This is a genomic window from Aliiroseovarius sp. xm-d-517 (assembly GCF_013283135.1).
GTDB classification, from domain to species: domain Bacteria; phylum Pseudomonadota; class Alphaproteobacteria; order Rhodobacterales; family Rhodobacteraceae; genus Aliiroseovarius; species Aliiroseovarius crassostreae.
The window spans coordinates 1,482,116-1,938,181 of sequence record NZ_WBXT01000001.1; the positions used below are offsets into that span (position 1 = coordinate 1,482,116).

Genomic DNA, 456,066 nt, shown 5'->3' on the forward strand with positions numbered 1-456,066 from the left:
GCCGTGGATCTCGGCTGGCAAGCTGGTTGACCAGGAAAAGAACTAAGACAGAGCGCGGGCTTTCCCCGCTTCTGTTGAAAGGCGTCCCAATTGGGGCGCCTTTTTTCATTCCCCACCGTTAGACCAGCTTCTCCGTAAAACACTGGCCAAACACGTAATCCCAGCCGGGATCATACCCGGCATGTTGTGTTGACGCCTCTTCGCCGAGGGCCTCCCATCCATCATGGATCAGCTCAATCTCGGTCTGGGTGGTCAGTTGGACAAACCGCAGCTGAACCCGAGTGGCCTGCCCCGGATCGCGGCCGGGATGCCAGGAAAACACGGCCCTGGATGGCGCATCCCAATGCAGCACCCGCCCCCAAAGTGCCTCATCCCCCTTTGGCAGGACCTCATATATCCGGCCCCCTTCCCGGGTTTCGAAATGCACCTCTTGCGGTAGGTCCCCCATATTCGCCGAGACGGAATGGGTCGCAACCGGCCACCAATTGCCAAGCCCGAGCGTAAAGAATTCAAACAATTCTTCACGCGGCAGGGGGGAGCGGACAGTTTTGATGATCGGCGGCAACATGGCAGTCTCCTGCCCCATCTTACGCCATTTTCGTCCATTGGTCACTTGCACCCCGGCGGACGAATTCGCTTTTACAAGAAATACCAATATGTCAGATGTCGGGGCATGACACATCCTACCCGCCTCGACTGGTTCATCCTTGCCATACTTGGCCTGTTTTTTGGGGCAAGCTTCATGGGGGTTTCCGTCGCCCTTCAAGGGTTTGGCCCGCTCAGCATCGCAGCCTATCGCATCGCTCTTGGGGCGCTTTTGCTGGTTGCGTTCGCAAAAGCAAGTGGACGACGCATGCCGGCCCTCTCTGCTCCAAATGGTGTTGCTGTCTGGGCGGCGGCGATCGCGATGGGGGCCTTTTCCAATGCCATTCCGTTTTTCCTGCTGGGCTGGGCGCAGGCCTATGTCGCGTCAGGATTTGCCGGGGTGTCGATGGCAGCTATGCCGCTGATCACCCTTATTCTGGCCCATTTTCTTGTGTCAGGAGAACGCATCACGCTGCGCCGCCTGATTGGCATCCTGATCGGGCTTGCCGGGGTTTTGGTGCTGATCGGCCCGTCTGCCTTTGAAAGCACGGGGCTGGCGCTGGAAAATACTGCCCGTCTTGTCTGCCTGGCAGCCGGGGCCTGTTACGCGATTGGCTCTATCGTTGCGCGCCTCTGCCCGGATGTGGATCGCCGCGCATTTGCGGCCACGGCCCTTGTGGCTGCGACCGTAATGATTGTGCCCGTGGCCCTGTGGCAAGAGGGGATACCGCGCGAATTGCCATCCGCCCTACCGGTAATTTCCGTGATCCTTCTGGGGATCTTTCCAACGGCACTTGCCCAGATTTTGCTGGTGATCCTTGTGCGGCGGGCAGGCCCTACCTTTCTCAGCCTGGTCAACTACCAGGTGCCGCTCTGGGCCCTGTTCCTGGGGGCGGTCCTGTTGGGGGAGGCGCTGCCCTCCAGCCTGATCTGGGCAATGCTCCTGATCCTGATTGGTGTGGCGATCAGCCAACTCGGCGCCCTGACCCGATTGTTTGCGCGCGGCTGACACTTAAACATTTTCGATCTTTGCAAAGAAAAAAGGCGACGCATTGGGCGCCGCCTTTACATTTTCGAACATATGCAAAGATCACTCCAAGATTAGGACACCGCGGCCTCAACCTCGGCAACAATCCCTTCGACCACCTCAGACAACAGCCGTTCATCCTCGCATTCCGCCATCACGCGGATCAGGGGTTCGGTCCCAGACTTGCGGATTAACAGCCGTCCCTTGCCCTCAAGCACCCCTTCCGCGTCCGAAATCGCGGCCTGAACGCTGGAGATTTCAAGGGGGGTCTGCCCGGCACCGTATCGCACGTTTTTCAACAGTTGCGGCACGGTTTCAAACATCTGGCACAGCTCAGACGCAGGGCGCCCGGTCTCAACCATCGCGGCCAGAAACTGGATCCCGGCCAGCAGACCGTCGCCGGTGGTGGCATAATCGCTCATCACGATGTGACCGGATTGTTCACCGCCCAGATTATACCCGCCCGCGCGCATCGCCTCGACCACGTGCCGGTCGCCCACCTTGGTGCGCAGAAGATCCAACCCTTGCCCCTGCAAAAACCGCTCCAGCCCAAGATTGGACATGACCGTCGCCACCAAAGTGCCCCCTTTGAGCATTCCCTGGCGCGCCCAATGACTGGCAAACATGGCCATGATCTGATCGCCATCTGCCACCCGGCCCGTCTCGTCGATGATCATGATCCGATCGGCATCTCCGTCCAGGCAGATCCCCAGATCCGCACCCGTCTCGACTACGGTTTTCGCCGCGAGCGCCGTGTCGGTCGATCCACAGCCCTTGTTGATGTTGGTCCCGTCAGGGGATACACCAACCGTCACGATATCGGCCCCCAGCTCCCATAGTGCATCGGGAGCGGTGCGATAGGCTGCCCCGTTGGCGCAATCCACCACGACCTTGATCCCGCTCAGGCGTTTCTGCGCGGGGAAGGTGGTTTTCAGATATTCGGTATAACGCTGGCGCGCTTCTTCGATCCGCTTGGCCCGCCCAATATTCTGCGGCTGCACCGGGTCAACACCTGCCTGCACCAGGCGCTCAATCTCAGCCTCATCCTCATCAGACAGTTTGAAGCCGTCGGGGCCAAAAAACTTGATCCCATTGTCGTGAAACGGGTTATGCGAGGCCGAGATCATGATCCCCAGATCCGCCCGCATCGAATGCGTCATGCGTCCAACCGCCGGTGTCGGCACCGGCCCCAGCAGCAGCACGTTCATGCCGGTTGAAGTCAGCCCGGCGGTCAGGGCGTTTTCAATCATATACCCCGACAGGCGCGTGTCCTTACCGATAACAACCCGATGCCCATTGGATCCGTCCCGGCGAAAATGTCGCCCGGCCGCAGCCCCCAGTTTCAGCGCCATTTCCGCCGTCATCGGCCAGCTATTGGCCAATCCACGCACCCCATCCGTGCCAAACAGTTTTTCCGTCACAACGCGTCCCTCGTCATCAATACGTTTTGCAATCGCAATGCCTGAGCCGTTTCCCGGACATCATGCACGCGAAGAATATGTGCACCCTGCCGGACCCCATCCAGGGCCACGGCGATAGAACCGGGCGCGCGGTCTTTTGCCTCATCCGCCTGACCCAGCGCCCCGATGAAGCGCTTGCGCGACACACCCAGCAGGATCGGCAGTCCCAGATCATGTAGCAAGGCCAGCGCGCGCAGCAAAATCACATTGTGCTGCAGTGTTTTACCAAACCCAATTCCCGGATCGGTGATAATGCGATCCCGGCGGATCCCCGCCGCTTCCGCCAGGGCAATCCGCGCTTCGAGATGATCCAGCACCTCAAACGTCACATCCTCATAACGCGGGTCATCCTGCATGTTTTCAGGCAGCCCCTTGGCATGCATCAGGCACACGGGCACATCCCGTTCCGCAACGAGATGGGCAAGCTCCGGGTCAAATTCGAACGCAGAGACATCGTTCACAATATCCGCCCCCGCCTCCAGCGCCGCCTCGGCCACTGCGGATTTGCGGGTATCGATTGAGATCGGCGTCGTGATGCCAGCATCCCGCAGGGCACGGATCACAGGCGCGGTGCGGCGGATTTCTTCCGCCACATCAACTTCCTGAGCACCGGGTCGGGTGCTTTCCCCTCCGATATCGAGGATATCCACATCCCCCTCCATCGCCCGCGCCCGTGCCACGGCGGCACTGACCGTGGCCAGATCCCCCCCGTCGGAAAAGCTGTCTGGGGTGACGTTCAGGATCCCCATCACACGCGGTCGATCCAGCGACAGACCAGCAATTGCGGCACGCGGCGACGAGAGCCGGGCAAGCACCTCTTGCGGGCAATCGTCAAGCACCGTCACTCCTGATGCCCCCGTGCGGTCCCGCCACATCACCTGATCAAACCAGAGATCCGCAGACCCAGCGAGCGCGCGCCCGGAATACGGCGCGCCCATGCGCGGGATCGGTTGGTAGCGCCGGATCACAGCGCGCGCTCCAGCCCGTCTGCGTCTGAAATCTGGCAAGCGGATGCCGCTCCCAGCTCCTGCCCGAGCCACTCAAGCAGGGTCACAGGCCTCAGGTCCGCCGGGCCATCAACCGCATCCATCACCATCTTGGTTGGCGCCCAGACAGAGATCTGTCCGTTTTTCATCCCCCAATCCAGTTCAGTGCGCGTCCCCACCGCCTTCATGCGCGGATCTCGGGCCGCAAGCACGCAGGCGTTTTGCTCAATGGCCAGCAGGTTGATGCGGCGCTGGCTGGACGGGTCCTGAACCTGCGGGACCGGTCCCTCACCGGGGCCAACCAGCAGCACAACCGGGGCTGCGTCTTGTTCCCAGCGATCAAGGGCATTGGTCAGCCCGGGGGCGGAGATGGCCTCTGCCCCCAGATGGATCAGGCGCGGGCGGGGTGCCTCAGTCGGAGACACGGCCTGTTGCCCGCTCTGGCCACGCACAATCTCAACCCCAAGATTACCTGGCCCCCGGTCGAGCTTTTCGATCCGCACAAAGACGCGCAGCGGTTGCGGTTCGCACAAAATCCGCTCAGCAATACGTTCCGCAAGGGTTTCCAGCAGGTTCAGCCGCTCTGCAGCAAGCTCTGCCGTGATGGCTTCGGTCACCGCGTCATAGGACAGGATGTCATCCACATCATCGGTTTGTGCGCCCGTGCTGGGGGCCACCTCGACCACAACCGAAAATCGAAGCCTCTGGGTGACGTCACGCTCCGCCTGAAAGGCACCAATTTCAACCTCAACCGTATGATCCCGCACCGAGATCCGGTCTGGCGGGTTGGGGCCACCCATCTCGATGGCGCGCGCTTCAAGCGGCTGAAAGGCTGTGCTGTTTTCCATAGCGGTGCTGATCCCATACTGCGCAAATGATTTGCGCAATAATGCCTGAAAACGCCAGTAAAAGACCAGCCGGTTCCGACAGGCCAAGGCGGGAAAGCGTAACCAGAAAGGGGGTCAGTTGGACGATACGCGCACCGGCATCTTGTAAAAACGGTGCACGCCGATATTTGCGGTGCGCTCAAACCGTTTGGCCCATTTCGGGTTCACCGCCGTGGTGTGGTAATGGGTGGCGCCTTTGGTCAGGCTGCGCGATGCGCCGTCAATCATGGCCTTGGCCACTTTGCCGACATTTTCATAGGCTTTGGGTTCGTGGATCACCTCGGCCCGCCCGTCGCAGGTATAGGTGAACTGGCACTGATATTTCCGACCGGTCCCCTGGTTGACCACACCGCAGATCGAGTTCGGGAAACGGGCATGATCCACACGGTTCAGGATCACCTCAGCCACCGCGAACTGACCTTTCAGGCTTTCCCCGCGCGCTTCGAAGTAAAGCGCCTCGGTCAGGCATTGCCATTGATCCCCCCCGCGCGCCTTGGGCTGGGCGGCCAGCCATTTGCGACTATAGCGATTGGCCGCGCCGCTCGCGGATGGATCTGCGTCCAGACTGGCCAGTTTCTCAATCTGGTCTTCCGGCATGGCTTCCAGACCTGCGCGCTCTTTCTGAAACAGCTTGGTGAACAGCAGGACCATCGGGTTGTCATCCCCACTCGCAGCTCCAGTTTCGCGTCCGGCACCATCGGCATCGGCCATAAGGGACATAGGCGCGGCGGCCAGAACCGATCCGAGTGCGATCGCACGCAACAAGGTCGTTACATTGGTTTTCAGCATTTCGCCCACTCCAGTTCCACTAAGATCCATCCAGGATGGCCAGTTGACGAGGCGATTTACGCGAAAAACCCCTTCACGTCCAGTGCGACGAAATACCCCGCCCCACTGGTCGCTGTTTCATGCCGAGAAATTTATGCTGCACCGCAACATATTGTGGGTGATCAGACCCCTCCCCCCAGTTTGGCGGCAACCGCCAAATGCGCGGCTGCCAGCCGGGCGACGGGCACGCGGAAGGGGGAGCAGGACACATAAGAGAAGCCTTTGTCGCGACAAAAGCGGATTGATTCGGGGTTACCGCCATGTTCACCACAAATCGAAAGGGTCAGATCCGGATCTTCTTCACGCCCCCTCTGCGCCCCGATTTCCAGAAGTTCACCCACCCCGTCCGTGTCGAGAACATGGAACGGATCCTCTTCAAAAACGCCTTGCCTGACATATTCCCCCATGAACCGCCCCGCATCATCGCGCGACAGGCCATAGGTCATCTGGGTCAGGTCGTTGGTCCCGAACGAGAGGAAATGCACATGCTTGGCGATTTCCCCCGCCTGCAGCGCAGCACGGGGCGTTTCAACCATCACCCCGAGCCGATAGGTGAATTCTTCGCCGCGCTCGATCCGAACCGCCGCTGCAACCGCATCAATGCGCGCCTTGACGATTTCCACCTCACGTTTGGCGGACACCAGCGGGATCATGATTTCCGGCACCACCGGCTTTCCAGATTTGGAGGCATCCAGCGTGGCTTCGAAGATGGCGCGGGCCTGCATATCGTAGATTTCCGGCACCGTGACCCCGAGGCGCACACCACGCATCCCCAGCATCGGGTTGAACTCCCGCAGGCCAGCCACACGACGTTCCACCGCTGACATGCCAAGGTCCAAAGCCTCCGCCAGCTCACGGATCCCTTCACGACCATGCGGCAGGAACTCGTGCAACGGCGGGTCAAACAGGCGGATGCAGACCGGCAGCCCCTGCATGATCTCAAACAGTTCGGTGAAATCCGCCCGCTGCATCGGCAGCAGACGGGCAAGGGCCGCGCGCCGGTCTTCGGGTTGGTCCGCAAAAATCATCTCGCGCATGGCCAGCAGACGATCATCGTCAAAAAACATGTGTTCCGTCCGGCAAAGACCGATGCCCTCTGCCGCAAACATCCGTGCATTGCGCGCATCTGGCGGCGTATCCGCATTGGTGCGCACGCCAATGTCCCGAAACTCATCTGCCCAGGACATCAGGGTCTGAAAACTCTCTCCCAATTCGGGTGGCAACATGCCAACCGCCCCGAACAAGACCTCGCCCTTGGCGCCGTCAATGGTGATCACATCCCCTTCGCGCAGCTCGCGCCCCTGGGTGGAAATGATCTTTTTATTCTTCTTTTCCAACGTCATACCGTTGGCCCCCACCACACAGGGCAGACCAAGACCGCGGGCAATCACTGCGGCATGGCTGGTGATGCCGCCACGGATGGTCAGGATCCCCCGGGCGGCGTGCATACCGCGAATATCTTCGGGGCTGGTTTCCCGACGCACCAGGATACAATCCTCGCCCTGCGCGGCCATGGCCTGGGCATCGCGGGCGGAAAAGACGATCTTACCGGTGGCAGCTCCCGGGCTTGCGGCAATGCCCGATACAAACACGTCGCGCGCACCTTCGGGATCGACCTGACTGTGCAGGAGTTCGGTCAGGGCGCGGGGGGGAATGCGCATCACCGCCTCTTCACGGGTGATGATCCCCTCTTTTGCCAACTGCACCGCGATACGCACATTGGCGCGTTCACTGCGGGCAACGCGCACCGCGTCGAGGATAAACAATTCCTCATTGTCGATGGTAAACTCGACCTCCATCTCCTCACGCAGCCGGGTCCGGCACAGGTCGCCGCAGTCCAGAAGCGCCTGGAACATGTCCGGCAAGACCTCTTCGATCGAGCGCCCGCGCGGGTCACGGGTCAGATACATCACGTCGCGGTCATCCGCATCGGTCAGCGCATCGCGCCCCTGGCTTTTGCACAGGTAGCGCCCGCGCAGCTCTCGGTGGCCGGTCTGACCGTTCACGAACTGGATCACGCCGGAGCCACAGATATCGCGCCCAACCCCAAGCGCCATCTGCTGCACAACAAGGCCAAGCCCCGCATCCGCAGGCGCGCCTTTGGCTTCGCGCAAAAGCCGCGCCGTGGTGCCCTGCCAGGCCCGCGACATGGAGCGCAGCACCTCGGTCAGTTGCACTTTGGGGTCTTGCGGAAAATAGCTGTCCGTTTCTTCTTCATAAAGGTCGAGTGCAGCCTGAACCGTGTCAGCCGTGGGCTGCGAAAACTCATCAAATTCGTCCGGGTCCAGCCGCCAGACATGCACCGCATAGGCCTGGATAAAGCGCAGGTAAAGCGCGTGCGCTGCCATTTCCCCGTGTGTTTCCATAAGCTTGGCATGAACCACGTCATTCATCCCGATATTCAGGATCGCACCGGGCCCGCCCCAGTCGGAATCTTCTGATGACGGCCGCACCGAGACCAGAGGGTCGGGTCCAAAGCGCGCCAGCATCGCATCCAGATCCGGCATTTCCCCGGCAGACACCGCCCGCACCGCGTCGAAAGACAGCGCCATGGTGCGCGGCACCGGCATATCGAGCCGGATCAGCCGTTGCAGGCATTTCGCCCGGCCACCATGTTGTGACACATGGATATCCGCCGTTGGGGTAATTTCCGTAAATCCGAGATCGCTCATAATTCTGCACCGCAGCAAGGGGTTTTGCTCAGCATAGCAAGGGCTGTGCATCACACAAGGGGCGTGGGTGTGGAAAAGGAGGAAAGGGGCGCTGCCCCTCGCGCTACGCGCTCACCCCGAGGTATTTGGGGCAAGAAAAAGGGCGCCGGAATTTGCGGCGCCCCTTGTGGTTTTACCCTTCGACCTTGGTGAGGTCGGCCACCGAAAGGCAGATTTGCCGGATGCGTGAAAGCAGATTCAGGCGGTTTCGGCGGATAATTTCATTCTCGGTGTTGATCTGCACCGCCTCGAAGAAAGCATCAATGGGCGCGCGCAGGGCGGCCATCGAGGTCATGGCAGCGGCGAAATCTTCGGCCTGCATGGCCGGTTGGATCGCAGCCTCGGCGGTGTCCAGCGCGGCAAAGAGTGCCTTTTCACTGTTGTCTTCTGCGAATTTCACATCCGCACCGTAGGAATATTCCACCCCGTCCTTTTCCTCGGCCTGGGTCAGGATGTTATTGGCGCGTTTGAAGCCTTGCAGCAGGTTCTCGCCATCGTCGGTCTTGAGCAGACCCGACAGGGCCTCGGCCCGTTTGACCAGCAAAGTAAGGTCATCATTTCCGGGCATAGCAAGGCAGGCGTCGATCACGTCGTGGCGGATGCCTTGGTCTTTCAAGTAGACCTTGAGGCGGTCGTGGAAGAAGGAGAGGAGATTGTCGGAGGTATCCGGCAGCGCTGCCTTCACCTCTTCCAGATGTTTGGTCAGATCGCCATCAAAGTGGTCAAGCACAGTGCGCAACGCAGCCCCGAAAACCCCATGGTCCGCAATCTCGCGATCAAGATCCGCCAGCAGGGCGTTTCGCTGTGCGGCATCATCTTCCAGGGAAATTTCGTGACGCAGCAACTGCGCATCGAAAAGCTGATCGAGATTGACCCGCAACCCGTTTTCCAGCACCAGACGGATCACCCCAAGGGCGGCGCGGCGGAGCGCAAACGGGTCTTTCGATCCGGTGGGTTTTTCATCGATGGCCCAGAACCCGGTCAGCGTGTCGAGCTTGTCTGCCAGTGCGACAGCCACCGAAGTGGGGGCCGAGGGCACATCATCGGACGGGCCCAGCGGCGAATAATGCTCGGTGGCGGCGTTGGCGACTTCCAGCGGGTGCCCCGCGGGACCAGCGTAATATTTGCCCATCAAACCTTGCAGTTCGGGGAATTCATAGACCATTTCCGTGCTGAGATCGGCCTTGGCCCAGCGCGCGGCACGTTCTGCCAGATCGGCGTCAGCGCCGATGGTGGGTGCAATGGCACGGGCGAGAGTTGCGATCCGGTCGATCCGCGCGGCCTGTGTGCCCAGCTTGTTGTGGAAGGTCACGTTGGTCAGGCTCTCAAGCCATTTCTGCCCACCAGCCTCGGCTTCGCGAATGTCGTTTTCCCAGAAGAATTTCGCGTCTGCCAGACGGGCAAACAGCACTTTTTGATTGCCTGCCAGAATGGTTGCGCCATTGTCGGCGGTCTCCACATTGGCGACGGTGATGAACTTCTCGATCCGGTCGGTTTTCGGGTTCTTGACCGAGAAGAATTTCTGGTGCTCACGCATCGAGGTTTGCAGCACTTCGGGCGGCAGGGGGATGAAATCATCGGCAATATCGCCCATCAGCACGACGGGCCATTCCACCAGACCGGCCACTTCACGCAAAAGAGCGGTGTCTTCCACGATCTCCAACCCCTGTGCGAAAGCGGCGTTCTTGGCGTCTTCCCAGATATGATCTGCACGCTCCTGCGGGTCGAGAACCACCTTGGCGGATTTCAGCTTGGCGGCGTAATCTTCAAACCCGGTGACGGTGATTGCGCCCGGTGCCATGAAGCGATGCCCCTGGGTCGTGTCCCCCGAGCGGATCCCGTCAACCTCCATCGGCACCACGTCTGCACCGGCTTCATCGCTGAGGATACAGAGGATCGAATGCAGCGGGCGCACCCATTTCAAGCTGCCACTGCCCCAGCGCATCGACTTGGGCCAGGGGAAGTTGCGGATGGTTTTTTCCAGCACCTCGGCAATGATCTCAGCCGCCGGGCGGCCCTTGTTTTCGATCATTGCAAAATAGACCGGCCCTTTCGGCGTGTCGCGTTCCACCAGCTGATCACGGGTCAGGCCCGCGCCCCGCAGGAAGCCCTCAATCGCCTTGTCCGGTGCGCCCACCTTGGGGCCCTTGCGTTCTTCGCGCGTGTCCGGCGAGGCGGCAAGCAGACCGTCAATCGCCAGCGTCAGGCGACGCGGCGTGGACAGCGCATGGGCCCCAGCATAGGTCAGACCGGCCTCGACCAGACCGTCAGTCACGAGTTTCTTCAGATCCTGGGCCGCGCGGGTTTGCATCCGGGCGGGGATTTCTTCGGAGAAGAGTTCAATCAGCAGGTCAGGCATTGGGTCTCGCCCTTTTAGTCGTCATATTTTTCATTCAGTTGATGCCAGGCATAGCCCCGGCCATCGGGAAAGATGGCAATCACGCGATCAACGCCATCCTTGATATTTTTCTCACCCAGAAAAGCGATCGCATCGCCCTGCTCCAAGGCATAACCAATGGCCTGGGCGTCGAAACAGTCAAACCAGCCGGGAGCCACAAGCGGCGTGGCACGGTCGTAAACTTCGAAGGTTTCGGTCAGCATGGCCAGCGACATGGTGGTGGTGAAACAGCCCCGAAAGCGCAGCGGAGAGCTGTCGCTGTCAATCCCGTCAAACTGGTCATAAATCACCGTCTCAGGCTGGCCGGTGACCACATTGGTCATCCGCAATTCCGTATCCGCCGCGGCAGGTTCATAGAACGCGTAAAGCTGGGTGTAATAGACCACAGCCCCAAAGATGAGGGAGGATGCGATAATCATGATACCAAGAAGTTTTCCGCTCATTTGCCTTTTGCCGCCTGTCCCGCAGGGTTACGCCTGATCCGCCACGAACCCACCGGCGCCGGTCTGCACAAAGGCATCAGCGCAAAGCTTTGCCAGCGCACGGACGCGGCCAATGTAAGCCTGACGTTCGGTGACCGAGATCACCCCGCGCGCGTCGAGCAGGTTAAAGAGGTGCGAGGCCTTGATGCATTGGTCATAGGCCGGGTGGGCCATGATGATGCGCTTACCTGTCTTGGGGTCGATATGCTCCTGATCGAGGATCTTCTGGCACTCGACCTCGGCCTCTTCGAATTGCTTGAGCAGCACATCCGTATTGGCAATATCAAAGTTCCAGCGTGCGTATTCTTCTTCGGTCTGCTTGAACACGTCGCCATAGCTGAGCGGGATCAGCGCATCGGGGGCGTTGAACGGCATGTCCATCACGTGATCGACGCCCAGAATATACATTGCCAGACGCTCCAGACCATAGGTCAGCTCCCCCGAGACGGGTTTGCAATCATGACCACCAACCTGCTGGAAATAGGTGAACTGGCTGACTTCCATCCCGTCGCACCAGACTTCCCAGCCCAGCCCCCAGGCGCCCAGCGTCGGGCTTTCCCAGTCATCCTCGACAAAGCGGATGTCATGCATCGCCATATCAACGCCGATTGCCTCAAGGCTGCCCAGATAAAGCTCTTGCAGATTGGGCGGGCTGGGTTTGATCAGCACCTGATACTGATAGTAATGCTGCAACCGGTTCGGGTTTTCACCATACCGCCCATCGGTCGGACGGCGGGAGGGCTGCACATAGGCGGCCGCCCAGGGTTTTGATCCCAACGAACGCAGCGTGGTCGCCGGGTGAAACGTGCCCGCGCCAACTTCCATGTCATAAGGCTGCATCACCGCACAGCCCTTTTGCGCCCAGTAATTCTGAAGCCGCAGGATGATTTCCTGAAAGCTCTGCGGTTTCGTGTCAGCTTGGCCCATATCCGTCGCCCATCAGATCAATTCAACTTGGCCCCTCAATAGGCATTGGGCCACACAGGGTCAATCTTGCATCGGACATTGCATCCCGGTTATTGACCTATCCCCGCCGGGTTGTGTTACTTGCCACAAGCAAATTCAATAAAGCCGTTTGCGTCCGCCCCAAACATAGCGGCGCCCCAAGGCCAACGAGGACCCATGAAAACTCTTTTCACTTCAGTCATGATTGCCGGCAGTACAGCCCTGACGACCCTTCCCCTTGCCCCGACCATTGCCCAGGCCCAGGCCCTTTCCCAGGCCACGCAGACCCAAAACGCGATATGGATCCAGATCGAAGCCCATCCCAGCCTGCGCGAAGCCAAAGAGCGGGTGCGCGGTTATGCCGGTCAGATTGACGGGGTGAACGGATTTCGTGTGGGCGGCAACTGGTACGCAATTGTTCTGGGACCCTACACACAGGCAGCGGCCGATCTTCAGCTGCGCAACCTGCGGCGCCAGGGGGTCATCCCCAGCGACAGTTTCCTTGTGCGGTCGCGTGATCTGCGCCAGCAATTCTGGCCGGTCGGCCTGAGCGCCACCTCGCAGACCCCTCCCGCCAGCCTGCCCACACCGGACACCGCCCCCGCAACCGAGGCCACCGCCCCGGCAACCCCGGCCCTACCCTCCACCCTTCCCGATGAAACAAAGCGCGAAGCACAGGTGAGCGAACGACGTCTGACCCGGGACGAGCGGATGGATCTGCAACGAGCGTTGCAATTTGCGGGGTTCTATTCCTCGGGCATTGATGGCGCTTTTGGACGCGGGACCCGTCGCTCGATGGCCGCATGGCAGGAGGCGCGCGGGTATGAACCCACTGGCATCCTGACCACCCGGCAACGCGCCGCCGTGATGGCCGAACGCCAGACCGTGCTCGACAGCATCGGCCTTGCCGACCACGAAGACACGGAAGCCGGCATCAGCATCTCACTGCCAAAGGCGGTGGTGGATTTTGACCGCTATGAAGCCCCTTTTGCCCATTTCAAAACCCGCGACGGAAGTGCCGCAAAAGTGGTTCTGATCAGCCAATCCGGCAATCAGGACACGCTATTTGGCCTATACGACATCCTGCAAACCCTTGAAATCGTGCCCGAAGATGGGCCACGAAACCGCAAGGACGGTGAATTCACCCTGCAAGGGGAGAACGCCGAGATCATCTCGCACACCTATGCGAAACTGGTTGATGGAAGTGTAAAGGGCTTTACGCTGGTCTGGCCCAAAGGGGATGAGAAACGCCGTCAGCTGGTGCTGAACGAAATGCTGCAGAGCTTCCGTTCGCTCGGGGAAACGGCGCTTGCTGACAATGCCGGTCTGGAGGCCGCGGTGCAGGATATCGACCTGCTGTCCGGGCTGGAAATCCGACGTGCCGACACATCCCGGTCGGGATTTTTCGTGGATCAAACCGGCATGATCGTGACCACTGCCGACGCGGTTGCAGGGTGCCGCCGGATCTCGGTCGATGACGCCTATGATGCCACTGTTCTGGCACAGGATGCGGCCACCGGACTGGCCCTTCTGAAACCCGAAAGTGCACAGGCCCCGCAGGCCGTGGCCGCGTTTCTGACCTCACAACCGCGTCTGGGCAGCGATATTGCCGTGGCGGGTTACTCCTATGAGGGGCGGCTGGGCAGCCCAAGCACAAGCTTTGGCACCCTGTCGGATCTCGCGGGGCTGAACGGGCAGCCCCACCTGAACCGTCTGGCCGTCCGCACCCTTCCCGGAGACACCGGAGGACCCGTCCTTGACGCGGGAGGTGCGGTGATGGGAATGCTGCTTCCGCGCGATGACAGCACGGGGCGCAACCTTCCAGAGGATGTTCAGTTTGCGCTGGATGCCGGTTCCGTGGCCGAGTTCCTGGCTGCCAACGGCGTGACCCCGCAGGCCACCGACGCGCTGGCCTCTATGGATCCGGTCGACATCTCCGCACTTGCGTCAGATATGACGGTTCTGGTCAGCTGTTGGAAATAACACCTGACACCTGACTAACATGAAAACCCCCGGCCAATTGGTGCGGGGGTTTTTGGTGGCGCGCTGCGCGCCCCTGAAAGGGCACGGCCCCTCGCCTTTTCAAAGCTGGGCGACACCCGGCCTTCCTCGACCCCCGCAATATCTGTGACCAGAAAATCCGACGGATCAGCCCCGGAGCACCTCGGGGGTCACATGGATCAGGGTCGGACCATCCGCAGTGAAGGCGGCATTTACGGTTTCAATCAAGGCAGCCAGAGAGCCGGGCTTTTCAGCAAACGCACCATAGGCCCGGGCAAGAGCACAGAAATCGGGGTTGCGGACGCTCGCCGAACCGGGGGCGATTTGGCGCCCGACCATGCAATCCTCGATTTCCTTCAGCTTGTCATTGTCCCAAAGCAGAATTGGCAATGCGAGCCCCAGCTCAACCGCAACCCCAAGTTCCTGCAGGGTGAACTGGAACCCGTAATCCCCAGCTATCGCCAGCACAGGCAGATCCGGTCGCCCGATTTTACCCCCGATCGCGGCGGGCAGCGCATAGCCCAGCGCCCCAAAGCCCGACGGGTGGTGCCAGTGGCCGGGGCGGTCCAACGGCCAAACCTCATTGGCGACATAGGCAAACTGGGTCATATCCGAAAAGATCATGGTCTCGTCGGGAATGGCGGGACCAAGCCGTTCACAGATGGGCAGGATATCCGGTCGTTCCTGATCCGCTTCGAGGTGAAACCGCGCCCGGGCCTGAATCACTTCAGCCTGGCTCCAACCTGTCGAGCGTTTGGACTGACCATCCAGAAGCGCCCGCAGATCTTCGAGGAACGGTCCCGCATCCCCCAGGACCGGCAGGTCGGCGCGGTGGTCATCCGCCAGCACCATCGGATCCAGATCCACCCGGATCATCGGAGCCTCATGGCCCAGCCTGTCCCGCCACAGATCCGTTTCGCTAAGTTCCGTGCCCACCGCGACAATCAGATCGGCCTTGGCGATCTCCTGCACACTATCCGGGCGCGGCAGGATCGGACCATAGGCAAGAGGGGCATTGTCCGCAATCACCCCATGTCCCGCAACGGTGCAGATGCTGGCGGCCCCGGTCAGCTCTACCAACGCGCGCGCCGCATCGGCGCCTTCAATGGCCCCGCCACCAAAGATGAAAAGCGGGCGTTCCGCCCCCAGCAGCCATTCTGCCACGGCGGCAACCTGTTCAGGAGGGGCCAGCGGCCGGGCGGGCAAAACCCCGGTTTCCGGGGCCTGGGCGGATCTTTGGGCCAAGGCGTTCACCGGGATCTGAATATGTTTCGGTCTGGGTCGGCGGGTGGCAAACTCCATCATCGCGCGATCAATCAGGCGATAGGCAGAGGGGGCATCCATCGCCGTATGTGACCAGTCGCAGACGGTGGCGGCGGCGGCCTCCTGATCCTTCATTTCATGCAGACGCCCGCGCCCCATACCCAGATCTTCAGGGTTCAGGCAGGACGAGATTGCCAGCACCGGCACACTGTCGGAGTAGGACTGTCCCAAAGCCGTCATCGCGTTGCACAGCCCCGGCCCGGTGATCAGGTAACAGACCCCCGGCTGGCCCGTTGCACGCGCATAGCCGTCTGCCATGAAGCCCGCCCCCTGTTCGTGGCGGGCCAGAACAGGGGTAATGCCAGCCTCATCAAGCCCCCGATACATCTCGATATTATGCACGCCTGGGATGGCAAAGATCACCTCGACCCCACGTGATTTCAACATGTGGGAGATCTGCGCGCCCAGCGGTTTCTCAAGGGTTGAGTTGTGACTCATGCGGTATCCTCCGGCCGGTCCACGCGTGGGACCTCAGCCTCTCCAGAATTGCGGTGTGAACAAGACAAAAACGGCCAGCAGTTCCAGCCGGCCAATCAGCATCGTGATTGCCAGCACCCATTTTGCAACATCATTCAGGCCCGAGAAATTGCCCGACGGCCCGATCTGGTCGCCCAGCCCCGGTCCGATATTGGCCACGGCGGTTGCTGCCCCGGAAACCGATGTGATGAAATCCAGCCCGGTCAGGCCCAGCAGGATCGACACGATCCCCAAGGTCACGACGAAAAAGACAAAAAAGCTCATCACTGACGAAAGCACCTCTTCATCCACCCGCTTGCCCGCGTAACGCGGGGAAAACAGCCCGTGGGGGGAGTGGATGGACCGGATCTGGGCCTTGATCGAGGAAATCAGCAACTGGTAGCGGAAGATCTTGACCGAACAGGCGGTGGACCCCGCACATCCCCCGATCAGCCCCAGAAAGAAAAACGCCACCACGGGGAAGGTGCCCCAGAGCTGGTAATCCACCGAGGCATAGCCCGTACCGCTGATGATCGAGGTCACATTGAAGATCCCTTCACGAAAGCCGTGCTCCATATGGTCGCCATTGGCAAACAGGCGGTAAAGCGTCATCACGATGGTGATCAGAAAAATCGTGGTAAGATAGGCGCGGACCTGCGTGTCGCGCAGGATCGGTTTTGCGGTGCCGGACACCAGCTGGATGTAGCGCACGAACGGAAGGCTGGCGAGGATCATGAAAACCGAGGCCACATATTCCGCCACCCCCTGAAACGCCCCGAAAGACGCATCGCGGGTCGAAAACCCACCGGTTGAAATCGTGGTCATTGCGTGGACAACCGCATCAAAGGTGTCCATCCCCACCGCCAGGTAACTTAATACGCAGGCAATGGTCAGGCTGATATAGATCCATGAGATCCGGCCGGAAATTTCCGCCGCGCGGGGCAGAACTTTTCCCATTGTATCAAAGGCTTCAGAGCGGAAGATCTGCATGCCCCCCACGCGCAGCTCGGGCAGGAACACCATGGCCACAACAATGATGCCGATGCCGCCGAACCATTGCAGCAGCCCCCGCCAGAACAGGATCCCGCGCGGCATGTCATCAAGACCGGAAAACACCGTCGCCCCGGTTGTGGTCAGGCCCGACATTGCCTCAAAAAACGCATCCACGGGCCGTGCGTCCAGTTCGGACAACATGAAGGGAAGCGCCCCGAACATGGGCAGGGCCAGCCAGACACCGGTGGTCAGCAGAAAGGTCTGCTGGATCGACAGCCCGCGCCCCACCCCATTGGCCGAGGCCAGCGCCATAGAGCCGCCCACAAGCATGGTCAGAAGGGCACTTTCCAGAAACACCAGCCAGTCAGCACTGCCATAATGCAGGTCAATCCCCATCGGGATCAGCATGGAAAAGCCAAGCGCCAGAAGCAAAAGGCCGGTCACATAGGCCACGGGACGAAGGTCAAACATGGGCGCAGGGTTGGCCTTGCGACGCCCGGGTGTCAAGCGAGAAGCACGGGGCGGGACCCGACAAACGGCACCAAACCCTTGCTGCAGTCCGGAGGGACCGCAGGATCTGGGTTCAGATATGACTATAGGTTCTGAGCACCGCCTGAGGGATGCCAGCACGGGTCAGACCCATCTGCGCCAGTTCCGCATCCGATTTCGCCTCAAGAGCACGGATCTTGCGGGCAAAGGGCATCTGGCTGGCGTGCTGTTCCATCGCCTGGAAAAAACCGTCCAGCCAACGGGAAACCGCTGCGCGCAGGGTCGGTTTTGCGCCGGTGAAGTGAAAACTGTTCGAATGTGCCGTCTGCATTGCCATTTGGAAACCTCACCTTCATTGGTTCCTCCCCTAAGGCGCTTTGGGGTAACCTTGAACCACATGCCTATGCCGAAACGCCCACGACATTGATATCGCTCGCTGCGCGGCGCCTTTCCCTGTCTCAGGTGCGAGGCGAGCCGCTTTGAGCGGGGACATAGGTCAGTTCGCCCGACACGGCCACCCCACAGCACCGCAACCCCGCCATGCAGCGGGCGCAACCTTGTGCAAATACGGGATAATTCAGCCGACGTGGAACAGGGTGGAGAAGAGTTTCGGGTCCAGCGATTGCGCCTCGAACGTCTCTCCTTCCGTCAGGATCGAGACAGCATCGTGGCTATGCAGGCTTTCCTGATGACTGGCCACAACGCGGAAATCACCGATCCGGGGATCAAGCTGTAGTTGCTCACAAAACAGCCGGGTCGCATCCTCGACAAAAATCGGGTTGGCCGCGTTCAGCTCGGCAAAGGCCTGTTCATCTTCGCGTTTCACCATCACCTGTGTCTCGGTCGGCACCGCAATGCGGCACATGTCGATCAGATCCTCAAACCAGAGCGTATTGCCCGGCTGATGGATTTTCTCGACCGAAATCCGCGCCACGGAGCGCTGCGAATGCGGCGTGGCAAGCTGACCGCGCGACTGGCGCGCATGTTCGGACAGTTCCAGCGAACAGGGGCAGGTCGAGGAATAGACATAATCGAGATGCAGGAACTTGCGACGTTTGCCGTGATGCTCAAACAGCTCCAGCGCAATGTCGTAATATTGATACCCCATCAGGCCAGAGCGCAGGCTTTCCACCTTGGCAGGATAGGAAAAGCGCATCTCGATCCGCGCATCCAGGCTTTCCAGATCCGCCTTGTAGTCATCAAGCGCATGTTCGATCACGTCAAAGCTGAACGTTTTCTCCGCGTGGGCATAGAAGCTGCGCATGATGCGCGACATGTTGATGCCCTTCTTGCCGGCCTCAAGGCTGACCGTGCCGGTCACCGAGGTTTCCAGCGTCAGGTCAGAACCGTCGCGGGTGTGATAGCGGATTGGCAGGCGGAAATTGGAAATGCCCACGTGCTGAATATGCCGTTTGGCCCCCTGAATCAGGCTGGCCGGTCCGTTCTGCAGGTCAGGCATGGAGGCCTTGTAATCCGCATCAGGGGTGAATGCGTCCGGGTATGTGCGGCTGAGCGCCGGATAGTTTGACACCTCGCCCCCCGGCAGAAGACGGGCAATCGAGGGGTCAAGTGCGGCAACCTCAACCGGATCCGCAGCCTCGGCCCACGCGCGTAAAGTGGCCAGCGCCTCTTCGGCGCTCGCCCGATCAACATTGTTTTTCGATCCGCGTTTCATCTGATTCATCGCGGCCCCCGCATCTATCGCACGCCTAAGTCTAACCGTTCTGCCACTAAAATGCCAAACCGGCAGGGCAGGATGCGACAAATCAGACCGCGTTTAAGCCACGTTCAAGGTCGGCAATCAGGTCGTCCACGTCTTCCAGACCGATGGACAGGCGAACCAGCCCGTCGGAAATGCCCAGCATATCCTTTTGTTCCTGCGGCAGACGCTGGTGGGTTGTTGTGGCCGGATGGGTGGCGATGGATTTTGCGTCCGCAAAGTTGTTCGAGATGATGAAGATCTCCAACGCGTTGAGGAAGCGGAAACACGCCTCTTTGCCGCCTTTCACCTCAATCGCCAGCACGGTACCGCCCGAAGGGGATTGTTCCATCGCAATTGCGTGTTGCGGGTGCGAGGGGTGCTGCGGATAGCTCATCCGGCTGAGTTTCGGGTGATCCGCAAGCGCCTCGGCCACCTGCATGGCGGCAGCGGCCTGAGCGCGCACGCGCAGGTCCAGCGTCTCAAGCGCCTTCAGATGGGTCCAGGCGGCAAACGGGTTGATCGCGCCCCCGGTGTGTTTCACGTAGGTCTCAATCGGGCCACGGATCAGTTCGCGCGAACCGCAAATGGCCCCGCCGAGCATCCGCCCCTGCCCGTCCACATGTTTCGTGGTGGAATAAACCACCAGATCCGCCCCCAGTCTGGCGGCGTAGGAGAAGACCGGGGTGGGCATGGCATTGTCCACCACAACCAGCGCGCCATTCGCGTGGGCCAGCTTGATCACATGGGCGAGATCAATCACTTCCAGGGTTGGGTTGGAAATGGCTTCAAGAAACACCACCTTGGTGTCGGGACGAATGGCGGCCTCCCATTCGGCATTGTCAGTGCCGTCAACCAGCGTGATCTCGACCCCAAAGCGGCCCAGCACATCTTCGAGCACATAAAGGCAGGACCCAAACAGCGCGCGCGAGGACACCACGTGGTCGCCCGCCTTGGTCAGCGCCATCAGCGCACCATTGACGGCGGCCATGCCGGACGCACAGGCGAAGGCGTCTTCCGTGCCTTCGATCGCCGCGATCCGGTCTTCGAACATGCGGTTGGTGGGGTTGCCGTAGCGGGCATAGATGAACTCGTCCGGGCCACTTTCGATAAAGCGCGCCTCAGCGGCCTCGGCCGTGTCATAGACAAAGGCCTGGGTCATGAACATCGCCTCGGAGAGCTCGTTATACTGGCTGCGACGGCTGCCGCCATGCACGGCTTCGGTGCGTTTTCCCCATTTTGTCATCGCGTGTTCCTTTCACACAATAAAGCCCCCACCGCTGATAAGCGTCGGGGGCTGACACGGCATCCGCCTTCATTCCCTGACCTCTTTAGCAGAATTATTTTACGTGGCCCGCAATCCGGTGAACAAATCGCCACGCAGGTTCCCTAACGGCTGGGGCATTTTTCGTCAAGGGGCTCTGCCCCTCGCGCGTTGCGCTCACCCCGGGATATTTGCGGCAAGAGGAAGAGGGCGGCAGGTTATGTGCCGCTGTTTTCCTCATCCGTGCCATAGCGTTTGAACAACCCGCTTTGGGTGGCGAAAAAGGCGATGGTGCCCAGGGGCAGGCCGAAGGTTTTGAAATTGACCCAGGCATCGGTGGACATCATGCGCCAGATCACCTCATTGGCGACGGCAAGCCCGAGGAAAAACAGGGCCAGACGCTTGGTAAGGATCATCCACCCTTCGCGCTCCAGTGGCAGGGCGGCATCAAGCACGCTTTCCAGATAGCTTTGCCCGCGCATCAGCCCAAATCCGAGGATACCGGCAAAGAGCAGGTAGATGATGGTGGGTTTCATCTTGAAGAACCGCTCATCGTTGAACCAGATCGACAGCCCGCCGAAGACAACCACCAGCACCAGCGTCACGATCTGCATCTTTGACAGGTGGCCGGTGAGTTTCCACATGGCGAGCGTGGCGGCGATCAGAACCGGAATGAACAGGGCCGTTACGGCGACAAAGCCGGAATACTCGGTGCCCGCGACCAGAAAGCTTTGGTCCTTGAGGAAGGTATAGGCCACGAAGAACAGAACAATCGGCCCATATTCCAACGCGGTTTTCAGGGTTGGGTTCACGGGGGGCGTCGGGTCGGTCATGGGGCCTGGTCCTGTTTGTGGTCTTTGGGGGAATGTGAGGGGCGGTGGCGCGGATGGCAAGTGGTGGGAGGGGAATTTCCCGTGATCCGGGGGGAGGCTTTTATCCGCCCATTTCCACCAACACGGCGCCTGCGGCAATCAACGCCATCATGAACACGCGACGCGGACCGACCTTTTCCTTCAACACCACCCAGCCGATCAGCGCGGCAAAGACGGTGGAGGTTTCGCGCAGCACTGCCGCCTCGCCAACCTTGTCCAGTCGCGTGGCCAGCATGATTGATCCGAAGCTGGCATAGGCAATGAAGGCGCCCAGCACACCTCTCCCCATAAGCGGGGTCAGCGCGGGGCGATTTGGCATGTTCCACCAGCGGATCCCGGCAATCACCGGCATGAAGAACCCGTCGATAAAGAAGAACCACGCGAGGAAGGTGAACGGATCGGCGGTGGCGCGGATCCCGTAGGCGTCGATTGTGGTATAGCCCGCCACGAACAACCCGGTCACCACGGCCATCGCAAGTGCCGGTTTGAGCTGCGCGCGGCCCAATTGCCAATGTCTGAGATTATACCAGCCCAGCGCATAGATCCCGGCCAGAAGGACAAACACGCCGAGCCATTGCACCGCCGAGTAGCTTTCCCCGAACACAATCCCCGCCCCCAGCACGGTGAAGAGCGGCCCGGTGCCGCGCACAACCGGATAGACAACGGTATAGGAGCCCAGCACATAGGTGTAGCTCTGCGCGAGCTTATAGCCCACATGGACAAGCCAGATCACAGCAAAGAGCGGCCACATATGCGGCTCGGGCCAGGGCACGACAAAAAGAGCAAAGGGGGCGGCGATCAGGCCATAAGACAGGTCAATTGCGCCGCGCGAAAGCCAGGGGTCATGGCGCCCTTTTTGCAATGCGCCAAAAAGCGCGTGCAGGAACGCAGCCATCAGCGCAAGCCCCAAGGCAAGATTGTGCCCGGCCTGCGTTCCTTCGAGAGAGATCAGCCAGTTGCTCATGTTCTGCACTGGGGGCGCTGCCCCCAAACCCCCGGGATATTTAAGGCAAAGAGGAAGATCAGTTGCGAATACCGATCAGGGCGTTGGCGAACTCTTCGGGGTCAAACGGGGCGAGGTCGTCGATCTGTTCCCCGACGCCAATCGCGTGAATTGGCAGGGCAAACTTATCTGCCAACGCCACCAGAACGCCCCCTTTTGCGGTGCCGTCCAGCTTGGTCATGACAAGGCCTGAGACATCGGCGAGCTTTTGGAACGTTTCGACCTGGCTGAGTGCGTTTTGCCCGGTAGTCGCGTCGAGCACAAGCAGGGTGTTATGCGGTGCGGTGTCGTCTTTTTTCTTGATCACCCGCACGATCTTGGCCAGTTCCTCCATCAGGTCAGTGCGGTTTTGCAGACGCCCCGCCGTGTCGATCATCAGAAGGTCGGCGCCGTCGGCTTCGGCTTTGGTCATCGCGTCAAATGCCAAGGAGGCGGGATCGGAGCCTTCGGGCGCGGTCAGCACGGGAACGCCAGCGCGATCGCCCCAGACCTGGAGCTGTTCGACCGCGGCTGCGCGGAACGTGTCACCTGCGGCAATCACCACCTTTTTGCCGGCTGCGGTAAACTGGCTGGCAAGTTTGCCAATCGTGGTGGTTTTGCCGGCGCCATTCACCCCCACCACCAGCACCACCTGCGGGCGCTTGGGGTAAATCGGCAGCGGCACGGCGACCGGATCCATGATCCGGGCGACTTCACCAGCCAGCACGGATTTGATCTCGTCCACCGACAGTTTCTTGCCAAAATGAGAGGCGGAAATATTGGCGGTTACACGCATGGCGGTGTCGACGCCCATATCGGAGGTGATCATCAGGTCTTCGAGCTCTTCCAGCATGTCATCATCCACCATGCGGCGGGTGACGGTGCCCGCGGCAGAGGAAGAGCGGCCCAGCATCCGACCGATGAGGCCGGGTTTATTGACGGGTTCGTTGGCGGGCTTCGCTTCACTCACCGGCTGGGCTGTCGAGGCGGTCCCGGCGGGGTCCGGTTCCGCGTCAACCACCGGGTCCGGCGTTGCTTCCGGGGTTTGCTGGTCCGGGGGGAGCTGATCTGGTTCGGGGGCGGGGTCTGGGGTGGCGTCTGTTTGAACCGGCAGTTCTGCGGCAACATCCGCAACCACATCTTCCTCGCCGCCCTCATCAACAATGGCTTCCAACCCCTGTTCCAGTTTGGACGAGGATTTGAACAACCGATCCTTGAGCTTTGAGAAAAACGCCATGACTGCCTCCGCTTGCTTTCCCTCACCTAAGCCAGAATGCACCGATTTGAAAGGGGTATGGCGCGGCGCGGTTCGGGGTGATTTGCTTTTCGTCAGAGAATTGCTACACGAGGCGCATGAAAACCCATGTGCACCCTTTCTCCAATCCCCTTCTGAACGAAGATCTGGACGCCTTTCTTGCGGATGAGAACGCCCGTGTGCAGCGGTTGCAGCGCGGAGATGAGGTATTCTGGGCCAAGAAATGCGAGACCCTGTCGCTGAAATGGCGCCTGCAAAAGGGTGACCCGGCGGCGGCTTTCAAAGCGGATCTGATGGGGCTTCGGGCCTTGCGGGACGCGGGGATTTCCGTGCCGGACGTGATTGCAGAGGGCGGGGATTTTCTGGTGATGAGAGACAGCGGTCCGGCCCTGTCAGGGTTGCTGCGCCACCAAAAAAGCACATTGGAGGACCGCACCCGCGCAATGAAAGCTGCCGGGCGCGAACTTGCCCTGCTGCATGGCAAGGGATTGTCGCATGGCCGGCCGGCCATCAAGGATATGTGCTGGGATGGGCACCGGCTGACGCTGCTGGATTTTGAACGGTTCTCGCCCCGGCGCAACACACCCAAGGGGCATATGCAGGACCTGATCATCTGGACCCATAGCTGCTTTGCCTTCACCCAAAAAAACCTGCCGGAAATCGACGCTGGCCTGGCCGCCTATCGTGACGGCGATCAGGCCGGGATCTGGGACATGGCCGCCAAATGGGCTCGTCGTCATCGTTGGGTCGATCTGGCAACAAAGCCGCTGCAATGGGGCTCACGCCGCGGCACAAGAGAGTTCAAGGCCATCCCCCTGACCCTGCAGGCGTTCGGCGTCTCGCGCTGAACCGGGCCGCACTGAAGCTGGGCTGAACCCGCACCGCGAGTTTCAAAGCGCGGCAGGGTTTTATGCGGGCAGCCCGCCCATGAGGATCAAAGCCTGCCCGGCAATATAGAACCCCCAGATCAGGATACCGGCCAGCCTGCGACGGGGATCTGTGTCGGTCATGCGAAACAGTTCCACTGCCAGGATCAGATCCGACAGGATAAAAAACGCAGCCCCCAGGGTGCTGGCCCCAAGCGGCACCAGCAGCACCGACAGGCCCATGACACCGATCACCAAGACATAAAGGCGCACAGGCCAGGTCAGCGGGCCGGTATGCGGGGTCAGCCACAGCTCGGTCGAGAGGACCAGAGCGATGAGAGCGATGGCGGGAATGGGGGCCACCGAGAAAACCTCCCACAAAGGGGCATTGGCCAGCGCGAGGAAATGCAGGATGTAAAGCACATGGGCCAGTGCAAACGCGGACAGCCCGTAAAGGAAGGCGCTATCCCCGTCACGCGACAGGCCGAAATCCCCCAGCGCGGACAGGAACAACCCCGCCACCAGAAAGGCTGGCACCCCGGTCAGAAACCCGGCCAGGGCAAACAGCAACAGCGGCAGTGTCTTGTGGATCGAACGGCGCCAACTCGTCGCGCCATTGGTGTAGGGCAGATAGGCCAGCGCGATGGCCAGGCCAAGATAAAGCGGTGCAAGTGTCATGGCACCAGCGATGCGCAACCGACGGGTGTGGGTCAAGTGGGACGTGAGGGAAAGATGCGGGCTTTGCCCACCAGTCCGAAGGTTTGCCCCCCGGAATGTTTGGAACAAGAAAAAAGGGGCGCCGGACACGGCACCCCTTCAATGGCGTTTGACTGCATTGGGCCCGTGGGATCAGACCTCGTCCGGGAAATGCTTCATCGTCAGACGGATCGGGTTCGGTGCGGCCTGACCCAGACCACAGATGGAGGCATCCACCATGGTCGCGCTCAGCTCTTCCAGCAGGGCCTGATCCCATTTCTCCGCCTGCATCAGCTTCACGGCTTTTTCGCACCCCACACGACAGGGGGTGCATTGACCGCAGCTTTCATCCTCGAAAAAGCGCAGCATGTTGAGCGCGGCATCCCGGGCGCTGTCCTGATCAGACAGAACCACCACGGCCGCAGACCCGATAAAACTGCCATGCGGCTGCAGCATATCAAAATCGAGCGGGATATCCGCCATCGACGCAGGCAGCAGACCAGAGGACGGGCCGCCTGGCTGATACGCCTTGAAACTATGCCCATCAAGCATGCCACCGGCAGCCTCGATGATATCAGTGATGGTGGAGCCTGCCGGCAGAAGATGCACACCCGGGGCCTTGACCCGACCGGACACGGAGTAGGACCGCAATCCTTTGCGGCCGTTCTTTTCCACCGATGTCAGGATCTCTGGCCCTTCGCGCAGGATGCGGGCAACCCAAAGCAGGGTTTCGACGTTATGCACAAGGGTCGGACGGTTGAAGATCCCCACCTGCGCCACAAAAGGCGGACGGTGGCGCGGCTCGCCGCGTTTGCCTTCAATCGATTCGATCATCGCGCTTTCTTCGCCGCAGATATAGGCCCCTGCCCCGCGGCGCAGCTCGATATAACCGGGCTCAACCAGCCCGGCATCTTCCAACGCCTTGATTTCATTTGCGATAATTTTCAGCACCGCCGGATATTCGTCGCGCATATAGATGAAACAGGTCTCAGCCTCGACCGCCCATGCGGCGATCAGCATCCCCTCAAGCATCAGATGCGGGGTACGTTCGAGATAGTACCGATCCTTGAAGGTGCCGGGTTCCCCCTCATCGCCGTTGACAGCAAGATAGCGCGGCCCTTCATTGGCGCGCACAAAACCCCATTTGGTGCCGGACGGGAAACCCGCCCCACCAAGGCCGCGCAGCCCGGCAGACAGCACCTTGTCCTGCACGTCTTTCCAGTCACCGCCAGTGCGCAGCTTGGCAAGCTCGGCATATCCACCTTCGGCCTGATAGGCGCTAAGTGTTTGATAATTCGGGATATGAGCGTGGATATCCCCGGATTCAATCGCCGCCAGCACCTTTTCCGGTGTCGCGTGATCAATATGGTTGTGGCCCAGTTCCAGAACCGGAGCGGTGTCGCAACGCCCCATGCAGGGCGCGCGCAGAACCCGCACGTCCTCAGCCTTCAGGCCATCCTCAAGCGCCTTTTGCAACTGTTCGGCCCCGGCCAGTTCACAGGCCAGTGAATCACAGACGCGGATGGTCAGCGCGGGCGGAGGGGTCTCGCCTTCTTTCACGACATCGAAATGGGCATAGAAGCTGGCCACTTCGTAAATCTCGGCCTGACCGGTGCCAATCTCCTGCGCAAGCGCGCGGATATGAGCGGCGGAAAGATGGCCATATTGATCCTGGATGAGGTGCAGAAACTCGATCAACAGGTCGCGGCGACGCGGCCTATCCCCAAGTAATTCCTGAATTTCTTCCCATGCGACCGGGTCGATCTGGCGCCCCTTGGGCATCTTGCGCCCCTTGCCGCGCGCATTCTTCCAGATCCCTTTTTTCTCATCCAAGGCCATTGCCCACTCCTAAAACCGTTCCGGGCAATCCTACCCTGCACGGTTCAGTGGACACATGTCAAAAACGACATAGACATAACGGATTGCGCACCGATCGCCGCAAGTCGGTTTGCGTCTTAAGCTCGTGGGATGGATTGCCTCGGCCGTGAAATTTCCCGATAGTCCCCCCGATTAGTCCCCCCGATTATCTCACTGGGTGGGTCGAACGCACATAGTCCGAGGACATGATGATGGGTTACAAGCTACGTTATTTTGCCATGGCGGCGCTGGCGCCGGTGGCGCTGTTGCTCTTGGGGGTTTTCCTTGGCGGGTGGTTCGCGCTCTCAGCCCTTATCTATATGACTTTATTGTCTTTTGCCTTGGATGAGTGGATCAGCAAACTGGCCGGAACCGCCGACCCGGAGGCGGATTTCACCGCCGCAAACCAGCTTTCGATCCTGCTTGCAACCGCGCATTTCATCCTGCTGCTGCTGGTGGTTTTCGCCCTGTCCGGCGGCACCGGGATCGGGATCTTTCCCGGCATTGCCCTGGCGCTTGCGGCGGGACTTTTCTTTGGACAAGTGTCCAATTCCAACGCGCATGAGCTGATCCATAGATCAGATAAGCGCCTGTTTACCCTCGGAAAACTCGTCTACATCTCTCTCCTTTTTGGTCATCACACCTCAGCCCATAACAAGGTGCACCACCGGTTTGTCGCCACAGAAGATGATCCAAATTCCGCCCGTGAGGGGGAAAGCTTCTATGCCTTTGCACCACGCGCCTGGATCGGGTCTTTCACCGCGGGATATGCGATGGAAAAAGCCGATATCGCCCGCGCCAGACAGGCCGGAAAATGGCGGGTTAACCCCTATGCGGGCTATCTGGTCGGGGCGGCAATCATGCTTGTTCTGGTCGGGACAAGCTTTGGGGCAAAAGGCATGGTCGCCTACCTATTCCTTTGTTTTTACGCACAAATTCAGCTACTCCTGTCGGATTACGTGCAGCATTACGGGTTGATGCGGGCCCGTGTAGAAAATGGCGGCTATGAACCTGTGGGGGACCATCACAGTTGGAACTCTCCTCATTGGTTCACCTCGCATCTGATGATGAATGCGCCACGTCATTCCGATCACCACGCCCATCCGATGCGCCCCTACCCTGCGCTGCGCCTGCCGGATGCGACCCGGGCACCGATGCTGCCCTAACCCCTGCCGACAATGGCGACACTTGCGCTGTTTCCACCGGTCTGGAAACGCGTGATGCGGCGGTCGTTGGCGAAGTGGGAGATGATCCGCAAAGTTTAATCTTTTGCCCATCCCGGAAGGCCGAAGTTTAAACTTTCCACGGCGCAGATCCGCGAAGTTTAAACTTTTTTGCTCCGGAATGACGCGGGAAGGCCGGGCGCGAAGGCGGGTTTCGGTAAGGCTTTATCGGCTCCTCAGAATCTGACCCTGCGTCACCCACAAACCCGCCCCTCAACCTGAGCACATTCCTGAGCACAAACCTGAGCTCGATCCTGAGCACGGCGCCCCGGTTTTCCCCCTTGTTCCCGACCGGAACATGCGGGCAATTAGGGAGGGAGAGGCACCGCAGGTTTCCGGCATCCGCTGCACCGCCCGGGTGCGATCACGGATGCCCCAAGCGGCAGCTTGCCCAAACCCGGCGACACCGTGGTAATGCAGCGGATCCGCGCCTATATTGAAATGCAAGTGACAGGAGGGAAGGCATGAGTGGCAATGGCTTACAGAAAACCGCCTATTTCGCATTGGTGGCGCTGATCCTCTATGTCTCGCTGACAGGGGGGGCGTGATGGCGCAACGATACGGGGGCAGCTACAGTCCGAACGGATCCAAACGCCCTGAAAGCGACGGGCAGACCGCGCCACGCCGGCAGCGCTCTCCGTTTGAAGGGACCCAGCCCGCACGGGCCGGCGCGCGGGTAAACCTGCTGTTCCTGGCGCCCCTTCCGCTGGTGGGGCTGGCCTTTTTCCGCGACCCCGCGCCGATGGCGCTGTCGCTGGTCGGCGCCGGGCTTTTGCTGGCGGCGGCCTGGCTAACCCGCGAAGGGGTGGCCGCACATGAGGCCTATGACGCGCGCAAGGTGGCGCGCCGCCCGGCCTTTCCGCGCAAGATCTTTGCCGCGATCCTGACCGGTGCGGGCCTTGCGGCGGCGGGGCTGGTGCAGGGCAGCATGATCGAGGCGGCGCTTTACGCCATTCTGGGGGCTGGGTTGCACCTGTTTTCCTTTGGCTTGGATCCGTTGAAAAACAAGACCACCGAAGGGGTGGACACCTTCCAGACCGACCGGGTGGCCCGGGTGGTGGAAGAGGCCGAAGCGCAGCTGGGCGCCATGAGCCGCGCGGTTGATGCGCTGCGTGATCGCCATCTGACGGCCCGGGTCGAGACCTTTCAGCTGACCGCGCGCGACATGTTCCGGGTGGTCGAGGACGACCCGCGCGACCTGACCGCCGCCCGCAAGTTCCTGTCGGTCTATCTGCGCGGGGCGCGTGACGCGACGGTGAAATTCACCGAGCTTTACACCCGCAGTCACGATGCCACCGCGCGCCGTGACTATGAGGCGCTGCTGGATGATCTGGAACAGAATTTCGCCGCCAAGACCCAGGCGCTTTTAAGTGACAACCGCACCGATCTCGAGGTCGAGATCGAGGTGCTTCGCGACCGTCTCGCACGTGAAGGCGTGCGGATGGACAAAGATTGATAGACAGAAATTAAAGAGGAACTGGTCATGTCGACATTGCCTACCGAAACCCAGCTGAAGGAATTGCAGGACGTCACCGCCGTGACCCTGCCCGAACCGGCCGGTGCCCTTGTGCCGCTGTCTGAGGCCAAGGGGGAAAACCGCGCCGAGATCGAGAAGCGCATGGATGAAATCGACATGGGCGACAGCCAGTCGATCATCGAGTTTGGCTCTGCCGCGCAGGCGGAATTGCAGGTGATCAGCCAGGACATGCTGCAAGGGGTGCGCAACAAGGATCTGGGGCCTGCGGGGGACGGGCTGCGCGACATGGTCACCACCATTCGCGGGTTTTCGGTCTCGGAACTGGATATGCGGCGCAAGCAATCCTGGTGGGAAAAGCTGCTTGGCCGGGCCGCGCCTGCAGCGAAATTCCTGGCGCGTTTTGAAGATGTACAGGGCCAGATCGACAAGATCACCGACAATCTGCTGACCCATGAGCACACGCTGCTCAAGGACATCAAATCGCTCGACAAGCTTTATGAAAAGACGCTGGAGTTTTACGACGAGCTGGCGCTTTACATCGCGGCGGGGGAAGCGAAGATTGACCAGCTGGATGCCGATGTGATCCCGGCGAAAGAGGCGGAACTGGCGGATGCCACCGAGGAACAGGGTGTGCTGAAAGCGCAGGAGTTGCGCGACCTGCGGGCGGCGCGTGATGATCTGGAACGCCGGGTGCATGACCTGAAACTCACCCGTCAGGTGACGATGCAATCGCTGCCGTCAATCCGTCTGGTGCAGGAAAACGACAAGTCGCTGGTGACAAAGATCAACTCGACCCTGGTGAACACCGTGCCGCTGTGGGAAACCCAGCTGGCGCAGGCGGTGACCATCCAGCGCTCGACCGAGGCGGCAGCCGCCGTCAAGGACGCCACCGATCTGACCAATGAACTGCTCAAAGCCAACGCCTCCAACCTGCGCGAAGCCAATGAACTGGTGCGTGAACAGATGGAACGCGGCGTGTTCGACATCGAGGCGATCAAGGCGGCAAATGCCGATCTGATCGGCACGATCGAAGACAGCCTGCGCATTGCCGATGAAGGCAAGGCCAAACGCGCCGAGGCCGAGGAAGAGCTGATCAAGATGGAAGCGGAGCTGAAGGCAACCCTGGCAGCCGCGCGGGCCAGCGCCCCCGCCAAAGCAGGGTAAGATGACGCGGCGCGCGACCTTTTCTCGCGTGGTCGGACGGGCCGGATGGCAAGGGGTGCTCCTTGCCAGCAGCCTGTTGTTGTCCGGGTGCCTGGCGTTTCAGGGCGGGGTCCGGACCTCGCCCGTGCCGCAGCCCCGCCCCGCCCCCGCAATCTACACCCCCTCGGCCGAAAGCGTCGAACTGGCGGGTTATTACGAACGGGTTCAGCGCGGGCTGCTGGTGCAGGGCCTTTTGCGCGGTGATGGCGGCGGCGTCGACACGCCTTTTACCGATGAGATGCTTGCGCGCAACTTCATGCGCCTGGCCTTTTCCAGTGAATATGCCCTGCCCGGCCGGGCCGGCCAATCCGGCCAGTCGCCTGCGCAATTCCTCAACCGATGGGACGGGCCGGTGCGCCTGTCGCTGTCTTTCGGCGCGTCGGTGGATCCCGACACCCGGACGCAAGTCACCGCGATCACGCGCCGCTATGCCACGCGGCTGGCGCGGATCACCGGCCTGTCGATCTCGGTTCTGAAACCGGACCATCCCCGCGCCAATATGCGCATCTTCATCGTTGATGAACGTGAACGCCGCGCGCTGGAGGCCCGCCTGTCGCGGGGGGATGGCACGCTTTCTGCCGCCGCCATCCGGGCGCTGATCAGCCTTGACCGCCGCAATTATTGCCATGTTCTGGCCCGCGCGCCACAGGGCACGGCCACCCTGACCAAGGCCGATGTAGTGATCCGCACCGAAATCCCGCCGCGCATGATGGGCGCCTGCCTGCATGAAGAGATTGCGCAGGGGCTGGGCATCGGCAATGACAGCCCGCAGGCCCGCCCGTCGATTTTCAATGATGATGAGGAGTTTGGCCGCCTCACCACCCATGACGAGATGCTGTTGCGGATCCTTTATGACGCGCGGCTGCACCCCGGCATGAGCGCAGATGAGGCCCGCCCGATTGTGACCGAGATTGCCCGCGAGCTGGTGGCCCCCACACATCGCAGCGCGCGCCCGGATCAAACACCCCACACATCCCCAACAGATGACGAGGTCTGAGCAGACATGCTATCCCCTGCACGGCCCCATATCCCACCACATTCCCCCCAACACTCCGAAGGAGGACATCATGGGTATTTTTGATTTTCTGACCGGCGAATTCATCGACGTGATCCATTGGGTGGATGACACGCGCGACACGATGGTCTGGCGGTTTGAACGCGAAGGGCATGAGATCAAATATGGCGCCAAGCTGACCGTGCGCGAGGGGCAGTCGGCGGTGTTCATCCACGAAGGCCAGCTGGCCGATGTGTTCACCCCCGGGCTTTACATGTTGGAAACCAACAACATGCCGGTGCTGACCACGCTGAACCACTGGGATCACGGGTTCAAATCCCCCTTCAAATCCGAGATCTATTTCGTCAACACGACGCGCTTTGCTGACCTGAAATGGGGCACCAAGAACCCGATCATGATCCGCGATCCCGAGTTTGGCCCCACCCGCATTCGCGCCTTTGGCACCTATGCGGTACGCGTCACGGATCCGGCACGGTTCCTTGTGGAAATCGTCGGAACCGATGGCGAGTTCACCATGGACGAGATCTCCTTCCAGATCCGCAATATCATCGTGCAGGCCTTTTCGCGCGTGATCGCCAGCGCCGGCATCCCGGTGCTGGATATGGCGGCCAACACCCATGATCTGGGCCAGATCGTGGCGCGTGAAATCACTGCCATCGTGGGGGAATACGGCCTCTCCATCCCCGAATTCTACATCGAAAACATCTCGCTGCCGCCCGCGGTGGAAGCGGTGCTGGACAAGCGCACGTCGATGGGGATTGCGGGCAATCTCGACAATTACATGAAATTCAACGCAGCCGAAGCCATGGGGGCGGAAAACAGCGCCATGGCCAGCTCGATGGGGGCGGGCATGGGCGTCGGCATGGGCATGGCAATGGCCCAGGGTATGGCGCAAAATGGGGATCGTGCACAGACCGCAGCGCAGAACAGCCAGCAGGCCGGACCATGGGGCGCGCCCCTCCCTCGGACTGTCTCGGCCACCCGCACCATGCCCCCACCCCCGCCTCCGGTCGAAAAACTCTGGCACCTGGCTGAAAACGGCAAAACCACCGGCCCGTTTTCCAAGGCAAAACTGGGTCGGATGGCCGCCGAAGGAAGCCTCTCGCGCCAGACCCATGTCTGGACACCGGGGCAGGATGGCTGGCTTTTCGCCGAAGACGTGCCGGAACTGGCCCAGCTCTTCACCGTAGCCCCGCCGCCGCCGCCCGGCGCATGATCGACACCTGATCTGATCGGGGCGGACGGGACCGCCGCCCCTTTTTTCTTGTCTTAAAGCGTTTCGACTTTTTATTGAGACACAATCACAATAATGAGGCGAAACGCTCGAAACCTACTGATGTTGCGGGCGTTTCGAAATCAGCTTGTGTCTCAAGTTCATCTCGAAACGCTTAAAATATCCTCGCCGAAGGCATAAAACCCATGTCCACCCCTCCCCAAAGGCCCCCGGCAGCGCCCCCATCCCCTGCCGCCGCGCCGCAAGAGGCCGAACACCGTTTCCCCTGCGACCAATGCGGGGCGGATCTGCGGTTTGATCCCGAAACGGAGGATCTGAGCTGCGATCACTGCGGGTTTCATGCCCCCTTGACCCAGACCCGCGAGCCGGGGGTGAAAGCGATTGTCGAGCTGGATTACCGCGCCGCCCTCACCCATGCCCTGCCCGAGGCGGACAGTGTCGAAGCCCGCGCCACGACCTGCCCCAACTGCGCCGCGATCTTCGAGTTCGACCCCAATCGCCATGCCGCCGAATGCCCGTTCTGCGCCACCCCGGTGGTGGCCGACAGCGGCACCTACCGGCAGATCAAACCCAGGGGGGTGGTGCCTTTTGCCCTTGGCGAAACCGCCGCACGCGACGCCATGACCCGCTGGCTCGGCAGGCTGTGGTTTGCGCCAAACGGCCTTCAGGACTATGCCCGCAAGGGGCGGAAACTGAACGGGATTTATGTGCCCTACTGGACATATGACGCCCAGACCGACACGCGGTATCTGGGGCAGCGCGGTGACGATTATTATGTCGACCGCGTGGTGATGGTGGATGGAAAACGCCAGACACGGCGTGAGCGCAAAACCCGCTGGTCGTCGCGGTCCGGCCGGGTTGCACGGTTTTTCGACGATGTGCTGGTGCTGGCCTCACGGGGGTTGCCGAAACGCTATACCGATGCGCTGGCGCCTTGGGATCTGTCCCGTCTGACCCCCTACAGCCCGGATTACCTCGCCGGGTTTCAGGCCGAAGGATACACGGTAGAACTGGCTGAGGGGTTTGCCGAGGCGCGCGCGCATATGGACCGGGTGATCCTGCGCGATGTGAAATTTGACATTGGCGGGGACCGGCAGCGGGTGACATCCCTCGACACCGATGTGTCCGATGTGCGGTTCAAGCACATCCTGCTCCCGGTCTGGCTGGCGGCCTATAAATATCGCGGCAAGACCTATCGCTTTGTGGTCAATGGTCAGACCAGCCGGGTGCAGGGCGAACGTCCGTGGTCTGCGGTCAAGATCACGGTTGCGGTTCTGTTCGGGCTGATCCTCGCCGCAGGGATCGGCTACCTGATCGCCATCAATCAATGAGGCCCAGATGGATTACGACGCGTTCAACGCCCTGCTCAGCACCCGCCATTCCTGCCGCGCCTTCCTGCCGGACCCATTGTCCGACCGCGAGATTACCCAGATCCTGACCGCCGCCCAGAAAGTGCCAAGCTGGTGCAACGCCCAGCCCTGGCAGGTGGAGATCACCCGCGCGGAGGAAACCCATCGCCTGCGTACAGCCCTTTACGACCATGCCTTGCACAACAGCCACGCCCCGGATCTCGACTGGCCTTCCGCCTATAGTGGCGCGCATCAGGACCGGCGCCGTGCCTGTGGCCTCCAGCTTTATGAAAGCGTCGGGATCGCGCGCGGGGAACGGGTGGCCTCGGGGCAGCAGATGCTGGAAAACTTCCGGTTTTTCGGCGCGCCGCACATGGCCCTGATCTCGGCCCCGCGCGAACTTGGCCCATATGCCTATCTTGATTGCGGCGGGTTTGTCACCGGTTTTGCGCTGGCGGCACAATCGCTGGGGCTGGGCAGCATTCCGCAGGCCGCCGTCGCCGCATTTGCCCCTTTTCTGCGTGACTGGTTTGGCATCAGCGAGGAGCGGGTGATCCTGTGCGGCATCGCTTTTGGCCGCCCTGACCCGCAGGCCCCGGTGAACCAGTTCCGCACCACCCGCGCGCCTTTGGACGAATGGGTGCGCTGGCACGGCTGAGCCGGGTCTGGAAGATTTGGGCGAGCCGGTCTCTGTGATAGACAGGCACGGCAATGGACAGGCACGGGGCTGACCGTTAAAGCAACCCAGAAAACCAAACCCGCAGAGAGGACCCCCATGCGCGCTCTTATCCAACGTGTCTCAGAAGCTGCCGTCCGGGTGGATGGCGACGTGATCGGCGAAATCGGCCCCGGGCTGTTGATCCTTATCTGCGCGATGGAAGGCGACAGCGACGCCAACGCGGATCAACTTGCGGCCAAGATTTCCAAGCTACGGATTTTCAAGGACGAAAACGACAAGATGAACAGGTCGGTCCGCGATATTGGCGGCGCCGCACTTGTGGTCAGCCAGTTCACCCTGGCCGCTGACACGTCGCGCGGAAACCGACCGGGGTTTTCCACAGCCGCCAAACCGGAGGAAGGCAACCGCCTGTATGAATATTTCGCCGATCAGCTACGCGCCCTGGGCATGGAGGTCGCACAGGGGCAGTTTGGCGCAGATATGAAAGTGTCGCTGGTGAATGACGGCCCCGTCACAATCTGGATGGAGATCTGAGACCGGGATCTGCGGGAGAAAACTAGAAAACTAGAAAACTAGAAAACTAGAAAACTAGAAAACGGGGCCAGAGCGGCCCCTTGTTGGCAAGAGACATTCCGCCTCAGCGGCAATAAGATCCGCCCCGATGGCGCGCCGTGTCCAGATGCAGGTGATCCTTGTGATAGCGATCCGCATCCGGGCCCAGCACCGTGCCAAACGGGCCGCAGGCCGAGGCGTGCATGGCGCGCAGCACCTTGCCCTGCACCGGGTCTTTCCACCCTTTCAGGACCGAAATCCGGGCACCGTTTTTCAAGGTCAGGCCCGCAATGTCCACCGCCTTGCCCTTGCCATGTTCCGACACTTTCCCCCCCGGTTTGTTGTTGCGGGTGCGGCAGGCATAATGGGCGATGACCTTAAGTTCTGCCGGGCCGCCGCCCAGGCGCCCCACTGCGGGCACCACCCCTTTGCGCACCCAGCTGTCCAGCGCCTTGGCGGTATCGCAATCCATCACCGCAGGGGTGGACAGGCGGATACCGGACACTTCGCTGACCTTCACGCCCCCGCGCAGCCCGCAGCCCGGCAGGGTGCCGGAAATGGTGGAAACTTTCTCTCCCCGGATCCGGCGAGAGCCGCAAATCGCCCCGAATGTCCCGGTAGATTGCGGGACGGCTACCGGTGTTTTCTGCGGCGTGGCGACCCGTGCCTGCCCCACAAGGCTGCGGGGGCGCAGCTGCGGGCGGGAAGAGCGGGCAACCGCATAGGGGCTGGTCGGAGAGGCCATGATCGCGGCCGGCTGGCCTGTGCTGACCGGAGCGGTTGCGGGGATCGCTGTGCCCAAGATCGCTGTGCCCAGGATCGGTGTACCAGGACGCAGGCGCGGACGGATATCCGCGTGATAGCGCACAACCACGTTATACTGCGGCTTTGCGGGGGGTGCCGAAACCGGGGTGCCCGGTCGCAACAGGGGGCGCTCAGATCGTTCGGGCGCGTAGGCAAGAGCCGCCTGCCCGCACATTGCGGTCACCAGCAAGAGCGCCCCGAGCCCCCGCCCGATCATTTCCGCTTGGCCTCGTGCTGGCCAACGCGACCGAAATCCGGGGCGTCCGTATCCTGCCCGGCTTCGATAATACCACGACGGATCGCACGGGTATGGGTGAAATAGTCAAAAAGCTGTTCCCCATCCCCGGTGCGAATGGCCCGTTGCAGGGCAAACAGCTCTTCGGTGAACCGGCCGAGGATTTCCAGTGTCGCGTCCTTGTTGGTCAGGAACACGTCCCGCCACATGGTCGGGTCTGAGGCCGCGATCCGGGTGAAATCACGAAACCCCGCGGCAGAGTATTTGATCACCTCGCTATCGGTCACCCGGCGCAAATCATCCGCCACCCCGACCATTGTATAGGCGATCAGGTGCGGGGTGTGGCTGGTCACCGCCAGCACGAGGTCGTGATGGTCGGGCTCCATTTCTTCCACATTGGACCCCATCCCTTCCCAAAGCGCCCGCAGCCGGGCCACTGCCGCCGGATCAGAGCCGTTGGGCACAAGGATGCACCAGCGGTTGTCAAACAGCTCGGCAAATCCGGCGCGCGGGCCGGAATGTTCGGTGCCCGCCAGCGGGTGGCCGGGGATGAAGTGGATGCCCGTGGGCAGGTGCGGCCCGACCGCCTCGATCACGGCCTGTTTCACAGACCCGACATCGGTCACGGTGGCGCCCTGCATCAGATGCGGCGCGATCTCTTCGGCCACACGGCCCATCGCCCCCACCGGCACGGCCAGCACAACCAGATCGGCCTCTTTCACCGCCTCGGCGGCGCTGTCCACCACCCGATCGCAAAACCCGATCTCTCGGGTGATATCGCGGGTTTCAGCAGAGCGCGCGGTGCCGACAATCTCAGCCGCCAGACCGGCGCGGCGCATGGCATGGGCCATGGAGGAGGCGATCAGGCCGAGCCCGATCAGGGCGACGCGGTTGTAAACTTGTGTGCCCGGAGTGCTCATGCCTGCCCCTCCGTCGTCGCAGCGTTTGCTTTGTCAGCCTGTTTCGGATCCGGGATCACCCCTTTGAACCGCCCCACCAGATGGGCGATGCGACGACAGGAGGGTTCGTCCCCCACGGTGATCCGCAGGCAATTGGGCAGGCCATAGCCCGCCACCCGGCGCACGATGATCCCTTCGGATTGCAGATACTCATCCACCGCGTTGGCTTCGTCTTCCGAGGCAAACCGCGCGAGGATGAAATTGGCGCAGGACGTGTCGGAGGGCACACCGATTTCCGCCAGCGCCTCAGCCATCCAGCCGCGCAACCGGGTGTTTTCCGACAGGCATTTCGCCACATGGTCCCGGTCGCGCAAGGCGGCCTCGGCGGCGGCGAGTTGCGGCATCGACAGGTTGAACGGCCCGCGGATACGGTTCAGCACATCAATCACCTCAGCCGTGCCATAGCCCCAGCCGATGCGCAGACCGCCAAGCCCATACATCTTGGAAAAGGTCCGGGTCATGAACACGTTTGAGCGCATACTGACCAGCGACGCACCGCCATCGAACCCTTCGACATATTCGGCATAGGCCCCATCCAGCACCAAAAGCACCTGTGGCGGCAGTTTTTCCGCCAGACGGGCCAGTTCGCCCATCCCCACCATGGTGCCGGTCGGGTTGCCGGGATTGGCAATGAACACAAGTCGCGTATTTTTGGTCACGCCTGCGAGGATTGCGTCCACATCCACCATGCGTTCGCGCTCCGGCACCTCAACCGGGGTTGCCCCGGCGGCCAGGGTGGAAATCTTATACATCGAGAAACCATGTTCGGTGTGGATCACCTCATCCCCCGGCCCGGCATAGGCCTGGCAGAGGAAGGTGATGATCTCATCCGAGCCGACACCACAGATGATACGCTCGGGGTCCAGCCCGTGCAGATCTCCGATGGCCTTACGCAGGGCCGCATGGTCGGTATTGGGGTAACGATGCAGGTCATGGCCCGCGCGCTTGAACGCTTCAACCGCGTCCGGGCTGGGGCCAAACGGGTTTTCGTTTGAGCTGAGCTTCACCACATTCTGGACGCCTGCCACTTTCGCGGCACCGCCCACATAAGGTTTGATTGTCATGATCCCGGGTTGCGGTTCAATCTTCGCCATCACCGATACTCCTTCTGGGGGCGGTTGTAGTGGCGGGCGCGGGGCGGTGGAAGAGGGAAAGCGCTAACGGGTGTGATCCGGGACAAGGTGAGGCTTTCGCGCACGTAGCGCAGCAAAAACATATGCCTTGAGGGATGCGGATCTGCGTCGGTCTAATAATTCAGATGATAAAGCGTCACCACATCACGCTGTTTCAGCGGGGTCTGGTGACGCTTTCGCTGAACCGGGCATGGGCGCCTTATAGGAAAGTAGCGGCAAACAGGCATTTTTCGCATGGCGCTGCATCAGCTTTTTCTGCCGTTTTCCATCCGGAATATGGCGGGCTGGTTTGGGGGCATAGGTTGTCGCCCGAAAATGCGGGAACAGCGCCGAAAGCTCTGCGATCACATCCGAGGGCAGGCAGGACATGGTATCGCGGTCGACAAAAAGGCTCTCCGTTGGCGCATCTTCTGCGAAAATGATGCAATGCCGGTCAAACAGCAGGTGGTAATAGGTCACGTCCATAACGCTGTCATCTACCGAAATGCCCGGCAGGTCGGTCAGCCTGATTGCCGCGACCAGAACGTTTTCCTCACCAAACATCCGTTTTACAATCGGCGACGAGACAAGCATGCGGTGCTGCCGCGACACCAGCAGGTCGCGGGACGGCAGGTTGTTCCCCAGCACGCCTTGCCTGATTCGCACCGGGGCCAGCCTGATATCGCGCCTGATCTCTTGATCGCAAACCTTGCGACTTAGCAGTTTGCGCAAGGTGATATGGCCCCCGTCCACAGTCGCAACCCGCATTCCCGGCTCAAGATCCTCAACCTTCACATCCCCCCGGTCGGTGCGCACACGAACACCTTTGGTCAGGCATGGAATGGTCCCTTTGCTGGGGCTGGTTTGCGTGACGTAGGTTGCCCCCCCATCGGTGGTTTCAAGGGACGCCCCGGACCCTGCCACCCCGATATCGGTTGAGGTCTGCCCGCTTGCCGGTCCTTCCGTGGCCGTGATGGTTGAAGCATTGTCAGAAAAAGAGATGAAATTGTAGAGCGTGCTGCTATCGCTCAGCGATACCCCGCCAAACTTGTGCAGGCCACTGAAGGTCGAGGGGGAGCCGCTCTCGACCACATAAACATCTTTGCCATTTACAGTGGTGTAACTGAGACCATCCAGCGAATTGGTCGACCGCACAGTTCCATCCGCGTTGTAAATCGTCACCACCAGATCGGACACATCAGTCCCCGACTCCACGGCAATCTCGACAAAGTCGAGGGTAGCGGCGCCCAGATACTTCACCTCTGAGATGTATGGATCTGACATGACTCTACTCATAACTGTAATCAATTCTTGATTACCTGATTAACTACCTGCAAACTTAGGTTAAAATTTGACCGCGGGGCTCATCGGCAGAAATCCGCGCCTTGAAACAAACAATCAAACGGGCGGCGGAGCCGGGTTTCTTGTGAAAACTCAGGCATATAAAGACGATTTTGACCCTGAGGGCATCTTTTCTCACCCGCAAGAATCCGCAGGGATATCGCTGAAAAAACTCCCCCGGAGGTTAACACCTCACCGCCTCATTGAAGCGTTTCGAGAAGGCATTAAGCCGCGCCCAAGCTGTCGCGCCCCCTGAACTGGGGCCACGCCAACAAAAAAGGGCCGCGCGATGGCGCAGCCCTTTCAGAAATCTTAGGGGTTCGGCGAAGACAGCCGTTTCCGGGTCCGGAGGGATCGGGTTTCTCTGCCTCTCGCCTCTGTCTTCGCCAGAAGCTCGAACGTGAAACCCGATACGCCTTGCAGTGTGACCCGCGAAACGCCTTAGTTCTTCGCGTAGAATTCAACCACCAGGTTGGGTTCCATCACCACCGGGTACGGCACGTCCGACAGGCCGGGGGTGCGGGTGAAGGTGGCAGTCATTTTCGAGTGGTCAGCTTCGACATAGTCCGGAACATCACGCTCGGCCAGGGCCACAGCTTCCAGCACGATGGCCAGTTGCTTCGACTTCTCGCGCACTTCGATCACGTCACCCTCTTTCACACGGTAGGAGGGGATGTTCACTTTTTTGCCGTTCACGGTCACGTGGCCGTGGTTCACGAACTGACGGGCAGCGAAGACGGTCGGCACAAACTTGGCGCGGTAGACAACGGCGTCCAGGCGGCGCTCCAGCAGACCGATCAGGTTTTCACCGGTGTCGCCCTTCACACGCTCGGCTTCGCCGTAGATGCGACGGAACTGTTTCTCGGTCAGGTCGCCGTAGTAGCCTTTCAGCTTCTGCTTGGCGCGCAGCTGCAGACCGAAGTCCGACAGTTTGCCTTTGCGGCGCTGGCCGTGCTGGCCGGGGCCATATTCACGACGGTTCACCGGGGATTTCGGACGGCCCCAGATGTTTTCGCCCATGCGGCGGTCAATTTTATACTTGGCAGCGGTACGTTTCGTCACAGCTGTTCTCCTTCATAGTTTCGAAGGGCGTTGTCCTCTCGCCTTTGAACCGGGTCCGGTTTTTCATGAACTGAAACCCCGGGGCTCTCGGGCGTGACAGGCATCCTCTTGCGAGGGCCACCAACACCAAATGAATGCGGCCCCCAAAAGGGACCAACTGGGCGCTTATAGCGGGGTTCAGGGGGGAGTCAACGGGCGGGCACCGGTTTTCGCCCCGTTTTTTCCACTTTTAAAGTGTTTCGGGATGGGCTTGAAACACATGTTTGCTCCGCCGCCCACTTTATTCTGCCCCCCTACTGCCCTCCGCGGCATTGAGATCTCTTGCGGCGTTTCGACCGCTCCCAGTCTCAGATGAAAGCCCAACCGCGTCGAGGCCTGTTTTGTGGCGTCGTGAAGAACTTTTCTGCCCAAGCGCAAAATATGCTACAGCTCAGATAACAAAACCCCTTTTTACGAAAGCCCCTATGGCGCGATCCGCACTCTCAGCAAAGCCCCCGGCCCATGCCATCCCGGCCTCTTCCGGTTGGGTCGCCGCTGCCGCCATTCCGCTTTTGTTTTTCCTCTGGCCCGACATTCTCACACCCGACACGCTCCTGCCTGACAGGCCAGCCCTGTCTGCGCGCGACAGCTGCAATCTTTACATCCTTGCGCTGTTTCTCAGCCTCGCCCTGCACGAGCTGCTGTTTCTCAGGATCCATAACAGCCCGGGCACAGGGTTGCGCTTTGACAGGCGCAACTTCACTGACCCGGTCTGCTGGCAGAGCTATGTGGTCAAACTGGTGGGGCTGGCGGCGAGCCTTGGCGGGCTGGCGGTGATCTACTGGGCGGTAGAGCTTTACCGGGGGGAGTGGTATGCCCCGTTTTTCGCCACGCTGTCTGACCATGGGGGGCTGATCCTTGCGGTCATTGTCACCAATGTCACGCTGGCCCATTTCGCGATGCTGCGCCCGCGGGACGGGCTTTGGCATATCGGGGCCTTCCTGCTCACCCTCGGCCGCGGGGATACGGACCGGGACCAGATCACCGGGCATCTTCTGGCCCTTACCATCAAGGGCTTCTTCATCCCGCTGATGTATTGCTACCTCGTTTATGACTGGGAGTATCTGCGCGGTGTCGACCTGACCACCCTGACCGATTTCCCCGCGATCTATGCGTTTCTGTACCGGTTTCTTTTCTTTGCGGATCTGAGCCTGGTGGTGGTGGGATATGTCTTTGCCGCGCGGGTGCTGAATTCGCATATCCGCTGGAGCGAAACCACCATGCTGGGCTGGGTGGTCTGCATCCTGTGCTATGCCCCGTTCTGGCAACTGTTCTCACGCAGTTATTTCGACTATTTCTCGCCCAGCTACACCTGGGGCAACTGGTTGTGGGATTACCCCGTGGCCTATGGGATCTGGGGCACAACCATCCTTGTCCTGATGGCCATCTACACGATGGGAACAATGCGGATGGGGTTGCGCTTTTCCAACCTCACCTATCGCGGCGTGGCCTATGGGTTTCCCTTCAACCTGTCCCGGCACCCGCAATATATCTCCAAAAACATCACCTGGTGGCTGATCGACATCCCCTTTGTGGCCACCGACCTGGCCACCGGGTTTTCCAATTGCGCGTCGCTGCTGGGGGTCAACCTGATCTACCTGCTACGCGCCAGATGCGAGGAGCGTTGCCTGCGGCGCTCGCCCTCATATCGCCATTACGAACGACAGATTGCGAGACACGGCCTTCTGGCCCGGCTGCGCAGAGGACAGCACAAGGGACAGGTCAAGGGACAAGGCGGTGCACCGATGCAGGAGGCACCCCGCAGAAGACCAGACCCGCGGGCAAAATAACCCATCCCTACCTGACCATAGCCCCTGCAATCCTGCGGCTGGGAGACCCCGAGACCCAACCTGAAAATGCACGGGCCGGAACTTCTCGCGACAGACACCTGCCCCGACCTGCCCCAAAGTTTTCCCGAAACACATTCCTAGTCCCTAGGCCACCCCCTGCAGGATCGCCGCCTCGGCCTTTGTCAATCTGCGGCGGGCGTAATCCCCATAGCTCATCGGGTTCAGGTCGAGCGCCGGGAACATCTCGAACAGGCGCGCACGCTGCGCGTCTTCCACGGTTTCAAGCGCCGTGCCCGCAGGGTGGAAACTCTCCGCGGCAACCCCGTTGGCCCAGACCACCTGATGGCGCTCCAGAAGCAGGTGATAATAGGTCACCTCCCGCACGGATCCATCCACGATCACCCGGCGTTCATCCACCAGATCCTGCGCACGCACCAGCACTTCGTCACTGTTGAACAGATCACGGGCCCGGTCCCCGCGCAAAAGAAGCTGGTGTTGCGGGCTGACCAGCAGGTCCTCATCCGGTTGTCCGCTGGACAGGGCACCGGCCCGCACCCGGATCGGTCGCAGCTCGGGCATCGCAAACAGCCGTGCCCCGGAAATCCGGCGCTGGCCGATCCACAAAAGCGTCTGCGCGCCATTGTCACGGGTCTGGATCTGGTCCCCTTCGCGCAGATCTTCGACCGGGACCTCACCCTCGGGGGTGCGAATGCGTGTGCCGGGGGTGAAACAGATCACCCCGGTGGGCTGATCGGTCAGGCGGTTCACCGTGCAGGGTTCCAGACGGGCCTCAACCACCCAAAGGTCGGTATCCGCCGGCGGCACATCATCCACAAACATCAGAAGCGGCGTCTTGCCGGGTCCGATCTCGATCAGGGTAATGGTGAAACTTTGGTGCCCGTCCGTGACCTTGAACCCCATATTGAGCAGGGGATCCTCAACCGGTGCAGCCTCAATCGAGAGGCCCGGAACCAGCGCGGCCCCCACCAGTTTATGCACCATTTTTGCGGCCCGCCTGCGCAGATCCGCCTCGCCCGAGGCTTCGGTCAGCCTCAGCACATCCTGTGGTCCGTCCACCCGCAACGGCGCGCCGGTCCAGCGCCAGATGGCGCCCATACCCAATACGGATTTGGCAGCATTCGCCAAACCGTCAATTTCCGTCTGCGCCCAAGAGATGACAAACGTGCCACGATAGCCCGTCTTCATGCCTGTACCTGCCATTTTCTTTTTTTATTACAGGCACGTTAGCAGAGGTGATTCGGCCTGTGAAGCGGCTTGTTAACCTTTCTACACCTTTTGGATAGGTCCTCTTGCGAAAAGGACACAGGGCGCAAGGCAGGTTCAGGGCTGGCGCCTACAGAAAGGGGCCTGTCGAAACAGCGATCAGCGGGCCTTTTCGCTCCCGCCCTCAGAAGGCCATCCGCAGGCTGACCGAGCCGACCAGCTGCCCCTCGGGCTGGCTGTCAAATTCGCGTCCCAGCCAGGTCAGGCCGTAAAACATCCCCCATCGCCGCCCCTGCCGCTGCACCCCGGCGCGGGCACGGGCGCGCAGGTCCGTCAGGTCCAGCCCCCGGTCCTGCGGCAACAACGCGCTGTCAAACACATGGGCCAGATCACCACCGATCAGGAAGGACCAACCGGGGTCAGAGGCCTGTTGCAGACCGGGATAAAGCTGCCCCGTGGTCACATCCCGCAACAGCACCGGGTTGCGATAGGCCGGGCCGAACAACAGATCTCCGCCAATCCGCGCATAGGTTTCAACCCCGGCCTGTGCCGACAGGAACGGGCGCAGCGTGGCCGCACCGAAGCGCATCGGACGGGCAATTTCAAACGAGGCTGTGGGGAAAATCCTGTTGCCGATCTGCGCCTGTTGCACGCTGTCCGAGGGGGGCACCATGTCGAAACGCTCATGAAACCACTGGTGGAAATTGCCCACCCCTGTCGACGGGCCGGTGGCGACCAGATCCAGACCGGCGCGCAGCTCGGCCCGGCCCCGTTGGAAATAACTGTGCAGGCCCGCAGAAATCACCCCCGCATAAGGCCGGTCCCCCGCCCCACCCTCAGTCAGATTGGCCGGAGAGATCATCTGCACCCCAAAGCGCAGCTCATACAGCACGCCAATCCGATCCGGCAGGGACAGGGTGCCCCTGGGGCCACGCAGATTTGACAGAACATAGGCACCGGTGCGCCAGCGGTCATCGCCATCCCCGAGAATATCATTGGTAAACACGCGCCCGTAGCCAAGGCTGGCAAAGCCCGACCCATCCCTGTCAGCCTGTGCCGGGACAGTGCCGAGCAGGACCGTCAGCAGCAAAAGAAACCAGACGGACATGCCCCGTACCGCGCACAGGAAAGGGCTGCCCAGACGTCGCCCTGAGGCAAAGACCGCACGGATCGGGATCGCTTTGGGGAGGAGGTTTGAAATCAAATTGCGCATGTCAAATCCAGGTTCAGGGCCCCCACCCTTGAGGGCCAATATTAACCTTAACTGGATGATTCGAACAATCTTCCAAAATTTCCCGTTATTTTCCGGGCGAAAACTATGACTTTTCCTGCACCTGCCGCGCAAAGCCGGAAGGTGTCATCGGATGCCCATACAACTGATTTTTTCGCGGCTGGCACGCAACCCGGATCGGTCCCGGACCGTTTAAAGCACTTCCTGTCAGTGCCGGATCACCGCGCGCAGCGCATCGCCCAGCGCCACCAGGGCAAACAGGGTCGCCGCCACGCAGACAATGGTCGGCCCGGTGGGGGTGTTGATCCAGAACGAGAGTTGCAATCCGGCTAGCGCAGACAGCCCCCCCAGCCCCACCGCCCCAAGCGCCATGCGCTCGGGCGTGGCGGCAAAGGGACGGGCTGCCGCCGCCGGGATCACCAGCATGGCGCCGATCAGCAAGACCCCAACCACCTTGATCGCCACCGCCACCACAAGGGCCAGCGCCAGGGTCAGGACCAACTGTTCGCGCCGGGGATCAATCCCCGAGGCCGCCGCCAGATCCGGGTTCAGCGTTGCCATCAAAAGCGCAGACCAGCGCCACCAGAGCAGGCCAAGCACCGCAAGCGCGCCGCCCCAGATCACCAGAAGATCCATCCGGCTGACCGCCAGAATATCGCCAAACAGATAGGCCATCAAATCGACCCGCACACCGGACAGGAAGGACACCGCCACAAGGCCAAAGGCGATGGCGGAATGGGACAGCACCCCCAGCAGCGTATCCATCGCATGTCCGCGCACACTCAGGGTCGAGACCGCATAGCCCATCCCCAGCGCGGCGATCAGCACCCCGACAAAAACCGGCGCTTCGAAACTGAGCGACAATGCCACGCCAAGGATCGCCGCATGGGCGGTGGCATCGCCAAAAAACGCCATTCGTCGCCACACGACAAAACACCCCAAGGGGGCAGCGGCCAGCGCCACGCCCAGCCCGGCCAGGGCGGCGCGCACCATGAACGCATCCAGAAAACTCATACCGCACCTTTCTGATCTGCACGGGTCTGATTTGCACGGGTCTGATCTTCACTGGTCTGATCCGCATGCGCGTGTGAGGGCGCAGGATCATGATCATGATCGTGGTTGCACCCGTCATGGCTGGGCCCGTCATGACTATGATTATGTTCATGCCGGTAAAGGGCCAGCGCCCCATGGGTGCCGGATCCAAACAGCGCACGGTATTCCGGGGCCGACGCCACCTGTTCCGGCGCGCCCTGACAGCAGACATGCCCATTGAGGCACAGCACCCGGTCCGAGGTCGCCATCACCACATGCAGCTCATGGCTGACCATCAGCACCGCGCAGCCCAGCTCCTGACGCAGCTCTTCAATCAGCTGGTAAAAGGCCGCAGAACCGGGTTGATCCAGCCCCTGTGTGGCCTCATCCAGCACCAGGAGGTCTGGCTCCATCAGCAGCGCACGGGCAAGCAGGACACGCTGAAACTGGCCCCCGGACAGATCGGTCATCTGGCGCGGTTCAAGCCCTGACGCGCCCACCCGTTCCAGCGCCGCCTGCGCCTGCCCCCTGTCAACCGGCTGTGGCAGGTTGAGAAACCGGGCGACGGTCAGCGGCAGGGTCGGGTCGATATGCAGCTTTTGCGGCACATAGCCGATCCGCAGCCCCTTTTGCCGGAGGACTTTGCCGGCGCTGGGGCGTTCTGCCCCGATCAGCAGTTTCAGCAGGGTGGATTTGCCCGACCCGTTGGGGCCGACAATGGTGACAATCTCGCCTTTGCTCAGCGAAAAATCCACACCGGTCAGGATTGGTTTTCCGCCCCGGCGCGCGGACAGGGCTTCGGTCTGGATCAGGGTCATGCGGCCGCGTCCTGACAATTGGGGCAGAGCCCCTCGACCTCAACCACCATGCGTTCAATGGCAAACCCCACCGCCCCGGCCGCCTGCCCCAGCCGCCCCACGGTCAGGTCGGTATGGGTTTCGGCCACGGCCTGACAGGCGCGGCAGATCAGAAAGACGGGGGCATGTTCGGTGTCGGGATGGGCACAGGCGATAAAGGCGTTCAGGCGCTCGATCTTATGGGCGAACCCGTGGGTGACAAGGAAATCCAGCGCGCGATAGGCCACCGGGGGCTGCGAGCCGAGCTTCTCTGCGCGCAGCATATCGAGGATTTCATAGGCGCCCAGCGCGGTATGGCGATCGAGCAGGATTTCCAGAACCCGTTTGCGCACCGGCGTCAGCTGCAACCCTTCACGGGCGCAATGGGCCTGAGCGGCCTCAAGGGCGGTATGAATGCAGGAATGGTGATCATGCTTGGCAAAGCCCAGCGTGGCCATGTCATCCCGGCTGTGGGGGTCTGCAACGGATTGGGTCATTGGACATCCATCGAATAGGGGCGCTCTGGGGCGCCGGATTTTTCACTTGATATGATATAGTATTACATATAGCAAGCGGGCAGAGATGTTATAAAGTAACAGGAACCCGATGCGACTCTCCCCCCTTCTTGCGTTCACCTCAATTCTGTCCAGCCCCGTCCTGCTTGCCCTGCCCGCCTTGGCAGAGGTTCCGAAAGTGGCCGCCGATATCGCCCCGGTGCATTCCCTGGTGGCGCAGGTGATGCAGGGGGTGGGCACGCCCGAGCTGATCCTGCCGCCCGGCGCCTCTCCGCATGGCTATGCGATGCGCCCCTCGGAGGCGGCCAGTCTTGCAGAGGCGGATCTGGTGGTCTGGATGGGCCATGACCTTGTGCCCTGGCTGGAGAAACCGCTGGAGACCATAGCGTCACAGGCGGTGCAGCTTGAGCTTCTGACCCTGCCCGGCACCCGGCGTCTGGCCCTGCGCGACACGCCGGTCTTTGACGGAAAGACGGACCATGAGGACCATGAGGACCATGAGGACCATGAGGACCATGAGGACCATGAGGACCATGAGGACCATGAGGACCATGAGGACCATGAGGACCATGAGGACCATGAGGACCATGAGGACCATGAGGACCATGAGGACCATGGCGGGCATGACCACGATGCGCAAGAGCATGACGACCATGATCATGAAGAGGAGGCCCATGATGATCACGACGATCACGGGCATGACCACCGCCCCGGCGGCTCGGATCCACATGCCTGGCTTGACCCGGAAAATGCGGATCTCTGGCTAACGCGGATTGCCGAAACCCTGGCCCATCTCGACCCCGAGCACGCGGCCACCTATCAACGCAACGCGGATCAGGCCCGCGCAGAGCTGACCGCGCTGGAAGGTGAGCTTCGCGCCCAGCTGGCCCCGGTTCAGTCCACCCCTTTCGTGGTGTTCCATGACGCCTATCAGTATTTTGAAAGCCATTTCGGCCTTGCCGCTGCGGGGGCAATTTCTCTGGGTGATGCCAGTCGGCCCAGCCCGGCCCGGCTGATCGCGCTGCAAGAGGCGGTGCGCGAAAACGGCATCCGCTGCGCACTTGCGGAACCGCAGTTTGATCCGGGCCTGTTTGCCACCGTGTTTGACAGCTCCGGCGTTGAGGTCCGGGTGATTGATCCGCTGGGCACCAGCCTGACACCGGGGCCCGCGCTCTATGGAGATCTTTTGCGCGACATGGGCAAAAGCCTTGCCGGGTGTCTTCCCTAAGTGTTGAAGGGGCCTAAGTGTTGACCGGGCCTAAGTCATGGCGGGGCCTGAGCGGTATCGGGGGCATGGCCCCCACCCAACCTCGCCCGACCTTGGTCTGAAAAAGTGCCGGACATAGGTGCGTTCCGTCCCCTGTCCCACAATGCCATGATGGGGGCAGACGCCAAACCGGCACTGAACCAAACACTGAGCCAAACCGGCGCTGAAATGCCAAACCGGCACTGGACCAAGGAGATCCAAGATGAAACTCAAACACCTGCTGCTGACAACATCCCTTTGCGCCATGGTTGCCGCACCCGGATGGGCAAAATCGCGTAATTTCAGCGAGATCGACCAGAACAATGACGGCGCCCTGTCCATGGAAGAGCTGGAAGCCGCGTTCGGTGCCCGCGGGGCCCGTGGGATCATGAAGCGCAGCGATCTGGACGGCGACGGGCTGATCACCCCATCCGAAATTCAGGTCTCGCAGGATGACGAGCATGATGATGACGAAAATGACGATGAGGATGACGACGAAAACGACGACGAAAATGATGATGACGAGAACGATGACGAGCGCGATGATCATGAAGATGACGAACATGATGAACGCGACGATGACGAGCGTGACGATGATCGTGATGACGATGAACGGGATGATGACGAACGGGATCGGGATGATGAAAGCTCGGATCGCGATGATCGTGACGACCGCGATGATGGCGAAGGTGGCGGCGACGAAAGCGACGATTGATTGATCGTCGCGGCCAGCACAGTCTGACCCTTCCAAACCGGGTGCGCGCGATCAAAGCAAAGCTGCGCACCCGCTCTCCTGTTCTTACACCGCGGAAACCCCCGAATGATCGAAGCGCAGAAATACGAAAAACTGTTCTCCAGCCCCTTCTTTTCATTTCAGGTCGACGGGCATGAGGCCCTCAACACGGAGCTTCTGGCCTTCGGACAGGCACTGGAGCGGCAAAACAAAGGATCCGCAAAGTCGAACCGGGGGGGCTGGCATTCAAAAGGCAACCTGTTTGACGAAGAGGCCCCCTGTATCTCGTTGCTGTCTGTCTTGTGGGAAACGGCCGTCAAACAGGCGACCCGCCGCATTGGCGGCACGGATCCCGACCAGCTTGACCTGAAGCTGTTTGCCTGGATGAACCGCAACCCCACCGGTGCGTTCAACGCCCCGCACACCCATCCGGGCGCCCATTGGAGCGGCGTCTACTACGTGGCCCAGCCAAAGGCGGATGACCCAGATAGTGGCCGGATCGAATTTCTGGATCCCCGCAGCGACCTGCCGAACTGGCGCATCCTGAACGCCAAGGCTTTCAAGGTGAAAAAAAGCCTGAAACCAAAACCGGGTGAGATGATCCTGTTCCCCTCCTACCTGATGCATTGGGTGTTTCCCAACAGCTCAGCCGAAGATCGGGTCAGCATCGCCTTCAACGCCACCTTCTCGGCCCGCGAAAAAGCTGACCAGCCCCCACTGACCAGCCTGCCCTAACCAGCCTGTCGCGGCGTTCTGCGCGGGGCAGAGGGGCAGGCGGGTCCCCAGTCAGCTGCGCCAGGCCTCATGGGCGATGATCGCGGCTTCGACCCGGTTGCGGGCATGAAGTTTTTCCATGATGGCCGTCATGTAATGTTTGACCGTCTTTTCCTGAAGCCCAAGCGCCTCTGCCACCTCGCGGTTGCTCTGACCGCGGGCCACCAGCCGCAGGATTTCCTCTTCCCGCGCGCTCAGGTCACGCAGCGGAGAGGGTTCCGGCCTGCCCTGCCCCTGTGACATCAGCGACAGCACCTTTTGCGCCAATGCGGGCGAGACATGGGTCTCTCCCTCTGCGACCTTTTTGAGGATCTGCCGCAGTTCGCGGGCGGACACCCCCTTGAGCACATAGCCATTTGCCCCCAGCTGAAGCGCCTCGGTGACATGTTCCCCCTCTTCCGACACGGTCAGCATGACAATCCTGCCAGACAGGTTATCGGCCGAAATGCGGGCAATGGCCTGCATCCCGCCCCCCGGCATGGACAGATCCACAAGGGCAAGATCCGGCCGGTGCTGTCGCGCCAGTTCAACCGCCTCATCCGCGGTCGAGGCAAGCGCCACCACCTGAAACTCGCCGGTTTCCTCAAGGCTGGTGACCAGCCCGTCGCGAAAAATCGGGTGGTCATCCGCGACCAGAATGCGCAGTGTCATCTGTCTTCCCTACCTCTTTTCCTTCAAGCGGCAAATGGAACCGGGCGCGGGTTCCCGCCCCAACCCGCGATTGAACCGTGAGCGCGCCGCCAAGCGGGGCCAGCCGGTCTTCAAGCCCGATCAACCCCTGCCCGCCATCTTCGCGCAGCCGGGTTGCCTGCTCCACGTCAAACCCGATCCCATCATCAGCCACCTCGACCTCGATCCCGGCCGGACCTTGCGACAGGTGCACGGTGATATTCTGCGCCTTGGCGTGTTTTTCCGCATTGGCCAGCAGTTCCTGAATGACGCGGTAGAGGCAAAGTTTGGTGGCATCCTCCGCGCGCAGCTCCTCTTTCACCTCATCCACCAACCGGACCTCGGCTGCAAAGGCGTTGTTGTGATCCTGCACGGCCCGCGCGGCAATCTCGCTCAGGGTCAGCTTTTCGATATCCGGCAGCGCAAGCCCGCGCGAAATCGCCCGCAACTCCGCCATGGCATTCGACAGCGAGCGGCGCACCGTTTCGCCATCCGCCGTGTCCGCCAGCCCGGCCCCCTCCAGCCTGAGCGCCAGCAGCGACAGGTGCTGCGCCACCCCGTCATGCAGATCAAGACCAATCCGCTGCATGATGCGATCGGCCTGAGAGGAGGACCGCCGCGCCGCCAGCGCCATGCGCTCTCTGAGCTCGGTATTGAGCCGAAGCAGCTCGCTTGTCGCATCGAGCTGCGCGGCAAGATCGGCGCGCTGCCGTTCGATCAGGCGACTGGCCGACAGCACGATGCCGTAAAGCGCAAGCCCGCTGGCACAGAAAATCGCGGCCACCACATACCATGTGTCGCGCCGGGCTTTCTGCAGATCCTCCACGAGCCTCTCCGCCCGCTCATAGAACTCGACCACCAGCACCACCTCGCCACTGGCCGGGTCACGAATTGGCACATAGACCTCAAGCAGCGGCAGGCCGACAATGGCCTGTTCGGTCTCTGCATGCACCTCCAGCGGGCTGAAACTTGCGGCCACGTCCCCGTTCAGGGCGACCAAAAGCTCTTCGGACGGTGCAAAGCTCCTCCCCTCCAGGGCTTTGTTATTGCTTTCCAAAATCGTGGCGCTGCGGTCCCAGATCTTATAGGTCACCACCCGCTCGCTCAGATTGCCGGCCGTGAAGACCGTGTGAAGCGCCCCATGGGGATCTGCTGCGTCCTCTTGGTGAAAGATACGCTCCAACGCCCGCGAGGACACCAGGCTTTCAATGTAAAGCGCGGCAGTCGAGCCGTAATTTTGCACCACCCCGGTTTCAATCTTGCGCACCACCCATGTCCCCAGCACATAGGCGGCAAAAGACATCACAATACAGGCGGCAAACAGGAACCGCACCGAAATGGACGCGCGGGACAGGATGTTTCGGGCCGGGGTCAACATGATGCGGCGATCTTATGGGATTTCGGGCAATACACTATCGACTTTGGTCCTATCAATTGACGGAAAAAGGGCGGGAATCGCTTGCGTGTTGGCCCCTTGGGTCGGGATCAGCATAGCAGGGCTGGCCCAAGCTGACATCTGGCCGAAAGGCGCCCTTCCCCGGCGGTGCCATGGGGAGAAGATCCATCCTCATGCCAGAAAGGCGCGCGGGTTTCGGGGCAGGTCTCATCGAGGCAAATCCCCAGTCTGTTTCCCCCCGCAGATCTCAGCCCACCACGTCCCTCAGATCAGAGTGCCGGGGCGTCCCGGACCAGCGTGTCGGCATAGGCCCGCGACAGGGGGTGGCGCGCGCAGCTGGCAAATCCGGCCATCGGGATATCCTCGACAATGCGTGCCTCATCCAGCACCAGAACCCGGTTTGCCAACTGGCGCAACGGGGCCAGATCATGGCTGACAATCAGCATCGACAGGGCGTTTTGCCCCTGCAGTTGGCGCAACAGGCGGATCGTGTTCACCTGTGTCACCAGATCCAGAGAGGACAGCGGTTCATCAAGGATCAGGATCTCGGGTCTGGCGGCAATTGCCCGCGCCAGCGCCACGCGCTGACATTGCCCGCCCGACAGCGCATGTGGGCGGCGCTGCTGCATCTCGCCCCGCACTCCCAGCTCTTCAAGCAGGGCGGCGGCGCGCGATCGGCGCTGCCGCCTGTCCCCGATGCCAAACCCGTCCAGCGTTTCAAGCACAGCCCCTTGGGCGGTCAGAAACGGGCTCAGGGACTGGGTCGGGTCCTGCCACAGATATTGTATCTTCTGTCGCGCCGCACCTGAGCCGGGTGCCACCTTGTGGCCGCCCAGCGAAATCGAGCCCGCATCCGGCTGTTCCAACCCGACCAGGCACCGGGCAAGGGTGGATTTCCCCGCACCGGACCGGCCAATCAGGCCAACCACTTCACGCGGGGCCAGATCCAGGTGAATGTCCCGCAACACCTCCTGCCCGTGAAAGCGTTTCGACAGGCCGCGCACCCTCAGCATTGGCCCTGCAGCGCCGCCGCTGCCCCCGCCAGATCCCGTGCCGCGGCAACGTCGGACACCGCGAGCTGGTCAATCCGTGCGTCTTCCACCAAACGCCCCTGCTGCATGATCAATGTGCGCTCGGCAACCGCCTGCACCGCGCGCAGGTCGTGACTGATGAACAGCAAGGTGGCGCCGGTTTCATCCGCCATGGTGTTGAGCGCGCCCAGGACCTCGCGTTCGGTCAGCACATCAAGCCCCGTTGTCGGTTCATCCGCAATCAGGATGCGCGGGCGCAGGATCAGCGCCATGGCGATCAGCACGCGCTGCTTCATGCCGCCGGACAGCTGATAGGGAAAGCAATCGGTGACTCGCTGCGGCAGGGCAACGGCGTCCAGCGCCCTGTTGACGCTGGCCTGCTCATTGTCACCGGCCAGATGGGCAGCTTCTGCCAGCTGGGATCGGATCCGGCGCCCCGGCGTAAGGGCCGTGCCGGGGCTTTGAAAAATCTGGAAGATCCGGCGCCCACGCATGCGGCGCCAGGCGCTGGGGGAGAGGCCCAGAACATCTTGCCCGTCTATCCGCACTTCCCCTGCTGCGACCGAAAGCGGGGGGCGCAACAGGCCGCACAGCACGGCGGCAGTCAGGGATTTGCCGCAGCCACTGGCGCCGACCAGCCCCATGCGCTGACCGCGGTTCAGGGTAAAACCGACATTGTCGAGCAGGACCTGCCCGGCCCGGTTCACGACGCTCAGCTCCTTGACGGACAGGATCTCTACCATTGATATGGCTCCCTTTTGTCCAGCAGATCCCGCAGCCCTTCCCCCACCAGATTGAAGGCGAGCACAGCCCCGGTGACCGCAAGCCCCGGCACCAGCAACATATGCGGGGCCTGGGAAAAGAACGGACGTGCCTCGTTCAGCATCGCCCCCCATTCCGGCGTGGGGGGCTGCGCCCCAACCCCGAGAAAGCTGAGCGCAGACAGCGCCAGCAGGACCGAGGCAGTTTCAAGCGAGACGATCACCGCAAGCGGCGGCAGGATCTGTGGCAGGATGTGGCGCAGCACCACACGCAGGCGCGACGCCCCGGCAAGCCCGGCCGCGCGGACAAAATCCCGCTGGCTTGCGGTCAGGACCAGGGCGCGCACAAGCCGGGCATTGGATGGCCACCAGGCGACGGCGACCCCGATGATGGACGCCTCAAGCGACGCCCCCATGAACCCGATCACCGCCAGCGCAAGCACCAGCATCGGGAACGCCATGATGATATCGGCAAAGCGCATCAGCACCATATCCACCCGCCCCCCAGCGAGCGCCGCAACTACACCCCATGGCAGCGACACCAGAAGGATGACGCTCATTGCGGCCATCGCCGCCCCCAGCGACACCGGCACCGCGGCAATCAGGCGCGACAGCATGTCCCGGCCAAGATGATCTGCCCCCAGCAGATGGTCGGCGGACGGTGGCGAAAGGCGGGACATGAGGTCAATCTTCTCGGGCGCAGGCAGGTCAAACAGCAAAGGAGACAGGCCAAGGACCCCATATCCCACCAACAGGATCAAACCCAAAATCAGACCGGGATTGCCCAGTTGCAGCCCCAGCCTCAACCTCGGCCTCAACCTCAGCCGTAACCCCGGTCGCAGGGCAGAAAGCCGCACAGGATGCTCAGTCACGATAGACCCTCCGACGCAGTTGCGGATCCGCGAGGATCACCACAAGATCAGCCACGAGACTGGTGGCAAAAAAGATCAGCCCCATGAACACAAGATAGGCCTGGATCACCGGGAAATCCCGCTGCGCAATGGCTTGCAGGATCAACTGCCCCAGACCGGGCCAGCCAAAAACACTTTCAACAAGGACCGCGCCCCCCAGCAGCCCGCCAAACGTATTGGCCCAGGCGGTGGCAAGCGGGCCGATAATGCGCGGTGCAATATGTCCAAGCAGGATCCGCACCGGGCCAAGCCCCTTGGCAATGGCCAGTCGCACATGGTCTTCGCTCTGCTCGGCCCGGACCCTTTCGAACACAACCCGGCCCAGCGCCGCCCCCGCGCCCAGGCTCAAGGTCAGGGCGGGCAGCACCAGATCAGGCAGCGATCCATCCCCCACAAGGCGGGTCCAGCCCAATTTCAGCACAAAGGCATGGATCAGCAGCAGCGCCAGCCAGAAAGAGGGCACCGAGACGAGAAGGATGGTCACCGCGCGAAGCCCGGCCCCGCTCATCCGGCCTGCCATCACCGCCGCCACGCCAAACCCCAGCGACAGGATCACCGCCCCCACAAGGGCGCTGCAGGCCAGGGCAAGGGTCGCGGGCAGGTGAATTGCGATTTCAGACAGCGCAGGGCGGCCGGTTGCAACCGAGGTGCCAAATTCGAACCGCACGGCCCGCGCAAGCCAGTCGACATAACGTGTCAGCAAGGGTTTATCGAGCCCGAACTGGGCGCGCAGGGCGGCAATATCATCGGCATTGGGCACAATCCCCATGGCACGCAGCTCCATCATCACCGGATCACCGGGGGCAAGTGCGACAATGGCAAAAGCGACAAAGCTCATGCCCAGAAGGGTCGGCACGCCGGCCGCCAGTCGGAAAAGGATGAAACGCAACATGGTTGATGTCCCGAATTGCGCGCGCCCCCACCGGGGCGCGCAGCGTTTGCGCAAGCTCAGTCCGTGAAACTCACGCGGCCAAAGTCGATCCAGTCGGCATATTCCGACATCGGCACCTTGAGGCCCGGGCGCGACAGGGTGAAGTTCGGCACCATCAGGATCGGGATCGCCGCGAGGTCCTCCTGCACGATGGCGCGGTGGGCCTGACGCACGAGGTCGATCACCTCATCGCGGGATTGCGCGCTCCGGGCGGTCAGCAGCATGTCATCCACATGCGGTCCGGGGGCAGTGAACTTGTAACCACCCCAGGCGGTGACCGAGGTGAAGAGATTGTAGAGCAGATAGGTCGGGTCGGTATTGTTGTTCGACGCAAACTCCATGTAGAGATCGGCCTCTCCGGTATCGAGATAGGTCGAGCCGTAGACACCGCTGTCATCCACTTCGATCAGGTCGATATCCACCCCCACCGCAGCAAACATCTGTTCCAGCATCTCGGGCATCGGTTTGACGGTCGACACATTCGGATAGGCCGCAACCAGGCGCAGCGACAGCCGGCGTCCCTGTTTCTCGCGCACCCCGTCTGCCCCCATTTTCCAACCCGCGGCATCAAGCATCTCTCCTGCCTTGACCGGGTCATAGCCAAAGCCGTCAGTGTGGTCCTCGCCCAGATTGAACATCCAGCCCGGCAGGATGCCCTTGGCAGGCACCCCCCGCCCGGCAAACAGAACCGAGGCCAGCGTTTCGCGGTCAATCGCCCAGGCCAGCGCCTCGCGCACCTTATAGTCCTGAATGATGTCAAACGGGGCGGCGCCATTGAGGTTGGCCAAGAGGGCGATGTAGCGGATCGGACGGCTTTCATGCAGCACCACCGACCCGTCCTGCGGCATCGAGAGCATCATCTGCGGGGTGACTTCGCCGATCACGTCGATCTCGCCATTCTGCAACGCCAGCAGGCGCGCATTGTCGTCACCGATAAAGCGAAAGGTCAGCTTGTCGACACTGGGGGCCTCTCCCCAATAATCGGGATTGCGCCGCACGGTGATCTGCTGCTTGGGATCATAGCTTTCAAACAGGTAGGGACCTGTGCCCACCGGGTTCTCGGCACGGTTGGCGGACGGGCCGAACAGTGACGTGGCGCGGTGGGTCATATTCTCGATCACAAGGGCCGAGCCCTTTTCCGAGGCAAAGCTGATCTGATGGGATCCCAGTTTGCGGAAACTGTCCTGATCAATCTGCAGAAAGTCGGATTTACCCTGATCATAGAGCCGCAGCGCGGCAATCGCCGTGTCCGCATTGAACGCGGTCCCGTCCGAGAAGCTTACCCCCTCACGCAGGGTCACGGTATAGGTGCCATCCGCATAGTCCCAGCTTTCAAACAGCAGCGGGCTGGGCAGGAAGTTTTCATCCGGCTTGACGGCGGTTTCGACAATCTGCGCGGCCGGACGGCGGGTGGTAAAGGTGAACTTTTCTTCCGAAACCGAATACCGGTCCCGCTTTACGGCAACGGTCAGGGAGGTTTCAGCCTGTGCCATGGCTGAACTCAGCGGCAGGGCAACACAGGCAGCCGCGGCAAGATGCGCGGCCAAACGGAATTTGGACATGGGGTATTCCTCGTGAATTCAGTGAAATCAGGTTTGGATTTTGAAATCAGCTGACGAGGGGGGTGCACGGGCCGCATTAGGACGCCACAGGCGAAGCGGGGTGGGCAGCAGGCTCTGCGCCACCTGCTCAGCCGGTGCGTTGGTATGGTCAAACGGAACGACAGCGGGGGCCTGGTCAATCAGGCTGGCAATCTGGGCCGCAAAAAAGTCGCAGCTCAGATCACGTTCCTCGCGCTCCTCGCCCCCAAGCGCCACATGCACTGTTTGAGGTTCACCGGCGGAACACAGGACATAGGAAATCGTGTCGCCTTCGGTCACCAGCATGGTGCCGGGCGGACGGATGAACACGCTGGCAAGAATGGTCAGGGCCAGCAACAGCCGCATGACATTTCCCAGCTTCAGGCGCATCTGAATTCCCCCGCCAAACGGCACTCCATGATGGACAGTAGCAACGTCGGCCTGTCCTCCCTACTGCCAATATGTCGCAATTGCAATGAAATGGATGCGGGCTGGTCCGCCCCCTATCCCCTGTCTGTCCCCTGCCTGACCCGCCCTGAGGAGCATCGAGTTTTCCAGCCGGGCCAGCTTCTCTTGAAAGGACTCAGTTCAGCTCTGATTTGAACTCGGTCGGGGTCATGCCGAACTTGGTTTTGAACAGGCGCGAAAACTGGGCCTGATCAGAAAAACCGAAGCGATAGGCCACCTCGGCGATGGACAGGCCCGGCGAGACGGCCAGCCGGTCCTTGGCGGCGACAAGGCGCTGGTCGCGGATCTGCTGGCTGACGGTGCCGTTCACATCCTTGAAGAGATCATGCAGATAGCGTTTCGAAATCCCGCAGCTCTCTGCGATCAGGTCCGGCGACAGGTTGGGGTTTTTCAGATTGTTCCGGATGAATTTCTCGACCCGGGTAATATGCGCGGTGCGCACGGCGGACAATGTGCTGGAGCGGGCATCCGGCGTGTCATCCAGCGCCAGCCCCAGCAGCTCCAGCAACTGGCGGCCAATGGTCTCGGCGGCGGAAGGGCCCAGATCTGCGGCCTGCGCCTGGGCCTGGTTGACCATGGCAGAGAACAGGCTGGCCGTGCCAGAGGTGGCATCAAGGACACGGGCACAGAACCGATCCGGCTGGCGCACCCGTTCGGCAAGCGCCTTGCGGCCGACTTTCAGCACAAACAGGTCGTTGGGGTTTTCATACATGAACCGGTAAGGTTCATCGCCACGTTCGATTATGACCCCCCCCGGATCGCAGCGCACGTCGCGGCCCATCTGCCGGAACTCGACCGACGTAGCCCGCGGCAGGGTGATCAGGTATTCTTCCTCCCGCGCCTCGCGGATATGGGCGCGCCTGCGTTCGAATTTCACCGGGTCAGATGTCAGCCGGGACAGGCCGACATGCCCCAGCGACTGACGGCTGAGCTGCCCGTTGAAATGGATCGGATCGCGGAATTGCAATTCCAGCGGAAAATAGGCTTCAGCGATCACAGCGGTCCAGCGGCTGGAACGGTGCTGTGGCGCGGTTGAGGCCGTCGAGAAAGTGAACCCGGCGCTCATATGATGTCCTCCCTTCGGTAACGTTAGCCGGATCGGTCAATAAAACAAAGGGAATCTGGGCTTGTGCGCTGTCGCGCAAATATTTCTGCACAGATTAACAAATTCTTCTGCGCCCCGCGTCAAACCCTTCTGCACGGATCGTCAAGACGCCCCCCTGCCCCGCCGCGCAAGCTGATTTGCGAGATCGACGTGCAGGAGGAGCGCGCCTGATCGGGAGGAACAAGCCCCGTTGGGCGGCCCTTTTGCACCCAAGCAAAGGACCGGATTATGACAGACAGACAAGTAGACCCCATCACGTTGTCAGTGGTGCGTGGCGTGTTGGAAACAACTCAGCGCGAAATGACGCTGGCGCTGGAAAAGACCGCGCGCAGCTCGGTGTTCAACCTGGCCCATGACTATTCCACCGCGCTGTTCAACCACACGCCCGAGATGATTTTGCAAGGCCAGGACATCCCGATCCACCTGGGGTCACTGATCCCCGCCATGAAGGCGGTCGACGGGTTCTTTGAGGGTGACATTCACGAAGGTGACCTGATCTTGCACAACGATCCGGATTACGCGGGCAGCCATATCATCGACACCTGCATGTATTACCCGGTGTTCTATCAGGGTGAGCTGGTGTTCTGGACCGTCTGCAAGGGTCACCTGACCGATATCGGCGGCCCGGTTCCCGCAGGCTACAACCCCGAAGCCAAGGAAATCTTTGCCGAAGGTCTGCGCATCCCGCCGATCAAGATCTGGGACAAGGGCGTGCCGCGCCACGACATCATGAACATGCTGCTGACCAATATGCGCGCACGCCGCGATCAGGAAGGGGACTTCAACGCCCTGATCGGCGCCTGCCAGGTCGGCGCCCGCAACCTGATCGCCCTGATGGACAAATACGGCAAGGACACGGTGCAGGCCTGTATCGAAGAGCTGCTGACCATGGCCAACAAGCATATGAACAGCCTGATCGCCCAAGTCCCGGACGGCACATATTCCGGCACGGCCGTGCTTGAGGATGCCGGTCACGGGTTTGGGGATTTCGACATCACCGCCACGGTCACCATCACGGGTGACAGCTGTCACATCGAAATCGCCAGCCCACCGCAGATCCCCTATTTCATCAACTCTTACGAAGGAAACAGCTATTCCGGTGTCTATCTGGGCCTGATGATGTTTGCCCAACTGCCGCCGCCTTATAACGAGGGGCTTTATCGCAATGTAACGGTGGATATGGGCCCCAAAGGCACGCTGTGTAACGCCAAGCCCCCCGCACCGCATATGAACTGCACCACCACCCCGATGGAGACCCTGACCGACGCGGTGCGTCTGGCCTTTGAACAGGCTGCCCCTGACAAGGTGTCGGCCAGCTGGGGCCACGCAAATGGCTGCAATATCGCCGGCTGGGACAGCCGCCATGACGAGGAATACGTGACCATGGTTCTGGCCTCGATCATCTCGGGCGCGGGCGCCACCGCGTCGCAGGATGGCTGGCATGCCTGCGGGCCGGAATGCTGTTTCGGCGCGCTCACATCCGGTGACATCGAGATGCTGGAACATTCCTATCCGATCATCATCCACGAATACGGGCTGATGGAAGACAGCGGCGGCGCGGGCAAGTTCCGTGGCGGATCTGGAACTCGCTGGGCGGTGGAGCCGCTCGACACCGACATGACCCTGATCACCTTTGGCGAAGGCCGCCGCATCCCGGCCATGGGCGCTGCTGGCGCAAAATCCGAAATGGTTCACAAGAAAGTGGGCCGCCTGGAAGTGACCCGCAATGGCGAGACCCAGATCATCACCGACAACGTGATCGAAACCATCAAACCCGGCGAGATTGCCGCCAACCTCAACCCCGGCGGCGGGGGCTTTGGCAACCCGTTCGAACGCGACCCGCTGAAAGTGGTTGAAGATGTGCGCAACGGGTTGGTCTCGATCGAAGGTGCGCGCCTCGATTACGGCGTGATCATCTCGGATGCCGACACCCTGACCATTGACGAAGCTGCCACGGCTGCCGCCCGTTCGGCCGCCTGATCCCCCTGATTTGAAAGGAAACACCATGCGTACCCAATATCGTCTGGGCATTGATGCCGGCGGCACCTTCACCGATTTCATCCTTGCCGACAAGGAAGGCAGCACACAGATTTTCAAGGTGCTGTCCACGCCCACCGAACCGACCAAGGCCATCAAGAACGGCCTTGCCCTGATCACCGAGGAAACTGGGCTGACGGCACAAGAGATCGTCTCGAATTCGGACCTGTGCATCAACGGCACCACGGTCGGCCTGAATGCGCTGATCACCCATACCGGGGCCAAGACCGGGCTGATTGCCACCCGCGGGCACGAGGATTCGATTGAAATTCGTCTGGGCCACAAGGAAGACGGCTATCGCTATGATCCCGACTATCCGCCCGCCACCATGCTGGTGCCGCGCCACCTGCGCAAAGGGGTCAGCGAACGGGTGATCTCAAACGGGGCGGTCAAGACGCCGATCCATGAAGAGGACGTGCGCGAGGCCTGCCGTTACTTCATCGCCGAAGGGGTGGAGTCGGTTGCGATCAGCTTTGTCTGGTCGGTGCTGCACCCCGAACATGAATTGCGTGCCGCCGAAATCGTGCGGGAAATGATGCCGGATGTGCGCCTGACCATCGGCTCGCAGCTTTACCCGCAGGTGCGCGAATATACCCGCACGTCGACGGCGATCGTGAACGCCTATCTGGCGCCGATCCTGCAGCGCTATGTCGAAGCGATTGATGCCTATTTCCGCGAATTGGGCAGCCAGCATCCGGTGCGGTATTTCCAGTCGAATGGCGGCCTGGCCCTGGGCAAGGTGGTCAGCGACCAGTCGGTCTACGCGATCAATTCCGGCCCTGCCTCCGCACCGCAGGCCGCGCTGGATGTGGCGGAGCCCTGGGGCGACAAGAACATCATCACCTGTGACATGGGCGGCACCTCGTTCGACATTACGCTGACCAAGGACGGTCAGGCCAATGTGAACAAGAACATCGACTTCCTGCGCTACCGCATCGGGATCCCGATGATCCAGGTGGAAACGCTGGGTGCGGGCGGTGGGTCGATCGGGTGGATCGACAGTATGGGCCTGATGCAGATGGGGCCGCAATCGGCAGGGTCCGAACCCGGTCCGGCCTGTTACGGGCAGGGCGGTGAAAACCCCACCACCACCGATGCCAACCTGACGCTGGGCTATCTCAATGCGGACGGTCTGGTCGGTGGGCGGCTTCCGTTGGATGTTGAAAAGGCGCGTGGCGCGATCCAGTCCAAACTGGCTGATCCGCTGGGCATCTCGGTCGAGAAAGCTGCCTATGGCATGTTCACCATCGTCAACAACAACATGGTCAACGCGATCCGCCGGGTGTCGGTCGAACGGGGCTATGACCCGCGTGATTTCGTGCTGATGGGGGCCGGTGGGGCGACGGGCGCGCATATCACCGCACTGGCACGCGAAATGGGTATTTCCAAGGTGCTGATCTCAAAACTCGCCTCCGGGCTTTGCGCCTATGGGCAGATCATTTCCGACGTCAAATACAACTACATGGCCCCTGCCCCGATCCGGCTGGAAGGCGCGGAGGCGGCGGAGAAGCTCGACACTTTGTTCAAGTCGCTTGAGGAACGTGGACAGGCAGATCTGGCAGGGGACGGGTTCTCGCAAGAGCGCATCTCGATCCGCCGGTCGCTGGATATGCGTTACGTGGGACAGGTGCATGAATGCACGGTCGAGATCGACCCGTTTGATGTCACCGAAGCCACGCTTGAGGATATCAAGGCCGCCTTCCACGCCCGTCACAAGGAACTTTACACCTATGACGAGCCAATGAGCGCGGTTGAGGTGGTGAATGTCGAAAGCACCATCGCCGGCCATGTGGACAAACCGAAACGCATGACCATTGCCGCAGGCAAAGGCGCGCATGAAACCCTCAAGGGCACCCGCCCAATGGTGTTCAACGCCGATGGCATCGCCCAGGACACCCCGGTTTATGACGGGGCCGCGATGGGGGCCGGGGATAGCCTGCACGGACCTGCGGTAATCGAAGAGGTCACCACAACCATCGTCGTCGAACCGGGCTGGACTGTCAGCCTGCATGAGACCGGCGTCTACGTGATGACCGCAGATGCGCAAGCCGAAGATCAGCAGGTCAACCGCCTCAAAGAGCTGGCAGAGGTCTGATCGATGGGGCGCAGACGGGATAAGGCTCCCTCCCTGACGGCGTCGGGGGTGACGGTGGCATTCAGCGGCTTCAAGGCGCTGACGGATGTCTCCATGACCATCACCCCCGGTGCCGTCCATGGGCTGATCGGGCCAAACGGGGCGGGCAAAACCACGCTGGTCAACACGCTGACCGGGTTTCAGGCCCCAAGTTCGGGTCAGGTTGGCCTTGCCGGGCGGAATGTGGGGACGCTCTCCCCACACGAGCTGCGCCGCGCAGGCGTGGCCCGGACCTTTCAGGCCGGTCGCCTGTTCACCGGGCTGGATGTGCTCGACAATCTGGCGGTAACCGGTGTTGGCCTGGGGCATTCCCGAAGCCGTTCGGAAGCCGAGGCGCTGAAACTGCTCGACTGGATGGGGGCCCCCCATCTGGCCGAGCTGCCCGCCGCAGGTTTGCCCTATACGGATGAACGCCGGGTCGGGATTGCCCGCGCGCTGATGTTTTCACCACAATTCCTGCTGCTGGATGAACCCGCCGCGGGCATGTCCGAGGCGGAGGCGACGGAACTGGCTGACCTCATTCGCCGGGTGGCCGGGGAACTGGGCACCGGGGTCTTGCTGATCGAGCATAATGTCGGGCTGGTCCTGTCCGTGTCCCACCACGTCTACGTGCTGGATGCCGGCCAGATCATCGAAGAAGGCGACGTGGATGTGATCCTCGCCAGCCAGGCGGTGCGCGACGCCTATCTGGGCGCAGATCAGGAGGCCGCGTGATGTCCAAGCTTGGCGTTTTTGACCTATCGGTGCGCTACGGCAAAGTGCCGGCGCTGACCGATGTAACCCTGCATCTTGAGGAGGGCGAACGCGTCTTCATCTCGGGGCCAAACGGGGCAGGCAAATCCTCGCTCCTCGGTGCGATCAGCGGCGCGGTGACCACCAGCCATGGCCGGATCGAAATGGATGGCGACCTGCTCACCGGTCGCCCGCCCGAAGCCATTGCCCGGCTGGGCCTGTCGATGGTGCCGGAAGGGCGCGAGATTTTCGCCAGTCTGACCGTGGATGAAAACCTGCGGGTTGGCACCGGCCTGCGCCGGGACCGCAACGCGATTGAGGGCGATATCGAAGAGATCTATGGCGCTTTCCCGATCCTCGGTGACCGTCGCAATGCCAGTGCCGGGGCCCTGTCGGGCGGGCAGCAGCAGATGCTGGCCATCGGCCGGGCGCTGATGACCAATCCCAAACTGATGATGGTCGATGAACCCTCGCTGGGGCTGGCACCGAAGATCGTGGACCAGGTCTATGACACGCTGGTCCAGTTGCAGGAGGATCGCGGCCTGACGCTCCTCATCGTTGAACAGAGTTCGACCCGCGCCGCGCGCGTGGGCGGGCGCATGATCCTTCTGCGCGGCGGGGCGATTGTTGGCGATGGCAATGCTGCTGATTTCGCCGAGACCGATCTGCTCAGCGAAGCCTATTTCGGAAAATCCAAACGGGAGGCCGCCCAATGAGCTCCGCCGTCCAACTCTTTTTCGACGCCGCCTCCCTTGGCGGCATCTACGCCATGGCCGCCCTTGGCATCGCGCTGATCTTCGGGGTGATGAACCTGGTGAATTTTGCCCATGGTGAATATATCGCCTTTTGCGTCTTTGCCCTGATCGTGCCCTCAACCGAGGCGGTGGCCGTCATGTTCCTTGGCAAAGCGCCGGCCCTTCTGCTGATCCCCACCCTGCTGGCCATCGGCGCCACGGTGGCCGTGGCCAGCGAATACGCGGTGTTTCGGCACATGCGCAAGGCCACCCCGGTGGCGATGATGATCTCCTCTTTTGCGCTGGGGTTCATCGTGCAAAACGCCCTGCTGGCCATTTACGGTGGGCGCCCCAAGGCAATCAGCCTCTGGCCGGAGCTGAACACCCCCATCGCCCTGGCCGGGGCGGAGCTGCCGCTTTTGCAACTGATCGTGATCCTGACCACGCTGGTGGTGGTCTGCGCGCTGGCCCTGCTTTTGAAAAAGACCCGGCTGGGGCTGGAAATGCGGGCGGCTGCGGAAAATTTCACCATGGCACGCCTGCTGGGGGTGCGGGCCAATGTGGTGATCACCGGGGCCTTCGCCCTGTCCGGCGCCCTGGCCGCAGCCGTCGCGCTGATCATGGCAACCCAGACCGGCGTGGCGGATGTGCGCATGGGCGGACAGATCATGCTGGTGGCCTTCATCGCCACAGTGATCGGCGGGCTGGGATCCCTGCCCGGAGCGGTTGCCGCCGGGTTCCTGATCGGCGCCGTTTCGGTGCTTTTGCAGGGGTTTTTGCCCTTTGAAGTCCGCCCGTTCCGCGACGCCTTTCTCTACACGCTGGTGATCGTCTGCCTGCTGGCCCGTCCGCAGGGGTTGTTTGTTCCCAGCTCAGCCAAACCAAGGATCTGACCGATGCAAGGACAACACGCACAAAACAAGGCATTGGCCTATTCCACACCGGTCATCCTGATCGGCCTGCTCACCCTTTTTGCCGTGCTGGTCATGCTGACCGGGGACAAGGCGCTGGGACGCATGGCCAGCGAGACCCTGATCCGCGTCGTGCTTGTGGTCGGGCTTTGGATCTTTGTCGGCAATTCCGGCATCGTCAGTTTCGGCCATGCAGGCTACATGGCCATCGGGGCCTATTGCTCGGCCTGGCTGACCCTGAAGCCGCAGATGAAATCCCTGTTCCTGCCCGATCTGCCCCCCTGGCTTGCGCAGGCCGAGTGGCCGGTGCTGCCCGCCGCCATCGCCTCGGGTGTGCTGGCGGCCCTGGTTGCGCTCATTTCAGGAGCGGCCATTCTCCGGCTCTCGGGGATTGCCGCCTCGATCGCCACCTTCGCCTTTCTGGCCATTATCAATACGGTCTATTCCAACTGGGAAGGGGTGACCGGCGCAACCTCGTCGGTGGTCGGGCTTGCACGCTATGTCGATCAATGGGTGGCGCTCGGCTGGGCCGCCGCCGCCATCCTTGCGGCAAATCTCTATGCAAATTCCGCCAGCGGGCTTGCCTTGCGGGCCACGCGCGAGGACGAGGTTGCCGCCGCCGCGTCGGGCATCAACATGTATCGCCACCGGCTGCTTTCGCTTGTGATCAGCGGGTTTTTCACCGGCGTGTCCGGGGCGCTTCTGGGCCATTCGATCGGGGTTCTCAACCCGGACAGCTTCTATCTGGGGATCACCTTCATCTCGCTCGCCATGCTGGTGGTCGGTGGGATCGGCAGCCTGTCCGGCGCGGTGGTCGGTGTGCTCAGCCTGTCATTGATCATCGAGATGCTGGTGCGGCTGGAACAGGGGGTGAGCCTTGGGGCGGCCCGGTTCACGCTGCCCGGCGGCGCACAGGAGATCCTGATCGGCATCGTGATGATCCTCGTGCTGATCCTGCGCCCGACCGGCCTGATGGCCAACAGGGACCTCAGGTTCCCCCGCCTCGGGGCAACAGTTCAACAAAACCAAAATGCGACCAACTAGGAGATCAGATCACATGAAACATGCAACACTTGCATCCGCACTCATGCTCGCGCTTGCGCCCCCCGCCCTGGCCGAGGACATCACGGTGGGGTTTGCCATCGCCAAATCCGGCTGGATGGAGGCCTATGACAGCCCCGCCGCCACTGCCGCAAAGATCCGCATCGACGAGATCAACGCCGCAGGCGGGCTTCTGGGCCAGCAGATCAAATGGGTTGAGGTCGACACCAAGACCGACCGCGCCCAATCCGCCAAGGCCGGGCTACAGGTTCTGGACGACGGGGCGGACATGATGGTGGTCAGCTGCGATTATGATTTCGGCGCGCCCGCAGCACTGGCGGCCGAAGCCGCCGGCATCAACTCGTTTTTCCTCTGCGCCGAAGATGTGAAAGCAGGCATTCAGGGGGTGGGGCCGAACAGCTTCTCCGGCTCTGTTCTGGCGGCTGTGCAGGGCGCAACCATGGCGGAATGGTCCCAGGCCACACGCGACGCCAAGACCGGCTATGTGCTGCTGGACACCACCATCGAATACAACAAGGGGATCTGCACCGGGTTTGACTGGATGTTCCCGAAGGCGGGGGGCGAGGTTGTCGGGCGCGATACGTTCAAGAACAATGATGCCTCAATTGCCAGCCAGATCAGCCGGATCAAGGCGCTGCCCGAAGAACCGGATGTGATCATGCTGTGTTCCTACATCCCCGGTGCGGCCGCCGCGGTGCGTCAGCTCCGTGCCGCCGGGATCAACTCATTGATCCTGAACGGGTCCGCCGTAGATGGGTCTTATTGGCTGGACGCGGTGCCGGACCTGTCGGGGTTCGTGCTGCCGGTGCAGGGGTCGATCTATGGCGATGACCCGCGCGCGGCGGTGGAAAGCTTCAACCAGGCATATGAGGCCGCCACCGGCGCCCGCCCTGCCAGCCAATATGCCTATCCGGGCTATATCCTGATCGACCTTTGGGCCAAGGCCGTGGAACGGGCCGGACGCGTGGAGGGGGCCGCCGTCACGGCGGAGCTTGAAAAGATGCAGGGGGAAACAACCGCCTTCGGACCGCGCAGCTTCAGCGACATGCTGCATCACCAAAACAGCGCGGAAATGCAGATTATCGAGATTTCCGCAGCCAAGCCTGGCGTGGTGGGCAACTGGACCATCAGCGAACCGGTGCCGCTGGATGTGTTGCTGAAATAAGCACCTGCGCTTTCCCCCTCTGTCGAAAAAGCGGCCGGAGACATCTCCGGCCGCTTTCCCGTCTCCCTCACACATGCCCAAAATAGAAAAAGCCACCGCCCCAACAGGAGCGGTGGCAAACTTTTCGTGGTCAAACTGCAACCTGATGTAAGCTTTCACATCAAAAACAGCGCCCCACCCATCAGGTCAGCCGCATTTCGAATGGCCGCAACTGCCGCAGGTCATGCAGCCTTCAACCATGCGCATGTCATATTGGCCACAGCTTGGGCAGGCGGGGCCACGCGGGGCTTCGCCGATGGCCATGACCTCGGCCTGCGGATCCGATTTCGGGGCCATGCCCTCCGCTTCGAGGAAGCCGGTATTGACCATGTGGCGTTCGATTACGCCACCGATTGCGGCCAGGATCGACGGGATGTATTTCCCTTCCATCCAGGCACCACCACGCGGGTCGAACACGGCTTTCAGCTCTTCGACCACAAAGCTCACCTCACCGCCACGACGGAACACCGCCGAAATCATCCGGGTCAGCGCCACGGTCCAGGCGAAATGTTCCATGTTCTTCGAGTTGATGAACACTTCGAACGGGCGGCGATGGCCGTTGATCAGAAGGTCATTGATGGTGATGTAAAGCGCGTGTTCGCTGTCGGGCCATTTCACCTTGTAGGTATGCCCTTCGAGCGATTGCGGACGGCCCAGCGGCTCGGACAGGTAGACCACATCGGCGCCGGTTTCGATCTCGGGCGTCTTTTCGCTTTCCTCGCTCACCGACAGAACCGATCCGGTTACATCGTTCGGGCGATAGGTGGTGCAGCCTTTGCAACCCAGCTCCCACGCCTGCATGTAAACCGACTGGAACGCGTCAAAGCTGATGTCTTCCGGGCAGTTGATGGTTTTGGAAATCGAGCTGTCGATCCATTTCTGCGCGGCGGCCTGCATTTTCACGTGATCCGCTGGCGCAAGCGTCTGGGCGTTCACGAAATAATCCGGCAGCGGCTTGTCGCCGAATTTGTCACGCCACATCTGCACCGCGTAATCGACCACTTCTTCCTCGGTGCGGGTGCCATCAGGTTGCAGCACCTTGCGGGTGTAAGCATAGGCAAAGACCGGCTCGATGCCCGAGCTGACATTGCCGGCGTAAAGCGAAATGGTGCCGGTGGGGGCGATCGAAGTCAGCAGCGCGTTGCGGATGCCATGTTCGCGGATCGCGTCACGCACGTCATCATCCATCTGCAGCATATTGCCGGAATTCAGGTAGGCCTCAGCGTCAAACAGCGGGAACGGGCCTTTCTCTTTCGCCAGATCCACCGATGCCAGGTAAGACGCGCGGGCGATGAGCTTCATCCAGGCCTCGGTCTGGGCCGCGGCCTCATCCGAGCCATAACGCAGGCCGAGCATCAGCAGCGCATCGGCCAGACCGGTCACACCAAGCCCCACACGGCGCTTGGCCTGGGCTTCCTGACGCTGTGCTTCGAGCGGGAAGCGCGACACGTCGACCACATTGTCCATCATGCGGATCGCGGTGCGCACCAGCTTGTCGAGCGCCTTCGGGTCCAGCTTGGCGTTTTTCTCAAACGGGTTTTTCACAAGGCGGGCAAGGTTGACCGAACCGAGCAGGCAGGCGCCATAAGGCGGCAGGGGCTGTTCGCCACAGGGGTTGGTCGCGGCAATCTGCTCGCAGTAATTCAGGTTGTTCATCTGGTTGATGCGGTCGATGAAAATCACACCCGGTTCGGCGTAATCATAGGTGGCGCGCATGATCTTGTTCCACAGATCGCGGGCCTCAACGGTGTGATAGATCTTGTCGCCAAACTTCAGATCCCAGCTGCCATCGTCCTTGACCGCTTTCATGAAATCATCGGTCACCAGCACCGACATGTTGAACATGCGCAGACGGGCCGCATCCGATTTGGCGGTGATGAAATCTTCGATATCCGGGTGATCGCAACGCATGGTCGCCATCATCGCCCCCCGGCGCGAGCCGGCCGACATGATGGTGCGGCACATCGCGTCCCACACATCCATGAACGAGAGCGGCCCGGAAGCATCCGCCGCCACACCTTTCACATCGGCGCCACGCGGACGGATGGTCGAGAAATCATAGCCGATCCCCCCACCCTGCTGCATGGTCAGCGCGGCCTCTTTCAACATGTCGAAAATGCCCGACATGCTGTCCGGGATCGTGCCCATCACAAAGCAGTTGAAAAGCGTGACCGACCGGCCGGTGCCGGCGCCTGCGGTGATGCGCCCGGCAGGCAGGTATTTGAAATCTTCCAGAGCTTCGAAAAACTCGCCCTCACGCTCCGGCTCATTTTCCGCAAGCGAACGGGCAATGCGCCGCCAGGTATCTTCGACCGTCTTGTCTTCAGCCTCCCCACCCGACTTTTTCAGTCGGTATTTCATGTCCCAGATCTGTTCGGCAATAGGGGCGTCAAAACGAGTCATTGAAGCTTTCTCTCGGCTATCTTGTTGAAATCTTTCGGGGCGCACGCACGCAGCATCCGCTTGCCCCATCCTGTCAGGGATGACATTTATACCAGAGAGGGGCAGGCTGTCACCAGCTATGTTCAAAAAATACCAACATTTAGTGTGGCGCGGCAGAAGGGTCACATAGATATAGTGATCTATCAGATCTTAGTCCGGTGGAATAAATGGGCCATGTAAACCTGCTAAAGCTCTGCGTCGGCGCAGAAAAAGTCGAAGACCTCGAGGCCTGGCAGGCAATGCGCCGGGGGGAAAGCGGCCGTCCCAATCCGATGCATGTGACCCGGATGTGGCCCAAACGCGAATCTGAACTGGTCAACGGCGGGTCACTCTACTGGGTCTTTAAGGGGCAGGTGCTGGCCCGGCAAGAGGTGATCCGACTGGAAGAGGTGATCGGCCAGGATGGGATCCGCCGCTGCGGGATCGTCCTGTCAAACGACGTCATCCGAACCGAAGCCCAGCCACGGCGGGCCTTTCAGGGCTGGCGCTATCTGAAACCCGAAGACGCCCCACGTGACCTGCCCGAAACACGTGCTGGCGATGATGAATTGCCTGCCGAACTTGCCTCAGCACTGGCAGATATCGGCATTCGCTGACGCTTTGCGCGCGCCCTGCGGCAATTTCCGAACTGGACAGAAAACGTGTCGCTGCTAGACCGTTTCGAAATAAACATGTGTTTCAAGTTCATTCCGAAACGCTTTAGAATCACGCAACCAACAGACTGCTAGGACCTCCCATGACACTCGGCACCCATATCCGCACCTATTTCAACGGAAGCTGGCATGAGGGAGATCTGCCGGTGATGAAAGCCGCGGACCATGGCAGCTGGCTGGGCAGCACCGTGTTTGACGGCGCCCGATTTGCCCATGGGCTCGCCCCGGATCTGCGCGCCCATTGCGACCGGGTGAACCGCTCGGCCAAGGCCCTGATGATCACCCCAACCGTGCCAACGGATGAGATGGTTGCCATCGTGCGCGAAGGCCTGTCCGCCTTCACCCCGGAACAGGCTGTCTATATCCGTCCGATGTATTGGGGCCTGGATTGCGGACCGCTGGGGATCATGCCGAAAGAGAACTCGACCGGGTTTGCGATCAGCCTCGAACAGGTGCCGCTGGCCCCCGAGGACGCCACGACCACCCTCACCACCACCCGGTTCCGCCGCCCGGTGCTGGAAAGCGCGGTGGTGAATGCCAAGGCCGGCTGCCTTTACCCCAACAATGCGCGCATGATTGCGGAAGCACAGGCAAAAGGCTACGGCAATGCGCTTGTCGCCGATGCGCTGGGCAACGTGGCCGAAACCGCCTCTTCGAACGTGTTCATGGTGCGCGATGGCGTGGTGTTCACCCCGGTCCCCAATGGCACTTTCCTGGCGGGCATCACCCGCGCCCGACACATCAAGAACCTGCGCGCCAATGGGGTCACGGTGCATGAATGCACGCTGACCTTCGACGATTTCCGCGCCGCCGATGAGGTGTTTTTGACCGGGAACATGCACAAGATCACCCCCGTGACCGAATTCGACGGCACCCATTATCAGCTTGGCCCAATCACCCAACGCGCCCGCAAGCTGTACTGGGACTGGGCACATTCTGAGGATGGTCGCGCCAGTTAAGCGTCAAGGGGGCCGCACCGCTCTCACACCCAGACCCGGCAAAAGCAATGGACAGAGCCGCGCCCCTCGGGCAGACTGGCCCCGGTTGAAGGCCCGCCCGCCGAGGGTGCGCCGCAAAAGGGACAAAAATGCGCAAGTTTCTCGTGATCCTCGACGACAGCCGTGAATGCCTGAACGCCATGCGCTTTGCCGCCATGCGCGCCGCAAAAACCGGTGGCGGGGTCGAAGTTCTGTCGATCATCCCACCGGATGAATTCAACCATTGGATCGGTGTGGGCAATATCATGCGCGAAGAAAGCCGCGAACGGATCACCGTGCATTTTGAGGTCTTCGCCAAATGGATGCGCGACCGGCAAGGCGTTGATCCCGAACTGGTGATCCGCGAAGGCGAAATTGTGCCTGAGATCATGGCGCAGATTCGCGAAGACCCTGAAATCGGCGTCCTTGTGCTGGGCGCTGGGTCGGGCAAATCCGGCCCCGGACCGATCATCACCCAGATGATGCGCGCCTCGGCAGAGCTGCCCGTGCCCATGACCATCGTTCCGGGCGAAATGTCCAAAGACCGGTTGGAAGAAATCACCTGACCAACCCCTCCCGCACCCTTTCGCCCTAACGGGCGACAGGCTTGGGCGTGGCCTCGCTGCGCTCGGTTCATTCCTACCTGCGCCGCTGCGCGCCGCGCCGGGGGCTTTGCCCCCGAGCCTGCGGCTCTCCCCCAGAATACTTGGGGCAAGAGGAAGATGGCAGGTGCTCTTTTCCTCTTGCTGCAAATATCCCGGGGTGAGCGAGCTTGTCTCGCGAGGGGCAGCGCCCCTGCCCAGGTCTATTCCAATCCGCAGAGCCCCGCAGGCAAGGGGTGACGGGTCAACCACTCCTGTGCCACATCCGCCAGCTGCTCTTTCCAATTGCCCAGGGTCAGCCCCGGCACATGGCCCTGCTGGCCGGTTGTTTCCACCTCCCGGATCGCATGTTTCAGCCGATAGAACGGCGCGAGGTCTGGGGTCTCATGATCGAACCAGAGGCGCGACACTTTCTTGAGCGCAGCGAAGTCATCTCCGTTTGCCAGCGCGATATCGCTCAGATGCCCGTGGGCGAGCCAACGGGTGGCATCCTGATCATTCCCTGGCTGTGGGAGTTCCAGATCCCGCGCAATCTGATCGATCAGCCTGTTGAGCTCCCCCCAGTGCAGCGGCGGGGTCAGCGCGGTCAGCGCATACAGGGCATCACTTTCCACCCCCGCATCTATCATTGCCCAGCCCCAATCCAGCGCCTCTGTGCTCATTTCGAAATTGAGCTGCCGCTTGGCGAGGACCTCAGCTGTCCTGCGGACAAGGGGCGATGCGACCCCGCTTGCTGCCATCATAGCGGCCAGATCAGCGGGATGATGGCCGAGGCCAGCACCCCAATCGACAGGTTCAGCGGGATGCCAACCTTTAGGAAATCGGCAAACTTATATCCACCGGGGCCATAGACCAGCGTATTCGTCTGGTAGCCAATCGGGGTGGCAAAACTGGCCGAAGCCGCGACCATCACCGCCACCACAAGCGGGCGCGCATCCAGGCCCAGCGCATCTGCCAGACCAATTGCAATGGGTGTCACCACCACGGCCACCGCATTGTTTGACACCAGTTCGGTCAGCACCGAGGTCAGAAGATAAATGGCCCAGACAATCAAGAAAGGCGGCAGCTTGCCCAGTGCTGGGGCCACTGCATTGGCGATCAGGGCCACCGCGCCGGAGTGTTCAAGCGCGGCCCCGATCCCAAGCATTGCAAAGATCAGCACCAGCAGGCGCCCATCCACCGCTCCGAACGCCTCGTCCGCATCAATGCAGCGGGTCACCAGAACCAGCGCCACGGCCAGAACCGCCAAGAGGAAAATCGGCGCCACGCCAAGCCCTGCCAGCACCACAAGCCCCAGCAGAGCCGCAATCGCCAGTGGCGCCTGGCCGCGCCGGTATTCGCGTTCGGACGGGTGCGAGACATCCGCCAGATCCATATCCTGTGCCAGACGCGTCAGGTCTTCGGGGGCCCCTTCCAAAAGCAGCGTATCCCCCACTTTCACCACCAGACTGTCCAGCTGGCGGCCGATATTCTGGTTCTTGCGGTGCACGGCCAGCGGATAAACCCCGTAGCGGCGGCGCAGGCGCATCTTGCCCAGCATTTTGCCAACCATCTTGCAGCCCGGCGTGATCAGCACCTCAACCGTGGTGGTTTCCACCGCCGACACCTGGTCCACCCGTTTCAGGCTCTTATCTCGTTGCAGGCTCAGCAGTTCCGTCATCGCTGTGCGCAACACCACCCGATCCCCGAGCTGCAATGTAACGCCGGTCAGGTCACGGCGCAGCGAGGCATCGCCGCGGATCACGTCCACCAGCCGCACCCCTTCGCGCTTGAACAGCTGCACACCGGTCACTTCACGCCCGATCAGGTTCGATTCCGGTGGGATCACCGCTTCGGTAAAGAACTTCTTGCGCGACTTGTCCCCGCCCAGCATGGTTGCCATCGAGGTCCGGTCCGGCAGGATATTGGGTGCCACGAAATAAAGATACACCATCCCCCAGACGACCAGTATCAGGCCCAGCGGGGTCACCTCGAAAATCGAAAACGGTGCAAGCCCATGGGCGCGCGCAACCCCGTCCACCAGCAGGTTCGTCGACGTGCCGATCAGCGTCAGCGTGCCACCCAGGATGGCCCCATAGCTGAGTGGGATCAGCAGTTTCGATGCCGACAAACCAATCTTTTTCGACAATTGCACAAAGACCGGGATCATCACCACCACCACCGGGGTGTTCGACACGAAAGCCGACGCCACGACCACAAAGGCCATCAGCGCACCCAACGCCTTCATCGGGCTGCCTTCGGCCTGCTTTTCCGCAATATGGGTAAACCATTGCAACGCGCCGGTGCGCACCAGCGCCCCCATCACGATGAACATGCCCGCAATGGTCCAGGGGGCCGGGTTGGACAGGACTTTCAGCGCAGTTTCATAGGGCAGGATCCCGGTGATCAGCATCACCGCCACCCCGGCAATCGCCACCACTTCGGTGGGGAAAGTCTCGCGGACGAACAAGACAAACATGCCCAGCACCACAACGAGAGACAACACGGCCTGCGTGGTCTGGCTCAACTCGAAAAACCCCATACCCTGTCCTTATCTTGGTTCTTATCAGGCGTCTGCCCACCAGTTTTGCCAATTGCGCCCCTGTGGGCAAGCTTCAGTTTTCAAATTCCAGTTGTTTCGCCTTCGCTGGGCGATGCACGCTCTGCACGGGGCTGGACCAGAAACAGCCCCAGGAACATCACCGCCAGCGCGCCCCAGACCGCGGGACCATAGCGTTCATCCAGCAAAAGCATCGCCCAGAGCACCCCAAATCCGGTGACAAGGTAACTCACCTGCGCGGCAAAAGATGGCCCGGCACGCCCCACCAGCCAGACATAACCGGAATAGACAAAGGCGTGGATGATCGAGTTTGTGACGATCAGTATCTTGGTGTGGTCCCAGCCGGAAAACGGGCTGACCCACCCGCCGGTGACCAGGCACATCGCGGCGGCAAACGGAATGCCGATGATCGACGCCCCCGCCAGCACCTGCACGAGATCAAGCCCACCCGTGCCGTATTTCGCAACCACATTGCCTTCGACACCGTAAAGCGCGGGCGCAATCAAGGCGATGGCAATCCAGAACGTCGCCCCTTCGGGCAAAGAGGCCTGTGGCCCGGCCAGGATCGCAACCCCGACCAGCCCGGCCAGCAGGCCAAACAGCCGCTTCAGATCAAAACTTTCGCTTTTCAGGACCAGCGCAATCGGAAAGGCGAACATCGGCACGGCGGCGATGATGATCGCCATAATGCCTGCAGGCAGGTGATCCAGTGCAAGGTAACTGGCGGCATTGGGCAGGATCGTTCCGCAAAGTGCGACAAAGGCGTAAAGTGGCAGGTGGCGGCGCGCGGATAGGCCAAACGACGGGCCAAACGACCGATCAAACATCGGCACCCGCCGCCCGCGCAGCACCGTCAGCAAGGAGAGGATCACAGCCCCGACAACCATCTGCCACAGGATAATGCCATAAATCCCGTGACCTGCCTGAACAATCGGCTTTGACAGCACTCCGACCAGCCCCCAGCCCGCGCCAAGCAGCACCAGCACACCGATCAGCCGAAACGGCATCTCAGTCATCCAGCGGGGTGGATTGGGCAAGACGCCCCCCCTCACGCACCATCCTGACCTTGACGGCAAGCCCGGTGCGGTCGTCCGTTTCGACATAAAGCCCCGACAGGGTCGCCTCGCCGCCCGCAGGTTCAAACCGCCCTTTCACCATACCGGTGATGAACCGGTTCATCGGCTCGTCTTTCTTCATGCCAATGACGGAATTGTAATCCCCGCACATGCCTGCGTCCGACTGGAAGGCCGTGCCTTTGGGAAGGATCTGCGCATCCCCGGTGGGCACATGGGTATGGGTGCCAACCACCACGCTGGCCCGGCCGTCACACCAATGCCCCATCCCCATTTTCTCAGACGTTGCCTCGCAATGGATATCCACCAGCGCGGCCTGCACCGCGCCCCCCAACGGGTATTTGCGCAACACCTGGTCAATGGCCGAAAAGGGATCATCAAAGGCACGTTTCATGAACACCTGCCCCAGAACCTGCGCCACGAGAATCTTGCGACCCCTCCTGTCACTGAACACCCGTGCGCCCGCACCCGGTGCGCCCTTGGCAAAGTTGAGCGGACGGATGATACGTTTTTCCTGCTCGCAGAAGGTCAGCATGTCGCGCTGGTCAAAAGCGTGGTCCCCAAGGGTGAGCACGTCAACACCCGCCTCAAACATCGCTTTTGCATGTGTCCCGGACAGCCCGTGGCCCGATGTGGCATTTTCGCCATTCACCACAACAAAATCCAGCTTCCACGCCTCGCGCAGCTTCGCCAATCGCTCCGTAACCGCCCGACGTCCCGCGCGGCCCATAATATCACCAAGAAAGAGTATTTTCATGACGAATAGCCCTAGGCCTGTTGGCGGCAAAGGGCAAGGGTGAAGAGGCAGATGATGCGCTCCCGCGCCCTTACGCCCTTGCGGGCGACAGGCTTGGGCGTGGCCTCGCTGCGCTCGGTTCATTCTTACCTGCGCCGCTGCGCGCCGCGCCGGGGGCTTTGCCCCCCGAGCCTGCGGCTCTCCCCCAGGATATTTTCGGCAAGAGGAAGATGGCAGGTGCTCTTTTCCTCTTGCTGCAAATATCCCGGGGTGAGCGAGCTTGTCTCGCGAGGGGGGCAGCGCCCCTGGCAGGCTCACAACGTGAGCCACCGGTCGCGCGGCGGAGCGACGCACAGGCGCCCTTGCCCTGCCTCTCAGTTCAAAAGCGGATCACGCCTTCATCGGTGACGATCATATCGAGCGGCTGGTCCGTCGGTTCGAGCGGCAGGTTTTCAGCCTCTTGTGCTGCATAGGCATAGCCGATCGCGAGCGTCGGGCGTTTGGCGCGCAGCCCTTCCAGGGTGCGGTCATAAAATCCGCCGCCATAGCCAAGGCGCCCACCGTTTCGATCAAAGGCCACAAGGGGGACAATCACCACTTCCGGCTCAAAGAACTCAAGCGTGGCGGGCACCTGTGCCCCGAAGGGGCCTTCGACCAGATCACTGTCCGGGCGCCACTTGGCAAATTTCAGAGGCTGGCCCGCAGCCTCGATATAGGGCACGCCAAGGGTGGACCAGGCCGCGAGGGCGGCCATGGCGGGCAGCGGGTTGATCTCGGTCCGGATCGGCATATAGCCGGAGATGGGTTTGCCTTTATGGGCGGTCAGCTCGCCAATCAGATGCGCCACCCCCAGGGCCGAGCGCGCCTCGCTATGGGCGGTTTTACGGCGGGCAAAGGCCGCTTTGCGGGCTGTGGCTTTCAATTCGGTCAAATCGGTCATGGCAGTCTCAGAATCAGGGTCGGGTTACAGAAGCACCACGGCTGCGAGGCCAAGGAAAGCGAAGAAGCCAACCACATCGGTGACGGTTGTCACGAACGCACCCGAGGCCAGCGCCGGGTCGATATCGAGCCGTTCCAGCGTCACCGGGATCATAACGCCCGCCAGCCCGGCCACCACAAGGTTCACGACCATCGCAACGCCGATGACGACACCAAGCATTGGTGTGCCAAACCAGAGCACCCCGACGACCCCCATCACGACCGCAAATATCACCCCGTTGACCAGCCCCACAATCGCCTCGCGCCGGATCACCCGCCAGACGTTGCTGGTGGTCAGGTCCTTGGTGGCCAGCGCACGCACCGCAACCGTCAACGATTGCGTCCCCGCATTGCCCCCCATCGAGGCCACAATCGGCATCAGGACGGCAAGCGCCACAAATTGCGCAATCACCTTGTCGAACTGGGCAATCACCAGCGATGCCAGGATCGAGGTCACCAGGTTCACCGCCAGCCAGGGAAAGCGCCGTTTGGTGGTGTCAATCACCCGGTCGGAAAGCGAGCTTTCTTCGCCCACACCGGCCAGACGCAGGATGTCTTCTTCGTGCTCTTCATCCAGGATTGCCATGGCGTCGTCGATGGTGATCACACCGACCAGACGGTCATCTTCATCCACGACAGGCGCGGAAATCAGGTGGTATTGGTTGAACGCATAGGCCACGTCCCCTTCGTCCTGCAGCACGGGAATGGTGCGGAAACTCTCTTCTGTGATCTCGGTCATCGCAGTGGCGCGCGGGCTGCCCATCAGGCGGCCAAGGGTCACGTAGCCGGTGGGGCGCATGCGCGGATCCACCAGAATCACGTGATAAAACTGTTCCGGCAGGTCATCCTGATTGCGCAGAAAATCAATGGTTTGCCCGACATTCCAATGTTCGGGCGCCACCACCAGCTCGCGCTGCATCAGACGACCAGCGGATTCCTCGGGATAGGAGAGAGACTGTTCCACCACCACCCGGTCGTCATCATCCAGCGCCTTGAGCGCGGCTTCGGTATGTGGCTCATCAAGGTCTTCGATCAGGTCGACGACATCATCGGTTTCCAGTTCGCGCACCGCCTCAGCAAAGACCTCGGGCGCCATGTAGGAGATAATGTCTTCGCGCAGCCCCTCATCCAATTCGGACAGAACCTCGCCATCAAATTCGCTGCCATACAGGCGCACGAAATCCTCACGGTCATCCGAGGAAAGCTGCTCCATGAGGTCGGCGATGTCAGCAGGGTGCAGGGGCGCCAGCGCCATGGCAAGCGCGGCCGCGTTGTCCGCCTGCAGCGCGTCCTTGACCGAACCAAACACGCCGCGATTGATCTCATAATCCCCGTCTTCGGGCTGCACATCATCTGTGATCTGATCGTCCAGCATCTGCGGCCCTCCTGCTTGCGCGTTCGGCCCGACCATAGGGCAAGGGGCCGGGCAAGTGAACCGGACAAAGACGTTGCGATGTTAAATTTCCATGCGTAGGCTGGCGGGTGCAAATTGTTAACAATAGGCGCCGCCATGCAACTTCTTCTGGGGCAGACCCTGACTTTTACCGAGAACCCGTTCACCACCCGCCCGGACGAGGCCACGCGCCATCACGCCCGGGGCGGCGTGGTTATTGATGCAGGGAGGATCATCGCCGTGGGTCCGGCGGATGACATGCCCGCACACTATCCGCAGGCCCAGGTGACAGACTATGGCAACGCCTTGATTTCCCCGGGGTTTATCGACGCCCATGCGCATTACCCGCAAACCGCCATTATCGCCTCATGGGGCAAGCGCCTGATTGACTGGCTGAACAGCTATACCTTTCCCGAAGAAAGCCGTTTTGCCGACCGGATCCATGCGCAGGGCATTGCCGAAAGCTATTTTGACCTTGTCACCGCCGCCGGCACCACCACGACGGTCAGCTATTGCACCATCCATCCCGAAAGCGTGGACGCCTATTTCACCGCCGCTCAACACCGCGGGTTGCGGGTGTTTGGCGGCAAGACCTGCATGGACCGCAACGCCCCCGACACGCTGACCGACACCGCCCAATCCGCCTATGAGGACAGCAAGGCGTTGCTGGAGAAATGGCACGGGGTGGATCGCCTCTCCTACGTGATCACACCGCGTTTCGCCCCCACCTCAACGCCCGAACAGCTCGACGCGCTTGGCACATTGTGGCGCGAACATCCCGACCTGCTGATGCAGACCCATATCTCGGAACAGCACGAGGAAATCGCCTGGGTACAGGATCTGTTTCCCGACAGCCGCGACTATCTGGATGTGTACGAAAAATTCGGACTGGCGCGCGAAGGGGCGCTGTTTGGCCATGCCATCCACCTGACCGAACGCGAACGCGACCGGCTGCACGAGATGAAGGCCAGCCTCATTCATTGCCCCACATCAAACATGTTCATCGGGTCCGGCCTGTTCGACATGGCGGGCCTGATGGCCACCGGACAGCGGATCGGGCTGGCCACCGACACCGGCGGCGGATCAAGCTTTTCGATGCTGCGCACCATGGCGGCGGCCTATGAAGTCGGTCAACTGTCAGGCACGGCCCTGCACCCGGCGCAACTTTGGTGGCTGGCAACCGCGGGTTCAGCCCAGTCGCTACTGATGGGGGATGTGATTGGCACCCTGGCACCGGGGTACGAGGCGGACCTCGCGGTGATCGACCTGTCCTCAACCCCCGCCATTGCCCAGCGGGCGGCCCGCGCCGAGGATCTGTGGCAAGCCCTGTTTCCCACCATCATGATGGGGGATGACCGGGCCGTCACCTCGGTCTGGGCCGGGGGGCGCAAACTATACTGACGGTGGAAACCGCGCTTTCAGGGGCGCTGCCCCTCGCCTCTTCGAGGCTCACCCCGAGGTATTTCAGGCAAGAAAAAAGGGCGCGCGCCTGCCCTAGAGCGTGTCGATGTTACGCCCAAACAGCGTGATGTGGAAACGCCGCACCCCCTGTAAGGATAGTGGGCGTTTCCAGTTGTTTCTGTGATCCAGCAACATCTGGAAGCGCTTTATTTTCTGGTCAGAAATATCCTGGGGGAGAGCCGCAGGCTCGGGGGCAAAGCCCCCTGTCTTGCTCACCCCATCAGCGCGCGGGCCAGACGGTTTTGCGCCACAATCAGCCGGGGCAGGTCAATTGTGCAAAGCTGGCCATCCCGCACCACCTGCCGCCCTTCGACAAAAAGGTCACGCACGTTTCGCGGGCCGGCCAGCAGCAGGGCGGCGGGATCCCAACTGCCGGCGCTTTCCAGGGTGGTGAGGTCCCAGATTGCGATATCTGCCCGTTTGCCGATGGCGATCTGGCCGCAATCATGCCGCCCCAGCACCTCGGCGCCACCGCGGGTGGCAAGGCGCAGCACCTCCCGCGCGGACATCTGGTCGGCCCCGCGCACCGCGCGCTGCATCAGCATCGCCTGGCGCGCCTCATCCAGCAGGTTGCCCCGGTCATTGGAGGCCGATCCATCCACGCCGAGGCCAAGTTTCGCCCCCGCATCCAGCATCTGGCGCACCGGGGCGATGCCTGACCCAAGCCTGCAATTGGAACAGGGGCAATGGGCGATCCCGGTTCGGGTCCGGGCAAAGAGGTCAATCTCCTGCCCGTCCAGTTTCACGCAATGGGCGTGCCACACATCCTCTCCCACCCAGCCGAGCTCTTCTGCATATTGGCCCGGGCGGCAGCCGAACCGGGCCTTGGAATAGGCGATATCTTCGTCATTTTCCGCCAGGTGGGTATGCATCATGACCTGCTTGTCACGGGCCAGCACGGCCGCGTCCCGCATCAGTTCCCGGCTGACCGAAAAGGGCGAGCACGGCGCCACGCCAACCCGGATCATCGCACCGTCGGACGGGTCATGGAACCGGTCGATCACGCGGATACAGTCCTTCAGGATCACGTCTTCTGGTTCCACCAGCTGATCTGGGGGCAGCCCCCCGTCACTTTCACCGATCGACATTGCGCCACGGGTGGGGTGGAACCGCAGCCCCACCTCCTGCGCTGCTTCAATTGTATCGTCCAGCCGGGACCCATTGGGATAGAGGTAGAGGTGATCGGAAGAGAGCGAACAGCCCGAGAGGGCCAGCTCCGCCAGCCCGGCCATGGCGCTGATCCGCATCTCCTCGGGACCGAATCGCGCCCAGATCGGGTAAAGTGTTTGCAGCCACCCGAACAGTAACGCATCCTGCCCGCCCGGAACCGCCCGGGTCAGGGTTTGGTAGAGGTGGTGATGTGTGTTCACGAGGCCGGGCGTCGCGAGGGCGTTCTCTGCCAGAACCACCTCTCCGCCGTGGTCCAGATCCTTGCCGATGTCGGTGATCACCCCCTGGCATATGCGGATATCGACCCCGGACAGCTCCCGCCCGCAGGGGCCGTTCCCATTATCCATGGTCAGGACAAGATGTGCGTTTTTGATGAGATAGTCCATGTTGCCTCCTTTTGACCCGTTTCGGTGAGACAACATGGCAGACCGCCAGAAAGGGCAAAGGACACGATCCACCAAGGGATCATGCCCGGACAACACCCACTGATCAAGGGAACAGACCCGGAGAGGACCCGGGCGGGAATGGGAGGGAGGTTCCCATTGGTGGATGGGCCGGGTGCCCGGCAGGCGGGGCCGCCCCAGACAGGTGGCGGCGTGGGCACGAAAACCCGGTGATCAGGCTTTGATCGGGTCAGCTCCGGGCGAGGATCGCAAGCGCGGCGGCGTGGATGTCGGCATTGGCGGCGGCAATGACCTGCCCCCCCTGATGGGCCGGACCGCCCTGCCAGTTGCTGACGACGCCCCCGGCCGCCTCGACCACCGCCAATGGCGCCTGGATGTCATAGGCCTGCAGCCCGGCCTCGACCACAAGATCCACCTGTCCGGCGGCCACCAGCGCGTAGCCATAGCAATCCATACCGTATCGGGTCAGACGACATTGGCGGGCAAGGCTGTGAAACGCGGCCTCTTCGGCCTTGTCGCCCACTTCCGGAAAGGTGGTGAGGATGGTGGCCTCATTCAGAGGGCGGGCCGCGCGGGTGTGCAGGGGGCGGCGCCCCATGGGGCCATCCACCCAAGCGGTGTTCCCACAGCCAAAAAACCGTTCTTTGATATAGGGTTGGTCGATCACACCCAGTTTCGGACCGCTGTCATCGCCCACGGCGATCAGCACACCCCAGGTGGGTGTGCCGGACAGGAAACCACGTGTGCCGTCAATGGGATCCAGCACCCAGGTCAATCCGCTGGTGCCGGTCTCGAGGCCAAATTCCTCGCCCAGAATGGCATCCTGCGGACGCCGCTCTGCCAGCAATGCGCGCATTGCCTGCTCGGCCGCCCGGTCACCTTCTGTTACCGGGTCAAAGCCTTCCTCCAACTTGTTGTCAGCGTTCAGCCCATCCGTCCGAAAATAGGGCAGGATAGCGTCACGTGCCGCATCGGCCAGCGCCTCGGCGACACATGTCAGTTCTTGTTGCGTCTTGTCGGTCAGCATCAGGTCCGGCCTTCTGGCGATTGTCTTTGACAGTCGCGTAACGTGGCGGGACAGTCCGCGTCAAGTTCCGAGCAAGGATCAGGCAGCGTCAGACAGGACGCGGGCCAGTTCGAACAGGCGGCGGCGCTGGTTTTCCGGGATGGAGTAATAGCTGCGCACCAGTTCCAGCGCTTCTTTATCCGCAAGGATATCGCTGGGCAGGTTCTGTTCGCCTTCACTTGCTGCAGTGCCTTCCAGACCTTCGAAATAGAAGCTGATCGGCACCGAAAGCGCATTGGAAATATCCCAAAGGCGCGATGCAGAAACACGGTTCATACCTGTTTCATATTTCTGGATCTGTTGAAACTTGATACCAACTTTTTCGGCCAGTTGTTGCTGTGTCATTCCGACCATCCAGCGGCGGTGCCGAATACGCTTACCAACATGTACATCCACAGGATGTTTCATCAGCGTGCTCCTCGTTACTTTGATTGTGTATTGATCAAAAACCACACCGGGGGACACAACCACAACCTGTCTTTTTGGGTAGACAACACAACTCACGGCGCTGTTACCGAAAGGGATATGCGTCAATCGCCTTTAAAAACAGGGAAAATATGCTGATAGTTTCCATTATTGGAATGCAACCTATACATGTTTTGCAAAATGCAAAGATTTATTTATTTTTTCGTCCCACGCAGACCTGCACAAAGGAACAATCCCGCATTCCCGCAACAATCCGCCGTTCCCCCCTTGCCGCCGATCCGTTAGGTTGCGCCAAACAGGATAAGAGGACTCCCATGCGCGCCGTTCAGATCACCGACCATTCCGGCCACCCCCAGCTGATCGAAGCCCAGCCCCTCTCTGCGCCGGCAGACGGGCAGGTTCAGGTCGAAATCCGCGCCTGCGGGCTGAATTTTGCGGATCTGCTGATGTCGCATGGCAAATATCAGGAAAAACCTGACCTGCCCACCATTCTGGGAATGGAGCCTGCCGGGGTCATCACCAAGGTGGGGCCGGGCGTGACCGACCTGAAAACCGGCGACCGGGTGGCTGTTTTTTCCGGCCATGGCGGCCTGGCCGAGGTGGGAAATTTTGACGCAGGGCGCTGCGCCCCCCTGTCGGAAGGGATGAGTTTCACCGACGCCGCGGCGTTTCAAATTGCATATGGCACCAGCCACCTCGCGCTGGACTACAAGGCCCGGTTGCAACCGGGAGAGACCCTGCTGGTGCTGGGGGCCGCCGGGGGCGTTGGCCTGACCGCGGTTGAAATTGGCAAGCTGATGGGCGCCACCGTGATTGCCTGTGCGCGCGGGGCCGATAAGCTTGAGATCTGCAAACAGGCCGGGGCTGACCATGTGATCGACAGCGACAGCGAAGACATCCGCGAGGTGGTGAAGTCACTGGGCGGGGCAGATGTGGTGTACGACGCGGTGGGCGGCACGCAGGGCGAAGCCGCCTTTCGCGCGATGAACCCGGACGGGCGGTTCCTGTTCATCGGCTTTGCCTCGGGCGACATCCCCAACCTGAAACCCAACCACATGCTGGTGAAAAACATCACCGCGATTGGGCTTTACTGGGGGGGGTACCTGAAATTTGCGCCTGAAGTGGTGGTGGACAGCCTGAAGCAGCTCTTTCAGTGGCACGCGGAGGGCAAGCTGACACCCCATGTGGGCCAGACCTTCCCGCTGGATCAGGCGCTCGACGCGCTGGAACTTTTGCGGGCGCGCAAATCAACCGGCAAGGTTGTGGTGACGATGGGGGATGCGTGAGGCGGGTTTGTGTCCAGATTGATTGATGCCACATCGCACACCAATGGCGGCTCTCTCTAGAAGTTTCTGGACTGAAACATGAAATCAGTCGGTGTCAGCGATCAACATAGTATCGTCAAATTTCATTGCGAGAAGGTCTGCCTTTGAGATCAGAACTGCGAAATTCATATCTGGCAAATCCAGTAGTGGAAGCTCACCAAAGTTCATAAGACACGTGTCGTATTTCCGGTATTCCTCAAAAAACCGGCGTTGATCCAATTGCAGCGGACAAGCGTAGCCACCCAGATAAAACGCTGTCGATAATTGCTCATCCCAAACCTCAGTTCTAAGAATTTCATCCAATTCCACAAGTGCATTTTCAGCCTCGGGCAATTGCTCGAAGCGTTCGTAAACCTCTGCACCTTGCCAATGCGACATCGGTGGTAGCTGGTCTTTGTTTTCGCGGAAAGTGATTGCCAGGGGTCTGTCCAATATCTCCGGCTGGTAGATGGGGTAATCCGACTGCGGCAACTGATACTGTGTTTCGACCAACCCTTTGGTTTCGCCATGGAATACCAACTTGAAGCCAGAGCCGTTTCGAAGAGGATAGTCTCCGTCTGTCCGATACTCGCGGAAAAAAGATATGCCCCTTTCATTGATGTCGTTCGCCAAAAATAGTTGCAACAAACCCTTCTTTGGAAAGTGCGGAAGTGCGTGTTCTTCGTTGAAATTGATCTGGGCCACGAAAATCATTGGCGCGCCTGAAGAGTCGGTTGGGATAGGCTCGCCGGCGGGCCACGCAATAGGCCCACCCAACCGACTGGCATCAAAGGAAGGCGAGCGCTGGACTGGTTCGAGAAACTGAAGTTTTCTCGACAATGCCTCTAATTGATCGGTTGCAGCAGCAAACTCCTGAGCGTACCTCTTCTTTAAAGCGTCCTTGTCCATCTCGTCTCCTGCATATTTCTGCAACCGCGCTGTGCCTGTGGGGTGTGATTGCAAGAGCAAGCTAGTTCAAGCAGATGCGTGTGTGAACAAGTTGCTTTTGGATTTTGCCAACTCCAGATATTCAGGCTCCGACTCTGTGCGACAGCATCGTCCCGCAAAACGGGCTTTGCACCCGCGCCAAGCAGCCAGAGGTTTGATCTGTTGGCGTGGGCACTTGATACGCCCCGGAACGCGGTGCTCCGAGGCCGCCCCCTTACAAATCCAAAAACGCGGTGCGAATCAGCGCCAGGAGGTCCGTTGACGCCTGATCCTTGGTGCTTTCGGCGGTATACATGTTCACATTGGTGGTCTTGAGTTCCGGCAACGCGCCGCCGTGGTCGATCACCTCCAGTTGGGCCGAGGTTGTGCCCTCGATCACCGCGTGAACCGCGAGGTCGGCAGACAGGGACGCCTCGATCGTGCGGGTCGAATCGCTCTCGACGGCCATTTCCCAGGCGATCCCCACATCATCCAGCGCCTTCTGCGCGCTGGTGCGAAAGATGCAGCCATGCTGAAACGCCAACCGCAGCGGGCGCATTTTCCACGCCCCCCCACCGGGCGCCCCCACCCAGACCAGCGGCAGCGTGATCAGGGTCTCACCGCCGCCATCCACCGTATCTTCGGTGGTCAGGATGATGTCGCATTCACCGCGCGCGAACATGGCTTTCAACCGGCTGGTGTAAGAGGAAATCAGCTGCACCTTCATGCGCGGATATTCCGCATGAAAGGCTTTCAGCACCTTGGGAATGGCCGGGTAAACCACGTCTGACGGCACCCCCAGAACAATCTCGCCCTCATAGGCGTGGTCGGTGAGGCGCAAAAACACCTCGTCATTCAGGTTGAGCATCCTACGGGCATAGCCCAAAAGCTGTTCGCCATCCGCGGTCAGCGCCACCCCACGCCCGGATCGATCCAGCAACCCGCGCCCCAGGCTTTCCTCAAGCCGCTTCAACTGCATCGACACGGCGGATTGTGTCAGGTTCAAAAGCCCGGCCGCCCGCGTCACCCCGCCTGCATCCGCCACGGTGGCGAAGCTGCGCAATGCGGTCATGTCCAAATTTCTCGGCACATCACTCTCCTTGATATCTCACACCACAAACATTCGTTTTTATTATCGAACAGAATAAGTCATAACAATCACGAAATGTGATGCTAGCGGGTCGAATGATCCGTTTCAAGAAAGGAGTAGAAAAGATGACCGCTTTTGTTCAAACCCACACCTGCCCTTCAACCTCCGACCGTAAAGGGTTCTTTTCGGCTCTGCGCTGGATGACCCACGCCCTGCAGATCCGCCGTGAACGCCAGCTGCTGTCGGAAATGAGCGCAAACCGGCTGGAAGATATCGGTGTAACCCGCGATCAGGCGCTGAATGAGGCGCAAAAGCCGATCTGGGACGTTCCCGCACATTGGGTGTGCTAAAGCGTTTCGACCTTCACCTGACGCAGGGAAAAGTCGAAACGCGGTAAGTGCCATCAATGTTGTGGGCGCTTCAGAACAACCATGTGTTCCAGGTTACTCTCGAAACGCTTGAAACCTGTGACATGTTGCAGGGGCGGATGGGTCCCTGAAATTAACACAGTAAAGACCAACCAATCCCCTTGAAAACCCAGCCGCCCTTGCCGATATTAAAGCCAAGGGCGGTTTTCATTTGGGGACCGCCAACACGTGTTTTGTGGAGGCAAATATGGCTGAATTTGAAACGATCCGCACGGGCGTAGGCTCGCGTGCCGAGATCGACGCGGGGCTGCGCGCCCATATGAACAAGGTGTATGGCACCATGTCGGTAGGTCTGTTGCTGACCGCCGGTGTGGCGTGGGCTGTCGGGTCAAACGACGCTCTGCTGTCGATTTTCCGCGATCCAATGACCCTGTCGCCGAACATCCTGGGCTGGATCGTGATGTTCGCACCGCTGATCATGGTCTTTGCTTTTGGTGCGGCCATCAACCGCCTGTCAGCGGCCGGGGCCCAGACCTTCTTCTACCTGTTTTCGGCCGTGATGGGCCTGTCGATGGCATGGATCTTTGCCGCCTTCACCGGCATCTCTATCGCCCAGACCTTCCTGGTTACCGCGATCGCGTTCGCGGGTCTGAGCCTGTATGGCTACACCACCAAGCGTGACCTTGGACCGATGGGCACGTTCCTGATGATGGGTCTGATCGGCATCATCATCGCCTCGATTGTGAATATCTTCATCGGCTCGCCAATGATCCATTTCGCCGTGTCGGTGATCGGTGTTCTGATCTTTGCAGGCCTCACCGCCTATGACACCCAGAAGATCAAGACCGACTATCTGGCCCACGCCCATGCGATGGACAGCGAGTGGCTGGCGAAATCCGCCATCATGGGCGCGCTGAGCCTCTATCTCGACTTCATCAACCTGTTCATGTTCCTGCTGCAATTCCTTGGCAATCGCGAGTGATATTGCAGCGGTCCGAACGGGCCGGATGACAGAATGAAGAAAGGGGCCGGTCACCGAGATCGGCCCCTTTTTTTCGCCCCTATGCGCGGCCCAGACCAGTCACGACATGCGGCAATGAGGTATAGACGCGTGCACAGTTTCATCGAAAACACCGCCAAACTCCTGCTCAGCCCGCTGCTGACCTGGCAGGCGCTGAAAGTGCGCAAATCCGCCCGGGTGCTACCTGAACCGCCCGGCCATCGATCCGGCGTGTTCGGTCAGGGACCGGCCCTGAACCTGCTTCTGACCGGCGATTCCTCTGCAGCAGGTGTGGGCGCCCCAACCCAGCATCAGGCCCTGTCCGGGCAATTGGCCCAGGCGCTTGGCGCGTCCTACACCGTGCATTGGCACCTGATCGCCAGAACCGGGAACACCACCCGCAGCACCCTGCCGCTGTTGAAATCGCAGACACCCGAATATGTGGATGTGGCGCTGGTGGTGCTGGGGGTCAACGACATTACAACCCAGACCCCGCTGAGAAACCTGCTCAGGTGTCGCGCCGAACTATACCGCCACCTGCGCGAGGATTGGGGGGCGAAACGGGTGATTGTCGCAGGCATCCCCCCTCTGGGGGCCTTCCCCCTCCTGCCGCAACCGCTGCGGTGGTTTCTTGGGCTTCAGGCACGGAGATTTGATCGGGCACTGGCGCAGCAAGCGGCAGAACTCAGGGTCGATTACATGCCGTTTGATGTGCCGATGACGCCGGAAATGTGGGCCGAAGACGGGTTTCACCCCGGTCCCAACACCTATCAATTGATGGGGGAACGCGTGGCCGCGCAGATCATGCATCAGTGACGAGGGGCCATTTCACCCGGATTCGCCCAGATGGCACAGGCCCCCTTCAGACCCTTTTCATGATGTTTTGGCCTTTTCCGGGGTGAGCTAAAGCCGACACGGTCAGCGCCCAAGCCCGCGCGCAATCCCCCAGAACAGAAAAGCCCAGAACGCCACCGTCAGCAGGAACGCAAACGCCAATGCCCCCCGCCCCATCTCGATCATGGGAACGCCGGTCAGAAACCCTATGAACAAAGCAGGCGCCAGAAGAAACGCGCCAAGCACCGGCACGGATTGCACCCCGGCCAGCCCCCCGAAAATCCAGAGCACCGCCCCAAATACTGCACCGGCAAACGCCCAGATGCCTGCCATGAACCACCTCCGCCTTCCCAAACGGAAAGGGATCACCAAAACAAAAAAGCCGCCCCGGGGGACGGCCTCTTGCGTAGAAAGGGAAGATCTTACTTGATCTTGCCTTCCTTGTATTCCACGTGCTTGCGAGCAACGGGGTCATACTTACGCACAACCATTTTCTCGGTCATGGTGCGTGCGTTTTTCTTGGTCACGTAAAAGTGGCCGGTATCCGCAGTCGAGTTCAGGCGGATCTTGATCGTGGTCGGCTTCGCCATATCAATAGCTCCTCATCGGGCACGGGCGGGTGCCCGGGTGTATCTCTGGAACCCGCCTTTTAGCGGCCCCAGCGGGTGAGTCAACCGCAAAGCCCGGCAAAAGCGGTGAAAACACTTCTCCCTCCCATTTTCTGGTCAAAAATATCCCGGGGAAGGCTGAAAGCCGGGGGCAGAGCCCCCTTGCGCGGCGCGCAGCGGCGCAAATCCTCACAGGCTCACATCGTGAGCCAGGCCCAAGCCTGTCGACCGAAGGGAGAAAAGGCGCGGGAGATCACGTGGTCCAAAAAGAATCGGGCAAATATACGCGGACGGCCTGTAAGCCGGATTTTGTCCGGGTGTTTCCACCCTGGATGACCATTCCTCTAGGCGACCTGTTGCCAGGGCGCTCAAGCTGCCAACCCGAATCTGCGAAGGGCCAAGGCAGCCCCGGGGTTGCCCCCTAGCGATTCCTATTTGGCATTGCTCCCGGTGGGGCTTGCCGTGCCGCTTCTGTTGCCAGTCGCGCGGTGGGCTCTTACCCCACCGTTTCACCCTGACCCCGACATGCAGGGCCGTCTTTTCTCTGTGGCGCTGTCCCTGGGGTTGCCCCCGCCGGGCGTTACCCGGCACCGTTGCCTTATGGAGTCCGGACTTTCCTCGCGTCACGCCTGGGCACGCCCTGACAGTCACCCGCGGTCATCCGGCCATCCGCGTGGGGGATGGGATAGGAACAGCGGGCGGGAGCGTCAAGCATAAAGAGGATAAGGGGCGCTGCCCCTCGCCTCTTTGAGGCTCACCCCGAGGTATTTGGAGCAAGAAAAAAGGAAAAGGTTCAAACCGGAAGCGCGGCGAAATCTTCCGCGGAGAGCGGCCCGTTTGCCCAGGGCCGGTGGCGCAGGCGCACGGCAGCCAGAAGCGTGGCGTCATCTATATTGGCCGGATATCCCGCGCGGTGGGCGCAGGCGCGAAACCTGTCAGGGGTGATGTCCTGCGCCGCGGGTGAGGCCCCGGACCGGGCAGCCAGCCCCCGATGGGCAAGGCGCGCCCAGTCAAAGCGCCGCCCCGGATCCATCTTGCGCCCCGGTGCCATGTCGCTATGGCCGATCACCGCCTGGGGGGAAATGTCCCAACGTGCCATGATCCCGCGCAGGAGCGCCTCCAGCGCACTCATCTGCGGCTCGGAAAAGGGCGAGGCACCGTCATTGTCAAGTTCGATGCCAATCGAGCGGGAGTTGATATCCTGCACCCCGGCCCATTCCCCTGTCCCGGCATGCCAGGCGCGCATCTCTTCGGCGACCATCTGATAGATCTGCCCTTTGCGGCAGATCAGATAGTGGGCGGAGACTTCATATTCTGGCGAACACAGCCGATCCAGCGCGGATTTTGCGCTGTCCATGGCCGTGTAGTGCAGCACGATCAGCGACGGGTGCAGCCCATCGCGTCTTGGGCCAAAATTGGGGGAAGGATGCGGAATGATCCGGAGTGCGGGCCCGTCGCGACCAGACATCTGGCCGCGCTCACTCAGTCGAAATGTTCAGCGTCTCACCCGGCACAAGTGTGGGCAGGGCCGGAGCCCCCGAAGGCTCCCCGGTGATCCCGGCTGCGGCCAGATCCGCGGCGCTGACCGCAGTCTGGGGGGCAGGTGCGGTGCCTTGAGCTGCGCGCACTTTGCGGAACGGTGCCGGATCCCAGCCACAGGCAAAGCCATCTCCATCCGGGTCGATACCATAGCGATCCTTTTCGGGACCGCCGGAGTTCAGGAACGCCTGCTGGGCGGCATCGGTGGACCCATAGCTTGCGCAATTGCGCTCATAGCGGCTCTGCCCACCGAGGCTGAACCGTTTATAGAGTGACTGCCCCACCTGGTTTTTGGTCGACAGCGCAAACTCGACAATGGAGACCCCCAGGCCGCGCGGGCGTGATGGCAGGGCGGTCGGTTCGATCTGCTGATATTGTGCCTGATTGGCCGCACGGCGCGCCGCGTCGCTTTCGATGGTTTCCCGGGACGAAACGGCCTGGAAGTCCTGTTCATCCGAAATCCCGACATTGCCGGTTGCGGCTGAGGTGGGCGCATCGGGCGCAGCAGCCGGGGCCGGCGCTGATGCGTCCAGCGGCTGGCTCGACACTGCGCTGCCTTCGATCATTGCCGAAAGCGGCGCCCCTCCGTCAAACGGGCTTTTCGGCAGATGAGCCGCGCTGTCGGGCATACGCGTATCAACACAGGCGGTCAGCACCACCATGGAAACCGCGACCGAAACTGGTTTCGTGAAAATACGCATCTTGGCCGTCCTTTGCTTAGCTCATCCGTAAAACCCGTGGTGGTTTACCACCATTTCCCCGGCTTTGCCACAAAACCGGCGCGGGCTTCGACCTCATGGGCGATATTCAGCAGATCGCCCTCTTCCCACGGACGACCGATCAGCTGCAGGCCAAGCGGCAGGCCCTGAGCGTCCAGCCCGGCAGGGATCGAGATGCCCGGCAGCCCGGCCAGGTTCACGGTCACGGTGAAGACATCGTTGAGATACATCTTGACCGGATCCGCGTCCTTCATCTCACCCAGACCAAAGGCCGCAGAGGGCGTGGCCGGGGTCAGGATGGCGTCGACACCAGCGGCGAACACATCATCGAAGTCTTTCTTGATCAGCGCACGCACCCGGCGGGCGCGGTTGTAATAGGCGTCATAGAAACCAGCCGACAGCACATAGGTGCCAACCATCACACGGCGCTGCACCTCGGGGCCGAACCCTTCGGCGCGGGTCTTTTCATACATGTCATTGATGCCTTCGCCGCTTTCCAGCGTGGCGCGGTGACCGTATTTCACCCCATCATAGCGCGCGAGGTTTGACGAGGCTTCAGCCGGCGCAATCACGTAATAGGCGGGCAGCGCATATTTGGTGTGCGGCAGCGAGATATCGACGATCTCGGCCCCTGCGTCACGCAGCATGTCGGCACCTTTGGCCCAGAGCGCCTCGATCTCGTCAGGCATCCCGTCCATGCGGTATTCTTTCGGGATACCGATTTTCTTGCCCTTGATGTCGCCGGTCAGCATCGCTTCGAAATTCGGCACGGGCAGATCGGCGCTGGTCGAATCTTTCGCGTCATGACCACACATGGCTTCCAGCATGATCGCGGCGTCGCGCACCGATTTGGTCATCGGGCCAGCCTGATCGAGCGACGATGCAAAGGCCACCACACCCCAGCGCGAGCAGCGGCCATAGGTGGGCTTGATGCCGGTGATGCCGGTGAAGGCGGCGGGCTGGCGGATCGACCCGCCAGTGTCGGTGCCGGTGGCCGCCAGACAGAGATCCGCAGCCACGGCAGAGGCCGACCCACCGGAGGAGCCCCCCGGCGTGAGCGGCGTATCTTCGTTGCCGCGACGCCACGGGTTCACCGCGTTGCCGTAACACGACGTTTCATTGGAGGAGCCCATGGCGAACTCGTCCATATTGAGCTTGCCCAGCATCACGGTGCCATTGTCCAGAAGGTTCTGGCTGACGGTCGATTCGTATTCCGGCGTGAACCCTTTGAGGATGTTTGACGCCGCCTGCGACGGCACGCCTTTGGTGCAGAAAAGGTCCTTGATCCCCAACGGGATACCGCACATGTCCGGCGCGTCCCCGGCCTGCAGGCGTGCATCCGCAGCCTTGGCCTGCGCGCGTGCCAGGTCCGGTGTGTTATGCACAAAAGCGCCCAGCGCATCCGCGCCTTCGATTGCGGTCAGGCAGGCTTCGGTCAGCTCCACCGAGGTCAGATCGCCCTTGCGCAGGGCATCCCGGGCGTCGGCAATGGTCAGTTTGTTCAGCTCAGTCATTATTCAACCACCTTCGGCACGGCAAAGAAGCCTTCACGGGCATCTGGGGCATTGGACAGGATTTTTTCGGGCATATCGCCATCGGTCACCACATCTTCGCGGCGTTTCAGGCGCTGCGGCGTGACCGAGGTCATCGGTTCAACCCCGTCCACGTCCACTTCGTTCAGCTGTTCGATAAAGCCCAAGATGGCGTTGAAGTTTTCTGCCAGCTCCGGCAGGCGGTCTTCTTCCACCCGGATCCGGGCCAGATGCGCAACCTTGCGCGCGGTTTCGATGTCGATCGACATGGGGTGCCCCCGATGATTTCGCATGTAATGTTGTCGCCCCGTTTAGCCCGTGCAGCCCCAAGGGGCAAGCGCCAGTGAAAGACGGGGGGCGGGCGGGGGTGCGGCAGGTTAAACAGGTGACAGGGCGAGATCAGGCGCTACTCTATGGGCAACGGCCCGAACCGGGCCCTTATGGGAGGACGCGACCGATGAAAATCACCTGGCTGGGACATTCCGGATTTCGGATAGAAATTGAAAAAGCCGTGCTGCTGGTGGATCCATGGCTAACCGGCAACCCGATGTTTCCCGAGGACCGTCGCGCCGAGGCCCTTGCGGGCGCCACCCATGTGCTTTTGACCCATGGGCACGGGGACCACACCGGGGACACGCTGGATATCTGCCGCGAGCTGGGCATTCCCTGCGTGGGCATCTATGACCTGATGAACTGGTGGGAAGGCAAGCACGAGATGTCCGTGGTTGGGTTCAACAAGGGCGGCACGGTGGATCTGGGCGGCGCGAAGGTAACCATGGTGAACGCGGCGCACAGCTCGTCCATGGCAGGGGCCAACGGACCGATTTATACCGGGGCGGAAGCAGGCTATATGATCCAGGGCGAAGGCCGCGTGATCTATCTGTCCGGCGACACGGATATCATGGCGGATATGGAATGGATGGGGGAGCTGCACAGGCCCGATATCGGCATCCTCTGCGCCGGGGGGCATTTTACCATGGACATGACCCGCGCCGCCTATGCCGCCAGACGGTATTTCAACTTCCAAACCGTGATCCCGTGCCACTACCGCACCTTTCCCCTGCTGGAACAATCCGCAGACGCCCTGCGTGATGGCCTGCCCGGGGTTGATGTGATCGAACCCGAGGTTCTGGTGCCCATCACGCTATGATCTTCCGGCTTCTGAGAAAACTGGGCTGGAACAGATCGCCGCCAGACACTTCGGCGCCATATGAAGGGTATTTCCAGCTATGGATCACCGACCCCGGGCCGGATCTTACCCCTGTTGCCCGGGTGGTGGCCGAAAACTGGGACAGCGAGCTGGATCAGGACTTCCTCGGGATATTTGCGCAGTTTCCGTGGCATTATCAGAGCCTTGAGGCGGGGAGCGACACCTATAGCATCCTGCACATCCTTGCGGCAGAGGTGGAAGACGCGGGCGGACGCACGGAAATCATCGCAGCCCCCGACGCGGACACACCCTATCCGACAAAGGCTGGAGCAGGCAGGTAAGGCATTGCGTCTGGTGTCAAACTGAAGCGTTTGGCGCAGGGTTCACATCATGCAGGGGGCACGTCAGGGACGCATATCATAAATTACTGCATAAATTGCTGTGTTCTCACCCACCAAACCTCTCGGAAAGGGGCTTTGCCCCTCGCGGCTTTGCCGCTCACCCCAGGATATTTGGGCCAAGGGGAAAAGTGGATAGGGTCTTTTTCTTGCGCAAAATACCTCGGGGTGAGACCGAAGGTCGAGGGGCAGAGCCCCTGAGCATTGGGCGCGGCAATCACCACGGGCAAGACCCACTTCAGGGCAGAAGCCAGATCGCCATTCCCGGAAGCACCAGCATCGACAGCAGCGTCTGCCAGGTCATCACATCCGCATACAGATCGGCGTCCCCTCCCATCTGGCGGGCGACGACATAGCCGTTGGTGGCACAGGACACCCCAAAGACAAAGATCCCCGCCAAGGTCTGTTCTGCGGTCAGGCTGAACAGGGGGGCCAGCAACAACAGCAGCCCCACGGTCAGGCCGGGGCGCAGCAGCACCCCGATAATGATGCGCAATTGGGGTACAAGCAGGCGCCGGAAGGAAATCCCCGCCCCGATGGCCAGAATACCAACCCCCAGCCCGGCCCGGCCAATCAGCTCAAGCGTATCGTCAATCGGTTTCGGGATCGCTATGCCACCAAGGTTCAACGCAAGCCCCAGCGCGCCCCCCTGCACCAGTGGGTTTTTCACAATCCCAAGTGCAATCTTTTTCACCGAGGCCTTGCCCGGACCGAACCCGGCGAGGATCGCCACATTCACCACGTTCAACGGGGCCACCAGCACCGCCATGGCCAAGGCGATTAGGCCCACCCCTTCCGCTCCGAGAAACAACTCAGCCGCCGCCAGCCCGACAAAGCCGTTCCAGCGGGTGGTTGTCTGAAACAACGTGGTGAAGGCAGGGTTGGGCAGCAGGGTCTGCGGCAACAGGCGCAACCCCAACACCCCCGCCCCCGCGAGACTGACCACGCTGATCAGCAACAGCGCAAAAGGGCCCATGCTGGCGGCCGAGAAATCCACGTTTGAAATGATCAGCAACAGGATCACCGGGATCAGCAGGCGAAAGGAAAGCGTCTCAATTGCGGGCCAGTGTTCGCGCGGGATCATCCCAAACCGAACCAGCGCATAACCGGTCAGGAGCGTGAGCAGAATGGGCAAAATTGCCAGAGCCAGATCCATCTCAATCCCGCATCTTTTGGAAAAAGGCCGTCAGCAGTGCGGCACATTCTGCTTCGGCAATCCCGTCATAGACCTCTGGCACATGATGGCACTGCGGGTGCAAAAAGATCCGCGGACCCTGCGCCACCCCCCCGGATTTCGGATCCGCCGCACCGTAATAGACACGCCTGATCCGGGCGGCGGAAATCACCGCAGCACACATCGGGCAAGGCTCCAGCGTGACAAAAAGGTCGTGTCCAGGCAGGCGTTCGGATCCCACCGTGGCGCAGGCAGAGCGGATGGCCAGCATCTCGGCATGGGCGGAAGGGTCGTTGAGTTCACGGGTCCGATTGCCAGCCCGCGCAATCACGTCACCCGTTGGGGCAACAATAACGGCCCCAACAGGCACCTCACCGCGCAGTTCTGCGGCGCGCGCCTCTTCAAGGGCGGTGTGCATATGGGATGTGAACGGGCTCATAGGGCCTTGATGCCCGTCATTTGCCCCATTGCCAAGCCCCCACGCCCTTCCAACGGCACCTGCCGTCATTTCCATCTGGCCCTTTGTGGCCGCGCAGGCTATGGCAAGGTATGAGCAAAGAGCCGCAAAATACCCCCGCCACCCCCAAATCGGGGGATCGTATCGCCAAAGTCCTGGCCCGTGCCGGCGTGGCCAGCCGCCGTGAAGCGGAGCGCATGATCGAAGCCGGTCGGGTCAGCGTGAACGGCAAGGTCATCACCAGCCCCGCCCTGAACGTCACCGGCAAGGATCGCATCATTGTCGATGGCAAGGCACTGGCAGACCCTGAACCCGCGCGCCTCTGGCTGTATCACAAACCCACCGGCCTCGTCACAACCGCACGGGATGAAAAGGGCCGCGAAACCGTCTTCGACGCCCTGCCCGAGGACATGCCCCGGGTCATGAGCGTGGGACGCCTCGACCTCAATTCCGAAGGGTTGCTGCTCCTGACAAATGACGGTGAGATCAAGCGCAAGCTGGAACTGCCGTCAACCGGCTGGGTGCGCAAATACCGCGTGCGCGTCAAAGGGGAACCCACCGACGACATGATCGCGCCGCTTCGAAAAGGCATCACCCTTGATGGGGAGCGCTTTCAGCCCATGACCGTCTCGATCGACCGGCAACAAGGCTCAAATGCATGGCTGACCGTGGCCCTGCGCGAAGGCAAGAACCGCGAAATTCGCCGAGCCATGGAAGCGGTCGGACTGACCGTGAACCGGCTCCTGCGTGTCAGCTATGGCCCCTTTCAACTGGGCACGCTGAAACAAGGCGAGGTCGAAGAAGTGCGCCGCCGCGTCCTGCGCGATCAGCTGGGCCTGGACGGAGAAAGCGAAACACGCACCCCGGTGCGCCGCCGCAAAGGCAAAGCCGCAGCCCTGACCCAAAAGACCGACCGTGCAAAAGAACGCGCCGATGCCCGCAGCGGGCAATCCGCGACCAAACCTGCCTTCAAAGGCAAAGGCAGCGCAAAAGCCGGAGCCAGACCGGGGACCCGCCCCAAAGGCGCCCCCAGCGGCAGACCATCCGGAAAGCCTTCCGCGAAATCCACAGCAAAACCCTCGGCACCGCGTGGCTCAAAACGCTGATCCCATCGCCCTTAGCTTAAAGGGGCTCTGCCCCTCGCCTCTTTGAGGCTCACCCCGAGGTATTTTCAGCAAGAAAAAAGGGGTTCCACCCCGCTTTTCCTCTTGCCCCAAATATCCCGGGGGAGGCGAAGCCGGGGGCAGCGCCCCCTCCCCTTTCGCGTTAAAACAGTGAGCCCTGTTCCGGGTCCACCTTACGCGGCTTGGCCGGGGCGCTCGTTTTTTGAGACACGGGTTTGGGCGTGGATTTGGATGGGAGTTTGGACGGCGGCTTGGCTGGTGGTTGGTCCGAGGGGGCGGCATCGAGAGGGAAGCGCCCGTCGGCAAACTCGATCTCCAAAGACTTTCCCGACCGAGCAGCAGCGACACTTGTTACCAGCGCGCCCTCGGCGCGGACCACGGCATAGCCGCGCCGGAGTGTTTCGGTATAGCCGAGTGTCTGGCGCATCCGGTCCAACGTCCCCAGCCGGTCCCGCTGGCGCGAGATGCTCATCACGAAAGCACGGGTCAGGCGGGTGGACAGTTCACTCAGCTCCCCCTGCTTACGGGTGGTTTCCAGTTGAATGCGCCCTGCGCTCAAGCGACCGGCAACGCGTTGAAAATCGCGGCGTTTCTCAGCATTGGCCCGTGACAGGGCGGGGGTCAGGCGGGCGCCAATCTTGCGCAGGTCCTCCCCCTTGGTGGCAACCATCCCCGACAGGGATTGCGGGCGCAGCCCCGCCGCCACCTGGGTCAGTTGCACCTTGCGGTGTTGTGTGACGGATCGGAGCGCCGCGGGCAGGTCCTTCTCTGCCCGGTCCAACCGTTGACGCGGCGCGTCCAACAGCGTCTCGGGGCGCGGCAGCGCGCGGGACAGATCGCGCAGGCGCTGGCAGCGTTGCGTCACCCCCTGTCCGATGGCGCGGGACAGGCGGGCCCCCGCCTCTTCGACCCAGGCCAAAAGCTCCAGCCGCACCGGCACCGCATGTTCAGCCGCAGCCGTGGGTGTAGGCGCACGCAGGTCGGACACGTAGTCGATCAGTGTTGTATCCGTTTCATGCCCCACAGCTGAGATCAGCGGGATCTGTGAGGCACTTGCCGCCCGGGCCACCTCTTCTTCATTGAACCCCCAGAGGTCCTCGATCGAGCCACCGCCACGCGCGACGATCAGCAGATCGGGGCGGGGCAATGCGCCGCCCGGTGTCAACCGGTTGAACCCTTCGATCGCGCGGGTCACTTCGGGGGCACAGGCCGCGCCCTGCACGGCCACCGGCCAGATCAGCACCTTGCGGGGAAACCGGTCGCGCAGCCGGTGCAGGATGTCCCGGATGACAGCCCCGGACGGTGAAGTCACCACCCCGATCACTTCGGGCAGGAACGGGATTTTCTGTTTGCGCGCCTCATCAAACAACCCTTCGGCGGCCAGTTTCTTTTTGCGCTTTTCCAGCATGGCCATCAGCGCGCCTTCGCCCGCCACGACCACCTCGTCCACATTCATGTTGTATTTGGACTGGGCACCAAAGGCGGTGAGTTTGCCAGTGACAATCACCTCCATCCCTTCCTCTGGCTGTACGGACAGCCGTGCGGCCTGCCCTTTCCAGGTGGTGCAGGACAGGACATTGCCGTCATCCTTGATGTCGTAATAAAGGTGCCCGGAGCGGGCTTTGAACACACGGCCCACCTCTCCTCGCACGCGAACGCGCCCAAACGCCCCTTCGATGGTCTTTTTCACCGCGCCCGAGATTTCGGCGACGGTATATTCAGGCGTGTTCTGACCCGGCATGGGGTCGTCGATCAGGTCGGACATGAGGGGATCCCGAGTGCGCGTAACGATGTTGTCCCGACCTTAAAGCGTTTCGGGATAAACTTGAAACAGATGTTTCTTCCGACAGGCGCATGACAGCGATATCTCTTGCGGCGTTTCGGCGTTTCCCGGCCTCAGGCTGACGTCGAAGTGCTTTGGGGCCAGATGAGAGGAAAGGAAAGCGCCGCCCTGCCTGGGCGATCCCGGTCGCGCCCAGGACAGGAACAGGCACGGGCAGAGGCACAGACAGAGGCACTGGCAAAACTTTCCTCAGATGGTAGCGCCGCAACAGGCTTGTTTCCATGGACGCGGCCCGCTATGCCCCAGACCATATCAGACGCGACACCAGGGGGCACAGATGAACATCCTTATTCTTGGCAGCGGCGGGCGTGAACACGCGCTGGCATGGGCGGTCAAACAGAACCCGAAATGTGACCGGCTGATCGCGGCCCCCGGCAATGCTGGCATGGCGGCGATTGCGGAATGCGCCTCGATCAATATCGAAGATGGTGGCGTGGTGGTTGAATTCGCCCAGGAAAACAGCATCGATTTCGTGATTGTCGGCCCCGAAGCGCCGCTGGCCGCCGGGGTGGCGGATCGCCTGCGCGAGGCGGGCATCAAGGTGTTTGGCCCTTCGGCGGAAGCGGCGAAGCTGGAAGCCTCAAAAAGCTTTACCAAGGAAATCTGTGACGCGGCAGGCGCCCCCACCGCAGCCTATGGCCATTTCACCGATCCGGGCTCTGCCAAGGCCTATATCCGCAAGCAGGGCGCCCCGATTGTGGTCAAGGCCGACGGGTTGGCGGCCGGCAAGGGCGTGATCGTGGCAATGACCGAACAGGAAGCGCTGGACGCCATCGACGACATGTTCGGCGGTGCCTTTGGCGGCGCGGGCGCCGAAGTGGTGATCGAGGAGTTCATGGAAGGCGAGGAGGCCTCGTATTTCATCCTGTGCGACGGCAAAACCGCCCTGGCCGTGGGCACCGCGCAGGACCACAAACGGGTTGGCGAGGGCGACAGCGGGCCGAATACCGGCGGCATGGGCGCCTATTCACCTGCCCCGGTGCTGACCGATGAGATTGCCAACCGGGCGATGGACGAAATTGTGATCCCCACCGTGGCCGAGATGGCCAAGCGCGGCACGCCTTATCAGGGCGTTCTGTATGCCGGGCTGATGATCAAGGACGGCCAGCCGCGCCTGGTGGAATACAACGTCCGCTTTGGGGACCCGGAATGTCAGGTTTTGATGATGCGGCTTGGCGCGCAGGCGCTGGATCTGCTGCTGGCCTGCGCCGAGGAACGGCTGGAGGACGCTCAGGTCAACTGGGCGCATGATCACGCGATCACCGTTGTTTATGCGGCCAATGGCTATCCCGGATCTTACGAAAAAGGCACCGTGATCAAAGGCTTGGACAGCCTGCCCGAAGACAGCAAGAACATGGTATTTCACGCAGGCACCACCGAGAAGGACGGCAGGATCACCGCCACGGGTGGACGTGTCCTGAACGTGACGGCCCGGGGCGACAGCCTGCAGGAGGCGCGCGACCGCGCCTATGCGATGATCGACGGGATCGACTGGCCAGAGGGCTTCTATCGGTCCGATATCGGCTGGCGTGCGCTCTGACGACCACAAGACCGTCTGGTCGTTATCGCCGTGATATTGCCGCCGCGGCATCCCATGGTGGAACTCGCCCCGCGCCATCTGGTTGCGGGGCGTTTCTTTTGAGGGGGCCTCGCGGGGGCTCGGTGCTTTTGGTGGCTCACTGCGTGAGCCTGAAAAGGGGCGCTGCCCCTCGCGAGGCGTGCTCGCTCACCCCGGGATATTTGGAACAAGGGAAAGAGAAGGGGGAGGCGGCCGCCCTGCTGGGCAACCTGGAGCCTTTAAAGCGTTTCGGTTTTAACCTGACACAGGGCAAAAACACTGGGCAAAACTGAAACGCTGCAAGAGATATCAATGTCGTGGGCGTTTCGGAAGAAACATGTGTGTCAAGTTTATCCCGAAACGCTTTAGCCCGGCGCATTTCCCGGCACCCTTGCGCCGAGCTGTTTCAGGGTGTCAAACCCATGCGCCAATTCTGCAATGCTGCGCACGGATGTGAGGGAGCAGCGGATGTAATTGCGCTCTGTCCGCGAAGTGGCAAAATGGTCTGAGGCGACCACTTCGATGCCCGCATCCCGCGCCTTCTGTATGAACTGCCCCTCATCCTCGACCTCGAGCCAGAGATGGGTCGCCGGGTGCGCCGGACTGTCCGGGAAAATCCGTCGAAGAGCCGCCCAGCGTGCGCGGACAATTTGGGCCTGGCGGTCGGCGATCCGCATCGCGTCTTTGTTGCGGATCATCTGTGTGGTCATGATCAGGGGAAGCGGAGAGGTGAGCCAGCTTGTCAGGGCCGGGTTTGCCTGCAGGCTGCTGACAGCCGGGTGCTGCCCGACCACGAAGCCAAAGCGCAGGGCCGGGGACAGGCATTTGGACAGGCTCGAGATCAGGATATGGCCACGGGGGAGCGCGCTGACAAAAGGCGGCATGCCGGAGTAGCTGCCATACACATCATCTTCCACAACGGTCAGGCCAAATTCCGCAACCAGTTCTGCGATCCGGGCGCGGCGGGACGCCCCCATGATGGTGCCTGTCGGGTTCTGGATATTTGGCGTGATCACCAGCGTCTTGGCCTTCACCCGTTTGCACACCGCCGCCAGATCATCTGGCCTGAGCCCCTGCTGGTCACAGGCCACCCCTTGCAATCGCAACCCCATGGATTGGGCAATGGTCCTGAGCCCGGGGAAGGTGAATTCCTCGGTCAGCAGCGTCTGACCCGGCCCCATCACGTTTCCCAGCACCGCCTGCAACGCGGCCTGGGCCCCGGCGGTCAGCGCAATCTCTCCGTCGGCAAGGTCATAGCCCCTCCAGGCCAGCCAGTCCCGGGCGGCATTGCAGGCCAGCCGGATCTGCTCTGGCATGGCATATCCGAACAGGTCTTTGCCCGTTTCGGCGCAGTCCAGCAAAAGGCGGCGCAAACTGTCATGATCAATCTCAGGTGGTGAGATCTTGCTGAGGTCAAGCATATCCCGACAGCTTGCATTGCGCGCAAACAGCTGGGCGGATTTGCTGGATGGGCTGATGAAGGTCCCTCTGCCCGTTTCGCCCTGAAGGAGACCCTGCTGGGTGGCCTCTGTAAAAGCCCGCGTCACCGTTGACAGGTTCACACCAAGCGCATAGGCCAGTTGGCGCTGAGCGGGAAGCCTGTCCCCTGCAAGCAATTCCCCGTTTTCAATGGATTTTTTCAGCGCCCTGACAATGGCATCATGCTTTGTCAGGTCCTTTTCCAGCTTTGGCACCCACATGATCGCCGCACCCTCCCGTTCTACCTATTATTGTCTTGAAGACATTTATTCGGTTGACGCATACATTTCCACAGGCAAATGAGTGGCCATTAATTCTGGTTCCATCTGTGAGGAAACCCATGAACGTTGACCATTTGTTAGAGAAAACCATTCATGAGCTATTTCCAGTGGGGGACAGGGCGCCAAACAACTCACGGCTGCAGAAATCTACCTGTGAACATGCGCTGTCCGTCCTCGCTGATGTATTGCCTATTCTGGCGGAAGACCTGTGTGCCTATGTGCAAAAAGATCCCTCTCTTGAGGGGCAGCCCGCATTTGCCCTGGTGCCCCATTCGCCGTTTATCGCAACCCTGTGCTACCGGATCGCCCATGCGCTCTGGTCGGACGCCAAATCGGGTGAACATACCCGTGACGCCATGGCGATCAGCCATTTTGCCCGCAGCCTGACCGGCGTGGAGATCCACCCCGCCGCCACGATCGGCAAACGGTTTGTGCTGGATCATGGGACCAATACGGTGATCGGCGCCACCTGTGAGATCGGATCGGATTGCTATATCCTCAATGGTGTCGTGCTGGGTGCACGGGGCATTGCCGGGAACGATGCGCGCAAACGCCACCCGACCATCGGCAACCGTGTCCAGATCGGCGCTTTTGCCCGGGTTTTAGGGGATGTTCACATCGGCGATGATTGCTTCATTTGCCCCTGGTCCCTGATCACCCGCGACGTTGTCCCCGATACGATCGTGAAGCCGCAGATCCCAACGGGCAGCTTTTCCACACATCTGAACGAGGCACCCTCTCATGTGGCCTAAGACCCCGGTTCGACAGTTTGAAAACATCATCGTCAAGATGGAAGCCCTTCAGCCTGGGGGGTCACACAAGGCGCGGGCCGCGCGGCACATCCTGCAAGAGGCCCTCACATCGGGCCAACTCACCCCTGGTGGGCCAAAGCGGATCTTGGAGAAATCGGGGGGAAATCTGGGGGTGAGCCTCGCGTTTGAGGCGGCGCGCTATGATATCGGTGTGGATCTGGTCATCGGGCTCTCGTTCTCGCCGGTCAAACGCCTGCTCTGCCAACGGTATGGCGCCCGCCTTGTGGGGGAAGATGCGCTGCGTCTTGGCAAGAGCCCCAAAGAGGTCATCGCGCAGATGAGAGCGGAGGAACCAGACAAATGGGTCTTCACGGATCAATTCGCCAACCGGGCCAACCTGAAGGCACATCTGGAGGAAACCGGCCCGGATTTCAGCGACCAGATTGCGCGGGTTTTGACGCCGGGACAACGGCTTATCCTTGTGAAAGGCGCCGGAACCGGGGCAAGCTTTACCGGCATTGCAACCAGCCTGCGCGCCAATTTCAGCACGCTGTCCACCCATCTGGTGATGCCCGAGGGTTGCGACCTTGCGGCAGACAGGTTTGTCGATCATCCGCTGGAAGGGTTTGCCGTGGGGGTGGTGCCGCCTTTCCTCGACCTTTCGCTGGTTGAACAGACCCAGACCGTATCCCCTTCCGAGGCGCATTTCGGCCAGAGCGAAATGGCAAAGGATATCGGGTTCTTTCCGGGCATGACCAGCGGTGCCAACTACGCCGCCGCCAAACGCATCGCCCGGGCAAACCCAGACGCTCTGGTCGCAACACTTGCCTATGACAGCGGGGAATCCTACCTCGCCTCGGCGCTTCTGGCCTCAACAGAGGCGAAAAATCAGGGGGAGCGGCAAATTGCATAAAGCGGCTTTCAAAAACATCACCTCCTTCTTCCCGGTCATCAGCCTTGCTCTTGGCAACGGGCTTGGCCTCAGTTCCGCCGTGATCTCGGTCACGGTGTCGGCATTGATTGCGCAAGAGATCGGGTGGACGGGTGGCCTGTCAACTGTGCCCTACGGGATCCAGTTTCTGGCCCTCTTGCTGGCCACCTACCCTTCGGCAGCCTTGATGGAGCGTTTCGGGCGCAAGCCGGTCTTTGTCCTCGCCGCGTTTTCCGGTGTCATTGGCGGCGCTCTGGGCTATCTGGCTGTGATCTGGTCGGATCCCGTGCTGCTGTGCCTGTCCCATGCGTTTCTGGGGATCAACCTGGCAAATGTGAATTTCTATCGTTTTGCCGCACTTGAGGTGGCCCCGGCGGCGCGCAAGGCGCAGGCCATGTCGCTGGTGGTCTTTGGCGGAACGGCGGCCGCCCTTATCGGCCCACTCCTGTCGCGCCAGGCTCTGTTTTCGACAAACCTCTTTGCCTCCTCTTACCTGGGCATCGCGGTGCTGTCGGTTGTGATCATTGCCCTGGTGGTGCTGCCCCCCCTGCCCTGGCCAGAAACATCCCCCCGGAAATTCCGGCTGGCAGACCTGCGCGCAGCACTGCGCACCCCCAAACTGGCCTTTGGCATGGCCTGCGCCGCGACAGGATATGGCGCGATGAACCTTCTGATGATTTCCGCGTCGCTGATCTTGGATGATCTGGGCTGTTTCTTTCAGGAGATCTCCGTTTCCATCCAGTGGCATGTTCTGGCCATGTTTGTCCCGTCGCTTTTCATGGGCAGGATCATTTCAGGCATGGGCGCGATGGCGGTCTGCCTGATTGGCACCGCGTTGCTTGTGGGGTCTTCGGCAGCCGCTGCCCTCTATCCATTGTCCATCCCAACCATCAAGACCACACTGGTTCTGCTGGGGATCGGCTGGAACATGACCTATGTCGGGGGCTCGTATCTGGTGGCCCAGAACGCCCCGCAAGATCATGCGTTGTCGGTTCAGGCCGTAAATGACGTCTCGATCGGGGTCTTTGCCATGCTGGGGGCATTCCTGCCGGGGGCCGTTATGGCCTGGATCGGCTGGAGTGGTGCAAATCTGCTGGTTATCGCCAGCCTTGTGCCGATTGGAGTGGCCGCTTCTGCCCTGATCCTTTCGCAGCGGCGGACAGGACACGCGGCGACGCCATAGTTCCAGATCTCAGGGATCATCCGGTAAAAGGGCACCCGGCCGACGGCACATCATGCCAGGGTCCGGGGCCAAGATCCGGGGGAAAACCCGGGGCTAAAATCCGGGACAGTTCGGAAGAAACAGGTGCTTTTGCACGGCCCAGACGCGTTTAGCCCTGACAGGAAAGCGCCGCGTGAACCGCTCCACGGCCTGAAAACGGCCCTAGCCGGCGGCTCTTGATCTGCCCCGCCTCAAACCGCGTCGCCATGACGTTCTGCCAGCCCGCATCCACGGTGATGATCTCCGGCCCCGCTCCGCATTCCCGAATGCCACCGGTGATAAAATCCTGCCCGATCCGATGATTGGTCAGCCCGGGTTTTGATGCAATTTCAGTAAGGGCAGCCCTCTGCGCCCCCTGTTCAAACCGAAAGATGCGCAGGGTTTTGGCCAGATGCGGTCGGTCAATATAGGCAATCTCAACCTTGCCGTCACCGTCCAGATCCGCTGCACCGATAACGGCCAGCCAGCGGTGGCGTCGGCCAATTGGATTGGTTTCTGCCAGAAGTTTCATGTTTGAACCAAGCGGGTGATCCGGGTCATCCACCTCGCCCCAGATGCGAAGCGCCGAGCCCTTGTCGAAATAGGACACCACGGTAATCACTTCGGGCTTGCCATCCCCCGTGACATCAATCAGCCGCGGGGACGTGTCTTCATAAACGCCCCCCAGAACCGCATTCCCGATCTTTCGGGTGCCATCAAGCGTGAACTCGATGCCTTGATACTCGCCCCCCGGCACCACCCCGTGGCCATAGGCCGTGGTCGGGGCGCCATAGGCCGCGCCGGTGATCTCTGCCACGGCAACATCCGGGGAAAGCCCCCCTGCCACCAGCGCAAAGGCCAGCACAGCGCCGCGCGCGCAACCGCGCCACAGGCGGGTAGGCAGGCGCGGCGCGTGCCCTACCCCGCCGGTCATCAGATCTGTTTTTCCGGCAGATGCACCACCAGCCCGTCCAGCGCATCGGTGACTTTCAGCTGGCAGGTCAGGCGCGAACGATTGGGATCGGGCTCATAGGCGAAGTCGAGCATATCCTCTTCCATCGCGTCCTTGGCCGGCACCTTCTCGACCCAGGCTTCATCCACATAAACATGGCAGGTGGAGCAGGCACAGGCGCCGCCGCAATCCGCTTCGATACCGGGCACGTTATTGTCGCGCGCGCCTTCCATCACGGTCAGGCCAGCGGCCACATCCACGACATGCTCAGTGCCGTTATGCTCGATATAGGTGATCTTTGCCATATGGCTCTCTCCAGTTGCTGTAGCGGGTCTTTCCCAAAGCGCGCGGATGTCATCCAGAAACAGGCAAAACCCTGCGCGCGATAAAAGATTTCAGTTTCACGGGCGGATCGGGGGGCGCCTGTTGCGCAGGCTGTCCCGAACCGCTTCAATTTGCCGATATAAGCGGTGTGAGGCGCAATTTCGACCCATCAATGACAAAACCAGTGGGAAAAGTGACATCGAGGCGGCAGCATCCTTCTGCCGAGCCTACGCCCGGACAAAGAGCGGGCTACCGGCGGCGGGAAAATACCGCTAGGCTGCCCGGAAAATGGCCGCAATCAGAGCCGCAATCAGATAAGAGCAGACCCCATGCGCCTTCTTTCCTTACCCTTCCCCATGGCCTTTCTGGGACTAGTCCTGACGGGCTGCACCTCTGTCGCGCCCGAGGCAACCAAACTGCCCGAGGGCGCCATCCTGCTTGCCCCGGGTGAACGGCCGAAAGGTGGGCGGGTCGGGGCCTGCTACGGCAAGGATACAACACCCGCCGCAATCGAAACGATCACAGAAAGCAAACAGGTCGCACCCGCCGTCTTTGCCCCGGATGGCAACACGATCATCACCCCGCCACGTTATGAAACCGTCACCCGCCAGGTGATTACCGCAGGGGGGCAGACCTATTATTTCGAAGTGCCCTGCCCGCCGAGTTTCACACCCGAGTTCATTGCCTCGCTTCAGCGGGCCCTGCAGGCACGCGGCTTTTATGACGGCCCTGTCACCAGCACGCTGGATGCCCCGACACGGGCCGCGATCCGGGCCTTTCAAAGCCCACAGTTCAACAGTGATATTCTGACCATGGACACCGCCCGCAAGCTTGGGCTGGTGGCCTATGCCTCTCCGCCGATTTATGAATGATCTGTAAGGGCCGGAGCGACCAAAGCTGCCCGCGCCCCTAATGCGTTTCAGTGTCACCCTGATATGGGCGAAGAGCGAAACGCCAAAATAGCAAAAGCCCCCCGACCGAATGGCCGCGAGGGCTTGCCGATTTTGGCAACCGCACACTGCATTGGCGCAGGCGTCAGAACAGGGTGCGCATCCGGCCAGCGATCCACTGCGAAATCGGATCGGTCGCCATCACCCAGGCCCCGGCCTGCTCTATCCCGGTGCCCGCGGCCAGTTTTGCCACGCGGGTCTCGTAGGTTGTTGCGCCAAGCTGGACCATAAGAAAGGCCTTGAACACCAGAAACAGGGCCAAGGCGACCGCCAGCCCACGCAGCGGAAAACCACGGCGCAAGCCACCACTGCGCGACGCTGGCACCAAAAGCCCGTCGCGTTCAACCAATTGCACATATCCGCGCGACATCTTGCGATGGCGCGTTTCAATATCACGCATGCGCTTGCTGAATTTCGCGTAATTTGCGTCAGCCATGTCAATATCCTCAGGTTGGCCCCCACCAACGAGATACTTCACAACCATAGCAAATTTGACCGATATTCACGAGGAAACAGACTGTTTCCGCCACAATCTCACCGCATTTTCGTTAAGGTTAGCGTGGTCCAGTCAACAATCTCATCCCGAGAGACAAGATTGAACCCGTTTTCTTGATAAACAGAGATCACCTCATCGGCTTGAGGGTTCAGGATTCCAGAGAGAATCGCATAACCACCAGGGCGAATCGCGCCTGCCATATCAGGTGCCAGACCAATCAGCGGGCCCTTTAGAATATTGGCAAAGACCAGATCAAAAGGGGCCGCATCCCGCAGTTCGGGCGCGTCAAAACCAGCCGCCTCCACACAAATGACCTTCCCGTCAAGGTCATTGGCCGTGACATTGGCCCGCGCCACGTCCACCGCAACTTCGTCGATATCCGAGGCCAGCACCGGGTTGGGCCAGATCTTGGCCGCAGCCATCCCAAGCACGGCGGTGCCACAGCCGATATCCGCCACGCTCTCGCCCACGAACCCCTTGTCTGCCAACCCGTCAAGCGCACGCAAACAGCCCAAAGTGGTGCCGTGATGCCCGGTCCCGAACGCCATGGCCGCCTCGATCAGCAGCCCGATCTTATCCGCGGGCAACTGGTCGGCATCATGGGCGCCGTATACAAAGAACCGCCCTGCCTCGACCGGGGCCAGCTCGCGCTTCACATGTGCCACCCAATCGGTTTCCGGCAGCTCTGAAACAGTGAAATCTTTCGCCCCATGCATGGATGCCAAAAGCGCCAGCCCGGCCGCGTCAGGCGCTTCGGTGAAATAGCCACCCACTTCCCACAAACCGCTGTCATCTTCCACCTCGAACACACCAATCCCGGTCGGTTCAGGGGTCAGGGCCTCCATCGCAGCGCCCAGCGCTTCAGCGGCCTCTTGGCCAGAGAGGGTGGTAAGAGCAGTCCAGGTGGGCATGATCAGGTCTTTCGATAAGTTCGCAGGCAACAGATGCCATGGGCCTAGCCCCGGAAAGGCAGAGGGTCAAGCTTCCCCATCATCATTACCCCTTACATGATACCGCAGACAGAGACCTGCCTCGCGCCGCTCGGCCCCTTTCTGGCCTTCGGCGAGGATATTTATGGCAAGAAGAAGAGCACATCCCGTCTTTTCCTCTTGCGACAAATATCCTGGGGTGAATGCGCCAGCAGAGGGGCAAAGCCCCTGCCGAGCGAAGCGAGGCCATTGCCGAACAATGCCTTCACTCTGCACAGGTCGGCTAAGGCGCGCTTATCCGCTCAGGCTCCGGTCCCAATCGGGCAGGTCACACCGGTGCCGCCAATCCCGCAATAGCCCCCGGGGTTCTTTGACAGGTATTGCTGGTGATAGGCTTCAGCCGGGTAAAAGCCCCCTGCCCGGGCGATTTCCGTGGTGATCGCACCAAATCCCTGCGCGGCGAGGCGCGGGGCAAATTCCGCGGCCGATAGGCGCGCTGCATCCAGTTGGGCATCTGTTGTGGCATAGATGGCCGAGCGGTATTGCGTCCCCATATCATTGCCCTGCCGCATCCCCTGGGTTGGGTCGTGGTTTTCCCAAAACACTTTCAACAGCGCCTCATAGCTCGTCTTGGCTGGGTCATAGACAACACGCACCACTTCGGTGTGTCCGGTCTGGCCGGTGCAGAGTTCGTCATAGGTGGGATTGGGTGTAAATCCCCCGGCATTGCCGACCATGGTCAGCCAGACGCCGGGTTGCTGCCAGAAGATCCGCTCGACGCCCCAGTAACACCCCATGCCAAACAGGGCGACCTCGTGCCCCTCGGGCACATCCAATGTCAAAGGACGGCCAAAAACATGATGGGTCTCCCCAAAGGATAGCGCCGTGTCGCGCCCCGGAAGAGCCGTTGTTTCGTCCACCATGGTCAGTTTCTTCTGTTTGCCAAAAAGCATCGCGCATCCTCCTGTTCTGCCCCAAAGGTGGGGCTACTCTGCCGCCTTGGCAAGAGGGCCGGCGAACACGGTCTCGTGACCTTTTTCCGGGTGGCGCGGGATCAGGAGTGCAAGGGTCAGCGACACCATGGCCATGCCCGCCGCCAACGCGAACACCGCACCGGGCGAGATCACCCAGAGATATCCCAGAAGCGCCGGCAGGAACACGGCGGCAATATGGTTGATGGTGAAGGCCACGGCTGCGGTCGGCGCAATATCCTGCGGATCCGCGATTTTCTGGAAATAGGTCTTCAGCGCAAAAGCAAGGGCAAAGAACAGATGATCCAGAACATACAGCCCCATGGCCAGCATCACCCCCCAGCCGAAATAATAGATCCCGCCATAGGCCAGAAACACGCCCACCAGCCCGACATATTCAAACACCAAGGCGCGGCGCTCTCCCCAGACCGAGACTGCTTTTCCCATCAAGGGGGCAAAGACCATATTGGCCACATAGTTGATCAGAAAGAGCGCCGTCACCTCGTGCACTTCAAAGCCGAACCGCTCCACCATCATGAAGGCCGCAAACACGACAAAGATCTGACGTCGCGCCCCCGCCATGAATTGCAGCGCGTAATAGAGCCAATAGCGACGGCGCAGCACAAAGGTCTTGAGCTGCGGCTCGGGGCTTTCGAACCTCGGATAGGCAAACCAGCAGAAGACCGCGATGGCCAGGGTCAGGCCGCCGGACAGCATGTAAACGAAATTGTAGCTCAGCCCGAGTGTCTTCCAGGTCAGCACCAGAAACCCATAGGCCAGAAGCGATGCCCCCGACCCCACGGCGGTGATCCAGCCCAGCATCTGCGGCGCGCGTTTCTTGTCGATCCACTGCAACTGCAATGATTGCGCAATGGTCTCGTAATAATGGAACCCGACCGAGCTGAGCATGGTCACGATCAGCAGGCCCGAGAAGCTCGGGAACCACGCGGTGATCGCCGTCGCCGCCCCCAAAAGCGCAAGCGCGCCCACCGCCAGGGTCTGCTCACGCATGATCCATAAAAGTGCAATCACCCCAATTGCCAGAAATCCCGGGATCTCGCGCACCGTGTGCAGCCAGCCGATCTCCACCCCGGTGAACCCCGCCTCGCCAATCACGAAATTATTCAAGAGCGCAAGCCAGGTTGAAAAGGCCAGCGGCATGGCCGCCGTCATCAGCAGCAGCAAAAAGACGGGGCGGCGCCAGAACGGCAGCGCACGCGCCGCATCGAGGGTCAGGGTGGTGTGTCTCATGATCCCGCCATACGCGCGTTTTCGGTTAGCGCCAACAGAAAAACACATTCACCAAACGCAATCTTTCTATGATATAAGTCAAAGTATCACACACGCCCGTCCCGTAAACTCGCCCAAACCCGCGCAACAGAGGTCTCACTGCCACCATGATCAACATTGTTCCCCTGATGGACCGTATCGGAGAAAGCCCCACCGCCGCGCTGTTCGGCCTGATCACCGGGATCGTGTTTGGCGTGGCAGCGCAGCGGTCGCGGTTTTGCCTGCGGGCGGCCACGGTGGAATTTGCCCGGCGGACCATGTCCTCCAGCGTGGCGATCTGGCTTCTGACCTTCTCAACCGCCGTGGTCTGGGTGCAAGGCGCCGCGATGCTTGGGCTCTTGCGCACGGAAGACGCGCGGATGATGGCGGTGACCGGCAGCTGGTCGGGCGCGATCATTGGCGGGCTGATGTTCGGGGTCGGCATGGTGCTCGCGCGGGGATGTTCCGGTCGGCTTCTGGTGCTGGCCTCCACCGGGAACCTGCGATCGGTCATGTCGGGGATGCTGATGGCGATTGTGGCGCAGATGTCGCTGCACGGCTATCTGGCGGATACCCGCACCTGGCTGGCGTCACTCTGGATGACCAAGGGCGGCACCAATGTGAACCTGTTGACCCTCATCGGCCTGCCCGAGTGGTTTGGCCTTTTGCTGGGGCTGTGCACCGCGGTGCTGGCGCTGGTGCTGGCGCGACGCTCAAACCTTGGCGCACGGCGGCTGATCTTCGGCTCCGGCGTGGGCTTTGCGGTGGCACTGGGCTGGGTCCTGACCTTCCAGCTGTCACAGGCCGCCTTTGACCCGGTCACCGTGACCTCCGCCACCTTCACCGGCCCATCGGCCAATACGCTGATGTTTTTCCTCACCTCGGACCCGGTTTTGGAATTTGACGTGGGTCTTGTGCCCGGCGTGGTGACCGGCGCCTTTGCCGCGAGTTACCTCTCGGGCGAGTTCAAGTTCCAGGGTTATGAGGGCGAAGCCGTGATGCGCCGGTCGATGACGGGCGCGGTGATGATGGGGTTTGGCGGGATGCTCGCCGGGGGCTGCGCGATTGGCGCAGGCGTGACCGGCGGGTCGATCTTCGTCGCCACCGCCTGGCTTGCACTTCTGTGCATGTGGATCGGGGCAATCATCACCGATTATCTGGTCGATCAACCCAAAGGCGGCAACGTGGCGCAACCGGCGGAATAAGCGCGTCCCTTCGTCTTATTTTCTGGTCAAAAATATCCTGGGGTGAGCCTCGAAGAGGCGAGGGGCAAAGCCCCTTTCCCCGGCAACAGTTCTGCGGCCTGCGGTTGCTCTCAATAAAAACTCTGCGGATCGATATCGACCTGAATACGCAGATCGCCTTTGACCGGAAACTGAGTGAGCCATTTGCGGATCGCGTTCTGGATCGGCGCGGTTTTCTCCGCCTTGATCAGCAGCCGCACCCGATGCCGTCCCCGCACGCGGGCGATGGGCGCGGGCGCGGGGCCATAAAGCTGCGCGCCGATCTCTTGCAGGGGCACGGAGCGGCGCGCCATATCAGCGCCGAGGTCAAACACTGCCTGCACGTCCGTGCCCGACAGGACAATCCCGGCCATGCGCCCGTAAGGCGGCACGCCCGCGTGGCGGCGCTCGCCTGCTTCGGCGCTCCAGAATTTCTCTTCATCGCCTGACAGGATTGCGCGGATCACCGGGTGTTCGGGCTGAAACGTCTGCAAAAGCGCGGTGCCGCGTGCTTCTGATCGGCCGGCGCGGCCGGCCACTTGGCGGATCAGCTGGAACGAGCGTTCGGCGGCGCGCAGGTCCGACCCTTGCAGGCCGAGGTCGGCGTCAATCACGCCCACGAGGGTGAGCTTGGGAAAGTTATGCCCCTTGGCCACAAGTTGCGTGCCGATGATGATATCGGCCTCGCCCGCCGCAATCCGTTCAATCTCGGCCTTCAGCGCCCGGGCAGAGCCAAACAGGTCCGACGACAGCACCGCGATCCGCGCCTCCGGGAAGGTCGCGGTGACTTCTTCAGCGAGCCGCTCCACCCCCGGCCCCACGGGGGCAAGCTTGCCCTCAACCTCACAGTCCGGGCAGACCTCGGGCATCGGCTTTGTCTCGCCACATTGATGGCAGACCAGCCGTTTCTGGAACCGATGTTCCACCATGCGCGCATCACAATGATCACAGCCGATCTGGTGCCCACAGGCCCGGCAGATCGTGACCGGCGCATAGCCGCGGCGGTTGATGAACAGAAGCGATTGCTCACCTTTTGCCAGCCGCCGTGTCACCGCCCCCCTGAGCGCAGGCGAGATCCAGGAGTTTGACGCAAGCTCTTCGCTGCGCATGTCGATCGCCCGCATCTCGGGCAGGACGGCAGGGCCATAGCGGCTGGTCAGGTCAATGCGGTTGTACTTGCCCGCTTGCGCATTGGCCCAGGTTTCCAACGACGGCGTGGCCGAGGCCAGCACCACCTGCGCCTCCACGACCGAGGCGCGCAGCACCGCCATGTCGCGGGCCGAGTAAAGCACCCCGTCTTCCTGTTTGTAGGAATTGTCATGTTCTTCATCGACGATGATCAGGCCAAGGTCACGAAATGGCAGGAACAGGGCGGACCGGGCGCCCACCACCAGCTGCGCCTCCCCTTCGCCCACCATGCGCCAGCAGCGCCTGCGTTCGGTCATGGTCACGCCGGAATGCCATTCCGCAGGGCGCGCGCCAAAGCGTTCCTCGACCCGTTTGAGAAACTCGGATGTCAGCGCGATTTCCGGCAAGAGCACCAGCGCCTGACGGCCCTTTTTCAGGCACGCCACCACCGCCTCCATGTAAACTTCGGTCTTGCCCGCCCCGGTCACGCCCCGCAAAAGCGTGGTGCCATAGCGGCCAGACGTCACCCCGTCGCACAGCTGGCGGGCCGCCGCCGCCTGATCCTCGGTCAGGGTCTTGCCGGGTTTGAGCGGGTCCAGAAAGGGATAAGGCAAATCGCGCGGCGCATCCTCTTCACGCAGCGCCCCCAGTTTCACCATGCCTTTCACCACCGAAGCCGACACATCCGCAAGCCCTGCCAGTTCCGCCTGCGTGAACGCCGCCCCCGGATTGTCATCCATCGCGGCCAACACCTTGGCGCGGGCATCGGTCAGCCGGTTGGGGCGAAACCCGGTGGCGCGCAACACCTTGCGCATGGAGGGCGGATCCATCAACCCCGGCGCGCGGGTGGCCAGCCGCAACATATGGTTCATCGGCGTAATCGTGTAATCCCCCACACGGGTCAGGAACTGCACCATCTCGAGCCGCATCGGCGCCACATCAATCACCTTGGTGACCTTGCGTAGCTTGGCCGCATCAAAGCCCCCCTCGCCTGCCCCCCAGATCACACCCAGCACCTTGCGCAGACCCAGAGGCACCTCGACATAGGCGCCCTGGACACATCCCCCTTCCGGCGCACGATAGGTCAGGAGACGGTCAAGTGGCTGGGTGGTCAGCACGCCAACCCGTTCACCTTCCCTGAAATGCCGCACATCCATGCTCATGGGGATCACCTGCCCTTGTCCCGGTTGCCGTGAGGGGTTTCTGCCCGTCCCTTTCTGCGCTATGAGAGCGGCAAGAACAAGCCACCCGGCCCAGAGCTCCGCAGAGATCCGGGCCAAACCATCTTAAGGAAACGTGCATGAAATTCTTTGCCGATACCGCCGACATCGACGCCATCAAGGAACTTGCCGCCACCGGCATGCTGGACGGCGTGACCACCAACCCCTCGATCATCAAGAAATCGGGCCGTGACATTATCGAAGTCACCAAGGAAATCTGCACCATCACCGATGGCCCGGTATCAGCGGAAGTTACCGCCACCGACGCAGAGACCATGATCGCCGAGGGCCGCAAACTGGCGCAGATCGCTGACAATATCGCGGTGAAAGTGCCGTTGACATGGGACGGGCTGAAAGCCTGTAAAACCCTGTCGGACGAAGGCACCATGGTGAATGTCACCCTGTGCTTCTCGCCCAATCAGGCGCTGCTGGCGGCCAAAGCCGGCGCCACCTTCATCTCGCCCTTCATTGGCCGTCTGGATGACATCGCGCTGGACGGGATGGAGCTGATTGCAGATATTCGCACCATCTATGACAATTACGGGTTCGAAACCCAGATCCTCGCGGCTTCGATCCGCAATGTGAACCACATGAAGGATTGCGCAATTGTGGGCGCAGACGTGGCCACCGCGCCCCCGTCGGTCATTCAGGCGATGGCAAAACACGTGCTGACCGACAAGGGTCTGGACGCGTTCCTGGCCGATATCGCAGCGGCGGAGATCAAGATCCTCTGAGACCGGGATCGAAAAACATGTCGCGGTGGGGCCACGGCCCTGCCGCTTTTACGGTATTTTAACCAAAAACATGCGGTAATGGCCGTGCGTTTCGTGTATACACACGAGAAAAGATAAACAAAAATACCTGAGGCAGTGATGGCGACTTCTCTTTCCATTGCGGATGATTTGCGGGAGGCATTGATCTCTCGACCCGAAGTTATTCTGGATGATCAGGATCTTATGCGCGCGCTGATTGCAGCGAATGAACGCGCGATGGGATCCAATATCGTGGATTTGCGCGGTGTCGCAATGGAACGGCTGGAAACCCGGCTCGATCGGCTGGAAGACACCCATCGCTCCGTCATTGCCGCCGCTTATGAGAACCTCGCAGGGATGAACCTGATCCATCGCGCCGTGCTGCGTATGCTGGATCCGGCAGATTTCGAAGATTTCATGATGGATCTCGGCGGCGAAGTGGCGGACATTTTGCGCGTCGACGCGGTGCGACTGGTGCTGGAAACGGTGCAGAGCGAAAAGAACGCAGCCGTGCAGAAACTGGGCCAGGTGCTGGCCACAGCCCAGCCCGGCTTCATCGACGACTACCTCGGCACATCACATGACCAATCCGGCCGCACCGTGTTCCTGCGTCAGATCCAGGAACAAAATCCGGCCATATACGGCGAAAGCGGTTATTGGGTGCGGTCCGAGGCCTGCATCCGCCTTGATCTGGGCCATGGCCGTCTGCCCGGTATGCTGGTGTTAGGGGCCGAGGACCCGCATCAGTTCAAACCGGGGCAAGGCACCGATCTTCTGCAATTCTTTGGCGGGGTGTTTGAACGGGCAATGCGCCGCTGGCTGTCGTGAGCGACCCAGCGGTCATGATCTCCCCCGGTGCGCGGGACGCGCTGGAGGGTTTTTTGACCCACAAACGGGCGCTGGACGGGGCTTCCGACAACACGATTTCAGCGTATCAGACCGACCTGATCGGCTTTCTGTCCTTCATGGCCGCACATCTGGGCGGACCGCAGGGACGGGCCGCCCTTGCCAATGTCACCCTGTCGGACATGCGCGCCTGGATGGCGCATGAACGCGGACGCGGCGTTGCGGCACGGTCGCTGGCCCGCGCGCTGTCTGCGGTGAAAAGTTTCTATCGCTGGCTGTCCGAGCGGGACGGGTTTGATGCCACCGCCGTGCTGTCCGTGCGTAGCCCGAAATTTTCCAAAAAACTGCCCCGACCGTTGCCAGCGGAGGCCGCGAAAGCGGTGCTGGATCTGGTTGGCGACCAGGCCCGTCAGGACTGGGTCGGGGCACGGGACATTGCCGTGGTCACCCTGCTATATGGCTGCGGCTTGCGGATTTCCGAAGCCCTTTCCCTGACCGCAGCAGACGCCCCGCTGGCCGAGGTGCTGCGCATCCGCGGCAAGGGCGGCAAGGAACGGCTGGTGCCCGTGCTGCCAGCCGCCCGCGACGCGGTGGAAACCTATCGTCGCCTTTCCCCCCATGCGGAAACGCCGGAGGCACCGCTGTTTCGGACAGTGCGCGGCGGGCCGTTGCGGCCAAGGCAGGTGCAGAAAGTGATGGAGCAAACCCGCCTGCAACTCGGCCTGCCTGCCAGCGCCACACCACATGCGATGCGTCACAGCTTTGCCACACATCTTCTGAATGCCGGCGGCGATCTGCGCGCCATTCAGGAACTTCTGGGCCATGCCTCTTTGTCGACCACCCAGGCCTATACGGCGGTCGACACCACCCGCCTGATGGAGGTTTATGAGGCGACCCATCCACGGGCCCGCCCATCTGCCCGTTCAGCGGCCCGCTCATCAGACTGAGACAATCTCAACCTTCCCCCTTTCTTCCAGCCCGCTTTTCCGGCACAAGGGCCGCATGGATATTCGTACAAAAGCCCTGCTCGTCCATCTGCTCACCGCCACTGGTGCCGTTTTCGCCATGCTGGCCATGCTGGCTGCGGTGGATGAGAAATGGGGGCTGATGTTTGTCTGGCTTGTCGTGGCCTTTGCCGTGGACGGGATCGACGGTCCGCTGGCGCGCCATTACGAGGTCAAGGTCAATGCGCCGCAATATGACGGGGTGTTGATGGATCTGATCATCGACTATCTGACCTATGTGTTCATCCCGGCCTATGCGCTGTTCAAATCGGGGCTGATGCCCGGCTGGACCGGCTGGGTGGCGATCATTGTGATCACCTTCACCTCGGTTGTGTATTTTGCGGACACACGCATGAAAACAAAGGACAATTCCTTTTCCGGCTTCCCCGGTTGCTGGAATATGCTGATCATTGTCCTGTTCGCCACCGAGCCCAGTTTCTGGCTGATGCTGGGGCTTGTTGTCACCCTTGCCATCGCCATGTTCTTCCCGCTGAAATTCATCCACCCGACCCGGACAAAACGCTGGCGGAGCGTCAGCCTTCCGGTGGCGCTGGCCTGGACCTTTTTTGCCGGCTGGGCCGCCTGGGTAGAGTTCCATCCGGAAAGCTGGGCCCATTGGGGGCTGGTCCTGACCTCGATCTACCTGTTGGGGGCGGGGATTGCGCAACAGATCATTCCCGAGCGCAGCTGACGCCGGGCCGGTGGTGGCCCAATCCGCGATGATCTTGCGGGTTTCATTCCCTTCCTGTTCCGGGTCGGGAAACGCCCCCGCGTAAAAGCAGATTTCTCCGGTCGCTTTGCAAACAGTTTGGTGTAAAATGCCACCAGTCGAGAGACGTGATTTTTGGTTTCAGGTCGGAGGTCCCCCCCATGTGCCGTCTGTTTGTCGGAGCTGACACATCCTTTTGGGAAAGCAATACCCGGGTGTTCCGCGTGGACGGGACGCTTTTGTCGCTTGAGATCGAGAATTTCTACTGGGACGTGCTGGACCGGATCGCCCGCCGGGACGGAATGAATACGGAGCAGCTGGTCAACACGCTGTATTTCGAAGCGATCGACGCCGATCACACCGAGGGCAGTTTCGCCTCATTCCTGCGGGTATGTTGCGGCCGCTTTCTGGACCTGCTGCAAAAAGGCGAGATCCCGGACGATGATACGCCGATCCGAGAACTGGATGCGGATGCCATTCTGGAGCGCGAAAATCAGCCTCGTCTGCGGGTGGTGCACGAAGCTTGAGCCTCAGGTGAGGGCATTCGGGGGCCTGTTCGGGGCCCGCGTGCAAAAGCCCCCTTCGGATAGCCAGCGGATAGTCAGAAGCGGGCCGCCCTGATTATTCCGACCAACTTATTCCGACCAACGCTTCAGCGCTTCTTCATCATTCACCTTGGCATCCACCCAGGCGGTTTCACCGGCACGGGTGAACTCTTTTTTCCAGAAAGGCGCGCGGGATTTCAGGTAATCCATCAGAAACTCTGCCGCCTCGAACGCGGCCACCCGGTGTTTGGCGGCGGTGGCCACCATCATGATCTGATCTCCGGGGCGCATCGGCCCATGCCGGTGGATGACAAGGCAATCGGCCAGTTGCCAGCGCGCGGATGCCTGATCGACCATGGCGGCAATCGCCTTTTCGGTCATGCCGGGATAATGTTCGATTTCCATCCGGTCGAGCGACCCATCATCATCCCGCACCACCCCGGTAAAGCTGACCACGGCGCCCACATCACTGCGACCGCGCCCAAACCCACGGAGTTCGTCGCTGGGGTCAAATCCTTCGGTCTGGACACGGACGGTCATATCAGCCGCCTGTCATGGGCGGGAAAAACGCCACTTCGCGCACGCCGTCGAGCGGTGCGTCGAAATCCGCCAGCTCCTGATCGAGCGCCACCCGCAGGGCGGAAAGATCTTTGAACGCTTCGGCGTAACGCGGCTCCCGCGCGCGCAGTTCCTCCACCAGCTCCGCCACGGTTGCGGCGTTGGTGTTGACCTGTTCGCGCGGTTCACCCACCCGTTCGCGCACCCAGGCAAAATACATGACTTCAACCATTTTCAGGCTCCTCACGCAGGAAAGGCAGCGCCTTTCGGAAGTAATCCCAACCAGTGATCATGGTCAGGATTCCGGCGATCCATAGAAGTGACACACCGATATAGGTCGACCAGACGAGGCCGGTCGAATAGAAATTCAGCCCCAGATCATCGGGCAGGGTGCCGGCAAAGATCTCAGCGACAATGGCGTCATCCATGCCAATCGTGCGCTCCAGCAGGCTGTGTTCGAAAATCCCGGTCGAAAACAGAACCGCGATGGCCACCATCTGCACGGTGGTTTTCCACTTGGCCAGATTGGTCACTTTCAGCGCACGGGCCTTGTCGCCAAGGGTCTCTCGCAGGCCGGACACAAACACCTCGCGGTAGATGATCAGCGCAGAGGGCAGAAGGATCCATGGGGTCATGCCCGCATAGCCATTGATCACCAGAAGTGCGATCAGCACCATCGCCTTGTCGGCAATCGGGTCCATCGCGGCGCCAAACAGGCTTTCCAGTTTCCAGGCCCGCGCCAGATACCCATCAAGGTAATCGGTGATCGAAGCGACGATAAACAGGATCATCGCATACCAATCCGCCCAGGGCCGGGCGAAATAGAGGAACATCACGGGGACCAGCGGGGCTGCGATCAGCCGGGCTACGGTCAGGATATTAGGAAGTGTCCATCTCATGGCATAACCCTTAACGCGTCACGACCGGTCATGGAAGAAGGCATAGATGGTTTCAGCCAGACTTTCTGAAATTCCGTCAACGGCTTTGAGGTCCTCAAGCCCCGCGCGCGACACGGCCTTGGCAGAGCCGAAATGCGCCAGAAGCGCGCGCTTGCGCGCTGCCCCCACACCCGGCACCTCATCCAGCGGCGTTGCCCCCTGTGCCTTGGCGCGTTTGGCCCGGTGGGTGCCAATGGCAAACCGGTGCGCCTCATCCCGCATGCGCTGGATGAAATAGAGCACCGGGTCGGTGCGCCCAAGCGCAAAGGGGCGCTGTCCGATGCGGTGAAATTCTTCCTTGCCATGATCCCGATCCACACCTTTTGCCACCCCGACCATCGGAATGTCGATCACCCCCATCTCCTGCATGATCTCATGGACCGCGCTGACCTGCCCGGCCCCGCCGTCAATCAGCAAAAGGTCCGGCCAATGCCCCTCCTGCCGGTCGGGGTCTTCCTTGAGCAACCGTTTGAACCGTCTGGTCAGCACCTCTTTCATCATGCCGAAATCATCCCCCGGCGTGAGCTCCTCCCCTTTGATGTTGAATTTGCGATACTGGCTTTTCAAAAACCCCTCGGGACCGGCAACAATCATTGCCCCCACCGCATGTGCCCCCTGGATATGCGAGTTGTCATAGACCTCGACCCGGGCGGGCGGGGTGTCGAGGTCAAACGCCTCGGCCAGCCCTTTCAGGAGCCGCGCCTGCGTGGCGCTTTCTGCCATCCTGCGGCCCAGGCTTTCGCGGGCATTGCGCTGCGCCCCGGCGACAAGTTCGGATTTTTCACCCCGCAACGGCACGGCAATTTCTACCTTGCGGCCCAGCTTCTCACTCAGCGCCTCTTCCATCAGATCCTGATCATCCAGCGGATCTGACAGGAGGATCAGGCGTGGCGGCTCTTTCTGGTCGTAAAACTGTCCGACAAACGCCTGCAAAACCTCCCCCGCACTGACCACATCGCGCCCATTGCCCACGCGCGGATAGAAATCACGATTGCCCCAGTTCTGATGGGCGCGAATGAAAAAGACCTGCACACAGGCCTGTCCGCCATCCATATGCAGTGCAATCACATCCGCCTTCCCCACGCTGCGCGGGTTGATGCCCTGCGATTGCTGCACCTGGGTAAGGGCCTTGATCCGGTCGCGCAGGACCGCGGCCTTTTCAAACTGCATCGCCTCTGAGGCCGCCTGCATCTCGGCCGCCAGATCGCCCTGCATCTTGGTGGTGCGCCCGGACAGGAAATCCTGCGCCTCGCTGACCAGCCCGGCATAATCCTCTTTCGACACCCGATCCACGCAGGGCCCCGCACAGCGTTTGATCTGGAATTGCAGGCAAGGCCGGGTGCGGCTGGCAAACATCGCATCCGAGCAATTGCGCAAAAGGAACACGCGCTGCAACTGGTTCAGCGTGCGATTCACCGCATCCGCGCTGGCAAAGGGGCCGAAATACTGCCCTTTTTCTTTCCGCGCACCGCGATGTTTCTTGATCATCGGGAAGTCATGATCCGTGACGAGAATGTTCGGAAAGCTTTTGTCATCGCGCAGGAGCACGTTGAAATGCGGTTTCAATTGTTTGATCAGGTTCTGCTCCAAGAGCAGCGCCTCGGTCTCTGTTCTGGTGGTCAGAAACATCATCGAGGCGGTCTGGCTGATCATCCGCGCGATCCGCGCAGAGTGCCCCCTGGGTTTGGCATAGTTCGACACCCGTTTTTTCAGGTTTCGCGCCTTGCCCACATAAAGCACCCGCCCCTTTTCATCGAGCATGCGATAGACACCCGGCGACCCGTCCAACAGGCGCAGATATGACTGGATCACCTCATGCCCGGCCAGCTTGGATTTGGCGTCGGGGGCAGGGGTGACATCGGGCCGGTTGGTGGCCCTGTCTGACGAACGATCCTGATCCATGGTGTCCTGTGCGAATCTCTTGCTGACTGCAATCTTACCGTGCGAGAGGCAAGGGAAAACATGCCCACAAAATCTGTGGATAAGTCTGAGGATTTCCTGCGCGACTGCAGGGATTTCCCTTGTTTTACACCCTCCCCTTTAGTTTGCCTATTTTTTAGGCAGTTTCTTAAGTGACTGATATTTCATGCAAAAAATATGAACATTTTGTAATGTTTTGATTTCATTGCAAAAAAGATAGTTAACGCTGGAGAAGAATTGAACGGGTGCACAACTTTGGGCTGCTCGTGCAATTTCACCTTCCCTTAGGTTACTTTTCGACCCCGCGAATATCCGGCGTTTTCCAGCCAAGATGCTGCCCGCCATCCACGGCAATCACCTGACCGGTCACCGAGGGCGCGTTCAGAAGGTAGGAAAATGCAGCCACGATATCCATGGTTCCCGCGCCACGCCCCAGCACCGTGCCCGCACGTTGCGCTGCAAAATGTGCCTCGGACTGGCGGTGCCCGATCAGGGTTGGCCCCGGCGCAATTCCGTTGACCCGCACATGAGGAGCCAGCCCCTGGGCTGCCGTCTGGGTGAGGGTCCAAAGCCCAGCTTTGGCCAGCGTGTAGGTCATGAATTCCGGGGTCAGTTTCTTGATCCTCTGATCCAGCATATTCACCACCACGGCGCGCGCGACGGGTTCCCCATTTTCATCCGTCACCGCCTCTGGCACCTGTGCGGCAAAGGACTGAATCATGAAAAACGGGGCCCGCAGGTTGGAATTGATATGACGGTCCCAGCTGTCTTGTGTAGCGGTCGAAATCGTGTCGTATTCAAACACCGACGCGTTGTTGACCAGCGCGGAAAGCGGGCCGCCCAAGGCCTCGGCCGCCTGCGGGACCAGCATTTCTGCCGCCCGCATATCCAGCAGATCTGCCTGAAGCGTCACCGCGTTCCGGCCAAGGTCGCGGATCATCGCGGCGGTCTCTTCCGCCCCGTTGGCAGAGGCCGCATAATGCACCGCCACGTCATATCCCTGACGCGCCAGTTCCAGCGCCATGGCGCGACCGAGCCGGGCCCCAGCCCCGGTGACCAAAGCCCGTTTTGTCATCTGCTCTGTCATCGCGCGCTCCTGCAAGGGGTTAATGGGCCAGCACTATCGACACGTAGACCAGATAAAGCAATGTCAGAACACCGCCCCAGATCCGGCCCATATGCCATTTCCAGAACACGAAAGGCGCCAGCAGTGCGGACACGGCCAGCATCACCCAGATATCGAACTGAAGGATGCCCGGCTCAACCGGGATCGGCCCCACAAAGGACGCCACACCGATAATGGCCAGCAGGTTGAACATGTTCGAACCGATCACATTGCCCAGCGCCACCTCGGCCTGATTGCGCAGGGCCGCCATCACGGTGGTGGCCAGTTCGGGCAGGGAGGTGCCAAGGGCCACAAGGGTCAGGCCGATCACGGTTTCAGAAACCCCCATGGCGCGGGCGATATTTGTGGAGGCATCCACCAGCAGATCCGCCCCGAGAGGCAGGCCGATCAACCCGAGGATCAGGAACAGGATCACCTTCCACCACGCCATGTCGGGGTCAGCCCCTTCGACCTCTTCATCCTCGTCACAGGGCTCTGCCTGATTTTCCTTGCACGCACGGCGATGGCACAGCGCCTCGCCAAAGGCCGAATAGAGGATCAGCCCCAGCACCGACAGCAGGATCGCGCCCTGCACCCAGGTGATGACGCCATGAAAGCAGAGGATGAAAAACAGGACCGAGGCCGCCATCATCTGTTTATAGCTTTTGCGTGTGTCACACGAACCGGTCGACAGCCCGCGCATAAGGGCGGGCACCCCCAGCACCAGAAGGATATTGGCAGTATTTGACCCCACAACATTGCCCAGCGCCAGACCGGGCACACCTTCATGAATGGCCTGCACCGAAATCAAAAGCTCGGGTGCAGAGGTGCCGAACGCCACAATGGTCAGCGACACGATCAGCGCAGGCACACCAAGGCGCAGCGACAGGTTCACCGCGCCGCGCACCAGGCTGTCGCCTGCGAGCAAAAGAATAATGAGGCCAAGGGCCGCGAAAATCAGATCCAAGGCTCAGCCCTTTCCCCTACACTCACATCCGTTCTTCCGGGCGGACCGGCCCAGAAGAAACCGCCCGCATCGGGGGCATTTCATTGCGTCCACGCGGTTCTGACCGGGATAGCGGAGCTTGCCGAACATGGCCAGCACCCCCATCGCCACCAGAAAGAGGACAACAATCTTGATCACCATTTAAAGGCCAAATCGCGCATATTCCGCACGCTCCTCAATCTGGGTGATCGCGTCATTCATCAGGCGCAGGCCAAAGCGGGACAGGATCCCGCGCCGGACGCCATAAACACGGAAGCGCACCTTGTCGCCAAACCGCGCCTTCATTGTGGGCACCAGATGGCCGATCCCGTCCACCAGCCCTTTTTCGAAGGCCTTGTGCCCCAGCCAGATCTCGCCGGTAAACAGATCTTCACCTTCCGGCAATTTGCCAGCCCGGCGGGTTTCCACCTGGGTCTTGAAATTCACGTGGATATCGTCAAGCAGCCCTTTCAGACGTTCGACATCTTCGGGGTTTTCCGGGCGGAACGGGTCCAGCTGTGATTTGGATCTGCCCGCCGTGTAAACCCGCCGGTCCACGCCCAGCTTCTCGATCAGGCCCGTCAGACCAAAGCCCGCCGATATCACGCCGATGGAGCCAACAACCGAATTTTCATCCACCAAGATCTCATCCGCCGCCGTCGCCAGCCAATACCCGCCCGAGGCGGCCACATCTTCGACAAAGGCCACCACTGGCACATCTTTTTCCGCCGCCAACCGGCGAATGCGTGCGGCGATCAGGCTGGATTGCACCGGCGAGCCGCCCGGAGAATTGATCACCAGCGCCACCGCGCTGGGTTTCCCCTTGCGAAAGGCGCGCTCGATCGCGGGGGCCATGGAGACATCGTTCAACTGCCCGCGATTGCCGCTGGCGATCATGCCCTGCAGGCGGATCACCGCAACCGTGGGCGGGCGTTTCAGGAAGGGGATCAGCTTTACCATGGGGGTGATGTAATCTGCCTGCGGGTTGGTCTCAAGGGTTGAGACGGGGGGTTTCTCCCCGTCAGTGATATTTCCTGGATCAAACGCCGGGATCAACTGCGCAGCCGCCAGCCGGTGCGGAAAATCCAGCCAATAGCCAGGAGGCACGCGCTCATGAACCCGGCAATGGCCACCACCGACCAGACCACCGACACATCTGCCACATCAAAAAACGCCCAGCGGAAGCCGGAGATCAGATAGACCACCGGGTTGAAGAGCGTGATGGATTGCCAGACCGGCGGCAGCATCGAGATCGAGTAAAAAGAGCCGCCAAGGAACACGAGAGGCGTGATCACCAGAAGCGGAACCAGTTGAAGTTGTTCAAAGTTTTTCGCCCATATGCCGATGATGAACCCGAGCAAGGCAAAACTGAGACAGGTCATCACCAGAAATGTGATCATCCAGATCGGATGCGCTATGGTCAGATCAACAAAGAAATGCGCGGTGGCAAAGATGATCAGCCCGATCATCAGTGCCTTGGTCGCAGCCGCCCCCACATAACCGATCACAATCTCGACAAAAGACACCGGCGCCGAGAGGAGCTCATACACCGTGCCGATGAATTTCGGGAAATAGATCCCGAAGCTCGCATTTGTCGTGGCCTGCGTCAGCACCGTCAGCATGATCAGGCCCGGCACGATAAAGGCGCCATAGCTCACCCCCTCGACCTGGTCGATCCGCGACCCGATGGCCGCGCCAAACACCACGAAATAAAGCGAGGTGGACAGGACCGGGGATATGACCGACTGTGCCAAAGTGCGAAATGTCCGTGCCATTTCAAAGCGATAGATCGCGGCGATTGCATTCCAGTTCATTCCACATCCTCCTTCACGAGATCGACAAAAATCTCTTCAAGCGAGCTTTGCTTGGTCGACAGGTCCACCATATGCAGCCCAGCCGCGCGCAGATCCGCCAAGAGGCCGGTGATCCCGGTGCTGTTGGCCTGCGTGTCATAGGTGTAGATCAGGTGGCCATTTTCCATGGTCACCCCCTTGCCCGCCAGCGAGGGCGGCAATTCTTCAATCGGATCCGAAAGCTCGATATGCAATTCCTTGCGCCCAAGCCGCTTGATCAGCGCGTCCTTCTCTTCGATCAGCAGGATTTCACCCTTGGAAATCACCCCGATCCGGTCCGCCATCGCCTCGGCCTCTTCGATGTAATGGGTGGTGAGGATGATGGTCACGCCGGTCTCTTTCAGACGCGCCACAATCTCCCACATGTCCTTGCGCAGCTCCACATCCACACCCGCCGTGGGTTCATCCAGAAACAGGATGCGCGGATCATGGCAGAGCGCCTTGGCGATCAGCACCCGACGCTTCATGCCACCTGACAGGGTCATGATCCGATTGTTGCGCTTGTCGTAAAGGCTGAGCAGCTTCAGGATCTCCTCAATCCGCGCATCATCACGTGGCTTGCCAAACAGCCCACGCGAAAACCGCACCGTATTCATCACCGTCTCAAACGGTTCCAGATTGATTTCCTGAGGCACCAGCCCAATCAGGTTCCGCGCCGCGCGAAAATCGTGAACATGGTCATGCCCAGCCACGGAAATTGTCCCCGAACTCGCCGTGGCAATCCCGCAAATTATTGAAATAAGAGTTGTTTTCCCGGCCCCATTTGGACCAAGCAGGGCCAGGATCTCACCTTCTTCAATCGAAAGATCCACGCCTTTCAGGGCCTGATGCCCGCCATCATAGGTCTTGGTCAGCCCGCTGACCTTCAGGATCTCGGCCATGATCACTCCTGTCTTCCCCATCTGCCCGTCTTTATACGCAGGCCAAAGAGATCAGATAAGCAATCCCGCAGCACCTTCAAGACGCAAAAGCTGAACTTTTGTCTCTATCCCACCCGCGCCGGAAAACCCGACAAGCCTGCCACCGGCCCCCATCACGCGATGACAGGGAATGAGGATCGGGATCGGGTTGGCGCCACAGGCATTTCCGACCGCCTGCGCAGAATTGCCGGTCAGCGCAGCAATTTCGCCATAGGTCAGGGTCTCTCCGTAAGGGATGGACGACATGGCCGCACAAACCGCCCGCTGAAACTCGGAGCCCCTGACGCGAAGGGGCAAATCGAATTGACGCAGCCGCCCGTCAAAATATGAGACAAGCTGCGCCTGCGCCTCACGCAACAGCGGGCTCACCCCCTGATCAGGAGCCTCCCCCCAGGTTAACCGTGTGATCGTTCCGCTTTCTTCTGTAACAACAAGCGGGCCAACCGGAGAAGGACATGTGATCTGCAACATGCCCCCACCCTGCCCCACAAAACCGCCATCAGCAATCCGAAGCTTGCGAAGAAGGGGCTTTGCCCCTCGGCCTCCCTCTTCGAGGGCGCCCTCACCCCAGGATATTTCTGACCAGAAAATGAGGGCACAGATCTTCTTCTTGCTCAAAATACTTCGGGGGAGAGCCCATCTGAAAGATGGGCCGGGGGCAGCGCCCCCAACCGGCTCACGACGTGAGCTTTCAAAAGCGCCGCGCCTCAAGCGCGGCTCCGCCTGACAATGAAAGGCCATAACAGACAATAAAAAAGGGCGCGCCGCAGCACGCCCTTGATTGTGTCAGATGGCAACCATCACCCCAGCGCGCTGTTGCAGCGGCCACAGGTGTCTGGGTGGTCATGTTTGCCCACATCCGGCAGGATCTTCCAGCAGCGGCCGCATTTCTCGCCCGCGGCTTTTTCAAACACCACGCCCACGCCCTCAACTTCCGGCAGGCGGAAAGCTTCGGCGGGCAGCGGGTCATGTGTCAGCACGATCTGCGAGGTGATGGCGACGTCTTCAAACGTCACGGTTTTCAGCGCATCCAGCACATCAGCGTCCCGCACATGCACCACCGGCGCGGCCTCCAGAGAGGCACCGATCACCTTATCGCGACGCTGGATTTCCAGCGCAGCGGTGACCACACGACGCACGCGGCGGATACCGGCCCATTTTGCAGCCAGCGGTTCATCCAGCCAATCCGCGGGCGTGTCCGGCAGGTCGATCATGTGGACCGAGCTGTCATCCCCCGGGAACCGCTCCAGCCAGACCTCTTCCATGGTGAAACACAGAACCGGCGCGAGCCAGGTGGTCAGGCGGTGGAACAGGATGTCCAGCACGGTGCGCGCGGCACGGCGGTTCAGACTGTCTTCGCCGTCGCAATAAAGCGCGTCTTTGCGGATGTCGAAATAGAAGCTCGACAGATCCACGGTGGCAAAGTTGAACACGGCCGAGAACACGCCCTGGAAGTCGAAGGTTTTATACCCCTCACGCACGGTGTGATCGAGTTCCGCCAGACGGTGCAGCACCCAGCGTTCGAGCTCGGGCATATCCGCCACATCCACGCGCTCGCGCTCGTCAAACCCATGCAGGTTGCCCAGCATGAAACGCATCGTGTTGCGCAGGCGGCGATAGCTGTCAGCCACCCCTTTCAGGATCTCGTCGCCGATGCGCAGGTCTACCGAGTAGTCCGATTGCGCAACCCAAAGGCGCAGGATATCCGCGCCATATTGCTTGATCACCTGTTCCGGCGCGATGGTGTTGCCCAGCGATTTGGACATTTTCATGCCCTTCGCATCCAGCGTGAACCCATGGGTGATCACGTTCTTATAAGGCGCACGACCTTTCGTGCCACAGGCCTGCAGCAGGGATGAGTGGAACCAACCGCGGTGCTGGTCGGTGCCTTCCAGATACACGTCGGCAATGCCATCCTCGGTGCCATCTTCACGGTCGCGCAGCACAAAGGAGTGGGTCGAGCCACTGTCGAACCACACGTCGAGCACGTCGAAAACCTGCTCATAGTCTGACGGGTCTGCCGCATTGCCGATAAAGGCTTCCTTGGCCCCCTGTTTATACCAGGCGTCGGCCCCTTCGGCCTCGAAAGCCGCTGAGATCCGCGCGTTCACCTCAGCATCCCGCAGCAGGAAATCCGGGTCCGTCGGCAGCGCGCCTTTTTTCACGAAACAGGTCAGCGGCACACCCCAGGCACGTTGACGCGACAGCACCCAGTCGGGGCGCGCTTCGATCATTGAATAGAGGCGGTTGCGGCCCGCTTGCGGCCACCATTTCACCAGCTTGTCGATCGAATTGAGCGCACGGGTGCGGATGGTTTTGCCCATCTCATCCTGCCCATCCCCCACTTCGCGGTCCACCGACGCAAACCATTGCGGCGTGTTGCGGAAGATCACCGGCGCTTTCGACCGCCAACTGTGCGGATAGGAGTGGGTCACCCGGCCACGAGCAATGATGCCACCGGCCTCAACCAGTTTGGCGATCACAGCGTTGTTGGCCTTGCCCTCCTTGCCCTTGCGGTCAAAGACCTGAAGCCCTGCAAAGAACGGCACATGGGGCAGGAACTCAGATTCCTCACCCACATTATGGGTCATCCGGTCGATCCAGTTGCGCTTGACGAAACATTCATAGTCGTCGGCACCGTGGCTGGGGGCCGTGTGCACGAACCCGGTCCCGGCATCATCCGTCACGTGATCGCCATCGATCATCGGCACGTCATAGTCCCAGAAGCCATTTGCTCCGTCGAGACCAGCGAAGGGGTGCTTGGCGATCAGGCCAGCAAACTCGCTGGCCGCCACATCCCGCACACGGGTGAACCCGGTCACGCGGGACTTGCCCAGTGCATCCTCAGCCAGCGTATCTGCAAAAAGATAGAGGTCACCCGGTTTGGTCCAGCTTTCTTCTTCGGTCGCATCAACGCGGTAAAGCCCATAGGCCACCTTGTCGTTATAGGCGACTGCCTTGTTCGACGGGATCGTCCACGGCGTGGTCGTCCAGATTACCACGCGGGCCTCTGCCAGATCACCTTCGGCATTGGCAAATGAGAACGGCACCCAAATCGTGTGCGACTTGTGGTCGTGATACTCGATCTCGGCCTCGGCCAACGCGGTCTTTTCGACCGGCGACCACATCACGGGTTTCGACCCCTGATAAAGCGTGCCGTTCATCAGGAATTTCATGAATTCCTCGGCAATCACCGCTTCCGCGTGGAAATTCATGGTCAGATAGGGGTCCGCCCAATTGCCGGTGATGCCCAGACGCTTGAACTCTTCGCGCTGGATGTCGATCCAGCCCTCGGCAAACTTGCGACATTCCTGACGGAAGTCGACAACATCCACGTCGTCCTTGTTCTTGCCCTTCTTGCGGTATTGCTCTTCGATCTTCCATTCGATCGGCAGACCGTGGCAATCCCAGCCCGGCACATACCGCGCATCATATCCCATCATCTGGTGCGAGCGCACGATCATGTCCTTGAGGATCTTGTTCAGCGCATGACCGATATGCAGGTGGCCGTTGGCATAGGGGGGGCCGTCATGCAGCACGAAGGGCGGGCGATTTTCGGCCTTGCCCTTCTCGCGCAGACGATCATAGACGCCGATCTCGTTCCAACGATCAAGCCAGCCCGGCTCGCGCTTGGGCAGGCCTGCGCGCATCGGGAAATCGGTTTCGGGAAGGCTCAGGGTGTCTTTGTATTCTGGGGTGTCGGCACACATGTGTCCGGTCCTTTTCGGAAACTGTTCGTCTGTCTGGGGAAGGAGCGGCGCGGCAGGTCCATACGCCTTGTCCCGGCGTCTCAGATCGCGAGCGCCGGGCAGATAATTCGAATAATGATGATCGCCTGATGGTGCATCATGGGGGCGTTATAGGGCCGCGCGCGGGCTTCGTAAAGCCATGATACCATGGCACCCTGCGCGCAATTGTCCTGCTTTCACCGCTTGGCAACCCGCTGCGACCCGACTATTTTAGTCAGGAAACCCCAACAAAACCCGGACCCTCACGATGCCCACCCCCACAATGCCCAACCCAATGCAGCTTTTCGACATCACAGGGGAAGAGATCGACCAGGTGCTGACCCGGTTTTACGCCCGGATCCGCACCCATCCCGAACTGGGTCCGATCTTCAACGGCCATGTTGGCACCGGGGATCCGGAATGGCAGGACCATATCGCGCTGATTTCACGGTTCTGGCGCGGGGCGATCCTGCGCGAGCCGGGCTATGACGGCAATCCGATGCGCGCCCATATGCAGGCCGGAAACGTAATGGCAGAGCATTTCGACCCGTGGCTTGCGCTGTTCGAAGAGGTGGTCACCGAAGAGCTTGCCCCGCAAACCGCCCGCCCATGGATCGCGCTGGCCCACCGGATCGGGCGTGGGCTGCGGTTGGGCGTCGAAGACCTCCACCGGCCAAAATCCGCCCCGCCCAGCCTGTTCTGACAGCGTCTTTTCTTGCTGAAAATACCTCGGGGTGAGGACGCAGTCCGAGGGGCAGCGCCCCTTTCACTACAAATCAGGCCGCGCCAGCATCACCCAGAAAATCGCCAGCATCGCCACAAAAGCGGGCCAGCCACAGGCAAACCAGATGCGATACAGGCGGTGGTATTGGTCCGGCAGCTCTGCCCCTTCCCGCGCGGCCCCCTTCGCCAAATCCCGCAGCCGGATCTGGATCCAGACCACCGGCAGCCAGAACAGGCCAACAAAAAGATAAAGCCCGATACCGGTCAGCAACCATGGCTCCCACAGGCTCCACCCCAATCCCCATGCCAAAAACGTGCCGGTGATCGGTTGCACCACCGCAGCGGTCGCGGTGAAGATCATGTCGGCCAGCACCACGATCCCCGCCACATGGGCGATCAGGACCGGGTCCCGCGACCGCTGGGCCATCACCATGAAGAACGCAATCCCTGCCCCCGTGCCCATCAGCACCGTGGCCCCAAGGATATGGGCCCATCGCAGCAATAGCAGCCCGTCCATCACGCCTTCCATCAGCGGCGCTCCAACATCACCCGCAGGGTCAGCGCGGCCAGGATCACCGGGATCACCTTGACCAACGGCCCCAGCGGATCGACCCAGAGCTGCGGGGTGACAAAACTTGCCGAGCACAGATAGATCACACTGACGAAAATCATCCCCCAACAGGCCAGCCCGGCCCAGCGCCGGAGCCAAAGCGCCATCCCAAGTGCAACGTCAACCACCGCCCAGAAAAGAACGGAGAGCTTTGCGGGCCACAGCGCCCAACCCGCATCGGTCAGAACTTGTGCCGCCGCGGTCAGAGAAACCACCCCCATCACACCGGACACAATCCAGAAAAGCGACAGGCCCACCAAAAGCACAGGCATCAGCAGCGACAGGCGCGCCTGCATCCGGTGCTCTGCCCCGACCGGTATCGACGCCAGAACCGCAGGCAAGGAGGCAACCGCCCCACCCGCCGCCTGAAAGGCCGCCGGATCGCCAGTGATCCCGTCTTTCAAGACCTCAAGGGCGGTGCTGCGCAGGGGCGAACGCCAGCCCAGCCGCCCGAGACCATCGGCACAGCGCCCGACCAGCGGAAGCAGGATCGCGGGCACGGGAAGCAACATTCGGGCGGGTGGGAAGCCCAGCCAGTTTCGATGGGCCGCAATAACCTCACGCAAAGGACGAGGCGTGTCTTCAACCAGATCAAACACCTCCCCTTCAGGCAATTCCCCGGCCAGTGCGGCCTCAACCGCACGGGCGAGATCGTCAATGCCAACAGATTGCACCGGCGTTTTGCCAAGGGCCACCGGCTGCACAAACGGCACTGCCGCCAACATCCGCAAAAGCATAGTGCCGCCATAGGCCTGCTGCGCGATGACCAGGCCGGGGCGCAGGATCCAGACCGGTGCGGCCGAGGCAAGAAGAGCCGCATCCCCAGCCGCTTTTGACCGGAAAAAGGCGGTGCTGGCATCCGGGCACACCCCGGCGGCAGAGATCTGCACAATGGCCACATCATGGCGCGCAGCTGCCTCAGACAACGCGGCAAGCATCCTGTGATGCACCGCCGACAGGTCATCTTCGCCACCATCCTGCAACGCGCCGGCACAATTCACCACCGCGTCACAGTCTTTTAGCAGATCAGCCCAGTCGGATGGGGCGGTCAGATCCCGCAAATCAGCAATATGCCACGCCAGATCCGGCAGGATGCGCTGCGCGGTTGTGCGGTTGCGCCCCAGCCCGGTCACCTGATAGCCAGCGGCGCTGAGGTGGCGGGCAATACGCGCGCCGATCAGCCCATATGCCCCCAATATCAGAACCCGCCGCCGGTCTTGGCGCATCACGGATCAGGTCCCGGTTTGGGAGCATCCCCGTCGCCCTTCCCCCGATTTGCCGCCCAGCGATTGAGCCAGGCCAGAGCCACCAGCGACAAGCCCAGCGCGAGGAAGGAAAAGACCCGCATCAGCCCGTCCAGCCCGGCCGCATCCACCAGGAAAACCTTGGCAGAGGTCAGGGCGATCACCCCCATCGCCACCCGGCGCATCAGATCGGATCCGCGTGCAATCGCCTGATAAAGCAGGGCCGCTCCGACCAGCAGAAGGGCAACCGTGTAGGTGTAAAGCTCAGGCTGGCGCATCGGTTGACCCGCAAGTTCGGGGCCGCGCCAGAAATGGGCAATCTCACCCACGGCCCAGAAGGCCAGAAGCCCGGCCCCGCCAAGCGCAAACCCAAGGCGGGCTTTTCCCGGCAGGTGCGACATCCCACGCGCCACGCCCAGCAAAAGCAACGCAGGCAGCGCATAAGCCACACCAAGGGTGCTCAGCCCCGGCCAGCCGTGGATCACCTCGCCATAGATAGTGAACGGGTTGTCCACCAGCAGCGCGCGCGCCAGATAGCCAAGCGCCAACACGCCATAGATTGCCGCCAGACCAAGTCGCAGCGTGGCCAAACGCCCGCCCAGCTGGAGCCGCCACAGCTGCACCGCGCTAACCAGCATCCAGATCAGCGCATTCAGCCCATCGCCCCAATGCTGTTCATATTGCACGCCCGTGGCCGTTTCGATCGCACGGTCCAGCAAGAGGGCGGCAAAAATGGCCGTCAGCGACAGGGCGGCACTTTCCAGCGTGACCAAAGCCTTGAAGCGGTTGCGGTCCTTGCCAATCCACCAAGCCGCCGCCAGCGGCAGGATCGACCCCGCAAAGGCGAAGCTCACGCTGCGGATCGGGGCGTCATCCGCCCAGGGAAGCCCCGGGTCCAGCACCAGCCGGGCCGAGACCAGAATGGTGCCAACCACGGCAAACCATTCCAGCAGCGGCAGATCGAAGCGCCGGTCAATCTCGACCGTGACCAGCACGGTCAGCGCCAGCGCCACGGTCAGCGCCGAGGGTGACAGCACCAGCATCAGGGCAAAGCTGATCAGGCCCAGCGCCGAAATCAGGGCAAGCGACAGACGCATCCGGTCCTTGTCCCCGGCGCGGGCAAACCGTTCCAGCTTGATCACCATAATCGCGGCCACCGCCAGCACCACCAGCGCCCAGCGGAAAGCGCCAATCTGGTTGGCGGGTATCCATGTCAGTTCCAGCACCACCAGCATGGCCGGGGCGAAGATGGCAGATGCAAAGGCCCAGACACGTTTGTGGCCATCACTGGTCAGGCTGCGCCAGGCGGCAATGATCCCCACCCCCACGGCGAGGGCAAGCAGATAGGCCGGGGCCAGACGCAGGTCGCTCTCAACCCCGCGCTCGATCCCGTTTGCCAAGGCCCCCTCCTGTCCGATCGGCACGATGAACGCCTGCCAGACATCCAGGTAGAGCACAGGCTGCATCGCGGCGGTGATCAGCATTCCGATGGCGGGCAGGATCGGCAGATCCTCCATCGCCACACAACGCCGCGCCCAGATGGCCATCCCCCCGGACAGGAGCGTCAAAGCCAAGATCGACAACCAGAACTCGGCACTGCCAGCCGTCGAGGCCAGCATCAGCCAGACCACACTTACCGCCATCAACCCCTGCAAAAGCAACATGCGGCGCGGCAGGCTGCGCAGCGATTTCGTCGTGACCAGATGTGGCAGAAGCGCCGCCCCCGGCAGGCGGGGCAGAACGCGCCACCCCATGACAATCACCGCGGCAAATGGCAAGATCAGCGCCGAGCCGATCACCCATTCCGGGTCCACATCCGCAAAGCGCACCAGCACGACCAGCAGGATCTGTCCCAGGATGATCGACAGCGCCGACAGCCACTTCCAGCGGCGATAGGTATCAATTGCCAGCCCCACCAACGTGACCAGCCCAAGATGGGCCACCACCGGAGACGCGTCGGAGCTTCCCCCAAGAAGAAACGGGGTGACAAAGGCCCCGACAATGCCCAGCACGGACAAAAGCGGCCCGGTCAGCCACCCCAGCACGATGGCCCCGGCCGCAACCACAAGCAGCCCGGCAAACAACGTGGTTGGCCCGATCAGATCATACATGTGGCGCGCGGCCAGAAGCCCGGCAAACAGGGTTACGATCCCTGCCCCGGAAAAGACAGAAGGCAGGAAGGCGGCGGGGCTGTCTTCGCCGTCCCCCCAGCGTTTGCGCAGATACTCACCTGCGCCAATCAGCAGGGCACCGAAACCAAGGGCGGCCAGCACCCGTGCGGTGGGCGGCAACAGCCCGGCTTCGATCCCGTATTGCACAAGGAAAATCCCGGCCAGCGCCAGCGACACCGCGGCCACGGCATAGACCCAGTTCTGCACAAGCCAGCTGCCCAACTGCCCCATCATCCGGTCAAAGGCCGAGGGGGTGCGCGGGGTGGGTTTTTGCGCGGGCAAACCCGGCTTTACAGTGCCCGGTTGACGCGCAGCTTTGGTGGTCGGGGGAGGCGTTGTGCCGGACGCCCGGGTGCGCCTTGCCACTTTGGGGTCCCCCCAGGGAGCCCGCGAAGCAGCCTGTGACGCGGGCTGTGATGTGGTCTCTGATGTGGGCCTTGATGCAGCCTGTGGCTTGGCTGTTGGGCCGGGCGCCGCCTCTTGCAATCCGGCTTGACGGGGCTGCCCGGTCGCGGTCGCTCCCCCCTCCAGGGGATCGTTCTGCGCCCTGCCCTCCAGCGCCTCCAACTGCTGTTCAGCAGACCGAACACGACGGCCGAGATCGATGTTCTCGCGTCCCAGACGCGCTGTTCTGACCAGCAGATAGACCACACCCACCGGCAGGCCCAATCCATAAATCAATGCAATCAATACCAAAAACGGTTCCATCACATGCTCCTGTGAGATTCGCAGTCAGCCTATCCGGCCCAATGGCAAAGCACCATTGAGGAAAACCCGTAGCGAAAGGCCAAAGCGTCGCGGCTCAGTCTTTCTGGCCAAAAAGCCCCACAAGGGCACGTTTCACGATGACCGTCACCTGCGGGCGTTTTTGCGCAGTGAAGGGCAAGGGGCGGCACACCTCCATCGCGGCGACGCCGACACGGGCGGTCAGCGCCCCATTGACCACCCCTTCGCCGAACCGGCGCGACAGTTTTGACAAGATCCCGCCGCCGGCCAGAGATCCAAGCAGATCGTCCCCAACGGCCACGGCACCGGTTGCAACGAGATGGGTCATGACCGCCCGCAAAAGGCGCCAGCTGCCCAGCGTGCCGGCGCGCCCGCCATAAATCTCGGCCACGCGGCGGATCATGCGGATATTTCCGGTCAGCGCCGCCACCACATCGGCTAGTGCGACCGGAACAATGGCGGTCACGGTGGCCACCTGACGTGCGGCGACCTCGATCTCGCGCAGGGCGGCCTGATCCAGAGGGGCCATCAGTTCATTTTCTGCAAGCGCCAGCAGCGTGTCGGCGTCAAACGCATCCGCTTCGCGCGCGCTGAGGCGATCAAGTGCCCATTTCATCTCGTCCCGGCCACGATAGAACCGGGTCAGGCGCGCCACCACCGCGCGCGCTTCGCCAAGATTCTGATGGGCAAGTGCACGGGCCACCTCCCCCTGCAGGTGATCCACCCGGCGCAACCGCACCAGGGCGAGCATTTCGCGCAGGCCCAGAAGCGCCCCCACCAAGAGGAAGGCCGCCAGAAGCGCCATGGCCACGGTGCCCAGCCAGAGGTTGCGCGTGATCAGCCCGGTGATGAAATCATAAGCCGCAACAGACAGCGCAAATCCCGCCAATGCGATGAACAGCGACCAGAACCACCGGCCCAGTCGGGACGGGCTGCGGGACGCAACCGATGCCACCGCCTGCATGGCGGCCCCGGTGGGGTCGGGCTGGGGTGCATCCGGCACGGGGGGCACCTCGGCGGGGCTGTGTGTCGGCGCATCCTCCAGCTCGATCAGAACGGGGCCTGCATTTTTGTGGTTGGTCATTGCGGCTTACTCCATTCATATCGGATATCGGGCAGGGCTTCGTCATTGTCCCGGCCATCGCCACGGGCCACTTCGTGAAACCCCTTACGCAGATAGAACCGCTGGGCGGCTTCGTTGGCGACAAAGGTATAAAGGGTCAGCCGGTTGCTTGCCTGTTTGGCATGGTCCACCAACGCGCCGCCAATTCCCCGCCCCCGCGCATGAGGGGCGACGTAAAGCGCATGGATATCGCCCTGCGCACGCGCGAGAAACCCAAGCACCCGGCCCTGCTCCTGCGCCACGCTAACCCAGCCACGCGCCACCAGTCTGGCTGCAAATTCCTTTTCCGACGCGCGGGAATGCACCCGGGGCATCCAGGGCGTGGCAGCATTCCACTGGCTGAGGATATTGGCAATGGCGGGGGCCTGGTCGGGCGTTGCGGGTGTGATCTTCATAGCCGGTCCCCGATGAGGAACTCGGCTGCGCGATCAAGCCGGATATGGGGCGGGCCTTCGCCCGGCTTCAGGCTGATATCAGCCGGGGCAAAGCGCATGATCTGATAATCTGCATCCAGCCAGCTTTCGGCGCCATTGCGGGCAGGTGACAAGAGCCGCGCCGGGTCTTCGGGCAACGCGCCGGGATAAAAGGCGGCCGATTTTCCCGTCTCCAGCAGCCGCCCACGGACACAATCCAGCGCCTGCCCCTGATGATCAATCCGCTCTTCCACCGTGGTGCGCAGGGCGGCAATCGCCATGGCCGCGGTTTTGGCACCGGCAAAATCGGCCCGGTCCCTTGCCTCGCGCAACAGCGCCTCGGTGATGGCGGTCAGCTGCGGATGCTGGGAATGGTGCAGGTGATCGGCCTTGGTTGCGGCAAACAGGATCCGCTCGACCCGGCGCCCGAGGAAAAGCTGGCTGAGGAACGCATTGGACCCTGGGCGAAACGCGGAGAGGATATCGGCCATTGCCCGGCGCAGATCCTCAAGCGCGGCGGGTCCCGCATGGATTGCGCCCAGCACATCGACCAGCACCACCTGCCGGTCAATCCGGGAAAAATGGTCGCGGAAAAAGGGTTTCACCACCCGCGCCTTATAAGCTTCGAACCGGCGTTCAAACTCACGATACAGCGACCCGCGCGGTGGTTTGGCAAGCGGGGGCAGCGGCGCGAATGTCAGCGCGGGAGAGCCCTCCATGTCGCCCGGCAGCAAAAAGCGGCCGGGGGTGCAGTCGGAAAACCCGTCCTCACGCGCCTGTCTGAGATAGGTGGCAAAGCTCTCAGCCAGCGTTTTGGCATGGGGTTCGTCAAGGGCCTCGGCGCTGTCTGTCGCGCTCATGCGGGCAAGGAAATCCGCCGCCTGCGGGCGCCCGTCCACCCGTGCCAGCGTGTCGGCAGACCAGTCGGCAAAGCTTTGATCCAGCAGCGCAAGGTCCAGCAGCCATTCGCCGGGATAGTCGACAATATCCAGATGCACCGTGCGCGGGCCACGCAGCCCGCCCAGAAGCCCCGATGGCTGCACACGAAACGACAGGCGCAGCTCGGATATGGCGCGGGTCGAGGCGGGCCAGACCGGGTCCGGCCCGGTCATGGCCGCCAGATGTGTTTCATAGTCGAACCGGGGGACCAGATCATCTGGCTGGGGCTGCAGGAACGCGGTCTGGATCCGGCCCGTGGTGGCGGCGGTCAACCCGGTCATTCGCGCCCGGTTCATGAGGTTGGCCACCAGCGAGGTGATGAACACGGTCTTGCCTGCACGGCTGAGCCCGGTCACGCCCAGCCGGATCACCGGTTCAAACAGTGCCTCGGATGTGGCATCGCCCACCGCCTCGATCTGGCGTGAAATGCTGTCTGCAATATCCCCGAGCCCCACGGTGTTCTCCTTGTTGTTTGACAAAGAGATAAGGCGGGGGGCGGGGTTTCGCTAGGGGGGAACTGGGGGGGAAGTTGGCGCAACCTGTCCCCGGCAGAGGGGCGCTGCCCCCGCGCGGCCTGCGTGACCGGGATATTTCCGACAGGAAAAACGCAGGCTTGTGGGGCGGCGCCGGGCGCGGTATGCGAAGCCATGCCCAGATTTGCGTTGAAAGTCGAATATCATGGCGCGGGATATGCCGGATGGCAGCGCCAGAAAGATCAGCCCTCGGTGCAGGGGGCGATTGAGGCGGCGCTGGCACGTCTGGAGCCGCGCGCGCATACGATTGCGGCGGCGGGGCGCACCGATGCCGGGGTCCATGGCCTGGGTCAGGTGGCCCATTGTGACATGGAACGGGATTGGGATCCGTTTCGGCTGTCGGAGGCGCTGAACCACCACCTCAGAGAGGCGCGGGTGGCGATTGTTGATTGCGCCCGGGTCGAGGAGGATTTTCACGCCCGGTTTTCCGCCACCGAGCGGCGGTATCTGTTTCGGCTGATCTCGCGACGCGCCCCCCTGACCCATGATCGGGGGCTGGCCTGGCATATCAAACATCCGCTGGATGCGGCCATGATGCAGGCCGGGGCTGACCGGCTGATCGGGCTGCATGATTTCACCACGTTCCGCTCGTCAATCTGTCAGGCGGAAAGCCCGGTGAAGACGCTGGATGAGTTGCGGGTGGAAGAGGTGATCCGCCCAAATGAGGTGGAGTATCGCTTTCACGTGCGCGCACGTTCGTTCCTGCACAATCAGGTGCGCTCATTCGTCGGCACGCTGGAACGGGTTGGCGCGGGGGCCTGGACCCCGGATGATGTGACCGCCGCCCTTGAGGCACGTTCCCGCCCCGCCTGTGGCCCGGTCTGCCCGCCCGAGGGTCTGTATCTGGCCGGGGTCACCTATCCGCAAAACCCGTTCGCCTGAACGGGGTCAGATCAGGATATTTCAGATCAGGGTGAACCGGGCTGTGCCGAGCCTGCGACCATTCACCTGCACGCTTAGCTGATGGGCGCCAGGATAGAGGCGAAAGGTTGTGGCATCTCCCTTGAAGTGATGGGATTTCTGCAAGGTCACACGCTGCCCGGCTTTCAGGGACAGGGTTTTCAGCTTGAACACTTTCTCGGACAGTTTGCCACCCGCGCGCTGAAACTGGATCACATAGTCAACCAGCAGGGCGGTGTCGTGATCCACGGACAAGTCAAACCGGAACTTCAGCGCCGTATCAATCGGCACCTGAGAATGCGCGGGCGCAAGCTGGATCGGTCCCATCGTCACCTTGGCATCGCTGCGATAGCCCAGCAGATCCAGCGCCCCGGGATGGCCCTGTTTGACCAGCGTCCGGCAGGCATGGCGGGTCATCCAGTCCAACTCTTTTGCGTTCTGCCGCGCCTCTTGCCGCCATCGGGTGAGTGTTGCCACCACCAGCTCCGGGTCGGTCTTGGCAATGTCATTCAGATGATTGGCCACCGAACGGGTCACATAGCGGGTCGGATCGGCGTGGAGCGTATCAAGGATCCGGATCGTCTCATGTCCGGCCCACCCGATCCGCTGCCCCCAGGGCAGGTTCGGGCGCGCCCCCTCGGATGCCAGGCGGCGCACGTGGTAGTTCTCGTCCTGCGCCCAGCCAGCCAGCACGGCCTGCATCCGGCCCTTGTGGTGGATCAGGAACGGACGGATGGCAAATTCCATCGAAAACCGTCGGGTCAGCGCATGAAGCAGCGGCAAGGAGACATCGAGATCCTCAAGCCCGTTTCGCGCCACAAACTGCCCGAACGGGTCGATAATGAAATCACCAAAGTCATCGTCGTTCTTCGACGGGTCGAGCTCAGGCGGCAAGGCTTTGTGGATCACCTCTGCTGCGGCAGGGAACGCCTTTGGCAGGTGATCCTCCAACACTTCGGCAATCCACAGGATGCGCGCCTTGAGCTCCAGCGCCGGCAATTGCCCCATCACCTGCGCCTGAAAACCCGCCGCGTCAAATCCGGGCAGCGCATCAGACAGCCAGCCGGCCAGCATCTCGACCTTCCCGGCATTGATCAGCTGATCTTTCAGACTGAACCCCTGCGACATAGACCACCCCTTTGTTCACGTTTTACCCCACACTACTATCCTATCCGTTTTTCACAAGCCAAAAGCGGCGCGGCCCCTGTGGAAAACTTATGCACAGCTAATTCAGCCGATTTTCCCGTCAGGGCTTCCCCCCGTTCGATGCCTCGGCCATAATAAAACCCCAACGAGCAGAACAGCTTTTCAAGGCGGCATATCCATGAGCGAAGACCTTCTGGCCGGGCACACAGCCAACGCAGGCCAAGATACCTATGATGCATCCTCGATCGAAGTGCTGGAGGGGCTGGAGCCTGTGCGCCAGCGTCCGGGCATGTATATCGGTGGCACGGATGAACGTGCGCTGCACCATATGGTGGCGGAGATCCTCGACAACTCGATGGACGAGGCCGTGGCCGGACATGCCAACCGGATCGAGATCGAACTGCACGCCGATTACGCGGTCACCATCCGCGACAACGGGCGCGGCATCCCCATTGATCCGCACCCGAAGTTTCCCGACAAATCGGCGCTTGAGGTGATCCTGTGCACCCTGCACGCGGGCGGCAAATTTTCCGGCAAAGCCTATCAGACCTCGGGTGGCCTGCATGGCGTGGGCTCGTCGGTCGTGAACGCCCTCTCTGACAGCATGGTGGTCAAGGTTGCCAAGAACAAAGAGCTGTTTGAACAACGCTTTTCGCGCGGATTGCCGCTGGGCCCGGTGGAAAAGATCGGCGCGGCCCCCAATCGCCGCGGCACCGAGGTGACATTTCACGCGGATGAACAGATCTTCGGCAAGCACCGTTTCAAGCCCAAGCGCCTGTTCACCCTGGCGCGTTCCAAAGCCTATCTGTTTTCCGGTGTCGAAATCCGCTGGAAATCCCATATCGACGATGGCGAAACGCCTACCGAAGCCAGCTTTCACTTTCCCGGTGGCCTGGCCGATTATCTGAAGGAAACTCTTGGCAAGGCGTCGGTCTATGCCGAGGCGCCCTTCGCGGGCAAGGTCGAGTTTCGTGAGAAGTTTGGCGAGCCGGGATATGTCGAATGGGCGATCAACTGGACGCCTTCGCGCGACGGTTACATCCAATCCTATTGTAACACCGTGCCCACCCCCGAAGGCGGCACCCATGTCACCGGATTCTGGGCCGCGATCCTGAAGGGGATCAAGGCCTATGGCGAACTGGTGGGCAACAAGAAGGCCTCCAACATCACCCGCGACGACCTGCTGGCGGGGGGCTGTGCGCTGGTCAGCTGTTTCATCGCCGACCCGGCCTTTGTCGGCCAGACCAAGGATCGCCTGTCAACCGAAGCCGCCGCCAAGATGGTAGAACAATCCGTGCGCGACCATTTTGACAACTGGCTGGCGGCGGACACGAAATCGGCAGGTGCGATCCTTGATTTCCTTGTGCTGCGCGCCGAAGAGCGTCTGCGCCGCCGGCAGGAAAAAGAGACCCAGCGCAAAACCGCCACCAAGAAACTGCGCCTGCCCGGCAAGCTGGTGGATTGTTCCGCCACGAACCGCGACGGGACCGAGCTGTTTATCGTCGAGGGCGACTCGGCGGGCGGATCGGCCAAGATGGCGCGCAACCGCAAGACACAGGCGCTGTTGCCCTTGCGCGGCAAGATCCTGAACGTGCTGGGCGCGGCGAGCTCGAAACTTGGCACCAACGCGGAAATCAGCGACCTGACACAGGCGCTTGGTGTCGGGCTGGGCACGCGGTTCAACGTGGATGATCTGCGCTATGACAAGGTCATCATCATGACCGACGCGGATGTGGACGGGGCGCATATCGCGTCACTTCTGATGACGTTCTTCTTCACGCAAATGCGCCCGATGATCGACGCGGGGCACCTCTATCTGGCCTGCCCGCCGCTCTTCCGCCTGACCCAAGGCGCCAAGCGGGTTTATTGCATTGACGAGGCCGAGCGCGATGCGTGGTTGGAAAAGGGCCTTGGCGGCAAGGGCAAGATCGACGTCTCGCGCTTTAAGGGTCTTGGCGAAATGGACGCGAAGGACCTGAAAGAAACCACGATGGACCCAAACTCACGCACCCTGATCCGCGTGACGATCGACGAGGACGAACCGGGCGAAACCGCGACATTGGTCGAACAGCTGATGGGCAAGAAACCCGAGCTGCGGTTCCAGTATATTCAGGAAAACGCCAAGTTCGCGGAGGATCTGGATGTATGAGCAAGCCTCTACATCAATTTGGCAAAACGATTGACCGAGCTAATGCACTTTTGGACATCTTCTCAGAGAGAGAGTTCCAAATAGCCACCGGAGTGCCAGCCACCGCGGAATACATACAAGAGGATGACATTGTTCGAGCGGCAACGGTCATCGCAGTAGCGGCAATGGACCACTATTTCACTGCGAAATTCACTGACGTATTGGCCACATTTCTTAAGACCAATGAGCCTTCGGACGAACTCCTAAAGGTGCTTGAGAAGGCAGGCCTAACCACCAAAGTTGCTCTGGAACTTGCGACAATGAAGCGACCATTTCGCCGTGTTCGTACTATGGTCCAAAATCACTTATCTCGTTACACTTCTCATCGCGCCGCCGCGATTGACAAGCTCTTTTCAAGCTTAAATTTGAAAGGATTATGTGGTCGAGCTGAAGCCAAATTAAAACGTAAGAATTTGTTGAAACGGCTAGATAACTTTGTGGAGCTAAGGAACGAGATTTCTCATTCAGCACACATAAGCACCCGTGGGCAAGTAAAAGCAATAGACGTCGAAAGGATTCGCGGTCTGATTGATGATCTGGATTGGTTTGTTAGGACCTGCGACGGGCTCATAGAAAACCATATCAAAAAATGACGCTTAGGACAGCGCCCGGCCCTGAGTGGGCGCTCGGGACAGTTTTGTGGGGCACCTGCTCACCACAATCGCAACCATCCAGTATATTGAAACGCTGCAAAATCGCCCTCCCGTGGGGAGGGTCACCTCTCGGCGATTGCAAACAATCGCCTGCCGGTCGACGGGGCGCTATCCCGCCTGCGACCGGATGGGGCGTTTTTGGTAGGCGAATCTACTCCAACCGCAGCCCTTCAATCACGCCCATCATCTCGGCGTCCGTATCGTCGCTATCGGCTGACAGGGCCAGTGCGACCAAGGCCCCCGGCGTCCCACCAAAGGCGCGCTTATAGTCGGCGGCGAGGTTGATGCTCTCCGCTGCCGCCCCTTCCCCTGACGGGCGCAGAACCACGGTTTTGCCGCGGGCCCCAAGGTAAGGCGAGGGCAGGAGACTGCCACGTTTATGCGCGCCGCCATGCACGTAAACCAGCACCCGTCCATCGGGGTTTTTCAGAAGCTTGCGCAAGCTCTGCCGCACCGCCTGATCGGCCTGATCTTTGGGCAGGAACGCAAAGTAAAGCGCCAGATTGCGATCATCCCCGCCTTTGCGGGTCAGATCCGTGGGCGGGACAGATTTCGCCACGGACCATGTCCATGACGCCCTGCTTGCCCCCTGTTCGGATGCCGGCAGGAGTTTATAGGTGATCGACACGGACCCATCCGCATCCACCGCCATGCGATCTGGCGCGCCCTCAAACGTCACCCGCGAAAAGAACGAGGCGAACCAGTGGGTCTTCCAATCGTCCAGGCGGATCGGGCCGGCCTTGGCGGGCACCACAACCATCCCCAGAAGGGCAGAGAGAAAAAGAACACGGGTCAACATGACACCGGCATAGCACCGTTTGGGCAAGGATCAATCTCCCGGATCCGTCCCTCACATGAATGTCAGTGCACGTCATTGACATGTGACCCGGGCCTGAGGCCCCGCACAAACGGAATTTTTGCCCCCAGTCTTTCGTGGCTGGCACAATTTTGAATTGTATAATAGGTTGGCAGCCTCTTTTTTGCGACGACTTAAAAAGGAACATATTGTTGCAGACGCCACCAAATATGGACGCGGTCATAACCTGGGTCGATGGGAATGATCCCGACCACAAGGCCAAACGTCTGGCCTATCAGGGCAAGCAAACGAAGCTTCACACCGCTGCAACGTCGGATACGCGCTTTGACAGCCAGAACGAGGTGTATTTCTGCATTGCCTCGATCCTGAAATATGCCCCTTTCATTCGCACCATCCATGTGGTGACGGACAATCAAAGCCCCGCGTTTCTGAAGCGCTTCAGCGATGAAGGCCTATGCGCGCCCGATCGCATTCGCCTCGTCGATCATCGCGAGATTTTCCGGGGGCATGAAGATGTTTTGCCCACGTTCAACTCAAACTCCATCGAAGCCATGCTTTGCAACGTCGAGGGTCTTGCCGAGTATTTCGTATATTTCAATGACGACGTATTCGTGAACTGCCCCCTTTCAGAGGAAGATTTCTTCTGCGCCGGACATCCCGTGATACGTGGCCAAAAAGTATCCTCTCTGCCTTTGGATATCAGAGAGTTACGATATCGCCTGCTGAAGAAGATGGGTTCGACGAAAGTCCAAAAGGCAAATTTCGCCACGTGCAATATCGGGCAGCGCATATGAGTGGCATTAAGGGGTGGTACTTTCAAAGCGAACACACGCCTCATCCTGCACGAAAGTCACTTTTGTCCGAATTCTTCAGTCAAAACACCGATATTCTGAAATCGCAAATTCAACACCGTTTTCGCGACGCAAATCAGTTTTCGCCTTTCTCTTTAAGCTATCATCAGGAGATGAAACGCTTTGGCGTGACACCTGAAAAATCGACGTCGGTTGCCTATTTCCACCCAGAAGAAAGTCCAAGCCGCACATGGTTTGACGACCTGCGCCAAGAGGAGAGCAAATTCGGCTGCATTCAAAGCCTTGACGAGTGCCCGAGCGATCTGGCGGCAGAAATTCAGGAGGTTTTGAAAACGAAGTTTCAAAGCCATCTGCCCTCATGCCTGCATCCGGAATGTGCAGAATATCAGGCGGCAGACGAGGCCAGAACCGTGGGCATTTCAGGGTAGACGGGTGCTTCAGGCCGCTCCTGAAACGCTTTAACCAACCTCGGCAATCACCCCATCTTCCAGCCGCAACACCCGGTCCATCCGGGCGGCCAGTTCAAGGTTATGCGTGGCGATAAGCGCCGACAGGCCGGTGTCCCGCACCAGTTCCATCAGGGCGGCAAACACGGTGTCCGAGGTGGAAGGGTCGAGATTGCCGGTGGGCTCATCCGCCAGCAAGATTGCGGGGCCATTGGCCAGCGCCCGACAAAAGGCAACACGCTGCTGCTCACCGCCAGACATTTCCGCCGGACGGTGATCCGCGCGCTCTGCCACGCCCACACGTGCCAGCAGATCCTGCGCCCGCGCCCGGGCCGCACGGTCAGACACCCCCGCCGCGAGCTGCGGCAGAACCACGTTTTCCAATGCGGTAAACTCCGGCAGCAAATGGTGGAACTGATAGACAAACCCCACCCGATCCCGGCGCATTTCGGTGCGTTTGCGGTCAGCGGCGCGCGTCATGTCCTGCCCGCAGATCTTCACCTGTCCGGCATCCGCCCCATCCAAAAGCCCGGCAATATGCAGGAGTGTGGATTTGCCCGAACCGGAGGGCGCGACCAGTGCCACCACCTCACCTCTGGCAAGGGTCAGGTCGGCCCCACGCAGCACCCGGATCTCGCCGGGGGTTGCGGGATTGAAGGTCTTTTCCAGGCCGGTGAGTTCAAGAACGGGATCACTCATAACGCAGCGCCTCTACCGGGTTCATCCGTGCCGCTTTGCGGGCAGGAAACAGGGTGACAACAAAGCTGAGCGTCAGCGACAGGGCCACCGCAGAGAAGACATCCCAGAACTCAAGCTTGGCCGGCAGGCGATAAATGCCACGGATCTGCGGATCCCATGCCCCCCCGCCGGAAAGGTAATTCACCAGCGAAAACACGCTGTCGATATTGATCGCAAACAAGCAGCCAAGGATCACCCCCGCAATGGTGCCCACCACACCGGTCAGCGAGCCACAGAGGAAAAACACCCGCAAGACCGCCCCTTCGGTCAGCCCCATGGTGCGCAGGATGCCAATGTCACGCCCCTTGTTCTTGACCAGCATGATCAGGCCCGAGGTGATGTTCATCGACGCGATCAGCACCAGCACCGACAGGATGATGAACATCACGTTGTCTTCCATATCAAGCGCATTCAAAAACGCCCCGGACCGGTCGCGCCAGGTCCAGGTGGTTGAGGGTTCCTGCACGGCCTGCATGATCGGCAAAAGCAGCTCATCCACCGCTTCCGGCTCCTCGACCATCACCTCGATCTCATCTGCGGTGCCTTCACGGTTGAAAAAGCTCTGCGCCTCGGCAAAGGGCAGATAGACGCGGGTGCGGTCAATGTCCCAGCGTCCGGCCGTAAAGATATAAGTGACCTCATAGACATTCACCCGCGGACTGGTGCCAAAGGCGGTTTTCACCCCATTGGGCGAAATGATCTTGATCTTGTCGCCGGTGGTCACCCCCAGCTCCTGCGCCACACCCGACCCGATCGCAATCCCGTTTGGAAACTGCGAAATATCGCCCAGATGGCTTTCCGGCCGCGCGATACGGGGAATGGTCAGCAGGTCCTCATAACGGGTGCCGAAGATCTCGACGCCAGCGTTGTTTTGCCCCTTGTTGGCCATCACCTGCCCCTTGATCAGCGGGGCTGCGCGGGTCACGCCGGGGAGTGCGCCAATGCGCTCAGCCCAGGCGTCAAAATCCCGGATCTCGCGGGTGACCTGCCCCTGATCGTTCACATGGGTCTGGGAAAACACGGTGACATGGGAATTGGCCCCAAGGATCGTGTCGACGAATTCGTCCCGGAACCCGGTGCGCACGGCAAGGGTGATGATCAGCGCAGCCACGGCCAGCGTGATGCCAATCAGGCTGATCCATGTCATCGTGCTGACCCCGCCTTCGGTGCGACGCGCGCGCAGATAGCGCCAGGCGATCATCCATTCATAGCGGGAAAAGGGGGCGGTGCGGGCCAAGGGGCACTCCGGTTCTTGCTCGTTTGCTTGCGTTTTTTGTAAGGGAGAGGCCAGCAGCTGCCACTTTTCCCTCATTCTGTCTGGCAAAGTGGGGGGTCGGCCCGCAAAGGTCAAGCATGAGGCCGCCTTGCCCCCTGTCTTTGCCCTCAATCGGCAGCAAAACGCCTTGTGCCAGCACCGTTTTCAACATGCTGAACCGATCCCGTGGACAAAGCCTCCCCGCTCTGTGGAGAAGCCACAGATTTCTGTGGACAAGTGAGGTTATTTCACAAGTTCCTCTTTACAGGTTACCCCAAAGCAGACACCATATCTAGTAAGGAAACGGCGCGAAGACCGCCGAACCTAGTACAGGCAACGAGATCTGCACCGCATCATTGGGGCGATGCCAGCGCGGATCTGACACCGAGAAGGGTACGCGACATGGCTGCCACCGAGCATTACCTTGAAACCGACGACATGCATCCGATCGACATTGTCGAATATATCGCCGAGCACCACGCCTGGGAGTTTGACCGGGTGGCCGATGACCAGATCGCCATGGCGGTCGAGGGACAGTGGCGCAACTACTCGATCACGCTGGCCTGGTCCGATTATGACGAAACCCTGCGGCTGATCTGCAGCTTTGAAATGGAACCGCCCGAGGACAAGTTGCCGAAAATCTATGAAGCGTTGAACAGTATCAACGATCAGTGCTGGAAGGGGGCCTTTTCCTACTGGCACGAACAGCGGCTGATGGTGTGGCGCTATGGGCTGGCGCTGACCGGCGGCGGGACGGCGTCCCCCGAACAGATTGACCACCTGATCGCCACGGCGGTGGCCACGTCCGAGCGGTTCTATCCCGCCTTCCAACTGGTCTCATGGGGGGATCACACGGTAGAAAACGCCCTGCAGGTGGCCATTGCCGATGCCTATGGGCGGGCGTGAGACCGCTTAGGCCGGGTGAAACAGGGGCAAAAGGAACACGAGAAACGAGCAGTTCTCCCAGCAAAATTCGGTCTTTCGGGGCCGTTTTTTGTTGTCTGGATCAGGTGACCGGCAGAAGGGGCTTTGCCCCTCGCCTCTTTGAGGCTCACCCCAGGATATTTCCAACCAGAAAATAAGCCCTGCAGCACGGTTGGCGCACAATTTGCCCATCGCGGCCCAGCATTGTCCTGTCTTGAGCAAGTCACCCAAAGCGTGTCGAGGCACACCTGATCCACTTGATTTGCCCAAAACGCGCGGAACCTGTTGATGCCATGGGCATTTCGGTATCAAACTGTGTTTCACGCTGGCCTCAAACGCTTTAATTTCGGCCAGAACTCGGGAGGGAAACAGATGGATGATCTGAAAACACGCGGACTGGTGCTGCTTGGCTGTGGTAAGATGGGGTCGGCGATGCTGGAAGGCTGGCTGGGGCAAGGGCTGCCCGCACGGTCGGTCTGGGTGCAGGATCCTTACCCGTCGGACTGGCTGAAAGGGCTGGACGGCCTCAACCTGAACCAACCGCTGCCTGCAAACCCCGCCATTGTGCTGATTGCGGTGAAGCCGCAGATGATGACCGACGCCCTGCCCGAGCTGGCCCCGCTCGGCAATGGGGATACGCTGTTTCTGTCCGTGGCCGCAGGCACGCCGATTGCCACCTATGAAGCCCTGCTTGGCGAGCGCACCCCGATCATCCGCGCCATGCCCAACACCCCGGCGGCGATTGCCCGTGGCATCACCGCAATCTGCGGCAACGCGATGGCAGATGCGGCCCAAATGGACCTGGCCGAGATGCTGTTATCTGCGGTGGGGCAGGTGGTGCGTCTGGACGGAGAGGAGCAAATGGACGCGGTCACCGCCCTTTCCGGGTCCGGCCCGGCCTATGTGTTCCACCTGATCGAAACACTCGCCGCGGCGGGGGCTGCGCAGGGTCTGCCTGAGGATCTGGCCATGCAACTGGCCCGGGCCACGGTGGCAGGCGCGGGGGCACTTGCGGAAGAGGCCGAGGAGACCCCGACACAATTGCGTGTAAACGTGACCTCACCCGGCGGCACCACGGCGGCGGCCCTTTCGGTTTTGATGGATGAAAACAATGGCTTCCCTGCACTGCTCACCCGCGCGGTGAATGCGGCAGCGGGCCGGTCAAGGGAGCTTGCAAATGGCTGATCTCACCCCTGAAATCACGTTTGATGATTTCATGAAAGTCGACATACGCAAAGGCACGGTTCTGCGTGCGGAACCTTTCCCCGAGGCGCGCAAACCGGCCCTCAAGCTCTGGGTTGATTTCGGGCCGGAGGTGGGGGAGCGCAAAAGTTCAGCCCAGATCACCCAGCACTATACGCCCGAGGAGCTGGTTGGGAAATCGGTGCTGGGGGTGGTGAATTTTCCACCGCGCCAGATTGGCCCGATGCGGTCAGAGGTGCTGATCCTTGGGCTTTATGATGCGCAGGGCAATGTCGGGTTGATCACGCCGGACAAGGACACCCCGGATGGGGCACGCCTATGCTGAGCCTCTTTATCTCTCGCCCACTTCCCGATGCGGTTCTGGATCGGGCCCGGGCAGGGTTTGACGTCACGTTGCGCCACGACACCAGCGCGATGGGGACGGCCGAGATGGTCACCTCGTTGCTTGAATTCGATCTGGTCCTGCCCACGCTGGGCGATCTTTATACGGCTGAGGTGTTTGCCGAGGCGGGGGAAAGCCGCGCGCGGTTGCTTGCCAATTTCGGGGTGGGCTACAACCACATCGACGTTGAGGCCGCCCGGCGCCACGGGGTTGCGGTTACCAACACGCCCGGCGCGGTGACCGATGCCACCGCCGACACCGCCATGACATTGATCCTGATGACCGCCCGGCGCGCCGGTGAAGGGGAGCGTCTGGTGCGGGCTGGCGCGTGGGAGGGCTGGCATCCCACCCAGATGCTGGGCCTGCACGTGACCGGAAAAACCGTAGGGATTATCGGCATGGGTCGGATCGGGCAGGCAATTGCCCGGCGCTGTCATTTCGGCTTTGACATGAAGGTCGTGTATTTCAACCGCTCCCCCAAGCCGGTCGATTTCCCGGCCCGGCAGATGCAGAGCATTTCGGAGGTTGCCCGCAGCTGTGACATTCTGGTTGTTGCCACGCCGGGGAGTGCGGAAACACATCACCTGATCGGGGCCGAGACCTTTGCCGCCATGCAACCCCATGCTCTGATGGTCAACATCTCACGCGGGGAAGTGGTGGATGAGCAGGCCTTGATTGCCGCGCTGGATGCCCGGTCCATCGGCGGGGCGGGGCTGGATGTCTATGAGTTCGAACCTGCGGTGCCAGAGGCGTTGATGCGCTTTGAAAACGTAACCCTGTTGCCCCATCTTGGCACCGCCACGCTGGAGGTGCGCACCGAAATGGGCATGTTGGCATTGGACAATCTGGAGGCCTTTGCCCGGGGGGATGCGCTTCTTACCCCCGTGTGAAGGGCGCCCGCGCGGCGGAAGCCTGAAACGTCTCAGCAATCCGCCTGATCGCCCACCGCTTCGCGCCAATGGCGGCGGCAAAGCGATACATAGGTTTCGTTGCCGCCGATCTGCACCTGGGCCCCGTCCACCAGCACCTTGCCGGTTTCGTCCTGCCGCACCACCATCGTTGCCTTCTTGCCACAGTGGCAGATGGTGCGCGCCTCGCGCATTTCATCCGCCAGCGCCAGAAGAGTGGCGGAGCCCGGAAACAGGTTGCCCTGAAAATCCACCCGCAGCCCGTAGCACATGATGGGCACATCAAGATCATCCACCGCACGGGCCAGTTGCCATACCTGTTCGTGCTCCAGAAACTGGGCCTCATCAATAAAGATACAGGCACAGGGAGCAGCCTCCAGCCGTGTCTTGATCTTGGCGAAAAGGTCTTCTCCGGCCTCAAACGTATCTGCTTTGGCCCCGATCCCGATCCGCGATCCAATCCGCGCCTCACCTGCCCTGTGATCGAGCTTTGCCGTCAGGAGATAGGTCTGCATATTGCGTTCGTTATAGTTATACGACGCCTGCAGCAGCAGGGTGGATTTCCCCGCATTCATGGTTGAATAGTGGAAGTACAGTTTTGCCATGGATCTGAAATACGCTGCGGGCCAGACCGGTTCAACCGGCAATCTGCCCACATGTCGAGCCGCAGTCTATTCCTCGCAGCTTTTTGGCCCTCCGGCGGGCGGTGCAGAGTAAAAGCAGTATGGGGGCGAAACAGTGACACCAACACCCGAGGTCAGTAGCACATTGTGCCTTGGGGATGGAACAGACCTCATCACTCACACGCACCACTCATTTCGAGCCTCGGAAAAGCTTCCGAATTTCCCAGGAAATTGCCTGGGCCCCCACCTGTTTCAGTGCTTGCGCACCAAAACCATTTACCCTTCACTCTACAACTTCATAAAAGCCATTCCCTTGGCGCCAGAATAATGGGAAAAGGGAGGTGGAATTCCCCGTGGCCCGTGTGTTGGGCCACAGCATGAGGTTAAAAGCATGGCAAGCATTGGCAGCTACTTGAAGAAACACACCGAAGCATTGGTGAAAGATGTCGGCTTGGAAGCCGCATGCGAACTGACCGGCAAATCCAAGGCCACTTTGGGGCGCTATTATTCCGACAGTGACGAACATAGCGATCGCTTCATGCCTATTGATGCTGTGGCGTCTTTGGAAGAAGCGTCGAAATACCCGCATGTGACCGGGGCATTGGCCGAGTTGAAGGGGATTACCCTGTCTTATGACGCCGAGCGGAAGAACCGCCCCTCGGGCGGTGTGAATGCGGATGTTATTGCGCTTTCTCAAAGGTTTGCAATGCTGATGGCAGAGTATCAGCAATCCATAGAGGACGGTGTGATCACCATAAACGAGGCCAAACGTCTGCTGCGCGAAACCCTCGCCTTGCAACATGTGCTTCTGGATATGAAGCTGCATCTGGAAGAAGAAGCGGGCTGAGCCTTTTGCGCTAAAACCCGGATTTGGCGCGGGGGTCAGCCCAGCAGGATCACCAACCAGGCAATCCCAACTGCAATTGCCGTCAAGCCGACAAAGGCACTGGCGGCATCCTTGGCCCGACCGGCAAGCTCGTGATGGTCTTGCGTGACCAGATCCACGGCGCGTTCAATCGCCGTATTGATCAGTTCAGCTGCAATCACCAGAAAGCCAAGCGAGAGAATCAGCGCGCGTTCCGCCGTGCTGAGATCCAGCACGAATGCCAGTCCCGAGGACAGGATCCAAGCATAGACCCATTGGCGCACGGATTTTTCGTTGCGCCAACCGTCACACCATCCCTGCCATGACCAACGGCAACGATCCCAAAAGCGGGCCAGTTCCATTTGCACCCGTGCCCACATCAGCCATCCCGCCTTTCCAGATAGTGTTCCACCGCATCCTGCACCCGGCGAAACCTGTCGCCGCCCAGCTTGACGCCGCCATACCAGCGCGTCACCACGATGATGTGATCGCTTAACCCGGCGCGCTCCAGCATACGCACGATCACCATGCCCGCGCCGCTTTCGCCATCATCCCCCTTCTGCGGGCCATCCTCAAGGATAGCCCCCCAGGTGTTATGGGTTGCCTTGGCGAATTTTTTGTTTTTGGTCAGTTGCTTGAGGAAATCTTTCACGTCATCGCGCGTTGTGACGGGCCCACCCGTCACCGCATATTTCGATCCCCGATCCGTGAGAAATCCGGTAAATTGCTGCATCTTCATCCGCGCCATGGGACAAACTATAATCCCGGTCTGCGGAGGGGGCTAGCCCAGCCGTTTGAAAAGCCCGCGGTTTTGGCAGATTTCCGGGGAGGAATGGGATCCCCCTTCATGATTGTCGAGCCACAGCTGGCACCCTTCCGGGTCCGAACATTGCATGCAGCGATGCACCGCATCATCCAGCCCGGTAAAGCTGATCCGCCCGGCTTCGAGTTCTTCGGTCAGGTTCAACCCCTGGGTTGCGGCCATCCGCTCGACCAGGTCGGCGTGATAGGCAAAGCCTTGTCTGATTGTATCCTTCATAGGTCTATCCTCCGCCCCCAAGTGTGCCGGGGCGCCCCACATCCCACCTTGACCTCGGTCAAACAGGGGGTTGGCGCACTGAAATGGCCGCAAGAGATGTCAGTGTTGTGGGCGGGTCGGAACAAACAGGTGTTTCAAATCCCTCCCGAAACGCTTTAGGCTGGGATCATGTTTACAATCGAGCATGAATTTGACGCCACGGTCGTCACCCTCGTTGACGAGGGCGAAACACCTCTGAAGGAAGATGTCACCATTACGGCCTTTGCCAGCTGTGTGACCGTCGAACAATGGGATCCGCGCACGGACGAGGTGCAGAAAATCACTCTGTCGATGACGCAGATCACCGATCTGGTCGCAGCGCTGGATCTGCCGGAAGGGATCTACCGCACTGTGCGCCCCGGCGACGAGATCGACGAAAGCTGAGACCTTCGGCCCGTGCGCCCAATAAATGCGGGTCAGTGCGGCCGCTCGGGGCGGCCGGTCGGAAAGACGCCCTGCCCGGCTGTGGGGGCTCAGGCCTCGCCCTGAATGCGGTCGATATAGGCGCGGAGTTCTTCGGCCTCTTGCCGCGCATCCCGCAGGCCATCCATGGCAGCGCGCAGTTCGGCCTCGGTCTGCTGGTGTTGGTTGGTCAGTTCCGCCTCACGGCTCTGCAGATAGGTGATGGCCTGATCGCGGGTTTCTTCCGCTTCGTGCAATTGCTGCGCCATACGGTCAATTTCCCCCATCTCGTTGCCGGTAACCTTGGCAAAGCGATGGATGATCCAATGGGCAAACCATCCAAGTGCAAATGCGGCAAAGAGGATAATCGCGGTGACGATGATAAATTCGGTGCGGTTCATCCGCAGGCTCCTTGTGGCTTATTGCGACGCGGCATCCGCGGGGTCGACTGTGTCGGGGCGCGGAGCGGGACGGGGATCTTCTGTTCCCGGTGTTTGAACCAGAGTGGCGGGGCCGGCGTAATCGCTGGCGGCGGGGGCGGTTTGCTGATCCTCGGCCTGCCCTGCATCGGAGCGGTCCTGGACCTCTGCCTCTTCAGACTGCGCGTCTGTTTCCACGGCAGGATCAGACGGATCTGTGTCCTCGGTGCTGGCCTCTCCCGAACCGGTCGGGGTGGCGTCATCCGGGTCAGACGGGACAGCCGGGGCAGCCTCATCGGTGGGCGCAGCTTCTGATGTGGGGGTGTCCGGGTCCGCCACGGCTTCGGCGCTGTCGGCATCCGCCTCATCTGAGGGCAGATCCAGCAGGCGGAATTCGATCCGACGGTTCGCCTCACGCCCCTCTTCGGTGCCATTATCCGCGATCGGATCGTCTTCGCCATAGCCCTTGGCGGACAGGTTTGACGTCAGCACCCGCCGGCCCAGCAGCGCGGTCAGAACAGCCTGAGAGCGGCTTTGCGACAAGGCCCGGTTCATTTCTTCACGCCCCTGGCTGTCGGTATACCCAGCGATTTCCATCCGCACATCCTCGCAGGCGCGCAGCTGTTCGGCGATCTTGTCCAGCGTATCCCCGGCGGAGGCTTCGATATTGGCGGACCCCGGGGCGAAATTGATCTTGCTGTCCGTCAGGAAGCCGTTGATGGCCGCCACGCATTCCTGCGGGCTGGGCAGGCCCAGTTGCGGGTCGAGTTTTTCCTGATAGGTCACATTGATCTGATAGTTCTGCGACGCCCCCAGCTTTTCGGCCAGGATGCGCGAGATGGTGGCGCTGGCTTCCGGATCCCCGGTATTGCCACGCACATCCACCACGTCCGGCTGCACCACAACCGACCCATTGGCGAGGTGCCCCAGCACCTCCAGCCCGGCCAGAACACGGATGGGCCAACCTTCCGGCAGGTCCGGGTCAAGCCGGGTGGCTTCATAAACCCGTGTCACACCAAAGGCGGCCTTGGCATAGCTTTCAGCGGCGGCACGTTGCAGGTCATCGGTCATGCGCCCGCGCAATTGCACCAGCCCTTCGGGGCTGAGGGTGGCCACAAACTCGGGCGGGCCGTCTTCGCCGTCTCCCGAACCGTCAATCTTGACAATTTCCGGCAGGACCGAATGCAGGGAATAAAGCTGGGGCAGATCGGCCTCAAGCTCTCCCACCACCCGGTCAAACACCGCCTGTTTGGTGCCAGCGGGCGCCACGAGGGTCACATCCGCATCCGAGAAAGTTACGGAACCGCCGCCAAACTTGCTGACGGCCTGGATGCCCGCATTGACGGCATCCGACCAGTCAGGAGACGGCACCCCAAGGCCAATTGTACAGTCAATCGCCCCTTCGATCCCGGCCAGCGCGGCTGCGGCGGCAATCTTGGCGCGCCCGATCTGATCATGGGCCGAACAGGCGTCAAAGCGCGGGGTCCCCTCTTCGATCAGGAAGCGCAGGGTAAAGGGGGTGATCACCGGGCGTGGCGCCGAAATATCCATCAACAGCAACAGGTTGCGCGGGGCCTCACGTTTGAGCTCACGTTCCCACCCGGTCTTCTGCTTTGCACTGTCCGACACGGCGGTGATCGAGACACGTTTGGCATCCATCGAGATCTTGGCACGCGGCAGCGTTTCAAGCGCGGTCACGGCAAAGTCCAGCACCTCGTCCCAGTTTGCGGGGGTGGTATAATCGGCGGTCCCCATAAGGTCGGTGACATGGGTGCGTCCGGCAATATCCTTGATACGCTCTTTCAGCCGGTCCCGGTCGGAACTGGCCGGGATCAGGCCGATCAGAGATATACCCGCATCATTGCGCAGGATTTCCAGGGAAAAGCGCGGCGGGGCGATATCTTCGGTGGCGGCGACCTGCATATTGTCGATCACCCGCCCGCTGTCGATCACCGTGCCGGCGGCCGAAACGGCGCGAAGGCGGGTCACCTCGTCCGGGGCGATGCCGGACACCACAACCTCAAGGCCATCTGCCTCAACCTCAGCCCACTCAAACCCCTGCAACATGAATTCGTCCCGCACCCCTTCGGCAGACAGGGTTTCAATGGTCGACACAGCCACCCGTGCGCCGACAAGTGACAGCAGGGCGGCAGCGGCAAACAGGCCGGGGGCCAAAAACGAGGGGGCAAGGCGCATTATCCGGTTCCGGGTCCAATGGAAGAGGTCAATCACTGCAATCGTCTTAGGCGACCACCGCCGGTGGTGCAATCACAGCAGCGCAGAAATGGCAAGAAACAGCACAGGAATCAGGCCGGTATCGCGGTTTGAGCGAAAAAGTCGCAGGCAGGTTTCGGTATCATCGATATCAAGCATCCGCATCTGCCATGCCATATGCCACCCCATCGCCCAGGCCCCGCCCAGCGCCACCACCAGCGACAGGGCGTTGCGTTCCCCCAACGCCTGCACCATGGCCAGCGCCATCATCACGATGGTGAGGATCATGAACAACATCAACCATTTGCGGGTTTTCTCCCCAAACAGGCGCGCGGTGGATTTCACCCCGATCAGCGCGTCATCTTCCTTGTCCTGATGGGCATAGATCGTGTCGTAAAAAAGGGTCCAGCTGATCCCGGCGAGATAAAGCGCAACCGCAGGCCATTCGAGGCTGCCGCGATGCGCCACCCAGGCCAGAAGCGCGCCCCAGTTGAAGGCAATGCCCAGAAAGGCCTGCGGCCACCAGGTAAACCGTTTGGCAAAGGGGTAGACCAGCACCGGGATCACCGCGACAAACCCCATGACAATGGCCGCCATATTGAAGGTCAGCAGGATCCCCAGCGAAATCAGCGCCTGCAGCCCCATCCAGATCACCGCCCCGCGCACGCTCACCTGTCCCGAGGGGATCGGGCGGCTGCGGGTGCGCTCAACCGCGGCATCAAACTTGCGGTCGGTGATATCATTCCAGGTGCAGCCCGCCCCGCGCATCAGGAAAGAACCAATGGCGCAGCCCAGCGCAATCCACAGATCAAAGGGTCCAAAACGGCCCGAATGCCCAATGGCCAGCAACAGCCCCCACCAGCAGGGGATCAGCAAAAGCCAGGTGCCAATCGGCCGGTCCGCACGCGACAAGCGTAGATAGGGACGCGACCAGGCGGGGGCCAGATGATCCACCCAATTGCCCGTATAAGCGTCCGCCACCTGGCCGGTTTGCTCTGGAAGTTCGTCACGTTGGGTCATAGGGTTCGCTCATGAAACAGGCAAAAGTTCGACTCTTTGTAGAGCAGCCTCTGGGCAAGGGGCAAACCGTTTTGATGGATCGCGATCAGGCGAACTATCTTTTCAACGTCATGCGCATGGGCGCGGGCGATCTGGTCGCGCTGTTCAACGGGCGGGATGGCGAGTTTACCGCCGAAGTGGTCGAGGCAGGGAAGCGCAAAGGCGTGCTGCTGTGCCAGCGCCAGTCAAAACCCTTGCAACTGCCACCGGACCTCTGGCTGTGCTTTGCGCCGATCAAAAAGGCACGCACCGATTTCATCGTGGAAAAAGCTGCTGAAATGGGGGCGGCGGTGATCCAGCCGATGCAAACCGCCTTTACCAATTCAGAACGCATTCGCCGCGACCGGTTGCAGGCCCATGCGGTGGAAGCGGCTGAACAATGCGGCGGCACCTATGTGCCGGAGGTGCGCGAACTGGAACGGCTCGATAAACTCCTGACCATCTGGCCAGAAGACCGCCAGATCATGTTCTGTGACGAAGCCCTGGTGGGCGCCAAAGAGGTGCTGGGCCAGGTCGGCGGCGACAAATGGGCCATTTTCATTGGCCCCGAAGGCGGTTTTTCCGAGGCCGAGCGCAGCAAGCTGCGCGACATGGGGCACGCGGTCAGCCTTGGTCCCCGTATCCTGCGCGCCGACACCGCCGCCGTGGCCGCACTGACCATCTGGCAACAGCATCTGGGGGATTGGGGGTGAGCCCCCCGGCGGACACATCTGCCCCGGCCCGCATTTTCGGCATCCTCGCCCGCGCGGCCCCGGTGGCGGTTCTGTTTCGACGCGGCCCCTCACGGCATGTGCAGATGCTGCGCTGGGATCTCGAGACGGACAAGGTGACGCCGGGCCAGTGGCTGAAACATCGCGTGTATGAACGGCGCGGGGATCTGTCCCCGGACGGGCGGCATCTGATCTATTTTGCCGCTCCGCACAAACCGCCCCTCGACAGTTACACCGCGATCAGCCGCCCGCCATATTTTACCGCGCTGGCCCTGATGCCGCATGGCGGGGCATGGAACGGGGGCGGCGTGTTTCTCGACAACAAGCGATACTGGGTGGATCAGAGCGGACCATGCATACCGCAAGCGGATCAGCATCATCCCGGCTGCACGCTTTCACGGGTGATGCAGCCGCCCGCCCATCTTGTGCCCTCAATGGGTGAAGACGCGGTGCTTTACCTGCCACGGCTTCAGCGTGACGGCTGGACGCTTGAGGCACAGGACACCACCGGATCGGGCTGGCTGCGCACGGAGACATGGCACCTGTCCCGACCGGTCATCGCGGGCTGGACCCTGCACAAACGCTTTACCGCGTCTTTGACCGAAAAAGGCCCGCAGGGACAGATTTACTGGGAAACCCACAGGCTGGAAGGGCCAGACGGGGGGCAGGATTTGCACGATGGCTGGGCCGAGGTGCATCGGGGAGAGGTGCTGTTTGCCAAAGATGGCAGCCTGTTTCGCCATGCACCCGAAGAAACGCCCCGCCTGATTGCCCATCTCACGCCCAACAGGTTCGAACCGGTCAGCGCACCTTATGAGGGGATTATCCGCCCCACATCCCCTGCCACATCCGCTGACCCGAAAAAAGACATGTCCCCCTGGCATCCACTCAAGGACGACAAGACATGATCCGCCCGGCCCGCCCCGGTGACGAAGCGGCCATGATGCAGTTCCTGTCACACCACGCCGAAACCACCATGTTCATGCGGGCGGGGTTGGCACACTTTGGGTTGAGCGGCTCAGAGCACCCCCATGCGGCAACGTTCTGGGTTGAAGATAAAGACGGCAAGATCAGTGGTGTGTTCTCCCGCTCCAACGCAGGTTTCCTCAATGCCTGCGGGGAAGGGGCGATGTTCTGGCAAGGGTTTCACGATGCGATGCAGGGCCAGCAGGTGGCCGGGCTGAACGGTGCTGCGACACTGGTCGATGGCATGCGGGCGGTGCTCGGCCTCGACGACGCGGCGTATGACCTGAACCGGGTGGAACCGCTTTATCGCCTGTCGCTGGATCAGCAGCGCGATCCGGGGCCTGCCGAGATCCGCAAACCGGAACAACAGGATGCCGCCCTGCTGACCCAATGGTTTCGGGCCTATCACATCGAGGCACTTGGCGCGGCAGATGACGCAACACTGACAAAGGTGATTGCGGACCGTGTGGACACCACCATTACCACGGGCCACGTGCGCCTGCTGATCGAAAACGGCACCCCCACCGCCATGACCGCCTTCAACGCACACTTGCCCGACATGGTGCAGATCGGTGGGGTCTATACCCCCCCAAATGCACGTGGAAAGGGGCTTGCACGCCGGGTCGTCGCCGCCCATTTGAAAGAGGCACGCACAGCCGGGGTCCAGACCGCCATCCTTTTCGCCAGCGGCGAGGCCGCCTGCCGCGCCTATGAAGCCATCGGGTTTGAACAGATCGGGGACTACACACTCGCCATTCTGTCGACCCCCGTCACGATCGGAGCCCGCACATGATCCGTCCCGAAGCCCGCGCCCGGATCCATCGCTTTCGCGAAGCCATTATCGGCGGCGGGGTGGCTGCCCTTGGCCTGTGGTGGGCCATCGGCTCGTTGGGGCTTTTGAAATGGATGGGCGTCGCACTCGCCCTCATTGGCGCAGCCGTGGCCTGGCAAGGGGTGCAGCGCGCGCGCATCCGGGCGGGGACCGGTGGCGTTGGCGTGGTGCAGATCGACGAGCGTCAGGTGATTTATCTGGCGCCGGTCGGTGGCGGTTTTGCCTCGCTTGATCTGATCCACGAAATCAGCATTGCGCGGGACATGGCAGGGCTGCCGGTCTGGCGCTTTCGCACCGGGATGGAACTTTTGACCATTCCGGTGTCTGCCGAAGGATCGGAGCAGCTGTTTGATGCCATGGCCGTGCTGCCGGATATCGACATTTCCGCCGCCATCCGGGCCGTCAACACCGCCATTGATGCGCGCAACGCAACGGTCAGTTCTGACAGAGTCGTGATCTGGTCGCGCAAGGTCGTCCCCCTGCATTGACACCGCCCCGCGTTTCCCCCACCTAATGCGGATCCGAGATACGCGCGAGGAGTGCCCTTCATGTCCATCCCCCAATCCGGCGGCGGCCCGATCACCGACCATAAGCAGCTGGCCCAGTTTCTGGAAGACGGCTGCAAACCGCGCGAGGCGTGGAAGATCGGCACCGAGCATGAGAAGTTCGGCTATTGTCAGGACAGTTTCAAACCGCTGCCTTACGCGGGCGACCGGTCGATCCTGCATATGCTGGAAGGGCTGCGGGATGAGTTCGGTTGGGAAGAGGTGCGCGAAAGCGGCAACCTGATTGGGCTCAAACGCAATGGCGCCAATATCTCGCTGGAACCCGGCGGGCAGTTTGAACTGTCGGGCGCGCCACTCGATACCATCCACCAGACCTGCGACGAGGTGAATGAACACCTGCGCGAAGTGCATCAGATTGCGGATAAAATCGGCGCACGCTTCATCGGTCTGGGCGCGGCGCCGGAATGGACCCACGAACAGATGCCGGTGATGCCGAAAGGGCGCTACAAGCTGATGACCGACTATATGGACACGGTCGGCACCCACGGCAAACAGATGATGTATCGCACCTGCACCGTGCAGGTGAACCTCGATTTCGCGTCTGAGGCCGATATGGTGCAGAAGTTCCGTGTCGGGCTGGCGCTGCAGCCGGTGGCCACCGCACTGTTTGCCAATTCACCGTTCTTCGAAGGCAAACCGAACGGGCACAAAAGCTGGCGCTCGCGGATCTGGCGCGATCTGGATGCATCGCGCACCGGGATGCTGCCTTTCGTGTTTGAAGAGGGGATGGGGTTTGAGCGCTATGTGCAATATGCGCTCGATGTGCCGATGTATTTTGTCTATCGCGACGGGCAATATATCAATGCTTTGGGCATGTCGTTCCGCGATTTCATGCAAGGCAAGCTGCCTGCCCTGCCGGGTGAAACCCCGACGCTCTCCGACTGGGCCGACCACCTGACCACCGCCTTTCCCGAAGTGCGGATCAAGCAATATATGGAAATGCGCGGTGCCGATGGTGGCCCGTGGCGTCGTATCTGTGCCCTGCCCGCCTATTGGGTCGGTCTGATGTATTGTCAGGACAGTCTGGATGCAGCCTGGGATCTGGCCAAGGGCTGGGATGCAGAGACCCGCGAAGCCCTGCGCGTGGCAGCCTCTGTCGACGGGCTGCAAGGTGAAGCAAACGGCGTGAAGATCATTGATCTGGCCCGCGAAACCGTCGAGATCGCCAAACAGGGGCTTAAAAACCGGGCCCGTCCGGGGATCGGGGGCATGGTGCCGGATGAACGCCACTTCCTCAACGCGCTGCAAGACAGTGTGGAAGAGGGAAAAACGCCTGCGGATGAGCTGTTGGAGCACTACCACGGCGACTGGAAAGGCGACTTGAAACGGATCTACGCCGAATACAGCTATTGATCCCGCCAAACTGGACAGTCAGCCGGATTGGAACGCCCGCTAGACTGAAACCTCAGACGGGCCGCGCCTCAAAAGCGCGGTCCTTTATGTGCTGTGGCATTTAAAGCGTTTCAGTTTGACGGCCCTCAGGCAGGTTCCGTTGCAAAGGGGCGCAGCCCTTTCAGCGCCAGATCTGCCCCCAGATAGGTGTCACAGGCCACCCCCTGAGCCGACAATGCCTTTTCATAGACATTGGTCGAGCGGGCATTGCCGATCAGCGCCACCCGCTGCCCCAGCCAGTAAGGGCGCATCGCGGCAAGCTCGGCCCCCACCAATGCTCCGGTCAGCTGGGACGCGGCCTCAGCTTCCGACACCAGCCCAAGGGTTCTGGCAGCCTCAAGGCTCGCAATCTTGCTGGCAAGTTTCTGCGGGCGTGCGATGATATCTGAGAGCGTGGGCTCAAACCCCTCGCCCACGCTTGGCGTGACCCCAAGCAGCCCCGCCAGCCGCACCGTCGCGGCAGCCTGAAAGCTGACAATCTCTTCGGCGCTGATCTGGGCCCAGACCGTCTGTTCGCCGATCAGGCAGGCCACCCCGTCGAATTTCGGATCCTGCGCCAATAGCCCGGCCAGCCGCACCACCTCATAGCCGATCAGCCCGGCAGGGTTTTCCTGTTTGACCGCAGGGGCAAGATAAAGACGCGGATCCACATGCGGCACATGACGGGGGGCGGCCAGAGCACATGGCACGCTGAGCGGAGCCCCGGCCCGCACCCCGGTGGCCAGAATGCGGGTATGTGGTTGCAATGACACCGTATGTTCAATCTCGGGCACAAGGGACTCCAGCGTCACCCCGGCATCCAGGGTGCGGCGAATCTCATCCCCACCATTGGGCCACATCCGCAGAATGCGCCCCTTCACCTCGACAGCAATCCATTCCATTTTACTTCCCCCAAAGGCGTTGTCCGGCAAGATCTAAGGCAAGATCGAGGTCATTTTATAACACGAATTTCCCCCCTTCACCCCCGAAACCACCCCAGTTTAACACAAATGGCGGGAATATGCCTTGCCTGCAAAGACCCGGCATGGCATTCCCCCCACGCCCGCAGGTGGAACAGGGCAGATGAGAGAGGTCAATTTGCTGCCCTTTCCCATTTGACTTAGTTTGAAATGCCGCCTATAGACCGGGCTTCGAATAGACACTTGCCCGAATCCGTAGCAAGAGATCGTCGACTGCTTGATCTGAGTGATCAGAGCGCGGGGACGAGAGACGGAACCGGGCCCAAACGGAGACGGGCGATGAAACGCACCTATCAACCCTCGAACCTGGTTCGCAAACGCCGTCACGGCTTCCGCTCGCGCATGGCCACCAAAGCTGGCCGCAAAATCCTGAACGCGCGTCGTGCGCGTGGCCGGAAGTCGCTGAGCGCGTAAGCTTTGACCGCAGATCACCGGATTTCCGTGACTGCGCCGGACAAGATGAGATGCAGACCGCCGAGGCCCATGCCTGCGGCGGTTTTTGCACGTGAGGGGATGACATGCTGACCACATTGACCCAAAGGCGCGATTTTCTGTCCGCGGCCCGTGCGCGTCGCGCGCCCCAGCCGGCCTTTCTGCTGCAGGCCCGGCGCCGGCGGGACGACGAACCGGCTGGCGAAGGCCCACGCATTGGCTATACATGCTCGAAGAAAGTCGGCAATGCCGTGGCCCGCAACCGCGCCAAGCGGCGCCTGCGTGCCATTGCCCGCGAGGTGCTGCCCACCCATGGCAAGCCGGGCTGGGACTATGTGCTTATCGGCCGCAAGGACGCCACTGCCACCCGCCCCTATAATGATCTGGTGGAAGACCTGATTCGCGCGTTGAAAGAGGTCCACACGCCGCGTGCGCCCCGCCCGAAGCCAAAACCGAAAAACTAGAAAACTAGAAAACTAGAAAACTAGAAAACTAGAAAACTAGAAAACTAGAAAACTAGAAAACTAGAATCCAACCCAGAGGCCCCGTCAATGACCCCGCTTGCCCATCTTGCCGCCCTGCCCATCCGGGCCTACCGGCTGATCTTCTCCCCCTGGGTCGGGTTCAATTGCCGCTATCAACCCACCTGTTCGGCCTATGCGCTTGAAGCCCTGGAAAAGCACGGCGCCATCAGGGGCAGCTGGCTGGCTGCCAAACGCATCGCCCGCTGCAATCCCTGGGGGTCCTGCGGCTACGACCCCGTCCCCCATGGGCGCCCCGACTCGTCCGGATGTGATCACTCGTGATCCGGCCTAAAGCGTTTCGGTTTTGCCCTGTGTCAGGTTAAAGCCGAAACACTTTAAGTGCCCTTTCCGCCACAGGTTGAATATTCTTCGCAAGCAAGCTTGTTTGAGGTCCCTCTTGCGCTAAAACGGCCTCACCCGAAACAGCAAACAAGAAGGAGGGGCTACATGACCAATATCAATGCATCGACCCTCCGAGCCGCCGAGTGTGCCGCCTTTGCCGCACATCAAAAAGGCTTTGCCGCGGGCTTCTGGACCGTCTTCGCGTCGTAAACGCGACCGCACGACGAACCACCCTCTCCGGTATTTGAACATCAGGCCCCCACACGGGTGTCGTCTCTCAAATCCGGTTGTCTCCAACATTTTGTGATCACAGACCAATCCCTGCGCCTGCGCTCAGCCGATTGCACTCTCTGTCACAAATTTTCCTACCCAACCGCATGGCGATCCAAGCCCCCTTGGCGCCATGTCCAAACCAAGGGACCCGGCACCAGCCGGTCACAAAACCATGATGGACAGTAATTTTCATACCGGAGCGATCCGGCTTCAGGACCTGATTGACGATCTCGTCACCGAACATGGCGCCGGACGCGTTACCCGCGTGCTGGTAGCGAACCTGCTTGCACGGCTGCGTAAGCGGCCACGCGGAGAGGAACTCAGCAACCACCTGCGTCGCGACGTGGGTCTGCCGCCGCATGACCCGCCCCCAGGGTTTCGAGATCTCATGATGTAATCCACAGGGGCAAATTGCCCCTTCCCTCGCAATCCCCACTCTCCGGCACGGTTTCCACTGTGCCGGCCGATGGCTTGCGGCCTGAGAACCGCTTTCATCACCAGCCCTGCCCCTTCCGCTTGAGCTGAAGGGGACTTGAGGTCGCAAGCTGCCCACGAATCATCCCACTGAACAAGGAACATGACATGACCAACTATCCCAACTTACCGCGCCGCCAGGGCAATCCGATGGCACAGGTCATCGCCGCGCTGATCAAACGTCACGGTCGCTGGCGTGTTCTGCGCGCGGCCCTGTTTGCTGGCGCGCCCCTGCCGCGTCGCCATCGCCAGGCGCCAGGCTCCTCCCACCTTGCCAAAGACATGGGCCTGCCGGAGGTAAAGGACCTTTATCCGCCCGCATCCGGAAGGGATGTTTTCTGGTGACCCCGCGGGGCGAGACCACCTGGTGTCGCCCCCGATCCCCCTTGTTTCCCTGCGCAAAAGCCCCTAAAGGCGGGGCATGACTGATACGCTTGATGACATCCACCCGCTTTTTGCCGGCGCCCCGTCGACCACCGAATTCAAGAAGCTGCGCAAGCGGATCATTCGCAATGTGCGCGAAGCGATCGACCAGTATGGCATGGTGGAGCGCGGGGCCAAATGGCTGGTCTGCCTGTCAGGCGGCAAGGACAGCTACACAATGCTGGCCGCGCTTTACGAGCTGAAATGGCGCGGCGTTCTGCCGGTGGAGCTTCTCGCGTGCAATCTGGATCAGGGACAGCCGAATTTTCCGGCCACGGTGCTGCCGGAATTCCTTGCTAAAATGGATGTCCCCCATCGCATCGAATACGAAGACACCTTCTCGATCGTGATGGACAAGATCCCGCAGGGACGCACATTCTGCTCGCTCTGTTCGCGGCTGAGGCGCGGAAACCTCTACCGGATCGCGCGGGAGGAGGGATGTTCTGCCGTGGTGCTGGGCCATCATCGCGACGACATTCTGGAAACGTTTTTCATGAACCTCTTTCATGGTGGGCGTCTGGCCACCATGCCGCCCAAACTGGTCAATGAAGAGGGCGATCTGTTTGTCTATCGTCCGTTGGCCCATGTGGCAGAAGAAGACTGCGAAAAATTCGCCACCCAGATGAACTACCCGATCATCCCGTGTGACCTCTGCGGCTCGCAGGATGGGTTGCAGCGCCAGCAGGTTAAGGGAATCATTGATCAGTGGGAGAAGAATTTCCCCGGACGCCGCCAGATCATGTTCAAAGCCCTGATGAACACGCGCCCGAGCCACCTTCTGGACCCGCAATTGTTCGATTTTGTGGGGCTTTCGCGAAACTTGCCGGATAACATTGAAAATTAGACCTAAATTTTGCCAGGCCATTAACGTTCAGTTGACTTCAAGTGCCTACTTTATCCGTGTCGGGGCAGTTTCGCCTCGCGCAAAGAGGATGAAGACGTATGGCTGCCTCCGGCAACTCAAATTGGTTCCATAATGTAAAACAAGCTGCACGCGCGGCGATGCTCGGACCTCAACTGGCCGCCTTTTTGCCCGCGGTGGCCCTCGGTGCGTTCTGGTTCGGGGGGGAAGGGCTTCTGGTCCTTTTTGCAGTGATTTTTCCCAGCCTTCTTATTCTGATGGGGATTGTGACCCAACCGGCGCCAAGCGTGAATGCGGGCCCAACCGATACAATCACCAACCTGCCGGTGCGGGACCGGCTGATCAAATCCCTCGACCATGCCCTGAGCAATGAAAATATCCCGGACAAGGCCTGTGTCGTCGTTGAGGTGGATGATTTCGACAATGCACGAAAAAACCTTGGGGACGCCTTAGCAGAACGGTTGCTGCAAGCCTGTAGCGAACGCATTGTTGGCGTTCTGCGCAGCACTGATATGCTGGCCTATCTCGGCAATGCGCGCTTTGGCATGTGTCTGGACAAATCCCGCCGGGTTGATCTGGAAACACTCATCCAGCTTTCAGGCCGCCTGCAAGCCGCATTTGACACGCCATTTCTCATCGAGAATGTTCAGGTTCATTGCACGCTGTCCGTGGGGTTTGCACTGCCCTCCCGCGCGCCGAAACGCAGCGGAGAATCCATTCTGAATGCGGCGGAAAGCGCCCTGCAGGAGGCCATTTTCTCGGGCCCGGGATCAATCCGCGCCTTCACAAAGGGCGATCGTGCACGCGTCGCGGGATCAGAACACTCGGTGAAAGAAATCCTGACGGCACTCAATGAAGGGCAGATCGTCCCGTGGTTCCAGCCCCAGCTGTCAACCGACACCGGTGAATTGTCCGGGTTTGAAGCCCTTGCACGCTGGAACCACCCCGATAAGGGACTGATTGCCCCCTGCGCTTTCCTTCCCGCACTGGTTCAGGCAGGCTTGTCCGAACGCCTCGGCGAAGTCATGCTCTACCATTCCCTGACCGCACTCAAAGATTGGGACAAGCTGGGCATCCGCGTCCCATCGATTTCCGTCAATTTTTCCGCCGACGAGTTACGCAACCCGCGGCTTTTCGAAAAGGTGAAATGGGAACTGGACCGCTTTGATCTGGAACCCAGCCGCCTGACCGTCGAAATCCTCGAAACGGTTGTGGCCCAAACCGACGACGACATAACCTCCCACAATATCGCTTCATTCTCCAAATTGGGGTGCGGGGTGGATCTGGATGATTTTGGAACCGGACATGCCTCCATTTCCAGCATTCGCCGCTTTGACGTCAGCCGGATCAAGATTGACCGCTCATTCGTAACGCATGTTGATACTGATCGGGATCAGCAAAGCATGATTGCCGCCATCCTCACCATGTCAGAACGCCTTGGCCTGGAGGCAATTGCGGAAGGTGTCGAGACCCACGGAGAGCATGCAATGCTCGCTCAGCTCGGCTGTGCACATGTCCAGGGCTATTCAATTGCGAAACCCATGCCCTTTGACGCGACAATCGGGTGGCTGCAAACTTTGGAGGAAAAGGTGGCCGCATCAACAATCTTGCCCAAGCGCGCTTAGCTATTCCTTGGCATCAGGCTGGAAAACTGCTTGACCTTTTGCTTCAAGCCCGCTTGAACCACTCTGACCTAATATTACAAGAGCGGTGGGCTTTATGGACGACCAGAACAAGAACCTGATCCTGGCAACAGTACTCAGCTTTCTCGTGATCACCGGATGGCTGATCATGTTCCCTCCGGCCGACCCTGAACCCACCATCGACACCCAGCCACAGACCGCATCTGAACTGTCGCCCCCCGCCACCCCTTCTTCCGTGGAGGACGCAACTGCGCCGGGGAAAACCACGCAGGATGTCACCGATCAGCTTGCGAAAGCTGCTAGGGTGAACATCGACACGCCCAACCTGGAAGGATCAATCTCTCTTCTGGGCGGGCGACTGGATGATCTACGTCTGAAATCCTACCACACAGAGCTTTCGAAGGAGAGCCCGATCGTCACCCTTCTGCGTCCGACCGGAGATGCAGGTGCTTATTACGCGCTTTACGGATGGACCCCGGGTGGACAAACCGCACCTGAAGACGTTCCCGGCCCCTCCACAATCTGGAGCGTGGAAAGCGGAAACAAGCTCACGGTCGACACCCCGGTTACACTGCGGTGGGTGAACGGTAAGGGTCTGATCTTCCGTCGCACAGTGGCGGTTGATGACAAGTATATGTTTACGGTTACGCAAAGCGTGGAAAATACAGGCTCGGTTCCCAGTCGCGTCGCGCCATATGGCATGCTGGCGCGCCATGGCGAGCCGCAGGATCTGAAAGGGTTCTTCATTCTCCACGAAGGGATCGTTAGCCAAACTGATTCTGAGTTGCTTGAAACCGACTACAGCGATGTCACCGACCTGGATTTTGATCCTCGCGAAGGGGCGCGTGCCGAACTTGTCGAAGTCACGGAAAATGGCTGGATCGGGTTTACCGATCACTACTGGATGACCACACTCATCCCGGCGTCGGGTCAACCCTTTACGTCGGCCACGCGCTATGCCGAGAAATCGGATATCTATCAGACACAGGTTCGCCTGCCTGTCATGGAGGTGGCCCCCGGGGCAACCGCTTCGGTGGAAACCCGCCTGTTTGCCGGTGCCAAAGAGTGGGAAACCATCCGGAATTATCAGAATGAAGAGGGTATCTACCGTTTCCTCGATTCCATCGACTGGGGGTGGTTCTTCTTCCTGACCAAACCGATCTTTGCCCTTCTGCACTGGCTGAATGGCGTCATCGGCAATATGGGCTGGGCCATTATCGGCCTGACCCTGGTGATCAAGGCCGTGCTCTTCCCGCTTGCGTATAAGTCTTATGTCTCCATGGCAAAGATGAAAGAGCTTCAGCCCGAAATGGAGAAGCTCAAGGAACGCGCTGGCGATGATCGCCAGAAGGTTCAGCAGGGCATGATGGAGCTTTACAAGCGCGAAAAGGTCAATCCGGCCTCTGGTTGCTTGCCGATCCTGCTGCAAATTCCGATCTTCTTCTCGCTCTACAAAGTGATTTTTGTCACGCTTGAGCTGCGCCATGCTGCTTGGATTGGCTGGATCCACGATCTTTCCGCACCGGATCCCACCTCCATTCTGAACCTGTTCGGGCTGCTTCCTTTTGCAGCACCCGGTCCCGACAGCCTGCTGGCCATCATCTCTCTGGGCATCTTGCCGATCTTGCTGGGGATCTCGATGTGGTTGCAACAAAAGCTGAACCCGGCCCCCACCGACCAGACACAGGCGATGATTTTTGCCTGGATGCCATGGGTGTTCATGTTCATGCTGGGCGGCTTTGCCTCGGGCCTCGTGCTCTACTGGATCGCCAACAACACGATCACGTTTACTCAGCAATATCTGATCATGCGCAGCCACGGCCACAAACCCGATGTGCTGGGCAATGTTCTGAAAAGCTTTAAGCGCCGGGCAAAGGACGCCGGATGACCGGGCACATTGCCCAAATCTGGCGCCACCCGATCAAGGCACATGGGCGTGAAGCAATGGTAAAAGCGCGGCTCGAACCGGGTCGCGCTTTACCTTTTGATCGGCAATGGGGGGTGCTCCATGAGGCCGCCAGATTGACGGAAAATGCAGATGGTTGGGAAGAATGCCGCAACTTTTCGCGCGGCGCCGGGGTGCCCCTGCTGCAAGCCATGGAAGCCCATTTCGACCTGCCGACCGGAACCGTGACCCTGACCCACCCAAAGATGCCCGGCCTGACGATCAACCCGGATAAACAAGAAGATCAAACGCGATTTATCAAATGGGTTCAACACCTTACCCCGAAGGGGCGACCAAAGCCGACACGGATCATCAAGGCAAAAAACGCAATGACAGACAGTCAGACCGTGTCACTTTCGCTGATGAACCTCGCCAGCCACCAGGCAATTAGCAGCCGGATCGGGCGCGAGTTGTCGCCGCTGCGCTGGCGAGGTAACTTGTTGGTATCTGGCCTTTTCCCTTGGGAAGAACGTGGCTGGGTTGGCAAACATATTCGCATCGGCAAAGCCGAATTTTACATCCGCAAGGAAATCACCCGCTGCCGCATGACCGAAGCCAGCACGCGCACCGGAGAGCGGGATGCCAACACTCTTGGCGCGCTGCGCGATGGCTGGGACATCCAGGAAATGGGGGTTCATGCGGTGGTGACCAAGGGCGGTGAGATCACCGTGGACGACAAGATCGAGGTTCTGGAATGACACAACTGCCTTTTCCGATGGCCGAGGAGCCGGATGAGTTGATGCGCGAACGCGGGCGCAAACTTTTTGCGGGTCAGACCGAGTTTCTGAAAGGCGTGGTGGCCATGTCCGGCCTGCCCGACCCGGACCGGCTTGAGGTCTGCTTTGCAGGCCGATCAAACGTTGGGAAATCAAGCCTTATCAATGCCTTGACTGGTCGCGTCAAGCTGGCGCGCGCCTCAAACACACCCGGCCGCACGCAGGAAATCAACTTTTTCACCACCACGGACGGCCCCTATCTGGTTGACCTTCCAGGCTATGGATTTGCCAATGCACCGGTGGCTGTGGTCGAAAAGTGGCAGCGCCTGCTGAAATCCTATCTGTCGGGACGGGCCAACCTGCGCCGGGCCTTTGTTTTGATCGATTCACGGCATGGCGTGAAGAAGGTCGATGATGAGATTATGACCCTTCTCGACAAATCTGCCGTTACTTTTCAAGTGGTTATGACCAAGGCCGACAAGGTGAAGGAGAAGGATCGCGCCAAGGTGTTGGAACAGGTTCGCAAGGCCCTGTCGAAACATCCCGCCGCCTATCCCGAACTGGTCCTGACTTCATCGGAAAAAGGGGACGGCATTGCCACCCTGCGCGCGATCATTGCGGGGCTCGACTGAGCCTGCCCTGACAGCGCCGGCAACAACAGGTCGTTTTGATCACGAAAAACCTTCAGTGTTGGGGCGCCCCTCCGGACAGTGCGGGGTGCAAAACTTTAAAGTTTTTAACCTCCCCAGCAGGGAAAGTTGCAACTTTCACCGGGTCAGATTCGAAAAGTTTAAAGTTTTTCGTCCCCAAACCTGTCACGGTGAGAGCTGTCACACGGCCTGATCAGACATGCTGGGCGCCGTTCACCTCGATCTCGGCCCCGGAGATATAGGAGCTGGCATCGGAGCAGAGGAAGTAGATCGCGTTCGCCACCTCATCGGGTTGGCCCAGTCGCCGCAGCGGCAGTTTCTCGACAATCTTCTCCGTGCCCGGCGACAGGATCGCGGTTTCCACTTCCCCCGGCGCAATGGCATTTACGCGCACACCGAGCGGGCCAAAGTCATGGGCCATTTCGCGGGTGAGTGCGGCCAACGCGGCCTTGGAGGTGGCGTAGGCCGCACCGGCAAAGGGGTGCACGCGTGAACCGGCAATCGAGGTGACATTGACCACCGCGCCGCCGGCTGCGGCAAGCTCCTCTTTCAACCCGCGCGCAAGCACCACCGAGGCGAAGAAATTCACATGAAACACTTTCCCCCAGTCCAGAAGGTCGGTGTTGAGCGTGCTGAGCCGCGCGCCCCCCGGACCCTTGGGGGAAATGCCTGCATTGTTCACCAGCGCATCCAGCCGACCGTTCAGTTTCTCCTGGATCAAACCCACCGCATTGATGGTGTCAGCCGGATCCGAGAGGTCAATGACCACATGGTTTTCGCGCCCCCCGCCCCAGGGGCATTCCTCGGGGAAAGGTTGGCGGGAACAGGTGATCACCCGCCAGCCTTCGCGGTTGAACTTGCGCACGGTGGCGTGGCCGATGCCGCGGCTGGCCCCGGTCAGAAGCAGGGTTTTACGGTCGTCACTCATCGGGAACTCCTTAAGGGGCATGGGAGAATTGCGCCCACCCTAGCAGGGACACGGAAAGGCGCAATGCCCCTTGGCAGCGGGGCGCGGAGGGCTTAACACAAAAGGGAATGAGGACAGTAGGATGAAGACCCAGAATATGAACCGCGATTGGATCGCCACCGCCCGCACGCTTTCCCAGGCCCTGCCCTATCTGCAACGATATGCGGGCGCCACGGTTGTCATCAAATTTGGCGGCAATGCCATGGGCAGCGACGAGGAGATGGCCAGTTTTGCCCGCGACATCGTGTTGATGCGCCATGTGGGGGTGAACCCGGTGGTGGTGCATGGCGGCGGGCCGATGATCAATGCGATGCTCGAGAAGCTGGATATCAAAAGCGACTGGGTGAACGGCAAGCGGGTGACCGATGCAGCCACGGTGGAAGTGGTTGAGATGGTGCTGTCTGGTGTTGTGAACAAGCGCATTGTGCAGGCGATCAATGCGGAAGGTGGCAAGGCGGTTGGCCTGTCGGGCAAGGATGCGGGGCTGGTGACATGTGATCAGACCAACCCGGATCTTGGGTTTGTCGGCACACCTTCCGAGGTGGATGCCACGATTTTACGGGACCTCGCGTCAGCCGAGACGATCCCGGTGATCGCGCCTTTGGGAGCGGGCCGGAATGGCGAGACCTTCAACATCAACGGCGACACGATGGCAGGGGCAATTGCGGCGGCGCTGAAGGCGGACCGGCTTTTGCTTTTGACCGATATCGAGGGGGTGAAGGGCGCAGATGGGGAGGTTCTGACCGAACTGACTGCAGATCACATTCGCGAGTTGATTGCCGAGGGGGTGATCGCGGGGGGGATGATCCCCAAGACGGAAACAGCCCTGGCGGCTGTCGAGGGCGGTGTGCGCGCTGTGGTCATTCTGGATGGGCGCGCCCCAAATGCCTGTCTGCTGGAGCTTTATACCGATCATGGTGCGGGGTCGATGATCCGGGCGTGATTGCGGGAAAGACGCGGGAAACAGGGGCGCTGCCCCTCGGGCTTTGCCCTCACCCCGGAGTATTTTGCCAAGAAGAAAGCGGGCGCGGGGCGTGGGGGCCATCTGTCGCGGCAATGTGACTTGTCACCACGCGGGGACGGCGTAGGGTTGCGGCATGGAATATGAATCCCTGATACGACTGACCGCCTTTCTTGGCCTTTTTGCGCTGTTTACCGGCATCGAAACCCTGGTTCCGCGCCGCAAACGGGTTCAGACGCGGGCGCGGCGCTGGACCACCAATATCCTGATCATCGTGATAGATGCGCTGACGGTGCGGGCCATGGCGGTGTTTTTGCCACTTCTGGCGGTCGGGGCGGCCCTGGACGCGGCGGCAAATGGCTGGGGGCTTCTGAACTGGCTGGCGCTTCCGGGGGGCGTTTCGGTTTTGCTCGCGGTGTTGATCCTGGATTTTGCGATCTGGTTCCAGCACATGGTGTTTCACAAGGTTCCTGTGTTGTGGCGGCTGCATCGGGTGCATCACGCGGACCGTGATATTGATGTGTCCACGGCGCTCAGGTTTCATCCGGTCGAAATTGCCGCGTCGATGGTGATCAAAATCGGGGTGGTGTATCTGATTGGTGCCCCGGCCTGGGGGGTGGTGCTGTTTGAGGTGATCCTGAATGGATCCGCCATGTTCAACCATGCGAATATGCGCCTGCCGCTGGCGATGGATCGGGTGGTGCGGTGGGGATTGGTGACGCCGGACATGCACCGGGTGCATCATTCCGTGCATCGCCATGAGGCGGACAGCAATTATGGGTTCTGCCTGTCGATCTGGGATCGTATCTTCGGGACCTATACGGACCAACCGCAGGATGGCCATGACAAGATGACCATCGGGCTGGAGTGGCAGGACGATCGTCCAGCGCAGTTGGGGTGGAGCCTGATGCTCCCGTTTCGGGACAAATGAGCTGGGCGCCTGCCGCTGAAGAAATGCAGCTGGAAGTGTTCGGGATGCTGCACGATGCGGGGGAGACGATCGTTTTGCTTGGTCCGCATGAGCCGGGGTTCTGGGCGCGGTTTTCCTCTTCTCCCGAGTATCTGGACGGGGCGCCGGATCCATTGGATCGCTGGTCAAAGCGCATGATCGGGGAGTTGGCGAAGGCCTGGGGCGGACAGGCGGTTTTCCCCTCGGACGGCCCCCCTTACCCGCCCTTTTTCCGCTGGGCGCAGGAAAGCGGGCGCGCCTGGCCGTCACCTGTCACCCTGCTGGTGCATGAGCGGGCCGGTCTTTGGGTCAGTTTTCGCGGCGCCATTCGTCTTGCCGGGGAGCGCCCCTTGCCCAGGCCCGCTGCCTCTGGCTCTCCCTGCCAGACGTGTCCCGCCCCCTGCACAACCGCCTGCCCGGTCGCGGCGCTGACCCAGGACGGCTATGATGTGCCGCGATGCCATGCCTATCTCGACACGGAGGCGGGAAAAACCTGCCTTGAAGGGGGATGTATGGTGCGAGTTGTTTGCCCTTTGTCACAAACCTATGGCAGGTTGCGTGAGCAATCCCACTTCCACATGAAAGCGTTTCATCCCCAATGACCCTGACCCTGATCCTGACCCGCCACGCGAAATCAAGCTGGAGCGATCCCAGTCTGGACGATCATGAGCGCCCGCTCAACAAACGCGGCGAAGCATCGGCCAAGGCCATCGGGCGCTGGCTGGCCGAACGCGGGCATATCCCGGATCAGGTGCTGAGTTCCAACGCGAAACGCACGCGCGAAACCTGGGCCTATATCGCGGATAAACTGGTGGGCGGACCCGAGGCCGAGTATCGCGAAAGCCTGTATCTGGCGGACCCGGACCAGATGCTGGAAGAGCTGAAGGGGGCCCGCGGCCAGACCGTAATGATGATTGCCCACAATCCCGGCACGGCCTATCTCGCCCGGCGGCTGGTGGCCACACCCCCTGCCCATGAACGGTTTCACCATTACCCGACCACCGCCACCGCGGTGATCCGGTTTGACGTGGACAGCTGGTCGGATGTGACCTGGCACAGTGGCACGGTGGATGGGTTCGTGGTGCCACGAGATCTGATCTAAGCGCGTCAGAATACCGGACCCTTCGCCAGAAAGGAGACCCAGATGGACACTCACTCCGGCGGCTGCCTCTGTGGCAATATCCGTTTCACGGCAACCGGAAACCCCCTGCGGGTGGGCATCTGCCATTGCCTTGACTGCCGCAAGCATCACGGCGCGCTCTTCTATGCAGCGGCTATTTTTCACCAAGATGCGGTACAGGTTGATGGGCAAGCCAACACCTATCAGGGGCGGCATTTCTGCCCCACCTGCGGCTCCTCGGTCTTTGCAAAAACCGGCAATGAGATAGAGCTTCACCTCGGTGCGTTGGATCAGCCCAGCCAGTTCACACCAGATTACGAGCTTTGGACAGATCGGCGGGAGAACTGGTTGCCAGCATTTCCCGGCGCCACGTCTTCCCCGCGCAATCGTTAAAGCGTTTCGGGATAAACTTGAGACACATGTTTATTCCGAAACGCCCACGACATTGAGATCTCTTACCGCATTTCGGTTTCCCCCTGTATCAGGTTAAAACCGAAACGCTTTAAGGGGACAAGTCAGTAGAGGCTTGGGGGGGGAGGGGCGCTGCCCCTCGCCTCTCCGAGGCTCACCCCGAGGTATTTCTAGCAAGAAAAAAAGGGCGCCGAAGCCCCCTCTTCCTCCAAGAGATCCTGTCTCTTTTCCGTGCACGGTCATCGGCGCCTCCGCCTGTACCGTATGATCATGCTGGCAGATTTTGGTTAATGCTTGATGTCTTTTTCTTGCTCCAAATACCTCCGCCGGAGGCAAGAAAATTGCCGAGCGAAGCGAGGCCACCCCGCCCCGCAAAGAGGACGCCGCAGGCGGATGATGGCGGGGCGGAAGACTCCCGGTCAAAAGAATACGCCCCAGCAACACTGGCCGGGGCGTTTCATTTCTCATTTCAGCGGTGATCAGAGGATCTGGCTGAGGAACAGTTTGGTGCGTTCCGATTGCGGGTTGTTGAAGAACTCTTCTGGTTCGTTCTGTTCCACGATCTGGCCCGCATCCATAAAGATCACGCGGTTGGCGACCTCTTTGGCGAAACCCATTTCGTGGGTCACGCAGAGCATGGTCATGCCCTCTTCGGCCAGTTCCACCATGGTTTCCAGCACTTCCTTGATCATCTCAGGGTCGAGCGCCGAGGTGGGTTCGTCAAACAGCATGATGCGCGGCATCATGCACAGCGAGCGGGCGATGGCCACACGCTGCTGCTGACCACCCGACAACATGCCCGGATATTTATGGGCCTGATCGGGGATTTTCACCTTCTCAAGGAAATGCATCGCGCGCTCTTCGGCCTCTTTCCGGGGCGTTTTGCGCACCCAGATCGGGGCCAGCGTGCAGTTTTCCAGGATGGTCAGATGCGGGAAGAGGTTGAAGTGCTGAAAGCACATGCCCACCTCTGAGCGCACCTTGTCGACGTTTTTCAGGTCCGAGGTGAGCTCGGTCCCGTCCACGATGATCTGTCCTTCCTGATGTTCTTCCAGGCGGTTGATGCAGCGGATCAGGGTCGATTTGCCCGACCCTGACGGCCCCGCGATCACGATCCGCTCGCCCTGATAGACGGTCAGATCAATGTCGCGCAGCACGTGGAAAGCACCATACCACTTGTTCATTCCGCGGATTTCAATGGCAACCTCATCGGACACTTTCATGGCCGATCGGTCAGCGTGACGGTCGAGAGTAATAGAAGACATTACTTACTCCTTTAACGATGGTCCGTGCGCAGACGACGTTCGAGATACATCGAGTAGCGCGACATGGAGAAACAGAAGACGAAGAACAGGATGGCGATGAAGCCGTAAAGCTCCCACACCAGACCAATCCAGTTCGCATCTGCACGGATCGAGTTAGACAGACCCAGCGGGTCGAGAAGGCCGATGATCGACACCAGCGTCGTGTCCTTGAAGACGCCGATGAAGGTCGACACGATGCCCGGGATCGAGATCTTGAGGGCCTGCGGCATGATGATCAGCCGTTGTGCCTTCCAGTAATCCAGACCCAGCGCATCTGCGGCCTCATACTGACCGCGCGGCAGGGCCGCGAGACCGCCCCGGATCACCTCGGCCATATAGGCAGAGGCAAACAGGGTGACCATGATCAGGACGCGCAGGATGATGTCGAAATCCGTCCCCGGCGGCAAGAAGATGTTCAGAAGCGTCGAGGCCACGAACAGGAGGGTGATCAGCGGCACGCCGCGGATGAACTCGATGAACCCCACGCAGAGGGTTTTCACGATGAACAGATCCGACTGACGCCCAAGGGCCAGCACGATGCCGATTGGCAGCGAACAGCCAATGGCCACCACACCGATGGTGATCGACAGCATGAAGCCGCCAAAGTCACGGCTAACCACTTTGACCAGGTCCAGCGGAATGATCGCAGCCATCGCATTGCCAAAAGGCATCGCCATAAAGAGCCACCAGCCCAGCACAACAAGCACTGACAGGATCAACCCGGTCAGGCTGCCCAGGGCGGCCGCCAGGTATTTGTAGGCAAAGAAGCCAATCACAAATCCAAGGGCTGCCGCGATTGGCAGCCACAGGCTGCCCCCCCACAGGAGCCACGGTGTGAGGAAGGGGAAGATCGCGGTGAAAATGAGCGGATTGGGCAGGCGTTTCGCCCCCGCTTCAATCTCGGCCGCGCGGGCATCCTTGTCGGTCGACAGCGCCTTGTAGCCAATGATGGCACCGGTGGCGAGCAGGGCCAGACCGGCAATTCCGCCAGCCAGACCACCAAGGTAAAGCGCTGCAAGGCCAAGAACGACGCAGAGAAGCACCCAGTTCATCCGGCGCGAGATCATCGAAAACAGCACCGGCGTCACCGCCACAAACAGAAGCGCAAAGGCCAGGATCGGGCGCCAGTATTCTGCCGGCGGGTAGAACCCGAACAGAAGCTGCACCCAGCGTTCCTTGATCACGCCCCAACAGGCGACATGACCGCCCCCCGTCAGTTCACGACAATGATTGACCGAGGTGCCGGACCAGGTCGGCGCAATCGCCCAGCCCAGCAGGGCCGAGACAATCCAGAGCACAAAGGTCAAAGACACAATCGACAGGATGGAATTCAGAACCGAGCTGAACAGGTTGGCCCGCATCCAGCCGATCACCCCGACAGAGGAGGCGGGCGGCGCACGTTCGGGCAACATTTCAGAGCGGACATAAGACATATCGGACATATCAGCGCTCCTTCAGCTTCACGGATTCATTGTACCAGTTCATCACCGCCGAAATGGTCAGCGAGATGGCGAGGTAGACCAGCATCAACAGAAGAACCGTCTCAAGCTCGCGCCCGGTCTGGTTCATGGTGATGCCACCCAATGTGCCCGTAATGTCCATGTATCCCACCGCAATCGCCAGTGACGAGTTCTTGGTGAGGTTCAGGTAGTTCGAAATCAGCGGCGGGATGATCACCCGCAGCGCCTGCGGCAGGATCACCAGGTTCATGGTCCGGTTCGGACGCAGCCCCAATGCGCTTGCGGCTTCGGTCTGGCCTTTCGACACGGCCAGAATACCGGCCCGCACGATTTCCGCGATGAAGGCCGCCGTGTAGAGCGAGAGCGCCAGCCACAGGGCAATCAAGGAGTTGCGCATATAGATGCCACCCTTGAAGTTGAAGCCCTTCAACTCGGGATATCCAAGGTGGAAGCCCAGCATCACCAGAACAGCGATGGTTGGCACAAACACCACACCCAGACGCCAATACCAGGTGGTCGGGCGATCACCGGTCGCTTCCTGAATGCGATCTGCGCGCCGTTTGATGCGCGACGATACAAACAATCCGCCGATGAACACTGCAGCCAGCACAATCAGATCGATGCTGATGTCAAAGCGCAGGCTGGACGCGCCAAACAGGTGGATATTGCCCAGCGTGTTGTGAAACAGCGGTTCAGGGATATAGATGCCCCGGTTGGTCAGCGCCACGCTGTCAAACAGCGACATGGTGGCCTCACCGCTTTTGAACGCCCGCGGCGCCGGAAGGGTTTCGATCAGGATCGCCATGGTGAATACGATCCACAGCAGGACCGGCACATTGCGGAAACCCTCAACATAAACCGCCGACAGGCGCGAGACGATCCAGTTGGGCGACAGGCGCAGAACGCCGATGACAACCCCAAGGATCGTTGCCGTGATACAGCCCATCACCGCCACCAGCAGCGTGTTCAGAAGCCCCATCAGGGCCGCGCGCAAATGGGTATCGCGGTTGGTATATTCCAGCAGGCGCTGGTTGATGTCATAGCCGGCCGGCTCGCCCAGAAAACGGAAGCTGGGTTCTTTGCCGAGGTCAGCAAGGTTGCTGGCGGTGTTTGAAAACAGCCAACCCAGAAGGGTCAGGAAGCCAATCAGCGCGATGATCTGGATCGTCATCGAGCGGTATCGGCTGTCATATAGCAGCATGGACAGGCGGAAAGACGCCTGAGGCTGCAGGTCAGGTGTAGTGGTCATTTGGGACATCCCCGTTGCCTCTGGCGATTATCTTGAAGGGCGCGTCTTTTGCGCGCGGGCCAGAGTGCAGTCGATTGAGAGGGAAAAAGGGCGCGGTTTCCCACGCCCTTTTTCGGGTGTTATTAACGGAAGGGCGGCGAGTAGATCAGGCCGCCATCACGCCACTGGGCGTTCAGGCCACGCGCCAGTCCAATCGGGGTGTCTTCGCCGATGTTGGTTGCAAAGACTTCGCCGTAGTTGCCAACCGATGCAATGGCGCGGCGCGCCCAGTCAGCGTCAAGGCCGAGCATCTCGCCCAGGCTACCTTCGGTGCCCAGCAGACGGTTGATCTCCGGGTTGTCACCAGCAGCGGCCGACAGTTCAGCCACGTTGGTCGAGGTGATGCCGAACTCTTCTGCGGTGATCAGAGCGTTGAGCGTCCAGCGCACCACGTCACCCCATTCGTTGTCGCCGTGGCGGACCAGCGGGCCCAGCGGCTCTTTCGAAATGATTTCCGGCAGGATGATCGACGAGGTCGGATCTTCGAAGGTCGAACGGGCAGCAGCCAGACCCGACGCGTCGGTGGTGTAAACGTCACAGGAACGTGCGTTATACTGTTGCAGCGCTTCGGCCTGGGTTTCGATCGGCACCGGTTCATAGGTCATGTTGTTGGCACGGAAGAAATCGGCCAGGTTCAGCTCGGTGGTGGTGCCGGTCTGAATGCAGACGGTGGCGCCATCAAGCTCCTTGGCCGAGCTTACGCCCAGATCCTTGTTCACCATGAAACCCTGACCGTCATAGTAGTTCACGCCAATAAAGGTGAACTTCAAGTCCGCGTCGCGCGACAGCGTCCAGGTGGTGTTGCGCGCCAGCATGTCGATCTCGCCTGAGGCAAGAGCGGTAAAGCGGGTTTTGCCGGTGGTCGGCACAAATTCCACAGCATCCGAATCGCCCAGAACCGCGGCAGCCACCGCGCGACAGACCGAAACGTCAAAGCCTTCCCAACGACCGTTTGCATCCGGCGCAGCGAAGCCCGGAACGCCAGTTGCAACGCCACAGTTCAGCTTGCCGCGGGCCTTGACGTCATCAAGGGTTGCTGCGGCAGAAGCGCCAGCGGCGAGACCGGCGACGGTCAGCGCGCCAAGAAATACGGTTTTTTTCATGTTTACCTCTTCCTGATTTTCACCCCTTTTGCGGGGCGCATTTTTACGGCCTTTGCGACCGTGGGTATGGTTGCGAAAGGGCACTCCCCCTCTCAGCGTGGGAAGAGTTTGGGCGAATTCATCAGTTTTCGTCAAGGGTTACATCGAAATTATGGATGGGTGACCCAGGGGAAGGCGACAAATTCTGTCAGGCGCTAACGCAACGGTTGCGGGCATTTCCGTCAAGGTGACGGATTTATCCGGCGCAATGTCGGAAAAACCGCGAGGCATGGAGGAATTCACCACGTTTGATGTCAGCCTGCGCCGTGGCCTCTTCATCTTCGCCCCATTGCTCTTCTTGCCATTTTTCATCCAGACGGGACAGGTTCCACGCCTCTTCCGCCTCCAGATGTCCCTCGGTGACCGCAAATGCCAGCACAAGTGAGCCGGAAATACCGACAAGATCGTGAAAGGCCGCCAGCTCAAACGGGGTAAACCGGTGCACCCGCCCGGTCAGGTGCGCGATCGCGGCCGCATCCTGGGGGGCGTGAATCACCCCGGAAACCGGCGTGAGTCGCGCCTCAAGCGCGTCTGCCGCCCAGTCCAGAACCGGGTCCCATTTAGCGGCCTGACGGTCGATCAGCTCCTGCGGGTGGGTGGCGCGGTAGCAAAGCAGATCACTGTCGCCATAGGCCGCCAGCATATCGGCCACCTCGGCAAATTGCGTGGCCACCTTGTCGATGGCCGAGTTGGCGGTGCGGGTGACCGGCATGGTGTTGGGGTCGATCTTGTCCCCCTGCGCGTCCCATTCATCCGCGATCGCCTCGGCCATCACGCGGGTTGGCACGACGAAAGGGGTTTTGGCCGGGGTCTTGATGGCACGCCCGTCAAGGATGACGGAAAACCCGCCCTCGACCTCTGCCACCTCGGTCTGTTTCCAAAAACGTTTCGCAGCCCAACCGCTCATTCCATCCCCCATAATGTCTCAAGCGCCGGTATCAGCGCGTCATAACTGTCGATCAGCAGATCCGCACCTGCCGCCAGCAATTGTTGCGTGTCATGATAGCCCCAGGTCACACCGATCGTGCGGAAACCGGCGGCGACCCCCATGGAGATATCAAATGTGGTGTCACCAATCATCACCGCCCGCTGCGCATCGGCCCCGGTCTCGGCCAGGGTGGCATGCAGCATCGACGGGTGGGGTTTTGACGGGTGGTTGTCGGCGGTCTGGCTGGTCAGGAAGAAATGCCCGATATCATGCGCCTGATAGGCGTGATCCAGACCGCGCTTTGCCTTGCCGGTGGCGACCCCAAGCAGCACCTCGTCACGCGCATGTAGCTGTTCCAGCACCGCGCGGGCACCGGGATACATCGGCGCGGCGGCCTCACCGCCTTTTTCCGCGCGCAGCTTGATGAACATGTCCTTGTAGCCCTCCGCCGCGCGCGCCACATCCGGTTCCGGCATGGCTGGCACCAGCGTGGCAATGGCATCATGCAGCGACAGGCCGACAATCGACAGGATCTCTTTGCGGGTCGGGATTGCAACCCCCATCTCTGCAAAGGCCCGTGACATGGCTTCGACGATGAAATCCTGACTGTCGATCAGCGTGCCGTCGACATCAAAAACGACGAGTTTCAGGTCAGACATGTTGGTCCTCCACACGGCGCCCGACCCTGGGTGGGCGCATCATGTCGTCCATGAGAGGGGCACAGGTCCCATCCGGCAAAGCGGTCATATATGCAGCGACAGCAGAAATGCGCCCTCCCGGGGGGAGGGTCGGGCGCCGTGTGGCTTCGCCCCACGCGGTGCGCTCATCTCTTGAGCCGTCTGTGAAGGTCATCCCGCTCACATCGCCTCAAACGGGTCATCGGCGGCAAGGTCCGGGGTCCAGCCCAGCGTGTCAAAGGTCTGCGCCATATGATCCGGCAAGTCTGCGGTCACGGTGACCGGCTTTTTGGTCACCGGATGCTGAAAGCTCATCGAACGCGCGTGCAGGTGCAGCTTTTTCGAAATCACCCCGCCCATCATCGCACCCCAGCCATCGCCAAGGTTTTCCTGTCCAGAGCCGCCATATTTGCCATCGCCAATGATCGGGTGGCCAATTTCGGCCATATGGGCGCGCAGCTGGTGGGTGCGGCCGGTGATCGGCTCCATCGCCACCCAGGCGGCACGGGACGCCACCCGAAACAGCGTGGCATACAGCGTATGCGCGCGTTTGGCGCCGGGCGTGGACGACATGTCGCGCGGATGCACCGCGTGCATTTTCTCGCCCTGCCCCGACCCGCCACCGCCGGCCTTGACCAGACCAAAGCGAATCTCGCCCAGATAGGGCACCGGCACGCCAGCCACCACCGCCCAGTAAATCTTGCGGGTTTCCTTGTGGCGGATCGCAGCGGTCAGCCCCGAGGCCGCCGCCTGCGTACGCGCCAGAAGCAGCACACCTGACGTGTCCTTGTCGAGCCGATGCACCAGACGCGGCTTTCCCTCAAGGCCGAATTTCAGCGCTTCCGCGAGCCCGTCCACATGGCGTTTCTGTTTCGACCCGCCTTGTGTGGGCAGGCCGGGCGGCTTGTTGATCGCCAGAATGTGGTCATCGCGATAGATCACGCAGGACTGGATCATCTTCGCGTCGGCGTCACTCACCTTGGGTTTCGCCTTGGGCTGGGCGGCGGGACGCGCGTCGCCCTCTTCCGGCACTGGCAGCGGCGGGATGCGCACCTCCGTGCCCGGCCCCACGCGGGTCGAGGGTTTGGCCTTGGCGCCATCCACCCGGAACTCGCCCTTGCGGCAGCCCTTTTCGATCCGCCCCTGCCCCACATGGGGAAAGAGCCGTTTGACCCAGCGATCCAGACGCTGCTCGGCCTCGCCCGGGCCAATGGTGATCTTCTGCACGCCGCTCATGCCAGCACCATACGGGTGGCAAAGACCCCCGCCACAATCGCCGCCAGCGACAGGCCGACCGAGGCCAGCACATAGCCCAGTGCCAGCCCGTGTTCGCCGCGTTCATAAAGCGTCAGCGCGTCGAGTGAGAAGGCCGAGAAGGTGGTGAAGCCGCCAAGCACGCCGGTCATCAGGAAAGGTGCCAGATGCTGGCCGCCTTTCTTGGCAATCGTTACCATCAGCACGCCCATCAGGAACGAGCCCAGCACGTTCACCACCATGGTGCCCGAAGGGAACCCCGGTCCAAAGGCGCGCATTGCACCGACATTGGTCAGATAGCGCATGGAGGCGCCGATTGCCCCGCCAAGGGCCACTTGCAGAAGATGTGTCATCATGGGGCCTGACTGCGCCGCCCCGCCCCTATTGTCAAGCGTTAGGGGGGATTGGGCCGCGTGCGGGGCTCACTCGGCCGGGGCGCTGCCATCCTTTCGCACCGCTTTTTTGCCGGTGATCATCGGGCGCACCAGATCCTCGCGCTTCCAGATCCGGTAAAACAGAACCGCCCCCACATGCAGGCCGACAATCACCGCCAGCAGGGTCGACAGCCGGTGATGCCAGCCATTGGCCCAGCGGGCGGTTTCAAACTCGACCAGACCGGCAAGCGGCCCGACATTCAGATAATCATCCGGGTCGGAAAACAGGCCAGAGGCCACCTGCAGCCCCACGAGGCCCAGCAGCGCAAATACGGACAACGCGCCAAGCGGGTTGTGGCCGGGCCAATAGCTTGGCTGCCGCCTGGGCAAGTGCGTCAGGTAACGCAAAGTGGTCACCGGCCCAAACAGGAAGTGGGAAAACCGGGCCGGCGCCGGCCCAATCAGCCCCCAGATCAGGCGAAACACCAGAAGGCCAATCACCAGATAGCCCACGTAGTAATGCACTGTCATGATCGCCGGTCCCCATTTGCCCAAGCCCCAGGCCAAGAGGACCGCCCCGGCGAACAGCCAGTGAAACATGCGAAGCGCCGGATCCCAGATCCGCCGCCAAACAATACCCTCGGGCAGAGTGTCTGAGGTTACGGGCTTCATCACGCGATGCTCCTTACTTTCTGGCCTTGTTTTCCGGTCACACCTGTCCCGGGGTCGCGGGCAGCACCCCTAGTCCCGGTTTCGCTTGCCCCGCAGCTTGGCAAAATAATCGGACCGGCGCTTGAGTTCACGTTCAAACCCGCGTTCCACCGGCAGGTAATAGACCCCTCGCTTCATCCCATCCGGGAAATAGTTCTGGCCCGAAAACCCGTCCGGCGCGTCGTGATCATATTCATAGCCCGCCCCATAGCCCTGATCTTCCATCAGTGCGGTTGGCGCGTTGAGGATGTGTTTCGGCGGCGGTTCAGACCCGGTTTTCTTCGCCGCCCGGCGCGCCGCCTTGATGCCCACATAGACCGCATTGGATTTCGGGGCGAGGGCCAGATAGACGGCAGCATTGGCCAGCGCCAGCTCTCCCTCGGGGCTGCCAAGACGCTCATAGGTCTGCCAGGCATTCAGGCACACGGTGTTGGCCTGCGGATCGGCAAGCCCGATATCCTCGGTCGACATCATGGTCAGGCGGCGGGCCAGAAACCGCGGATCTTCGCCGCCCTCCAGCATCCGGGCCAGCCAGTAAAGGGCCGCATCCGGGTCGGATCCGCGAATGGATTTGTGCAGGGCGGAAATCAGGTTGTAATGTTCGTCGCCGGATTTGTCATAGATGGCGGCGCGTTTCATCAGCCGCTTGGACAGCTGATCTGTGTTGAGCTTGTCGCCCTCGGCGGGCAACCTCCAGGCCATCACCTGTTCAATCAGGTTCAAAAGCGCCCGCCCGTCCCCGTCGGCCATTTCCAAAAGCGCCTCACGCGCGGGTCCGTCCAGCGGCAGAGCGCGATCCAGTTCCTTTTCCGCCCGTTGCGCCAGCCGCTCCAGATCAGCCAGCGTCAGCCGGGTCAGCACCAGCACCTGTGAGCGTGACAGGACAGCGGCATTGAGTTCAAAGGACGGGTTTTCCGTGGTGGCCCCGACCAGCAGGATCGTGCCATCCTCCATATGCGGCAGGAACCCGTCCTGCTGCGCCTTGTTGAAGCGGTGAATTTCATCGACAAAAAGCAGCGTGCCCTGCCCGTTCTGGCGCCGGATCTTTGCCGCTTCGAACACTTTGCGCAGCTCAGGCACGCCAGAGAAAATTGCGCTGATCTGGACGAAATGCAGGTTGGTCTCATGGGCCAGCAGCCGCGCAATGGTGGTTTTGCCCACCCCGGGCGGGCCCCAAAGGATCAGCGACCCCAGCGCCTGTGCCGCCAGCATCACCCCCAGCGGGGCCTCCGGTCCCAGCACCTGCTCCTGCCCGATCACCTCACCCAAAGATCGCGGACGCAACCGATCCGCCAGCGGGCGCGGCGCAAGGGTTTCGGGCTGCGCGGAGGGGGGCGCATCTGGATCGGAAGGCGTATCGAAAAGGTCGCTCATAGGGCGAGACTATGCCCCCCATGCAGGGGAGAAAAGGCCAAATCGCCCCGTCCTGCAAACCGGCCTGAAAACCGGGCAGAGGGGCGCTATTCAGGTCCGGTTACAGCAGGTTATATTCCTGCGCCCGCTGCACTGCCTCGGCGGTGGTGCGCACAAACAGGCGTTCGCGCGCCGAGCGCAGCCGGGCCTTCAGCGCACTTTCGGAAATCCCCAGAAGGGCGGCAGCCTCTGCGTGACGTGACCCTTTGGCGATCAGGCGAAGGGCCATGCGCTGCGCCGAGGTAAGCTGTTCCGGCGGGGTGGATTTTTCATGCAGCTCCTGAACGATATCCTGGATCTGGCGGATTTCTGCGTCGGAAAATTCCCGATCGCTGCGGGCAAACCCTCCAATGGTGCGCGAGGATGTGGGGCCGTAGGACACGGTCAGACCATAGGTCAGACCATGGGCTTTGGCCTGATCCAGAATACCGTGAGGGTCAGGCAGTTCAATCTCACTCCAGCGAATCGCCCCTTCTTCGCCAAACCCCCAGAACACGGTGGGATCGCCCAGCATATAGCCCTTTTCGGTGTAGACCTCGGTCCAGCTTGCGTCATAGGTCTGTATCATCAGATGGGCCGATGCATACCGAATATGCAGCCCCAAAGCGTAGCCTTTTGGGGACAGGTCCGTCAGGCGCGAAAGGCCCTGATCCAATCCGTTTACTTCGTTCATCTCATTTGGCTTTCTGCATAATGGTGGGACGTATATTTTTACAAAGAATGGGTTTGTCAAACAACTTATGGGTGACGTTACCGCATTTCCCCCTCGCCTTTCCATTGTAAAATGAAAGCCTTGGTTGGATTGCCGGTTCGAAAAATTCCAGCCCCCCGGGCAGGCGATTGATAACTCGGGCGAATTTCCGCCGAACACCACAGGCACAATAGGTGCCGACCTCTTGCCCGCAGGCATAAAAAAACCCCGCCAAAGGCGGGGTTTTTTCGACGAGATCCGGTCAATCCGGATCGGTCTTTATTCCTCGGCAGCCGCTTCTTCGGCTTCCAGGCGGGCGCGGTCAGCTGCGCCTTTGGCGTCGACATCGCGGTCAACGAATTCGATGATGGCCATCGGCGCCATGTCACCATAGCGGAAGCCAGCTTTCAGAACGCGGACATAACCACCGTTACGTTCGGCAAAACGCGGGCCGAGAACGTCGAACAGTTTGGCCACGTGCTGGTCCTGTTTCAGACGGGCAGCAGCCTGACGGCGGGCGTGCAGATCGCCACGTTTCGCCAGCGTGATCATTTTCTCGATGATCGGGCGAAGCTCTTTGGCTTTCGGCAGGGTGGTTTTGATCTGTTCGTGTTCGATCAGCGAACCGGCCATGTTTGCGAACATGGCTTTACGGTGTTCATGGGTGCGGTTCAGGCGGCGGTAACCACGAGCGTGACGCATTTTCTTAATCCTTCATTTGGTGCCCTTTGTGACAATCCCCTTTTGGGGTGCCGGGCGATGCTTTGTCTGTGAACCGATGCGTGTCGGTCCCTCTCCTTGGGGCAGGATTGCCCGGATGTTCCCCTCACCGTGAGGGCATTTCGGAGGCCGCTTTACGCCGCCCCCGGAAAAGAGTCAATCAAAGACGTCTTAGAACTGGTCTTCGAATTTCTTCGCCAGCTCTTCGATGTTCTCAGGCGGCCACTCTTCGACATCCATGCCGAGGTGCAGGCCCATGCCCGAAAGCACTTCTTTGATTTCGTTCAGCGACTTGCGGCCGAAGTTCGGGGTGCGCAGCATCTCGGCTTCGGTTTTCTGGATCAGATCGCCAATGTAAACGATGTTGTCGTTCTTCAGGCAGTTTGCCGAACGGACCGACAGTTCCAGCTCGTCCACTTTCTTCAGGAGAAGCGGGTTGAACTCGAGACCATCATCTTCGTCCTGGCGACCAGCGGCTTCCGGCTCGTCGAAGTTCACGAAGATCGACAGCTGGTCCTGCAGGATGCGGGCAGCGAAGGCCACCGCGTCATCCGGGGTCACGGACCCGTCGGTTTCCAGTTTCAGGGTCAGTTTGTCATAGTCGAGAACCTGACCTTCACGGGTCGGCTGCACGTCGTAAGACACTTTTTTGACCGGCGAATAGATCGCATCCACCGGGATCAGGCCAATCGGCGCATCTTCCGGCTTGTTCTTATCGGCAGCGACATAGCCTTTGCCGGTGTTGACGGTCAGTTCCATGAACAGGTCAGCGCCATCGTCGAGGTGACAGATCACGTGGTCCTTGTTCAGGACTTCGATGCCAGCCGATTCCGAGATGTCACCAGCGGTCACAACCATCGGGCCTTTGGCGGAAATCGACAGGCGCTTGGGGCCTTCCACTTCCATCGACAGGGCCACACCTTTGAGGTTCAGGATCACGTCGGTCACGTCTTCGCGCACACCGGCGATCGAGCTGAACTCATGCAGAACGTTGTCGATCTGAACCGAAGTGATGGCGGCACCTTGCAGCGACGACATCAGAACGCGGCGCAGCGCGTTGCCAAGGGTCAGACCAAAGCCACGCTCCAGCGGTTCTGCCACAACGGTGGCCTGACGTGCGGGATCATTGCCCGGCTTCACGTCCAGCTGGGTCGGCTTGATCAGTTCTGCCCAATTCTTATGGATCATGTGTCCCTCCATTCCAGTCCGTGCCCCATGTTCCGTATAGGCAGGACGCCCGAGGTTGAAAAACGACAAAAGCCGGGGGGCAGAAAACCTGCTCCCCGGCGAAATTTTTTGCGATTACACGCGGCGACGCTTCGGCGGGCGGCAGCCGTTGTGGGCAATCGGGGTCACGTCGCGGATCGAGGTGATGTTGAAACCGATTGCGGCCAGGGCGCGCAGAGCCGATTCACGACCCGAACCGGGGCCTTGAACTTCGACTTCCAGGGTTTTCACGCCATGTTCCTGGGCTTTTTTGCCAGCGTCTTCCGCAGCCATCTGAGCAGCATACGGGGTCGACTTGCGCGAGCCTTTGAACCCCATGGTGCCAGCCGACGACCACGAGATGGCGTTGCCTTGCACGTCCGAGATCAGGATCTTGGTGTTGTTGAACGAGGAGTTCACGTGGGCAACGCCCGACGCGATGTTCTTGCGCTCTTTGCGCTTCATGCGGGTCTTATCACGAGCCATTGGTCTAACCCTCCCTTACTTCTTCTTACCAGCGATGGCCTTTGCGGGGCCTTTGCGGGTGCGAGCGTTGGTGTGGGTGCGCTGACCGCGAACCGGCAGGTTGCGACGGTGACGCAGGCCACGGTAGCAGCCCAGATCCATCAGGCGCTTGATGTTCATCTGCACTTCGCGGCGCAGGTCGCCTTCAACATTGTAGTTGGCGTCGATATGCTCGCGGATGGCCAGAACTTCGGCATCCGACAGTTCGTTCAGACGACGGGTGCGGTCGATGTTGAGGGCCTCGCAGATGGAGTCAGCCGAGGTGTGGCCAATTCCGGTGATATAAGTCAGGGCGATCGGGACCCGTTTGTGGGTCGGGAGGTTTACGCCGGCGATACGTGCCAAGTGTCACTTTCCTTTTCGTTGCGGTTCCGTAGTTCCGGAACCTTTTTTCACAACCAAAGCCCGCGGGGATCTTTTCCTGCGGGCCCTTGCTGAAACTCTGATCCGGTGGCGTTGGGGCGCGACCCCGCTGACACACCGATTCCCGTAAGGGATGAGGTGGATTAGAAGGGTTTTAAGGAAAGGTCAAGGAAGGATTTCCAACAAGCCCCCCGCACCCGTGCCACGCCCCTGCCCCGCAGCTTTTTCTTGTTCCAAATATCCTGGGGTGAATTGGCGCTGCAGGTGCCAAGAGGGGCAACGCCCCTCCCCCCCCAAAAGGAAAAGACCCGGAACGAAAAACGCCGCGCAAAAGGCGCGGCGTCTTGAAACCTGTGTCACACGGCGGTCAGCCGTCCAGCAGACCCGCAATCGAGGACTTCACCTCGTCAATCGAGCCCAGACCGTCGATGGATTTCAGGTTGCCCTTGGCCCAGTAATAGCCAATCAGCGGCGCGGTCTTCTTGTAATATTCCATCAGGCGGAAACGTACGCTTTCTTCATTGTCATCGGCGCGGGCTTCTTTGCCGGCGGCCACCGCCTCGGCGGCGCGGTTGACGATGCGCTTGACCAGCGTTTCGTCATCCACCTGCATCTCGATGACCATATCAAGCGCCTCGCCCTGCTCTTCCAGAAGGGCGGCCAGCGCATCGGCCTGCGGCAGGGTGCGCGGGAAGCCGTCAAAGATAAAGCCCCCCTTCTTGTCGCCCTGCAGCTTTTCCTTGATCAGGCCAATCACGATCTCATCAGTCACAAGACCACCGGCATCCATGATGGCGGCAACCTTGAGACCCATCTCGGACCCCGAGCTTTTGGCCTCGCGCAGCATGTCCCCGGTGGAGAGCTGGATCATGTCCCGCCCCTCTACCAGGATTTGTGCTTGGGTGCCTTTACCGGCGCCGGGCGGTCCGAGAAGTATGATGTTCATCGTCTGGCTGGTCCTTTTTTCTTGCGTTTTTTGCCCCGCAGTTGGGATTTCTCGATCAGCCCTTCATACTGGTGCGCCAGCATGTGGGACTGAACCTGTTGGATCGTGTCCATCGTGACCGACACAACAATCAGAACCGAGGTGCCGCCGAAATAGAACGGGATGGCCAGCTGGCTGCGCAGCACTTCCGGCAGAAGGCAGACCAGGGCCAGATACCCCGCGCCCAGCACCAGGATGCGGGTCACGATATAGTCCAGCGCGGCTGCGGTCTTCTTGCCCGGTTGGATGCCCGGAATGGATCCGCCCTGCTGCTTCAGGTTCTCGGCCACCTCATCCGGCTTGAACGCCACCTCTTTGGTATAGAAGAAGGTGAAGAACACGATCATCGCGGTGAAGAACAGAAGGTAAAGCGGCTGACCGGGGCCGAAATAGGCCAGGATCGTCGACATGATCGGGCCGGTCTGGCCTGACGAGAAGGTCGAGATCGTGGTCGGCAGCAGCAGAAGCGCCGAGGCAAAGATGGCCGGGATCACGCCTGCGGGGTTCACCTTGATCGGCAGGTGCGAGCTGTTGGCCTCATAGACTTTCATGCCCACGTTGCGACGCGGATACATGATATGGACCTTGCGCAGCGCGCGCTCCATGAACACCACAAAGGCAATCACGACCGCAACCATCACCATCACACCGATGATCACGGCGGGGCTGATGGCCCCCGAACGACCAGAGGCAAGGAACTGCGCCAGAGCGGCGGGGATCTCGGCCACGATGCCGACAAAGATGATCAGCGAGATGCCGTTGCCGATGCCGCGCGCGGTGATCTGTTCGCCCAGCCACATCAGGAACATGGTGCCGCCCACCAGGGTGATCACGCAGGAGGCGAGGAAATAAAGGCCCGGCGTCGTTACAAGCTCACCAGCCTGCAGCGAATTGGCCAGGGCAAAGGCCTGCCCGGTGGCCAGCAGAACGGTGCCATAACGGGTGTATTGGTTGATCTTCTTGCGGCCCTGCTCACCCTCTTTCTTGAGCTGCTTGAGCGGCTCCCACATCGAGCTGAGCAGCTGGATGATGATCGAGGCAGAGATGTAGGGCATGATGCCAAGGGCAAAGACACCCATCCGCGACAATGCGCCGCCGGTGAACATGCCCAGCACGCCCGCGATGCCCGATTGCGCCTGTTCCATGAAGTCGCGCAGGGCGCCCGCGTCAATGCCGGGGACCGGAATATAGGTGCCGATACGGTAAATGATCAGCAAGCCGATGGTGAAAAAGATGCGTTGGCGCAGCTCGGTCGCTTTGCCGAAAGCGCCCCAGCTCATATTTGCCGCCATTTGTTCTGCTGCAGATGCCATAAGGCCCCCTCATCAAGTAAAAACACCGCCGGACCGTTCCCGGCTCCGGCGGCGCTTGAAAACGTAGAAAGACATGTAAGGGGGTTTCACGCCCCTCACAAGGTCTTATTCAGCTGCTGCCGGAGCGGCCACGGTGAGCTTGCCACCAGCTTTCTCAACAGCTTCAACAGCCGATTTCGACGCACCGGTCACGGTGATCGACGCTTTGGCGGTCAGTTCGCCTTTGGCCAGAACGCGGATACCGTCCAGTTTGCGGCGCACCAGGCCCGAAGCCACCAGGCTGTCTTCGGTGATGTCGGCTGCATCCAGCTTGCCGGCGTCGATAAATTTCTGGATCAGGCCCAGGTTTACAACGGCAAATGCCTTGCGGTTCGGCTTGTTGAAGCCACGCTTCGGCAGGCGTTGGTAGAGCGGCATTTGGCCGCCTTCGTAACCATTGATGGCCACACCCGAACGCGATTTTTGACCTTTGATACCACGACCACCGGTTTTACCGGTGCCCGAGCCGGGACCACGGCCAATGCGTTTGCGGGGTTTGGTTGCGCCGGGATTGTCGCGCAGTTCATGAAGTTTCATGTCGCTTCTCCTTTGCCGGAACTGACCCACGAAGCGTAAAGGGGCCAAACACGGCGTTTCTTGGTTTTGATTCTGGACCCATTCAGGGCCACCGGGCGCGTATAGAACAAGTCGCTTTGCACTGCAACCTTCTTCCACGCCTTTCTGGCGTCCACCAGCAAGCATAGATGCTGACAAAGCGGCATGCGGAGGATACAGAAGGGAACCTCGATCAGAGAGCTAAGAAAGAATGAACATGCACCACCCAGCCATTTCTCTACCGTACTGGTTTCAACTGAACAGGGTTGAACATTATTGGTTTGAGGCAAATGGTAAGCGGTTTGCCTATGCTTACATTCGCAAAAATGCCTGCACGGCTTTCAAAACGCTGATCTGTGAGACTTCAAGGCGGGCCGATTTCGTTGAGACTGGTCTGCGTCCAATGCGTTTCATGAACAAATACCACCGGATCAAAACCCGCAGACAGCTCGATCAGTGTCACACCCGCCTGTTTGTTTATCGCGACCCTTATGGACGACTGGTGTCGGCCTATTTGAACAAATTCGTGGCCCGCAAGGGGCATGAGGATATTTTTCAACGTTATCAGAGCGCCACCGGGCAACATCCCGATGACACGAGTTTTCGCGATTTTGTAACCCGGTATTGCATTCCCCCCTTTTCCCAGCGCGACAAACATGTCCGCCCTCAGGCCAGCCGACTTCTTGATCTGCCCTATGACCATGCGATCGAGATGGGGGGGCTATTGCCCAAAATGCAGGATCTACTGGGGGCCGAACTCGCGGAGAGGTATTTTTCCAGACCGCGGAACCGAACGGAGTATTCAAATCTGCAATCCAGCCAGGTGGACATGCGCGCAGGCGACCTGGCACAGCTGTTTCGCAACACGGGTCAAGCACCGGGGGCAAAAGCCTTTGAAAGTAAAGAGCTCAGGCAACTTATTGAGAAGAACTACGCCTGCGACTACGCCCTGATTAGATCATTGCAAGTTTAGTTGATTCCCAGTTTTATCTGGAAACGTCCTCAGGTCTTATACGCCTCGGTTGTTTCATATCTGTGCCTCGTTCCAATATAATCTCGAAACCCTTTGTGGGTTCCTGAGAAAGAAAAACCCGGCATAAAGCCGGGTCATCAGAAGCAGGTCAAATGTCGCGCGAGATCACTTCTCGCAGTTGCACTTGTGCATGTATTCGGTCCAGGTCGGGGTCGGTTCCGACGCGAGGAATTTTTTCACAGCCACGGCGACGGTGGCGAAGAGAACGGCAACGAGGCCAACAGGTGCGGTGATCACGGCCATATCGGTGAGTCCCTAAAGAAGTTGTCTGTTGCGCCCGTCATAAGGCTGAACATGTTAGATAACCAATCGCATCTGCGAAGCCCCGGGTTGCAGGGAATGCATGGGTCGTGGAGTTGGGGTATTGTTCAGGAATGTGTCACAGCGGAGAGTAAAGGGCAGCGCCCGGGCCTCTCCCGAGATGGCAGACCGCCTAAACCGCGGATTGGGTCTATCCAGTTGATCGCGTTAGTCACGCGTGCGCCACGCCCGAACGATACGGGACAGGTTTTGGAGTGTCGTTGGCGGGCGAAATAGAAATACTACGACAACAAGCGCCAGCAAGAATGCCCCACCCCCGTTTCCGCTTGCGATACCAAATGTCAGCTCTGCATTCGCGATGAGCTGCAACGTCTTATCCATGATTGAGGTAGGTGGTTCTGTCGTCATGACACACTCCCGGCTTTAGTGTGTCACCCCTTAGATAGGTAAAACTAAGATCAATTCTCAGAACGTGTAAACCAATATCTTGAGAAACTCGCCAAAAGTATCCGATCGTATTTTTCTGCCAAGTCCGGGTCTGAAACTTCAACAAGATACGTAACAAAAAACACCCCGGCCATTTCTGACCGGGGTGCTCAAAGCTCTCAAAGGAAAAGAGGGTTACTCTTTCTCTTCGATGATCTTCACCATGTGCGGGATCGAGTTCACCATGCCGCGTACGGCAGGGGTGTCTTCGAGTTCGCGGGTTTTGTGCATTTTGTTGAGGCCCAGGCCGATCAGCGTCTGGCGCTGTTTCGAGGGGCGACGGATCGGGCTACCGATCTGTTTTACAACGATGGTTTTAGCCATTGGTCAGATCTCCTTACGCGTCAGCAGCTTCGGCCGGGGCAGCGTCTTTGTTGCCCAGGATGTCAGCCACTTTTTTACCACGACGCTGTGCGATTTGACGCGGGCTTGCTTCTTTTTGCAGGCCGTCAATGGTTGCACGGATCATGTTGTAGGGGTTCTGCGAGCCGATCGACTTCGACACAACGTCCTTGATGCCCAGCATTTCGAACACGGCACGCATCGGACCACCAGCAATAATACCGGTACCTTCCGGGGCGGTGCGCATGATCACCTTGCCGGCACCGTGACGACCTTCGATGTCGTGGTGCAGGGTGCGGCCTTCGCGCAGCGGCACGCGGATCATTTGGCGCTTGGCTTGCTCGGTGGCTTTGCGGATGGCTTCGGGCACTTCTTTCGCTTTACCTTTACCGAAGCCAACGCGGCCTTTTTGGTCGCCAACAACCACGAGAGCGGCGAAGCCAAAGCGCTTACCACCTTTTACGGTTTTCGACACGCGGTTGATCGCGACAAGGCGATCAGCAAATTCCGGTGCTTCTTCTTCGCGGCGGCCACGGCCACGGCGATTTTCACGTTCTGCCATTTGGCATTCCTTTCTGAGTGGCGTTTAGGACGCCGTAAAATTCAATCCTGGTGGGTAATCAGCGAACCAATCGCCCCCGGATCATCGGGGGGGCACCGGGAAACCCGATGCCCTCCACAAGTCTTAGAACTTCAGGCCACCTTCACGCGCAGCGTCGGCCAGGGCCTTCACTTTGCCGTGGAACAGGAAGCCACCGCGGTCGAAGTAGCATTCTTCGACGCCAGCTTTTTTCGCACGTTCGGCAATGGCGGCGCCCACTTTGGCAGCGGCTTCCACGTTGTTCTTGCCGAAAACACCCAGGTCTTTTTCCATCGAGGATGCGGCGGCCAGGGTTTTGCCCTGAGCGTCGTCGATGATCTGCACCGAGATGTTTTTGTTGGAGCGGTGCACCGACAGGCGCAGCTTGCCAACATTGTGCTTGCGAAGTTTGTTCCGGACGCGCAGGCGGCGCTTGAGGAACAGGGTCCGTTTGCTGTTTGCCATCTGTCTGGTCCTTACTTCTTCTTACCTTCCTTGCGGAAGATGAACTCGTCTTTGTATTTGATGCCTTTGCCTTTGTAGGGCTCCGGCTTACGCCATTCGCGGATGTTTGCCGCGGTCTGGCCGACGAGTTGTTGGTCAATGCCCTCAACGATGATTACCGTCTGCTTCGGAGCGGTCACGGTGACGCCCTCCGGAGCTTCGAATTCAACGTCATGCGAGTAGCCGAGGTTCAGTTTCAGGGTGTTGCCCTGCATCTGAGCACGATAACCAACACCGTTGATTTCCAGCTCTTTCTTGAAGCCTTCGGTCACGCCGGTCACCATATTCTGAACCATGGTGCGCGACATACCCCATTGCTGACGAGCACGTTTGGACGAGCCGCGCGGCTCAACCGAAACGGCGTTGTCTTCAACAGTGATGGTCACATCATCAGTGGCGGTGAAGCTGCGGGTGCCTTTCGGGCCCTTCACTTCAACGGTCTGACCCGACACGCTGGCGGTCACGCCTGCGGGCAGCTCGACCGGTTTTTTACCAATACGAGACATTCCAGACCTCCTTAGAATACGGTGCAGAGCACTTCGCCGCCAACATTGGCTGCGCGTGCGCTTGCGTCCGACATCACACCTTTCGGAGTGGACACGATCGACACACCCAGGCCCTGACGGACTTGCGGGATGTCTTTCACGCCCATGTATACGCGACGACCGGGTTTCGAAACCCGTTTCAGTTCGCGGATAACCGGGGTGCCATCAAAATATTTCAGGCTGATTTCAAGGGTCGGGTGACCGTTGACATCAGTGCCAGCCTCATAGCCGCGGATGTAGCCTTCGTCAGAAAGCACATCCAGAACCCAGCCGCGCAGTTTCGACGCCGGGGTCGAAACGGTGGACTTGCCACGCAGTTGAGCGTTGCGGATACGGGTGAGCATATCGCCGATAGGATCGTTCATATCTTCTCTCCCTTACCAGCTCGATTTCACCAGACCGGGGATCTGGCCGTTCGAGCCCAGTTCCCGCAGTGCGATCCGCGATACTTTCAGCTTACGATAGTAAGCGTGCGGACGGCCGGTCAGCTGGCAACGGTTGTGCAAGCGGGTGGCCGACGAGTTGCGCGGCAGTTTGGCCAGTTTCAGACGCGCTTTGAAACGCTCTTCCATCGGCTTCGATTCATCGTTTGCGATCTCTTTCAGCGCAGCACGTTTGGCGGCATATTTCTCCACCAGCGCCTGACGCTTCTTCTCGCGTTCGATCATTGCTTTTTTAGCCATGTCTTTTCCTTCCCGCGGATCAGCTGTTGAAGGGCATGTTGAAGTGCTTCAACAGGCTCTTTGCTTCCGCGTCGGTGTTCGCGGTGGTGGCAATCACGATGTCCATGCCCCAGGTTTCATCCACTTTATCAAAGTCGATTTCCGGGAACACGATGTGTTCTTTCAGGCCGGTGGCATAGTTGCCGCGACCGTCGAACGATTTGCCCGAAACGCCGCGGAAGTCACGGATACGGGGCATCGCGATGGTGATCAGACGGTCCAGGAATTCATACATCCGGTCACCGCGCAGGGTCACTTTCGCACCCAGCGGCATGTCCTCACGAACACGGAAACCAGCGATGGATTTCTTGGCTTTGGTCGTCACAGCCTGCTGACCGGCGATTTGGGTCAGATCAGCCACGGCCGACTTGGCTTTTTTCGAGTCTTTTACAGCCTCAGCACCGCAACCGATGTTCAGAACGATTTTGTCCAGCTTGGGGATCTGCATGTCGTTCTTGTAGCCGAACTCTTCTTTCAGAGCGGCACGGATGCTGTCCTTGTAGGCAGCTTTCAGACGAGGGGTATAGTCAGCCATCAGATTGCCTCCCCGGTCGACTTGGCGAAACGCACTTTCTTGCCGTCTTCCTCGCGGAAGCCAACACGGGTCGCTTTGCCGTTCTTGTCAAGAATTGCCAGGTTCGACAGGTCGATCGGCATCGCTTTCGGGATGCGACCACCTTGCGAAGTTTGCGACTGGCGGGTGTGGCGGATGGCCATGTTCACGCCGTCAACAACGGCTTTGCCAGCCTTCGGGTCAACAGAAGCGATTTCGCCCTGCTTGCCCTTGTCCTTGCCGGCCAGAACGACAACCTTGTCGCCTTTTTTCAGCTTAGCAGCCATCTTACAGCACCTCCGGAGCCAGCGAGATGATCTTCATGAAGTTCTTCGCGCGCAGTTCGCGAACAACCGGTCCGAAGATACGGGTGCCAACGGGCTCGTTGTTGTTGTTCAGAATAACGGCCGCATTGCGGTCGAAGCGGATGGCGGTGCCGTCTTCACGACGGACCTCTTTGGCGGTGCGTACGACGACGGCCTTGCGGACGTCCCCTTTTTTCACGCGACCGCGCGGGATGGCTTCCTTAACCGAGACAACAATGATGTCGCCAACGGATGCGTATTTACGCTTGGAACCACCCAGAACCTTGATGCACTGAACGCGACGTGCGCCGCTGTTGTCAGCTACATCCAGATTGGTTTGCATCTGGATCATGTGGTTTCTCCCGACCTTTGGGGCGCCGATGCATGGCGGAACCCCCAGGGTTTCGACTTGTTAAGTCGTCCGGGAAGGTAAGCAGATAGCTTAGCCTTCCAAAACTTCCCAACGCTTGGTTTTCGACTTCGGCGCGCATTCGATGATGCGGACGATGTCGCCAGCCTTATAGGCATTCTTTTCGTCGTGAGCGCGATATTTCTTCGACTTACGAACGGTCTTGTGCAGCAGCGGGTGCTTGAAACGACGTTCCACCGAAACGGTGACGGTCTGTTCGTTGGCGGCGCTGGTGACGACACCTTGCAGGATACGTTTGGGCATGCTCTCAGCTCCTCTTATTCAGCCGCAGCTGCAGCTTTTTCGGTCAGAATGGTTTTAACACGGGCCGCGTTGCGGCGTGCCTTGCGCATCTGAGCGGTGTTTTCGAGGGCGCCGGTGGCCTGCTGAAAACGCAGGTTGAAGGCTTCTTTCTTCAGGTCAGCCAGAGCGGCACGCAGCTCTTCCGGCGACTTCTCACGAAGTTCCTTGGCGTTCATTTCGCCTTGTCCTTTCCTTGCACCAGAGAGCGCTGTCCTTATGTCGACAGGTAACCCTTAACCTGGTGGGTGAATATTCAATACACACGAATCCCGTGACCGGAATCCGCGCGATGCGCCTCTATAGGGGGGATAGGGGATGGGGGCAAGGAAAAGTTTGTGAATTTACGCGCACGTTCCGTAGTCGATCCAGATCTGCACTTCGATCGGGTTTTCGCATTCGGCAGCCAGCTTTAGTTTGGCCTCAGCCAGAAGATGCCGCGGAAAACAACGCACACGCAATCACGAAAACCTACTCTCCCTCGCCCTACCCTTCCAATACCACTTTCCTGCCCCCGCAGCCGACCTTACCCCTCGAACACGACCTCTATCATGTCCGCCTCCCCATCGCCGCGCCCCACAAGCAGCATCCAACTGCCCTGCGGCAACAGCTTTTGACCGTAGAGCAGATTGTTTTCGCAAAAGAGAAGGTAGGACACGGGTTTGGAATAGGCATAATTGCCATGGGACCGGAACCGCTCACCGAAAGCAGCATAGAACGAGATGCCGTCCCGGCTACCATCCGGCAATTCATAACAATCCGGGGCGGCCTCGATCAGCCATTCATCCCCGGTGGGATAATCTGCCGCCGCATGCCCAGGCAGGAAAAAGGTTCCAAGCGTTTGAACCTTCAGCAGATCCTCGCTTGCCTCTGCAACCCTACTGTTGTTGCGCCCCACCCGCAGGCCTTGCCGTGTCTCCATCACAAACCCGGGCGCACGGAACATCATGATATAAAGATACGGGTCCTCCGCCCCGAACACCTGCGCCGGATCGGTGACAGCGACATGAAACTGCTGCCGCGCCAAATGCCCCCGCATCACCGAGGATCCGGGGCTTCGTGGCACAAGCTCCACCTCTTCCCCACCCTGCAACAGGGCGATTTCCAGTCCGGGTGTGGTGGTGTTCCTGGGCGCGACCCAAAGCGCAAGAAGCACAAGCCCGATGATAGTCGCAAGGCCTGCGACCTGCTTTCCGTTCAATGCCTCAGACCTCATCCGCACCTCCTACATCACAGCAACAGACCTAATGTATCGGGCCGCACCCGCCCTCACCAGACCAACCACCCGGCCCCCTTTGCGCCAAATCGTCGCCCGGTCAGCACACAAAAATCTCTCGCCAGTCCTGGCCGGGTTCAGTATGAGGGGCCATGGCCAATATATCCTCTCTCTTCGTGACCCGCCTTTACCACGCTCAACTGTCCGAACATGGCCCTGCCATTGACCAGGATGAGCTTTATGACAGCTGCTATTCCATCGCCGAGGATGACGAGGCGGGGCAGGAATGGTGTGAAGCCGAGGGCTATCCCGGCTACACCTCTTACGCCTCGCTGACCGACCTGCCCTGGCGGTTTCCGATCTTCAAGGATCTGGTCGACAGCCTTGATAAACACGTCGCCGGTTTTGCCGAGGATCTGGAGTTCAATCTGGATGAGCGCGAATTGGTGCTGGAGGACATCTGGATCAATATCCTGCCGCCGGGTGGCTATCACTCCGCCCATATCCACCCGCATTCGGTGATTTCCGGCACCACCTATCTGGCGCTGCCCGAAGGCGCCGGCGCGCTGCGTTACGAAGACCCGCGCCACGCGCGCATGATGGCCGCCCCCCCGCGCCGCAAAAACGCACGGGAAGAGCTGCAGAGCTTCATCACCAAACGCCCCGCCGAGGGGGACATTCTCCTGTGGGAAAGCTGGCTCAGACATGAGGTGATGCAAAACACCGGCGAAGAAGAACGCCTGTCGGTGAGCTTTAATTACAAGTGGGGCGAGTGAGGCTCCGCGCCTCGCCCATTGAACGACACCAAACCGCGCCCACTCGGCGCGGTTTTGCTTTTCGGGCGCAGAAACCGGCAAGTTGCCGCGCTGGCCCCCGCTGATATTGGATAACACTGGTGGCGTGGATAGCATCGTGGTCAACAAACGCATCAGCAAACACGCGTTCAACCACTCTGCATGACGGGAATGACCATGAAAGCCCCCCTTAAAGCCGCCCTGATCCTTGCTCTGCTCCCCCTTATGGCCACCGCTTCGCTTGCCGGAAATGGCAAGGGGCATGGCAAGGCGAAAGGGTATGGTGCTGGGGGGTGCCCGCCGGGGCTTGCCAAAAAGAACCCGCCCTGCGTGCCGCCCGGTTTGGCGAAACCCAAGGTCGGGGACCGGCTGGACGATTATGAGTATTCCGTTTTCGACGACTATGACCGCTATCGCCTCGATCGACACCACAGCTATTACCGTGTGGGCGAGCTGATCTACCGCGCCGATCCAACCACGTTCCAAGTGCTGGAGGTGATTGGATTGATGGACCAGCTGCTGCGGTAGGGGCTACATCGGGAGCTACGTACCCGCTCCCCCCCACTTGCGCCAATAGGTAGAGTTGCTAAGATGTCTGGGCAATTTCAGACTAGGCACTGCAAATGGTAGTATTAATCCTATTCGCCCTTTTGGTTGCCGCACTCTTTTTAACTTTTAGCAGCTTTGGCTCTCACAAACGGGGCAAGTTGGATGTCAGGGGCCGAAATACCTCTGGCACTTCTTCTGCACCTACGCCTAACGGCAGTAGTTTCGAAGCTCCAAATGTTCATCCCCTGCAAAAGCCATCTCCTAAAGCTATACGTCATCACACCAAAGGGGTTGAACATGACCCGCCTCCAGAAATTCCTTCATCAAAGAGACTTCGTGGGAAGGCGTGGGTGATTGATGGGGACACGATTGTTGTTTCTAAGATCAAGGTGCGGCTTGCTGGAATTGATGCGCCAGAACTCGATCAGCCTTGGGGAAAGAAAGCCAAATGGGAAATGGTCAAGATTTGCAAGGGACAAACCATTGACGTCGAGCTCACAGGAGAAACTAGCTATGATCGGCTAGTGGGAACCTGCTATCTTTCGGATCGAACGGACATTGGGGCCGAGTTAATCAAAGCAGGGCTGGCATTGGACGGAGGGCACTTTTCCCGAGGGAAGTATCGCCATCTTGAACCAGAAGGCATCCGCAAGAAGTTGAAGTTCTACGGCCACTGGCGCTAACAAAAACCCCCGCCGATATCTCGACGGGGGCTTTTTTGTTAGCGCAGTGATTTTCGCGGATGCGAAAATTACCAGTCTTCGCGTTGCACGACGCGCGATTTGATCGGCAGTTTCATGGCAGCGAGGCGCAGGGCTTCGCGGGCCACTTCATCCGACACACCGTCGATTTCGAACATCACGCGGCCCGGCTTCACTTTGCAGGTCCAGCGGTCCACGGAGCCTTTACCTTTACCCATACGAACTTCGATGGGCTTGGCGGTTACCGGGGTGTCCGGGAAGATACGGATCCAAACACGGCCCTGACGTTTCATGTGACGCGTCATGGCACGACGTGCGGCTTCGATCTGGCGTGCAGTCACACGCTCGGGCTGCAGGGCCTTCAGGCCATACGAACCGAAGTTCAGATCGGAACCACCTTTTGCCTGGCCTTTGATCCGGCCTTTGTGCATCTTGCGGAATTTAGTACGCTTTGGTTGAAGCATCTTTCAGATCTCCTTAGCGACGGCCGCCGGCGCCACGGGGCGCGGGACCTTCCTGAAGCTCTGCCTGACGACGATCACGAGCCGACGGATCGTGCTCCATGATTTCGCCTTTGAAGATCCAGGTTTTGATACCGATGATGCCGTAAGGCGTCATTGCTTCTGCATGTGCGTAGTCGATGTCGGCGCGCAGGGTGTGCAGCGGCACACGACCTTCGCGGTACCATTCGGTACGTGCAATCTCAGCACCACCCAGACGGCCAGCAACGTTTACACGAATGCCCAGGGCACCCATGCGCATGGCGTTCTGCACGCCACGTTTCATGGCACGACGGAACGACACACGACGCTCCAGCTGCTGAGCGATCGATTCCGACACGAGGGCGGCGTCCAGCTCGGGCTTGCGCACTTCAACGATGTTGAGGTGCAGTTCGCTGTCGGTCATCTTGGCGATTTTCTTGCGCAGGGTTTCGATGTCTGCGCCTTTTTTACCAATGATGACACCCGGACGGGCGGTGTGGATCGTCACGCGGCACTTTTTGTGCGGACGTTCGATGATCACACGAGCGATACCGGCCTGCTTGCATTCGGTCTTGATGAAGTCACGAATTTTCAGGTCTTCCAGAAGAAGATCCCCGTAATCTTTCGTGTCTGCATACCAGCGGCTGTCCCAGGTGCGGTTGACCTGAAGACGCATGCCAATCGGATTTACCTTCTGACCCATTAGGCTTGCTCCTCAACTTGACGCACCTTGATGGTGAGTTCCGAGAACGGTTTGATGATTTTGCCGAAACGACCACGGGCGCGCGGACGACCGCGTTTCATGGTCAGGTTCTTGCCCACATAGGCCTCGGCGACGATCAGTTCATCGACGTCCAGGTTGTGGTTGTTTTCAGCATTGGCGATGGCCGACTGAAGGCATTTCTTCACGTCTTGGGCGATACGCTTGTTCGAGAAGGTCAGATCGGTCAGAGCGCGATCAACCTTCTTGCCGCGGATCATGCCAGCAACCAGGTTCAGTTTCTGCGGGGACGTCCGAAGCATACGGGTTTTGGCCATAGCTTCGTTGGCGGCCACGCGGCGGGGATTTTTATCCTTACCCATGGCTTACTTCCTCTTCGCTTTCTTGTCAGCCGCGTGACCGTAATAGGTACGGGTCGGCGAATATTCACCGAACTTCTGGCCGATCATTTCTTCGGTCACCGACACGGGAACGTGCTTTTGACCGTTGTAGACGCCAAAGGTCAGACCCACGAACTGGGGCAGAATGGTCGAACGACGCGACCAGATCTTGATGACCTCGTTTTTACCCGATTCACGGGTTTTTTCGGCTTTTTTGAGGACGTAAGCGTCAACAAAAGGGCCTTTCCAGACAGAACGTGCCATATCTTAACGACCCTTCTTCTTGGCGTGACGCGAGCGGATGATGAGCTTCGACGACGCCTTGTTCTTGTTGCGAGTGCGCGCACCCTTGGTCGGCTTACCCCAGGGGGTAACCGGGTGACGACCACCCGAGGTGCGACCTTCACCACCACCATGGGGGTGATCAACCGGGTTCATAACAACACCACGAACCGACGGGCGGATGCCTTTGTGGCGCATACGACCGGCTTTACCGTAGTTCTGGTTCGAGTTGTCGGGGTTCGACACGGCACCAACGGTGGCCATGCATTCCTGACGCACAAGACGCAGTTCGCCCGACGACAGGCGGATCTGAGCGTAGCCACCGTCACGACCAACAAACTGAGCGTAGGTGCCGGCTGCGCGGGCGATCTGGCCGCCTTTGCCCGGTTTCATCTCGATGTTGTGGATGATGGTGCCGATCGGCATACCCGAGAACGGCATTGCGTTGCCCGGCTTGATGTCGGCTTTTGCGCTTGCGATGATCTGATCGCCAACAGCCAGACGCTGCGGGGCCAGGATATACGCTTGCTCACCGTCTTCGTATTTCACGAGGGCGATGAATGCGGTGCGGTTGGGGTCGTATTCGATCCGCTCAACAGTGGCGGCGATGTCAAACTTGTTGCGCTTGAAATCAACGATACGATAGAGACGCTTTGCCCCGCCACCACGGCGGCGAGAGGTGATCCGTCCGGTGTTGTTCCGGCCGCCCGACTTGGTCAAACCCTCGGTAAGGGATTTGACCGGACGACCTTTCCACAGCTCCGAACGGTCGATCAGAACCAGCCCACGCTGGCCCGGCGTCGTCGGTTTGTACGACTTAAGTGCCATGCTTTCTGTCTTCCGTTAGCTTGGCGATGCCCCGAGTTTGCCCGAGGTCACCACCTGGTAGGTAAAGCCCCCTGAACGCCATTGGCTGAACAGGTGACCAGGTTAAAGGGCCCTTTTGATCTGGCTTACACCGCACCACGAGGTCCCCGAATTCCAAATATCAAAAGGCCGCAGAACGAATCTGTGGCCTCTCGACTGGTGTGCAGTATCAGGGATGGGGGGAGGTGTCTATAGGGGAGGTGATTATCAAGTTACATCCGCATGCAATTGCGATCAGCCGTTAGCTCCATTCCCTTTCGAACTAGAGGACTTCCTGTTTTCTATCTCCTGCTCAAGGCGGGAAACTTGAATATTCTTAACTTCGAATGGAAGCCAAATAGATAACAAAAAAGCGGCTATCGAAAACCAAGCGAATAGCCCATGCACCCAATAGAAGCTCACGAGGCATTTCGCCTCAATCACTTCAGAGACAACAAGCAAAACAAGCACAAACATGTACAGAACAAAAAGATAGGTCAGCCTCATCAAGCGAAACTGAACATCTTTCGCTTGCTCCCACGCCGTGCGCCATCCCCCCCGGATTAGATTACTAGGATCACCAAGAATGGAGACTGTTGCAAACAGAGACGCAGCCAAAATCGAGAAAATTAAACCAATGTACTCGGAGGGTTTCTCAGAAACACGCAAAGCTTCTCCTGCCCCCAAATAGACCGCTACCGAAGGCAATACCAAAACCGTCACAAGAAAAGGAATTTTCTTTCGATCAATGTTCATTGGGCTCAATCAGTATTTCATCGTCAAGCACGCCCAAATGTTGGAACTGATCCATGGCACTGTGGAGACCATCAAACATTTGAGAACTACTTACGACTTGCCGATTTCCATCAACCTTAAAATCATCTTTCAACCGCACCGAATTTTGAGTTACGCGAAGCCCATTTTTTGTGACAATCGCAAATCCATCATCGATCCCTTCTTCGAGCAGATTCATAGCCATATCGGTCATCATCCTCTTTACGTGAACATCCTTCCAATCAAACCCCGGCCGCAGAACGAAACGTCCCGCAACTTTTGTTGCGGCTTCACGATCTTCATCAGTCAGATCTCTTTGCCAAAGTGAAGCAATAACCCCCATCAATCCAGTTTGCTCGATTGCCCCACCATTGAGTGCATGCTCCAAAGTTTGTTGGAAGCCACTCAAGCCAAGGTCAATTTCGCCAATCCCCTGATCCATTATTTGTCGATACTTGTCTTCATCAAGCGCGGCCTCCAAAAGGTACACTGGATCATCATCATTACCAGAAAACCTCTGGATAAGGTTATTCACGAGGACATTTGCGCGACTGTCTCTCAGAGGAGCATTGTGTGTTGAGAAGATAATATCATCCCCAGAACAAATCAAGAACAGCTGGGAGCGGATAAATTCCTTTTGTTCAGGTGCAGGCTCCTCCCCAACCCTAACGTTCGCAAGCGTTTCCACCACCGCGGCACCAGCTCCCTCTTCGAACACAGCGAGGTGAAGCTACTGCCTCCCATGAACCACTGCATGAGACGCCACCACACAGTCCAACTCTTCCGTATACGGAAATATTGGATGCCCTTCCTCTGGATAACCGTCATTACATTGACCCAGTGCCTGTTCCAAAGTCATCTCGTCACCACGAACATGAGCGGCTCGCCTATAGTGCCCCGTTTTACGCAACTGAAATCTCCAATAGTCTGCATTCTCACTCAACTTAGGAGGGATTTCGGCAAGCGCAAGTCGTTTCAACCACAATAACTCTCCGTCCTCACGATCCGCTAGTCGACCAACAAAAAAGCCCCCCGCAATCGCGAGGGGCTTTTTCAGTTCATGAGCCTACAATCGGCCGCCGGATCAGAGACCGGTGGATACGTCGATTGCGTTGCCCTCTTCGAGGGTCACATAGGCTTTCTTGACGTCTTTACGCTTACCGATCTGACCGCGGAAGCGTTTGACTTTACCCTTGGTGATCGTCGTGTTCACGGCTTTCACCTTCACGTCGAACAGGGTTTCAACGGCTTCTTTGATCGACGGTTTGTTCGCGTCGATTGCCACTTCGAAAACATAAGCACCGTTTTCCGATGCCAGCGTTGCTTTCTCGGTGATGATCGGCTTGCGGATCACGTCGTAGAGTTCTGCTTTAGCGGTCATTTCAGGCGAGCCTCCAGAGCTTCGACACCTGCTTTGGTGATCACCAGGGTGTCACGCTTCAGGATGTCATAGACGTTGGCGCCAATGGTCGGCAGGATGTCCAGGCCTTCGATGTTCTTCGCAGCGCGTGCAAAGTTCTCGTTTACCTCGGCACCGTCGATCACCAGAGCACGTTTCCAGCCCAGGTCCTTGACCTGTTTGGCCAGGGCGGCGGTCTTGCCTTCCGAAGTGGCTTCGTCGATCACAACCAGTTCACCAGCTTTCAGCTTGGCGGACAGGGCGTGCTTCAGACCCAGCTTGCGGAATTTCTTCGGCAGGTCGTGGCCGTGCGAACGCGGCGTCGGACCTTTGTAGATACCACCTTTGCGGAAGATCGGCGCGTTACGGTCACCGTGGCGGGCGCCGCCGGTGCCTTTTTGGCGATAGATCTTCTTGGTCGAGTAGGAGGTTTCCGAACGGGTCTTCACCTTGTGGGTGCCCTGCTGCGCATTGTTGCGCTGCCAGCGAACCACACGGTGCAGGATGTCCGCACGCGGCTCCAGACCAAAGAGGGCTTCGTCCAGTTCAACCGAACCGGCTTTGCCGCCATCGAGTTTGATCACGTCAAGTTTCATGCTTCACCACCTTCCGCAGGAGCTTCCTCGGCGGGAGCTTCGGTTGCAGCAGTTTTCAGAGCAGCCGGGAACGGAACGTTCTCGGGCAGCTTCTTTTTCACGGCGTCTTTCACGGTGACCCAGCCACCTTTCGAGCCGGGCACAGCGCCCTTGATGAAAACGAGGCCACGGTCGGCATCGGTTTTCACAACCTCGAGGTTTTGCGTGGTCACACGGACGGCACCCATGTGGCCGGCCATTTTCTTGCCTTTGAACACGCGGCCCGGGTCTTGACACTGACCGGTCGAACCGTGCGAACGGTGGCTGATCGACACACCGTGGGTGGCGCGCAGACCACCAAAGTTGTGACGCTTCATGGCACCGGCAAAACCTTTACCGATCGAAGTGCCTGCCACGTCCACTTTCTGACCTTCGACAAAGTGCTCAGCCGAGATTTCGGCGCCCACTTCGATCAGGTTTTCGGCGGGAACGCGGAATTCCACCAGCTTGCGCTTGGGGGCCACGCCAGCTTTGGCATAGACACCGCGCATCGGCTTGGAGGTGCGTTTTGCTTTTGCTTCCCCGGCACCCAGCTGAACGGCGGTATAGCCGTCAGTTTCGATGGTGCGCTGAGCAACAACTTGCAGATTGTCCAGTTGAAGAACGGTCACAGGGATCTGTTTGCCGTCTTCCATGAAAAGGCGGGTCATGCCAACCTTTTTAGCGATTACACCAGAGCGCATCTTAGATACCCTCCTTAAACCGAAATCTGGACGTCAACGCCAGCAGCCAGGTCGAGCTTCATCAGCGCGTCCACGGTCTGCGGGGTCGGGTCAACGATGTCGAGCAGACGCTTGTGCGTACGGATCTCGAACTGATCGCGGGATTTCTTGTCGATGTGAGGACCACGGAGAACCGTGAATTTCTCAATCTTGTTCGGCAGCGGGATGGGCCCGCGAACCTGTGCACCAGTCCGTTTGGCGGTGTTGACGATCTCTTGCGTGGAGGCATCCAGCACGCGATAGTCAAACGCCTTCAGACGGATACGAATGTTTTGGCCTTGCATAGCATTCGCCCTTTCAGGCTAGGAGTTGATAGGACGACAGGTGGCTCATTCCCCCTGCCCTCGTCGAACCCAATGTGAATTTAAGGTCGTTCCAGATTGGCCATCAGGCAAAACCGAATCTTCCCCATTGCAAATTCACAATGCGAACCCGCGCGATATACGGGGGAATGGGGCCTGTGGCAAGAAGAAAAGCCGCGAAAAAAGGAAACTTCCAGTGGACATTTTCAGGCCCGACCGAGCGGAGTCCCCACATCTCCAACATACCTCCAATTATTAACTAACTTGTGGTATTCACTAAGGCCCCACCTTAAGAAACACACCATAAAGTTGTTTCACCCCCTTGAACTGAACGCTAAAAGTTATAACTAATTATTGCTTTTAACAATCAAGGTATAGACGATGAGCAAAACTTACAAACCGGGCGAAATTGCCCCTGGATCTGGGCAGGTAGAAATAGTTGGTCCACGCGGAGGTAAAACTGGCCAAGAACGCACTACCGTAAAGGGAAAGCCCCTTCCTCCAACCCCCAAACCCGGCCAATCTTATAAGCCAGTAGATGGCACCAAAAACAAAAGTGGGTTTGGCAAGAAGTAAAGGTGGATTTGACCTAATTGCGTAATAGCAAAGCTTATGGAGAGCCTCCAGCGACAATAGGGTCTCTCTAAAAGCAATAGGTGTTTGACTGGTTTCCTCCACATTTGCGGCGATCGGACACATGCGCAGCACGGGCCACGCCCTACCCTCGGGGGCAGGGGTGGCCCTTCTGTAATGCCCTACCCGTTGTGCTCAACGCGAAAAGGGCGCCCCAGGGGGCGCCCTTTCCACTTATCTGTTGATTGGCTTTCGGCGATTTGACGTCGTCAGTTCACCTGTCGCCCAGATCAAATTTCCCGAGGAAATTTAATCTTACTCAACGATTTTCGACACAACGCCGGAACCAACGGTGCGGCCGCCTTCGCGGATGGCGAAGCGCAGTTTTTCTTCCATTGCGATCGGGGCGATCAGTTCAACGTTGAACTTCAGGTTGTCGCCCGGCATCACCATTTCGGTGCCTTCCGGCAGCTGAACGGTGCCGGTCACGTCGGTGGTGCGGAAGTAGAATTGCGGACGGTAGTTCGCGAAGAACGGGGTGTGACGGCCGCCTTCTTCTTTGGTCAGGATGTAGACCTCAGCTTCGAACTTGGTGTGCGGGTTAACCGAACCCGGCTTACACAGAACCTGACCACGCTCAACTTTCTCACGGTCGATACCGCGCAGCAGAACGCCAACGTTGTCACCAGCTTCACCGCGATCCAGCAGTTTGCGGAACATTTCAACACCGGTACAGGTTGTGGTCTGGGTGTCTTTCAGGCCAACGATTTCGATCGAGTCGCCAACGTTGATCACGCCACGTTCCACACGACCGGTCACAACGGTACCACGGCCCGAGATCGAGAACACGTCTTCGATCGGCAGCAGGAAGTCACCGTCAACCGGGCGATCCGGGGTCGGGATGTATTCGTCAACAGCGGCCATCAGCTCACGGATCTTGTCTTCACCGATTGCGTTGTCACGGCCTTCCATGGCGGCCAGCGCGGAACCCGCGATGATCGGCATGTCGTCGCCCGGGAAGTCGTATTCGTTCATCAGTTCACGAACTTCCATTTCAACCAGCTCAAGCAGCTCTTCGTCGTCAACCTGGTCAACTTTGTTCATGAAGACAACCAGAGCAGGCACACCAACCTGGCGGGCCAGCAGGATGTGCTCGCGGGTCTGCGGCATCGGGCCGTCAGCAGCGTTCACAACCAGGATACCACCGTCCATCTGGGCGGCGCCGGTGATCATGTTCTTCACGTAGTCAGCGTGACCCGGGCAGTCAACGTGGGCGTAGTGACGGTTCTCGGTCTCATACTCAACGTGAGCGGTCGAAATGGTGATCCCGCGGGCTTTCTCTTCCGGCGCGCCGTCGATCTGGTCGTAGGCTTTGAAGTCACCAAAATACTTGGTGATCGCTGCGGTCAGTGTCGTCTTGCCGTGGTCAACGTGACCAATGGTGCCGATGTTTACGTGCGGTTTACCGCGTTCAAACTTTTCCTTAGCCATGATGGCCTCCTTTTAAATTGGTCCGGACGGGGCCACCCCCGCCCGGTTTTCTGTGTGGGGAAAAACGCTTACGCGTATTTCGCCTGAATTTCGTCCGAGATGTTCTGCGGAACCGGATCGTAATGCGAGAACTGCATGGTGAACTGCGCACGGCCCGAAGACATGGAGCGCAGGGTGTTGATGTAGCCAAACATGTTCGCCAGCGGCACGTTTGCATCGATTGCAATCGCGTTGCCGCGCGGCTCTTGACCAGACACCTGACCACGACGCGAGGTGAGGTCGCCGATGATGCCACCGGTGTACTCTTCAGGCGTGATCACTTCCACTTTCATGATCGGTTCCAGCAGTTTGGCGCCAGCCAAACGCATGCCTTCACGCATACACATACGGGCAGCGATTTCGAAGGCGAGAACCGAGGAGTCCACGTCGTGGAACTTACCGTCGACCAGGGCAACCTTGAAGTCGATCACGGGGAAGCCGGCCAGCGGGCCGCTATCCATAACCGAGTTGATGCCTTTTTCAACACCCGGGATGTATTCCTTCGGAACGGCACCACCAACGATGCGGCTTTCGAACGAATAGCCTTCGCCAGCTTCAGTCGGCATGATTTCCATTTTGACTTCAGCATACTGACCCGAACCACCCGACTGTTTCTTGTGGGTGTAGGTGTGCTCGATCGCTTTCGAGATGGTCTCGCGATAGGCAACCTGCGGGGCACCGATGTTGGCTTCCACTTTGAATTCGCGCTTCAGACGGTCCACCAGGATGTCGAGGTGAAGTTCGCCCATGCCCTTCATGATGGTCTGGCCCGATTCCAGGTCAGTTTCCACGCGGAAGGACGGGTCTTCAGCGGCCAGACGGCCCAGACCTTGCGACATTTTCTCTTGGTCAGCCTTGGTTTTCGGCTCAACCGCGATCTCGATCACCGGATCCGGGAAGGTCATGGTTTCCAGAACCACCGGGTCGTTGGCGGCACACAGAGTGTCACCAGTGGTGGTGTCTTTCAGACCTGCCAGCGCGATGATGTCGCCTGCGAACGCTTCGGTGATTTCCTCACGGTCGTTCGAGTGCATCATCATCATACGACCAACGCGCTCTTTCTTACCTTTGGTCGAGTTCAGGAGCGTGTCGCCCTTGTTCAGGACACCCGAGTAGATGCGGGTAAAGGTCAGCGAGCCAACGAAGGGGTCGTTCATGATTTTGAACGCCAGAGCCGAGAACGCCATGTCGTCGTCCGCGCGACGGGCAATGTTACGCTCTTCGGTTTCGTCACCGGGTTTGAAGCCCATGTAATCCACAACGTCCAGCGGGCTGGGCAGATAGTCGATCACAGCGTTGAGCAGCGGCTGAACGCCTTTGTTTTTGAAGGCGGACCCACCCAGAACCGGAACGAAGTCCAGCGCCAGGGTGCCTTTGCGCAGCAGTTTGCGCAGGGTCGGCACGTCGGGTTCGTTGCCTTCCAGATAGGCTTCCATCGCGTCGTCGTCTTGTTCAACGGCGGCTTCGATCATCTTCTCGCGCCACTCGTTGGCCATGTCCGACAGGCTGTCACGGATCGGTGCTTTGATCCACGATGCGCCAAGGTCTTCACCCTGCCACAGCCACTCTTCCATGTTGACCAGATCGATCAGGCCTTCCAGCTCGGTTTCTGCACCGATCGGAATGCCAACCGGAACAGCGCGGGCGCCGGTGCGGTCTTCGATCATGCGAACGCAGTTGAAGAAGTCTGCGCCGATCTTGTCCATCTTGTTGACGAACACCATGCGCGGAACCTTGTAGCGGTCAGCCTGACGCCACACGGTTTCGGTCTGGGGTTCAACACCGGCGTTGGCGTCCAGAACACAGACGGCACCGTCGAGAACCGCCAGCGAACGCTCAACTTCAATGGTGAAGTCAACGTGGCCGGGGGTGTCGATGATATTCATCCGGTGCTTGGGCGTGTCGGCGGTTTCACCGTCTTCGGTGCGTTCCCAGAAGGTGGTGGTCGCAGCCGAGGTGATGGTGATCCCGCGTTCCTGCTCCTGCTCCATCCAGTCCATGGTGGCTGCACCATCGTGCACCTCACCAATGTTGTGGGACTTGCCGGTGTAGTAAAGGATACGCTCGGAACAGGTGGTTTTACCTGCATCGATGTGAGCCATGATACCGAAGTTGCGGTACAGCTCGAGCGGATATTCGCGTGCCATGGTGTTCGTCCTTCCTTGGCGTTACCAGCGGTAATGGCTGAACGCTTTGTTGGCGTCGGCCATTTTATGGGTGTCTTCGCGTTTCTTAACAGCAGTACCGCGCGAGTTCACGGCATCCAGAAGTTCACCGGCCAGGCGCTCTTCCATGGTGTTTTCATTGCGGGCACGGGCCGCTTTGATCAACCAGCGGATGGCCAGGGCTTCGCGGCGCTCGGGGCGCACTTCAACCGGAACCTGGTAAGTTGCACCACCAACGCGGCGCGAACGAACCTCAACCGAGGGTTTGATGTTGTCGAGCGCTTCGTGGAACAGCTCCACCGGGGCGCGCTTGACTTTGTCTTCGATGCGATCCAGCGCATTGTAGACAATTTTCTCTGCAACCGACTTTTTGCCGTCGATCATCAGGTTGTTCATGAATTTCGAAAGAACTACATCACCATATTTGGCGTCGGGCAGTACTTGGCGCTTCTCAGCGGCGTGACGACGAGACATATCAGACTCTCCTTACTTCGGACGCTTGGCGCCGTATTTCGAACGACGTTGCTTACGGTCTTTGACGCCTTGGGTATCCAACACACCACGCAGAATGTGATAACGGACACCCGGAAGGTCTTTCACACGACCGCCACGGATCAGAACAACCGAGTGCTCTTGCAGGTTGTGGCTTTCACCGGGGATGTAGGAGATGACCTCGTAGCCGTTGGTCAGGCGAACCTTCGCAACTTTACGCATAGCCGAGTTCGGCTTTTTCGGGGTCGTGGTGTAAACGCGGGTGCAAACGCCGCGCTTTTGGGGGCAAGATTCCAGGTGCTGCGACTTGGAACGCTTGACTTTGGGCTGACGCGGTTTGCGGATCAGCTGTTGGATCGTTGGCATAGGGCTCGTTTCCCGTTTCTCAACTTCGTCTACGCAAGGCCGGGGCCCCACGCGGTTAAATCTTCTTCGCATGACAGGATCATGACGATCCTCACAAAGCGAAAATCCGCGAGCGTTTCCTTACCGAGGCAAACGTCGCGGTTGGTTCACAGAGGGCCGGTTCTTCAAAGCAGTTCCGGTCTTGATCCCACAATTCCTGTAAGTGCGCAGGGGTCTCCCCCTTTGCTGGATGCTCCCGCGTATAAACAGAGTCGCCCCCCCTGTCAACAGCACGCCCCTACTTGGCCGCTGTCACACCGCCCTGCCCCCGTTTGCGCAGCTGACGGCCGCCAAACGCTCGCGATATAGGGTGAACAATCCCGTGCCCACCACAATCGCGGCCCCCAGCAGCGTGACCCCATCCGGCCAGTCGCCAAAAATCAACAGCCCGGTGATCAGCGCCACCACCAACCCCGCATAGCGAAACGGCGCGATGAACCCAATATCCCCCACCCGCATCACCAAAACCGACAGCAGATATCCCATCGTGATGAACCCCGCCGCAAGAACCAACAGGCCCGCCGAAGCCGCATCCACCCCAGACCAGTCCTCACCGATGGACAGGAGGGAAAACCCCACAGTGATGGCAATGGCGGTCAGGAACGCCACCGTCGTGGACGGGGTTGCCGGATCCATCCGCCGCACGATCAGGTCACGCAAAGTGATCAGCGCCACCGCCGCCAGTGCATAAATCGACCAGACCGAAAACCCCTCGCCCCCCGGCTGGACAATCAACAAAACACCGACAAATCCCACAAGGATGGCCACAAGGCGCCGCCAGCCAAGCGGCTCCCCCAAAACCGCCCAGGCCGCCAGCGCTACCGTCAGCGGCAGCGCCTGTATGATCGCTGTCACATTGGCAATCGGCATGTTGTAAAGCGCGGTCAGAAAACAGTAGGTCACAGTGATTTCGGCCCCGGCGCGCAATCCGATCAACACCCATTCACGCCAGGGCAGGTTGAAGCGAAGGACCCCCAGATAGCGCCCGACGACATACATCAAAGCCACCGCAATCACCCCGCGCAGTGTCACGGTCTGCCCAAGCGGCATCCCGTCCAGCATCAGCTTCACACACACGTCGTTCAGCGTGTAGCAGGTCATCGCCGCGGTCATGAACACCGCGCCTTTCATATTGTCGCTCAGGGCCATTACACGATCCTTTTTCAGACTGTTAAAGCGTTTCCAGTTCTTGTTGGATCACGCAATAACTGGAAACGCCCACCATCCTTGCAGGGTGCGCATCGTTTCCACATCACGCTGTTTCAACGTAATATGGAAGCGCTTTAACAATCCATCCCCTTGCACGCCAGCCCAATCACGACGGTTCCTGCCCACCGCGTCCGGTCGGAATTGGCCTTCCCCGCGCCTCCTTTTCCTTGTTTCAAATATCTCGGGGTGAGCGGCCTCGCCGCGAGGGGCAGCGCCCCTCTTCACGCCCGCCAACCGCACCCGGCCCGTCCCCCTTACGAAAGCGGGCACAGTCCCCGGAGAGGACACATCCCCCATAGAAAAAGCCCCACCGAAAGGCGGGGCTTTTTGCATGTTTTCAGGTTGGATCACCCAGATCAGGGCTGCTCGTCGCCACCCATTTCCGGGGTGTCGATCAGGCCGAGGTCATCTTCCTCAACATCCGAACCGAACACAGTCGCGGCGTCCTCGACCGGTGCGGCAAGCATCGCGGCCTGTTCGGCCTCGGCGCGGGCCTCTTCGATCACCTTGTTGTCGCGGGCCTGGGCCACGCGGCGCACGTCCTGGGTGGCCCCACCGGTCCCGGCCGGGATCAGGCGACCAACGATGACGTTTTCCTTGAGGCCAACCAGCTTGTCGCGTTTGCCCTGGACCGATGCCTCAGTCAGAACACGTGTGGTCTCTTGGAACGAGGCGGCCGAAATGAACGACCGGGTCTGCAGCGACGCTTTGGTGATGCCAAGCAGGATCGGTTCACCCGATGCCAGGCGACGCCCTTCGCGCGATGCTTTCTCGTTTGCCGCGTCAAACTCGGCCTTGTCCACATGTTCGCCCTTGAGCAGCGTGGTCTCACCCGAATCCGAGATCTCCCACTTCTGCAACATCTGGCGCACGATCACTTCAATATGCTTGTCGTTGATCTTCACGCCCTGCAGACGATACACGTCCTGAACTTCGTCGATCATGTAGTTGGCCAGGGCCTCAACGCCCATAACAGCCAGAATATCGTGCGGCGCGGGGTTACCGTCCATCAGATATTCGCCCTTCTGGATGAAGTCACCTTCCGCAACCGGAATGTGCTTGCCCTTGGGCACCATGTATTCGACCGCCTCCTGGCCTTCTTCAGCCGGCTCGATCGAGATGCGACGCTTGTTCTTGTAGTCGCGGCCAAAGCGCACGTAACCATCAATCTCAGCGATGATCGCGTGATCTTTCGGACGACGGGCTTCGAAAAGTTCGGCAACACGCGGCAGACCACCGGTGATGTCCTTGGTCTTCGACCCTTCGCGCGGGATCCGTGCGACGATGTCACCGGCTTTCACCGACTGACCATCTTCGACCGACAGAATGGCATCCACCGACATGGTGTAGGCCACCGGGTTGCCCGCGTCATTGCGCACGGGTTCGCCGTTTTCGTCCACCACGATGATTTCCGGCTTCAGCTCGTTGCCTTTCGGCGCAGCACGCCAGTCGGTCACGATTTTCTGCGTCATGCCGGTGGCGTCATCGGTTTCGTCCCGCACCGAGATCCCGGAGGTCAGGTCGAGGAACTTGGCCTTACCATCTTTCTCGGCGATCACCGGAAGGGTGAACGGGTCCCATTCAAACAGCTTGTCACCACGCGACACGGCGGCCCCGTTCTTGACAAACAGTTTCGCACCATAGCCCGGTTTGAAGGCCGCCCGTTCCACGCCGTTGTCATCGACAATGGCAACAACCATGTTGCGGCCCATGACAATGGTGTCGCCGTGGCGATCTTCCAGGATATTGGCATTGCGATACTCGATCTTGCCTTCCTGGTTGGCTTCCTGGAACGACTGCTGGCCACCTTGTGCAACCCCACCAATGTGGAAGGTCCGCATGGTCAGCTGCGTGCCGGGTTCACCAATCGACTGGGCTGCGATGATGCCGACGGCTTCGCCCACGTTCACGCGGGTGCCGCGGGCCAGGTCACGGCCATAGCAGTTGGCGCAGACGCCTTCTTCTGCCTCACAGGTCAGCGGGCTGCGAATGCGCACGGCAGCGATGCCGCTTTCTTCGATCGTGTCGGCCTTGCGTTCGTCGATCAGCTCGCCTTTGGCGACCATCACTTCGTCCGTGCCCGGCTTGATCATGTCTTCGGCCGCCACGCGACCCAGAACACGTTCGCCCAGCGACGACACAACTTCACCGTCATTCACGGCCGCTTCCACGGTGATCGCGTTTTCGGTGCCGCAATCCACTTCGCGCACGATGCAGTCTTGTGCCACGTCCACCAGACGGCGGGTCAGGTAACCGGAGTTTGCGGTTTTCAGAGCGGTATCCGACAGACCCTTACGGGCACCGTGGGTCGAGTTGAAGTACTCGAGCACGGTCAGACCTTCTTTAAAGTTCGAGATAATCGGCGTTTCGATAATCTCGCCCGACGGTTTCGCCATCAGGCCGCGCATCCCGCCCAGCTGTTTCATCTGCGTGACAGAACCACGCGCACCGGAGTGGGCCATCATGTAAACCGAGTTCGGTTCCATTTCGGCGCCATTTTCGTCGCGCTTATTGGCCGAGATGGTGCCCATCATCGCGTCGGTGACCTTGTCGTTACATTTCGACCAGGCATCGACCACCTTGTTGTATTTCTCGCCAAGGGTGATGAGACCGTCCATATACTGCTGCTCAAAACCCTTCACCTGGTCACGGGTTTCGTCGACGATTTCCCACTTGTTGTCGGGGATAACCATGTCGTCTTTACCGAACGAGATGCCCGCCTTGAACGCTTCTTTGAAGCCCATGGACATGATCTGGTCACAGAAGATAACCGACTCTTTCTGACCGCAATACCGGTAGACGGTGTCGATGACCTGCTGCACTTCCTTCTTCCGCAGAAGACGGTTCACCAGCTCAAACGGGGCTTTGTTGTTCTGCGGCAGCAGAGCACCAAGACGGATCCGGCCCGGCGTGGTTTCAAAGCGCGTCATCACGGTGTTGCCTTCGGCGTCCACCTGCGGGATGCGGGCGGTAACCTTGGCGTGCAGATGCACCTCACCAGCGTCGAGCGCGTGGATCACTTCGTCCACGTCAGCAAAGACCATGCCTTCGCCTTTCATGCCCTCACGCTCCATCGAGATGTAGTAGAGGCCAAGGATCATATCCTGCGACGGAACGATGATCGGCGCGCCGTTGGCGGGCGACAGAACGTTGTTGGTCGACATCATCAGAACACGGGCTTCCAGCTGGGCTTCCAACGAGAGCGGCACGTGAACAGCCATCTGGTCACCGTCGAAGTCAGCGTTGAACGCCGAACACACGAGCGGGTGCAGCTGGATCGCTTTGCCTTCGATCAGGACCGGTTCAAACGCCTGAATGCCAAGACGGTGCAGCGTGGGCGCACGGTTCAGCATGACCGGGTGTTCGCGGATCACCTCATCAAGGATATCCCACACTTCGGGACGTTCTTTTTCCACCAGTTTCTTGGCTTGCTTCACCGTGGAAGACAGGCCCTTGGCTTCGAGACGCGAATAGATGAACGGCTTGAACAGTTCCAAGGCCATCTTCTTCGGCAGACCACATTGGTGCAGCTTGAGTTCCGGGCCGGTCACAATGACCGAACGACCCGAGAAGTCGACGCGTTTCCCCAAAAGGTTCTGACGGAAGCGACCCTGCTTACCTTTCAGCATGTCCGAGAGCGATTTCAGCGGACGCTTGTTGGCGCCGGTGATCACGCGACCGCGACGGCCGTTGTCAAACAGCGCATCCACAGATTCCTGCAGCATCCGCTTTTCGTTGCGCACGATGATATCGGGCGCACGCAGTTCGATCAGACGCTTCAGACGGTTGTTCCGGTTGATCACGCGGCGATAGAGATCATTGAGATCCGAGGTCGCGAAACGGCCCCCATCCAGCGGCACCAGCGGGCGCAGTTCTGGCGGGATCACCGGCACAACGGTCATGATCATCCACTCGGGACGGTTGCCCGATTCAAGGAACGATTCAACGATCTTCAGACGCTTGATGATCTTCTTGGGCTTCAGCTCGCCGGTGGCCTCAGACAGGTCAGCGCGCAGCTGCTCGGCTTCGGCTTCCAGGTCGATCTGGCTCAGCATCTCACGGATGGCTTCTGCACCGATATTGGCGGTGAAGGCGTCCATGCCGTAAGTGTCCTGGGCATCCATGAACTCTTCTTCGGTCATCAGCTGACCGTAGGTGAGGTCGGTGAGGCCCGGTTCGATCACCACGTAGTTTTCGAAATAGAGGATGCGTTCCAGATCACGGAGCGTCATGTCCAGCATCAGGCCAATGCGCGACGGCAGCGACTTGAGGAACCAGATATGTGCCACGGGGGCGGCCAGTTCGATGTGGCCCATACGCTCGCGGCGGACCTTTTGAAGGGTCACTTCAACACCACATTTCTCGCAGACAACGCCGCGATATTTCATGCGCTTATATTTGCCGCAAAGGCATTCGTAATCTTTGATCGGGCCAAAGATACGCGCACAGAACAGGCCGTCACGTTCGGGTTTGAACGTGCGGTAGTTGATGGTTTCGGGTTTCTTGATCTCACCATAGGACCAAGACAGGATCCGTTCCGGGCTGGCCAGCGACACCTTGATTTCGTCGAAAACCTTCGGCGGGGTCAGCGGGTTGAACGGGTTGGTTGTCAATTCCTGGTTCATTTTGCGTTCCTTTTTCTAAGGGGAAGGGTGGGAGGGGTAAGGCGGGCGCCTTACTCCTCACCCTCCGCATCCAGGAGTTCCATGTTGAGGCCGAGGCCGCGGACTTCTTTGACAAGAACGTTGAACGATTCCGGCACGCCGGCTTCGAAATTGTCCTCGCCTTTGACGATGCTTTCATAGACTTTCGTCCGGCCAGCAACGTCATCCGATTTCACCGTCAGCATCTCTTGCAGCGTGTAAGCCGCGCCATATGCTTCCAGAGCCCAGACCTCCATCTCACCGAAGCGCTGGCCACCGAACTGCGCCTTACCGCCCAGCGGCTGCTGGGTAACAAGCGAGTACGGCCCGGTCGACCGCGCGTGGATCTTGTCATCCACGAGGTGGTGCAGTTTCAGCAGGTATTTCACACCCACCGTCACCTTGCGCGAGAACTGTTCGCCGGTGCGACCGTCAAACAGGACCGACTGGCCCGAGGTGTCGAAACCAGCGCGCTCTAGCGCGTCGTTCACGTCAGCCTCTTTCGCACCGTCGAAGACCGGCGTTGCAATCGGCACACCACGGGTCACATTTGATGCAGCATCCACCAGCGCGTCTTCTTCCAGCCCGGCAAGGCCTTCTTCGTAGACGTCTTCGCCATAGGCGATGCGCATGGCTTCGCGCACCGGGGTCAGATCGCCGGAGCGGCGGTATTCACCCAGGGCTTCATCCACGTTCAGACCCAGACCGCGTGCGGCCCAACCCATATGGGTTTCAAGGATCTGACCAACGTTCATCCGCGACGGCACGCCAAGCGGGTTCAGACAGAAGTCAACCGGGGTCCCGTCAGCGAGGAACGGCATGTCTTCCATCGGCACAACCTTGGAAATAACACCTTTGTTCCCGTGACGACCGGCCATCTTGTCGCCCGGCTGCAGCTTGCGCTTCACGGCGATGAAGACTTTGACCATCTTCATCACACCCGGCGGCAGGTCGTCGCCACGACGCACTTTCTCGACCTTGTCTTCGAAACGGTGCTCAAGCGCGCGTTTCTGGGTCTCGAACTGTTCGTTCAGGGCTTCCACGATCTTGGCGTCATCCTCGTCCTCAAGGGCGAGCTGCCACCACTGACCGCGCGACAGGGTTTCAAGCAGTTCTTCGGTGATGGTCGAACCGGCTTTCACGCCTTTCGGACCTTTCACAGCCACTTTGCCAAGGATCATGCCCTTGAGGCGCGCATAGATGTTGCGCTCAAGGATATTCAGCTCGTCATCGCGGTCGCGGGCAAGGCTTTCGACCTCTTCACGCTCGATCTGCAGGGCACGTTCGTCTTTTTCCACACCATGGCGGTTGAAGACACGCACTTCCACAACGGTCCCGAAATCACCCGGTTTCACACGCAGCGAGGTGTCGCGCACGTCCGAGGCTTTTTCGCCGAAGATGGCGCGCAGGAGTTTCTCCTCCGGCGTCATCGGGCTTTCGCCTTTGGGGGTGATCTTACCAACCAGAATGTCGCCCGGTTCCACATCCGCACCGATGTAAACGATGCCGGCCTCATCGAGGTTGCGCAGCGCTTCTTCACCGACGTTCGGAATGTCGCGGGTGATCTCTTCCGGCCCAAGCTTGGTGTCACGGGCAGCGACTTCGAACTCTTCGATATGGACCGAAGTGAACACGTCGTCACGCGCGATGCGCTCGGAAATCAGGATCGAGTCTTCGTAGTTGTAGCCATTCCAGGGCATGAACGCGACAACCACGTTTTTACCCAGAGCCAGTTCGCCCATATCGGTCGACGGGCCGTCAGCGATCACTTCGCCTTTCGACACTTTGTCGCCCACCTTCACCAGCGGACGCTGGTTGATACAGGTGTTCTGGTTCGAGCGCTGGAACTTGCGCAGACGATAGATGTCCACACCAGCGTCGCCCAGGGCCAGGTCTTCTGTGGCGCGCACAACGATCCGGGTGGCATCCACCTGGTCGATCACGCCGCCGCGCTTGGCCTGAATGGCCGCGCCCGAGTCGATCGCAACCTTGCCTTCGATACCGGTGCCCACAAACGGAGCTTCGGCGCGCAGGAGCGGCACGGCCTGACGTTGCATGTTCGAGCCCATCAGAGCACGGTTGGCGTCGTCGTTTTCAAGGAACGGGATAAGCGAGGCCGCCACTGACACCAGCTGTTTCGGCGACACGTCGATCAGGTCAACGCTTTCGCGCTGCGCCATGGTGTATTCGCCCGATTTACGGGTGTTCACCAGCTCGTTCTCGAAACGGCCTTCCTCGTCCAGATGCGCGTTGGCCTGAGCCACGGTATGACGCATCTCTTCGGTGGCGGACATATAGTTCACCTCATCGGTGACCTTGCCATCCACAACCTTACGATACGGGGTTTCGATGAAGCCGTATTTGTTCACGCGGGCAAAGGTGGCCAGCGAGTTGATCAGACCAATGTTCGGCCCTTCCGGCGTTTCAATCGGACACATGCGGCCATAATGGGTTGCGTGAACGTCACGCACCTCAAAGCCAGCACGTTCGCGGGTCAGACCACCCGGCCCAAGCGCCGAGAGACGGCGTTTATGGGTGACTTCCGACAGCGGGTTGGTTTGGTCCATGAATTGCGACAGCTGCGAAGAGCCGAAGAATTCGCGAACAGCCGCCGCCGCCGGTTTGGCGTTGATCAGGTCCTGCGGCATGACGGTGTCGATCTCGACCGACGACATGCGTTCCTTGATCGCGCGCTCCATACGCAGAAGGCCCACGCGATACTGGTTTTCCATCAGCTCGCCAACGGAACGCACACGACGGTTGCCGAGGTGATCGATGTCGTCCACGTCGCCTTTGCCGTCGCGCAGTTCCACCAGCGCCTTGATGCAGGAGATGATGTCTTCGCGGCGCAGCGTGCGCTGGGTGTCTTCGGCATCCAGATCAAGACGCATGTTCATTTTCACGCGACCAACGGCCGACAGGTCGTAACGCTCTGAATCGAAGAACAGCGTGTCGAAGAGGGCAGACGCCGCTTCAACCGTGGGCGGCTCACCCGGGCGCATCACGCGATAGATATCCATAAGCGCGGTTTCGCGGCTCATGTTCTTGTCGCTGGCCATGGTGTTGCGGATATAGGCGCCAACATTGACGTTATCGATATCCAGCACCGGAATGTCGGTGAAACCGGCATCCAGCAGCTCTTTCAGCGAGCCACCGATCAGTTCGCCGTCCTTGTCGTATTCCAGCGTCAGCTCGTCGCCGGCTTCCACATAGATCGCGCCGTTTTCTTCATTGATGATGTCACGGGCGACAAAGCGGCCAACGATGCTGTCAAACGGCACCAGAAGGTTGGTGACTTCACCCGATTCCATCAGTTTCTTGACGGCACGTGGGGTGATCTTTTTGCCAGCTTCGGCAATGACTTCGCCAGAGGCAGCATCGACCAGATCCTGGGTCGGACGGGTGCCGGCCACACGCTCGGGGAAGAACTTGGTAACCCACCCCTTGTTCTTGTCGAGCTTGTAGTTGACGGTGTCGTAATAGGCGTCACAGATGCCTTCCTGGTCCAGACCCAGCGCATACAGCAGGGTGGTCACAGGCAGTTTGCGGCGACGGTCGATACGGGCAAAGACGATGTCCTTGGCGTCGAATTCGAAATCGAGCCAGGAGCCGCGATAGGGAATGATGCGGCAGGCAAAAAGCAGTTTGCCCGAGGAGTGGGTCTTGCCTTTGTCATGGTCAAAGAACACGCCCGGCGAACGGTGCATCTGAGACACGATCACGCGCTCGGTGCCGTTCACGACAAAGGTGCCGTTCGGCGTCATCAGGGGCATATCGCCCATGAACACGTCTTGTTCCTTGATGTCTTTAACCGACTTCGCACCGGTATCTTCGTCGACATCAAATACGATCAGACGCAGGGTCACCTTCAGCGGCGCCGAATAGGTCAGGTCACGCTGCTGGCATTCTTCCACGTCGAATTTCGGCGTTTCCAGTTCGTATTTCACGAACTCGAGAATGGCGGTTTCGTTGAAATCCTTGATCGGGAAAACCGACTGGAACACGGCGTTGATGCCTTCGCCGTCCATCGGCTGGGGCTGATCGCCGGATTTGAGGAAAAGATCGTAGGATGCTTTCTGAACCTCGATCAGGTTCGGCATCTCCAATACTTCACGGATTTTACCGTAGTATTTACGCAAGCGTTTTTGGCCAAGATAGGTCTGCGCCATCCGGTAACTACCTTTCATGTTCTCAACTGATGCGCCGACCGTCGGGTCCCCGGTGACGCCTCGTCCGAGATTGGGGGGGTGGACCAATTCATGGAAACCGTCCCAAAGGTTTCCTCCCGTCCGAACCTTTCCCAGGAGAGGGGCCTGCATCGCGGACGATCAGGCCGTTTTCACGAGGCCGCGAATGGCCCCTCTCCAAGACAGGTTCGGCTGGACCCGGATCTCTCCGGGCCCAGCCAGTATTTGCAAGGGCATATGCGCCCTTAAAAGCGTAAAGCTTAGGCCAGTTCGACTTCGGCGCCAGCTGCTTCCAGCTTGCCTTTGATGTCTTCTGCTTCGGCTTTGTCCACGCCTTCTTTGATCTTGCCGCCAGCTTCGACCAGCTCTTTGGCTTCTTTCAGGCCAAGACCGGTGATGCCGCGAACTTCTTTGATCACGTTGATTTTCGAAGCGCCGGCGTTCTTCAGAACGACGTCGAATTCGGTTTTTTCTTCCTCAGCGGCGCCACCAGCGTCGCCACCAGCGGCCATAACAACAGCGCCACCAGCAGCCGGCTCGATGCCGTACTCGTCTTTGAGGATGGTTTTCAGTTCTTGTGCTTCCAGCAGGGTCAGACCAACGATGCTTTCGGCGAGTGCTTTCAGATCAGCCATTTTACTGTTTCCGTTCGATTTAGATGTGTTCCAACGTGTAAGGGGTATCCAGACACGGGGATTTCAGTTTGCTTATGCAGCTTTCTCTTCGATGGTCGAGAGAATGGATGCGATGTTCGAAGCAGGTGCGCCAATGGCCCCAGCGATGTTCGAAGCAGGTGCGCCAATGCAGCCCACGATCGAAGCGATAAGCTCTTCACGCGACGGCATAGCGGCAACGGCTTTCACACCAGCCAGATCCAGAGCGGTCTCGCCCATTGCACCACCAAGGATTTCCAACTTGTCGTTGGTCTTGGCGTATGCGTCCATCACCTTGGCAGCAGCCACAGGATCTTCGGAATAGGCAAGAACGGTCATGCCCGAAAGGAGGTCGGCGATCGAAGCGGCCGGCTTACCTTCCAGAGCGATTTTGGCGAGCCTGTTCTTGGCAACACGCACCGACCCGCCAGCTTCGCGCATTTGCGAACGCAGGTCTTGCATTTCAGCAACTGTCATACCCGTGTAGTGGGCAACCACTACAACGCCAGAGCTTTCAAAGATTTGGCCGAGTTCGTCGACCAGCTTCTCTTTTTGTGCTCTATCCACAGTTTCACTCCAAGTATGGGGGGCAAGCCCCCCGGCTCATATTTCACCAGATTTTCATGAGAAAACCCGGCAATCGGGTCCTTTACGGGTCCTTCGCAAAATCGCCCCAGGGCTGAGCCAGCCAAGAGAATTCTTTTGTCCATTTCCCGTCTCAGGCAGGAATTATGATCCTTGCGCATCCCATGGGGGCCAACCTGGGCCGCCCCCATCTGATCCGCCGGGGTCACCCACCGTCTCGGACGAAATGCAAAACAGCGCACGACGAATCGCACGCTGGGTTGCAAGTGTGTCTTAGAGGGTTCGGGCTGGTTTTCCAACCCCTAATCGGGCGCAGGGATTCCCCCCGCCCTGCTCTCATTCCTGAAAACCCTAACACAAGATTACGGCCAAAGCAAAAGGGCGCCCCGAGGGACGCCCTTTCGTAATCTTTTCCGGCCTTCCGGTCGCGATTGCGGGCAATCGCTTTCCCGGGGGCAGAATTCTTACGAATTCGCCTTAGTTGCCGGTTGCGTTGTCGATGTCCAGCGTGACGCTCGGACCCATGGTCGAGGTCAGAACGACCTTTTTCATGTAAGCGCCTTTGGCGCCGGTCGGCTTGGCTTTCTGCACGGCACCCACAAAGGCGCGCACGTTTTCAACCAGCTTGGCTTCGTCGAAGGACACTTTGCCAACGCCTGCGTGCACAACACCGCCTTTTTCGGCTTTGAACTGCACTTCACCACCTTTGGCGGCTTCCACGGCGGCTTTCACATCCATGGTCACGGTGCCAACCTTGGGGTTCGGCATCAGGTTGCGCGGGCCGAGGATCTTACCCAGGCGACCAACAACCGGCATCATGTCCGGGGTTGCAATGCAGCGATCGAAATCGATGTTGCCGCCCTGGATCGACTCCATGAGGTCTTCGGCGCCAACGATGTCTGCCCCAGCGGCCTGAGCTTCTTCAGCTTTCGGGCCACGGGCGAAGACAGCAACGCGCATGGTTTTGCCGGTGCCGTTCGGCAGGCCAACCACACCGCGCACCATCTGGTCTGCGTGACGGGTATCAACGCCCAGGTTCAGGGCGATTTCCACGGTTTCGTCGAACTTGGCCGAAGCATTGCCCTTCACCAGAGCAACAGCATCTTCCACGGTCAGGTTTTCTTTGCCGGCGAATGCTTCGCGAGCGGCTTTGGTGCGTTTACCCAGTTTCGCCATCTTACTTCACCTCGATGCCCATGGAGCGGGCAGAGCCCAGGATGATCTGCATTGCGGCGTCGATGTCGTTCGCGTTCAGATCTTTCATTTTCGCTTCGGCGATTTCTTTCACCTGAGCGGCGGTCACCGAACCCACGGTCTCACGACCCGGGTTGTTGGCACCGGATTTCAGCTTGGCAGCTTTTTTCAGGAAATAGGACGCGGGCGGCGTCTTGATGTCCATGGTGAAGGACTTGTCCTGATAATAGGTGATCACGGTCGGGCACGGGGCGCCTGCATCCAGTTCCTGGGTCTTCGCGTTGAAGGCCTTGCAGAATTCCATGATGTTGATGCCGCGCTGACCCAGCGCGGGGCCGACGGGCGGCGACGGGTTGGCTTGACCTGCAGGAACCTGCAGTTTCATGGTGCCAGCTACTTTTTTAGCCATTTGGCTTCTCCTTTAACAACAGCTCAGGGACGCGTCCCCTTGCCTTTCATTGCCGTGGTCCGGTGCCGGGCCGCGACCCTTTCCCTTCCACGCAAAAGAACACGCCCGGATGCGGGATCCGGGACGCGATGGGTGCCGATACACCGATCACGGACAGGACGCAAGTGATTCCGGGAAAAACCGGGTGGGAAATGAAGTCAGGCACTGCACAGCCTGCCCTACCGACCCCCCAATGAAAAAGGCAGGTGTCGCCACCTGCCTCGTAAGTCTTGTTCGTCTGCCCACGACAAACCTGGTGCAAACCAGATGCAAGCCAGACGCCGCTGGCCGATCAGGCCTGTTTCGACACCTGAGTGTATTCCAGTTCCACCGGGGTGGCGCGGCCAAAGATCGAAACGGAAACCTTAAGGCGCTGCCCGTCCTCGTCCACCTCTTCGACAGTGCCGTCAAAGCCTTCAAACGGACCGTCGGTCACATTGACCTTCTCACCCACCTCAAAGCTGATCAGCAGTTTCGGCGCCTCGGCATTGCCTTCTTCGGCACGTCCCAGGATACCTTGCACCTCTGCATCGCGCATCGGCATCGGGCGGCCCTGCGGACCAAGGAAGCCGGTGACGCGGTTGATCGAGTTGATCAGGTGATAGCCCTCATCCGACATTTCCATGTGAACCAGAACATAGCCCGGCATGAAGCGGCGTTCCGAGGTCACTTTCTTGCCGCGGCGCACTTCGATCACTTCTTCGGTCGGCACCAGCACTTCGTCGATCTGGTCCTCGAGACCCTTCTCGATCACTTCCGAACGAATCTGTTCGGCGATCTTCTTTTCGAAGTTCGACAGCACACTTACCGAATACCAGCGTTTCGCCATTTCAGCCTCGTCTCAATATCATCACGTTGGGGCGGAAACCGCCCATATCCTCCCGTCACCGCCTTCACCTGCGGGGTCAGACGACCGGGAATAAAAAAGCGGCGTGCAACTTGATTCGCCGCACGCCCCTATCGGTTATTGCGCCCGGACTACCCGTGAAATCAAGGGAATTCAAGGGGGCGCCCGAAGTTTCGCAGAACCAAAGGTCCGGCGAAACGATCAGCTAAACATGCCCAGAGCAGCGGTCAGTGCGCTGCGGATCCCCAGATCCACCAGCGAAAAGAACAATGCGGTCAGCGAGGCCAGCACAAAGACCATAGCCGTGGTCAGCAGCACCTCACGGCGGCTCGGCCAGACAACCTTGGAAACCTCAGCGCGCACTTGCTGGATGAATTGAAGCGGATTGGTCATGTTTTCTCTCAGACTTAAAGGGTCAGGCGGTGAAATACGCAAAGCGTGCGGGATTTTCAAGCCCACCCGTGCACAGAGGGCGCAATTGCCTGCATCACAGCGCGAGATCACAGCGCGAGGCAGGTTGAAACACCACCAATGAAGGGAAATGGCAGGGGCAGCAGGGTTCGAACCCGCGACCTACGGTTTTGGAGACCGTCGCTCTACCAACTGAGCTATACCCCTAAGGCCGGGTGTTGGATTACGACAAGTCGAACGGGGGTGCAAGGGGGTGCGCGCCGAAAAAGAAACTGTCCATGAAAAAACCGGACAAGACCGTCTATGGAACCGGAGCATACATCACGGAATGTTGGCACAAGCCTTCAATTTCCAACCCCGGCACATGCGCAGCACGGGCCACGCCCTACCCTCGAGGGGGCAGGGGTGGCCCTTCTGTGATGCCCAACCCGTTGTGCTCAACGCGAAAAGGGCGCCCCAGGGGGCGCCCTTTCCACTTATCTGTTGATTGGCTTTCGGCGATTTGACGTCGTCAGTTCACCTGTCGCCCAGATCAAATTTCCCGAGGAAATTTAATCTTACTCAACGATTTTCGACACAACGCCGGAACCAACGGTGCGGCCGCCTTCGCGGATGGCGAAGCGCAGTTTTTCTTCCATTGCGATCGGGGCGATCAGTTCAACGTTGAACTTCAGGTTGTCGCCCGGCATCACCATTTCGGTGCCTTCCGGCAGCTGAACGGTGCCGGTCACGTCGGTGGTGCGGAAGTAGAATTGCGGACGGTAGTTCGCGAAGAACGGGGTGTGACGGCCGCCTTCTTCTTTGGTCAGGATGTAGACCTCAGCTTCGAACTTGGTGTGCGGGTTAACCGAACCCGGCTTACACAGAACCTGACCACGCTCAACTTTCTCACGGTCGATACCGCGCAGCAGAACGCCAACGTTGTCACCAGCTTCACCGCGATCCAGCAGTTTGCGGAACATTTCAACACCGGTACAGGTTGTGGTCTGGGTGTCTTTCAGGCCAACGATTTCGATCGAGTCGCCAACGTTGATCACGCCACGTTCCACACGACCGGTCACAACGGTACCACGGCCCGAGATCGAGAACACGTCTTCGATCGGCAGCAGGAAGTCACCGTCAACCGGGCGATCCGGGGTCGGGATGTATTCGTCAACAGCGGCCATCAGCTCACGGATCTTGTCTTCACCGATTGCGTTGTCACGGCCTTCCATGGCGGCCAGCGCGGAACCCGCGATGATCGGCATGTCGTCGCCCGGGAAGTCGTATTCGTTCATCAGTTCACGAACTTCCATTTCAACCAGCTCAAGCAGCTCTTCGTCGTCAACCTGGTCAACTTTGTTCATGAAGACAACCAGAGCAGGCACACCAACCTGGCGGGCCAGCAGGATGTGCTCGCGGGTCTGCGGCATCGGGCCGTCAGCAGCGTTCACAACCAGGATACCACCGTCCATCTGGGCGGCGCCGGTGATCATGTTCTTCACGTAGTCAGCGTGACCCGGGCAGTCAACGTGGGCGTAGTGACGGTTCTCGGTCTCATACTCAACGTGAGCGGTCGAAATGGTGATCCCGCGGGCTTTCTCTTCCGGCGCGCCGTCGATCTGGTCGTAGGCTTTGAAGTCACCAAAATACTTGGTGATCGCTGCGGTCAGTGTCGTCTTGCCGTGGTCAACGTGACCAATGGTGCCGATGTTTACGTGCGGTTTACCGCGTTCAAACTTTTCCTTAGCCATTACGCCTTGCCTTGTACTTGGAGGGACCGAAACAGCCCCTTAGGTTCATCATCGCGCGCTCGTTACTTGGTTGAGGCCGGAAAATCAAGCCTTCCCTGCATTCATCCGTGCTGAAAGCCGAAACTGTTGAGACAGGGTGTCAGCCAATCCGCCTTTTTTCACGGGATCGTCGGCAAAAAGAGGTGCATTACCGCAGGCTTACTTATGCTTGAACTCCTGTTGCCGACCGGTTGCTTCGTCACCGGTTGCTTCCTCAATGCCCCGCTCCGGGGTCTCTGCCCCTTCATCCGCATCGCCATCCGTTTCGTCATCCGTTTCATTCAAGGGCTCATAATCCGTGCCCTCCTCGCGGCAGATCGCCTGCAATCCGCGCCATTCCTCCGGCGTCAGGGAGGGGGTGTATTGTGTATCCGCCGCGACCGCAGCCCCCGCCGCCAGGATCCGTTTTTCGAGCTGCGGGTGGGAACTCAGATGCGCCATCAACCCTTCGGCGTCCCCATATTCTTCCTTCAACCGCTCGAAAAAGCTGCCCAGCGCCGCGGGGGAAATCCCTTCGCGCGTCAACACTTGATGGGCGTATTCATCCGCCGCGGTTTCTGCCGCCTGGCTATAGCTGGCATTGATCAGCTGGTTGGCCATAAACAGCACAATTGTTCCGCCTGCGAAATCACCAAAGAGCAGCCCCAGCACCCCGATCGACCCGGCCGACCGCAACGCATCGCGGGTTGGGTCCCGGTTCACCACATGACCGATTTCATGGGCCAGAACCGCCGTCACCTCATCTGGATTGCGCGCCTCGTCAATCAGGCCACGGAACAGAATCACATGCCCCCCCGGCAGGGCAAACGCATTGACCAGATCGTGGTCGAACACATGGATATCCACCGGGTATGGCAAGGCCTCTTCCGGCAGCAGACGATCCCGCAGACCGGTCAGCGCGGCATGACCTTCAGGACCCTGACAGGTGCGCACCTCAAGATCCGCCTCCCCCAGCACCTCGCGAATCTGCGCCAGCGTGCTGTCGCCCAGCGCCTTTTCGCCATCAGGCGGCAGGATTTCGGCCAGTTGCGCCGCCATCAGCGGCACCAGCACAAAGATGATCGCCGCAACCGAGGCCACCGCGCCCGAGGCCCAAAGTGCAAGCCTGCCGAGGGGAAGTTTTGTCGCGCGCCTGCCCAGCGCGGGCGCAGAGCGGCGCACATGGTCGACAAGCTCTGCATCGCGCAGGAACAGACGCGAGACCATGTCCCCTTTGCAAAACAGAACAAGCCCGTCCCGATCCGCCTGATCCCGCAGGGCGCGCAACTCGGCCCAGGGCCAGAACAGGGGGGCGCCTTCCGGCAGGTGCAGTTCAAGCCCGGTCGGTGCCCGCCGCACCCCCACGCGCGTCAGGACTGCGCGATGACCATGGGCAAAATCGGCAAAGCCATCGAAGTTGATAGGGGTCTCACTCATATCGCGGCCCCCACATCAAGCGCATCGGCAAAGCCTTCGGCTTCGGCAAATTCATCCCGGTCCCGCTGGCGGATCTGGCGCAGCTGGCCGGGGTCGATCAACTCGGTCACTTCGGCGAAGTGACGCGCGAGAGGCAGGGCAAAGATGGCCTGTGAGGCGGCACCGGTCACCAGGAAAATCGTGAAATAGGCCCCAATCAGAAGCGGTGCGGAGACGGCCCCCATCGCGCCCAAATTCTCCAACTGTTCCAGCTGCTCCGGGTCCATCAGGTCGGCCCCACCAAGAAACAGGAAGGCCAGCGTGGCCAGGATCACCATCAGCCCGGTCAGCACGATATTCAGGATGACCCCGCCCAGAAGATAGATCCCGAGAACGCGTCCCGCGCGTGGTCGGGCGCGAAAGCCCAGGGTGCCAAGCTTCTTGGCCTCGATCAGCCGCCGGAAACTGTCAGCTTTCCAGAAGGCCCAGCCATAAATTGCCCATGGGCTGGTCAGGGCCAGCAGGGTAAACCACCAGGGATTGTCAAATGCTGCGACCATACCAATCGCCACCACGCTGAGGATCACCGGGTAATAGACATGTTTCATCGCCCCGTAGAGCAGGAAACGCCCGCCCCCCTGTTCAAGCCGCTGATCCCCGAAGAAGCTGCGATGGGTGAGGTATTTTTCCAACCATAAGCGGGTGAGCGGGAAGCTCAGCCCCAGGGTCACGATGCTCAGCCCCCAATGCACCATGGCGCGCCAGGAATAGCCCCAGGCGCCTTCGTCCATCCCGAACCGGATCCCGCGCCAGCGGGTGCGCGCCAGCACATAGCGGCGCGCGCGATAGGCGGCAAAGAAGTAAAGCGGCACCAGCCCGACAAAGCTGAGCGCATAGGCGGCCTCGTTGCCCTGAAACAGCGCGAAGCTGAAATACATCAGGAGCAGGTTCACGATGCCGATGTAAAACGCCATGATCACCACCGCGACCAAAAACCCCATCAGCTTTTCAATCGGGTCGCCCACATATTCCAGCGGCACCCCACCGGGGCGGATTGCGCTCCAGAAATAGCGCCGGATCCGGGTGCGTGCCCAAAAGCGATAGATGCCCAGCGTCAACACGGTCAGAAAGCCGGTTTTCAGGGCCAGGAAAAACAGGGGCATACCGCGCCCCGCGTAGGAAACTGGTAAGATACGGGGCGCCATGGGTCACTCAAACTTGTTGTTGCGGGGGAAACCGTGTGGCGGGGCTTTGCCCACCCCTGCCCGTTTGCCAAGCCAGGGCGACAGGTCGGTTTCGGTGCGGGTGCGTTCCCCCGCGGCGGGCCAGGACAGACCCTCTTCAAGGGAAAAGCTCTTGATGTCGGACAGGCCGCCATCCAGTTCAAGCACCCCCTGTTTGCCACGGGCGGAATTGTATTTCTGCAGGCGGACCCCCTTGCCACGGGTCATTTCGTTCAGCTCATCCAGAGGGAAGACCAGAAGCTTGCGGTTTTCCGACACCACCGCAACGTGATCCCCGGTCACCGGCACACAGACCTGCGCGTGGCCCTCGCCCACATTCAGCACCTGTTTGCCGGTGCGGGTCTGGGCCAGAACATCATCCTCATTGACCACAAAGCCGTTGCCCTCATTCGAGGCCACAATCAGCTTGGCACCCGGGCGGTGGATGAAGAGGTCAACAATCTCGGCCTCGTTGGGCAGATCCACCATCAGGCGCAGGGGTTCGCCCATGCCACGCCCACCGGGCAGGTTGGCCGCCGACAGGGTGAAGAACTTGCCATTGCTATCAAACACCAGCAGCCGGTCAGTGGTTTCCGCGTGGAAGATGAAACGCGGCCCGTCGCCATCTTTGAACTTGAGGTCACGTTTCAGGTCGATATGGCCCGACATGGCGCGGATCCACCCCATCTTGGAGCAGACCACGGTAATCGGTTCGCGTTCGATCATCGCCTCAAGCGGCACGTCCTCGACCTCGGCCGCTTCGGCAAACTGGGTGCGCCGCAGACCCCCTTCGTGATCCTTGCCAAAGGTCTTTTTCGCCAGTTTCAACTGCTCGGCAATCTTGTCCCATTGCAGATCTTCCGACGCGAGCAGATCCTCAAGCCCCGCGCGCTCTTCCATCAGCTTGTCGCGTTCCTTGACCAGCTCAACCTCTTCCAGACGGCGCAAGCTGCGCAGGCGCATATTCAGGATCGCCTCGGCCTGCACCTCGGTCAGTTCGCCTTCGCCGGGGGCGGGCGGGACGTAATCCGCCTCGGACATGGCACGCGGGAACGTGCCCCCCCAGACCTCGCGCATCAGGGCGGCCTTGGGGTCGTCGTCATAGCGGATGATGTCAATCACGCGGTCGAGGTTGAGAAAGGCAATGATGAAGCCCTCAAGCACCTCAAGACGGTGGTCGATCTTGGCCATCCGGTGGCGCGACCGCCGCCCCAACACGTCACGCCGGTGATCGAGAAAGGCGCGCAGCACCTCTTTCATCGAGCAGACCTTGGGCGTGACCCCGTCAATCAGCACGTTCATATTCAGAGAAAAGCGGGTTTCCAGATCCGAATTGCGGAACATCATGTTCATCAGCAGCTCGGGATCCACGTTTTTGGATTTGGGTTCCAGAACGATTCGGATGTCATCTGCGGATTCGTCACGAATATCCGCCAGAATCGGCACTTTCTTGGTCTGGATCACCTCAGCGATCTTTTCGATCAGCTTGGATTTCTGCACCTGATAGGGGATCTCGGTGACAATGACCTGCCATTGACCGCGGCCCAGATCCTCGATCTCCCATTTGCAGCGCAGCCGGAACGACCCGCGCCCGGTGCGATAGGCGTTGGCGATGTTTTCGCGCGGCTCGACAATCACGCCGCCAGTGGGGAAATCCGGGCCCGGAACGTAGTTCAAAAGCGTATCATCGCGCACATCCGGCACCTTGATCATGTGCAGGCAGGCGTCGATCAGCTCTGAAATATTATGCGGCGGGATATTGGTGGCCATGCCCACGGCGATGCCAGCGGCCCCATTGGCCAGCAGGTTCGGAAACTCTGCCGGCAGCACCACCGGCTCGGTCAGGCGCCCATCGTAATTGTCCCGAAAATCAACCGCGTTTTCATCCAGCCCCTGCAACATTGCCTCGGCGATGAAGGTCATCCGCGCCTCGGTGTAACGACTGGCTGCCGGGTTGTCGCCGTCGATATTGCCAAAGTTGCCCTGCCCGTCGACCAGCGGATATCGCACGGCAAAATCCTGTGCCAGACGCGCCATCGCATCATAGATCGCCGCGTCGCCATGCGGGTGGAAATCCCCCATGGTATCCCCTGAAATCTTGGCCGATTTCAGGAACTTGCCCGTAGAGGACAGCTTCAGACGTGACATCGCGTAAAGGATGCGGCGATGCACTGGTTTCAGCCCATCGCGTGCATCCGGCAGCGCGCGGTGCATGATCGTCGACAGCGCGTAAGTAAGGTAACGTTCACCAATGGCCCGGCGCAGTGGCTCGGAAATCGACTGGCTCTTCTCGTTGTGATTTTCGGTCAAATCTGTCATACTGATTGTGTATCGAGTGCTGAGGTAAGGGTAAAGCTGCTTAAGGGGAATGACGTCATACTTTCCCCGTAACCTTTTTTAAAGCGCATTGTAGTAATTCACCCAAATTGTTGGGGGGCATGTAATGGGTATTTTCAAACTGACTTTCTTGACCGTTGGCACCTTGGGGCTGGCCATGGCGCATTTTGGACGCGACGAAGGCCTGCCAGCCGATCGTCTGGGCCTTGAGCCAAGCATAGAAGCGATCACAATCGAGCCGGTTTCGGCATCTCTCAAGACCGCGGCCTTTATTGCCCCGACAGCAATTGCGGCAGACCCGGTCCCCGCTGCCGTGGTAACGAAAGTCAAACCAAAAACAAAAATCACCCCTCCGGATCCTGATAGCGAAGTCGGCCGGGCGATGGCTGCCGCGCGTGAAATGGCAAAAACGGCTGAGGCTGAAATTGTCAAAGTTGCCGCTGCCGCGCAGATCTCTGGCACATCTGCCTCGAAATTCGTGAACGCCAGCGCCGTGAACCTGCGTGCCGGTCCCTCTACCCGCCACGGCAAACTGGGCCGTGTGACACGTGGCATGGAAGTGCTGGACATGGGTGTCGCGGCCCCGGGCTGGACCCAGATCAAGGTCATCGAGACCGGCCAGCGCGGTTTTATGGCGACTAAATTCCTGTCAGCCAGCCGCTAAAGCGTCCCGCCTTATACCTGAAGCAGGGATAAGGTAGGGCGCTGCGCAACATACGAGCGTTTTGCGCGTTCCGCCACAAAGCGGCCTTTCAGGTTTTTGGCGGAACGTTTTGATACCAAAATTGGAAGACCTGCCTCACGAACGCTGTTGGAGTTTAAATTTTTCAACGCGTTACGTGATGTGCGGCAGGTCCCCTTGATCCAGTTGCGCCATGCCGGGAGGGGGCGGGCTCCTCCCAGACGTCCCTCTTGTCGGAAAATTCAACTGATTTTCTGTTGACGCGGGTCCCCCGTCCTTGCCAACTCTCCCTCATGACACAGAAATCCCTGCTTATCACCGGATGCTCGTCGGGCATCGGATATGACGCGGCGCATTGCCTTGCCAAACGCGGCTGGCGCGTCTTTGCCACCTGCCGACAGCAAAAGGATGTCGAGCGCCTGAACGAAGAAGGGCTGGAGAGCCTGCAACTCGACTATTCCAGCACCGCCTCAATCGAGGCGGCAATGGACGCCGTGTTGACCCGCACGAATGGCCACCTTGATGCGCTTTTCAACAACGGGGCCTATGCCATTCCCGGCGCGGTTGAGGACGTGCCGACCGACGCCCTGCGCGAAATCTATGAGGTCAATGTTTTTGGATACCATCACCTGACCCGTCTGGCGCTTCCCGTGATGCGCGCGCAAGGCCACGGGCGCGTGGTCAACAACTCCTCGGTGCTGGGCCTGACCGCCCTGCCCTGGCGCGGCGCCTACAGCTCAACCAAGTTCGCCCTGGAAGGGCTGACCGACACGTTGCGGCTGGAAATGCGCGGCACCGGGATCCATATCGCACTGATAGAACCCGGCCCGATCACAACCCGTATCCGCGAAAATTCCCGAGCCCCGTTTGAGCGCTGGATCGACTGGGAAAACAGCGCCCGCGCGGGCCTTTATCGCAAATTGCGCACCCGGCTTTATGATGACAGCGGCACGCCTGACCGGTTCGAACTGCCCCCTTCTGCTGTCACCGAAAAACTGATCCATGCATTGGAACACCCCCGTCCCCGCCCACGTTATTACGTGACCCGCGCCACCCATATTGCCGGGACGGCCCGGCGATTGATGTCGACGCGGATGCTTGACCGGGTCACCCCGAACGGCTGAACAGAAAGGGGCGCTGCCCCTCGCCGCCTGCGCGGCTCACCCCGGGATATTTGCAGCAAGAGGAAAAGAGCAACTGCCATCTTCCTCTTGCCTGAAATATCCTGGGGTGAATTGCCCCCATACGGGGCAAGAGGGGCGAAGCCCCTGACGGGACACGACAAACGCCCCCTCGCTTTTTACTCAGGTGCGCGCTATCCAATTGCCAGTCAACAGGAGATCCAGATGTTTGAAGATCCGCTTTTTGTCCTTGTCGTCATTGCTGTGGCCGCTGTGCTGATCATCCTGCTGATGGGTATTGGCACATTCGGCGCGGGCGGGAAGGTGGCACAAAAGCATTCCAACCGCTTCATGCGGTACCGGATCTACGCACAGGCCGTGGCCATTGCGCTTATTCTCCTGTTCATCTGGATGAGAGGAGGCAACTGATGGTCGTTCTGAACAAGATATACACGCGCACGGGTGACAAGGGTGAGACCGCGCTGGGGGATGGCACGCGGCGGGCCAAACATGATCCGCGCGTGAGTGCTTATGGCACAGTGGATGAGACCAACGCGGTGATTGGCTTGGCCCGGCTGCATGCCGGAGGCGACGTGGACACCGCCCTTGCCCGCATCCAAAACGACCTGTTTGATCTTGGTGCCGATCTCTGCCGCCCAGAGATGGCCAAAGACGCCGAGGCCGAATATCCGCCGCTGCGCATGGCGCAAGAGCAGGTGGATCGGTTGGAGGCGGAGATCGACGTGATGAACAAGGCACTCGATCCCTTGCGCAGCTTCATCCTGCCCGGGGGGTCCGCCCTCGCCGCCCATCTTCACATGGTCCGCACGGTCAGCCGCCGCGCCGAACGCCTTGCGACAGAGCTCGCCAGTGTCGAAGACGTGAACCCGGTCGCCGTGAAATACCTCAACCGCCTGTCCGACTGGTGCTTTGTGGCGGCCCGCATGGCCAATGACTGTGGCAAGGCAGATGTGCTCTGGGTGCCGGGGGCGAACCGCTGAACGCAGCGTCGTGCCCGGTGGACATTGCGGCGATCGGACGGGTGGAGCCGGGGCCCGCAGGGCGGGGGAAAACAGGTAACTTCTTTCATTTCCGAGTGATTTCAAAAGATGTTTTTCAAGAAGCGACGGTTGATCGCAGATCATGAAGCGAAATGGATCGCAGATCAATTTTCCTGGTTTTTCCAGCGGTTTGATCACAACTGGTTGCGAAGCCGCAGATTGATTCTGCCCACGTCCAAGTTCTTCTCCGCAGCAAAAGGCAATGACCACAACACTGCGCTTGCTGTCTTCGCGGAAATCAAATCCCATATGGGCCTAGGCGATGACTGGCCCTGCGAACTGGAGGCGCAGGAGCCCGCACCGATGCCGCAGGCCGTGGCTGACTCAGTCCTCATTCAACCCGGTGCAAGCCCGATCAACGGCACGTTTCGAATGACGCAAACCGGTGGCTTGATCACCTATGACCCCGACCTTTTGGCGTCCCCCAAGGCGTTCATCGCCACAATGGTGCATGAGCTGTCACATTACGCGATCCTCACCCAGCCTGCCCGGGCGGAATGGGAAACCGAACCGATGCTTGAGGAACTGGTCACGGATCTTTTTGTGATCGCCTCGGGGTTTGGGATCTTCAAGATTGAAAGCATCACCAACGCCTCGGCCTTTCAATCTCCTTTGGCGCAGGGTTGGAGCATCTCTCATGCCGGTTATATTTCACCCGAGCTGGCAGCCGTGGCATTGGCATTTTATCTGAGGCTGAACGATCAAGACCCTGATCTGGCAAAACCTCACCTGTCCGGGCTCAATCAGAAACGCCTGACCCGCGCCCTGCACCAATTGGACCGGGATGCAGAGCTGCTTGATGCTGCCTCACCAAGATAAATGAAAGATTTGGGGCATGTCGCGAAACATTCTCGTAAAGAATCTCCCCCAAAAACAAAAAACGCGGCGTCCTTGGGACAAGACGTGACGATTTTGCGCTGTTTTTGACGGCCACGACTCGTTAAACGTGTCGCGAGAGCATGACCGCCCTTCGGGGCATAACTGGGAGAGACACGCCAATGAAGGTGCTTGTACCTGTTAAGCGCGTGATCGACTATAATGTGAAAGTTCGTGTAAAAGCGGATGGGACCGGTGTCGATCTTGCCAACGTGAAAATGTCGATGAACCCCTTTGACGAGATCGCCGTCGAAGAGGCCATTCGCCTGAAAGAAGCCGGCAAGGCAGAAGAGATTGTGGTCGTTTCGATCGGCGTGAAGCAAGCTCAGGAAACCCTGCGCACGGCGCTGGCCATGGGGGCGGATCGCGCCATCCTGGTTGTGGCAGCCGAAGATGTGCATCAGGATATCGAGCCGCTGGCCGTTGCCAAGATCCTGGCCAAAGTTGTTGAAGAAGAGCAGCCTGGTCTGGTTCTTGCCGGCAAACAGGCCATCGACAATGACATGAACGCCACCGGCCAGATGCTGTCGGCGCTCCTGGGCTGGTCGCAAGGCACCTTTGCCTCCGAGCTGGACATCGACGGCGACAAGGCTGTTGTGACCCGCGAAGTGGACGGCGGTCTGCAGACCATCAAGGTCAACATGCCGACCATCGTCACTGTCGATCTGCGCCTGAACGAGCCGCGCTATGCGTCGCTGCCGAACATCATGAAGGCAAAGAAAAAACCGCTGGACGAGAAAACCGCCGCCGATTACGGCGTTGACGTGTCGCCCCGTCTGGAAATCGTCAAGACCGAAGAACCTGCTGCCCGCGCCGCTGGCATCATCGTGGGTTCGGTCGACGAACTGGTTGAGAAACTCAAAGAAGCGGGGGCTGTATAATGGCTGTTCTTCTTCTCGCAGAAGTCAACAATGGCGAACTGGCGCTGGACGCCACCGCCAAGGCCGTCACCGCTGCCAAGGCACTGGGTGATGTGACCGTTCTGGCCGCTGGAGGCACCGCCGCCGCCGCCGGTGAAGCCGCCGCCAAGATCGACGGCGTGGCCAAAGTGCTGGTTGCCGAAGACGCATCGCTGGGTCACCGCCTGGCCGAATCGACCGCCGCGCTGATCGTATCGCTGGCTGGCGATTACGACCACATCGTGGCCCCGGCCACCACCGACGCCAAGAACGTGATGCCCCGCGTGGCCGCTCTTCTGGACGTAATGGTGATCTCGGACGCAACCGAAGTGGTTGACGGCGACACCTTCGTGCGCCCGATCTATGCCGGCAACGCCATGCAGACCGTGAAATCGTCGGACGCCAAGAAGGTCATCACCTTCCGCACCTCGACCTTTGACGCGGCTGGCGAAGGCGGTTCGGCGGCTGTCGAAACCGTGTCCGCTGCGGATAATCCCGGCCTGTCCGAATGGGTTGAAGACAAGGTTGCCGAAAGCGACCGCCCCGAGCTGACCTCGGCTGGCGTTGTCGTATCCGGTGGCCGTGGCGTTGGCTCGGAAGAGGATTTCAAACTGATCGAAACCCTCGCCGACAAGCTGAACGCAGCCGTTGGCGCCTCGCGCGCAGCCGTTGACTCGGGTTATGCTCCCAACGACCTGCAGGTCGGTCAGACCGGTAAGGTTGTCGCCCCCGAGCTGTACATCGCCGTGGGTATTTCGGGCGCCATCCAGCACTTGGCTGGTATGAAAGACTCGAAGATCATCGTTGCGATCAACAAAGACGAAGAAGCACCGATCTTCCAGGTGGCTGACTTCGGTCTGGTGGCTGACCTCTTCGAAGCGGTTCCGGCCCTGACTGAAAAACTCGGCTGATCAAGCGTTCAAAGCAAATAGAAAGGCCCGCCACTTGGCGGGCCTTTTTTGATGCACAGCTATACCCTGTCAGGGATGCGCGCGAATGGAACTGACCAGCGCATCAGCGGCAAGGTCATGGGCAACAGCCCCCAGCATGCACTGCGCAGCCGCCGCGTCCATTTCCGGGAAAACCAGATCCTCACGCCCAATTGTGATATCCTGCGACGAAACTTTCACCTCGACAATGTCCTGCACAAAGGGGCGCACCTCGTTGATCATGTCCTCGTCCACCATTGCCGGGTCCGGCCCAAGCACACCATGTGGGCAGGTTTCCGAAATGGCGCGTTCAGAAAGCCACAGCAGGATCAGCGGACTTTCGATGCGTGCCACCAGCGATTTCATGCGCCCAACCCATGCTTCCTTCAGCTCCATTTCGACCATGGCAAATTTTTCTGCAGAAATCTCCTGAAGGGTCTGCAGCATATGGCGCGTAAAGTTGAACTCGGTAAAATCAACCTCACGATAAATCGCTTTCAGCAGGTTGGATGCGCGCAGGAAGCGGTCATTGCGACGGGGATGGACAGCATAGAACCGGTTAGACAGGTTCACCGCACCGGGCACCTGAAGAACCGTCCTCTTTGCATGGTTGCAGGCGTCCAGAATGGTCTGATCATGGGCAAACACATCGACCCCTGCATTCATGCATCCAAAATTGACAACCGGCATTCCCAACAGACCTTCCATAAGGTCCGGATAGGGATATTGCACAAATTTCCCGTAAGTTTCACTTCCCCCGAGGGCCGCTACATACGCACCATCCAGCGAACGCTGCGGTCCGCGAAACAAAATCTTCGACGCCCCATAACGGCATGGAAAATACTCAAGCGACGCTTCGCCAAGGCTTTGATAGGCCATTTCACCCACTCCATTTTTTCACCCAAGGAGGAGATTCGCCCAAAGCTCTTGAAATTTTGCTAACCTGAGAATTCGATCTAAACTGGTAACCAGATATTAAAACATCTCGGGAAAACCGGCGCCCCGGACCAGCCTTTATGAAATCAGCCTGCCCAAACGATGACTATGTGGCGCAGCGGCGTATCGAACAGATTGAGTGCGCACCGCTATCCTTGTTTTGACAACATCTCACATGTCCCAACGCAACACCTGCCCCCGGTATCGGAGCTGAGAGAAGCGTGCAGCAATTGCCATCCTTCGTGCAAAGGCCCCCGCATCATTGGTGAAATCTCCCAGCCTGCCACCGCCCTCAAAGTGGAGATCACGCACAGGTGCACGTGCCCATCACCACCCGATGGATGATGTGCTGGTTACGCGGCTTTGGTGGGTTTCTGCCCCTCACTTTGGGTCTGAAAACGCTCCGCAATCCTGAATGTGGCAATGACCCCATCCAGATTTTCAGTTTCCATACGCAGTGACACACCACTGGAACTCGCCTGTTCGAACATGGCCGCGTTCTGCTGCGTAACCTGATCGAGCTGCTCTGCTGCGACAGTGATTTCCTGAATGCTCACCGACTGATCCGCCGCTGATTTTGCAATTTCGTCGATCCGATCGACAATGTCGGAAACCGCGTCCGCAATGGACTGAAGCGCAGCACCGGTTCGGTCTACCATTGCCACACCACGGTCCACTTCTTCCTCGCTGCGGTTGACCAGTTCGGAAATCTCTCCTGCCGCCCTGGAAGACCGGGCAGCCAAGTCACGGACCTCAGACGCGACAACAGCAAATCCCCGGCCAGCTTCACCTGCACGGGCGGCTTCGACACCTGCATTCAATGCGAGAAGGTTGGTTTGGAACGTAATGTCGTCGATCAGCCTGATGGCCGCTCCTATCGCGCCGGAGGAGGTTTGAATTTCACGAATGGCGGAGACTGTTGACTGCACCAGCTCATTTCCCGAGCGGACTTTATCATTGGCTGACATCGCAGCGGCGTTCACCTCAGCTGCCAGACCTGCCGTGCCTGTGACCGACTGCGACAGGGTTTTGATGGCAGAGGTGGTTTCTTCAAGCGTTGCCGCAGCACGTTCCGTGCGAATGGCGAGGTCCTGGGTCGCACCGGCGATTTCCTGAGTAGAGCCGCTGATCACCATTCCACTGTCCCGCACCCGCGCAAAGCTGGCTGAGAGACGGTTAATGGACGAGTTCACCTGCGCTTGAATTTCTGCAAACACACCATCGTAATCACCGGTCATCTGATACGTCAGGTCACCTTCTGCCAATGCCGCAAGCGCATGGCTGATCTGGTTCAGACCTTTTTCTGTTACATCACACACCCGGTTCAGCCCGGTCCCAATCTCGGCAAAAGCGCCCTCCATCTGCGTAGGATCCAGCCGCTGGTCGAACTTCCCCCAGGCACAGGCGTTGACAACGGTCGCGATCTCTTCGGCAACCTGCATTTCACGTTGCAACTGGTCTTCACGCTCCTGGACAATTTGGCGTTCGCGCTCAGCATCCTGACGCGCCAGTTCCGCTTCTCGCTCCTGCTCGCGACGCTGCATCTCAATACGTGCTTCGCGTTCCTTTGCTTCACGGATGGCCATAGCGCGACGTTCGAGGCTGTTGTGTCGAAACACATCCAACGTGGCCATGACCTCTCCAAACTCATTTGCCTGAACAGGGGGCAACTCTATCTCGAGATTGCCATCGGCGAGCTCTCGGGCGGTTGCGACCAACCGACTGAAACCTCGGCGGATCTGCCCTGCAAAATAGACCGATATCATCAGCGCAAGACCGATTGCGCCAAGCGATGCCAGCACAAGCACGATAAGGCGCTGATCTGTGGCGCCCTTTTGTTGCGCCATCAAAACCTGCAACTCATCCGATATCAAATTCTCAATGTTTTTCAATTGATTGATACGTTCCGTCTGGAGGTTAAAGAAATCCCCTCCGGTGAAACCACCCAGATTTCCTGCGCCTTCCTGCGCCAAGGCGATATTCCGCATCCGCTCCACTTTTTGAGCCACCTCGGACGCCTGCATCTTTTCATAAGCCGCGAGAGCGGCGGGGGTGGCCATGAAACGGAAATTGCCGAAATTGACGGCTTGCGCTTCGATCAATCCCTTCAACCGGGCGGCCCGCTCAATATCGAAGTGACCAGCGGCGAAGCCACCGGAGCCCACCGCCCGCTCGATCCCCGCGGCTTCCTTTCCTTTGAGAAGATGCACGAACGCCAGGGTCTCATCCGCAATGCGTTTATCATCGCTGATCAAAGAAACGCGCTGCACCAGATCCAGCATGTCGGTGTTGAGATTTGTGTAGAGCGCGATGGCGGATTTGGCGGAGATCGCAAGCTGATCAACCTTTTCACGTGTCGAAGCGATATCCTGAAACCATACCTGATAGCCGGAAAGCCGGTCCCAGAATGCAGCATCAATTGCGCTGAGATCGCTTTGCGCCACAAAGGTCAGAAGCTCGGCATGGCGTGAATCTGTCTTTAGGCGTTGGTCTGCAAGCTCCTGTTTGAATTCCTTGCCACCGGAGGACAGAAATACGGATGTCGCCCCACGCTCTTTCTGCTGCTCATGCACGGCCTGCGTGATCAGTGCAATTGGTGAAATCAGCTGACTGAGTCTGTCCAACTGCCTTGCTTCATTCACTTTTTCCAGAACTAGGATGGTAGAGAACGCCAGTGCCACAAGCAACGGGACAACGGGAACGAGGAAAATGGCACGCGAAACTTTCAGGTTACCAAAGTCAAACACGGTCATATCTGGACGGCCTCCGAAACGAGAGTTTACCGTCCTAACTAGGGGGAAGGTCTGACTTTTCCCTTAACTTCCCTGCGTCCGGTCAGCGTTTCAGGTTCAGGGTATGGTCGCGCAACCAGGACATGAAGCCGCGCGGATCCTCAGACAACATGGCCATCTGCGCCTCGGTCAGAACAGGTCCGACAACCGGGCGCTGCGGCTTGTTGCAACTTTTGACAATCTCGCGCAACAAAAGCCCCTGACGCAGCGTCGGGGACAGGCGGTTGGCGATCTGATACCAGCGCGAATTGGCACCGGGGAAATAAATGGGCACAACCCTGGCCCCCGAGCGGCGGATCAACTGGGCGGTAAACACATTCCAGTCCCGTTCGACCGGTGGCCCCCAGAGCGTGTCACTGGACGCGACGACACCGGAAGGAAACAGCGTCACAAGCCCACCTTCCTTCAGCCACTCCATTGTTTTTGCGCGCATTTCCACCATCTTGCGTTGCGCTTCAGGATCATGGGGAAAGGGCACCGGGATCATGTAGCTCGACGCGACTTCGTCAATCCCATCCAGAACCGACCGGGTCAGAATACGGTAATCATCGCGCCGTTGCCCAATCAGCTGAGCAAGCACCATTCCATCCACCAGCCCGTGCGGGTGATTGGCAACCACCACAACCGCCCCATCCAGCGGGATATGCGCGAGTTCTTCGATGGGGGTCTGAACATCAATTCCCATCACGTCAAGGCAGGCACGCCAAAAGGCCTGCCCCTTGGGAACCCCCTGCTTTTCGACCTTGCGCACCATCCGGATGATCGCAAGCTTTCCGGTCATCCATTCAATGGCCCGGATGGCCACCGCCTGCAGCGGGTTGTTGAATGAATTTGCGTATGTCAGACCGCGACGGTCGTAATGGGCCTGCGCCCCGTCATCGTCATATGCGTCTTGATCAGAGGTCAAACAGGATCACCATTGGTTTTTGAACACATCCGAAGGAATGCGTTGTTACATTCCCTCACCGAACTTGTCCGCAACAAGCGTGTCCAGCGCATCAAGCAGCTTGGCGGCTTCCGGGCCGGATGTATCCACCTGGATGCTGGTGCCCTGAGACGCGGCCAGCATCAACAGCCCCATGATCGAGTCTCCCTCAGCCTCAAGCCCATCCTTTTCAACCCGCGCATGGGCATCATGTGCCTCGACCGTTTCAACGAATTTCGCAGAGGCGCGCGCATGCAGCCCCTTGACGTTGATGATCTCAAGAACCCGGCTATTGCTCATGTCGATGTCCCCTGACCCGCGTTGATACAATCAATATATTTGCGCCCTGCTGTCAGGGCCATTTCCGTTGCGCGTTCCACTGGCAAATGGCGCGATTTTGCCAATTTCACCAGCATCGGCAGGTTGGCTCCGTAAAGGATCCGTCGATCTGATTTGCAGCAGGCTGGCAGGGAAAGGTTGGAAGGCGACCCCCCGAACATATCCACGACGACAACCACCCCGTCGCCCTGATCAACCCGATCAGCCGCCTGGCAAATCTCATTCTGCTTTGCGGCTCGATCCAGCTCGGCCGTTGTCGCAATGGCGGCCACACCTTCCTGCTGGCCGACCACATGTTCAACCGCGGCCAGATACTCGCCAGCCAATCCACCATGTGCGACGATCACAATTCCGATCACGCCTCTTTCCCCAAATTGTCCATCGCCTGCCCCGTGGACTGACGCTCAAGTTCCCGATGCCTAATTGACACCTGCCAGCCCTTATGTGCAAGTGCCTTTGCCAGCTTTTCCGTCAGGGCGACCGAGCGGTGCTTTCCCCCGGTGCATCCAATGCCAATGGCCAGATGCGCTTTTCCCTCCTCGCCATAGGCCGGTAGCAAGAACTCCGCCAAATCCGAAATCTTGTCGAAAAACGGGGCAAACCGCGCATCCTGCGCGACATAGTTCAGCACGCGGTCATCCTGCCCGGTCAGGGCGCGCAAGTCGGGATCCCAATGTGGGTTGCGCAGGAAGCGCGCATCAAAGACCAAGTCCAGCCCGCGCGGCACCCCCCGCTTATAGCTGAAAGATTGAACGGAAACGGCCAGCCGATCCGTTCCCGAAACAGACAACCACCGAAGCAGTTCCTCTTTGAGGTCATGAGGCGACAGGTCTGCCGTATCAATCAGCACATCCGCCCGCCCCCGCACCGGTTCCAGCAGGCGCTTCTCAACCCGAATACCATCAAGCGGCGTGTCCGCAGGGGCAAGCGGGTGCCTGCGGCGGGTTTCGGAATAGCGGCGCACCAGCACATCATCGGTGCAATCCAGATATAACAGCTCCATGTGATAACGTGGATCGCTGCGCAGCGTTTCAATCACCTCAAGCATCATCTCGGTCGAGAAGTCCCGGTTGCGCGCATCCACCCCAAGCGCAATCGGGTGGGTCAGGGCCGGGCCGGTCAAAACGCGGTTCACAAGGGACAGCGGCAGGTTGTCAATCACCTCATACCCCACATCCTCCAGAACCCGCACGGCCGTGCTGCGTCCGGCCCCCGACGGGCCGGTCACCAGAACAACACTGGGGGGGCTGGGATCGCGTTGCGCAGGATCTGTCGCGTCAACCATCGTCTTCATTATGGACACCGAGTTTTACCATGTAAAATAAGGCACTTGGAAAATGCGGCGCGTCAACCCGCCAAAGGGTGGCAAGCGGGTATTTTGCCACGATTGTGACCGGGCGCGATGGCGGCAGGCGCTGATCTTCGGTCCGGGACAGGTCCACCACCCAGGCCAAAGGGGCAGAGACTGCGTGGGGCACCCGGATCAATCCGACCCCGCGCGCTTCCATCTTTCCTGCCATGTGATCAGGGGCATGGGCCAAAAGTCCATCCGGTGTGACTGCAACATGGGTCAGATCGTCGGATACCAGCATCGCCCCGAGGGAAATAAGCTGAAGAGCCAGCGCGGATTTTCCGCTTCCGGACGGGCCAATCAGCATCACCCCCCTGCCATCAATCGCAACCGTGGTCGCGGGCACATAGCCGCGCGCATCCGGGGTCAGAACTGCACCAGTCAGGGAACCGTGCGAGGCGGCCTCACTCACACCGGAAGCCCGACCACAAACCGTGCGCCCAGCGGTTCAGAAGTGATGTCTGCATCGGTTGGGCGAATGTTTTCCGCCCAGATCACCCCGCCATGCGCCTCAACAATCTGCTTGGAAATCGCCAGGCCAAGGCCTGAGTTGTTGCCAAACTGGTTTTCCGGACGTTCGGAGTAGAACCGCTTGAACACTTTCGTCAGGGCCTGTTCGGGAATGCCCGGGCCGGTGTCTTCGACCACGACCAGCACCCGGTTGGCACGCCTGCGGACCCAAACCCGGATCGCATCCCCTTCTTCACAGAAGCTGAGCGCATTGGTGATCAGATTGACAAAAACCTGTGCCAGACGCGCCTCAAGCCCATTGATCACAATCGGTTCCGGCGGCAGATCGGAAATGAAATCCACCCCTTTATCAACCGCTTCATTGCCGAGATACTGTGTGAGGTTCCCAAGCATTTTCAGAAGGTTGAACGGTTCTTCCTCTTCCTTCACCAGCTCGCTGTCCAGCCGCGAAGCGTTGGAGATGTCACTGACCAGACGGTCCAGCCGACGCACGTCATGCTCAATCACATCCAGCAATTTGACGCGATGCTCATCCTTTTTGGCCACCCGAAGCGTCCCGATGGCAGAGCGCAGCGACGCAAGCGGGTTCTTGATTTCATGGGCGACATCAGCGGCAAATTGTTCGTTTGAATCAATCCGGTCATAAAGAGCCGCCACCATGCCGCGCAGCGCACCGGACAGCCGCCCGATTTCATCGGGGCGACCGGACAGGTCCGGAATACGCACCCGGCCCGGATTGACCTTGCGCGCATTCTTGTCGCGGCCCAGCTCGGCGGCCGTGGCCAGATCCGACAGCGGGTTGGCGATGGTCGAGGCCAGAACCAGGCTCAGCCCGATCGAAACAAGAATGGCAATCACGAACATCTGCAACAGTTGTTCCCGCTCACTGCGCACGAGAAGATCCAGTTCCCCATCCGCGGATGAGACCGCAACGGCGCCAAGCGTCACCCCGTCCTTCAGGATCGGGGCCGCAACCGAAAATACCATCCCGACATCACTTTTTGCCCCCGGGGCGATCTGCGTTCCCCCGGCGAGGGATTTGTCCAGCAGGGTCCGGACCAGTGCCTCACGATCCAGTGGTTTGGATTTCTCCCCGCTCGCCAGAACCGATGAAACACTGTCCCAAAGACTGTTCAGCATATCGGTGATAATGGTTGAATGGGCGCCCGGAGCAAGGCCGTTCACGGGGTCAGGCACGGTGCGCGCCTGTCCGACAACATTGCCCAACAGGTTCTTTTCCCGATCAAAAACAAAGGCTTCTACACCTTCGGGCAGGCTGAGGGCCGCCAGTGTTCCGGTGACATCAAGCCCTGTAGAAAGGGTTGTGCCCTCTTGCATCTGCGCTTCGAAAACATTGGCGATCAGTTCGGCCTCAACCACCAGGCCGCGTTCGCGCTGCAGCACAAGGCTGTCGCGGAACGGGTTGAGATAGAGCACCCCGGCCACCAGCACCAGCAGACCCAGAAGGTTGAAAATGATAATCTTGCGGGCAAGCGGTGAACGATTGATGGAAATCAATCCCCGCTTGGCCCGTCCATCGCGCAGCTCGGCTTCGACGGTGTTCTGGGGGCCAACCCAATCTTCACCGATAACCACATCCGAGCCTGATGACACTTTGGTATCGCGCAAGTTCTTCCCCAGTCTCTGTTCTTTCCGCCTGGTCCAACCCCAGCCCCACGGGCAGGGATTTATTCCTCGTTATAGCGGTAGCCGATCCCGTAGAGGGTTTCGATCGCCGAAAAATCCTTGTCTGCCATACGCATTTTCTTGCGCAGGCGCTTGATATGGCTGTCGATGGTCCGGTCATCCACATAGACCTGATCATCATAGGCCACATCCACCAGCTGATCCCGGCTTTTTTTACAAAGCCCGGACGTGAGGCCAGCGCCTGCAGCAGCAGGAACTCGGTCACGGTCAGCGAGACATCATTGCCCTTCCATGTCACCGCGTGGCGCAGGGGATCCATGGTCAGATCGCCGCGTTCGAGGATCTTGCTTTCCTCGACATCCCCTTCATCATCCTTTGCCCGCACTTCCTGACGACGCAGAAGCGCCCGAATGCGTTCCACCAGCAGACGTTGGGAAAACGGTTTGGTCACATAGTCATCGGCCCCCATACGCAGGCCAAGAACCTCATCAATTTCGTCATCTTTGGATGTCAGGAAAATGACCGGCAGGGTCGAGGTTTTCTGGCGCAGGCGCTGCAGCAGATCCATCCCATCCATGCGAGGCATCTTGATATCCAGCACAGCCATGTCGGGCATGCGCTTGGTAAAGGCATCCAACGCGGATTGCCCATCATTATAGGTTTCCACCTCGAAGCCTTCCGCCTCAAGGGTGATCGACACCGACGTCAGAATATTACGGTCGTCGTCAACAAGAGCGATCCTCGACATTACAGAGGTCTCCTTGTGCTGCTCGTGAATGTTGTTTTGTTTTGTCTTATTCTTGCCATAATCCCGTTTTCGGCCTTGAGAATCAACAGAGAACTGCGAATCGGCTTTCGCACATGCATCAATAAAACCGCGAAAGTGTAAAAACATGGCGAATATGTCTCACCCTACGGAAGGCGACCTGGCGGGCAATTCTGCGACAGTTTGCGCAAACAGGCGCTTGGTTGCGCTAACGAGCCAATTGCGCCCTGTTCCCTTTCATTTCCCCCATGCTATAGCCGCCACACCACGCTCGTTCACATGAGGGTGGCGCGCGTGGCCCGGCCCGCGGATCGGGTCAGGACAGACCACGCGCTTACATGTGGAACAGATACGCCGGGGGATCTCTGGACCGGCGACAGGAGCGAATTCTATGACCACTGGACGGGTAAACCCGGCACGCCGCTTGGAAGATCAAGGCATCACCGGGCTGGGCAATGTCTATTACAACCTGATGGAGCCGGCCCTTGTCGAAGCCGCGCTGAAGCGCGACGAAGGCAAACTGGGCAAAGGCGGCGCCTTCCTGGTCACGACGGGCAAACACACGGGCCGCTCGCCCAAGGACAAGTTTGTTGTGAAAACCCCCAGCGTCGAGGAGCATATCTGGTGGGAGAACAACCCGCCGATGGACCCGGCCAAGTTCGATGTGCTTTATCAAGACATGCTGGAGCATATGAAGGGCGGCGATTACTTCGTGCAGGACCTGTTTGGTGGCGCGGACCCCGCACATCGCCTGGACGTGCGCGTGGTGTCGGAGCTGGCCTGGCACAACCTGTTTATCCGTCACCTGCTGCGTCGCCCCGACCGTGACGAGCTGGACGAGTTCGAGCCGGAATTCACCATCATCAACTGCCCGACCTTCAACGCGAACCCCGAACGCCATGGCTGCCGTTCGGAAACCGTGATCGCGCTGAACTTCGACCGCAAGCTGATCCTGATCGGTGGCACCGAATATGCGGGTGAGAACAAGAAATCGGTCTTCACCCTGCTGAATTACATGCTGCCCGAAAAAGGCATCATGCCGATGCATTGCTCGGCCAACCACGCCACCGGCAACCCGGTCGACACCGCTGTATTCTTCGGCCTGTCCGGCACCGGCAAGACCACCCTGTCGGCAGACCCCTCGCGCACGCTGATCGGTGATGACGAACATGGCTGGTCGGACACTGGCACCTTCAACTTCGAAGGCGGCTGCTATGCCAAGACGATCAACCTGTCGGCGGAAGCCGAACCGGAAATCTATGCCACCACCGAGAAATTCGCCACCGTGATCGAAAACATGGTGTTTGACGAGGAAACCTTTGATCTCGACTTCAAAGACGACTCGCTGACCGCGAATATGCGCTGCGCCTACCCGCTGCACTATATCTCGAACGCATCGAAATCGGCCATTGGTGGGCACCCGAAGAACATCATCATGCTGACCTGTGACGCATTCGGCGTGCTGCCTCCGATCGCGCGTCTGACGCCGGCGCAAGCGATGTATCACTTCCTGTCGGGCTTCACCTCGAAAGTGGCTGGTACCGAGAAGGGCGTGACCGAGCCGGAACCCACTTTCTCGACCTGCTTTGGTGCGCCCTTCATGCCGCGCCGCCCGGCCGAGTATGGAGCGCTGCTGCGTGACAAGATCGCCAAGCACGGCGCCACCTGCTGGCTGGTGAACACCGGCTGGACCGGTGGAGCATACGGCACCGGGTCGCGTATGCCGATCCACGCCACCCGCGCGCTGCTGACCGCCGCCCTCGACGGGTCGCTGGCAGATGCGGAATTCCGCAAGGATGAAAACTTCGGCTTCGAAGTTCCGGTCAAGGTTTCGGGCGTGGCTGATCTGCTGCTTGACCCGCGCCGCACCTGGGATGATGCCCAGGCCTATGACGCCCAAGCCCAGAAACTGGTTGAGATGTTTGCCAAGAACTTCACCCAGTATGAGGCCGATATTGACGATGATGTGAAAGCGGTTGCCCTGGGCTAACCCCCTGCAGATCATTTGAAAATCACCGCCCCGCGTTCCCCGTGCAACGTGGGGCGGTTTTCGTTTCGCGACCCCTTCCCTACAGCCAGCACCACTGGGTAATGCGTTTCGACTTTAACCCGAGACAGGGCAAAACCGAAACGCTGCAAGAGATCTCAATGTCGTGGGCGTTTCGGAATAAACATGTGTTTCAAGTTCATCCTGAAACGCCTTGACGTTGCCTGACCTGACGCGCGGTCAGACTTTACCAAGCCGCAGAACCTGCGCTGATCTGTTCCCATGCGCGACCTTACCGACACCAGCCAGCCCGTCCTGATCCCCGGCTCACCGGCATTGCAGGGCACATGGCACGAAGCGACCCGCCCCCGCGCCGTGGCGGTGCTGCACGGGGCAACCGGCGTGCCGCATCCCTTCTACCGGCATTTCGCCAACTGGCTGGCACAGGAGCAGCAGGTAAGTTGTCTGACATATGATTATCGCGGCTTTGGGGCCTCGGCGCACACGCCGATCCATCGCGTCACCGCAACCATGCAGGACTGGGGTATCGAGGATCAACAAGCCGCCCGCGACTGGCTGTCGGCCCGGGCGCATGGCGCTCCGATCTGGGTGATCGGACATTCCCTTGGCGGTCTGATGGGCGCGCGCCAAAACCGGTCGGACGAGATTTCCCGGATCATTGCGGTCTGTTCCGGACCTGTGCACACCCGCGATCATCCCTGGCCGTATCAGGCTCTGGTGAGGGCCCTTTGGTATGGTGTCGGGCCGATGGCCCTGGCCATGTGGGGATATCTTCCCGGACGGGTTTCCGGGCTGGGCAGCGACATTCCCGGCCCGGTCTTTCGCCAATGGAAACGCTGGTGCACCACCCCCGGTTTCGACGTGGCAGAGCTTGGCCCCATTCCGACCGCCGGTCCAAACTGCCCGCTGCGCACGGTGGCGCTCAGCGATGATGGCGCGGTTCCGCCGCATGTGGTGGCCCAACTGGCGCAGAGATATCCGTCCTGCTCCCATGAACATGTTGTGCTCCACCCCGCAGATTTTGGCCTGAAACAGGTGGGGCATACGGCGATATTTGCCCGCCGCAATGCAGCAATGTGGCCCGCGATCCTTGGCGACACCTAAAGCGTTTCGACTTATTATTGAGACACAATAATGAGGCGAAACGCTCGAAACCTACTGATGTTGCGGGCGTTTCGAAATCAACTTGTGTCTCAAGTTAATCTCGAAACTCTTTAAGCGTCAGCCCATCAGCCCCTTACGGATCAGGTTCACCCCCGCCACGGTGAGAATCACCAATGTCACCCGCTTGAAGGTCTTTTGCGGCATCGCATCGTGAAACCGCCCGCCAATCACCATGCCAATCCCTGCCGGGACCAGCATCAGGGCAGAAAGGGGAGCCGTGTGAAGACTGAACACGCCTGATTTCAGATGCGCCACCAGAAGGGCCAGAGCGCCAACCCCGTAGATCACCCCCTGCACCCGCATCTGCTCGGCCTTGGGGGTGTGAATGGCGGTCAGATACGCCACGGTGGGCGGCCCCCACACCCCGGACAACCCGCCGATAAATCCGGCTATCGCACCGACAATCCCTTCATCCCGCAGCCTGTTTTCTGCCTTCAGGCTGGGGGACCAGCCCCGCAATTGCATCAGGCAAAACAGGACTATTGGCCCGCCAATTGCAATGAACAGCCAGCTTTGCGGCAGCACCCGCACCAATTGGGCGGAAAAGGCGATCAGGACAAGAAAGGCGATCAGGAAGATCTTGAACTTGCCGATCGTGCCCCAGGCTGCGGCAGGCCCCTGACGCAGGCTTTGCTGCACATTGGTCAGCACCGTGGGCAGGATCAGCGCCGCCAACGCGGTTTCCGCAGGCAGCACCGTGGCCAGCCCCGAGATCATGATTAGCGGCATGGCGAACCCCACCGCGCCTTTCACGAACCCCGCCGCCAATGTCACGAAAACTGCCAGGGACAGGACCCAGGGGGACAGCTCTGCCAAAATACCCATTTTGAACTCCGGAAAATCTTTGCCTCCCGTCTTACAGGAACAGGAAGGGGGCGTCATGCGCCCAATCGCCGCGTCATAATTGTTCGAATGTGATTCTGCATGCGCATTTTTATTGCGCTGCAACTGCAAAATGGCTATCCGGGGAACGAGAGCTTTTTTGCGGGTCCGAATCCGGGCCTCTTTGACAGGAGACAGTAAGATGAGCGCCCTGATCGACAATATTCTGACCCTCACCGGCGCGGCCATTGCCCCGGTGGAAACCGTGTTCGAGACCGCCAAGTCATCGGTTCGTGAGATGGTGAGCGAGGGCGACCGCATCTCTGGTGCCAAGCTGGAAGAGCACCAGGCCGCAGCCCACGCCCTGTCCTGGCTCGCCACCTATACGGAAAGCCTGCGCCAGATGAACGCCTGGGCCACCCGCCTGAACGAGGCTGGTCAGCTTGGCGAGATGGAAACCCTGATCCTGCAAATTGCCTTTGGCGAATATCTTGCCCAGATCAAGGGCGGCATGATGATGAGCCAGAACGAAATGGCCCGTCTGGCCGATATGGGTGTGGACGGTGCTGCTCTGAACACCGACGCGATCAACACGCTGGTGGCCGGTGGCAACTCTCAGGCCGCCCGCACCCGACTGGTTGAACTGATGCGGGACAATGCGGGTCATGCAACATTCGGCGCCACCGGTCTGGATGAAGAGCTGGAGATGATCCGCGAGCAGTTCCGGCGCTATGCCGACGAACGCGTCGCCCCCAATGCCCATGACTGGCACCTGAAAGACGATTACATCCCGCTGGAGATCCTCGAAGAACTGGCGGAGATGGGTGTGTTCGGCCTGACCATCCCCGAAGAATATGGCGGGCTTGGCCTGTCGAAAGCCTCGATGGTGGTGGTCTCGGAAGAGCTGTCACGCGGGTATATTGGCGTCGGCTCACTGGGCACCCGCTCTGAGATTGCCGCAGAGCTGATCCTTGCAGGTGGCACGGATGAGCAAAAAGAACAGTGGCTGCCCAAGATCTCATCGGCTGAGATCCTGCCCACCGCCGTTTTCACCGAACCGAACACCGGGTCGGATCTGGGCAGCCTGCGCACCCGCGCGGTGAAAAACGCCGAGGGTGATTATGAAGTGACCGGCAACAAGACCTGGATCACCCACGCGGCGCGCACCCATGTGATGACGCTCCTGGCACGCACCGACCCCAACAGCACCGATCACCGCGGATTGTCGATGTTCCTGGCGGAAAAGACCCCCGGTGACGACGCAAACCCGTTCCCGACCGAAGGCATGACCGGCGGCGAGATCGAGGTGCTGGGTTATCGCGGCATGAAGGAATTTGAACTGGGCTTTGACGGGTTCAAAGTGAAGGGTGAAAACCTGCTCGGCGGGGTTGAAGGTCAGGGCTTCAAACAGCTGATGAAAACCTTCGAAGCGGCCCGGATCCAGACTGCCGCGCGCGCCATTGGTGTCGCGCAGAACGCGCTGGAAATCGGCATGCAATACGCCGAAGACCGCAAGCAGTTCGGCAAATCCCTGATCAACTTCCCGCGCGTGGCCAACAAGCTTGCCATGATGGCGGTTGAGATCATGGTGGCACGTCAGCTGACCTATTTCTCGGCCTGGGAAAAGGACCACGACCAGCGTTGCGACCTCGAAGCGGGCATGGCCAAGCTCTTGGGCGCACGCATCGCCTGGGCCTGCGCCGACAACGCGCTGCAGATCCACGGCGGCAACGGGTTTGCCCTGGAATATCAGATCAGCCGGGTCCTGTGTGACGCGCGCATCCTGAACATTTTCGAAGGCGCTGCCGAAATTCAGGCGCAGGTGATTGCCCGCCGCCTGCTGGGATAACGCTGCCCGAGAGCAATCTCAAATTCTTATGACCTTGAAAACAAGGGCCGCCCACAAGGTGGCCCTTGTCATATATGCGCCGCTGTCAGCACCGCGATCAGCAGGCAAAGCGGGCCGTAGAGGATCCTGTTCAACCGGTCAAAGCAGGCTTCCTGATGCCTGCGCCAGACCGGCAGATAACTGGCCCCTCCTCGCAGCGCAAAGACACCCACCATCCCCCAGCCCGCCACCGTCGTCAGCCCGGAGGGAAGCGAGACGGGCATGAGATTTGCCAGCATGGCGACCAACAGGATGGCCCCGAAAAGGGCACAGGCCACCAGCGCACTTGCCCATCTCGGGGGCATACGGGTAATTCCCTTTGCGCCCACCACCGCCCTTGCCAACGCCATCTCATCCCGGATCGGCCAGTTGACACCCAGAGCCCAGATCAGATGCAACACCGCGATGGCAGACAGGAGCGCAATCAGTAAGCCGGTCATGCGCGCGCCCTCATTCCAAACAGCATCACCGCCGGGATCAGCAGAAAAATCACCCATTGAGGCATCACCCAAAGCGATCCGAGGATCGTCGCTCCGTAATACAGGAACAGCCCCGCATACCCGAGCTGCACCCCAACCAGCAGCACGCCAAGCCTCCTGTTTTCATGACGCACCATCCAGGCCAGTGACAAGGTGAACAGAGTAAGGTTGACGGTGACGGCGTGCCAGAGAACGGCCGATATCGCCCGCAAATCCGCGGGCAGGTTGCTGGACTGTATCGGCAGGTGAATGTCCGGCCCTCCAGCCAGAACATGCACTCCGGTGGTCAGCCCCATCAGGACGGCCGCCAAAATCATAGACCTTTTCATCGGTTCCTCACAAAATCTCACTCCATACGCTTGCGTATGTTAGCCACGACCGATACTCTGTCAATACGCTATCGTATGGTGAGGAAATGACGGAAAAACGAAACCGGCTGAGCAGTGAAGACTGGATAATGGCAGGCTTTCGTGCTCTGGCACGCCAAGGGGCCAAAGCCCTGAAAGCAGAACCTCTGGCGCGTGAGCTAGGCACGACCAAAGGGTCTTTCTACTGGCATTTCAAAGACCTGTCAGATTTTCACACTCAGATGCTCCTGCTATGGGAACATCGCGCCGTGGACGCAATCACGGATGGGCTGGCCGCTGAACCCGACCCGGTGCGACGCCTCTACCTGTTGGGAGAGATTGCCACTGCAAATGATGCCACCCATGGCGGAGACAGCACCGAGCCTGCCATTCGGGCCTGGGCGCTGGACCATCCCGACGTGGCCCAGGCCGTTGCTCGGGTGGATCAAAAGCGCCTCGGCTACCTTAAAGAGATCCTGATTGAGCTGGACCTGACCAACCCCGATTTCGCTCGGATTATCTATGGTGCCTATATCGGCCTGGGCACCCTTTCCGCCACGGATGAGGTCGACAATCGCAACGCGATGAGCACACTGCTCGCCGCGCTTCTGGCCCTGCGGGACGCTTAGGTAGCCTGATACATGTTGGAACCGAAAAATGAGACCAATTAACGTCCTGGCCATATCGCTTCTGACCCTGGCCGCCTGCAATGACGAAACCCTGTCCGGCTATGCCCCGGAAAAAACCACCTGGGTCTGGCAAGAGCTTGACGGGGGGCCTGCCCCGGCCCGCGCCACCTTAACGCTCGGCCCCCGCGGGCAGGTTTCCGGCCAAGCGCCCTGTAACAGCTATTCCGCCAAGGTGACGGTTCCATATCCGTGGTTTGAGCTTGGAAACATCATCGCAACCCGGAGGGCGTGCCCGGAGCTTGCAGATGAAACCGCCTATTTTAGCGCGCTCGAAGCCATGAGCCTGGCTGAAGTATCAGGTGACACTTTGCTGCTGAGCAATGATGCCGGGCGTGACATGCTGTTTGTGGCAAGCCCCTGACCAAGCGCAGACGCTCAAACGTCAGCATTCCGCCCCAAATCCCTCTGCAGCCGATCCACCAGTCGCGCCCGTGCATCGGGCAGTGGACGATCTCCAAGCGAAGCGGCCAGACGGTGCAGGAGGAAATGCCCGGTTGTGCTCAACCCTTCAAGAACATCCGCAAGACGCCCCTGTCCCCGCCCCAGCATGTCCGCCGGCAGCGGCAACAAACGATCCGCCCATTCCCCAGCCCCGGCAGATGACACGGCGCGTCCGGTTCTGGGGGACACGAAACACAGATCCTCACGCGTCCCGGTCACGGCACAGCTGCTCAGATCAAGCCCGAACCCCAATTCTTCCAAAAGCGCCAATTCCCATTTCAGATAGGCCACCGGCCAGGCCGGATTGGTGCCCAGCAGGTTCAACATGGATTGTGTCCGGTCATAAAGAACCGGGTGGGGTTCGCGCTCGGGCAGGGCGTAGGACAACAGGGAGGTGATGGCATTCAGACCCGCCAGGGCCGTCCGGTCAGACCAGATCTGCGCACGTGCCCGGACAGGCTCCACGGTGAAACTGCCGATATGCTCCTCCAGTCGCGCCCGCCAGGTGACATCAAGCTGCGCACCGGGTTGCAGGATCGGGGTCATCTTGCGACTTACCCCCCCTCGCACCACACCCGCATGACGACCGTGACCTTCGGTGAATACATCAATGATGGCAGAGGTTTCACCATGCTTGCGCACAGATAGAAGCGCCCCTTCATCCCGCCAGTCCATCACGTATCCTCCTGTTGGGAAGATGAGATCGACTGACCGCAAAGGCAATCCCCCTTTCTTCACAACCGACTAATTTTCTGGTCAGAAATATCCCCGCCGGAGGCATGGCCGAGCGGAGCGAGGCCCCCCGTGACCGGACGGCCCGGCCCGCAGGGCCGGGCAGGTCGGGCGCAAAACCCGTTGGAAACGATCCCTCAGTCGATCAATCCCGGCTCATCCAACAGATGCCGCCCGGATTTATCTTCCACTTCAATCACCCAAAGGTCAGGATCAAAACTCTTCTGACGGGAAAGAGCGGCATCCACATCCCGCTCCTCTCCTTCCGACAACACCACCCAGGCACGTTCACCGGTTATCAGATCAAAACTGCGCTGATACGCGACGGCCCGGCCGTCCAGCGTGTTCAGTTTGACCAGAACAGCCCCCGCGGTCACGTCCCCTTTCCGGGTCACAAACGCGGGGATGCCCGCAAGACGGAGGCGGGTCAGATAAGCCGATACCCAGACATCCGCGGTCAGCCGCGTCACGCGTTGCCGTCCTTGAAATCAAGCCCCATCTCAGAGTAGCGCTCTTTTTCCTCAAGCCAGTTCGGACGCACCTTCACCTGCAAAAACAGATGCACCTTGCGTCCCATGAACTCTTCCAGCTCCGCACGCGCCGCCTGGCTCACCGCTTTGATGGTCTCACCGCGCTTGCCCAGCACAATCCCCTTGTGCCCGTCCCGCATCACGTAAATCACCTGATCCACGCGGGCCGATCCGTCCTTGCGCTCTTCCCAGTTCTCAGTCTCCACCGTCATCTGATAGGGCAATTCCTGATGCAGGCGCAGGGTCAGTTTCTCACGGGTCATCTCAGCCGCGATCATCCGCATCGGCAGATCGGCAATCTGATCTTCGGGGTAGAGCCATGGCCCGTCCGGCAGCTCGCCCGCCAGCCATTCGCGCAGCGCAACAACCCCGTGGCCTTTCTCGGCCGAAATCATGAAGGTTTCCGCAAAATCATACCGTTCATTGAGGTCTTGGGTCAGCGCCAGAAGCACTTCGGATTTCACCTTGTCGATCTTGTTGATCGCCAACGCCACGGTGCGGCCTTGTGCAATCTCTTCCAGACCTTCAAGGATCTTTTCCACCCCTTCGGTCACACCACGATGCGCCTCGACCAGAAGCACAACGATATCCGCATCCGCAGCGCCGCCCCAGGCCGCGGCAACCATGGCGCGGTCCAGGCGTCTGCGCGGACGAAAGAGGCCCGGCGTATCCACAAAAACGATCTGCGCCTCACCCTCGATGGCAACCCCGCGAATACGCGCGCGGGTGGTCTGCACCTTATGGGTCACAATCGACACTTTTGCCCCCACCATCCGGTTGGTCAGCGTCGATTTCCCGGCATTCGGCTCGCCGATCAGGGCGACAAATCCAGCTTTGGTCATTTTGAACTTTCCAGCGCCGTCAAAAGCGCTTTGGCAGCGGCCTGTTCGGCCATGCGTTTCGAATTGGCGCGGGCCTGCGCCGTTTTGCCGTTCTCAAGCTGCGCTTCGATGGTGAATTCCGGCGCGTGATCCGGCCCTTCGCGTGCAATCTCGACATATTTTGGCGGGGCCAGTTTTCTGGCCTGTGCCCATTCCTGCAACGAGGTCTTGGCATCGCGCGCATCTGCCTCGACCTTGCCGATCCGCTCCCCCCAGAGGCGCAGCACCATATCACGGGCGACCTCGAACCCGGCGTCACGATAGACCGCAGCGATCACGGCTTCCATCGCGTCGCCCAAAAGCGCCTGCTTGCGCCGCCCGCCGGTCTTCTGCTCGGACCGACCAAGTTTCAGCACATCACCAAGGCCCACTTCGCGGGCCACATCCGCGCAGCATTCCTTGCGCACCAAGGCGTTGTAGCGCGGCGCCAGCACACCTTCCGCAGCCTCGGGATCATCTTCCAGCAGACGTTCGGCCAGCACAAGGCCCAGCACCCGGTCCCCCAGAAACTCCAGCCGCTGGTTGTCCGGCCGGGTGCGCGACGAGATCGACCCATGCGTCAGCGCACGGATCAGCAGCTCGGGGTCTTTGAACTCATGCCCGATGCGACCTTCGAAGGCCCGGAGATCCGCCGACAGTTTCACTCGATTGCCTTGAAGAAGCGATCAGACCGCCAGGTCCAGAAATAAACCAGCCGTTTGCCTGCCGCCGAGAACATGATGCGATCGGCCCGCCCCAAAAGATACTCAAACGGCACCATGCCCACGCCGCCAGCATTCTGGCTGACACGGCTGTCGGTCGAGTTGTCGCGGTTGTCCCCCATGAAGAAGAAATGCCCATCCGGCACGGTGAACACATTGGTGTTGTCCAGACGGCCCGTCCCGACGTTCAACACGCTGTGTTTCACGCCATTGGGAAGCGTTTCGATGCTGCGCTGCTTCTCGCAGACACCGCCCAGACCAACCGGCGCGTTTGAACAGCGCGGAACGGTTGCAAACCGTCCCTGGGTCGCCTTGATCTCCGTAAAGATCCCATCGGGTTCCTGCGGAGCTTCGACCCCGTTGATGAAGACAATCCCGTTCTTGATCTGGATCTTGTCCCCCGGCAGGCCAATCAGGCGTTTGACATAGTCGGTGCCGAGGGTCGGATGGCGAAACACAACCACATCCCCGCGCTCTGGCTCTGACCCCAGGATCCGACCGGAAATCGGGCAGATGCCAAACGGGCAGGAGTATTTGGAATAGCCATAGGCCATCTTGTTCACAAAGAGGAAATCACCGATCAGCAGGGTGTCTTTCATCGACCCGGTCGGGATCCAGAATGGCTGAAAGAACAGGGTGCGGAAGACACCCGCGATGATCAGCGCCCAAAAGATGGTCTTGATGGTCTCAAAGATGCCATCGGGTTTTTTCTCGGCCATGTGGTCCTGCCTGTAAATTGGTTGGGGGCGTTGTGGTCGCTAAGGGGAAAAGAGTCAAGTTTCGCCGGGCGGCACGCCGCCTGTCGGCCGTGCTTCGATCACAACAAAGGCCTGCGCCCATGGATGATCATCGGTGAGGGTGAGGTGCAGGATGGCCTCATGCCCCTCAGGCGTCATCTCGTCCAGACGTTCCCTGGCCCAGCCCGTGACCTCCATCACCGGCTGCCCGGTGCCAAGGTTCGACACCGCCATGTCCCGCCATGAGATCCCCATGGAAAGCCCGGTGCCCAGCGCCTTGGAACACGCTTCTTTCGCGGCCCAGCGTTTGGCCAGCGTGCCCGCCTCATCGCGGCGCCTTGCGGCCTTGGCCAGCTCACGTTCAGTAAAGACGCGGTTGCGGAAGCGATCCCCGAACCGCTCCAGCGTGGCCTGAATGCGATCAATATTCGCAAGGTCGGTTCCGATTCCCAAAATCATTCTGGCCGCACCGTCAGGATTTTCAGCCCTGCCGCGCCAAACAGCCCGGCAAAAGCCAGCTCAAACCCGCGGCGGGCGGACCGATAGACCCGCACGGCGGCGGGGGTCGAGAACAGCAAGGCATAACCGATAAAGACCAGAATACCGCCGCTATAAAGAAAGCCGAACATGCCGATGATCTGGGACATGGATGCGGAGGGTGGCAGGATGATGGAAAACACCGCCCCCCAGGACAGGATCGCCTTGGGATTGGTCAGATGGACCAACGCCCCTTTTCTGAACGCTGAGAGATGTGTCCCGCCCGCGATTGCTCCGTCGATCAGCACCTTATGCGAAAACGCCGATCTGAGTGATTTCAGTGCCAGGTAAAGCAGGTAGGCCGCACCGGCATATTTGATCACGGAGAAAAGCCAGACATGGGCCAGCATCAAGGCCCCCATGCCAAAGGCAGCGGCGAGCCCCCAGAAAGCGCCCCCTGTCAGGATACCAGCCGCAAAGGCGAGCGCCTTTGTGCGCCCCTGGTTCATAGCGGTCGCCGCAATGCCAAGGGTTGCCGGGCCCGGGGACGCCCCGGCCAAGACCCAGCCGAACCAGATCAGGAGCAGTTCAAACCCGGTCACGCGCGCGCCCAATCCATCAGTTTGCGCATCTCGGCCATCGCCTCTGGCAGGCCGCGGAAAATCGCTTCACCGATCAGAAAATGGCCGATATTGAGCTCCATCACCTCGGGCATTTCGGCGATGGGTTGGACAGTTTCATAGGTCAGACCATGGCCCATATGCACCTCAAGCCCAAGGGAATGAGCAAGCTGCGCACCCTCGCGCAGGCGGGCAAGCTCGGCGTCGCGTTCCTCAAACCGGCCTTCATTGTGGAAATCGCAATAGGCGCCGGTATGCAGCTCAACCACAGGCGCCCCGATCCGGGCAGCGGCGCGGATCTGCGCCTCTTCGGCACCGATAAACAGCGAAATCCGCGACCCCGCATCGCGCAGCGGCGCGATATATTCCGCCAGGCGGTTGTCCTGCGCCGCAACCTCAAGCCCGCCTTCAGTGGTCAGCTCTTCACGTTTTTCCGGCACGATGCAGACCGCATGCGGCTGGTGTTTCAGCGCAATTGCCTGCATTTCATCGGTCGCGGCCATTTCGAAATTCAGCGGGATCGACAGCACATCCATCAGGGCGCCAATATCATCGTCCAGAATATGGCGACGGTCTTCTCGCAGATGGGCGGTGATCCCATCGGCCCCGGCCTCCTGCGCCAGAAGGGCGGCGCGCACCGGATCAGGATAGGTCCCGCCACGCGCATTGCGCAGGGTGGCTACGTGGTCGATATTCACGCCAAGGCGTAGTTTGCTGCTTGCGTCGGACATGTCGCGCTCCTCAATCTGGATTCGCGCCAAGTGTTACCTGATTTCGTCCTTATCGCCAGCCCGGGAAATCCGTTCGGCCAGCCGTTTTTCATATCTTGCCTTGAGCTTCTTGATCCGGCGACGCTGATAGGCGTGGATCAGCGGGTTCGACAGGAAGTAGCCCACCAGCCCGGCCAGAACACCCGGCGCAATCCCTCCCACCAAATAGGGCAGAAACACCCGGTGATAGAAATAGTTGAACTGCGACCAGTCCCAATCTGCCCCGGTGAAGATGGCAAAGAAATTTGATCCGATATCACTGGTGGCCCCGCCAAAAGCGGCCATGACTGCGGGCAGGTGGATGCTTTGCGGTGATCCCAGCATGGTATTGCCCAGGCTGAGGGACAGCTCTGCAATCAGCGGAAAGGTCACAGGGTTGCCCACAAAGGTTGCCAGAAGTGCCGCCAGAATATTGCCGCGCATGATCCAGGCAAGCGTGGCGGCGATGACAAAATGCAACCCGAACAGCGGCGTAAAGCAGGTGAACACCCCCGCTGCAATCCCACGGGATATCCGATGCGCCGGATCCGGCAGGCGACGCACGCGGTGGATCACATAACGTGCCGCCCGATACCACCCTCCGCGCGGGTAAAAGAACTCTGCCACAATCCGCAGGTAGGAACGTGGGTTTCTTTTGAACAAGGCGGGCCCCTTTCAGGCTGGCGGTTTAAGATGGCGGCGGCCGCATCACGGTTTGCGATCAAGATCCCTGTAACGTTTGATAGAGGCCACGTCGCTGTCAGCTTCGAGCACCAGCATAACGGCATGCAAATGTTCAATATCGCGTAAATCCACATCCACAAGCAGGCGGTAGAAATCCGGCTTGCGATCAAGGAACTTCAGGTCCGAGATATTGGCCTTCTGCTCACCGATCAACGTGCAAATGCGCCCAAGCACGCCTGCATCATTGGAAATGGTCATTTTCAGGCTGACAGTGTGGATCGGCGGGTGGTTTCCCGGCGCCCATTGCAGGTCAACCCAGCGCGAGCTCTCATCCTCCAGCTCACCCAACGCGTCACAGTCAATGGCATGCACCAGCACCCCTTTGCCCCGATAGGTGATGCCGACGATCCGTTCCCCCGGCACCGCCTGACAGCATTGCGCGCGCTTGAACGCCTGCCCGGTTTCCAGCCCCACGACAACCGCGTCTCCGTCGATCATGTCTTCGGTTTCGCTGGCTTCGGGATACAGGATATGCAGCACGTCCCGGGCTTGCAGCTCAGCCGATCCAAGCCGCGCCAGAAGCTCGACCTCACTGTCGAGCCGCAGCTGCTTGGCAGCCGTCATCAGGGCGCGATCGGTCACTTTGCGCCCAGCACTTTCAAAGGCCACGCGGGCCAGCTCACGACCCAGGCGGACAAACCGCTCACGGTCTTCGCTGCGCAGGGATTTGCGAATGGCGGCCTTGGCGCGCCCGGTGACCACGATGTCGATCCAGGTGGCCTGCGGTGTCTGCCCCTCGGCGGTCATGATCACCACCGACTGACCGTTCTTGAGGCGGCTCCAGAGCGGCACGCGGATACCATCGACCTTGGCGCCGACGCAGCGGTCCCCGATCCGGGTGTGAATGGCATAGGCAAAATCAAGCGGCGTCGCCCCGCGCGGCAGTTTCACCACTTCCCCTTTGGGGGTGAAACAGAACACCTGGTCCGAATACATTTCGAGCTTCACATGCTCGAGGAACTCATCATGATCATCGGCGGTTTCAAACCGTTCGGTCAGAGAGGCAATCCATTTCGCCGGGTCCACCGCAAAGGGGTTTTCCACCCGCTGCCCGTCCCGGTAGGACCAATGCGCCGCCACACCGGTTTCGGCAACTTCGTGCATCTGCTGGGTGCGGATCTGCACCTCAACCCGTTTGCCATCACGCCCCGACACCGTGGTGTGGATCGAGCGATAACCGTTTGACTTGGGCTGGCTGATGTAATCCTTGAACCGGCCCGGAATGGCGCGCCAGCGCTGGTGCACCACCCCCAGCACACGATAGCAATCCGCCTCATCCAGCGTGACCACGCGAAAGCCGTAGATGTCAGAAAGGCGCGAAAACCCCTGATCCTTCTCCTGCATCTTGCGCCAGATCGAAAAGGGTTTCTTCGCCCGGCCAAAGGCTTCGGCCAGAATGCCGGCCACGGCCAGTTCGTGGCGCAGGTCACCGGTGATCTTCTCGATCACATCGCCGCTTTCCTTCTGCAGCCGCAGGAAACGGCGCATGATTGAGCTGCGCCCTTCGGGATTGAGCACATGAAACGCCAGATCCTCCAGCTCTTCACGCATCCATTGCATCCCCATGCGACCGGCCAGCGGCGCGTAGATATCCATGGTTTCGCGGGATTTCTGCACCTGTTTGTCCGGGCGCATCGCACGGATCGTGCGCATATTGTGCAGACGGTCGGCCAGCTTGACCAGAATGACCCGCATGTCTTTTGACATTGCCATGAACAGTTTGCGGAAATTTTCCGCCTGTTTGGTCTCAGAGCTGGAAAGCTGCAGATTGGTGAGCTTGGTCACGCCATCCACCAGTTCGGCCACCTCGCGGCCAAACATTTCGGCCACCGCAGTATAGGTCGCGCCGGTGTCTTCGATCGTGTCATGCAAGAGGGCCGTGATGATGGTTGCATCATCCAGCTGCATATCCGCCAGGATTTCCGCCACTTCGAACGGATGGGTGAAATAGGGATCACCCGAATGGCGATACTGGCCGTAATGTTCCTGCGCGCCGAATTCAAACGCCGCGCGGATCAGTTTCGAATTGGATTTCGGATTATAGGTGGCGATCCTGTCGATCAGGCCATCAATCTCGAGATGTTCAAGCTCTTCTTGCCAGCTCGCCACCGATGTCTACCCCGTAACCCCGTAAGACCGCAATCAGCCCTGGCCTTGCGCTTCCATCAATGCGCGCAGCAGCTTTTCTTCCGACATATCGTCGTCTTCCGGCTTGTCGGCGGCCTCGGCTCCCATCAGAAGCGCCATCTGGTCTTCTTCCGGTTCGTCCACTTCGATCTGGGTCTGGTGGCTTTCGATCATCCGCTCGCGCAGCTCGTCGGCGGTCTGGGTCTCGTCTGCAATCTCGCGCAGGGAAACAACAGGGTTTTTGTCGTTGTCGCGATCCACCGTGATTTCGGCACCTGCCGAGATCTCGCGGGCGCGATGCGACGCGAGCATTACCAGTTCAAACCGGTTCGGGACCTTATCAACGCAATCTTCGACCGTAACGCGGGCCATGTGCAGCTCCATTCCTTGCAAGGGGATGTGAACCGCCTGTTTAGGGGGTGGCCTGCCGCTTTACAAGCCGAAAGTGGGGGATACAGGGGGCTCAGCCGAGTTCAATTGGCACAATTTCGGCTTTTTCAGCGTCCGGCAGCGCCTCACAAAGCTCCGTCACGGTCTTTCCCAGCAACGGGTGGCACCAGTCGGGTGCGATATCCAGTAAGGGAATCAGCACGAACCCCCGGTCCTGCAGCCGCGGATGGGGCAAGACCAACTGGTCAGGCGCCTGACGTTTCTGCACCTCAAGCGGCAGCTCGATCCACTCACGCAGCACCTCCGGGTTCGGCGCAATTGTCTCTCCGCTGGCCAGCAGGTCAATGTCCAGGCTGCGTGGCGCCCAGCGTGAGGGGCGCGTCCGACCGAACATGGCCTCCACCTCGTGAAACAGTTCCAGCAACACGCGGTCTGACAACGGGCTTTGCACCTCGATCGCTGCATTGACGAAATCCGGTCCCGCGCCCGCCGGGAAACAGGGCGTGCGGTAGAATCGGCTGATTGCATTGATTCGGACGCCTTCACCTTCTAGTTGCAAAATGGCGTCCCGAACCAACCCATGAGATAATGCCAGATCGGAACTGGTGTTACTTCCAAGCGCCACGAGGCGTTTTATGCTATACTTACCCAAAAGTGCTCCTTGCAGCGTCCGATTCTTACCTTAGATTGCACATCATACTTCGTTGACAGCTACTCACATTATCACTCACGGAATTGTTGGCGAAGTAAAATTGGAAAGGACATTAAATGTTTTATCGCGACGAACGGCTTGCGCTGTTCATCGATGGTTCGAACCTGTATGCGGCTGCAAAATCTCTCGGGTTTGACATCGATTACAAACTTCTTCGCCAGGAATTCATGCGCCGCGGCAAACTTCTGCGCGCATTCTACTACACTGCCCTTTTGGAGAATGACGAGTATTCGCCGATCCGGCCGCTCGTGGATTGGCTGCATTACAACGGCTTCTCCATGGTGACCAAACCGGCCAAGGAATACACGGACTCGATGGGTCGCCGGAAGGTCAAAGGCAATATGGACATTGAGCTGACGGTGGATGCGCTGGAATTGGCGGATCATATCGACCACGCGGTTCTGTTCTCCGGGGATGGGGATTTCAAACCGCTCGTGGCCGCCCTGCAACGTAAAGGCGTGCGTGTTTCGGTCGTTTCGACCATCCGCAGCCAGCCGCCGATGATTGCCGATGAACTGCGCCGCCAGACCGATAATTTCATCGAACTGGACGAGTTGAAAGACGTGATCGGCCGCCCCCCACGCGAATTTGACCGTGACGGGCCGAGCGAGGACTGATCCGATACGAATTCAACAAAAAGCCGGGGCCAGCGCCTCGGCTTTTTTGTTGCCCCTTTCCTGCACCGGGGAATTGCGGCACAACGGATACAACTGCGGGGGACGCAACTGCGGGCGGCCCCGCACCCCCACCGCCAAACCGGACGAGCGCCACCATGACCACAGACACCAAGCCAGACCTCACCCTTTACCTCGCAGCCCCCAACGGGTTTTGCGCAGGCGTTGATCGCGCCATCAAGATCGTCGAAATGGCGATCGAGAAATGGGGCGCGCCGATCTATGTGCGCCATGAAATTGTGCACAATAAATTCGTGGTGGACGGGCTGCGGGCAAAAGGCGCGGTGTTTGTCGAAGAGCTGGAAGATTGCCCCGATGATCGCCCGGTGATCTTTTCTGCCCATGGCGTGGCCAAATCCGTGCCCGAAGAGGCGACCCGGCGCGAAATGGTCTATGTCGACGCCACCTGCCCACTGGTCAGCAAGGTGCATATCGAGGCGGAACGGCATTTTGAAAACGGGTTGCAAATGGTGATGATCGGTCACGCGGGCCACCCGGAAACCATCGGCACAATGGGGCAATTGCCCGACGGCGAAGTGCTTCTGGTCGAAACCGCCGAAGACGTGGCCACGCTGGAACCGCGTGATCCCGAACAGCTGGCCTATATCACCCAGACCACCCTGTCAGTGGATGACACCGCCGGCATTGTCGCCGCCCTGCGTGACCGTTTTCCGGCCATTATCGGACCCCATAAGGAAGACATCTGCTATGCCACCACAAACCGCCAGCATGCGGTCAAGGCGGTGGCGCCAAAAGTGGACGCTCTTCTGGTGATCGGGGCGCCCAACAGCTCCAACTCGCGCCGTTTGGTTGAGGTCGCCAAGGCCAATGGCTGTGACTATTCGATGCTGGTGCAACGCGCGTCAGAGATTGACTGGCGTTCGCTCGAAGGGGTCCGCGCCGTGGGCCTCACCGCTGGCGCCTCGGCCCCGCAAGTTCTGGTCGACGAGGTGATCACCGCCTTTCAGGATCGTTTCAACGTGCAGGTCGAGCTGGTTGAAACCGCGCAGGAAAACATCGAGTTCAAAGTGCCCCGCGTCTTGCGAGAACCCGCATAGGACAGAGGGCGGACCTTGGCAGAAGATCCCCAGACCCTCAGCGTTTACGACAGCCAATCGGCTGAATATGAGGCTCGGGTGGCGGCAAAAGACACACCGGGCTTGAAGGATTTCATCGCCGCCATGCCGGCGGGTGGGCGCGTGCTGGATCTGGGATGCGGTCCCGGACTGGCCGCAAAAACCATGCTGGAGCATGGGCTTGAGGTCGATGCCGTTGACGGTTCCTCAGCCATGGTGACCCGAGCCATCGCGCGGGGCGTGCCAGCCCGCCAGGCCCTATTTCACGAAATCACCGGCACCAATTGCGTTGACGGGATTTTTGCCAATTTCAGCCTGCTGCACCTGCCCCGGTCGGCGTTTCCGAACATGCTGCTCCGCCTGCGACACCTCCTGAAAGCCCAAGGGATCTTGCATATCGGGATGAAGCTCGGCGATGGAGAGAACCGCGATCGTCTGGGGCGGTTTTACAGCTATTATCAGCCTGACGAACTGGATCAGCTGTTGACCTTGGCCGGGTTTACACCCATCACCCGCATTCTGGGAACGGGTGCCGGTCTGGACGGCTGGTCGTCCGAATGGATTGTCATCCACGCAAGACGCTGAGGAAAGGGATCACGCAGATGGCCGAGTTTTTTGCCTATACCGATGGTGCCTGCTCTGGCAATCCCGGCCCCGGAGGCTGGGGAACCCTGCTGCAAGCCAAGGAGGGGGACACGGTCGTCAAGGAACGTGAACTCAAGGGCGGAGAGGCGCTGACCACCAACAACCAGATGGAGCTTATGGCCGCCATCATGGCGCTTGAGACCTTGGGCAAGCCCTGCGCGATCACCGTCGTGACCGACAGCCAGTATGTGAAGAACGGCGTGACCGGCTGGATCCACAGCTGGAAGAAGAACGGGTGGAAAACCGCAGCCAAAAAACCGGTGAAGAACGCCGAACTGTGGCAGCGCCTGGACGCGGCACAGGCCCGCCACCATGTCACCTGGCAATGGGTCAAGGGCCATGCAGGCCACCCGGAAAACGAACGCGCGGATGAGCTGGCCCGCGCGGGCATGGCCCCGTTCAAAAAATGACCACCTGCCCACCGGAAAACGGGTCCCCGAAAGCGTTCGACCTCATCAAAACTCCATCCAGATCCCGATATTGAGTTTGCCGGATGATTGCGGAGCAACCTCTTCGCTCCATTCAACCTGCACATGCCGGCCAGCACTGTATTCCCAGGCAACAGACGGCAGCAGCTTGACATAGACATTGTGCGGGTCGGCAAACGCATCCACCGACATCATTGCCAGGAACCGATCATGTGGCTTCAGCCCGGCCTGGGCAATCACACCGAAAGCTGCCCCCTTCCCCTCTGCCGCCAATTCGATCCGGGCCGAAGCATCAAGCCACCCGCCACCAAACCGCGTCTCAAACCCACGTCCGATATGAAAGCTCGGGACAAATGTCAGGTGATCTTCCTGCAAATCAGCAAGCGTAAACCCCAAGGCTTTTTGCCATGCCCCCCCGGGTGGGAAATGCCAGCGCGCAAAAACTTCGACATCGCTGATGGACATCTCCATACCCGTATAATTGGAATAATCGACGTAAATATTGCCCTCAACCTTGCCACCCAGCGTCCACTGATCGGTCAGCCCGTATTCGAGATAGGTGGACAGGGTGGGATAGGTCAGCCAATTGCCCCATTCCTGACTGCCGGACATGGCGACAAAAAACGTCCCCTTTTCGCGTGGCCATGCGCCGGACATGGCTGCAGGCGCCTGCAGCAGGCTGATCAGCACAACCAGAGCCAATGTCAGACTGGCGCGGAGGGGGGCCTTGAAGAACATACCGCCAGACTGTCTCAACGATGGTTAACACCCGGTTAACCTGCGTTAAGATTGGTCATATCCAGATCATCGCCTGAAATAGGTCTTGTAAATCCACAACACGACCAGAGCCCCCAGGATCGCCCCGACAAATCCAGCCGCCATCCCAAACAGCGCCGCCAACCCGCGCAGGATCAACCCACCAACCAAGGCACCGAGCACCCCAATGGCAATGGTGGTCGGAACATCTGCCTGCACCCCCATCAGACGCGTGGCAATGAACCCGGCGGCAACACCGAAAATGATCAGAAACAATATGCTCATGACGGATATATGGGGGGAAGGTGCCCCGTCTTAAAGACACACTCTGAAAACTAGTTTTCTAGTTTTCTAGTTTTCTAGTTTTGAAAAATCTTGGCCACGGAACCGGATCATCAACCCAGTTTTTCAGGAAGCTCCACCCCTCTCAGGAAATCGGCAGCTTGCATCGGCTTCTTGCCGGGGCGCTGGGCACGGGTAATCTCTACCGCCCCTTCACCACAGGCGATGGTCAAACCGTCCAAAATCTGCCCGGGCGCGCCCTGTCCATCCGCCAAACGCGACGACAGCAGCTTTACCTGCTCACCATTCATCTCGCATTTTGCACCGGGAAACGGCGAAAGGCCGCGGATCAGGCGATCCACCTCTATGGCCGGGCGGGTCCAGTTCACCCGCGCCTCTTCCTTCAGGATCTTTTCCGCATAGATAACCCCCTCGTCCGACTGCACTTCCGGCGAGAGTTTATCCAGTTGAGACAGCGCCTTAACGATCATCTGCGCCCCCAGCGGCGCAAGACGGTCATGCAATTGCAGCGTGGTCTCCTCATCCCCAATGGGGATGGCTTCCCGCAAGAGAACCGGCCCCGTATCCAGGCCAGCTTCCATTTGCATAATGCAAATCCCAGTTTCCGCATCCCCAGCCATGATTGCCCGGTGGATCGGCGCAGCCCCACGCCAGCGCGGCAAAAGCGATGCGTGAATATTCAAACACCCGTTCTGAGGCGCATCCAAAACTGCCTGTGGCAAGATCAACCCGTAAGCCACCACAACCGCAACATCCGCGTTCAATGTGGCGAAGTCATTTTGTTCCTGCGCCCCTTTCAGCGACACCGGATGGCGCACCTCAAGTCCCAGCTCCGATGCCCGTGCGTGCACCGGCGTGGGGCGGTCTTTCTTGCCCCGGCCCGCCGGGCGCGGGGGCTGGCAATAAACCGCGACAATGTCATGACCAGCCTCGACCAGCGCCTCAAGAACAGGGACGGAAAACTCCGGGGTTCCCATGAAGATTACGCGCATTGTTTCTCTCCTTCAGGCGGCAAGATCCGGCAGGCGACAAGGTCGGGGTGAACACACCGTCAGCGGAGCTTTTTCGACTTTCGCACCAGCATGTCCCGCTTCATCTTCGACAGGTGGTCAAAATACATTTTACCGTTGAGGTGGTCGATCTGGTGCTGCACCGAGGTAGCCCAGAGATGCACGAAATCGCGCTCCTCCACCTCTCCTGCCGCGTTCATAAATCTTACCGTAACCGCCCGAGGCCGGTCGATTTCCGCCCAGACGCCGGGCAGGTTCGGACTGCCTTCCTGATGGGTGCGCAACTGGGTCGAGGCATGCAGGATCTCGGGATTGGCCATGCGGATCGCCTGCCCCCGTTCATCCGACGCATCCACCACCGCCAACCGAAGGGGGATCCCAAGCTGTGGCGCGGCCAGCCCGACGCCGGGCATCGCATCCATTGCAAAGATCATCTCGTCCCAGATGGCGCTGATCTCATCGGTGATCTCAGTGACAGGGGCCGCAACACTGCGCAGCACCTTGTTTGGCCACATCACATAGGGTCGGTGCGAGGTCACGGCCATGCTCAGGCCTTGCCCCGCGCAATATCGCGTTTCAGCTTCTGCATTTTGCGTGTGATCATCTGACGTTTGAGCGGCTTGAGGTAGTCGATGAACAGCTTGCCATCGAGGTGGTCGATCTCGTGCTGAACACAGGTTGCCCACAACCCGTCAAAATCCCGCTCCTGCACATTGCCATCCATATCCAGCCAGCGCACCCCAACCTCTTTCGGGCGTGTCACTTCCGCAAACTGATCCGGGATCGACAGGCAGCCCTCTTCATAGACATTCAACTCGTCCGAAGCGCGGATGATCTCGGGGTTGAACATCACGGTTGGCTGAGCGGGTTCGTCGTCATCCCGCACACAATCCATCACGATCAGCCGTTGCAAGATGCCGATCTGCGGCGCGGCCAGGCCGATGCCCGGCGCGTCATACATGGTTTCCAGCATGTCCTGTGCCAGCACGCGCAGCTCGTCCGAGAGGTCCGGAACGGCATCGGCGACTTTCTTCAGACGCGGATCAGGGTGAATGAGAATATTACGCAGTGTCATAAGGGGGATTTAGGGCAAGCCGGGCTGGCGTGCAATGGCCGGGTGGGGGGCAATTGACCTGACAACGGACAGAAACACCCCTTTTCAGACCTTCCCTCGGCCCGCCCCCGCTTGCGCAGCTGGTGAAGCCGCTCAAGCGTTTCGAAATTAGCTTAAGACGTAGGTGTTTCGAAACGCCCACAACATCAATGGGTTCCATGCGTTTCGCGCCAAGCTTTTGTTGCAAGCTTGGCGCGAAACGATTTAACGTGCCTCGGAACAGAAAACCAGACAATGGATATCCCGCGATGACCACCGCACAGACCGCTCCCAACGCTTTTGACACGATGATTGATCGTCGTGGCACCCATTGCTCGAAATGGGACAAGATGGAGAAGCTTTTCGGTGTGCCGGCTGAGGATGGGTTGGCAATGTGGACAGCCGACAGCGACTTTGCCACTGCGCCTTGTGTGATCGAGGCCATTCGCAAGGCCGCAGATCACGGCGTTTTCGGCTATTCCTGGGACCATCCCGATTACCTGAATGCCGTGGCATGGTGGATGAAAACCCGGCACAACTGGGACGTGGACCCGGATTGGGTGCTCACCTCACAAGGGTTGGGAAACGCCATTGCACTCTGCCTGCAAACCTGGACGGAACCGGGTGATGGGGTGGTGATCTTCACCCCGGTCTATCACGAATTTGCACTGAAGATCGGCAAGAACGGGCGCAAGGTGGTGGAATGCCCGCTGATGCGCGACGGTGATACCTATGTTCTGGATCTGGAGGATGCGCAATCGCGCCTGACCGGCGATGAGCGCATGATCATCTTCTGCTCGCCGCAGAACCCTTCGGGCCGGGTCTGGACCGCCGAGGAACTGAGGGATGTGGCGGATTTTGCCGCGCGCAATGATTTGATGCTTGTCTCGGACGAAATCCATCAGGATCTGGTCTACGACGGGCACACCCATGTCCCCACAGCCGTGGCCGCCCCCGAAGCCCTGCCCCGCCTGATCACCCTGTCAGCCGCATCAAAGACCTTTAACATCGCCGGGCAGCGAACCGGCAACATGATTATCCCCGACCCTGATCTGCGCCAGACCATGCGCAAGCGCCTGTCGGCACTGGACTATGGCGCGGCGATGTTGTCGGTGGACATGATCACTGCCGCCTATTCACCGGACGGGGCGAACTGGGTGGATCAGCAGCTGGTGCACCTGACCCGCAACCGTGAGATTTTCGACACGGGAGTGAATGCCATCCCCGGTGTGCGGTCGCTGCCATTGCAGTCGACATATCTGGCCTGGGTCGATTTTTCCGGCACCGGCATGACCCATGACGAGGTGATTGCCCGCATTCGGGATGAGGCCCGGATTGCCGTCAGCCCCGGCCCGAGCTTTGGCACGGGCGGAGAGGGGTTCCAACGTGTCAACCTCGCCACCCAAAGCGCACGGGTGGAAGAGGCCGTGTCGCGCCTGCAACGCGCGTTTTCGGATTTGCAATAAGCCCGGCGACCCAGCCCTGCCCCACTCGGCAAATCCCTGCCCGTGCATGACAGCCGGTCCGGAACCTGCTTGCGCTGATCAGGGTCCCGCGCGAGCTTGGCACCATGCGCCACCTCGCCCGCCTCTTTTCGCGCCTGACCCTGCTTGCGGTGATTGCCCTCATTGGGGTGATCCTGTGGGACAGGTTCGCGCCCCCGCCCGCCCCCCCGCTGATGGAACCGATTTCCGGACAGATCGACCGGATTTTGGTGGAGAAAGCTGCGCGGAAAATGACTGTGTTCCGGGAGGGCGAAGCCCTGCGAACCTATCGGATTGCCCTGGGATTTACCCCGGAAGGTGACAAGGAGGTCGAAGGTGATGGCAAGACCCCGGAAGGCCTGTTTCGCATCAATCGCCGCAATCCAGGCAGCGCATATCATCTGTCACTGGGCATTGATTACCCGCAGCCAGAGGACATCTCGCACGCACGATCCATGGGAAAAAGCCCCGGCGGCGACATCTTCATCCATGGACAACCCAACGGCGTGGGACGGCTTGTCACCTTACCCGGAGACTGGACCGCAGGCTGTATTGCCGTGTCGGACGCGGAAATTGAGGAATTGTGGTCCATTACGCCGGATGGGACCGAGGTGGAAATTCGGCCCTGATCCGGCGTTTGAGGGCGCATGATATGAACCCGAAGGGGCTTTGCCCCTCTGCGCATACGCGCATTCACCCCAAGGTATTTGGGCAAGGAAAATCAGGCGCGCGGAATTTGCAGGAGCGGATCCGGGTTCGACTGGAGGAAGGTGAGATCCACCTCACGCAGCATGCGTTTCTGGCCGGGAAAGCTAACGCGGGAAATAGCCCGTTCGCTTGAAAGCCAGGCGTAATCTGAATGGTCCTTGTTGAGCCGCATCTCAGCCCCCTTGGGGACAATTGCCACAAAGACGGGTGCGATCACGACCTGATCGGTCCAGGGTTCGTAGAATTGTTCACAGGTATCTGCGTTGTAAAAAGCCAACGGGCTCAGACCGGTTTCTTCATTCAACTCGCGCAACGCAGCAGCCCAAGCGGTTTCTCCCGGCCTTATCACACCCCCGAAGACCCGCCACTGAGACCAAACAGGGGCGCAGGCGGGGGGCTGCTGCGTCTACAGCAATGCTACGCTTCTTTGGTGATCAGCCCAACAGGCGCGTTGTCCTCACGCGCGAAATCCAGCGGGGCGTGGTCATGGGCCTCAGCCTTACGCTTGAATTCATATTTCATCTGGCCATCCTCTTCTTCCGAAGCGACAATCAGGCATTGATAGAGGTGGCGGGTGCCATCATAGAGGTCAACCAGCCCACGCAGATGCGGGGCACGTGCGACGTCCAGGGAAAAGCCGGTTTCCCAGAATTTCAACACGGGAAACACTTCTTCATTCACCCGTATACGCAGGCGTGATTTCTTTTTCAGATCGCGCTTGCGGGCGGCTTCCAGGCCGTCGCGCACTTCCTGAGGCAAAAATTCCAGCATGTTCCATCTCCCATCGCGTTGGTTAATCATGGCACGGGATATGTAACGGTCAAGTTAACCTTTTGTCAGATTGGGTATTTTTTCAAATTATCCACAGCGCGTTACATCGAAGCCCGCAACAAGAAACGGCGCAGGCATGCCCGCGCCGTTTCTTGCATTTCAAAGCGTGACCCAATCAGGTGTTGTTGTCTTCCACCAGATCCACACCCACCACAGGGCGCAGCACATGGGGGATGGATGGATCATAAAGCGCGCTATCCTTGAAATCGCGCGCGGAGTTGAGGGCGGGGCCCACGAGGATCAGCGCGGTGCGGGTGATCTTTTCAGCCCGCACTTTCTTGCGGATATCGGCAATGGTGCCACGGATCAGCATCTCATCCGGCCAGCCCACGCGATAGGCAACCACCACCGGACAATCCGCACCATAGTAAGGGGTCAGCACGCGCTCAATCTCACGCATATTGCGCACGGCGAGGTGAATGGCGAGCGTGGCCCCGGTCTTGGCGAAGTTCTCCAGCGTTTCCCCTTCGGGCATCGAGGTCGACTGCATCGACATCCGTGTGAGCACAATCGACTGGGCAATCTCGGGGATGGTGAGTTCCTGCCCCAGTGCCGCCGCGGCGGCTGCGTAGGCGGGCACACCCGGGATGACCTTGTAGTCGATCCCGTCTGCTTTCAGGCGGCGGATCTGTTCGGCAATCGCCCCGTAAAGCGAAGGGTCGCCGGAATGCACACGGGCTACATCTTCACCGCGCGCGTGCGCAGCTTTGATTTCGGCGTGGGTGTCGTCCAGCGTCATGGGCGCGGTGTCCATGACCTTTGCCCCTTCGGGCGCACAGGCCACAACCTGCGGCGGCACCAGAGACCCTGCATAGAGGCACACCGGGCATTCGCCAATGATGCGCTGCGCTTTCAGGGTCAGAAGCTCGGGATCGCCGGGGCCTGCCCCAATGAAATAAACGGTCATGACAGATCTCCATCAATGCGGCGGGCATAGCCGCGCGGGGTAAACATACGCGGGCCTTCGCCCAGCTGCGCCAGACGCGAGTTCGACGAGCCCACCAGCACCACGGTCAGCATATCGACCTCGTCCACCTGCAATTCGTCCAGACGGCGATAGCGGATGTTTTCGGTCGGGCGACCAAGGTTGGACGCCAGCATCACGGGCGTATCTGCCGGGCGGTGCTTCAGCAAGATGTCGCGGGCTTCGGCCAACAGGGTGCGGCGCTTCATCGAGACGGGGTTGTAGAAAGCGATCACGAAGTCGCCCTCGGCGGCGGCATGCAGACGCTTTACGATATCCTCGCGATGGGTCAGCAAATCCGACAGCGAAATGGCGCAGAAATCATGGCCCAGCGGGGCACCAGCCCGCGCAGCCGCCCCTTGCAGAGCGGACACGCCCGGGGTGGACACCACTTCGACCCGACGCGCGGCATCACTCACGCCCTTCTCATCTTCTGAACGGTCCAGGAGTTCATAGACCAGCGCACCCATCGCGTAGATGCCCGCGTCACCCGAACAGACCAGCGCCACGTTCTTGCCTTTGCCCGCCTGCTCCAACGCGTAACGGCAGCGATCTTCCTCGCCACCCAGCGGAAAGTCGGACCGGGTTTTGCCCGCGGCCAACGGGCCGATCAGGTCGATATAGAGGCCATAGCCCACCAGTTCTTCGGCTTCTTGCAGCAGGTGGCTGGCTTCCGGTGTGCGCCATGTGTGCTGACCCGGCCCGATTGAGACGATGGACAGCTTGCCACGGGTGCGGCCGCGCATCTCGGTGATCGGTGCGGGTGCGCGAGCAATGGCGCAGGTGGTGTTGGCGGTTTTCACCTTCTCAACGACCAGTTCGGCGTCCGGACCAGCCGCGGCCAGCGCCGCGCCTTCCGACACGCCATGACAGCCGACCTCTTCAAACACGACGTCCGAGGGGGTGGCTAGACGCGCGGTTTCGGCCTCCAGTTCTTCGGCGGAGAACACGCGGAAGGGCACACCCAGACGGCGGGCCAGATCGTTCATCGCCAGTTCGTCGGCCTTCAGGTCCAGCGAAGTCACGCAGGCAATCGCTTCGGGGGCGATATTTGCAGCGGTCAGCTGTTCGGACACGTTCTGCCACAGCTCTTCAGGATCTGCGTTGCGCGCACAGCCCACGCCCAGTGTGAAACGTTGCGGATGGTAGGCCAGACGGGTCGGGCCGGTCTCAACCGGCGCTTCTGACACAACCAGCTCGACCGAGCCACCTGCGTCTTCGATGTCAAAAATGTTCTCGCCCACGATGGACACGCCAGCGCCGGACAAGAGCTCTGCCATGGCTTCTTTGGCGTCTTTCTGGTTCGCCAGACGATAGCCCACGGGCGGCTCATCCAGCGCCACGCCCATCGACACGTCACCGGCGGTGGTCACGGCAGCGGTCGCGCCAATTTCAGCGGCAATCTGGCTGGCCAGACGGTTGGCGCCACGATGCCCGCCCAAAAGCGGCAATACGGCGGATCCGTCATCGGCCACGGCCACAACGGGCGGTTCCGCCAGCTTATTGGCCAGAATGGGGGCAACCGCGCGGATCAGGATACCGGCCGCACAGACACCCACAACCGGCGTGCCAGCAGCAAACAGCATCCGCACATGATCCAGCGCATTTGGGAAAAACGCATCAGCCTTTTCCACACGACCTTCACGCCCATGGACCTGAGCCCCCAACAGGGCGGCAACCTTATGGGCCAGAGGCTCTCCAGAGGCATTCAGGCAAATTACAACAGGCGTTACAGCCATGGATCGGTTCCTTTCGCAAGCAGGATCATCGAGAAATAGGGCGCCTTTTCGGGGGCCTCGGACAGGGGCAGCACCACCTCTTCAGGCAGAGAGGCGCGTTCCACGTAAGTGGCTTTGTCGGTGAGGCCGAGATCGGCAATCACCGCACGAATTTTTTCAAGATGGCGGCCGACCTTCATGATCGCCACCGACTCCGCGCCTTCAATCCGCGACCGAAGTTCAGCTTCATCCAGCGGGCCGGGCAGCACGGTCAGGCGTTCGTTGCGGGCAACCAAGGGCTTCTGCGCCCGGGCGGCCACGGTGGTGATCGAGGTCACGCCGGGCACGATCTCGCAGTCGAAGCGATCCGACAGGCGGGCAAAAAGATACATGAACGAGCCGTAGAAAAACGGGTCGCCCTCACACAGCACGACAACATCGTCGCCCGCCGCCAGACGCTCAGCGATCTGCGCCGCGCCCGCGTCATAGGCGGCCTGCGCCGGGCCACGTTCAACCGTCATCGGCACCGGGATACGGATCTCATCTGTGCCCTCGGCGATCAGATCCGCGGCGATCGAACGCGCAAAGCTGTTGCCACATTCCAAAGCCGGATAGGCCACCACCTTGGCCGCCGCAATCAGCCGCGCGGCCTTCAGCGTCATCAGCTCGGGGTCGCCCGGGCCGAGGCCGATCCCGTAAAGGGTTCCGTTCATCTTTTGATCAGGCTCCATTGTGTGACCGGGCGCAGCGGTTTCCAGCCGGATAGCGGCCCGAGGGCTTCGGCACGTTCCACCGAGAGTTTCACCAGTTGGCCACCATGTTTCTTGTGCAGCGCGGTCAGGCACATCTCACTTTCAATGGTGACCGCATTGGCAACCAGACGCCCCAGCGGGCGCAGCGCCGCCCAGGCGGCGTCAAAGGTTTCCTCGGTCAGGCCACCGCCGATGAACACTGCATCCGGCGCGTCGAGACCGTCCAGCGCGGCGGGGACCATCCCGTCCACCAGTTCCAAGCGCGGAACACCCAACGCCAGCGCGTTTGCTGCGGCCATGGCACGGCGTTCGGGTTTGGGTTCGATCCCGATGGCACGGGCATAGCGCGCACCGCGCATCCATTCGACCGCAACCGAACCGCAACCGGTGCCAATATCCCACAGCAAAGCGCCACGCATCGGCATGAGTTTTGCAATCGTAACCGCGCGCACCTCTTGTTTGGTCATGGTGCCGTCGGATTGAAACAGCTCATCCGCCAGACCCGGCACGCGGGGCAGCAGCGCCGCATCCGGGGCGGCGATACAGTCCACCGCCAGCGTGTTGAAGGCGGGCACGTCATGGTTCCAGCTTTCGGCCAACCCATCAAACCGCGCTTCTTTCTCGCCACCCATATGTGCGAGCACGGTCATGCGCGATTTGCCAAAGCCACGCTCGGTCAGGAACCTGGCGATCTGTTCGGGTGTTTCCGCCCCGGTGGTCAGGATCAACAGGCGCGCATCGGGCTGAATGAAGGCAATCATCTGCTCAACCGGGCGACCATGCACGGTGAGCGTTTCGAGATCCGCCATCGACCAGCCCATCCGCGCTGCCGCCAGCTGGAAGGCACCGACCTGCGGGTGATAAACGATCTCGGCCGGATCAAGGTGACGCCCGATCTTGGCCCCGACTGAAAACCAGAGCGGATCGCCCGAGGCAAGCACCGCCACGGTCTGCCCGCGCCGCGCCTCCAATTCGCCGATCAGGGCGTCAAAAGGAGAGGGCCATGCGAGGCGCTCGGCTTTGGTGTCGAGCATCTCGTGATGGCGTTTGCCCCCGACGATCACATCGGCAGCTTCGATCACCGCACGGGTGGCCGGGGTCAGACCGTCCAGCCCATCTTCACCGATGCCGATGATGTGCAGCCAGGGCTGAGGGATCTCGGGGTGGGTCATGCCTTTTCCTCCGGCAGGCCAGCGGCCAGCGCGTTCACGGCCGCCGAAGCGATGGCCGATCCGCCACGGCGACCGCGCAGGGCGACAAATTCGCAACCGCGCGGGTTGGCGGCAAGCTCGGCTTTGCTTTCAGCAGCGCCGACAAACCCCACCGGGAAACCGAGGATCACGGCGGGTTTCGGCCCGCCAGCGTCGATCAACTCCAACAGATGGAAAAGTGCTGTGGGCGCGTTGCCCACGGCCACCACGGCGCCTTCCAGCTTGTCGGCCCATAGCTCAACCGCAGCCGCCGACCGCGTGTTGCCAATCTCTTTGGCAAGCGGCGGGGTGCGCGGATCGTTCAGGGTGACAATCACCTCATTCTCAGCAGGCAGATAGCGGCGGATGATCCCCGCGCCCACCATTTCGCAGTCACAAAAGATCGGCGCGCCAGATTTCAGGGCTTCATGGCCCGCGTCATAGGCGTTTTGTGAAAAAGCCAGGCGATCCGCCACTTCGACCATGCCACAGGCGTGGATCACGCGGGTGGCCAGAGCGGCCATGCCACCGGGGAACCGCTCCAACCGGGCTTCGCGACGGAGTGTCGCAAAGCTCTCGGCATAGATCGCCATCGGGTCACGTTCATACTGCAAAGGAGGCCGCATGTTTATTTGACCCGCGCCGATTCCGGACCATGCGGGTGTTTTGCATGGGGGTATTCCGGGTGGTGGTGATCATGGTCGTGATGATGGTGATGCCCGTGATCATGGGTGTGGTCATGGGCATGATCGTGGGCGTGATCGTGTGAATGATCGTGGCCGTGAGAGTGATCATGGTCATGCGCATGGCTGTGTCCATGATCATGGTGGTGGTGATGATGATGGTGATCCATATCCAGACGGCACGCCCCGGTGCAGAAATGATCGCAGAGCGAACAGGTCTCGACCGTTGAGCCGGGCGCGTTGGCCCCCTGCCCTTCCACATGGTGGTGATGGCTTTCCTGCACCGCGCCCAGTTCACTTTCAAACCCCAGCACCTCAACCCGGTATTTGCACATCACGCAGGTGGGCGGGGGGGTGTCGGAAAAGGCCGGGTGCTTGGCACGATCCGCAGCCGAGATCGCCGCAATTTTCGGGTCATCCAGAGCCAGGATCTGATCACGATAGCCGCAGGTGCCGCAATTGGGCGGCGGCATGGCGCCGACCTGTTCGGTGATCCGCTCGGCAAAGGTTTCCAACACCTTCTCGTGGTCGTTCAGATAACCGGCTTTCACGAACTGAATGTCAGGATGACGTGCGGCCACCTGATCGGTGAAGCCATAGATCCGGTCGATCAGGATGCCCGTGAACAGGAAATACGGGAAGACGATGACGCGCTTGTAACCCAGCTTGGCGGTGTGGGTCAGACACGGTTCCACCAGCGGGAAGGTTACGCCGGAATAGCCCACTTCAAGCCAACCAAAACCCATACCTTCTTGCAGCAGACGCGCGATTTTCGACACGTTGGCATTGGCATCCGGGTCAGACGCGCCGCGACCGATCACCACCAGGCAGGTTTCTTCAAGCGGCACGTCGCCATGTTCGGCATTGGCAGCCTCCACCGCGTCACGGATACGCGCACCGGCGGCGGCAACCATCTTGGGGTCCACGCCCAGTTCCCGCCCATAGCTGACATCGATACCATGTTTGGTGGCATAGGTATTAAGCACGGTGGGGATATCGTTTTTCGAATGCATCGCCGCAAAGAGCATCCCCGGCACGGCCAGAATGCGGTCACACCCCGCCTCACGCAGATTGTCCAAACCCACCCGGATCACCGGATTGGCAAATTCCAGATAGCCGTAATCGACCATCCAGTCATCGGGCAGCATCGCGGGCAGCTTCTCTGCCAGCACCTTGAATTCATCCACCGCGGCCTGGCTGCGAGAGCCGTGACCGCAGATCATCACGCCGATTTTCTTGCCTTGCGTATCCAGCTGGGTTTTCATCCGTTCAGGCTCCGACCAGTTCCTCTTCGCCACCCTCTTCGGTGGCCTCTTCCCCGGCGTCATCCGCCTTGGCTTTCTCGGTGTCTTTTGCCCCTTTCAAGGCCCCCCAAAGCCCTACGGCCGCCGCAGCACCCAGAAGGATGATTGCCCCCCAGTGGCCATGTCCGGCCACTTCTCCGACGTGGCCGATATGGGCCATGGCGGGGGCAGCGGTCAGGCTGATCGCTGCAGCAGACAAAAGAAGGGTTCTCGACATCATGTGTCCTTTCGCAAATCTGGGGCACAGGGAAGAGACACCGATACGCGCAAAGGGACGGCGCCCGTTACGCTGCTTCGACGATGCTGCGTTCCATCCCCTATCTGGGTCGATGTCCGACAGCCAACCTCTCTGGCCCGAATGGGCTTCGTCAGGAACCGGGTATAGGCCGCAGCTCATCTGCTCGCAATGAAAAACACGGCATCAAGGGCGCCGGGAACGACCCGATCGGGCAAAAACCAAATCATGTTTTTTCCGATTGGATCCAATTTGGCTTTCCAGAGGCTTTTTCACATGCTCAAATCGTCGCATCCGCAATGAACAAGGAGTGCCGCGATGGCCCCCGCCGCCCCGAATATTCTGTTCATCATGTATGACCAGCTGCGCTTTGATTACCTGGGCTGTGCCGGTCACAAGACACTGGAAACGCCAAACTTTGATCGGGTGGCGGCGCGCGGGGTGCGGTTTGACCGCGCCTATTGCCAGTCCCCCGTCTGCGGCTCCAGCCGGATGAGCACCTATACCGGGCGCTATGTTTCGTCCCATGGGGCGGCCTTCAACAACTTTCCGCTCAAGGTCGGTGAACTGACCATGGGTGATCACCTGCGCGGCGCCGGCATGGGGTGCTGGCTGATTGGCAAGACCCATATGAAGGCGGATGCCGAGGGCATGGCGCGGCTGGGGCTGGCACCCGATTCGGTCATTGGCACCCGCATCGGCGAATGTGGGTTTGACATCTGGATCCGCGATGACGGGCTCTGGGCCGAGGGGCCAGACGGGTTCTATGACCCAAAACGCTCCCCCTATAACGCATATCTGCGCGACAAAGGGTATACCGATCACAATCCCTGGCATGATCACGCGAATGCCGGAATTGATGACGCCGGAGATATTGCCTCTGGTTTTCTGATGATGCACGCGGGCAAGCCCGCCAATATCCGCGAAGAAGACAGTGAAACCCCGTGGCTTACCGACCGGGCGATTGAATTCATGCAGACCCGAAAGGGCGACGGACCGTGGAGCGCGCACCTATCCTATATCAAACCGCACTGGCCCTATATCGTGCCGCCCCCCTATCACGACCTCTATGGGGTCGAAGATATCCAGCCGGTGGTGCGTTCGGACGCGGAACGGCAACAGGCGCATCCGGTATTTGACGCCTATCTGCAGGGCCAGCTCTCTGCCGCCTTTTCCCGTGACGAGGTGCGCGACGTGGTGATCCCCGCCTATATGGGTCTGATCAAGCAATGTGACGACCATCTGGGACGGATCCTCGATTACCTTGATGAGAGCGGGCAGGCCGGGAACACGGTGATTGTGCTCACCTCGGATCATGGCGATTACATGGGCGATCACTGGATGGGGGAAAAGGATTTCTTCCACGACCCCTCTGTCCGGGTGCCGCTGATCATCGCCGATCCCCGCCCACAGGCGGATGCCACGCGCGGTACGGTATCGGACAGGCTGGTTGAGCAGATCGACCTTGCCCCCACATTTGTGGACATGGCCGGTGGGGATGTGGCCGATCATATCCTGGAAGGACGCTCGCTTGTGCCGCTCCTGCACGGTGACGACGTGGCGTGGCGCGAGTTTGCGATCAGCGAATATGACTATTCCACCTCGCCCATGGCCGACCGGCTTGGGCTTTCCCCCCGCGATTGCCGCTTGTTCATGGTGGTCACCGACCGGTGGAAACTGATCCATGCGGAAGGGGGCGGCGAAGGCGGGTTCCGCCCGATGTTGTTTGATCTGAAAACCGACCCCGACGAACTGACTGATCTGGGCGCAAGCAAGGACCACGCCGACGTCATCGCCAGAATGTATGACCACCTGCATCACTGGGCCAGACGCATGTCGCAACGCACCACGGTCAGTGACAATCAGATCCTTGCGCGTCGCAAAGGTGGATCCGAACAGGTTGGCGTGCTGATTGGTGTCTATGGCGACGAAGACCTGCCCGACCGCTACACCGCCGCCTATCGCGGGAAGGCCACGCCTGTTGCTCCGGAAGACAAGGACAGCTGATGAAGATTTTCTCAGACAAAAAGCGCCCCGTTCACTTTGGACCTTACCCGTTGGAGCGGCTGAAACGGACCGATCAGGCCGATCTTTCCGCCGTGCCCGCCATGGCCCCCTTGTCCTTTCACCGACCGGAGCAGCCCGAAAGCATCGTCAATGCCATGGGCGAATTTCAGGCAATGATGGATGCGATCCGGGATGGGGATGTGACCCCCGTGCGCGGGCGCATCCCCGAGGATCTTCAGGAGCGCGCCAACCATTTGAAAGCCTTTGGCTATTACCTCGACACCTCAATGGTCGGCATTGGTCCGGTGCCGGACAGTGCCCGCCTGTCGACCCCCCGCCAGAACCCCGATATCCCGCGCCTTTCCGACGCCCTGAAAACCCGCGAGATCCGCACGCTGGCCGCAGGGATCGACGTGATCATGGCCGATCTCAAGGCGTCGATGGACCGAGCGCCGCGCAGGGCGTCACACCCCAACGCCATCGTGTTTCTGGTCGAACACATGCGTGATCCACGACCGGATGAGCGCGGGACGGACTGGATCCTTGATGCCCAGGACCACCGCGCCTGCCTGCGCAGCACGGAAACCGCAATTGTCATTGCCAATTACATCCGCCTTCTGGGCTTTGACGCGATGGCACACAGCCCGATGTCAACCGATGTGGACCTGAACCAGCTGGCCGTGACCTCGGGTCTTGCGGTCGCGGAAAACGGTGGGTTGGTCGTCCCGTGGCTGGGCAACCGCTTTGGGGTCGCCGTGGTGACCACGGATATGGACCTGGCGCATGACGCCCCTCTTGCCCCCATGACCGAGCAGCCGTGGCACGCCACCTCTGGCCCCGCATGGTGGCTGGGCGGCACCGGGCCGGGCAAGGGGCATGCGAAATCGGCGTTGACCCGTGATCCCTATGCGCACCGTGACTACCATATGGGACCGCACCCGTTTGAACGCCTCAAGCGCGTGGATGACCCAACAACCTATATTGATGAGCCCAATGTGGCGCGGGTGCCGAAACGGTCCGACATGTTCGCCCGCAGTCAGTTCGGCGATATGGGCAAACCGCTGCAGGAGGCCTCAAAGGGCGGGCATTACGTGCGCAAATCCGGGCCAAGTTTTGCCCAACGCCGCCTGTTGGGGGCGTTTGTGCCGCTACAGGATGGCGCCACAGCAGACGGGCCCCGCCCCAAGGATGCCAGCCGCAACGCCGACAATCTGCGGGCGGCCAGCTATTTCCTTGGCATCGACGCTGCGGGCACGTCCCGCTGCCCGGACTGGTGCTGGTATTCCCATGACGCGACCGGGGCCAAGATCCATCCCACCCACGACAACGCCATTTCCATGATTGTCGATCAGGGCTTCGAGACGATGGAAGGCGCCTCGGGGGATGACTGGATTGCCGTCAGCCAGTCGATGCGCGCCTATCTGCGCTTCGCCCTCATCGGTGGGGTCATCGCCCAGCAGATCCGCAACCTTGGCTATTCAGCCAAGGCCCATACGGTGATGGACGGAACCGTTCTGCAACCACCGCTCCTGCTTCTGGCCGGGCTGGGTGAGGTGGCGCGGATCGGCGACGTGGTCCTGAACCCCTATCTCGGCCCGCGCCTGAAATCCGGCGTGGTCACAACCGATATGCCAATGGAACATGACAAGCCGATCGATTTTGGCCTGCAGGCCTTTTGCGAAGCCTGCAACAAATGTGCCCGCGAATGCCCCTCCGGGGCGATCTCCGCCGGGTCGAAAAAGATGTTCAATGGCTATGAGGTCTGGAAGTCGGACGCGCAGAAATGCACCACATACCGCGTGACCAATCCCGGCGGGGCGATGTGCGGGCGCTGCATGAAGACCTGCCCGTGGAACCTTGAGGGATTGTTTGCACAGGCGCCATTTCGCTGGGCCGCATCCCGTTTCCCCGCAGCCGCCCCGGCCTTGGCCAAACTGGACGACGCGGTCGGGAATGGTGAGATCAACCCGGTCAAGACATGGTGGTGGGATCTGGAACTGGCCGAGGACGGAGGGTATCACCCCACCGAAAACCCAGTAAACCGGCGGGGGCTCAACCGCGAAATTGACCTCAAACCCGAGGATCAGACCCTTGCCGCCTACCCCGCCAACCTGTCGCCGCCGCCCTACCCCTATCCGTTTCCGATGGATCGCGAGGCTGGGATTGCCGCTTATGACGCCCTGATCTCGCCCGATGAATACCGCGCCCGCAAAGCGGCGGGCGACCTGTCGATGATCCATCGCTTTACCATCGACGGGGACGCGCCGGTGATCGAAGTGCAGGTTTCAAAAGTTGAAAAAATGACCGACAGGGTCACGAAATACGAATTCACCCGCCCCGATGGCGAGCCTTTGCCGCGGTGGAGCGCAGGCGGCCATCTGGACGTGCTCGTCAGCCCGGAATTTCTGCGTCAATATTCCCTGTCCGGCGATCCCGCCAATCACACCAGCTATCAGATCGGCGTATTGCGCGAAGACACCGGGCGCGGTGGCTCGGCCCTTCTGCACCGCATCTTTGAACCGGGACGCAAGCTGTTCATCTCGAAACCGATCAACCATTTCGAATTGGAAGAGGCCGCGACCAGAACCCTGCTGATGGGGGGCGGGATTGGCATCACACCGATGATTGCCTTTGCCCACCGCCTGCACGCGCTGGGGCGGGACTTTTCGCTGCATTACTCCTGCTCGCGCGCCGCAGATGCCGGGTTTGTGAATGACCTGACCAGTGCGCCCTGGGCGGATCGGGTGCATCTGCATTTTTCCGACCAGGGCACACGGGCGGATTTCAACACCACCCTGTCCGGCTATCAGCCCGGCTGGCATGTCTATTGCTGCGGATCGGAGGCCTATATGGATGCGGTGATGCGGGCCGCCGAGGCGCAGGGTTTCCCGCAAGAGGCGCGGCATCTGGAATATTTCTCGGTGCCGGACCTGCCGGATTACGAAAACCACCCCTTCACGCTGAAGCTCAGGGATGGGCGCGCCTTCACCGTGCCCGAAGATCAGACCGCCGCAGACATTCTGAATGCCAATGGCGTGCATGTGGATGTGAAATGTTCGGACGGGATCTGTGGCGTATGCAAATGCGGGGTCATCGCCGGGGATGTGGAGCATCGGGATTTCGTTCTGTCCAACGCCCAGCGCGAAGGCGCGATGATCTTGTGTCAAAGCCGCGCCCGTGACGCGGGCGGGGTGATTGAGCTGGACCTGTAGAGGGGTGCAATTTCCACCAATACGCACGGTTTTTTAATCAAATCCTCTCATCCTGACCGGGAATCACGGAGAGGAGCCAGAATGGAACCGCAAACACGTATCGGCCTCGCGAACCTGACAAAGATGGCCTATCAGGGGCAGGATCTGACCCCGGTTCAGACACGATTGCTCCGCCAATGCCTGAGCGAAGCCCCCTGCGAAGGGGCATTGATGGACCTGTCGGTGATCGAACAGTTGCAGGGCAATCAGCCCTTGGGGCTGGAATGGCAGGCCAAAGCCCTCTCACGTCAGCGCGCCTTTGTCACCAATCAGGGCGCGCGTGCGAAACGCCGGGTGCTGGTCTTTGCCAAACCGGGTCACATGGGGGCCAATACACCGGTCGAGTTCCTTTTGCAGCGGTCGGATTTCGAGATCATCACCTATTACCCGCATGTCTCGGACAGCACGCATCTGGATCTGCCCGACCATGACGTCGCCTTCTGCGCCATCCCGGCAGACACCGCCGCAACAGATCCGATCTTTGGCCAGGTGCGACGGCTGGCCGCTTCGGCGGGCCACACGGTTCTGAACCTGCCCGGCGCTCAGCTCATGCTTCAACGTCATCAGCTGGAGCAAAGGTTTTCCTATGTGCCGGGGCTGCGCTTTCCACGAACCAAACGTGTGACGCTGGATGATTTGGTGACCGCATTGATGAACGAAACCGAGGATCAGATGCTCTCGGCGCTGGGCGGCTATCCGATTATCATCCGTCCCTGCGGGTCACATGCGGGCAAGGGACTTGCCAATATCCCCTCGCGGGAGGCGCTGATTTCCTACCTCGTGGACCACCCAGAGCCTGCGTTTTTCCTGTCGGAATACATTCACTACACCACCCCTTGCGGCGGGCAGTTTCGCAAATACCGGGTGGTGTTTGTCGATGGTCAGCCCTTCCCCTGTCACATGGCCATCGCCGCACATTGGGACATCTGGTATCTGAATGCGGGGATGGAGGCCTGCGCTGACAAGCGTCGTGAAGAAGCCCGGTTCATGGATCACTTCCACGATGATTTCGCCACGCGCCACAAACATGCGCTCAGGGCCCTCACCGACGGGATCGGACTGGGGTATTTCGGCATCGACTGTGCCGAGGATGCGCAGGGGAATCTGGTGGTCTTCGAAGCGGATAACGCGCTGATCGTGCATGACATGGATTGCGACACCACTTTCCCTTACAAGCCCCCCCACATGCAGCGGATTTTTGCGGCCTTCGAAGAGATGCTTCTGAAAAACTGCCGCCCAACCGGCAGTCGCGATCCTGCCCCGTTTCAGTTCCGACCAAGCGCGCCCCGGATCCGGCTTTCGGCCTGAGTATAAATTGGAAACACCCCTACCCGGACGCGTCCTCATCCGACGCGCTGGCAATCTCTTTGGGCAGGATGATCCGAAAATGGGTGCCCTCGCCGTCGGACTTTTCCAATGTCAGACGGCCGCCGTGCCCACGGATCAGTTCTGCCGAAATGGCCAATCCCAGCCCTGACCCGCCTTTTCTGTTGGATCCCGCGAAAGGTTGGAACAGGTTTTCACGGGTCGACAGCGGCAGGCCCGGCCCGGTATCGCGCAAATCGATCCGCCAGTGATCCCCATTATCATGCGCGATAAGGCCAATTTCGCCTTCCTTGCCGCTGGCCACAATCGCCTGTCGGGCATTGCGCACGAGGTTCGACAAAACGCGATAGAGCTGTTCAGGATCCGCTCGCACCACCAACCCGGCGGGAACATCTTCTGCAAAGCTGAGCGCGTGCTCCCCTGACGCCAGCCGCTCGCTGGCGAAAATGTCATCCACAAGCCGAGCCAGTTCAACCCGCTCCAGCCTTGGCGCAGGTTCCTCGGCCTTCCCGAAAGCAAGGGTGTTTTCGCAAAGGCTAACCGCACGCGAGATCGAGTTCATCAGTTTCGGCCCCACCCGTTTGACCATCGGGTCCTGACTGCTTTCCATCCGGTCGGCAAACAGTTGCGCCGTGGTAAGGATATTGCGCAGATCATGTGAGATGCGCGCCACGGCCCCGCCCAATTGCGCAAGCCGTTCTTTCTGTTTCAGCGCATGGGTGAGTTCCGTCTGGAGAGACTGAAGTGCCACCTCGGCCTCGTGCAATTCCGTCAGGCCCGTATGTGGGCGCATGATACGGCGCGTATCTTCCGGGGATTGCGCATAGGCTTTCATATTGCCCACCACCTCACGGATCGGGCGCACCATCAGGAAACGCACCGCAAGGAACAGCAGGCTGGCGGTGATGGCCGAAATCACGGCGGAAAGGAGGGCGATATTCTTGCCATAATCAATCATCGCATTGCGAAGATCGACGGTGTTCATCGTTACCTCGATCAGCTCTCCGCCCATACGCACAGGCTGTCCGATCACCCGGATCACCTGTGGCTCCGGGTTCAACAGGCGCGCAAGCGCGGCGCGCATCAGGCCAAGAGAGCTTTCCATGCGAAGGTCAAAGGTCACATCCACCGGCTGGGGCATGGCTGACGCCAACACCAGTTCCCGCATTTCATCGCGCCGGAGAACCACGTTGAACACATCCGCGTTTTCCAGAAGCTCTGCCTCCAGCGCGGGGTCGATCATGTCATCTGCCAGCAGGACCAGCGATGCGATCTGCGCCCGTTCCAGCCGTGCCAGCAGATAATCCTCGCGAAACCGGGCAACGGAGGGCACGAAGATCAGCACTTCGGCCAGCATGACAAATGCCACGGTCAGGATCAGGAAGCGGCCAGAAAGGGAGTTGAGCACCAGGGACCTCGTTCAAACTCAGGGCAGCCAGCGTTGCACAAGGCCAACCACCTGTTTGACCCTAGGATTATCAAAAAGTCGCGGCGAGAAATAGGCCCCTGCAGCACGTTTCGACACTTCGGCCATGGTTGGATAGGGGGCAATCATACCTGCGATCTGGCTCATCTTCAGACGATTGGCCAGTGCCAGCGACCAGAGCGTGATCATTTCGCCGGCCCCGGGACCGACGATAGAGACCCCGACAGGGCGGCCCTTGACCACCATCACCTTGATCAGCCCCTTGGCCTGTTGGGTGGCCAATGCGCGGTCATTGCCAGCAAAGTCGAACCGCGCCACCTCCAGCCGCTCGCCATGTTGGGCACGGGCCTGCGCTTCGGTCAGGCCGACCTGCGCCAGTTCGGGGCTGGTGTAGGTGGCCCATGGGATGTGGCTGGTTTTCGCCCGGGACGGCAGCCCAAACAGCATGGATTTGATAATGACGCCTGCATGATAGCCTGCCACATGGGTGAATTGCAGCCCGCCAGCCACATCGCCAATCGCATAGATCCTGCGGTTCGACGTGCGCAGCCCGTCATCAACCTTCACCCCTGCCCGCGTGACCTCTACCCCGGCCTTGTCCAGATCCAGCCTGTCGATATTCGGCTTGCGCCCAACGGCAACCAACAGGTGGGAACCCTTGAAGACGCGACCATCCTGGACCTCGACTTCAATCGCCCCCTGTTCCCCCCTGATCTCGGCGGCAAGAGCTTCTTCTTCGATTGCAATTCCATCAGCGCGCAGCGCATCCAGCACCTGTGCGGCCAGTTCCGGGTCATCTTTGCCCAGCGCCTTTGCCCCCTCGATCACCGTCACCTCACAGCCCAGACACCGATGGGCCTGCGCCATTTCAAGCCCGATCGGGCCACCCCCGATGATCAGAAGATGCTTGGGTTTATCCTCGAGATCAAAAATCTGTTCATTGGTCAGATGCGGCACCTGATCCAGGCCCGGGATCGGCGGCACCAGCGGCGAGGACCCGGTTGAGATCACGAAACGGCGCGCCTCGATGATCGTCTCACCCGCCTGCACTTCGCTGCGCGAAATGAAAGCGCCAAATTCGCTGATCACCTGCACACCAAGCCCCGAAAACCGCTCAACGCTGTCATGGGGTTCAATGGCTGCAATCGTGTTGCGCACATGGTCATGCGCCGCCTTCCACGCCATGCCTTTATGACCGGCATGCAGCAGCGCCTTGGAGGGAACGCAGCCATAATTCAGGCAATCCCCGCCCATCTTGTGCCCTTCAAGCAGCACCACGGACGCGCCCATCTGCACCGCGCCTGCGGCCACGCTCAGACCGCCGGACCCCGCCCCGATCACACAGATATCAGCCTTGATACGGTTCATGTTTTCTGGCCTTTTTTCAGAGTTTTGAGCACCATCGGCAGGGCTGCAAGCGCCACGAGGCCAAGGATCGGCAGAAGGATATGCGGCTCAAAGATAATACCAAGATCGGGGGTTTCACCACGGGCAAACACCTCTCCCAGCCCGGCACCAACCGAGGTGTAGACCAAACCGCCGGGGATAATCCCCACAAAGGTCGAAATCACAAAACGGTGGAGCGGCACCCCGACCAGAGCCGGGATCAGGTTGGCAACAAAAAACGGCACTGCCGGGACAAGGCGAATGAGGAACAGCACCGACCATTGATTGTCGTCAATCCCGTCCTTGATCTGTTTCACCGCCCCGTCCGAAGCCTCCATTTTGGCGGCAAGTTTTTCGCCCAGACCCCAGCGGGCGGCGAGAAAGATCACCACAGCCCCCAGCGTCGCACCGGTGATGTTGAAAACCACACCGGGAAACGTGCCAAAAAGGAAGCCACCGGTGAGCGTTGCAATGGTTGCGCCGGGAAGCGAAAAGCCGACAATCACCACGTAGGCGGCCAGGAAAACCAGCACGGCCAGCAGGTAATTCGCATCGCGAAAGCTGATCAAAGCTTCGCGGTTGGCGGCGAGTGCTTCAAAGCTCAGATAATCCCGCAAGGTGAAAGCCCCGATGAGGGCCACAACCAGAATGGCAATCAACGGCAGGCGCTTCATCATCGGGTGGTCTCTGCCACCGGACGTTTCCTGTTTCGTTTCATCTCGTTTCACGGAAACCCCTTCCGCACCGTCAGTCATCGCCATCATGTCATCCTTTCGCGCGAACATGTCGCACAGATCAAGTGTGTTGAGGGCAACATGAGGGCTGCGGTGCCAATTTCATAGCGACCGAAACAGGTTCTCACGCTTGCTTGATCAGAGGTGAGGTTTCCGCATGAAAGGTTACAGTTTCCTTTCTCCCCCCTCGAATGGGTCTGTGGGCGTGTTCACGCAGGTCCGATCGGGAACATGCTGCGGGCTGGAGATGCGCCATTTGGCCCAGTTCTCAGAAAAACGGATTTAGCTTGAAACCATCGCTCCCGGATGACACGCGAACGGCCAAGCATGGCATCACCTTCGACAACAGGGGACAATAGAGGTGAGGCCCGTCACCCGATCTGTCACTTTAGGCCAGGACGCAGGTCAGCCTCCGGTGCAGCCCAAGATGTCCACGCCGCGCCCGGCCCCCAATACGGTAAAGCGCAACTCGGACCGGTTCAGCGCAAAGGCGCTCCCTTTTGGGGGCACGATATCGGTTTCAGCGATGATCCGCCCCCCCTCTCGGCGGCTGTCCACCTCGGCAACCCAGACTTCCGGATCGGCCGTTTCCAGCACCACCACCTCATTCGGGGCAAGCCGAGGCATGTGGATTTCCGCCCGCACGCGCAGGCCATCGCGGATGGGCTCGAAGGAACAGAGTGCCTTTTTCACCCCCGCTTCGCGCGACGTGTCAGGCCGTGCCTGCAGCGCCTTTTTGATGGCGCGGTTCTGGGTTGCGGCCCCGGTTGGCAGCGCCATCGACAGCGATGCCTGCATGGGCATGCAGATATCGAGGCAGACCCCAAATTGCAGGTCGCCTGACAATTTGATCGGTGCCCCCACTGTCCCGGGCGTGATTGTCATGGGCAACACCAGCTCTTCTTTATAGCCGATGGTCCGCACCCCGCCTTCAACAAAGACATCCGGCACCGGCCAGTGGAACTCCACATGACCCACATTTTCCGACGTTTTCAGATCAAAGCTGGGGGGAATGCCGCTGTCGCCCGGCGCGCGCCAATAGGTTTTCCACCCTTCCGCCAGCTCAATGCGCAAGGCTGCCATATGCTCCCCCGTTGCCGTGCGCCAGCCGGGCAGCAATTCAATCCGGGCAATATCATCGGGGGCAGACGGCAGACCGGACCCGGCAGACGCAGGGGCGGCGGAGATCAGGGCAAGGCAGGTGGCCAGATATGTAAACGCGTGTCTCATCTGCCCTATAGATAAGATCTCTGTCCACAAAGGGAAATCACATTTCGGGGATGGGATGTTACCATGAACAGCCCCCGGCATTGGTCCCCCCTTGCCATTTCCCGATCTGGGGGCCAAGCTTTAAGCATGGATAGAGAAACGGATCTCAGCGGCAAGCTCCTGATTGCCATGCCCGGCATTGACGACCCCCGATTTGACCATTCGGTGGTCTATATCTGTGCCCATTCCGAAGACGGCGCGATGGGAATCATCGTGAACAAACCCTCAGACGATGTGGTGCTGGACGACCTGCTGTCACATCTCGACATTGATGGCTCTGAGCTGACCGACGGACAGGCCGTGTTTTTTGGCGGCCCGGTGGAAGGGGGGCGGGGATTTATCCTGCATTCCGAGGATTACATCGGGAATGAAACCACCCTGCATGTGGATGACGTGTTTTCGATGACGGCCACCCGCGACATCCTGGAAGATATCGCCAGGGGGAGCGGACCAAAACAGGCCCTTGCGGCCCTGGGCTATGCAGGATGGGCGGCGGGCCAGCTGGAGGGGGAGTTGCAGCAAAATGTCTGGCTGACCGTCGAGGCCGACCGCGCGATTGTCTTCTCTCCTGATCATGATCGGAAATGGACCGCCGCACTGGCCAAGCTGGGCATTGACCCGCTTCTTTTGTCCTCAAAAGGGGGACATGCCTGAGGCCTTCAGCCCTGCCAGATCTTCAGCCCTGCCAGAAATGGCGCGGCCCCTCACATCCCCACACGATCCGGGGCACACCGCCCGGACATCCTGAGACCCGACAAGAGCGGGAACCGCGTTTCAGCTGTCGCGCGGCGCGGCGGCGCGGCGCAGCCGGTCGTTGATGGCGCGCCCCAGACCATGGTCAGGAATGGGGGAAACTGCAATCGGCGCATCCCCTTCGGCATCCAACCTGTGCAACATGGCAAAAAGATTGGCCGCCGCCTCAACAAGGTCCCCGGACACAGAGAGGTTATACGCGGCATCCACCGGTCCGAACCCCAGCAAGCGTTCGCCGGGGAACAGGGTTTCGGCATTCAGCCGCATCCGGGCATTCGGGGCATAGTGCGAGGTGAGCTGACCCGGCGCTGAAATGGCATCACCCGCCTTATGCATTGCCAAAGGCCCACGGATCGCCTGTTCCAGAACCTCGATCGGCAGGCCACCGGGCCGCAGCAGAACAGGTCGGGTAAGCTCGGGCGCCGGGTCAATGCCGACAATCGTGCTTTCCAGCCCAACCGCACAGGTACCTCCATCAAGCACCGCATCAATCCGCCCGCGAAGCCCATCCATCACATGCTGAGCGGTAGAGGGGCTGATCCGCCCCGACGGGTTGGCCGATGGTGCCGCAATCGGGCGGCCGGTTTCTTCCAGTAGCCTGCGGGCCAGATCATGTTCCGGCACACGGATCGCCACGGTGGGCAACCCGGCTGAGACCAGCGGCGACAGCGGGCCACCCGGCTTCAGCGGCAGCACCAGCGTCAGCGGGCCCGGCCAGAATGCCATGGCAAAATCGCGCATCACCCCTTCAAGCACCGCATATTCCGAAACAGCCTCAACCGACGGCAGATGCACAATCAGCGGGTTGAAGCTGGGCCGCCCCTTGGCTTCAAAGATCCGGGCCACCGCATGGTCATTGGTGGCATCCCCCCCCAGCCCGTAAACCGTTTCTGTCGGGAACGAGACAAGCCCGCCCGACCGCAACACCTCAGCCGCACGCGTGATGCCCTCGGCCGTATCCGCCAGCAATTCAGTTGTGATTGGCGCATTCATGACGCTGCGTTTTCCTTTTGCGCTTGGGTGGCGTTCAGTATGGGATAGATCAGCCCTTACTTACCAGCCTGAAAAGGACGGACAATGCCCTATCGCGCGCCCACCGAAGATTTCCAATTCCTGTTCGACCATGTGATCGGCTATGACCAGATCGCTGAAACCGAGCTGTTCGCCGAAGCCCCTGCCGACATGGCACAGGCGGTTCTGTCAGAGGCTGGCAAGATGTGCGAGGAGGTTCTGGCCCCGCTCAATCGCAACGGTGATCTGACCCCGGCCAAGCTGGAAAACGGCGTCGTTCGCACCTCGCCGGGATTTGACAGCGGTTACAAGGCCATTGCCGAAGGCGGCTGGATCGGCATGGCTGCGGACCCGGAATATGGCGGTATGGGGCTTCCCCTGACCCTGCAAACGGCTGTGAATGACATGATGTCCTCGGCCTGCCTGTCGCTGCAACTCTGCCCGCTGATGACACAGGGACAGATTGAAGCGCTGGAACATCATGCCTCGGACGAGCTGAAATCACTGTATCTGCCCAAGCTGATCACCGGCGAATGGGCGGGCACGATGAACCTGACCGAACCGCAGGCCGGGTCGGATGTCGGGGCGCTGAGTTCAAAAGCGGTGGAGAATGGCGACGGCACCTATTCGGTGACCGGTCAGAAGATCTTTATCTCCTGGGGGGATAATGACATCACCGAGAATGTCTGCCATCTGGTGCTGGCACGTCTGCCCGACGGGGTGGCGGGCACCAAGGGGATTTCCCTGTTCCTTGTGCCGAAACTGATCCCGGATGCCGATGGCAATCCCGGCGAGCGCAATTCCCTGCGGGTGGTCAGCCTTGAGCACAAGATGGGCCTGCATGGCAGCCCCACGGCGGTGATGTCGTTTGAAGGCGCGCGCGGCTGGATGATCGGAGAGCCGCACAAAGGCATGGCCGCCATGTTCACGATGATGAACAATGCCCGTCTTGGGGTCGGCGTTCAGGGCTATGGAACGGGCGAAGGCGCGTTCCAGCAGGCGCTTGAATATGCGCTGGAGCGCAAACAGGGCCGCACTCCGTTGGGGGATGCCGGCAATGGAACCATCGTCGATTTCGCTGACGTGCGCCGGATGCTCACCCAGATGAAGGCCGAGCTGTTTGCCGCCCGCGCCATGGCGATGTCGCTGGCCAAGGCCATCGACATGGGCCGTGCCACCGGGGATGCCGACTGGAATGCGCGTGCTGCCCTGCTGACGCCGATCGTCAAGGCCTATGGGACTGAGACCGGGATCAATGTCTCGAATATGGGCATCCAGGTGCATGGCGGCATGGGGTTCATCGAGGAAACCGGCGCTGCGCAATATCTGCGTGATGTGCGGGTGACCGCGATTTACGAAGGCACCAACGGAATTCAGGCCATGGACCTCGTGGGACGCAAGATGATGGACGGGGGCGACGCGGCCTTCCGCCTGCTTGAAGAGATCGAGACACAGGCCGAAGGGGCCCGCGCCCTGTTCCCGAACATGTCCGAAGCGGTCTGGTCTGCCGCGGAAGACCTGCGCGAAACAATCGAATGGCAGGTGGAACAGACCGACATGCAGGATCGTTTTGCCGGGGCGGTCCCTTTCCTGATGGGCTTTGCCCGGGTGCTGGGGGCCCATTACCATCTCAAGGCGGCCATTGCCGAAGGCGGCAAGGGCCCGCGCACGGAACTGGCCCGTTTCCACATCAACCGTCTGCTGCCGGAACACGTGGCCCAATTTGCGCAAGCGCGCGCAGGTGCGGCGGGGCTTTATGCGCTGACACCTGACGACCTCGCCTCATGAGCGCGCCCCTGACCTTCCCCTTTCCCGATGCTCCGGGGGAGGGCGAGGCCCTGCTGGTGGCAGAAAACACGTTATGGATGCGGCTGCCCCTGCCGATGGCGCTGGATCATGTGAATGTTTTTGCTTTTGAGGATCCTGAAGAAGAGGGCGGCGGCTGGACCCTTATCGACACGGGGTTTGACACCGGAAAAACCCGGAGGATCTGGGAAAAACTTCTTGCAGGTCCGCTGGGGGGCAAACCCGTCAAGCGCGTGATCGTCACCCATCACCATCCCGACCATGTCGGGCTGGCCGGGTGGTTTCAGCGTGATATGGGGGCGGAGCTTGTCACCACCCGCACAGCCTGGCTGTTTTCCCGCATGTTGCTTCTGGACGAGCAGATGGTGCCGGTCGATGAGACGATTGCCTATTGGCAGGCGGCGGGGATGGACCCGGAGGTGCTGGAAAAACGTCGCAGCGAACGGCCCTTCAACTATGCCGATATCGTTGCGGATATGCCGCTGGGGTTCAAACGTATCAAGGAAGGGTCGACGTTGCGCTTTGGTGGACGTGACTGGCGGGTGCATATTGGCAATGGCCATGCCCCGGAACACGCTACCCTCTGGTCGACCGATGGGGCGCTGGTGATCGGTGGCGATCAGCTGCTTGCAACGATCAGCCCAAATCTTGGCGTTTATGCAACCGAACCCGAGGCCGACCCGGTGGGCGACTGGCTGGAGGCCTGCGAACGCCTGTCAGGCTATGCCACCGACACGCAACTGGTTCTGCCCGGACACAAGCTGCCATTCACCGGGTTACCAACACGGATGCGGCAGTTGATCCAGAACCACCATCATGCTCTGGACCGGTTGGAGGCCTTTCTGGAAACACCCCAGGTGGCGGGCGCGTGTTTCCCGCCGCTGTTCAAACGCAAGATCGGGGCGGGGGAATACGGGCTGGCGCTGGTCGAAGCGGTTGGGCATCTGAACCACCTGCTGCACCAAGGCAGGGTGAGCCGGATCAAGCGCGACGATGGGGCGTGGCTTTGGCAACGGCGCGACTGACGCGCCGCACCTGGTCAAGATCACGGGTTGATTTAGAGGTCTGGTGGCGGTGAGTTACGGGGATGAGCTACCGACGCTGCTCAGGCAAAGCTGCGCACGAACATGCAGGCGCCGTCACCGGACAGGCCGGTGTCACGGGTGAACCCTGCCTGCTCCAGCAGCTTGGCCGAGGCCGGATTGTCGCGCCCCACACCTGCCAGTACCGCCACGGGTTCCACCTCTCGCAGGATTTCCAACATGCCGCGCATCATTTCGAAGGCATATCCCTGCCCCCAGTCCTGTTCGGACAACAGGTATCCCAGCTGCATCTGCGCCGCAGCCCCCTCGTCTGCCAGATCCACAAGAAACATCAGACCGACCAGCCGACCGGACCCCTGTTCGGGTGTGCTGATGGTGATCAGATAGACATCCCGTTCCTGCGCGCGGCTCTCAACCCAGGCCCGCAAGGCAGTGCGTGACTGATCCAGCTGCATCTCTGCCGGCATCGCAGCCAGCCCTTCCGGCGACAGCAACCCCTCCAGCGCGCGCTCTATCCGCGCCCGGCCAGCGGGATCGGCAAGCTCATCGTCCCAATGACGGATCACCAGGCGTTGGGCTGGCAGTTGGGTAAGATACATGGCGCGTTCCTTTAAACACAGACAAACTAATTCATTCACACGCATTTTTCAAACCTTTCACGTAGATGCGAGGTGACGATCCCCCGCATCTGTGGCAAAACGGAAAGGTTCAGTTTGACGCGAGTGAGGATCATGACCAAAGCCCCGAACACCAAGCCCCGTTTTCAACCCAGAAAACACGCCGCAAAATGTTCCGAAGATGCGCCCGTGGTGGTTGAGGATCAACCCCTGCCGGAGAAAGTGGCCGCCACTCCGGTCGAGCAGAAATCCGCCGCTCAATGGGCGTATGAGCGCCTGATCCTCTATATCAAGAATTTCGAAGAACAGCTGGACAATGAACATGAGGTGGCGATGGGGTTCACCGGTGGCGACGCGGGTGTCTTGCGCATCGAAGGGATCGGGTTCTTTGACCCCGACGTGATCACCTTTTACGGCACCGACCAGTCCGGTGCGCGCACGCAGCTGATCCAGCATGTCAGCCAGCTTTCCGTCATGCTGCGCGCCCTGCCTGTCGCGGTTGAGGCTGAAGCCCCCAAACGGATTGGGTTCCGACTGGCGGCTGAGCTCGAAGACAGTCAGGATGAGGATCCGGAAGACGGGTCCAAAGAAGGGTAAACCTCAGCCCAACTGGCCAAGTAGAACCGCGGCGGTTGCGGCAATAGTCAAGACCCAGCCCAAGCCCAGTTTCAGCCGCAGGATCAGGACGGCACATAAAGCCGTCAACCCCAGGGCCCGCCCGTCGAGACTGGCAAAATCCGGTATCCAGAGGGTGATCGGGCCGAGGGTGCTGTGCGTGACCTCATGGAACAGCACATTGAGACCAAACCATACCGAGAGGTTCAGGATCACCCCGACCACGGCAGCGGTGATAGCGGAAAGGGCCCCCTTGAGGCGCGGCTGGGCCGCCAGCCGGTCGATATAAGGGGCCCCTGCAAAGATCCATAAGAAACAGGGCACAAACGTTACCCAAAGCGTGAGCGCAGCGGCTGCAAACGCCATGGTAAACCCCGCCTCGCGAAACCCGGCAACAAACCCTACAAACTGCGTGACCAGAATAAGCGGGCCGGGGGTGGTTTCCGCAAGCCCCAGACTGTCAAGCATCTCATCCGCTGTCAGCCAGCCAAACCCGGTGACCACATCCTGCGCCATATAGGCAAGCACGGCATAGGCGCCGCCAAAGCTGACCACGGCCAGCTTGGAAAAGAATGCGCCGATCTGGGGCAGAAAATCCGATCCCGCAATCCTGTCGAGCGCAAAGAGGGGCAACAGCCAGATGGTCAGCCAAACCGCGATGGTCATCAGAGTGCCCTGCCGACCATGGCGTGGCGGCAAAGGGGCTTCCACCGCATGGTCCCTGGCGGTCAGCGCGCCATATATGCCCGCCCCAACCACGATCAGCGGGAAAGGCAGCGCAAGTAAGAAGATCCCGGCAAAGGCCAGTCCAGCAATCACCCAATGCGCCTGCCCCTGAAGGGCGCGCCGGGCAACTTTCAACAGCGCCTCAAGCACAATGATCAGTACCGCCGATTTCACACCGAGGAACAGCAGCGCCACCAGCGGCAGGTCACCAAAGCTCACATACAGGGCGGCGAGCGCAAAGATCACCCCAGCACCGGGAAGGACAAATAACAGCCCAGCCATCAGCCCCCCAGGCACACCGCGCAGACGCCAGCCGGAATAGGTGGCCAGCTGCATCGCCTCTGGTCCGGGTAGCAACATGCAGAAACTGAGGGCATTGAGGTATTGGCGCTCACTCAGCCAGCCTTCTTCCTCCACCAGCACCTTGTGCATCAGCGCAATCTGCGCTGCGGGACCGCCAAAGGACAAAAGCCCAATCCGCAGAAAGACGCGAAACAGGGTCGAAAAGGGCACATGAGGGACAGCAGAGGAGGGCATCATCAGCTCCGGGGTTACTCGGACCAGCCCTTGCAACCCCGGCGTGGTTTGTCAATCCGTCTGGGCCGGCGCATCCCGTCCGGTGGGAACCACCTCATACCCGGGTTCCTCGGGTTCATCATCCACCATTTCCGACGGGAACCCCGGCGCGCGGATGTCCAGCCCGGTCGCCTCTTCCAACCGCTTGATGATATTGGGCGACAATTCGCGTTCGCCATAGCGCGCAATCCCATCATCAAAGATCTTCACCAGAAGCGGGCTGATCTCAAGCGGCACGCCCTGACGGTCGGCAATATCCTGAAACAGACCAATGTCTTTTTTGACAAGGTCCATCGTGAAAGAAATGTCCCGCGATCCGTTCAGGATCACCTGGCTTTCCGTGACATGTGAAAACGAGTTGCCCGAGCTGATCTTGATGGCCTCATACGCGGTATTGAGGTCCATCCCTGCCGCCTTGGCCGTAACCAGCGCCTCGGCATTGGCCACCAGATGCACCGTCGCAAGATAGTTGGTCAGCACCTTGAGAACCGAGGCAGAGCCGAGATCACCCGTGTGCAGAACCCGCCGCCCCATGGTGGTGAGCAGCGGAAAGATCCTGTCAAAAGTCGCACGATCACATCCCGCAAAGATCGAGATATTGCCCGTGTCCGCGCGGTGGCACCCTCCCGAAACCGGGCAATCCACCGCGGCCCCTCCCGCAGCGATAACCTTGGCCCCAAGCCGCTTCACTTCGGCCTCATCCGTGGTCGACATCTCCATCCAGATCTTGCCCGGTCCGACCTCTGGCAACATTTCGCGCATCACCGCATCTGATGCAGCGGGAGAGGGAAGGCAGGTGATCACCGCATCGCAATCGCGCATCATCCGGGCCGGGGTCGCAGCGGATTTGGCACCCTGCGCCACTTTGCCCGCCACCAGATCCGCGTTCAGATCATGAACCGTCAGATCAATCCCGTTTCTGAGCAGAGCGCCGGACAGCTTCCCCCCGACATTACCCAATCCAATGAACCCAACTTTCATGCGCTTATCCCATTCCTGTTCTTTTCAAGGCCAAACCTCGCAGCGGAAGGCGTGATAAACTGTTCTGTTTGCGACATGCGCTCCCCCCGACCTCAGACACACCTTGCCCGGCAATTTCGCCTGCACGCAGGAGTAAATGGTGACAGCTCCCCGAAAATCCGCTATCCGAAAACTTAACGTGTGATTCAAATAACAGGGAAACAACATGGCTGAGCATGAAATGGGCACGATGGACACAAGCGCGCAGGAAAAAACCTATGAAGGCTTCGTCAAAACCTGCGTCCGGTCGACGATTGCAATCCTGCTGATTTTGGTGTTCCTTGCCCTGGTAGGTGCATAAACCGCATTCAGCGGTTCGAAATCAGGGGTGAAGATGCGGAGTGTTTTTCTGGCGCTGGCATTGGTCAGCGGACTGACCGCATGTGGTGGGGCCGATAATGTCTGGGCCAGCGATACCGCGGTCCGTCAGGCAGCGTATCGGGCGGATGCCCCCCCGACCCTGACCCTGTTTACGGTGATTTCCAATCGAACCGGTTCCGGTGCCCACTCGGCGCTGATGATCAACGGGCATGAACGTGTGCTGTTTGATCCTGCGGGCACCTGGGGGCATGAGCGTATCCCCGAGCGCCATGACGTGCATTATGGCATCACCCCCGGCGTGGAAGACTTCTATATCGACTACCACGCGCGCATCACCTACCACGTGATCCGCCAGGATATCGTGGTCAGCCCGGAGGTGGCAGAGCTGGCCATTCGTCTGGTCGAACAGAACGGGGCCGTGCCCAAAGCCCATTGCACCCGCAGTGTCAGCGCCATCGTGCAACGTCTTCCTGGGTTTGAGGATGCCCCGACCCCGTGGAATCCCAAGAAGTTCAGCGACTACTTCGCCACCAAACCCGGTGTGCAGCAGGACATCATCTATGATGATGACCCGCATCTGAACTACGAAATTCTGGTAAATGGCCTGCCCTTGGGGGCTTAGCCGGGCACCGGAAACGCGACTTGGCTCTGACAGGTCCGATCGCGCAAAGTCATGGCAACCAGTATGAGGATGATCGCACCGGCAGGTCCCACCTGCGATGCATATCCTGCAGACCAATGTCTTTTCTGAGGTGATTTGGCAGGGCGTCCACGTCCAGCCGACGGCTTTGCCATTTGCGAACCCAGACCCGTAGCTTCCTTATTCTGGCAATAAGGAAATCAAATGATACGCCCTTGTATCGCCTTTCCATGATGTTCAGTATAGTGCCCATTGGATAACCTAACATGTGGTGAAGCACTATAAATGTCGCGGTCCGCGTCAAATGACCAATCAAACCCGGCTGGCAAGGCATAAGGAATTTTAATACATGACCCGGCGCAACCTCCCCCCTCTCGCCGCAATCCGTGTGTTCGAGGCCGCAGCCCGGCATCAGAACTTCACCCTTGCCGCAAGTGAGTTGGGCATGACGCAGGCGGCCGTCAGTTATCAAATCAAATTGCTTGAAGAACGGATCGGGGCTGCGCTGTTTCTGCGACAGGCACGGGGCGTCACGCTGTCAGAGGTCGGCGCCAGATTTCTGCCCGACACCACCCGCGCACTGGACCTGCTCTCCGACGCCTATTCCAAGGCCCAGGGCCAGACGCAGGAAACCCTGTCGATCAGTGTGCTGCCAACATTTGCGGTGAATATCCTGGGGCTGCGCCTTGCGGATTTTCAGCAAGCCCATCCCGAGATTTCGGTGCGCATGGAAATCAGTGAGCAAATTGTCGATCTTGAAAATGGCGGGTTTGACATGGCCATTCGCGCGGGCAAAGGCGGATGGCCGGGCTTGCGCCAGCATCTGCTGCTCAAGCATAGTTTCACCCCCCTGCTCAGCCCCAATCTGCTGGACAATGCCCAACCGCTGAAGACGCCATCTGACATTTTGAAACTGCCCATTCTGGACCCAACCGATCCATGGTGGGACGCCTGGCTGTCCGCAGCGGGCGTTGCAGGGCAGGCAAAGCCCAGCATCCCCATTGGAAAATTCGGATCCCAAGTGGTTGAAGGACAGGCCGCGATTGCCGGCAAGGGGGTTGCCATTCTCACCCCGGCCTTTTTCTCCAGCGCCCTGCGCAGTGGCGAGTTGGTGCAACCCTTTGATCTGTTGGGGTCAGATGACAATGCCTATTGGCTGGTTTACCCGGAACATCGGCGCAGCTCTCGTAAGATCCAGATCTTTCGCAAATGGATTGAACACATGCTGGCCGACCTGCAGAAATGCGAACGGTGCTCATCAGTGGGCTGACCGGACCTATCAGCCCAGTAGGTAGATCATCCCATAGAGCGTCAGTGCCCCACTCAGGATTGCAAACAGAACATTTTTGCCAAAATAACCCACACTCAGTGTCACCAGGGCCGCGGCCAGTCGGGCCGGATCAACCATGCCACCGGTCGCATCAGGCCAGAGCACAAGCGGGGCAACCAGCCCCGGCAGCACCGCAACCGGCGTATAGCGTAGGTGGCGCAGCACCCAGTCCGGCATCGGGCGATCCCCGATCAGGCCAAGGAAACTGAAACGGATCAGGAAACTGCCCACCGCCAGACCGCAAATAACCGCCCAGATCGACAGATGAGAATAGCTCATGACGAGGCACCCCCTTTGCCCTGTCCCGCCCCATTCCGCACCACACGCCGCTCCAGGAAAAGCTCAACCTGCGCGCCGACGATCATCGCCAGGGTCGCAGCCACCAGAAGGCCGGTTCCATACGGCATCCACGCCATCAGAAGGGCCACGATGATCGACGTGACGGCCGCCGCAATATGGGCCAGGGTGCGCAGCGCCGGGGCAATCATCGCGATAAAGGTGATCGGCAGGGCAAAATCCAGCGCAAATTCAGGCGGGATCTGCGTGCCTGCCACCGCCCCCACATAGGTGAGCAGATACCAGAACGGTGCCAGAGGAACGACCGTTCCCAGGTAATAGGCAAACCGGGACGACACAGAAAGATCCGGTTCCATCTCAAACTTGATCTGCGACAGGGTATAGGCCTGATCGACCATGAAATAGGCCGCCATCGCCCGTTGCCACATCGGTGCCTTGCCCAGATACGGGGTCAGAGATGCCGAATACATCGCCATGCGCAGGTTGACCGCCAGCGCCGTCAGGATCACAATCAGCGTCGGGGCATTTTCGCTCATCACCTGAAGTGCTGCAAATTGCGAGGCCCCGGCGATGACCAGCACGGAAAAGCCCATCACCTCGACCAGGTTCAACCCGGCCTCCGTGCCAACCACGCCAAACAACAACGCAAATGGCCCCACCACCAGAAGGAAGGGCAGCGCGTCGCGCGCTCCGCGCAGAAAGGCGGTTTTGGGGGTGACAGTTTTGCTCATCGGCCCCTAAATTGCCGATAAACCACTGGGGGGCAAGAGCAAGTTCCCGATAATCTGAGCCTGAGGATGACAGATGGCCCAATCGACCCTGACCACGGACTATATCATCGCCCCGGATCCAACCGCGCAGCGCCTGACGCGGGCTGTGAAAGGGGTAGATGAACATGGCGCCGAGATTTGCACCAATGTGGTTGAGGAGCGCCCGCTGACCATCTTTCTCAACAGCCGTGAGATTGTCACCGCCATGACAATCGGAGATTACCCCGATTACCTCGCCATCGGGTTTCTGCGCAATCAGGGCATGCTGCGCGACGACGACCAGATCACCCGCGTCGATTATGACGAGGATCTGGACACGGTGGTGGTGCGCACGGCCACGGAAACCGATTACGAAGACAAGCTGGCGCGCAAAACCCGCACGTCTGGCTGCGCTGTGGGCACGGTGTTTGGCGACATGATGGAGGGGCTTGAGGGGCTTACATTGCCCAGGACTGAACTGCGCACCTCATGGCTTTATGCGCTCGCCAACAAGATCAACCGCACCCCGTCCCTTTACCTAGAAGCAGGAGCGATCCACGGCACGGTGTTGTGCCAGGGCGACCGCCCCTTGGTTTATATGGAAGACGTCGGCCGGCACAATGCGGTCGACAAGGTGGCGGGCTGGATGCGGGCCGAGGGCATAGAGGGCGCGGACAAGATCCTTTACACCACCGGGCGGCTGACCTCCGAGATGGTGATCAAAACCGCGCAGATGGGAATCCCCGCCCTGGTCTCCCGCTCGGGATTTACCGCCTGGGGGGTGGAAATCGCGCAGGAGATCGGCTTGACCCTGATCGGCAGGATGCGCGGGCAACGCTTCACCTGCCTGTCTGGCGCCGATCGCCTGATCCGCGACATGGACCCGGCCCATGCCCCGTCAGAGGACAAAAAACATCGGCGAAAGGGGAGCGCATGAGCTTTCCCAACGCCGTCCTATCCCCGACAATGCTCCCGCCGGAACACCGCAATGTTCCGGCCCAATCCCGAAAGGTCCTGCCATGAAACTTTACGGGGTGATCCTCGCCGGTGGGCTTGCAACCCGAATGGGGGGGAGTGAAGACACGCAACTCGACAAAGGGCGGCTGGTGCTGGGCGGCAAAACCCTGCTGGACCATGTGATCACCCGGCTCGCGCCGCAGGTCGATGCCATGGCATTGAATGCCAATGGCGATGCGTCCCGGTTTGCCGATACGGGACTGCCGGTGCTGCCCGACAGCATTGACGGTTTTGCAGGCCCGCTTGCAGGTGTGCTGGCCGGAATGGACTGGGCGGCAGGCAAAAGCGCCACCCATATCCTGACCGCCGCGGCCGACACACCGTTTTTCCCGACCGACCTGGCCAACCGCCTGATCGCCGCTGCCACCTCCGAAGACGCGCCCATAGCGCTTGCCGCCACCAATGACCCCAAACGCGGCCCCATGCGCCAGCCCACCTTTGGGCTGTGGCCCGTGACGCTGCGCGACGACCTGCGCACGGCCCTTGAACGTGGGCTGCGCAAGGTGGTGCTCTGGACCGATGAACATGGGGCGGCACTGGCGCCTTATGACCCCACGCCTTTTGATCCGTTCTTCAACGTCAACACACCCGAGGATCTGGCCACAGCCGAGACCCTTCTGAAAGGAGCCCCCTGACATGCCCCCGATCTTTGGCGTCACAGGTTGGAAGAACTCCGGCAAAACCGGTCTGGTCGAGCGGCTGGTGGCCGAGTTCACCGCGCGCGGGCTTGTGGTCTCCACCATCAAACACACCCATCACGGGGTCGATCTGGAACGCCCCGGCACAGATACCCATCGCCATCGACTTGCCGGTGCGCAGGAGGTGCTGCTCGCCAGTGACACCCGCATCGCCCAGCTGCACGAGTTGCGCGGCGACCCCAAGCCGGACCTGCAGGCCCTGGTCAAGCGCCTTCGCCCCTGTGACCTCGTGCTGGTAGAAGGGTTCAAATCGGCAAGCCACCCAAAGATCGAAGCCTGCCGGTCCGAAACCGGCCAGCCACTGATCGCTCGTGACACCCCTACCGTGCGCGCAGTGGCGGCTGACCATACGCCAACGGATCTGCCCTGCCCGCTTTTTGATCTGGACGACACCAAGGCAATTGCCGATTTCATCGCCATGGAAACCGGCCTCTCCCCCCGGCCGGCCGAGAAACCCTCCGGCCTCAAGGACAATTGTTTTGCCCTGCCCCCCGGTGTTCACTGGACCCCGGTGGAGGACGCACTCACCACGTTGCGGGATCGGATTGGCCCGGTCACAGACGTGGAAACCATTGCGACCGACAAAGCGCGGGGCCGCATTCTGGCGCGCGACCACATGGCGTTGCGCGCCAACCCACCCGGCGCGAACTCCGCCGTCGACGGCTATGGCTTTGCCCATGCCAGCCTGCCAGCCCACAGCCCCATCACCTTGCCACTGGTGGACGGGCGCGCCGCAGCGGGGGGGCCGTATGACGGTTCCTTGCCCCCCGGCAAAGCCATCCGCATTCTGACCGGCGCGCTTTTACCAGAGGGCGTGGATACAGTGGTGCTACAAGAGGATGTGACGCTCGATGCGGGGACAGTCAGCTTCCCCTCTGCCCCCAAACCGGGGGCCAATGCCCGTGCAGCTGGCGAGGATGTGGACGCCGGTGAACTGGCGCTTCCAATCGGTCACAAGCTGCGCGCACCGGATATCGCACTCCTCTCCGCGCTTGGTCTGGCCACAGTCGAGACCCGCAAACCACTGCGCGTGGGGGTCTTGTCAACCGGCGATGAACTCGCCGCCCCCGGCTCCACGATGGACGTGGCGCGCACCTATGATGCCAACCGCCCCATGCTCCTATCCCTTGCCGAGACCTGGGGATACGCACCGGTGGATCTTGGCCATGTTGCAGATGATCGCGATGCTTTGCGCGCGGCTTTCGATGGTGGCGCCGAAAAGGCAGATGTAATCCTGACCTCTGGCGGGGCATCAGCAGGGGACGAGGATCACGTCTCGGCCCTTTTACGAGACACCGGATCGCTGCATCACTGGCGCATCGCGATCAAACCGGGACGCCCCCTGGCCTTGGCGCAATGGAATGGCACACCTGTCTTTGGCCTGCCGGGCAACCCGGTGGCAGCCCTTGTCACCACCTTGATCTTTGCCCGCCCCGCCTTTTCGGTGCTTGCCGGTGGGAAATGGCTGGATCCGATGCCCATCGCCCTGCCCGCCGGTTTTGCAAAGAAGAAGAAGGCGGGCCGCCGCGAATACCTGCGCGCGCGCATTGGCGCCGATGGTCGGGTGGAGGCGTTCAAATCCGAAGGGTCAGGCCGCATTTCGGGCCTCGCCTGGGCCACAGGCCTGGTGGAACTGTCGGATGACGCACAAGACATCACCCCCGGTGATCTGATCAACTTCCTTCCCTATACGGGGTTCGACCTCACCTGACCCTCATTTTCTGGTCAAAATATCCCGGGGTGAGCGGTGAAACCGCGAGGGGCAGAGCCCCTCACTCCCCGTGACGCAGCAGGCGTTGTTTCTGGCGGCCCCAATCACGCTTGGCTTCAGTCGCACGTTTGTCATGCGCCTTCTTACCTTTGGCGATGCCGATTTTCACTTTCACCAGGCCCTTGTGGTTGAAATACATGACCATCGGCACAAGGGTCATCCCCTCACGCTGGGTGGCTTTCCACATCCGGGCAATCTCGCGCCGGGACGCCAGCAATTTGCGTTTGCGCCGCTCCAGATGGCCCCAGGTGATCGCCTGTTTGTAAGGCGCGATATAGGCGTTGGTCAGGTAAAGCTCGCCATCTTCCACCGCGGCATAGCTTTCGGCAATGTTCGACCCACCGGTCCTGAGGGATTTCACCTCGGACCCTTGCAGGACAATCCCGCATTCGATGTCATCTTCAATCGCATAATCATACCGCGCACGGCGATTTTCCGCGATCACCTTGTAGTTGCCATCTTCTTTGGTTGGTTTTTTCTTAGCCATGAAGCGGATGTAGGGGCTGGCGCGCGCAGTGTCTAGCCCCCGGCACTCTCCTGTGGCTGATCAATGCTGGCAATCCACGGTTTAATATCCACCACCGGGGTGCCGTCGAAACAGTCGATCGCGTCGATGCCGATCCGCGCCCCGTCCATCGACGTGATCTGGACCGTCGCCAGTGCAATCGGATTGGGCCGCACCGGTGAACGCAGCGAAAAGACACCCCTTGGGCCATTTGTGTGGCGCGGGCATTGCACAATCAAATCGCGCCGCCCGCGATCCATCCAATACATCACGATGATATGCCGCCCAACCTCCAGACCTTGCAGCCCCTGCACATAGCGCGGGTCCAGCTCGATGGCGAACTCCCCACCCCGCTCCCGCGCACCGGAAATATTGCCGGGCGCGGAGCCCTTTTCCCACGGGCTGCGAACGCGCCCAATGAAGGCGACCGAGGGACCGGCCTCGTCAGCCGGGTCAAATGGCAGGGCGATTTCACCGTCGCGGATTTCGGACATGGGGCACTCCTTTACCTGTCATCGCACCCTGCCACAGAGCCGCAGCAAGGAACAGATGGCATTGGAGATCACAGTGGCGATCCCAACAAAAAAGGCGCCCCGATTGGAGCGCCTTTCGTCTGTGGCCATAGACCGGTTCAGCCCAGAAGGCCTGCGTGGTGCATCGCGTCGTCGATCAGCGCCTTGGTGCTGTCTTCCAGATCGGTCAGCGGGCTGCGCACATCCGGCGCGCACAGACCCAGTTTCGACAAACCATATTTGGCGCCAACCAGCCCGGGCTCCGTGAAGATCGCCTTGTGCAGAGGCATCAGCTTGTCGGCAATCTCCAGCGCCTGGGCATAGTCCCCCCGCAATGTTGCCGCCTGCATATCCGCACAGAGGCGCGGGGCGACGTTTGCCGTGACCGAGATGCAGCCCTGACCGCCCTGGGCATTGAACCCATGCGCCGTGGCATCTTCTCCCGAAAGCTGGCAGAAATCTGCCCCACAGGTCATGCGCTGATAGCTCACCCGCGCCAGATCACCCGTGGCGTCTTTCACACCGATGATATTCGGATGGCTGGCAAGCTCCCCCATGGTTTCCGGTGTCATGTCCACCACTGAACGGCCGGGAATGTTGTAGATCACGATCGGCAGATCCACCGCATCGGCCACCGCAAGATAGTGATGGATCAGCCCACGTTGGGTCGGTTTGTTGTAGTAAGGTGTGACCACCAGACCGGCACTCGCACCGACCCGCTTGGCGTGCTCCATGAAGCGCAGCGTTTCCACGGTATTGTTCGACCCGGCCCCGGCAATCACCGGCACGCGACCGGCCGCGGTTTCCACCACCGCTTCGATCACCGCTTCATGCTCTTCATGGCTCAGCGTGGGGCTTTCGCCCGTCGTCCCAACCGGCACCAAACCGTTCGACCCTTCGTCGATCTGCCAGTTCACGATGCGTTTGAGCGCGTCAAAATCCACTGCGCCGTCCTTGAACGGCGTGACCAGGGCAGGAAGACTTCCTTTGAACATGACACGCTCCTTTGTTGTAGTCGTCAATTCACACGGGGCGTGGTTTCTGAATCGCCCCGCAAACGCGGCGGAAACTAGCCGGGTTCCGGTCAAATGCCAAGAATGTGTGTTGATCTGGCACGCTGCGACGCTAGGTTTTCGTCATGACTGCGCGAATTTACCACATAATGACGATCTTTCTGGCCCTTACATGGCTTCAGATCACACCTGCAACGGCCCAGGAGGCCAACTCTGTCCAGGCGTTGAAGGACGCCATTGCCCTTGCCCGTATGGACGATTGGCCCGCAGCCCGGGCACGCGCCGAGGGCGGTGGGCCATTGGTGGCGGACATCGTCGAATGGCACCGCCTCAGGCAAGGTGAAGGTGAATTTTCTGATACGGTCGCGTTTCTCGGCCGCCGCCCCGACTGGCCGGGGTTGAAACTCCTGCGCAAACGTTCGGAGAAAACCATCCCCCGCAGGTCCGACCCAGAGAGAATCATCGCTTTCTTCGCCCCGCAAACCCCACAAACCGGCCGGGGAGCACTGCGACTAGCGGAAGCTCTGAACGCCCAGCAGCGCAAGGCGGAAATCGAGGTGATTTCAGATGCCTGGCGCAACCTGTCGATGGACGAGGACGAACACAACGCCTTTGTGAGCCGCTACGGCCAGACCCTGAGCGGGCTGCATTGGCAACGGACCGACAATATGCTCTGGCGTGGCAACAGCACCGATGCCACCCGGATGCTGCCGCTTCTGGGCAGCGCAGAAGCCGCCCTGACCCGCGCCCGCATTGCGCTGCGTCGTGGTGAAAACGGGGTGGATGCTCTGATCAAAGCGGTGCCAGCCGCGGTGGCTAATGATCCGGGGCTGGCTTATGAACGGTTCCTCTGGCGCGCTGGGAAAGGGCGCAACCAGGATGCCGCCGAGCTGTTGCTTGAGCGTTCAAAATCCATGACCCTGCTGGGACAACCCGACCGTTGGGGCAGCTGGAGGCGGGTGCTCGCCCGTTGGTCCATGCGCGAAGGCAACGCCCGGCAGGCCTATCAACTGGCCGCCCAGCACCAGCTTTCAGAAGGGGGGCATTACAATGATCTGGAATGGCTGGCGGGGTATATCGCCCTGCGCAAGCTGAACGATCCGGAAACCGCCCTTTATCATTTCAAACGCTTCCGCAGCGGCGTATTCACGCCGATCTCACTGGGCCGCGCAGGGTATTGGATCGGCCGCGCCTATGAGGCCATGGGCAAGTCCGCCGAAGCCCAGATTGCCTATACGGAGGGTGCGAAATATCAAACCAGCTTCTATGGCCAGCTTGCCGCTGAAAAGGCCGGTCTTCCCATGGACCCGGCGCTGACCGGCCGGGAACGCCATCGGGATTTCACCAATCAACCCTTCTGGAACACATCCGTCATGCAGGCCGCACGCCTGCTGCAAGCCGCAGGTGAGCTTTACTGGACAGAACGCTTCACCGTTCACCTGGCGGAACGTCTGAACCGGGATGAAATCGGCCATTTGACGGGTTGGGCTGAAAAAATGAGTGAACCCCATCTGCGTATCATGATTGCCAAATATGCCGCGCGGCAGGGATGGATCCTGCATCGGCCCTATTTCCCAACACCAGACATTGGACGGGGAAATGCGGGTGTGCCGCGCGCGCTGGAACTTTCCATTGCCCGCCGCGAAAGCGAATTTGATCCTGAGGTTGTCTCTGGCGTTGGGGCCCGCGGACTGATGCAACTGATGCCCGGCACGGCCAAAGACATGGCGAAACGACTTGATCTGTCCTACTCGAAAGCACGCCTGACCGAGGACCCCGCCTACAACACACGGCTGGGATCTGAATACCTTGCCAAGCTGATCGAAGAGTTTGACGGCAATCCTGTGCTGATCGCGGTTGGCTATAACGCGGGGCCAGGCCGATCGCGCAGCTGGTCCGAACGGTTCGGTGACCCACGCGCGCCCGGCACCGACATCGTCGACTGGATTGAGCACATCCCTTTTCGTGAGACCCGCAACTACGTGATGCGCGTCACCGAAAGCCTGGCCATCTACCGCGCCCGCCTGACCGGCAAGACCGCCCCCCTGCGCCTGTCGAAAGAACTGAAGCAATAGGGCATCTTGAAAAGCCCCGGAAACGTGCACCCTTCCCGAAATACATCAGGGGCTCTGCCCCTCGCCTCTGCGAGGCGCACCCCGGGATATTTCCAACCAGAAAATGGGATCGGACGCGCATTTTTCTTGTCCCAAATATCCTGGGGTGAGGGCCTGCGCAGCGCGCAGGACCGAGGGGCAACGCCCCTTTTGAGGAAATAAAACCCCCAGCTGGATCATGCTGCGATCATGGCTTTAGCTGGCAACGCGGGCACGCTGGAGCGTAAACACACCTGCTGCCACAACCACCACAGCGCCGAAAATCACGTTCAGCTCAATCCGCTCATCAAAAACCGCAACCCCCAGAATGGCCACAAAAACAAGTTGCAGGTAAGCAAAAGGCTGGACCGCGCTGGCTTCGGCCACCTCATAGCATTTGATCAAGAGCCAATGCCCCAGCACGCCGGTCAGGCACAGCGTGCCCATCCAGATCCAGTCCCCCCCGCTCATTGGTTCCCAGAACCCGGCCCCAATCACTGTCATCACAACCGCGCCTGTCACGCCGGTCCAGAAAAAACTGGTTTGGGTGCTGTCAAACCGCGCCGCATATCTGGTGAGCAGACCGTAAAGTGCAAACATGCCTGCCCCCAGAAGCGGCACCACAGCCGCAGGCGCGAAAACACCAAACCCCGGTTTCAGAATGATCAATATGCCCAGGAACCCTACCCCAATCGCCACCCAGCGCCGCCAGCCCACATGCTCCCCCAGCACCGGACCGGACAGCGCCGCGACCAGCAGCGGGTAACAGGCAAAAACCGCGTGACTTTCCACAAGCCCCAACAACGTGAAAGCCAGAACCGTCACGCAAATTTCCAACGCCAACAGGGCGCCACGGAAGATTTGCAGAAAGGGTTTGTTTGGTTTCAGCACCCGATGAAGGCCGCCTGACCGCCGCGTCAGCCACACGACAAAGCCTGCAAAAAACCAATAGCGGATCATCACCACCATCCAGACATTATATTCCCCGGCCAGATGGCGCGAAATCCCGTCCTGCAACGCAAACACGAAGGTTGTGGCCACCATCAGCCATATCCCCAATCGGGTATTTTGTTCCATGCTGGCCCCATTTACACGTTTTGTGGTGTTACGATGATCAGAGGCGCAGCCCCCCCCGGCTCATATGCCGTTTTCGCCCATAACCGGGCGAGCGTTCCACGGCAAACCCTGCCGCGTCTAGGGCGCGACGGACAAAACCCGCTGCGGTATATGTCGCAAACGTGCCATTCGGGTTGGTATGACGCGCCACATCTGCCATCAGCTCCTCTCCCCACAGTTCCGGGTTTTTCGCAGGGGAAAACCCATCGAGGAACCAGGCATCCGCGCCACCGGACCAGTGCGAAAGCTCCTCGCGCGCATCCCCTTCGATCACCTCGACCGCAAGCCCGTGAACATCAAAAACCCGTTTGCCCTGCCCCCAGGCCGTAAGAAACGGATCAGCAAGGGCGCGTGCCTCGGGAAAGGCCTCCAGCGCGCGTGCGATGTCTTCGACGGCCATCGGATAGGCTTCAAACGAGGTGAATCGCGTATTTTCAGGTGCCCCAGCCCCCTGCCAGGCCATCACCGTGGCCAGCATATTCAACCCGGTGCCAAACCCCAGTTCGGCGATGTGAAATCCCGGCCGGAACCGTGCGGGCAGGTCATTTCCCGCCAAAAACACATGGCGTGTTTCATCCAGCCCATTCTCGAGGCTGAAATACGGGTCATCAAACCGGGTCGCCACCGGGATCGCCCCGTCTTTCCATTCAAGCTCTGCTGTCTGGTCCTGTTTCATCTGATCGCCTATGAGGGGGGTAACTGCGCGACAATGAGGAAGGATGCTCACTTTGGCAACAGTTGATGTGACGGTGATGGGGGCGGGTGTGTTCGGATTGAGCACGGCCTTTGCCTGCGCCCTGCGCGGGGCGAAGGTGCGGGTGATTGAGCGCACCGGGATTGGGGCGGGCTGTTCCGGCGGTGTGGTTGGGATGCTGGCCCCGCACGCGCCGGAAAACTGGAACGACATCAAGGAGTTTCAGTTTCAAAGCCTGATCATGGCCGAAAATTTCTGGCAGCAAGCGACAGAGCTGTCCGGCCTGCCGACCGGCTATGGTCGTGTCGGGCGCCTGCAACCCATTGACACGGAACGGGGGTTGGAACTGGCCCGCGAACGGGCCGAAACAGCGCGCAGCTGTTGGCAGGGGAAAGCCACATGGGTGGTCAAGGACGCCCCGCAGGACGACTGGTCGCCACGCTCTGAAACCGGGCTGGTGATCCACGACACGCTCAGCGCGCGCATTCATCCGCGCTCGGCCTGCGATGCTTTGGCTGGCGCAATCCGGGCCCTTGGGGGCGAGGTGGTGATTGGTGATGCCCCCACAGAAGGGAAACTGGTCTGGGCCACCGGGCTGGCGGGACTTCAGGCCTTGTCAGCCGAGCGCGAAAAGCAGGTCGGAAACGGGGTCAAGGGACAGGCAGCTTTGCTGGGGCTGGATGCGCGCGGCATGGCACAGATAGCTGCGGGACCGGTGCTGATCGTGCCCCATGACAATGGAACGGTGGCCGTCGGGTCCACCTCTGAGCGCGACTATGCTTCAGCAGACGAGACCGACGAACAGCTTGACGAGATCTTGCTGAAAGCCACCGAGGTGCTGCCTGTTCTGCGCGCCGCTCCTATCATCGAACGCTGGGCGGGCCTGCGCCCGCGCGCCCGTTCACGCGCGCCGATGCTGGGGCAATGGCCCGGGCGTGAAGGGGAGTTCATCGTCAATGGCGGTTTCAAGATCGGCTTTGGCATGGCACCGAACGTGGCCAATGTCATGGCAGATCTCATATTGGATGAGACCGACAGGGTGCCGGAGCGGTTTCGGGTCGAGGCAAGCCTTTAAATCCCGGCTTCGGCCAACATGCACAACCGGCCATCATGCCCCCGCACCCACAGCACCTGCCCCTTGCGGCAAAGCGTGGCCCCTTGCGTGTGCATCACCGGGGACATGGCACGGAACCGAAAGCTCGCAAGCGGGCCAAGCTCGCGGGTGGCTTTGAGCATCAGGAGCTGTGCCAGAAGCGGACCATGCACCACCAGGCCGTCATACCCTTCGACCTCACGGGCATAGTCGAGATCATAATGGATCCGGTGCCCATTGAATGTCAGGGCCGAATAGCGAAACAGCAGGGTCGAGGAAAATCGCCAGCTTTCGGCGCTTTCCTCATCCTCGGCGGCGGGTTGCGGGTTGGGTTCCGGGGCGTCCGGCGAAGGGTCTTCGCGATATACCAGATCCTGCCATTCGGTCACCTTGAGGTCATGCCCCTGATAAATCTCGTGCCGCAAAGTGACAAACCCAAGCGGACCGCTGCGCCCTTCCTTCTGGTCCGTGCTTTCTACGATGGTGGTTTTGCGCGCCTCTTCCCCGGCCCGAAGCGGAGCGTGAAAAGCAAGCCGCCCACCGGCCCACATGCGACGCGGCAGCCCCATATCCGGGATCAGCCCCCCCACGCGGGGATGGCCGTCACGGCCAAGATGAGACGGCGGCTGCGCATCCCAGAAATAAAGCTGGTGAAAGAACGGGGGCAAAGGATCCCCTGCTGTCGGGGCCGGACCAAGATCCAGCGCCGTGAACAGCGCTGCGGCCCGGGCTGGATCCATTTGATCAGCAAAGGTGTTTTGGGTGTCGGGGTGCTCTTGCATCGGGGCGGCCCTCCTGTCAGCCTGTGCGTATCCAGCCGGAGAAGACCAGATGCCCACCGTGTCCACTTTAGATCACCTTGTCCTGACCGTGACGAACCTGCAAGACACGATCCGGTTTTACGAGGATGTCATGGGGATGCGGGCGGTGTCGTTTCACCCGGCGGATGGCAGCACAAGGTGGGCCTTGTGTTTTGGCAGTCAGAAAATCAACCTTCATCCTGCGGAAATGCCTTTTGACCCCAAGGCCGCGGCCCCTGCTCCGGGATCTGCGGATCTTTGTTTCCTGTCGGACCGGGATTTAGCGGAGTGGCAAGCTCATCTGGAGCAGATGGCAATTCCTGTTGAAGAAGGCCCCGTGCGGCGCAGTGGCGCGACCGGGCCAATCCTGTCACTCTACCTGCGCGACCCGGATGGCAATCTGATCGAAGTTGCCAACACGCTGGGTTGAGGGCGGGCTTGATCTGGCGCGCATATGCCGCAAGGATCCGCCTGCAAAACAGGAGAGTGGTATGGGTGTAACGTTACTGGGCTTACCCGGCGCACTGCGCAAAGGGTCGACGAACCGGATGCTTTTGCGCGAAGCGGCGCGGGTGTTTGGAGAATGCGATTTCGTCGAAGCGGATCTGAACCTGCCACTTTACGATGGGGATCTGGAGGAGGCTCAGGGGATCCCGGACCCGGTGTCTGTGCTGACCGAACAGATCAGGTCAGCGGATGCGGTGCTGATTTCGACCCCGGAATATAACAAAATGCTGAGCGGCGTTCTGAAAAACGCATTGGATTGGGTCAGCCGGACCCGGCCCCAACCCTGGGTGGGCAAACCGGTTGTGGTGATGTCAGCCGCCAGCGGCCGGGCAGGTGGCGAACGCGCGCAGGCCTCTTTGGTCGCAGCCATGACACCCTTTCAGCCACGTCTGATACTCGGGCCGGAAATTGCCGTGGCGGGTAGTCGGGAAGAGTTTGACGACGGCGGGCGACTGGTCAGTGCGCGATATGAAAAGAACCTGACCGCGCTGATGACCAAGCTGCGGGAGGCGATCTGACCGCAGGGTGCTCCCGCGCCCTTTCTTGCTTTGGTCGGCAGGTTGGTCGACAGGCTTGGGGGGCCTCCGGCGGGAGTATTTGAACCAAGGGGAAAGTGTGAAGAGCGGGGGGCCGGCCCCCCGGCCCCACCCAGACCTGTTCAGGCCGTGGTCTTTGGAGGCGCCGGAAGCTCAACCATTTGTGCCAGCTGCAAGTTTCCGATTTCACAGAAGGGGCAGTCGGCGGCAATGGTTTTGGCAGTTTCCAGATCCGGGGCCTCGAGGATGGAATATCCCATCATGGAGCCTGCAAACCCTTCCTGCGCGCCATCGTCTGAAATGGTCCATTGCGGCCCCAATGGCTGCATTGGCACAAGCAAAACGGCCGCGTATCTCTGCATCCATTGTTGAAACCGCGCCTGCCGTTGTGATTGGACATCCGGATCAGACCCGGCCTGTTCAGCCCCGGTCTGATCCATGTGATAGGCCATATAGAACCTTGGCATGGCGTTTCCTTTACATATCCAGCGGGTGCGCGCCCCGAAGGCAGATCAGTATTCGACGCCGATCTGCGCTTTGATGCCCGAACGGAACGGGTGTTTGACCAGTTCCATTTCGGTCACGAGATCAGCCAGTTCGATCACCTCATCCGCGGCATTGCGCCCGGTCAGAACCACATGGGTCATCTCGGGTTTTTCCTCTTCAAGGAAAGTGGCGACCTCAGTGGCATCCACATAGCCATAACGGATGGCAATATTGATCTCATCCAGAAGCACCATCGTATTGGCTGGGTCGCGGATCAGCTCTTTGGATTTTTCCCACGCGGCCTGGGCCATTTCAGTATCCCGGGTCTTGTCCTGGGTTTCCCAGGTAAAGCCTTCGCCCATGGTGTGAAATTCGCAGATATCACCGAATTTTGCGGTGATCAGATCCCGCTCGCCGCAATCCATGCCACCTTTGATGAACTGCACCACGGCGCATTTCATGTCGTGGGCGATACAGCGGAAGATCATGCCGAACGCGGCCGAGCTTTTGCCCTTACCCTTGCCGGTATGCACAATCACCAGCCCCTTCTTGTCGGTCTTGGTGGCCATGATCTTGTCACGTGCGGCCTTTTTCTTGGCCATTTTCATTGCGTGACGTTCAGGGTCAACAGGGGGTTTTGCGGGTTTGTCAGTCATGTCTTTCCTCAAAGCAGTTCGGAGGTGAGCAGGTGGCGGGGCAGGTCATCCGCCGGGCTGGCCCAGGGCAGAATTTCATCATGATGCACATGCGCGGTCGGCGCAAACAGCGTTGGATCCGCAAGGGCACAGGCGAGCGCATAGAACTGTCCGGGATAGTGGCTGCCCTCAAAACCCAGGGCGGACCCGCAGGTTGGGCAGAAAAACCGCTGCACCCCGGGGGAGCTTTCGTAACAGGCGGGGCGCGCACCGGTCCAGCGCCATTGCCCGTTTTTCAAACCCATGAACCCAACACTCGCCGCACCGGTTGCGCGGCGACAGCTGTCGCAATGGCACACCACCTGCAAGAACGGCGCGCCATGAAAGGCAAAGCCGCATTTGCCACACAGGCATTGTCCGGTGATGTCATCAAGTTGGGGCATTGCGCTCACAAATCTGATCCTTCGCCCTGCTACTGTCACGGTTTGGGGCGGGGAATGCAAGCGTGCGAAAAGCAAAACGGGCGCCCGAAGGGACGCCCGCCAGCCCGTCCTTTGGTCCGGTCACTCCGCCGGTTGTGCAACAGCCTGACTGCGGCCGAAATGCTGTTTGTTCAGGCGCAGCACCAGGGCGATCATGGCAAATTGCAGCACAAGGGCAATGGCGGTTCCGCCCCAGTAGAGCGCCGAGAACTTGTCCAGCACACCCGCTTTCACCAGCCCCGCATTCAGGAAGAAATGGGTCAACACGGACAGCGCCACACCGGGGCAGACCAGAGCGTAGGAGCCGGGCGACGTCTCAGCCCCGAAAACAAAGCTTTTCCAATATCCCTGACGGGCAAGCACAGCCAGGCCCAGCAGGGCAAACAGCAGCTGAATGGTCAGGAGGCGGGCAAGGAACACCATGGTTTCTGCCGGGGTCACATGAACATTGAACGTCTCATGCAAGCCATGGGTCTGACGCATGAACATGATGCCCAGAACCGTCAGGATCGGGATCACGATCATCAGGGTCGGCGCACTTTCTTTCGAGGTGCCGTAATGCAGCATCGAGTTGAATGCGGTGACCAGCGCGACCAGGGCGTAAACGATTGCAGCGGTTCCGAAAAATGCCGACCCAACCAGAGAAATTGCCACAACGGCAGCGGTATGGCTCATCGCGGCCGGGGCGGCAAAGCCCACCGCCACCATCGACAGCGCAAACGCAGGCAGCATCTGGGCAAAGCTGTTATGCGCGGTCACATCGAACACGCCCCCCTTGGTCAACACGCGGCCCAGGAAATCCCCGATATAGGCAAGCGCGACAATGCCAATGGCGAGAAAGGCCAGCATGGCCAGGGGAAACAGATATTCGACGATGCTCCACAGGCCGGGGACAAAAACCAGTCCCGCCACAAACATGCCGTTGACTGACATAGCGAGCGCCAGCGGCATCGCCAGAATAGTGGTTTCGGCATTGGAGCTTTTCAGCGCTGCGTAAGCATCGGTTTTCTTGAACGCCGAGAATTGTTTGAGGTTCCAGACCAGATATTTCAGGTTCAGAAACACCATGGCAGCGATCCCTGCCCACGCGGCGATCACAGCAATTTTCAACCCTATCGACCCCGATTGCATCACTGCAATCAGGTCTTCGAAGATCGGCACCGGGCGGTCCTTATGCGGCACCCAGAACATCAGATACATGAAGAAGGTCACCGACAGACCTCCGGCACCGACCGAGGCCAGAAAGTAGAGTGGATTGTATTTGTCAGCTGGGCGGGAGAGTTGCATGGCGCGATTCCTTTTCGCTTACATATTCATGTTTGCGAATATGTTTAGCCCGAGTCTCCCGCCTTGGCAAGTGACAAGCGGTCGCAACATCAAAGCGGCTGCCGGTATCAGATTTTACCGGTGAGAATTCGGCGGATGATCCATTCTCTGCTCAGTGCTTAACCATTGATTAACCAAAACCACCGACGCTATCCCCATCGACACCTCCGCCACGAGCACCGCCATGCCCCTTCGTCCACTCTCTCTGCTGCCCTTTGCCCTATCCGCCCTGCTCGCAGGGTGTGACAGTCCCAGCCCGGAGTTTCGCAGCAAGGACACCAGAACATACGAGGCCACCGTGCAGGGGGCGACGTTCAAAATCCATCGGCGCGAGGATTGGGTGGAAAGCTACCGGGTGAATTTCGAAGCCCTGCCCAGCGTGTCTTCGGTCCTGCGACGTGCCAAGATCGCCATCGAACAAAGCACCGGATGCCCCATTCGAGAGGGTAGCCTGAGCGGGGATCAGGGCATTCAGCGCGCCCAGTTGAATTGCAACAGCGACCTGCCTCCGGTGCCCCCTCCGATCCGGGTGGATCTGGATTGCGAACTGCAGGATGAATGGAGCGCGGATGAAGATCGCGTGGTTTTGCAAAATATCGAATGCACCCCCATTGCGGCACGGCAATGATCTGACCCCACATCCGGCCAAGCATCCGCGCGACACTTTGGGTTGCTCCCGCTGTGAGCTGATCCTGTTTTTGCGCCTGTTTCAGGCGCTCCCCGGGATATTTTTAACCAGAAAATGAACAGGTAGGTCCCCCCCGCGCGCGCTCTGCGCCGAGCCCTCATCCAAGCCACGTCAGGGAGTGAGACGTTTTTCGAAACTCAGGGAGGTTGGCCGGTCAAAGCCGGGGTGGGATGATGCCCCAACCTCGTCAAATCCAAGGGCGCGGAACGCTTTATGGTTCTGGCTGAGCTCCACGCGGGTTTTCAATCGCAAGCAGGGTTTGCCCAACGCGATGGCGCGGATGCCGGCCTGCTCCACCAGTTTGCGCGCGAGCCCTTTCCCCCGCGCCCTGACACTCACCGCCAGTTTGCTGAGATAAAGCGCGTCGGGAAGCGGCGTCAGAAACAGGCAGGCGGCGCGGTTGATCACCCAGACCTCCCCTTCCGCTATCTGCCTTTCGACATCCACAAGCCCCAATCGGTGCATGGAGCTTGGCGGATCAATGCGCCCGTCATGCTCGGCAAACACGCGCTGGATCAATTCGAGGATCCATTTGGCGTCTTCTGCCGAGGCAAGGCGGGGTGTCATACCGATGCCTCGCCAAGCTCATCCAATGAGGCGCGGGCCGAGTTGGAGCGCGGCTGCCAGAGGCCCCGATCCATCGCCTCCTTGAGGCGTTCGAGGATCTCTTGCAGCGCCGGGGCGTTGTGTTCCTGGATGAATTCCCGCGTGTCGTCATCTTCGATGAAAGCGGCATGCACGAGGTCGAAATGGTGACTGCGCACCGCACCTGTGGTGGCGGCAAAGGCAAACATGTAATCCACCGTGGCGGCGATTTCGAACGCGCCTTTATAGCCGTGGCGCTTCACCCCTTCGATCCATTTGGGGTTCACCACGCGGGATCGCACCACCCGGCCGATTTCGTCTTCCAGCGTGCGGATGACAGGTCGTTCCGGGCGGGAGTGATCATTGTGATAGATCGGTCGGTCTTTGCCCTGAAGCGTGGAGACGGCGGCGGCGGCGCCGCCTTCGAACTGGTAATAATCGTCGCTGTCCAGAAGGTCATGTTCACGATTGTCCTGGTTTTGCACAATCGCCTCGGTCTGGCTCAGACGTTGCTCAAACCCTGCACGGTCACGCTCACCTTCGGTGGCAGCGCCATAGGCGTAGCCCCCCCATTCGAGATAGGCATCCGCCAGATCAGCCTTGTCAGCCCAAAGCCGCTCATCAATCATCGCCTGAAGCCCTGCCCCATAGGCGCCGGGTTTCGAACCATAGACACGGTGGGCGCTTTCGCCTGCCCGCACCCGAGCAGCCGCCGGGTTCATGTCGTCAGGTTCGTCCAATCCCTGCACAGCACGCGCGGCACTGTCGTAAAGCGCGATGAGTTGCGGGAAGGCGTCGCGGAAGAAACCTGATACACGCAGTGTTACATCCACACGCGGGCGACCGAGAGCGGTCACCGGGATCACTTCAAACCCGGTCACGCGACGGTTGGCGCTATCCCATTTCGGTTTCACACCCATAAGAGCCATTGCCTGGGCAATGTCGTCTCCGCCAGTGCGCATATTGGCGGTCCCCCAGGCGGTGACCAGCATGCTGCGTGGCCAATCCCCATGGGTTTGCAGATGTTTGTCAATGAGCAGGTTGGCGGATTTCCAGCCCAGCGCCCAGGCGGTGGGCGTCGGCACCGCTCGGCTATCGACCGAAAAGAAGTTGCGCCCGGTCGGAAGCGTGTCCAGCCGCCCGCGGGTGGGCGCGCCGGAGGGCGCAGGGGCGACGAACTGCCCCCTGAGGGCGGTGAGAAGCCCCTCTCCTTCTGCCGGACCGCAGGCACGCACGGCAGGCAGAACCACCCCATGCAATGTTTCCAGCACCGGGCGGGTGGCGTTGAAATGCGCGGGGGTCTCGGACCATCCAACGGCAAGCTGCGCAAGTTTCTCCAGCCGCTCCACCGTGTCACCATTGTTGCGCCAGGGTGCCGTGTCCGCCGCTTGCAGGAACTTGTGACGCGGCCCCTCATAAGCAGCGGCCATATCGCAATCAAGCGGGTCGATATCGACGTCACAATCCGCAGCCAACGCCCGGATCAGGGACGCATCCCCTGCTTTCCCCTCGCCACGCGGCACGCGCAGCAGGGCGATTGCCAGATCTCGCTCAAGCTCCCCCACCGGCGACTGACCAAAGATATGCAAACCATCGCGGATCTGCGCTTCTTTCAACTCGCACAGATAGGCATCAAGCTTGGCCAGATCGCTTTCCTCATCCTCACCGGTGAGGCCCGCATCCTGATCCAGACCGGTGACGGAGGTGAGCGAGAGGATTTCCCGTTTGAGGTGGTCAATCCGGCGCGGGTCCACACCGGCGGCCTCGTAATACTCATCGACCAGCGCCTCAAGATCGCGCAGCGGACCATAGCTTTCGGCGCGTGTGAGCGGCGGGGTCAGGTGGTCGATGATCACCGCCTGTGCGCGGCGCTTGGCCTGGGTGCCTTCGCCAGGGTCATTGACAATAAACGGATAGACATGTGGCAGCGGGCCGAGGATGGCCTCGGGCCAGCATTCCTCGGAAAGCGCCACGGATTTGCCGGGCAACCATTCAAGGTTCCCGTGCTTGCCCATATGCACAATCGCGTGGGCCTGATGCTGGTGGCGCAGCCAGAAATAGAAGGCGAGGTAGTTGTGCGGCGGAACCAGATCGGGCGAATGATAGGTTTCGGTCGGGTCGATATTATAGCCGCGCGCAGGCTGCACACCGACGACGACATTGCCATATTCCAACACCGAAAGCGCAAAGCCATCCTCGTAAAAAGGGTCGTTTTCCGGGGCACCCCAACGGGTTTCCACCGCTTCCCGCAACGCCCATGGGAGGGCTTTGTAATGGGACAGGTAATCCTCAAGCGACAGGCGCACACCGCCTGTCCGCTCCGCCCGATCCACCAGCCAGTTGGTGGGACCTGCCATGACGGATTGCATCAGGGCATCGCTGTCGGCGGGTGCATTCGTGACCGTATAACCCTCATCCGCAAGCAATCCCAGCGCGTGGACCACGGCGGCGGGGGTATCAAGGCCGACACCATTGGCCAGACGCCCGTCCTTGTTTGGATAGTTTGCCATGATCAGCGCGACTTTGCGCGCGCCTGCCTCAGCCCGGCGCAGACGTGCCCAGCCCGCGGCAAGTTCTGCCACAAACTGCACCCGGTCCCCCCGCGCGCGGTAGGTCGCGATGGGGCATTCCGTCGCCTCGTCGAAGAACGCCTCCCCCTTGAAGGAAATCGCACGCGACAGGATACGGCCATCCACTTCGGGCAGCGCCACGTTCATGGCGATGTCACGGGCAGACAGGCCCGCAAGCCCCTCTTCCCAAGCGGCCTCACCGGACGCGGCCAGCACCACCTGAAAGATCGGAGCGTCATTGCAGAAGGGCGCAGCCAGCGGGTTGGTATTCTTATGCGCTTCATCGTGATGGGGCGAGCCCACGGCAAATGACGTGCAGTTCAGGATCACATCTGGCGCGGCCTGGGTGAACAGGCTTTCCAATGTTGCCACCGAAACCGGATCTTTCAGGGACGCCACAAAGACCGGCAGCGGATTGAGCCCCTGCCGCAGTAGCGATTTCACCAGACGATTGATCGGGTTCAGCCCCGCGCCCTGCACCAGCGCGCGGTAAAAGACAACCGGCACAATCGGCGCCCCCTCGCTCCACGCGGCTTGTGCAGCAGCAAGGTCGGACACGCCCGCACCGGGCCAATAGACCCCCGCCCGCAACAGCGGCTTGGCGACTTCTGGCTTTTCGCCGCCCTCAAGCATCGCCTTGGCATAGTCCAGAAACAGTGTGCAATTCTCGGGCCCACCTTCGACCAGATAGGCCCAAAGCGCATCGTAATCTTCGTCCGACACGGTGGACAACGCCCGCAGTTCAGCATCGGGTTTGTCATCGCCGGGCAAGAGCACCAGCGGCACCCCCGCCTCGCGCAAACGCGCGGAATATTGCTCGGCCCCATATTTCCAATAGCCCACGCCGCCCAGCACGCGGGCAATCACCAGCCGGGACTTGGACGCGCAATCATCAATATGCAGATCCACAGACATGGGATGGGTGAGGTGCATCATGTTGCCAAGGCGCAGGCTCGGCGGGGCCTCCATCGCGGATCGCGCCTCCGACAGGCCCGCAAGCTCGGTATCTGCGGCCGAGATTACCACCAGATCGGCGGGTGTCTGGCCCAGATCGACCGCTTCTTTGCCGTCATCAATTGCGCCCGGTGTCGCTGCGAGAAGATGCATGATCCGCCTCTTGCTTGTATGATGTCACCTGATCGGGCATGACGCCCGAAAATCAGAAAGGTTCAGCCATGGATTACAAAGCCGCCGGAGCGCCCAAACCCGCAAAGGGTGCGCCCCGCCACCGCGAACATAACGAACGTGGCAGCGAGAAAAACCCCTATCAGCGCAAAGACCAGAAGGCAGAGCTTCTGGCCCGGATGAAAGCGGCAGCCAATAAGCAGGCTGCGACGGAGGGCGGGAAATAATCCCGCCCATCGCGATCAGAGCGGTTTTTCCATGAAGATGGAGCTGGCCGCGTCGGGATAGTCGCCAAAGGGGCCACATCGGGTGAACCCTGCGCGTTCATAAAGCCTGTGCGCTGCGTGCAGCACATTGCCGGTCTCGAGCTTCATTGCCTGATGCCCCTTGGCACGCGCAGTGGCTTCAAGCTGCGATAGCAGCGCCTCTCCCACCCCTTTGCCACGGGCATCGGGCGAGACGAACATGGATTTCACCTCGCCATACGCTCCCTTATCCGCAATTGCCCCGGTGCCGAGGATCCGCGCGCCTTCACGCGCCACGAAAAACGAAATCTCGGGCGCACAAAGATCGTCGATCTCCAGAAAGAAATTGTCCTCCGGCGGAAACAGCTCCTCCATCAGCGCATGGCTGGCCTTGAGCAGCGCCGTGGCCTCCGGGTGATGTGGATCACCCGGTTCAATTTGGAGGGGAACGTCGATGCTCACGCCGAAAGGGCCTCTTCGATGGCAGCGCGGTCAAGGCCGGACTGGCCGATCACCACAAGGCGGGTTTCGCGCCTGCCCGCCCCGAACGGCTGATCAAAATAGGTGTCAACGCGGGGCCCGACCGCCTGCAATGTCAGGCGCATCGGCTTGCCTTCCACGGCAGCAAAGCCCTTCAGTCGCAGGATGTTGTTCGACCGGATCACATCGGCGACCTTCTCGGCAAAGGCCTTGGGATCCGCCACTTCGCCACGGGTCACGACAAAGCTTTCGAACGCATCATGGTCATGGTCGTGGTGATGATGGTGATCATCATGGTGGTGGTCATCCTCGTGATCATGATCATGATCGTGGTCGTGATGATGATGGCCTTTCTCGTGCAGCGACAGGCGGGCGTCCATGTCATCTTCGGCCCCCATACCCTGCCCCAGCAGCACCTCAACCGGCAACGCCCCCATGATCGAGCGCACAACCTGCACCCCATCGCGGCTTTCGGCGGCCAGTTTGCCAACCAGCGCGTCAGCCTCGGCATCCCCCAGCAGGTCGGACTTGTTCACGACGATCATGTCGGCGCAGGTCACCTGATCCTTGAACAGCTCTGACAACGGCGTCTCGTGATCCAGGTTGTCATCCATCTTGCGCTGCGCTTCGACCGCATCAAGGTTGGATGCAAACTGCCCGTCCGACACCGCCTTGCCATCCACAACGGTCACAACACCGTCCACCGTCACGCGGGTAGAGATTTCCGGCCACTGGAACGCGCGCACCAGGGGTTGGGGCAGGGCCAGCCCCGAAGTTTCGATCACGATGTGGTCCGGCGGGGTTTCACGGTCCAACAGTTTCTCCAGCGTCGGGATGAAATCTTCGGCCACCGTGCAGCAGATGCACCCGTTCGACAGCTCCATGATATCGTCTTCGGTGCAGGTCTCGTCTCCGCACCCCTTGAGGATGTCGCCATCGACGCCCAGATCACCAAACTCGTTGATAATCAGCGCAATGCGTTTGCCACCCGCATTGTCGAGCATATGGCGGATCAGGGTGGTTTTCCCTGCGCCCAGGAAACCGGTCACAACAGTGGCGGGAATTTTGGTCAGCATCTTTTGTCTCTACTCTGTTGCCCGTCCTCCCCGACGGGACATGAAAAGTCGCATATGGCAGGTCTCCTGGCTTGCGGATCTCGGCATGGCGTCACCTTCCCAGCGTTCCCACCAGTGGCATATCAACGCCTGCGCTCCGCCTACAGTCGCGGGGGCGGCTGTCGATTTGGACCCCGACTTGGGTCGCCCGCACGACATTCCCTCTTCTCCCCGGAACATCGGTATGCGCCGGGAAACCATATCCGCCCGTTCTGCCGTGCAAGAGCAGTTTTCGTCAAGAAGGATTGCGACCGCAGCGGGACTGCAAACGGCAGAAAGGGGGCGCGCCCGGACAAAGGAAAACCAATATCTTGTGGATAACTCTCCCTTCCCGACCAGATTTTGGCCCGTTTTAGGTGGGACCCGTTGACAGACCCCCGCCGCACACGAACACTCACTTCACCCGAGAATCAATTTGAGGCAGGCCGCTTGCGGTTTTCAAAACTACGTCTGAACGGCTTTAAAAGCTTTGTTGACCCGACCGATCTGGTGATTGCGGACGGGCTGACCGGCGTGGTGGGGCCAAATGGCTGCGGCAAATCAAACCTGCTTGAGGCCCTGCGCTGGGTGATGGGGGAAAACCGCCCCACCGCGATGCGTGGCGGCGGGATGGAAGATGTGATCTTTGCCGGGGCTGCCACGCGGCCTGCGCGCAACTTCGCCGAGGTCTCACTGCAACTCGACAATTCCGAACGGCTTGCGCCCTCCGGGTTCAACGATAGTGACAATCTGGAAATCATCCGGCGCATCACCCGCGATGCCGGATCCGCCTACAAGGTCAACGGCAAGGATGTCCGTGCGCGGGACGTGCAGATGCTGTTTGCAGACGCCTCCACCGGCGCCCACTCACCTGCCCTGGTGCGGCAGGGGCAGATTTCCGAACTGATCAACGCCAAACCCAAGGCACGCCGCCGCATCCTGGAAGAGGCCGCCGGCATTTCAGGTCTCTACCAGCGCCGCCACGAAGCCGAGTTGAAGCTCAAGGGCACTGAAACAAACCTCGCCCGTGTCGAGGACGTGCTTGAACAGCTCGCCTCTCAGCTGGCGCAGCTGGCCCGACAGGCCCGACAGGCCCAGCGGTACCGCACCATTGGCGATGACCTGCGCCGCGCCGAGGGGCTGCTTTTGTATCGGCGCTGGAAAGAGGCCGACCTGGCCCGTCACGAGGCGGAAGAGATCCTGACCGAGCGGGTGAAACAGGCCGGTCAGGCAGAACTCTACGCCCGCAAGGCCACCAAGGACCGCGAAGAAGCTGAGGCCGCCCTGCCCGCCCTGCGCGAGGAAGAGGCCGTGGCCGCCGCGATCCTCAGCCGTCTGACCATCAGCCGCGATCAACTCTCCGATCAGGTGGCACAGGCCCTTGAACGCATTCAACTCCTGACCGGTCGCATTGAGCAACTGGGCAAGGATATCGACCGCGAGGCCGGGTTGAACCGCGATGCCGGCGAGACAATTGAACGGCTGGAATGGGAGCAGGAACAGCTCCGCAAAGCGTCGGAAGGGCAAGATGATGCCCTTGCTCAAGCCATGGATCAGGCCCGCGAAAGCGCCGCCATCCTGCAAGAGCGCGAAGGCGATCTGTCGCAACTGACCGAGGATGTGGCCCGCCTTGCCGCCCGCCACCAATCTGCCCACCGGTTGCGCGATGACAATCAGAAAACGCTGGAGAAAAGCGAGGCAGATGCCGCGCGCGCGCAAGAGGCCGTCACCCTTGCCCAAGAGGCTGTTACCCGCGCTGCGGAAGATTTTGAACTGGCAGAAGCCGCCGCCGAAACGGCCGCCGAAAACGCGGAGGAGGCCGAGGCGGCCCTGGCTGCTGCGGATGAGGCGCGCACCGAAGCGCAATCGCGCGAGGCCGATGCCCGCGCTGCACGCTCTTCTGCCGAGGGCGAGGTCAACGCGCTTCATGCCGAAGTGTCCGCCCTCGCGCGTCTGGTCGAACGGGACGCCGCCGAAGGGGCGCAGCTTCTGGATCAACTGCGGGTGCAATCGGGATATGAAAAGGCATTGGGCGCGGCCCTGTCAGATGATTTGCGCGCGCCCGAAGTGGGGGCGGATGCCGCCTCCGGCTGGACCACGCTACCGGCGTATCCACAGGCGCAGCCCCTGCCCGAGGGCGTGAAATCTCTGGCAAATTACGTGACCGCCCCACCGGTTCTGACACGCCGGATCGGGCAGATCGGCCTGTGTGAACCAGAAGATGTCGCGCGGCTACAGGAAGCACTGAAGCCCGGTCAGCGGCTGGTGTCGCTGGAGGGGGATCTGTGGCGCTGGGACGGCTACCGCGCCGGGGCGGAGGACCAGCCTTCGACCGCCGCCCTGCGGCTGGAACAGCTCAACCGACTGCAAAAACTGAAGCAGGACCTCGAAGAGGCCTCGGCGCGGGCCGAAGGCGCGCGGGCGGCCCACGAAGCCCTGAAGACCATACTGTCAGATGCGGCTGAGGCCGACAAACGCGCCCGCGACGCGCGCCGTTATGCCGACCGCGCCATGTCCGATGCGGGCCGCGCGTTGTCGCGGGCCGAAGCGGACCGCAATATCGCGGAAGGTAAACTGGAAAATATGGGGCTTGCGGTGCGTCGCCACGAAGAGGAAGCCCTGGCCGCCCGCACCCGCCTGATGGAAGCGGAAAAGGCGGTGGCGGGTCTTGGCGATCTTGAGGCTGCCCGCGCCGGCGTGGAACAGGTCAAAATGGCCGTTGAAGCCGCGCGGATGACCATGATGGCGAAACGGTCCTCCCAGGACGAATTGCGTCGCGAAGGTGAGGCTCGCCTCAAGCGTAGCCAGGAAATCACCAAGGAGATCTCGGGCTGGCGGCATCGTCTGGACACGGCGGAACGCCGCATCGCCGAGTTGGAAGAACGCAAGCTGGCAAGCGAAGAGGAACTGGAAGAGGCGCAGGCCGCCCCGGAAGAGCTGGCGATCGAGCGTGAGGAACTGACCGAGCAGATCGAAACAGCCGAGGAGCGCCGCAAATCCGCCGCCGATAAGCTCGCCGAGGCGGAAACCAGCGAACGCAGTGCCGCCAATCTCGAGCGCGATGCCGAGCGGCTGGCCGGTGAAGCGCGGGAACACCGCGCCGCAGCCGAGGCACGCGCACAGGCCGCGCGCGAGACCGTGATCCACGCTGCCGAACGGATCGAAGACGACATGGAGACCACGCCGCAGGCCCTGCTTGAACAATTGGATGCGGACCCGGAAAAAATGCCATCCTCCGAACAGATCGAGCATGATGTGAACCGCCTGAAACGCCAACGCGATGCCCTTGGCGCGGTCAATCTACGCGCCGAAGAGGATGCGCGTGAGGTGCAGGAAGAACACGATACCCTTTTGAAAGAAAAGACAGATCTGGAAGAGGCGATCAAGAAGCTGCGCACGGGCATTGCCAGTCTGAACAAAGAGGGGCGCGAGCGCCTGCTGACCGCATTTGAAGAGGTGAACGGCAGCTTCTCGACCCTGTTTACCCATCTGTTCGGTGGCGGGGAGGCCAAGCTGGTGCTGGTTGAAAGCGATGATCCGCTGGATGCGGGGCTGGAGATCATGTGCCAGCCACCGGGCAAGAAACTGTCGACCCTCAGCCTGCTATCTGGGGGAGAACAGACCCTCACTGCGATTGCGCTGATCTTTGCGGTATTCCTGGCCAACCCGGCCCCGATCTGTGTGCTGGACGAGGTGGACGCACCGTTGGACGACGCGAATGTCACCCGGTTCTGCGATCTTCTGGACGAGATGACCCGCCGCACCGACACGCGCTTTCTGACCATTACCCACCACGCGGTCACCATGAGCCGCATGGACCGTCTGTTTGGTGTGACCATGGCGGAACAGGGTGTCAGCCAACTGGTCAGTGTTGATCTGAAAAAGGCTGAGGAGATGGTGGCCTGACCCTAGGGCCTTTCCGGCTTGCATTGCCTCTGCCCCGCGGATTTCCGAGTGCATTTCGCGCCAAGCTTATGTTGCAAGCTTGGCGCGAAACGCTTTAGGTTGTCGGAAAATACAGGAGTTTCAGATGACAATGAGTAAATTGATTTGCGCAACTGCTTTGGCAGCTTTCACTGCAGGCGGCGCGCTGGCACAAAACATCACCGCCGCAGACCCGCAATCCTTGATGAATTTCTTTGCAGACGAGGGCGCCCCCGCCAAGCTGGATGTCGACAATGTTGGCGATCCGCTGATTGAAATGAAGCATTATGGCACCGAATTCGCGGTCTATTTCTACGGCTGTGACGATGGCAAATCCTGCGACGCCATCCAGTTTTTCTCCGGCTATTCCACCGACGGGAAAACCCCCATCGCCACCATCAATGTCTGGAACCGTGAAAACCGGTATGGTCGCGCCTACCTGACGGATGAGGGCAATGCGCGTGTGGAATATGACGTCTACACCGGCGCGGATGGCATCACCCGCGAGGACTTTGCCGAAGTCTTCGAAATGTGGCTGAGCGTGATGGGCCAGTTTGAAAAACACATCGACTGGTAAGACACCAGACGCAAAACAAAAGGCCCGGCAATGCGACCGGGCCTTTTTATTGACAACTGCCCCGCGATCAGAGTTTCGACAAAAGCGCAGCCGTGGGCCACGCATCTGCGGGCAGTCCCAGGCGTTTTTGCTCCTTTTGCACCGCAACCCGTGTCTTGGCCCCAAGGATCCCATCGATCTTGCCAACGTCATGCCCGCGCGCCGCCAGCTTCTTTTGCAACTGCTTCAACTGCGCACCTGACAGTGCCGGATCCGGGTTGCCAGCCTTGTATACAGGCGCGCCCTCCAGACGGGTGGCAAAATAGGCGGCCGTCATCACATAGGTGAAGCTCTTGTTCCATTCGAAATAGACCCGAAAATTGGGGTAGGCGATGAACGCGGGCCCCTTGCGCCCCTGCGGCAAAAGGATCGAAGCCGGCAGGTTTGCGGAGAGCTTGCCTGCACGCGGCATGACCCCCAAACGCCCCCACTGGCTCGCCTTCATCTGGGTTCCCAGCCCGGTTTTGGACCAGTCGAAATCCTTGGGAAGGGTCACTTCCTGCACCCAGGGTTCATTGGCCCGCCAGCCCAGTTGGCGCAGCATATTGGCACCGGACAGAAGCGCGTCTGCGGGCGACCGGCGCAGATCCACCTTGCCATCGCCATTGCCGTCCACACCGGCCTCGATAATGTCACCGGGCAACATCTGAACCATGCCAATCTCACCCGCCCAGGCGCCGGTGGAGGTCTTCGGATTGAAACTTCCGCGTTCAAACAGTTCAAGAGCAGCAAAAACCTGCGGCTGGAACAATTCGGGGCGGCGGCAATCATGGGACAGGGTCATCAACGAGTTCAGCGTGTTGAAATTTCCCTGAAACGCGCCGTAATCGGTTTCAAAGGCCCAGAAGGCGGTCAACACTCCGCGGCTCACACCATAGCTGCGCTCCATCCGGTCAAAGATTGCGGCATGTTTTTTCAATTTTGACTGTCCAACCGCCATTCGGTTCTGACTGATCAACGCCCGCGAGAAATCAAGGAAGGATTTCTGAAAGATCCCCTGCGCACGATCCGCTTTCAACGTGGCCGCATCCTGCCTTACGCCCGCAAAAAACGTGTCGACAGCAGCCTTGGAATGACCTTTTGAGCGGGCCTCTTTCTTCATTGCCGTGACAAAGCCGGAAAACGATCCGCCACATTTCACCATCGCTGCCGCCGGGCTGCTCAAACCAATAGCCAAAACGGCTGTCGCCAGAATTACACGCATAAAACTTTCCTCGCTTATATGGCGCCAGCCTACCGGTTTCAGCGGATCAGACAAGCGCCAGGAATATTGCAATTGCCAAAAGCACCCACCAGGCGGACCAGAGCATGTGAACCGCCTGATCCACCTCTTTCGGACCGATTTCCTGCGCCCCGTCCTCATTCACCCAAGGGAAATCCCGCAATTCGCCTTCATAGGATCGCGGCCCCGAGAGCGCGACGTTCAGGCTTGCCGCCATCGCCGCCTCGGGCCAGCCCGCATTGGGCGAGCGATGCAGCGGCGCATCCCGACGGATAATGTCCCAGGCCGCCCAGTTGCGGCGGGCAAGCATGAAGACAAGCGCCGAGAACCGCGCCGGAACCCAGTTCAACACATCATCCAGACGGGCGGCAAACTTGCCAAATTCCTCATGTTTTTCCGTGCGATACCCAATCATGCTGTCAGCGGTATTGACCATCTTGTAGACCATCAGCCCCGGCAGGCCCGCAACCGCGAACCAGAAGATCGGTGCCACCACCCCATCCGAGAAGTTTTCGGCCGCCGATTCAATCGCCCCACGGGCAATTGCCGGGGCGGGCATCTCGGACGTGTCGCGTCCGACAATCATCGACACAGCCTGTCGGCCATGAAACAACGACTGGCGCATTCCATCCGCCACCGCCTGCACATGTTGCGCAAGGGACTTCTGCGCAATCAAGATCGCCGCCAGGAGCATTTCCCACAGGCCGCCAAATGGCAGATGCGGCACAGCCCAGCCCAGCAGCGCGGCGCCGGCACATAAGACAAGCATCACCGCAGTGCCACGCAGGATCCGCCCCTCACCCCGGTTAAAGCTCTCATCCGTCCAGCCGATCAGACGCCCCATCAGCATCGCCGGATGCGGTAGGCGTTTCCACGCCCAATCCGGCTCGCCAAAGATGGCATCCAGCAGCATGGCGAGAACGAGGGTCACAGGGCGGCCTCCAATTGGGTCCAGCCTCCGGAGGGTGGCAGCCCCAGGCGCAGCCAGGTTTTCGAATAGGGGAAAACGCGGCTCCAGACATGACCGCGGGCCAGTTTGTCTTGCCACATCAGCGCGTCCTCAACCTCGTAAAGCCGAAACAGCGTGGTGCCCCCAACCAGCTTGGCCCCATGATACATCATCGTCCCGTCCAGCCGCGCGGTATCAACCGCAAGGCGCTGGCGCATGGTAGCAGCCCAGTCGACATCCAGCAGCGCCCGGGTGCCGATCTCAAGCGCGGGGCCCGACACCTGCCACGGACCAACCGCGTCGCGCAGCTTGGCGATAAGGGCGCGATCACCGATCACAAACCCAAGCCGCAACCCGGCCAAGCCCCAGAACTTGCCAAAACTTTTCAAAATCAGCGTGCCCGGTTCAGTGGCGCGCGACATATGGCTCATCTGCGGGGTGACGTCGCAAAAGCTCTCATCAATCACAGTCAGAGGTCGGGACCAGTCAGGATCCAGCCAGAACCGCCCATCGGGGTTGTTGGGATGCACCAGCACCTGTGCCGTGCCCCCCTCAGCCAGTTCCCAGCCACCTGCCTCAAAGGCGGCGGCATGTTCATTATAGGTAGGGGTCGGGATCTCGGCCTGCCCTGCCCCCAGCAGGGTTGGAATGCGGGCAATCAGGGCCGAGGCCCCGGGGGCTGCAAGGATATCTGCACCCTCCGGCACATTCCAGAACGCGCGCGCTGCGGCCTCAAGCCGTTCAAACGCGCCTTTGTCGGGCAGGGCGGTCCAGGCTTCGGCACCGATTTCACCCAGCGGATAAGGGTGGGGGTTGATGCCGGTGGACAGGTCGATCCAGTCCATGCGCTTGCCGCCATATTGGGCGATGGCTGCGTCCAGCCCGCCCCCGTGATCACGTAACTTGGTCATGCCCGTGGTTCACTCCTCGGGGATCGGGTGATGGCGGGTGACAAAATGACCCTTCACGGATTGCGGCCACTGACGGTAGGGCACCGTGCCGTTTTCGCTTTCTGCATGACCTTGGGCATAGGCCACGATGCCTTCGGCGGCATCCTGGGTGGGATCAAACCGCCCCATCGTGTAGGCCAGTTTGCCATGGGCCTGCACCGTCACGTTGCAACTATTGTCACAGCCCATCAGGCAGGAGACGCGACGCACCTTGAGCGCACTGCCGGTCGCAGCCTGTTCCACCAGATCCGCCAGCTTCTCACCATCCGTTTTGCCGCCTGACGTGGTTTCATCCCAATCTTCGCGCTTGCATGTGTCACACACCGTGATCCAGCTTGTCATGCGTTTCTCCCTCATACTCTTCCCGCCTTGAACCGGAAATCCGCTCAAAACACAATCCTGCTTGGCATATATCCACCGATTGCCCCGACCCAAACCCTTCGATTGTCGCCCGAACGGGAACAGTGTGAAATACTGTTCCAAGAGATTTGTTAGCGAATCTGAACGGTTTGTGCCACAACGCGGCAGGGAGTTTTCATGCGCGTATTGATCGTCGAAACGAACCAGGATCTGGCCGGGGTCTGGAGCCGTTCGCTGGAACGGCAGGGGGTGGATGTGATCCGCGCCCATGATGAAGATGCGGCCATTCGTGTGCTCGATCAGACCCGTGTTGACGTGATTGTCATGAATGTGCATCTGAAAGACGGAAACGCATTGGCGCTTGCCGATTATGCCGAGTTCCGCACCCCGCATGCACGGGTGATCTTTGTCACCAATTCCAGCTTCTTCTCAGACGGATCCATCTTCAACCTGGCCAGAAATGCCCATGCGTTCATTGCAGACCAGACACCGGTCGAAGATCTGACCGCCTTGGTCGAGTTCCACGGAGCGCACGCCTGCAACGCAGCTGAATGATCCGCATTTGCAAACCCGCGCCCCTTGGCTAAAGTCCCATCATGACACAAAGTGATTTGCGACCGGACGCGGTTATTTTCGACATTGGAAACGTGCTCATTCGCTGGCAGCCAGAAGAGCATTATGACCGCTGGATCGGAGAAGATCGCCGGCGCGCCATGTTTGCCGCGGTTGACCTTCATTTCATGAATGAATTGATGGATCGGGGCGGTGATTTCCGTGGCACGATTTATGGAACTGCCGCACAATATCCTGAATTTGAAAAGGAAATTCGCTGGTGGCATGATCGGTGGCGTGAACTGGCCAGCCCGCAGATCGACCTTTCCGTCGCCACGTTGCACGCTTTGAAACGCCGTCAGGTGCCTGTCTTTGCCCTGTCGAATTTCGGCGTCGGCTCCTTTGCCCAATCTGAACTGGACTATGAGTTCCTGCAGGATTTTGACCGCCGCTACATCTCTGGTCACATGAAAGTCACCAAGCCCAGCGCGCAAATCTATCAGATGGTTGAAGAGGATTGTGGTCTTTCCCCCGAACGGTTGCTGTTTGCCGATGATCGCGCCGAAAACATTGCTGCGGCCGCCGAACGTGGCTGGCAGACCCATCTGTTCAACGGCCCGCGCCCCTGGGCGGATCACCTGATCCGGCTTGGCATGATTGAGGAGAGTGACCTTTGATCCATCCGAATGCTCCTGACATCATTCCATTTGAAGCCGATGCCCTGCTGGACTGGCGCGCATTGACCGACGCGCTTCTGGCTGGTCATACCTTTCCCGAAGCCAAGATAGGTGACACGTTTCTGTATCGCGATGCGGACACGATGTTGACCCGCTCCGCCTGGATTGACGGGCTGGGAAGTGCGGTCAAGACCGCCAATATCATGCCCGGCAACCCGGCACGTGGCGAACCGATGATCCACGGTGCGGTTAACCTTTATGACGATGTGACAGGTGCGCTTGAAGCTATGCTCAACTTCCACCTTGTCACGAAATGGAAAACCGCGGGCGATTCCGTTTTGGGCGCCAGATTGCTGGCGCGGACCGACAGTAAGGTGATCCTGATCTGCGGTGCGGGCACGGTTGGGCACAGCCTGCGGGAGGCCTATGGCGCCCTGTTTCCCGATGCGCATTTCCTGATCTGGAACCGCTCACCTGACGGGGCAAAAGCCTTTGCCGACGGCCACGACAAAACACGCGCAGTGGCCAACCTGGAGGAGGGCTGGGCCGAAGCGGACATTGTCACGTCCGCCACCATGACCACAGATCCGATCCACTTTGGAAAATGGGCCCGCCCCGGCCAGCATATCGACATGATCGGCGCCTATCGCCCGGACATGCGCGAGGTGGATGACGAAATGCTGACCCGTGCCCGCCTGTTCATGGACAGCCGCGATACGGTGCTTGACCATATTGGTGAGCTCAAGGACCCACTGGCACGTGGCGTGATTTCGCGCGACGATATTTTGGGCGACCTTTATGATGCGGATAAAGGTGTCTTTAACCGCGCGCCCGGCGACATCACCTTCTACAAAAACGGTGGCGGGGCGCATCTCGATCTGATGACCAGCCGCTATATCCTCAGCGCCTGGCGGGAAAGGTAACATCCGATGGTCACGATTACAAAAGAGCAGATCGAAGCCTATCAACGCGATGGTGTGGTCATGATCCCCGGTGCGCTGAGCGACTGGGTCGAGGTGATGCGCGACGGTGTGGAACGCAATATGGCGGAGCCCGGCGAATATGCCTCTGAAAATGCTGTTACCGAAGGACGGTTTTTCGACGATTACGTAAACTGGACCCGGATTGCGGAGTTTGAAGACATCGTGCGCAACAGTCCTGCGGCGGAAATTGCGGCCAGGCTGATGCGGTCGGCCTCGGCACAGTTTTTCCACGACCATGTGCTGGTCAAGGAACCCGGCACACCGAAACCCACGCCGTGGCATCAGGACGGGCCTTATTACTTTGTCGAAGGGGAACAGACGGCGAGTTTCTGGCTGCCGCTGGATCCGGTGCGCGAGAACTCGTTGCGGTTCATCGCGGGCAGCCACAAATGGGAAAAGATGGTGCGCCCGGTCAGCTGGGCCGATGACAGCGATTTTTACCAAGGCCAGCAGGAGTGGATCCCGGTGCCGGACCCGGATGCCAATCCCGGTGACATGACGGTGCTGGAATGGGAGATGGACCCCGGCGATGCGGTGGTGTTTGACTTTCGCACCGTTCATGGCGCGCGTGGCAACACGGCTGCAACCCGCCGCCGTGCGCTCAGCCTGCGCTGGATGGGGGATGACGCTCGTTATGTCGAACGCCCCGGCCGCACCTCTCCTCCGTTCCCCGGCCACAACATGACCTCGGGCCAGAAGCTGCGCGAAGACTGGTTCCCCGTGCTGTGGCATGAAGGGGACGACGCGTGAGCTGGTTTGCACTGTTTCTTCTATGGATGCTGGCCAATCTGGCAGTTGCGCCCTGGGTGTTGGAACGTGCCCGGACGGTGATGGACAGCGTTGCGCGCCGCAAAGCACCGGGCGGCTTTGCGGAGCTGCCCTCCGGCCTGACCCATTACCAATGGCACGGGCGGGAGCGTGGGCCGCTGATCCTCATGGTCCACGGTCTGACAACCCCCAGCTGGGTGTTTTCCGCCGTGATCCCGGGACTTGCCAAAATGGGCTTTCGCATCCTCACCTATGATCTTTACGGGCGCGGGTATTCCGATCGCCCAAACGGCAAGCAGGACGAAGCCTTCTTCCTGACCCAGCTTGAAGAGTTGCTGGAGGCGCTGCGGATTGATGGAGAGATCTCCTTTTTGGGCTATTCGATGGGGGGCGCAATTGCCACGGCCTTCACCGCCCGCCATCCCCACCGGGTGGATCGCCTGATGCTGCTTGCCCCGGCAGGCATGATCTATCACACCGGGCCTTGGCTGGCCCGCGCCCGGGACTGGGGTGCATTCGGCAACTGGCTGTGGGGGCTCATCGGGAGCTGGGTGATCTGTCAGGCGGCCAAGCCTGACGCGGCAGCCGCACAAATCCCAGACTTGCCCGCGCGCGTAAAACAGGAAACCCAGATCCGGGGATCTGTCCGTGCGGTGCTGTCATCGGAACGCAACATGCTGTCCGTAACGCAGGAAGCCGAACACCGCGCCATTGCGGCCACCTCGATTGCGGTGATTTCGGTCTGGGGCGAGAAAGACATTCCCATCCCGCTCACCGCTATGGGCAAACTGACCGAATGGAACCGCGCCTGTTATAAATATGAGATCAAAGGCGCCGGGCATGGTCTTATTTACACGCATCCCGATGAAGTGATTTCTGCCTTGCAGGAACATCTGCGCGAAGTTTGAACCGCTTCGTAATCTTTCCTCCCTACGGGCAGCGCATTTGACTTTATCCCCCACCGGGGGATAGGGTTCATCCATGACTGATCAACATCACCACCCGTCCCACCCACAGATCACCGCCCGACTGAAGCGTGCGCATGGGCATCTGGCCAAAGTCATCTCCATGCTTGAGGCTGAGGCCAGCTGCACCCAGATTGCCCAGCAATTACATGCGGTTGAAAAGGCCATCACCAATGCAAAGAAAGTGTTGATCCACGATCATATCGACCATTGCCTGGATCCGGACATGCCGGTGGATATGCAGGATTTCCGGGAAATCACAAAATATCTCTGAGAGGCACCCCTCGGGATACACATCCCCTCTCTTCCCATTTCAGGCGACAGACAGATCCCAGGGCCCATCGATGATCAGCATCCTGAACAACCGAACCTACCGCCACTTGTTTGGTGCCCAGATCGTGGCACTGACCGGCACCGGGCTGGCCACGGTGGCCCTTGGCCTGCTGGCCTATGACCTGGCGGGGGACCGGGCTGCGATGGTGCTGGGCATCGCCTTGACGATCAAGATGGTCGCCTATGTGCTGGTCGCCCAGGTCGCGGCGGCCCTGGCTGAACGGATCAGTCGCCGCCGGGTCCTGGTCACGCTGGATCTGTTCCGTGCGCTGGTGGTGTTAGGCCTGCCGTTTGTCACCGAGATCTGGCAGATTTATGTGCTGATCTTCCTGCTGCAATCCGCCTCAGCCGGGTTCACCCCGACCTTTCAGGCCACCATCCCGGATGTGCTGCCAGATGAGGAAGACTACACCCGCGCCCTTTCTCTCTCCCGCTTGGCAATGGATCTGGAAACCCTGCTCAGCCCGCTTCTGGCGGCGGCCCTGTTGGGTCTAACCGGGTTTGCCACGCTGTTTCTGGGAACATCGCTGGGGTTCATTGCATCGGCGCTTTTGGTTGTTTCCGTCCTGTTGCCCACGCCGGACCCCGGCAAACCCCGCCCGATCTGGGAGCGCACGACACGAGGCATTGGCCTTTACCTGAAGACCCCCCGCCTGCGCGGGCTTTTGGCCCTGTGTTGGGTCAGTTCGACAACCGGGGCCATGGTCTTTGTCAACACGGTGCAATTGGTGAAATCCGATCTGGGACTGGGTGACAGCGCGGTCGGTCTGGTGCTGGGAAGTTTCGGCGCAGGCTCCATGGTGGCGGCCCTTGCCCTGCCTCGGCTGTTAAAAGGAACCGAAGATCGCACCGTGATGTTTGCGGGGGCAGGAATAAGCCTCTCAGCCCTTGCCGGGTTCGGCCTGATCGGCCTTGTCCTGCCGGTCAGCTTTGTACTGATCTCCGGGATCTGGTGCGCCATCGGCTTTGGGTTTTCCGCCACGCTCACCCCCTCTGGCCGTGTCCTGTCGCGATCCGCCCATCGCGCGGACCGGCCCGCGCTGTTTGCCGCACATTTCACCCTGTCCCACGCCTGCTGGCTGGTGGCCTATCCGCTCTCTGGTCTGCTGATGTCTCATCTGGGCGCTGTCGGCGCCGCGTTAATATTATCCGCTCTTGGGATGGTGGGCGCAGCCATGGCAGTGCGACTTTGGCCCCGGCACTCGTCACAATCGGTTGAGCATCGTCATGATGACCTGCCGCCAGATCACCCACATCTGGCCGGCGATGGCCCACATGCCCACGCCATTATCATCGATGATCTGCACCCCCGGTTTCCCACCACACGGGGCTAAAACACTTTGGACCGGCCCCTTAAAACAACAAACCCCCGAAGCGAGGCTGCGGGGGTCGTCGTGGCGAGGAATTGACAACTCCCCCACCGAATACGATCAGATCTTAAAGAAGACCCTCACGTTGCGCTTTTTTCCGAGCCAGCTTGCGCTGACGGCGAATAGCTTCCGCTTTCTCACGGGCTTTCTTCTCGGAGGGCTTCTCGAAATGCTGCCGAAGCTTCATCTCGCGGAAGACACCTTCACGCTGAAGTTTCTTCTTCAGCGCACGAAGCGCCTGGTCTACGTTGTTATCGCGAACCGAAACCTGCATGTGGTTGTCACCACCTTTCTAAGTTAGTGTTTGCAGAATTGCAGGAACGGCCCCTTTAGCAGGGAAAGTGAGTCGTGTCCAGATAAACCACCCGCTGCAGGTGGCAACACGTGACAATCTGAATGCTACCCCCCACGCCCAGAACCTGTATAAGTAAACAAGATTTTCCCCGGCCCGGATCGACATCATGATCAGTAAAACAGACTTCCTTGACACCGCCCTCAACCACGTCCCCTTCGACGGCTGGTCCGAGGCCACGATGAAGGCGACGCAGGACGAATTGGGGGTGTCTGACGCCGAGCTGCAGGCGCTGTTTCCGCGCGGGGCGCTGGATCTGGCGCTGGCCTACCACAAGGCAGGCGACGCCGAGATGGTTGCAAAGCTCGAAGCTGCCAATCTGGACGAGATGCGCTTTCGCGACCGCATTGCCGCCGGGGTGAAGTTCCGGCTTCAGGTGGCTGATAAGGAAATGGTGCGCAAGGGTATGGCCTTTTTTGCGCTGCCCCAGAATGCAGGCGTTGGCACGGCCGCCCTTTGGGAAACCTGCGATGCAATCTGGGCCACGCTGGGAGACAGCTCCCAAGACGTGAACTGGTATACAAAACGCGCCACGCTTTCCGCCGTTTACTCCTCAACCGTGCTCTTTTGGCTGGGGGATCACAGCGAAGGCGATGCAGCCACCTGGGCTTTCCTCGATCGGCGCATCGACAATGTGATGCAGTTTGAGAAGGTGAAGGCGCAGGCGCGCAAGAACCCGCTGTTCAAATCCTTCATGGCCGGTCCGGGGAAGATCCTTGAAACGATCAAGGCCCCCGGCACCCGAGACATGAACCCCAAATATCCGGGCCGCTGGGCGCCCTCTTCCCCGAATGGAGACACGTGAATGACCGACATGATGCGCGCGGTGGAAATCTCGACCCCCGGTGGGCCCGAGGTGTTGAAACTTATCGACGCCCCAATCCCTACGCCAGCGTATGGTGAGGTCCTGATCAAGGTGGCCTTTGCAGGCGTGAACCGCCCGGACGCCATTCAACGCGCAGGAAATTACGCCCCGCCCCCCAACGCCTCACCGCTGCCCGGCCTGGAAGCATCCGGGGAGGTTGTAGCCATTGGTGAAGGCGTAACAAGCTGGAATATAGGTGATAAAGTCTGCGCCCTTCTACCGGGCGGCGGCTACGCTGAATATGTCACCACCCCCGCCGCCCACGCCCTGCCTGTGCCTAAGGGGATGGGACTGCGAGACGCAGCCTGCCTTCCTGAAACATACTTCACCGTATGGTCTAATGTTTTCATGCGCGGCGGGTTGCAGGCGGGCGAACGATTTCTGGTCCATGGCGGCTCCTCCGGCATCGGCACCACCGCCATCCAGCTCGCCAGCCATTTTGGTGCGCGCGTTTTCACCACGGCAGGCAGCGATGAGAAATGCGCGGTCTGCACCGAGCTTGGCGCGGAGCGGGCGATCAACTACCGCGACGAGGATTTTGTCGAGGTGCTGAAAGGGGAAGGTGGCGCCAACCTGATCCTCGACATGGTTGGCGGCGACTATATCGCCCGCAACATCCGGGCACTCGCCACCGAGGGTCGTATGGTCCACATTGCCTTCCTGTCCGGCCCCAAGGCCGAAATCAATTTCGCGCAGATCATGGCCAAGCGCCTGACCGTGACCGGTTCCACCCTGCGCCCGCAATCCGACCTTGCGAAAGCCAAGATCGCCGAGGAATTGTTGGAAAAGGTTTGGCCGCTTCTGGACCAGGGCACCGTCAAGCCCGTGCTCGATCAGGTGTTCCCGCTGGCAGACGCCCACGCCGCCCATGCACGCATGGAAACCAGCCAGCATATCGGGAAAATTTGTCTGGAGGTGTGAACCGAGTGAGCTTCTCAATTTCGTTTAATCGCTCAGATAAGGCAGTAGCTGGCACCGGAGAGATTTCACTTGGGCGCCAATCCGAGACCTTTTCCTCCTGCTTTAAGCATTTCGACCTCAAACAGTATGAAGCTCAATGGAAGAGTGCTCTCCGTATTACCCTAACAGAACGGCGTACCAGCGCGTTGTTTTCAAGCATCGAATTGGACGATGATGGAGTTGGAAGACTGTGGCTTTACTCAGTCATTCCATCAGAACTCGCCGGCGACACAGCATCCAAGCGCGCACGATTGACAGATTTCCCGGCTCAGGAAGATGCCGGAATATTTATTGGTCAACGTTTCATGAATGTAACGGTCAATATTTCCAACTTTGAACGTCGTATATTCGAAACTTATGCAGACGGCTCGCACGGTGATGAGCTGGCCCTATACTACCTAGATCTATCGGCACCTGAGCGGTTTTTCGGCTATCTTGATGACAACATTGCTGACTGTTCTCATTGGTATTTCTCCAATGAAGACTTGCAAAGCTTTAAAGCATAGCCCCTCTCTCACCACACCGCCTTATGGAGCCATCCCCCAGCCTACTGACCTACGGGAAGAAAGGTGCGGGAGCCCCCCGCGAGATCAGCGGATCGGGTCCAGAAGCGCACGTGTCTGCGAACAATCCCGCCGCACGTCCCGACCACATTCCCGCGGTTCAAGATCCTTGGTCAGGCACAGGCGCGCTTCCTGAATGCGATCCCCTTTGCAGGTGATGGTCAGCATATTGGCCTGCCAGTCCGGGTTGGCCTGCAAAAAGGCGTCCTCGATCACTTTCGCGGGCAGCCGCACCGGGTTTTCCAATTTGCGTAAAACCTCCGGCCGCTCCACTGCTTCATAAGCCCGGCGCACGGTGTCGTAGTAATCTGCGGGTTCCAGCCCGGCACAGGTGCCGTGTTTCTTCCACTGATACCAGGCCGCCCCTCCATCGCCGAAAATATCCGCCTGCGCACGGGTCATGCCGCGCGACGGGGTGCGAAAGCTGTGCCGGCAATAGCTGGGCCACCCGGTTTCATATTGCGGCCACAAACCATGCACGACCCAGCCTAAATCCCGCGACGGATCACATTGCTCGGATCCCCGCGCATCCCCTTCGACAGCACACCAGTTTGGGGACCAGCTTAACGCCAGAACGTAATAGTCGAAGTCCCCGGACGGCTCCCCATCTGCCCAAAGGCCCAGCACTGAGAGCCCCCAGATCACCCCTGCCAAAACCGCCTTACGCATTTGCTCTTCCCTCTTTTTCCTTTCTCCCTTATATAGACCGCAAGTTCCCCGACAACGAGAACCGGTCTGGAAAACTCCCCGTGAGACCAGACAGCCCAGCCAGGGCACGGGAAAGTCGTATCCGGGCCACGTGTTTTCAAAGGAGAGTTCCAATGTCGAACAAACCGATCATGGCAAAAGCCACCGCCGTCTGGTTGGTGGACAACACCACCATCAGCTTCAAACAGATTGCTGACTTCTGCGGACTGCACGAGCTGGAAGTTCAGGGCATTGCCGATGGCGATGTGGCCACCGGCGTGAAAGGCTTTGACCCGGTTGCCAACAACCAGCTTGACCCGTCCGAGATCGAAAAGGCCGAGGCCAACCCGCTGCACAAGCTGAAGCTGAAATTCTACGCCGCAGCCGTGGGCGAAGAGAAACGCCGCGGCCCGCGCTATACCCCGCTGTCAAAGCGTCAGGACCGCCCGAACTCGATTCTGTGGCTGGTGAAGTTCCACCCGGAACTCAGCGACGGTCAGATCGCCAAACTGGTGGGCACCACCAAGCCGACCATCCAGTCGATCCGCGAACGCACCCACTGGAACATCCAGAACATGGAACCGATTGACCCGGTGGCGCTTGGCCTGTGTAAACAGTCTGAGCTGGACCTCGCCGTGCAAAAGGCATCGAAATCGGCAGACGCAATGTCTGATGACGAGCGCCGCAAGCTGGTTTCGACCGAGCAGAGCCTTGCCATGGATGCAGAGCCGAAAATGCCATCGGCCATCGAAGGGCTGGAGACATTCACGCTGTCCAATGAACCCAAGGAAGAGAAAGAGGAAGTTCTGGATGCAGACAGCTTCTTCAATCTGCCTTCGGGTGATGATGCGGACGAAGACGACAGCTGATCCCCCCGCAAGCGCATTTCGAACCCCGGCCCGGCCTCTCCGGCGCCGGGGTTTTCATTTGTGCCTGAAACGGCACCCCCTAAAGCCGCCTCTGAAAATTGATTGCATTTTGCAGACGATTTTCTTCATTCCGTTAAGCCCCTGTTCACCCTCTTCATCCCATTCTGCCAGACAGACAGGAACGCAGAATGCGGAGATGCGGGTATGAAGATTGATGATGTCCTGGCACAGGAACGGCGCGCCAGAATGGCCGCTGAGCGGCTATTGGCCCAGAAACAGGCCGAGCTGTCCGATGCAAACCGGAAGCTGTCCCTTCATGCCCGTAATCTGTCTGAAGAAATTGTCGAAACGCGCGAGGACCTGAAGGAAACGCTCACCGAAAACTCGTTGGTCAAGGCCGATCTGGAACGCGCCACGGAAGAGATTGTGATTGCCAAGAGGCGCCTGTGGGACAGTCTGGAAACCATCGAAGACGGTTTTGCGGTTTTTGACCAGAATGAATGCATGATTGCCGCCAATTCCGCCTATCTGAAACCATTTGACGGGTTGGAATGTATTGCCCCCGGCATTTCCTATGTCGAGATCCTGCACGCGGTTCTGGATGAAGGCATCGTCGATATCGGCACCATGCGACCCCTGGCCTGGCGCGATATGATGCTGACCCGTTGGCGCGCCCCCAAGCTTGAACCGCACACACTGCGCTTGTGGGACGGCACCTATATCAAACTGGTCGACCGCCGGTCTGGTGATGGGGATACGGTTTCTCTGGGACTGAACATCACCGACACCATCCAATATGAAGCCAAACTGAAAGAAGCGCGTTTCAAGGCCGAAGCTGCAAACCGCGCCAAGTCTGCCTTTCTGGCCAATATGAGCCACGAAATCAGAACCCCCATGAACGGGGTGGTTGCCATTGCAGAGCTACTGGCCGAGGGGGAGCTGGACGAGGAACAACAGCTTTATGTTCAGACCATCAAGAATTCTGGCGAAGCCCTGCTGACCATCATCAACGACGTGCTGGATTATTCAAAAATCGAAGCCGCCAAGCTGGTTCTGAAAACCGAACCCTTCGATCTGGAAGCCAAGCTGCACGATGTGGTTACGCTGCTCATGCCCTCCATGCAGGAGAAAGGTCTCGAAATCTCGGTGGATTTTGACCTGTTTGTCCCCACCTTGTTGACGGGCGACCCGGTGCGCATTGGCCAGATCCTGACCAACCTGATTGGCAATGCGGTAAAATTCACCCCGGAAGGGCATGTTCAGGTCCGCGTTCTGGGGGTCCCGGTCGATGGGGGCGCCAAACAGAAAATTCACATCACCGTCGAAGACAGCGGCATCGGTATTCCTGCCGAAATGCAATCCCATATCTTTGGTGAGTTCAATCAGGTCGAAGACGAGCGCAACAGGCGTTTTGATGGCACCGGCCTTGGGCTTGCGATCACCAAGCAACTTGTCGAGCTGATGCATGGGGAAATCTGGGTCGAAAGCGAGGAAGGCAGCGGGTCCTGTTTCGGCTTGCACATGACCCTTCCTGTTGTTCAGGACGTCGAAATCCCCAATCTTCCTCTGGGCTTGACCACGGCAACATTGTTGATGGATGCGGGGCTGCACCAGACAACCCTGTGTAAAAGCCTGCAGGCGATGGGGTTGGAGGTTCACCGGATCACCAGCCCGGACGCCCTCCCATCGGAACTGAGCGGCCATCACGTCCTCTTTGTTCAGGAAGAGATTCTTGCCCGTGCAACCCCCACCATGCTGCACGGCCTCTCTTCGGAAAATGTCCGAATTATTCAAGTAAACAGTCAAAACCATCAGGCGGCGGCCCCGATGCCCCCCAACTGCAGAATTGACCGCACCCTGTCGATGCCAATCCTGCGTCAGGAGCTGTTCCAGACACTGCAGGAAATCGACTTCAAATCTGTCCCCGCAGAGCCTGCCGCCATCTCAAATGCGCAAGACACGCTTGAGGCCGTGGCGGAGCTTATCACCGCCCCGCAGGCGACCCCGGCTTCTCCTGCCCCTGTTACCGAAACCGAACACTCCGACGGGCATGGCGACGATCAGCCTGCTCAAAACGATTTTCCCCGCCCGCCCGAACATGTGGATCTGCAGCACCTGCCTCAGGCACCGTTGCCACGGTTCCAACCACAGCCCGAGCAAACACCCTCTCTGATCCAGAACGACCAGACCGCTTCACAGGACCCCTCACAATCTTGCCCGCTGCCCCCCGCTGCGGCGACCCAAGACTTGCGCCAGATGCGGGTGCTCGCTGCTGAAGACAACCGGACCAACCGGTTGGTATTTTCCAAACTGGTCAAGCCGCTCGATATTGATCTGAAATTTGCCAATAATGGCCGCGAAGCCCTGGAGCTTTTTCAATCTTTTCAGCCTGACCTCGTGTTCATGGATATTTCAATGCCGGAAATGGACGGGAAACAGGCCACGCGCTGCATTCGCGAACTCGAAGCCGAACAAGGGTTACCGCATACCCGCGTCGTCGCGTTGACCGCCCACGCAATGGCGGGAGATGCCGAGGAGATCTTGCGTCACGGATTGGACAAACACCTGACCAAACCCCTGAAGAAACCCCTGATCATTGGTGAGATCCGGGACAATTGCCCCATCAACGCCCGCCCACCGCTTCTTGAGGATTAACCCCCTGCTCAACCCTCGGCATCACGCAGAAATGCCAGGCTGTCACCGTCACTCATTTCAGGGTGATATTGATAGCCACCCAGATCAAACCCCTTAAGATCCTTGGGGTCTGTCAGCCGGTTTTCCATCACATATCGCGCCATCGCCCCACGTGCTTTCTTGGCATAGAAGGACACAATTTTCGGCGTGCCATTTTTCATTTCATAAAAGCTTGGTGTGATCACCCGGGGGATCAGGATATCCCGGTTTGCCGCTGAAAAATACTCCACCGAGGCACAATTCACCAAGACAGAGGAGCAGGTTTGCTCGGCCCGTGCATTGATCGCCTCAGCGATGCGGTCTCCCCAGAACTCATACAGGTTCTTGCCCCGCGCATTTTTCAACCGAGATCCCATTTCCAAGCGGTGTGGCGCAATCAGGTCTTCGGGGCGCAAAAGTCCGTAAAGGCCGGACAGGATGCACAGGTGATCCTGCGCATAACGGCGCGCATCCTCTCCCAGACTGGGCGCATCCAACCCTGCATAGGTGTCACCCGCAAACATTTCCAGCGCCTGTTTCTCCCCCTGGCCCGAGCCGAAATCGGCAAATCGCTGCGCATTGAGCGCGCCGAGTTTGGGGGAAATATGCATGAGTTTTTCAAGGTCCTGCGCCGTCAATGCGCCAGCCGTGCGGGCAAGCTCGCTGGCCTGGTCCAGATAGAGCGGCATGCTGCCACCTTGAGCCTTAGGGTCTGTTTCATCCAGACGTTTCGCGGGAGACACCACAACCAGCATCACGCATTCTCCATCAAAATTTCCAAAAACACCGGCCCGAACCGTTCCACCTTGGTCTCATTCATCCCCCGCACCCGCGCAAGATCCGCAAGGGTTCCGGGTCTGCGCTCGGCAATCTGGCGCAGGGTGCCCGGGGTCAGGGTCATGTATTTGCCGCAGCCATCTTCGCCCCGCAACAACCGGGCGGCGGCCTCTTCCAGCTGATCGTAAAGCCCGGCCTCGTTTCGGCCGGCAAGTTTCCGACGCTGTGGGTGCAATTCGGGCGCATCCCTCGCAATGACTGATAAGAACGCATCCCCGTAGGTTTCAAGCTTCTTCGCCCCCACCCCGCCAATGCGCGCCATCTCATCCAGATTTCCCGGACGTTTCTCAGCCATTTCAATCAAGGTGCGGTCGGTGAAGACCACGTAGGCCGGCACGCGGGCGGCCTCGGCCAAAGCGCGGCGCTTGGCCTTCAGGGCAGACAGAAGCGGCGCGTCCTCTTCGGACACCATCATCTTTGCAGCCGGACGACGGGAGGGCTTGAGCATATCCCGGCGCAGGTGGACCTGCTCTTCCCCGCGCAGCACCGGATGCGCCTTGGGCGTGATGCGCAACGCCCCATGGCGCGCCGGATCCGGTCGCACCAGATCCAACCCAAGCATCTGTCGGAAAATGGCCTGCCACAGCCGTTTGTCATGTTCACGCCCCACGCCGAATGTGGGCAGATTGTCATGCCCCCGTTCGCGCACCCGTTCAGTGGCATTTCCGCGGAGAATGTCGATCAGATGCCCGGACCCGTAGCTTTCGTCAGTGCGCAGCGCGGCAGAAAGCGCCTTCATCACGTCTACCGTGCCATCAAACAGTTCGGGTGGACGTTCACAGAGGTCACAATTGCCACAGGGCTCGGAGGTTTCCCCAAAATAGGCAAGCAGTTGCTGGCGGCGGCAACCATGGGCTTCGGCCAACCCCAAAAGCGCATTGAGCCGCCCGTGATCCGCCCCCCGGCGTTCGGGCGAGGCCAGGCCCTCGTCAATCTGGCTCCGACGCAGGCGGATGTCATCGGGACCAAAAAGGGTAAGGGTTTCGGCAGGGGCCCCGTCCCGGCCCGCCCGGCCGATTTCCTGGTAATATGCTTCGATGGATTTGGGCAGATCGGAATGTGCCACCCAACGAATATCCGGTTTATCAATTCCCATTCCGAACGCAATCGTGGCAACCACAATCAGCCCGTCTTCCTGTTGGAAGCGACGTTCGACCTCTCGCCGGTCGTCGGCCTCCATCCCACCATGATAGTGGATGGCACTATGCCCCGCATCCCGCAAAGCCCCTGCCAGAGTTTCGGTGCGAGCACGTGTGCCGGAATAGACAATGCCGGACCGTCCGCGGCGGGCATCGGCGAAATCAAGGATTTGCTTGCGCGGATTGTCCTTCGCGGCAAAGGCAAGATGGATATTGGGGCGATCAAACCCGTGCAGGAAGCTGCGCGGCGGATCGCCGTCAAACAGCTTTTGCACAATCTCGTCACGGGTTTCCTGATCCGCGGTTGCGGTGAACGCGGCAAGCGGGACATCCAGTGTGCGCCTGAGTTCACCAATACGCAGGTAATCCGGGCGGAAATCATGCCCCCACTGACTGACACAATGGGCCTCATCCACCGCAATCAGCGTGGTTCCCGCACGTCGCAGCAGGTTCACGGTGCCGCCAGAGGCCAGCCGCTCCGGCGCCATGTAAAGAAGTTTCAGCCGCCCATCGGACAGCGCCGCAAACACGGCGTCATTTTCTTCCTCAGTATTGCCAGAGGTAAGCGCCCCGGCCTCAACCCCCGCCGCCTGCAGCGCGCGCACCTGATCGCGCATCAGGGCAATCAGGGGTGAAATCACCACCGTCACCCCCTCACGAACCAGGGCAGGAAGTTGAAAACAAAGGGACTTTCCGCCGCCTGTGGGCATGATGGCGAGTGTATTTTCCCCCGCAACCACGGCGTCCACAATCTCGGCCTGACCAGGCCGAAAGCCATCAAATCCGAAGACGGATTTCAAAAGGTCCAGATCACGGGGCATATGGGCAGCTGCTCGTTTCTTATGACGGGCAGAGTCTCATACCCCGGCGTTCAGAACAAGGGGGGTTAGGGCGTTGTTCAGTAGATCCCCATCGCCGCATTCACCAAGAGGCGTTGCGCGGCGTAAAGACCGATGATCACCACCAGCGGGGACAGATCCAACCCACCGGTTGCCGGCAGAAAGCTGCGGATCTTGGCATAGACCGGCCCCAGCAGACGCTCCAGCCCGTACCAGATCTGGGCCACCAATTGTTGGCGCAGGTTGAGCACCTGGAAATTGATCAGCCAGGACATCACCACATGGGCGATCACGATATACCAGGCGATTTGAATGACAAACAGCAGCGTTTGGATCAGGGCCAGCATGGGTGTTCCTTTCTTGGTCTTCATCCCATCTAGGGTCATGGGATCAAAAGGGCAAGGGTGACGCGCGGTCCTGGTTGACGCCGCGTTCGCACGATGGGCAAGAGATCAAAAACGGAGCTCCCCATGTATCCCTTCCTGCGCATGATCAAAGAGTTGGCGAAAAATGCCAACGCCTCCCCCCTGCCGGTCACGGGCACCCATGTGAGCCATCACCGCTGCTGGCCCTGGGATCTGGACCTGTGGCGCGAGCTGAACAACGGACGCACGCTGACCCTGTATGATCTGGGCCGCATCCCTTTGGCCGGGCGCACCGGGCTGACACGGGTCTTGCTCAAAAACCGCTGGGGGCTGACCATGGCGGGGGCCAGCGTGCGGTATCGCAAACGGATTAAGATGTTTGAACGGGTCGAGATGCATTCACGCCTTGTCGGGTGGGATGACCGCTTTTTCTATGTGGAGCAAAGCATGTGGAAGGGCGGTGACTGCGCCAACCAGATTGTCTATCGCTCTGCGGTAACTGATCGGAACGGGATCGTTTCGACAGATCGTGTGCGCGAGGCGTTGGGACATGTGGACAGGCCACCGCAACTGCCCTCCTGGGTGCAGGCCTGGATCGACGCGGATGCAATGCGGCCATGGCCCCCGGAACAGCCCCCACATGAAGCGCAGGCGGAAAATTCAGCCGCCAACGTGGCGTAAAGCGCACGGGCCACCTTGCCCTGTCCCGACAAACCCTGTTTGATCCATTTCATAAACAGCAATATCACCGGGCAGCAGGGACAACACCATGGCAGAGATTTCGGCGCGCAAGCGTATCTGGGGCTGGTTCTGGTTTGACTGGGCCAGCCAGCCTTACAATACGCTGATCCTGACATTTGTCTTCGGGCCATACGTGAAATCCCTGATCGGTGACGGTGCCGAAGCCCAGGCAACCTGGGGGTTCACCGTCGCCCTCGCCGGTGTCTGCATCGCATTGCTGGCCCCCGTGCTGGGTGCCATTGCCGACACATCCGGCAATCGGCTGCGCTGGATCTGGCTGTTTTCGATCATGTATGTGATCGGTGCGGCTGGCATCTGGTTTGCGGTCCCCGGCATGGAGAATCTGACCTGGATTTTTGCCAGTTTCGCCATTGGCCTCATTGGCATGGAGTTCGCCACGATCTTCACCAACTCGATGCTGCCCGACCTTGGCACCCGCGAAGAGATCGGACGGATTTCCGGAAATGGCTGGGCATTCGGGTATATCGGCGGACTGCTGTCGCTTGTGATCATGCTGACGCTGTTTGCGGAAAACCCCGAGGGGCGCACGCTGATCGGGATTGAGCCGCTGCTGGGGTTCGACCCGGATCAACGCGAAGGCACCCGCTTTGTCGGGCCGCTGACCGCCATCTGGTATGCCCTGTTCATGGTGCCGTTTTTCCTGTGGGTGCGCGACCCGAAACACACCAACCCCAACCCGCAGATGATCAAACACGCCATACTGGATCTTGGCCAAACCCTGCGCAGGCTGCCCAAATCACAAAGCCTGTTTGCCTATCTCGGCAGCTCGATGTTCTACCGCGATGCGCTGAACGGCATGTATACTTTTGGCGGGATCTATGCGGCGGGAGTTCTGGAATGGAGCGTGGTCAATGTCGGCATTTTCGGCATCGTGGCCATCATCACCGGCGCGGTATTTGCCTGGCTTGGCGGAAAAGCAGATCACCGGTTCGGCCCCAAACCCGTGATCCGGTTCTGTATCCTCGCCCTGACGGCGGTGGCCGTCAGCGTGGTTTTCATCTCGCGCGAACAGGTGTTCGGTATGGTGGTGGGGGCAAACAGCGCAGCACCTGATATCGCCTTTTACATCATCGGTGCGGTGATCGGCGCAGCCGGAGGGGCCCTTCAATCAGCCAGCCGCACCATGATGGTGCGTCAGGCCAACCCCGAACGCATGACCGAAGCGTTTGGCCTTTATGCACTCGCAGGCAAGGCCACCAGCTTCATTGCCCCCTTTTCGATCGGGGTTGTCACCGCCCTGACCGGCAGCCAGCAACTCGGCGTAACCCCGCTGATCGCCCTGTTCATGCTGGGACTTTTCCTGCTGGTCTGGGTTAAACCTGATGGCGAGCATGAATGAGGCCCTGATCATGAGCAAACACTTCCTGTCCCTGCCGGCGATTGTTCTGGGCCTGCTGGCCACCCTCAGCAGCCCGGCACAGGCAGAGCGCCCCGCAAAAGAACTTTTTGGCAAGGCCCAGGCAGGATCCGCCCAACGTGCGGCGTCTTACGGCTCCTATGCCAAGGGCTGTGTGGCGGGCGCAGTGCAATTGCCGCAGACCGGTCCGACATGGCAGGCCATGCGCTTGTCGCGCAACCGAAACTGGGGCCATCCCGAGCTTGTGGATTTTGTTCAGGACCTGTCCCGAAAGGCCGCCCGCCAGACGGGCTGGAAAGGGCTTTACATTGGCGACATGAGCCAGCCGCGTGGCGGACCGATGCTATCGGGGCACCGGTCCCACCAGATCGGGCTGGATGCCGATATCTGGATGCTCCCCCCCACCCGGCTGAACCTGAGCGTGGCCGCCCGCGAAAAAATCTCCTCAATCTCAATGCGTCGGGCCAAGGGGGCCTATGTGAATGGCAGCTGGACACGCCAGCACCACAATATCCTCAAGGCCGCCGCCCAGGACCCTCGCGTGGCGCGGATCTTTGTCTTCCCCGGCGCCAAGGTGCAGATGTGCAAAGATGAAAAAGGCAACCGGGCGTGGCTTCGCAAGATCCGGCCCTGGTGGGGGCATCACTATCATTTTCACGTGCGGTTGAAATGCCCGAAGGGCGCGCGCGGCTGCGAAAATCAGGCCCCGCCTCCCAAGGGGGATGGCTGCAAGGATGCCGAAAAATGGGTGCAGGACATTCTTTATCCACCTCCCCCGCCCCCTAAACCTTCGAAACCACGCAAGCCGCGTGGCCCCCTCACTCTTTCGGATCTTCCAGCACAATGCGGCGCGGTCTTGTCTTCACAATAGCGGCTTTCTTGATCCTGCTCACCGCGTTCGGAGAAGCGCAGACAGCGGGCAAGGCATCTTATCTGCAGTCCTTCCGCATGCGTGGTGAGGGGCCAAATTTTGGTGGGTTCTCCGGGTTGGAACTCGGCAAAGACGGTCTCAGCTTCACCGCAATCACCGACCGGGGCTTTTTCATCAAGGGACAGATCCGTCGCAATGAAAACGGTCGGATCACCGGCATAAGCCAGACCGCCCCGGAAGGGTTACGGACCGACAAGGGCAATCCCCTCCCCCGATTTTTCAATGACAGCGAAGGGCTGGCAATTGCCGAGGACGGACAGAATTATGTCAGCTTCGAGGCCAAGCATCGGGTGCAGACGTATGCCACGCTGGGGCAACCGTCCCGAAACCTTCCGAAACACCCCGATTTTGACAAGATGCAGGTCAATTCCTCCTTTGAGGCGATCGCGGTGGACCCGCAAGGCACGCTTTTCATGTTGCCCGAGCGCAGCGGAGACACCGAAAACTTTCCGGTCTACGAGCTCCGACGTGGCGCCGACCAATGGCTGAAACGGTTCAGCATCCCGCGTCGCGGTCCGTATCTGCCGGTCGGGGCCGATATTGGCCCGGATGGCAGGCTCTACCTGCTGGAACGCCACCTTGCCGGCATCCTTGGGTTTACCAGCCGGGTGCGCCGGTTTGATCTGGGACCTGCGGGTCCGCGGAACGAGGTGGAGCTGCTGCGCTCTGGCCTGGGGGTGCATGACAATCTGGAAGGCATTGCCGTGTGGCGCGATGATCAGGAGCAGATCCGGCTCACCATGATCTCGGATGACAATTTCCAGTTTTTCCAGGTGAGCGAGATCGTGGAATACGTGGTGCCCAACGCCCCATGATCATGCGCTGCCCTGACGTAAGGGCTTCGTTATTTGGAAATTGGGGCTTGAATTGTTGACAATCGAGCGGTATGTCCAGCCCGCTTTTGGGGCAATGCAAGAGGCACCTTCCCAGAGGCCGAGTCGCCGCTACCTTGATAAAACGGATCAAAAACATGACCAGAATCCTACCTGGCGTAATCGCCATGGCCGCTGTTGTGGTGGCCTCAAATATCCTTGTTCAATTCCTCCTGCTTGACGGGCTGCTCACCTGGGGGGCCTTTACCTACCCGCTTGCCTTCCTGGTGACCGACGTGATGAACCGTGTCTATGGCGCGGGACCGGCCCGCAAAGTTGTGTTCGCTGGCTTTGTGGTTGGCGTGATCTGTTCGCTGATCGGCAGTCAGATCATGTTGCAGGGCGAGGGGTTTGAATATGCCGCGGTCCCGCTGCGCGTTGCTGTGGCATCGGGGGTCGGATTCCTGACCGCCCAGCTGCTGGACGTTGCCGTATTCAACAGCCTGCGCGACGGCAAATGGTGGCGCGCGCCACTGGCGTCGACCCTTGTGGGATCGGTGGTTGACACAGTGTTATTTTTCACCATCGCATTTTCGGCCTCGATCACCTTTTTTGGAGCCGACGCCGATGCCGCCATCAACTGGGCCTGGGACCCTGCCCCCTTCCTGACATTTGGTCTGAAAATGCCGCTTTGGGTCTCACTTGCCGTTGCCGACTGGCTTGTAAAATTGACGCTTGCTCTCGTTGCGTTGATCCCATTCCGGGTCATTGTCACGAAACTTTCACCAAGTGTTGCGTAAAAAGTTTTGACAAATACCAAATATGTGGCACCATCCTATTATCGCTAACATTGAGAAAGGAGGTGTCCATGTCGAGAGATGCAAAGGAGCGAGGTGCCGGGACAGTTTAGGTCACGCGCCTTCCGAGCAGCCTCGGAAGGTCACGTGGGCCAAAGTTGGCGGGCAGTTTTCAGATTGAGGCCCGGCTAACCGGCCCCACCTCCAAAATCTCGAAGGGTCGTCCCACAGGCGGACGGCCCTTTTCTTTTGGGCATCCCCTGCCATCATTTCCTAACAAAACTAGTTTTCTAGTTTTCTAGTTTTCTAGTTTTCTCCGAAAACCCTCATTTCCCTGATCAATCAAGTCACCTCTTCCATTTTGGATCCAATCCGCTAGGGTGCCCTCATGATCCGCGTGACTGACACAATAACCCTGCAAGATTGGGAACTGACCGAGAGCTTCACCCGCTCCTCAGGTCCCGGTGGGCAGAATGTCAACAAGGTCTCGACAGCCGTTGAACTCAGGTTCGAAGCTGCACGCAGCCCTGCCCTGACCCCCGCCATCAAAACGCGACTGAAACGTATCGCAGGGCGAAAATGGACCCAGGACGGCGCGTTGATCCTTCGGGTTGAAGATACAAGATCACAGGCACGCAACCGTGAAATTGCCGCCGAACGGCTGGCCGAGATGATCCGCAAGGCCCTCGTTGCCCCGAAACGCCGCATCGCCACCCGCCCAACATTAGGATCAAAGAAACGTCGCCTCGACGCCAAGAACAGGCGCGGGCAGGTCAAGGCTCTCCGGGGCCGCGTTCAGGAGGAATAGATGTCCGACACCCTCAGCCCTACCGCCAGAATTCTGGCCCGCCGTGAACAAAGGCTCGGCCCCAATATGACCACGTTCTACGACAATCCCGTGCATCTGGTACGTGGAGAAGGGGCCTGGGTCTGGGACGCCGATGGCAACCGCCTGCTCGATTGTTACAACAACGTGCCGCATGTCGGTCATGCCCACCCGAAAGTGGTCGAGGCGATTGCCAAACAGGCGCTCACCCTGAACACACACACCCGTTATCTTCACGAAGGTATCCTTGACTACGCAGACCGGCTGACCGCCACCTTGCGCCATGATCTGAGCGCCATGATAATGGTGTGCACCGGTTCCGAGGCCAATGACATCGCCCTGCGCATGGCCCGCGCGGTGACGGGCAAGACCGGCATTATCGGCACCGACAACACCTATCACGGCAATACGGATCTGGTGTCGCATCTATCCGCCAAGAAAACACCCATTGGTGGCCATGTGGACTGGGTGAAACGCGTGCCTGCCCCGGACAATCTTCGACCGCTTGGCGGGTCACACGAAACCCACGCTCAGACCTTTGCCGCCGGAGTCCAGAAAGCCATCGACGAGCTTGAAGCCACCGGTCATGGTTTTTCTGCCCTGATCCTCGACCCGTTTTTTGCCAATGAGGGCTGTCCGACCCTGCCCAAAGGCTTCCTTGATCCAACTGTCGCTGTGGTAAAACGTGCGGGCGGGGTGATTATTGCAGACGAGGTGCAGCCTGGTTTTGGCCGCACTGGTCATGATTTCTGGGGACATGAACGTATTGGGCTGGTGCCGGATATCGTGACCATGGGCAAGCCGATGGGCAATGGGCATCCGGTGGCCGGGGTCGTGGCAAAGCCCGAAATCCTGGCCGAGTTTCGCAACGCTTTTGGCTATTTCAACACCTTTGGCGGCAACCCGGTCTCTGCCGCCGCGGCAATGGCCGTGCTTGATGTCCTGGAAGAGGAAAAACTTGTCGAAAACGCCCGCGACACCGGCGAGTACACGCTGGATCTGCTGCGCCAGATTGACCATCCCTATATCGCAGACGTGCGCGGCTCCGGGATGTTTCTTGGGATGGAGTTCGTCACCGATACCGCCCTCACCCCCGCCGTGGAATTCACCAGCCAGCTGGTGGAGGAGATGCGAAATCGCGGCGTGATCCTGCATTCAATGGGGCGCGAGTATCACGCGATCAAGATCCGTCCACCGATGTGTTTTGACCGCAACCAGGCCGATCTTTTGGTCGACACTTTGTCCGCCGCGCTGAAGGAGATGCCCGTATGAGCGAGCTCAAAGAGGCGCTGAAAGCCTGGGGGGCACAGCATGTGCGACTGATCAAGGATCGCGAAAACGCAGTGCATGAGGTGCGGGTTGGCAAAGATCGCGCCGCCCTGCGCCTGCATCGGCCCGGCTATATGCCCGCCGCTGCGATCCGCTCCGAACTCGACTGGATGGGCGCACTGTCGCAGGCAGGGATGGAGGTGCCCGCCCCGCTATCCAGCCGGGATGGGCAGGCCGTGATTGCCCTCTCGACCGGGCGCCTGGCAACAATGGTGACCTGGGTCGATGGGCGGCCCATCGGTGACGGGGGGGTGCCGTTTGACATGCCCATCAACGAGCAGGTCGCGCTTTACCATAAGCTGGGCCGCGAACTGGCACGGCTGCATAATATCACCGACACGCTGACCCTGCCCGATGGGTTTACCCGCCACCGCTGGGATCTGGATGGGTTGCTGGGGGAGACCCCGTTCTGGGGACGTTTCTGGGAAAGCCCCGCCCTGTCCGAAAGCAACCGTCACCTGGTCAACCGCGCGCGGGCGGTGGCCCGGGACCGCGCACAGGCTTATCTGGAAAACGGTGCCGATTTCGGCCTGATCCATGCGGATGCCCTGCGCGAAAACGTTTTCATCAAGGATGGGGAGCTGATGCTGATCGACTTTGACGATGCGGGCTTTGGCTTCCGACTTTACGAACTCGCCGTAATGATGACCCAGAACGAAGACGAACCCGCCGCCGACCAGATCCGCGATGCAGCCATCGCGGGCTACCGCGAGTTGCGCGACTTTTCCGCAGAAGCCGAAGAGCTTTTGCCCATGTTCATCATGTTGCGTCGCTTTGCTTCGATGGGCTGGGCCGTGCCGCGGTATGAGCTGAGCGATCCGGCCCTGATCGGGTATACCGACCGCGCAGTCGCAGCCGCCCGGCGGTTTCTGTCTTGACCTCTGGACGCCAGTCGCAAGAATTTGACCAAACGCACCACCCGGAGCAACAAAATGCAGACTGCCAACACCGCCCTTCTGGTCATTGACCTGCAAAATGATTTCTGCCCCGGAGGCGCGCTCGCCGTGACCGGCGGAGACGAGATCGTCGCACCGATCAATGCGCTACTTGAGGAATTCCCGGTCAGGGTCTTCACACAGGACTGGCACCCGGCGGGGCACAGCTCGTTTGCGTCCTCGCATGATGGCAAATCCCCGTTTGAAACCATCGACATGCCCTATGGCCCACAAGTGCTCTGGCCTGATCACTGCGTGCAGGGCAGCGAAGGGGCAGCCTTTCATCCCGCGCTTCTGACCGATCCCGCTGACATGGTGATCCGAAAAGGGTTCCGCCCCGAGATCGACAGCTATTCGGCCTTTTTTGAAAACGACCGGACCACCCCCACCGGGCTTGAAGGGTATCTGCACACGCGGGGGGTGGAGAAGATCCTGATGGTTGGGCTGGCCACCGATTTCTGCGTGGCCTATTCCGCAATTGACGGGGCGAACCTCGGCTTTGATGTCACGGTCGACACGGCCCTTTGTCGTGCGATCGACCTTGACGGCTCCCTGAAAGCCGCCCGCGATCAGATGCAGGCAGCGGGGGTTACGCTGCGCTAACCCCCCTTTCCCTTCTGTCAGATGCCGGTTTAATCTGATCAAAACTTATTGGATGGACCCATGGTCGATATTGCCACCCGCGTCTACAATCACAGCTTCAAGGTCGACCCGATTGTGCGGTCGTTGATCGACACGGATTTCTACAAGCTGTTGATGTGCCAGTCGGTGTTTCGCAACAAGCGTGACACGCGGGTCGAGTTCAGCCTGATCAACCGGTCCACCCATGTGCCCCTGGCCCGACTGATCGACGAGGGCGAGCTGCGCGAGCAGCTGGACCATATCCGCTCACTCAGCCTCTCACGTGGCGAAAGCACCTGGCTGCGCGGCAACACGTTTTATGGCAAACGCCAGATGTTCCGCTCGGATTTCATGGAATGGTTCGAGAACCTGCGCCTGCCTGCCTATCATCTGGAACGGGTTGGTGATCAGTATGAACTGACCTTTGAGGGCAGCTGGCCCGAGGTGATGATGTGGGAAATTCCAGCACTCGCTGTTTTGATGGAGTTGCGGGGACGCGCGGTTCTGGGCGGAATGGGCAAGTTTGAGCTGCAGGTTCTTTATGCCCGTGCGATGACCCGCATATGGGAAAAAATCGAACAGATACGACAGCTTGACGGATTGAAACTGGCAGATTTCGGCACCCGTCGCCGCCATTCCTTTCTGTGGCAGGACTGGTGTGTGCAGGCAATGATCGAAGGGCTGGGCGACAGTTTTGTCGGCACGTCAAATTGTCGGATTGCCATGAAGCGCGACATCGAGGCGATCGGCACAAATGCCCATGAGCTCCCGATGGTATATGCGGCACTGGCAGAGGATGACGCTGCATTGCGGCAGGCGCCTTATGATGTCCTCGCCGACTGGCAGGAGGAGCATGACGGCAATCTGCGTATCATCCTGCCCGACACTTACGGCACGCAGGGTTTTCTGGACCACGCACCGGATTGGCTGGCCGGATGGACCGGCATTCGCATTGACAGCGGCGATCCCGCGGCAGGCGCAGAGATTGCAATCAATTGGTGGACCTCACGCGGTGAGGATCCACGCGAGAAAATGGTGATCTTCTCAGACGGGCTGGACAGCGCAAAGATCATTGAGCTGCATCAACAGTTCCGAGGCCGCGTAAAGCTCAGCTTCGGTTGGGGCACCCTGTTGACAAATGACTTCCGAGGGCTGGTCCCGGACGATGCGCTGGCGCCATTTTCCCTGGTGTGCAAGGCCGTGTCTGCCAATGGGCGCCCGACGGTCAAACTTTCAGACAATCCAAACAAGGCGATGGGGCCGGAGACGGAAATCGCCCGCTACAAACGGGTGTTTGGCGTGGGGCACCAAGCCGCGCAGGCGGTTGAGGTCTGAAACACTTTGCCCCTCATCGGGGCCGCCAATTCTAAAACGCTTCAATACGAGTTTTGATGCGGCTTCCACTGCATCCGACGATACACCCGACGCGCGCGCCGTCCGGGCAGTGGAAGGAACATGGCAGCAGTCAGATACAGAATGTAAAGATCAAGACGGATCGATTTATGTTTCTGATACAAAAGATCTATTCGGGCTTTTCGAGGCACGGACCGGCGCAGATAGACCTCTTCCGTTTCCTGCGGGCAGGAACATTGTGTCAGCAACCATTCTTCATGCCGATGGATCACCACGGATGCCAGCCCGGTGATGCCGGGACGATCCTTCAGAACCTGCGCGTAAAGGTCCGGACATGCGCGCACATAGCGCGGCTCCGGCGGGCGCGGACCAACGAAACTGATATCCCCCTTGATCACATTGATCACCTGCGGCAGTTCATCCAGGCGGAATTTGCGCAGGATGTGACCAATTTTTGTAATCCGGCTGGATTTATGCCCGCCCGTCACCCCCTTGTTGTTGCGCTCATGCACAACTGACATGGTGCGAATCTTATAGAGGCGAAATTTGCGACGCGGCGATTTCATACGCACTGACCGATATAAAAACGGGTGGCCATCATAGTGAACCGCAAGGACATAAAGCACGATCAGCATCGGCGCGATAAGCACCGACAACAGACAGGCCAGAGCCAGATCAAATATCCGCTTTGTCGTCAGTTGTCTGTTCCTCTCGCCACTGACCCCGGTCAGGGTTTCCCCTTCAGCCCTGAGAACAAGCCGCGCTTTCCCGCTGAACTCTTTTGGCTGCAACTTGGTCATGCGTATAAATCCTGCGCTTCCCACGGTCGAGGGGAGCATATCACGAGAAATGACTACCTTTAGGGTTGTAGCTTCTTCTCAAGGATTTAGCTACATTTTCCCTGTAAAAAAGCGGCGGAAATCTGCCGCTCTCCCTCAATAGTTGATGATTTCAGACAATTCGAGGTGAGTTTCTCCCGTTCTGGGGGAAACCGGTGGATCCGCAAATTTTCGCCACAGGAATGCCCCTTTCATATGATTCCTTGCGAAACGTGACACACACATGAGACAGGTGACCCATGTTGAAATCCACTTTTCTTGCCATTGCACTGCTGGCCGGTGCAGCAGCTTCAGCCGAGGCCGGATGCCGTCTGCAGCAGGTTTCCGGTGCAAATGCCCCGCTTCCGGCGAAGAATATCAACCGGGCTTTGCTGAATGCTGCCGTGATCGCGCAATCAAACTATGCGCGTTGCAAAAACGGCCTACCGCCCCTGAAAAGTGTCAGCGGCATGTCCAAACAGGCCGTGGCCCACAGCAAATGGATGGCAAAGTCACGCAAACTGACCCACAGGGGACGCACAACACTGATGGCTCGGCTGAAGGGCTCTGGTGTTCGTTTCAAAACCGGTGCCGAGAATATCGGCCTGTTCAGCCTGTACCGCATTGACGGGGTGATGACCCGTGATATTGACCTGAGCAAGTGCCGCATTGCCTATATGGATGGCACCCCGGTCCCGCGCCACAGCTATGCCTCTTTGGCCAAACTTGCCGTGGAAAGCTGGATGGCATCATCCAAACACCGCAAGAATCTGTTGATGCGCAAAGCCCATATGGTGGGCAATGGATCGGGCGTCGACTTGAAGGCTGCGCGCTGCGGAAAAGTCTACTTGACGCAGATTTTTGCCGGTTGACCCCCTGATTTGGCGCATTTTTATTGCAAACCTGCCACATCCGGCCTCTGATACGGCCAGCTTCCGCTCTTAGCCAAAAACAACCTTCCAAACCATTTTGTTCTATGCAAGAAAACTCTGGAAGGCGCGTCTGGTTGGCGCGGCCCTTGTAATTAACTTATGGAGTAATACTCATGAAAAAAGTGATCGCTCTGGCCGCTGCTGGCCTGATCGCCGCAACCCCGCTGGTTGCTGGTAACCTGGAAAACACCGTTGTTGAGCCGGAACTGGTTGTTGTTGAAGAAGCTGGTTCTTCGCTGAACGGCACCACCGGCGCTCTGCTGGGTCTGGCCCTGCTGGCCGGTATCATCGCAGTTGCTTCGGACAGCTGATAAGATTTTCCAGTTCTCTGGATGATCAGAAACGACGAGCCCTGCGGCTCGTCGTTTTTTTGTGCCTGACGTTAATCTGGGACTGGACGCCAAAAAAAATGGCCCCCGAAGGGACCATTCAAATAAAAGTCTTCTCTGTCGCGGGATCACCGCAAGGGCTGCACCAACAGATGCCCAGCGCCCTGGCTGATCCATTGATGGGATTGCACAATGCGACCGGCGGCATCGACCCAGTAGCGGTTGTCAAAAGACAACCCACCCGAATAGCGGCACTGCTCTTTCATCAAGGTTGTGTTGCGATCAATTTCACCGACCGCAACCCGCATGTGTTTCTCAACCGACAGATCACATTGGGCTTTGAAACGCGTTGTCTGACCCAAACCGTTCAGATGCTCATAAATCCGACTGTAGCGAGCTTGCCCGCGCGCCTTGATCGCAGAGCGTGCACGCCCCAGATCAGACGCCATCAGATCATCGCCAAAGCCACGGGTGCCGATGATCATCCCGTCTTTGAACACAACCGCGAGCCTCCCCGCACTCATCCAGGTGTCCGCGCCTGCATTAGACTGAACCGGGCTCATCGCCGCAATCGCTCCCGATTTGCGGGTCACAAAGGCAATGGGACCGGGCGTGGCTTTCAACGCTGCATTGATCAGCGCCTGATGATCCAGCTTCGGGGCAGGTGCCGCCTGGGGCGACTTGCCACCCAATTTTCCTTTGATTGCGACACCGATAGATTTGGTGTAATTCGCCGCGATTAGGGGCACCTGGGTGACCGACTTGTCCGAGCCACATGCCGACAGGCCCAGCACAGCAACAGCCGCCACCGCAAAAGCTGATCTCGCGCGGTTGATTTTCCGTGTCTTCGTCATCGCCAGAATTTCCCCCAACGCCCGGCCAGGGCATTGCCGTGACCTTCTTTCACCCAGTCATACAAGCGCCCTTCCACGTTCAGGCGCACCCCACCATCGCGTGCAAGCGAGCGGATATCGGTCACTGAACTGCCGCGCGAGGGTTGGCCCAGCGCCCATTCCAGCGGCACGGTAAAGCGGATCCCCTTGTCAAAAGATCCCTCGCCGAAATCCTCGGCAGAGGCGGATGTGAAAGTGGCATAGCCGCCAACACGCCAGCCATTGTCAAACACACGGTCCACCGCGAGGGTGCCGCCCCAGTCGCCGGCCAGATAGCGCCCCGCATGGATCTTGGCGTCAAATCCGTTTCCGAAATCGTAGTAGGCGGATACATGACCCGTCGCGGCAGAGTAATCTTGGAACCCCAGCAAAAGGTCATAATCTCGTTTCTGCACCCAGTTCAGTTCTGCCCCCAGGGCAAGCGAACTGTCCATCGGCTTCCACAACAGTTCGGCCGAGACCCCGCCGAACATTTTTTCCAGATAGCCCACTGTAACCCGGCCATACAGGTTCTCCCCCGGTCGCGCATACCAGGCTGCGGTCAGATGCTCGATGGCTGGGTCACCTTCGCGCGCATAGATGGTTGCGTCCGATCGCACGCGGGGCAAATTGGACGGCGCCAAATCCTCACGGCCGATATTGCCCCAGACCGCTTTCGTCACCGCACCAGACAGGACAAAGCTCGGAGTGACCTGATATTTCGCACTCGCCTTCAGACCGAACTCTGCACGCACCGGATTGTCCGGGTCAAAAATGCTCAGCTCGGCATAGGGCGTGATGCCCCAGGTGAAATGCGGATAAATCCCAGGGGTCGGCACCATGTCTGGACGCCCGCTCGCCTCGGTAATTTCCGCGCGATCAAAAATGGCCGCCGAAGAGCTATGCTCCAGCGCCTCGACATCTGATCGCTTCAACACCACGGTCGACAGCGCCACACCATTGTCCACCAATGTGATACGGAATGTCTCAACCGAGGCTGGCATGGCGCGGGTCAGAATGCGTGCCGCCCGACCCACCGCCTGAGCGGGAGAATGGTAGCGCAGGTTTTGCAGCTGCACCTCGACCTCGGTCGCCGAAAGCGCCATCGCCTGCAGTCGCTGACCGTCTTTCTTCAGCGCCTTCGACACAACTTTCTGCAGATCAGGCCGAGCACTTGGATCGGTGATCCATTGCTGGTCCCAGCCACTGGCCCCGCGTGGTTTGACAGGCAGCGGCGCCGTTTCGTTGCCACTGCGCGCAGCCGGTCGGCGCGGGTTGAAATTGAAACTGAACTGGCCACCGATCATATCTCCGTGCAGGTAGAACAGGCTGAGATTGGTGGTGGGGGACCAGTTGTAGTCCAACATGAAATTGAGCGGTGTCTTCTGGTCGACAATCCCACGCTCAGTTTCCCGCGCATAGGTATCGGGCGAGTATTCCGCCTTGAAGGTCAACTTGTCATTAACCTTGTAGGACACCCCGCCAAACGGGGACATCTCTCCCCGGAACCACTGGTTGGAGCTGAGATTTCCGCCAAGCCCGAAATCAAGCGGAGGACGGTCACCAAAAAGCGACCCGATCGTGTTGCGCCCTGCCAAACGCCCCCAACCCACGCCGCCTGTCACACGCAGGCGATCATCCATGAAGGATTTGGTGGCAACCACATATTCGCTCGAATAAAGCCCGGTTCCGATAAAGTCATTCAGGCCAATCGACACGGCGGGCAGGTATTTACCTTCATTCAACAGCCGATACCGCAGATCGAAGCTGCGGTCGAAATAGTCGTTTTCACCGGGTCTGCCCCCATAGTCCCCCAGCTTCGTATGCCGAAAAACTGCGGACAGGCGTGGCGTGACCTGAAAAGCGATGCCGCCTCGGAAATGGGTCCCGAACGAACTGAAGAACAAAGAAAACTCACTATCCGGCGCCACTTCGGCGGTGGGCAGATCCACCAGACCCGGCGTGCCGGACAGATTGTAAGAGGTTGAAACCGTGCCCACTTCAGCCCCGGCTGACACTGGCAGAAGTGTGGTCAATACACCCGCGACCAAGGAAGTTGTAATACGCCCCCGCATATACCCAATCCATTTTGACAACATTTCTCCTTCCATACTTGATCGGATCACAATTCACATCCCCAAAGCCGCCAAATCTTCATTTCCCAGCCGATTGTCGCCCAATTACACCGTATGCATCCCCGGCTTCCCTGACGTCGGTTGGGGAATTGTAACGTCACGTTATGAAAGCCGGGGGCGCCGGGTCTGCGTTAGGCTTGAAAAAACTGACAGCAACAGAGAGCGCACGATGTCCCTCCTCACCCCTTCCACCGCTTGGGCCAGCGACGAGCACCATATGTATGCAGACATGGCCAACCGCTTCTTCAACGAAGAGCTTGCCCCCAATATCGAACGCTGGACCGAAAATGGGATCGTCGACCGCTCGTTCTGGCGCAAAGCGGGGGAGAACGGCATCATGGCTGGTGCGATCCCCGAAGCCTATGGCGGCGCCGGCGGCGACATGGGGTTTGAAAGCATCACAATCTATGAACAGACCCGCACCGGTGATTGCGGCTGGGGCTACGGCATCCAGTCCATCGTGGTGCATTACATCACCACCTATGGCACTGATGAGCAGAAAAGCCGCTGGCTTCCGGGGCTCGCGTCCGGCGAAATTGTCGGCGCAATTGCCATGACCGAACCCTCAACCGGATCTGACCTGCAGGCCGTGCGCACACGGGCCGAGAAGGATGGCAACCAATACCGGATCAACGGGTCAAAGATCTTCATCACCAACGGTCAGGCTGCCGACCTGATCATTACAGTGTGCAAAACAGATCCCGACGCCGGATCAAAAGGCATCTCCCTGATCGTGGTGGAACCAGACAAATGTGAAGGTTTCACCCGCGGCAAGAACCTCAAGAAACTGGGTATGAAAGGGAACGATACGTCTGAGCTTTTTTACCAGGATGTGAAAGTCCCCCTGACCAATCTCTTGGGCAGCGACGAAGGGCAAGGGTTTTACCAGTTGATGAAACAACTCCCGTGGGAACGGTTACTGATTGCGATTCAGGCGCTTGGCGCGATTGATTTTGCGATCGAACAGACCGTGTCCTACACGCAGGAGCGGAAGGCATTCGGGCAGCGTGTGATGGATTTTCAGAACACTCGTTTCAAGCTTGCCGAATGCAAGACCAAGGCGGAAGTGTTGCGCGCTTTTGTCAATGACTGCATTGGGCGGCTGATAGATGGAACTCTGGACGCGCCGACCGCCTCGATGGCGAAATACTGGGGCACCGAGGTGCAAAACGAAACCATGCATGAATGCCTGCAACTGTTTGGTGGCTACGGCTATATGATGGAATACCCGATCGCGCGCCTCTATGCGGATGCCCGGGTTCAGATGATTTATGGCGGGACCAACGAAATCATGAAGGAACTGATCGCGCGCTCGATTGATGTCTGAGACAGGCGCATTCTCTCCGAAGCGCCCGGGCTAGGGGCTCTGCCCCTCGGTCCCCTCTTCGAGCGGGACCTCACCCCGGGATATTGACGACAAGAAAAATGCGGTAAGCCTTTCGACTTTTGCTATATTCGCATCCGCAGCATGACCAGGAGATGAACATGACGGTAAACGGTCCCTTGTCCGGGGTGAAAGTGGTCGAGATCCAGGGGCTTGGCCCCACCCCCTTTGCCGCCATGTGGTTGGCGGATATGGGCGCGGATGTAGTGCGTATCGAGCGGCCTAATCTGAAACCGCTTATTCCGCAGAAAGTGGACGTGCTGAACCGGGGGCGCGGTTTCGTGGCCCTGGACCTGAAGTCGGAACAGGATCGCGAAATGGCACATGCCCTGATTGGCAGGGCCGACATGCTGATCGAAGGAATGCGTCCCGGAGTGATGGAGCGGCTCGGGCTCGGGCCGGATGACTTTTCTGAAAACCCAAAACTGGTCTACGGGCGCATGACCGGCTGGGGACAGTCCGGACCATTGGCCCACGCGGCCGGGCACGATATCAACTATATCTCGATCACCGGCGCCCTTCACGCAATCGGCGGAGATCACCCGGTGCCTCCGCTGAACCTGCTGGGGGATTTCGGTGGGGGTGCGATGTACCTCGTGGCCGGAATGCTGGCCGCGCTTCATGCCGCTCAAACCACGGGCCGGGGGCAAGTGGTGGATTGTGCAATCACCGATGGCACCGCGCATCTGATGGCAATGACTTACTCTCTTTACGGCGCCAACCTCTGGGTAGATCAGCGAGAACAGAACCTGCTGGATGGCGGGGCCCCCTTTTACACAATCTATCAATGCGCTTGTGGCGGGCACATGTCAGTGGGCGCCCTGGAGGCGAAGTTCTACGCCGAATTGCTGGAGCGGATCGGGTTGGATGCGGCAGACCTGCCCGCGCAGATGGATGTCGAAGCGTGGCCACAGTTGCGCGCTGCCTTCGCCGCCAAATTCCGCGAGAAATCCCGCGATGAATGGGCGGCCCTTCTGGAAGGAACAGACGCCTGTGCCGCGCCGGTTCTGTCGATGGCCGAAGCGCCCGCACATCCTCACAACAAGGCGCGTGGGACCTTCGACCGGATTTCAGGGGTCGCCCAGCCCGCTGCGGCACCACAATTGCTGTCCACCCCTGGCAACGCGAAACCCGGCGAAGAGAAGACACCACAATCCGTAGAGGGCGTGTTGGCACGCTGGAAAACTTGACCTGAATAGCGGCTCCGGCGAAAACAGGGCGAATTGGCTCAAGCCCCTCAGCCCTCTCGCTATCCCGTCTGCCTGCCTTCTTATTTTCTGGTCAAAAATATCCCGGGGTGAGGCTGCAAGCCGAGGGGCAGAGCCCCTTCCCCAAGCGAGGTGCGCTCAAAGACACGGCCCCCGCAGGGGCGCGAAAGCGCGGGTTGGTCATGGCTCGCGGAAGGCCTCACGCGATTTGTATAGCGGTTTCAGAAGATATTGCAGGATGGTCTTTTCGCCAGTGTGCAACTCCACCTGCCCCATCATCCCGGGCCGCATTTCGATCTGCTTTTGCCGCTCACTCAAGTCGGACAGATCCAAACGCACACTCACCCGGTAGTGGGGTTGCGCATTAGGGTCACGTTCATCTTGAAACGTATCCGCGGAAATAAAGTCGACACGTCCCTTCAGGCTCCCATAAATCGTGTAATCATAAGCGGATAGTTTGACCGTCGCTTCCTGCCCCCGTTTGACATTGGCAATGTTCTCCGGCTTGATCTGCGCCTCGACAAAAACATCCTCGTCCAATGGGATAATCTGGAAAATCTCTTCCCCCGGCCGCACGACACCGCCAATGGTGGTCACGCCCAGATTGTTCACGATCCCGCGCATCGGGCTGGTCAGGACTGTCAGGTTCAACTGGTCTTGCGACAGTTTGAGGTTCTGCCGCAGCGTCGCCAGTTCCTTGAGCGTGTCGGAATATTCCTGTGCGCGGTCCAGTTCCGTCTGCGTCACCACCTGATTATAGCGGTTTTCCGCATCCGACTGGGCCTTGCGCACCTTGGTCACCTCAATCAGCGCAACGATGTTTTCGCGATAGAGGTCCTCCATCACTTTCAATTCACGATCCGCCTCAGCCAGAACCTTCTTGGCACCTTCCCGGCGACTGACATAATCGCTTTGTCGCGCGGCAAGCAAAGCCCGTTCGGATGCCACGATCTCTGGCGTGCGCGATGCAAGCTCCTCTGGCACCACCACATCAAATTGCCCGGCCAACTCAGCCTCAAGGCGCAGGCGACGGATGTCGAGCGCCGCAATCTGATCCAGGATATCATCCACCGAGGTCTGGAACTCGGTTCCATAAAGCCGCGCAAGCACATCCCCCGGCTCAACCACATCCCCTTCCTTGACCAAAAGCTCGGCAAGGATCCCGCCCTCAAGGTTTTGGATGATCTGCGGGCGGGATGATGAAATCACCGTGCCCTGGCCACGCACGATCTCATCCACCCAGGCCAGGGAGGCCCAGAGGATAAACGCCAGCACCGCAAAAGCCGACAGCCAGATCACCATCGACGGACCTTTCAGATCCTGTTCAAACTGTGCATCCAGTGACGCCATCACTCTGCCCCCTGCCCGGCCGATTTCAGATGAGCCAGCACCTGATCTCGTGGCCCGTCCACGGTCAGGCGGCCATTTTGGAAGATCAGGGTGCGCTCAGTCAGTGCCATGATCGGCATTCTATGCGTCGCGATAAGGGCGGTGCGCCCGTCAAGCCAGGTTTCCAAACGGCTGATCAGGGTGCGCTCCAGCACCTGGTCAAGCGCCGCCGTTGGTTCATCCAGCAACACGATCTGCGGGTCCTGCAACCAGACCCGCGCCCAGCCGATCGACTGGCGCTGTCCGATCGAAAGCCCTTCACCCATATCCCGAATTTCCAGATCCAGCCCCTTGGCATGACCGCGCACAAATGGCCCCAGCCCCGCGAAATCAAGGGCCTGCAACAACCGATCATCTTCACGTTCCAGCATGGAGAGATTGAGGTTGTCCCGGAGTGTGCCTGCAAACAGACGCACATCCTGCCCCAGATATCCGATGGAGCGGCGCAGATCGCGCGGCGCGATCTGGGACATATCGACACCATCCACCATCACCCGACCGGACGTCGGGGTGTAAAGCCCGGCCAGCACCTTGAGAAAGGTGGATTTTCCAGATCCGTTCGCTCCCAGAACCGCAATTTTCTGCCCCGGTTCAACCGCCAGTCCGGGCACGTCGATACCCGCTGTGTCCTCATCATAGGCAAAGCGCATTTCTCGGATTTCATATCCACCACGCAGGGCCTCCCGTCGCAGATAGGTCCGCCCGTCAGCCTCATCCTGCTCTGCCCCGGCAATCGTATCCAGCCCATCAAGCGCGGATTTTACATTGGACCAGCGCGCCAAGGTGCCCGAGAGCTGCGTCAGGGGCGCAAGGGTCCGACCGGACAGAATGCCCACGGCAATAATCGACCCCACTGTGAATTCCCCCGCAAACACCATGTAGGTGCCCAGAATGACCGCGGACACATAGGTGGCCTGCTGCACCCCCTGCGACCAGAAAGTCAGCCAGGCGGTCAGTTTGCGCTGTTCGCTGTTTTTCACCGCAGACAGCATATTGAGCTCGGTCCACAGCCGCCGCACCCGATCCTCGCCGCGCTGGGTCTTGAGCGTGTCAAGTTCGTAAATCGCTTCATGCAACAGGCGCGACGCCTTGGTCGACGCCCCCTGCGTCTCCTGCGAGATGGCAATCATCCGCTTTTGCAAAAAGAACCCGGGCAGCACCATCAAGATCCCACCTGCGATCAGCACCCAGACCACATTACCGGCAATGGACGCCACCAGAACAAGGAACAAAACGATGAATGGCAGGTCGGTGAGTGTCCCCACGGACGACGCGGTGAAAAACTCACGCACGGATCCGAATTCCCGCATCGTCGCAAACAACGAAGATGGCGAGGTCGGACGCCGATCCGACCGCATTCCAAGAATACGATCCATCAACAGGCGCTGGACATTCAGTTCAATCCTGCGCCCGGCCCCATCCATCAGGCGCGCGCGCGCCGCCTTGATCGCAGCCTCCAGCAGGATTGCTACAAAAGCACCTGCCGCCAGCACCCAGAGCGTGGCGGTGGATTGGTGCGGGATCACACGGTCATAGACCTGCAGCGAAAACAGCGCGACCGCGACGGCCAGCATATTGGCCACAAAGGACCCCAGCGCCACATCGGCAAAATAGCGTTTGAATTTGGGCAATTCCCCCCAGAACCAATGGTCCTGCAACCGGCGCGGGGCATGGCGGGCGGCGAGGTCCGAAAGCGGTATTTCCGCCCGCAAAATCGTGCCGGTGAACACGGCGGAAAATTCCGCACGGTCCACCTCAATCGAAGCGCCATTTGCGCCCGCCTCATAGACGCGCAGCTGGTCGCCCTCCTGCGAGAGCACCATAACAGCCTGACCATTGGTCATCAGGGCAAGCGCAGGCCATCTATCCGGCTCAGGCGTTTGACCCGGTTCAATTTCAGCCTCCAGCCCAAGGCTTGACAAGGCCTCCTGCAACAAAGGGAATCTTGCATCTTTGCACCCTTTGGCAAGCGCAGACTGCATCGCTTCAATCAGATCGTGCTGAACGGCCTTGCGCCCCAGAAGGCCGGCATAGACGGAGGCAAGATCCGCGCGGGCCTTGAGCCGGTCATCGCGTGCAGGAACCGGGTGTGTGGGCTGCGCGGGCGGTGGGGTTGCCACAGGCTTGATCTGTGGTCCATTTCCCCCGTCAACAGGCCGATCGGAATTGGTCGGCACACTCTGGAACGCCAATTGTTTTTTGCTATTCGACAGCGCCACCCTGGGCCGGGGGCCTGTGGCCGGCGCCTTTAAAACGGGGGGAGAGGCATCCACCTGTCCCGGCGTTGGGGTCGCCACGTGTTTCACCTTGCGCTTTGGGCGCGGTCCCGGCTGGGCAATGTTCTCAACCGGTCGACCGGAGATTTTCCGCTTGGCGCCAGATATGGTGGGAGACAGGGTCGGCGTTTTGCCGTTTTCACCGCCATCACGCTGCTGGCTCATATCGCGTCCCCGTCAACCAAAGTCCCGAATTCGCGGGCAATTTCCACTTCGGTACGGGCAATATCATACCTCACCGAGACCTGTTCTTGCTCCAGCCGATTGAGGTTTTCAACCACGCCGACAACATCCATCACGGTGCGCTGACCTGCATCAAACTGGCGTTGGAACAATTGGGTATTGGCCCGCGCCTGCCCAACAAGATCCTTGGCCTGAGCAGCCCGGGCCTGCTGGGAAACAAGTTTCTGGCCAAGGGCGGCCTGACGACGACGGCTGTCTTCCTGCGCCTGCAGGATCCGGCGTTCTGCCCCTTCCCGCGCAGCTTTCACGGCTGCCAGATTGTCCAGCGTGCCAAATCCGAACCCCTGATCTGAGGTCATCACCAACCCGGCACTGCTTTCTTCGGCGACCACGGCCTGTGCCCCCAGTCCGGGCAAAAGACCCGCACGGTCAATCTTGGCCTGCGCCACGTCCCGGTCCAGTTCGGCCGTGGCCAGCAGGACGGTCAGCGGTTGCAACCCGTCTTGAGGGGCAGGCAGATGATCAAGGCCACGCAGGCCTGAGACGTCCTCGGCGGACATCGCCTTGAGTTCCGCCATGGCGGTTTTGGCATTCAGGGTTTCGCTGTCGTAAAGCGACTGAAGCTCACTCAGCTTGGCCCGGATCACGCTTTGGTCCGAAATATCCGACACCCCGCCTTTCACGCGGGCTGTCATGATCCGGTCAAACTCACGCATTGCCCCAAGGGCCCGACCCGCGGCAGCCGCTTTTTCCTGCGCGGCCTGTGCCGAGAGATAAAGCCCCAGCGCGGTTGAAACCCTGTCATTGGTGTCGATGGAAAGACTTACCGCAGCCGCTTCGACGTCGGCCCGGGCAAACTCTCGTTCCGCTTTCTTACGTCCATTGTCGAAAATCACCTGATCCACGACGATGCTGGCCACAAGGTCACCAAGGCTGGACAGGGAAACGCGCGGCCCCAGTGTGGGCAGCCAGTTCTTGTCCGCAGCGCGCGCGCGCAGTTTTGCGGCCCGCAGCTCGGCCTCGGCGGGACGTGCAGAGGCGGCCAGCGCGGAGCGCGCCACCTGATCATACGAGGTCCCGGTCTTCAGAAGGCTTTGACGAAACTGAAGTTTGGAAATGATTTCGGAGGGGGCTTTTCCGGGAAGAGGCGCAAAGCTGCGAGGCGCCGAGCGCGTCACCTCATCCGAACCGGTTGGGCCGGACAGGAAACCGCCCTCTCCGAAGCGCCCTCCGATATCCCCCATACATCCGCTCAGGCTGGCCACCAAAGTGACCAACAAGGGAATGCGTGTTATGTCCCGCACGAAGACCAAAGCTCTGCCTCGTCTTTTGTTTGTTATATCGAGGCCGCGATCATTTGGCGCCGCGGCCTTCGTTCACTTGTATCAGATCACTGTATTTACGTGGATATCTTCCTGAATATACAGCGTGCCACCGGCATCCCCGAGGGTGTAGACATTGTAGTCGGACCCGTCGATCTGCACCTGCGTCCCCGTGTCCAGCGCCCCATTGGCAATGACCGTATCCTGCACGCCACCATGGATGGTGAGCGCGTTGGAATTGTCGGACAGCGCCAGCAGCTGCTCTTCAGAAATTGTCACCGTATTGGCCTCAAGGCTTTCCAGAAGGTCAAGCGCCTCAATATTATACGCTGACAGGCCTGATGCAGACAGATCGACCTGCGCCCCGCCATTGTCGGTGATAATCAGCGTCGAGGTGCTGTTCTGCGCAGCATCGGTTTCGGTCAGAACCAGACGGGACCCATCCGGCAGGCCGGTGCTGGGGTAGAAGTTGTTCAGCTCAAAGCCCGGGGTCGCACCAACGGTTCCATCGGAGTTGAGCATTTCGAGCGTGACATTGGGATCAAAGTTATAGATGCCGCTGATCGACCCATCGGCGTCATTTTGATAAACATTTGCGTCCGGGGCCTCCGGGGCCACGGTGTCAAAGTCAAAGCTGTCCGAGGTATAGCCGACATTGCCTGCCAGATCTTGGGCCCGCACGGTAATGGTTGCACTGCCTTCACCCGAGGGCAGCTGGCTATCGTCAAAGTCCACCTCCCACTCTCCGGTAACAGGATCAACACTGGCCTGCACCCATGTCGCGGCGGGATCGGTGTTGCTGGTTGCATCCAGCGACACCCAGACAGATGACCCCTTTTCGGTGGTCCCGGTGAAGGTCATGCCACCAGACAAATCCTCGGCATTAACGGTGTCAGCCCCGCCCAGCGCCACCGCTTCGCCGCCCGTGCCCTGGCCGAGATACGCGTTGGTGACATCCATATCGGTCACTTCGGTATCGATCCGAATGCCATGGGCCGGCAGAGTGTGGCTGTTGCCATACATATCTGTTGCGCTGACCTGCACGGTCTGATCACTGGTGCCCGAAGGCAGGTCAGTGGCGCTGAAGCTGACGCTCCAACTGCCATCGCCAGCAGGATCCGTTGTGACGGTTTTGGTCACGCCCGCCACCACAACCGTGACCGTCGATCCGGCCTCAACCTGACCAGAGATCACAGCACCCGATGCCATTTCCGACGCGTTGATCACATCATCGCCAGCCACCGGCGTGACCAGGGCCAGATCTCCGACAAACGTGTCCACCAGAATGGTCTGATCCATCGACGTCGTGTTGCCATGAATATCGGTCGAGGTGATGGTCATTGTGGTTTCGTAACGACCGGAAGGGATCTGCGTTGCGCTGAAATCCACACTCCAGTTTCCGTCGCTATCTGCAACAACCGTTCGGGTGACCTCACCCAGCTTTACAGAAATTGTCGCCCCGGCTTCCGCGACACCGGTCAGGGTCAGGCCGCCATCCGGCCCGCTCAGCTCCTGATGGGTCAGAACATTTGCATCCGCAGCAGACGTGCTCAGATTGTCCGCCAGTTTTGCATTTTCGGTCAGCGTCAAGCTGGTTTCGGTATCAATCGACAGGGTGTCGGTGATCGTGGTTGTGTTTCCAAAACTGTCGCTTGAGCTGATCACCACGGCGGTTTCATACTCTCCGGCCGGGATTTCAGCAGGCGAGAAGGTGACGCTCCAGCTGCCATCCTCACTCACAGTGGTGGAGTGGATGACCCCCTGAATTTCCACGACAATTGCGGCTCCCGGCTCTCCGGTTCCCGAAATTTCAACACCATCAGAATGGTCCTCACCATTGACAACCACATTGGTTGAAACGGTGCCATGGGTCACATCAACCAGAGGCGGCGTGGTATCGATTGTCACTTCCGGACCGGTCGGCGTGTGGATGGTTCCGTCTTCCTCCGTCACTGTCACTGTCACCGTATAGGCGCCATCATCCGGGAAATCGTCGCCATCAAATACGGCAGTCCAGGTGCCGTCCTCACCTACAGTTGTCGTGACGGTCCGGTCACCAATAGTCACCTCTACCGTTGCACCCGGCGTTCCGGTTCCGGTGATCGTGACAGTCTCTCCGTCATCGCCGCCCACAGAGACGGGCACCTCCGGATCATCGACAGTTGCCTGGGTGGCCTGATCGCCACCACCATCACCGTCGCCACCGCCGCCAAGCACCGCGCCACCAACAGCCAGGGCCCCGGCTGCGGGAATGAGACCAGCGGCAGCAGCACCGCCACCGGCGCCCAGAAGGCCAAGGCCAATTGCCTGCGTAACTTCTTCACCTTCGGCCGCCACCACGGCCTCTGCCACAACCGGGCTTTCCGGGAAAATCAACGCATCAAGATGGCTCCATTTGCCCCAGGCGGTCACCTCGGTAAAAGTCACCTGCCCGCTGGCGTCCAGTGATGCTTCAATCAGCACACCGTCTTCATTCAGATACAGGCGATTTTCCTGCACACCGTTCTCGGCAAAAAAGCCTTCCAGAACGATTTTTCGCCCATCTGCAAGATAAAGTTCCAGGTTTTCGCCCGCGCGAAGATATTCACGCACATCCGAGCGACGAATATTCAGGGACACAGCCCCATCGTCACCCAAAACAAGTTTGTCGGAAATACCGGATTCAATAAGTGCGCCATGCTGGACAAAACCAGTATGGTCACGGACGATAAAGTTGATCGCCTGCATGCTACCGCCTACCTCAATATGTTGGCCTTGGTTTTTCTTGGCCATTTTGTTGCTCTGTCGAGTGAATTACCGCAATTTTGCCATAATTCCTAGGGTCAGGATGCATTGATTTTTGTCGCACGGCGTGATTCACAGTTCGGAAAACGGAGCGGTGACATGAGCGATCTTTACTGGTTGAACGAAGCGCAGATGGCCAAGCTGGCGCCTTTCTTCCCGAAGTCGCACGGCAAGCCACGTGTGGATGACAGGCGGGTGCTGTCTGGGATTATCTTCATAAACCGCAATGGGTTAAGGTGGCGGGATGCGCCAGAAGCCTATGGCCCTCACAAGACGCTCTACAGCCGCTGGAAGCGATGGAGCGAGAAAGGCATCTTCGCCCGGATGCTTTTGGAGCTGGCCGATCAGGGTGGCGAAACTGACACGCTGATGATTGACGCGACCCATCTCAAGACACACCGCACCGCCTCCAGCCTGGGCCTGAAAAAGGGGGGGCCAATCACAACCCCTGCCGCCTGATTGGTCGTACGAAGGGCGGAATGAACTCCAAGCTGCACGCCGTCACCGACGCGATGGGGCGGCCCTTGCGTCTGTTCCTGACGGCAGGCCAGCGCAGCGACTACATCGGCGCACGGGCTTTGCTGGATGCCCTGCCGCCCGCCAAACACCTGTTGGCGGATCGGGGCTACGATGCCGATTGGTATCGCCAAGCCCTTGAAAACAGGGGGATCAAGCCTTGTATACCATGTCGGAAGAACCGCAAGGTCCCGATCCCGCACGACGAGCTGCGCTATCGTAAACGCCACAAAATCGAGAACAGCTTCGCCCGCCTCAAGGATTGGCGACGCGTCGCGACGCGCTATGACAGGTGTCCGAAGGTCTTCCTGTCAGCATGCGCCCTCGCTGCTGTAGTCATCTTCTGGTTATGAATCCTGACCCTAGTCTCGATGACGGGGAAAAACACAAAATATGGCCCATCGACACTAATGTTGCAAAAAAGCACTAACCTTTCATCCACACACTGGCGCCCCCCTGGCGGCCCACTTGCCATCCAATCCCCTGAAAATATTTTTGAAGAAACCTCCACTTTTTGTGTTTTCGCTCTTGCACCCCCGGACGAGACTCAGTAAATCCCCCTCACCGCGCTCTGGTAGCTCAGCTGGATAGAGTACTTGACTACGAATCAAGGGGTCGGGGGTTCGAATCCTCCCCAGAGCGCCATTAAAACCAAGGCCTTAGCGTTCATTCGCTGAGGCCTTGTTTGGTTTTAGGGACACGATAGGTACAGAAGTCATTGCAATAAGCAGTGAGTTTCTGTGTTCAGGCATGAGTCGCTCCCCCCTCGAACACTTCTGACCACCCTTTCATTTCACGAACCGAACATGCGGTTTGGTATCCCCGAGATGCATGAGACAGAAAATGGCGGATGCTCTCCGTGCCAGAGATTTTTCGGCACAGCTGAAGTTGCCACCTCACCCAAACAAAGTGTTGGATTATTCGCCATCCAGATCCGCCATTTAGACCAAAGCTGGAATCCAATCCCAGTTTGCGGGTAGCCACAGCTCAGAAACGTATCTCGAACACGGCACCGCCCTCGTTCGGGATCACGCACAGCGTTGCGCCATAGATGTCCAGAAGGGCGGATACGATCGCCAGCCCCATCCCAGTGCCCCCTTGGTCGCGGCGGGTGGTGAAAAAGGGATCAGCCAGTCGCGCGGCATCATTTTCCGAGATCCCCTCGCCATCATCCCGAATGCTCAGCACGCCATTTAGATACTGAAGCGTCAGCTGGTGCGCGCCGTGGGCAAGCGCATTCTGCGCCATGTGCAGCAGGATGATTTCGCCATGCGCGACGGACAGAGGGATTTCGCGGTCGCTGTTTTGGTCGATCTGAATCGTCAACCCATCGATATCCGGCAGCATCGCCGCCAATTCCCCCGGGCCCTTCTGTGTCTCCTGCCGCAGCTGAGACATCTCGCGCAGCCGCGTCAGCAAGATGTTCATCCGCCCACTTTCGCTGCTGATATTTCCCAGAAGCTTGGCGCGGTTTTCCGGGCTGAGGTTGTCGCTTTGCAGCAGCTCAGCCGCGCCCAAGATCGACGTGACTGGCGACTTCAATTCATGGGTGACGTGATCAGTATAGGTCGCAATCTCATTCGATCTTTGATCCAGGGTATCCGCCATCGACAACATGCTTTCACCCAGATCTGCCAGCTCGCGCACGCCATAGTGGCGCAAGGGTTCCGAGCGGGGCTTGTCCCCCGCTGCAATCGCGCGCGCCTCGTTGCGCAACCCGCGAATTGGACGGGACATGAGGCGCAGCAACAGTGCCCCGAGCAGCAGCGCACCGGACAGCGTAAAGACACCCATGATCATCAGAGGGTCACGCTCGCGGAACACAAATTTGCGCAAGCTAAGGGGGGTGCGCGACAGCATCACAACGCCGATCACGCGGTCGTCCGACAGCACCGGATAAGCGATGAACACCCGATACCCCGTGTCGCGACTGATCGAGTTCAGAGGGTGGCGACCATAATCGTCGTCACGGGTGCGCAGGGTGACACCGACCCCTCCTGTCAGGGCGGTCTGAACCTCAGGCAGTCCCGCAAAATTATGCAACCCGTCTTCGCCCAGCCCGACACCTTCGTGATCCAGAAAAATCGCCCCTGCCAAAGTCGTCCGTCCTGCAGCTTCGGCAAGCGCACGAAGGCGGGACAAGGTTTCCACATGGCGTAGATCTGAGTGGACATTGACCGGGTTCCCCGCGGGCAGAGGGGGGAGGACCTGTTGTTTTCGAACATCTATTCTGGATGGAATCGGGTGCAGTGGTTCGCGCCAGAATACCATCTGTTCGTCACCCACAATCGGGCCAACAGGATCGCCCTCCAAGTTGTCGAACATGGTCCGGTAAACCTCAGCATAGATGGCGCCTTGCTTTAATAGCGACTGCTCGGTTTCGCGGACAAATTGGTTGGATGTCAGCTGCACGGTCAGCATCGCCGCAAGCGGGATCGACACAAGGGCCACACAGATAAAGCCGACAACCAAAGCCATCGAGGGGCGCCATTTTTGACGGATCCGGGTCACAGGCTGCATGGGCCAAGTTTGATGCCGACGCCATGGACGGTCACAATGATGTCGTCGCAGCCCACCGTTGCTGCCTTGGCCCGGACGTTGCGGACATGGCTGTCAATTGTACGGCCCGACATGGTGGAGTTCGCGCCATAGATGGCCTGGATCAACTGGTTGCGGTCATGCACGTGATCGGGCCGTGCCAGCAGGCTGGCGAGAAGTTGAAACTCGGTTGCGGTCAAGTCCAGCGTGTGATCCGAAATCCGGCAGACATGCCCAGCGCTGTCCAGGGACAGTTGACCGTGATTATGCGGACGCGTCGCCGCGTGGACCCGAGACAGGATCGCCTTGATCCGCAACACCAGCTCACGTGGGCTGAAAGGTTTGGGGACGAAATCATCCGCCCCCAATTGAAAGCCCAGCACGCGGTCAATCTCATCATCGCGAGCGGTCAGGAACAGCACCGGCACATCAGATCGCGCCCGGATCGCCTTGCAGCAATCGAACCCGTCCATGTTGGGCATCCCGATATCCAGAACAACCAGATCGACCTTTTCGCGCGCGACATGTGTCAGGGCAATCTCGCCGTTCGAGGCTTCGGTCGTGCGCATCCCTGCGGCCTCCAGCGCGATACGGATGATGTCGCGGATTTTGGGATCATCGTCTACAATCAGAACATGCGTAACCATAGGTGACATGTTGCAAGAGGCAGGGGTGATGTCCAGCCTTACGTGTTGACCTTTCATCAGCTTACACCTGCTTCATCCGACGCGGCCGCAGCCCCAGCAAGGTCATAACCGCAACAAGGATCATACCAAGCATGGCTTCGGGTTCGGGAGCCGAGGAGCCGGAAAAGCCCTGCGGATAAGCCTCTTCGCTGACACCAGACACCATAGGCAGGGGGACCCCGGCGGATTTCGCTGCATGACCGGTATCGTTCACAACCTTCTGCGACACAGCCACGAATGAGGTGTTCTTTGTCTGCAGTGAGAACTCCAGCCCCAGCCGCGCAATCTCGGCATCCGCTGCCCCGGCGCGGTCACGTACGGCGATGCGACGTTCCATCGTTGCGATCTGATTGCGCGCCCAGATCAGCGGCAGAGCTGCCTCACCCTTCTGATCGGACAGGACCAGCTTCACCGGCATTTGGGCTTTGCGCCCCTGCACCAGACCGTTCAGCATCACCTGCCCCTGATCCGCCCCCTTATAGCGCGCATAGATGCGCAGGCTGTTGCCCGCAAACAGATCCGGGATGCGCGCAGGCGTCATGTCAGAAACTTCAAGCTCGCCCCAGTCAATCTCGATGTCGGTCAGAAGCGGGGTCTTTAGATTGGCAGCCATGACCTCGGCCACCTCCATCGCGTCTTCATCTAGCCCGACATAACGTGCGTAACCGCGCCCTTCCTCGGCCATGGCATCCAGCAGATATCGATTGACCGAGCTGCCAATCCCGAACGCATAGATCCGCGCCTGCCCGATTTGTTCGCGAATGGTGCGTAGGACCTGGGCCTCACCCCCGATATAGCCATCAGACAGGAAGACCACGATGCGCATTGTGTTTGCAGGGCTGGAGGTGGCAAAGGCCGCGTGGATGGCATTGTCGATCTCGGTCCCACCACCGGAGGTCAGTTTCGAGACAAACTTTCGCCCCGCTTTGATGTTGCGGCGTGTTGCCGGGGTTGCGCCCTGTGCAAAGTGACGGGCTGTGTCGGAAAATGGGATGATGCGGAAATAATCATCCGGACGAAGCCCCTTCAGCGCCGCATCCATGAACCGTTTGCTGGCGGCCATCGGCTGGCCCGACATCGACCCCGAAGTGTCCAGAACAAAGACCAGTTCACGCGGGGTGGCGGTGGCTTCGTCAGGAATTGCAGGCGGCTCGATCATCACGGACAGAAACCCACCCCGCTCATCATGATGGGTCAGACTGGCCGCCTGTAGCGCCTCGCCGCCCAGTATATAGCGCAGGATTAGATCTTTGTTGTCCATCACCTTGCCCTGAGTGAAGCGTGCGCCCAGCCCATCATCGGTATCAGTGATGTCCAGCGGATGGGTCGGGCTGGCAAACTGCGAAACCTCAACGCCCGCGACCATCGTCACGTCCAAGGACACGCGATCCGACAGAAAGCTGTCGGGCAGGTCAAGATCCGCCACCTGCGGATAGGCAGGCAGGGGGCTGATCGTCCATGTGGCGTCTTGCAAGGCGGCGTTGTCATCCTGCGCCAGGGCGTGTTGGTCTGCTGCCGGGCTTTCATAACGCGGGCCGACAATCATCGGGATGACCAGCTCATATTGCCCGTCGATCTTCGGCACCATCTGCACATATTTCAGCGTCACCTCAACCGGCAGTCCGGGCATAAGGTTGGCGATCTTCTGGGTGAACATGTTGGGCCGGTGCTGGGTCAAAAGCGCGGCCGCTTTGCCGTCTGAGGCGGCTTGCTTGTATTCGGCTTCGGCCACCTGTTTTTCGCGAATGACCGCCCGCACAATCTCATCCCCCACATGCATGGTCATCCCAAACACCGCGGCGTTCTGGTTCAGTGGGAAAAGGTATTCCGCCTCAAGCGGGATCTGCGACGGGTTCGAGAAGGTCTGGCGCAGCTCAACCGTGGCCATGTCCCCCTCGATATTGACCGCATAGGAGCTGTCCAACATGGGCAGTTCGATCATCTCACCACCCACTTGGGCCACAACCCGACCGGCGACGTCCTCATGATCGGTCTGGGAAAAGGCGCTGAGGGGAATGGCAAGTGCATAGGCAACAAGCACGATCAAAAGCGTCACGCGGTTGATGCGGGGAAAGCGACGGCCTGGGTTGCGCGGGGCGTGCCGCTGCGCGTTGCAGGAGGTGAGATAGGTCATGAAAAACTCCTTCTGTCGGTCAAATATCAAAGGTCCAAAGCGGCCAGCGCGGCGGCCTCAAAGGCAATGCGCTGGGACTCGGGCATGGATTTGGGTGTGATGCGCTGGACGGATTGCCAAACATGCGAGGAGCCGTTCAGCCAACTCCAAACGGCTTCTCCGACACCGGCGGTCTGGGCGCCGTCTTTTGACACAAAGCTGACGGCAACGGTCCAGATCTGCCCATCAGGCGAGGTCGCCTCGTATACCGAGGTCGGCAGCGGGTCGAAACGGGTGCCCAGAAAACGAACGTCATATCCCATCCCCAACAGGCAGGTCGCGGGCGAATGCAGATGACGCAAGGGCGACGCCGTGCGCACGATATTCAGCCCCATCGGCCCGAACTGAGCCTTCTGTGCGGTGCCGCCATAGCTGGCAAAATAATGCTGTTCGGTCGGGGTAAGCGGGACGGGCTGTGCCGGATAGCCCAGCAGTTGATCCGGCACGAAGATCGTCGTCACGCTGTCCGATCGGTCCAGCGGCGTGCGTGGGGCGTTCACCACCGCCACGGCCAGGACAAGCGCCAGAAGGGTCGCGGGCACATGCAGGATGCCGGGCAGTCTGAATGTGCGGTATGGGGTTTGGCGCACGGGCACAGGCGGCGGGCGATAGAAAATCACCACGGGCAAAGCCACCAGCGCAAGAGAGGCCAGGCCAATGGCAGAATGCAGGCCGGGCTCCATCGTGTTGATACCGTGACCCAGTCCAGCAGCAAGAAGCGTGATCCGCACGCCATTACCGACCACCGTCGCCAGCCCGATCACAACACCTGCCAGCATCGCGTGCAGAAGACCGGGGCGAAACAGCACGTTGATGAAAGACCACAGGCTGACCATCAACAGCAGGCCCGACGCGCCGGAACAGGGCAGGTCAACCAGCACGTCGATCCCGTTCAGTTGCAACCGCACGCCCTCGCAGGTCAGGTCGGTAAAGAAAGGCGTGAGTGCCGCACAGGCAACCTCAGCCGACATCATCTGAAGGGGGAAACCCGCAACGCGTTGCAGGATCGGGGCCAGGGGCAGGCAGAACAGGAAGAACACCGACAACCAGAACGGGGACAGGGAGATCTTGCGCTGATCTAGCCGCAGGAAAGTCGCCAGCGCAAAGACATCAATGGCGAGCGCCAGCGCGCTGAGGATGTTGATTGCCAACATCTGCCCCGCCAGCCGGATCGCCGCAGCAACAAGGAATAGAACAAAAACGCGTCCTCGTGCGTCTGGCCCGCTTGGGGACGAGCTGCAAAGGGACAGGATTGCAAGCCCGACAATCACGGCGCCGTACCAGCCTCCGTTTGACTGGTACGAGGGATCGCGCCAACTGGTTAACAGCCACCGAACGGGGTCGATGGCCAACAAGGCCGAGGCCGTCGCAAGGCCAATCCACAACAAGGTATCGCGTTTTTGTTCCATACTGCGGTTTTGCGCAGACAGATGTGCAGATCAGCGATGCAAGATGTGCAGAATATGTGCAGGGGCTGGATTAGCCACCAACCAGGGTCGAGATTGTCTATGCGCTTATTCATGCACCTTCCCCCTGACAGCCAGGGGCTTGTGGCCCCGCTATTATTGCGATCAATCAATTTTCAAGATTAAAGTCTCAGGATGCTGGACAAAACGGAGCTTCACGTAAGTCGGCTGAAGAAAGGAGCCGCTTGGCAGAATCTTTCATGTAATACTGAGAGCTTTGTTCGTATTGCGCCAAGCAAACGAAGCAATCGGACCGCCCCGACAATGCGTGTAAAGCGACTTGCGTGAGCGGTCTCACTTTGCCCAAGCGAGGCCGAATTGTCAGTTCATCTGAACGTCGGCGTCTTGCGCATCGACTTCCTGCAGAGGCAAGGTTTGTGGTGATGAGACCTCTGCAGGTCTCAACCCCCATCACACCATTGGCAACCCCGGCAATGCCGTTTTCCATGCTAATTCCCAACTCTTTGCCAAGCGCCTGCATGGCGGGCATCTGCAACGCCATTCCAAGGGCTGAGTCGAGCGCCTGATTGACAGGAGTGCCTGCTGCATCGCCGCCACCAGCCCCCCGAACGCTCCAGTCCGGTCACCTGATGGATCTTGATCGAGGCGATCTTCTCGGCCGGCTTCATTCTCACGTCGTGGCGCCGCATCCCCGGAATCCGAGATTTTTGCTCAAGGAAACCTCGGGCGAGAAGGCAGCTGCATAGCCGTGAGCGATTATCTTGACCGTTGTAGTCCCAACCGGGAGTTCGCGACATGCTACCCAGCAGGTTTAGACTTGCTGGGAGTGCATTCAAAAGAAAACCTTTGCGCACAACCGCTTGTCATTTCCTCCTTCCGGGATTGATGGCACACCGCTCCCACTGATATGAAGTGCTACGCTTTGTTCTGATTGATCAAGGGGGTCGATCAATAGGCTGCGGTCACGATGATCTCAACTTTAAGCTCCGGACGGGCCAGCTTTGCCTCTCCGCAGGCGCGGGCAGGCGCGTGACCGGTCGGAACCCATGCATCCCAGACGGCGTTCATCTCGGCGAAATCTGCCATGTCAGACAGCCAGATGACGACCTGTAGCATCTGGTCGCGGGACGACCCGGCCTTTTCCAACAGCGCGTCGATGCGCGAAAGGCAGTCGCGGGTCTGCTCGGTGACAGTCGCCCCATCCCCGACCTGGCCGCACAGATAGGCGACACCGTTGTGCTTGACGATCTTGCTCATGCGTTGGCCGGCTTCGATCCGTTCGATCATGTCATTCTCCTATTCGGTCGCATCTTGCACCGCATCATCCATTGCCGCGAGTTCGCCCAGTGTGACGGGCTTGAGAGGGGCGCGGATGCGGTAGTAGCCTGTCTCATCCGGGGACAGGCCATTGGCATCAGCCAGCAGCGCCGTAACCGTCAGCCCGCAATAACGACCCTGGCAAGGGCCCATACCGGCGCGCCCGAACGCCTTTGTCTGGTTCGGCCCCAGGCAACCAAGTTTTGCATATTTGCGGATATGGCCAGCGGTCACTTCTTCACAGCGGCAGATCACCGTGCTGTCGGCGGGATCGAGCGCGGACGCATAAGGCGGGTAAGCGGCATCCAAAAACGGGCGCGCGGCCTTTTCCCGTGCCAGGGCTTGGCGCAGGGGCGCGGCCATACGATTGCAGTCCTGGGGCGACAGGCGTTCGGCATCCTCTGCGATTTTCAACGCCGCCAACCGTCCGGCGTAAACGGCGACTTTTGCGCCACCAATCCCAGCGCCATCGCCAGCGATGAAAACCCCCGCAACATCACTTTGGCCCCACGCGTCGAGCGCAGGCACAAATGCCCCTTGCGCCGTGTCCCAGTTGTGGGAAATGCCAAGGGATCGGGCTGCCTGCGTATTTGGCACAACGCCGTGATGAAGAAAGACCGTTTCGCATGCAATCCGCTGTTTGTGACCCTTGTGGACGAATGTTACAGCGTCGGCCTTGCCTTCGCCCTCAATGGCGATATCTGTTGCTCCCGTATAGCGGGGCACCTTCGCACGCTTGAGTTCCTTTAGTATTTTCAGACCCTTGACCATGTAGGACCATCCCCGCACTGCGCCGCTGATATGCCTCAATGCGCGGATCATGTTGCCGCGGGTCTGGGTCTCAACCAGTGCAGCGGGTGGCATGCCTGCGCGCACCATCTGTGCCGCGATCAGGTAAAGAAGTGGGCCCGCACCTACCAGCACCGCGCCCTGCGCGACGACGCCGGATTGTTTTAGCAAGATCTGACCTGCACCGGCTGTCATGACACCCGGCAAGGTCCAGCCCGGTATCGGCATTGGGCGTTCCAGCGCACCGGTGGCCAGCAGAATACGGTCGGCTTTGATCTGCGCAGCACGGCCCTTGCGGGTGTAGGAAATGCGGAATTTGTCTTCGATGGCCCAGACGACCGCACCTGAAATGTGCTCGACACCGCTCTGTCGCAGATCCTCAGTCAGGTGTCTGCCCTCGGTATAGTCGGCGCCAAGAATGTCTCCGCGCGACTGTGACGCCAAATCGACATCGCGGTAAATCTGCCCGCCCGCCCGGGATTGTTCATCCAGGACCGTAACGCTCAGACCCAGCCCGGCCGCTTCCGCGGCAGCGGCCATACCCGCGGGTCCGGCGCCGATGATGACAAGATCACGCTTGTTCATCTTGTGACCTCTTTTCATGTGGACGGGTGATTTGCAGGCCTTCAGTGACATCCATCATGCATGCCTGACGGGTCACACCATCGACCTCGATCAGGCAATCGAAACAGGCCCCCATCATGCAAAACGGTGCCCGCGGCGCGCCTGAAACGGGGGTGTGGCGGAACACATCGACCCCGGCGACAAGCAGGGCTGCGGCAAGGTTCACACCGTCTGGCAAGCTGAGCGGTGTTCCGTCCCATGTCACGTCGACACGCGGACCGCTTTCCAGCTCATGAAACGGCGAAGCGGTCTTCATTGAACACCTCCAGGTCTGGGGCTGCATCGGTGCCTTCCAACCAGTCAGGCAGAAGACGCGCATGGGCAGCGGAAAGGGTGATGCCACTGTGACAGGTGACAAGGTAAGCGCCTGGCATCTCAGGGCTTTCTTGATAAATCGGCAGGCCATCAGGTGACAGGACACGCAATGCGCCCCAGCTGCGCACCAATTGGGCGCGCGCCAATGCCGGATAGGCAGCGATGGCCTCGGCGGCGAGGCCTGACAGCCCCGGTTGTGTCACGCGGTCATCGAAACCAACTTCTTCATTGGTGGCGCCAATCTGAATGCCGCCCTCATCCACCTGCCGTGCAATCAGCGACGGGCGGTTGATCAGTTTTGGCATCTTCTCGGTGATCAGAACCTGCCCGCGCTGTGGGCGAATGGGGGCTTTGAACCCCATTTTTGGACCAAGCTGCACGGCCCCGAGACCGGCGGACAGGACCACTTTGTTTGATGTAACCGACGTGCCATCCGCGCAGGTGATGTGGAAGGCATCTGGTTTCGACACGCCGATCACGGTTTTACCAGTCAACACACGTCCGCCCAACCGGCGCACATCAGCGGCAAGAGCCAGCAGCAGTTTCAGCGGGTTTGCGTGGCCATCCTGATGGTGCAGGATTGCCCCCACGACCTTCGGCCCGATATGGGGCTCTTCCTTGTGAAGTGCGTTATGACCAAGCACGTCGTAGGGGTAATTGCCCCCCAGCTTGGCTTTCAGAACCTCGTATTTTTCAACAGTTGCCGCGAGTGTTTCTTCTGAAAAGTGCAGATCGTATCCGCCCTTTTGCTCAAGCGACAGGTCATGGCCGGTGGTCTCGCCAAGCTCCTGCGCGAACTCCGCCCAGATCGCGGCAGAGTGCTGTGACCATTGGGCATAGCGGGGTTGGTTCATGCCTTTGGACTGAACCCAAACCAGGCCGAAATTACCGCGGCTGGCGCGAAATGATCCATCGTCACCATCCAGCACCGTCACGGTCAGGCCACGCTGGAGCAACCCCCAGGCAACCGAAAGGCCCACAACGCCTCCGCCGATGATTGTATAATCGGTGTCCATGACTACAGTCCGTTGGTGTCGGTTTGAAGGTCAGGGCGAACCGGGCCGCCCTGACATAATTCAGATCAGTTGCCTGCGGCAGCCACTTGATCTAGGATCGCCTGACCCCACTCAACGCCGACATCTTCAAGAACGGCGGGCCAAACCTCTGCACGGGCCTTTGCGGCCATCGCAGCAAGGTCGTCTTCCGTCAACTTGGCAACGGTCGCGCCCAGTTCATCTACAAGACGCTGTTCGTTTTTGGCCTGATCTGCTTCGGCCACTTCCCAGCGGGTGGCCTCAAACGCGGCGGCCTGTTCTTTCAGGGCCGCCTGATCTTCATCCGACAGCTCTGCCAGGCTGCTGTTTGAAATGATCATGTACCAGACTTCGAAATGGGTGTTGGCGGGGATGTAGGTTTTGGTCACGTCGCGGAACGAGGCATAATATCCTTCGGCGCCGGACCCGATCACACCATCAACCACACCGGTCTGGACGGCGGTGAACGCTTCCGAGAAGGGAATGGGGGCCGGAATATAACCAAGCGCCTGGCCGGTCAGCTGGAAGCTCTTGATGCCGGGGACACGCACCTTGATGCCGTTTGGCTCAACCGAACCGGGGTTCGCGTTTTCCACATTGAGGGAGATGCCGCCGAAATAGACCGGATAGGCGGCGAGCATGGTGATGTCCTGTTCGGCATACAGCCCGGCGACCGTTTCGCGCACCACACCGCCCGGGCCGTAAACTGCGCGGGCCTGATCCCAGTTGCCTGCGAGATAGGGGAAGGAACTGATCTGCATCCGGCGATCCGCGGCGGCGGCTGCCGGCTGGGTTGCCATGTCAATTGCACCCACGCTGATGCGTTCCTGTACGCTTGTGTAATCCCCAAGGGCGGATGCGGGGAAGATGTTGATTTTCACATCCCCGCCTGTCGCTTCATCTACGGCTGCTGAGAACGCGCGCAGTTCCACGTCGATCGTGGCATCCTGCGGACGCACATGGCTCATCTTCAGGTCTGCCGCGGTGGCGTAGCTGCCAAGCGCCAGAAGGGCAGCGGTGGCTGAGGTTAGGAATGCGTGTTTCATTTGTGTTTCCTCCGTGTTGTGCTTTTTGGGTCGTTGTTCAGTGGTTTCAGGGCGCCACGTCATATCCGAAGAGACGGGGCAGGAAGAGTGAGAGATCCGGCCAGAGCGAGGTCAGGAAGACGACAGGCACATAGCCAAACAGGATGAGTTTCATTGCGGGGGGGATGACCTTGGTCACCTTCACATTGCCGATCCGCGCGCCCAGATAGAGGATCGAGGCATAAGGGGGTGTCACTCCGCCCATCGCCGTGTTGACCCCCATGATGGCCGCAAATTGAACCGGGCTGACGCCGATGGCCTGCATCAAGGGCAAGAGCAGCGGCGCAATCAGGATGATCGCGGTCACGTCATTGACCACCATTCCGACCAGAAACAACATGATGTTGATCATGATCAGCAGAACAATCTTGTTCTCGGTGATCGAGAAGATCCCCTGGACCAGTTGCTGCGGGATGCTCTCGAAAACGAACATCTGGCTGAGGATCATGGAAAACAGGATCATCATCATGATTGCACCCACGGCGGTGGCAGCTTCTTTGCCGGCCGACAGGAAATTGCTCCACCTCAGACCTTTGTAGATCAGGAACCCCACCGGGACGGCGTAGATCACGGCAACGGCGGCGGCCTCGGTCGGAGTCATAATGCCCCCATAGATGCCGCCAAGGATGATGACCGGCATCAGCAGGGCGGGGAAGGCATGGAAACCACGCCGCGCCACTTCACCGGACAGTTCCGAGAAGGAGGGTTTGTCATCCAGCACCAGGTCGAATTTGCGCGACATGATGATATTGATCACCGAAAAGGACGTCATGATCAGCAGGCCGGGCCCAAGCGTGGCAAGGAAACAGGCAAGGATAGATGTGTCCGTAACCCAGCCATAGACGATCATGGTCACCGAAGGCGGGATCAGCAGGCCAAGGATCGACGAGTTGGCAATCAACGCAGTGGCGTATTCACGAGGGTAGCCGCGCTTTTCCATCTCGGGGATCAAAAGCGGGCCGATTGCCGCAATGCCGGTCAGACCAGAGCCCGAGATCGCACCAATCACGGCGCAGGACACGGCGGCCACCACTCCCAGCCCACCGCGGATGTGGCCGATAAACGCGTTCACAAAGCGCAGGAGAGACGCGGCGATCCCACTTTCAGACATCACCGTGCCCGCCAGAACAAACAGGGGAATGGCCAGCAAAACCGGGTTGCCCAGCTGTTGCACGCCCCAGAGCATCATCCCCTTCATGGTCACATCTCCCATGAAATACATGACCATCAGGGCAGAGCCGAAACAGTAGGGCAGGGGCACGCCCAGGGTGAGCGTGATCACCAACAGAGCGATGGCAAGAAGTGCAATCTCAATCATGCGGTCTCTCCGGTTTTCAGGCTGAGAATGTGGCGCACAAGGTGCGAGGCGGTGTAGATCATCATCAGCGCCAGACCGATGACCAGGGCGACATCGGAATAGAATGTCGGGATGTAGAGGGTTGGGCTTTCGCGCCACACCCGCCAGGCATATTGGGTGTAGTCCCAGGCCCAGGACAGCAGCCAAAGACCAACGGTCAGGCTGATAATCTCACCAATGATGGCCAGAACGGTGTGCCCGCGCTCTGTCTTGATGAAGATCTCAAGGACATTGGCGCGGATATGTGTGTTCTCGCGCGAGGCGTTGACGGATCCAAGGATGTAGAGCCAGACCGTCGGATAGGCCATTGTCTCTTCCAGCCCCATGACCGGAACCTGCAAAACATAGCGTGTGATGACCTGAACGAACTGACCCAAAGCCACTGAAATGATCAGCGCCGTCAGTAGATATTTAGCAAATCTGTCCATCTGTCCCCCGATCCCACAGGCCTTTGCATGCGGGTTGTCTGACCATCACACTGGACATTTGGCATTAAATCAATTTGATAATATCTTTAACTTCATAAATCAGGTTTATGACCATGCGATTGTCCTTTCGACAACTTTCCACGTTTCGAGAAGTCATGCGGTCTGGTTCGATCAGCCAGGCTGCCCGTGCGGTTGGCCGCACTCAGCCTGCGGTGTCCACAATGATTCAGACCCTTGAAGATCAGCTGGGCTTTGCCCTGTTCCTGCGATCTCATGGAAAACTGACACCGACGCCGGAAGCCTATTTTTTCCTTGAGGAATGTGAGGATATCCTGGACCGTGTCGAGCGCACGGAACGCACGCTTGAAAGGATCAGTTCGCTGCAATCCGGCAAGCTCAAGATCGCCTGCCACCCCGCAGCGTCGAGCGCTTTCCTTCCGCGTCTGCTGACCAGTTTTCTCAAGGACCGGGACAATCTTGATGTGTCCTTCATCATGAGATCCTCGGACGTGATCGAAGACCTTATCGCGTCGCAACAATACGACCTTGGGTTTGCCGAAACCCCGAAACCGCGCGCGTCGATCCGGCAAACAGATTACAACCTCGAATGCGTTTGCGTGGTGCCAAAAGACGATCCATTGGCGCGCGTAAAGGTTGTCACGCCGGATGATCTGGATGGCCGCCCGATGGCCGTTCTGTTCGATGAGCACGGAACCGCGGTGCAAACAGAGGCCGCGTTCCACGCCGCTGGATGCCATTTCAACAAGCGGATCGAACTTCGCACCTTTCTTCCGGGTCTGCAGTTTGTCGCAGAGGGCGTTTGCGTGATGGTTTGCGATATGATCACCGCTTATAGCCATCTGTTTCAAACACCGGAGAACGAACGCCTGACGATACGGCGCTTCAGTCCGCAAATATCAAACAGCGTCTCAATCCTGACCCCGGGCTACGCCACGCAATCCATGGCAAGCCAGGCGTTTATCAGCGTGCTTCACGCGGCGGTAGAACAGATGCAGGCCGAGATCCGAGACGCGTTGAAATGATAACAGCGGGACTGCCTCGGAATGCACGCGAATCCAGCGATGGGCGCTGAGACGAGGCTGGGGGCACATGTTCATCTGTGCCCCCTTGATGTCTCGTTCTGATGTCTCGCTCAACTATCAGTGCCACCTTACCGTAATATGCTATCCGCCATCAGACGGATGAAGGTAGTCTGATTGATATAACCCGTGACAGGAAGCTGGCGCGCATCCTGATACCTGCGGATGGCGCGACGGGTGGCATCGTCAAATTTCCCGTCAATCTTACCCGGCTTCAGGCCCAGACTTTTCAACCGGGATTCGATCAGTTGTCGGGCGCTTTTGTTCAGGCCCAGCCCCCGCTCAGCAGCTTGCGCCTGTTCGATCCGGGCCTTGTCTGCATCCGAAACCGACAGGTCCGCTATCCGCGCTTTCGCCTGATCAGCAAACGCGCCCTTTGGATACTGGGACAGATAGGTCCTGTAAGCCTGCAGGTCATTTCGGGAACGGGCACGGTCCCATGCCTCCCGATCCTGAGCAACCGCCTGAGCACGCTCTCGGTCCTCGATCACTTTCAGTCTTTCCTGCGCCAGATCGGCATAAATTCCATCCGGGAACCGTTCAAGATAGGCCCTGAGCCCTGCCGCATCCCCGGCCGCCCCCGTTTCCTGCCAGAACGCACGGTCCCGCTTGTCCTGTTCAATCTGCCGCAACCGCGCTTCTTCTTCCAGCTCAGCTGCCCGCAACCGGGCCTGTTCCGCCAGCCGCGATATGTGCTGCGCGTTCAGATAGCCAGACTCCGTTAGGCCATTGCCCTTCTGCCAGGCCGTGATTGCAGCACGAGAGCCGCGCCCGAAAATGCCGTCAATGCCACGGGTATCATAGCCCAGCAGAGACAGGTTGCGCTGGATTTCACGGCGCGCATCACGGCTGAGGTTCAAATTCTCTTCCGCGGTTTTTTCCCGGTAAAACGGGGTTGCCCGCAAAGAAGCAAGGCGCTGGCGGGCATCCGCTGCGTGGGCCCCGGATGGGTGGCGGTCAAGGTAATCCTGATAGGCTTGTTCGGAGTTTGCAGATAAGGCCCGCGCCCAATCGTCATCATCCTTGCCATCATTTCGCGCGGGTGGCTGTGCCTGCACCTGTTCAGGCTGATCAAACAAGGAAAGGGTTTGCGGGGCGAACCCTTCCACTGTCAGATCCGCCCGTCGCGCAGCCCGGATCAGGTCAGCATCGGGTGCTGCAACCACTCCGCCAACAAAACGCGACACGTCACTCAGCTCTCCACGGATCACAGTGACCCCCTGCGGAATGGCGAAATCGCCGGCTCCTGCAGAAACCGGGCCACTGTTCTGTGCAGACACGTCCCCTTCCGCCAGCGCAAGAACGGCGCGTCCGGGATATTGCGCCAATATCGCAAGGGCGGCATCCAGCGGGAAAGCCTGCATCAGCACCTGGGCCGGGTCCAGCGGGTCCTCGGCATCGACCGGCAACAGATAGGCCCCGCCTGCCCCCGACGCAAACCGCCCGGCCAGAATGATCGCAACCTGACTGGTATCATCATCAATGCCATCGACAAATTCAGTAAAGGCCCGCCGCATCTGGGCGGCGTTTGCATCCTGCACGCTGGTGACAGATATCCCCTGCGCGGCCAGCGTATCCGCATTTTGTTGCATATCCGCAGGCCGCCCCAGAAAGCTCAGGAAGCCGTAATCTGCATTGCCGACAAAAAAGGCGCGCCCATCGCTCCAGCCGGGCGTTGCCAGCGTCATCATGGTTGCCAAGGCGGTGGTCAATGTCATTGTAAATCGTGTCATAAAACGGTTCTCCTTCTGACAACCGACCCCGGCCGGCACGCATTCCCTTCAGCCGCACCCGGCCATCACAACAGGCCCGCACGGTCCAATGAGATAAGGTTGGGCCGCAGTGGGGTATCACGTCAAGGTTGGGGGCCGGCAATCGCTCCCCTGTCAGGACCGCTAAGCCACAATCCGCTGAAAGGCGGGATGGATCCCCATCATCTGCCGCTCAAAGCGTTTCGATTTTTCCCTAAGCATTGCAGACGCAACCGGGCAGGAGCAGCGCTCAGACCCTCCGCAAAAAGCCCTGCCAGAGCCTTTTGCGAGCAGTTCTGCCCACGGGACAGCGACGTGGCACCCGTGGGGCGCGCCGGTCAATCCTCGGCTTCGTTCATGTCTTCGATCAGGCGCGTTTCCAGAAGCTGACCATGCTTGTAAAGCAACGGGTAGGCAACCGCCGCGATGTGGCTGTTGAACTCCCTGAGGGCGCGCAGGGTTTCAAGGTGGATATCCGATGTTTCGAAACTCGCCACCTCCCCCATCTGCAACCGCTTCAAATGCTTCTTGCGACTTTTCCGTTCCGCACGCTTCACCTCGGTTTTTTCCAAACTCAGGAGCCGCGCGCTTTCCAGGTCATCCGAAACAAGGACGTTGCTGGCAAGGTTCAGGTTGGACAGGATGCTTTCATGCATCCGGGTCAGTTCCGCCCAGCCATCCAACGAGAAGGTCGTATGGGTTTTGGCCATTTCCTGCGCCAGCACACAAAGGCGCTTGGCCACAACATCCCCGGCTGTTTCCAGTCGAATGGCGTATTCCATCAGGTCGCGGACCGCCTTTACATTCTCCCGCCCCAACTCCCGGTTCGGAAGTGCGGCCACGTAATCCCGGATCCCGGTCAGGCAGTCATTCACCTCGTGATCCAGCGCCTGCACCGCCTTGATCTTTTCCCCGTCATTTTCACGATACAGCTGCAAGGAGGGGCGGAACATGACCTCGACCATTTCCGACATGCGCAGCAGCTCTTTCTTCAGGCTGGCAATCACCTGGGCGGGCGTTCCGATATTGTCGATATCAAGGGCGGACCCCGGGCGCAGGTTGATCCCCGCCCCCTCATTCTGACCGGGTTCGGGCATGAACCGCTCAGCACTGGCGGCCAGTGCCTTCCCGAAGGGCATGGCCATCAGGACCAGCAGGGCGTTGAAGGCAATATGTGCCATCACCAACATCTGGCCGGTTTCCGGCAAGACCATCACGCCAGAGCGCAGGAACAGGTTCACCGCAAACAGCGCCACAACCGCCCAGACCCCACGCAAAAGCAGATTGGTATAGGGCACTCTTTGCGCCGCGACCCCCATCCCTCGTGTCAGCCAGACTGGGATCACCGCCGAGCCCAGGTTCGCGCCAAGCACAAGGGACAGACCCGCCGCAAAGGGAATGGCATCAATCTGCACCAGGGTCACACACATCAGAATGGCGGCAACCGAGGAATGCATCACAAAGGCCAGCGCCGCCCCGACCAGAAACGCGGTCAGGTAATCACGCGCAAGATATTCCGCAATTGCCGGCAGGAACGCGCTGTCCCGGATCGGATCCATCGCCTCGCGCAGGAACCGCAACGAAATGAGGATAAATGCCACCCCCATCAGGATCCGGCCCGCCTGACGCCAGCGGCGTTCTTCGACCTTGACGAACAGCCAGCCGCCAATGGCCAACAGCACCGGCACCAGCCAATCCAACCGGAAAGACAGGATCTGGATCACCAGGGCAGAGCCAAGATCTCCGCCCAGCACAATGGCAAGCGCGGCGGAAAATTGCAGGTATCCTCCCGCCACGAACCCGGATGCGAGCAACGCCACGGCGGCTGAGCTTTGCAGCACGGTCGCCAACATGACCCCAAGGGCCGAATTGGACAAAGGGCCACGTTCCTGGGTCATCATGCGCTGGAAAGAGGCGCCGAAACTGCGTTCAATTCCGGTCCGCACCATCCGCACGGCAAACAGCAGGAGCATTGTGGCGCCCGCAAGGCTCAATAGGAAACTCAGGATCGCCATCAGCCATTCACCACTTGCAGCAATTGTTCATGAAGTTCAGGCGTGGCAGCAGACACCACCCGCCCGTCGGAATGCAGCCCAAGGGGGGCACCGGACCAGTCGGTCATCACCCCACCTGCTGCTTCGATCACCACAGACAGGGCCAGAAAATCATAAGGTTGCAGATCATAATCCACCACCGCATCCACATGCCCCATCGCCAGCAGCGCATGGGGGTAGCAATCATACGCCATCCGGCGGGTCTGCCCGGTGCGGGTCAGCCGATCAAACAGGGTCGGATGATCCCGAAAGATCTTCTCGCCCTCGTTGATATAGAGGATACCCTGCGCCAGATCGGTCTGGTTGGAGGTTTGAACGGGTCGACCATTCAGCCTGGCCCCCTGCCCGCGCAGCCCGATCAGCACCTCCTCCAGCACCGGCATGCCAATCACGCCAATCTCAGGGGTGCCATCAATCAGATGGGCCAGCAAAAACCCATAAAGCGGGTGCCCGGACAGAAACGAACGTGTGCCATCAATTGGGTCGATCACCCAAAGATGGGCGCTGTCCGTCTGGCTCATTCCCTCTTCTTCGCCAAAAATCCCATGGTCCGGGAATATCGCTGCCAGATAGGCGCGCAACTCCGCCTCTACCGCCTTATCCGCCTGCGTAACCGGGCTTTCATCCGCCTTGAACTCGATCCCCAACGCCCCCCGGAAGTAAGAAAGGGACGAGCGCGCGGCGATCTGCGCCATTGCCTCGGCATGTTTGGCAAGATGTGACAGTTCCGTCATGCTTTCATTCCTCCTTTGCCCGCAGGCGCCAATGCGACCTCAACGCCCCAGCCATCCAGCGCCCGGGTCAACCCCTTGTCTGGCGCTTTGTCGACAATGAGAAGGTCCACCCGGTGCGCATCCAGCCCACAATGCGGTGCCTTCACCCCGTATTTCTGGTGATCCAGCCCAATCACCACCCGGTCCGCGCGGTCCGCCACCACCTCGGACAGGGCCGCTTCGACCGGATTGACAAAAAGAAACCCGCGTTTTTCCGACAGGCCATCCACACTCAGGACCGCAAGATCAAATGCGAACCGTTGCGCCTGACGTTCCGTGACAGAGCCGAAAGTGCCGCGTTCGTCACTTTTCATTTCTCCACCGAGGAAGTGCACCCGGTTTCCGGATGTCCCCAGCATGGCCTGCGCAATGGCAATCGAATTGGTCACAACGGTCAAGCCGGTGTGCTTACGCAGGCGCTCTGCAACAAATGCGGTTGTGGATCCGACATCCAGAAACACGGTCATATTGTCGGCCACCTGCCGGGCAACCAGCTTGGCAATCTGCCGCTTTTCCTCCGGGTTTCGCGCCATGCGCTGAAAGAAACTCGGATCACCGGCACCGCCAACCAGATAGGCACCACCATGGACCCGCGCGACCGATCCGGTCTTGGACAGCGCCTTGATCCCCCGGCGCACAGTCTCCTCCGACACGTCGAGATGTTTCGCCAGCTCGGACGACCGGGCCGCCCCGCCAAGCCGCCGCAAGGCAGTCAGCAGCTCAAGCTCTCTGTGAGATAGGTTAGAGGCGTCGGTCATTTGCGTCTTTCGGTCAGTTTCGGTCATTTAACCCACAGTTTCCATCACTTTTCCATTAAAAAAGATCTGATGACACTCGAAAATCAACATATTTCCCTCGGCGCTTCCCCCTCCCCATAACGCCAAAATAGCGGTAAGACCTGTCAAAACAGGTATTTGCTCCGCCCATTTGCACAGGCGCATCATAGGCCGCGCTTATGGATCAATTGCAAAAAGGAATTTGTGACCAACTCCCCCACACTGGAAACTCGAACGCATGACAGCGGGAGCAGAAACATGAAAATCGTCCGGACAGATTGCGAGCTCCAGACACCTCTGGTGGACAAGGCCCTGACAGATGCGGGGCATAGGTTGGTTCTATTGCCGGACGGGATCAGCGAAGAGGACCTGATTGCCGAGATCCGGGACGCCGATCTGCTGTTGATGTGTTATACGCCCATCACCCGCAAGGTCATCGCATCCGCCCCAAAACTGCGTGGCATCGTGAAATACGGTGTGGGGATTGACGCCATCGACATCCCGGCGGCAAATGAACACGGCGTGATCGTGGTCAATATCCCCGAATACGCAGAAGAAACCGTGGCCGAAGGCGCCTTTGCGCTGCTCATTGCCCTGGCCAAGAAGCTGCCGGCGCTCAATGACCACATGCACAAAGAGGGATGGGCCTGGCCTGAACCGACATGGCTGGGCACGGATATCGCGGGCAAGACCCTGGGCATCATCGGGTTGGGCAAAATCGGGCGTTCGATGGCGCGCATGGCCGGTCAGGGCTTTCGCGCCCGCGTCATTGCCTACAGCCCCCACACCCCGGAAGACGAGATGCAGGCGATTGGCGTCGAGAAATGCGATACGCTGGACGCGCTTCTGAGCGAAAGTGACTTTATCAGCATCCACAGCGTCCTGAATGACGAAACCCGTCACCTGATCGGGGAGCGTGAACTGCGGCTCATGAAACCCAGCGCCATCCTGATCAACGCGGCCCGAGGCGCCATCATCGACGAAGACGCCCTGGTGCGCGCCATGTGTGAAGGCTGGATCGCCGGGCTGGGGCTGGATGTGTTCAGCCGCGAACCTCTATCGCTGACGGATCATCCGATGAGCGCCCTGTTCACGCTTCCCAACGTGATCCTGTCCCCCCATCTGACCTTCTATACGAAAGATGCGATGGAGCGGCTGGAACGCGAAACTCTGGAACGCTGCCAAGAGCTTATCGAGGGGCGGGACGTGTTGGTAAAATCGACGGATCCACGGCTGCGCATTCAGACAAAAGGCGTCACCTTCAAGGGCTGACATTAAACCGGCTGACATCGAAACCCGCCAACTTGGGGGGCTGCCCCCTTACCGGGTCAGGGCAATCGCCCCGATCCCCACCCCAACCACAACCGCTGCCAACAGCCGTTGCCCTCTCGGTCCCTCCCCGAACCAGAGCACTCCGATCAGGGCCGCAAAAATGACCGAGGTTTCCCGAAGGGCCGATACGATCCCAAGCGGTGCAATGGATTTCGCGTACAGGACCAGCCCGTAGGCCATGCCGGAAATCAGCCCTCCACTTACCCCCAACACCAGTGCGGAACGCGGCATCGCCCGCACCCGCTCCCAGCGGGTTGGAAAGACGTAGAACACGATCACCAGCTTGGCGACAAACAACCAACCGATATAGCTGACCGCATGGCCAGACAGGCGCACCCCGACCCCATCAATCAGCGTATAGCTTGCCACAACCACACCGATGCCCAGCGCGGCCAGCAACGCGCTGCTTGGCAAGGCACCGGCAAAGGCGGGGCGGGAAAGGATCATGATCCCGGCAGACACGGCACATATCCCGCCCCAGGCAAACAGGGGGAGGGTTTCACCCACCCAGACCTGCGCCCCCAACGCCACCAGAACGGGCGCCAACCCGCGCGAAATCGGATAGATCAGGCTAAGATCCCCAAGCCGATACGCCACATTGAGCAGATAGAAATAGACCCAATGCACCACAATCGACGCGATCATGAACGACACCGACGCCAAGTCCGGCAAAGGTGAAAGCCCCGCAATGACCAGCCCCGGCACCACATGCCCCAAGGCGATGCAGCCCAGCATGACGGTTTTGTCGCCCGCGCTTTTCACCAACGCGTTCCACATTGCGTGCAAAAGCGCGGCGGACAGGACCACCGTTGCGATGGCGGGTGTCATGCCACCTCTTTGATCGCTTGCACCACGATCTCAAGCGCCTGATCCAGATCCGCCCGCGAGATGGTCAGCGGCGGGGAGAGGGTCAACACACAACCTTGCGAGATCTTGAAGCTCAGCCCCGCATCAAGGCAGCGATAATAGATCTGCTCTGCCAGTGCATTGCCGGGGGTCTTATCGCTACGATCCTGCACAATTTCGACCCCGAACATGAGGCCCCGCCCACGGATATCTCCGACAATGGGCACATCCCAAAGCCGCTCCTGAAGCACCGACAGCGCGTGGCGCCCCAATTCAGCAGAGCGGTCAACCAACCCTTCTTCCTCGATGATTTCAATGGTGGTGAGGGCGGCACGGGCGGTGACCGGGTTTTTCTCATGGGTGTAATGCCCGATGGCAAAATCCCCGCAGACATCCAAATCCCGCCGCGCCACGCAGGCGGCGATGGGCAGCACGCCACCTCCGAGGTTCTTCCCCATGGTGACGATATCGGGAACAATGTCATCATGTTCGAAAGCAAACATTTTTCCGGTCTTGCCCAGCCCGGTCGGGATTTCATCCATGATCAGAAGCGCACCGCGCGCATTACAGGCCTCGCGCACGGCCTTCCAGAACCCGGCAGGTGGCACATAGGGCACAGCGCGCATAGGTTCGGCGATCACTGCAGCCACGTCCCCTTCACGTTCCAGCACGAAATCCACCATCTTGGCGCAGGCGAGTCCGCAAACATCCGGACCCGTATGGTTATAAGGGCAGCGATAGCAGGCAAAAGGCGCGACATGCTCTGCGCCGGCCAGCAGGGGCCCGGCAATATGACTGCGGAACGTGGCCTCCCCCCCGACGCTCGCTGCACCGAACCCGGCGCCATGAAAAGCATCCCAGAAGCTAACCGTCTTGAACCGCCCCGTGGCCGCCCGTGCGATTTTCAATGCCACCTCGTTGGCATCCGATCCCCCAGTGGTAAACAGCGTCTTCCCCAGATCCCCGGGCGCGATGGCCGCGAGTTTCTCAGCCAGTTCCACCGCCGGCTCATTGGTAAAGCGGCGCGGAGCGAAGGGCAGATCATCAAGCTGGGCCTTGATCGCGGCAATCAGCTTGGGATGACCCCACCCGATGTGATGCACGGAATTGCCATGGAAGTCCATGTAACGCCGCCCGTCCATATCCTCGATCCAGATCCCTTCCGCTTTGGCAATGGTGCTGACACAGGGGCTTGACAGACTTTGGTGCAGAAACACCTCAGCGTCCCGCTCCAGCAGCGGCTCTGATTTTGGGCCTATGGACTTTCCAAGCCACGCCTTGCGGGCGTCAGACGTATTGGACTCGCCTTCAGTATGAACAATCATCGCCATATCAAACCTCTGCATCTCAAGGAAAAAAGTGAGGCCCGATACTCAGGCCTCACCAGTTGCGGGAACAGTCAGGAGAAGCCTCCCCGGAACGGGAAGAACTCATTTTTCAGGCCGGTTAATTCGGCCACGGGAGCGAATAGGTTTTCACATTCGTGAAGAACTTCATTGCCTCAGTGACCCCTTCCTTGACCGCATTGCCGCTGTCTTTGATGCCGCCGAAGGGCGAGGTTTCGATGCGATATCCGGGTTGCTCCCAGATATTGCAGGTGCCCACGTCGAGCCCGTTGATATAGGCAATGGCGCGGTTCAGATCATTGGTGCAAACACCCGAACTGAGGCCAAAATCGGTCGAGTTCGAGATCGCCATGACCTCTTCGTCATTGTCCGGCACACGCACGATTGGCACGATGGGCCCGAAGGTTTCTTCCATCACCAATTCGCTGTCATGGGGCACCTTGTCGACCACAATCGGCGGCAGGAGCGCACCCTGACGGCCGGGATGATAAAGGATTTCGGCCCCCTCTTTCTCAGCCTGGAAAACACGTTTTTCAAACAGTTCGGCCGCCTGTGCGTGGATCACACAGCCAAGCTCGGTCTCGGGATCCTGCGGGTCGCCAAACTTGATCTTCTTGGCTTTCTCCAGAACCATCGGCACAAACTTGTCGGCCACGCTTTCCTGCACCAGGATCCGTTTAATCGCGGTGCAACGTTGACCAGAGTTCCCAGTGGCCCCGGCCACAGCAATGGTGGCGGCTTTCTCAAGATCGGCATCGCTCAGGTCATTGCAGACAATCAGCGGGTCATTGCCGCCCAGCTCCAACGCCTGACGCTTATAGCTGGCCTTGGAGGCAATCAGCTTGCCCACCGGAACACCGCCGGTGAAGGTGATGATGTCGATGTGCTCATTCACCATCATCTCTTCACCGATATCCTTCGGCCAGCCGGTCACAATCTGGAACATCTCAGGCGGCAGGCCGGCCTCATAGAGAATATCCGCCAGTGCAATCGCCGTGAGTGGTGTCAGTTCCGTCGGTTTGCACACCATGCAGTTGTTGGTGGCAATCGACGGAGCGATCTTGTGGCTGACCATGTTCAGCGGGTGGTTGAACGGAGTGATGGCGGAAATCGCCTTCACCGGCTCGCGCTTAGTGAAGATCTTGCGATCCTTGCCATTGTGGGTCAGGTCGCAGGAAAAAATCTCTCCGTCATCCTGAAGCGCCTGGGCGGCGGCAAACTGATACACGTCCTGCGCACGTTTGGTTTCGTAGATGGCGTGCTGGTGGCAGATGCCCAGCTCCAGCGTCAGCCATTTGGCGAGGTATTCGCGACGTTCCCCGATCAGCTCACCCGCGCGCTGCAGGATCTGGCTGCGTTCATAACGGGTCAGTTTGGATTTGTAATTCGCCGCAATTTCAAAGGCCTGACGCGCATGTTCGGCGGTGCCCGCTGGCACCGTTCCGACCACTTCATCGGTATAGGGATACTTTACCTCGATCACCTCTTTGGTAAAGACCACCTTGCCGCCGATGCGCATCCCCTCTTCGCGGATCTGGATCTTGTCTTTCATATGCGTCAGACCTTTCAATTGCGGGCTTGATTACAGTGCGGCGGCTTCGGTGGCGTAGAAGAACGCGTCGAAGTTGCGCAGCACGGGACGTTCCGGCAGGGCCAGCACGCGGTTGCAGATGAACGGCACTTCCTGTTCGGTCAGGCCGCCATGGCTGCGCAGCGGTTCTTTCAGCGCGGCCAGATCGTGGCGATGTTCAGAGGTGCCAATGCAGATATTTTCACCCGACAGCATGACGATGTCGCCAATCCGGTCCGACGGCAGCTCAAAACGCGCCACCGCTTCGGCATTGGTCAGAACCAGCGTGATCCCATCGGTGGCGCGCAGCTTGGCCATGATGTCATCACGATCCGCACCTTCCGGCAGGTAGCAGGTGGCGAAAGAGCCAAGCGCACCATGGTGCACAACATAGGGGTCGGTGATCGGCAGGATCACGCGAGCTTGGTCCTTGCCCAGCCACTCATCCATCAGATCCTGACAGTAGACCACATTGGGCGAGCCATCAGCGTGGTGCTTGGGCTTCATGCCATGGTCGGCGGTGACGACAATGGCGGCGCCCAGTTCATCCAGCTCCCCAAGATAACGGTCGAACATTTCATAGAAATCGAGCGCACCCTGCTGCTCGGGGGCAAACTTGTGCTGGATATAGTCGGTGGTCGACAAATACATCACGTCGGGCTTCATTTCTTTCAGAAGCTTTACGCCTGCGGCGAACACGAACTCGGACAGTTCCGCCGAATAGACTTCAGGCACCGGCATACCCAGCCATTCGCTGGCGTTTTCAATGCCATGATCAGCCTTGGTGGTTTCCCCCGAACGCTCAGCCGAGAACGCCACAGCGCGGTCTTCGTCGAACTTCAGGCCAGCCCCCAGCAGCGCGCGCAGCTTGTCCTTCGAGGTTACCATGGCGACACGGGCGCCCGCCTCATAGAACTGCGAGAAGATGGTCGGGGCACGCAGGAAGCGCACATCGTTCATCATCACCTCTTCACCGGTATCCGGGTCGATCAGGTAGTTGCCGCAAATGCCGTGCACAACCGGCGGACGGCCGGTGGCGATCGACAGGTTGTTGGGGTTGGTGAAAGACGGGATCACCGAATGGGCCAGACGATCCGTGCCCTCTTCGCGCATCCGCTTGAGGTTCGGCATCAAGCCCTTGCCGATGGCCACTTCCAGGTATTCCGGTTCGCACCCGTCAAGGCAGATCGCAATCGCGCAGACCTTGGGGGTGGCATAGGCGCGCCCGTTCGCAACAACAGGGGATTGGATGGTCATTCTTATGTTCCTTTATGACTTCAGGCGGCCAGTTTGGCGCGTTCTTCGAGGGCCAGCGCGGGCGGGCTTGCATCGGCAACCCCCATCACGTCCAGCGATTCCTTCGCGGCGGTCACAACCTGCCGCATGATATGTTCATCCATCTGCCCGATACAGCCGACGCGGAAACTGTCAACAACCGTCAGTTTGCCGGGGTAAATGATAAAACCCTTTTCCTTCATCAGCTCATAGAAACGATCAAAGATGAAGTTTTTGTCGTCCGGGCAGAAGAAGGTCACGATGATCGGTGACAGCCAACGATCCTTGAGCAGGGTTTCAAACCCCAGCTCGCGCATGCCAGCGACCATCACATCGCGGTTGCGGGTATAGCGTCCGCCACGCCCGGCAACACCGCCTTCTTCCTTATGGGCACGCAGCGCTTCAAGGAAGGCTGCAACCACATGGGTTGGCGGGGTAAAGCGCCATTGGCCGGTCTTGTTCATATGTGCCCACTGGGCATGCACATCGAGGCTCAGGGAATGGCTGTTGCCCTTGGCGGCTTCAAGCTCGGTTTTGCGTGCGATGATGAACCCAAAACCAGGGACACCTTCGATACATTTGTTGGCAGAGGACACCATGGCCTCATACCGGATATCCGCCACTTTCAACTCAATCGCACCAAAAGCCGACATGCTGTCGATCAGGAGCTTGCGACCGGCGGCATAGACCGCTTCGGAAATCTCTTCGACCGGGTTCAGGATGCCGCTCGACGTTTCACAATGGATCGCAACCACATGGGTGATCGCCGGGTCATCCGCGAGAATCTGCGCCACCTCTTCGCCCCGCGGCGGAAGATAGTCCCCTTTGTTCAGAACAACGTGGTCACGCCCAAGATATTCCAACGTCTGGGCCGACCGCATCCCATAGGCGCCATTGGCCAGAACCAGCGCCTTGCCATCGCGCGGAATGAACGAGGCCAGCATCGCCTCGACCGAGAAAGAGCCGGAGCCCTGCATCGGCACGCAATCGAATGCATCCCCCCCTTCACCCAGCAGATCCAGCAACATGGTTCGCATTTGCAGGGTCATGGCGCGGAAATCATCATCCCAGCTTCCCCAGTCCCTCAGCATGGCCTCTTTCACGGCGTAAGACGTGGTCAGCGGGCCGGGTGTCAGAAGGTAGGGTTCACCCAACCGAGGGGGTTCAATTCCAGTAATGGGAGCAGTCATTTTGCATCTCCGATGTGGTCTGTTAGGAACAGCATTGCAGCAAGATGATCTATATGTGAAATTGCAATTGGCAATCGTTATATAGGCTGAGCTTATATAACGAGACCACACCAGATCAGGGGAAAATCAGATGCGCCATAGACAATTGAAAGCCTTTCACCACGTGGCTCGTTTCGGAGGGTTCTCCCGCGCGGCCGAGGCGCTTTTCCTCACCCAACCAGCCATTTCCGAACAGGTGCGCAAGCTGGAACAGGATCACGATACGTTGCTGTTTCACCGGGAACGAAAGCGCGTACGGCTGACGGAGACGGGTGAGCAGCTTTTCCTTCTGACCAAGCGATATTTCGAGGTCGAGAGCCAGATCGAGGAATATCTTTCGCAGAAAGGAGCCGCCATGGAGGGCGAGCTGCGGATCCTTGCGGATTCCGCCCACCACGTCACCGAGCTTCTGGGACAGTTCAAAAAAAGATACCCCAAAACAACAATTTCCCTGCGGGTGGGCAACACCGAAAAAGTTATCGAGGAACTGCGCGCCTACAATGCGGAAATCGGTGTCATCGGCAGCGTCTCTCCCGGTCAGGACATAACGGTTCATGATCTGGGCGCGTCTGAAATTGTCGCCTTTGCCGCGCATGATTTGTTGCTGCCCTCTCAGGAGTCGGCCTCTCTCGAAGATCTGGCAAAATACCCGCTGGTCTTTCGCGAAAGCGGTTCAAAAACACGACAGAAACTTGAAGAAGAAGCTCTTCGTCAGGGGGTCACCTTGACCCCGGCCATCGTGGCAGAAGGGCGAGAAGCGGTGCGCGAAGTGGTCGCCTCGGGTGCCGGGGTCGGTTTTGTGTCACTTGCCGAATATGTGCATGATGCCCGGTTCAGAAAAATCAGCTTGTCCGGCGCACAAATCTCGATGAGCGAATCCCTTGTCCACCTGACCCAGCGCAGCGACGTGAAAGTCATTCGTGCGTTTATGGAAATTGCACGAAAATCGCACCCCTGACAAAAGCCAAAAAAACTCCGCCACACCCTCGTGTGGCGGAGCCGTTCTGCGATGTCACAGGTTTCAGCGCGTGCGCCAGGCCTGTGTTTTCTGCAAGATCCCGCGCGAGGCAATCAGGTGGATGATCCGCGCCGCCGCGTTGGTGTAGAAGATCATCATCCCCATCGCCGCTGCTGGCGCAATATCTCCGGCATCATCCATATTCAGCACCGCAATGGAGGCGAGTGTGGTCTTGGGTGAATAGAGAAACACCACTGCCGACACCGTCGTCATCGCGTTGACAAACAGATAGATCGAGATGTCCAGCACCGCAGGCAGACAAACCGGAACGGTCACCCGTGAGAACAGTTTCATCGTGGGCTGTTTCAGCGACGCGGACACACTTTCAAACTCGCGGTCCATCTGTTTGAGCGCTGTCACCGCCGTCAGGTGTGACACGGTGTAGAAGTGTGTCACCGTGCAGATCACCAGGATCGCCATCGTGCCATAGATTGCATTCAGCGGGTTCGACGGATTGTTGAAGAAGAAGATATAAGCAAGACCCAACACCATGCCCGGAATGGCCATGGGAAGCATCGCAAACATCTGGAACACAGCCCGCCCAGTTTTGAACCCGTTTGACTTCTCAACCAGGTAAGCCCCGAAGAACACAACTGCCGTACCACAAACCGCGGTCAACAGACCCAGCTTGATCGAGTTGAAGTAAGACCCCCAGCCGCCGCCATCCATCTTGTCAAAATCGTAGTTGTTGAGGCTCAGGCTCAGATCATAGGGCCAGAACTTGATCAACGCAGCAAACTGACACACCGCCAGCATACCGATGATAAAGAACGCAATCAGGCTGCAGTAGGCAAAGAAGATCCGGTCGGTCTTGGCATCCGGGGTCGGCTGGAACGGCACCGAACGGGCTGAAAGTGCCGCAACCTGTTTTGACTGCACCATCCGGTCGATAGCAAAGGCAAGGATCGCAGGCACGACAAGCACCACCGAGACCACAGCCCCCATCTCAAAGTTCTGCTGGCCGATGACCTGTTTATAGATATCCACCGCCAGAACGTTGAACTGACCGCCAATCACCTTTGGCAGGCCGAAATCGGTGATCACGAGGTTGAACACCACGAAGGCAGCGGAAATCAGGCCATACCGCGCGCCGGGAATGGTGACCGTCCAGAAGGTGCGCCACGGGGTTGAGCGCAGGCTGGTCGCGGCCTCGTAAAGGCGTCCATCCGAAATCGCAAGCGCGGTTGAAATGATCAGGAACGCGTGGGGAAAGGTAAAGAATACCGATCCGATCACGATCCCGATCGGCCCATAGATACTGGCCCCGAACAGAAATTCCTTGATCATGCCCTGGTTGCCGAACAGATAGACCAGCGCAATGCCGGGCAGAAGGGACGGCACCAGGATCGGCGCCATGGCCACCAGACGAAACACGCCTTTGAACCGCATGCAGCTTCGATTGAGCGCATAGGCAAACCAGAAGGCCAGCGTCACCGTGACAATTGTCGACACCACTGAAATCCAAAGGGAGTTCTTGATTGAATTGAACAGAGCCGGCGTCGAGAAGTAGTTGATAAAGTTGTCCAAACCGGTGGATTTCATCGGGCGTAGCTGCACCCGCCGGAACGTGTTGCTGTCCAGCGTGACCCACTCGGTCGTGTCCTGCAGGGTCGACCCAACAAGGAACCGGCCCGTTTCGGATGTATTGCGGATCTGATACATCACGGGGCTGCGGAAACTGAAATCCGGGAAGAGTTTGGTGACGCCAAGGCGCCCATCCGACCCGGTGCTGAGATCAAGCTCTTCATAGGCCCCGGTGCGGGTATTCAGCGCGGCCCCGGACAGGATCGTGCCATCAAAGACCCCGCTGTCATCACTGACCTGGAACTCGTATTGCGAAAGCTCAAACCGATAGGTCGAAAAAGATTTCGACAGCATGGAATAGAGCGGAAAGACCAGCGTGGCGACAAGATAAAGGGCGATCACGATCATGCCGCTGCGCATCATGATATCGTCGCGGCTGACTTTACCTTTGATCACCGGGCCTTCCGGCATGGTTGTCAGATTGGTGCTCGGGCTGCTCATCACGACGCCTCCGGACGTTCAAATGCCATCAGCCGGTCTTCGGGAAGTTCGATGACCATGGTCCGACCTTCCCCCAGCCCCAGACGACGCACCGCGTTGATCGAGAAGTCGGCAATCAGTTCAGAGGTCCCGAACCGTTCATTGCGCAGGCGGCAGCGCCAGAAGGACCCCAGGAATTCCATCTCGTGCAGCAGCACATCAATGCAGTTGCGGTTTGGATCATCCGAGACATACCCCTCTTCATGGGGGATGACATCTTCGGGACGAATGGCCGCGACAACCGGGGTGCCGTCGGTGAATGCATGCTCATGGCAGGCAAAAGTTTTCTCCCCCACCGACAGACGGCCACCTTTGGTGACGGAACTTTCGATCTGGTTCATCTCGCCGATAAAATCAGCCACAAACAGGTTCTTTGGCTCGCGATACACCTCGGTAGGAGAGCCGACCTGCTCGATCACACCATGGTTCATCACCACAATCCGGTCGGCCATCGCAAGGGCTTCTTCCTGGTCATGGGTCACCATTACAGTGGTCACACCCAGCTTGCGCTGCAATTCGTGAATTTCGTGACGCAGATGGACGCGCACCTTGGCATCAAGTGCCGAAAGCGGTTCGTCCAGCAACAACAGGCCCGGTTTGGTGGCAATGGCGCGCGCCAGTGCAATCCGCTGTTGCTGCCCGCCCGACAGTTGCGCCGGGTATTTCTTGCCCTGGTCGGGCAGGCCCACCAGTTTCAAAAGCTCATCCACACGGACCGCAATTTCAGATTTGCTGCGGCCGGTGTTTTCCAGACCAAACGCGATGTTCTTCTCAATCGTCAGGTTGGGAAACAGCGCGTAAGACTGAAACACGATCCCGAAATCGCGCTCGGACGGGGGCAGGTTGGAAACGTCTTTTCCGTCTTGCATGACCGTGCCCTTGGTCTGCAGGTCAAGCCCTGCAATCGCACGCAGCAAGGTGGTCTTGCCACAGCCGGAGGGCCCAAGAAAACAGATGAACTCGCCTTCGTTGATATCGAGCGAGATATCCTTGAGGGCAAGGAAATTTCCGAAAGCTTTCCATAGGTTGTCGATACTAAGGTAAAGCTTGGTGGGGACGGGAGCTTGCATCATGAGGGGGATCCTTACAACAACGCCAACCGCCAGCCCGACCGGGCATTGCAGCAAGCGTTGAACGCAAAATTTTTGAATGGCGGAGTGAGATCGGGGGGCAAACAGCCCCCCGGATCAGGCCAGCATTACTTGGCTTCGGATTTGCCGTCGTAACGCGCTTGCCATTCTTTCAGAATTGCTGCGCGGTTGTTGGCTGCATATTCGAAATCATTGTCGATCATTGCATCCAACAGGCCTTCAGGGAAGTATTCAACCGGCTTGGCGACACCCGGATACGCCACAACAGCATAGCCCGAGTTATACATCTCGTTGGCTTCTTTGGTGACCGAGAAATCAACCAGCTTTTGTGCGGCTTCCAGATCATCGGTGCCTGCGACAATCGCAGTGGCTTCCATATCCCAGCCGACACCTTCGCTCGGCACAATGATTTCCAGCGGCGCACCTGCAGCTTTCGACTTGGCACCGCGGAACGCAAAGGACACACCGATCGGAATTTCGCCAGCAGCGGCCAGTTTACAGGGTTTGGAGCCGGAATGCGTGTAGCGCGCAATATTTTCATGCAGCGCGTCCATGTATTCCCAACCACCTTCTTCACCAAACAGCTGCAGCCAGCTGGATACATCAAGGAAACCGGTGCCCGAGGAATTCGGGTTGGGCATGATCACATGACCTTTATACTGAGCGTCAGTCAGATCTTTCCACGATGTCGGCGGGGTCAGCCCGTTCTTCTCAGCTTCGACCGTATTGTAGCAGACCGATGCCACCCAGGCGTCCATGCCAACCCAGGCAGGCGGGTTGTCACCGTCAACGAATTTTGCGTCCAGCTTGTCCACCCCGGCAGGAGCGTAGGGTTCCAGCATACCTTCAGATTTCAGTAGCAGAAGCGACGTGGCCGCCAGCCCCCAGACAACATCAGCTTGCGGATTGTCACGCTCCGCCAGAAGTTTGGCGGTGATAATTCCGGTCGAGTCACGCACCCAGTTGATCTTGATATCCGGGTGGGATTCGTTGAACTTTTCAGCGTAGCGGGCCAGATCTTCCGCCTCTACCGCCGTGTAAACGGTCAGTTCAGTTTCAGCCACAGCACTTGTGGCCATCAATGCACCCGCTGCCACAGCAGCAAGAAGGGATGCCTTACGTTTCATTTCATTTCTCCTCTGTTGGTCTTTCAAACCAGGCTCTGGATTCTTCACGATCATCAGTAACCACAGGCAGTGTCGCATGTTTCATCAACAAGAAAAGTCGATTAAACCTACAACATCATAAGTTTTGCCTATAGTCAAAACAAACACCGACCGACAAGGGATAAACCCTTGTTTTTAAACACAAACTTACAGAACTTACATCGACGCCCGCCGTCGCATTGGTGTGTCGCCAAAATTTTTGCGATACCTTTGCGAAAAGGACGAATAGGAACCAAAACCACAGGCCAAAGCAATTTCCGGCATTGTTAAACTCGTTCCTCTGATCAACATGTCAGCGCGTTCCAATCGCTCGGCCATATAGTAAGCTTTAGGTGACAATCCTGTGACACCAAGAAATTTTCGCTCAAGTTGACGCAAGGATATCCCAACATCGCGCGCGATCTGCGTCAGCAGAACGGGCCGTTCGAGGTTCTGGCGAATAAGCTCAATTGCCTTGTCCACAACCCCGTCACCGGTCAAAGCGGAACCACGGTATACGGGGTCAATTCTGGATGCACCACGCCGCGCTGTTCCTCTCTGAAAATGAAGAAACCGCCTGTCCAGCTCTGCGCGCACCTCTTGCCCTGAGGACCGAAACACAACATCTGACAACAGATTCAACAGCGCAAACCCGCCATCCGCCGACCACACACGCCCTTCGGAATGAGACGTCTGGCCAAGCGCAGTGATGTCAGAGAAATCCTCCTCCAATATCGCGCAAACCTGCTGCGACATGCAAATTGCGACGCCATTCAGAACTCCGGTTTTTGCAACAGGAACTGCGGCCCCATCAATGACGGCCACAACAGCGCCGCCATCCAAATGCGCCCGCAGGCATCGCCGCAAAGCGGCTTTACTGTCATCGCTTCGGGCAACGCCGCCCAACACAAACAGAAACTGAAAGGGTTGGGGTTCACTCTCAATCTTACGCGTCTGCACGCGCAGCCCACAGCAGCTTTCCACCTCTCCCCCCATGAAAGAAACGACACGGGATTGAAACAGCGGGCCTGCCTCAAATTGATTGGCGGATTTGAGATAGTTCAGCGCAACAGACAGCTGTTCAAGAGGGAACCCCTCGAGGCACAGAAAGCCAATGGTGGTGACTTTCTGTGCAGGTTTCAGTTCAGCAAGGTCATGTTTCATCTCATGTCCCCCGTCAGTTGGCCGGCAAATTACCCGTCCGCTTTGGTGCGCTCCCCTTTCGGGTCATAGGGCGTGCGCAGGTGGGCGGTGGCGGCGTATTTCACACCGGCCAGGTCGATCTGGAACGTGCCTGCGCGAATAAAGTCGGCAGTGGCGCGTTCCGGCGCATCCAGTTGACACAGCGCGACCGATGCCCCCAGCGTGTGACCGTAAGCGGCCGAGCGGACTTCGCCGATTTCGACACCGTTATAAAGCACGGCCTCGCCGCCCCAAAGCTGGGCATCGCCATCTTCCAGCACCAGTTGCACGATGCGGGTTTTCAGGTGATCGGGATCTTCCTTCGCCGCCAGCAATGCCTCTTTTCCGATGAACCCGCCGGGCTTGTCGTAGTCCACAGCGAAGTTCAGACCAGCCTGGATCGGTGTGATGTCCGGGGTCAGCTCGCGGCTCCAGGCGCGGAAGCCTTTTTCGATCCGCAGCCCTTCCAGCGCATAATAACCGGCGTCGATCATGCCAAACTCGGCCCCTTCGCGCATCAGGTCATCATAGACACCCGCGGTGAATTCGACCGGCACGATCAGCTCCCAGCCCAGTTCGCCCACATAGGTCATGCGGTTGGCAAGCACCGTGGCATAGCCCAGATCGATCTCCTGCACCGTGGCAAAGGGGAAGGCCGCGTTGGACAGATCCGCTTTGGTCAACTTCTTCAGCACGTCGCGCGATTTCGGTCCCATCACCGACAACACCGACCAGGCGGCGGTCACATCGGTCAGGAACACATGCGCATCATCGCTGAAGTTCTTACGGATCCAGTCCGCGTCATGAATGGTCTGGGCGGACCCGGTGATCAGCATAAACTCCTGATCTTTCAGGCGCAGCACCGTGAGATCGGATTCGTAGCCACCCCGTTCATTCAGCAGGCCAGTATAAACCGTCTGCCCCACGGGCACGTCGACATTGGCGGCGCAGATCCGGTTCAGTTCGGCACAGGCGTCACGCCCCTGCACCAGCAGTTTCGAGAACGAGCTTTGGTCAAATACCGTCACCGCCTCGCGGGTGGCCTTGTGTTCCCTACCCGCATTGTCGTGCCAATTCTGGCGGCCAAAGCTGTATTCGATTTTTGGCTCTTCGCCTTCGGCTGCAAAATAATTCACCCGCTCCCAGCCCATCTTCGACCCGAACACGGCATTTTTCGCAGCCAACCGATCATAAAGCGCAGAGCGACGGAACGGGCGGGCGGTGTCCAGCTCGCGGTTCGGCCATGGCATGGCATAATGCAGACCCAGCGTTTCCTTTACCCGGTCATGCAGCCAGGTCGGGTTGTTGTTGAAATTGGCAAAGCGGCGAATATCTACAGCAAAGAGATCCGAGGTCGGCGCCCCTTCGACAATCCATTCGGCCAGCGCCCGCCCTGCGCCGCCCGCACTTGCGATGCCCATCGAGTTGAAGCCAGCCCCCACAAAGAAGTTCTTCAGTTCAGGCGCTTCGCCCAGCAGATAGTTGTTGTCAGGCGTAAAGCTCTCCGGTCCGTTATAGAACTGACGCACACCGGTATCGGCCATTTTTGGCACCCGGATCAGCGCGTTTTCCATCAGGATCTCGAACTGGTCCCAATCGTCTTCCAGAAGTTGGAAGAAGAAGTTGTCGGGGATCCCGTCCATACCCCAGGGTTTGGCGTCGGGTTCAAACCCGCCCATCACCAAACCACCGGTTTCTTCCTTGAAATAGATGTATCCGTCCGGGTCACGCAGCACGGGCAGGTCGGGGTTCACACCTTCGATCTGTTCGGTCACGATGTAGTAATGCTCGGCCGAGTGCAGCGGCACGTTCACACCACACATCTTGCCGATATTGCGCGCCCACTGACCAGCGCAGTTCACCACGATCTCGGCCTGAATGGTGCCCCGATCAGTCTCAACCCCGGTGACAACCCCGTCCTTGGTGATCACATCCGTGACCTTGATACCTTCGATCACCTTGGCCCCGCCCATACGCGCGCCCTTGGCCAGCGATTGGGTCAGGTCGGTGGGGTTGGCCTTGCCGTCGCCGGGCATCCACAGCCCGCCCTTGACGTCATCCACCTGCATCACCGGCCACTTTTCCTGGGCTTGGTCAGGGGTGATCACCTCAACCTCAACGCCCTGTGCACGGGCCGCGGCGGCAGTGCGCAGCAGCATGGTCATCCGGTCATCCGTGCGCGCCACGGTAACCGATCCACATTCCATCCAGCCGGTGGCCAGGCCGGTTTCCTGTTCCAACTGCGAATAAAGTTCAGTCGAATAGCGGATCAGATTGGTCATTGCGGGCTGGCTGCGCAGCTGGCCAACAAGACCGGCGGCGTGCCAGGTGGTGCCGCAGCTCAGCTGCCCCTGCTCCAGCAGGACCACATCTTTGTGCCCCATCTTGGTCAGGTGGTAAGCAACCGAGCAGCCGACAATGCCGCCCCCGATAATGACATATTGCGCTGAGGTAGGAAGGGTCGTGTCAGCCATTGCATCGCTCCATGCGTAGGGATTCGTTACCTCACCCTAGCGACACTTTGCAATACTTGGCAAATGTTTTCTTATTTTGGCATTTACGCCAAAATAATACCAACCCCCTGCTGCGCCAAAGCCTCGGCCAGTTTTCCTGTTGGGCGCTTGTCGACCACAACCGAAACGGACGCAGGCAAAGGCTTCATTCCAACCTGCCCGACCACACCAAACTTGCTATGATCCGCCAGGATCAGCGGACGCTGGGCCCGCTCCATCATCAAGTGGCGCAAGTTGGCCGCTTCCAGAGAAAAATCGGTAAACAGTGCGCGTTCACAAATTCCCCCTGTGCCGACAAGTGAAAAATCCGCATGGAACCGACTTAGATGATCAAGCGTATCAAGCCCCATCGTCGCATTTTCCGCAGCATTGAAACGCCCGCCGAGCAGTGTCACATCAGCCTTGGGGGCCAAAACCAACGCCACATTCAAATCATTGGTATAAATAGATAAATCATTCCTTACATGAGCCAACTCATGCGCTGCGGCCAAGGTGGTTGACCCACTGTCAATGATGATGCTGGCCCCATCCGGGATCAGCTGCGCAATGCGCAGACCGATCTTTTTCTTTCCATCCGGGTTGGTCTGGGATCTGTCCGCCATTGGCGGCTCATGCTTGCGCAGGCTCGTGGCGCCACCGCGCACCTGGTTGAGCTCACCTGCTTCCGCCAGAACCTCGATATCCTTGCGAACCGTTTCGCGTGAGACCCCCAGCTTTTCTGTCAGGAACCGTATGGAAACAGCGGGCTGACGCTCTACTTCTCGCAGGATGATCGCATGGCGTTCTGAAGGAAGCATGGCCGTTCTCCAAGGTTTCAATCGCCAAATATTGCCAAATTATGCAAGCGCGGTCCAGCCCAACCTGGCGTTTGACCATCTTTACCCGGTCGCTTTCGCCATGCAAACCATGTCTGGCAACTTGTGCAGGGCGAGACCCAGACCATTGCAGGCAAACTCCGCAATCAAACCTCCTCGAAAAGTGCTACGCGCGCCCTTTTCCCCCTCTCGCCATCTTCCCTTCAGGTCTGGAACGAGTTCAGAACCGCATCCGGGGAACATCGTGGGGATCCAGACGCAGCTCAACCAGTGTCGGTCCGGCGCGCGTTTCCAGAGCCGAGATGGCCGCCTCAAGCTCCTCGTCTGAGCGCACCTCAATCCCACGCCCCCCCAACGCTGTCGCCAATGCTGCAAAAGACGGCCATTGGAACTCGGACAAACCGGGATCCATCTTGCGATCAAGGAACTGGATATGCTCTGCCCCATAGGCGCTGTCATTGGCGACGATCACGATCAGATCAAGACCAAGGCGCACTGCGGTGTTGAACTCATTGATGCCCCCCATCATGAAGCCTCCGTCCCCGGTAAACAGCACAACAGGCCGGTCAGGCGCGGCCACACCGGCCCCCACGGCCTCCTGCAACCCCTGCCCGATCGCGCCAAAATTTGCCGTCACAACAAAGCTTTGCGGATCATGGGCAGAGATCCGGCACCAGACCTCCGTCATAAAGCGCCCGCCATCCGTCACCAATACCCGATCATGCGGCAGCGCCTCTTCCAGACGCGCCAGAGCATGGACAAAATTCACACAGCCATCGGCCGTTTTGTTCGGCCCGACCGGATGATGGGTCAGGGCCGCCGGGTCAAGGCTCTGGGTAAAACCGCTTGGGGCGACCTCAGCTTCGTTGAGCCAATAGAGAATGGTTTCAGCCGTCAGGGCCGCATCCGCAACAAGAGCCGCATGTGGGTGGGTGCTCTGACCGATCGCCTCTGGCGACACATCGACCTGCACAACGCGCTTGCCCTTCATCAGCGCGCCCCGGTCCGAGGTGTAATCATGCAGACTGGTGCCAAAGCACAGAATGCAATCGGCCTTTGCAATCGCCTCATAGGTGGCGGGCGTCGAAAGTGTGCCGAAAATATCCATGTTGTAGGGGTGATCCTTGAACAGCCCCTTGGCCTTCAATGTCGTGGCCACAGGAGCTTCCAGCCGATCAGCCAGGCGGATGATCTGATCACGGGCATGGATCGCACCCGCACCCGCCAATATCATCGGACGGCGGGCCGAGGCGACCATCCCAATTGCATTATCCAGCGTTTCCCCTTCAGCAACCCCGCCGGGTGCTGTGAACACATCCAGCACGCGCTGCTCATGCTCTACCTCCTGCCACATAAAATCGGCAGGCATATTCAGGACAATCGGGCGGCGCTCGACCTGGGCGCGGTAAATCGCCCGATCCACGTCAGCCGCAATCGTATCCGGCGCCCGCAGCTGGACAAACCCGGCACCAGTGGTTTTCACCACCTCGCGCTGATCCGTGCTTTGCAAGTGGCGTGGGTTCGAAACCGGCGTATCCCCCGCCAGGAGCACCATCGGGATCTGCCCCCGCACCCCTTCGGTCAGCGCAGTCACACAGTTGGTCAAAGCCGGGCCATGGGTCACCGTGGCCACCCCCACCGTCCCCGCAACCTGCGCAAAAGCCAGCGCCATCAGGACCGAGCTTCCCTCATGTGCTGCGGGCACAAATTGCCCCTCACATTCACGGACAAAACTATCCACCATGAAAAGGTTAGCATCCCCCATCAGGCCGAACATGGTTTTGACACCGTGGTCGTGCAAAGCACGGGCGATGGACTGATAGGCATAGATTTTCTGAACCATGGGAACCTCCTGTTGCGCGTCATGCAAGTATATTGAGGACACCATGCAAAGACTGCGCAAAGGATGCTGCATAAGAGGTTTCTACGCGCATCTTACGCGCATTTTCCAACATTTAAGGAATTTTTGCGCATGAAGATAGCAATCCTATCCTCAAATGGCTCTCAATGACCAAACAAAGACGGCTCTGCCTCCAAAGGGCTCAGAAAAAAGCCCGAGGGGCGACCCTCGGGCGTGATCTTTTCCGCGTCAGGCAGTTTGCTCCGGCACCAGCGCATCAGGCATGTTCTGATAGCACACAGGCCGCAGGAAACGCCGGATCGACAAAGTGCCAACCGAAGTTGCGCCGAAATTGGTCGAGGCGGGGTAAGGTCCGCCATGCACCATCGTATCTGCCACTTCAACACCTGTCGGGAACCCATTGGCCAACACCCGGCCTGCCTTGCGCTCTAGGATAGGCATGAGGGATTGGGCGCTGGCCATATCCGCATCATCCATATGCAAAGTGCATGTCAGCTGACCTTGCAGGCTCATCGCAATCTCGCGCATCTCCTCCACGGTGTCGACTTCGACAATCACCCCCAGCGGGCCAAACACCTCTTCTGCAAGAGCCTCATTTGCAAGCCAAGTTTTGGCCGTGGTCTTGTAAAGATAGGGGGTCGCATCGCGCTGGTCACACATGCTCGTCAGCACTTCCTGCACCCCTGTTGTGGACGCGACACGTTGCTGACCGTCGCGATAGGCGCTGGCGATCCCGTCAGTCAGCATGGTCTGCGCACCAATCTGGGCCAGCGCGGTCTGGGCGGTTGCGGTGAAGGCTTCTGCCTCTGGTCCTGCACGCAGGATCGCGATCCCGGGGTTGGTGCAGAATTGCCCCGCTCCCATGCTGAGCGACCCTGCCCAGCCCGTGGCGATCTGCTCTCCACGGCCTGCCAAAGCATGATCCAGAATGAACATCGGGTTGACGGATCCCAACTCACCAAAGAACGGGATTGGCTCCGGGCGGGCGGCACAAAGATCAAACAGGGCGCGCCCGCCAGCAAGCGACCCGGTAAAGCCGACCGCCTTGATCAACGGGTGCTGCACCAATGCGGCGCCAACGGCGCGATCCCCCCCCTGGATCAAGCTGAACACACCGGGATCAAGGTCACATTTGGCAATCGCCGCATGGATCGCCTCCGCAATGATTTCGCCGGTTCCCGGATGGGCCGAGTGGCCTTTCACCACCACCGGGCAGCCTGCAGCCAGGGCCGCGGCGGTGTCCCCTCCCGCCGTCGAAAAGGCCAGAGGGAAATTGGAGGCGCCAAACACGGCAACCGGCCCAATCGGGCGTTGCACCATTTTCAGATCCGGGCGCGGCAGGGGCGCGCGATCGGGCAACGCCGGATCATGACGTCGGTCCAGATAGTCCCCTTGCAGGATATGGTCTGCAAACAGGCGCAACTGGCCGGTTGTGCGGCCCCGCTCCCCTTGCAGGCGCGCCTCCGGCAGACCGGTCTCCTGGGTGCCGATTTCGGTGATCATCTCGGCCCGCGCCTCGATCTCATCCGCAATCGCATTGAGGAATGCGGCGCGGGTTTCGCGAGAGGAGTAGCCAAAGCTCCAGAATGCGGTTTCGGCGGCTTGTGCGGCGGCATTCACATCCGCGACGCGCCCCACTGCAAAGTCATGGCTTGGACCATGGGCCGGGCTGGAGGCAAAGCTCTGATCCCCATCTGTCCAGCTGCCGGCGATAAGGTGTTTTCCATGCGGTTTGAAGATCGTCATTTGTGTTCCCGTGAGCAGATTAAGTGGCGAACGGCCCGGCTGGGACGCACGCGGTGCATTTAATGGATATTGTATCCAATTTTTGAGATGCTGCAAGCCTCATTCCCTCCGCCCCCTCAGGAACCGAGTTACCCTTCCTCAGCCGCGCGCTGCACTGCAATCAATTCCAACAAAGAGGATTTGGTGCGCTCGATATGGCGCTCAAGCAAAGCGCAGGCCTGATCCACAGAACCCGATTTCGCCAGTTCCAACAGTTTCCGATGTTCTTCCTTCGCCGGCTCGCGTTGCTTCATCACACTGAGATGGATCCGCACATACCGATCCGAATGCACACTGAGGCGGGCCAGGATTTCTTCTGACAGCGGGCGCTTGGCAGCGGCATATAGCGCACAATGATAGTCGTAATTCAGCTTACCCCAACGGCTGACATCATCATCCTGGTAAGAGACCGCCATTTCATCCAGCAGCTTCTCACACCGAAGAAAGTCACCCTCGGTCATCGCGGGAATGGAATGGCGGAACAGATCCACCTCGATCAGCATCCGCAGATCGAAAATCTCACCGATTTCCCGCAAGGAATGCTTGATGACAGATCCACCGCGATGGTTTTCCCACATCACCAGCCCTTCGGCACTAAGCCGTTTCAGCGCCTCCCGCACGGGCATGCGCGACACGCCATATTCTTCTGCAAGCAGCTCCTGCCGGATTGCCTCGCCTTCTTTCAGTTCACCGCTGAGGATCCGTTCGCGTAGGTCATTCGCAATCAACTCGGGCAAGCTTTGCTTCACCACTGCTCTTTTCCCAGACATATGCCCCCCTGCGGATTTTGTATTTTGGATGTAAACCACTCAATTATCTATAAACACTTCGGTGCACGCCGGAAAACCCGAAATAAGGATTGTGGGAAGGATGCTCTTTTTGTATCCAATATCCACCAAGAAGATAAACCTATACGCTCAGAAACAGGGAACCGCAATCATGCAGCTGAAACTGGCGGACGTTAAAACCTTGTGTCAGGACGTCCTGGCGCATGTGGGCTATGGCCCGGACCATGCCCGCGCCATCACCGAAATGCTCTATCGCTGTCAGTTGGACGATTGCCAGTCCCACGGGCTGTTTCGTCTGTTCATGTGCGCGCAGACCATGGCGCAAGGGCAGATTGATGGGCATGTTGCACCTGAACTCAGCGATACGGAAAGCGCCGTTGTCCGCGTGAATGCGCGTGGCGGCATGTCCCTTTTGGCGTTTGAAAAAGCCTTGCCCGTGCTGATTGAAAAAACCTGCAAGCACGGGATGGCGGCAATGGCAATCAACAATTGCTTCCACTTTTCAGCCCTCTGGCCCGAGGTGGAAAGGCTCTCCTCCGAAGGGCTCGCGGCTTTGGCCATGGTGCCCAGCCATGCCTGGGTGGCCCCTGCGGGCGGCACCCGCGGCAGCCTTGGAACCAACCCGATCGCCTTTTCCTGGCCGCGGATTGGCAAAACCCCGTTCACCTTTGACTTCGCAACCAGCGGCTTTGCGCGCGGCGAGATCGAGCTTTACAAACGCGCTGGGAAACCGCTGCCAGACGGGGTGGCCATCGACAGGAACGGTGCCCCCACCACCGACCCGGAAGCGGCGATGGACGGGGCGATGCTCACCTTCGGGGGCTACAAGGGATCCGCCCTGTCAATCATGATTGAACTCTTGGCAGGCCCGCTGATTGACGACCTGACCAGCAAGGAAAGCATGGATTTTGCCAATGGGGCAGGTGGCGCACCCTATCACGGAGAGATCCTTTTGGCGTTTGACCCCACCCATTTCAGCAATGGCCGCGTGGTTGAAAATGATGCCCGCGCCGAGCGGCTGTTTGCAGATATTATTGATCAGGGCGCGCGCCTTCCCTCACAACGCCGGTTCGCGGCCCGCGCCCGCAATCTTGAGCGGGGGTATGTGGAAATTCCAGACGCGCTTTATCAGGACCTTCTGGCGCTAAAAGCATAAGCTGCCTTCCCGCCAACCCTCGAAGGCGGGGGCTAGGCCCCCCAGGTATCGCGCAGTCGATACCCTCCGGGCCAGGGATCAGACGGGTCAAGCATATGCTGGTGAATGCCGGTGACCCAGCCACGCCCCGATATTTCCGGAATGATTGCCGGGCGATCACCAACCGTGGTGTTGCCAACGATCTGTCCGGTGAACCGCGAGCCAATGATTGAAACGGCTTCGAAACTTTGCCCTTTTGTCATCTGACCGCGCGCCGCCATCAGCGCCATTCGGGCAGACACCGCCGTGCCTGTGGGTGAGCGATCCACCTTGCCGGGCTGGATCGCCACGGCGGACTTTCCAGTCAGGCCGGTTTCGGTCTCGCTCAGCGGTCCGCAAAAGGCACAGAACGAAATATGTGACCAGTCAGGATTTTTCGGGTGATGAAACCCCAGCTGTTCATTGGCGGCATTGGTGATTTTCACCCCGAGCTGCGCAATCTCCTTGGCTTCATCTTCGACAATATCAAAGCCCAGCGCCGCAGCATCCACCACCACAAAACTGTCGCCACCATAGGCCGTGTCCACGGTCAGAGTGCCCAGCCCCTCGACCTCAAGCTGCACGTCCAGTTTGTCAGCAAAGCTCGGCAGGTTTTGCACATAGATCCGCTCGGCCTTTCCGTCTTTACAGTCCGCACGCACCCGCACCAACCCGCCCGGCGCTTCCAGCACCATATGTGTCACCGGCTCCTGCATCGGGATCAACCCTCCGTCCAGAAGCACGGTCGACACGCAGATCGAGTTTGACCCGGACATGGGCGGCGTGTCTTCCGGCTCCATGATGATCCAGGCGGCATCGGCCTCGGGGTGTTTGGGCGGCACAAGCAGGTTCACATGGCGAAACACCCCTCCGCGCGGCTCGTTCAGCACGAAATTGCGCAGGGTCTGGTCTTCGGCAATAAAGCGACGCTGATCCCAGAGCGTCTCTCCCGGAGGGGGCAGGACACCACCGACAATCACGTCCCCGACCTCCCCCTCGGCATGGGCCGAAATGACATGGATGGTTTTGCTGCTGCGCATGGGATTTCCCTTTTCTAAGTCGTTCGGCTGCTTCGATCAGAACCGCGCTGCCCGGAATGGGCGCATGTCAAATTCACTTGGGCGATCCATGACCAGATCCGCCACCAGTTCGGCGGTGCCGGCGGATTGTGTCAGGCCCAGATGCCCATGCCCAAAGGCATAGATGACGCGGGGCGCGCCGGGGGCACGGTCGATGACGGGCAGGCTGTCAGGCAAGGACGGGCGGAACCCCATCCATTGCGTGCCCCCTTCGGTGTTAAGCCCCGGCGCAAAGCGTTTGGCCTTGGCCAGCAGGGTGTCAGCCCGCTTGTAATTGGGTTTGAGCTTGAGCCCACCCAGTTCCACCGCCCCGCCAACACGCACCCCGCCATTGATCCGCGACAGCACAAAGCCATGGCCGCCAAAGGTGACATGGGTGCGCAAATCAAATGCCCCCTCGGGCAGGGTCGTGTTGTAACCGCGTTCGGTTTCAAGCGGGATACGATCCCCCAGCCGGGCGGCAAGCTGATGCGAATAGGCCCCCGCACTCACCACCAGTTTCTGTGCGACCAGCGGCCCGTCGGGCAGGGTCAGTTCCACACCGCTTTCCGAGGACACCAGATCGGTCACCTCTGCCACACGGATCTCGCCCCCGCGCGCCACGAATTGCGCAGCCAGATGCCGGGTCCAACTGGCGGGATCCACCGTGTTCATCCAGGTGGGGGTGTAGCCCGCATGGGTAAATTGACGGCTCAGACCGGGCTGAATCTCGGCAATCGCCTCGGGGCTTTCCAGAAGCTCAAACGGGATGCCATGGGCCTTGCGCAGTTCCCATTGAGGCAGGCTCGCCTGAAACTCGGCCGCAGTTTCATAAAGCGTGATTTGCCCCTCGCGCTGCATCAACCCCTCACCATCAACATCCTTGATCTGGCGTTCAAGGGCGGCCCGGCTGAGATCCATCAGCTTTGACTGCGCCGAGAGCGAGGCAAGATAGCGGTCCTGCCAGCTCGCCCGCCAGAACCGCAACATCCACGGGGCAATTTTCAAAGCGTATGACGCAGGAACCGACAGCGGGCCAAGCGGGTCGAGCAACCATTTGGGCGCCTTGCGCATGATCCCCGGCGTGGCCAGCGGCACGATCTCGGTAAAGGCAAATGCGCCCGCATTGCCCTTTGACGCCCCTTCTGCCACACCCTCGCGATCAATCACCGTGACGCTCTGCCCGCGGTTCAGCAACTCCAACGCGGTGCTGATCCCGATAATCCCGGCGCCAATGACCACAATGTCACGTGTGTTATCCATCTCTGCCTCTCAGATGATCCGGGACGGCCCGGTATGGTCCTGTGTCAATTGGGGTGTCCGGGCGGCAAAACCGCCCGGCAGGGTTACAGGTAAATACCTGCCTTAAAGGGGTCCTTCTCATCAAAAAGGAGTGTCCCTTCGGCCATCACAAATGCCTGACCGGTGAGTGTGGGGATGACCCCCCCGTTGGGCCCGGATTGATAGGAGAGCCGATAGGGGCTGCCGATCACGCTTTCCTGCACGATCTCATCACCGGGCGCCAGTCGACCGTCTGCTGCGAGACAGGCAAGCCGGGCAGAGCTGCCCGTGCCGCAGGGCGACCGGTCATACTCATCATCCGGGCACAGCACGAAGTTGCGGCTGTGCACCCCGTCCCGCGGTGAGGAACCCTGGAAAATCACATGGTCTACCAGCTCGCCATTTTCGCCACATACCCCCTGCGAGATGCAGGTTTCGCGCACCGCAATCGTCATGTCGGTGAGCGCGCGGATATGACCGCTGTCCACCGGCAAGGGGCTGGGGTCAACGATGAAAAACCAGTTGCCGCCATAGGCAAGGTCACCTGTCACCGGCCCATATTCCGGAACATCGAGCGTGATCCCCGCCTTGACCCGGCGACTTTCCACATTCGTAACGCGCACGGTATTGGGGTCCAGCACGTCAATCGAAATCACACCGACGGGCGTCTCTATCCGATGTGTGCCGATGCCGATACGTCCCATATGGGCCAGCGTGACACCCAGCCCGATGGTGCCATGACCACACATCCCCAACACCGCGTCCGCGTCGAAATAGATGACGCCAACCTCACAGCTTGGGTCCTGCGGCTCTACCAGCAAGGCCCCGACCATGCCGGGTTGGCCGCGCGGTTCAAGCAGGACGGATTTATAAAACCCTTCGTGATCGGTTGCGAGCGCCCGGGCCTGATCGGCCAAAGGCCCGGACCCAAGGTCCGGACCGCCGTTCAGGATCACCCGTGTGGGCATCCCCCCGGTATGGCTGTCGATCACATGCATTCAGCGATCACCCCACCTTGCTTGCTCCAATCCGCAAACCAGTTGCGAAACAGAGCGTATTGCTGTTCGCAATAGTTGCGCTGCGCATCCGTCAGCACATCCGTTTCATTGAAGTGCAGGCGGTATTCCTCTTCGCCATTCAGCACGAGCAGGTATTTGTAGTAAAGCACCAGGTCGGTGCCTTCATCGAAACTGGCCAGAACCCCAAAGGCTTCTTCCAGTTCCTGGGCGCGCTTGCGCGCTTCGGCGTGGCCTTTGGCTGCTTTTTGCGACAGGGCAGCAAGCAGCAGGGCCTCTTTCGGAAGAGCTGTTCCGATCCCGGTGATCGAGCCGGTGGCACCGCAATTGACAAAGCCGTGGTAAACCTCGGTATCAACGCCAACCATCAGCGTCACCTGATCGTCCTGGCTGGTGATATGTTCCGCCGCATAGCGCAGGTCGTCTTTGCCACCAAACTCTTTGAACCCGACAAGATTGGGATGCTCAGCCCGCAGGGCAAAGAACAGTTCGGCCCGTGTGGCAAAGCCGTATACCGGGCTGTTATAGATGATCGCCGGCACGTCCGGGGCGGCCTCAAGGATTGCCTTGAAATGGTTCTTTTGCGCGGTGATCGAGGTGCCGCGGGACAGAACACGCGGGATCACCATCAGGCCAGCAGCACCAACTTTCTGAGCGTGCGCCGCGTGGGCCACGGCGGATTTGGAATTGATCGCCCCGGTGCCAACCACCACGGGCAACCCCGCTTCGACCAGACGTTCGACGCCGATCATCCGCTCTTCATCCGACAGCAGGGGCCAGTCGCCCATGGAACCGCAATAGACCACGGCGGACATCCCGGCCTCGATCATTTCGCGTCCCTTTTTGACCAGCGCATCATAGTCCGGGGTGCGGTCTTCTTTGCAAGGGGTCATCAGGGCGGGCATGGTGCCGGTGAAAATGGTATTCGACATGAGGGGCTCCTGTCTGCAGGCTGGCACTGGGCCAGGAAAGTGATGGGTGAAGAGGGGAATTCCTCCATTGTCATCCCGGTGAGACCATCCAACTTGCCGGATTTCCTCGTGGAATAACCTGTATACCCATGGGGATATCAAAATTGGATCCAAAATCCAATAACTTTCTTGCGCTGCGCAAAAGAAAACCGAAAACCTGCTCTGGCCGCGCCCTGGTTCTCAGCCAGCTATCGAAAAAACACATAACGGGTTTGCAGATGGTCAGCTTCTCATGGCGCAACGCCCACCCTAAATGGAGCAGGACGAAACTGCATTCACCTCAAAAAGAAAAGGAGCTGAAGGATGGCACAAAACATGATCCACGCCCTGCATTATGTGGGCTTTGTAGCGGTTGGCCTCATGACCATCGTGACAGTGTCGGTTCTGGCTTTTTCATGATCAAACCAGATCCCGTGCTCTCACCCTCAGAATCATAAAAGCCGGCGCTGCCACGCCGGCTTTTGTTTTGTTCGATTTTCAGAGGCTCACCCCAAAAGCAGGTTTGGCAACCACAGCGCCAGTTGCGGCACAAAGGTGGTCAGCATCAGCGTGGGCAACCAGGCGAAAACAATAAAGACCAAGGTCGGCCAGAGCATCTTGGCAACCGGCGTCTCAGCCACCTGCGCGCCCAGATACAAAAGCGGCGCAGTCGGCGGCGTAATATTCGCCATACCCAGATTCACACCGATCACGGCGGCAAAATGGATCGGATCCATGCCAACCGATTGTGCGATCGGCAGCAGGATTGGGGTCGACAGCAAAAGCCCCGAGATGTCATCCATCAGCATCCCGATCAGGATCATCACCACATTGATCATCAGGAGGATGACAATCGGATCATCTGACACCGAATAGACAAGATCCTTGGCCACCTGCGGTGCGCCCTGTGCAATCAGGTTATCCGACACGATCAGCACCATGAAGATCATGACCATGACAACACCGATCGTAATGCCCGAACGCTGCACCGTTTCCATCAGGCTGCGCCAGGTCAGCCCCTTGTAGAAGTAGATTGCCACCGGGATGGCATACACCACAGCAATGCCAGCCGCTTCGGTCGGCGTCATGACCCCGCCGTAAATTCCCCCCAGAATGATCAGCGGCATCATCAACGCCGGTCCGGCAAGCCGCCCTTGCGCCTTCAGAACAGGAATAAACGGGTTGGGTCGCTCTGTCAGTTTGATGTCATCATATTTGCGCAGCATGAACTGGTTGGTGATGATCAGCAGTGTGATCAGGATCAGCGCCGGGATCACTGTGGAAAGGAAGCATTTCAGCACGTGCTGCTGCGCCACCCAACCATAAAGGATATGCGACGAGCTGGGCGGGATCAGCAGGCCCAGCGGGCTTGCCGACACGATCAACGCCGCCGAGTGACCTGCCGGATAATTCGCTTTTTTCAGATGCGGCATCATGATGCCACCGATACAGGTCAGCGTTGAGTTTGCGCTGCCAGAAATTGACCCGAACACACCGCAGGCCAGCACGGCCGCCGCACTCAACCCCCCTTTGACATGCCCGATGAAAAGCTCCGCAAGGGCCACCAGAGGCGCGGCGATACGCCCCTTCTCCATCACGCCCCCCGCGATCATGAACAGCGGAATGGCCAGAAGCACAAGCGAACGGATCCCGGTCGAACCTGTGGGCAGATAGCCGGAAATGGACTGGTCGCCCACCAGCGCAATAAACATCAGCACAGTGCCGAAGGCGACAAAAACACTGACGCCCAGCAACAACATGGCGCAGACGATGACAAGACTTCCAACAATGATCATGATGCCTGCTCCTCAATCTGGTCAGCGGGTGTTTTCTGGTCTGATTTGAGCGGCAATCCCAAGCCCTGACGGATATGCACATAGAGATAGGCCGCCGAGAAAGTCGCCATGAAGCCAAAGGCGATCATGATGGCAATGCGCCATGACACGAACGGGATGCGCAGGGCAGGCGTGGCGCGCAGGCGCGGAAAGGAAAAATCATCTGCCAGCGAGACATAGCAGGCATAAACGATGAACAGCGTCACGATCAGCTCAATCGCCAGAACGACAAAACCGCGCCACCAGATTGTGCGCGGATTTGTGATGACGATCCCCAGAATGTCTGCGTTGATATGCAGCTTGCGCTCCGACGCCAGAACCGCCCCGGCAAAGAAGCCAAGAATGCTGAAGGCCAGCAACCATTCCTCATAAGCGAAGAGGTCACCATTGAGCCCATAGCGAATGACCACCACCAACCCGAAGGTGACAGCCATCAACAGCCCGGAAATGGTGACAATCACCTTCATCAGCACCATGGCCCATCTCATGGGCACCCCGATCACCCGCGGCAATTCATCTGTAATATTCATGCTGCGCCTCCCTCTTTCGTGATCTCTTTACCGATCGGAACCCGTATTCGAATAACATTTGTCATCCTCGTTACCCGAAACGCCCCCATCCGATCTTACACAGCGTTTCCGCATACACCTGCACAGGTTCATGGGGAAACACTTTGGATACAGAAAGGGCCGGTGCGCGCCACCGGCCCTCCTGCATCAGCGATTATTTTCCGGCTGCAAGCAGGCGGTCCATCACCTCTTTGCCAACCGAGCTTTCCATCGACGGCCAGATGTTGGTGCGCACATGCTCAACCATGGCTGCCTGCTCTTCAGCGGTCAGCTTGAGGATGGTGTAGCCGCTTTCCACCAGCTTCTGTTCGAAGGCTGCATCGTTTTCACGGTTGTAGTTGAAGAAATCATCCGAAGCTTTCTTCATTGCGGCTTCGATCGCGGCTTTCTGCTCATCATTCAGCTTGGCCAGGGTGCGCTCGGAACCATAGTAGAAGGTCTGCTCGGGGATGGTGTTGTATTCCACGAAATAGCTGCCAACATCCGATTTGGCGAAGATCGAATAAGTCGCGGTTTTGGTGCAGCAGATGGCGCCGTCCACGATACCCGATTGCAGCGCCGGGAAAATGTCACCCCAGGCCATGGTGGTGGCCTGGAAGCCCAGGCTTTCCACCATCGACTTCACGACATTCGACGACCAGACGCGAATATTCATGCCTTTTTCGTCGAAGTTGTTCCAGTTCTTCGGCTCTTTGGTGGCGACAATGCCAACAAACCCTTCCGGGTTGCCTGCAATCACCTTCACACCATATTCGTCGGTGATTTCCTGCAGGATCTTGCTGAATTCCGACTCTGGGTTGCGCATCACGCTGTCCATGTCATCCCAGCCGCTGACCAGGAAGGGCATCGACAGGAATTCCAGGCGCGGGTCGGTATCGGAATAGATGAATGCCGATGCGAAATCGATGTTACCGCGGGCCACGTCTTCGAACAGCGCCTCACCCGATCCAAGCTGGTTGGCGGGGAAAACGGTCATGTTCAGACCCACACCGGCTGCGTTCACATCTGCGGCAACCTGTTCCATCATCTTGGTGCCCTGGTGGTCAATCGGGAACACGCCCGCAAAGCGCAGGTTGATGTCATCTGCAATTGCAGCGGTGGTCGACAGAACCGTCAGCGCGCCGGCTGCCACGGTTTTGATCAGCGTTTTCATCTTCAACTTCTCCTCATTTTGAAGGTGTAACTCGTTTGCCAGCGCGGCCGCACCGATGTTCTGGTGCGCTGGGTAAAGGGGGCACATGCATGGCGCTGCTTGATCCAACCGGTTTGTCACGAACCCGCCGGACCATCATGGCCAAGGAATGATGCTTGCATGTTTTGACGAATACCCCCTCCGCGCGGCGTCATTGAGGTCGTATAGATTAATTGTATCCAAAATCCAATAGACAATCAAAAAACATTAGATCATCCATCGCAAAGCGAAATGAATGCGCTCTGCCAATCACGGTTTTGCGAAAGACGCCCACTGGCCGCCCCTTCCAATAGACGGGGCAGCTCCAAAACACTTTGAAAAATCCGACGGAATTGCAGACATTTGCGCCCCGGATATACAATCCGGGGATCATAGCCGCGTCTTCCTGCCTAGTGCCAGCCCCCTAAAGGGAAGTCAGCCGGTCCTGCAGAAAAGAGTAGGTGTTGCGCGCCGTTTCCAGTACCTGCCGCGCGACCAGAACATGTTTGAACTCTTCTGAATGGTCCGAAAACGCCACAGGTGGCGTGGTGTCATCCATCCAGGGCAAACAGAACAGCGAATCGCCAAACATCTTCCCGGCCCGGTTGAGACTTAGGAAAAACAGCTGGTTCTCAATCGCCCGCGTTTTGGAAAAATCATGCCAGGTGGCAAATGTTTCATCCCGCGCATAGGCGCCGCAATGCAGGATAAGCTCCGCACCATGTTCCAGCGTCAGATGGCGTGACAATTCCGGGATACGAATATCGGCGCAAATGATCGGCGCAACCCGAAATCCTTTCACCTCAAACGAAAACGGCTCTGTGCCGCGTTCGAAATAGTCCTTCTCCATCGACGCACCGAACTGCGCCAGATAGATCTTGTCGTAATGCCCCACCAGCTCCCCTTTCGGGCCAACCACCCCCATCGAGATGAAATGCCGTCCGTGTTCCGCCCCTTCCCCACGGCGCGCAAACCCGAAGACAACATGGCAGTCATGCTTGATCGCAATCTCACGCCAGACCTGAAAAGATGCCCCGTCCAGCGGCTCCCCCAACTCCTCCAGCGCCGCGAAAGCCGGGCGGGAATAATCAATTGAGGAAAGCTCTGGCAGAACCACCAGATCAGCAGGCCGTTGTTGCAGTCGCGCATCCACCTCGGCACGGACCCGCAACAGATGCCTGTCACGTTCTGCACCCGTGGTCATGGAAGGAATGTCGATCTGGCAGGCAAGGATATGAAGCTGGTCTGACAACATCGTAGGGGCCTTTTTGTTTGTCCGACCGCTACATTGAGGGTTTCGGCTCAGGCGTCAAGCGACCGCTCAAGCCAGGACTGCATCCGCTGTTTCCCAAGGCGACAGGCCTCGACAAGACCCCGCCCCAGCGCCAGGTGGCAGGCAATTGTCGTGGCCAAAGCGCAACCGGTTCCCCTCCTCTCAACAGGCAATCGCGGCGAGGGGAAAGCGTGGTGGCCACACGCCCCAAACAGATGATCTGTGGCCTTTTCACCTCTACCATGCCCCCCTTTCACCAGCACAGCCCCTGCACCTGCCTGCAAAATGTCATTGGCCTGCGCCGCAATTGTCGCAAAATCCGCCGCCGACGCACGCCCGGTCAGAGCCGCCGCCTCCTCAAGGTTCGGGGTGACAAGGTCCGCCTGCGCCAGCAACGCCCCTGGCACTTGCCCCGCCATCAGCGCGCCACCGGAACTTGCTTTCAACACCGGATCAAACACGGTCGGCACCGGCATATGCTGCAAGCAATCGGCGACACATTCCGCAACCTCGACAGTCCCAAGCATCCCGATCTTAATCGCCTGAAACTCCCCCGAGGCCATTGCTCCCTCAATCTGCTGGCGCACAAAGCGTGCCGGTATCGGAACCGTCCCGGCCACCGCTTCGTGAGTCTGGGCCGTGACCGCAGTCACGATCGGCATCACCTCAACCCCCAACTCGGCCGCCACCGCGATGTCCCGGCTCAGCCCCGCGCCGCCGCTGCTGTCTGTGCCCGCGATGACCATGATCCGCTTGGCGTTCATACGGCACAGGCCTCAACCCATTGCCGGGTGCGCGCTTCGGGGTCCTCCGCCTGACAAATATCCGTGACCACCGCCGCACTGTCGGCGCCTGCGGCAAAAACACCGGGCAGCCGCTCCGGGGTCAGCCCGCCGATTGCCACCAGCGGCGTATCCCCCACCATCGCCTTCCACCGGCTGATTTTTCCCAACCCCTGCGGCCCCCATTTCATCTTTTTCAGAAGGGTCGGATAGACCGGACCAAGGGCAACATAGGCAGGGTCACAAGACAGTGCGCGATCAAGCTCTGCTTCATCATGGGTCGACAGACCAAACCGCACCCCGGCCTGACGAAGGGCGGCAAAATCGGCGCCGTCCATATCCTCCTGCCCAAGATGCACAAAGCTGCACTTTAGGTCCAAGGCGGCCTGCCAATAGTCATTCACCACCAACTGCGCGCCATGCACCGCACAGACATCACGGGCGCGGGCGATCTGGCGGCGGATCTCGGTCTCTGGCAGATCCTTGAGGCGCAGCTGCACCAGCTTGACGCCATGCGGCACCAGAAGTTCCAACCGGGCCACATGGTCAACAATCAGGTAAAACCGTTCCATCAGCCAAAGCCTTTCATATCAAGATCTGCAAGGCCCAGAATGGGCGTCGAAGGAACCGCCATGTCGCGGCGCGGCATCGGGTCGGCACGGTATCCTGCCCGCCCGACCGTCACCGCATCCGCCATGGCGCGTGCCATCGCCACCGGATCACCGGCCTTGGCAACGGCGGTGTTCAGAAGAACCGCATCCATGCCCAGCTCCATCGCCATCACCGCATCAGACGGTCGCCCGATCCCCGCGTCGACAATCAGCGGCACATCCGGAAAATGCGCGCGCATGGCACGCAGCGCATCCGGGTTGCGCAACCCCTGCCCCGACCCGATCGGAGCCCCCCATGGCATAAGAAGTTCACACCCGGCCTCAATCAGTTTTTCCCCCACAATCAGGTCATCGGTTGTGTAGGGAAACACCTGAAACCCCTCAGCACACAGCACCCGCGCGGCCTCGACCAATGCGAACACATCCGGTTGCAGACTGTCGGAATGGCCAATCACTTCGAGCTTGATCCAGGTCGTGCCAAAAAGTTCCCGCGCCATGCGGGCCGTGGTGATCGCTTCGCTGGCAGTGTGGCACCCGGCGGTATTGGGCAGGATGCGCAGATTGAGGTCGTTCAGCACCTGCCAGAACGCCGCCCCCGTGCCCGCACTGGTCTCACGCCGCAGACTGACCGTCACGATCTCACAGCGGGCGACCCGGATGGCGTCGACCAGAATGGCAGGCGACGGGTATTGCGCCGTGCCCAGCAAAAAACGGGACGAGATCTCTTCGCCGTAGACCTGCATCTCAGCCCCCTTTCATCGGCGCGAGGATCTCAACCTGATCCCCGTCAACCAGCCACATATCTGCCCGCAGCTCGCGGGCAATGAACTCGGCATTCAACGCCGTGGCGACAAATGGGCTGGTAAAATTCAGCTCTTCCATCAGGTCCGCCAATGTTCTGGCAGAAACGTCACACGCTTTGCCGTTCACGATGACATTCATCTGATCCCTCCTGAAAAAATTGCGCCGCGAGTTGTCCCGCCAGCGCAGGCGCCAGCAGAAACCCGTGGCGATACATGCCGTTCACATGGGTGGTGTCACCCGCCTGTATCAGCCGGGGCATATTGTCGGCAAAAGCAGGGCGCAGCCCCACACCGGTTTCGATCACGCTGGCTTCGCCCAATGCAGGGTGCAGGGCAAAGGCGGCGCCCAGCAGTTCCAGCAGGGAGCGCACGGTAATTTCCCGCCAGGACGTGCTTTCGATCATCGTCGCTCCAATCATGTAGACCCCGCCCCCACGCGGCACGAGGTAGAGCGGGATGCGGGGATGCAAAAGCCGGATGGTGCGCGTCAGTTCAACCTCAGGCGCTTCGATCACCACCATTTCCCCCCGCACCGGTCGCAGACCGGGAAGACGGGACGCCATGCCGCGACAATCCACATCAACGCAATCAGGTGCGGGGGTGTCATAAAGGATCTCGACCCCAAGCGCCTGCACGGCGGCGGTCAGATCCAGAAGTGCCCGGCGCGGATCAAGATGGGCTTCCTCCTCGAAGAAAAGCCCCCGTTGAAACCGGGTTTCGAGCTCCGGTTCCAGCATGGCGATCTCCTCTGCACCCACCCAGCGATGGCAGTCGGTGCGGCGGGCGAAACGGTCAAGCTCGGCCCGGTCGCGGGGCGGGGACAGAACTAGCGTGCCCCTGCGGGTGACAGGTGTCACCTGCGCCCACCAGTCAATCGCACCTGCACCGAGACGGACAACTTCAGGATCAGCGGTCTCGCCCTCGCACCACGGCGCGAGCATGCCGCCCGCGAACCAGGAGCTTGGCCAAGAATCGGACCTGTCGGCGGGGGAGGGCCCCGCCTCGAAGAGGATCACCTCCGCCCCGCGTTTGGCCAGTTCATAGGCGGAGGCGAGGCCGGCGACACCGGCCCCGGCAATAGTAATCATGCGCCCGGCTCCAGCTCCGTCACGGCATCGGCGAGCATGTAGAGGTCCCCACCTGCGCGGAACTTCTCGGCCATCGCCGCCATGCCCTCCTTCTGCGCCTCGGCGCGGATGTCGTGGCTAATCCGCATCGAACAGAATTTCGGCCCACACATGGAGCAGAAATGCGCCACCTTGTGGGCCTGTTTCGGCAGGGTCTGGTCGTGGAAATCGCGGGCTGTTTCCGGGTCAAGCGCGAGGTTGAACTGATCCTCCCAGCGGAACTCGAACCGGGCGCGGGAAATCGCGTCGTCGCGCCGCTGTGCACCGGGGATGCCCTTGGCCAGATCAGCGGCATGGGCGGCGATCTTGTAGGTGATCACGCCGGTCTTTACATCGTCACGGTCAGGCAGGCCCAGGTGCTCCTTTGGCGTCACATAGCAAAGCATCGCACAGCCGAACCAGCCGATCATCGCCGCCCCGATGCCGGAGGTGATGTGGTCATAGCCCGGCGCGATGTCCGTGGTGAGGGGGCCGAGCGTATAGAACGGCGCCTCGTCACAGCAGGCGAGCTGTTTGTCCATGTTTTCCTTGATCTTGTGCATGGCGACGTGGCCGGGGCCCTCGATCATCACCTGACAGTCCTTGGCCCAGGCGATTTTGGTCAACTCACCCAGCGTTTCCAGCTCGGCAAACTGCGCTTCATCATTGGCATCCGCAATGGAGCCGGGGCGCAGACCATCACCCAAGCTGAAGGCCACGTCATACTGGCGACAGATATCGCAGATCTCGTCGAAATGCTCGTAAAGGAAGCTTTCGCGGTGATGATGCAGGCACCATTTCGCCATGATCGACCCGCCGCGCGAGACAATGCCCGTCACGCGGTTCGCGGTCATCGGCACCATGTGCAGGCGCACGCCGGCGTGGATGGTGAAATAATCCACCCCCTGTTCGGCCTGTTCAATGAGCGTGTCGCGAAACACCTCCCAGGTCAGGTCCTCGGCAATACCGTTGACCTTTTCCAGCGCTTGATACATCGGCACGGTGCCGATCGGCACGGGGCTGTTGCGCACGATCCATTCGCGGGTGTTGTGGATATTGCGCCCCGTCGACAGGTCCATCACCGTGTCCGCGCCCCAGCGGATCGACCAGACCATCTTGTCGACTTCCTCTTCCATCGAAGAGGTGACGGCGGAGGTGCCCATATTGGCATTGATCTTGACCAGGAAATTGCGGCCGATGATCATCGGTTCGCTTTCGGGGTGGTTGATATTTGCGGGGATGATGGCGCGGCCTGCCGCCACCTCATCACGCACGAATTCCGGCGTCACGTAGTCGGGGATATTTGCGCCCCAATCATTGCCATCGCGCGGCTGGCCCTGACCTTGAGCATGACAGGGCGCAAGCTCGCGCAGCTGGTTTTCGCGGATGGCGATAAACTCCATTTCGGGTGTGATGATCCCGGCGCGCGCATAAGCGAGCTGTGTGACCGCGCGGCCCGGTTTGGCGCGCAGCGGGCGGGGTTTGACCGGGAATTCCGGGGTCAGTTTGTCGCCTTCAACAAAGCCGTTGTCCTCAGGCTTGATCTCGCGCCCGTCGTATTCTTCCACATCGCCGCGCGCCAGGATCCAGGCCCGGCGCAGCGGGGCGAGGCCCTGTTTGATATCGGTGACCACGTCAGGGTCGGTGTAAGGCCCGGAGCTGTCATAGACTGGCAGGGGTGGCTCGCCTGCTGTGGGGTGCACGGAAATCTCACGCATCGGCACGCGCACATCGGGGTGCAGGGTCCCCGCGACATGGATCTTGCGGGAGGCGGGCAGGCCACCGGTGGTGATTTTCGGGTTCGGGACGTTCATTTTGGCGCTCCTCAAGCTTGCGACTTAAAAAGACACCAGTGAGCTTGGGGAGGGAGCCGGGGACGGATCGCCCCCGTGGTCGGCTGTCGCAAGGGGGATGCCCCCCGGGTCGCGCCTAGCTTCCTACGCCAGTGTCAACTGGGTCAGGTTCAAAGGGTCGCGTCACCGGGGGTGTCCACTTTGGAACGTCCCCTGTCAGCCTCTCAGTCCCCTAGGCGGGACTCCCCTGCGTGCCTAAGGTTTAGGAAAGAGGTTTTCGAATTGCAAGCAGCTCATTCCGGTTCGGTCAGAAAACTGCCAGCACAACATCACGGCTCTCGCGCGCGAGGAGCCGGCACCGACAGTCTGCCCGCCCCGCCAACAGACAGACATCTATTGGCGTGAGGCGGTGGTCCCTGACTTGGTCAGACAGATGGGTGAGGTGCCGCGCCACCTGCCAGTCTGCCCCCCTGTCTCAGCTCAACAGGCGGCCATCAACCGATAGGTGATCTGCGCCGCGGTGAAATCCCAGGCGTCCTGCCCGTTGGGGGCAAGCTCCACCACGTCCATCCCAACACAGCGGCGGCCTTTCAATGCGTGCTCCACCAGTCGCAGGGCCTGATAAAACCCCAAACCTCCGGGCACAGGTGTTCCGGTGGCGGGCATCTGGCTGGGATCCAGCCCGTCCACATCAAAACTCACATAAACCAGTTCGGGGAAATCCTCCGGCAGATCCACGGCAAGGATATTGCCCGTGACCAGATCCTCGGCATCCACGTGAAACACGTTGTTGGCAATCCGGCTTTCGGCCTCTTGCGGGCACAGCGCGCGCACACCGAATTGGGCAAGACGGATCCCCTCTTCGGACAACAGATGCATGACCGAGGCATGGGAGTGCTTTTCGCCCTGATACGCCACGCGCAGATCCGCATGGGCATCCACCTGCACCACACCAATCGGCTGGCCCAATGCGCGGGCCACGCCCATGACGGCCCCATAGCTGAGCGAATGTTCCCCACCCAGTGTGACCGGCAGTTTCCCGGCTTTCACCACGGCTTCGGTTTCACCGGCGATCCGCTCCATCACCTCGGGCAAGGGACCGTCACAGTCAACCGGGGCATGGGTAAAGATCCCCTCGGCGCAGGGTTCTTTACCATTGCACAGGCGTTCCAATTCGTTTGACGCATCAAGGATTGCGGCCGGTCCCGCCTGGGTGCCGGAACCATACGATACCGTACGTTCCAGCGGAACCGGGATCACATGAAACCGCGCAGCCTCACTGCGTTCGGTTTCACTCAGTTCACTGTCGAGAAAAACAGTCATGACAGACGCTCCTTGAAATCCTCATAGGTGAAGCTTTTCACCATGGTCAGCTGATCGGTTTTACTGTTCCACAGCGCGATGCCCGGCAGGGGCACGCCATTGAACGTGTTGGTTTTCACCATCGAATAATGGGCCTGATCGAGAAAGGCAAAGCGTTGTCCGATTTCAAGCGGCTGCGCCCAGCTATAGTCACCGATCACGTCGCCCGCGAGGCAGGATGGCCCGCCAAGCCGGTAGGTTTGGCCCGTCCCGCCCTCTGCTTCGTCCAGAAGCGCCGGGCGATAGGGGGCTTCGATCACATCCGGCATATGGCAGGTTGCGGAAATGTCGGTGATGGCAAGCGGTATGTCATTGACCGGAAGATCAAGGATCTCGCCCACCAGAATTCCCGCATCCAACGCCACGGCCTCTCCAGGTTCCAGGTAGACGTCAATGCCATAGGTGGCGCGGATGTTCTGAATGAACGCCACCAGCGCATCCCGGTCATAATCAGCGCGGGTGATATGATGCCCGCCGCCAAAATTGACCCATTTCAGATCCACAAGGAAAGGTGCCAGCTTGGCCTCGACGGCCGCCCAGGTGCGGGCAAGTGGTTCGAACCCCTGCTCGCACAAAGTGTGCATATGGATCCCGTCTACGCCCCGCATCACCTCATCAGTCAGCAAACTGACCGGCGTGCCAAGCCGGGAACAGGGCGCGCAGGGGTCATATTTCGGGATTTCCCCTTCGGAATGCTCGGGGTTGATGCGCAGGCCGACCTGAACGCCCTCCGCCTGAGCCTGTTGCAAAAACCGGTCTTTCTGGGCGGGGCTGTTGAAGATGATATGATCCGAGAGTGACAGGATTTCATCAATATCCTGATCCTTGTAGCCTGCGCAGAACGTGGCGACCTCACCGCCATATTCCTCGCGCCCCAACCGGGCCTCATAGATGCCACTGGCGCAGGTTCCCCCCAGATATTGCCGCACCAGCGGGGCAAGAGAGAACATGGAAAACGCCTTCAGCGCGCTCAGGACATGCGCCCCCGAACGGTCGGCCACGTCCTTGAGGATCGCCAGATTTCGCTCAATGGCCACCTCGTCCACCACGAAACAGGGCGTCGGGACGCGCGACAGATCGAAGTCGCGGAATGCGCCTGCATCTCCGGCTTGGGTTTGCATCAGTTCGGTCATTGGAGTGCTTCCATGTTTGTATGTCCCGCCCGGCGGCAACGCCGGGCTGCGCCGACCCGCCCCCATGGGGCGGCGCAATTGCGCCACCCCGCGGGTCTATGCAGCCCTCAGTTTTTAGAACTCGACCGGGCCGTCCAGTTCGTGGACCTGCCACGGCAGACCGTGGTCGTTCAGCATGTCCATGAAATTATCCGGGTCGAGCTGTTCCATGTTCCACACGCCGGGTTCCACCCAGTTGCCCTTGAGCACCTGCGCGGCCCCAATCATCGCCGGCACACCGGTGGTGTAGGACACCGCCTGCGAGCCCACTTCGGCGAAACATTCTTCGTGGTCACAGATATTGTAGATGTAATAGGTCTTTTCACCGGACCCATCCTTGGCCTGACCAGTGGCAATGTCACCAATGCAGGCCTTGCCTTTGGTCTCGGCCCCCAGATCGCCGGGATCGGGCAGCAGGGTTTTCAGGAACTGGATCGGGATGATTTCCTGACCGTCATGCATCACCGGATCAATGCGGGTCATGCCGACATTTTCCAGCACTTTGGCGTGCATAATGTAGGCGTCACCGAAGGTCATCCAGAACCGGGCACGCTCGATCTCGGGGAAGTGGGTCGACAGGCTCTCCAGCTCCTCGTGATACATCAGATACATGTTCTTGTTGCCAATCGCCGGGAAGTCGAACTCGACCTTGGTGGTCATGGCCGGGCTGGTTTTCCATTCGCCGCCTTCCCAGTGACGCACCTCGGCGAGCACTTCGCGCAGGTTGATCTCCGGGTTGAAGTTGGTGGCAAATTCCTGATCGTTCGAGCCGCCATTGGCGTCCAGAATGTCGATCTGGCGGATGGTGTCCAGCTTGTGTTTCTTCAGCCAGGTCGCAAAGACCGAGGTCACCCCCGGATCAAAGCCCGAGCCGAGGATCGCGGTCAGCCCGGCCTCTTTGAACTTGTCCTGATAGGCCCATTGCCAATGATATTCGAACTTGGCCACGTCCTCGGGCTCGTAATTCGCGGTGTCCAGATAGTGGCAGCCCGCTTCCAGGCAGGCATCCATCAGAACCAGATCCTGATAGGGCAGGGCCAGGTTCACAAGGATCTCGGCGCCGGTTTCGCGGATCAGCTTGACGGTGTCTTCGACCTTATAGGCGTCCAGTTGGGCGGTCTTGATCTCCACACCCATGCGATCCTTCACGCTGGCGGCAATGGCGTCGCATTTGGACTTGGTACGGCTGGCAAGCGTGATTTCGGTAAAGATATCAGCATTCATTGCCATCTTGTGCACAGCGGCATGGCTGACGCCACCGGCACCTACAACAAGGGTCTTTCCCATGGGTATCTCCTGACCGTGGTTATTCAAAATAAGTGTAGCCATTCATCGACGCACGATAGGCGTCGATCAGGGTTTTGCGTTCATTGGCGGTGATGCCGCCGGCGGAAATTGCCTCGTCCACCATCTTGCGGAACGTGGCGATGCAGCTTGCGGGGTCATATTCGACATAGGACAGCACCTGCGCGATCGTGTCCCCTTCCTGCTCATGCAAAAGATCAAACCCGCCATCGGCGCGCAGGTCAATTGTCACCACATTGGTATCGCCAAACAGGTTGTGCAGATCCCCCAGCGTTTCCTGATAGGCCCCAACGAAAAACACACCCAGATAATAGGGCTTGTCCTCGGGCAGCGAATGCACCGGCAGGGAGGGGGCAATTTCGCCCGCCAGAATGAACTGGTCCATCTTGCCATCGCTGTCACAGGTGATGTCAGACAGAACCGCGCGGCGATCCGGGGTCTGATCCAGCATCTGCAGCGGCACAATCGGGTGCAGCTGATCAATCGCCCACACATCCGGCAGAGACTGGAACAGCGAGAAATTGCAGTGATACACATCCGCGATCTTCTGCAGTTCCTTGTCCAGTTCACCGCTTTGCGGGCTTTCATGGGCGATTTCCTTGATCCGCGCCATCAGGTTCAGATAAATCCGTTCGCCCCGCGCCATCTGGCGCAGATCCACATAGCCCCGCCGGAACAGCGCGCGCAGCTCGCCCCGGTAAAACAGGGCGTCATTCCAACACTCCTGAACCCGCTCGGGCACCAGATATCCGGAAACCGCCTGCAAATCCTTGAGAAGATGGTGATCATCAGGCTCAAGCTCAGGCGCGTCCGGGGCATCATAAAGCGTGCTTTCCAGCACATCGAAAATCAGCATCGACGAGGTGGCCGACACAGCGCGCCCGCTTTCGGTCACCAGAACCGGATGCTCCACCCCCGCTTCGTCCATCGCATAAGCCACGGTTTCAACCACGTTGGCGCAATATTCCGCCATCGTGTAGTTGACAGAATTCTCGGTTGCCCGCTGTTCGCCGGTATAGTCGACCCCCAGACCGCCACCCAGATCCAGATGGGTGAGCGGCACACCTTCGCGGGTCAGTTCGGTGAAATAGCGGCAAGCTTCGGTCACGGCGCGGCGCACATCATTCACGTCCGGCACCTGGCTGCCCAGATGGGAATGCTGGAGCTTGAGGCAATGCAACAGCCCCTCGTCACGCAAACGATCGACCACCCGCAACAGCTGATCGGTATTCATCCCGAAGGCGGAACGGTCCCCTGAGCTGCTTTGCCATTTGCCGCTGATCTGATTGGTCAGTTTGACCCGCACGCCCAGCAATGGATCGACCCCCAGCTCACGCGCGGTTTCAATAACAATCTCGGCCTCTTTCGGACTTTCAAGCACGATCACGGTATTGAAACCCAGCCGCCGCGACAGGATCGCCAGACGCACAAATTCCACATCCTTGACACCGTTGCAGACAATCAGCGCGTCCTTCGACAGGCGATGGGCCAGCGCGATGACCAGTTCGGGTTTCGACCCCGCTTCCAGCCCGTATTCATACTGGCGACCAAACTCCACAATCCGGTCCACCACTTGGGCCTGTTGGTTGACCTTGATCGGGAACACGCCGCGATAAGGGGCACGATACCCGGTCTTGGCGATGGCCTGGGCAAAGCTATCATTGAGGTGCTGGATTTCCGCCTCGAGAAAGCTCTTCACCCGCAAAACCAGCGGGCTTGCAATGCCCCGCTCGTGCAGGTCTTCAAGGATCTGCGGCAGGCTGACGGGGGCCGCCTCCGGGTGGGCAGGATCACACAGCGCCACATCCCCGTTCGGCAACACCGAAAGAAGGTCTTTGCTCCAACGGTCAATACCGTAGATGGAATGGGAAAGGGGTTGTTCATCGGACATGGGAACAAGCCTTTTCAGAATGTCTGGGAAAAGAGGAGATCAGGCGCACGGCATTCAAGCCGCGCAGGACTACGCGGGTTCAATCTGTCCGGCATTGCGCAGACGAAACCACTTCATCTCGATGAAACTCCAGTTTGCGCTTTCACGAGAAAGCTGATCGGCGTTTAAGTTCTAGTGGGCCGCCGAGTCAACAAAATACTGCCCCCACCAGGCCCCGAGAGATCCGAATTCTGCCCTCACTTTGGGCTGGGCCGCGATGTTATCCGGGTTTGTTATGGAAAATGAACCCGATGAAGTTGAGCAGGAGCTGTGCTGCAAGGATCTGCGTGCTTTCCGATGGGTCATAAGCGGGGGCCACTTCGACAAGGTCAATCCCCACGACATCCCCGCGTTTGGCCAGCCCCTGCAGGATTTCCAGCACATCGTAATAGAGAAAGCCACCATGCGAAGGCGTGCCCGTACCCGGCGCGATGGAGGGGCAGAACGCGTCAATGTCGATCGTGACATAATAGCGGGCGCCTTTCGGAATACGGTCCAGCACCCCCGCGGTGCCCAGCGCCCGCACCTGCCGCACGGACAGGATATCCGACCCACGCGCGCGCGCATCTTCATACCCTTCCTTGGCGGTGGAGGACACATTGCGAATGCCCAGCTGGGTCATGCCGCAGACATAGTCCTTTTCAATGGCCCGGCGCATTGGGTTGCCATGGCCATCCGTCACCCCCTTGCGGTTATCAACAAAGTCCAGATGAGCGTCGATCTGCACCACATGGATCGGCCCCTGTTCGGCACAATTGTCCCGAAAGGCATTGATACAGGGAATATTGATCGAGTGGTCGCCGCCAATGATCACCGGCAGTGCCCCGGCAGCGAGGATCTTTTTCACACCATATTCGATGCTCGCATGGCTTTCCTCGGTCTTGGTGTGGATGATGTCGGCATCCCCCAGATCGACAATGCGCACATCCTCACCCAGATAGGTCGCGTCATCTTCGTGATCATAGGCCCCCGCATGGCCAAAACTGAACAGTGTCGAGGCCTCGCGCACGGACCGCGGACCGAACCGGGCGCCCGAGCGAAACTGGCAGCCAAAATCAAACGGGGCACCGAGGATTGCCACATCCGCGTCAATCTGATCCCAGTTCTCAACATAGGGTTTCTTGCCAAAAGTGGCGATTCCAACGAAAGGCAGATTGAGGCGCCCCGTGTCATAACCATGTCCAGACATGTGCTTCTCCGTGATTGGGAACAATTACCCCGCCCGCAGCCGGACAGGCGCACCAGCAAATGCCTGCCAGATCCAAGAGACGCGATCCCCCAAACGACAGACCGAAACGCCGATAACTGTGATATCTCTCACGGCGTTTCAGCTTGTCCCTGCCTCAGGTGGCGCAGGCGCTCGGGACAACCTTCCTTTCGAAAGGCACCCCCGTCAATGAGAGTTTTCACCACTGAGACCTTCGAGAATGGGGCAATCGGGGCGATGGTCCCCGGCACATTCGCGGGTCAGGTGGGTCAGCGTTGCATGCATCGCCTGCAGATCGTTGATCTTGGCCTCGATCTCCGCAAGGTGCTTGCGGGTGATCGCCATAACATCCGCACTGGCACGCCCTTCATCTTCGTAAAGAGCAAGCAGGTTCCGGCAATCGTCGATCGTGAAGCCAAGCGCACGGGCACGGCTGAGAAAGATCAGCTTGTGCAGATCGGTTTCACGGAAAACCCGGTAGTCGTTGGTATCTCTGAGGGGTTTGACCAGACCGATATCTTCGTAATAGCGGATGGTCTTCGCACGCAGCCCGGTGCGTTTGGAAACATCCCCGATATTCAGGTTCATCATACTTCTCCCGTTCCGCTAATCATAGCAGGTTTCAGAGGGGTTCCGGTGGGCGCCTGACGCGCTGTCGGGACGCTGATAACCGGGCGCACCCAACGCAACCGCAACGCATTGGACAAGACGAACACGCTGGACAAGGCCATGGCGCCTGCGGCCAGAACCGGCGACAAAAGCACCCCAAACGCAGGATAAAGCACACCTGCCGCCACTGGGATCAAAAGCGTGTTATAGCCAAAGGCCCAGAACAGATTCTGACGGATATTGCGCATGGTTCGCGCCGAAATGTCAAAGGCATTGACCACCCCGACAAGATCCCCGGACATCAGCACCACATCCGCAGCCTCGATGGCCACGTCGGTCCCGGTGCCAATCGCAATCCCTACATCCGCAACCGCAAGCGCGGGCGCATCGTTGATTCCATCCCCGACAAAAGCCAGCTTGCCCTCAGTTCGAAGGTTGTTCAGCGCATCCACCTTGCCCTCGGGCAACACTTCCGCAACAACGTGATCAATCCCCAACTCGCGTGCAATGGCATCGGCCGTGCCCTGATTGTCCCCGGTGATCATCGCCACCTTGAGACCCAGATCATGCAGCGCAGAAATGGCGAGGGATGTGGTTGGCTTGATCGGGTCCGCCACGGCAATGGCCGCTGCAATCTTGCCCCCGATCGCGGCATAAAGCGGTGTGCAGCCCTGCCGGCCCAGCTCATCACCGATCCTTCCAAGATCCCCCAGCGCAATCCCTTCCCGGGCCATCAGCCGGTCGGCCCCAATCAGGATTTTCTGCCCTTCAACCATTGCCGAAACACCATACCCCGTGATGGAGGCAAACTCCTGAACCTCGGGAAGGGTCAGTGACCGATCTTCGGCGGCCCGCAAAATGGCCTCGGCAATCGGATGTTCCGACCCCGCTTCGACGGCGGCAACCAGGCGCAACACGTGGTCGCGCTCAAACCCATCTGCCACGGCCAGATCCGTCAGCTCGGGCCGGCCTGCGGTCAACGTCCCGGTTTTGTCCAGCGCAACAACCTGCGTTTCCCCCAGCAACTGAAGCGCATCCCCCTTTCGAAACAGGACGCCCAGTTCAGCCGCCCGACCGGTGCCAACCATGATTGAGGTCGGAGTAGCGAGACCCATTGCGCACGGGCAGGCGATGATCAGCACCGCCACCCCGGAGACCAGCGCAAAACTCAGCGCGGGATCAGGGCCAAACACAAGCCAGGTCACAATTGTCAGCGCAGCCAACGCCATGACGGCGGGAACAAACCAGGCGGTAATCCTGTCCACAAGCCCCTGGATCGGCAGCTTGGCCCCCTGCGCCTGTTCGACCATCTGGATGATCTGCGCCAGCATGGTGTCGGCCCCAACCTTGGTGGCCCGAAACCGCAAGGCGCCGGTGCCATTCACGGTCGCCCCGACAAGCTCGTCACCTGTGGATTTTTCGACCGGGACCGGCTCGCCGGTGATCATGCTCTCATCGACATAGGAGCGGCCCGACAGAACCTCTCCGTCCACCGCGATCTTTTCACCGGGGCGCACATGTATCACATCCCCGACCACAATGGTGTCAATCGGCACCTCGGTCACATCATCGCCCCGCTCAACCCGCGCCGACTTGGGCTGAAGGCCAACCAGTTTGCGAATGGCCTCCCCCGTGCGGCCCTTGGCCCGCGCCTCGAGCCACCTGCCCAGAAGGATCAGCACCACGATGACCGCGGCGGCCTCGAAATAGACATTGGCGGTGCCGTCCGGCAACAGACCCGGCGCGAAGGTGGACACAAGTGAAAACCCATAGGCCGCCGACGTTCCCAGCGCGACCAGAGAGTTCATGTCAGGCGCCCCCTTGAACAACAGCGGGAACCCCTTGGTGTAGAACCGCAGGCCGGGGCCAAACAGCACGATGGTGGTCAGCACAAATTGCACAAGCAGGCTGGTCTGCGCGCCCATGCTGTTTTGGACCCACATATGCATCGCGGGAAACAGGTGACCGCCCATTTCCAGCACAAAGACCGGCAAGGTCAGCACCGCGGCCAACAGCGTGATGCGCCCCAGATGGGCAATTTCCGCGTGTTTCCGATTCTCGTTTTCCGGGGCGCTGCCGGTTTTGACCCTGGCCGGATAGCCCAGTTTGGTCGCCACCCGTGCCAGATCGGCGGGGGCGACAACCCCTTCAAGATAACGCAGCTGAGCCGTCTCAGTTGACAGGTTGACCTGCGCGCTCAGCACGCCGGGCGTTGCAGACAGGACGCGTTCCACACGACCAACGCAGCTGGCACAGGTCATCGCTTCAACCTCCAGCGTGACCTCTGCCTGTCGCGCCGGATAGCCTGCCTGCTCCAGCGCATCCGTCAGCGCAGGCAAAGTGGCGGGTTCGGAAAACGCAAGCTCAACACTTTCGCTTGCCAGATTCACAGTGGCACCCTCGACGCCGGGAACCGCCTTCAGGGCTTTTTCCACGCGCCCGACACAGCTCGCGCAGGACATGCCCTCTACGAACAGCCGGAAATGGGATTGATCAGACATGGTGTCCTCCGCGACTCGATGTTTTGATACCCAGATGGGGGTTCCAGTAAGGGGAGGGTCAAGTGCTGCGCAATATTTTTCCTGCGCGACAACTGCCCCTGCCCTCAGGATCCGCCCGCCGGGTAATGGGTGAACAGCTCTGTGCTGCCATCTTTTCGGATCAGATGGATCGAGTAGGCATCCCGCTCACTCTCAGGCCCCATCCCCGGCGACCCATAGGGCATTCCGGGCGCAGACAGGCCAACAGCATCAGGACGCTCGGACAGAAGACGGCGAATATCTGCAGCCGGAACATGCCCCTCGATGACATATCCCTCGACCAGACCGGTGTGGCACGAGGCCATCTCATCCGGGATGCCATTTGTTTCCTTGTAGCGCGACAATGCCGCCCAGGATATGTCCTGCACATCCACGTCGAACCCCTCGCGCTTCATAATGGCAATCCAGTTGCCACAACATCCACATTCCGGGTCTTTCAGCACCTCGATCAACGGATGGGAGGTTGCCTGAGCCGGCACAGCCAGACTGGCGCCGGATGCGGCGAGCCCGGCCACAAACAGGCGGCGGTTCAGATTGGGTTTGGTCATGTCTTTTCCTTTGTTTGCTGTCGCAGGTGGTGTGATTGCGATCGACCTCTCAGGCACCGGCCTGCGCAGGTGTTAAAACTGGTCTGGTCAGGGGGTCACAATCCAGTTTGTGCCTGTTCTGCCTCGGTGCGGGTGGCCTGCATGTCGCGAATGCGTTCTGGCCAGGTGGATTTGATAAAGGCCAGGATGTCCCAGATCTGCTGATCGCTGAGGTTTTCACCAAACCCCGGCATCCCGCTGGCAAATCCTGAGACCCCCCGCGCCGCCAAAGCGGCCTGCCCGCCCTGCTTGGTATAGTCAAATAACAGCGCATCCCCGTGATGCCATGTATGCCCCGTCTCATCATGAGGGGGGGCTGGCATGGTGCCATCCTCGTTCTGACCACGCCAGTTGGGCTGGCCTTGCAATTCGGCCCCATGGCAGGAGGCACAGACATCCGCATAAAGCACCTTACCCGCTGCAATATCCGAACCGGCGGGCTGCCGGGGCGGGCCTGCCTGCGCATCCGGGGTATCCGTCAGAAATGTAAGAACCCCGAGACCACCCAGCGCGGCTGCGGCAAGTGCCAGAAAGACAAGCTTTTTCATGACACCACCCGGATCCAGGTCTTCATGCCTGCCTTTTGATGCGACAGCATATGGCAATGCAAAAGCCAGTCCCCCGGATTATCGGCCCGAAAAACAATGCTGCGCGTTTCTCCGCGCCCGAGCAAAAGGGTGTCACGTAGTGGACCAAATGTGCCATCCGCCAGCCGTTCCTGAAAATGGTGCCCATGCAAATGCATGGCATGGGGAAAGGCTGTCTCGTTCTGCATCGGGATCTCGACAATCTCTCCTGCCGACACTTCGATCAAAGGCACCTCCGGCAATCCGGCCACGCCGTTGAAGGTCCAGACCTGCCCTTCGGCCACAAGGTCACGGATGGACAGGACATCCCCTTTCCAGATCCCTTGCCGGAGCCGCCCCATTGCGCCACCTTCCATGATCAGGCGGGCCTGCGCGGCCCCCTCAGCTGATGTAAGGGGAGCAAGCGGGTTCGCTGGAAGGGGATCAATGGCCCCGCGCGCCACAGATGCTCCACCCGCAATCACGTCGAAGTGGGACAGAACGGTGGCGTCCTCTCCTTCATGCAGCGCAAGAATGACCTGCTCCCCCACCTCGGCCGTCACATCGGTGATGAAATCGGCCCGTTGTGCAGGCCCGAGGATCACATGGTCGGTCTGTTCAGGGGTTTTCAGCGGCATCCCGTCCAGAGCCACAATCGCCCCGGTCATTCCGTGCAATCCAACCACCATGATCCGGTCCACTGCCGTGTTGACAAGCCTGATCCTCAGCCTGTCATGCTGGCGGAGCTGCGACAGCTGAGGCGACAGTGTCGCAGTGGGGAAATTTCCGATCCGGCCCGCATGTGTCCAATCGTGCATCCGGTCAAAATCATCCGTGATGGCACCTGTTTCACTCAACCTCCAGTCATCCAGAACCACCGTGATATCATGGTCCACGTCCAGAGGGTCGACTTCATCGACGATCAGCACCCCGTAAAGGCCCCGCGCAATCTGTTCGGTGGATTGGTTATGCGAGTGATACCAGAACGTGCCCGCGTCGGGCGGTGTGAAATCATAGGTGAACGTATCCCCCGGGGCGACAGCCTGCTGTGTCATGCCGGGAACTCCATCCATCGCGTTCGGCACCCGCACCCCATGCCAATGCACTGACGTCGCCTGAGGAAGCTCATTCACCAGTTGCCGCACCAGTCGCGCGCCCTGTTTGAGGCGCAACTCAGGGCCGGGAACGCCCCCCTCATATCCCCAGATCGGCGTTTCAGGATAATCATCCGGCAGCAAACGCGCCATGCCGGGACGTGCAACCAGCCGGGGGACCACCTCTGCCCGTGCATGTGCGGGCACCATTGCAAGTGCAGCGGATCCGACCAGGAAGCTGCGCCTGTTGATCACAGGCCCCTTTGGCATCGGGTTCTTTGGGTTTGGGGTCATATTCTCATCCACCCTCATGTTCATCCATCAGATATGTTGCAATTGCAGTTCGGTCTGCCTCGGTCAGGAAACGGGTGCCATAAAGCACGACCTCTCCCATCGACCCGCCAAAGGCGTCACCATCGGGCATAATGCCCGTGCGCAGAGCATAGGCGACACTGGCCACATCCCATCCTTCCCTGCTCAGGGTAACATGGTCAATCGGCGGGGCTTTTTCGCCACCCGGTAAGGCATCACTGCCCTGAAAGTGCTCAGTATCGGAGTTGCGGGCACCCGCAAGGTTACGCCCCGTATGGCACGCCGCACAATGTGTGGCCCCCTCAACCAGTTCGCGGCCCCGGTTCCAGACATCGCCTTTGCCGGGCACGGGGTCCGTTCGGGGAGGATCAAGATAGGCGGCGCGCCAAAGCTTCAGCCCCCAGCGTTGGTTGAAGGGAAAGCTCATCTCCGGCGGGCGGGACGGCGTTTTCACCGCGGGCACCGTCTGAAACGCCGCCCAGAGGTCCGCGATCTCCTGATCCGAAAAATTCGCATAGAACGAATATGGAAACGCAGGATAATAGGCCTGACCGTCAGGAGAGACACCTTCCCGCACGGCGCGGGCAAACTGTTCCTGGCTCCAACTGCCGATCCCGTGCTCAAAATCGGTGGTCAGATTGGGGGAATAAAGCGTGCCAAAAGGGGTCTGCAACGCCAGCCCCCCGGCCAGCGGGGCGCCACCACCCGCAACATCAGTGTGACAGGCAATGCAGCCGGAGGCGCGGGCCAGATAGGCGCCGCGTTCAACACTTCCTTCAAGGGCGATGGGGATGAGCGGCTGGCCGATTGGCCAGGCCATCACCCCAAGAAGAGTGGCCGAGGCGGTGACCGCCCCAGCCAGCCCGAAACGAATATACATGCGCATCGGCCCTGCCTATTTCTCGACCCTGAAACGGGTGTGGCAGGCGGCGCAGACTTGCCCCATCATGGCGAAAACACCGTCTGCGGGCATCTGCGACAGGTCCATCATGGCACCGTCAGAGCCAGACCCCATCATGCCGCCCATCATCGCGCCGCTTTGACCGCTCATCATGCTACCGGCCGCGGGCATGTCACCTGCCATCATCACCCCGTTTTCAGAGGCGGCCACCAACCCATCCGCCGCCAGGCGCAGCTGATCGGCCAGGCCAGCAAAGCTCTCCCAGTTCTGCCAGATCTCTGGCTTTGCTTCTGACGCCTTGTCCGTGCTTCCTTCCGGAAAAAGCCTGGTCAATGCTTCACCGGCGTGGCGGCTGATATCCTCGGCGCGCGCACGCACGACGCTGGCATCATACTCTGCCTCCCCACGCATCATCGGGGTCAGCACTTTCATCGCGTCTTTCATGACGCTCATACCGTCCATGCGTTCCTTGACGACGCCGGTCGCGCCCCCATGCGCAAAGACGGTTTGGCCAGCCATGGCCAGAACGGACGCAACCACCGCGCCCTTGATCAGATTTTTGGTTTTCATTGGAGTATCCTGTCTGAGTGTGCCCTCACGCCTGTTGGCGTGTGTGAATACGGATCAGCTCAGGAGGCGGGGAGGCGGAGGATCAAAACTCGACGCGATCGGCAGGCAGGCAATTTCGGACGACCGTGCATAGCGTTCACTGCGCGCCATTGGGACCGGATAGGATAGAAAATGCACAATCATCGCCGGGCCAGAGCAAAACGCCCCTCCAAGGCAATGATCCTGATGGTTGGCAGGCTCGGCACCAAGTTGCATAGGCTGGAATTGGGCCTGGGCAGAGTTCATGGAGGATTGATGTTTGCCATGGGCCTCAGCCGCCCCACCGGACAGAAGCAGGCTGGTGGCGAAAACGCCGACCGCCACGAGCAGATACCCGACCCATTTGCGACTGTCCCAAGACACTGTTCAGTTGATCCCGTTCTCTTGCTGCAACTCTCTTACATAGGCGATGATGTTCACAACATCCGCACGGGTCAAGCCTTTGACCGGCGGCATGTCGCCAAACGGCCAGTGATGGGCTTTCACACCCCGCTGCACCGCCAGAACAAACGCCATATCCGCATGGTGGCCAGGCTCATAGATCTTGTGCACCAAAGGCGGAGCAACCCCCTGTTGACCCGCGGCATTGGCGCCATGGCAATCGACGCAAACAGCATCAAATGCGCGTTTCCCCATCACGGCTTCACCACTCAGCTGCGCCGGCAACTTCACGGCAACCATAGGCGCGCCATCTTCTATTTCCGCTGCTGAGACCGGGTCCTCCTGAGTTCGGCCCTTCATCAGGACAACCCCAAACGCAAGAGCAACCATGATGATGGCAACCCATAACTTTGTCTTCATATACGTATCCGCCCCTTGCTAAGCTTGGGGTGCCCAACGGGTGCACCCGGGTTCACGGATGCAGGGTTCCCATGGGGGAAACACAAGAGCAAAGGCAGTCACATTTCAGTGAACACGCGCTTTGATCACCTTCAGGATCAGCGGGTGCCGAAAAAGCAGCCCAGACACAAATCAAGACACATCTCATGAATCGTTCGCGAACACCTAAAGGTGTCGCGGACGATTATGGGGCATCCTACTCAGGGTCAGAAGTCGAGGTTTTCCACCGATAGGGCGTTTTGCTGGATAAATTCACGACGCGGCTCAACCACATCGCCCATCAGTTTGGTGAAAATGTCGTCCGCTTCCGACAGATCATCCACCTTCACCTGCAACAAGGTACGCGCTTCGTGGTCCAGCGTGGTTTCCCAAAGCTGATCCGGGTTCATTTCGCCCAGACCTTTGTATCGCTGCAATGTCAGGCCTTTTTCACCTTCCGCCAGGATGGCATTCAAAAGGTCAATGGGGCCCTGCACCTGAATTTCACGCTCTTTGCGCGACAGTTTGGCACTGTCCCTGTAAATATCCCGCGTCTCCATCGACACTTCGGACAGGCGGCGAGCTTCCCCCGAGCGCAGAACGGCCCCATCCAGCGTGCGAATCTCCTCGACCCCACGCAGCACACGGGCCAGACGGATGCCGTGATCCTGTGTGATCCGACCCTGCCATCCGCGCTCATATTCCACGGCCACCTTATCCAGGCGCGCCGCCACATCATCCGCCACACGCTGCAGATCCGCATCAGCCCGCCCCGGATCAAACGCCCCGGAAAGGGCGGCCTGTTCCAGGATGTTGCGCGGGTAATGCGTTGGGAACGCGTCCAGAATACGTTTGAAATTGCGCGCACCGTCGACCACGCGGGCCAGATCCGCACCGGCAATTTCCTCACCCGAGGGAAGACGCAGAACGGTGCCTTCAATCCCCTGTCCGACAAGGTAATCCTCAAGCGCAACCTGATCTTTCACATAAACCTCGGACTTGCCGCGCGACACTTTATAAAGCGGCGGCTGCGCGATGTAGAGATAGCCCCCTTCGATCAACTCCGGCATTTGCCGGAAGAAGAAGGTCAGCAGCAGGGTTCGGATATGCGCCCCATCCACATCCGCATCGGTCATGATGACGATCTTGTGGTACCGCAGTTTGGAAATGTCGAATTCATCACGACCGATCCCGGTGCCAAGAGCGGTAATCAGCGTGCCGATTTCCTGACTGGACAGCATCCGGTCAAACCGGGCGCGTTCCACGTTCAAAATCTTGCCTCGCAGCGGCAACACGGCCTGATCGTGGCGCGACCGCCCCTGTTTGGCAGAACCACCTGCCGAATCCCCCTCGACAAGGAAGAGTTCGCGTTTGGCCGGATCTTTTTCCTGACAATCGGCCAGCTTGCCCGGCAACGAGGCCACATCAAGCGACGATTTCTTGCGGGTCATTTCGCGCGCCTTGCGGGCCGCTTCGCGTGCCAGTGCGGCCTCGACGATCTTACCGACAATCATCTTGGCAATCTGCGGGTTTTCGTCGAACCACTCCTGCAGTTTTTCGTTCATCAACCCTTCGACCGCCGGGCGCACTTCGCTTGAGACCAGCTTGTCCTTGGTCTGCGAGCTGAATTTCGGGTCCGGCACCTTGACCGACAACACGCAGGTCAGGCCTTCACGTGCATCATCGCCGGTAAAGTTCACCTTCTCCTTTTTCGCCAACCCGGTTGAGTTGGCATAGAGGTTGAGCGTCCGGGTCAGCGCACCCCGGAAACCGGCCAGGTGGGTGCCCCCGTCCCGCTGCGGGATGTTGTTGGTAAAGGGCAGCACGTTTTCGTGGTAGCCATCGTTCCACCACATCGCCACCTCGACACCAATCCCGTCTTTTTCGCCGGTTACAAAAATCGGCTCTTCCATCAGGGGGGTCTTGTGACGATCCAGATATTTCACGAACTCTTTCACGCCACCATCGTAATGCATTTCCGAATGCAGTTTTTCAGCGGGACGCTCGTCTTCGATAATGATGCGCACGCCCGAGTTCAGAAAGCTGAGTTCCCGCAGGCGATTTTCCAATGTCTTGAACTGGTAATCCAGGTTCGAGAACGTGTCCGTCGATGCTAGGAAACGCACTTCGGTCCCGGTGCGGTCACCACACTCCCCCACAACGCGCAGATGCTCAGCGGTTTCGCCGCGTTCAAAGCGGGCCACATGTTCTTTCCCGTCGCGCCAGATGCGCAATTCCAACCAGTCGGACAGGGCGTTCACAACCGAAACCCCCACGCCGTGCAGACCACCCGACACCTTATAAGAGTTCGAGTCGAACTTGCCGCCTGCATGCAGCTGGGTCATGATCACCTCAGCCGCCGACACGCCCTCTTCCGGGTGGATATCCACCGGAATGCCACGCCCGTTATCTGAAACGGAAACCGAATTGTCCGCGTGAATCGTAACCGTTACCGCGTCCGCATGACCTGCCAGCGCCTCGTCGATCCCGTTGTCGACAACCTCATATACCATGTGGTGCAGACCGGACCCATCGTCGGTGTCCCCGATATACATGCCGGGGCGCTTGCGAACAGCCTCCAAGCCTTTGAGAACTTTAATGGATTCGGCGCCGTACTCGGCACCATTTTGCGCGTCATCAGCCATGTGGGCCTTCCTGTAATTCTGTCCCCAAAACATAGAGGTTTTCGAGGGTAATGTCACCTATCCGACACAAGATTTGGTGTCAATTCACCCTCCCTTTTACGGCAGGCAACCAAAGCCCGGGATATGCGCGCCCCGGCAGCAAGATCAGAGCAGATGCCCGTCTTCATCCAGCTCCCAAAACGGGTTGAAGGCGAACTCCCACAAATGACCGTCCGGGTCTGCAACATAGCTGGAATAGCCACCCCAATCGGTTTTCGTGGGCTGCGTCACCGCCGTGCCGCCCGCAGCAATTGCCTTGGCAAAAGCAGCATCCACCTCGGCCTCTCCGGGGTAGTTTTGCGCCAGCGTCATCGCCCCGGTTTTCAACACATCTTTTGATCGCCCGGTTTCCTTGGCCAGCCCCTCCAGGGTGAAAAACCCGAATTTCATCCCGTTCATGTCGAAAAAAGCCACCTCTGGCAGCACCGCTGAGGGCTCCCACCCCAGCGCCTGATAATAGGCACAAGACCGTTCGATACTCTCAACGCCCAACGTAATCAGCGTCACACGGTTCTGTTTCATGGCGCTCCTTCCGAAATGGTTGAGGTCCCGCCTTCATCGCTCACCTGGAAATGCGCGGCGCGGTGACCCAGTTCTGCAAACAACTCCGGCCCGGTGCCGGTCATGAATGCCTGCGCCCCAAGGGCGCAAATCTCATCATAGAGAGCCGCACGCCGCCCCGCATCCAGATGTGCGGCCACCTCATCCAGAAGGTAAATCGGAGCGGCCCCGAAATCGCGGGCCAGCGCCCGCCCATTGGCAAGGATCAGCGACACAAGAAGCGCCTTCTGTTCCCCGGTAGAGCAATCACGGGCCGGCACATCTTTGGCCGTATAAATAGCTCCCAAATCCGAACGATGCGGCCCCACCAGGGTGCGGCCTGCCGCCAGATCGCGCGGACGGCTTTCAGCCAATGCCGTGGCCAATTCGTCTTCCGTTGCAGGGGCCAGCACCTCATCCGCCTGCACCAAAGAAAGGTCCGCTGCAGGGAATTCAGTTTCGGCACTGGCTTGCGCATCTTGCAAAAGGGCAATTGCCTTCAAACGGTTTGCATGGATTTCCGTACCAGACATGGCCATCTGCATTTCAATCGCACGGTACCAATGGGGGTCCCGCTGCCCGTCCTTCAGCAACCGGTTCCGTTCACGCATCGCTTTCTCATAATTCAAAACCGCATCCGCATGGGACGGAGTGAAACTCAGGGTCAACCGGTCCAGGAACCGCCGCCGCCCTTCAGCCCCTTCAACCCAAAGCCTGTCCATCACCGGAACCAGCCAAACCACACGCGTGATCCGTCCCAGGGTGACCTGCGTCGCAACCTTACCGTCGATCCGCACCTGGCGCCCCTGACCGGGCTCCACCCATGTTTCGACCTCGTGCATCTGACCAAGGCTCTGCAGGACACCGGAGATCTTCCAGCCCACCTGCTCTGGTCGCCGGATCATTTCATCCATCGTCGCCCGACGCAGCCCGCGCCCCGGCGAAAACATCGAAACGGCTTCCAGAATATTGGTCTTTCCTGCCCCGTTGACCCCATGCAAAACCACTGGCCGCCCGTCCAAGGACAAGCGCGCCCGTTTGTGGCTGCGAAAATGACTGATCGTCAATTCACGAAGGGCAAGCGAGGTCATGCACCCTCTTTCTTCTTGGCCCAAATACTCCCGCCGGAGGCAGAAAACTCAATCAACAGGGCCGATCACACGCGCATCGGCATGACAACATAAACGGCGCTGGTGTCATTGCCTTCGCGCATCAGGGCTGGGTCGCCGGAATTGTTGAACATGAAAGTTGCGTTTTCACGATCAACCTGGCTGGCGATTTCCAGCAGGTATTTTGCGTTGAAGCCAATTTCCAGACGCTCGTCGGAATAGGCCACAGCCAGCTCTTCTTCAGCCGCCCCGGCATCCGGCGC

445 protein-coding genes, 2 tRNA genes, 1 other RNA gene, 2 pseudogenes and 3 riboswitches (2 of these 453 only partly in view) are annotated in these 456,066 nt (G+C 59.8%); of the genes and pseudogenes, 152 read left to right on the forward strand and 298 right to left on the reverse strand.

Annotated elements, in window-relative coordinates; translation table 11 throughout:
• Positions 1-46: the end of a ketol-acid reductoisomerase gene (gene ilvC / locus XMD517_RS07115; protein WP_173485685.1), read on the forward strand. It extends 977 nt beyond the left edge of the window; the window shows 46 of its 1,023 coding nt (coding positions 978-1,023); its start codon lies off the left edge, out of view; the stop codon is at positions 44-46.
• Positions 47-118: 72 nt separating this feature from the next.
• Here ilvC and XMD517_RS07120 read toward each other — a convergent pair whose 3' ends face one another.
• Positions 119-568: an SRPBCC domain-containing protein gene (locus XMD517_RS07120; protein WP_173487782.1), complete on the reverse strand. Its 450-nt coding sequence runs from the start codon at positions 566-568 to the stop codon at positions 119-121.
• A 105-nt stretch (positions 569-673) separates the two neighbouring features.
• Between XMD517_RS07120 and XMD517_RS07125 the strand changes: the two genes are divergently transcribed.
• Complete coding sequence (locus XMD517_RS07125) at positions 674-1,594, forward strand: DMT family transporter (RefSeq protein ID WP_173485687.1); 921 nt, start codon at positions 674-676, stop codon at positions 1,592-1,594.
• A gap of 92 nt (positions 1,595-1,686) precedes the next feature.
• Here XMD517_RS07125 and glmM read toward each other — a convergent pair whose 3' ends face one another.
• The 8 genes from glmM to XMD517_RS07165 all read right to left on the reverse strand — a co-directional run bounded on the left by glmM (position 1,687) and on the right by XMD517_RS07165 (position 12,291).
• Positions 1,687-3,033, reverse strand: a complete 1,347-nt coding sequence (gene glmM, locus XMD517_RS07130; RefSeq protein WP_173485688.1) for a phosphoglucosamine mutase — start codon at positions 3,031-3,033, stop codon at positions 1,687-1,689.
• On the reverse strand, positions 3,030-4,037 hold the full coding sequence (gene folP, locus XMD517_RS07135) for a dihydropteroate synthase (protein ID WP_371732380.1): 1,008 nt from the start codon (positions 4,035-4,037) through the stop codon (positions 3,030-3,032). Before folP ends, glmM begins: the two co-directional genes overlap by 4 nt.
• Positions 4,037-4,906: a dihydroneopterin aldolase gene (locus XMD517_RS07140; RefSeq protein WP_173487783.1), complete on the reverse strand. Its 870-nt coding sequence runs from the start codon at positions 4,904-4,906 to the stop codon at positions 4,037-4,039. Before XMD517_RS07140 ends, folP begins: the two co-directional genes overlap by 1 nt.
• A gap of 114 nt (positions 4,907-5,020) precedes the next feature.
• A complete protein-coding gene (locus tag XMD517_RS07145; protein WP_254449678.1) occupies positions 5,021-5,734 on the reverse strand; it encodes a cell wall hydrolase in 714 nt (237 codons plus the stop codon).
• A gap of 161 nt (positions 5,735-5,895) precedes the next feature.
• Entirely contained in the window at positions 5,896-8,445 is a 2,550-nt protein-coding gene (ppdK, locus tag XMD517_RS07150; RefSeq protein WP_173485690.1) for a pyruvate, phosphate dikinase, read from the reverse strand.
• 172 nt (positions 8,446-8,617) lie between these two features.
• Positions 8,618-10,843, reverse strand: a complete 2,226-nt coding sequence (glyS, locus tag XMD517_RS07155) for a glycine--tRNA ligase subunit beta (RefSeq protein ID WP_173485691.1) — start codon at positions 10,841-10,843, stop codon at positions 8,618-8,620.
• 14 nt (positions 10,844-10,857) lie between these two features.
• Positions 10,858-11,325 (reverse strand): DUF6446 family protein, encoded by a 468-nt coding sequence (locus tag XMD517_RS07160; RefSeq protein WP_173485692.1) that lies wholly within the window; start codon positions 11,323-11,325, stop codon positions 10,858-10,860.
• 27 nt (positions 11,326-11,352) lie between these two features.
• Positions 11,353-12,291 carry a glycine--tRNA ligase subunit alpha gene (locus XMD517_RS07165; protein ID WP_173485693.1) on the reverse strand — a complete coding sequence of 313 codons (939 nt, stop codon included), beginning with the start codon at positions 12,289-12,291 and terminating at the stop codon, positions 11,353-11,355.
• 195 nt (positions 12,292-12,486) lie between these two features.
• Between XMD517_RS07165 and XMD517_RS07170 the strand changes: the two genes are divergently transcribed.
• A complete protein-coding gene (locus XMD517_RS07170; RefSeq protein WP_173485694.1) occupies positions 12,487-14,292 on the forward strand; it encodes a serine protease in 1,806 nt (601 codons plus the stop codon).
• Between the two features lie 165 nt (positions 14,293-14,457).
• On the opposite strand, the gene XMD517_RS07175 is transcribed toward XMD517_RS07170, so the two are convergent.
• The 8 genes from XMD517_RS07175 to ftsY form a co-directional block, all read right to left on the reverse strand.
• Complete coding sequence (locus tag XMD517_RS07175) at positions 14,458-16,071, reverse strand: 5-guanidino-2-oxopentanoate decarboxylase (RefSeq protein WP_173485695.1); 1,614 nt, start codon at positions 16,069-16,071, stop codon at positions 14,458-14,460.
• Positions 16,072-16,104: 33 nt separating this feature from the next.
• Complete coding sequence (locus tag XMD517_RS07180; protein WP_173485696.1) at positions 16,105-17,553, reverse strand: TrkH family potassium uptake protein; 1,449 nt, start codon at positions 17,551-17,553, stop codon at positions 16,105-16,107.
• A gap of 112 nt (positions 17,554-17,665) precedes the next feature.
• On the reverse strand, positions 17,666-17,908 hold the full coding sequence (locus XMD517_RS07185; RefSeq protein WP_173485697.1) for a hypothetical protein: 243 nt from the start codon (positions 17,906-17,908) through the stop codon (positions 17,666-17,668).
• A gap of 240 nt (positions 17,909-18,148) precedes the next feature.
• Positions 18,149-19,255 (reverse strand): GTP cyclohydrolase FolE2, encoded by a 1,107-nt coding sequence (gene folE2 / locus XMD517_RS07190; protein WP_173485698.1) that lies wholly within the window; start codon positions 19,253-19,255, stop codon positions 18,149-18,151.
• 82 nt (positions 19,256-19,337) lie between these two features.
• Complete coding sequence (gene metZ / locus XMD517_RS07195; RefSeq protein ID WP_173485699.1) at positions 19,338-20,516, reverse strand: O-succinylhomoserine sulfhydrylase; 1,179 nt, start codon at positions 20,514-20,516, stop codon at positions 19,338-19,340.
• Positions 20,517-20,580: 64 nt separating this feature from the next.
• A riboswitch (SAM riboswitch) is annotated at positions 20,581-20,660 on the reverse strand.
• A 92-nt stretch (positions 20,661-20,752) separates the two neighbouring features.
• Positions 20,753-21,367 (reverse strand): inner membrane-spanning protein YciB, encoded by a 615-nt coding sequence (locus XMD517_RS07200; protein ID WP_055189922.1) that lies wholly within the window; start codon positions 21,365-21,367, stop codon positions 20,753-20,755.
• A 100-nt stretch (positions 21,368-21,467) separates the two neighbouring features.
• Positions 21,468-22,370, reverse strand: a complete 903-nt coding sequence (locus XMD517_RS07205; protein WP_173485700.1) for an EamA family transporter — start codon at positions 22,368-22,370, stop codon at positions 21,468-21,470.
• Positions 22,371-22,428: 58 nt separating this feature from the next.
• Positions 22,429-23,625 (reverse strand): signal recognition particle-docking protein FtsY, encoded by a 1,197-nt coding sequence (gene ftsY, locus XMD517_RS07210; RefSeq protein WP_173485701.1) that lies wholly within the window; start codon positions 23,623-23,625, stop codon positions 22,429-22,431.
• Between the two features lie 116 nt (positions 23,626-23,741).
• Between ftsY and XMD517_RS07215 the strand changes: the two genes are divergently transcribed.
• Complete coding sequence (locus tag XMD517_RS07215) at positions 23,742-24,491, forward strand: hypothetical protein (RefSeq protein ID WP_173485702.1); 750 nt, start codon at positions 23,742-23,744, stop codon at positions 24,489-24,491.
• A gap of 60 nt (positions 24,492-24,551) precedes the next feature.
• On the opposite strand, the gene XMD517_RS07220 is transcribed toward XMD517_RS07215, so the two are convergent.
• Positions 24,552-25,187, reverse strand: coding sequence for a lysoplasmalogenase (locus XMD517_RS07220; RefSeq protein WP_173487784.1), 636 nt, complete (start codon positions 25,185-25,187; stop codon positions 24,552-24,554).
• 171 nt (positions 25,188-25,358) lie between these two features.
• Positions 25,359-27,044, reverse strand: a complete 1,686-nt coding sequence (locus XMD517_RS07225) for an NAD(P)H-dependent oxidoreductase subunit E (protein WP_173485704.1) — start codon at positions 27,042-27,044, stop codon at positions 25,359-25,361.
• 230 nt (positions 27,045-27,274) lie between these two features.
• Between XMD517_RS07225 and XMD517_RS07230 the strand changes: the two genes are divergently transcribed.
• The 8 genes from XMD517_RS07230 to dtd all read left to right on the forward strand — a co-directional run bounded on the left by XMD517_RS07230 (position 27,275) and on the right by dtd (position 35,776).
• Positions 27,275-28,228, forward strand: a complete 954-nt coding sequence (locus XMD517_RS07230) for an alkane 1-monooxygenase (protein ID WP_368493332.1) — start codon at positions 27,275-27,277, stop codon at positions 28,226-28,228.
• Between the two features lie 604 nt (positions 28,229-28,832).
• Positions 28,833-29,741, forward strand: coding sequence for a 5-bromo-4-chloroindolyl phosphate hydrolysis family protein (locus XMD517_RS07235; RefSeq protein WP_173485705.1), 909 nt, complete (start codon positions 28,833-28,835; stop codon positions 29,739-29,741).
• 27 nt (positions 29,742-29,768) lie between these two features.
• Positions 29,769-30,926: a toxic anion resistance protein gene (locus XMD517_RS07240; RefSeq protein WP_173487785.1), complete on the forward strand. Its 1,158-nt coding sequence runs from the start codon at positions 29,769-29,771 to the stop codon at positions 30,924-30,926.
• 1 nt (position 30,927) lies between these two features.
• Positions 30,928-31,962, forward strand: coding sequence for a DUF2927 domain-containing protein (locus XMD517_RS07245; RefSeq protein WP_173485707.1), 1,035 nt, complete (start codon positions 30,928-30,930; stop codon positions 31,960-31,962).
• 70 nt (positions 31,963-32,032) lie between these two features.
• Positions 32,033-33,196 carry an SPFH domain-containing protein gene (locus tag XMD517_RS07250; protein ID WP_173485708.1) on the forward strand — a complete coding sequence of 388 codons (1,164 nt, stop codon included), beginning with the start codon at positions 32,033-32,035 and terminating at the stop codon, positions 33,194-33,196.
• A 203-nt stretch (positions 33,197-33,399) separates the two neighbouring features.
• Positions 33,400-34,545, forward strand: a complete 1,146-nt coding sequence (locus XMD517_RS07255; RefSeq protein ID WP_173487786.1) for a primosomal protein N' (replication factor Y) - superfamily II helicase — start codon at positions 33,400-33,402, stop codon at positions 34,543-34,545.
• Positions 34,546-34,552: 7 nt separating this feature from the next.
• On the forward strand, positions 34,553-35,221 hold the full coding sequence (locus XMD517_RS07260) for a nitroreductase (protein ID WP_173485710.1): 669 nt from the start codon (positions 34,553-34,555) through the stop codon (positions 35,219-35,221).
• A 117-nt stretch (positions 35,222-35,338) separates the two neighbouring features.
• Positions 35,339-35,776: a D-aminoacyl-tRNA deacylase gene (gene dtd / locus XMD517_RS07265; RefSeq protein WP_173485711.1), complete on the forward strand. Its 438-nt coding sequence runs from the start codon at positions 35,339-35,341 to the stop codon at positions 35,774-35,776.
• Positions 35,777-35,879: 103 nt separating this feature from the next.
• Here dtd and XMD517_RS07270 read toward each other — a convergent pair whose 3' ends face one another.
• The 5 genes from XMD517_RS07270 to rpsD form a co-directional block, all read right to left on the reverse strand.
• Positions 35,880-36,815: an extensin family protein gene (locus tag XMD517_RS07270; RefSeq protein WP_254449677.1), complete on the reverse strand. Its 936-nt coding sequence runs from the start codon at positions 36,813-36,815 to the stop codon at positions 35,880-35,882.
• Positions 36,812-37,753: a prephenate/arogenate dehydrogenase family protein gene (locus XMD517_RS07275; protein ID WP_173485712.1), complete on the reverse strand. Its 942-nt coding sequence runs from the start codon at positions 37,751-37,753 to the stop codon at positions 36,812-36,814. The genes XMD517_RS07270 and XMD517_RS07275 overlap by 4 nt, the downstream gene beginning before the upstream one ends.
• Positions 37,750-38,886, reverse strand: coding sequence for a histidinol-phosphate transaminase (gene hisC / locus XMD517_RS07280; protein WP_173485713.1), 1,137 nt, complete (start codon positions 38,884-38,886; stop codon positions 37,750-37,752). The genes XMD517_RS07275 and hisC overlap by 4 nt, the downstream gene beginning before the upstream one ends.
• Before the next feature lie 183 nt (positions 38,887-39,069).
• On the reverse strand, positions 39,070-40,188 hold the full coding sequence (locus XMD517_RS07285; RefSeq protein WP_173485714.1) for a Hint domain-containing protein: 1,119 nt from the start codon (positions 40,186-40,188) through the stop codon (positions 39,070-39,072).
• A 498-nt stretch (positions 40,189-40,686) separates the two neighbouring features.
• Positions 40,687-41,307, reverse strand: a complete 621-nt coding sequence (gene rpsD, locus XMD517_RS07290) for a 30S ribosomal protein S4 (protein WP_173485715.1) — start codon at positions 41,305-41,307, stop codon at positions 40,687-40,689.
• 464 nt (positions 41,308-41,771) lie between these two features.
• On the opposite strand from rpsD, the gene XMD517_RS07295 reads away from it, so the two are divergent.
• Positions 41,772-43,136, forward strand: coding sequence for a hypothetical protein (locus XMD517_RS07295; protein ID WP_173487787.1), 1,365 nt, complete (start codon positions 41,772-41,774; stop codon positions 43,134-43,136).
• A gap of 144 nt (positions 43,137-43,280) precedes the next feature.
• Here the strand turns inward: XMD517_RS07295 and XMD517_RS07300 are convergent, their stop codons facing one another.
• The 5 genes from XMD517_RS07300 to XMD517_RS07320 all read right to left on the reverse strand — a co-directional run bounded on the left by XMD517_RS07300 (position 43,281) and on the right by XMD517_RS07320 (position 47,917).
• Positions 43,281-44,342 carry a Hint domain-containing protein gene (locus tag XMD517_RS07300; RefSeq protein WP_173485717.1) on the reverse strand — a complete coding sequence of 354 codons (1,062 nt, stop codon included), beginning with the start codon at positions 44,340-44,342 and terminating at the stop codon, positions 43,281-43,283.
• Positions 44,343-44,544: 202 nt separating this feature from the next.
• Entirely contained in the window at positions 44,545-45,573 is a 1,029-nt protein-coding gene (locus tag XMD517_RS07305; RefSeq protein ID WP_173485718.1) for a lipid A-modifier LpxR family protein, read from the reverse strand.
• Positions 45,574-45,798: 225 nt separating this feature from the next.
• Entirely contained in the window at positions 45,799-46,605 is an 807-nt protein-coding gene (locus XMD517_RS07310; RefSeq protein WP_173485719.1) for a metal ABC transporter permease, read from the reverse strand.
• Positions 46,602-47,441 (reverse strand): metal ABC transporter ATP-binding protein, encoded by an 840-nt coding sequence (locus XMD517_RS07315; RefSeq protein WP_173485720.1) that lies wholly within the window; start codon positions 47,439-47,441, stop codon positions 46,602-46,604. The genes XMD517_RS07310 and XMD517_RS07315 overlap by 4 nt, the downstream gene beginning before the upstream one ends.
• Complete coding sequence (locus XMD517_RS07320; RefSeq protein WP_055190540.1) at positions 47,438-47,917, reverse strand: transcriptional repressor; 480 nt, start codon at positions 47,915-47,917, stop codon at positions 47,438-47,440. The genes XMD517_RS07315 and XMD517_RS07320 overlap by 4 nt, the downstream gene beginning before the upstream one ends.
• A gap of 148 nt (positions 47,918-48,065) precedes the next feature.
• Here XMD517_RS07320 and XMD517_RS15625 point away from each other — a divergent pair, with 148 nt between their 5' ends.
• The 3 genes from XMD517_RS15625 (at position 48,066) to XMD517_RS07335 (ending at position 50,688) form a co-directional block, all read left to right on the forward strand.
• The gene (locus XMD517_RS15625) at positions 48,066-49,202 is read left to right on the forward strand and encodes a zinc ABC transporter substrate-binding protein (protein WP_217360557.1); all 1,137 of its coding nucleotides are present in this window, start codon (positions 48,066-48,068) and stop codon (positions 49,200-49,202) included.
• 241 nt (positions 49,203-49,443) lie between these two features.
• Positions 49,444-49,935 carry an EF-hand domain-containing protein gene (locus XMD517_RS07330; RefSeq protein WP_173485722.1) on the forward strand — a complete coding sequence of 164 codons (492 nt, stop codon included), beginning with the start codon at positions 49,444-49,446 and terminating at the stop codon, positions 49,933-49,935.
• Between the two features lie 105 nt (positions 49,936-50,040).
• Positions 50,041-50,688, forward strand: coding sequence for a 2OG-Fe(II) oxygenase family protein (locus XMD517_RS07335; protein ID WP_173485723.1), 648 nt, complete (start codon positions 50,041-50,043; stop codon positions 50,686-50,688).
• Between the two features lie 51 nt (positions 50,689-50,739).
• On the opposite strand, the gene XMD517_RS07340 is transcribed toward XMD517_RS07335, so the two are convergent.
• The 9 genes from XMD517_RS07340 to XMD517_RS07380 all read right to left on the reverse strand — a co-directional run bounded on the left by XMD517_RS07340 (position 50,740) and on the right by XMD517_RS07380 (position 59,540).
• Positions 50,740-51,378: a response regulator transcription factor gene (locus XMD517_RS07340; protein ID WP_173485724.1), complete on the reverse strand. Its 639-nt coding sequence runs from the start codon at positions 51,376-51,378 to the stop codon at positions 50,740-50,742.
• Positions 51,350-52,774, reverse strand: coding sequence for a sensor histidine kinase (locus XMD517_RS07345; protein ID WP_173485725.1), 1,425 nt, complete (start codon positions 52,772-52,774; stop codon positions 51,350-51,352). The genes XMD517_RS07340 and XMD517_RS07345 overlap by 29 nt, the downstream gene beginning before the upstream one ends.
• A 287-nt stretch (positions 52,775-53,061) precedes the next feature.
• Positions 53,062-53,805, reverse strand: a complete 744-nt coding sequence (locus XMD517_RS07350) for an ABC transporter ATP-binding protein (protein WP_173485726.1) — start codon at positions 53,803-53,805, stop codon at positions 53,062-53,064.
• The gene (locus XMD517_RS07355) at positions 53,799-54,566 is read right to left on the reverse strand and encodes an ABC transporter ATP-binding protein (RefSeq protein WP_173485727.1); all 768 of its coding nucleotides are present in this window, start codon (positions 54,564-54,566) and stop codon (positions 53,799-53,801) included. The genes XMD517_RS07350 and XMD517_RS07355 overlap by 7 nt, the downstream gene beginning before the upstream one ends.
• Complete coding sequence (locus tag XMD517_RS15720) at positions 54,560-55,456, reverse strand: ABC transporter permease subunit (RefSeq protein WP_173485728.1); 897 nt, start codon at positions 55,454-55,456, stop codon at positions 54,560-54,562. The genes XMD517_RS07355 and XMD517_RS15720 overlap by 7 nt, the downstream gene beginning before the upstream one ends.
• Complete coding sequence (locus XMD517_RS07365) at positions 55,449-56,387, reverse strand: ABC transporter permease (RefSeq protein ID WP_173485729.1); 939 nt, start codon at positions 56,385-56,387, stop codon at positions 55,449-55,451. Before XMD517_RS07365 ends, XMD517_RS15720 begins: the two co-directional genes overlap by 8 nt.
• 56 nt (positions 56,388-56,443) lie before the next feature.
• Complete coding sequence (locus tag XMD517_RS07370; RefSeq protein WP_173485730.1) at positions 56,444-57,988, reverse strand: ABC transporter substrate-binding protein; 1,545 nt, start codon at positions 57,986-57,988, stop codon at positions 56,444-56,446.
• Positions 57,989-58,015: 27 nt separating this feature from the next.
• Positions 58,016-58,396 carry a hypothetical protein gene (locus XMD517_RS07375; RefSeq protein ID WP_173485731.1) on the reverse strand — a complete coding sequence of 127 codons (381 nt, stop codon included), beginning with the start codon at positions 58,394-58,396 and terminating at the stop codon, positions 58,016-58,018.
• A gap of 193 nt (positions 58,397-58,589) precedes the next feature.
• On the reverse strand, positions 58,590-59,540 hold the full coding sequence (locus XMD517_RS07380) for a helix-turn-helix domain-containing protein (RefSeq protein WP_173487788.1): 951 nt from the start codon (positions 59,538-59,540) through the stop codon (positions 58,590-58,592).
• A gap of 267 nt (positions 59,541-59,807) precedes the next feature.
• Here XMD517_RS07380 and XMD517_RS07385 point away from each other — a divergent pair, with 267 nt between their 5' ends.
• From XMD517_RS07385 to XMD517_RS07415, 7 genes are read left to right on the forward strand one after another with little or no spacing between them, the layout of a single operon-like run.
• On the forward strand, positions 59,808-61,559 hold the full coding sequence (locus XMD517_RS07385; RefSeq protein WP_173485733.1) for a hydantoinase B/oxoprolinase family protein: 1,752 nt from the start codon (positions 59,808-59,810) through the stop codon (positions 61,557-61,559).
• A gap of 25 nt (positions 61,560-61,584) precedes the next feature.
• Entirely contained in the window at positions 61,585-63,711 is a 2,127-nt protein-coding gene (locus XMD517_RS07390; protein ID WP_173485734.1) for a hydantoinase/oxoprolinase family protein, read from the forward strand.
• Between the two features lie 3 nt (positions 63,712-63,714).
• Positions 63,715-64,464, forward strand: coding sequence for an ABC transporter ATP-binding protein (locus XMD517_RS07395; protein ID WP_173485735.1), 750 nt, complete (start codon positions 63,715-63,717; stop codon positions 64,462-64,464).
• Positions 64,464-65,198 carry an ABC transporter ATP-binding protein gene (locus XMD517_RS07400; RefSeq protein WP_173485736.1) on the forward strand — a complete coding sequence of 245 codons (735 nt, stop codon included), beginning with the start codon at positions 64,464-64,466 and terminating at the stop codon, positions 65,196-65,198. Before XMD517_RS07395 ends, XMD517_RS07400 begins: the two co-directional genes overlap by 1 nt.
• Positions 65,195-66,109 carry a branched-chain amino acid ABC transporter permease gene (locus XMD517_RS07405; RefSeq protein WP_173485737.1) on the forward strand — a complete coding sequence of 305 codons (915 nt, stop codon included), beginning with the start codon at positions 65,195-65,197 and terminating at the stop codon, positions 66,107-66,109. Before XMD517_RS07400 ends, XMD517_RS07405 begins: the two co-directional genes overlap by 4 nt.
• A 3-nt stretch (positions 66,110-66,112) precedes the next feature.
• Positions 66,113-67,171 (forward strand): branched-chain amino acid ABC transporter permease, encoded by a 1,059-nt coding sequence (locus tag XMD517_RS07410; RefSeq protein ID WP_173485738.1) that lies wholly within the window; start codon positions 66,113-66,115, stop codon positions 67,169-67,171.
• A 13-nt stretch (positions 67,172-67,184) separates the two neighbouring features.
• A complete protein-coding gene (locus XMD517_RS07415) occupies positions 67,185-68,354 on the forward strand; it encodes an ABC transporter substrate-binding protein (protein WP_173485739.1) in 1,170 nt (389 codons plus the stop codon).
• A gap of 186 nt (positions 68,355-68,540) precedes the next feature.
• On the opposite strand, the gene XMD517_RS07420 is transcribed toward XMD517_RS07415, so the two are convergent.
• A complete protein-coding gene (locus XMD517_RS07420; RefSeq protein ID WP_173485740.1) occupies positions 68,541-70,796 on the reverse strand; it encodes an adenosylcobalamin-dependent ribonucleoside-diphosphate reductase in 2,256 nt (751 codons plus the stop codon).
• A gap of 206 nt (positions 70,797-71,002) precedes the next feature.
• On the opposite strand from XMD517_RS07420, the gene XMD517_RS07425 reads away from it, so the two are divergent.
• From XMD517_RS07425 to XMD517_RS07435, 3 genes are all read left to right on the forward strand, one after another.
• Positions 71,003-71,431 (forward strand): DUF1489 family protein, encoded by a 429-nt coding sequence (locus tag XMD517_RS07425; protein WP_173485741.1) that lies wholly within the window; start codon positions 71,003-71,005, stop codon positions 71,429-71,431.
• 140 nt (positions 71,432-71,571) lie between these two features.
• Positions 71,572-72,447 (forward strand): branched-chain amino acid aminotransferase, encoded by an 876-nt coding sequence (locus XMD517_RS07430; RefSeq protein WP_173485742.1) that lies wholly within the window; start codon positions 71,572-71,574, stop codon positions 72,445-72,447.
• A gap of 128 nt (positions 72,448-72,575) precedes the next feature.
• Positions 72,576-73,031, forward strand: coding sequence for a universal stress protein (locus XMD517_RS07435; protein ID WP_055190029.1), 456 nt, complete (start codon positions 72,576-72,578; stop codon positions 73,029-73,031).
• A 239-nt stretch (positions 73,032-73,270) separates the two neighbouring features.
• On the opposite strand, the gene XMD517_RS07440 is transcribed toward XMD517_RS07435, so the two are convergent.
• The 6 genes from XMD517_RS07440 to mgtE form a co-directional block, all read right to left on the reverse strand.
• Positions 73,271-73,810 carry a hypothetical protein gene (locus XMD517_RS07440; RefSeq protein WP_173485743.1) on the reverse strand — a complete coding sequence of 180 codons (540 nt, stop codon included), beginning with the start codon at positions 73,808-73,810 and terminating at the stop codon, positions 73,271-73,273.
• Entirely contained in the window at positions 73,807-75,588 is a 1,782-nt protein-coding gene (locus tag XMD517_RS07445; RefSeq protein WP_173485744.1) for an SLC13 family permease, read from the reverse strand. The genes XMD517_RS07440 and XMD517_RS07445 overlap by 4 nt, the downstream gene beginning before the upstream one ends.
• A gap of 80 nt (positions 75,589-75,668) precedes the next feature.
• Complete coding sequence (locus XMD517_RS07450; protein ID WP_254450022.1) at positions 75,669-76,643, reverse strand: DMT family transporter; 975 nt, start codon at positions 76,641-76,643, stop codon at positions 75,669-75,671.
• Positions 76,615-77,436: a TIGR00282 family metallophosphoesterase gene (locus tag XMD517_RS07455; RefSeq protein ID WP_173485746.1), complete on the reverse strand. Its 822-nt coding sequence runs from the start codon at positions 77,434-77,436 to the stop codon at positions 76,615-76,617. The genes XMD517_RS07450 and XMD517_RS07455 overlap by 29 nt, the downstream gene beginning before the upstream one ends.
• Before the next feature lie 358 nt (positions 77,437-77,794).
• Positions 77,795-78,355, reverse strand: coding sequence for a 5-formyltetrahydrofolate cyclo-ligase (locus tag XMD517_RS07460; protein ID WP_173485747.1), 561 nt, complete (start codon positions 78,353-78,355; stop codon positions 77,795-77,797).
• Positions 78,356-78,379: 24 nt separating this feature from the next.
• Positions 78,380-79,768: a magnesium transporter gene (gene mgtE / locus XMD517_RS07465; protein WP_055188154.1), complete on the reverse strand. Its 1,389-nt coding sequence runs from the start codon at positions 79,766-79,768 to the stop codon at positions 78,380-78,382.
• Positions 79,769-79,903: 135 nt separating this feature from the next.
• Here mgtE and guaD point away from each other — a divergent pair, with 135 nt between their 5' ends.
• Complete coding sequence (gene guaD, locus XMD517_RS07470; protein WP_173485748.1) at positions 79,904-81,187, forward strand: guanine deaminase; 1,284 nt, start codon at positions 79,904-79,906, stop codon at positions 81,185-81,187.
• Between the two features lie 272 nt (positions 81,188-81,459).
• Here guaD and XMD517_RS07475 read toward each other — a convergent pair whose 3' ends face one another.
• The 3 genes from XMD517_RS07475 to XMD517_RS07485 form a co-directional block, all read right to left on the reverse strand.
• Positions 81,460-82,803 (reverse strand): 8-oxoguanine deaminase, encoded by a 1,344-nt coding sequence (locus XMD517_RS07475; protein ID WP_173485749.1) that lies wholly within the window; start codon positions 82,801-82,803, stop codon positions 81,460-81,462.
• A 247-nt stretch (positions 82,804-83,050) separates the two neighbouring features.
• Positions 83,051-83,848 carry a histidinol-phosphatase gene (gene hisN, locus XMD517_RS07480; RefSeq protein ID WP_173485750.1) on the reverse strand — a complete coding sequence of 266 codons (798 nt, stop codon included), beginning with the start codon at positions 83,846-83,848 and terminating at the stop codon, positions 83,051-83,053.
• A gap of 78 nt (positions 83,849-83,926) precedes the next feature.
• Complete coding sequence (locus tag XMD517_RS07485) at positions 83,927-84,295, reverse strand: helix-turn-helix domain-containing protein (RefSeq protein ID WP_055188149.1); 369 nt, start codon at positions 84,293-84,295, stop codon at positions 83,927-83,929.
• A gap of 332 nt (positions 84,296-84,627) precedes the next feature.
• On the opposite strand from XMD517_RS07485, the gene XMD517_RS07490 reads away from it, so the two are divergent.
• Positions 84,628-85,599, forward strand: coding sequence for an NADPH:quinone oxidoreductase family protein (locus tag XMD517_RS07490; RefSeq protein ID WP_173485751.1), 972 nt, complete (start codon positions 84,628-84,630; stop codon positions 85,597-85,599).
• Positions 85,600-85,683: 84 nt separating this feature from the next.
• Here the strand turns inward: XMD517_RS07490 and XMD517_RS07495 are convergent, their stop codons facing one another.
• Positions 85,684-86,526: a DUF1963 domain-containing protein gene (locus XMD517_RS07495; RefSeq protein WP_173485752.1), complete on the reverse strand. Its 843-nt coding sequence runs from the start codon at positions 86,524-86,526 to the stop codon at positions 85,684-85,686.
• A 253-nt stretch (positions 86,527-86,779) separates the two neighbouring features.
• Positions 86,780-87,634 carry a LysR family transcriptional regulator gene (locus XMD517_RS07500; RefSeq protein WP_173485753.1) on the reverse strand — a complete coding sequence of 285 codons (855 nt, stop codon included), beginning with the start codon at positions 87,632-87,634 and terminating at the stop codon, positions 86,780-86,782.
• Positions 87,635-87,759: 125 nt separating this feature from the next.
• Here XMD517_RS07500 and XMD517_RS07505 point away from each other — a divergent pair, with 125 nt between their 5' ends.
• The 3 genes from XMD517_RS07505 to XMD517_RS07515 all read left to right on the forward strand — a co-directional run bounded on the left by XMD517_RS07505 (position 87,760) and on the right by XMD517_RS07515 (position 89,818).
• Positions 87,760-87,984 carry a DUF1127 domain-containing protein gene (locus XMD517_RS07505; protein ID WP_254449675.1) on the forward strand — a complete coding sequence of 75 codons (225 nt, stop codon included), beginning with the start codon at positions 87,760-87,762 and terminating at the stop codon, positions 87,982-87,984.
• A gap of 265 nt (positions 87,985-88,249) precedes the next feature.
• Complete coding sequence (locus tag XMD517_RS07510; protein ID WP_173485754.1) at positions 88,250-88,984, forward strand: Bax inhibitor-1/YccA family protein; 735 nt, start codon at positions 88,250-88,252, stop codon at positions 88,982-88,984.
• 114 nt (positions 88,985-89,098) lie between these two features.
• Positions 89,099-89,818: an SGNH/GDSL hydrolase family protein gene (locus XMD517_RS07515; protein WP_173485755.1), complete on the forward strand. Its 720-nt coding sequence runs from the start codon at positions 89,099-89,101 to the stop codon at positions 89,816-89,818.
• A 102-nt stretch (positions 89,819-89,920) separates the two neighbouring features.
• On the opposite strand, the gene XMD517_RS07520 is transcribed toward XMD517_RS07515, so the two are convergent.
• The 7 genes from XMD517_RS07520 to gatC form a co-directional block, all read right to left on the reverse strand.
• Complete coding sequence (locus XMD517_RS07520; RefSeq protein WP_173487789.1) at positions 89,921-90,169, reverse strand: hypothetical protein; 249 nt, start codon at positions 90,167-90,169, stop codon at positions 89,921-89,923.
• Between the two features lie 89 nt (positions 90,170-90,258).
• Positions 90,259-90,426 (reverse strand): 50S ribosomal protein L33, encoded by a 168-nt coding sequence (gene rpmG, locus XMD517_RS07525; RefSeq protein WP_012179442.1) that lies wholly within the window; start codon positions 90,424-90,426, stop codon positions 90,259-90,261.
• Between the two features lie 300 nt (positions 90,427-90,726).
• An RNA gene (rnpB, locus tag XMD517_RS07530) (RNase P RNA component class A) lies at positions 90,727-91,117 on the reverse strand.
• A gap of 120 nt (positions 91,118-91,237) precedes the next feature.
• The gene (locus XMD517_RS07535) at positions 91,238-91,912 is read right to left on the reverse strand and encodes an N-acetylmuramoyl-L-alanine amidase (protein ID WP_173485757.1); all 675 of its coding nucleotides are present in this window, start codon (positions 91,910-91,912) and stop codon (positions 91,238-91,240) included.
• Positions 91,913-91,922: 10 nt separating this feature from the next.
• Complete coding sequence (locus tag XMD517_RS07540; protein WP_173485758.1) at positions 91,923-92,684, reverse strand: hypothetical protein; 762 nt, start codon at positions 92,682-92,684, stop codon at positions 91,923-91,925.
• A 44-nt stretch (positions 92,685-92,728) separates the two neighbouring features.
• A complete protein-coding gene (gene gatA, locus XMD517_RS07545) occupies positions 92,729-94,216 on the reverse strand; it encodes an Asp-tRNA(Asn)/Glu-tRNA(Gln) amidotransferase subunit GatA (RefSeq protein WP_173485759.1) in 1,488 nt (495 codons plus the stop codon).
• Entirely contained in the window at positions 94,216-94,503 is a 288-nt protein-coding gene (gene gatC, locus XMD517_RS07550; RefSeq protein WP_055188129.1) for an Asp-tRNA(Asn)/Glu-tRNA(Gln) amidotransferase subunit GatC, read from the reverse strand. Before gatC ends, gatA begins: the two co-directional genes overlap by 1 nt.
• A 188-nt stretch (positions 94,504-94,691) precedes the next feature.
• Here gatC and XMD517_RS07555 point away from each other — a divergent pair, with 188 nt between their 5' ends.
• The gene (locus tag XMD517_RS07555; protein ID WP_173485760.1) at positions 94,692-95,384 is read left to right on the forward strand and encodes a metal-dependent hydrolase; all 693 of its coding nucleotides are present in this window, start codon (positions 94,692-94,694) and stop codon (positions 95,382-95,384) included.
• Positions 95,381-95,725 carry a hypothetical protein gene (locus XMD517_RS07560; RefSeq protein WP_173485761.1) on the forward strand — a complete coding sequence of 115 codons (345 nt, stop codon included), beginning with the start codon at positions 95,381-95,383 and terminating at the stop codon, positions 95,723-95,725. The genes XMD517_RS07555 and XMD517_RS07560 overlap by 4 nt, the downstream gene beginning before the upstream one ends.
• 295 nt (positions 95,726-96,020) lie before the next feature.
• Here the strand turns inward: XMD517_RS07560 and XMD517_RS07565 are convergent, their stop codons facing one another.
• A complete protein-coding gene (locus XMD517_RS07565) occupies positions 96,021-96,938 on the reverse strand; it encodes an AEC family transporter (protein ID WP_173485762.1) in 918 nt (305 codons plus the stop codon).
• 1 nt (position 96,939) lies between these two features.
• Entirely contained in the window at positions 96,940-97,395 is a 456-nt protein-coding gene (locus XMD517_RS07570; protein WP_173485763.1) for a nucleoside deaminase, read from the reverse strand.
• 110 nt (positions 97,396-97,505) lie between these two features.
• Between XMD517_RS07570 and XMD517_RS07575 the strand changes: the two genes are divergently transcribed.
• The gene (locus tag XMD517_RS07575) at positions 97,506-98,519 is read left to right on the forward strand and encodes a pseudouridine synthase (protein ID WP_173485764.1); all 1,014 of its coding nucleotides are present in this window, start codon (positions 97,506-97,508) and stop codon (positions 98,517-98,519) included.
• 160 nt (positions 98,520-98,679) lie between these two features.
• On the opposite strand, the gene xseA is transcribed toward XMD517_RS07575, so the two are convergent.
• Complete coding sequence (gene xseA / locus XMD517_RS07580; RefSeq protein WP_173487790.1) at positions 98,680-100,302, reverse strand: exodeoxyribonuclease VII large subunit; 1,623 nt, start codon at positions 100,300-100,302, stop codon at positions 98,680-98,682.
• 355 nt (positions 100,303-100,657) lie between these two features.
• On the opposite strand from xseA, the gene purD reads away from it, so the two are divergent.
• Positions 100,658-101,920, forward strand: a complete 1,263-nt coding sequence (purD, locus tag XMD517_RS07585; protein ID WP_055188117.1) for a phosphoribosylamine--glycine ligase — start codon at positions 100,658-100,660, stop codon at positions 101,918-101,920.
• Positions 101,921-102,303: 383 nt separating this feature from the next.
• Here the strand turns inward: purD and XMD517_RS07590 are convergent, their stop codons facing one another.
• On the reverse strand, positions 102,304-103,638 hold the full coding sequence (locus XMD517_RS07590) for a PLP-dependent aminotransferase family protein (protein ID WP_173485766.1): 1,335 nt from the start codon (positions 103,636-103,638) through the stop codon (positions 102,304-102,306).
• Positions 103,639-103,757: 119 nt separating this feature from the next.
• Between XMD517_RS07590 and XMD517_RS07595 the strand changes: the two genes are divergently transcribed.
• The 3 genes from XMD517_RS07595 to XMD517_RS07605 are packed head-to-tail and all read left to right on the forward strand — an operon-like array spanning position 103,758 to position 106,564.
• Positions 103,758-104,450 carry a serine O-acetyltransferase gene (locus XMD517_RS07595; protein WP_173485767.1) on the forward strand — a complete coding sequence of 231 codons (693 nt, stop codon included), beginning with the start codon at positions 103,758-103,760 and terminating at the stop codon, positions 104,448-104,450.
• Positions 104,440-105,363 carry a PLP-dependent cysteine synthase family protein gene (locus tag XMD517_RS07600; RefSeq protein WP_173485768.1) on the forward strand — a complete coding sequence of 308 codons (924 nt, stop codon included), beginning with the start codon at positions 104,440-104,442 and terminating at the stop codon, positions 105,361-105,363. The genes XMD517_RS07595 and XMD517_RS07600 overlap by 11 nt, the downstream gene beginning before the upstream one ends.
• Positions 105,356-106,564 carry an MFS transporter gene (locus tag XMD517_RS07605; protein WP_173485769.1) on the forward strand — a complete coding sequence of 403 codons (1,209 nt, stop codon included), beginning with the start codon at positions 105,356-105,358 and terminating at the stop codon, positions 106,562-106,564. Before XMD517_RS07600 ends, XMD517_RS07605 begins: the two co-directional genes overlap by 8 nt.
• Before the next feature lie 148 nt (positions 106,565-106,712).
• Here the strand turns inward: XMD517_RS07605 and XMD517_RS07610 are convergent, their stop codons facing one another.
• Both XMD517_RS07610 and XMD517_RS07615 read right to left on the reverse strand, forming a co-directional pair.
• Positions 106,713-107,516: a VCBS repeat-containing protein gene (locus tag XMD517_RS07610; RefSeq protein ID WP_254449674.1), complete on the reverse strand. Its 804-nt coding sequence runs from the start codon at positions 107,514-107,516 to the stop codon at positions 106,713-106,715.
• Entirely contained in the window at positions 107,516-107,839 is a 324-nt protein-coding gene (locus XMD517_RS07615; protein ID WP_055188107.1) for a 2Fe-2S iron-sulfur cluster-binding protein, read from the reverse strand. Before XMD517_RS07615 ends, XMD517_RS07610 begins: the two co-directional genes overlap by 1 nt.
• Before the next feature lie 348 nt (positions 107,840-108,187).
• Here XMD517_RS07615 and XMD517_RS07620 point away from each other — a divergent pair, with 348 nt between their 5' ends.
• Positions 108,188-108,730, forward strand: coding sequence for a peptidoglycan-binding domain-containing protein (locus XMD517_RS07620; protein WP_173487791.1), 543 nt, complete (start codon positions 108,188-108,190; stop codon positions 108,728-108,730).
• 163 nt (positions 108,731-108,893) lie between these two features.
• On the opposite strand, the gene XMD517_RS07625 is transcribed toward XMD517_RS07620, so the two are convergent.
• From XMD517_RS07625 to XMD517_RS07640, 4 genes are all read right to left on the reverse strand, one after another.
• The gene (locus XMD517_RS07625; RefSeq protein WP_173485771.1) at positions 108,894-109,244 is read right to left on the reverse strand and encodes a hypothetical protein; all 351 of its coding nucleotides are present in this window, start codon (positions 109,242-109,244) and stop codon (positions 108,894-108,896) included.
• Positions 109,245-109,342: 98 nt separating this feature from the next.
• Entirely contained in the window at positions 109,343-110,215 is an 873-nt protein-coding gene (locus XMD517_RS07630) for a 50S ribosomal protein L11 methyltransferase (RefSeq protein WP_173485772.1), read from the reverse strand.
• A 320-nt stretch (positions 110,216-110,535) separates the two neighbouring features.
• Positions 110,536-111,186, reverse strand: coding sequence for a peptide-methionine (S)-S-oxide reductase MsrA (gene msrA / locus XMD517_RS07635; protein WP_173487792.1), 651 nt, complete (start codon positions 111,184-111,186; stop codon positions 110,536-110,538).
• Positions 111,187-111,219: 33 nt separating this feature from the next.
• Positions 111,220-112,455, reverse strand: coding sequence for an MFS transporter (locus XMD517_RS07640; protein ID WP_173485774.1), 1,236 nt, complete (start codon positions 112,453-112,455; stop codon positions 111,220-111,222).
• Between the two features lie 149 nt (positions 112,456-112,604).
• Between XMD517_RS07640 and XMD517_RS07645 the strand changes: the two genes are divergently transcribed.
• The gene (locus tag XMD517_RS07645) at positions 112,605-113,678 is read left to right on the forward strand and encodes a YeeE/YedE family protein (RefSeq protein WP_173486320.1); all 1,074 of its coding nucleotides are present in this window, start codon (positions 112,605-112,607) and stop codon (positions 113,676-113,678) included.
• A 110-nt stretch (positions 113,679-113,788) separates the two neighbouring features.
• Here XMD517_RS07645 and XMD517_RS07650 read toward each other — a convergent pair whose 3' ends face one another.
• Entirely contained in the window at positions 113,789-115,987 is a 2,199-nt protein-coding gene (locus XMD517_RS07650) for a primosomal protein N' (RefSeq protein WP_173485775.1), read from the reverse strand.
• Positions 115,988-116,124: 137 nt separating this feature from the next.
• Between XMD517_RS07650 and fsa the strand changes: the two genes are divergently transcribed.
• The 5 genes from fsa to XMD517_RS07675 all read left to right on the forward strand — a co-directional run bounded on the left by fsa (position 116,125) and on the right by XMD517_RS07675 (position 119,882).
• The gene (gene fsa, locus XMD517_RS07655) at positions 116,125-116,778 is read left to right on the forward strand and encodes a fructose-6-phosphate aldolase (protein ID WP_173485776.1); all 654 of its coding nucleotides are present in this window, start codon (positions 116,125-116,127) and stop codon (positions 116,776-116,778) included.
• A 138-nt stretch (positions 116,779-116,916) separates the two neighbouring features.
• Complete coding sequence (locus XMD517_RS07660; RefSeq protein ID WP_173485777.1) at positions 116,917-117,624, forward strand: DUF484 family protein; 708 nt, start codon at positions 116,917-116,919, stop codon at positions 117,622-117,624.
• Positions 117,625-117,638: 14 nt separating this feature from the next.
• On the forward strand, positions 117,639-118,589 hold the full coding sequence (locus tag XMD517_RS07665) for a tyrosine recombinase XerC (RefSeq protein ID WP_173486321.1): 951 nt from the start codon (positions 117,639-117,641) through the stop codon (positions 118,587-118,589).
• Between the two features lie 55 nt (positions 118,590-118,644).
• Positions 118,645-119,337, forward strand: a complete 693-nt coding sequence (locus tag XMD517_RS07670) for a phosphatidylcholine/phosphatidylserine synthase (RefSeq protein WP_173485778.1) — start codon at positions 118,645-118,647, stop codon at positions 119,335-119,337.
• A gap of 179 nt (positions 119,338-119,516) precedes the next feature.
• Complete coding sequence (locus XMD517_RS07675; protein WP_173485779.1) at positions 119,517-119,882, forward strand: ribbon-helix-helix domain-containing protein; 366 nt, start codon at positions 119,517-119,519, stop codon at positions 119,880-119,882.
• 108 nt (positions 119,883-119,990) lie between these two features.
• Here XMD517_RS07675 and XMD517_RS07680 read toward each other — a convergent pair whose 3' ends face one another.
• The 12 genes from XMD517_RS07680 to ileS form a co-directional block, all read right to left on the reverse strand.
• The gene (locus tag XMD517_RS07680) at positions 119,991-120,440 is read right to left on the reverse strand and encodes a molybdenum cofactor biosynthesis protein MoaE (RefSeq protein WP_173485780.1); all 450 of its coding nucleotides are present in this window, start codon (positions 120,438-120,440) and stop codon (positions 119,991-119,993) included.
• Position 120,441: 1 nt separating this feature from the next.
• Entirely contained in the window at positions 120,442-120,690 is a 249-nt protein-coding gene (gene moaD, locus XMD517_RS07685) for a molybdopterin converting factor subunit 1 (RefSeq protein ID WP_173485781.1), read from the reverse strand.
• On the reverse strand, positions 120,683-121,357 hold the full coding sequence (gene pgsA / locus XMD517_RS07690; protein WP_173485782.1) for a CDP-diacylglycerol--glycerol-3-phosphate 3-phosphatidyltransferase: 675 nt from the start codon (positions 121,355-121,357) through the stop codon (positions 120,683-120,685). The genes moaD and pgsA overlap by 8 nt, the downstream gene beginning before the upstream one ends.
• A gap of 18 nt (positions 121,358-121,375) precedes the next feature.
• Positions 121,376-123,298 (reverse strand): excinuclease ABC subunit UvrC, encoded by a 1,923-nt coding sequence (gene uvrC / locus XMD517_RS07695; RefSeq protein ID WP_173485783.1) that lies wholly within the window; start codon positions 123,296-123,298, stop codon positions 121,376-121,378.
• A gap of 307 nt (positions 123,299-123,605) precedes the next feature.
• The gene (locus XMD517_RS07700) at positions 123,606-124,403 is read right to left on the reverse strand and encodes an SDR family oxidoreductase (RefSeq protein WP_173485784.1); all 798 of its coding nucleotides are present in this window, start codon (positions 124,401-124,403) and stop codon (positions 123,606-123,608) included.
• A 19-nt stretch (positions 124,404-124,422) separates the two neighbouring features.
• Positions 124,423-125,388 (reverse strand): calcium/sodium antiporter, encoded by a 966-nt coding sequence (locus XMD517_RS07705; RefSeq protein ID WP_173485785.1) that lies wholly within the window; start codon positions 125,386-125,388, stop codon positions 124,423-124,425.
• 3 nt (positions 125,389-125,391) lie between these two features.
• A complete protein-coding gene (locus XMD517_RS07710; protein ID WP_173487793.1) occupies positions 125,392-125,568 on the reverse strand; it encodes a hypothetical protein in 177 nt (58 codons plus the stop codon).
• The gene (locus XMD517_RS07715; RefSeq protein ID WP_173487808.1) at positions 125,569-126,366 is read right to left on the reverse strand and encodes a S49 family peptidase; all 798 of its coding nucleotides are present in this window, start codon (positions 126,364-126,366) and stop codon (positions 125,569-125,571) included.
• A gap of 92 nt (positions 126,367-126,458) precedes the next feature.
• Positions 126,459-127,220 (reverse strand): ABC transporter permease, encoded by a 762-nt coding sequence (locus tag XMD517_RS07720; protein WP_173485786.1) that lies wholly within the window; start codon positions 127,218-127,220, stop codon positions 126,459-126,461.
• Positions 127,217-128,140 (reverse strand): ABC transporter ATP-binding protein, encoded by a 924-nt coding sequence (locus XMD517_RS07725; protein ID WP_173485787.1) that lies wholly within the window; start codon positions 128,138-128,140, stop codon positions 127,217-127,219. Before XMD517_RS07725 ends, XMD517_RS07720 begins: the two co-directional genes overlap by 4 nt.
• 51 nt (positions 128,141-128,191) lie before the next feature.
• A complete protein-coding gene (locus XMD517_RS07730) occupies positions 128,192-128,650 on the reverse strand; it encodes a methylated-DNA--[protein]-cysteine S-methyltransferase (RefSeq protein ID WP_173485788.1) in 459 nt (152 codons plus the stop codon).
• 329 nt (positions 128,651-128,979) lie between these two features.
• Positions 128,980-131,889: an isoleucine--tRNA ligase gene (ileS, locus tag XMD517_RS07735; protein ID WP_173485789.1), complete on the reverse strand. Its 2,910-nt coding sequence runs from the start codon at positions 131,887-131,889 to the stop codon at positions 128,980-128,982.
• Positions 131,890-132,175: 286 nt separating this feature from the next.
• Between ileS and XMD517_RS07740 the strand changes: the two genes are divergently transcribed.
• Positions 132,176-132,610: a group III truncated hemoglobin gene (locus XMD517_RS07740; protein WP_254449673.1), complete on the forward strand. Its 435-nt coding sequence runs from the start codon at positions 132,176-132,178 to the stop codon at positions 132,608-132,610.
• A 66-nt stretch (positions 132,611-132,676) separates the two neighbouring features.
• Here the strand turns inward: XMD517_RS07740 and XMD517_RS07745 are convergent, their stop codons facing one another.
• The 6 genes from XMD517_RS07745 to XMD517_RS07770 all read right to left on the reverse strand — a co-directional run bounded on the left by XMD517_RS07745 (position 132,677) and on the right by XMD517_RS07770 (position 140,311).
• Positions 132,677-133,159 carry a DUF2269 family protein gene (locus XMD517_RS07745; protein WP_371732375.1) on the reverse strand — a complete coding sequence of 161 codons (483 nt, stop codon included), beginning with the start codon at positions 133,157-133,159 and terminating at the stop codon, positions 132,677-132,679.
• On the reverse strand, positions 133,159-134,466 hold the full coding sequence (locus tag XMD517_RS07750; RefSeq protein WP_173486324.1) for an SDR family oxidoreductase: 1,308 nt from the start codon (positions 134,464-134,466) through the stop codon (positions 133,159-133,161). Before XMD517_RS07750 ends, XMD517_RS07745 begins: the two co-directional genes overlap by 1 nt.
• Positions 134,466-137,363 carry a DUF2339 domain-containing protein gene (locus XMD517_RS07755; RefSeq protein WP_173485791.1) on the reverse strand — a complete coding sequence of 966 codons (2,898 nt, stop codon included), beginning with the start codon at positions 137,361-137,363 and terminating at the stop codon, positions 134,466-134,468. Before XMD517_RS07755 ends, XMD517_RS07750 begins: the two co-directional genes overlap by 1 nt.
• 94 nt (positions 137,364-137,457) lie before the next feature.
• Positions 137,458-138,465, reverse strand: coding sequence for a YcjF family protein (locus tag XMD517_RS07760; protein WP_173485792.1), 1,008 nt, complete (start codon positions 138,463-138,465; stop codon positions 137,458-137,460).
• Positions 138,462-138,899: a GNAT family N-acetyltransferase gene (locus tag XMD517_RS07765; protein WP_173485793.1), complete on the reverse strand. Its 438-nt coding sequence runs from the start codon at positions 138,897-138,899 to the stop codon at positions 138,462-138,464. Before XMD517_RS07765 ends, XMD517_RS07760 begins: the two co-directional genes overlap by 4 nt.
• On the reverse strand, positions 138,896-140,311 hold the full coding sequence (locus tag XMD517_RS07770) for a YcjX family protein (protein ID WP_173485794.1): 1,416 nt from the start codon (positions 140,309-140,311) through the stop codon (positions 138,896-138,898). The genes XMD517_RS07765 and XMD517_RS07770 overlap by 4 nt, the downstream gene beginning before the upstream one ends.
• Before the next feature lie 192 nt (positions 140,312-140,503).
• Here XMD517_RS07770 and truA point away from each other — a divergent pair, with 192 nt between their 5' ends.
• Entirely contained in the window at positions 140,504-141,271 is a 768-nt protein-coding gene (truA, locus tag XMD517_RS07775; RefSeq protein ID WP_173485795.1) for a tRNA pseudouridine(38-40) synthase TruA, read from the forward strand.
• 21 nt (positions 141,272-141,292) lie between these two features.
• Here the strand turns inward: truA and XMD517_RS07780 are convergent, their stop codons facing one another.
• Entirely contained in the window at positions 141,293-142,417 is a 1,125-nt protein-coding gene (locus XMD517_RS07780; protein WP_173485796.1) for a DNA alkylation repair protein, read from the reverse strand.
• Between the two features lie 196 nt (positions 142,418-142,613).
• Between XMD517_RS07780 and parE the strand changes: the two genes are divergently transcribed.
• Both parE and XMD517_RS07790 read left to right on the forward strand, forming a co-directional pair.
• Positions 142,614-144,584 carry a DNA topoisomerase IV subunit B gene (parE, locus tag XMD517_RS07785; protein ID WP_173485797.1) on the forward strand — a complete coding sequence of 657 codons (1,971 nt, stop codon included), beginning with the start codon at positions 142,614-142,616 and terminating at the stop codon, positions 144,582-144,584.
• Positions 144,581-145,216 carry a HEPN domain-containing protein gene (locus XMD517_RS07790; protein ID WP_173485798.1) on the forward strand — a complete coding sequence of 212 codons (636 nt, stop codon included), beginning with the start codon at positions 144,581-144,583 and terminating at the stop codon, positions 145,214-145,216. Before parE ends, XMD517_RS07790 begins: the two co-directional genes overlap by 4 nt.
• A 211-nt stretch (positions 145,217-145,427) precedes the next feature.
• Here XMD517_RS07790 and XMD517_RS07795 read toward each other — a convergent pair whose 3' ends face one another.
• A complete protein-coding gene (locus XMD517_RS07795; protein ID WP_173487794.1) occupies positions 145,428-146,102 on the reverse strand; it encodes a DUF3047 domain-containing protein in 675 nt (224 codons plus the stop codon).
• A gap of 179 nt (positions 146,103-146,281) precedes the next feature.
• On the opposite strand from XMD517_RS07795, the gene XMD517_RS07800 reads away from it, so the two are divergent.
• Positions 146,282-146,887: a stealth family protein gene (locus tag XMD517_RS07800; RefSeq protein WP_173485800.1), complete on the forward strand. Its 606-nt coding sequence runs from the start codon at positions 146,282-146,284 to the stop codon at positions 146,885-146,887.
• Entirely contained in the window at positions 146,884-147,333 is a 450-nt protein-coding gene (locus tag XMD517_RS07805; RefSeq protein ID WP_173485801.1) for a hypothetical protein, read from the forward strand. Before XMD517_RS07800 ends, XMD517_RS07805 begins: the two co-directional genes overlap by 4 nt.
• Before the next feature lie 30 nt (positions 147,334-147,363).
• Here the strand turns inward: XMD517_RS07805 and XMD517_RS07810 are convergent, their stop codons facing one another.
• Together XMD517_RS07810 and XMD517_RS07815 are read right to left on the reverse strand one after the other, a co-directional pair.
• The gene (locus XMD517_RS07810) at positions 147,364-148,050 is read right to left on the reverse strand and encodes an ABC transporter ATP-binding protein (RefSeq protein WP_173485802.1); all 687 of its coding nucleotides are present in this window, start codon (positions 148,048-148,050) and stop codon (positions 147,364-147,366) included.
• Positions 148,043-149,326, reverse strand: a complete 1,284-nt coding sequence (locus XMD517_RS07815; RefSeq protein ID WP_173485803.1) for a lipoprotein-releasing ABC transporter permease subunit — start codon at positions 149,324-149,326, stop codon at positions 148,043-148,045. The genes XMD517_RS07810 and XMD517_RS07815 overlap by 8 nt, the downstream gene beginning before the upstream one ends.
• A 420-nt stretch (positions 149,327-149,746) precedes the next feature.
• On the opposite strand from XMD517_RS07815, the gene XMD517_RS07820 reads away from it, so the two are divergent.
• From XMD517_RS07820 to XMD517_RS07835, 4 genes are all read left to right on the forward strand, one after another.
• A complete protein-coding gene (locus tag XMD517_RS07820) occupies positions 149,747-150,250 on the forward strand; it encodes a YbjN domain-containing protein (protein WP_055188041.1) in 504 nt (167 codons plus the stop codon).
• 390 nt (positions 150,251-150,640) lie between these two features.
• Positions 150,641-151,453: a pyrroline-5-carboxylate reductase gene (gene proC / locus XMD517_RS07825; RefSeq protein ID WP_173485804.1), complete on the forward strand. Its 813-nt coding sequence runs from the start codon at positions 150,641-150,643 to the stop codon at positions 151,451-151,453.
• Positions 151,446-151,796, forward strand: a complete 351-nt coding sequence (locus tag XMD517_RS07830; protein WP_173485805.1) for a tRNA-binding protein — start codon at positions 151,446-151,448, stop codon at positions 151,794-151,796. Before proC ends, XMD517_RS07830 begins: the two co-directional genes overlap by 8 nt.
• Positions 151,793-152,743, forward strand: a complete 951-nt coding sequence (locus XMD517_RS07835) for a D-glycerate dehydrogenase (RefSeq protein WP_173486325.1) — start codon at positions 151,793-151,795, stop codon at positions 152,741-152,743. Before XMD517_RS07830 ends, XMD517_RS07835 begins: the two co-directional genes overlap by 4 nt.
• Before the next feature lie 32 nt (positions 152,744-152,775).
• On the opposite strand, the gene XMD517_RS07840 is transcribed toward XMD517_RS07835, so the two are convergent.
• Positions 152,776-153,366: a thymidine kinase gene (locus XMD517_RS07840; protein WP_173485806.1), complete on the reverse strand. Its 591-nt coding sequence runs from the start codon at positions 153,364-153,366 to the stop codon at positions 152,776-152,778.
• A 409-nt stretch (positions 153,367-153,775) separates the two neighbouring features.
• On the opposite strand from XMD517_RS07840, the gene XMD517_RS07845 reads away from it, so the two are divergent.
• Complete coding sequence (locus tag XMD517_RS07845) at positions 153,776-154,231, forward strand: hypothetical protein (RefSeq protein ID WP_055188032.1); 456 nt, start codon at positions 153,776-153,778, stop codon at positions 154,229-154,231.
• 35 nt (positions 154,232-154,266) lie between these two features.
• On the opposite strand, the gene XMD517_RS07850 is transcribed toward XMD517_RS07845, so the two are convergent.
• Genes XMD517_RS07850 through XMD517_RS07860 form a run of 3 tightly spaced genes read right to left on the reverse strand, consistent with a single transcriptional unit; the run spans position 154,267 to position 155,288 of the window.
• Entirely contained in the window at positions 154,267-154,629 is a 363-nt protein-coding gene (locus tag XMD517_RS07850) for a diacylglycerol kinase (RefSeq protein ID WP_254449672.1), read from the reverse strand.
• Positions 154,629-154,982 carry a YigZ family protein gene (locus tag XMD517_RS07855; RefSeq protein ID WP_173486326.1) on the reverse strand — a complete coding sequence of 118 codons (354 nt, stop codon included), beginning with the start codon at positions 154,980-154,982 and terminating at the stop codon, positions 154,629-154,631. The genes XMD517_RS07850 and XMD517_RS07855 overlap by 1 nt, the downstream gene beginning before the upstream one ends.
• A 48-nt stretch (positions 154,983-155,030) precedes the next feature.
• Positions 155,031-155,288 carry a DUF6455 family protein gene (locus XMD517_RS07860; protein WP_055188030.1) on the reverse strand — a complete coding sequence of 86 codons (258 nt, stop codon included), beginning with the start codon at positions 155,286-155,288 and terminating at the stop codon, positions 155,031-155,033.
• A 168-nt stretch (positions 155,289-155,456) separates the two neighbouring features.
• Here XMD517_RS07860 and XMD517_RS07865 point away from each other — a divergent pair, with 168 nt between their 5' ends.
• Complete coding sequence (locus XMD517_RS07865; protein WP_055188028.1) at positions 155,457-155,711, forward strand: hypothetical protein; 255 nt, start codon at positions 155,457-155,459, stop codon at positions 155,709-155,711.
• 89 nt (positions 155,712-155,800) lie between these two features.
• Here XMD517_RS07865 and XMD517_RS07870 read toward each other — a convergent pair whose 3' ends face one another.
• The 3 genes from XMD517_RS07870 to ubiA form a co-directional block, all read right to left on the reverse strand.
• Entirely contained in the window at positions 155,801-156,130 is a 330-nt protein-coding gene (locus tag XMD517_RS07870; RefSeq protein ID WP_055188026.1) for a hypothetical protein, read from the reverse strand.
• 18 nt (positions 156,131-156,148) lie between these two features.
• Positions 156,149-158,344, reverse strand: coding sequence for an OmpA family protein (locus XMD517_RS07875; RefSeq protein WP_173485807.1), 2,196 nt, complete (start codon positions 158,342-158,344; stop codon positions 156,149-156,151).
• A gap of 72 nt (positions 158,345-158,416) precedes the next feature.
• Positions 158,417-159,382, reverse strand: coding sequence for a 4-hydroxybenzoate octaprenyltransferase (gene ubiA / locus XMD517_RS07880; RefSeq protein ID WP_173485808.1), 966 nt, complete (start codon positions 159,380-159,382; stop codon positions 158,417-158,419).
• Between the two features lie 11 nt (positions 159,383-159,393).
• On the opposite strand from ubiA, the gene XMD517_RS07885 reads away from it, so the two are divergent.
• Genes XMD517_RS07885 through XMD517_RS07905 form a run of 5 tightly spaced genes read left to right on the forward strand, consistent with a single transcriptional unit; the run spans position 159,394 to position 163,848 of the window.
• Positions 159,394-160,113, forward strand: coding sequence for a 16S rRNA (uracil(1498)-N(3))-methyltransferase (locus XMD517_RS07885; protein ID WP_173485809.1), 720 nt, complete (start codon positions 159,394-159,396; stop codon positions 160,111-160,113).
• On the forward strand, positions 160,110-161,039 hold the full coding sequence (locus XMD517_RS07890) for a hypothetical protein (protein ID WP_173485810.1): 930 nt from the start codon (positions 160,110-160,112) through the stop codon (positions 161,037-161,039). Before XMD517_RS07885 ends, XMD517_RS07890 begins: the two co-directional genes overlap by 4 nt.
• The gene (locus tag XMD517_RS07895) at positions 161,036-161,890 is read left to right on the forward strand and encodes a GNAT family N-acetyltransferase (RefSeq protein ID WP_173485811.1); all 855 of its coding nucleotides are present in this window, start codon (positions 161,036-161,038) and stop codon (positions 161,888-161,890) included. Before XMD517_RS07890 ends, XMD517_RS07895 begins: the two co-directional genes overlap by 4 nt.
• The gene (locus tag XMD517_RS07900; RefSeq protein WP_173485812.1) at positions 161,887-162,417 is read left to right on the forward strand and encodes a hypothetical protein; all 531 of its coding nucleotides are present in this window, start codon (positions 161,887-161,889) and stop codon (positions 162,415-162,417) included. The genes XMD517_RS07895 and XMD517_RS07900 overlap by 4 nt, the downstream gene beginning before the upstream one ends.
• A 60-nt stretch (positions 162,418-162,477) precedes the next feature.
• Entirely contained in the window at positions 162,478-163,848 is a 1,371-nt protein-coding gene (locus tag XMD517_RS07905; protein ID WP_173485813.1) for a glutamate--cysteine ligase, read from the forward strand.
• Between the two features lie 125 nt (positions 163,849-163,973).
• Here the strand turns inward: XMD517_RS07905 and XMD517_RS07910 are convergent, their stop codons facing one another.
• Positions 163,974-164,768 (reverse strand): 2-dehydro-3-deoxygalactonokinase, encoded by a 795-nt coding sequence (locus tag XMD517_RS07910; protein ID WP_173485814.1) that lies wholly within the window; start codon positions 164,766-164,768, stop codon positions 163,974-163,976.
• Between the two features lie 357 nt (positions 164,769-165,125).
• Here XMD517_RS07910 and rpmH point away from each other — a divergent pair, with 357 nt between their 5' ends.
• From rpmH to yihA, 10 genes are all read left to right on the forward strand, one after another.
• Positions 165,126-165,260, forward strand: coding sequence for a 50S ribosomal protein L34 (rpmH, locus tag XMD517_RS07915; RefSeq protein WP_048599009.1), 135 nt, complete (start codon positions 165,126-165,128; stop codon positions 165,258-165,260).
• Positions 165,261-165,364: 104 nt separating this feature from the next.
• Positions 165,365-165,742, forward strand: a complete 378-nt coding sequence (gene rnpA / locus XMD517_RS07920; protein WP_173485815.1) for a ribonuclease P protein component — start codon at positions 165,365-165,367, stop codon at positions 165,740-165,742.
• Positions 165,743-165,829: 87 nt separating this feature from the next.
• Positions 165,830-166,084: a membrane protein insertion efficiency factor YidD gene (gene yidD / locus XMD517_RS07925; protein WP_173485816.1), complete on the forward strand. Its 255-nt coding sequence runs from the start codon at positions 165,830-165,832 to the stop codon at positions 166,082-166,084.
• Between the two features lie 505 nt (positions 166,085-166,589).
• Positions 166,590-166,814, forward strand: a complete 225-nt coding sequence (locus XMD517_RS07930) for a hypothetical protein (RefSeq protein ID WP_173487796.1) — start codon at positions 166,590-166,592, stop codon at positions 166,812-166,814.
• 185 nt (positions 166,815-166,999) lie between these two features.
• Positions 167,000-167,236 (forward strand): hypothetical protein, encoded by a 237-nt coding sequence (locus tag XMD517_RS07935; protein ID WP_173485818.1) that lies wholly within the window; start codon positions 167,000-167,002, stop codon positions 167,234-167,236.
• Between the two features lie 76 nt (positions 167,237-167,312).
• On the forward strand, positions 167,313-168,158 hold the full coding sequence (gene ttcA, locus XMD517_RS07940) for a tRNA 2-thiocytidine(32) synthetase TtcA (RefSeq protein ID WP_173485819.1): 846 nt from the start codon (positions 167,313-167,315) through the stop codon (positions 168,156-168,158).
• Between the two features lie 98 nt (positions 168,159-168,256).
• Entirely contained in the window at positions 168,257-169,801 is a 1,545-nt protein-coding gene (locus XMD517_RS07945; RefSeq protein WP_254450023.1) for a bifunctional diguanylate cyclase/phosphodiesterase, read from the forward strand.
• Positions 169,802-169,895: 94 nt separating this feature from the next.
• Positions 169,896-171,707: a membrane protein insertase YidC gene (yidC, locus tag XMD517_RS07950; RefSeq protein ID WP_173485821.1), complete on the forward strand. Its 1,812-nt coding sequence runs from the start codon at positions 169,896-169,898 to the stop codon at positions 171,705-171,707.
• Positions 171,704-172,462, forward strand: a complete 759-nt coding sequence (locus tag XMD517_RS07955; protein ID WP_173485822.1) for an MOSC domain-containing protein — start codon at positions 171,704-171,706, stop codon at positions 172,460-172,462. The genes yidC and XMD517_RS07955 overlap by 4 nt, the downstream gene beginning before the upstream one ends.
• Positions 172,459-173,112, forward strand: a complete 654-nt coding sequence (yihA, locus tag XMD517_RS07960; RefSeq protein ID WP_055187997.1) for a ribosome biogenesis GTP-binding protein YihA/YsxC — start codon at positions 172,459-172,461, stop codon at positions 173,110-173,112. The genes XMD517_RS07955 and yihA overlap by 4 nt, the downstream gene beginning before the upstream one ends.
• A 211-nt stretch (positions 173,113-173,323) precedes the next feature.
• On the opposite strand, the gene XMD517_RS07965 is transcribed toward yihA, so the two are convergent.
• Positions 173,324-174,058, reverse strand: a complete 735-nt coding sequence (locus tag XMD517_RS07965; RefSeq protein WP_173485823.1) for an SDR family NAD(P)-dependent oxidoreductase — start codon at positions 174,056-174,058, stop codon at positions 173,324-173,326.
• 121 nt (positions 174,059-174,179) lie between these two features.
• Between XMD517_RS07965 and argB the strand changes: the two genes are divergently transcribed.
• The 5 genes from argB to XMD517_RS07990 all read left to right on the forward strand — a co-directional run bounded on the left by argB (position 174,180) and on the right by XMD517_RS07990 (position 177,520).
• The gene (gene argB / locus XMD517_RS07970) at positions 174,180-175,040 is read left to right on the forward strand and encodes an acetylglutamate kinase (protein ID WP_173485824.1); all 861 of its coding nucleotides are present in this window, start codon (positions 174,180-174,182) and stop codon (positions 175,038-175,040) included.
• Positions 175,041-175,194: 154 nt separating this feature from the next.
• A complete protein-coding gene (locus XMD517_RS07975; RefSeq protein WP_173485825.1) occupies positions 175,195-175,989 on the forward strand; it encodes a sterol desaturase family protein in 795 nt (264 codons plus the stop codon).
• On the forward strand, positions 175,986-176,609 hold the full coding sequence (locus tag XMD517_RS07980; RefSeq protein WP_173485826.1) for a ferredoxin: 624 nt from the start codon (positions 175,986-175,988) through the stop codon (positions 176,607-176,609). The genes XMD517_RS07975 and XMD517_RS07980 overlap by 4 nt, the downstream gene beginning before the upstream one ends.
• Positions 176,606-177,109, forward strand: a complete 504-nt coding sequence (locus XMD517_RS07985) for a histidine phosphatase family protein (RefSeq protein ID WP_173485827.1) — start codon at positions 176,606-176,608, stop codon at positions 177,107-177,109. The genes XMD517_RS07980 and XMD517_RS07985 overlap by 4 nt, the downstream gene beginning before the upstream one ends.
• 42 nt (positions 177,110-177,151) lie before the next feature.
• A complete protein-coding gene (locus XMD517_RS07990; protein WP_173485828.1) occupies positions 177,152-177,520 on the forward strand; it encodes a GFA family protein in 369 nt (122 codons plus the stop codon).
• 497 nt (positions 177,521-178,017) lie between these two features.
• Here the strand turns inward: XMD517_RS07990 and XMD517_RS07995 are convergent, their stop codons facing one another.
• The 18 genes from XMD517_RS07995 to rplO all read right to left on the reverse strand — a co-directional run bounded on the left by XMD517_RS07995 (position 178,018) and on the right by rplO (position 194,468).
• Positions 178,018-178,803: an amino acid ABC transporter ATP-binding protein gene (locus tag XMD517_RS07995; protein ID WP_055187982.1), complete on the reverse strand. Its 786-nt coding sequence runs from the start codon at positions 178,801-178,803 to the stop codon at positions 178,018-178,020.
• Positions 178,804-178,814: 11 nt separating this feature from the next.
• Entirely contained in the window at positions 178,815-180,284 is a 1,470-nt protein-coding gene (locus tag XMD517_RS08000) for an amino acid ABC transporter permease (RefSeq protein WP_173485829.1), read from the reverse strand.
• Position 180,285: 1 nt separating this feature from the next.
• On the reverse strand, positions 180,286-181,551 hold the full coding sequence (locus XMD517_RS08005; RefSeq protein WP_173485830.1) for an amino acid ABC transporter permease: 1,266 nt from the start codon (positions 181,549-181,551) through the stop codon (positions 180,286-180,288).
• A 122-nt stretch (positions 181,552-181,673) separates the two neighbouring features.
• Positions 181,674-182,693 carry an amino acid ABC transporter substrate-binding protein gene (locus XMD517_RS08010; protein ID WP_173485831.1) on the reverse strand — a complete coding sequence of 340 codons (1,020 nt, stop codon included), beginning with the start codon at positions 182,691-182,693 and terminating at the stop codon, positions 181,674-181,676.
• Positions 182,694-182,928: 235 nt separating this feature from the next.
• A complete protein-coding gene (locus tag XMD517_RS08015; RefSeq protein ID WP_173485832.1) occupies positions 182,929-183,639 on the reverse strand; it encodes an ATP12 family chaperone protein in 711 nt (236 codons plus the stop codon).
• The gene (locus tag XMD517_RS08020) at positions 183,636-184,319 is read right to left on the reverse strand and encodes an HAD-IA family hydrolase (protein ID WP_173485833.1); all 684 of its coding nucleotides are present in this window, start codon (positions 184,317-184,319) and stop codon (positions 183,636-183,638) included. Before XMD517_RS08020 ends, XMD517_RS08015 begins: the two co-directional genes overlap by 4 nt.
• A 198-nt stretch (positions 184,320-184,517) precedes the next feature.
• A complete protein-coding gene (locus tag XMD517_RS08025) occupies positions 184,518-185,573 on the reverse strand; it encodes an RluA family pseudouridine synthase (RefSeq protein ID WP_173485834.1) in 1,056 nt (351 codons plus the stop codon).
• Positions 185,570-185,947 carry a fluoride efflux transporter CrcB gene (crcB, locus tag XMD517_RS08030; RefSeq protein ID WP_173485835.1) on the reverse strand — a complete coding sequence of 126 codons (378 nt, stop codon included), beginning with the start codon at positions 185,945-185,947 and terminating at the stop codon, positions 185,570-185,572. The genes XMD517_RS08025 and crcB overlap by 4 nt, the downstream gene beginning before the upstream one ends.
• A gap of 66 nt (positions 185,948-186,013) precedes the next feature.
• Complete coding sequence (locus XMD517_RS08035) at positions 186,014-186,637, reverse strand: cytochrome b/b6 domain-containing protein (protein WP_173486329.1); 624 nt, start codon at positions 186,635-186,637, stop codon at positions 186,014-186,016.
• 69 nt (positions 186,638-186,706) lie between these two features.
• Positions 186,707-188,050: a replication-associated recombination protein A gene (locus XMD517_RS08040; RefSeq protein ID WP_173485836.1), complete on the reverse strand. Its 1,344-nt coding sequence runs from the start codon at positions 188,048-188,050 to the stop codon at positions 186,707-186,709.
• A gap of 100 nt (positions 188,051-188,150) precedes the next feature.
• Positions 188,151-188,762: an autoinducer binding domain-containing protein gene (locus XMD517_RS08045; protein ID WP_173485837.1), complete on the reverse strand. Its 612-nt coding sequence runs from the start codon at positions 188,760-188,762 to the stop codon at positions 188,151-188,153.
• Positions 188,763-189,059: 297 nt separating this feature from the next.
• A complete protein-coding gene (gene rplQ / locus XMD517_RS08050; protein WP_173487797.1) occupies positions 189,060-189,482 on the reverse strand; it encodes a 50S ribosomal protein L17 in 423 nt (140 codons plus the stop codon).
• 189 nt (positions 189,483-189,671) lie between these two features.
• Complete coding sequence (locus XMD517_RS08055; protein ID WP_173485839.1) at positions 189,672-190,688, reverse strand: DNA-directed RNA polymerase subunit alpha; 1,017 nt, start codon at positions 190,686-190,688, stop codon at positions 189,672-189,674.
• A 114-nt stretch (positions 190,689-190,802) separates the two neighbouring features.
• On the reverse strand, positions 190,803-191,192 hold the full coding sequence (rpsK, locus tag XMD517_RS08060; protein WP_133484925.1) for a 30S ribosomal protein S11: 390 nt from the start codon (positions 191,190-191,192) through the stop codon (positions 190,803-190,805).
• A gap of 15 nt (positions 191,193-191,207) precedes the next feature.
• Complete coding sequence (rpsM, locus tag XMD517_RS08065; RefSeq protein WP_173485840.1) at positions 191,208-191,576, reverse strand: 30S ribosomal protein S13; 369 nt, start codon at positions 191,574-191,576, stop codon at positions 191,208-191,210.
• Positions 191,577-191,961: 385 nt separating this feature from the next.
• Complete coding sequence (locus tag XMD517_RS08070) at positions 191,962-192,540, reverse strand: adenylate kinase (protein WP_173485841.1); 579 nt, start codon at positions 192,538-192,540, stop codon at positions 191,962-191,964.
• Positions 192,537-193,892: a preprotein translocase subunit SecY gene (gene secY / locus XMD517_RS08075; protein ID WP_173485842.1), complete on the reverse strand. Its 1,356-nt coding sequence runs from the start codon at positions 193,890-193,892 to the stop codon at positions 192,537-192,539. Before secY ends, XMD517_RS08070 begins: the two co-directional genes overlap by 4 nt.
• Positions 193,893-193,997: 105 nt before the next feature.
• On the reverse strand, positions 193,998-194,468 hold the full coding sequence (rplO, locus tag XMD517_RS08080) for a 50S ribosomal protein L15 (protein ID WP_173485843.1): 471 nt from the start codon (positions 194,466-194,468) through the stop codon (positions 193,998-194,000).
• 235 nt (positions 194,469-194,703) lie between these two features.
• On the opposite strand from rplO, the gene XMD517_RS08085 reads away from it, so the two are divergent.
• A complete protein-coding gene (locus XMD517_RS08085; RefSeq protein ID WP_173487798.1) occupies positions 194,704-195,459 on the forward strand; it encodes a sulfotransferase family 2 domain-containing protein in 756 nt (251 codons plus the stop codon).
• A gap of 165 nt (positions 195,460-195,624) precedes the next feature.
• Here XMD517_RS08085 and XMD517_RS08090 read toward each other — a convergent pair whose 3' ends face one another.
• The 13 genes from XMD517_RS08090 to XMD517_RS08150 all read right to left on the reverse strand — a co-directional run bounded on the left by XMD517_RS08090 (position 195,625) and on the right by XMD517_RS08150 (position 201,742).
• Positions 195,625-195,762 (reverse strand): hypothetical protein, encoded by a 138-nt coding sequence (locus XMD517_RS08090; protein WP_173485845.1) that lies wholly within the window; start codon positions 195,760-195,762, stop codon positions 195,625-195,627.
• 639 nt (positions 195,763-196,401) lie between these two features.
• Positions 196,402-196,590, reverse strand: coding sequence for a 50S ribosomal protein L30 (rpmD, locus tag XMD517_RS08095; protein WP_173485846.1), 189 nt, complete (start codon positions 196,588-196,590; stop codon positions 196,402-196,404).
• Between the two features lie 13 nt (positions 196,591-196,603).
• Positions 196,604-197,170 (reverse strand): 30S ribosomal protein S5, encoded by a 567-nt coding sequence (gene rpsE / locus XMD517_RS08100; protein WP_055187943.1) that lies wholly within the window; start codon positions 197,168-197,170, stop codon positions 196,604-196,606.
• Positions 197,171-197,293: 123 nt separating this feature from the next.
• A complete protein-coding gene (gene rplR, locus XMD517_RS08105) occupies positions 197,294-197,653 on the reverse strand; it encodes a 50S ribosomal protein L18 (protein ID WP_055187941.1) in 360 nt (119 codons plus the stop codon).
• 11 nt (positions 197,654-197,664) lie between these two features.
• Positions 197,665-198,198, reverse strand: coding sequence for a 50S ribosomal protein L6 (gene rplF / locus XMD517_RS08110; RefSeq protein ID WP_173485847.1), 534 nt, complete (start codon positions 198,196-198,198; stop codon positions 197,665-197,667).
• A gap of 11 nt (positions 198,199-198,209) precedes the next feature.
• Positions 198,210-198,602: a 30S ribosomal protein S8 gene (rpsH, locus tag XMD517_RS08115; RefSeq protein ID WP_173485848.1), complete on the reverse strand. Its 393-nt coding sequence runs from the start codon at positions 198,600-198,602 to the stop codon at positions 198,210-198,212.
• Positions 198,603-198,614: 12 nt separating this feature from the next.
• Positions 198,615-198,920 (reverse strand): 30S ribosomal protein S14, encoded by a 306-nt coding sequence (gene rpsN, locus XMD517_RS08120; protein ID WP_173485849.1) that lies wholly within the window; start codon positions 198,918-198,920, stop codon positions 198,615-198,617.
• A gap of 19 nt (positions 198,921-198,939) precedes the next feature.
• Positions 198,940-199,494 (reverse strand): 50S ribosomal protein L5, encoded by a 555-nt coding sequence (gene rplE / locus XMD517_RS08125; protein ID WP_173485850.1) that lies wholly within the window; start codon positions 199,492-199,494, stop codon positions 198,940-198,942.
• Positions 199,494-199,799 (reverse strand): 50S ribosomal protein L24, encoded by a 306-nt coding sequence (rplX, locus tag XMD517_RS08130; RefSeq protein WP_055187930.1) that lies wholly within the window; start codon positions 199,797-199,799, stop codon positions 199,494-199,496. Before rplX ends, rplE begins: the two co-directional genes overlap by 1 nt.
• 1 nt (position 199,800) lies before the next feature.
• Complete coding sequence (gene rplN, locus XMD517_RS08135) at positions 199,801-200,169, reverse strand: 50S ribosomal protein L14 (protein WP_005621870.1); 369 nt, start codon at positions 200,167-200,169, stop codon at positions 199,801-199,803.
• Between the two features lie 90 nt (positions 200,170-200,259).
• Positions 200,260-200,490, reverse strand: a complete 231-nt coding sequence (gene rpsQ, locus XMD517_RS08140) for a 30S ribosomal protein S17 (protein ID WP_055187929.1) — start codon at positions 200,488-200,490, stop codon at positions 200,260-200,262.
• A gap of 14 nt (positions 200,491-200,504) precedes the next feature.
• Complete coding sequence (gene rpmC, locus XMD517_RS08145) at positions 200,505-200,705, reverse strand: 50S ribosomal protein L29 (RefSeq protein WP_055187926.1); 201 nt, start codon at positions 200,703-200,705, stop codon at positions 200,505-200,507.
• A gap of 347 nt (positions 200,706-201,052) precedes the next feature.
• Positions 201,053-201,742: a hypothetical protein gene (locus XMD517_RS08150; RefSeq protein ID WP_173485851.1), complete on the reverse strand. Its 690-nt coding sequence runs from the start codon at positions 201,740-201,742 to the stop codon at positions 201,053-201,055.
• A 152-nt stretch (positions 201,743-201,894) separates the two neighbouring features.
• On the opposite strand from XMD517_RS08150, the gene XMD517_RS08155 reads away from it, so the two are divergent.
• From XMD517_RS08155 to XMD517_RS08165, 3 genes are all read left to right on the forward strand, one after another.
• Positions 201,895-202,518, forward strand: a complete 624-nt coding sequence (locus XMD517_RS08155; RefSeq protein WP_173485852.1) for a TIGR02466 family protein — start codon at positions 201,895-201,897, stop codon at positions 202,516-202,518.
• Positions 202,519-202,713: 195 nt separating this feature from the next.
• Positions 202,714-203,064 carry a hypothetical protein gene (locus tag XMD517_RS08160; protein WP_173485853.1) on the forward strand — a complete coding sequence of 117 codons (351 nt, stop codon included), beginning with the start codon at positions 202,714-202,716 and terminating at the stop codon, positions 203,062-203,064.
• A 95-nt stretch (positions 203,065-203,159) separates the two neighbouring features.
• Complete coding sequence (locus XMD517_RS08165; protein ID WP_173485854.1) at positions 203,160-203,768, forward strand: thermonuclease family protein; 609 nt, start codon at positions 203,160-203,162, stop codon at positions 203,766-203,768.
• A gap of 68 nt (positions 203,769-203,836) precedes the next feature.
• On the opposite strand, the gene rplP is transcribed toward XMD517_RS08165, so the two are convergent.
• The 29 genes from rplP to XMD517_RS08310 all read right to left on the reverse strand — a co-directional run bounded on the left by rplP (position 203,837) and on the right by XMD517_RS08310 (position 236,380).
• A complete protein-coding gene (gene rplP, locus XMD517_RS08170) occupies positions 203,837-204,250 on the reverse strand; it encodes a 50S ribosomal protein L16 (protein ID WP_173485855.1) in 414 nt (137 codons plus the stop codon).
• A gap of 13 nt (positions 204,251-204,263) precedes the next feature.
• Positions 204,264-204,971, reverse strand: a complete 708-nt coding sequence (rpsC, locus tag XMD517_RS08175) for a 30S ribosomal protein S3 (RefSeq protein WP_055187916.1) — start codon at positions 204,969-204,971, stop codon at positions 204,264-204,266.
• A complete protein-coding gene (gene rplV, locus XMD517_RS08180) occupies positions 204,971-205,351 on the reverse strand; it encodes a 50S ribosomal protein L22 (RefSeq protein ID WP_055187914.1) in 381 nt (126 codons plus the stop codon). Before rplV ends, rpsC begins: the two co-directional genes overlap by 1 nt.
• A 3-nt stretch (positions 205,352-205,354) precedes the next feature.
• Positions 205,355-205,633, reverse strand: a complete 279-nt coding sequence (gene rpsS / locus XMD517_RS08185; RefSeq protein WP_055187912.1) for a 30S ribosomal protein S19 — start codon at positions 205,631-205,633, stop codon at positions 205,355-205,357.
• Positions 205,634-205,636: 3 nt separating this feature from the next.
• Positions 205,637-206,479, reverse strand: a complete 843-nt coding sequence (rplB, locus tag XMD517_RS08190) for a 50S ribosomal protein L2 (RefSeq protein ID WP_055187910.1) — start codon at positions 206,477-206,479, stop codon at positions 205,637-205,639.
• A gap of 273 nt (positions 206,480-206,752) precedes the next feature.
• Positions 206,753-207,253, reverse strand: a complete 501-nt coding sequence (locus XMD517_RS08195) for a hypothetical protein (protein ID WP_173485856.1) — start codon at positions 207,251-207,253, stop codon at positions 206,753-206,755.
• Positions 207,243-207,962, reverse strand: a complete 720-nt coding sequence (locus XMD517_RS08200) for a hypothetical protein (RefSeq protein ID WP_173485857.1) — start codon at positions 207,960-207,962, stop codon at positions 207,243-207,245. The genes XMD517_RS08195 and XMD517_RS08200 overlap by 11 nt, the downstream gene beginning before the upstream one ends.
• A 393-nt stretch (positions 207,963-208,355) precedes the next feature.
• Entirely contained in the window at positions 208,356-208,652 is a 297-nt protein-coding gene (locus XMD517_RS08205; RefSeq protein WP_173485858.1) for a 50S ribosomal protein L23, read from the reverse strand.
• Entirely contained in the window at positions 208,649-209,266 is a 618-nt protein-coding gene (gene rplD / locus XMD517_RS08210) for a 50S ribosomal protein L4 (protein ID WP_173485859.1), read from the reverse strand. The genes XMD517_RS08205 and rplD overlap by 4 nt, the downstream gene beginning before the upstream one ends.
• The gene (gene rplC, locus XMD517_RS08215; protein WP_173485860.1) at positions 209,263-209,988 is read right to left on the reverse strand and encodes a 50S ribosomal protein L3; all 726 of its coding nucleotides are present in this window, start codon (positions 209,986-209,988) and stop codon (positions 209,263-209,265) included. The genes rplD and rplC overlap by 4 nt, the downstream gene beginning before the upstream one ends.
• A 14-nt stretch (positions 209,989-210,002) precedes the next feature.
• Positions 210,003-210,311 carry a 30S ribosomal protein S10 gene (rpsJ, locus tag XMD517_RS08220; protein ID WP_055187900.1) on the reverse strand — a complete coding sequence of 103 codons (309 nt, stop codon included), beginning with the start codon at positions 210,309-210,311 and terminating at the stop codon, positions 210,003-210,005.
• Between the two features lie 906 nt (positions 210,312-211,217).
• Positions 211,218-212,393 carry an elongation factor Tu gene (tuf, locus tag XMD517_RS08225; RefSeq protein ID WP_173485861.1) on the reverse strand — a complete coding sequence of 392 codons (1,176 nt, stop codon included), beginning with the start codon at positions 212,391-212,393 and terminating at the stop codon, positions 211,218-211,220.
• A 68-nt stretch (positions 212,394-212,461) separates the two neighbouring features.
• Entirely contained in the window at positions 212,462-214,579 is a 2,118-nt protein-coding gene (gene fusA, locus XMD517_RS08230; protein WP_173485862.1) for an elongation factor G, read from the reverse strand.
• A gap of 21 nt (positions 214,580-214,600) precedes the next feature.
• The gene (rpsG, locus tag XMD517_RS08235) at positions 214,601-215,071 is read right to left on the reverse strand and encodes a 30S ribosomal protein S7 (protein ID WP_055187895.1); all 471 of its coding nucleotides are present in this window, start codon (positions 215,069-215,071) and stop codon (positions 214,601-214,603) included.
• 12 nt (positions 215,072-215,083) lie between these two features.
• On the reverse strand, positions 215,084-215,455 hold the full coding sequence (gene rpsL, locus XMD517_RS08240) for a 30S ribosomal protein S12 (protein WP_008331617.1): 372 nt from the start codon (positions 215,453-215,455) through the stop codon (positions 215,084-215,086).
• A gap of 291 nt (positions 215,456-215,746) precedes the next feature.
• Positions 215,747-216,643 carry a DMT family transporter gene (locus XMD517_RS08245; protein WP_368493331.1) on the reverse strand — a complete coding sequence of 299 codons (897 nt, stop codon included), beginning with the start codon at positions 216,641-216,643 and terminating at the stop codon, positions 215,747-215,749.
• Positions 216,644-217,059: 416 nt separating this feature from the next.
• Complete coding sequence (gene rpoC, locus XMD517_RS08250; protein ID WP_173485863.1) at positions 217,060-221,328, reverse strand: DNA-directed RNA polymerase subunit beta'; 4,269 nt, start codon at positions 221,326-221,328, stop codon at positions 217,060-217,062.
• Between the two features lie 50 nt (positions 221,329-221,378).
• Positions 221,379-225,515: a DNA-directed RNA polymerase subunit beta gene (gene rpoB, locus XMD517_RS08255; RefSeq protein WP_173486331.1), complete on the reverse strand. Its 4,137-nt coding sequence runs from the start codon at positions 225,513-225,515 to the stop codon at positions 221,379-221,381.
• Positions 225,516-225,793: 278 nt separating this feature from the next.
• Positions 225,794-226,168: a 50S ribosomal protein L7/L12 gene (rplL, locus tag XMD517_RS08260; RefSeq protein WP_008559766.1), complete on the reverse strand. Its 375-nt coding sequence runs from the start codon at positions 226,166-226,168 to the stop codon at positions 225,794-225,796.
• Between the two features lie 72 nt (positions 226,169-226,240).
• Entirely contained in the window at positions 226,241-226,753 is a 513-nt protein-coding gene (gene rplJ, locus XMD517_RS08265) for a 50S ribosomal protein L10 (protein ID WP_055187884.1), read from the reverse strand.
• Positions 226,754-227,248: 495 nt separating this feature from the next.
• Positions 227,249-227,947 (reverse strand): 50S ribosomal protein L1, encoded by a 699-nt coding sequence (rplA, locus tag XMD517_RS08270; protein WP_173485864.1) that lies wholly within the window; start codon positions 227,945-227,947, stop codon positions 227,249-227,251.
• A gap of 1 nt (position 227,948) precedes the next feature.
• Positions 227,949-228,374: a 50S ribosomal protein L11 gene (gene rplK / locus XMD517_RS08275; RefSeq protein WP_173485865.1), complete on the reverse strand. Its 426-nt coding sequence runs from the start codon at positions 228,372-228,374 to the stop codon at positions 227,949-227,951.
• Positions 228,375-228,705: 331 nt separating this feature from the next.
• Positions 228,706-229,242 carry a transcription termination/antitermination protein NusG gene (nusG, locus tag XMD517_RS08280; RefSeq protein ID WP_055187874.1) on the reverse strand — a complete coding sequence of 179 codons (537 nt, stop codon included), beginning with the start codon at positions 229,240-229,242 and terminating at the stop codon, positions 228,706-228,708.
• Positions 229,243-229,461: 219 nt separating this feature from the next.
• Positions 229,462-229,653, reverse strand: a complete 192-nt coding sequence (gene secE / locus XMD517_RS08285) for a preprotein translocase subunit SecE (protein WP_173485866.1) — start codon at positions 229,651-229,653, stop codon at positions 229,462-229,464.
• Positions 229,654-229,802: 149 nt separating this feature from the next.
• Positions 229,803-229,878: transfer RNA gene (locus XMD517_RS08290), tRNA-Trp, on the reverse strand.
• A gap of 350 nt (positions 229,879-230,228) precedes the next feature.
• Positions 230,229-231,404, reverse strand: a complete 1,176-nt coding sequence (gene tuf / locus XMD517_RS08295; protein WP_173485861.1) for an elongation factor Tu — start codon at positions 231,402-231,404, stop codon at positions 230,229-230,231.
• A 198-nt stretch (positions 231,405-231,602) separates the two neighbouring features.
• Positions 231,603-232,859: a M48 family metallopeptidase gene (locus tag XMD517_RS08300; protein ID WP_173485867.1), complete on the reverse strand. Its 1,257-nt coding sequence runs from the start codon at positions 232,857-232,859 to the stop codon at positions 231,603-231,605.
• Positions 232,856-234,043, reverse strand: coding sequence for a DUF898 family protein (locus XMD517_RS08305; protein ID WP_176031283.1), 1,188 nt, complete (start codon positions 234,041-234,043; stop codon positions 232,856-232,858). Before XMD517_RS08305 ends, XMD517_RS08300 begins: the two co-directional genes overlap by 4 nt.
• Before the next feature lie 3 nt (positions 234,044-234,046).
• Positions 234,047-236,380, reverse strand: coding sequence for a DNA topoisomerase IV subunit A (locus XMD517_RS08310; protein WP_173485869.1), 2,334 nt, complete (start codon positions 236,378-236,380; stop codon positions 234,047-234,049).
• 124 nt (positions 236,381-236,504) lie between these two features.
• Here XMD517_RS08310 and XMD517_RS08315 point away from each other — a divergent pair, with 124 nt between their 5' ends.
• The 7 genes from XMD517_RS08315 to XMD517_RS08345 all read left to right on the forward strand — a co-directional run bounded on the left by XMD517_RS08315 (position 236,505) and on the right by XMD517_RS08345 (position 241,948).
• Positions 236,505-237,062: an SH3 domain-containing protein gene (locus XMD517_RS08315; protein WP_173487799.1), complete on the forward strand. Its 558-nt coding sequence runs from the start codon at positions 236,505-236,507 to the stop codon at positions 237,060-237,062.
• Positions 237,063-237,373: 311 nt separating this feature from the next.
• Positions 237,374-238,204, forward strand: a complete 831-nt coding sequence (locus XMD517_RS08320; protein WP_173485871.1) for an SDR family NAD(P)-dependent oxidoreductase — start codon at positions 237,374-237,376, stop codon at positions 238,202-238,204.
• A gap of 222 nt (positions 238,205-238,426) precedes the next feature.
• Entirely contained in the window at positions 238,427-238,630 is a 204-nt protein-coding gene (locus XMD517_RS08325; RefSeq protein ID WP_055187853.1) for a twin transmembrane helix small protein, read from the forward strand.
• A complete protein-coding gene (locus XMD517_RS08330) occupies positions 238,630-239,202 on the forward strand; it encodes a cob(I)yrinic acid a,c-diamide adenosyltransferase (protein ID WP_173485872.1) in 573 nt (190 codons plus the stop codon). Before XMD517_RS08325 ends, XMD517_RS08330 begins: the two co-directional genes overlap by 1 nt.
• A 108-nt stretch (positions 239,203-239,310) precedes the next feature.
• Positions 239,311-240,081, forward strand: coding sequence for a hypothetical protein (locus XMD517_RS08335; protein WP_173485873.1), 771 nt, complete (start codon positions 239,311-239,313; stop codon positions 240,079-240,081).
• 179 nt (positions 240,082-240,260) lie between these two features.
• The gene (locus XMD517_RS08340; protein ID WP_055187837.1) at positions 240,261-241,019 is read left to right on the forward strand and encodes an electron transfer flavoprotein subunit beta/FixA family protein; all 759 of its coding nucleotides are present in this window, start codon (positions 240,261-240,263) and stop codon (positions 241,017-241,019) included.
• Positions 241,019-241,948, forward strand: a complete 930-nt coding sequence (locus tag XMD517_RS08345) for an electron transfer flavoprotein subunit alpha/FixB family protein (protein WP_173485874.1) — start codon at positions 241,019-241,021, stop codon at positions 241,946-241,948. Before XMD517_RS08340 ends, XMD517_RS08345 begins: the two co-directional genes overlap by 1 nt.
• Positions 241,949-242,017: 69 nt before the next feature.
• Here XMD517_RS08345 and XMD517_RS08350 read toward each other — a convergent pair whose 3' ends face one another.
• From XMD517_RS08350 to XMD517_RS08390, 9 genes and pseudogenes are all read right to left on the reverse strand, one after another.
• Entirely contained in the window at positions 242,018-242,845 is an 828-nt protein-coding gene (locus XMD517_RS08350; protein ID WP_173485875.1) for a DUF6473 family protein, read from the reverse strand.
• Positions 242,846-243,255: 410 nt separating this feature from the next.
• Positions 243,256-245,655, reverse strand: a complete 2,400-nt coding sequence (locus XMD517_RS08355) for a methyl-accepting chemotaxis protein (protein WP_173485876.1) — start codon at positions 245,653-245,655, stop codon at positions 243,256-243,258.
• 82 nt (positions 245,656-245,737) lie between these two features.
• Positions 245,738-246,601 carry a lysophospholipid acyltransferase family protein gene (locus XMD517_RS08360; RefSeq protein WP_254449671.1) on the reverse strand — a complete coding sequence of 288 codons (864 nt, stop codon included), beginning with the start codon at positions 246,599-246,601 and terminating at the stop codon, positions 245,738-245,740.
• A gap of 45 nt (positions 246,602-246,646) precedes the next feature.
• Positions 246,647-246,919 (reverse strand): HPr family phosphocarrier protein, encoded by a 273-nt coding sequence (locus tag XMD517_RS08365; RefSeq protein ID WP_055187827.1) that lies wholly within the window; start codon positions 246,917-246,919, stop codon positions 246,647-246,649.
• Positions 246,916-247,317, reverse strand: a complete 402-nt coding sequence (locus tag XMD517_RS08370; RefSeq protein WP_173485877.1) for a PTS sugar transporter subunit IIA — start codon at positions 247,315-247,317, stop codon at positions 246,916-246,918. Before XMD517_RS08370 ends, XMD517_RS08365 begins: the two co-directional genes overlap by 4 nt.
• Entirely contained in the window at positions 247,314-248,243 is a 930-nt protein-coding gene (gene rapZ, locus XMD517_RS08375) for an RNase adapter RapZ (RefSeq protein WP_173486333.1), read from the reverse strand. Before rapZ ends, XMD517_RS08370 begins: the two co-directional genes overlap by 4 nt.
• Entirely contained in the window at positions 248,236-248,721 is a 486-nt protein-coding gene (locus tag XMD517_RS08380) for a serine kinase (RefSeq protein ID WP_173485878.1), read from the reverse strand. Before XMD517_RS08380 ends, rapZ begins: the two co-directional genes overlap by 8 nt.
• Positions 248,718-250,409, reverse strand: a complete 1,692-nt coding sequence (locus tag XMD517_RS08385) for a sensor histidine kinase (RefSeq protein ID WP_254449670.1) — start codon at positions 250,407-250,409, stop codon at positions 248,718-248,720. The genes XMD517_RS08380 and XMD517_RS08385 overlap by 4 nt, the downstream gene beginning before the upstream one ends.
• A 59-nt stretch (positions 250,410-250,468) precedes the next feature.
• Positions 250,469-251,175, reverse strand: a pseudogene (locus XMD517_RS08390) (response regulator transcription factor).
• 409 nt (positions 251,176-251,584) lie between these two features.
• Between XMD517_RS08390 and XMD517_RS08395 the strand changes: the two are divergent.
• The gene (locus tag XMD517_RS08395) at positions 251,585-253,183 is read left to right on the forward strand and encodes a phosphoenolpyruvate carboxykinase (protein ID WP_173485880.1); all 1,599 of its coding nucleotides are present in this window, start codon (positions 251,585-251,587) and stop codon (positions 253,181-253,183) included.
• A 279-nt stretch (positions 253,184-253,462) separates the two neighbouring features.
• Positions 253,463-254,305, forward strand: coding sequence for an alpha/beta fold hydrolase (locus XMD517_RS08400; protein WP_173485881.1), 843 nt, complete (start codon positions 253,463-253,465; stop codon positions 254,303-254,305).
• A gap of 117 nt (positions 254,306-254,422) precedes the next feature.
• Here XMD517_RS08400 and XMD517_RS08405 read toward each other — a convergent pair whose 3' ends face one another.
• Positions 254,423-255,190 carry a sulfite exporter TauE/SafE family protein gene (locus tag XMD517_RS08405; protein WP_173485882.1) on the reverse strand — a complete coding sequence of 256 codons (768 nt, stop codon included), beginning with the start codon at positions 255,188-255,190 and terminating at the stop codon, positions 254,423-254,425.
• Between the two features lie 199 nt (positions 255,191-255,389).
• On the opposite strand from XMD517_RS08405, the gene XMD517_RS08410 reads away from it, so the two are divergent.
• Positions 255,390-257,036: an acyl-CoA dehydrogenase family protein gene (locus XMD517_RS08410; protein ID WP_173485883.1), complete on the forward strand. Its 1,647-nt coding sequence runs from the start codon at positions 255,390-255,392 to the stop codon at positions 257,034-257,036.
• Between the two features lie 68 nt (positions 257,037-257,104).
• On the opposite strand, the gene XMD517_RS08415 is transcribed toward XMD517_RS08410, so the two are convergent.
• Positions 257,105-257,515 (reverse strand): DUF3995 domain-containing protein, encoded by a 411-nt coding sequence (locus XMD517_RS08415; protein ID WP_173485884.1) that lies wholly within the window; start codon positions 257,513-257,515, stop codon positions 257,105-257,107.
• Positions 257,512-257,871, reverse strand: a complete 360-nt coding sequence (locus tag XMD517_RS08420; RefSeq protein WP_173485885.1) for a hypothetical protein — start codon at positions 257,869-257,871, stop codon at positions 257,512-257,514. The genes XMD517_RS08415 and XMD517_RS08420 overlap by 4 nt, the downstream gene beginning before the upstream one ends.
• A 140-nt stretch (positions 257,872-258,011) precedes the next feature.
• Between XMD517_RS08420 and XMD517_RS08425 the strand changes: the two genes are divergently transcribed.
• Together XMD517_RS08425 and XMD517_RS08430 are read left to right on the forward strand one after the other, a co-directional pair.
• On the forward strand, positions 258,012-258,530 hold the full coding sequence (locus XMD517_RS08425; protein WP_173485886.1) for a TetR/AcrR family transcriptional regulator: 519 nt from the start codon (positions 258,012-258,014) through the stop codon (positions 258,528-258,530).
• A 28-nt stretch (positions 258,531-258,558) separates the two neighbouring features.
• Positions 258,559-258,951, forward strand: a complete 393-nt coding sequence (locus XMD517_RS08430) for an META domain-containing protein (protein WP_173485887.1) — start codon at positions 258,559-258,561, stop codon at positions 258,949-258,951.
• Between the two features lie 14 nt (positions 258,952-258,965).
• Here the strand turns inward: XMD517_RS08430 and recO are convergent, their stop codons facing one another.
• The 12 genes from recO to folK all read right to left on the reverse strand — a co-directional run bounded on the left by recO (position 258,966) and on the right by folK (position 268,371).
• Positions 258,966-259,706 (reverse strand): DNA repair protein RecO, encoded by a 741-nt coding sequence (gene recO / locus XMD517_RS08435; RefSeq protein WP_173485888.1) that lies wholly within the window; start codon positions 259,704-259,706, stop codon positions 258,966-258,968.
• A 194-nt stretch (positions 259,707-259,900) separates the two neighbouring features.
• Positions 259,901-260,233, reverse strand: coding sequence for a DUF1491 family protein (locus XMD517_RS08440; RefSeq protein WP_173485889.1), 333 nt, complete (start codon positions 260,231-260,233; stop codon positions 259,901-259,903).
• Entirely contained in the window at positions 260,230-261,135 is a 906-nt protein-coding gene (era, locus tag XMD517_RS08445) for a GTPase Era (RefSeq protein WP_173485890.1), read from the reverse strand. The genes XMD517_RS08440 and era overlap by 4 nt, the downstream gene beginning before the upstream one ends.
• On the reverse strand, positions 261,132-261,818 hold the full coding sequence (gene rnc, locus XMD517_RS08450) for a ribonuclease III (protein WP_173485891.1): 687 nt from the start codon (positions 261,816-261,818) through the stop codon (positions 261,132-261,134). Before rnc ends, era begins: the two co-directional genes overlap by 4 nt.
• Entirely contained in the window at positions 261,815-262,594 is a 780-nt protein-coding gene (gene lepB / locus XMD517_RS08455) for a signal peptidase I (protein ID WP_173485892.1), read from the reverse strand. Before lepB ends, rnc begins: the two co-directional genes overlap by 4 nt.
• A gap of 54 nt (positions 262,595-262,648) precedes the next feature.
• Complete coding sequence (gene acpS, locus XMD517_RS08460; RefSeq protein ID WP_173485893.1) at positions 262,649-263,071, reverse strand: holo-ACP synthase; 423 nt, start codon at positions 263,069-263,071, stop codon at positions 262,649-262,651.
• Positions 263,068-263,691: a LysE family transporter gene (locus tag XMD517_RS08465; RefSeq protein ID WP_173485894.1), complete on the reverse strand. Its 624-nt coding sequence runs from the start codon at positions 263,689-263,691 to the stop codon at positions 263,068-263,070. The genes acpS and XMD517_RS08465 overlap by 4 nt, the downstream gene beginning before the upstream one ends.
• Positions 263,688-264,440, reverse strand: a complete 753-nt coding sequence (locus tag XMD517_RS08470) for a pyridoxine 5'-phosphate synthase (protein ID WP_173485895.1) — start codon at positions 264,438-264,440, stop codon at positions 263,688-263,690. The genes XMD517_RS08465 and XMD517_RS08470 overlap by 4 nt, the downstream gene beginning before the upstream one ends.
• A 33-nt stretch (positions 264,441-264,473) precedes the next feature.
• Positions 264,474-265,121: a DUF2062 domain-containing protein gene (locus tag XMD517_RS08475; protein ID WP_173485896.1), complete on the reverse strand. Its 648-nt coding sequence runs from the start codon at positions 265,119-265,121 to the stop codon at positions 264,474-264,476.
• Between the two features lie 45 nt (positions 265,122-265,166).
• The gene (locus tag XMD517_RS08480; RefSeq protein ID WP_368493338.1) at positions 265,167-267,275 is read right to left on the reverse strand and encodes a bifunctional (p)ppGpp synthetase/guanosine-3',5'-bis(diphosphate) 3'-pyrophosphohydrolase; all 2,109 of its coding nucleotides are present in this window, start codon (positions 267,273-267,275) and stop codon (positions 265,167-265,169) included.
• A gap of 69 nt (positions 267,276-267,344) precedes the next feature.
• Positions 267,345-267,701 carry a DNA-directed RNA polymerase subunit omega gene (gene rpoZ / locus XMD517_RS08485; protein ID WP_173485898.1) on the reverse strand — a complete coding sequence of 119 codons (357 nt, stop codon included), beginning with the start codon at positions 267,699-267,701 and terminating at the stop codon, positions 267,345-267,347.
• Between the two features lie 91 nt (positions 267,702-267,792).
• The gene (gene folK / locus XMD517_RS08490; protein ID WP_173485899.1) at positions 267,793-268,371 is read right to left on the reverse strand and encodes a 2-amino-4-hydroxy-6-hydroxymethyldihydropteridine diphosphokinase; all 579 of its coding nucleotides are present in this window, start codon (positions 268,369-268,371) and stop codon (positions 267,793-267,795) included.
• 116 nt (positions 268,372-268,487) lie between these two features.
• Here folK and XMD517_RS08495 point away from each other — a divergent pair, with 116 nt between their 5' ends.
• The 4 genes from XMD517_RS08495 to rnhA all read left to right on the forward strand — a co-directional run bounded on the left by XMD517_RS08495 (position 268,488) and on the right by rnhA (position 271,236).
• Positions 268,488-269,048 (forward strand): NYN domain-containing protein, encoded by a 561-nt coding sequence (locus tag XMD517_RS08495; RefSeq protein WP_173485900.1) that lies wholly within the window; start codon positions 268,488-268,490, stop codon positions 269,046-269,048.
• Between the two features lie 155 nt (positions 269,049-269,203).
• Positions 269,204-270,163, forward strand: a complete 960-nt coding sequence (ispH, locus tag XMD517_RS08500; RefSeq protein ID WP_173485901.1) for a 4-hydroxy-3-methylbut-2-enyl diphosphate reductase — start codon at positions 269,204-269,206, stop codon at positions 270,161-270,163.
• A gap of 15 nt (positions 270,164-270,178) precedes the next feature.
• The gene (locus tag XMD517_RS08505) at positions 270,179-270,766 is read left to right on the forward strand and encodes a class I SAM-dependent methyltransferase (RefSeq protein WP_173485902.1); all 588 of its coding nucleotides are present in this window, start codon (positions 270,179-270,181) and stop codon (positions 270,764-270,766) included.
• A 17-nt stretch (positions 270,767-270,783) separates the two neighbouring features.
• Positions 270,784-271,236 (forward strand): ribonuclease HI, encoded by a 453-nt coding sequence (gene rnhA, locus XMD517_RS08510; RefSeq protein ID WP_173485903.1) that lies wholly within the window; start codon positions 270,784-270,786, stop codon positions 271,234-271,236.
• Between the two features lie 45 nt (positions 271,237-271,281).
• Here the strand turns inward: rnhA and XMD517_RS08515 are convergent, their stop codons facing one another.
• The 5 genes from XMD517_RS08515 to def (XMD517_RS08535) all read right to left on the reverse strand — a co-directional run bounded on the left by XMD517_RS08515 (position 271,282) and on the right by def (XMD517_RS08535) (position 274,398).
• The gene (locus XMD517_RS08515) at positions 271,282-271,992 is read right to left on the reverse strand and encodes a hypothetical protein (RefSeq protein ID WP_173485904.1); all 711 of its coding nucleotides are present in this window, start codon (positions 271,990-271,992) and stop codon (positions 271,282-271,284) included.
• Between the two features lie 66 nt (positions 271,993-272,058).
• Positions 272,059-272,295: a GlsB/YeaQ/YmgE family stress response membrane protein gene (locus XMD517_RS08520; protein ID WP_173485905.1), complete on the reverse strand. Its 237-nt coding sequence runs from the start codon at positions 272,293-272,295 to the stop codon at positions 272,059-272,061.
• 110 nt (positions 272,296-272,405) lie between these two features.
• On the reverse strand, positions 272,406-273,305 hold the full coding sequence (gene fmt, locus XMD517_RS08525) for a methionyl-tRNA formyltransferase (protein ID WP_173485906.1): 900 nt from the start codon (positions 273,303-273,305) through the stop codon (positions 272,406-272,408).
• Positions 273,306-273,364: 59 nt separating this feature from the next.
• Positions 273,365-273,868: a peptide deformylase gene (gene def, locus XMD517_RS08530; RefSeq protein WP_173485907.1), complete on the reverse strand. Its 504-nt coding sequence runs from the start codon at positions 273,866-273,868 to the stop codon at positions 273,365-273,367.
• A 2-nt stretch (positions 273,869-273,870) separates the two neighbouring features.
• Positions 273,871-274,398, reverse strand: coding sequence for a peptide deformylase (gene def / locus XMD517_RS08535; protein WP_055187771.1), 528 nt, complete (start codon positions 274,396-274,398; stop codon positions 273,871-273,873).
• A 287-nt stretch (positions 274,399-274,685) separates the two neighbouring features.
• Between def (XMD517_RS08535) and XMD517_RS08540 the strand changes: the two genes are divergently transcribed.
• Entirely contained in the window at positions 274,686-275,882 is a 1,197-nt protein-coding gene (locus XMD517_RS08540) for a MalY/PatB family protein (RefSeq protein WP_173485908.1), read from the forward strand.
• 104 nt (positions 275,883-275,986) lie between these two features.
• Positions 275,987-276,529, forward strand: coding sequence for a murein L,D-transpeptidase family protein (locus XMD517_RS08545; protein ID WP_173485909.1), 543 nt, complete (start codon positions 275,987-275,989; stop codon positions 276,527-276,529).
• Between the two features lie 92 nt (positions 276,530-276,621).
• On the opposite strand, the pseudogene XMD517_RS08550 reads toward XMD517_RS08545, so the two are convergent.
• The 9 genes and pseudogenes from XMD517_RS08550 to XMD517_RS08590 all read right to left on the reverse strand — a co-directional run.
• A pseudogene (locus XMD517_RS08550) lies at positions 276,622-276,981 on the reverse strand (NUDIX domain-containing protein); the annotation flags it as partial.
• Between the two features lie 44 nt (positions 276,982-277,025).
• Positions 277,026-277,379: a hypothetical protein gene (locus tag XMD517_RS08555; RefSeq protein WP_173486335.1), complete on the reverse strand. Its 354-nt coding sequence runs from the start codon at positions 277,377-277,379 to the stop codon at positions 277,026-277,028.
• 175 nt (positions 277,380-277,554) lie between these two features.
• The gene (cobM, locus tag XMD517_RS08560; RefSeq protein ID WP_173485911.1) at positions 277,555-278,346 is read right to left on the reverse strand and encodes a precorrin-4 C(11)-methyltransferase; all 792 of its coding nucleotides are present in this window, start codon (positions 278,344-278,346) and stop codon (positions 277,555-277,557) included.
• Entirely contained in the window at positions 278,343-280,142 is a 1,800-nt protein-coding gene (gene cobJ / locus XMD517_RS08565) for a precorrin-3B C(17)-methyltransferase (protein WP_173485912.1), read from the reverse strand. Before cobJ ends, cobM begins: the two co-directional genes overlap by 4 nt.
• Positions 280,133-280,834 (reverse strand): precorrin-2 C(20)-methyltransferase, encoded by a 702-nt coding sequence (cobI, locus tag XMD517_RS08570; protein ID WP_173485913.1) that lies wholly within the window; start codon positions 280,832-280,834, stop codon positions 280,133-280,135. Before cobI ends, cobJ begins: the two co-directional genes overlap by 10 nt.
• Positions 280,831-282,030 carry a precorrin-6y C5,15-methyltransferase (decarboxylating) subunit CbiE gene (cbiE, locus tag XMD517_RS08575; protein WP_173486336.1) on the reverse strand — a complete coding sequence of 400 codons (1,200 nt, stop codon included), beginning with the start codon at positions 282,028-282,030 and terminating at the stop codon, positions 280,831-280,833. The genes cobI and cbiE overlap by 4 nt, the downstream gene beginning before the upstream one ends.
• 11 nt (positions 282,031-282,041) lie before the next feature.
• Positions 282,042-282,689, reverse strand: a complete 648-nt coding sequence (locus tag XMD517_RS08580) for a precorrin-8X methylmutase (RefSeq protein WP_173485914.1) — start codon at positions 282,687-282,689, stop codon at positions 282,042-282,044.
• Between the two features lie 2 nt (positions 282,690-282,691).
• Positions 282,692-284,011, reverse strand: coding sequence for a sirohydrochlorin chelatase (locus tag XMD517_RS08585; RefSeq protein ID WP_173485915.1), 1,320 nt, complete (start codon positions 284,009-284,011; stop codon positions 282,692-282,694).
• 4 nt (positions 284,012-284,015) lie between these two features.
• Positions 284,016-284,267 (reverse strand): DUF6732 family protein, encoded by a 252-nt coding sequence (locus tag XMD517_RS08590; protein ID WP_173485916.1) that lies wholly within the window; start codon positions 284,265-284,267, stop codon positions 284,016-284,018.
• Positions 284,268-284,603: 336 nt separating this feature from the next.
• Here XMD517_RS08590 and XMD517_RS08595 point away from each other — a divergent pair, with 336 nt between their 5' ends.
• The 3 genes from XMD517_RS08595 (at position 284,604) to XMD517_RS08605 (ending at position 290,851) form a co-directional block, all read left to right on the forward strand.
• Positions 284,604-286,292 carry a sulfatase-like hydrolase/transferase gene (locus XMD517_RS08595; RefSeq protein ID WP_173485918.1) on the forward strand — a complete coding sequence of 563 codons (1,689 nt, stop codon included), beginning with the start codon at positions 284,604-284,606 and terminating at the stop codon, positions 286,290-286,292.
• The gene (locus XMD517_RS08600) at positions 286,292-289,504 is read left to right on the forward strand and encodes a reductive dehalogenase (protein WP_173485919.1); all 3,213 of its coding nucleotides are present in this window, start codon (positions 286,292-286,294) and stop codon (positions 289,502-289,504) included. The genes XMD517_RS08595 and XMD517_RS08600 overlap by 1 nt, the downstream gene beginning before the upstream one ends.
• 81 nt (positions 289,505-289,585) lie before the next feature.
• Positions 289,586-290,851 carry a RimK family alpha-L-glutamate ligase gene (locus tag XMD517_RS08605; protein WP_173487800.1) on the forward strand — a complete coding sequence of 422 codons (1,266 nt, stop codon included), beginning with the start codon at positions 289,586-289,588 and terminating at the stop codon, positions 290,849-290,851.
• Positions 290,852-290,870: 19 nt separating this feature from the next.
• On the opposite strand, the gene XMD517_RS08610 is transcribed toward XMD517_RS08605, so the two are convergent.
• The 4 genes from XMD517_RS08610 to XMD517_RS08625 all read right to left on the reverse strand — a co-directional run bounded on the left by XMD517_RS08610 (position 290,871) and on the right by XMD517_RS08625 (position 295,645).
• Positions 290,871-292,277 carry a HAMP domain-containing sensor histidine kinase gene (locus tag XMD517_RS08610; protein WP_173485921.1) on the reverse strand — a complete coding sequence of 469 codons (1,407 nt, stop codon included), beginning with the start codon at positions 292,275-292,277 and terminating at the stop codon, positions 290,871-290,873.
• Between the two features lie 18 nt (positions 292,278-292,295).
• Entirely contained in the window at positions 292,296-293,663 is a 1,368-nt protein-coding gene (locus XMD517_RS08615; RefSeq protein WP_173485922.1) for an NAD(P)/FAD-dependent oxidoreductase, read from the reverse strand.
• Positions 293,660-294,358: a TVP38/TMEM64 family protein gene (locus XMD517_RS08620; protein WP_254449689.1), complete on the reverse strand. Its 699-nt coding sequence runs from the start codon at positions 294,356-294,358 to the stop codon at positions 293,660-293,662. The genes XMD517_RS08615 and XMD517_RS08620 overlap by 4 nt, the downstream gene beginning before the upstream one ends.
• A 462-nt stretch (positions 294,359-294,820) precedes the next feature.
• Positions 294,821-295,645: a protein-disulfide reductase DsbD domain-containing protein gene (locus XMD517_RS08625; RefSeq protein ID WP_173485923.1), complete on the reverse strand. Its 825-nt coding sequence runs from the start codon at positions 295,643-295,645 to the stop codon at positions 294,821-294,823.
• A 126-nt stretch (positions 295,646-295,771) separates the two neighbouring features.
• Here XMD517_RS08625 and XMD517_RS08630 point away from each other — a divergent pair, with 126 nt between their 5' ends.
• Positions 295,772-296,338: a YqgE/AlgH family protein gene (locus tag XMD517_RS08630; protein WP_055187734.1), complete on the forward strand. Its 567-nt coding sequence runs from the start codon at positions 295,772-295,774 to the stop codon at positions 296,336-296,338.
• A 120-nt stretch (positions 296,339-296,458) separates the two neighbouring features.
• Here XMD517_RS08630 and XMD517_RS08635 read toward each other — a convergent pair whose 3' ends face one another.
• Entirely contained in the window at positions 296,459-297,430 is a 972-nt protein-coding gene (locus XMD517_RS08635; RefSeq protein WP_173485924.1) for an L-threonylcarbamoyladenylate synthase, read from the reverse strand.
• Between the two features lie 84 nt (positions 297,431-297,514).
• Between XMD517_RS08635 and XMD517_RS08640 the strand changes: the two genes are divergently transcribed.
• Both XMD517_RS08640 and XMD517_RS08645 read left to right on the forward strand, forming a co-directional pair.
• Complete coding sequence (locus tag XMD517_RS08640; protein ID WP_173485925.1) at positions 297,515-299,236, forward strand: acyl-CoA dehydrogenase; 1,722 nt, start codon at positions 297,515-297,517, stop codon at positions 299,234-299,236.
• Positions 299,233-300,279 carry an MBL fold metallo-hydrolase gene (locus XMD517_RS08645; RefSeq protein WP_173485926.1) on the forward strand — a complete coding sequence of 349 codons (1,047 nt, stop codon included), beginning with the start codon at positions 299,233-299,235 and terminating at the stop codon, positions 300,277-300,279. The genes XMD517_RS08640 and XMD517_RS08645 overlap by 4 nt, the downstream gene beginning before the upstream one ends.
• 80 nt (positions 300,280-300,359) lie before the next feature.
• Here XMD517_RS08645 and XMD517_RS08650 read toward each other — a convergent pair whose 3' ends face one another.
• Positions 300,360-300,896 carry a GNAT family N-acetyltransferase gene (locus XMD517_RS08650; protein ID WP_173485927.1) on the reverse strand — a complete coding sequence of 179 codons (537 nt, stop codon included), beginning with the start codon at positions 300,894-300,896 and terminating at the stop codon, positions 300,360-300,362.
• A gap of 132 nt (positions 300,897-301,028) precedes the next feature.
• On the opposite strand from XMD517_RS08650, the gene XMD517_RS08655 reads away from it, so the two are divergent.
• Positions 301,029-301,511 carry a DUF6173 family protein gene (locus tag XMD517_RS08655; RefSeq protein ID WP_173485928.1) on the forward strand — a complete coding sequence of 161 codons (483 nt, stop codon included), beginning with the start codon at positions 301,029-301,031 and terminating at the stop codon, positions 301,509-301,511.
• A gap of 3 nt (positions 301,512-301,514) precedes the next feature.
• Here the strand turns inward: XMD517_RS08655 and chrA are convergent, their stop codons facing one another.
• Both chrA and XMD517_RS08665 read right to left on the reverse strand, forming a co-directional pair.
• Positions 301,515-302,795 carry a chromate efflux transporter gene (chrA, locus tag XMD517_RS08660; RefSeq protein ID WP_173485929.1) on the reverse strand — a complete coding sequence of 427 codons (1,281 nt, stop codon included), beginning with the start codon at positions 302,793-302,795 and terminating at the stop codon, positions 301,515-301,517.
• 48 nt (positions 302,796-302,843) lie between these two features.
• Positions 302,844-303,812 carry an NAD(P)-dependent oxidoreductase gene (locus tag XMD517_RS08665; protein WP_173485930.1) on the reverse strand — a complete coding sequence of 323 codons (969 nt, stop codon included), beginning with the start codon at positions 303,810-303,812 and terminating at the stop codon, positions 302,844-302,846.
• A 205-nt stretch (positions 303,813-304,017) separates the two neighbouring features.
• On the opposite strand from XMD517_RS08665, the gene XMD517_RS08670 reads away from it, so the two are divergent.
• The 3 genes from XMD517_RS08670 to XMD517_RS08680 all read left to right on the forward strand — a co-directional run bounded on the left by XMD517_RS08670 (position 304,018) and on the right by XMD517_RS08680 (position 306,082).
• A complete protein-coding gene (locus XMD517_RS08670) occupies positions 304,018-304,152 on the forward strand; it encodes an aa3-type cytochrome c oxidase subunit IV (RefSeq protein ID WP_055187718.1) in 135 nt (44 codons plus the stop codon).
• A 33-nt stretch (positions 304,153-304,185) separates the two neighbouring features.
• Positions 304,186-304,794, forward strand: a complete 609-nt coding sequence (locus XMD517_RS08675; protein ID WP_173485931.1) for a hypothetical protein — start codon at positions 304,186-304,188, stop codon at positions 304,792-304,794.
• A gap of 367 nt (positions 304,795-305,161) precedes the next feature.
• A complete protein-coding gene (locus XMD517_RS08680) occupies positions 305,162-306,082 on the forward strand; it encodes a LysR substrate-binding domain-containing protein (RefSeq protein ID WP_173485932.1) in 921 nt (306 codons plus the stop codon).
• 9 nt (positions 306,083-306,091) lie between these two features.
• On the opposite strand, the gene XMD517_RS08685 is transcribed toward XMD517_RS08680, so the two are convergent.
• Together XMD517_RS08685 and XMD517_RS08690 are read right to left on the reverse strand one after the other, a co-directional pair.
• Positions 306,092-306,421, reverse strand: coding sequence for an AzlD domain-containing protein (locus XMD517_RS08685; protein WP_055187712.1), 330 nt, complete (start codon positions 306,419-306,421; stop codon positions 306,092-306,094).
• Positions 306,418-307,170, reverse strand: a complete 753-nt coding sequence (locus XMD517_RS08690) for an AzlC family ABC transporter permease (RefSeq protein WP_173485933.1) — start codon at positions 307,168-307,170, stop codon at positions 306,418-306,420. The genes XMD517_RS08685 and XMD517_RS08690 overlap by 4 nt, the downstream gene beginning before the upstream one ends.
• Positions 307,171-307,243: 73 nt before the next feature.
• Between XMD517_RS08690 and XMD517_RS08695 the strand changes: the two genes are divergently transcribed.
• The 3 genes from XMD517_RS08695 to XMD517_RS08705 all read left to right on the forward strand — a co-directional run bounded on the left by XMD517_RS08695 (position 307,244) and on the right by XMD517_RS08705 (position 310,614).
• Positions 307,244-308,125, forward strand: a complete 882-nt coding sequence (locus XMD517_RS08695) for a formate dehydrogenase accessory sulfurtransferase FdhD (RefSeq protein ID WP_173485934.1) — start codon at positions 307,244-307,246, stop codon at positions 308,123-308,125.
• 82 nt (positions 308,126-308,207) lie between these two features.
• Positions 308,208-308,840 carry a molybdenum cofactor guanylyltransferase MobA gene (gene mobA / locus XMD517_RS08700; RefSeq protein ID WP_173485935.1) on the forward strand — a complete coding sequence of 211 codons (633 nt, stop codon included), beginning with the start codon at positions 308,208-308,210 and terminating at the stop codon, positions 308,838-308,840.
• A gap of 1 nt (position 308,841) precedes the next feature.
• Positions 308,842-310,614, forward strand: a complete 1,773-nt coding sequence (locus tag XMD517_RS08705; RefSeq protein WP_173485936.1) for a bifunctional molybdopterin-guanine dinucleotide biosynthesis adaptor protein MobB/molybdopterin molybdotransferase MoeA — start codon at positions 308,842-308,844, stop codon at positions 310,612-310,614.
• A 61-nt stretch (positions 310,615-310,675) separates the two neighbouring features.
• On the opposite strand, the gene smpB is transcribed toward XMD517_RS08705, so the two are convergent.
• The 3 genes from smpB to dapA all read right to left on the reverse strand — a co-directional run bounded on the left by smpB (position 310,676) and on the right by dapA (position 312,686).
• On the reverse strand, positions 310,676-311,161 hold the full coding sequence (smpB, locus tag XMD517_RS08710; RefSeq protein WP_055187703.1) for an SsrA-binding protein SmpB: 486 nt from the start codon (positions 311,159-311,161) through the stop codon (positions 310,676-310,678).
• 32 nt (positions 311,162-311,193) lie between these two features.
• Positions 311,194-311,673, reverse strand: coding sequence for a tRNA (N6-threonylcarbamoyladenosine(37)-N6)-methyltransferase TrmO (gene tsaA, locus XMD517_RS08715; RefSeq protein ID WP_173485937.1), 480 nt, complete (start codon positions 311,671-311,673; stop codon positions 311,194-311,196).
• Positions 311,674-311,810: 137 nt separating this feature from the next.
• Positions 311,811-312,686, reverse strand: a complete 876-nt coding sequence (dapA, locus tag XMD517_RS08720) for a 4-hydroxy-tetrahydrodipicolinate synthase (RefSeq protein WP_173485938.1) — start codon at positions 312,684-312,686, stop codon at positions 311,811-311,813.
• A gap of 143 nt (positions 312,687-312,829) precedes the next feature.
• Here dapA and XMD517_RS08725 point away from each other — a divergent pair, with 143 nt between their 5' ends.
• Complete coding sequence (locus XMD517_RS08725; RefSeq protein ID WP_254450024.1) at positions 312,830-314,779, forward strand: lytic transglycosylase domain-containing protein; 1,950 nt, start codon at positions 312,830-312,832, stop codon at positions 314,777-314,779.
• A 234-nt stretch (positions 314,780-315,013) separates the two neighbouring features.
• Here the strand turns inward: XMD517_RS08725 and XMD517_RS08730 are convergent, their stop codons facing one another.
• Together XMD517_RS08730 and mnmD are read right to left on the reverse strand one after the other, a co-directional pair.
• Positions 315,014-315,874 (reverse strand): DMT family transporter, encoded by an 861-nt coding sequence (locus XMD517_RS08730; protein WP_173485940.1) that lies wholly within the window; start codon positions 315,872-315,874, stop codon positions 315,014-315,016.
• 37 nt (positions 315,875-315,911) lie between these two features.
• Complete coding sequence (mnmD, locus tag XMD517_RS08735; protein ID WP_173485941.1) at positions 315,912-316,589, reverse strand: tRNA (5-methylaminomethyl-2-thiouridine)(34)-methyltransferase MnmD; 678 nt, start codon at positions 316,587-316,589, stop codon at positions 315,912-315,914.
• Between the two features lie 52 nt (positions 316,590-316,641).
• On the opposite strand from mnmD, the gene XMD517_RS08740 reads away from it, so the two are divergent.
• The gene (locus XMD517_RS08740) at positions 316,642-317,682 is read left to right on the forward strand and encodes an FAD-binding oxidoreductase (RefSeq protein ID WP_173485942.1); all 1,041 of its coding nucleotides are present in this window, start codon (positions 316,642-316,644) and stop codon (positions 317,680-317,682) included.
• Here the strand turns inward: XMD517_RS08740 and XMD517_RS08745 are convergent.
• On the reverse strand, positions 317,679-318,482 hold the full coding sequence (locus XMD517_RS08745; protein WP_173485943.1) for a MaoC family dehydratase N-terminal domain-containing protein: 804 nt from the start codon (positions 318,480-318,482) through the stop codon (positions 317,679-317,681). The two genes, XMD517_RS08740 and XMD517_RS08745, sit on opposite strands and share 4 nt — an antisense overlap.
• A 49-nt stretch (positions 318,483-318,531) precedes the next feature.
• Here XMD517_RS08745 and XMD517_RS08750 point away from each other — a divergent pair, with 49 nt between their 5' ends.
• Entirely contained in the window at positions 318,532-318,930 is a 399-nt protein-coding gene (locus XMD517_RS08750) for a VOC family protein (RefSeq protein ID WP_173485944.1), read from the forward strand.
• 61 nt (positions 318,931-318,991) lie between these two features.
• Complete coding sequence (locus XMD517_RS08755; RefSeq protein WP_173485945.1) at positions 318,992-319,525, forward strand: NADPH-dependent FMN reductase; 534 nt, start codon at positions 318,992-318,994, stop codon at positions 319,523-319,525.
• 140 nt (positions 319,526-319,665) lie between these two features.
• Here XMD517_RS08755 and XMD517_RS08760 read toward each other — a convergent pair whose 3' ends face one another.
• The 4 genes from XMD517_RS08760 to XMD517_RS08775 form a co-directional block, all read right to left on the reverse strand.
• The gene (locus XMD517_RS08760; protein WP_173485946.1) at positions 319,666-320,010 is read right to left on the reverse strand and encodes a YciI family protein; all 345 of its coding nucleotides are present in this window, start codon (positions 320,008-320,010) and stop codon (positions 319,666-319,668) included.
• Positions 320,011-320,055: 45 nt separating this feature from the next.
• A complete protein-coding gene (cobO, locus tag XMD517_RS08765; protein WP_173485947.1) occupies positions 320,056-320,685 on the reverse strand; it encodes a cob(I)yrinic acid a,c-diamide adenosyltransferase in 630 nt (209 codons plus the stop codon).
• 8 nt (positions 320,686-320,693) lie between these two features.
• A complete protein-coding gene (locus XMD517_RS08770) occupies positions 320,694-321,107 on the reverse strand; it encodes a GFA family protein (protein ID WP_254449688.1) in 414 nt (137 codons plus the stop codon).
• A gap of 120 nt (positions 321,108-321,227) precedes the next feature.
• Positions 321,228-322,433, reverse strand: a complete 1,206-nt coding sequence (locus tag XMD517_RS08775; RefSeq protein WP_173485949.1) for a hypothetical protein — start codon at positions 322,431-322,433, stop codon at positions 321,228-321,230.
• A gap of 223 nt (positions 322,434-322,656) precedes the next feature.
• Between XMD517_RS08775 and XMD517_RS08780 the strand changes: the two genes are divergently transcribed.
• The gene (locus XMD517_RS08780; protein ID WP_173485950.1) at positions 322,657-323,100 is read left to right on the forward strand and encodes a hypothetical protein; all 444 of its coding nucleotides are present in this window, start codon (positions 322,657-322,659) and stop codon (positions 323,098-323,100) included.
• 171 nt (positions 323,101-323,271) lie between these two features.
• Here the strand turns inward: XMD517_RS08780 and XMD517_RS08785 are convergent, their stop codons facing one another.
• Together XMD517_RS08785 and cobN are read right to left on the reverse strand one after the other, a co-directional pair.
• Positions 323,272-323,727: a GNAT family N-acetyltransferase gene (locus XMD517_RS08785; protein ID WP_173485951.1), complete on the reverse strand. Its 456-nt coding sequence runs from the start codon at positions 323,725-323,727 to the stop codon at positions 323,272-323,274.
• Positions 323,724-327,422, reverse strand: coding sequence for a cobaltochelatase subunit CobN (cobN, locus tag XMD517_RS08790; RefSeq protein ID WP_173485952.1), 3,699 nt, complete (start codon positions 327,420-327,422; stop codon positions 323,724-323,726). Before cobN ends, XMD517_RS08785 begins: the two co-directional genes overlap by 4 nt.
• A gap of 68 nt (positions 327,423-327,490) precedes the next feature.
• On the opposite strand from cobN, the gene XMD517_RS08795 reads away from it, so the two are divergent.
• Positions 327,491-327,667, forward strand: a complete 177-nt coding sequence (locus XMD517_RS08795; protein ID WP_055187675.1) for a hypothetical protein — start codon at positions 327,491-327,493, stop codon at positions 327,665-327,667.
• A 15-nt stretch (positions 327,668-327,682) separates the two neighbouring features.
• Here the strand turns inward: XMD517_RS08795 and XMD517_RS08800 are convergent, their stop codons facing one another.
• Positions 327,683-328,147, reverse strand: a complete 465-nt coding sequence (locus XMD517_RS08800) for a GNAT family N-acetyltransferase (RefSeq protein WP_371732374.1) — start codon at positions 328,145-328,147, stop codon at positions 327,683-327,685.
• Positions 328,144-329,241, reverse strand: coding sequence for a cobalamin biosynthesis protein CobW (gene cobW, locus XMD517_RS08805; protein WP_173485953.1), 1,098 nt, complete (start codon positions 329,239-329,241; stop codon positions 328,144-328,146). Before cobW ends, XMD517_RS08800 begins: the two co-directional genes overlap by 4 nt.
• A 38-nt stretch (positions 329,242-329,279) precedes the next feature.
• Positions 329,280-329,497: riboswitch (cobalamin riboswitch) on the reverse strand.
• 212 nt (positions 329,498-329,709) lie between these two features.
• Between cobW and smc the strand changes: the two genes are divergently transcribed.
• Both smc and XMD517_RS08815 read left to right on the forward strand, forming a co-directional pair.
• Positions 329,710-333,165, forward strand: coding sequence for a chromosome segregation protein SMC (smc, locus tag XMD517_RS08810; protein WP_173487801.1), 3,456 nt, complete (start codon positions 329,710-329,712; stop codon positions 333,163-333,165).
• A gap of 124 nt (positions 333,166-333,289) precedes the next feature.
• Complete coding sequence (locus XMD517_RS08815) at positions 333,290-333,760, forward strand: YbjN domain-containing protein (protein ID WP_173485955.1); 471 nt, start codon at positions 333,290-333,292, stop codon at positions 333,758-333,760.
• A gap of 67 nt (positions 333,761-333,827) precedes the next feature.
• Here XMD517_RS08815 and XMD517_RS08820 read toward each other — a convergent pair whose 3' ends face one another.
• From XMD517_RS08820 to XMD517_RS08835, 4 genes are read right to left on the reverse strand one after another with little or no spacing between them, the layout of a single operon-like run.
• Positions 333,828-335,003 carry a lytic murein transglycosylase gene (locus tag XMD517_RS08820; protein ID WP_173485956.1) on the reverse strand — a complete coding sequence of 392 codons (1,176 nt, stop codon included), beginning with the start codon at positions 335,001-335,003 and terminating at the stop codon, positions 333,828-333,830.
• A gap of 46 nt (positions 335,004-335,049) precedes the next feature.
• On the reverse strand, positions 335,050-335,952 hold the full coding sequence (cbiB, locus tag XMD517_RS08825) for an adenosylcobinamide-phosphate synthase CbiB (RefSeq protein ID WP_173485957.1): 903 nt from the start codon (positions 335,950-335,952) through the stop codon (positions 335,050-335,052).
• Positions 335,949-336,881 (reverse strand): threonine-phosphate decarboxylase, encoded by a 933-nt coding sequence (locus XMD517_RS08830; RefSeq protein ID WP_173485958.1) that lies wholly within the window; start codon positions 336,879-336,881, stop codon positions 335,949-335,951. Before XMD517_RS08830 ends, cbiB begins: the two co-directional genes overlap by 4 nt.
• 9 nt (positions 336,882-336,890) lie before the next feature.
• A complete protein-coding gene (locus XMD517_RS08835; protein ID WP_173485959.1) occupies positions 336,891-337,262 on the reverse strand; it encodes a DUF1636 domain-containing protein in 372 nt (123 codons plus the stop codon).
• A gap of 195 nt (positions 337,263-337,457) precedes the next feature.
• On the opposite strand from XMD517_RS08835, the gene XMD517_RS08840 reads away from it, so the two are divergent.
• The 7 genes from XMD517_RS08840 (at position 337,458) to XMD517_RS08870 (ending at position 342,892) form a co-directional block, all read left to right on the forward strand.
• Positions 337,458-337,835, forward strand: a complete 378-nt coding sequence (locus XMD517_RS08840; protein WP_173485960.1) for a response regulator — start codon at positions 337,458-337,460, stop codon at positions 337,833-337,835.
• Between the two features lie 41 nt (positions 337,836-337,876).
• A complete protein-coding gene (locus XMD517_RS08845) occupies positions 337,877-338,509 on the forward strand; it encodes an HAD family phosphatase (RefSeq protein WP_254449669.1) in 633 nt (210 codons plus the stop codon).
• Complete coding sequence (locus XMD517_RS08850) at positions 338,506-339,432, forward strand: ornithine cyclodeaminase family protein (RefSeq protein ID WP_217360448.1); 927 nt, start codon at positions 338,506-338,508, stop codon at positions 339,430-339,432. Before XMD517_RS08845 ends, XMD517_RS08850 begins: the two co-directional genes overlap by 4 nt.
• Positions 339,433-339,438: 6 nt before the next feature.
• Positions 339,439-340,242 carry a phytanoyl-CoA dioxygenase family protein gene (locus tag XMD517_RS08855; protein ID WP_173485961.1) on the forward strand — a complete coding sequence of 268 codons (804 nt, stop codon included), beginning with the start codon at positions 339,439-339,441 and terminating at the stop codon, positions 340,240-340,242.
• Positions 340,239-341,168, forward strand: coding sequence for an alpha/beta hydrolase (locus XMD517_RS08860; protein WP_173485962.1), 930 nt, complete (start codon positions 340,239-340,241; stop codon positions 341,166-341,168). Before XMD517_RS08855 ends, XMD517_RS08860 begins: the two co-directional genes overlap by 4 nt.
• Before the next feature lie 73 nt (positions 341,169-341,241).
• Positions 341,242-341,499: a metal-sensing transcriptional repressor gene (locus XMD517_RS08865; protein ID WP_173485963.1), complete on the forward strand. Its 258-nt coding sequence runs from the start codon at positions 341,242-341,244 to the stop codon at positions 341,497-341,499.
• Positions 341,500-341,569: 70 nt separating this feature from the next.
• A complete protein-coding gene (locus tag XMD517_RS08870; protein ID WP_173485964.1) occupies positions 341,570-342,892 on the forward strand; it encodes an MFS transporter in 1,323 nt (440 codons plus the stop codon).
• A gap of 103 nt (positions 342,893-342,995) precedes the next feature.
• Here XMD517_RS08870 and rpsU read toward each other — a convergent pair whose 3' ends face one another.
• The gene (rpsU, locus tag XMD517_RS08875; protein WP_018302784.1) at positions 342,996-343,202 is read right to left on the reverse strand and encodes a 30S ribosomal protein S21; all 207 of its coding nucleotides are present in this window, start codon (positions 343,200-343,202) and stop codon (positions 342,996-342,998) included.
• A 187-nt stretch (positions 343,203-343,389) separates the two neighbouring features.
• Between rpsU and XMD517_RS08880 the strand changes: the two genes are divergently transcribed.
• The 3 genes from XMD517_RS08880 to XMD517_RS08890 are packed head-to-tail and all read left to right on the forward strand — an operon-like array spanning position 343,390 to position 345,611.
• Positions 343,390-344,085 carry a COQ9 family protein gene (locus XMD517_RS08880; protein ID WP_173485965.1) on the forward strand — a complete coding sequence of 232 codons (696 nt, stop codon included), beginning with the start codon at positions 343,390-343,392 and terminating at the stop codon, positions 344,083-344,085.
• Positions 344,086-345,066, forward strand: a complete 981-nt coding sequence (locus tag XMD517_RS08885; RefSeq protein WP_173485966.1) for an NAD(P)H-quinone oxidoreductase — start codon at positions 344,086-344,088, stop codon at positions 345,064-345,066.
• Between the two features lie 5 nt (positions 345,067-345,071).
• The gene (locus XMD517_RS08890) at positions 345,072-345,611 is read left to right on the forward strand and encodes a hypothetical protein (protein ID WP_173485967.1); all 540 of its coding nucleotides are present in this window, start codon (positions 345,072-345,074) and stop codon (positions 345,609-345,611) included.
• Positions 345,612-345,695: 84 nt separating this feature from the next.
• On the opposite strand, the gene XMD517_RS08895 is transcribed toward XMD517_RS08890, so the two are convergent.
• Positions 345,696-346,337: a ribonuclease T2 gene (locus tag XMD517_RS08895; RefSeq protein WP_173485968.1), complete on the reverse strand. Its 642-nt coding sequence runs from the start codon at positions 346,335-346,337 to the stop codon at positions 345,696-345,698.
• Positions 346,338-346,489: 152 nt separating this feature from the next.
• Between XMD517_RS08895 and XMD517_RS08900 the strand changes: the two genes are divergently transcribed.
• Positions 346,490-347,224, forward strand: coding sequence for a DUF1013 domain-containing protein (locus XMD517_RS08900; protein WP_173485969.1), 735 nt, complete (start codon positions 346,490-346,492; stop codon positions 347,222-347,224).
• A gap of 204 nt (positions 347,225-347,428) precedes the next feature.
• A complete protein-coding gene (locus XMD517_RS08905) occupies positions 347,429-349,879 on the forward strand; it encodes an ATP-binding protein (RefSeq protein WP_173485970.1) in 2,451 nt (816 codons plus the stop codon).
• Between the two features lie 8 nt (positions 349,880-349,887).
• On the opposite strand, the gene yaaA is transcribed toward XMD517_RS08905, so the two are convergent.
• The 3 genes from yaaA to XMD517_RS08920 all read right to left on the reverse strand — a co-directional run bounded on the left by yaaA (position 349,888) and on the right by XMD517_RS08920 (position 353,059).
• Positions 349,888-350,652 (reverse strand): peroxide stress protein YaaA, encoded by a 765-nt coding sequence (yaaA, locus tag XMD517_RS08910; protein ID WP_173485971.1) that lies wholly within the window; start codon positions 350,650-350,652, stop codon positions 349,888-349,890.
• The gene (gene recQ, locus XMD517_RS08915; protein ID WP_173485972.1) at positions 350,652-352,694 is read right to left on the reverse strand and encodes a DNA helicase RecQ; all 2,043 of its coding nucleotides are present in this window, start codon (positions 352,692-352,694) and stop codon (positions 350,652-350,654) included. Before recQ ends, yaaA begins: the two co-directional genes overlap by 1 nt.
• A 77-nt stretch (positions 352,695-352,771) precedes the next feature.
• A complete protein-coding gene (locus XMD517_RS08920; protein ID WP_173485973.1) occupies positions 352,772-353,059 on the reverse strand; it encodes a YggT family protein in 288 nt (95 codons plus the stop codon).
• Positions 353,060-353,182: 123 nt separating this feature from the next.
• Between XMD517_RS08920 and XMD517_RS08925 the strand changes: the two genes are divergently transcribed.
• The 10 genes from XMD517_RS08925 (at position 353,183) to pncB (ending at position 362,782) form a co-directional block, all read left to right on the forward strand.
• A complete protein-coding gene (locus XMD517_RS08925) occupies positions 353,183-353,758 on the forward strand; it encodes an acyl-CoA thioesterase (RefSeq protein ID WP_173485974.1) in 576 nt (191 codons plus the stop codon).
• Positions 353,759-353,846: 88 nt separating this feature from the next.
• On the forward strand, positions 353,847-355,178 hold the full coding sequence (locus XMD517_RS08930) for an MFS transporter (RefSeq protein WP_173485975.1): 1,332 nt from the start codon (positions 353,847-353,849) through the stop codon (positions 355,176-355,178).
• Between the two features lie 10 nt (positions 355,179-355,188).
• The gene (gene mepA, locus XMD517_RS08935) at positions 355,189-356,067 is read left to right on the forward strand and encodes a penicillin-insensitive murein endopeptidase (protein ID WP_173486341.1); all 879 of its coding nucleotides are present in this window, start codon (positions 355,189-355,191) and stop codon (positions 356,065-356,067) included.
• An 8-nt stretch (positions 356,068-356,075) separates the two neighbouring features.
• Entirely contained in the window at positions 356,076-356,942 is an 867-nt protein-coding gene (locus XMD517_RS08940) for an esterase-like activity of phytase family protein (RefSeq protein ID WP_254449668.1), read from the forward strand.
• 155 nt (positions 356,943-357,097) lie between these two features.
• Entirely contained in the window at positions 357,098-357,739 is a 642-nt protein-coding gene (locus XMD517_RS08945) for a queuosine precursor transporter (RefSeq protein WP_173485977.1), read from the forward strand.
• A 385-nt stretch (positions 357,740-358,124) separates the two neighbouring features.
• The gene (gene arfB, locus XMD517_RS08950; RefSeq protein ID WP_173485978.1) at positions 358,125-358,544 is read left to right on the forward strand and encodes an alternative ribosome rescue aminoacyl-tRNA hydrolase ArfB; all 420 of its coding nucleotides are present in this window, start codon (positions 358,125-358,127) and stop codon (positions 358,542-358,544) included.
• Positions 358,545-359,834, forward strand: coding sequence for an aspartate aminotransferase family protein (locus tag XMD517_RS08955; RefSeq protein WP_173487802.1), 1,290 nt, complete (start codon positions 358,545-358,547; stop codon positions 359,832-359,834).
• Positions 359,831-360,769 carry a phosphotransferase enzyme family protein gene (locus tag XMD517_RS08960; protein WP_173485980.1) on the forward strand — a complete coding sequence of 313 codons (939 nt, stop codon included), beginning with the start codon at positions 359,831-359,833 and terminating at the stop codon, positions 360,767-360,769. Before XMD517_RS08955 ends, XMD517_RS08960 begins: the two co-directional genes overlap by 4 nt.
• 54 nt (positions 360,770-360,823) lie before the next feature.
• On the forward strand, positions 360,824-361,429 hold the full coding sequence (gene pncA, locus XMD517_RS08965) for a bifunctional nicotinamidase/pyrazinamidase (protein ID WP_173485981.1): 606 nt from the start codon (positions 360,824-360,826) through the stop codon (positions 361,427-361,429).
• Between the two features lie 60 nt (positions 361,430-361,489).
• Positions 361,490-362,782 (forward strand): nicotinate phosphoribosyltransferase, encoded by a 1,293-nt coding sequence (pncB, locus tag XMD517_RS08970; protein WP_173485982.1) that lies wholly within the window; start codon positions 361,490-361,492, stop codon positions 362,780-362,782.
• A 41-nt stretch (positions 362,783-362,823) separates the two neighbouring features.
• On the opposite strand, the gene XMD517_RS08975 is transcribed toward pncB, so the two are convergent.
• Positions 362,824-363,600, reverse strand: a complete 777-nt coding sequence (locus XMD517_RS08975; RefSeq protein WP_173485983.1) for a sugar transferase — start codon at positions 363,598-363,600, stop codon at positions 362,824-362,826.
• A 278-nt stretch (positions 363,601-363,878) separates the two neighbouring features.
• Between XMD517_RS08975 and XMD517_RS08980 the strand changes: the two genes are divergently transcribed.
• Both XMD517_RS08980 and XMD517_RS08985 read left to right on the forward strand, forming a co-directional pair.
• A complete protein-coding gene (locus XMD517_RS08980) occupies positions 363,879-364,490 on the forward strand; it encodes a CAP domain-containing protein (protein ID WP_173485984.1) in 612 nt (203 codons plus the stop codon).
• Positions 364,491-364,663: 173 nt separating this feature from the next.
• Positions 364,664-364,861 carry a hypothetical protein gene (locus XMD517_RS08985; protein ID WP_173485985.1) on the forward strand — a complete coding sequence of 66 codons (198 nt, stop codon included), beginning with the start codon at positions 364,664-364,666 and terminating at the stop codon, positions 364,859-364,861.
• 146 nt (positions 364,862-365,007) lie between these two features.
• Here XMD517_RS08985 and XMD517_RS08990 read toward each other — a convergent pair whose 3' ends face one another.
• On the reverse strand, positions 365,008-365,733 hold the full coding sequence (locus tag XMD517_RS08990) for a YjbF family lipoprotein (protein WP_173485986.1): 726 nt from the start codon (positions 365,731-365,733) through the stop codon (positions 365,008-365,010).
• On the reverse strand, positions 365,730-367,787 hold the full coding sequence (locus XMD517_RS08995) for a YjbH domain-containing protein (RefSeq protein ID WP_254450025.1): 2,058 nt from the start codon (positions 367,785-367,787) through the stop codon (positions 365,730-365,732). The genes XMD517_RS08990 and XMD517_RS08995 overlap by 4 nt, the downstream gene beginning before the upstream one ends.
• Before the next feature lie 268 nt (positions 367,788-368,055).
• Between XMD517_RS08995 and XMD517_RS09000 the strand changes: the two genes are divergently transcribed.
• Together XMD517_RS09000 and XMD517_RS09005 are read left to right on the forward strand one after the other, a co-directional pair.
• Positions 368,056-369,213 (forward strand): acyl-CoA dehydrogenase family protein, encoded by a 1,158-nt coding sequence (locus XMD517_RS09000; protein ID WP_173485987.1) that lies wholly within the window; start codon positions 368,056-368,058, stop codon positions 369,211-369,213.
• A gap of 158 nt (positions 369,214-369,371) precedes the next feature.
• Positions 369,372-370,460, forward strand: a complete 1,089-nt coding sequence (locus XMD517_RS09005; RefSeq protein ID WP_173485988.1) for a CaiB/BaiF CoA-transferase family protein — start codon at positions 369,372-369,374, stop codon at positions 370,458-370,460.
• Positions 370,461-370,658: 198 nt separating this feature from the next.
• Here the strand turns inward: XMD517_RS09005 and XMD517_RS09010 are convergent, their stop codons facing one another.
• The 4 genes from XMD517_RS09010 to XMD517_RS09025 all read right to left on the reverse strand — a co-directional run bounded on the left by XMD517_RS09010 (position 370,659) and on the right by XMD517_RS09025 (position 378,420).
• On the reverse strand, positions 370,659-371,828 hold the full coding sequence (locus tag XMD517_RS09010) for an HlyD family efflux transporter periplasmic adaptor subunit (protein WP_173485989.1): 1,170 nt from the start codon (positions 371,826-371,828) through the stop codon (positions 370,659-370,661).
• Positions 371,828-374,308 (reverse strand): ATP-binding cassette domain-containing protein, encoded by a 2,481-nt coding sequence (locus XMD517_RS09015; RefSeq protein WP_173487803.1) that lies wholly within the window; start codon positions 374,306-374,308, stop codon positions 371,828-371,830. The genes XMD517_RS09010 and XMD517_RS09015 overlap by 1 nt, the downstream gene beginning before the upstream one ends.
• Positions 374,305-375,570, reverse strand: coding sequence for a TolC family protein (locus tag XMD517_RS09020; RefSeq protein WP_173487804.1), 1,266 nt, complete (start codon positions 375,568-375,570; stop codon positions 374,305-374,307). The genes XMD517_RS09015 and XMD517_RS09020 overlap by 4 nt, the downstream gene beginning before the upstream one ends.
• Positions 375,571-375,711: 141 nt before the next feature.
• Entirely contained in the window at positions 375,712-378,420 is a 2,709-nt protein-coding gene (locus tag XMD517_RS09025; RefSeq protein WP_173485992.1) for an Ig-like domain-containing protein, read from the reverse strand.
• Positions 378,421-378,531: 111 nt separating this feature from the next.
• Here XMD517_RS09025 and XMD517_RS09030 point away from each other — a divergent pair.
• A protein-coding gene (locus XMD517_RS09030) for an IS5 family transposase (RefSeq protein ID WP_254449811.1) occupies positions 378,532-379,301 on the forward strand; the annotation gives its coding sequence in 2 pieces (ribosomal slippage) (positions 378,532-378,868 and positions 378,868-379,301; 771 coding nt in all).
• Positions 379,302-379,516: 215 nt separating this feature from the next.
• Positions 379,517-379,593, forward strand: a tRNA-Arg gene (locus tag XMD517_RS09035).
• A 342-nt stretch (positions 379,594-379,935) separates the two neighbouring features.
• Here XMD517_RS09035 and XMD517_RS09040 read toward each other — a convergent pair.
• From XMD517_RS09040 to XMD517_RS09090, 11 genes are all read right to left on the reverse strand, one after another.
• Positions 379,936-381,426, reverse strand: a complete 1,491-nt coding sequence (locus XMD517_RS09040; protein ID WP_173487906.1) for an ATP-binding protein — start codon at positions 381,424-381,426, stop codon at positions 379,936-379,938.
• Between the two features lie 29 nt (positions 381,427-381,455).
• On the reverse strand, positions 381,456-382,190 hold the full coding sequence (locus XMD517_RS09045) for a response regulator transcription factor (protein ID WP_371734396.1): 735 nt from the start codon (positions 382,188-382,190) through the stop codon (positions 381,456-381,458).
• A gap of 4 nt (positions 382,191-382,194) precedes the next feature.
• Complete coding sequence (locus tag XMD517_RS09050) at positions 382,195-384,306, reverse strand: VIT and VWA domain-containing protein (protein WP_173487905.1); 2,112 nt, start codon at positions 384,304-384,306, stop codon at positions 382,195-382,197.
• A 26-nt stretch (positions 384,307-384,332) separates the two neighbouring features.
• Complete coding sequence (gene xrtT / locus XMD517_RS09055; RefSeq protein ID WP_173485995.1) at positions 384,333-385,754, reverse strand: exosortase T; 1,422 nt, start codon at positions 385,752-385,754, stop codon at positions 384,333-384,335.
• Between the two features lie 966 nt (positions 385,755-386,720).
• Entirely contained in the window at positions 386,721-387,059 is a 339-nt protein-coding gene (locus XMD517_RS09060) for a RidA family protein (protein ID WP_173485996.1), read from the reverse strand.
• Between the two features lie 9 nt (positions 387,060-387,068).
• Entirely contained in the window at positions 387,069-388,463 is a 1,395-nt protein-coding gene (locus tag XMD517_RS09065) for an NAD(P)/FAD-dependent oxidoreductase (protein ID WP_173485997.1), read from the reverse strand.
• Positions 388,450-388,758: a (2Fe-2S)-binding protein gene (locus tag XMD517_RS09070; RefSeq protein ID WP_173485998.1), complete on the reverse strand. Its 309-nt coding sequence runs from the start codon at positions 388,756-388,758 to the stop codon at positions 388,450-388,452. Before XMD517_RS09070 ends, XMD517_RS09065 begins: the two co-directional genes overlap by 14 nt.
• On the reverse strand, positions 388,733-389,833 hold the full coding sequence (locus XMD517_RS09075; RefSeq protein ID WP_173485999.1) for an FAD-binding oxidoreductase: 1,101 nt from the start codon (positions 389,831-389,833) through the stop codon (positions 388,733-388,735). The genes XMD517_RS09070 and XMD517_RS09075 overlap by 26 nt, the downstream gene beginning before the upstream one ends.
• A 65-nt stretch (positions 389,834-389,898) precedes the next feature.
• Entirely contained in the window at positions 389,899-390,897 is a 999-nt protein-coding gene (dctP, locus tag XMD517_RS09080) for a TRAP transporter substrate-binding protein DctP (protein ID WP_173486000.1), read from the reverse strand.
• A gap of 46 nt (positions 390,898-390,943) precedes the next feature.
• On the reverse strand, positions 390,944-392,254 hold the full coding sequence (locus tag XMD517_RS09085) for a TRAP transporter large permease (protein ID WP_173486001.1): 1,311 nt from the start codon (positions 392,252-392,254) through the stop codon (positions 390,944-390,946).
• The gene (locus XMD517_RS09090; protein ID WP_055187560.1) at positions 392,251-392,721 is read right to left on the reverse strand and encodes a TRAP transporter small permease; all 471 of its coding nucleotides are present in this window, start codon (positions 392,719-392,721) and stop codon (positions 392,251-392,253) included. The genes XMD517_RS09085 and XMD517_RS09090 overlap by 4 nt, the downstream gene beginning before the upstream one ends.
• Before the next feature lie 113 nt (positions 392,722-392,834).
• On the opposite strand from XMD517_RS09090, the gene XMD517_RS09095 reads away from it, so the two are divergent.
• On the forward strand, positions 392,835-393,764 hold the full coding sequence (locus XMD517_RS09095) for a LysR family transcriptional regulator (RefSeq protein WP_173486002.1): 930 nt from the start codon (positions 392,835-392,837) through the stop codon (positions 393,762-393,764).
• Between the two features lie 128 nt (positions 393,765-393,892).
• Here XMD517_RS09095 and XMD517_RS09100 read toward each other — a convergent pair whose 3' ends face one another.
• From XMD517_RS09100 to XMD517_RS09115, 4 genes are all read right to left on the reverse strand, one after another.
• Entirely contained in the window at positions 393,893-395,554 is a 1,662-nt protein-coding gene (locus tag XMD517_RS09100) for a peptidoglycan-binding protein (protein WP_173486003.1), read from the reverse strand.
• Positions 395,555-395,910: 356 nt separating this feature from the next.
• On the reverse strand, positions 395,911-397,587 hold the full coding sequence (locus XMD517_RS09105) for a Na/Pi cotransporter family protein (RefSeq protein ID WP_173487904.1): 1,677 nt from the start codon (positions 397,585-397,587) through the stop codon (positions 395,911-395,913).
• A complete protein-coding gene (locus XMD517_RS09110) occupies positions 397,587-398,360 on the reverse strand; it encodes an inositol monophosphatase family protein (RefSeq protein ID WP_173486005.1) in 774 nt (257 codons plus the stop codon). Before XMD517_RS09110 ends, XMD517_RS09105 begins: the two co-directional genes overlap by 1 nt.
• Positions 398,357-399,157 (reverse strand): DeoR/GlpR family DNA-binding transcription regulator, encoded by an 801-nt coding sequence (locus tag XMD517_RS09115; protein WP_173486006.1) that lies wholly within the window; start codon positions 399,155-399,157, stop codon positions 398,357-398,359. The genes XMD517_RS09110 and XMD517_RS09115 overlap by 4 nt, the downstream gene beginning before the upstream one ends.
• A gap of 276 nt (positions 399,158-399,433) precedes the next feature.
• Between XMD517_RS09115 and XMD517_RS09120 the strand changes: the two genes are divergently transcribed.
• On the forward strand, positions 399,434-400,447 hold the full coding sequence (locus tag XMD517_RS09120; RefSeq protein WP_173486007.1) for a 2-hydroxyacid dehydrogenase: 1,014 nt from the start codon (positions 399,434-399,436) through the stop codon (positions 400,445-400,447).
• A gap of 48 nt (positions 400,448-400,495) precedes the next feature.
• Here the strand turns inward: XMD517_RS09120 and XMD517_RS09125 are convergent, their stop codons facing one another.
• From XMD517_RS09125 to XMD517_RS09145, 5 genes are all read right to left on the reverse strand, one after another.
• Positions 400,496-401,335, reverse strand: a complete 840-nt coding sequence (locus tag XMD517_RS09125) for a DMT family transporter (protein WP_173486008.1) — start codon at positions 401,333-401,335, stop codon at positions 400,496-400,498.
• On the reverse strand, positions 401,332-402,684 hold the full coding sequence (locus XMD517_RS09130) for an aspartate aminotransferase family protein (RefSeq protein WP_173487903.1): 1,353 nt from the start codon (positions 402,682-402,684) through the stop codon (positions 401,332-401,334). The genes XMD517_RS09125 and XMD517_RS09130 overlap by 4 nt, the downstream gene beginning before the upstream one ends.
• Before the next feature lie 115 nt (positions 402,685-402,799).
• Positions 402,800-404,251: a phosphonoacetaldehyde dehydrogenase gene (gene phnY, locus XMD517_RS09135; protein ID WP_173486010.1), complete on the reverse strand. Its 1,452-nt coding sequence runs from the start codon at positions 404,249-404,251 to the stop codon at positions 402,800-402,802.
• A gap of 30 nt (positions 404,252-404,281) precedes the next feature.
• Positions 404,282-405,526: a phosphonoacetate hydrolase gene (gene phnA, locus XMD517_RS09140; RefSeq protein WP_173486011.1), complete on the reverse strand. Its 1,245-nt coding sequence runs from the start codon at positions 405,524-405,526 to the stop codon at positions 404,282-404,284.
• 20 nt (positions 405,527-405,546) lie between these two features.
• On the reverse strand, positions 405,547-406,734 hold the full coding sequence (locus XMD517_RS09145) for a 2-aminoethylphosphonate--pyruvate transaminase (protein WP_173486012.1): 1,188 nt from the start codon (positions 406,732-406,734) through the stop codon (positions 405,547-405,549).
• Positions 406,735-406,864: 130 nt separating this feature from the next.
• On the opposite strand from XMD517_RS09145, the gene XMD517_RS09150 reads away from it, so the two are divergent.
• Positions 406,865-407,731, forward strand: a complete 867-nt coding sequence (locus tag XMD517_RS09150) for a LysR substrate-binding domain-containing protein (protein ID WP_173486013.1) — start codon at positions 406,865-406,867, stop codon at positions 407,729-407,731.
• Positions 407,732-407,794: 63 nt separating this feature from the next.
• On the opposite strand, the gene XMD517_RS09155 is transcribed toward XMD517_RS09150, so the two are convergent.
• The 9 genes from XMD517_RS09155 to XMD517_RS09195 all read right to left on the reverse strand — a co-directional run bounded on the left by XMD517_RS09155 (position 407,795) and on the right by XMD517_RS09195 (position 421,017).
• Positions 407,795-409,816 (reverse strand): putative 2-aminoethylphosphonate ABC transporter permease subunit, encoded by a 2,022-nt coding sequence (locus tag XMD517_RS09155; protein WP_254449859.1) that lies wholly within the window; start codon positions 409,814-409,816, stop codon positions 407,795-407,797.
• A complete protein-coding gene (locus tag XMD517_RS09160) occupies positions 409,816-410,928 on the reverse strand; it encodes a putative 2-aminoethylphosphonate ABC transporter ATP-binding protein (protein ID WP_173486014.1) in 1,113 nt (370 codons plus the stop codon). The genes XMD517_RS09155 and XMD517_RS09160 overlap by 1 nt, the downstream gene beginning before the upstream one ends.
• A 125-nt stretch (positions 410,929-411,053) precedes the next feature.
• Positions 411,054-412,073: a putative 2-aminoethylphosphonate ABC transporter substrate-binding protein gene (locus XMD517_RS09165; RefSeq protein WP_173486015.1), complete on the reverse strand. Its 1,020-nt coding sequence runs from the start codon at positions 412,071-412,073 to the stop codon at positions 411,054-411,056.
• Between the two features lie 195 nt (positions 412,074-412,268).
• A complete protein-coding gene (locus XMD517_RS09170) occupies positions 412,269-413,255 on the reverse strand; it encodes a GlxA family transcriptional regulator (RefSeq protein ID WP_173486016.1) in 987 nt (328 codons plus the stop codon).
• 29 nt (positions 413,256-413,284) lie between these two features.
• Positions 413,285-415,747 (reverse strand): FAD-dependent oxidoreductase, encoded by a 2,463-nt coding sequence (locus tag XMD517_RS09175; protein ID WP_173487902.1) that lies wholly within the window; start codon positions 415,745-415,747, stop codon positions 413,285-413,287.
• Between the two features lie 83 nt (positions 415,748-415,830).
• Positions 415,831-416,583: a DeoR/GlpR family DNA-binding transcription regulator gene (locus tag XMD517_RS09180; protein ID WP_173486018.1), complete on the reverse strand. Its 753-nt coding sequence runs from the start codon at positions 416,581-416,583 to the stop codon at positions 415,831-415,833.
• Between the two features lie 238 nt (positions 416,584-416,821).
• A complete protein-coding gene (locus tag XMD517_RS09185; RefSeq protein ID WP_173486019.1) occupies positions 416,822-418,444 on the reverse strand; it encodes a thiamine pyrophosphate-binding protein in 1,623 nt (540 codons plus the stop codon).
• Positions 418,445-418,690: 246 nt separating this feature from the next.
• Entirely contained in the window at positions 418,691-420,208 is a 1,518-nt protein-coding gene (locus XMD517_RS09190; RefSeq protein ID WP_173486020.1) for an aldehyde dehydrogenase (NADP(+)), read from the reverse strand.
• A gap of 128 nt (positions 420,209-420,336) precedes the next feature.
• On the reverse strand, positions 420,337-421,017 hold the full coding sequence (locus XMD517_RS09195) for a GntR family transcriptional regulator (protein WP_173486021.1): 681 nt from the start codon (positions 421,015-421,017) through the stop codon (positions 420,337-420,339).
• 169 nt (positions 421,018-421,186) lie between these two features.
• Between XMD517_RS09195 and XMD517_RS09200 the strand changes: the two genes are divergently transcribed.
• Positions 421,187-422,191 carry an Ldh family oxidoreductase gene (locus XMD517_RS09200; RefSeq protein ID WP_173486022.1) on the forward strand — a complete coding sequence of 335 codons (1,005 nt, stop codon included), beginning with the start codon at positions 421,187-421,189 and terminating at the stop codon, positions 422,189-422,191.
• A 32-nt stretch (positions 422,192-422,223) separates the two neighbouring features.
• On the opposite strand, the gene XMD517_RS09205 is transcribed toward XMD517_RS09200, so the two are convergent.
• The 32 genes from XMD517_RS09205 to dnaN all read right to left on the reverse strand — a co-directional run.
• Entirely contained in the window at positions 422,224-423,249 is a 1,026-nt protein-coding gene (locus XMD517_RS09205; RefSeq protein WP_173486023.1) for a proline racemase family protein, read from the reverse strand.
• Positions 423,250-423,285: 36 nt separating this feature from the next.
• Complete coding sequence (locus XMD517_RS09210; RefSeq protein ID WP_173486024.1) at positions 423,286-424,530, reverse strand: FAD-binding oxidoreductase; 1,245 nt, start codon at positions 424,528-424,530, stop codon at positions 423,286-423,288.
• Between the two features lie 83 nt (positions 424,531-424,613).
• Positions 424,614-425,546, reverse strand: a complete 933-nt coding sequence (locus tag XMD517_RS09215; protein WP_173486025.1) for a proline racemase family protein — start codon at positions 425,544-425,546, stop codon at positions 424,614-424,616.
• Entirely contained in the window at positions 425,537-426,496 is a 960-nt protein-coding gene (locus XMD517_RS09220) for a dihydrodipicolinate synthase family protein (protein WP_173487901.1), read from the reverse strand. Before XMD517_RS09220 ends, XMD517_RS09215 begins: the two co-directional genes overlap by 10 nt.
• A gap of 524 nt (positions 426,497-427,020) precedes the next feature.
• A complete protein-coding gene (locus tag XMD517_RS09225; protein WP_173486027.1) occupies positions 427,021-428,310 on the reverse strand; it encodes a TRAP transporter large permease in 1,290 nt (429 codons plus the stop codon).
• Positions 428,307-428,879 carry a TRAP transporter small permease gene (locus XMD517_RS09230; RefSeq protein ID WP_173486028.1) on the reverse strand — a complete coding sequence of 191 codons (573 nt, stop codon included), beginning with the start codon at positions 428,877-428,879 and terminating at the stop codon, positions 428,307-428,309. The genes XMD517_RS09225 and XMD517_RS09230 overlap by 4 nt, the downstream gene beginning before the upstream one ends.
• A 193-nt stretch (positions 428,880-429,072) precedes the next feature.
• Positions 429,073-430,071, reverse strand: a complete 999-nt coding sequence (gene dctP / locus XMD517_RS09235) for a TRAP transporter substrate-binding protein DctP (RefSeq protein WP_173486029.1) — start codon at positions 430,069-430,071, stop codon at positions 429,073-429,075.
• 442 nt (positions 430,072-430,513) lie between these two features.
• Positions 430,514-431,344: a carbon-nitrogen hydrolase family protein gene (locus tag XMD517_RS09240; protein ID WP_254449664.1), complete on the reverse strand. Its 831-nt coding sequence runs from the start codon at positions 431,342-431,344 to the stop codon at positions 430,514-430,516.
• A 47-nt stretch (positions 431,345-431,391) separates the two neighbouring features.
• Positions 431,392-432,126: a hydroxymethylpyrimidine/phosphomethylpyrimidine kinase gene (locus tag XMD517_RS09245; RefSeq protein ID WP_173486030.1), complete on the reverse strand. Its 735-nt coding sequence runs from the start codon at positions 432,124-432,126 to the stop codon at positions 431,392-431,394.
• Positions 432,123-432,716, reverse strand: coding sequence for a thiamine phosphate synthase (locus XMD517_RS09250; protein WP_173486031.1), 594 nt, complete (start codon positions 432,714-432,716; stop codon positions 432,123-432,125). The genes XMD517_RS09245 and XMD517_RS09250 overlap by 4 nt, the downstream gene beginning before the upstream one ends.
• Positions 432,716-433,498 carry a thiazole synthase gene (locus XMD517_RS09255; protein ID WP_173486032.1) on the reverse strand — a complete coding sequence of 261 codons (783 nt, stop codon included), beginning with the start codon at positions 433,496-433,498 and terminating at the stop codon, positions 432,716-432,718. Before XMD517_RS09255 ends, XMD517_RS09250 begins: the two co-directional genes overlap by 1 nt.
• Before the next feature lies 1 nt (position 433,499).
• Positions 433,500-433,697 carry a sulfur carrier protein ThiS gene (gene thiS, locus XMD517_RS09260; RefSeq protein ID WP_055187355.1) on the reverse strand — a complete coding sequence of 66 codons (198 nt, stop codon included), beginning with the start codon at positions 433,695-433,697 and terminating at the stop codon, positions 433,500-433,502.
• Entirely contained in the window at positions 433,666-434,646 is a 981-nt protein-coding gene (locus XMD517_RS09265; RefSeq protein ID WP_173486033.1) for an FAD-dependent oxidoreductase, read from the reverse strand. The genes thiS and XMD517_RS09265 overlap by 32 nt, the downstream gene beginning before the upstream one ends.
• Entirely contained in the window at positions 434,643-436,478 is a 1,836-nt protein-coding gene (gene thiC, locus XMD517_RS09270) for a phosphomethylpyrimidine synthase ThiC (RefSeq protein ID WP_173486034.1), read from the reverse strand. The genes XMD517_RS09265 and thiC overlap by 4 nt, the downstream gene beginning before the upstream one ends.
• Before the next feature lie 103 nt (positions 436,479-436,581).
• A riboswitch (TPP riboswitch) is annotated at positions 436,582-436,716 on the reverse strand.
• A gap of 221 nt (positions 436,717-436,937) precedes the next feature.
• Positions 436,938-437,780, reverse strand: coding sequence for an agmatinase (gene speB, locus XMD517_RS09275; protein ID WP_173486035.1), 843 nt, complete (start codon positions 437,778-437,780; stop codon positions 436,938-436,940).
• On the reverse strand, positions 437,777-438,952 hold the full coding sequence (locus XMD517_RS09280; protein ID WP_173486036.1) for a carboxynorspermidine decarboxylase: 1,176 nt from the start codon (positions 438,950-438,952) through the stop codon (positions 437,777-437,779). The genes speB (XMD517_RS09275) and XMD517_RS09280 overlap by 4 nt, the downstream gene beginning before the upstream one ends.
• 114 nt (positions 438,953-439,066) lie before the next feature.
• Positions 439,067-440,278, reverse strand: coding sequence for a saccharopine dehydrogenase family protein (locus XMD517_RS09285; protein WP_173486037.1), 1,212 nt, complete (start codon positions 440,276-440,278; stop codon positions 439,067-439,069).
• A 19-nt stretch (positions 440,279-440,297) separates the two neighbouring features.
• A complete protein-coding gene (gene speA / locus XMD517_RS09290) occupies positions 440,298-442,187 on the reverse strand; it encodes a biosynthetic arginine decarboxylase (protein ID WP_173486038.1) in 1,890 nt (629 codons plus the stop codon).
• A 259-nt stretch (positions 442,188-442,446) separates the two neighbouring features.
• Positions 442,447-443,415, reverse strand: a complete 969-nt coding sequence (gene speB, locus XMD517_RS09295) for an agmatinase (protein ID WP_173486039.1) — start codon at positions 443,413-443,415, stop codon at positions 442,447-442,449.
• Between the two features lie 204 nt (positions 443,416-443,619).
• On the reverse strand, positions 443,620-444,015 hold the full coding sequence (gene cueR, locus XMD517_RS09300; protein ID WP_173486346.1) for a Cu(I)-responsive transcriptional regulator: 396 nt from the start codon (positions 444,013-444,015) through the stop codon (positions 443,620-443,622).
• Positions 444,016-444,020: 5 nt separating this feature from the next.
• Positions 444,021-446,543, reverse strand: a complete 2,523-nt coding sequence (locus XMD517_RS09305; protein ID WP_173486040.1) for a heavy metal translocating P-type ATPase — start codon at positions 446,541-446,543, stop codon at positions 444,021-444,023.
• Positions 446,544-446,647: 104 nt separating this feature from the next.
• Positions 446,648-447,130: a DUF411 domain-containing protein gene (locus XMD517_RS09310; protein ID WP_173486041.1), complete on the reverse strand. Its 483-nt coding sequence runs from the start codon at positions 447,128-447,130 to the stop codon at positions 446,648-446,650.
• Between the two features lie 95 nt (positions 447,131-447,225).
• On the reverse strand, positions 447,226-447,717 hold the full coding sequence (locus XMD517_RS09315; protein WP_173486042.1) for a cytochrome c: 492 nt from the start codon (positions 447,715-447,717) through the stop codon (positions 447,226-447,228).
• A complete protein-coding gene (locus XMD517_RS09320) occupies positions 447,714-449,123 on the reverse strand; it encodes a multicopper oxidase family protein (protein ID WP_254449663.1) in 1,410 nt (469 codons plus the stop codon). The genes XMD517_RS09315 and XMD517_RS09320 overlap by 4 nt, the downstream gene beginning before the upstream one ends.
• A gap of 4 nt (positions 449,124-449,127) precedes the next feature.
• On the reverse strand, positions 449,128-450,027 hold the full coding sequence (locus XMD517_RS09325) for a cytochrome c (RefSeq protein ID WP_173486043.1): 900 nt from the start codon (positions 450,025-450,027) through the stop codon (positions 449,128-449,130).
• A 9-nt stretch (positions 450,028-450,036) separates the two neighbouring features.
• Complete coding sequence (locus XMD517_RS09330; RefSeq protein ID WP_173486044.1) at positions 450,037-450,612, reverse strand: cytochrome c; 576 nt, start codon at positions 450,610-450,612, stop codon at positions 450,037-450,039.
• 54 nt (positions 450,613-450,666) lie between these two features.
• The gene (locus XMD517_RS09335) at positions 450,667-451,014 is read right to left on the reverse strand and encodes a hypothetical protein (RefSeq protein WP_173486045.1); all 348 of its coding nucleotides are present in this window, start codon (positions 451,012-451,014) and stop codon (positions 450,667-450,669) included.
• A gap of 3 nt (positions 451,015-451,017) precedes the next feature.
• On the reverse strand, positions 451,018-451,452 hold the full coding sequence (locus XMD517_RS09340) for a cytochrome c (protein WP_173486046.1): 435 nt from the start codon (positions 451,450-451,452) through the stop codon (positions 451,018-451,020).
• A gap of 245 nt (positions 451,453-451,697) precedes the next feature.
• On the reverse strand, positions 451,698-454,115 hold the full coding sequence (gene gyrB, locus XMD517_RS09345) for a DNA topoisomerase (ATP-hydrolyzing) subunit B (protein WP_173486047.1): 2,418 nt from the start codon (positions 454,113-454,115) through the stop codon (positions 451,698-451,700).
• Between the two features lie 144 nt (positions 454,116-454,259).
• Positions 454,260-454,676 carry a VOC family protein gene (locus XMD517_RS09350; protein ID WP_173486048.1) on the reverse strand — a complete coding sequence of 139 codons (417 nt, stop codon included), beginning with the start codon at positions 454,674-454,676 and terminating at the stop codon, positions 454,260-454,262.
• Positions 454,673-455,785 (reverse strand): DNA replication/repair protein RecF, encoded by a 1,113-nt coding sequence (gene recF, locus XMD517_RS09355; protein WP_173486049.1) that lies wholly within the window; start codon positions 455,783-455,785, stop codon positions 454,673-454,675. Before recF ends, XMD517_RS09350 begins: the two co-directional genes overlap by 4 nt.
• Before the next feature lie 65 nt (positions 455,786-455,850).
• A protein-coding gene (gene dnaN / locus XMD517_RS09360) for a DNA polymerase III subunit beta (RefSeq protein WP_055187340.1) crosses the window boundary here: on the reverse strand, positions 455,851-456,066 show its 3' end. The gene runs 903 nt beyond the window's last position; 216 of the gene's 1,119 nt are visible here — the last part of the coding sequence; the start codon falls outside the window, past its right edge — the gene reads right to left on this strand; the stop codon is at positions 455,851-455,853.

Excerpts from the sequence above, each read along its gene's own strand:
- XMD517_RS07120 (WP_173487782.1), bottom strand. The coding sequence starts at position 568 with ATGTTGCCGCCGATCATCAAAACTGTCCGCTCCCCCCTGCCGCGTGAA.
- XMD517_RS07125 (WP_173485687.1), top strand. The coding sequence starts at position 674 with ATGACACATCCTACCCGCCTCGACTGGTTCATCCTTGCCATACTTGGC.
- XMD517_RS07140 (WP_173487783.1), bottom strand. The coding sequence starts at position 4,906 with ATGGAAAACAGCACAGCCTTTCAGCCGCTTGAAGCGCGCGCCATCGAG.
- XMD517_RS07145 (WP_254449678.1), bottom strand. The coding sequence starts at position 5,734 with ATGCTGAAAACCAATGTAACGACCTTGTTGCGTGCGATCGCACTCGGA.
- ppdK (WP_173485690.1), bottom strand. The coding sequence starts at position 8,445 with ATGAGCGATCTCGGATTTACGGAAATTACCCCAACGGCGGATATCCAT.
- glyS (WP_173485691.1), bottom strand. The coding sequence starts at position 10,843 with ATGCCTGACCTGCTGATTGAACTCTTCTCCGAAGAAATCCCCGCCCGG.
- XMD517_RS07160 (WP_173485692.1), bottom strand. The coding sequence starts at position 11,325 with ATGAGCGGAAAACTTCTTGGTATCATGATTATCGCATCCTCCCTCATC.
- XMD517_RS07165 (WP_173485693.1), bottom strand. The coding sequence starts at position 12,291 with ATGGGCCAAGCTGACACGAAACCGCAGAGCTTTCAGGAAATCATCCTG.
- XMD517_RS07170 (WP_173485694.1), top strand. The coding sequence starts at position 12,487 with ATGAAAACTCTTTTCACTTCAGTCATGATTGCCGGCAGTACAGCCCTG.
- XMD517_RS07175 (WP_173485695.1), bottom strand. The coding sequence starts at position 16,071 with ATGAGTCACAACTCAACCCTTGAGAAACCGCTGGGCGCGCAGATCTCC.
- XMD517_RS07180 (WP_173485696.1), bottom strand. The coding sequence starts at position 17,553 with ATGTTTGACCTTCGTCCCGTGGCCTATGTGACCGGCCTTTTGCTTCTG.
- XMD517_RS07185 (WP_173485697.1), bottom strand. The coding sequence starts at position 17,908 with ATGGCAATGCAGACGGCACATTCGAACAGTTTTCACTTCACCGGCGCA.
- folE2 (WP_173485698.1), bottom strand. The coding sequence starts at position 19,255 with ATGAATCAGATGAAACGCGGATCGAAAAACAATGTTGATCGGGCGAGC.
- metZ (WP_173485699.1), bottom strand. The coding sequence starts at position 20,516 with ATGACAAAATGGGGAAAACGCACCGAAGCCGTGCATGGCGGCAGCCGT.
- XMD517_RS07200 (WP_055189922.1), bottom strand. The coding sequence starts at position 21,367 with ATGACCGACCCGACGCCCCCCGTGAACCCAACCCTGAAAACCGCGTTG.
- XMD517_RS07205 (WP_173485700.1), bottom strand. The coding sequence starts at position 22,370 with ATGAGCAACTGGCTGATCTCTCTCGAAGGAACGCAGGCCGGGCACAAT.
- ftsY (WP_173485701.1), bottom strand. The coding sequence starts at position 23,625 with ATGGCGTTTTTCTCAAAGCTCAAGGATCGGTTGTTCAAATCCTCGTCC.
- XMD517_RS07215 (WP_173485702.1), top strand. The coding sequence starts at position 23,742 with ATGAAAACCCATGTGCACCCTTTCTCCAATCCCCTTCTGAACGAAGAT.
- XMD517_RS07220 (WP_173487784.1), bottom strand. The coding sequence starts at position 25,187 with ATGACACTTGCACCGCTTTATCTTGGCCTGGCCATCGCGCTGGCCTAT.
- XMD517_RS07225 (WP_173485704.1), bottom strand. The coding sequence starts at position 27,044 with ATGGCCTTGGATGAGAAAAAAGGGATCTGGAAGAATGCGCGCGGCAAG.
- XMD517_RS07230 (WP_368493332.1), top strand. The coding sequence starts at position 27,275 with ATGGGTTACAAGCTACGTTATTTTGCCATGGCGGCGCTGGCGCCGGTG.
- XMD517_RS07235 (WP_173485705.1), top strand. The coding sequence starts at position 28,833 with ATGGCGCAACGATACGGGGGCAGCTACAGTCCGAACGGATCCAAACGC.
- XMD517_RS07240 (WP_173487785.1), top strand. The coding sequence starts at position 29,769 with ATGTCGACATTGCCTACCGAAACCCAGCTGAAGGAATTGCAGGACGTC.
- XMD517_RS07245 (WP_173485707.1), top strand. The coding sequence starts at position 30,928 with ATGACGCGGCGCGCGACCTTTTCTCGCGTGGTCGGACGGGCCGGATGG.
- XMD517_RS07250 (WP_173485708.1), top strand. The coding sequence starts at position 32,033 with ATGGGTATTTTTGATTTTCTGACCGGCGAATTCATCGACGTGATCCAT.
- XMD517_RS07255 (WP_173487786.1), top strand. The coding sequence starts at position 33,400 with ATGTCCACCCCTCCCCAAAGGCCCCCGGCAGCGCCCCCATCCCCTGCC.
- XMD517_RS07260 (WP_173485710.1), top strand. The coding sequence starts at position 34,553 with ATGGATTACGACGCGTTCAACGCCCTGCTCAGCACCCGCCATTCCTGC.
- dtd (WP_173485711.1), top strand. The coding sequence starts at position 35,339 with ATGCGCGCTCTTATCCAACGTGTCTCAGAAGCTGCCGTCCGGGTGGAT.
- XMD517_RS07270 (WP_254449677.1), bottom strand. The coding sequence starts at position 36,815 with ATGATCGGGCGGGGGCTCGGGGCGCTCTTGCTGGTGACCGCAATGTGC.
- XMD517_RS07275 (WP_173485712.1), bottom strand. The coding sequence starts at position 37,753 with ATGAGCACTCCGGGCACACAAGTTTACAACCGCGTCGCCCTGATCGGG.
- hisC (WP_173485713.1), bottom strand. The coding sequence starts at position 38,886 with ATGGCGAAGATTGAACCGCAACCCGGGATCATGACAATCAAACCTTAT.
- XMD517_RS07285 (WP_173485714.1), bottom strand. The coding sequence starts at position 40,188 with ATGTCAGATCCATACATCTCAGAGGTGAAGTATCTGGGCGCCGCTACC.
- XMD517_RS07295 (WP_173487787.1), top strand. The coding sequence starts at position 41,772 with ATGGCGCGATCCGCACTCTCAGCAAAGCCCCCGGCCCATGCCATCCCG.
- XMD517_RS07300 (WP_173485717.1), bottom strand. The coding sequence starts at position 44,342 with ATGAAGACGGGCTATCGTGGCACGTTTGTCATCTCTTGGGCGCAGACG.
- XMD517_RS07305 (WP_173485718.1), bottom strand. The coding sequence starts at position 45,573 with ATGCGCAATTTGATTTCAAACCTCCTCCCCAAAGCGATCCCGATCCGT.
- XMD517_RS07310 (WP_173485719.1), bottom strand. The coding sequence starts at position 46,605 with ATGAGTTTTCTGGATGCGTTCATGGTGCGCGCCGCCCTGGCCGGGCTG.
- XMD517_RS07315 (WP_173485720.1), bottom strand. The coding sequence starts at position 47,441 with ATGACCCTGATCCAGACCGAAGCCCTGTCCGCGCGCCGGGGCGGAAAA.
- XMD517_RS07320 (WP_055190540.1), bottom strand. The coding sequence starts at position 47,917 with ATGGCCACGCTGGGCTTTGCCAAGCATGATCACCATTCCTGCATTCAT.
- XMD517_RS15625 (WP_217360557.1), top strand. The coding sequence starts at position 48,066 with ATGCGACTCTCCCCCCTTCTTGCGTTCACCTCAATTCTGTCCAGCCCC.
- XMD517_RS07330 (WP_173485722.1), top strand. The coding sequence starts at position 49,444 with ATGAAACTCAAACACCTGCTGCTGACAACATCCCTTTGCGCCATGGTT.
- XMD517_RS07335 (WP_173485723.1), top strand. The coding sequence starts at position 50,041 with ATGATCGAAGCGCAGAAATACGAAAAACTGTTCTCCAGCCCCTTCTTT.
- XMD517_RS07340 (WP_173485724.1), bottom strand. The coding sequence starts at position 51,378 with ATGACACTGCGCATTCTGGTCGCGGATGACCACCCGATTTTTCGCGAC.
- XMD517_RS07345 (WP_173485725.1), bottom strand. The coding sequence starts at position 52,774 with ATGTTGACCCCGGCCCGAAACATCCTGTCCCGCGCGTCCATTTCGGTG.
- XMD517_RS07350 (WP_173485726.1), bottom strand. The coding sequence starts at position 53,805 with ATGCTGAGGGTGCGCGGCCTGTCGAAACGCTTTCACGGGCAGGAGGTG.
- XMD517_RS07355 (WP_173485727.1), bottom strand. The coding sequence starts at position 54,566 with ATGGTAGAGATCCTGTCCGTCAAGGAGCTGAGCGTCGTGAACCGGGCC.
- XMD517_RS07365 (WP_173485729.1), bottom strand. The coding sequence starts at position 56,387 with ATGTTGCGTTTCATCCTTTTCCGACTGGCGGCCGGCGTGCCGACCCTT.
- XMD517_RS07370 (WP_173485730.1), bottom strand. The coding sequence starts at position 57,988 with ATGTCCAAATTCCGTTTGGCCGCGCATCTTGCCGCGGCTGCCTGTGTT.
- XMD517_RS07375 (WP_173485731.1), bottom strand. The coding sequence starts at position 58,396 with ATGCGCCTGAAGCTGGGAAATGTCATGCGGCTGTTGCTGGCCCTGACC.
- XMD517_RS07380 (WP_173487788.1), bottom strand. The coding sequence starts at position 59,540 with ATGAGCGCCGGGTTCACTTTCTCGACGGCCTCAACCGCGCCACAGCAC.
- XMD517_RS07385 (WP_173485733.1), top strand. The coding sequence starts at position 59,808 with ATGACAGACAGACAAGTAGACCCCATCACGTTGTCAGTGGTGCGTGGC.
- XMD517_RS07390 (WP_173485734.1), top strand. The coding sequence starts at position 61,585 with ATGCGTACCCAATATCGTCTGGGCATTGATGCCGGCGGCACCTTCACC.
- XMD517_RS07395 (WP_173485735.1), top strand. The coding sequence starts at position 63,715 with ATGGGGCGCAGACGGGATAAGGCTCCCTCCCTGACGGCGTCGGGGGTG.
- XMD517_RS07400 (WP_173485736.1), top strand. The coding sequence starts at position 64,464 with ATGTCCAAGCTTGGCGTTTTTGACCTATCGGTGCGCTACGGCAAAGTG.
- XMD517_RS07405 (WP_173485737.1), top strand. The coding sequence starts at position 65,195 with ATGAGCTCCGCCGTCCAACTCTTTTTCGACGCCGCCTCCCTTGGCGGC.
- XMD517_RS07410 (WP_173485738.1), top strand. The coding sequence starts at position 66,113 with ATGCAAGGACAACACGCACAAAACAAGGCATTGGCCTATTCCACACCG.
- XMD517_RS07415 (WP_173485739.1), top strand. The coding sequence starts at position 67,185 with ATGAAACATGCAACACTTGCATCCGCACTCATGCTCGCGCTTGCGCCC.
- XMD517_RS07420 (WP_173485740.1), bottom strand. The coding sequence starts at position 70,796 with ATGACTCGTTTTGACGCCCCTATTGCCGAACAGATCTGGGACATGAAA.
- XMD517_RS07425 (WP_173485741.1), top strand. The coding sequence starts at position 71,003 with ATGGGCCATGTAAACCTGCTAAAGCTCTGCGTCGGCGCAGAAAAAGTC.
- XMD517_RS07430 (WP_173485742.1), top strand. The coding sequence starts at position 71,572 with ATGACACTCGGCACCCATATCCGCACCTATTTCAACGGAAGCTGGCAT.
- XMD517_RS07435 (WP_055190029.1), top strand. The coding sequence starts at position 72,576 with ATGCGCAAGTTTCTCGTGATCCTCGACGACAGCCGTGAATGCCTGAAC.
- XMD517_RS07440 (WP_173485743.1), bottom strand. The coding sequence starts at position 73,810 with ATGATGGCAGCAAGCGGGGTCGCATCGCCCCTTGTCCGCAGGACAGCT.
- XMD517_RS07445 (WP_173485744.1), bottom strand. The coding sequence starts at position 75,588 with ATGGGGTTTTTCGAGTTGAGCCAGACCACGCAGGCCGTGTTGTCTCTC.
- XMD517_RS07455 (WP_173485746.1), bottom strand. The coding sequence starts at position 77,436 with ATGAAAATACTCTTTCTTGGTGATATTATGGGCCGCGCGGGACGTCGG.
- XMD517_RS07460 (WP_173485747.1), bottom strand. The coding sequence starts at position 78,355 with ATGACCGATTTGACCGAATTGAAAGCCACAGCCCGCAAAGCGGCCTTT.
- mgtE (WP_055188154.1), bottom strand. The coding sequence starts at position 79,768 with ATGCTGGACGATCAGATCACAGATGATGTGCAGCCCGAAGACGGGGAT.
- guaD (WP_173485748.1), top strand. The coding sequence starts at position 79,904 with ATGCAACTTCTTCTGGGGCAGACCCTGACTTTTACCGAGAACCCGTTC.
- XMD517_RS07475 (WP_173485749.1), bottom strand. The coding sequence starts at position 82,803 with ATGGACTATCTCATCAAAAACGCACATCTTGTCCTGACCATGGATAAT.
- hisN (WP_173485750.1), bottom strand. The coding sequence starts at position 83,848 with ATGCTGACCGACAAGACGCAACAAGAACTGACATGTGTCGCCGAGGCG.
- XMD517_RS07485 (WP_055188149.1), bottom strand. The coding sequence starts at position 84,295 with ATGAAACATCCTGTGGATGTACATGTTGGTAAGCGTATTCGGCACCGC.
- XMD517_RS07490 (WP_173485751.1), top strand. The coding sequence starts at position 84,628 with ATGCGCGCCGTTCAGATCACCGACCATTCCGGCCACCCCCAGCTGATC.
- XMD517_RS07495 (WP_173485752.1), bottom strand. The coding sequence starts at position 86,526 with ATGGACAAGGACGCTTTAAAGAAGAGGTACGCTCAGGAGTTTGCTGCT.
- XMD517_RS07505 (WP_254449675.1), top strand. The coding sequence starts at position 87,760 with ATGACCGCTTTTGTTCAAACCCACACCTGCCCTTCAACCTCCGACCGT.
- XMD517_RS07510 (WP_173485754.1), top strand. The coding sequence starts at position 88,250 with ATGGCTGAATTTGAAACGATCCGCACGGGCGTAGGCTCGCGTGCCGAG.
- XMD517_RS07515 (WP_173485755.1), top strand. The coding sequence starts at position 89,099 with ATGAGGTATAGACGCGTGCACAGTTTCATCGAAAACACCGCCAAACTC.
- XMD517_RS07520 (WP_173487789.1), bottom strand. The coding sequence starts at position 90,169 with ATGGCAGGCATCTGGGCGTTTGCCGGTGCAGTATTTGGGGCGGTGCTC.
- rpmG (WP_012179442.1), bottom strand. The coding sequence starts at position 90,426 with ATGGCGAAGCCGACCACGATCAAGATCCGCCTGAACTCGACTGCGGAT.
- XMD517_RS07535 (WP_173485757.1), bottom strand. The coding sequence starts at position 91,912 with ATGTCTGGTCGCGACGGGCCCGCACTCCGGATCATTCCGCATCCTTCC.
- XMD517_RS07540 (WP_173485758.1), bottom strand. The coding sequence starts at position 92,684 with ATGCGTATTTTCACGAAACCAGTTTCGGTCGCGGTTTCCATGGTGGTG.
- gatA (WP_173485759.1), bottom strand. The coding sequence starts at position 94,216 with ATGACTGAGCTGAACAAACTGACCATTGCCGACGCCCGGGATGCCCTG.
- gatC (WP_055188129.1), bottom strand. The coding sequence starts at position 94,503 with ATGTCGATCGACATCGAAACCGCGCGCAAGGTTGCGCATCTGGCCCGG.
- XMD517_RS07555 (WP_173485760.1), top strand. The coding sequence starts at position 94,692 with ATGAAAATCACCTGGCTGGGACATTCCGGATTTCGGATAGAAATTGAA.
- XMD517_RS07560 (WP_173485761.1), top strand. The coding sequence starts at position 95,381 with ATGATCTTCCGGCTTCTGAGAAAACTGGGCTGGAACAGATCGCCGCCA.
- XMD517_RS07565 (WP_173485762.1), bottom strand. The coding sequence starts at position 96,938 with ATGGATCTGGCTCTGGCAATTTTGCCCATTCTGCTCACGCTCCTGACC.
- XMD517_RS07570 (WP_173485763.1), bottom strand. The coding sequence starts at position 97,395 with ATGAGCCCGTTCACATCCCATATGCACACCGCCCTTGAAGAGGCGCGC.
- XMD517_RS07575 (WP_173485764.1), top strand. The coding sequence starts at position 97,506 with ATGAGCAAAGAGCCGCAAAATACCCCCGCCACCCCCAAATCGGGGGAT.
- xseA (WP_173487790.1), bottom strand. The coding sequence starts at position 100,302 with ATGTCCGACCTGATCGACGACCCCATGCCGGGTCAGAACACGCCTGAA.
- purD (WP_055188117.1), top strand. The coding sequence starts at position 100,658 with ATGAACATCCTTATTCTTGGCAGCGGCGGGCGTGAACACGCGCTGGCA.
- XMD517_RS07590 (WP_173485766.1), bottom strand. The coding sequence starts at position 103,638 with ATGTGGGTGCCAAAGCTGGAAAAGGACCTGACAAAGCATGATGCCATT.
- XMD517_RS07595 (WP_173485767.1), top strand. The coding sequence starts at position 103,758 with ATGAACGTTGACCATTTGTTAGAGAAAACCATTCATGAGCTATTTCCA.
- XMD517_RS07600 (WP_173485768.1), top strand. The coding sequence starts at position 104,440 with ATGTGGCCTAAGACCCCGGTTCGACAGTTTGAAAACATCATCGTCAAG.
- XMD517_RS07610 (WP_254449674.1), bottom strand. The coding sequence starts at position 107,516 with ATGACCGGCGGGGTAGGGCACGCGCCGCGCCTGCCTACCCGCCTGTGG.
- XMD517_RS07615 (WP_055188107.1), bottom strand. The coding sequence starts at position 107,839 with ATGGCAAAGATCACCTATATCGAGCATAACGGCACTGAGCATGTCGTG.
- XMD517_RS07620 (WP_173487791.1), top strand. The coding sequence starts at position 108,188 with ATGCGCCTTCTTTCCTTACCCTTCCCCATGGCCTTTCTGGGACTAGTC.
- XMD517_RS07625 (WP_173485771.1), bottom strand. The coding sequence starts at position 109,244 with ATGGCTGACGCAAATTACGCGAAATTCAGCAAGCGCATGCGTGATATT.
- XMD517_RS07630 (WP_173485772.1), bottom strand. The coding sequence starts at position 110,215 with ATGCCCACCTGGACTGCTCTTACCACCCTCTCTGGCCAAGAGGCCGCT.
- msrA (WP_173487792.1), bottom strand. The coding sequence starts at position 111,186 with ATGCTTTTTGGCAAACAGAAGAAACTGACCATGGTGGACGAAACAACG.
- XMD517_RS07640 (WP_173485774.1), bottom strand. The coding sequence starts at position 112,455 with ATGAGACACACCACCCTGACCCTCGATGCGGCGCGTGCGCTGCCGTTC.
- XMD517_RS07650 (WP_173485775.1), bottom strand. The coding sequence starts at position 115,987 with ATGAGCATGGATGTGCGGCATTTCAGGGAAGGTGAACGGGTTGGCGTG.
- fsa (WP_173485776.1), top strand. The coding sequence starts at position 116,125 with ATGAAATTCTTTGCCGATACCGCCGACATCGACGCCATCAAGGAACTT.
- XMD517_RS07660 (WP_173485777.1), top strand. The coding sequence starts at position 116,917 with ATGGCGACTTCTCTTTCCATTGCGGATGATTTGCGGGAGGCATTGATC.
- XMD517_RS07665 (WP_173486321.1), top strand. The coding sequence starts at position 117,639 with ATGATCTCCCCCGGTGCGCGGGACGCGCTGGAGGGTTTTTTGACCCAC.
- XMD517_RS07670 (WP_173485778.1), top strand. The coding sequence starts at position 118,645 with ATGGATATTCGTACAAAAGCCCTGCTCGTCCATCTGCTCACCGCCACT.
- XMD517_RS07675 (WP_173485779.1), top strand. The coding sequence starts at position 119,517 with ATGTGCCGTCTGTTTGTCGGAGCTGACACATCCTTTTGGGAAAGCAAT.
- XMD517_RS07680 (WP_173485780.1), bottom strand. The coding sequence starts at position 120,440 with ATGACCGTCCGTGTCCAGACCGAAGGATTTGACCCCAGCGACGAACTC.
- moaD (WP_173485781.1), bottom strand. The coding sequence starts at position 120,690 with ATGGTTGAAGTCATGTATTTTGCCTGGGTGCGCGAACGGGTGGGTGAA.
- pgsA (WP_173485782.1), bottom strand. The coding sequence starts at position 121,357 with ATGAGATGGACACTTCCTAATATCCTGACCGTAGCCCGGCTGATCGCA.
- uvrC (WP_173485783.1), bottom strand. The coding sequence starts at position 123,298 with ATGGATCAGGATCGTTCGTCAGACAGGGCCACCAACCGGCCCGATGTC.
- XMD517_RS07700 (WP_173485784.1), bottom strand. The coding sequence starts at position 124,403 with ATGACAGAGCAGATGACAAAACGGGCTTTGGTCACCGGGGCTGGGGCC.
- XMD517_RS07710 (WP_173487793.1), bottom strand. The coding sequence starts at position 125,568 with ATGGTGATCAAGATTGTTGTCCTCTTTCTGGTGGCGATGGGGGTGCTG.
- XMD517_RS07715 (WP_173487808.1), bottom strand. The coding sequence starts at position 126,366 with ATGGTAAAGCTGATCCCCTTCCTGAAACGCCCGCCCACGGTTGCGGTG.
- XMD517_RS07720 (WP_173485786.1), bottom strand. The coding sequence starts at position 127,220 with ATGAACTGGAATGCAATCGCCGCGATCTATCGCTTTGAAATGGCACGG.
- XMD517_RS07725 (WP_173485787.1), bottom strand. The coding sequence starts at position 128,140 with ATGGCCGAGATCCTGAAGGTCAGCGGGCTGACCAAGACCTATGATGGC.
- XMD517_RS07730 (WP_173485788.1), bottom strand. The coding sequence starts at position 128,650 with ATGTTGCAGATCACATGTCCTTCTCCGGTTGGCCCGCTTGTTGTTACA.
- ileS (WP_173485789.1), bottom strand. The coding sequence starts at position 131,889 with ATGTGTGCCGACACCCCAGAATACAAAGACACCCTGAGCCTTCCCGAA.
- XMD517_RS07740 (WP_254449673.1), top strand. The coding sequence starts at position 132,176 with ATGCCCACCCCCACAATGCCCAACCCAATGCAGCTTTTCGACATCACA.
- XMD517_RS07745 (WP_371732375.1), bottom strand. The coding sequence starts at position 133,159 with ATGGAAGGCGTGATGGACGGGCTGCTATTGCTGCGATGGGCCCATATC.
- XMD517_RS07750 (WP_173486324.1), bottom strand. The coding sequence starts at position 134,466 with ATGCGCCAAGACCGGCGGCGGGTTCTGATATTGGGGGCATATGGGCTG.
- XMD517_RS07755 (WP_173485791.1), bottom strand. The coding sequence starts at position 137,363 with ATGGAACCGTTTTTGGTATTGATTGCATTGATTTATGGATTGGGCCTG.
- XMD517_RS07760 (WP_173485792.1), bottom strand. The coding sequence starts at position 138,465 with ATGACCAACCACAAAAATGCAGGCCCCGTTCTGATCGAGCTGGAGGAT.
- XMD517_RS07765 (WP_173485793.1), bottom strand. The coding sequence starts at position 138,899 with ATGAAGATCACACCCGCAACGCCCGACCAGGCCCCCGCCATTGCCAAT.
- truA (WP_173485795.1), top strand. The coding sequence starts at position 140,504 with ATGCCCAGATTTGCGTTGAAAGTCGAATATCATGGCGCGGGATATGCC.
- XMD517_RS07780 (WP_173485796.1), bottom strand. The coding sequence starts at position 142,417 with ATGTCGCAGGGGTTCAGTCTGAAAGATCAGCTGATCAATGCCGGGAAG.
- parE (WP_173485797.1), top strand. The coding sequence starts at position 142,614 with ATGAGCGAAGACCTTCTGGCCGGGCACACAGCCAACGCAGGCCAAGAT.
- XMD517_RS07790 (WP_173485798.1), top strand. The coding sequence starts at position 144,581 with ATGAGCAAGCCTCTACATCAATTTGGCAAAACGATTGACCGAGCTAAT.
- XMD517_RS07805 (WP_173485801.1), top strand. The coding sequence starts at position 146,884 with ATGAGTGGCATTAAGGGGTGGTACTTTCAAAGCGAACACACGCCTCAT.
- XMD517_RS07810 (WP_173485802.1), bottom strand. The coding sequence starts at position 148,050 with ATGAGTGATCCCGTTCTTGAACTCACCGGCCTGGAAAAGACCTTCAAT.
- XMD517_RS07820 (WP_055188041.1), top strand. The coding sequence starts at position 149,747 with ATGGCTGCCACCGAGCATTACCTTGAAACCGACGACATGCATCCGATC.
- proC (WP_173485804.1), top strand. The coding sequence starts at position 150,641 with ATGGATGATCTGAAAACACGCGGACTGGTGCTGCTTGGCTGTGGTAAG.
- XMD517_RS07830 (WP_173485805.1), top strand. The coding sequence starts at position 151,446 with ATGGCTGATCTCACCCCTGAAATCACGTTTGATGATTTCATGAAAGTC.
- XMD517_RS07840 (WP_173485806.1), bottom strand. The coding sequence starts at position 153,366 with ATGGCAAAACTGTACTTCCACTATTCAACCATGAATGCGGGGAAATCC.
- XMD517_RS07845 (WP_055188032.1), top strand. The coding sequence starts at position 153,776 with ATGGCAAGCATTGGCAGCTACTTGAAGAAACACACCGAAGCATTGGTG.
- XMD517_RS07850 (WP_254449672.1), bottom strand. The coding sequence starts at position 154,629 with ATGTGGGCACGGGTGCAAATGGAACTGGCCCGCTTTTGGGATCGTTGC.
- XMD517_RS07855 (WP_173486326.1), bottom strand. The coding sequence starts at position 154,982 with ATGCAGCAATTTACCGGATTTCTCACGGATCGGGGATCGAAATATGCG.
- XMD517_RS07860 (WP_055188030.1), bottom strand. The coding sequence starts at position 155,288 with ATGAAGGATACAATCAGACAAGGCTTTGCCTATCACGCCGACCTGGTC.
- XMD517_RS07865 (WP_055188028.1), top strand. The coding sequence starts at position 155,457 with ATGTTTACAATCGAGCATGAATTTGACGCCACGGTCGTCACCCTCGTT.
- XMD517_RS07870 (WP_055188026.1), bottom strand. The coding sequence starts at position 156,130 with ATGAACCGCACCGAATTTATCATCGTCACCGCGATTATCCTCTTTGCC.
- XMD517_RS07875 (WP_173485807.1), bottom strand. The coding sequence starts at position 158,344 with ATGCGCCTTGCCCCCTCGTTTTTGGCCCCCGGCCTGTTTGCCGCTGCC.
- ubiA (WP_173485808.1), bottom strand. The coding sequence starts at position 159,382 with ATGACCCAACGTGACGAACTTCCAGAGCAAACCGGCCAGGTGGCGGAC.
- XMD517_RS07885 (WP_173485809.1), top strand. The coding sequence starts at position 159,394 with ATGAAACAGGCAAAAGTTCGACTCTTTGTAGAGCAGCCTCTGGGCAAG.
- XMD517_RS07895 (WP_173485811.1), top strand. The coding sequence starts at position 161,036 with ATGATCCGCCCGGCCCGCCCCGGTGACGAAGCGGCCATGATGCAGTTC.
- XMD517_RS07900 (WP_173485812.1), top strand. The coding sequence starts at position 161,887 with ATGATCCGTCCCGAAGCCCGCGCCCGGATCCATCGCTTTCGCGAAGCC.
- XMD517_RS07905 (WP_173485813.1), top strand. The coding sequence starts at position 162,478 with ATGTCCATCCCCCAATCCGGCGGCGGCCCGATCACCGACCATAAGCAG.
- XMD517_RS07910 (WP_173485814.1), bottom strand. The coding sequence starts at position 164,768 with ATGGAATGGATTGCTGTCGAGGTGAAGGGGCGCATTCTGCGGATGTGG.
- rpmH (WP_048599009.1), top strand. The coding sequence starts at position 165,126 with ATGAAACGCACCTATCAACCCTCGAACCTGGTTCGCAAACGCCGTCAC.
- rnpA (WP_173485815.1), top strand. The coding sequence starts at position 165,365 with ATGCTGACCACATTGACCCAAAGGCGCGATTTTCTGTCCGCGGCCCGT.
- yidD (WP_173485816.1), top strand. The coding sequence starts at position 165,830 with ATGACCCCGCTTGCCCATCTTGCCGCCCTGCCCATCCGGGCCTACCGG.
- XMD517_RS07930 (WP_173487796.1), top strand. The coding sequence starts at position 166,590 with ATGATGGACAGTAATTTTCATACCGGAGCGATCCGGCTTCAGGACCTG.
- XMD517_RS07935 (WP_173485818.1), top strand. The coding sequence starts at position 167,000 with ATGACCAACTATCCCAACTTACCGCGCCGCCAGGGCAATCCGATGGCA.
- ttcA (WP_173485819.1), top strand. The coding sequence starts at position 167,313 with ATGACTGATACGCTTGATGACATCCACCCGCTTTTTGCCGGCGCCCCG.
- XMD517_RS07945 (WP_254450023.1), top strand. The coding sequence starts at position 168,257 with ATGGCTGCCTCCGGCAACTCAAATTGGTTCCATAATGTAAAACAAGCT.
- yidC (WP_173485821.1), top strand. The coding sequence starts at position 169,896 with ATGGACGACCAGAACAAGAACCTGATCCTGGCAACAGTACTCAGCTTT.
- XMD517_RS07955 (WP_173485822.1), top strand. The coding sequence starts at position 171,704 with ATGACCGGGCACATTGCCCAAATCTGGCGCCACCCGATCAAGGCACAT.
- yihA (WP_055187997.1), top strand. The coding sequence starts at position 172,459 with ATGACACAACTGCCTTTTCCGATGGCCGAGGAGCCGGATGAGTTGATG.
- XMD517_RS07965 (WP_173485823.1), bottom strand. The coding sequence starts at position 174,058 with ATGAGTGACGACCGTAAAACCCTGCTTCTGACCGGGGCCAGCCGCGGC.
- argB (WP_173485824.1), top strand. The coding sequence starts at position 174,180 with ATGAAGACCCAGAATATGAACCGCGATTGGATCGCCACCGCCCGCACG.
- XMD517_RS07975 (WP_173485825.1), top strand. The coding sequence starts at position 175,195 with ATGGAATATGAATCCCTGATACGACTGACCGCCTTTCTTGGCCTTTTT.
- XMD517_RS07980 (WP_173485826.1), top strand. The coding sequence starts at position 175,986 with ATGAGCTGGGCGCCTGCCGCTGAAGAAATGCAGCTGGAAGTGTTCGGG.
- XMD517_RS07985 (WP_173485827.1), top strand. The coding sequence starts at position 176,606 with ATGACCCTGACCCTGATCCTGACCCGCCACGCGAAATCAAGCTGGAGC.
- XMD517_RS07990 (WP_173485828.1), top strand. The coding sequence starts at position 177,152 with ATGGACACTCACTCCGGCGGCTGCCTCTGTGGCAATATCCGTTTCACG.
- XMD517_RS07995 (WP_055187982.1), bottom strand. The coding sequence starts at position 178,803 with ATGTCTTCTATTACTCTCGACCGTCACGCTGACCGATCGGCCATGAAA.
- XMD517_RS08000 (WP_173485829.1), bottom strand. The coding sequence starts at position 180,284 with ATGTCCGATATGTCTTATGTCCGCTCTGAAATGTTGCCCGAACGTGCG.
- XMD517_RS08005 (WP_173485830.1), bottom strand. The coding sequence starts at position 181,551 with ATGACCACTACACCTGACCTGCAGCCTCAGGCGTCTTTCCGCCTGTCC.
- XMD517_RS08010 (WP_173485831.1), bottom strand. The coding sequence starts at position 182,693 with ATGAAAAAAACCGTATTTCTTGGCGCGCTGACCGTCGCCGGTCTCGCC.
- XMD517_RS08015 (WP_173485832.1), bottom strand. The coding sequence starts at position 183,639 with ATGAGCGGTTGGGCTGCGAAACGTTTTTGGAAACAGACCGAGGTGGCA.
- XMD517_RS08020 (WP_173485833.1), bottom strand. The coding sequence starts at position 184,319 with ATGTCTGACCTGAAACTCGTCGTTTTTGATGTCGACGGCACGCTGATC.
- XMD517_RS08025 (WP_173485834.1), bottom strand. The coding sequence starts at position 185,573 with ATGAGCGGCGTGCAGAAGATCACCATTGGCCCGGGCGAGGCCGAGCAG.
- crcB (WP_173485835.1), bottom strand. The coding sequence starts at position 185,947 with ATGATGACACATCTTCTGCAAGTGGCCCTTGGCGGGGCAATCGGCGCC.
- XMD517_RS08035 (WP_173486329.1), bottom strand. The coding sequence starts at position 186,637 with ATGAAGCCCGTAACCTCAGACACTCTGCCCGAGGGTATTGTTTGGCGG.
- XMD517_RS08040 (WP_173485836.1), bottom strand. The coding sequence starts at position 188,050 with ATGAGCGACCTTTTCGATACGCCTTCCGATCCAGATGCGCCCCCCTCC.
- XMD517_RS08045 (WP_173485837.1), bottom strand. The coding sequence starts at position 188,762 with ATGAACGAAGTAAACGGATTGGATCAGGGCCTTTCGCGCCTGACGGAC.
- rplQ (WP_173487797.1), bottom strand. The coding sequence starts at position 189,482 with ATGCGTCACGCTCGTGGTTACCGCCGCCTGAACCGCACCCATGAACAC.
- XMD517_RS08055 (WP_173485839.1), bottom strand. The coding sequence starts at position 190,688 with ATGATCCATAAGAATTGGGCAGAACTGATCAAGCCGACCCAGCTGGAC.
- rpsK (WP_133484925.1), bottom strand. The coding sequence starts at position 191,192 with ATGGCTCGTGATAAGACCCGCATGAAGCGCAAAGAGCGCAAGAACATC.
- XMD517_RS08070 (WP_173485841.1), bottom strand. The coding sequence starts at position 192,540 with ATGAACATCATACTTCTCGGACCGCCCGGCGCCGGTAAAGGCACCCAA.
- secY (WP_173485842.1), bottom strand. The coding sequence starts at position 193,892 with ATGGCATCTGCAGCAGAACAAATGGCGGCAAATATGAGCTGGGGCGCT.
- rplO (WP_173485843.1), bottom strand. The coding sequence starts at position 194,468 with ATGAAACTTCATGAACTGCGCGACAATCCCGGCGCAACCAAACCCCGC.
- XMD517_RS08085 (WP_173487798.1), top strand. The coding sequence starts at position 194,704 with ATGCACCACCCAGCCATTTCTCTACCGTACTGGTTTCAACTGAACAGG.
- XMD517_RS08090 (WP_173485845.1), bottom strand. The coding sequence starts at position 195,762 with ATGGCCGTGATCACCGCACCTGTTGGCCTCGTTGCCGTTCTCTTCGCC.
- rpmD (WP_173485846.1), bottom strand. The coding sequence starts at position 196,590 with ATGGCTAAAACCATCGTTGTAAAACAGATCGGTAGCCCGATCCGTCGC.
- rpsE (WP_055187943.1), bottom strand. The coding sequence starts at position 197,170 with ATGGCAGAACGTGAAAATCGCCGTGGCCGTGGCCGCCGCGAAGAAGAA.
- rplR (WP_055187941.1), bottom strand. The coding sequence starts at position 197,653 with ATGGCAAACAGCAAACGGACCCTGTTCCTCAAGCGCCGCCTGCGCGTC.
- rplF (WP_173485847.1), bottom strand. The coding sequence starts at position 198,198 with ATGTCTCGTATTGGTAAAAAACCGGTCGAGCTGCCCGCAGGCGTGACC.
- rpsH (WP_173485848.1), bottom strand. The coding sequence starts at position 198,602 with ATGAACGATCCTATCGGCGATATGCTCACCCGTATCCGCAACGCTCAA.
- rpsN (WP_173485849.1), bottom strand. The coding sequence starts at position 198,920 with ATGGCTAAAAAAGCAATGATCGAACGCGAGAAGAAGCGTCAGGCGCTG.
- rplE (WP_173485850.1), bottom strand. The coding sequence starts at position 199,494 with ATGGCTGACTATACCCCTCGTCTGAAAGCTGCCTACAAGGACAGCATC.
- rplX (WP_055187930.1), bottom strand. The coding sequence starts at position 199,799 with ATGGCTGCTAAGCTGAAAAAAGGCGACAAGGTTGTCGTTCTGGCCGGC.
- rplN (WP_005621870.1), bottom strand. The coding sequence starts at position 200,169 with ATGATCCAGATGCAAACCAATCTGGATGTAGCTGACAACAGCGGCGCA.
- rpsQ (WP_055187929.1), bottom strand. The coding sequence starts at position 200,490 with ATGCCCAAACGTATCCTGCAAGGTGTCGTCACCAGCGCCGCCAACGAA.
- rpmC (WP_055187926.1), bottom strand. The coding sequence starts at position 200,705 with ATGAACGCCAAGGAACTTCGTGAGAAGTCGCCGGAAGAGCTGCGTGCC.
- XMD517_RS08150 (WP_173485851.1), bottom strand. The coding sequence starts at position 201,742 with ATGAGGTCTGAGGCATTGAACGGAAAGCAGGTCGCAGGCCTTGCGACT.
- XMD517_RS08155 (WP_173485852.1), top strand. The coding sequence starts at position 201,895 with ATGGCCAATATATCCTCTCTCTTCGTGACCCGCCTTTACCACGCTCAA.
- XMD517_RS08160 (WP_173485853.1), top strand. The coding sequence starts at position 202,714 with ATGAAAGCCCCCCTTAAAGCCGCCCTGATCCTTGCTCTGCTCCCCCTT.
- XMD517_RS08165 (WP_173485854.1), top strand. The coding sequence starts at position 203,160 with ATGGTAGTATTAATCCTATTCGCCCTTTTGGTTGCCGCACTCTTTTTA.
- rplP (WP_173485855.1), bottom strand. The coding sequence starts at position 204,250 with ATGCTTCAACCAAAGCGTACTAAATTCCGCAAGATGCACAAAGGCCGG.
- rpsC (WP_055187916.1), bottom strand. The coding sequence starts at position 204,971 with ATGGGTCAGAAGGTAAATCCGATTGGCATGCGTCTTCAGGTCAACCGC.
- rplV (WP_055187914.1), bottom strand. The coding sequence starts at position 205,351 with ATGGGTAAGGATAAAAATCCCCGCCGCGTGGCCGCCAACGAAGCTATG.
- rpsS (WP_055187912.1), bottom strand. The coding sequence starts at position 205,633 with ATGGCACGTTCTGTCTGGAAAGGCCCTTTTGTTGACGCTTACGTCCTC.
- rplB (WP_055187910.1), bottom strand. The coding sequence starts at position 206,479 with ATGGCACTTAAGTCGTACAAACCGACGACGCCGGGCCAGCGTGGGCTG.
- XMD517_RS08195 (WP_173485856.1), bottom strand. The coding sequence starts at position 207,253 with ATGAACATTGATCGAAAGAAAATTCCTTTTCTTGTGACGGTTTTGGTA.
- XMD517_RS08205 (WP_173485858.1), bottom strand. The coding sequence starts at position 208,652 with ATGACCGCTAAAGCAGAACTCTACGACGTGATCCGCAAGCCGATCATC.
- rplD (WP_173485859.1), bottom strand. The coding sequence starts at position 209,266 with ATGAAACTTGACGTGATCAAACTCGATGGCGGCAAAGCCGGTTCGGTT.
- rplC (WP_173485860.1), bottom strand. The coding sequence starts at position 209,988 with ATGCGCTCTGGTGTAATCGCTAAAAAGGTTGGCATGACCCGCCTTTTC.
- rpsJ (WP_055187900.1), bottom strand. The coding sequence starts at position 210,311 with ATGCAAGGCCAAAACATTCGTATCCGTCTGAAGGCGTTTGACTATCGC.
- tuf (WP_173485861.1), bottom strand. The coding sequence starts at position 212,393 with ATGGCTAAGGAAAAGTTTGAACGCGGTAAACCGCACGTAAACATCGGC.
- fusA (WP_173485862.1), bottom strand. The coding sequence starts at position 214,579 with ATGGCACGCGAATATCCGCTCGAGCTGTACCGCAACTTCGGTATCATG.
- rpsG (WP_055187895.1), bottom strand. The coding sequence starts at position 215,071 with ATGTCTCGTCGTCACGCCGCTGAGAAGCGCCAAGTACTGCCCGACGCC.
- rpsL (WP_008331617.1), bottom strand. The coding sequence starts at position 215,455 with ATGCCAACGATCCAACAGCTGATCCGCAAACCGCGTCAGCCCAAAGTC.
- XMD517_RS08245 (WP_368493331.1), bottom strand. The coding sequence starts at position 216,643 with ATGGCCCTGAGCGACAATATGAAAGGCGCGGTGTTCATGACCGCGGCG.
- rpoC (WP_173485863.1), bottom strand. The coding sequence starts at position 221,328 with ATGAACCAGGAATTGACAACCAACCCGTTCAACCCGCTGACCCCGCCG.
- rpoB (WP_173486331.1), bottom strand. The coding sequence starts at position 225,515 with ATGGCGCAGACCTATCTTGGCCAAAAACGCTTGCGTAAATACTACGGT.
- rplL (WP_008559766.1), bottom strand. The coding sequence starts at position 226,168 with ATGGCTGATCTGAAAGCACTCGCCGAAAGCATCGTTGGTCTGACCCTG.
- rplA (WP_173485864.1), bottom strand. The coding sequence starts at position 227,947 with ATGGCGAAACTGGGTAAACGCACCAAAGCCGCTCGCGAAGCATTCGCC.
- rplK (WP_173485865.1), bottom strand. The coding sequence starts at position 228,374 with ATGGCTAAAAAAGTAGCTGGCACCATGAAACTGCAGGTTCCTGCAGGT.
- nusG (WP_055187874.1), bottom strand. The coding sequence starts at position 229,242 with ATGGCGAAACGCTGGTATTCGGTAAGTGTGCTGTCGAACTTCGAAAAG.
- secE (WP_173485866.1), bottom strand. The coding sequence starts at position 229,653 with ATGACCAATCCGCTTCAATTCATCCAGCAAGTGCGCGCTGAGGTTTCC.
- tuf (WP_173485861.1), bottom strand. The coding sequence starts at position 231,404 with ATGGCTAAGGAAAAGTTTGAACGCGGTAAACCGCACGTAAACATCGGC.
- XMD517_RS08300 (WP_173485867.1), bottom strand. The coding sequence starts at position 232,859 with ATGAGTGAGACCCCTATCAACTTCGATGGCTTTGCCGATTTTGCCCAT.
- XMD517_RS08305 (WP_176031283.1), bottom strand. The coding sequence starts at position 234,043 with ATGGCGCCCCGTATCTTACCAGTTTCCTACGCGGGGCGCGGTATGCCC.
- XMD517_RS08310 (WP_173485869.1), bottom strand. The coding sequence starts at position 236,380 with ATGACAGATTTGACCGAAAATCACAACGAGAAGAGCCAGTCGATTTCC.
- XMD517_RS08315 (WP_173487799.1), top strand. The coding sequence starts at position 236,505 with ATGGGTATTTTCAAACTGACTTTCTTGACCGTTGGCACCTTGGGGCTG.
- XMD517_RS08320 (WP_173485871.1), top strand. The coding sequence starts at position 237,374 with ATGACACAGAAATCCCTGCTTATCACCGGATGCTCGTCGGGCATCGGA.
- XMD517_RS08325 (WP_055187853.1), top strand. The coding sequence starts at position 238,427 with ATGTTTGAAGATCCGCTTTTTGTCCTTGTCGTCATTGCTGTGGCCGCT.
- XMD517_RS08330 (WP_173485872.1), top strand. The coding sequence starts at position 238,630 with ATGGTCGTTCTGAACAAGATATACACGCGCACGGGTGACAAGGGTGAG.
- XMD517_RS08335 (WP_173485873.1), top strand. The coding sequence starts at position 239,311 with ATGTTTTTCAAGAAGCGACGGTTGATCGCAGATCATGAAGCGAAATGG.
- XMD517_RS08340 (WP_055187837.1), top strand. The coding sequence starts at position 240,261 with ATGAAGGTGCTTGTACCTGTTAAGCGCGTGATCGACTATAATGTGAAA.
- XMD517_RS08345 (WP_173485874.1), top strand. The coding sequence starts at position 241,019 with ATGGCTGTTCTTCTTCTCGCAGAAGTCAACAATGGCGAACTGGCGCTG.
- XMD517_RS08350 (WP_173485875.1), bottom strand. The coding sequence starts at position 242,845 with ATGGCCTATCAAAGCCTTGGCGAAGCGTCGCTTGAGTATTTTCCATGC.
- XMD517_RS08355 (WP_173485876.1), bottom strand. The coding sequence starts at position 245,655 with ATGACCGTGTTTGACTTTGGTAACCTGAAAGTTTCGCGTGCCATTTTC.
- XMD517_RS08365 (WP_055187827.1), bottom strand. The coding sequence starts at position 246,919 with ATGAGCAATAGCCGGGTTCTTGAGATCATCAACGTCAAGGGGCTGCAT.
- rapZ (WP_173486333.1), bottom strand. The coding sequence starts at position 248,243 with ATGGTTGACGCGACAGATCCTGCGCAACGCGATCCCAGCCCCCCCAGT.
- XMD517_RS08395 (WP_173485880.1), top strand. The coding sequence starts at position 251,585 with ATGACCACTGGACGGGTAAACCCGGCACGCCGCTTGGAAGATCAAGGC.
- XMD517_RS08400 (WP_173485881.1), top strand. The coding sequence starts at position 253,463 with ATGCGCGACCTTACCGACACCAGCCAGCCCGTCCTGATCCCCGGCTCA.
- XMD517_RS08405 (WP_173485882.1), bottom strand. The coding sequence starts at position 255,190 with ATGGGTATTTTGGCAGAGCTGTCCCCCTGGGTCCTGTCCCTGGCAGTT.
- XMD517_RS08410 (WP_173485883.1), top strand. The coding sequence starts at position 255,390 with ATGAGCGCCCTGATCGACAATATTCTGACCCTCACCGGCGCGGCCATT.
- XMD517_RS08415 (WP_173485884.1), bottom strand. The coding sequence starts at position 257,515 with ATGACCGGCTTACTGATTGCGCTCCTGTCTGCCATCGCGGTGTTGCAT.
- XMD517_RS08420 (WP_173485885.1), bottom strand. The coding sequence starts at position 257,871 with ATGATTTTGGCGGCCGTCCTGATGGGGCTGACCACCGGAGTGCATGTT.
- XMD517_RS08425 (WP_173485886.1), top strand. The coding sequence starts at position 258,012 with ATGGCAGGCTTTCGTGCTCTGGCACGCCAAGGGGCCAAAGCCCTGAAA.
- XMD517_RS08430 (WP_173485887.1), top strand. The coding sequence starts at position 258,559 with ATGAGACCAATTAACGTCCTGGCCATATCGCTTCTGACCCTGGCCGCC.
- recO (WP_173485888.1), bottom strand. The coding sequence starts at position 259,706 with ATGGACTGGCGGGATGAAGGGGCGCTTCTATCTGTGCGCAAGCATGGT.
- era (WP_173485890.1), bottom strand. The coding sequence starts at position 261,135 with ATGACCAAAGCTGGATTTGTCGCCCTGATCGGCGAGCCGAATGCCGGG.
- lepB (WP_173485892.1), bottom strand. The coding sequence starts at position 262,594 with ATGGCCGAGAAAAAACCCGATGGCATCTTTGAGACCATCAAGACCATC.
- acpS (WP_173485893.1), bottom strand. The coding sequence starts at position 263,071 with ATGATTTTGGGAATCGGAACCGACCTTGCGAATATTGATCGCATTCAG.
- XMD517_RS08470 (WP_173485895.1), bottom strand. The coding sequence starts at position 264,440 with ATGTCCGACGCAAGCAGCAAACTACGCCTTGGCGTGAATATCGACCAC.
- rpoZ (WP_173485898.1), bottom strand. The coding sequence starts at position 267,701 with ATGGCCCGCGTTACGGTCGAAGATTGCGTTGATAAGGTCCCGAACCGG.
- XMD517_RS08495 (WP_173485900.1), top strand. The coding sequence starts at position 268,488 with ATGTTTTATCGCGACGAACGGCTTGCGCTGTTCATCGATGGTTCGAAC.
- ispH (WP_173485901.1), top strand. The coding sequence starts at position 269,204 with ATGACCACAGACACCAAGCCAGACCTCACCCTTTACCTCGCAGCCCCC.
- rnhA (WP_173485903.1), top strand. The coding sequence starts at position 270,784 with ATGGCCGAGTTTTTTGCCTATACCGATGGTGCCTGCTCTGGCAATCCC.
- XMD517_RS08515 (WP_173485904.1), bottom strand. The coding sequence starts at position 271,992 with ATGTTCTTCAAGGCCCCCCTCCGCGCCAGTCTGACATTGGCTCTGGTT.
- XMD517_RS08520 (WP_173485905.1), bottom strand. The coding sequence starts at position 272,295 with ATGAGCATATTGTTTCTGATCATTTTCGGTGTTGCCGCCGGGTTCATT.
- fmt (WP_173485906.1), bottom strand. The coding sequence starts at position 273,305 with ATGCGCGTAATCTTCATGGGAACCCCGGAGTTTTCCGTCCCTGTTCTT.
- def (WP_173485907.1), bottom strand. The coding sequence starts at position 273,868 with ATGGCCGTGACCTCGCACCGACCCTATGTGATGTGGCCAAACAAGGTG.
- def (WP_055187771.1), bottom strand. The coding sequence starts at position 274,398 with ATGACACTGCGTAATATTCTCATTCACCCTGATCCGCGTCTGAAGAAA.
- XMD517_RS08540 (WP_173485908.1), top strand. The coding sequence starts at position 274,686 with ATGACCACCGCACAGACCGCTCCCAACGCTTTTGACACGATGATTGAT.
- XMD517_RS08545 (WP_173485909.1), top strand. The coding sequence starts at position 275,987 with ATGCGCCACCTCGCCCGCCTCTTTTCGCGCCTGACCCTGCTTGCGGTG.
- XMD517_RS08555 (WP_173486335.1), bottom strand. The coding sequence starts at position 277,379 with ATGCTGGAATTTTTGCCTCAGGAAGTGCGCGACGGCCTGGAAGCCGCC.
- cobM (WP_173485911.1), bottom strand. The coding sequence starts at position 278,346 with ATGACCGTTTATTTCATTGGGGCAGGCCCCGGCGATCCCGAGCTTCTG.
- cobJ (WP_173485912.1), bottom strand. The coding sequence starts at position 280,142 with ATGGCTGTAACGCCTGTTGTAATTTGCCTGAATGCCTCTGGAGAGCCT.
- cobI (WP_173485913.1), bottom strand. The coding sequence starts at position 280,834 with ATGAACGGAACCCTTTACGGGATCGGCCTCGGCCCGGGCGACCCCGAG.
- XMD517_RS08580 (WP_173485914.1), bottom strand. The coding sequence starts at position 282,689 with ATGCGGCCTCCTTTGCAGTATGAACGTGACCCGATGGCGATCTATGCC.
- XMD517_RS08585 (WP_173485915.1), bottom strand. The coding sequence starts at position 284,011 with ATGAAAACCCAGCTGGATACGCAAGGCAAGAAAATCGGCGTGATGATC.
- XMD517_RS08590 (WP_173485916.1), bottom strand. The coding sequence starts at position 284,267 with ATGTCGAGAACCCTTCTTTTGTCTGCTGCAGCGATCAGCCTGACCGCT.
- XMD517_RS08595 (WP_173485918.1), top strand. The coding sequence starts at position 284,604 with ATGGCCCCCGCCGCCCCGAATATTCTGTTCATCATGTATGACCAGCTG.
- XMD517_RS08600 (WP_173485919.1), top strand. The coding sequence starts at position 286,292 with ATGAAGATTTTCTCAGACAAAAAGCGCCCCGTTCACTTTGGACCTTAC.
- XMD517_RS08605 (WP_173487800.1), top strand. The coding sequence starts at position 289,586 with ATGGAACCGCAAACACGTATCGGCCTCGCGAACCTGACAAAGATGGCC.
- XMD517_RS08615 (WP_173485922.1), bottom strand. The coding sequence starts at position 293,663 with ATGAACCGTATCAAGGCTGATATCTGTGTGATCGGGGCGGGGTCCGGC.
- XMD517_RS08620 (WP_254449689.1), bottom strand. The coding sequence starts at position 294,358 with ATGATGAAGCGCCTGCCGTTGATTGCCATTCTGGTTGTGGCCCTCATC.
- XMD517_RS08625 (WP_173485923.1), bottom strand. The coding sequence starts at position 295,645 with ATGAGACACGCGTTTACATATCTGGCCACCTGCCTTGCCCTGATCTCC.
- XMD517_RS08630 (WP_055187734.1), top strand. The coding sequence starts at position 295,772 with ATGGATAGAGAAACGGATCTCAGCGGCAAGCTCCTGATTGCCATGCCC.
- XMD517_RS08635 (WP_173485924.1), bottom strand. The coding sequence starts at position 297,430 with ATGAATGCGCCAATCACAACTGAATTGCTGGCGGATACGGCCGAGGGC.
- XMD517_RS08640 (WP_173485925.1), top strand. The coding sequence starts at position 297,515 with ATGCCCTATCGCGCGCCCACCGAAGATTTCCAATTCCTGTTCGACCAT.
- XMD517_RS08645 (WP_173485926.1), top strand. The coding sequence starts at position 299,233 with ATGAGCGCGCCCCTGACCTTCCCCTTTCCCGATGCTCCGGGGGAGGGC.
- XMD517_RS08650 (WP_173485927.1), bottom strand. The coding sequence starts at position 300,896 with ATGTATCTTACCCAACTGCCAGCCCAACGCCTGGTGATCCGTCATTGG.
- XMD517_RS08655 (WP_173485928.1), top strand. The coding sequence starts at position 301,029 with ATGACCAAAGCCCCGAACACCAAGCCCCGTTTTCAACCCAGAAAACAC.
- chrA (WP_173485929.1), bottom strand. The coding sequence starts at position 302,795 with ATGATGCCCTCCTCTGCTGTCCCTCATGTGCCCTTTTCGACCCTGTTT.
- XMD517_RS08665 (WP_173485930.1), bottom strand. The coding sequence starts at position 303,812 with ATGAAAGTTGGGTTCATTGGATTGGGTAATGTCGGGGGGAAGCTGTCC.
- XMD517_RS08670 (WP_055187718.1), top strand. The coding sequence starts at position 304,018 with ATGGCTGAGCATGAAATGGGCACGATGGACACAAGCGCGCAGGAAAAA.
- XMD517_RS08675 (WP_173485931.1), top strand. The coding sequence starts at position 304,186 with ATGCGGAGTGTTTTTCTGGCGCTGGCATTGGTCAGCGGACTGACCGCA.
- XMD517_RS08680 (WP_173485932.1), top strand. The coding sequence starts at position 305,162 with ATGACCCGGCGCAACCTCCCCCCTCTCGCCGCAATCCGTGTGTTCGAG.
- XMD517_RS08685 (WP_055187712.1), bottom strand. The coding sequence starts at position 306,421 with ATGAGCTATTCTCATCTGTCGATCTGGGCGGTTATTTGCGGTCTGGCG.
- XMD517_RS08690 (WP_173485933.1), bottom strand. The coding sequence starts at position 307,170 with ATGAGCAAAACTGTCACCCCCAAAACCGCCTTTCTGCGCGGAGCGCGC.
- XMD517_RS08695 (WP_173485934.1), top strand. The coding sequence starts at position 307,244 with ATGGCCCAATCGACCCTGACCACGGACTATATCATCGCCCCGGATCCA.
- mobA (WP_173485935.1), top strand. The coding sequence starts at position 308,208 with ATGAAACTTTACGGGGTGATCCTCGCCGGTGGGCTTGCAACCCGAATG.
- XMD517_RS08705 (WP_173485936.1), top strand. The coding sequence starts at position 308,842 with ATGCCCCCGATCTTTGGCGTCACAGGTTGGAAGAACTCCGGCAAAACC.
- smpB (WP_055187703.1), bottom strand. The coding sequence starts at position 311,161 with ATGGCTAAGAAAAAACCAACCAAAGAAGATGGCAACTACAAGGTGATC.
- tsaA (WP_173485937.1), bottom strand. The coding sequence starts at position 311,673 with ATGTCCGAAATCCGCGACGGTGAAATCGCCCTGCCATTTGACCCGGCT.
- dapA (WP_173485938.1), bottom strand. The coding sequence starts at position 312,686 with ATGTTCAAAGGAAGTCTTCCTGCCCTGGTCACGCCGTTCAAGGACGGC.
- XMD517_RS08725 (WP_254450024.1), top strand. The coding sequence starts at position 312,830 with ATGACTGCGCGAATTTACCACATAATGACGATCTTTCTGGCCCTTACA.
- XMD517_RS08730 (WP_173485940.1), bottom strand. The coding sequence starts at position 315,874 with ATGGAACAAAATACCCGATTGGGGATATGGCTGATGGTGGCCACAACC.
- mnmD (WP_173485941.1), bottom strand. The coding sequence starts at position 316,589 with ATGAAACAGGACCAGACAGCAGAGCTTGAATGGAAAGACGGGGCGATC.
- XMD517_RS08745 (WP_173485943.1), bottom strand. The coding sequence starts at position 318,482 with ATGCAAGAGCACCCCGACACCCAAAACACCTTTGCTGATCAAATGGAT.
- XMD517_RS08750 (WP_173485944.1), top strand. The coding sequence starts at position 318,532 with ATGCCCACCGTGTCCACTTTAGATCACCTTGTCCTGACCGTGACGAAC.
- XMD517_RS08755 (WP_173485945.1), top strand. The coding sequence starts at position 318,992 with ATGGGTGTAACGTTACTGGGCTTACCCGGCGCACTGCGCAAAGGGTCG.
- XMD517_RS08760 (WP_173485946.1), bottom strand. The coding sequence starts at position 320,010 with ATGCCAAGGTTCTATATGGCCTATCACATGGATCAGACCGGGGCTGAA.
- cobO (WP_173485947.1), bottom strand. The coding sequence starts at position 320,685 with ATGACTGACAAACCCGCAAAACCCCCTGTTGACCCTGAACGTCACGCA.
- XMD517_RS08770 (WP_254449688.1), bottom strand. The coding sequence starts at position 321,107 with ATGCCCCAACTTGATGACATCACCGGACAATGCCTGTGTGGCAAATGC.
- XMD517_RS08775 (WP_173485949.1), bottom strand. The coding sequence starts at position 322,433 with ATGCAACTCTCCCGCCCAGCTGACAAATACAATCCACTCTACTTTCTG.
- XMD517_RS08780 (WP_173485950.1), top strand. The coding sequence starts at position 322,657 with ATGCCCCTTCGTCCACTCTCTCTGCTGCCCTTTGCCCTATCCGCCCTG.
- XMD517_RS08785 (WP_173485951.1), bottom strand. The coding sequence starts at position 323,727 with ATGACACCCCGCCTTGCCTCGGCAGAAGACGCCAAATGGATCCTCGAA.
- cobN (WP_173485952.1), bottom strand. The coding sequence starts at position 327,422 with ATGCATCTTCTCGCAGCGACACCGGGCGCAATTGATGACGGCAAAGAA.
- XMD517_RS08795 (WP_055187675.1), top strand. The coding sequence starts at position 327,491 with ATGGATTACAAAGCCGCCGGAGCGCCCAAACCCGCAAAGGGTGCGCCC.
- cobW (WP_173485953.1), bottom strand. The coding sequence starts at position 329,241 with ATGCTGACCAAAATTCCCGCCACTGTTGTGACCGGTTTCCTGGGCGCA.
- XMD517_RS08815 (WP_173485955.1), top strand. The coding sequence starts at position 333,290 with ATGACAATGAGTAAATTGATTTGCGCAACTGCTTTGGCAGCTTTCACT.
- XMD517_RS08820 (WP_173485956.1), bottom strand. The coding sequence starts at position 335,003 with ATGCGTGTAATTCTGGCGACAGCCGTTTTGGCTATTGGTTTGAGCAGC.
- XMD517_RS08830 (WP_173485958.1), bottom strand. The coding sequence starts at position 336,881 with ATGACCAAGTTACGTGATCACGGGGGCGGGCTGGACGCAGCCATCGCC.
- XMD517_RS08835 (WP_173485959.1), bottom strand. The coding sequence starts at position 337,262 with ATGACAAGCTGGATCACGGTGTGTGACACATGCAAGCGCGAAGATTGG.
- XMD517_RS08840 (WP_173485960.1), top strand. The coding sequence starts at position 337,458 with ATGCGCGTATTGATCGTCGAAACGAACCAGGATCTGGCCGGGGTCTGG.
- XMD517_RS08845 (WP_254449669.1), top strand. The coding sequence starts at position 337,877 with ATGACACAAAGTGATTTGCGACCGGACGCGGTTATTTTCGACATTGGA.
- XMD517_RS08855 (WP_173485961.1), top strand. The coding sequence starts at position 339,439 with ATGGTCACGATTACAAAAGAGCAGATCGAAGCCTATCAACGCGATGGT.
- XMD517_RS08865 (WP_173485963.1), top strand. The coding sequence starts at position 341,242 with ATGACTGATCAACATCACCACCCGTCCCACCCACAGATCACCGCCCGA.
- XMD517_RS08870 (WP_173485964.1), top strand. The coding sequence starts at position 341,570 with ATGATCAGCATCCTGAACAACCGAACCTACCGCCACTTGTTTGGTGCC.
- rpsU (WP_018302784.1), bottom strand. The coding sequence starts at position 343,202 with ATGCAGGTTTCGGTTCGCGATAACAACGTAGACCAGGCGCTTCGTGCG.
- XMD517_RS08880 (WP_173485965.1), top strand. The coding sequence starts at position 343,390 with ATGATCAGTAAAACAGACTTCCTTGACACCGCCCTCAACCACGTCCCC.
- XMD517_RS08885 (WP_173485966.1), top strand. The coding sequence starts at position 344,086 with ATGACCGACATGATGCGCGCGGTGGAAATCTCGACCCCCGGTGGGCCC.
- XMD517_RS08895 (WP_173485968.1), bottom strand. The coding sequence starts at position 346,337 with ATGCGTAAGGCGGTTTTGGCAGGGGTGATCTGGGGGCTCTCAGTGCTG.
- XMD517_RS08900 (WP_173485969.1), top strand. The coding sequence starts at position 346,490 with ATGTCGAACAAACCGATCATGGCAAAAGCCACCGCCGTCTGGTTGGTG.
- XMD517_RS08905 (WP_173485970.1), top strand. The coding sequence starts at position 347,429 with ATGAAGATTGATGATGTCCTGGCACAGGAACGGCGCGCCAGAATGGCC.
- yaaA (WP_173485971.1), bottom strand. The coding sequence starts at position 350,652 with ATGCTGGTTGTGGTGTCTCCCGCGAAACGTCTGGATGAAACAGACCCT.
- recQ (WP_173485972.1), bottom strand. The coding sequence starts at position 352,694 with ATGCCCCGTGATCTGGACCTTTTGAAATCCGTCTTCGGATTTGATGGC.
- XMD517_RS08920 (WP_173485973.1), bottom strand. The coding sequence starts at position 353,059 with ATGCTGGCCCTGATCCAAACGCTGCTGTTTGTCATTCAAATCGCCTGG.
- XMD517_RS08925 (WP_173485974.1), top strand. The coding sequence starts at position 353,183 with ATGTATCCCTTCCTGCGCATGATCAAAGAGTTGGCGAAAAATGCCAAC.
- XMD517_RS08930 (WP_173485975.1), top strand. The coding sequence starts at position 353,847 with ATGGCAGAGATTTCGGCGCGCAAGCGTATCTGGGGCTGGTTCTGGTTT.
- mepA (WP_173486341.1), top strand. The coding sequence starts at position 355,189 with ATGAGCAAACACTTCCTGTCCCTGCCGGCGATTGTTCTGGGCCTGCTG.
- XMD517_RS08945 (WP_173485977.1), top strand. The coding sequence starts at position 357,098 with ATGACCAGAATCCTACCTGGCGTAATCGCCATGGCCGCTGTTGTGGTG.
- arfB (WP_173485978.1), top strand. The coding sequence starts at position 358,125 with ATGATCCGCGTGACTGACACAATAACCCTGCAAGATTGGGAACTGACC.
- XMD517_RS08955 (WP_173487802.1), top strand. The coding sequence starts at position 358,545 with ATGTCCGACACCCTCAGCCCTACCGCCAGAATTCTGGCCCGCCGTGAA.
- XMD517_RS08960 (WP_173485980.1), top strand. The coding sequence starts at position 359,831 with ATGAGCGAGCTCAAAGAGGCGCTGAAAGCCTGGGGGGCACAGCATGTG.
- pncA (WP_173485981.1), top strand. The coding sequence starts at position 360,824 with ATGCAGACTGCCAACACCGCCCTTCTGGTCATTGACCTGCAAAATGAT.
- pncB (WP_173485982.1), top strand. The coding sequence starts at position 361,490 with ATGGTCGATATTGCCACCCGCGTCTACAATCACAGCTTCAAGGTCGAC.
- XMD517_RS08975 (WP_173485983.1), bottom strand. The coding sequence starts at position 363,600 with ATGACCAAGTTGCAGCCAAAAGAGTTCAGCGGGAAAGCGCGGCTTGTT.
- XMD517_RS08980 (WP_173485984.1), top strand. The coding sequence starts at position 363,879 with ATGTTGAAATCCACTTTTCTTGCCATTGCACTGCTGGCCGGTGCAGCA.
- XMD517_RS08985 (WP_173485985.1), top strand. The coding sequence starts at position 364,664 with ATGAAAAAAGTGATCGCTCTGGCCGCTGCTGGCCTGATCGCCGCAACC.
- XMD517_RS08990 (WP_173485986.1), bottom strand. The coding sequence starts at position 365,733 with ATGACGAAGACACGGAAAATCAACCGCGCGAGATCAGCTTTTGCGGTG.
- XMD517_RS09000 (WP_173485987.1), top strand. The coding sequence starts at position 368,056 with ATGTCCCTCCTCACCCCTTCCACCGCTTGGGCCAGCGACGAGCACCAT.
- XMD517_RS09005 (WP_173485988.1), top strand. The coding sequence starts at position 369,372 with ATGACGGTAAACGGTCCCTTGTCCGGGGTGAAAGTGGTCGAGATCCAG.
- XMD517_RS09010 (WP_173485989.1), bottom strand. The coding sequence starts at position 371,828 with ATGGCGTCACTGGATGCACAGTTTGAACAGGATCTGAAAGGTCCGTCG.
- XMD517_RS09015 (WP_173487803.1), bottom strand. The coding sequence starts at position 374,308 with ATGAGCCAGCAGCGTGATGGCGGTGAAAACGGCAAAACGCCGACCCTG.
- XMD517_RS09020 (WP_173487804.1), bottom strand. The coding sequence starts at position 375,570 with ATGGGGGATATCGGAGGGCGCTTCGGAGAGGGCGGTTTCCTGTCCGGC.
- XMD517_RS09025 (WP_173485992.1), bottom strand. The coding sequence starts at position 378,420 with ATGGCCAAGAAAAACCAAGGCCAACATATTGAGGTAGGCGGTAGCATG.
- XMD517_RS09040 (WP_173487906.1), bottom strand. The coding sequence starts at position 381,426 with ATGGCTTTGGTTGTCGGCTTTATCTGTGTGGCCCTTGTGTCGATCCCG.
- XMD517_RS09045 (WP_371734396.1), bottom strand. The coding sequence starts at position 382,190 with ATGAAAGGTCAACACGTAAGGCTGGACATCACCCCTGCCTCTTGCAAC.
- XMD517_RS09050 (WP_173487905.1), bottom strand. The coding sequence starts at position 384,306 with ATGACCTATCTCACCTCCTGCAACGCGCAGCGGCACGCCCCGCGCAAC.
- xrtT (WP_173485995.1), bottom strand. The coding sequence starts at position 385,754 with ATGGAACAAAAACGCGATACCTTGTTGTGGATTGGCCTTGCGACGGCC.
- XMD517_RS09060 (WP_173485996.1), bottom strand. The coding sequence starts at position 387,059 with ATGATCGAACGGATCGAAGCCGGCCAACGCATGAGCAAGATCGTCAAG.
- XMD517_RS09065 (WP_173485997.1), bottom strand. The coding sequence starts at position 388,463 with ATGAACAAGCGTGATCTTGTCATCATCGGCGCCGGACCCGCGGGTATG.
- XMD517_RS09070 (WP_173485998.1), bottom strand. The coding sequence starts at position 388,758 with ATGAAGACCGCTTCGCCGTTTCATGAGCTGGAAAGCGGTCCGCGTGTC.
- XMD517_RS09075 (WP_173485999.1), bottom strand. The coding sequence starts at position 389,833 with ATGGACACCGATTATACAATCATCGGCGGAGGCGTTGTGGGCCTTTCG.
- dctP (WP_173486000.1), bottom strand. The coding sequence starts at position 390,897 with ATGAAACACGCATTCCTAACCTCAGCCACCGCTGCCCTTCTGGCGCTT.
- XMD517_RS09085 (WP_173486001.1), bottom strand. The coding sequence starts at position 392,254 with ATGATTGAGATTGCACTTCTTGCCATCGCTCTGTTGGTGATCACGCTC.
- XMD517_RS09090 (WP_055187560.1), bottom strand. The coding sequence starts at position 392,721 with ATGGACAGATTTGCTAAATATCTACTGACGGCGCTGATCATTTCAGTG.
- XMD517_RS09095 (WP_173486002.1), top strand. The coding sequence starts at position 392,835 with ATGCGATTGTCCTTTCGACAACTTTCCACGTTTCGAGAAGTCATGCGG.
- XMD517_RS09100 (WP_173486003.1), bottom strand. The coding sequence starts at position 395,554 with ATGACACGATTTACAATGACATTGACCACCGCCTTGGCAACCATGATG.
- XMD517_RS09105 (WP_173487904.1), bottom strand. The coding sequence starts at position 397,587 with ATGGCGATCCTGAGTTTCCTATTGAGCCTTGCGGGCGCCACAATGCTC.
- XMD517_RS09110 (WP_173486005.1), bottom strand. The coding sequence starts at position 398,360 with ATGACGGAACTGTCACATCTTGCCAAACATGCCGAGGCAATGGCGCAG.
- XMD517_RS09115 (WP_173486006.1), bottom strand. The coding sequence starts at position 399,157 with ATGACCGACGCCTCTAACCTATCTCACAGAGAGCTTGAGCTGCTGACT.
- XMD517_RS09120 (WP_173486007.1), top strand. The coding sequence starts at position 399,434 with ATGAAAATCGTCCGGACAGATTGCGAGCTCCAGACACCTCTGGTGGAC.
- XMD517_RS09125 (WP_173486008.1), bottom strand. The coding sequence starts at position 401,335 with ATGACACCCGCCATCGCAACGGTGGTCCTGTCCGCCGCGCTTTTGCAC.
- XMD517_RS09130 (WP_173487903.1), bottom strand. The coding sequence starts at position 402,684 with ATGGCGATGATTGTTCATACTGAAGGCGAGTCCAATACGTCTGACGCC.
- phnY (WP_173486010.1), bottom strand. The coding sequence starts at position 404,251 with ATGAAAGACAAGATCCAGATCCGCGAAGAGGGGATGCGCATCGGCGGC.
- phnA (WP_173486011.1), bottom strand. The coding sequence starts at position 405,526 with ATGACCATCCAATCCCCTGTTGTTGCGAACGGGCGCGCCTATGCCACC.
- XMD517_RS09145 (WP_173486012.1), bottom strand. The coding sequence starts at position 406,734 with ATGACTGCTCCCATTACTGGAATTGAACCCCCTCGGTTGGGTGAACCC.
- XMD517_RS09150 (WP_173486013.1), top strand. The coding sequence starts at position 406,865 with ATGCGCCATAGACAATTGAAAGCCTTTCACCACGTGGCTCGTTTCGGA.
- XMD517_RS09155 (WP_254449859.1), bottom strand. The coding sequence starts at position 409,816 with ATGAGCAGCCCGAGCACCAATCTGACAACCATGCCGGAAGGCCCGGTG.
- XMD517_RS09160 (WP_173486014.1), bottom strand. The coding sequence starts at position 410,928 with ATGATGCAAGCTCCCGTCCCCACCAAGCTTTACCTTAGTATCGACAAC.
- XMD517_RS09165 (WP_173486015.1), bottom strand. The coding sequence starts at position 412,073 with ATGAAACGTAAGGCATCCCTTCTTGCTGCTGTGGCAGCGGGTGCATTG.
- XMD517_RS09170 (WP_173486016.1), bottom strand. The coding sequence starts at position 413,255 with ATGAAACATGACCTTGCTGAACTGAAACCTGCACAGAAAGTCACCACC.
- XMD517_RS09175 (WP_173487902.1), bottom strand. The coding sequence starts at position 415,747 with ATGGCTGACACGACCCTTCCTACCTCAGCGCAATATGTCATTATCGGG.
- XMD517_RS09180 (WP_173486018.1), bottom strand. The coding sequence starts at position 416,583 with ATGCTTCCTTCAGAACGCCATGCGATCATCCTGCGAGAAGTAGAGCGT.
- XMD517_RS09185 (WP_173486019.1), bottom strand. The coding sequence starts at position 418,444 with ATGGTTCAGAAAATCTATGCCTATCAGTCCATCGCCCGTGCTTTGCAC.
- XMD517_RS09190 (WP_173486020.1), bottom strand. The coding sequence starts at position 420,208 with ATGACGATCTTCAAACCGCATGGAAAACACCTTATCGCCGGCAGCTGG.
- XMD517_RS09195 (WP_173486021.1), bottom strand. The coding sequence starts at position 421,017 with ATGTCTGGGAAAAGAGCAGTGGTGAAGCAAAGCTTGCCCGAGTTGATT.
- XMD517_RS09200 (WP_173486022.1), top strand. The coding sequence starts at position 421,187 with ATGCAGCTGAAACTGGCGGACGTTAAAACCTTGTGTCAGGACGTCCTG.
- XMD517_RS09205 (WP_173486023.1), bottom strand. The coding sequence starts at position 423,249 with ATGCGCAGCAGCAAAACCATCCATGTCATTTCGGCCCATGCCGAGGGG.
- XMD517_RS09210 (WP_173486024.1), bottom strand. The coding sequence starts at position 424,530 with ATGGATAACACACGTGACATTGTGGTCATTGGCGCCGGGATTATCGGG.
- XMD517_RS09215 (WP_173486025.1), bottom strand. The coding sequence starts at position 425,546 with ATGCATGTGATCGACAGCCATACCGGGGGGATGCCCACACGGGTGATC.
- XMD517_RS09220 (WP_173487901.1), bottom strand. The coding sequence starts at position 426,496 with ATGTCGAATACCATTTTCACCGGCACCATGCCCGCCCTGATGACCCCT.
- XMD517_RS09225 (WP_173486027.1), bottom strand. The coding sequence starts at position 428,310 with ATGATCATTGTTGGAAGTCTTGTCATCGTCTGCGCCATGTTGTTGCTG.
- XMD517_RS09230 (WP_173486028.1), bottom strand. The coding sequence starts at position 428,879 with ATGAATATTACAGATGAATTGCCGCGGGTGATCGGGGTGCCCATGAGA.
- dctP (WP_173486029.1), bottom strand. The coding sequence starts at position 430,071 with ATGAAAACGCTGATCAAAACCGTGGCAGCCGGCGCGCTGACGGTTCTG.
- XMD517_RS09240 (WP_254449664.1), bottom strand. The coding sequence starts at position 431,344 with ATGTTGTCAGACCAGCTTCATATCCTTGCCTGCCAGATCGACATTCCT.
- XMD517_RS09245 (WP_173486030.1), bottom strand. The coding sequence starts at position 432,126 with ATGAACGCCAAGCGGATCATGGTCATCGCGGGCACAGACAGCAGCGGC.
- XMD517_RS09250 (WP_173486031.1), bottom strand. The coding sequence starts at position 432,716 with ATGGAACGGTTTTACCTGATTGTTGACCATGTGGCCCGGTTGGAACTT.
- XMD517_RS09255 (WP_173486032.1), bottom strand. The coding sequence starts at position 433,498 with ATGCAGGTCTACGGCGAAGAGATCTCGTCCCGTTTTTTGCTGGGCACG.
- thiS (WP_055187355.1), bottom strand. The coding sequence starts at position 433,697 with ATGAATGTCATCGTGAACGGCAAAGCGTGTGACGTTTCTGCCAGAACA.
- XMD517_RS09265 (WP_173486033.1), bottom strand. The coding sequence starts at position 434,646 with ATGATTACTATTGCCGGGGCCGGTGTCGCCGGCCTCGCCTCCGCCTAT.
- thiC (WP_173486034.1), bottom strand. The coding sequence starts at position 436,478 with ATGAACGTCCCGAACCCGAAAATCACCACCGGTGGCCTGCCCGCCTCC.
- speB (WP_173486035.1), bottom strand. The coding sequence starts at position 437,780 with ATGACTGTTTTTCTCGACAGTGAACTGAGTGAAACCGAACGCAGTGAG.
- XMD517_RS09280 (WP_173486036.1), bottom strand. The coding sequence starts at position 438,952 with ATGACCGAACTGATGCAAACCCAAGCCGGAGATGCAGGCGCATTCCGC.
- XMD517_RS09285 (WP_173486037.1), bottom strand. The coding sequence starts at position 440,278 with ATGGGAAAGACCCTTGTTGTAGGTGCCGGTGGCGTCAGCCATGCCGCT.
- speA (WP_173486038.1), bottom strand. The coding sequence starts at position 442,187 with ATGTCCGATGAACAACCCCTTTCCCATTCCATCTACGGTATTGACCGT.
- speB (WP_173486039.1), bottom strand. The coding sequence starts at position 443,415 with ATGTCTGGACATGGTTATGACACGGGGCGCCTCAATCTGCCTTTCGTT.
- XMD517_RS09305 (WP_173486040.1), bottom strand. The coding sequence starts at position 446,543 with ATGTCTGATCAATCCCATTTCCGGCTGTTCGTAGAGGGCATGTCCTGC.
- XMD517_RS09310 (WP_173486041.1), bottom strand. The coding sequence starts at position 447,130 with ATGACCAAACCCAATCTGAACCGCCGCCTGTTTGTGGCCGGGCTCGCC.
- XMD517_RS09315 (WP_173486042.1), bottom strand. The coding sequence starts at position 447,717 with ATGAAAAAGCTTGTCTTTCTGGCACTTGCCGCAGCCGCGCTGGGTGGT.
- XMD517_RS09320 (WP_254449663.1), bottom strand. The coding sequence starts at position 449,123 with ATGACCCCAAACCCAAAGAACCCGATGCCAAAGGGGCCTGTGATCAAC.
- XMD517_RS09325 (WP_173486043.1), bottom strand. The coding sequence starts at position 450,027 with ATGCGCATGTATATTCGTTTCGGGCTGGCTGGGGCGGTCACCGCCTCG.
- XMD517_RS09330 (WP_173486044.1), bottom strand. The coding sequence starts at position 450,612 with ATGAAAACCAAAAATCTGATCAAGGGCGCGGTGGTTGCGTCCGTTCTG.
- XMD517_RS09340 (WP_173486046.1), bottom strand. The coding sequence starts at position 451,452 with ATGAAGACAAAGTTATGGGTTGCCATCATCATGGTTGCTCTTGCGTTT.
- gyrB (WP_173486047.1), bottom strand. The coding sequence starts at position 454,115 with ATGGCTGATGACGCGCAAAATGGTGCCGAGTACGGCGCCGAATCCATT.
- XMD517_RS09350 (WP_173486048.1), bottom strand. The coding sequence starts at position 454,676 with ATGAAACAGAACCGTGTGACGCTGATTACGTTGGGCGTTGAGAGTATC.
- recF (WP_173486049.1), bottom strand. The coding sequence starts at position 455,785 with ATGACCTCGCTTGCCCTTCGTGAATTGACGATCAGTCATTTTCGCAGC.